Raw genomic sequence first — 461,373 nt, 5'->3', positions numbered from 1 at the left:
CAAGAGCACTTTATGGCAGCATTGAGGCTAGACTTGAGCTTTACAAAAAGGTGCGCCTTTGCGAGGCGAGAGGAGAGAAATTTCACCTTTTTAGAAGAAGGTTTTTAAACTACAGGCTTTTGCGCGCTAGTGTTAAATTTCAAAACGCTGTAGTGCCAAGCTACTTTGTGCTCTACTCTGGCTTTAAAAGAGAGAATTTAAAGCTTAATGTAGAGCGCGACTGCGAGATCGATGATGAGCTAAAAGAGGGTGTCGTTTTGATGAGCATAGAGCGCTTTAATAAATTTACAAATAGCAAATTTAAAAGCGTTGATGAGCTTTGTAAAAGGCCGCTTGAGCTTGGTGCTGAGATGAAATTTCGTAGGCAGATATGCGGGGAGTTTTCGCAAAATCCTATCATCATCTTAGACGAGGTCAAAAAGGGCAGCTACGAAATTTACGCAAAGGCTGTTTTTTACAACGACAGCGAAGAAATTTTGGTTTTAGAGAGCTAAATTTAGACCCATTAAGGCTAAATTTCAGAGATTTTAAAAGAGACTAATAATTTTTTTCTTAGTATAAATTTGTTACAATCTGCCAAAATTTACATTACTAAGGCTAAAACGTGATAGACGTCGTAGAAATTCAAAAAATTCTCCCACATAGATTTCCTTTTTTGCTTATCGATAGAGTTGTCGAGCTAGAGCCTGCAAAAAACATCGTCGCTTATAAAAATGTAACTATTGGCGAGCCGATATTTCAGGGGCACTTCCCAGGTCACCCGATCTATCCAGGCGTGATGATCATCGAGGGCATGGCGCAAGCTGGCGGCGTGCTAGCGTTTAAGAGTATGAGCGATGAGCATCAAGCTGGCATCGAGAACAAAGTGGTCTATTTTATGAGCATTGACGGAGCGAAATTTCGCCATCCAGTCCGCCCTGGAGATAGGCTAGAGTATAGATTAAATGTATTAAAACACAAAGGCAATATCTGGGTGCTTGAGGGCAAAGCATACATTGATGATGTGCTATGCGCCGAGGCTGAACTAAAAGCGATGATAGTCGATAAATAGGCTTTTGCTTAAGAAAAAAAGAGAGACAATGAAAAATATCCACCAAACAGCAGTTATAGAAGATGGAGCGATCATTGGAGATGACGCAAATATCGAGGCTTACGCATTTGTAAGTAAGGATGCGGTCCTTGGCAACAACGTCACGATAAAACAAGGCGCAAGGGTGCTTGGCAAGACGAGGATCGGCGACAACTCTCGTGTATTTAGCTACGCGATCGTGGGCGACATCCCGCAAGACATCAGCTATAAAGACGAGGTCGATACTGGCGTCATCATCGGCGAGCACGCAACTATACGTGAGTTTTGCACGATAAACTCAGGCACTCACAAGGGCGATGGTATAACAAGGATCGGCGATAACGCCTTTATCATGGCATACTCCCACATCGCACACGACTGCATAATAGGCAGTAACGTCATTTTGGCAAATAACGCAACACTAGCTGGCCATGTCGAGCTTGGCGACTACGCTGTTGTGGGTGGGCTTACGCCTATTCATCAGTTTGTTAGAGTGGGTGAGAGCTGCATGGTCGCAGGTGCAAGTGCACTCAGTCAAGATGTAGTGCCATTTTGCCTAGCTGAGGGCAACAGAGCCTATATAAGAAGCTTAAATTTAGTTGGCATTAGGCGTAGATTCGATAAAGAGCAGGTTGAAGAGCTTGTTCGCGCTTATAAATTTTTGTTTAATCAAGGCATCAGCCTAAAAGATCAAGCAAATGAGCTGATCGCAAAAACCAGCGACGAAAATGTTAAAAAAATGTGTAGATTTATATTAGAAACGACAAGAGGAATTCCGCTTGCAAAAGGAAGAGATTAATGGCTAGAAAGTGTAATTTTTGTGGCGAGGCTGAGTCTGCTGAGAGAAGATTATTAGCAGATATCGAAGGAAACGCCTATATATGCGAGTACTGTATAGCAGCAGCATACGATATGATACATGGTGACACGAGTGTAGAAGAGAGCAAAAAAGATGAGGCGATAGAGTATCAAAAGCTCACACCAAAGGAGCTAAAAGCGGTACTTGATAACTACGTGATCGGTCAAGATAGGGCTAAAAAGGTCTTTAGCGTCGGTGTATATAACCATTATAAGAGAATTTTTAAACAAAGCGACATCAAAGACGACACTGAAATTTCAAAGTCAAATATCTTGCTTGTTGGTCCAACTGGAAGCGGCAAGACCTTGATGGCACAGACTTTGGCGAGATTTCTTGACGTGCCTATCGCGATTTGCGACGCGACAAGCCTAACTGAGGCTGGATATGTCGGCGAGGATGTTGAAAACATCCTTACAAGGCTCTTGCAAGCTGCAAATGGCGACGTGAAAAAGGCGGAGCAAGGCATTGTATTTGTCGATGAGATCGATAAGATCGCTAGAATGAGCGAAAATAGAAGCATCACAAGAGATGTTTCAGGCGAGGGCGTGCAGCAAGCGCTTTTAAAGATCATCGAAGGTAGCGTCGTAAATATCCCACCAAAAGGCGGCAGAAAGCATCCAAATCAAGACTTCATCCAGATAGATACGACAAATATCTTATTTGTTTGCGGCGGTGCATTTGACGGACTTCTTGATATCATCGAGCGCAGAGTTGGTAAAAACGTACTTGGCTTTAACCAAGAAAAACGTGGCAAAAACGAAAAAGAAAATTTACTAAGCCTGCTTGAGCCAGACGATCTTGTAAAATACGGCCTCATCCCAGAGCTAATCGGCAGACTTCACGTGGTGGCTACATTAAATGAGATAACAAAAGAGGATATGGTTAAAATTTTGACCGAGCCAAAAAATGCGATATTAAAACAATATCAAAAGCTCTGTGCGATCGATGGCGCTACGCTTAAATTTGATGATGAGGCGCTTGAAGAGATAGCGAGCCTTGCTATCGAGCGAAAGACTGGAGCAAGAGGGCTTAGAAGCATAATGGAAGAGCTCATGACAGATATAATGTATGATCTGCCAGAGCTAAAAGACTACGATATCGTGATCTCAAAAGAGACGGTAAAAGATAAGGCAAAGCCGATTTTGGTAAAGCACAATAAATTAACAGCGTAAAGGAAATAGATGTTTTTAGATCAGGTTATAGGTTTTTTCTCAAGTGATATGGGTATAGATTTAGGTACGGCAAACACTTTGGTTTTGGTAAAAGATAAGGGAATAATCATAAATGAACCATCAGTTGTTGCGGTAAGACGTGAAAAATATGGAAAACAAAAAATTCTAGCAGTTGGCCACGCTGCAAAAGAGATGGTGGGAAAAACTCCTGGCGACATCGAGGCGATAAGACCGATGAGAGATGGCGTTATCGCGGACTTTGACATGACAGAGAGGATGATACGCTACTTTATAGAAAAGACCCATAGAAGAAAAAATTTCTTACGCCCAAGGATCATCATCTCAGTTCCTTACGGACTTACTCAGGTTGAGAGAAAGGCTGTTAGAGAGAGCGCACTAAGTGCTGGAGCTAGAGAGGTATTTTTGATAGAAGAGCCTATGGCAGCAGCTATCGGAGCAAATTTACCAGTTCGCGAGCCACAAGGCAACCTTGTAGTTGATATTGGCGGCGGTACGACTGAGATCGGTGTCGTCTCGCTTGGCGGTTTAGTTATCTCAAAATCTATCCGCACAGCTGGCGACAAGATAGATAGCAGCATTGTTAATTACATAAAAGAAAAATACAACTTACTAATAGGCGAGAGAACAGGCGAGGAGATAAAGATCGCTGTGGGCTCTGCTGTGCAGCTTGAAAAAGAGCTAAGCGTAGTGGTAAAAGGACGCGACCAAGTGAGCGGCCTTTTAAGCAGGGTTGAGCTAACGAGCGAGGATGTGAGAGAGGCGATGAGAGAGCCACTAAAAGAGATCGCAGATGCGCTAAAAACCGTGCTTGAGATGATGCCGCCTGATCTTGCTGGCGATATCGTCGAGACTGGTATCGTGCTAACTGGCGGTGGAGCGCTCATTAGAGGGCTTGACAAGTTTTTGTCTGATATCGTAAAGCTTCCAGTATTTGTAGCTGATGAGCCGCTTCTTGCTGTTGCTAGAGGCACAGGCAAGGCACTTCAAGAGATCGGACTTTTACAACAGCTAACAAATGAAGAGTAAGATTGTTCTTTTTGTTTTTATAGCGTTGCTTGCTGGCGCCTCGATGTTTAAGGGCGAAATTTTAAGCAATATCTCTATTAAATTTAGCAACTACGCTATAAATTCATACGACAATTTTGCCAAAAGCGTGAAAGATTATATAAATGAATATTTTAGGCAGGCTAGCGAGATAGAAAAACTAAGAGCGCAAAACAAAGAGCTAGAGCGCTCAGCCACGCTTCTATCTACTTTTGCAAACGAGCTAAATCAAATTTTAAAAGATAAAAACTCAACTGCCTACGCCCCAGCCGTAAAGCTAGTAAAAGGGCTTAGTTACGTGCATATCGGGGATTATAATAAAATTTGGATAAGCGAATTTGAAGGATACGACCCAAATAAAATTTACGGACTCATCTATCAAGGAAGTAGCGCCGGCATCGTTATCGCAAAAGATGGCAAGCCGCTAGCATACTTGCAAAATGACCCAAAAAGTATATTTGCAGTCTATATAGGAAATGACAAAATTCCAGGCGTCGCGCATGGAAATCAAGGTCAAATAATGGTGAAATTTATCCCACAATGGCTCAGCCCAAAAGAGGGCGACGAGGTCTTTACGAGCGGGCTTGACGGGATATTTTTTAGTGGGGTGCCAGTAGGGCGCGTGAGTAAAATTTTAAAAGAGAGCTCCTATCAAAGCGTGATAGTAGAGCCCTATGCAAAGCTAAACATACCAAACTACCTATACGTTGTAACAAAGGAAAAATGATGCCAAAAAGAACAGATATAAATACCATTTTACTAATCGGCTCAGGCCCTATCGTCATCGGTCAAGCCTGCGAATTTGACTACTCAGGCACGCAAGCAGCCAAGACGCTAAAAGAGCTTGGATACCGCGTAGTGCTCATCAACTCAAACCCAGCCACCATCATGACTGACCCAAATTTCGCCGACGCAACGTATATCGAGCCTATCACAAAAGATAGCATTTTAAAGATCATCGAAAAAGAAAATATTGATGCCATTTTGCCAACTATGGGCGGACAAGTAGCGCTAAATGCCGCTATGGAGGTCTTTGAGAGTGGCCTTTTAAAGGATGTCAAATTTCTTGGTGCAAACCCCGAAGCGATAAAAAAAGGCGAAGATAGACAAATTTTTAAAGCAACCATGCAAAAGATCGGCATGGACCTACCTGAGAGTAGATACGCCTACAACATGGACGACGCGCTAAATGCGGCAAATGAGATAGGCTTTCCGCTTATCATAAGAGCTAGCTATACGCTTGGCGGCGCAGGAAGCGGCGTAGCTTACAATATGGACGAGTTTAAAGAGCTAGCCAACACCGGCCTTGACGCAAGCCCGATACATGAAATTTTGATAGAAGAGAGCTTGCTTGGCTGGAAAGAGTACGAGATGGAGGTTATTAGAGATAGAAATGATAACTGCATCATCGTCTGCTCGATCGAGAATTTTGACCCAATGGGCGTGCATACAGGCGATAGCATCACGGTTGCACCAGCACTCACACTCACAGATAAAGAGTATCAGGCTATGCGTGATGCTAGCTTTGCCATACTTCGTGAGATCGGCGTTGATACGGGCGGCAGTAACGTGCAGTTTGCCATAGACCCAAAAACGGGCCGTATGATCGTTATCGAGATGAACCCACGCGTTAGCCGCAGCTCAGCACTTGCTAGTAAAGCTACTGGCTATCCGATCGCAAAGGTTGCGACACTGCTTGCGGTTGGTTTTAGCCTAGATGAGATCAAAAACGACATCACAGGCACGCCTGCTAGCTTTGAGCCTGTGATCGACTACATCGTGACAAAGATCCCACGCTTTACATTTGAGAAATTCCCAGGATCAAACCCATATCTAGGCACTGCGATGAAGTCAGTTGGCGAGGTTATGGCGATAGGTAGGACATTTAAAGAGAGTATCCAAAAGGCGCTTTGCAGCCTAGAGCGTGATCTTTGCGGATTTAACAGCCTTAGCTTAGAGAAAAACGCTTTGATTTATGGCATCAGAAATGCAAACGAGAGAAGAATTTTATATCTAGCACAAGCATTTAGAGATGGCTTTAGCGTGGCTGAGGTGCATGAGTTTAGCAAGATCGATCCTTGGTTTTTAGAGCAAATTTATGAGATAGTTAAATTTGAAGATAAGATCGACATGGATATCTTAAACAACGAAGAGCTACTGCGAGAGGCTAAAAGCATGGGCTTTTCAGACAAGATGATAGCCGTGCTTATAAATGAAAAAGACGATCTTGAGCTTAGTCAAAATGATATCTATTTTGCTAGGCAGAAGCTTGGTATCGAGCTTGAATACAACGAGGTCGATACTTGCGCGGGCGAGTTTAAGGCGCTAACGCCGTATCTTTACTCAACCACAAATATCACTAAATTTCCTAAAAAAGAGCTAGCAAAAGAGGCTAAAAAGGTGATGATAATAGGCGGCGGTCCAAATAGGATCGGCCAGGGCATAGAGTTTGACTACTGCTGCGTGCATGCAAGCTACGCCCTAAGAGACCTTGGCGTAAAAACGATAATGTATAACTGCAACCCAGAAACCGTCTCAACAGACTACGACACGAGCGATATTTTATACTTTGAGCCGATCGATTTTGAGCACGTTAGATCAGTCATCGAGCGTGAAAAGCCAGACGGCGTGATAGTGCATTTTGGCGGCCAAACTCCGCTTAAATTTGCAAAACGCCTAAGCGTGATCGGCGCAAAGATCATCGGCACAACTGCAAGAGTGATCGATGTGGCCGAGGATAGAAAGAAATTTAGCGAATTTATAAATAAAATAGGCGTCCTTCAGCCTAAAAACGACACCGCCACTAGCCTAGAAGAAGCCTTACAAAAGGCCGCGACTATCGGCTATCCAGTGCTTGTTCGCCCAAGCTACGTCTTAGGCGGCAGGGCGATGAGAAGAGTGCATAACGAGAGCGAGCTAAAAGAGTATATGAGCGAGGCGGTAAAGGTTAGCAACCACTCACCAGTGCTACTTGATAAATTTTTACAAGACGCAAAAGAGCTCGACGTAGACGCGATATGTGACGGCAAAGAGGTCTATATAGGTGCGATAATGGAGCACATAGAGGAGGCTGGAATTCACTCTGGCGACTCAGCTTGCATATTGCCACCGATGAGCTTAAGCGATGAGATGATAAAAAAAGTGGAGAGGCAAACCAGAGATATCGCGCTAAATTTAGGCGTTGTCGGCCTTATGAATATCCAGTTTGCTATCTATGAAAACGAGCTTTATATGATCGAGGTAAATCCTCGCGCAAGCAGGACCGTGCCATTTGTGAGCAAGGCTACTGGCGTGCCTATGGCAAAGGTGGCGACAAGAGTTATGTGGCAGGGAAATTTACGTGAGGCGCTTAAATTTTATGATGATTACAAGGTCGTTTATGAAGATGGCGACATCTTAAAACCTCGCATAAGCTCGCATGTTAGCGTAAAAGAGTGCGTGTTGCCGTTTAACAAGCTAAGTGGTGCCGATCTCATCCTTGGCCCTGAGATGAAGAGCACGGGCGAGGTCATGGGTATCAGCCACGACTTTGCAAGCTCATTTGCAAAGAGCCAGATCGCTGCGAGCAACACTTTACCAAGCAAAGGCAGAGTATTTTTAACGCTAGCTGACGCTGATAAATCTTACGCACCAGACCTTGCAAGAGATCTCATAGCGCTTGGTTTTAGCGTCATCGCAACTGGTGGAACGCATAAAATTTTAAGCGAAGCTGGCGTGGAGGCTGAGTTTGTCTATAAGATAAGCGAGGGCAGACCAAACGTCGAAGATAGGCTTAAAAACGGCGACATCGCACTTGTTATAAATACAAGCGATACAAAATCAAGCGTGGATGATGGCAAAAAGATCCGCCAAAATGTACTTAGATTTAAAATTCCATATTTTACAACGATCCGTGCAGCACTCGCAGCTGCCAAGTCGCTAAGCACAGTTCAAACTGGCAAAGCACTCGAAGTAAAAAGCTTGCAAGAGTATCTAAGCGAGAGATAGTAAATTTAGTGGCAGTTTTGGCTGCCACTAGCTAAATTTCACTTTTCTATTTGATTAGCTATTTTTTAAAGCGCTAGCTACCTTTAAAGCACTTGCAAAGGCAAAATGCAAGTTGTATCCACCAAGCATACCAGTGATATCTAAAACCTCTCCTATAAAGTAAAGCCCTTTTACGCTTTTACACTCTAAATTTTCATCTAAAAACTCTGTTTTTACACCACCTTTTGTAACTTCAGCCCTTTCAAAGCCAAATGTCCCAGCTGGAGCAAACTCATAAGTAAAAAGCCTTTTTATGATACTCTTTTCATCATCATTAAATTCATAATAAGCTCTATCTTTTAAACCAAAATTTCTTAAAAACTCCAGCACAAATCTCTTTGGCAATGGCAAAACTGAACTAAGCTGCTTTTTGCCATTTATTAAATTTTTCTCACTAAATTTAGGCAAAAAATTTATGCAAATTCGACCCTTTTGCCAAAAAAGTGAGGCGTTTAGTATCGCTGGACCACTTATTCCTCTATGTGTAAAAAGCAGATCGCCACTAAATTTATGGCTCTCGATTTTGGTATTTATCACTACATCCGCACTTAGACTAACGCCGCTAAGCTCTTTAAACCAAAACTCATCTTTTTGCACGCTAAAGCCAACAAGAGCAGGGGCAAAAATCAGAGATGGATGAGAAAATAGGTTAAATTTAGTTTTTTAGATTGGCAGTAAATTAAATTTACTGCATATTTATGCTTCCAGCTGGAGCTGGCATATCGCCCTTTTCATCTACAAATGGAGGCCCTTTTTGAAGTAGCGCAGTCACTTCAGAGGCAACTTTTGGATCCATCTTAGCCATTATGGTTGAGATCTTTTTTGCATCAAGGGCGTAAAGTATGGTAGCAGCGTTTGACCTTGGCATTTGTGAGAGCACTTCGGCTGCTGCACCATCTTTCATTTTGGCGTAGGATTCATTGACTTTATCAGTCGTCATCGTGCGAAGCTCTTTTAAAATTTTCTCATTTTTAGCGACAACTTCGTCGATCTCTTTGCGCTTTTGCTCGATCACTTTCATCGTCGCATTCAGGTCAGCCTCTTTTTTGGCAAGCTTTTTGTTGTTCTCTTCATAAGCTGCAGCCGAGCTTGCTCGAAAGACCTCTAGGGCTTGACGCTGCTCGTCGATGATCTCAAGCTCCTTTGAAATTTCCTCTTTTCTTGCCTCAAAGATCTGAGTACAATCAACCGGCACTTCAAAGCAAAATGCAAAATTTATGACCATAAAAAAGAGTAAAACAGCTCTCATTACGCCTCACTTTTGGCTGCAAATTTCATAACCGCAAACTCATCAAGAGCAAGCGCTTCAGCCTTTTGTATGCGTTTTATCTCTTTTTTAAATTCTTCTTTTTCTAGATATTTCATCTTTTCATACTCTAAATTTGCATTTTTATATTTGTGCTCGTAGTGCAAGACCTCTTTTTTTGCTATCTCTAAGCTCTCTTTGCAGGCGCTTAGCTCGGCTCTTGCTATATTTATGAGCTCCAAATTTTCTCTTAGCTCGCCTATGTTGCCACTTTTTGGCAGGCTAAACTCGTTGAGCTTGGCCCTTAAGAGTGCTATTTTTTCTTCAGCATTTCTTACATTTAGCCTAGCAATGACGAGCTTAGCCTCTACCTTATCCATCTCCTGCTTTTTGACGCGGACGACGGAGGTAAATTTACTTTTCATCTAATGATCGTATCGCTTCTCTCAGGGCTTGTTGAGATGTAGCCGACCTTCACGCCAGTTAGCTCCTCTATACGCTCGATATATGCTCTTGCGTTTGCTGGTAGGTCTTCATATCTGCTGATGCCTTTTACGCTGTCCCAGCCTGCAAGCTCTTCATAGATAGGCGTTGCATTTTCAAGATCTGTTGGCACGTAGTCTATCGTCTCGCCGTTATATTGATATGCTTTGCAAATTTTTACCACCTCAAAGCCATCAAGTACGTCAAGCTTCATAAGCGCATAAGTATCGACGCCATCAAGCCTTGAAGCGTATTTTACGCTTACTGCGTCAAACCAACCACAACGTCTGCGGCGGCCTGTTGTTGTGCCAAATTCTTTACCGATCTCGCACATCTTATCGCCGTTCGTGCCTTTGTCTTCAGTTGGGAAAGGTCCGTGTCCTACGCGAGTTGTATATGCTTTGATGACACCTATTACTTTGCCTATCTCTTTTGGATTTAGTCCAAGGCCTGTGCAAGCGCCAGCGCTTATGGTATTTGAACTAGTTACATAAGGATATGTGCCGTGGTCGATGTCAAGAAGTGTACCCTGAGCGCCTTCAAGTAGGACTTTTTTATCTTCATCAAGCGCTTTCCAAACTAAATTTGTAGTGTTTGCGATAAATGGAGCAAGCACCTCTTTATATCTTTTTAGCTCTTCAAGTAGCTCATTTTCTTCAGGTATCTTTACGCCAAGAGCGTCAAATACTGGTTTATTTGTTTCAAAATCATGCATCAAAGCATCGCACAAGCGTTCTGGCTCAAGTAGCTCACCAACTCTGTGGCCGCTTCTGCTTATCTTGTCTGCGTATGTTGGTCCGATGCCTTTGCCAGTCGTTCCGATCGCTTTTTCGCCTTTTAAGCGTTCTTTTGCTTGATCGACTTGGCTGTGGTAGCTTAAATTTAAGTGCGCTTTGTCGCTTATATAAAGTCTGCCCTCTAAGTTGTCAAACTGAGCCATCTCGGTGATAAGCACCTCTGGAGAGACAACGACGCCATTGCCGATGATATTTATGATGTTTTTGTGCAAAATTCCGCTTGGGACAAGGTGAAGCGCGTATCTTACGCCATCGACCCAGATCGTATGACCAGCGTTATGGCCACCTTGAGAGCGACAAATCATGTCATAGTTTAGTCCTAGCATATCAACTATCTTGCCTTTACCCTCATCACCCCATTGAACACCAACTACTAAATCAGCCTTTCTCATTCTTACTTCCTTAAATTAATTTTTTCTTCTATCAATGCATCAGTATAAACAGCGAAACCGCTGCTTGAAATATCGTCTATTTCATAGTTTCCGCCACTTGCTAAGATGGCGTTGTCTTTTAAAAATCTAAAAAATAAACTATCATAATATCTCATTTTTGAGTAATATAGCGGAACTATTCTTAAATTTTTATATTCTAGTGATTTGGCTACGCTTTGTAAATTTCTTAGTGCCTCTTTTAGCTTATTAGGGACTAAATTTATTATCTCATCAAGCTCGCTAGCGTCCTTTAAAAGGGCTAGTTTGCTAAGCCACGGCACGTTTTGGGCTAAAATTTTTTCTAGCCATGAGTTTTCAAAAATTTCTATCTCTAAGTTTAAAATTTCGCAAATTATCCTTGGGATTTGCATGTTGCTAAGCTGCAAACAAGCGCCGATCTCAAGCTCGCCAAAAAGCTTTGCAACGATGTTTATGCTCTTTAAAATGTCGTTTTCGCCGATAAGCTCAGCGCCTATTTGATAAATTTCTTGGCTTGGGTAGCGAAAGACTGGCTGGATGTAAAACCACCTCTTTGGCTCGTTCGCTTTAAGTCTTCTAAGCACGATCCTAACGGTATCAACCGTGCTATCTGCCCTTAGGCTTATCTCGTGGTTTAGACTGTCGCTAAAGCGCAGAAGATTTGTCGCATCTACGCTTAGATGTTGATGATACGAAAAAAACGGCGTTACGATCTCGCTAAAACCTTCATCTTCTAAAATTTCACTCGCTTTTTGCTCGATTTTTCTCTTTAGTTTTGCACTTTTTGCAAAGTAAAGTTTGCTTCCGTTTGGGATCTCGTGCTCATAAACATTTACATCACTCAACTCTTATCTCCTTACTAAAACCTAAATTTATATCGCACTCTTTAATGATGGACATGGCTAGATTATAGAGTTCGCCGCTGTCGCTACTGCTTGCTAGTTTGCTTAAATTTATAGAAATTTCTTGATTAAATTTACCTATATTTTTTATCTCATCTTCTATTTTTTGCTTTAGGCTTTGTGCTAGTTTGTCGTCTTGATTTAAATTTGCTATCACTTCATTTGCAAGCTCTTTTAGCACGACTAAGCCTTTAAAAAGCTCGAAATTTTCGCTATTTTTATAGTCTTTTATGTGTAGATATGGTCTTTCAAATTTAAATGAAGCAGCATCTTTTGCCAAAAGTGCCAATGAGAAAATGTTACCTTGAAATTTATCAAAACCAAGACCAAGTAAAAACTCAAGCGTTCTTTTGTCATCGATATTTTTTATAGTCGCATTTAGTCCAAATTTATCAGCTACAAACCTTATCATATTTATGCTCTCAAGCGCCTCTTTTGAGTTAAAGATATGCTTGCAAAATTTATTATCTATATTAAAGCGGTTTGTCTTTAGCATGCCAAGAGCTTCTATCGAGCTTGAGTATGAGGCAAAGTCGTCAAGCGAGAAGTGTATGCCAAGCTCTTTATACTTTCTCACATAAATTTCTAAAACTTCTAAATTTGTAGCTGTTGCAGCGTCAATAACGTCGATGATAAGCCCAGTTGGATCAAGGCTTTTATCCTCATCAAATATCGCTTTAAATTTATGCCAAAATTCTTCTGTAAAGAGCTTTTTAACGCTTAAATTTACGCGAACCTTTGCGCTTATGCCATTTTCTAGCCACATTTTTCTAGCTAAAAGCGCCTCTTTTATCGTAAATAAAGCGATATTGCTCGATGCGCTACTTGTCTTTATAAGTGGTAAAAAGTCGCTTGGATAGATGATCTCGCCATCTTTTCTCCATCTAATAAGCGCTTCAAAACTTAAAGTCTCTCCCGTGCTAAAGCTGATCTCTGGTTGAAATTCTAAAAACATCTCACCAGCGTCAAGCGCTTTTAAAATTTTTGAGCCATCTTCGTATTGGCTCTTAAAATAGACATCTTTTTTCGCATCAAATGTATAGCTTCTGTTTTTGCCACTTATCTTGGCTTGGTACATCGCCCAGTCGGCTCTTTGTAGCACATCATCAGCCCCAAGCTCACTATCAGCCAAGGCTATGCCTATGCTAGCGCTTGCTTTTAGTTTTAGCTCATCTATCTTTACTTCATCTGAAGCTAGCCTTAGCATATTTTGCGCTATCTCATAGACTTCACCTAAATTTTCGTAGTTTATAACTCCTACAAACTCATCTCCGCCTATCCTTGCAAAGATATTTTTGCCATTAAACATAGCGCCTATTTTTTCAGAGATAGCTACTAAAAATTTATCGCCTATTTGGTGGCCGAAGTTGTCGTTTATGCCCTTAAAATCATCTATATCAAGGTAGACGACGGCTATTTTTTGTTCATTTTTTTGTATGAGAGAATTTAGCTTGTTGTAGAGTAAAAATCTATTTGGTAGCTTTGTGAGCGGATCGTGATATGCGATAAATTCTAGATATTTCTCATTTTGAGCTTCGTTATTTGCAAGCATTGCGAGCATGATGTAGCCAGTTCTTTTCTCGCTCGCATCGATAAGTGGTAAAATTTCTATGACTTCAAGCTTGCTCTTATTTTTATTATTTTCACTCCAAACCTTGCCACTCCACGAGCCGCCTTGGTTTATAGTCTCTATGATCTGGTGTTTTATATCGCTTAAGCCTTGCTTTATAAAGGTGATATCTTTTAGATATACGCTATCTTTTGCGCCTGCACTTTCAAAAAATGCGTCATTTGCGTCAATAACCCTCATCTCTTCATCAAGCAAGACGACCTCTTCTTTGCTAAATGAGAAAATTTTTGCAAGCAGGTCTTGGCAGACAAAGAAGCTATCTTCTAGGCTAAGATCTCTTAACGTGCCTTTTATCAAGCTTACTTCGCCAAATTCGTCGTATTCAAGCGCTTTTGCCCTTAGTCTAAAGTGTAAAATTTCTTTATCTATACTGTAAAGCTTGATATCTTTGATGTATGTTTGAGCGTCTCTTAAGCTCTCAAAAAAGCTATAAAAACTATCAAATTCATCAACAAAGACCGACTTTGCTTGCTCGAAATTTAGAGTGCTTTGCGTGCCAAGAATTTTACTCAGCTCGTCTGAGATGTTGAGCATATCACTTCTTTTATCCCAAGTAAAGACATTTGCCTCACTCGCCCAAAGCAGTGCTTTGCTCTCTTTGCTTTGTTTTTCAAATCTCTCTTGAAGCTTTAGCATATCGCTAAGATCGGTAAATGAGTAGATGACCTTTTGCCCTTCTGCATCGATAAATTTAGCCTTTATCTTAAATGGAATTTTCTTGCCATAAGCGTTTGTCATATTTGCTATGAAATTTAGCTCTTCATTTTTAAAGCTTGCTTGTAAAAAGGCTTTTTTACTTGCTAGCACGGCAGCTTTAAAGCTATCAAAGTCCTCGCTTGCGATGATATCTTCTAAATTTATGAGACCTTGGCTTTGGACGTTAAAAATTCTCTCGACATTGTTTGTGCTTTGGATGATCAAAAATGGCTCTTGTGCCGAAGCGATAGCAATGACATTTGGCGATAAAAAGACGTAGCTTTTGATGATATCGTCATTTCTTTGCGTCATCTTTTCTTGAGTGATATCTTTTATGAGTATGAAATTTAGCCTTGTGTTTTCTAGCTCAAAGCTACTTTGGGTTGCTAAAACGTCGATTATCTCGCCATTTTTATGCCTTAGCTTAGCTTCATAAGATAGATCATTATTGATAGCGTTTTCTCTATTTTCTGCTAAATTTTTAGACTCATCTTCAAGTAGCTCTTTGATATTTAGATCTGCTACGTCATCTTTTTTGTAGCCTAGATTTTCTAAAAGAGCGTTGCTAATGTCCGTGATGACGCCAGTATAAGCGTCAAAGACCACGATCTTTAAAAAGCTCTTTTCAAAGACATAGCCAAATCTACTCTCGTAGCTTTGTGCCGTCTCGTAAGCTTTATCTCTATCTTCGTAGAGTTTTTTGATGCTGTTATTTAGTGAGATAAATTCTTTTATGTCAAATTCTTCATTAGTTGGCTTACTTTTATCTGCCGCAAAAAGAGCGATCCTAGTAAATGGAGAGAGAATTTTATCTTTTATATATGAGTTATCACGTAGCCAAAGTATGCTAAATGTGACAAAACACAAGAACGAAAGCACGACTAGAACTAGCTGGATAAAGATCTGTGCTTGTCTGCTAGAGCCTGTTATGACAAATAGCTTTTGCTCTTCTAGGTAGCTGATCTTGTAAAAATTCATATCTTTTAGTATAAAAATGATCTTGTCACTTTTAAACTCGCCACCTTGTGAGATGTATTTGTTAAAGTCCTCTTTTATAAATTTTCTATAAAACTCATCTCTTGAGAGGTTGCCATCTTTATCGACCAAAAAGACGTATGCGCCAAGATTTTTATTGTAGCCTGTATCGACCTTATTTTTTAAAAGATTTTGATTTAGCTGAACGAGAATTTTATTGCCATTTTTTAGCCCGTAAGCTATGTAGATATCTTTAAAGCGTCTATTTTTATAAAATCTATCAGAGAGCCTAAACTCGCCTGCTTTTATATCTGAAAACCACGAGATATCGTAGTTGTGTAACTCAAAAGCACCCTCAAATTTACGCTCATAAAGCAAGGAGTTGTCTTTTGCTATCACGTAAAAAGCGGCGTAGAATTTACTTACAACAGTATCTTCATAAAATGGCTCTACGCCGTTTGCTATGAGTCTTGCCTTTGTGGTGATATTGTCTTTTACCTCTACAAATGTACTCACGATATTGTTTCTAGTGATTAAATTTAGCGTTGAAATTTCATATTTTATATCGTTTATGCCAGCAAATATGACAAAAAGTGAAAGAAAGATGAAGGCAAAAAGAAGTAGTGCAATCTTTACATAAAACCTCTTAAAAATCTGCAAAACTGGTTTAGCGCTATTTTTTTGCATTAAATTTAAGCCTCGCTTTTTAAAACTAGCCATGATTTTAACGCAAATTTACTTTTTTTAGCTTATAAAATGCCTTTTTGTTTAAATTTAAAGAGATCACAGGGCGTTTTGCCCCGTGAGTTAGTAGATCCAAGTAACTACTTCGGCTCTTTGTCTGCGTAGTTTTTCAGGTTGTGGATTTAGGCGGTAGCCAAATGGCACTATGATAGCCACTCTTTTTTCGCTCTCATCAAGGCCTAAAATTTCATTTAAAGCGTGTCTGTCAAAGCCTTCGATAGGGCAGCTATCTATGCCAAGGCTTGCGGCTGCGTTCATCATATTTGTCGCAGCTATCATGCACTGCTCGTGTGACCACTGAAATGTTAGCTCATCGTCATTTTTGAAATTTGATAGCAAAAAGTCGTGATAAAATTTCTGCCTTGCAGCGATAGCTTCAGGGTCTTTATCAGCCCTTCTAGCGATCATTTTATCAACGTAGTTGCTGCCAAATTTTATCTCTTTGATCTTTGCTAAAATGACAACTAAATGCGAGCAAGAGGTGATTTGCACTTGGTTCCACGAAACAGCTTTTATCTTCTCTCTAAGCTCTTTGTTTTGCACGACCAAAAAGTCCCACTGCTCAAGCCCAGTTGAGCTTGGGCTTAGCCTGCCAGCCTCCAAGATAAAGTCAAATTCGCCAGCGCCTATCTTTTTGCTCTCATCAAAAATTTTGCAAGCGTGACGAAATTTTAAAATTTCAAGATAGTTCATCATATCTCCTTTGTTAAATTTCTTGACATTATAAAGCGACTAGGTAAATTAAAAGAAATTTAGAAATTTTATCATCTAGTGCATGAAAACTAGGCTAAATTTAGCCTAGAGTTAGTTTAAAAATATATCAAACTCGCCTTTTTGTATCGCCTCTGCGATGATGGCTGAGTGCTCATAGCCAGCCTCTTTTAGGCGTGATAGAGCTAAGCTCGCGTCGTTCTCGCTAACAGCTAGCAAAAGTCCGCCAGAAGTTTGCGCATCAAAAAGCACGATATCAGCCTCTTTGCTCACAAAATGCTTTGCAAATTCGCGGTTTTTGTAGCTTCCCTCTGGGATGATGCCCATGTCGGCAAATTCTTTCGCGCTTGCGATCACTGGCACATCTTTTTCAAAGACGTTAAAGCTGATCTTATCGTTTAACATCTCGCTTAAATGCCCTAAAAATCCAAATCCAGTCACATCGGTAGCCGCATAAACTTTGATGCCACTTAGTGCTTTTAGAGCATAGAAATTTAGCTGAGCCATGATGCCTGCGACCTCATTTATTTGCTCCATGCTCAGTAGATCAGCCTTGATCGCTGTGCTTAGGATGCCACTGCCAAGAGGCTTTGTAAGGATCAAAACGTTACCAACTTCTGCTGTGTTGTTTGCCCAGAAATTTTGTGGGCTCACCTTGCCAGTCGCGCTTAGTCCATAATACATCTGCTGCGTCTCTATCGTGTGTCCGCCAACGATGACGCCGCCACACTCTCTTACTTTATCGGCTCCACCTTGCAAAATTTCACCTAAAATTTCAGGTGCAAGGTTGCAGCTATCAAAGCCCACGATATTTAGGGCGTTTATCACCTCGCCACCCATTGCAAAGACGTCGCTTAGGCTATTTGCAGCAGCGATCTGACCGTAGATAAATGGGTCATTGACTACTGGCGTGATAAAGTCAAGCGTCTGAACGAGTGCTAGATCATCTGAGAGCTTGAAAACGCTCGCATCTTCGTTTGAGCCGATGCTTGAGAGCAGGTTTGGATGAGATAAATTTAAACTACTAATCGTTTTGTGAAGACCCGACGGGTCAAGCTTAGCAGCTCAACCAGCGGCTTTAACGAACTGCGTAAGCTTTTTGTCGTGATAGATCATAGTTTGATTTGCTCGTGAGTTGAGAGTATGTCGATGATCTCATAAGCGTTTGAAATTTCGCCAACTGCAAGATCGCTTACTAGTTTATAAGCCTCCAAGCAGCTTCCGCAGCTTAAAATTTGAACGCCAGCAGCTTCAAGATCTTTAAGTGGCTTAAAGCTTGGATGTGAGCGGTTTGTCGTCATCTTAACGGCGTTATTTACGCAGATGATTATCTTTGGTTTTTTCTCTACTTGAAGAAGTGCGCCTAGGAATTTTGATAGCAAATTTATGCCAACTTCGCCGCTACCTGCGCGCTCTTCGTTTAGATAGAGCACTTTTTCATTTTTTGGTGTTATGTCGCAGACAAATTCGTCAAAATTTGTAAGCTCAAGTGCGCTTTTGCCCTTGATGGCTAAAATTTTAGTCTCATTACCATTGCTTTCTAGGCTAAATTCTATATTTTGATTTTTCAAAAATCTCGAGATATTCTCTTTTGGCGCCAAAGCATTTACGATGATCTCTAAGCTTTCGCCCTCGTTTAAGCCCTCTAGTGCGTTTTTAGTCATGATGACTGGTTTTGGGCACTCTAAATTTCTACAATCAATTGTTCTTGTCATTGTTTTTCCTTTGTGATTAGTATTTCAAACCTTGAAACTGATTTTGGATTATAGCTAAAAAATATTAATTTTTTAAAAGGATTTGTGCTGTGAAATTTGCTATAAAAGAGAGTTTGACCCTGCGTAAGTCGCAAGGTCAAGATTAATTATTTTAAATTTGTGTAAGATTTTTCGTAGTCAGATACTGGGATCTTGTTTTTCTTAACAAGCTCTTGATACCAGTAGTGGTGAAGTACATAGACCTCTTCTTCTTCTTTGTATCCAGTGATCATCGACCAGATAGCGCCATGTATAGCGATCGCAGCCATATAGATATGAACTAGGAAAAATACCGCACAGACGATGCCAAGGCAGTTGTGGATAACTACGCTATATCTTAAAAGATCGATTTGTTGGATACCAAACCAACTAGCAACTGCTGGCTCTTTAAAATCCATGAAGTACATGATAGCACCAGTGATGATCATCACGATACCACCAGGGATAGCGATCCAGTACCATGCTTTTTGTCCTGCGTTAAATTTACCAGCTGGGACTGGTCTTTTCTTCTTTGATAGATAACCACCAACTATCATCATCCATCTGATATCATAAACAGCTGGAAGCATTCTGATAGTCCAAGCAAATAACATAGGAAGCACAGAAATAGCAAATATAATAGTCGCTATATCGTGCAAGTATCTACAGAAACGCACAAATGTGCCACCACCTAGCTCTGCGCCCCACATGATGATGATACCAGTTGGTACTAAGATGATCCAAGAGATCGCAGCTAAACCGTGAGCTATGCGTTCGATTAGTGAAAATGCAAATACTTTTTTGCCCTCATGACTAAAGTGTTTTGGTCCGATGATCAAGAAGTGTAGCACGAACGCGCCGATAACAGCTAAAATGATAGAAAGTGCAGCTATCGCGAAGTAGTCGTTGCCTTGTATAAAAGTAAATATCGGGCCCCAGCCATGCTCATAAGGCTTGATATTTTCTATCCTCTGTGCTGCCCAAATGGTGCTGTCATATTGATTGACGCCAGTTGGTCCCTCAATGGCCATTGCCGCAACAGACAATGTAAAAAGTAGAGTAAGAATTCTCGTCATTTTATTCCTTTATTTGCTAAAGCTTAAATGATTTAAGCTTTGGTTAAATATGCTAAAATCACACAGCTATGCCGTTTTGCGGCTATTATATCAGAGCTAATCACAAGCAAACCTTAGCAAAAAAGATTACTAAAAATTTTATAAAAAACATTTAAGTTTTGTTAATTTTTATCGTTTTTGATCTGAAAATTTAGCTAAAATAAAGCCAAATTTTAGCCGAAAAAGGACCGCACTATGCATCTTTTTTGCCTTATATTTGATGAGTACGAGACGCTTGATCTCATGGGGCCAGTGGAGTTTTTGGCAAGGGTGCCTGAAATGAAGATAAGCTACGTCTCGTTTGATGGCGGGATGAAAAGAAGCAAGCAAGGCTTTTTTATAAAGACCAAAAAGCTTAGCAAGATGCCAAAAGAGAGCGTTTTGCTACTCCCTGGAGGTCAGGGCACAAGGACGCTTGTGAATGATAGTGAGTTTATCTCAAGACTTAAAGAGTGCGTTTTGGCATCTCAAATTTGCCTAAGCGTATGCACTGGCTCAGCGCTAATCGCTCGCACGGGAGAGCTTGACGGACTAAAGGCTACTTCAAATAAAAGATCGCTTGAGTGGGTAAAAAGTTGCGGCGAGGCAGTAAAATGGCAAGAGCGCGCTAGGTGGGTGAGGGCAGGTAAATTTTACACAGCTTCAGGCGTGGCTGCTGGTATGGATATGGCGCTTGGCTTTATAAGTGATCATTTTGGCAAGGAGCTAGCCCAAAAGATCGCAAACGAGACTGAATACAACTGGCAAAAAAGCTCAAAGATAGATAAATTTGCCAAAATTTATGGGTATTAAATTTAAAATAGCTTGTGACCTTTTGATAAAGCCAGAAATCTACTAAATTTTAAAAAAGATAACAAGCTAAGATAGCTTTAGCAAAAGTATTAAGATAAATTTTGTAGATAATAAATTTAAATCAGTTCGCAGTCTGGCTTTAATTTTGCCAAATTTAATAAGTTTAAATTTTGAAAACGAAAATAGCTTCAAGATAAATTTTTAAATTTAAGCAGTTCAAGTTTTTTTCGAATTTTGCAAGCCAGATAAATTTGACCTAAATTTAAAAGCCAAATTTACCTTTAAAAATAGATTTTAGCCTAGTTTCTGCGCCTATACTCTTCGTAGTCTAGCTCTCTAACCATCTTTATCTTGCCATTTTCTTTTAAAAGTAGCAGATCAGGCAGTTTTATGCCGTTAAATGTCGTATTTTTCACGATGGTGTAGTGAATTTGATCTTCAAAGATGACGCGGTCGCCAATTTTAAGCTCACTATCAAATTTATACTCCGCATTGCCCGCTTCAAGCCCTACTATATCGCCAGCTAGGCAGGTATTGCCACCAAATCTATAAGCAAATTTGCCATTTTCACTCTCGCCTCTAACGGCTGGGCGGTAAGGCATGAGTACGGTATCTGGCATGTGCGCCTCGGCTGAGGTGTCAAGGATGGCGATATTTTTCTCGTTGTGCACGATGTCAAGCACGCTGCTTATCAAAAAGCCAGTCTGCCAGCCCACCGCTTCGCCTGGCTCCAGATAGACCTCTACGCCGTATTTTTCGCGAAAGCGCCTAATTATCTTTATAAGCAGCTCCACGTCGTAATCAGCCCTCGTGATGTGGTGACCGCCGCCCATATTTATCCACTTCATCTTTGGTATAAACTCACCAAATTTCTCTTCAAACGCCTCCAGCACGGTCTGCAAGCTGCTAGCACTCTCCTCGCAAAGCGCGTGAAAATGAAGCCCAGTGATGCCATCAAGAAGCTCTGGCTTAAAATTTGCCCTTGTGATGCCAAGCCTGCTAAATTTACCGCATGGGTTGTAGCTATCAGTTGGCGCTAGCGAGACCTCTGGATTGACCCTTAGGCCGCAGATGATGCCGTTTTGCAGGGCAATGTCTTTAAATTTTTGCCACTGCGCAAAAGAGTTAAATGTGATGTGCTTTGAAATTTTTAAAATTTCATCAAAATCCTCATCTTTAAAGGCTGGGCTATACGTGTGGATCTCGCCTTTTACGTATTCGCTCGCAAATTTGGCCTCATGAAGCCCACTGCAAGTCGCACCGTCAAGATAAGAGCCCACCAAGTCCATCACTCCGCTAAATGCAAAGCCTTTGAGCGCTACTAAAATTTTAGCTCCGCTTTGCTCTTTTACATGCTTTAAAAGCTCTAAATTTTTACGTACTTTGGCCTCTTCGCAGACGTAGGCTGGGGTTTTTATGCTTTTTAAAATTTCGTTCATTTTCTTTCTCTTTTGCAAATTTTCAAATAAGTATATCTAAATTTATTTTTAAGTAAAATCAGCAAAAATTTCAAAGGATAAAATGTGGTAGAGATCGAATTTCTTGGGCCTATCGGGCTTGAGAGTATAAAAGTAGAAGCAAAAAATTTAGGCGAGGTAAAAGCGGCTTTAAGCGAGAAAGAAGAGCTTAAAAAGTGGCTAAATATCTGCGCTGTGGCTGTAAATGACGAGATCGTAAGCGATATAAATTTCGCTCTTAAATCAGGCGATAAAATTTCTATATTGCCGCCAGTTTGTGGAGGCTAAGATGCAAATTTATAATGGAAGCTTGGACGTTCAAAGCATCACAAATGAGTGGTATGATAAATTTAAAGATAAAAACTGCGGCGCGCTCATCACTTTTGTGGGCATAGTAAGAGAAGAGGGCGGAATTTCGGCGCTTAGCTTCGATATCTATGAGCCGATCCTTAAAAAATGGCTAGATGCTTGGCAGGAGCGAGCCAAAAAAGAAAATGCCTACGTGCTCTTTGCTCACTCAAAAGGCGACGTGGCGGTGCATACGAGCTCTTATGTAGCTGGAGTTGTTAGCCCTCAAAGAAAGGTCGCGCTAAGGCTTATAAACGAGTTTGTCGAGGACTTTAAAGCAAATGCGCCGATCTGGAAATACGACGTGATAAATGGCGAGAGAATTTACGCCAAAGAGCGTAGCCAAGCGATAAATGGCGCTGGACTTTTGGCATAAAAAGGGCAAAAATGATAACCAAAGAGAGTAAAAAAGATGTTTTTTGGGCGTTAGCCTTTGGGCTTGGACTCTTTGTCTTTAGCATCGTTGGCTATTTTTATCTTGATCTTGGCACGCCGTCTCTTTTTGGTGTCATCGTTGGCGCCATTTCAACCTTTTTTTGCGTGAGAAAGATCTTGCAAAACAACTTTTTTGAGATAGATGATGATGGATTTGTCATAAAAAAAGGCTCAAAAAATATCAAATTTTTCTTCAAAGATATCGATGAGATCGCCATTAAGAGCTTTGGCGATAAGAAAAAGGTCGATGCGTTAAGTGTTAAATTTAGAAAAAATCGCCTGGATAGAGATGCGTGTTTTGGCTTAGTGCAGGCACTTGGCGATGATATGATCGTCATTTTTGACAGATATGAGCTTTCGCAATTCACACTTTCAAAAGAGCTTCGAGATAGGCTAGCTAAATTTAAAGATAGGGCGTAAAAGCTTTTTAATTCGTATAACTTTCAAGTTTTTCGTGGTCGATGATGAGAAATTCGTGCGGTGTGATCTTTCTGATGATGTCGTCTTTGATAAGCTCATTAAAGGCTGTTGAGGCGCTTTGGCGCTTGAGACCAACAAAGCTTGAGAGCACTTTTAGAGAAAACGGCAAAAACACGTATCGATAGCCATTTTGTTTTAGATCTTGCTCGTTTGCAAGCTCGATCAAGAAATTTGCGATCCTGCCCTTTGCGTCCTCAAAGAGTATCGACTTTGTGATCTGGCGCTGCACGATGATGGTGTTTAGCGTGGTTGTTAGGATCTCGCTTGCAGCTTTTTGATTGTGCAAAATTTCACCTATTTTATCCAGTCTAATGACGTAAATTTGGGCATCTTCAAGCACTTCAAAGGCGCAGTTATCATCTAGTATGGCGATGTTATTTTTTTCTAAATGATAAAGGATAAATTCCTCGCCATCTTCAAAAAATGAGAGCTTTGCTGAGCCATTTTTTAGGATAATTATCTCGATATCTTCGGTGTAGATCGTGCTTGTTTTTGGCAGCTCTTTAAACTCAAATTTCTCCAGCTCATCTTGTGTTAAGATATCTAAAATATGCGTTTGTAAAAGCCCTAAGCGTGATTTTTTCATCTTTCTCCCAAAAAAGTGTAAGGGCTGATTTTACTTTATAAAGCATTTAAATAAGTTGAAATTTCTCTTTTTTGAAGTCAATTTTTTTCAAATTCTTTTAAAAATAGTGATAAATTTAAGGGTTTGGCTGCATAAATCGCAACCAAATTTTAAAAGCCGTGCAGCTCTTTTATCTTCTCATCTATTGGTTTTTTGTGTCCGTCTTTTGTCACACTAACATAGGTCGCAGTCGCACTTGTGACGTGTATAGTCTCTCTAAAACCGCCGTCATTTAACCTAAGTGCAGTCACTTCTATCTGCGTTGTTATCGATGTTTTGCCAACTGCGATGATCTTTGCGTAGCAGCTTAGCACGTCGCCAACAAAGACTGGTTGTTTAAATATGATCTCTTTCATAGAGATCGTCACAACTCGCTCAGGCGAAATTTCTCTAGCAGCCTGAGCACCTGCAAGGTCGATCTGGCTCATTATCCAGCCGCCAAAGATATTGCCAGCTGAGTTTGTATCTTTTGGTAGCATCACTTGTTTGATGCGTGGCTCGCCAAAGTCCTTTAAAATGTCCATTTTTTGCCTTTTAGATTTTAAATTTTTGGTAAATTGTAGCAAATTTTAATGGCTTTATGCTAAAATCCTGCAACTTTAAGGGATGAAAAGATGAATGATTTTAAAAGACTAAATGAACTTACAAAAGAGCAAAAATCCAAGCTAAACGCTATTTATAAAAATTTAGACAACGAGCTTATAAATGAGGCTGTGAAAATTTGCGGCCTTGCTGGCACGCCGAGCCAAAAGCTAGCCCTTGCTAGAAGGATAGTTGATCTTAAAGTTGATCCACTTCAAAATGAGCTAAAAAAGCTAAATTTAGGCGAGGACGAGCAAAAACGCGTGCTAAATTTGATCTACGGCTACGTTAGAAATTTATATGAAAATTTACACTCCAAGCTTATAAAAAAGGCACGTGATGAGCAAATTTTAGACCCGTTTTCTCAAGCCTTTGTTGAGGCTATGCATGAGCTTGGGCTTAGTCTAAATGCGTGGCAAATTTCATGGCAAGAAAAGATAATAGATACCACAAATAAAGAGTTTGAAGCTAAATTTAAAGATTTAGGCGAGGCAAATGAGTTTATCACTAAAAACGGCTTATTTCAGTGTGATAGTAATGGCGTAAGGGCTGATAGAACGTATGGCGCAGTTTGCAAAGAGGGCGAGAAATTTAGCTTTTTACCTTACGCGCTTGCCTTTAAAGATGAGGTTAGAGAGCTTAAAAAAGTATTTATAAAAAATCTTGAAATTTTAAGAAATTTAGCTCAAAATGACGAGCAAAAATCTTATGTAAAATACCTTGAAAAGCTACAAATTGCCTTTTGCGAAGAGGACAATGCAAAAGTTATAAACGCTTGGCAAGAGGCTGAGATAGCGTGGATGGATGTAAAAGGCGCGCTTCAGCCAGGCCATCCTCTGGAGTACTACGAGGATGCCTACACGCACGCAGTCGCACTTGAGTGGGACATCAGGCTGGTTGATAGCGAGGGCATTGACGAGCTTAAATTTAAAGAAAAGGTGACAAAAACTTACAAAAGCGTTTGCGAAGAGATCAAATTTGATAACGCCGCGACAAACAAGGCAGTTAGCGAAAATATCGCTAGAACGCAGCTTTATATAAGCGTGCCGATGATCTATTACGCAGCGGAGCTAAACGGGCTTTTTAGCGCTCAAGTCGTGCCAAATGACGAGAGTGTGAGCGCAAAATGTGGCAAGAAAATTTTTGCCTTTGTAAATCACGTCTATGAGGGCGCAAAAGCAAAGCCTTTTATGAAGCTTGGAGCTGAAATTTTTAGCAAGGAATTTTTGGATTTTGGTAGGGAAATTTTATTTTTAAAGCCAAAAATTTGGAAAAAAGTATATGAAATTTCAACGATCGGCCATGAGTTTGGGCACATCCTCTTTATCGGACTTGATACGGAGATGAGCATGAATAAAAGTGGCGTCTTTAAATTTATAGAAGAGTACAAGGCGACGACTGGTGGGCTAGTAAATTTCTTTTTGCACGAAGAGGCGGAGTATAAAATGGCCGTCTTTCATGAGCTAATAGCCCGTGCGGTTGGGCTTATAGCGTGGCGAAAGGTCGATGAAGTTAGGGCTTATTACTGCGAGGGGCTCATACATCTTAGCCTGCTTTTTAGGGCTGGAGTGCTTAAATTTGATGGCAAACTAAGTGTTGATATGAGCGAGCAAGCCTACGCTAAATTTAAAGAAATTTGCTTACAAAACTACTTCGATCTAGCGCAAACATACGCCAAAAAAGCTGATGCGAGCATGTTTTTGGAGAAATTTTGCCAAAAAGATGAGCCAAGCTATCTGCCAAAAGATGAAGAGTGCAAGAAATTTGTTGAGCATTTCTACGCTAGGTACGAGGCTATCGGCAACGACGTCGATGATAGCGGCGAGTGGCAAAGGTGGCAAAAGCTAGCCCAGGAAGCGGAGAGTGGCCGTGCTTGATAGGATAACAAATTATCACAACGGCTCATTTTTATTTATATTTGCCCTGATTATTGCTTATTTTTTTGCTATTTATCTGGGAGATCAGTTTTATCTGACAGCTATATCAGTAGGCACTGATGTAGTGATCGCCTTGTTTTTGTTCTTTTTCTTAAAAAGTAGTAGAGATTTAAACTCATACTGGACTTATATATTTTTAGCTATCGCGAGCTGGGCGCTGGCTGATATCCTTTTATTGCTTTATGATAGATTATTGCTTTATGATAGATCGCTTCTTATGCAAGGAAACATCTCCCGCACGGATCTTATGCAAATTTTATATTTGATCCCATTTTTTATGTTTCTTGTATCTGCTATTGCTTTTTTTGCAAGAATTTTAAAAAGAGTGATATGGCAGCAAGTTGTGGTAGATGCGCTTGCTTTGATGCTTATTACGGTTAGTTTTTTTTGGTTTGTAATTTTTGATAGAAGTCTAGCAGTAGTGCTTAATAAAGAATTCGTGATTAACCTTTCATACATCATAATGGATATTTTTATCTTTTGCTTTGTCTTTGTTGTCGCATTTTCACTAAATTTTGTATCAAAAAAACCAATTTTTAGCTATAAAAGAGTTAGCCTACTTTTATATCTATCAGCCTTGCTTATCATTTGCATTTGCGACGCATACTACTCATCAAAGGCCTTTTTGGCATACGGTGGCACAAATGTTCATTACAAGTTTTTCTTTAAAGTTGCGTTTTTTATTATATTTGTAGCTTGCTTGCACCTAAAAGAAAACGAGGCAAATATCAAGATAAGAAGCTACAGAAAAGACTATACAAGAGCGCTTATATATAAATTTGTCACCTTGCTTTTCATCTCTTTACTTTTTTTGGGAGCTGCTAATACCGATAAAATTTACTCTGTATGGATAGTTTTTCTACTTATGGTTTTGCTAGCCTATGCAGCGCTAATTTACAGTATCTCAAGCACAGTTGCTATGAGGGATCTAGCTAGATCTGAAAGGCATATCATCGCTAAACTAGATGAAGAGATCCAAGATAGTTTAAGAGAGCTTGAAGAGAAAAACGAGCGCTTAAGGCAGCTTAGCGAATTTGACTCACTCACTGGACTTTTAAATAGACAGTCATTTTTAAGCAAATTATCAGAGATGATAAAGACTAAAGCGCTTGGTGAAAAGATAGATATTTACAGCATCGATATCAACCACTTTAAGGCTATAAATGACTCATACGGCCACTACGTAGGCGATGAGGTGCTTTTAAAACTTTCTAAAAATATCAAAGCTATCTTGCCAGAGGGTGCTATCATCTCAAGGTTTGGCGGTGATGACTTTATGATAGTTTTAAAGCAAAAAAATGAGGGGCATTATAGAGAATTTTTATACTATCTGCTAAACATCATAGCCGAGCAAATCTCAGTTGGCGACTATAAGATAGCTCTTGGAGCAAAGGTTGGCGTTAGCTCAACGCAAACAAGCGAAATTTTAGCTGATGATCTCATCATGCAAGCTGGAGCCGCACTTGATGCAGCCAAAAGAGATGTCAATACAAAATATGTCTTTTATGATGATATAAAAGAGATCATTCAGGAGAAAAACTACATAGAAATTTTGCTAAATTCTATGAATTTTGATGAGGAATTTAGCCTAAATTTCCAGCCGCAGTATCTACTAAACGGCAAAAAGATAATAGGCGCTGAAGCTCTTATAAGGTGGAACTCTCCAGTAAAAGGCTTTGTAAGTCCGGCTAAATTTATCCCAGTAGCAGAGCAAAGCTCTATCATAAATACAATAGGAATATGGGTGGCAAAAGAGGCCATAAGGCAGATGAGCTACTGGAACAAAAAGTATGGCATCAGCCTAAAAGTTGGCATCAACATCTCGCCAAAACAGGTTGATAATGTAAATTTTGCATCGGACATCTTTGGCTATGTTGAAGAATTTGGCATGGATCCAAAGTGCGTTGATATCGAGCTTACAGAGGCAAGCCTCGTCAATGCCGAAGAGATCATGCAAACAGTCTTAAAGAAATTTTCAGATAAAGGCATGAGCATCTCGATCGATGACTTTGGCACTGGCTTTTCATCGATGAACTACATCAAAAAGTATCCGCTAGATAGGTTAAAGATCGCAAAAGAGCTAGTCGATAACATCGCTATAAACGAGATCGATAGAGACGTTGTAAAAAGCGTTATAACTCTAGCTAAAAATATCGAGCTAAAGACGATCGCTGAGGGTGTTGAGGATGAAACTCAGCTTGAAATTTTAAGAGAGCTAGGCTGCGATGAGATACAAGGTTATTTCTGGGGCAAGCCGATGAACGCTAAAGACTTTGAAGAGCTTATAAGAAGCACACTTGATCACATCTAAGCTTGTAAATTTACAAGCTTAGCCCATAACGCTTTTGTAATCTAAATTTTCAAAAAGTAGTAGCTCTTTTTTGCTCTCTTTTATAAGCGCTTTTACTAGTTCTGAGGTCTCTTTATTTTTTGGCAAGACTAGATGGATTTTTTCATTTATAAAGATGATAAAGATATTTTTAAGCTCGTAAATTTCACTTACATCTTTTATGTCAAAGATTTCATTTTCTTTTGGCTCATTTTCGTAAAATGCTAAATTTTTCTCATCTATTTCAAAGATCATCTCTTTTTTAAAGTCTGAAATTTCTAAGCTTTTTAGCACCGATTTTCGTCTATTTTTTAAAAAAATTGGATAAAAAATGATCCAAAAAATAGCAAAAATGACGCCGATAATAGTAAAAATTTTGGTTTTTAAAAGCATATCAGCGACAAATCCAGCTATAATAGCCTCCGTAAAAATCATAAAAACATTTATAAAATACTGTTTTCTAGCCTTTTTTGAGAAAAATAGATTAAATGCTTGGTAGTCTATTAAATTTTCTCCAGATAAGACGATATTACATTTCATAATAAACCTTAAAGAAAAATTTGCAAAATTATAACTAAAAATAAGGTTTTAAACAGAATAAACAATGGAGAGAAACATTTTTTTTACGTCAAATTCGTCACTTATCGTAAGACAAAAACAAATTTTCTATGCCGTTATAGCTCTTTTTATATTTTCTCAGTTTGCCGGCATCTTAAACTATAAAATTTTTGAAAATTTGTTGATATTTTTTGGCTTTGGTCTTGTAGTTCTTGGTATCTACATCTCTATGAACAGATCAAAGCTTAAAGCTATGCACTGGCTTGCTGCATGCTTTGGGGTCTTTCTTTGGACGATTATTGATGCCATTAGAAGCGTCAATGAAGACTTTCTTTTAAGAAGCAAAGAGCAAATTTCTTATCTTGATTTTTTTGATCTGCTCCCTATGTTTTTACTATTGGCCGCTGTTGGTATATTTTTTGTGGTCAAATTTATAGCTAGCGATAAAAAGATCCTAGTTCTAGCCGATAGCTTTAACGTTCTTTTGCTAGTTTTCACGCTTGCTTATTGTATTGTTGGTGATATGGGCGATTTTGATATATTGATCCATCCTAAAAGCCCTAGTGAGCTTGCTGCTAGCATTGCTATTTTTGTAAATTTATCTATTTTATTCATCGCTCTTAGTGAAATTTTTAATAGCAACCATCTTTACATTAGACATAGCGGCTTTTTTTTGATAATAGCAAGTGCGATTTTTACGCTGTTAAATTTATATGTTTTTTATAATGAGCTTATAAACAAAGGGCATGACTTTACTCTGCACTCTATCTACCTTGTGCCATTTTTCCTCTTGATGCTTGGAGCTTTTTACTTAAGGGGCGACAACAAGCGTATAAGCGCAGCAGATGTTGGCATAAAAACAACATCTAAGCTCGTACCTATCATCTCAGCTGCACTAATACTTATAAAAGCCAACCTCTCATCTTATGTCGATCTACTTATAATTTTTGTTATTGTAGCTGGAGCGGTCATTAGCTATTTTATGAAGGTGCTTGATCAAAGCGAAGAGATATATAACGCAGAGCAAAATTTACATGATGCTAAAAACAAAGAGAAGCACCTAAAGACAAACGAACTTGAGATGATAAATTTAAGTTTAGAGGGCGTATCTGAAAAAGACTATCTAACCTCTCTTGGCAACAGAGACTCATTGCTAAATGAACTTAAAGGTATGTGTAGCGTTTTGGGCGAGAAGCAAGAGATCGCAGTTTATTATATAAATATAAGTCGCTTTAAAAATATAAATACCTCTTACGGACATGAGGTTGGCGATAAAATTTTAAAAGCGATAGCAAAGCGCATACGTGAAGCGTGCAACAGACAAGAGGTTACCGCAAGGATCGGCGCTGATGAGTTCATCGTGCTTTCAAAAATGGAAGAAAATAGCCACACTAAACGCATGAAACTTGGTATGGAGCTAAGAGATACGATAGAAAAACCTTTGCAAATAGATAAGTATCACTTTGCGATCAAGAGTGTCGTTGGTATCCACGTTGTCACAAGAGATAACATCAGCGATCCTAGAAATATCATCAAAAAAGCTGATATGGCGATGTACTACGCTAAGCAAAATCCAGCCAAAAACCCGATGGTTTATAATAATGAGATAGATAGCGAAATACAACAAAGCTCAAACATAGAGATAGCTCTTAAAAAAGCAAATTTACAAGAGGACTTTGAGGTATATTTTCAGCCGATTTATGACATTAAAAATTTAAAGATCATCTGCGTAGAAGCGCTACTTAGATGGCAGTCAAAAGAGTATGGACAAAAAGAAGCTGGCGAGTTTATGGATATAGCTAGCTTAAATAGCGACATCTTAAACGACATCTGCACGCTTTCTGTCTCAAAAACAGTAGAACAAGCCGTAAGATGGCAAAACAAAAAGCTAAAAGTGCCAAAAATAAGCATAAACGTAGCGCAAATTCAAAGCACATCTGAAAAATTTGTAAATGAATTTATGCTAACTTTAAACTCGCACCACCTAAATCCAAAGCAGTTTGAGCTTGAATTTAGCGAAGATATATGGAAAAACGACCAAGAGACGCTTGATAAAATTTTCTCACTTTTGGAGAAAAATAGCATAGATGTTTGTATAGATGACTTTGGATCTGGATATACGTCGTTTGTCTATATCAGAAAGTATAAGATCGATCGCATAAAGATAGCAAATGACTTTGTTGCTCAGTCAGTGATCAACAAAAAAGATATGCAAGTAGTCGCTGCTATCATAAATATAGCAAAATCAATGAAGCTAAAAGTGACAGCAAAAGGCGTGGAAAGCCACGAGATAAAAGAGCTTTTAAAAGAGCTTAATTGTAATGAAATGCAAGGATATTTCTTATCTCGTCCGATGAGTGCGGAGGAGTTTGAGAATTCTTTAAGGCAGAATTCTCACATGGTGGCTGATATTTAAATTTCAGCCTTTATCTCTTCGTTTGATTTTACGACCATGCCTGAGCCATGTATCACACTTGGGATACAGCTTGTGCAGATATCGACCTCTTCGCCGTTTTTGTGAGCGTGGATGAAAACTGCATTTTTATCATCGCTGCTTTTTAGTCCGCAAACGTTGCAAACTACTAGATCTTTCTCTCTCATCTTTTCTCCTTTGAAATTTTGGGTGATTTTACATCTTGTAAGCTTGCATTAAGATGATTTAGGTCAAGCTTGTCGCTTGAGCATTAATTGTTTTTTGTTATAATCATTTAAAATTTAAAAGGTTTAAAAATGGATGAAAGAACTATTGTTTTAGAGATGTTAAAGATGCAACAAAGCCTAAATGACGAGACAAACGGGCTTGGTTGGGAAAATGGCTATACAAATAAAAATAAACTCATAAGCTGGAGGCGTTGCATATATATGGAGTGCGCTGAGCTCATTGACAGCTTTGCGTGGAAGCACTGGAAGAGCATAGATGCCAAGACTGATGAACAAAATTTACGCATCGAGGTTGTCGATATCTGGCACTTTATAATGAGCCTAGCGCTACAAATTTACAAGGCAAAACAGCTTGGCGATGTTGAGACTTTGGCTGAGGATATCTGCCAGTCAAGCGGCTTTAGCGACTATTGCAAAGAGCCATTAAAAGTTGAAGATGAGAGCATTTATGAGATCATGAACGACGTTGAGATGCTCATACATGAGTGCAGCGGCTTTGACTATGATATCTTTGATATCTTTAAAATTTATTTCTCAATGTCTTTAAAATGTGGCGTAAATTTATACTCGCTTTATGAGTGCTACATCGCTAAAAACGTGCTAAATCGCTTCCGCCAAAATAACGGCTACAAAGAGGGAAGCTATAAGAAAATTTGGAACGGACGTGAAGATAACGAAGTGATGAGCGAAATTTTATCAAATGGCGTTAGTAAGATAGATGAAATTTACGCCGCACTTGAGCGTGAGTACAAAAAGGTAAAATGATAAATCTTCTTCGCCTTGGCTTTAAAGACTTTTTTACAGCCAAATTTATAACGCTATCTATATTGCCGCTTTTTCTTAGCATCGCAAGCCTTGCGTGGCTTACGATCTGGGGAGGCGGCGAGATATTTGACCTTTTAAGCGATGGCGCTAAAAACGAAAATTTCGCCTTTTTAGAGTCAAACTCGACGCTATCTTTTATAGCTATTAAAATTTTAAGCTTTAGCGCTACAAAGTGGATAGTTAGCATACTTTTTTACGTCTTAAGCACATTTTTAACGATCATCATTAGCATCGTGATAGCTCTAATCGTAGCTGGCTTTTTAACGCCAGTTGTAGCCAAAGAGATAAACAAAAGGCACTACAACTACGTGCTTAAAAGCGAGGCTAGCACGGCTAGAGTGCTAAAGGTGATGATGGTTGAGATCGTGAAATTTCTTGGGATCTTACTCGTTTGCTTGCCACTTTTGTTTGTGCCATTTGTAAATTTCTTCATCATCAACGTGCCGTTTTTTTACATCTACTATAAGCTTTTACTAATAGACGTCGGCTCAAACACGCTTGATAGCGATAAATTTGAGCTAGCGTTGCTTGAAGGCGGTGGGGTTAAATTTATAGCTTTTACACTTTTATTTTATCTGATCTCGCTTGTGCCGCTTGTGGGATTATTTTTTCAGCTTTATTTTGTGATAGTCTTGTCGCACCTCTTTTATCAAAGAGAGGCGCTGGTTAAAATTTAGAGCCAAAAAGCTCTAAATTTATGCGTAGTAAGATACTTTTTTGCTCTCATCAAGCAATGTGTCAAATAGCCTTTTTGTCGCACTTAGTAGGTTTTTATTAGCATCATTTTTAGCTAAAAGTTCGTCAAACATCTTTAGCATATTATCATTTATGAAATTTTTATGATCCATATCTTTTGCGTCAGGCAACATCTGCTTGATCTTGTTTGAAAGCTCGCTTATGCTTTGGCTGCTACCTGCGATCTTGTCGCCCTCTTTGACATTTTTCATAAACTCATCAACCTGTGGGCGAATTTGCTTCATCGCCTCTTCGATCTCTTTCATATCTTGCTCGTCTATACCGTTGCCTTTATAGGCAAACTCATAGCCGTATTCGTGCGTGAGAGTTAAGCTCCTTTGGCTTGAACTGCCATTTTTTTGGCTAGAAAACTCCAAACTTTTGTTGTCATACATCGAAAAGCTTATCTCATCGCCTGAGCTAGTCTTCATCGAAAAGCTCATGTTGTTGTAGCTTCCTTGAGAGTAAAAATTTGTTTGCATTTTTAAATCCTTTTGAGGCTAAATCGGCAAATTTTTAATTTCATAAAGCAAAATTTTGTAAAATGCGTCAAAAAAGGACGGGCGATGTGTTGTTTTGGGACTAGGATATTTTTGCTGATGCTTATCACTGTTTTAAGCTTTGTTTTTGCTAAGCTTTGCCCAGTTTTGCCAGTCGTTGGCTACTACTTGATACTTGCAAATTTGCTTGCCATTTTGATGTTTACACTATTTTTTAAAGGGCTTTTGCCAAGCTTTGTAAAAGTAAATGCGATCCACTATTTTTCGCTAATTGGTGGTTTTTTTGGGGCGTTTTTAACAATGCTCATTTTTAAAAAGGTTGCAAAAGATAAATTTACTTTAATAGAGCTCATTATTTTTACGCTTTGGGTGCTGATAATTGCCATAGTCATCTTTAAATTTCAAACCATTCTTGACATTTTTAGGGGAATTTAGATGGATGAGAGGATAGTTAAATTTTTAAAAAAGATGCATCTTGCAAGTGTTTGTACCATTGATGATGAGGGACAGCCTTATGCTTTTAGCGCATTTTACGCCTTTGATGAGGTAAATTTTTGTCTTTTACTAGCTAGCTGCGATGAGAGCTCGCATGTTAAATTTTTAAAAAACTCAAAGCTCGTTGCTGGCACAGTCGCTCTTGATACAAAGATCGTTGGCAAGATAGAGGGCGTGCAGTTTCAAGGAGCGATGAGAGAGGCTAGCACAATTGAGCGAGAAATTTACTTTAAAAGATTTTTTTACGCAAAGGCGATGGATCCAAAAATTTGGTCTATAAGCCTTGAAAAGGTTAAATTTACGAGTAACACTCTAGGTTTTGGCAAGAAAATTTTTTGGCAAAAGTAGCTAAAAATCGCATAATATTTTCGTGTTAGCTTAAAAGATGCTCTTTCTTAAGGCGTTTAGAATAACGCTTTTATGAAACGAAAGGTACATGTACCATATAAAAATTTTTTTTAAAATTTTTTACACAAAAGTTACACAAAATGCCTTTTTTAGGGGGAATTTTAAAAATATTAAAGTGCGTTAAAAGAGTATTAAATAACTAAAAATAAACTTAAATTTACCCAAATTTTACTTAATATCCCCAGCCTCACTCTTATTATATAATCGCCGAAAAAATTATTAAGGAGAGTTTTATGGCTAAAGAAGCGGGTGTAGTAAAATCGCTAAGTGGCAAGGCGGTCGCAGTTGATCAAAACGGAAACGAGAGAGAGCTAAAAGTTGGCGACATCGTTTATATGGGTGAGAGTATCAAAACTAGCGATGCAGCTGACAAAGTAACTATTGTTGCAAATAACGGCAAAGAGCTAACTGTACTAGGCAGTGACACGCTTTCTTTAAATCCAAATACGATAGGCGCTGAGGGCTTAGCTGATATAAGTGCTTTGCAAAATGCTATTTTAAATGGCGGTGATCTAACAAAACTTGAAGAGACTGCTGCTGGTGGTAACGCTGCTGCTGGTGGTGGAGATGGTGTTAGCCTTGGCGAAGCTAGATTTGCTGAGGGCGGTCACTACTCAAATATCAATGAAACTTATAGAAATTTAACTGATACAAACAGAGCTTTTGCTTCATATGATAACCCAGTAGGTGGTTACAGAGATGGCAATGATGGCGACGATACTATAATCCCAGGTGCACCGCTTGTAACTTTTGTAAATGATACTAACAATGACGGCACCTTAAGTAGAGTTGAGCATGGAAACGATACAGATATAAATACATCTAAAGTTCTTATCACAGTGCCAAATGACGGTACAGTAAGAGCTGGCGATGTGCTAAATGTCACTATAACTGACCCGGATGGCAATAAAACTGTAACAAACGTAGTTATAACACCAGCTATCATAAGTAGTGGCTATCCGCTTGACGCACCTATAAAACCAGGCAAAGTTTCAACAGTAGATGCTACTATTACAAATTTCCAAGGACATGTTAGTGGTAGCAGTGAGGATAGTGTAACTCCAAATAGATCTAGCGTAAGTGTTGAATTTACAGAAGATAAGAGCCCAGATGATGGATTTTTAACATATACAGAAAATAAAAATGATGGTAAACAAAATGAGTCGCCAGTAACTATAACTGCAACAGACGTTATCCCTGGCGATATTCTTCACGTTACTCTAACAAAACCAGATGGTACAGTAACACCTTTACCACCTATAACCATCAATGCTACTGACATAGTAAATAATACTTTTACTAAAATCATCTCTGATATGCCAGTTGCTGAGGGTAAAATTTCAAAAGTAGATGCTTATGTTACTGATAGTTCAAATTCTAACACTTGGAAGAGCGATATAGCAACTGACAAGGTTACTCCAGATGTAAGACCGACTTTAGTATTTACTGAAGATGGTGACAACAATGGCTTTCTAACAGACGCAGAAAATAAAGGAACAGATGGAAATTTTAGAACTTCACCAGTAGATATAACACTTCCAAAAGATCTAGTAGCTGGCGATAAGATCGTTATAACTTATACTGATCCTTCGAACCCTACAGGACCAAAAAAAGATTTGACAATCAAACTTACTGATGAAATGATTACAAACCACAAAGTAACTGGCATTGAGCTTCCTATATTCCCAGGTGTGAAGACTGAAGCTAGCGTTCATGTTGTTGATAAAAGTGGCAACCAAAAGAGTGAAGAGTCGGCTCCAGATAGTGTAACGCCTCAAACTATAAAGATGGATATGGATTTACCAGAACAAAAAACTCTTCATGAAATTTCAAGGCAAGAGAGTGTTAATAATTATAAAGACACATATAATGGAGTAGAGATAGATCTAGGTGATCAAAAAGTAAATCACACAACCGCAAAAATCACATTACCAAATAGAATTGATGATGGCGATAAACTTACACTCCATGTAACTAAACCTGATGGAACTACTTATGATAGAAATTTCACTATACACATGAATGAGAAAGGTGTTATAGAAAGCGTAGATGAAGTTGATAGTGCAGGTAGTGTTATTGGTCGTTATAATACTTCAAATAAGAATTTCTTTAAAGAAGACACCAATCAATGGGCTATTAAAGTAGATGGTTTTGAGCTAGAGAATGGAAAAGATACAAAGATAAAAGCTGAAGTTACGCACCCAACACATCCAACAAATCCGTATTTACCTACTGAAGAAAATAGCAAATCAGCTAGCTTAGAGCTTGTAAAAAAACCTGAAGTTATCTTTGGTGAAGCTGATGGAGCTAAAACTATGACTAGAGAGCAAGCTATCAGCGACGGTGATCTTAATAGCACGACAGTTACCATTAAGCTTCCTAAAAATGCAGTAAATGGAGATAAACTAACTGTAACTATAAAAGAACCAGATGGAAAAAATCCAGATGGAACTACTAAATTTCATGAATATACTAAACATTACACTGTTGAAAAAGATGCTACTGGCAAGCTAGTTGGTATAAAAAATGATGATAATCCTAGTGACCATGTAACTATAAAAAATGGCAATAGTTTTGAAATACCTAATATCAAAACAGCAACTGGTGTAAAAACCGAAGTGACAGCTGAAATAGTAGATAGCGATGGTAGCATCCAACATGCCGAAAGTTCAAGTAGTGTTATGATAGCTGGCATAAATGATATGGCTGTAAGATTTGTAGAAGATGGTGATCATAATGTATCTTTGACAAGAGGTGAAAGTAAAGATGGAGATAATAAACTAGACGAAACTACAATCGCAGTAAAAGTGCCAAATAATGTTATAGCTAATGATATAGTAACTGTAACAATAAATGGCACTTCACCTAAAACCTATAAGATTACAGGTAGGGATGATCATGGTAAGATAACGCTAGAAGATACTTTTACTCATACTTCTGTGACCGTAAATGATAAAAATGAGTTTGAGATTAAAGGCGTTCATATAGAAGCTGGTAAGCCTATCAACGTAACTGCAGAGACTACCGATGCAAGCGGTGGTAAAAAAGCTGAAGCACAAAATCATAACACTCTTGAAAAACTTCACGATGATATGAAAATCACTTTTGGTGAAGATAGTAATAAAGACGGGATTTTAAGTAGTACAGAAATTGGAACTACTACTCCTGAGGCAACTATCAAGTTACCTTCAAATTTTGTTGATGGCGACAAGCTTATAATAAACAGCAAAACAGGCAATAATAGCTTCTCTCCGGAAAATTATACAATACATAAAAATAGTAATGGTGTTATTACTGTTACAAATGATAATGGAGGCGCCCCTTTAACAGTAAATGGCAATGCAGTTAAATATCCTCTAACAAATTTACAAAATGGCGAAGAGACTATCATTACTGCTAAAGTAACTGGTGCTGCTGGCGATGTATCAGAGACAAAGAGCAATATCATCCTTGATACAGGAAACGGCTCTGGAACAAGATTTAGACTACTTATCGATGAAGATGAAGATAGAAATGGTGTGCTAGATAGAAAAGAAGCTATGACAGATACACATCTAAATACAACTTCAGCTACGCTTCAGATACCAACAAGTGTAAAAGTAGGTGATACTATAACTGTTAATGTAGATGGAGGATCTCCTAAAACTTATAAAGTTGCTTCAAATGATGGTACAAACGTTACTATAAAAGACGCAGTAACTAATGCCCCTGTCACGCTTGGGGCAGATAATAAGCTAAAAATACCTGATGTTCATATAGACAAAGATCATCCAGCTAAAGTAGAAGCTACAATAAATGGAGTAACAAAAACGGCTGAAGCTAAGCTAGAAACATTTGATGCTACAAATTTAAAGGTTGAATTTAGAGAAGATGATGCAAGTAGAGATGGCAAGATAGATAGAGATGAGTCTATATCTGTTGATGGCGTTAAAGTAACAACTATAAGCGTTCAAGTGCCATATAATGTTATAAGCGGAGATAAAGTATCAGTAACTATCAATGAGCCACAAGCTGATGGTACTATGGCATCTAGAACTTTATCTTATACTGTTTCAAAAGCTCCTAATGGTGATATATCACTAGTAGATGCGGCTGGCGCTCATCCTTTACGTAACAATACTATTGAGATTGGCGATGTTAAAATGCTCCCAGGCAAAGAGACTAGCGCAACTGCAACCATAACAAACGCTGCTGGCGATATGTTTGCAACTTCTCATGAAGCTAAAGCACAACTTGCTCCACTAAGCGAGGCAGGACTAAGCGTAAGCATAGCTGCTGATAGAAACGATGATGGTGTGATCTCAAGAGATGAGTCAGGTAGTAATACTTCAAAAGTAAAAGTTTCTATCCCTGGAAATGTGATAAAAGGCGATAAGATAGATGTTGAGATAACAAATCCTGATAACTCTCAAGTAACTAAACATTATGAAGTTGATAGTAAAGATGCCAATGGCAATATAACATTAAAAGAAGTAGTAGGCTCTACTACTACCTATATCCAAGTCTCTGCAGATCATCCTCTTGAGCTTGATGCAGCTATCGCAGTTGGCAAAGATACAGTAGCAAAAGTAACTCTAACTGATGAATTTGGAAATACTACAAACCCAGTAACTGATACAGCACATGCTGAGGTTGATGCCATAAGAGGTATTCAATTTACGGAGGATACAAGTAGGGACAATACATTACAGGGTTATGAAAATTCTAAAGATCAGGACACAACGCCTATTAAAGTTTATCTGAACGAAGATGCAAGAGCTGGCGATACAGTAAAGATCGAGTATACTGATCCAGATAACCATGCGCAAGTTAAGACACAAACACATACGCTATCAGCTGAAGATATAACAAATGGTGCATTTGAGCAATCACTTGATATCAACGCAAGATCAGCTTATGATCTAAAAGTTGATGCAACATTTAAAACTTCACAAGGATTAGAGACTAAGCTTCCAACGCAAACACTTCATATAGAGACCGAAGACTATACGGTTAAATATGATGAACACACAACTATGAAAGGTGGCGATAACAAGAGTGATACTTTAATAGTTGATGGACAAACGGTTGATTTTAGTCATGTGGCTGGTCTTGATGCTAAAGTTGAAAGCTTTGAAAATATCCAACTTCAAGGCAACTCTGAGATCAAATTTGATGCAAAAGCTATCTTTGACATCACTGATAGTCTAAACACTATCCTTAAGATAAAAGGCGCTGTTGATGAGCATGGTAACTCAACTACAAAAGTTGATCTAGATCACAAATGGACTGCTGACTCTAACTACGATGCTGGCGGCTTTAAGGGCTACTCAAGCGTAGATAAGGTAGATGTAGATGGACACCAGCACACTATCCATATTCAAATAGACGATAAAGTCCAAACAGACCTATAATCCCCAAAAAAGTGAGTGCACTCTAAGCACTCACTTCACTAACCTAACTTCAAATTTACATCATTTTTTAAGCCTTATTTTACTAATATCACCCCTTTTAAAGGAGAAGACATGAAAAATTTAATAGCCATAGTTGTGGTCATCGCCGCACTTGTTTTTGGCGCTTTCAAATACGCAAATTCATTTGTCGTGCTTGATGAAAACACCAACGAGAAGTGGTCTCAGGTGCTAAATCAATATAAAAGAAGAGCCGATCTCGTGCCAAATTTAGTTGAGACCGTAAAAGGCTACGCAGCTCACGAGCAAAAGGTCTTTGAAGATGTGGCAAACGCAAGAAGCAAGAGCATGCAAATAAGCATTGACGCAAGCAGTCTTAGCGACGAGGCAAAGGTTAAAGAATTTATGGCGGCTCAAGGTCAGCTAGGCTCTGCGCTTGGCAGGCTAATGGCAGTTAGCGAGAGCTACCCAGAGCTAAAAGCAAATCAAAATTTCCTCTCGCTCCAAAGCCAGCTTGAAGGCACAGAAAACCGCATAAGCGTAGCAAGACGCGACTACATCGAGGCCGTAAAAGAGTACAACGTAGCTCTTAGAAGCTTTCCAGGTAAATTTATAGCTAGCATCTTTCATCCAGAGATGAAGCCAAAGCAAGGCATCGAAGTTAGCAGCGAAGATATGAAAAATCCAAAAGTTTCGTTTGAGAAGTGATGAAAAAAGCTCTTGCTCTTTTGCTCTTTGCATTTTGCTTTTGTTTTGCTCTAAATTTCAATGAGCAGATCAACGATGAGGCTCATATCTTTTCACAAAACGAAAGAGATGAGCTTCTAAATTTAGTACAAAATTTTGAGCAAAATAGCACCACGCAAATCGCCATAGTGACTTTAAATTCGCTTGAAAATAAAAGCATCGAAGAGCTGTCTCTTGAGATTGCTAGAGGCTACAAGCTAGGTCAAAAAGAAGATAACAACGGCGTGCTTTTAGTGGTCGCTCCAAATGAGAAAAAGGTCCGCATCGAGGTTGGATACGGGCTTGAAGGGGTGCTAACTGATGCCGTGGCAAGCGAGATTATAAATAGCGTGATGATACCTGAGTTTAAAAATGGTAAGATGAGCGAAGGCGTGAAAGAGGGCGTTTTAGCGATCATAAAAGTGGCTAGCGGCGAGGAATTTAGTAGCAAAACTAGCCTTAGCGACTTGCCTTTTGGCGTATTTGCCTTTTTTGCTGGCATGCTCTCTTGTTTTGCCTCTGTGATCTTTGGCAAATTTTTTATGCGAACTGGCTTTAGCACGTGCTTTGCTGGACTTGTATCAACCGCACTTGAGCAGGGATTTGGCGTGCAAAACTACCTTATCATCTTTGGCGCCTTTGCCTTTATATTTGCGGTATTTTTCTTTATTTTAAAAGACGTTTTTAAGAGAAATAGCCAAGGCGGCTCTTTACCAATGGGCTTTAGACGCGATAATTCTGGCTCAAATGGTGGCGGTCGCTCAAGTGGCAGAGGAGGCGGCTTTAGTGGCGGCGGCGGTGGCTTTGGCGGAGGCGGAGCTAGCGGCAGCTGGTGAAATTTGTCTGCCTTAGAAGTAAATTTATTATTTTGCAAATTTTAAAATTTGCTAGAGTTTTAGACTGCATGCAGTGCGAAGCACCATTGCATGCCCCTCTAACGTTGTAGGGGTTAGGGGATTGTTAAGGGGGAAGGGAGCGACTTCGTAATTCAAGCCTCTTCCCCCTTAACAAAGAAGAAAAAACTTTAAATTTCTAAAAAACTATTTTGCAAATTTTAAAATTCCATTCACCCCTAAGAATTGACTACTAAAATTTGGCTTCGCTTACAGCTTAGCTCAAATTTTAGAGCCGAAATTACTCGTTCATGAAATTTTAAAATTTGACATTTTTCTTTGTAGAACAAAGGATTATTTTGTGCATTTTATACTCGGCATTTGCATATAAAAGCTAAATTTCTTAAAATATGCCAAAAAATTAGGAGCAAAAATGCTATCAGGTGAGCTACTTAAAAGCCATTTTGCTAAATTTGATCTAGTGGCAATGCTTAGTGAGTTTTTTGAGCAAAGTTGTTTTGATAAAGAAAAATTTAAAGTACTTAGGCGAGATGGTTTTAAAAGCTTAGATAAGAGCCAAAGATATGAGCTTCTTAAAATAGCGGACTTTAAGGCGCATCTTGACGCCAAATTTCAGGGCTTTTTGCGTGAGCTGATGCGAAGCAAGATCCTCGTTGTAAGCGGCGTGGAGTATAAATTTGGCGAGCTTGAAATTTACACCTGCTTTGATGCTAACACCTACAAAAGATCGTGCGAGGCGGGCGAAATTTACTTTCACAACTTTGGTTTTGACATCTCTTTTAAGAGCGAGCCAGCGCTTTATGGCGGCATTTTGGTAAGGAGTTTAAAGCCATTAAAAGAGCGAAATTTCATCTTTGGACCAAGAAAATGTGCCTTGCATATCTTAAATAGCAAAATAAGTAATTTAAATTTTGATCTAAAAGAGGCTGATTTTAGAGAGGATGAGGTCGCTTTTACGCCAAGGATTAGATCGTTTAAAGATAAGACCGAGCTTCAAAATGACGCTTTAAGGGCGGTTAGTGGCGAGTTTATAGAGGCACTTGAAAGTGTAAAAGAGTATAAAAAAAGAGTTGAAAATGCCTATAAAAAGGGGTGAAATTTATCTTTTTGTTGGCTTTGAGGCTGAGAAATTTAGCCAAAAGATGCTAGATAGAAAAGATCGCATGAAGCTAAAAAAATATCCAAATTTAGCAAATTCAAACTCATTTAAACTCTCTAGATATTTAAAATTTAGAGCAAAAAAACGGGGCAAAATTTGCCTATCTCACAAAGAAAATATCGCCGTTTTGGCTATCTCAAAAGAAAAAGTTGGCATTGATGTGGAGGAGCTAAAAGAGCGAAATTTTGACGGAGTGATCAAATTTTGCTTTAGCAAAAAAGAGAGCGAAATTTACGCGAGTGCCAAAGATAAAATGCAAAAATTTTATGAAATTTATACCGCAAAAGAGGCTGTGATAAAAGCCAAAAATTTAGCCTTTAATGATCTTGCTAGCGCTAAATTTGACGAGATGGAGAGAAGATACTTGATTATTAATAATCTATTTATCATTTGCCTTGCATTTAAGCATTGCAAAGATATAATTGTTAAATTTTTATGATTTTAGAACACTAAAAAGGCAAAAAGTGCTTGTAAAAAAGATAGCTACGATCCTTGCAGTAACGCTTCTAGCTCTTGGCTGTGCGAAGAAATTTGATGCACCAAAGCTGGCGGATTTTAGCTTAAAGGCATTTGAGGTTAGTTCATCAAAAGGTCCGCTAATGCTCTATGTGCAAAATAGTGAGAATGAGTATAAATTTAGCCTTGTAAACGCACTTGGCGCACCAGAAGCTAGGCGAGTTTTAAGGGACGGCACGTTTGCAAATTTGGGCTTCTTGCCACCAAATAGTGCCTATAACGAGCTTTTTATCAAGGTGCTTGAGATGATAAAAGATGAAAAAAATGAGCAAAAATTTATGATAGATGATCAAATTTATGAGGTAAAAAGCGTTGATCTACGTTAGCAAGCCAGCCATTATCAGCGCCGCAGGTAGCAGTAGTGATGAGAATTTAAACTCACTTTTAAGTGGCAAGAGATTTTTAAGCAAAAGCTCTGAATTTCACCCACAAAATGAGTTTTTGGTGGGTAAATTTAATGGCACTTTGCCTAGCTTTTCAAGCAAAACCAAAGAGCACTTCAAAACTCGCACCAACGCCTTGCTTTTAAACACGATGCTAGAGATTGGTGATGAGATAAAAAGGGCGATCAAAAAATATGGCAAAAGCCGAGTGGGAGTAGTTCTTGGCACTACAACAAGCGGCATTGAGGAGAATTTCGAGCCATTTAAAGGCTATATCGCGACTGGATTTTTTGATAAAAGCAGGTTTGGCATAAATAGAAACTGCCTTGCAAACGTGGCTGAGTTTGTAAGCGACTTTTACGAGCTTAGCGGTCCAAGCTACTGCGTATCGACTGCGTGCACCTCGGGTGTTAAGGCGGTTATTGAGGCAAAAAGGCTCATTGAGAGCGAGCTTTGTGACGCGGTCATTTGTGGTGGCGTCGATAGCCTAAATACGCTTACGATAAATGGTTTTAACTCGCTTAGCATCCTAAGTAGTGCCCCAAGTCAGGCCTTTTCTAAAAATAGAGAGGGGATAAATATCGGCGAGGGAGCTGGGCTATTTTTGCTAAGCCGTGATGAAATTTCAAACGTCGTAGTCGCTAGCTCTGCCTCAAACTGCGACGCTTTTCACATGACGCAGCCTGATTTTAGCGCTAAAATGGCGGTAGATTGCATAGAGGGCGCGCTAAAAAGAGCCAGCATGAGCGGCGTGGACTATGTAAATTTGCATGGCACCGGCACGCAGGCAAATGACAAAATGGAGGCAAAAGCTGTAAATTTAACGCTTGGTGCCACCTTTGTAAGCACGCTAAAGCCACAGATCGGTCACACGCTTGGGGCTGCTGGAGCTATTGAGAGTGCCATTTGCGCCATGCTTTGCATGGAGGAAAATAGCACCTTGCCGCCACACGTTTATGACGGCGAGTATGATGAGAGCTTGGAGGCTATAAATTTAGTAAAAAGTGGCACGAAATTTGACGTAAAAACAGCGATGTCGCTATCTTTTGCCTTTGGCGGAGATAACGCCGCGATAATATTTAAAAGAGTGAGATGATGATAAGTGATTATTTGCCGCACAGCAGCGCCATAACCTTGATCGATGAAATTTTGGAATTTATCCCTTGCGAGAGCATAAAAGTAAGAAGCGTGATAAATGAGCAAAATCCCTTTTTAGAAGATGGTAAATTTATGACGCAAAAGGCGATAGAGATGATGGCTCAAAGCCTTGGGATTTACGACTCAAAAATGCGTGAGCTGCGCGGCGAGAAGGCGATATTTGGCTTTTTACTTGGTAGTAGAAAATTTGAAATTTTTAGGCCATATTTTAAAGTGGGCGATGAGATAGTGATCATCTCAAAGTGCTCGATCCAAGATGAGAGTGGATTTGGCGTTTATGACAGCGAGCTTTTTGTAAATGGTGAGCTTGGCGCAAGGGCGGTTTTAAACGTGATGAGCCCTGATGAAGAATTTGTAAAAAAGGCACTTAGTGAGTAAGAGAGTATTGATAACTGGATCAAGTAGAGGCATAGGAGCTAGCATTGCTAGGTGTCTTGCTGGCGAATACGAAGTGGTGCTTCACGCAAGAAGTAAGAGCGATGAGCTTTTAAAGATGGCTAGTGAGCTTGGGGCTAAATTTATGACATTTGACGTGGCTGACACTGCTGCGGCAAAAGAGGCCATAGAGGCCGACATGGAGGCAAATGGCGTCTATTACGGCGTTATTTTAAACGCTGGCATAACAAGGGATAATACCTTTGTGGGGCTAAGTGACGAAGAGTGGTTTGATGTGATAGATGTAAATTTAAATGGCTTTTACAACGTCCTAAGACCAGCACTAATGCCCATGATAAGGGCTAGAAAGCCAGCTAGGATAGTGACACTAAGCTCTGTTTCAGGGGTCATTGGCAACAGAGGTCAGGTGAATTACTCAGCTAGCAAAGCTGGCATCATAGGTGCTAGCAAAGCCCTTGCAGTCGAGCTTGCCAGCAGGGGCATAACAGTAAACTGCGTGGCACCAGGGCTTATAAAGACAGATATGAGCGAAGAAATTTTAAATAGCGACTTTTTAGATGAGGTGCTAAAGGCCATACCTGCAAAAAGAGCTGGCGAGGCAGATGAGGTGGCAGGACTTGTTAAATTTCTACTAAGTGGCGAAGCTAGCTACATCACAAGACAGGTCGTCGGCGTAAATGGAGGACTTTGCTAATGCGTGTATTTGTCACAGGTATCGGCGCAGTCAGTGCTTTTGGCAACAGCTGGGATGAGATGAGGGCTAAATTTCTTGCAGGCAAAAACGCCGTGAGATATATGAGCGAGTGGGAGGACTATAAGGAGCTAAACACACGCCTAGCAGCACCTATCATAGACTACAAACACCCACAGGAGTGGGACAGAAAACAGCTAAGAAGCCTTGGCAAGGTCTCAACTTATAGCGTGCACGCAGCTGGACTTGCTTTAAAAGATGCTGGTTTGCTAAATGGCGAAGGCTTGCAGGCTGCAAATTTAGACCCAAGTGTGCAAGATGGCAGGATGGGTGTGGCGAGTGGCTCAAGCACTGGTAGCACGGACTCTATCCTTGACATGGCAAAGCTAGTTTTGGACATGGATAGCGGTTTTAACGCAAATACCTACATAAAAATGATGCCTCACACCACAGCAGCAAATATCGCGCTATTTTACTCGTTAAAAGGGCGCATCATCCCTACATCTTCGGCATGTACGAGCGGCTCACACGCCATTGGCTATGCGTACGAGAGCATAAAAAATGGCAGCATAGATATGATGCTAGCTGGCGGGGCTGAGGAGCTTTGCGTGAGCGAGGCGTACGTCTTTGACAAGCTCTACGCGACTAGTGTCAAAAACCACGCGCCAAATTTGACACCAACGCCGTTTGAAAAAGATAGAGATGGCTTGGTGCTTGGCGAGGGGGCTGGATTTTTAGTGCTTGAAAGCGAAGAGAGCGCCTTAAAAAGAGGAGCTAAAATTTATGCTGAGGTCGTTGGCTTTGGCTCTACGTGTGACGGCACGCATATCACTAGACCACAAAGTGCTACGATGAAAGCGGCGATGAGCCTAGCACTCCGCGCGGCAAAACTAGAGCCAAAGAGTATAGGCTACGTAAATGCCCATGCGACCGCGACAAAACATGGTGATATAGCTGAAAGTATCGCTACAAACGAGCTTTTTGGGGAGGACATCGCCATTAGCTCGCTTAAAAGCTATCTAGGTCACACTCTTGGCGCTTGTGGCGGGCTAGAGGCGATCGCTAGCATAATGATGATGAGAGAAGAGCTATTTTTCCCAACTATAAATTTAAACGTAACTGACCCTGAGTGTGCAAAGCTAAACTACTTAAAGGAGCCAACGCCGATAAAGACGGACTTTGTGATGAGTAACAACTTTGCATTTGGCGGTGTAAATACATCTTTGATATTTAAAAGAGTAGATAACAAATTTTAAAAAGGATAAAAAATGAAAAGATTAGTTTCATTAGTTGCCGTTTTGGCATTTGCCTCAAGCCTTAGCGCTAGAGATGACGTGAAGTACCACTCACTTGACTTCTTAAATGGCCCAAAGGCTAAAGAATTTTTGCTACCAAACGTTAGCATTAGTTTTGGTACAGGTTACACTGGCAAGGTGATCGTAAGAGATCTAACGTCAAACAAAAAGACAAATGGCTTTAACAAAAGCGACGAAGAGGCTTGCCAGATCGCACTTCTCTCCGCTCTAAAGTCATTTCAAGAAAGAGCGGTGAAAGAGGGCGGCACGAAGGTTGTAAATTTGACTGGATATTACAAAAAACAGCCATTTAACTCTAAAACTCAGTTTCAGTGCGGCAGCGGTTCTTTGATGTCTGGCGTCACACTAAGAGGCGACATCGCGAAATAATGAAATTTCAAGTTGATTTTTATGACGCTATAGCTTATGGTGAGATCAGCGAGGATCTGGCTAGATACAAAAAAGAATTTGATCTAGCAAAGATCCCGCCGATGCAAAGAAGGAGGCTAAGTAGTGCTGCAAAGTGCGCTTTTAGCCTGCTTAGTAGTTTTGAGAGCATCGACATGCCAGTAATTTTTAGCTCCTATGAGGGCGAGATAAATCGCTGTTTTGAGCTAGAAACTGCGCTTGCAAAGGCTGAGCCAGTATCGCCAACGTCGTTTTCACTCTCTGTGCATAACGCTATCTCATCGCTTCTTAGCATCGAAGCTAAAAATCACAATGAAATTCTAGCCATTTCTTCTTTTAGCCCAGTAGAAGACGCGCTGCAAGCTGCGTTTTTAAGGCTAAATGACGGATATGAAAAGGTGCTCATCCTTGCCTATCATGAGTCGATATCGCAGAGCTATTTTGATGAGAAAAAGCCATCATTTATGCTAGCGCTTGTCGTCTCAAAGGCAAAAGATAAGAGAGTTTTAACTCTAAAAAGAGTGGAAAAAGAAGAAGAAATTTCAGAAAATTTACTGCAAAGCTTCATCATAAATTTTGACCCAAATTTGGCAAAAACGTGGCAAAGTAGCAGTCATTTTTCATCTTGGAATTTTAGCTATGAGCCTTAAAATTTTAAGAGCTGGATTTTTATTTTTCTTTTTTGCGCTAATTTGCATAAGTGGCGACCTTTTGCTAGTGCCAGTCGTGCTTTTGGGGCTAAATAAATTTAAATTTATGCAAAATTTATGCCGTGATCTTGTTAGAGTTTCTTGGGGATTTTTTATAAAAGTTACTAAAATTTGTGGGTATCTGGACTATAAATTTGAGCTTAGCAAGCTAAATGGTGGCTCAAATTTAGTCATCGCAAACCACCCTTCGCTACTTGATGTGGTCTTTTTGGTCTCAAAATTTAAAAGGATAAACTGCATCGTAAAGGGCGAGCTTGGCAAAAATATATTTTTATTTGCGGCTATTAGGGCGTGCAACTACATACCAAACACAAATAACGAGGAATTTTTACAAAAAAGCGTAGATGTTTTAAAAAGCGGCGAAAATTTGCTCATTTTCCCAGAGGGCACACGCACGAAAGAGGAGATCATCTTTCATAAAGCAGCCGCATACATGGGCATAAAAGGCGCGTCTAACGTGGTTTGCGTTGGTATAAATATGGCTCCAAGAAGCCTTAGAAAAAATGAGCCATGGTACAAAACGCCAGATGAAAAGATAAAGTATGTCTTTAAAGAGCTAAAGAAATTTGAAGTTAGTGAGTTTTTAAAAGATAGGCCAAGCCCCGTAAGGGCGAGAGCCTTGCATGATGAGATAAGTAAAATTTATAAGGAGGAATTTAGTGAAAGAACTAGTTAATGAGATAAAAGAGCTGATCATTACAAGCTTAAATTTAGAGGATATGAAGCCAAGCGATATCGACGAGAACGCACCGCTTTTTAGCGAAGGGCTCGGGCTTGACAGCGTCGATGCACTAGAGCTTGGGCTTGCTGTGCAGAAAAAATATGGCCTCGTGCTTGACTCAAAGACAGCAAATTTAAAAGAGATATTCTTTAGCGTATCTTCTCTTGCAAAATACATTTACGAAAATAGGAAATAACAATGAGCGAAGTAGAAATTTTTGAAATTTTAAAGAAGGCTTTGATCGAGCTTTTTGAGATAGACGAGAGCAAGATAAAGCCTGAAACTAGGATATATGAGGACTTACAGATAGATAGCATAGATGCTATTGATATGATTGATTACATCAAGCGCCAAACTGGTTATAGACTGATGCCAGAAGACTTTAAAAACGTAAAAACGCTTGATGATATCGTAAAAGCCGTAGCAAAGAAATTTGAAGCATAAGATAGTAAAAGTAGCGCTAGTTTTAGCAAGTATCGCCTATCCTTTGGTGCTATTTTTTTGGCAAAAGGGTGCAACTCTTATCTTTTGCGTGTTATGCGCTCTTTGGCTGGCTAGGGCTTATTTTGAAAGCGGTAAAACAAGGCAGGTTTGCTTAGCAGCTGGGCTATTTTTTGCAGTTTGTGCTATTTTTAGAAGTGTAAATTTAGCGCTTTTATACCCAAGTATCGTAAGTCTTGGCTTTTTGGCGGTATTTTTTTATAGTTTAAAGGGCGAGGCGGTCATAACAAGACTTGCTAGGCTAAAAGAGAAAAAGATAGACGAAAAAGTCGTTAGCTACACAAGAGGGCTAACTAAAATTTGGTGCTGTTTTTTTGTTTTTAATGCAGCTTTTGCCTTTATTTTGGCGCAGTTTGAAGATAAAATTTACTGGAGCATTTACTGCTCATTTGTATCTTATATCTTGATGGGAGTTTTGTTTTTTGGCGAAATTTTATATCGTAAAATTTTTATTTTAAAGAGGGAAAATGGATTTTAAAAAGAGCCTAAAGGCATTTAAATTTGTGGACATTAGCAAGGATCTTTACGAGTACGTAGCTACTTTTGGGGCAAATTTAAAAGAGAAAAATTTAAGCGAGATAGAAATTTATCTAAGCCAGAGCTTTGAGTTTTGCGCCGCTTTTTTTGGAGCACTTGCTATCGGCGTAAAACCTATCTTGCTTGCAAAGCCGATATATAGCGGGGATAAATTTGTCATTAATGATGAAAATTTTGGTGATTTTTTAGACTTTAGTAAGAGTATGGAGCTAAAATTTGATCAAAATTCTACATTTTTTCTCCAGACCTCAGGCTCGAGCGGAGCTAGCAAAAATATCCAAAAAAGCCTTGGAGCGATGATAGATGAGGGGCTATTTTTAAAAGATGAGCTTGGATTTAATAAGGGGGATAAATTTTTTGCTAGCGTCTCGCACCAGCACATGTTTGGCCTTACATTTAAGATCTTTTTGCCGCTTATCTCTGGCGCAAAGGCCGTTAGCAAGGAGCTAAACTACCCAGAGGCGATCTTTGAGCTTGATCTTACAAATTTAACCTTCGTAACAAGCCCAGTCTTGCTTCAAACGCTAGTTTCTAGCCCAAGAGCAGCTGAAATTTCAGGGCTAAAAAACATCATCTGTGCAGGCTCAGCGCTAAAGAGCGAGCTAAGAGCAAAGATAGAAAGCTTAAGTAGCGCTAGGATAATTGAAATTTATGGTAGCACCGAAACTGGCATAGTTGCTAGAAATTTAGGCGATGAGCTTTTGCTTTTTAGCAAGGTAAAGGCTGGTCTTAGCGAGGACGAGGCGCTAAATGTGAGCTCGCCTTGGTGCGAGTTTTTCCAAACTAGCGACTGGGCGCAGATAGATGGTAGCAGGCTCACGCTAAAAGGCAGGATCGATAGGATCGTTAAGCTAAATGACAAAAGGGTCAATCTGATAAGTATCGAAAATAAGATGTTTGAAAGCGGTCTTTTAAAAGACTGCTACTGCGACACGCATCCTAAATTTAAGCGTCTAGCTGCGCTTTTGGAGCTTAGCGAAGATGGCGTGAAGCTCTTTAGAGATAGCGGCAAAAAAGGCGTTGTAGCAAGGCTAAATGAGCTTTTAAGGCCTGAGTTTAAAAATAGTGTTAGATATTTTAAGATCGTTAGCTCGCTTTGCAAAAACGCTCAGGGCAAGTTTTTAAAGGCAAATTTTAAAGCTCTTTTAGAAAAAAACGAGGAGCTTTCTTGGGAGAAAAGTAGCGAAGAGGGCGTTTATAAATTTAAGACAAAGCTTAGCCCAGCACTTGGCATTTTTATGGAGCATTTTCCAAATTTACCGCTTTTGCCTGGCTTTGTGCAGCTTGATTTTGTATTTAAATTTGCAAGAGAGATTGGCGCAGAAATAGGCGATCAATGCGTGGTGGAGAATTTGAAATTTTTAAAATTTGTAAGGCCAAATGACGAGCTTTGTATAGAAATTTCGCAAAGAGATGAGAAGATTTACTTTGAGATATTTTGTAATGGCGCTAGAAGTGCTTGTGGCAGGATAAAGCTGGGCTTATGAAGACGCTCTTTCTCATACCATTTTACAACCATCCAGAAAAGATTAGAGCCCTTTGTGAGGCGCTTGCAAGATATGATCTACACATTTTGATAGTCGATGATGGCTCAAACGAGGCTTCAAAAAAAGCTTTGCGAAATTTGAGCGAATTTGGAGTAGAAATTTTAACAAGAGCGCAAAATGGTGGCAAGGGGGCTGCGCTAAAAGACGGCTTTAGGCACGCCTTGCAAAACGGCTACACGCACGCGTTTCAGATCGACGCTGACTTTCAGCACGACATAAGTGAGGTAGCGGAGTTTTTAGAGCTTAGCAAAAGATATCCAAATGATCTAATAATGGCTGATCCAATTTACGGTGAAGACGCGCCAAAGTCGAGGTTTTATGGAAGAAAGATCACAAATTTTTGGGTCAAGATCAACACTTTAAATTTTGACATCAAAGACGCGATGTGTGGCTTTAGAATTTATCCTCTAAAAGAGCTTGAGAGTGCAACCCTCCAAAGTAGCTCAAATAGGATGGAATTTGACATGGAGATCTTGGTAAATGCCATAAGATCTGGCGTAGAGATCAAGTGGATAGCGCTAAAAGTACGCTACGAAGCTGGCGGCGTTTCGCACTTTAAAATGCTAAAAGATAACGCACTAATAAGCCTCATGCACGCAAGATATTTTTTTACTTTAGTGCCATTTTTGCTTGGTAAAGCCTTTAAAGGGCAAAAATACGCATGGTGGCAAAAGGGCGAGAGATCGAACGAATTTTTTCTTAGAGTTAGTCTATTTTTAACTAGAAATTTGCCTATATTTCTCATAAAACCTATCGTTATCATCGTCGTTTGTTTTTACTATCTCTTTTCAAAAGTTGAGAGAGAAAATATAAGAGAATTTCTTTTAAACGTAGAGAAATTTAGCGGTAAAAAGCCGGCAACTGGCGTTTTTAGTAACTTTTATGACTTTGGCATAGCAATATGTGATAAATTTCGCATCTGGCAAAATGGCGTGCTTGAAAGCGAACTAGAGCTTAGTAAATTTAACAGCATCAAAGATGAGTTTGAAGCTTCAAAGCGTGGCAGGATCGTGCTTACAAGCCATCTTGGTAATGTAGAAATTTGCAAGGCGCTCTCGCTTAGATCACCAAATTTTCGCATGATCATCTTGGTTTATAGTAAGGGTAGCGAGAATTTTTATAAAATTTTAGAGCAGATCAGCAAGGGCCAGATCAAACTAATAAGCGTTGAAAAGCTTGATGCGACTGCGATGATGCAGCTAAAAGAGGCGGTTGAAGATGGCGTAAATATCGGCATAATGGGCGATAGGACACCACTTAATGGAGATAAATTTATAATGCTTAGCTTTCTTGGTAAGGAGGCTAAATTTAACTACGGCCCATACTTGCTAGCTGGCATTTTGGGTGTAAAAGTGAGCGCACTTTGGTGCATAAAAAAAGGCGATAAATTTGATATCGAGCTAAGCGATATCGCTGATGAGATAAAGCTTAGCAGAGACCGCAAGGCAAGCGTCCTACCATACGTGCAAAGCTATGTAAGGCAGCTTGAAGAAAAAGCGTGCAAGAACCCATCGCAGTGGTTTAACTTTTTTGATTTTTGGAGATGAGAGTGGAAATTTCACACGTTAGTACGTTTAAAGTGGCGTTTTTTGACGTTGATAGCATGGAGGTGATGTGGCATGGAAACTACGTCAAGTACCTAGAAATGGCGCGTTGCGAGCTACTTGACAAGCTAGGATACAACTACATCGCTATGAAAAAAGATGGTTACGCCTTTCCTATCGTAAAGCTTGACGTAAAGTACGTGCGCCCAGCCTTTTTTAACGACGTCATAAAGATCACGACGACGCTTAGCGAGTGCGAAACATTTTTGAAATTTCACTACCTTATAGAAAATGAAAAGGGCGAAAAACTAAGTGAGGCAAATACCGCCCAAGCTGTCATAGAGATGAAGAGTTTGCAAACTTGCTTTGAGATGCCAGAAGCCCTAAAAAAGGCGCTTAAAGCCTACAATGAAAAGGAGAAAAGATGAGAAAAATAGCTCTTTTTTTAGCCATTTTTATATCTTGCTTTGGCTATGAGCTGGGTGAGCTTAAAAATATAGTAAAAACAGATGGAGTAAGCGGAAATTTCACACAGACAAAGAGTCTGGCTGGCTTTAACAAAAGTATAAAAAGCTCTGGTGAGTTTAGGCTAGAAAAGGGCGGTCTTTACTGGGATACGCTTGAGCCTGTTACTTCAAAGGTTTTTATAAATAAAGATGGTATTTTTAAAAACGAAAATGGCAAGCTTGAAAAGACGAGCGCAAATTTTGATGAAAAGCTCTTTCTTGCTATCATCAGCCTTGATGAAAACGAGCTTAAAAAAGAATTTGACATAAAGACAAGCGGCAGCCTAAAAGAGTGGAGCATAGAGCTAAGCCCTAAAAATTTACTCTTTAAACAAATTTTTAAATCCATAAAGATAAGTGGCGACAAGGCGGTAAAAAAGATCGAGCTTGACGAGGTAAGCGGCGATAAAACGCTAAATGAGTTTAGTATAAAATGAAAAAACTAGCCACGATCTTGGCTTTTATCTTTGTTTTTTTAGCCTCGCTTGGGTATTCGCTTGCGAGCCTAAAAAACGTCCAAACTGATATATTTTCACTGATAAATTTCAAAGACGCCAAAGAGGCAAAGGTGCTAAAAGAGGTGCAAGATGAGATGGCGTCAAATTTTTTGGTACTTGTAAATTCCAAAGAGCTAGCCAAAAACGTGCAAAGCTTGGCGCTTAAAAGCTCGCTTTTTAAGAGCTTTGAGGCGAACATCGACGTAAATTTAAATGATATAAAAAGTGATATCAACCGCTCAAAGATCGCACTTTTAAGTAGGGCTGATTTAGAGCTTTTAAAAAACGATAAAAACGCATTTTTCAAAAAGCGCGCAGAAGAAATTTTTAACAGCTTTAGCTTTAGACTTTTAAATATAAATGATGATTTTTTCTCGCTAAGTAGCGGCTTTAGCGCAAAAAACGGCAACGTAAGCTTAAATTTAGCAGATCTCATGCTTGAGGTAAAAGACGGTGCAAAGAGCTTTTTCTTGCTAAAAGGCGAGCTAAAAAAAGGGGTTTCGAGCGAGGGGCTAATAAATTTTTATAACGAGCTAAATGCGCTAAAAGTTGGGCAAAACGAGCTTTTTGTGCATTCAAGTGCGCTTTATCAGGCATTTTCAAAGCAAAAAAACGAGAGCGAGAGCCTTTATATGAGCGTGGTCTCGCTTAGTTTGACCGCTATATTTTTGATGCTTGCCTTTAGAAATTTGCGAATTTTTTATGTGATATTTATCGCTGCATTTGGCTTTAGCGTGGCATTTGCAGGCACTTTGCTCTGTCTAAATGAACTAAATATCCTTACTATTTTAATAAGCACGAGCCTAATTGGCCTCATGTTTGACTATGTCTTGCACTGGCTTAGCAAAAACGAGGGCGAAGCGATCAGGGCTAGCAGCATAAAAAATATGCTAAAAATTTTCTTGCTAGGCCTTCTTATCACGCTTAGTGGCTATCTAGCTTTTACTTTTTCTGATCTTAGGCTGCTTAAAGAGGTGGCGCTCTTTTCGGCATTTGCGCTTATAGCTGCCTTTTTAGCTAGCTACTTTTTCATGCCTTTAGTTTTTGAGGGAGTGAAATTTTATAGATCAAAGGTTTTTGACGCGTTCTTAACTAAATTTTGCGAGCTTTCTGCCCTAGTTGCTAGGCATTTGGGGGTTAAATTTCTAGCTATTTCGCTTATTTTACTGGCGATCTTTCTTGGTTTTGACCTTAAAAATTTATCAAAAAGCGAAAACGTAAAAGACTACTCAAATATGCCAAAAAGCCTGCTAGCGGACTCTTCTTATATCTTAAGCCTAACTGGCAACAACCAAAATACGATGGTAGTGACAAGATCTAGCGGCGACATTTTAGGAGGCGAAAAGAGCCTTTTAGATGAGCTAAAAAAGAGAAATTTGATAAAAGATGAGAGCTCACTAAGCGATATATTTTTAAGTAAAAGTGAGCAGGGACAGCTAAAAGAGGCCTTTAAAAAGGCGCTTGATGATGAGCAAATTTATGTGATTTATGAGAAATTTGGCTTTAGCAAAGATGAAGTGCGAAGTGAAATTTTAAAAGTTTTAAGCCAAAAAGAGCTTGGTGTTGGTGAAATTTTAGCTCTCAAATCTATGAAGGATTTTAAAAAATTTGTCCTTGATGAAAATGCAAGTGTGGCTTACGTGAGTGGCTTTGTAAAAGTGGCACAAAGTGATGAGGTACTAAAGCGCCACAACGCTTTTAGTCTAAATTTTGCTGACTCACTAAATGAGAGCCTAACGCAGACAAAAGAGCTAGCTCTAAAACTAAAAATAGCAGCGCTTGTGATCGCGTTTTTACTGCTGTGGGTTTATTTTAGTGCACTTATCTCGGCACTTGTCATGGGCGTCATCATCTTTGGCGTGCTACTAACGCTTTTTATCTTTGCCATTTTTGGCATAAATTTAAGCATCTTTGGCGTCTTTGGGCTCATCCTTGCAAGCGCTGTGGGGATTGATTATATGATATTTGCGCTAAATGAGAGCCTTAGCGAAAAAGAGCGAATTTATGGGATATTTTGCGCATTTATCACGAGTTTTATCTCGTTTTTCACACTCTCGTTTAGTCAGACCGCCGCTCTTAGCGTCTTTGGGCTAAGTGTTAGCCTTTGCGTGCTGATATATGGGCTATGTGCTAGCGTTTTATCTTGTAAAAATATAAAAATTTAGCTTTGTTTTAATGCCCCAAGCGTTTTGGCTAGCTCGGGGCTTTGGTTTTACTTTATAACGGCTAGCTTGCCTGTGCCTGCGTTTTTATTTACCTCGTTTTGGACGTTTGAAGCCAAAGTGAGCTTAAATTTATATGGAGGCTCAAATGGTGGTTTGTCTAGCTTTTCGCAAACGCTGCCCTTTTTAGAAAGGTCTATGTTGCCGCTTTCAAAAATGGTGCCTTTGTTGCATTTGTAGCTTATCTTGACGCCATTTGTAAAGTAGTTGTTTTGAGCGTATACTAGCGAGCCAAAGCGCACGCCAATGGCGTATTTTTGGTCATAAAAGCCATCTTTTGAGTCGTAAAAGTTGTTATAGACATGCACCTTTGCATTGCGTGCCATAGGTAGGCGTTGCGCGCAGTTGTCAAAAATGTTATGAGCGACCGTTATCGTCCTTGTTTCGCTGCTGCCGTCTGAGTCTCTTGAGCCTATTAGCATCGTTTTGTCGTGGTTTTCAAAGATGTTGTGCGAGATTGTGATAGCCGCACTATCCCCTTCGCACAGCTCCGTCGTAAGTTTGCCATTTAGTAAGCTCTCCGCCTGCTAAATTTACATGGCTAAGATCCACAGTGTCCTTAAAATGGCAGTGATCTACCCAGATGTTTTTGCTTGACTCTATACTAACGCCGTCATATTGCGCGTTAAAGCCATCATTTTTTTGTACATCTGGAAATGGATCAAAAGCATCTAGGACATTCATGTTGCGGATCGCGATATTTTGGACATTTTTTAGCAAAAATGAGCCACCTTTTATGCCTGAGTTTTCGCCTAGGCCGATTATCGTGGTATTGCTAGCTACCGGCACTACGATGAGCTTTTTCCATTCGTTGGCTAAATTTTTGCGAAGCGCTGCTAACTTTGGATCTTGCGAACCATCTAAATTTGCATGGCATGAAGCGCCGTAAGCCTGCATAAATTTAGTATAAGTGTCAAACTCGCCACCGCTAATCTCACTTATAAATTTATCTAGCCCATCGCTATTGCCATTTTGCGGGATCTTGCCTTCGCTAAGGTCTATGAGCCCATCCACATAGATGACGTAACCACCCATTTGAGCGTATTTTACAAGCTCTTGTCTATCTTTTACGACGACTTCTTTACTCTCTTTGCCGGTGTATCCGCCAAAATTTTGCTCTGCTCCAATGCTAGCGTAACCAAAGGGCGAGTCACTTGCTTTTATCTCGCCCACCTGTGCCTCAGCGCCAAATGCAAATAACGCACTAATGGCGAGTAACAATATCTTTTTAAACATCTTTAGCCTCCTAAATTTGGCTTTTTATTCTTGATATTTTATTGTAAATATCACCGCTGGATTTTATTTTAGCTCATTAAATTTAGTGTAAGCCTTTTATAAATTTTCAGTAAAGGCAAAATTTACGCGAAAAATATCTCGCTTTTTAGCCGAAGCAAACATAGATAGGCGCTTAGCACGCTTTGCTCTCTCACGTAGTTGCGCTCCCCTTTTAAAAGTAGCCTCTCAACCTCGATGTTGCCGTTTCTATCGCCAGCTGCGACATATACCGTGCCAACTGGCTTGTTAGCTGTGCCCCCACCTGGTCCAGCTATACCGCTAATGGCAAGCGCAAAGTCCGCATTTGTCGTGCTTAGCGTGCCTTTTATCATCGCTTTTACGCAAGGCTCGCTCACGGCTCCGTAAGTATCTAAAATCTCATCCTCAACGCCCAGCCACTCGTGCTTTATGTGGTTTGCATAAGTTACTAACGAGCCATCAAAGCTAGCTGAGATGCCACCATATCTTGCAAATTTAGCCGCCGCAAGACCAGCCGTGCAAGACTCAGCAAATGAAATTTTAAGCCCCTTTTGCATGAGCCTTTTTGCTACAAATTTGATCACATCTTTTTGCGGGATAAATTTTTGCGAAAATAGCGTTTTTACCCCTTGTAAAAAGCTCTCGATCTGGCCAAATTTATTGCTTTTTGCCCTTACTAGTATCAAATTTGGTAGTATCTGCGCAAGAGTGATATCGACCTCGTAAGTTTTAGCAAGTGGCAGCATAAGGATCTTCGCGCTATCTGCGTCGATGTCTATTAGATGAAAGTAGCTAAAATCAGGCTCGTACTCGGTGAGAAACTCGCCCAGCTCTTCATTTGGATTAGCTTTTATGAGATTTATCTGTGCGTTATTTAGACTGGCTAAAAAGCTATTTTTAGAGTAGTCTAAGCTATCTTTAAGTGCAAGGGTCGTGCTATCTTTTAGCTCGAGCGAGCCCCCCGTTAGCGTCGCTACGATCTTTGCAGCGATGGCAAAATTTTCATCTGAGCCAAAAATGCTTACAAAGTCGTAATCTTTTGATAAATTTTCGATGATAAAAGGTAGCTCTTTACTATTTTTTGGAGCAAAACTGACCACTCCAAGCTCGCCAAAATGATCCTCGTAACTTTGAAAAATGTAGTTTAGAAATTCTCTATTTATCTCAAGATCTTCGCCTATTATCAAGATACTTTGTCTCATTTTTAAGCTCCTTTTTTTGCCTCATTATACTATTTTTCAGTGTGATTTAACCAGCACAGGTGTAAAATTAGCAAATTTTAAAATCAAGGTAAAAAATGGACTACAAAGAGACACTTTTACTCCCAGAGACAAATTTCCCAATGCGCGGAAATCTCCCACAAAATGAACCACAAAGACTAAAATCATGGTACGAAGAGCGCAAGGTTTATGAAAAAATGAAGAAAAATCGCCAAAATGCGGTTAAAAACTTCAACATCCACGACGGCCCTCCGTATGCAAACGGTCACCTTCACATCGGCCACGCGTTAAATAAAATTTTAAAAGATATCATCACAAAAACGCACTATTTTTACGGCGAAAACGTCCGCTACGTGCCAGGCTGGGACTGCCACGGCTTGCCTATCGAGCAGCAAGTCGAAGTAAAGCTTGGCGATAAGAAAAAAGAGCTTAGCAAGGTCGAGATCAGGGAGCTTTGCAGACAGCACGCGAGAGAATTTATAGACATTCAGCGAAATGAATTTAAAAGCCTTGGCATCATCGGCGACTTTGAAAATCCATATATGACGATGAAATTTGAGTTTGAGGCTGACATCTACAAAGCGCTTTGCGAGATCGCTAAAAAGGGGCTTTTGGTTGAAAGAAGCAAGCCAGTTTATTGGAGCTGGGCGGCTAGATCGGCGCTAGCTGAAGCTGAGGTCGAGTACGAGGAGAAAGAGGACTACTCTATTTATGTAGCATTTGAGCTTGATGGCGACGCGCTAGAAAAGCTTGGCGTAAAAGAGGCAAGCGCTGTCATCTGGACGACCACGCCTTGGACACTTCCAGCAAATCAAGCCATAAGTCTAAAACCAGATGAAATTTATGTGCTAACGGCTGAAAATTTGATCTTTGCAAAGCCACTACTTGAAAGCGTTGTGCAAAGCGGCCTAAGCAAGGGTGAGATCAAAAAAGAGTTTAAATCAAGCCTACTTGAAAACACTCACGCGATAAACCCACTAAACGGCAGAAAATCGCGATTTTTACTAGGTGATCACGTCATGATGGATGGGGGTACTGGACTTGTTCATACAGCTCCAGGACACGGCGAGGACGACTACTACGTCTGTTTGAAATATGGCTTTAGCGAAATTTTGATGCCAGTTGATGACGGTGGCTGCTACGATGAGAGCATAAAACATCACGGACTATTTAGAAGTGACGTGGTAGATGAGTTTGTTGGCATGCACATCTTTAAAGCAAATGAGAAAATTTTAGAGCTGCTTGGCAAAAATTTACTTAGTGTCTCTAAATTTAGACACTCTTATCCATTTTGCTGGAGAACGCATAAGCCCGTCATTTATAGAGCCACAAAGCAGTGGTTTATAGCTATGGACGAGGCTAAATTAGGTAGCAAAACGCTTAGGCAAACAGCGCGCGAGGAGCTTGAAAAGGTTAAATTTTATCCAAGTGTGGGCATAAAAAGAATAGGCTCTATGATAGAAAATCGCCCAGACTGGTGCATCTCTCGTCAGCGTGACTGGGGTGTGCCTATCGCGTTTTTCAGAGATAAAGCGACAAAAGAAGTTATATTTGATAGTGAAATTTTGGACCACATCGTGGCTATCTTTAAAGAAAAAGGCGCTGATGCGTGGTGGGCGCTAAGTATAGATGAGCTTTTACCAAAGGGCACAAAATACAAGGCTGAAAATTTAGAAAAAGTGATGGACATCCTTGACGTTTGGTTTGATAGCGGCTCGACATGGCATGCGGTCTTGCAAAGCGACAACTACGACGCTGGCAAATACCCTGCAAGCATGTATCTTGAGGGCTCAGATCAGCACCGTGGCTGGTTTCAAAGCTCACTTTTAGTAAGCACAGCTATAAATTCTCACGCACCTTATGAGAGCATACTAACTCACGGCTTTACTGTCGATGCTAAGGGCGAGAAGATGAGCAAGAGCAAGGGCAACGTCATCGCTCCACAAGACGTGGCTAAGACTCACGGCGTGGAAATTTTACGCCTTTGGGTTGGCATGAGTGATTATTCAAGCGATCTAAAGATAAGCGAAGATATATTAAAGCAAATAAGCGAGCAATACCGCAAAATCCGCAACACGATCCGCTTTTTACTAGCAAACGTAAATGACCTTGAAAGCCTAAATACAGAGTTTAACATCCTTGATAAGTGGATCTTAGCACGTGCTAAAAAGGTCTTTGACGAGGCGAGCGCTTGCTTTAGAAATTATGACTTTTCAAAGGGCTTTAACATCCTTTTAAATTTCCTATCAGCCGATCTTAGCGGCGTCTATCTTGACGTTTGTAAAGATAGACTTTACTGCGACGCAAAAGACGCTCCAAGAAGAAGATCAGCTCAAAGTGCGATGGCGATCATCACAAAGGCACTTTTGCCACTCATCGCTCCAACGCTTACTTACACCGTTGATGAGGTGATGGACTACGCTCCAAAGATCATCAAAGGCGAGGCAAAAGACGCGTTTGATCTAGTCTATGAGCCTATCAAATTTGATCTTAGCTTTGAAGATGAGCTACTTTTTGCCAGCAGGGAGAAATTTAACGAGATTGTGGACGTTCTTAAGAAGGACAAAAGGATAAAATCAACTCTAGAGCTAAGCCTAGAGACCACAAACCACAACATCACAAGCTACGACGAGCGCGAAGTGGCCGATCTTTACATGGTAAGCTCAGTTAAAGCTTATGATGATAGCGAGCCACTAGCTGAGTTTGAGCTTGAGGGTGATAAATTTAAGATCATAGCAAGCAACCTTCACAAATGCCCAAGATGCTGGAAATTTAACGCTAGCAAAGAAGATGCGCTATGCCCAAGATGCGAAGAGGTCATAAGTGCTAAGTGAGCCAGTAAGCGCAACTATCATAATAGCAACGATCGCTGCAGTGGTCGTTGTTAGCTTGTTTGGCATATTTTTGGTTAATAAATTTAAAGGATAAAAATAGTGGTAACTTTAAAAGAAGCTTTGAAATTTTCAGCTGAAGAGATAAAAAATTTAAGAGCCGAGCTTGAGGCAAAGATCATAAAAGAAAAAGAGCTTGGCGCTTATGTCGAGCAGCTAGCAAATTTAGAGATCGCAAAACTAGGCGAGGGCGTGCCTATCGCTATAAAAGACAACATCCAAGTAAAAGGCTGGAGCGTTACGTGCGCTTCTAAAATTTTAAAAGGCTACGTAGCACCATATAACGCAACTGTCATCGAAAAGCTACTTGGCAAAAATTTAGCTCCATTTGGCCGCACAAATATGGACGAATTTGCGATGGGAAGCACGACTGAGAGCTCATTTTACGGCAAAACACTAAACCCACTAAATCACGCTCACGTCCCAGGTGGCAGTAGCGGTGGCTCAGCAGCAGCAGTTGCAGCTGGCCTTGCAGTAGCTGCACTTGGTAGCGATACTGGTGGCTCGATCCGCCAGCCAGCGGCATTTTGCGGATGTGTGGGGCTTAAGCCAACTTATGGCAGAGTGAGCAGATATGGCCTTGGCGCATACTCAAGCAGCCTTGATCAAATAGGTCCGATCACGCAAAACGTAGAAGATGCAGCCATTTTATATGACGCGATCGCTGGACACGATCCAAAAGATAGCACGAGCGCAGATGTGCCGTTTGTGAGCGTTAGCGACAAGATAGATGGCGACAAAAAGCTAAAAATTTGTGTCATCAAAAACTACGTAGAAAACGCAAGCGAGCAGACAAAAGCTGCTTTAAATTTAGCGATCGAGAAGCTAAAATCACACGGTCACAGCGTAACTTACACAAATTTTGAAGACTCAAAATATGACGTCGCAGCCTACTACATCATCGCAACTGCAGAGGCAAGCGCAAATTTAAGCCGCTACGATGGCGTGAGATACGGCAGACGCGCAGATGCTAGAAATTTAAAAGAGCTATATGTAAATTCGCGTTCTGAAGGCTTTGGCGAAGAGGTAAAAAGAAGAATTTTGCTTGGTACATTTGTGCTAAGTAGCGGATACTACGACGCTTACTACATCAAAGCGCAAAAAGCAAGAGCGCATATAAAAGCTCAGTATGAGAAAATTTTAGAAGAAAATGATCTCATCTTCATGCCAGTTGCTCCAAGCACAGCTTATAAATTTGGAGCACACAGCGATCCGCTTCAAGCCTATCTAAGCGACATTTACACGATCAGTGTAAATTTAGCAGGCCTGCCAGCTATCTCTGTGCCAGTTGGCAAAGATGATCAAAATTTAAACGTAAGCGCCCAGCTCATCGCAAAAGCGTGGGACGAACAGACCTTGATAAATGGTGCTAAGAGCCTAGAAAATTTAATAAAAGGATAAAAATATGAAGATAGTAAAGAGAGCTTTAACATTTGAGGATGTGCTTCTTGTGCCACAATACTCTGAAATTTTGCCAAAGCAAGTTGATGTCAAAACCAGGATCAGCAAAAACGTCACTCTAAATATCCCGATCGTCTCTGCTGCGATGGATACGGTGACTGAGCATAGAACTGCTATCATGATGGCAAGGCTCGGTGGCATCGGCGTCATTCACAAAAATATGGACGTCGAAAGCCAAGCAAAAGAGGTCAAACGCGTCAAAAAAAGCGAAAGTGGCGTCATCATCGATCCTATCTTTATAAATCCAGAAGCGACCGTGGCCGAAGCTCTAAGCCTTATGTCAGATCTTCATATTTCAGGCGTTCCAGTCATCGACAAAGACCGCAAACTAATAGGAATTTTAACAAACCGTGATTTGAGATTTGAGACAAATATGAGCACTTTGGTAAAAGACCGCATGACAAAAGCACCTCTTATCACTGCACCAAAGGGCTGCACGCTTGATGATGCGGAGAAAATTTTCTCTCAAAACAGGGTTGAGAAGCTACCTATCGTCGATAAAGACGGCAGACTTGACGGACTTATCACCATAAAAGATCTAAAAAAACGCAAAGAGTATCCAAACGCAAACAAAGATAGCTACGGCAGACTTCGCGTGGCTGCGGCTATTGGCGTGGGTCAGATAGACCGCGCTAAAGCGCTAGTTGATGCTGGCGTAGATGTCATCGTCATCGACTCAGCTCACGGCCACTCAAAGGGCATCATCGACACTTTAAAAGAGGTAAAAGCAAATTTTAATGTTGATGTCGTAGCTGGCAATATCGCAAACCCAGCAGCTGTAAAAGACCTAGCAGAAGCAGGCGCTGACGGCATAAAAGTAGGCATCGGACCAGGATCTATTTGTACCACAAGGATCGTTGCTGGCGTTGGCGTGCCTCAAATTTCAGCTATTGATGACTGCGCAAGCGAAGCAGCGAAATATGGCATCCCAGTTATCGCTGATGGTGGTTTAAAATACTCAGGCGACGTGGCAAAAGCCCTTGCAGCAGGTGCTGCTTGCGTTATGGCTGGTAGCTTGCTTGCAGGTTGCGAGGAGAGCCCAGGCGAGCTTATAACATTCCAAGGCCGCCAGTATAAAGTATATCGCGGCATGGGCTCAATAGGCGCTATGACAAAGGGCAGCTCTGACCGCTACTTTCAAGAGGGCACCGCTCAAGACAAGCTTGTGCCTGAAGGCATCGAAGGCCGTGTGCCATTTGCTGGCAGCATAAAAGATGTGATCCATCAGCTAATAGGTGGCCTAAGAAGCGCTATGGGCTATGTAGGCGCAAAAGATATCCCAACTCTTCAAGAAAGAGCTGAATTTGTCGAGATAACAAGCGCTGGACTAAAAGAGAGCCACGTCCATGACGTAGTTATCACTCACGAGGCACCAAACTACAAAGTTAATTAGTGTTAGACCTGCAAACTAGAACTATTAAATTTAACGAGCCACTCTATCTTGAGAGTGGCCGTATGCTATCAAATTTCAAGCTTATTTATGAGACTTACGGCACGCTAAATGCTGATAAAAGCAACGTTATCGTGATCTGTCACGCCCTAACTGGCTCGCACCACGCTGCTGGCACCTACGCAGGCGATGAGAAAGCTGGCTGGTGGGACGGGCTAATAGGCAGTAAAAAGGCGGTTGATACGGATAAATTTTATGTTATTTGCGTAAATATCTTAGGCTCATGCTTTGGCTCGACTTCGCCGCTAAGCGTTGATCGAAGTAGCGGCAAAGAGTATAGGCTAAATTTCCCAGTCCTTGCCATAAGCGACGTGGTAAAGGCGCAGATGAGGCTATTTGGCGAGCTTGGCATCACAAGGGCAAGAGCCGTGATAGGCGGTAGTCTTGGCGGCATGCAGGCACTTTGCTACGCTATCGAGTTTCCAGAATTTGCGCAAGATATCATAATGCTTGCAAGCACCTATCAGACGAAGCCCTGGGCGATAGCGTTTAATAAAATCGCCATCGAAGCCATTTTAAACGATGAAAATTTTAAAAACGGCGAATATGACGCAGAATTTATAAGAAAAAATGGACTAAAAGGCATGGCCTACGGCAGAATGGCAGGGCACATCAGCTTTTTAAGCCCTGATAGCATGGATAAAAAATTTGGACGAAATTACGTCGAAACCGACGGCCTTTACGATCTTTTTGGGCATTTTCAGGTCGATCGCTACATGGAGTATAACGGCTACAACTTCCCAAAGAGGTTTGACCCGCTAAGCTATCTATACATCGTAAAGATGATGAATATCTTTGACTGTACAAGGCACTACGATAGCCTAAAAGACGCTCTTGCGCCGATCAAAGCAAATTTGCACCTTATCGCATTTAAAGGCGATCTACTCTTTCCGCCAAGTTGCATGAGAGAAATTTATGACGCACTTTGCGAGATGGGGCGGGAGGCAAAGACAAATTTTATAGAGATAGATAGCAACTACGGCCACGACGCCTTTTTGGTTGAGATAGAAAAATTTGATGGATATATAAAAAATATATTAAAAGGATAGAAAATGGAGCAAAAAGAGCAAAGTTTTGAAGAGAAATTAGCCCTTGCTGATAAAATTTTAAACGATCTAAACAAAGATGATGTGAGCTTAGAAAATAGCATAAAGCTGCACGAGCAGGGCAAAAAGCTCTTAAATGAGGCAAGAGAAATTTTAGAAAACGCAAAACTTAGCATAAAGCAGGTGGATGATGAGTAAAATTTGCGCCCTTCAGCTACCAACGCAGCCCTTAAGCGAGGCGAGGCTTGATTATTACCTTAAAATTTGCGCGGATGAAAACGCAAGGCTGGTTGTCCTTGGCGAATACGTGCTAAATAGCTTTTTTAAAGAGCTTGCTAGCATGCCAAAAAGCCTCATAAAAGAGCAGAGCGAGCGCAAAAAAGAGGCGCTATTTGCGATGGCAAAAAAGTATGATCTAAACATCATCGCACCTATCATAAATTTAAAAGGCAAGGAGATATTTAAGAGCCTAGCTAAATTTAGCCAAACGCAAGTAAAGCTATACGATCAGCAGATCCTCATGCCTTACGCGCACTGGAACGAGGCGAAGTTTTTTAGCAACGCAAGCGAGGAGCTAAATTTACCTATCTTTACATACGATAAATTTAAGGTTGGAGTTATGTTTGGCTTCGAGGCGCACTTTGATGTGTGTTGGGCATATATGAGTGCTAAAAAGGTCGATATCGTGCTTGTGCCAACGGCTTGCACTTTTTTCTCGCAGGCACGCTGGGAGGAGCTTTTAAAGGTTAGAGCCTTTACAAACAACCTCTACGTGCTTCGCGTAAATCGCGTGGGAAGCCACAAAAGTGAGGATGAGCAGTGGAGTTTTTACGGCGACTCGATGCTTATTAGCCCATTTGGCGAGGTCAAGAACAGGCTTGGCAAAAATGAAGAGATGATGATCGATGAGCTTAGCAAAAAGGAGCTTAGCGAGGCTAGAAGCACCTGGGGCTTTATGCAGATAGAGGCTAAATTTAAAAGATGAAACGCTGCGCCTGGGCGGATAAGAGCGAGTTTAGCAAGAGCTATCACGACTATGAGTGGGGCAGGACGGTCAAAGATGATAAGAAATTCTTTGAGATGCTCATTTTAGAGGGCTTTCAAGCAGGCCTTAGCTGGGACTATGTGCTACGAAAAAGAGCTGGGCTTGCTCAAATTTTAGATGGCTTTGACGCAAAAAAGATCGCACTTTATGATGAAAATAAGCTTCAAAGCCTTTTAAGCGATGATAGAGCGATCAAAAACCGCCTTAAAATTTACTCCCTGTCAAAAAATGCCAAGGCTTTTTTAGAGCTTTGCGCCGAGTTTGGCTCGTTTTATAACTACATCTATAAATTTACAAATGGTAAGCGCGTGATAAACGACATAAAAAGCTCTAAGGACATGCCAGCAAGTAGTGAGCTCTCAGAGCGCATCTCAAAAGATATGAAAAAGCGTGGCTTTAAATTTGTAGGCGCTGTGATCATCTACTCATTTTTGCAAGGTGTTGGCGTCATCGATGATCACGAAAATGAGTGTTTTTGCAAAGGAATTTCGGAGTGAAATTTGAAACGAAGTGAGATTGAAAAATATATAAAAGAGAAATTTGACATTTTAGGTGAGCAAATTTTCCCAAAATATCCAAAATTTAGTGTATTTCGTCACAAGAAAAATAAGAAGTGGTTTGCGCTACTTATGCAGCTAAGCGCTAGTAAGCTTGGTCTTGAAAGTGACGAGATGATAGAGGTTTTAAATCTAAAATGTAGCCCTGATCTAGCCATGGTGCTAGTTGATGAGAGGCAAATTTTTAAAGCATATCACATGAATAAAAAGCACTGGATAAGCGTAAATTTAAACTCCAAAATCTCACAAAAAACAGTTTTTGACCTGATATATGAAAGCTTTGTCTTAAGCAAATAAAAGCCATTTTCAGCCTTAAATTTAGTAGTTTTTGTTAAAATCACGAAAAACTTAAGGATAAAATTTGCAAGAGCTAAACAACGAGATCAGAAAAGTCCATTTCATAGGCATCGGTGGCATCGGCATCTCAGCCATCGCTAGATTTTTACACGAAAAAGGCCACAAGATAAGCGGTAGCGACATCAAAGAGAGCAAGACGACGCTTGAACTTCAAAATGAAGGCATTGAGGTCATCACACCGCACTGCAAAGAGGCGATAAAAGACCAAGATTTTGTGGTCTATTCAGCTGCGATAAAAGAGGACAACATCGAGCTAGTGGAGGCTAGAAGAAAGGGCATAAAGTGCTTTTCAAGAAAAGAAATTTTGCCTTATGTACTTGAAGATAAGTGCGTTTTTGCAGTAGCTGGCGCGCACGGCAAGAGCACGACTTCAGCGATGCTAGCAAGCCTCATCGAGGGCTCAGTCATCATCGGCGCCATCTCAAAGCAGTTTGGCTCAAATATGCGCTACGCCAAAAGCGACAACGTCGTATTTGAGGCTGATGAGAGCGACTCAAGCTTTCTAAACTCAAACCCATATCTAGCTATCGTCACAAACGCAGAGCCAGAGCATATGGAGCACTACGACTACGATCTAGCTAAATTTTACGCAGCCTACAAGGGCTTTTTGGAGCGTGCAAAAGTTAGAGTGATAAACGCTGAAGACGAGTTTTTGAGCACTCTTAAGCTTGATGCGATCAGACTTTATCCAAGCACCGATATCACTGAGCTTACGATGGTGGTAAGAGACTATCAGCCATACACTAGCTTTAACCTTAAAAATTTAGGCAAATTTGAAGCCTTTGGTATGGGCGAGCACATCGCCATAGACGCATCTTTGGCTATTTTAGCTGCGATGCACGAGACACCACTAAAAGATATCAGAGAAAATTTATTAAATTTTAAAGGCATCAAAAAGCGTTTTGACATACTTAGCGCAAACAAAAATTTCGTCCTAATAGATGACTATGCGCACCATCCAACCGAGATAAAAGCGACACTAAAATCAGTCTTTGAATACGCCAAAATTTTAGGTATAAAGAGCGTCACAGCGATATTTCAGCCACACCGCTACACAAGACTTAGCACAAATTTACCCGGCTTTAAAGAGTGCTTTAAGGGCGTTGATGAGCTTGTCATTTTGCCAGTTTATGCAGCTGGAGAAAATCCGATCGAAGTTGATATGAAGAGCGAATTTAGCGAGTATAATCCGATCTTTACCGACAAGGTCGAGAGGGTTGAAGAGGGGATAGAATTTACAGATGAATTTGGCGTGAAAAACCGCCTAAGTGACGGCATAGTAGTTGGCTTTGGAGCGGGCGATATCAGCGTGCAACTAAGAGGCGGATATTAATGGATCTAAGCACTTTCAAGCCTCAAGATGAAAATGAAATTTTAAAAGAGATAAAAGAAAAAGAGCTTAGCGAAGAAGAAATTTCAAGCCTTATAAATTTAGGTAAAAAAGATATCTTGATCGCGCTTACAAGGTCGCAAAAGCTAAGTAGCACCCAGATAAAAGATATGTTGCCAAATGCCCCCTATCTTGCCGTTTGCTTGCTGGTTGAAAAGCAAGATATCAGCGAGGTTAGGGCTGAAATTTTAGAAAAGATCAAGCCTCATGCTGAGCTTTACAAAGAGCTCATTGCAAAGTATAAAGGCGTGAAATGGTAAGAAATTTGATAATAATCGCCGGCGTGATGCTACTTTTTGGAGCGATCTGGGCGATAAAAGATGAAAAGATCAGCAAAAGCATAAAAGCGCTTGTTAGCGCGGTGCTTGTAGCGATCCTTGTTTGCGTCTATTTTTACGAAGAGAATTTATCAAAAAATGAGGATGCCATCTCAAAGCTAGTTAGCGATTTTAAACAGGGCAAAGTGCTAAAATGTGGCGAATACAACGTAAGCGCTGAGAAATTTAACTACGAATTTGGCACTGCGTCATTTTTGCCAAAACGAGAATTTAGCGAACTTTCAGGCGTCATCGTGCCTATAAAAAGCTGCGAGCAATGACTGAAGAGATATTTTTAAAGCTCGATCTGAACGAGTATTTAGAGAAATTTAACTCATTTTTAGCAAGGCAAAAACCGCTATTTTTACAAGGCGACAGCAAAATCCACTTTGAAAACATTAGCGAGCTTTCAAAGTATGATTTCAAGGCACCTGACGAGATAAAAGAGCTTGATGACGCGCTTATGAGACTTAGCAAGCAAGCAGTGCTTCACATCAGCGAAATTTACGAGTTTGCAAAGATCATTAAGTATTTTTCATATCTAAAAAAGCAAAAATTTGAAGGCAGGCTTGGCGAGTGGATCGCAAAGGTTGAAATCCCAGAATTGATGAGTCAGATGGCAAACAGCTTTGATGAAAATGGCGAGTTTATCGACAGCGTGGATGAGAGATTTGCTGCGATAAAGCAGGCTTTTAGCGAGAAAAAGCGCCAGATCGACACTGAGCTTAAAAAGCTCATCTACTCAAAGCACATCACGCCCTATCTTGTAGATACCCAGACGCACTACATCAACTCGCAAGAGGCACTTTTGGTGCGTGGCGGCTTTAATCACGCCCTAAAAGGCACCGTGATCGCTAGAAGCTCAGGCGGCTACTTTTACGTCGCACCTGCAAGCACCGAGCGCCTAAAAAAGGAGCAAAGCGAGCTACTTGATAGAAAAGAGGAGATCATTTTTGAGCACTGCAAGAAATTTAGCTTGCAGATGAGCAAGAGCCTGCTCTTTTTGAAATTTATAAATAATGCTTTTGATCAGTTTGATGCGTATCAAGCGCGTGTAAATTTGGCTAGGTCACGTGACTATGAGTTTGTTTTGCCAAACAGCTCGCATGTTATCAAGCTTGAGAAATTTGCCCACCCAGCGCTAAAAAACCCAAAGAGCGTGAGTGTGGATTTTAGCAAAAAGGTGCTTTTAATAACCGGCGTAAATGCTGGCGGTAAGTCGATGCTTTTAAAATCGATCATCTCAGCCACGCTGCTTGCAAAGTATCTACTGCCTATGCGTATCGACGCAAACCGCTCAACGATCGGCTCTTTTAAAGAATTTGACGCGATCATAGAAGATCCGCAAAGCGTGAAAAACGACATCTCGACCTTTGCTGGCAGGATGGTGCATTTTGCAAGGCTTTTTACTAAAAAATCGATCATCATCGGTATCGACGAGATCGAGCTTGGCACCGACTTTGAGGAGGCTGCGAGCTTGTATGGCGTCATGATAGAGCGCCTCATCACTCAAGATATCAAAATGATCATCACGACCCACCACAAGCGCCTTGCGATGTTGCTAGCTAAGAATCCAGAGGTTGAGCTAGTGGCGGCACTTTACGACGAGGCGGCTCAAAGGCCTAAATTTGAGTTTTTAAAGGGCACGATCGGCAAGTCTTATGCCTTTGAAACGGCGGTAAGATATGGCATATCTCAAAATTTAGTGGCGCAGGCAAAGAAAATTTACGGCGAAGATAAAGAGAATTTAAATGAGATCATCACAAAGACACTAAATTTACAAACCAAGCTTGATGAGGGCATAAAAGAGGTCACGGCAAAAGAGGAGCGGCTGGAGCGCTTGCTTGAGGAGCAAAAAGAGCTAAAAGAGAAAAATGAGATCAAGCTAAATGCGACTATTGCGCGCCTAGAAAAAGAGTATTTTGAAGCAATAAATGCGGCAAAAGCTGTTATAAATTTCAAAGATATAAAAGACAAGCAAAGGGCGCTAAATGTGGCAAATGAGAAAAAAGCCGCCATCGTTAAGCCTAAAAAAACTGAGCGTGAGAGCCTAAAAGTAGGCGATAGAGTGAAGTATGAAAATATAAAAGGCACGGTTTTAAGCATCTCTAAAAATGACGCGATGATCGAGTCAAATGGCATAAATTTACGTGTGCCACTCGAGCTTTTAAGAAAAAATGGCAACGAGCTAGTCTTACCTAAAAAAGGCGGTGTAAGTTTAAGTGTCGATAAGCCAAAAACGGCCTCGCTCTCGCTTGATCTGCACGGTATGAGAGCTGACGAGGCGATAGCAAAGCTTGATAAATTTATCTCAGATAGTCTTGTTATGGGATTTGATGAGGTTAGCGTATTTCACGGTATCGGCACTGGCAAGCTCGCCTTTGCTGTTAAAAATTTCTTAAAAGAGCATCCAAGCGTGAAAGAATTTCACGATGCACCGGCAAATCAAGGCGGATACGGTGCAAAGATCGTTAAGCTTTGAGCTAAATTTTTAATTAAAAAATGAAAGAAATTTTTTATTTAGCTTGGATATAATCCAGTAGAAAAATTTAAATTTAAGAAAGGAAGTTTAAACTTTATGCCAGGTGACGAATCGCAAAAAAAGCACTTTAGTATGGTTAAAACCGTCACTTTGGTCGTGGTTTTGCTTCTTGCGTTTTTTGTAACTGAAAATTTAACTATCTACTCGTATAAATACAATAACGCACTTTCTACAAACAACTTTGATCTCAAAAAAAAGACCGAGTATCTAACATATCAATATGTAAATTATCTTAAAAATATAAGTAAATTTAATATTATAGATTTTCAAAATCATATAACTGACAACGCTGTTGGCGATGTCTTTTTGCTAAAAGAAAATGGCAAAAACGGCTTTAAGATAGAGGCCTCTTCAGACAAAAGCCTCGTAAATAAAGACTACGAAGACAAGAGCTGTGGCGACATCTACTCGCATGATTTTCAAAAGGATTATTTCAAGGCTGAAATTTTGCCAGAAAACAGCGCCAAAGTATGTATGTTTGTCGCCGTTAACGACTATATTTTAGGCTTTAAAGCGCATATCGATCAAAGGATAACTGGCACTAGCGACCCATTTTATTTTCAGTGGCTGATGAAAAACATGACTGTCACTTTGATCTTAAGCTCGATTGGTCTATTTTTAGGGCTTGCGGTCTGTCTTTGGTTTGTATTTAAGTATCTAAACATCAAATTTGACTATCTAAAAGTAAAAGAAGAGAGCACTACTAAGATCGCCCAGCTACAAGAGAAGCTATATATCGATCCGATGACTGGGCTTTTTAACAAGGCAGCACTCATAAAAGATGTGAGCGAGTATAAATATCCAAAAGTGATACTTATGGATATCGATGATTTTGGCAAGATGAACGACTACTACGGCAAATACGTGTGCGACCAGATACTAAAACAGATGGCAAATCTCATCAAAGAATTTGCCAAAAATGAGAATATGAAGGCTTATTGTATCGAGGCAGACAGATTTGCTTTGGTCGAAGATAATAACGACTTTATCGACAGATACGAGGAGCTAGCTGAAAATTTACTAGATATCTTTAAAGGCAGGATGCTTAGCATAAAAGATGAAAATGGCGTAGAGGTCGATGATATAGAAATTCACAACACCATAGGCTTTGCTCTTGATAGCGATCAGACTTTAAGAAAGGCAACCATCGCGTTAAAATCAGCCAAATCACTCGATAAAGACTATGTTTGCTACTTTAAAGGGCTAAGTCAAAAAGATGAATACGCAAATCAGATCGAGCGCTCAAAGCTTATCCAAAACGCTACGATAAATGACAACATCGTGCCGTATTTTCAGCCGATATTTGACGAGAAAAAGATCCCTATAAAATATGAATGTTTAATAAGAATTTTAGACCGCGACGACGTCATCTCACCAAGCGTATTTTTGGATATCTCAAAGCGTATCAAGCGTTACGCAGACCTTGAAAAACAGCTGATTAAAAAGTGCTTTGAGCACCTCACTGAAGATCCAAATTTGGTTCTTTCTATAAATTTAAGCAGCCGAGATATGATAGATGGCGACGTCTCTGCGCTGGTTTTAAATTTACTAAACAAGCACAATGTCGCTGGCAGGATAGTTTTTGAGATAGTTGAAGACGAGGAGCTAAAGAGTGCTGAGCGCGTCTCAGTCTTTATCGAGCGAGCAAAGAGCATGGGTGCTATGATAGCGATCGACGACTTTGGCTCTGGCTACTCAAATTTCTCTTACATCATAAAAATCAAGCCAGACTACGTGAAGATCGATGGCTCTATCATCAAAGACATTGATATCAATAAAGACTCATACGCCATCGCAAGCGCGATCGTGGCATTTGCAAAGGATCTTGGCATAAAAACGATCGCAGAGTATGTTCATTCTAAAGAAATCTTTAACGTCTGTAAGGAGATAGGCATCGACGAATTCCAGGGATTTTACTTGGGACTTCCTTCTAAAAAGGCGTTTTAGTGGTAGTTAGCTTTTTAAAAGAGCTTTTAAAATTTCGCTCTATCACGCCAGATGATGCTGGTAGTTTGGAGTTCATCGCTAAATTTTTGCCTGATTTTGAGGCTAAATTTATAGAAAAAAACGGCACAAAAAATCTCATACTTTCTAAAATTTATGGAGACGGGGAGCATCTAGCCTTTGCAGGACACGTTGATGTCGTGCCGCCAGGTGATGGCTGGGAGAGCGAGCCATTTACACCACTAGAAAAAGATGGCTACATCTACGCAAGGGGCGCGCAGGATATGAAAAGTGGCGTGGCTGCCTTTGTTTGTGCGTGCAAAGAGGCCAAATTTGATGGCAAGTTAAGTCTTATTTTAACAAGTGACGAAGAGGGCGACGGCACTTATGGCACGCCTTTGGCACTTGAATATCTGCGTGAGATAGGGGATCTGCCCAAATTTTGCGTCGTGGCTGAGCCAACTTGTGATAAGAAATTTGGCGATAGCATAAAGGTCGGCAGACGTGGCTCGATAAATGGTAAGATCGTGATAAAGGGCGTTCAAGGTCACGTGGCATACCCAGAAAAATGCGTAAATCCAGTAAATTTGATAGCTCCACTTTTAAGTAAGATAGCTGATCACGATATGGACGGGGGGAGCGAGTTTTTTAGCCCAAGCAAGATCGTGGTGACGGACATTCGTGGTGGCATGCAGGTTTGCAACGTCACGCCAAGCGAGCTTAGCATAATGTTTAACGTTAGAAACTCAAATTTAACTGACGCAAATGACGTTGAGAGCTATCTTAGAAGCGTTTTAGATGGGCTTAGTTACGAGCTTAGTATAAAGCAAAGCTCAAAGAGATTTTTAACCAACAAAGATAGCAAGATCGTAAGAAATTTAATGGCATCTGTCACAAAGATCACCGGCGTTACGCCACTTTTAAACACAAAAGGCGGCACGAGCGATGCAAGGCATTTTGCTGAATTTGGCGTAGATGCGATAGAATTTGGCGTCATAAATGACCGCATACACGCCAAAAACGAACGAGTTAGCGCTGATGAAATAAATAAACTTTATGAAGTTTTTAAAGACCTTATAGAAAATTTTCACTAATCTCTTTTGTTATCAAATAGTTAAATTTAGTCGCTATCGCTGGTGTTGTTGGCTTATTTGCTGGTGTCTTTGTAGGACAAGTTTTTAAGAAAAATGGCTACATTTTGCCTGAGAGCAAAACTGCTTCACTATATAGACCGCGCTTATTACCGCAACCACCGCTAAAATGGTGATCGTTATTATTGGAAGCGTCTGTTTGTCAGGGTTTGAGCCTAGAAAATAGCCAGCTCCAAGCAAAACAGCACACCAAGCCCTAGCATTAAGCGTGGTAAATAGGCAAGAACTAAAAATATTCATCTTAGCAAGCCCAGCTGGCAGCTGATATACTACGAATTTCAGGGATAAGGCGCGAGTTATACCTATAAATTTGCCATATTTTAGATGATATCATGCCCAAAAAGTAGCAAAGACACTGCAAAGGCGATAGGATTTTTGCCGCTGATCATCGCTATTTTACTTTTGATAGCACTTATCTTTGGTCTAAAACTTGGCGAAAATGGCGCATTATTTAGCTCAGAAAAAGGTCCAGGCTCACAGCATGCAAATTTATTTATCTCGCTTATTTGTGCCATCATCATCGGCGCATTTATGCAAAGAAGTAAATTTTGCTCAGTGGGAGCTATCAGTAAAATTTTTGAGCGTGACTTCTCGATGTTTTATGGTGTCATCTCTATCGTTCTTTTTGCAAGCATCACAAATTTAGTGCTAAATCAATACAAATTTGGCTTTGAAGCTCAGCTCCTTTTGTTTTAGGCATGGGCGCAGGTGCTGCGATAAGTCATAATTTCGTGCTTGCAAGCTCAGGAGAGCTGGCATCACACTTTTTGCTCCTTAAGCTGTAGTAGCCCTTACATCTACGCTATCTGCGTTGGTTTTTCACTAAAAATCGTAATTAAATTTGACTGCTTTTGCAGGTTTTTGCTTATAAAGTTTGAAAAGTTTGAAGTTAAATTTTGGAGAAATTTAGCCACCAAAGTGGCTAAATTTGAAGTTATCTTAGGATTTGAATTTTTGCTTTTGCGCGGAGTTTTTCGAAGTAATCACTCATTAATTTTTCTTGCTCGCCTTGGTAAAGCTCGTTTATAACGTTATCTTTTACATCAGCAAAGCTTGGTGTGTATGAACCGATCTTCTCTTTTACTAAAAACATATCAAAGCTATCAGGTCCTTGCAAAGGCTGTGTGTAGTCGCCGTTATTTGTGCTTGAGATGATTGCAGCAAGTCTTGGGTCTATGCTTTGGTAGTCCAAACTGACCTCTTGCGTTTGCACGCCGTCTAGTAGCTTTGGACTTGTTTTTTGAGCTTCAAGTAGATCAGGGTCTTTTGCCCTATAAACTACGACTCTAGCGGTGCTAAAGACCTTAAATTTATCAGGATTAGCGTCAAAATATGCCTTTGCTTTTTGCTCGTTTATGTTTTTGCCAGCCTCAGCAGCTATGCTTTTATAAAGTTTTTCTTGAAGCATCTTGTGCTCTAAGTTGTTTTTGAAGTCCAAAAAGTCCATGCCTTGAGCTTGGATAGAGCTTCTAAACTGCGAATTTGTCATGCCATTTTGCTTTGCGATCGCCTCGATCCTGTCGTTTAGCTCAAAAGGTGTCACGCTTAAATTTAAGTTTTTTATCTGTGCATCTTCAAGCCTATCTCTGATAAGCAAATTTAAAGCATCCTGCTCTGTTGTCTTTAGCTGTTCCTTCAAGCTATAAACCTCGTAAAGCGTGATAGGCTCGTTCTCCACGATAGCTGCGATGCCGTTTATCATCTGAGCTGAATATAAATTTAAGGCACTTAACACGCCAGCAGCCAAAAAGAGCAATTTTTTCATAATGAAACCTTTGTTTAAGTATTTAGTAAATATAATTTTGGGCAATTATAACATAAAAATAAGGCACAAAATGATAGTTACTAGATTTGCTCCGTCGCCTACTGGATACCTACACATAGGCGGACTTAGGACAGCTCTTTATAATTATTTATACGCAAGAGCTAACAATGGAAAATTTCTGCTCCGCATCGAAGATACTGACTTAAAACGAAACTCAGAAGAAGCCACACAAGCTATAAAAGAGGCATTTGCTTGGTGCAAGCTAGATCACGACGGCGAAGTGACCTATCAGTCAAAGAGGTTTGATCTTTACAAAGAGTACGTTAAAAAGCTGCTTGATGAGGGCAAAGCCTACAAATGCTATATGAGCAAAGAGGAGCTTGAGGAGCTTAGAGCTAGCCAAGAGGCTAGAAAAGAACGCCCAAAATATGATAATAGATATAGAGGTTTTAAAGGCACGCCTCCAGCTGGCATCGAGCCAGTCATCCGTATAAAAGCCCCACTTAGTGGTGAGATCGTCATACATGATGGCATAAAGGGCGAGGTTAAATTTAAGGTTGAAGATATCTTAGACGACTTCATCATCGCAAGAAGCGACGGCACGCCAACATATAACTTCACAGTTGTGATAGACGATGCGCTAATGGGCGTAACAGACGTTATCCGCGGCGATGATCACCTCTCAAATACCCCAAAACAGATCGTTCTTTACGAGGCGCTTGGCTTTAAGGTGCCAAAATTTTATCACGTCGCTATGATAAACGGCGAGGACGGCAAAAAGCTTAGCAAAAGGCACGGCGCGACCGACGTTATGGAGTATAAAAAGATGGGCTACTTGCCTGAAGCGCTCTTAAATTTTCTCGTTCGTCTTGGCTGGAGCCACGGCGATGATGAGATTTTTACTATCGAGGATATGCTTAAATACTTCAATCCAAACGATATCAACAAAAGCTCAAGCACCTACAACGCTCAAAAGCTTGACTGGCTAAATTCTCACTATATAAAAACTTTGCCTTATGAGAGGCTAGCGCATGATATGCTTGAATTTGGCGTGGATTTTAAGGCTTTGGTAAAGGGTGAACTACTGCTAAATTCGCTCCGTGAGAGATCAAAGACGCTAATCGAAATGGCAAACAGCGCAAATGCTATCATCAACGCTCCAAAAAGCTACGACGAGAAAGCTTGGGCTAAATTTATAAATGAAAATAGCAAAGAAATTTTGGCGAAATTTGCTCAAATTTTAGACCGTGACCTTGATGCTAAAGGCTATGAGGAGCTAACTAATAAATTTTTAGAGCAAAATGGCTTAAAACTAAAAGACCTAGCTCAGGCCCTAAGGATAGCGCTAACTGGCTCAAGCGTGAGCCCAAGTATCTTTGAAGTGCTTGAAGTAGTAGGTAGCAACGAGATCAAAAAAAGAATACAAAATTTATTAAAGGAAGAGAAATGACACATGTAACTAAAGAAGAGGCACTAAACTACCACATCGGCGGTAAGATCGAGATCAGGGTAAAGACACCTTGCGAGACTTCAAGAGACCTTTCAATGGCCTATACACCAGGCGTTGCTGAGCCATGCCGTGAGATAAATGCAGACACTGAACTAGCTTATAAATATACAAATAAAGCAAATTTAGTAGCTGTCATCACTGATGGCACGGCTGTTCTTGGACTTGGCGACATCGGCGCTGTTGCTGGCAAGCCAGTTATGGAGGGCAAGGCGGTGCTATTTAAGAAATTTGCAAACGTTGATGCCTTTGACATCGAGCTAGATGAGCATGATCCTGATAAGATCGTTGAGATTTGCAAGGCTCTTGCTCCGACATTTGGCGGTATAAATTTAGAAGATATCCGTGCTCCAAAGTGCTTTGAGATAGAAAGAAAGCTTCAAGAAGCAGTCGATATCCCTGTAATGCACGATGATCAGCACGGCACAGCGATGATAACAAGCGCTGGCATTATAAATGCGATGGAAATTTCTGGTAAAGATATATCTAAGATAAAGATCGTAGTTAGCGGCGCAGGTGCAGCTGGCATCGCTTGCGCAAAGATGTATAAAGCACTTGGCGCAAAACACATCGTGATGATAGACAGCAAAGGCGTCATCCACTCAAAAAGAACAGACCTAACTCCAGAAAAGGTTGAATTTGCGCTTGAGACCGAGGATAGGACTTTAGCTGATGCGATGAAGGGCGCTGATATGTTTTTAGGCCTTTCTAAGCCTGGCGTTGTGACAAAAGAGATGGTTGCGTCGATGAACAAAGAGCCTATCATCTTCGCTTTGGCAAACCCAGTGCCTGAAATCTTCCCAGAGGACGTCGTAGCTGTAAGAGATGACGTTATGATGGGCACAGGCAGAAGCGACTATCCTAACCAAGTAAATAACGTTTTGGGCTTTCCATTTATCTTTAGAGGCGCGCTTGATGTTAGAGCTAAAAAGATCACTGAAAATATGAAAATGGCAGCAGCTAAAGCGCTTGCGCAGCTTGCAAAAGAGCCAGTGCCAGCTGAAGTTTTAAAAGCAAGTGGCGTTAGCGAGCTAAAATTTGGCAAAGAGTACATCATCCCAAAACCATTTGACAAGCGCGTGCTAACAGCGGTCGCTCCAGCAGTTGCAAAAGCTGCGGTTGAAGATGGCGTAGCGAGAGTAAAAGATTTTGATGTTGAGGCTTACAAAGCCAAACTTGCAAAAGGTTTTTAATCAAATTTAGCCCAAATTTGGGCTAAATTCTCCTCTTGGCATTTTGTAAAAGACAAACCTTGTAAAAACAGTAAATTTAAGGACAAAAAATGCAAAACGTGAAGCTCATCTCACACCCATTGATCGAGCATAAATTAACAATCTTACGTGATAAAAACACCCAGCCTTTTCAGTTTCGCATGCTAGTTGATGAGATCAGCTACCTTATGATCTTTGAGGCGACTAGAAATTTAAAGGTAAAAGATGTCAAAATCCAAACACCAGTTGCGGTGGCAGACGCAAAAAGGCTCACTACAAAGGTGATGATATGCCCTATCTTAAGGGCTGCTCTTGGCATGCTTGATAGCGTCTTTACCATCATCCCAGATGCTAGCGTTGGCTTTTTGGGCTTTCAGCGAAACGAAGAGACAGCGCAGGCTGAGTTTTTCTACGCAAAGCTTCCAAAAGACGCAAAAGAGCGCATGGCGATCATCATCGACCCTATGTTTGCGACTGGCGGCACGGCGATAGACGCGGTTAAGTTCTTGCGTGAAAAGGGCGTTAAAGAGATCAAATTTATCTCTATCATCGCTGCACCTGAGGGGCTAAAGAGATTTAGCGAAATTTACCCAGACGTCGAGGTCTATACGGCATCGATCGATGAGAAACTAAACGAGAAAAACTACATCGTTCCAGGCCTTGGTGACGCTGGCGATAGAGTTTTTAACACTCTTTAAGGGCTAAATTTGAACAAAAGACTTTTGCCAGCTCTAGTCGCCTTTGTCATTGCCATCATCGTTGGCACCTTCTTTTTTTCAAAAGAGGGCGGCGAGGCAAACAAAAACGCTCAAATTTTACTTGAGCAGCTAAACAAAGAGGGGCAAAAGAGCCAGAGTCTCGCAGAAAACGGCTCATACACCTCAAAAGATGAGGTCGCGCTTTATATCTATAAATTTAACAAGCTACCAAAGAATTTCATAACCAAAAAAGAGGCACTTGAACTTGGCTGGGACGCAAAAAGCGGAAATTTATGGCAGGTAAGTGGTGGCAAAAGTATCGGCGGGGATAGATTTTCAAACAGAGAAAAGAGGCTGCCTGAGGCTGATGGTAGAAAGTGGTTTGAGTGCGATGTAAATTATAATGGTGGCAGACGCGGCGCTGAGAGAATTTTATACTCAAACGACGGGCTTATCTACTACACGCCCGATCACTACGAGCATTTTTATCTGCTTTATGAGAAGAGGATGCAATGAAAAGCGTGATCTTAGATGCCAAAAAGATGGTCGAAAAAGAGAAGATGCATGAGTATTTAGCGAAGAAATTTGACCTGCCAGAGTACTACGGCAAAAATTTAGACGCGCTCTTTGACTGCCTTTGCGAGATAAATGAGCCAACGCTTATAAAGCTAAAAAACGAAAATGCTTTGGATAGTGCCACAAAAGTGAGCTTAACCCAGCTATTTCGCGACGTTTGCAACGAAAATGAGATGGTTAAATTTGAGCTTGTAAAAGATGAAAAATGATATTTGGAAAGATTGATTATTTAAATTTACTCCCATTTCACGTATTTTTAAAATCAGCCCCACTAAGCTCTCAGATAAAAAAGGCGATCGAGTTTAAAAAGGGCGTGCCAAGCAAGCTAAACAGAGCCCTAAACGCTAGAAAGATCGACGCTGCGGTGATCTCAAGCATAGCAAGCAAAAAGGCAAATTTAAAGAAGCTAAATTTTGGAATAGTCGCCAAAAAAGATGTCAAAAGCGTGCTTGTGCGCAAAAACTCAGCCCCAAAGCCAGATCCTGCCTCAGCTAGCTCAAACGCCCTAGCCAAGGTGCTTAAACTAAATGGCGAGGTGATCATAGGCGACAGGGCGCTAAAGGCATACTTAAGCGAGGGCAAAGAGTGCTTTTACGACCTTGGTCAAATTTGGCATGAAAAGACAAATTTGCCCTTTGTTTTTGGTAGATTTTCTTATGTAAAAAATGGCTCGTTTTACAAAAGGCTGGTCGCAAAATTTTTGCAAAAAAATGTAAAAATTCCAAATTATATATTAGCCCAGTATGCCAAAAGCCGCGACATAAGCGAGCAAGATATCAAGTGGTATCTTAAATTTATAAGCTACAAGATCGGCCCAAAAGAGCAAAAATCACTCCGCAAATTTTTTAAAGAATATAGGTTTTTAAGAGAGGCAATAAAAGTCTAATGCTATGCATAGTGGTTTTGTTTTTAGATTAAGGTTTCAATATAATTTTTTATAATATAAAAATACATTTACATTATATTTTAAGGATTACTGACTATAATAGCCAAAAAATTCTTGTTTATAAAACTAAAGTATTTAAAAGGAGGTAGATATAAAATTAATTCAAACATGCCATATTTGGCAAAATAATTCATTTTAAAGTAAAGTCTAAAGTGTATAACCTAGCATAAATATGTAGGTTATTAATATTTTATAAAAATTATAAAAAGGAGAATAAATGGAATTTGCATATTCAGTTCCAATGATTGTAGGCGCAGTGGTTATACTGTTTATCATTTTAATACCGCTTTTATTTAGGCGCGTTGTTGCAACAAATGAGGTGCATATCGTTCAAACATCAAAAAGCACCACATCTTACGGCAAAGATACAGCCAACGGAAATAGCTACTATGAATTTCCAAGCTGGATACCAATAATCGGTGTAACAAAGATAGTTTTGCCAGTTTCTGTTTTTAGTATAAAGATAGATGGCTATGAGGCATATGATGTCGGTCGTTTGCCATTTATGGTCGATATCACTGCATTTTTTAGGATAAAAGATAGCAACCTAGCAGCGCAACGCGTCATAAACCTTAAAGATATGGAGCTTCAGCTAACTGACATCATTCAAGGCTCGATCCGTTCTATCTTAGCTAGCAAGCAGCTAGAGGAAATTTTGCAGCAAAGAAGTGAATTTGGCTTAGAATTTACAACTGCAGTCAAAGAGCAGCTTCAAAACTGGGGCATAGAGCCTGTCAAAAATATCGAGTTAATGGACATCCGCGATAGCAGAGATAGCAAGGTCATCTTTAATATCATGGAGAAGAAAAAATCAGAAATCGAAAAAGAGTCTCGTATGACTGTGGCTGAGAATAAAAAGATTGCCGAGATCGCTGAAGTAAATGCAAAACAAGAGACTGATGTTAAAAAACAAGAGGCTGAAAAGGCAGTAGGTCTAAAAACAGTTGAAAACGAAAGAGAGGTTGCTATTTCTCGTCAGCAAGCTTGCCAACAAGTGGCTGACCAAGAGAAGGTCACTAAAGAAAAAGAGATGGAAGTTATCAGAGTTACTGATGTTAAGCAAGCTGAAATTTCAAAACAAGTAGAGATCGTTAAAGCTGAGCAAGAGCAAAGAAAGATAGAGATCGACGCTGAAGCTAGGAAAAATGCAAAGATCAAAGACGCTGAAGCACACAAACAAAATCAAATTTTAACAGCTGAGGGTGAGAAAGAGAAGGCATTTTTGGAGGCTGCTGCTTTACTGGAGACTAAAGATAAAGAGTCACAAGGTATACAAAAAATCGGCTCTGCTGAGGCTGAGGCACTAAGACTAAAAGAGCTTGCACCTGTAAATGCACAGATTGAGCTTGCTAGAGAGATCGGCGAAAACGAGGGCTACCAGACCTATCTTATCTCTATTAAACAGATCGAGGCAAATAGAGATGTGGGCTTAGAGCAGGCTAAAGCGCTAAGTGCAGCTGATCTAAAGATCATCGCAAATGAGGGCAGCGTATCAAACGGCCTATCTAAAATAAGTGACGTGCTAAGCTCAAAAGGTGGCACAAATTTAGCTTCAATGCTTGAAGGCTTAAACCAAAGTGAGATAGGCAAAGGACTAATCGATAAATTTATAAAACCAAATAGCGACTCGCCTAAGAAATAACTTTTTAGGGGAGAGATCCCCTAAATTGTAAATTTAACTGCATTAAATTTGACAAATCCTAATAGATACAAAAATTAAAATCGAACTCCACTTTTACCTAAATTTGTAAAAATTTAAATTATTTTTAAATTTTAAGCTAGTATTAACTTTAGCGTGAAATTTATGTTATAAAGATTTACTACAATTACACACAAAGCAAATCATTTTTGTTATTCCTTTTACTGATTGAGGCCTTGGTTTTTGCCGAGGCTTTTTCTAAATTTTATAAGCTTTATGAGTAGAGTTTATAAAATTTATCTAAAGGAGATGTTATGAGAAAAACTTTGTGTTCTGTTGCGCTTGCTTCTGCACTTTGTACGGCTGCTTTTGCGATAGGCGGTCCAAGCGGAGCTAAACTTGACTACGCTATAACAGGAGCTATCGGCGAAGTAGTGGTAAATCCATACGATACTGCCCCACTTACAGCAGTCATCAAAAATGGCGGCTACACACTAAGCAACGCTAAGGTCACTATCGTGCCAAAACAAGGTGGTCAGGTGATAAGCTACAAAGTGGCTGACAAGCATCTTCGCACACATGGTGGCATCCCAGTTTTTGGTATGTATGCTGACTATCAAAACACCGTTGAAGTCGAGTACGACAAGAGTTACAAGGGCAAGACTGAGCATATAAAAGAGAGCTATAAAATTTACGCTCCAGCTATCTACCTAGAGAGCGCTGGCACACCAAATCAAAAGGGCGCGCTATTTGACAAGATCGAGGTTACTAAGCCTGCGAGTGCTAAATTTGCAAACCGCCTCTACTATGTAAATAACTTTGTAAATAAAACAGGCAAGGGCACAAAAGTCGTTTGGAATAACCCAGCTGGCGGTGCGATCGAGTGGAACTACAGCCCAAATAACTTCATCCTTGATACAAAAGGCGAGGTTAGATGGTATCTTGAGCCAAGTAAAATTTACGACCTAAAACAGCCATTTCATGCTGGCGTTATGATGGGCTTTAAGCAAAATGACGACGGCGCTATGACTTGGGGATATGGCCAAAGATACGCAAAATACGACATCATGGGTAGAGAAATTTTCAACCGCGAGCTACCAGCTAGCTACAACGACTTCTCTCACTCAATGGACGTAGCACAAAACGGACACTACTTCTTGCGCGTGGCAAATGCCGACTACAAAAGGGCTGATGGCAAAAACGTAAGAACAGTATGGACGTAGCACAAAACGGACACTACTTCTTGCGCGTGGCAAATGCCGACTACAAAAGGGCTGATGGCAAAAACGTAAGAACAGTGCGCGATGTCATCGTTGAGCTTGACCGCGACGGCAACGTAGTTGATGACTTTAGACTATATGAAATCCTTGATCCTTACCGCGACATCGTGCTAAAAACACTTGATCAAGGCGCAGTTTGCTTAAACATAGACGCTAAAAAAGCAGGCCACACAGCAAGCTCTGATGAGCTTCAGTCTATGGATACACACGATAAATGGGGCGACATAGTTGGCGCTGGTCCTGGACGCAACTGGGCACACGTAAATAGTGTGGATTACGACCCAAGCGATGATAGCATCATCATCTCAAGCCGCCATCAAGACGCAGTTATAAAGATCGGCCGTGATAAACAAGTAAAATGGATCATGGGCGCTCACAAGGGTTGGAGCGATAAATTTAAAGATAAGCTGCTTCAGCCAGTCGATAGCAAAGGCAACAAGATCGTCTGCGAAGATGAGTACTCAAAATGCCCAGGATACGAGAGCGACAAAGGTGGCTTTGACTGGCAATGGACGCAACATACGGCATTTAGGATAGACAGCAAGTCTAAAAAGGGCGAAATTTATTTAAGCGTCTTTGACAACGGCGACACAAGGGGCATGGAGCAACCAGCCATCGCTGGCATGAAGTACTCTCGTGCGGTCGTTTATAAGATCGATGAGAACAAAAAGACCGTTGAGCAGATCTGGGAGTACGGCAAAGAGCGTGGCAAAGAGTGGTATAGCTCAGTTACTAGCCTTACGCAGTATCAAGATGACCTTGATAGCGTGATGGTCTATTCAGCTGTTGCTGGTATGCAGTTTGACATCGCAAAAGGTCGCCCAGTAGGACTTCCTAGCCCGCACATCGATGAGTTTGAGTGGGGTGCAAAAGAGCCTAGCATCGAGATAAAAATGACAAATGCTATGGGCTATCAAGCGTTTCCATTTAGCTTGCAAAAAGCGTTTGAGAAGTAAAAATTTTCCTCCTTTGCTTTGGCAAGGGGGCTTTTAGTTTTGTGTGATCTTAAAATTTAGTTGCTATTTTGCTCTTTTAAAACAACCTTTGCATTTTTCTCTCTTTTACAAAACTCTAAAAAATTTAATCCATTTTTTATATCGTCATTTAGTCCGATGCAGCCAAAACCTCTCTCATCATGTGGATAAAGCGCTAAATTTAGGCTTGGAAAGATAAAAAAGCACCACTCGTTTAAGGAGTATGTATAGAGCATAAGTAGTTTAGCTAGATCTTTGATCTCATTAAATTTTAAAGCATCTATCCTAAGGCAGATGGCAGGTAGCAAAATCTCACCATCTAAACCAAGATCAAAGTGCTCATTTGGCTCTTGCAAGATGCCTAACTTTTTAAATTTATCGTGCAAAGTTTTTACTTCAAGCGTTTCATCGCTCAAGTTAGTATCGTCGTAGTTTAAGGCGCTTATGACAAATACCTCTTTTTTAAATTTATAAAAATATTTATCAAATAGCTTTAGTGCGGTATCTACGCCAGAAGCCCAGTTTTCATCCTCTATCTCAAAAAAGCCTATCCAGTTTTTAGAGTAACTAAAGGAGTTAAAATTTATATCGCTAAGCTTTAGAACATTATTTATTAAGCTTGATAATTTTTTCATTTTGTTTAATGCACTCTTGCAAGAGCTCTATAAACTAAGAGCCTCTCGCATAGAAATTTCTATCTTTTTCTCATCGAGGCTGCTGTTATAAAATAAATTTAACGCTAAAACCGCTTGGTACAAGAGCATATCAGCTCCGTCTTTGCATGCTAAATTTTGGCTTTTAGCCTCTTTTAAAAATGGCGTTTGCTTGCCGTAAATAACATCAAATGCAAATTTAGCGCTTTTTAAAATGCCATCTAAAATCTCTTTTGGTGCTGGCAAAAGGTCATCTTTTAGCCCTGCTGAGGTCGAATTTACCACTAGATCAAACTTGTGCTCTTTATAGTCATCCCAGCTAAAACACTCATAGTGATCTTTAAATTTATCAAGTCTTGCCTTGCTTCTATTTAGTATGCAAACATCTATGTTTTGCGATCTAAGTGCGTATGCTATGGCGTTTGCAGTGCCTCCAGCTCCAAGAATGATGACGCTTTTTGCCTCTTTGAAATTTGCTATCGCTTTTAAAAAGCCAGGTGCGTCAGTGTTGTAGGCATAAATTTTTTCATTTTTTAGCACCAAAGTGTTTGCAGAGCCTATTTTTTGGGCTGCCTCTGAGGCGTCGTCGGCTAAATTTAGAGCAAATTCTTTATGCGGGAGTGTGACATTTGCGCCGTTTAGTTTTAAGGATTTAAATTTATTGATTAGCTCATTGCCATCTTTTAGCAAAACCCTAGTATATAGGGCATCAAGAGCTAGATCGGCAATGGCTTTGTTGTGTAGTCTTGGAGATACCGAGTGAGCTATCGGATCTCCAAAAACTGCGAAGGTTTTCATTTTGCTCTAAAGACAAAAGCGTCTTTATTGACATCTTTTCTTATATCATTTACGGCTTTTTGTAGCCCTTTTTCATCAAATGGACCAACTAAAATTTTAGTTAGCTCGCCAGCTTTTATAGTTTTGTAGCTATAGCCTTTGGCTGCTATTTTTTTCATATAGTCGGCATTTGGGTTAAATTTACTAGTTGCAAATACTTGAACATAAGAGCCTTTTGCGACACTCTCAGCTTTTGCTGGAGCTTCAGCTTTTTTCTCTACTTTTTCTGCTTTTGCAGGAGCTTCAGCCTTTTTTTCTACCTTTGTTTCAGGTTTTTTCTCAGCTTTAGTTTCAGCTTTCTTCTCGGCTTTTGCCTCAGTTTTGGCTGGCTTTGCTTCAGCTTTTTTCTCTGCTTTAGCTTCGCTTTTTGTTTCAGCTTTTTTAGCTGGAGCCTCTACCTTTGCCTCAGCTTTTTTAGGTGCTTCAGTTGGATGCTCGACAGCTTTTACTACCTCTTTTGGCTCTTCAGTTTTAGGAGCTGATTTTGCGCCTTCTTTATCTTTTAGCTTTTTGATCATATCTTCAAAATCATCTTGTTGCTTGTTTTCAGGCACGATAGGCACTTGCTCAAAAAGTTGTGTATCGCCTTTTTTAACATCTGAATTTGTATCTTGTGCAGGCACCTGCGTATCGACTGGCTGCTCTGCTGGTACTGGAGGCAGAACTAGTCTTGAGTCGGCTTCATTTTGTGCTTGTGTCGAGTCGCTTGAATTTATAAGCTTCATGGCTACGATGATGATTAAAAAAAGTATAACAAGAGCTGCTATAAACATAAGAAGTTTCTTTAGTTTCGCGCCCTTTGCCTCATCATCTTTTTCTAAAAGTATATCTTTTAACTCTTCGTTTTCCATTATTTCTCCTTACATATATTTTGACCAACTTGCCCCACGCTCTTTTTGATAGAGGTTATATGGCAAAGTTAGGATGTTAAATTCTTTTGGCATATCTTGATTAGGAAACATTCTCCACTCTTTGGCTAGCTTTTGCGAGAGCTTTGCGCTTAGCATATTTGCAAGCGTGCAAGCTTCATTTAGCGTAGTGTGACCTTTATGCACATAAAGGTGCAAATGTCCTGGCGTCTTGGTCTCGTAGGCTGTGAAATTTATAAAGCCTTCTTCTCTTAAAAGAAGCTGCGCTCTATGCCAAAACCTATCTGGAGTTCTACCGTTGTAGTCAAAAACTATATTTTCGACCTTATCACTTGCATTAATCAGCGAGTGGGCGATGATAGACTTGCCATCCTCGTGGTCCTTCATGACGCTATACGTTAGGGGCTCATTGATCTTTTCAAATTTATCAAAGAAAATTTTGCCCTTATACTCTATCTTATTTACTATCGTATCACGCTTGATGTAGTAGTGTGTCGTGATAATTTTTATAAGAGACGTGTCGATACTTTGCATTAAAATGTCGCTTTATCGTAGATTATAAATTTATGAGCTAACTCTTTTAGCTCGCCCTTGATCTTCTCTTGTAAAGATGTGTTGTTGATATCGCTTAGCACGTCAGCGATCTTGTTTGCTATTAGCTCAAATTCGGCCTCTTTCATGCCGCGCGCTGTAAGAGCTGGGCTACCTACACGTATGCCGCTTGTGATAAACGGACTTCTTGTCTCGCCTGGAACTGTATTTTTATTTACTGTTATGCCAGCGTTGCCAAGAGCGATATCTGCGTCTTTTCCACTAAATTCGCGGTTTAAAAAGCTCATTAGGATTAGGTGGTTATCAGTGCCGCCACTTACTAGATCAAAGCCTCTGCTTATTAGCACTTCGCCAAGTTTTTTAGCGTTTGCTTTTACTTGTTTAGCGTAAATTTTCCACTCAGGGCTAAGGTTGTGCTTAAAGCCAACTGCCTTTGCAGCGATGACATGAACTAGTGGGCCGCCTTGGATGCCTGGGAAGATAGAGGAGTTTATCTTTTTAGCGTACTCTTCGTTGTTTGTCATGATGATGCCGCCTCTTGGGCCTCTTAGAGTTTTATGCGTAGTTGAGCTTACGACGTCGCAGTGTGGGAAAGGACTTTGATGTTCGCCAGCTACGACTAGGCCAGCAATGTGAGCAACGTCTGCAAAGAGTATCGCACCAACAGCGTCAGCTATCTCTCTAAATTTCTTAAACTCGATCTCTCTTGTGTATGCGCTTGCGCCACAAACGATCATTTTTGGTTTTACTATCTTTGCGATATCCATAACTCTATCGTAGTTTATGCGACCATCAAGCTCGACGCCATAAAAAAAGCTCTCATACATCTTGCCAGAGCTGCTTACCTTTGCACCGTGAGTTAGGTGTCCGCCGTGGCTTAGATCCATACCTAAAATTTTATCGCCTGGATTAAGCAAAGCTCCATAAACGCCTTGGTTTGCCTGAGAGCCTGAGTTTGGCTGAACATTTGCAAATTCGCATCCAAAAAGCTCTTTACATCTATCGATCGCGATTTGCTCGATCTCATCGACAAATTCGCAACCACCATAATATCTCTTGCCAGGGTAGCCTTCAGCGTATTTGTTTGTTAGGATTGAGCCCATCACCTCCATAACATCTGGATAAGTGAAATTTTCACTAGCGATCATTTCTAGGTGATCACACTGGCGTTTTAACTCTAAATTTACTAGATCAAAAATTTCTTTATCATAGCTTTGCAAACTCATTTTTCATTTTCCTTTGTCTCAGTTTTTAGTGGCCTCATCGCTGGGAAGAGGACAACGTCGCGTATTGATTTTTTATCTGTTAAAAGCATAACAAGTCTGTCTATGCCTATGCCTTCGCCTGCAACTGGCGGCATGCCGTATCCTAGGGCTTTTACATAGTCCTCGTCCATCTCATGTGCCTCGTCATCGCCTGCATTTTTAGCGTCGATCTGCGCTTTAAAGCGGTTGTATTGATCGATTGGATCATTTAGCTCGTTAAAGCCATTTGCTAGCTCACGACCAGCGATAAATAGCTCAAATCTCTCTGCCACATCAGGATTTGTGTCGCTTCTTCTTGAAAGTGGGCTTATAGAGATCGGATAGTCGATGACAAAAGTTGGGTGGATGAGCTTGCTCTCTACGTAGTTGTCAAAGAGTTCAGCCTGCAAGTGGCCAAGGTCGAGCTTCTCGTTTGCTTCAAAACCATCTGCTCTTAGTTTTGCTAAAATTTTAGCTTTATCGCTTACGATATCTTCAGCAAGTCCGCCGATCTCAACTAAGGCTTTTTTATAGCTTATGCGTTTAAATGGCTTACTAAAATCAATCTCCATGCCATCAAAATTTATCACTTTCTCCATGCCAAGTTTTTCTAAAATGACATTAAATAAATCCTCTGTGATGCCCATTAGATCGTGGTAGTTGTGATATGCCCAGTAAAACTCTATGCTTGTAAATTCAGGGTTATGGGTTAGATCCATGCCCTCGTTTCTGAAGTTTCTATTCATCTCATAAACAGCTTCAAAACCGCCAACTACAAGGCGTTTTAGATATAGCTCGGGAGCGATTCTTAGGTATCTCTCAACTCCAAGCGCGTTGTGAAATGTCACAAATGGTTTTGCATTTGCGCCACCAGCTATTGGGTGAAGCATCGGAGTTTCAACCTCTAAAAAGCCCTTTTCTTCAAAAAATCTTCTAATCGTGCTAATGATAACTGAGCGCTTTTTAAAATCAGCCCTAACTTCAGGGTTCATTATCATATCAAGGTATCTTTGGCGGTATCTTGTCTCAACATCAACTAGCCCGTGGTACTTCTCTGGAAGCGGACTTATCGATTTTGTAGCCAAACTAAGCTCATTTACGTGCATTGAAAATTCGCCAGTTTTTGTTATAAAAGCGTAGCCTCTAACATAGACGATGTCGCCTATTTCTACATATTTTTTAACGATTTTAAACCACTCTGGATCAAGCGTCTTGTTGCTAAAGTAAATTTGTAAATTTCCATTTTCGTCTTCAATGTTTGCAAAGACCGCTTTACCAGCGTCACGGATCAGCTTTATCCTGCCTGCAAGGCCAACTAGCTGCCCCTCTGCTTTTTTCTCTTCTGTATCTTTTATATAGTTAAATTTAAGTCTAAATTTAGAGATATTCATATCTCTTCTAAGAAAATGTGGATATGGATTTATGCCTAAATTTCTAAGCTCATCTATACTTTCTAATCTTTGAATTTCATGTTGGTTGTCAAATATCACCTTACTTTCCCTTTATATTATTTTTTGAACATTTTTCGCAAATTCCATAAAGCTGCATCATGTGACCAGTTAGTTTAAAGCCATGCTCTTTTGCGATGCTTATTTGCCTTTTTTCTATCATAGGATCTTCAAATTCTATGATAAGACCGCACTTTCTACATATCATGTGGTCATGGTGTGGCTTTGTGGCAAGCTCAAATTTCTTGCCTTGTGAACCAAAGCTGATAGATGTTACCATCTCTGATTCTTCTAGTAAATTTAGCGTCCTATAAACAGTTGCGATGCCGATATTTAGCTCAGGATAGGTCTCTTTTATAAAAAGATATAGCCTCTCTGGCGTAAAGTGTTCGTCATTGTTATAAAGCGTTTTTAGTAAAATTTCACGCTGTTTTGTATATTTTAAACCATTATCACGAAGAACTCTTTTAAATTTCTCAAGCAAGGCATCATATTCTAAATTTTCTATCATTTCTCTTCCCCTTTAGTGACGTTTGTGTCGGTGTTTGTGCTTGCATTTGCATCCATTGAAATAAATGCATCACTCTTGTTTGTATCCTTTGGTCTTACTACCATCTCATCTAGCTCATTTTTGATGTTTTTCACATCGATATTTGTTATCCATCTACCAGTTTCAAGCAGGAGCGGATAGACCTTGCTATTTGTGAAGTATGGCTCGATCATTTTATTTAGCGAAGTGCCTGACATTACGGCAACGACTGCTGAAAATGTGAGGAAAATTTTGCCACTTCCCATGACAAATCCACCAAACCTGTCTAAGAAGCCAAGGCCGCTTACTGAAACTATCTTTGATAAAAATTTGCCAACTAGTAGACAAACTAGCCAAAAAACTAGCCAAAGTCCGATAAATGCGACAAATTGTAAAAATGAAGGATTTTCAAATTTATAGATATTTTTGCTTATGAAGCTCTCAGCTACATCTGAAAATCTACTAGCGACAACTAGACCACCTATTAGCCCGATAAGCCCAAATGCCTCTTTTATAAGCCCGTTTATTATGCCTTTTACGCCAAGTATCAGGACAAGGGCGATGACGATAATGTCAAACCAAGTTACTAAATCCATCATACAGTTCCTATTAAATTTTGAAGTTCTTGTTGGCTAGTTGAGTAGGCTAGCGCGTTTTCTTTTGTGATCATGCCCTCTTTTAGTGCTTTCATCAGTGCTTGAGTCTGCGTGCTCATGCCAGTTTGTTGCTGATTTAGCTGCATTTGAGAGTAAATTTGATGCACTTTGTTTTCACGTATCAAGTTTGATATCGCCATATTATTTATCAAAATTTCATGCACAGCGCATCTTCCGCCGCCTATTTTTGGGATCAGACTTTGTGAGATGACAGCAGTTAGCGAAACACTAAGCATATTTCTTACTTGAAGCTGCTCGCTTCCATCGAAGCTATCAACGATCCTATTTATAGTTTGTATGGCTGAGTTTGTGTGAAGAGTGCCAAAGACTAGGTGTCCAGTCTCAGCCGCTGTAATGGCCGTAGAGATCGTCTCTCTATCTCTCATCTCGCCTACAAGTATGATGTCTGGGTCCTCGCGAAGTGCAAATTTTAGTGCTTTTGAGTAAGAGTGCGTGTCAGTGCCTATGTTTCTATGTGAAAATAGGGCTTTTTTGTTGTTGTGCACAAACTCAACTGGGTCTTCAACGGTGATGATGTGCTTTCTATAATTTAAATTTATCTCATTAAGCATCGCTGCAAGCGTCGTTGACTTACCGCTACCTGTTGGTCCAGTAACCAGGATAAGACCTTTTTCTCGTTTGATGATATATTTAAAAATTTGTGGTGCATTTAGATCATCAAGCGAAGGGATGTCGATAGGTATGATACGAAAAGCTGCGGCTAGATCGCCATTCATCGTGTAGTAGTAGTTACCACGGAAGCGGCCGATATTTGGAAGTTCTATGGCAAAGTCAAGCTCTTTGTTGTTCTCAAGTTCGCTCTTTTGGGCGTCTGTGATTAGAGCGTAGCATAAATTTTCTATATCTTTGCCACTTAGAACGCCAAATTCAAGCGGTCTTAAAGTGCCATCTATCCTTATCTGAGGCTCAGACCTTGAGACTAGGTGGAGGTCACTAGCTTTATTGAAAACAACGGTTTTTAGAAGCGTTTGGATGTCACCAGAGAGATTACTCTCTGATGCTTTGGCTTGAGCGTCCGAGCTTTGCGCTCTTAGTTGTTCGATTAGATCCATATTTTACTCTATGATCTTTGGCACAGCGAAAAAGTGCCCTTCGCGTGAAGGGGCGTGCTTTAAAATTTCATTGACAACGTCACTTAAATGTGGCTCATCTTCTCTTAATGGAGTGCCACCTTTTATAGAGCTAACTACGGCCTCATCGCTACTTAGATCAAGCTCATTTAAAACATCGACAAAAGATACGATTTCACTTAATTGCTTCTTGATCTCTTCTCTTTTTTCATCATTAATTTGTAATGCGGAGAGTTTTTCTAGTTTATTTAAGAGAGTGTCGTCTATTTGCATTATTAAGCAACCTTTTAATTGATTTTGAGGCATTATATCACATTCAAGCTTTAATTTTGGGCTACTTTTAATTTAATTATGCTAAAATCTGCGAATTAAAATTTTTCAAAAGCAAGGAAAAACGTTGGCTATAAAAGAAGATTTAACCGAGATAAAAAAAGAGATCGACGCCCAGGAGCAGTTTCTTGAGAGTATGATCAAGGGAGAGCGTTTTTTTAGGAAATACAAAACTTTGCTGATCGTGCTATGCGTGGCAGCTATCGTCGCACTCATCGGATTTTACGCTAGTAAGGTTTTAAACGACAACAGAGTTGAGGAGGCAAATTTAGCCTATTCAAAGCTTATTTTAAATCCAAATGACGCAAGCGCTTTAAATGTTTTAAAGGAGAAAGAGCCAAGCTTATATGCACTTTTTTCACTTGGGCAAATGCTTGATAAAAACGATACAAAAGGCATTAGCGAGCTTGCAAATTTAAAAGTAAATCCGATCGTAAAAGATATCATCCTTTCACAAACTGGCGATGCAAATACTCAAATTTTAAGCGAATATAACACACTTTTAAAAGGTTTTGAGCTTTTAAAACAAAATAAAATCAAAGAGGCAAATGTGGAATTTGACAAGATCGCACTTGACTCACAACTACAAACTTTAGTTAAAAATTTAAAACACTATCAGGGAATAAAATAATGAAAAAACTTACACTATTCTTGGCTTTTGCCTTGGCTTTAGTTCTAAGCGGATGCGGCACAAAAAGACAATATTTTGAGCCTGCGCAAACTTCTGGCGAGATATCTTTATCAAAAGATCTTCCTTCTTACATCAAATCAGCAAATGCAAATGGCGCAACGCTGGATAATGGCAACATCATCACTAAAAATGGGCTAAATAAAAGCATTACCTTGCCTGAAAATTTCAACTTCTTAAACGAAAACAACGGCTTTGTTATCTCAGCTAGTATAAATGGCGATCTAAACGTGACTGATCCTAGCGGTCATAGCGTTTATAGTGGTAAATTTCCAACTGCGATCGTAGCAGCCTCACTTGATCAAAACCAGCTTGCAGCTATCAGCGCATCAAACCACATCTATCTAATCGACATCAACACAGCTACGACACTAATGGAGTATAGCTCATCTGAAATCGCAGCGGTTGACTCAAGAGTTGTGGCACCTTACTTTATGAGCTCACTCATCGTCTATCCAGCACTCGATGGTAAAATTTACATCGTGCAAAAAGAGACTGGTAGAATTTTACGCGACGTTGTCGTAAGCTCTGAAAATTTCTTTAACAACATCATATTTTTAGGCGTTGAGGGCGATAACCTAATCGCAGCAACAGCCAAAAAACTAATCGTCATCAACCCAAGCCAAACAGTCTATTATGACGGTGAGATCAAAGACGTGCTAGTTCATAACGATGAAATTTACATCTTTAAAAAAGATGGCACGATAGTAAGAACAGACCTCATGCTAAAAGAGCAAAATAAGGTAAATTTCAAATTTGCTATCTTTTCAGCGGCTACTATCATCAATAATAAGCTCTATGTCATCGAAAAAACAGGCTATGTTATAAAGACAAATTTAGATCTTAGCGGAGCTGAAATTTATGAGTTTAGCGACGAGATAAAAGATAAGAGCTTCATGGGAAATGGCACATTTTACTACGATAACGAGTATGTTAATCTAGGACAATGAGCCAGAAAATTTGGGAGCTTTTCGAAGCTAAAAAGATCTTGCTAAGGGATATAAAAAGGCTTGATCTTAGCGAATTTACCAAGAAACGCTCGCTTGAGGCGTTTTTTGGTGTCGATACAAAAAATTTCTACGAGATCGTTTTTTTAAGAAGTGCAAAGAGCAGGCTTTTGCTTAAAGAAGCCAGCGAGATAAATGAAATTTGCACTAAATTTGAAGAGAAATTTCAAACCAAGATCAAAAAACGTGTGATCTTTTACAACTCTCAAATTTGCTCAAAATCCCTAAACTACTTCAAAGAAGAAGGCTGGAGCTGTTATGATTTTGTGTGATATCGGCAACACCAACGCCTCTTTTTTGCAAAATGGCAAGATCACACATATAAAAGTTAGCGAATTTAAAAACTACAAGCCAGACGAAAAGGTCTATTTTATCTGCGTAAATGAAGAAATTTTGCGGATGATAGATAAGGACGAAATGTTTGTAAATTTAGAGCCATACTTTGAGATAGACACGATCTATCAAGGTCTTGGAGTAGATAGAAAAGCGGGTTGTTATATGATAAATGATGGCGTTATAGTAGATGCTGGAAGTGCCATAACCGTTGATATAATGGCAAACTCACTTCATCTTGGCGGCTACATCTTGCCAGGCATCGCAACTATGTTAAATGCCTATAAAAGCATCTCGCCACGCCTTGATGTGACACTAAATTCGCAAATAGACATCGATGCGTTGCCTCAAAAGACGAGCGATGCTGTGAGTTATGGCATCATAAAGCCCATTATAACGCTTATTTCAAAGTTAGCAGGCAGCAAAAAGGTCTATTTTACTGGCGGAGATGGTGACTTTTTATCTAAATTTTTTAAAAATGCCATTTGCGACAAGATGCTGATCTTTCGTGCCATGCAAAAAATAATCGATGAGAAAAAGGAAATTTTAAAATGATAACAGTAGCCTTGCCAAAGGGCAGGATCGCAGAAGATACACTTGAAATTTTTAGAAAAATTTTTGGTTCGAGCTTTATGTTTGAGGATAGAAAACTCATCCTTGAAGAGGGAAATTTTAGATTTTTAATGGTTCGCAACCAAGATATCCCAACATACGTCACTGAAGGAGCTGCAGATATCGGTGTGGTCGGCCTTGACGTGCTTGAAGAGCATAAGCCAAATGTAGTGAGGCTACTTGATCTACAAATAGGCAAGTGCAAGGTCTGCATCGGCATAAAAAACGAAGATGAGCTTGATTTTTCAAGGTCTGAGCTAAAGATCGCTACCAAGATGCCAAATATCACCAGAAACTACTTTGCTAAGCTTGCCGTTGGCGTCAAGATCATCAAGCTTTATGGCTCGATCGAGCTAGCGCCACTTGTCGGACTAAGCGACGCGATCGTCGATGTGGTCGAGACTGGTTCAACCATGAAACAAAATGGGCTAAAAGTGGCTGGTGACATCATGCAAAGCTCAGCTTACTTGATCGCAAATAAAAATAGTTTTATCATCAAAAAAGATGAAATTTTGGAGCTTTATCAAAAGATAAAAGAGGAAATTTCAAAGTAAAATTTGAAAAATGTAAATAGCACAAATAAAGAAAAATGGTTAAGGTAAAACACTGTTGCTTCCAAATGAAAGAGGCAACGAAATTAAATTGTAAGTTTCATAACAATATTTATGATTGCCCAGACGTGCTTATTTCGTATTATCCTAAATTTGATGAATATGGAATTATCATTCACGATGGTGGCACAAGCAGTATTTCAATCAAATTTTGCCCTTTTTGTGGTACAAAATTACCAAAATCAAAACGAGATAAATGGTTTGATAAAATGGAAAAATTAGGAATAGATATTGATAATGATGAAATTCCTAAAGTATATTTAAATTATGGTTGGTGGTTGAAGAAGTGATTGAAAATTATTTTTTAACTCTTTTTAATCAACATAAAAACTAGTTGTTGCCAATTTTAAACGGCTATCACATAAAAAATCTTTAGAAATTTCTATTTAATTAGATGTAAAAGCAAGATAAAATACTTAATATTTTTTTCTCCACTCAGAATGGCGGTGTGTTTTGTTAGATTTTTTAAGACCGAGCAGATATAACTTTGTATAAAAACAGCAAATTTGCTTTAAATTCTGCTGGCAAAATTTGATCCAAGATGGTAAATTTTATTTGATACAGTTAAAATTTAAATGGGAAGAATGAGCAAATTCAGATCAAAAAATATAATTGTTTTTACATTTTAAAATGGCAATCTAAATTTAAATTTTTAACTTTTCTTGATAGTTAAATTCAACCCAAAACAACAAATTTAGCCTAAATTTTCCCGCCAAACATCTCATACATCGCCTTCTCTTCGCCCCAAAGCTCGCGGTGCTTTTTGATAGATGATTTGATAGCGTTTATGAGATAGAGCACGTCCTCTTTTGTGTGCGTGTAGTGCATGCTCACCCTTACAAAACCTGGCTTTTTCTCTAAGATCTTATTTTCTTTAAGCCCTAGCAGATCAAAAGCATAAGGCCCAGCGCACATCACGCCAGCGCGGCTTTGTATGCCGTAGTTGTTGCTAAGAGTTGCGGCAAAGTCATAAGGCGAAATGTCACGCACATTAAATGAAAAAATAGGCAGTTTTTCTGCATTTTTAGGACCATAAATGGTGATATCTTCGATGCTGCTAAGCTCTTTTTCAAAGAAATTTGCCAGCTCATCTTCGCGTGCTTTGATATTTTCTACTCCGACACTTGCTTGCAAGTTGTAGGCTAGGCTTGCTCGCACCAGCCCCAAGATAGATGGCGTACCAGCCTCTTCAAGCTGCTCGGCATTTTTTATAAAAAGGTGCTTTGACGGCGTCGCAAGAGCGATGGTGCCGCCACCTGCAAAGCTTGGTATGTCGCTTGTATAAAGCTCTTTTTTGATCGCCAAAAGCCCGCAACTCCCAACTCCACCAAGTAGCTTGTGGGGCGAAAAAAAGGCTGCGTCAAAGTAGGCGGCGTCTAAATTTTCATGCGAGCTGGTCGCCGCGCAGTCAAATGCCACCACTCCGCCAAATTTCTTAACGAGCGAGTAAATTCTCTTGTAGTCGGTTTTCACGCCTGTGACGTTTGAGGCGGCGCTAAAGCAGGCTATGATCTTTCTTTTTGCGTTTAGTTTTAGCGTCCTCTCAAGCATCACGTAGTCTATCTCGCCGTTTTCATCAAGCAAGGTGCGCTCGCAGTCACAAAGTCCTTCGCGAAAGCTGATCTCGTTTGAGTGGTGCTCATAGGGCCCAACCAGCACGAGTGGTAAATTTACGCTTCTTAAATTTGCTTCGCCGATCAAAGCTCTTGTGATTGGTGGCAGATAAATTCCCATAATCTCCTGAAATTTCTTTATCGCAGCCGTTGCGCCTTGACCTGTTGCTATTAGATAAAAGCTATCATCAAGCCCCAAAAGCTCCTTTAGCTCGGCTCTTGCGTTTTCGTAGCGTTTTTGCGTTAGCACAGCGTTTGAACTACTGTCTGAGTGAGTGTTTGCGTAGGTTTTTAAAAATTTTGAAATTTCATCTTCGATAGGCGCATAGGCAAGGCCTGAGGCCGTGTAGTCAAAATAGTAAATTCCATCTTTTAAAATGATATTTTTTCTTACTTCATCTATAGTTGGCACGATTTTCCTTTTGGTTAAAAGCGCGATTATAATGAAATTTTGTATAAAGTGAGGTTACAAGCGGGCAGGGCGCCCACTCGCGTGTGTTTATTTGTTTAAGAAGTTTTTTTCTAACCACTCGTTAGCTTTTGCTTCACTCTCAAATCTTTGGCTCTTAGCAACTTGGTTTGCACCCTCGTAGAAACGGATACGAATGCCGTCTTGAACGCTATCGATCTTGATTCTAGTGATCTTATCTTTGTTTAGATAAGTCCTGTCGTTTAGTTTTACATACATGTTTTTCTCCTTTTAAAAATTTGGTTTATTTTTTATCGTTTTTATTCTCGTCTTGTTTTAAAAATAGCTCTTTAAAGCGCTTGTTTGCATAGTCTTCGATGTCGTTTTGAAGCTGCTTATAGGCGTTTATAAGCTCATGGGCCCTATCATTTAGCGTGGTGCCAGCGCTATCTCCGCCGCCTTGCTTGGTCGTAAAGAGATCTTCTTTTAAATTTTTTTGCAAAATTTGCAGATGCGACCAGCATTTTTTATAGTTCATACCTAAAATTTCAGCTGCCTTTGATATAGAGCCAACCTCGGCTATAACGTCTAAAACTTCGGTTTTGCCCTTGCCAAATATAAGCTCGCCCTCGTCGTTTTCTATCCAAGTCTTTGTCTTTACTCTCATCTTTTTGCCTTTCTTTTCCTTAAAACAGCCTAGCTGACAGTACTTCACGTCAAAGCCGTAGTCTCTAAGCGTCGAGCGCATGGTCTTTAGCCCGCCGTTAGCCGCCGCCATCTCTCTTGCATCTTTGCAAAAAACTCTGCCCTTTTCGTCGCACACTTCTTTTAGTTTTAGTGACAATGTAAATTTACCGCGGTCTTTATCTAGGGCGCCAAACTGTCCAAGCTCGCAGTTGTCTATCTTTATACCAAGCCTAGTTGCCTCGTCGCTTACCTCGCCGACTTCTATGCCAAGCTTGCTTGCGATCTTAAAAGCCGTGCCGCAGTCAAGTTTGCCGCTTTTATTTAGCGTTTGTTTTATTAGCTCTTCTAAATTTTTACTCATAAATTCTCTCTTCGCCGCTATAAACGTTGATATTTTCGCCCCTTGCAAAGCCACAAAGTGTAAGCTCAAATTTACGAGCGATCACTACGCCAAGGCTAGTTGGCGCTGTCCTTGAGATAAGCGCTGGGACGCCGTGCATAACAGCCTTTGCGACCATCTCTGAACTCAGCCTGCCACTCACCATTAAAAATGAATTTGCTAAGTTAGCTCCGTCTAAAACAGCCTTGCCAACGGCTTTATCGATCGTGTTGTGCTGAGCTATATCCTCGCCTATGTAAAATTTATCTTCGCTCACAAAAAGCTTTGCCGTATGCACGCAGCCAGTCATCTCGTAAAGCTCGCACTGCGTGTAAAACTCCTTCATTTGAGCAAGGATCATATCTTTGTTAAATTTAGCCCCGCTTTTTACGGCTCTTGCTGCCATCGCCTGTGGGTCGATATTTGCCGTTGAGCTTCTACCGCAGCCACTTATTATGACCTTTTCTTCGTCAAACTGCTCTAGGCGCTTTTCGTTCACTTTGGCGCTTACATAGACGCTTAGCTCATCGCTTGAGAGCCTAACTTCTGTTATGTCCTCTGGCTTTGTGATGACGTTTTCGCTGATCAAATAGCCTACAGCAAGCGCCTTTTGATCAGTTGGCGTTGCCATAACGGCACCAAATTTTTTATCATTTATGTAAATTTCAAGCTTGATCTCACGCACCAAGATATCATCAACTTGCGCTTTTTGCTCGCCTTTATATTTGATGATCTGCGTTTTGTAAATCGGTTCCATCTTGCTCCTTGAAGTTTTCACAAATGATAGCCCAAAAAGCTAAATTTAATTTTGGATTGTAGTAAAAATTTGCTTAAACAAAGCAAAAAGCTTAAACGCATTTTGATACGAAATAAACGTTACTGTAATTAAAATTTGATATGCAAAATAGGCATATTTCTTAAACTTATTTTGCTATTTATTTTTTATATCACGGATACTCAAAGCCAAATTCATACTCTTTTAAAACATCGCCATAAAAGATAAATTTCTCATAGTAGAGCGGCATGTCAAATTCTTGCAAGAGGCGGCTCTTACTTTGCTTGGTGGTATAGGTAACAGTAGTTGTGTCATTTTCCTCTAGTAGGTCGTTTGGCTTGCCTAGCTTATTTAAAATTTGCTCTTGTTTGTCGCCAAGCTTGATACCAGAATTTGTAGTAAATTCTTTTATCTTGCTGAAATTTATATAATCTTTAGTCAAATTTTTATCATAAAATTTGACGTTTATCCTTTGAATTTCGCCGTTACCTCCACAGCAAAAATCAAGCGTCATTATTTGCGTTTTGTCTAAATTTATAAAGCTTGCCTTTTCGCCATCTAAGAAGTATTTGACGTTATGTAAAGCTAGTTTTTTACCAACCTTGATATTATCTACACTCGTTATGCGTGGTAAATTTTCGCTAGCAGCTAAATTTAGAAAGCCTAAAATTATAGATAGCATTAAAAAGCTTTTTATAGAAAATTTATTCATCCTTGTTAAAGTCGCTCCAGCCGTTGTTAAGATATTTTGTATTGGGGCTAAATTCCCCAACTCCCACATCAAGATCGCCGCTGTTTGGTATCCTGTAATGCCCCCATGCGCATGGTTTTGCTTGCGCCTTGCCCACCTTGCACTCTCCACAAAATAGATCATTTGCGTACATATCCTCATCTTCTGATATATCGTCATACGCTAGTCTTTGATCGCTATTAATGTACCATTTTATGAGCATTTGACCTTTGGCTTGAAAACCTCCATCGCCTTTTAAGATATAGCTCGCTAAGGCTATGCCTTGGGCTTTGATCTTGCCTTTTATAAAGTCATCAACGCTGTAGTTTAAATTTATATACTTTTTTATTTTGGTTATTTGAATTTCGCCGTTAAATGGGCGAGCCTCTGCGGTTATTTTATATTCACCAGATACTATATATTTTGTCTTTGAGACCTTTTTGACGCTGTTAAAATTTATATGTAGCCTGTGATAATCAGCTCCGATATAGCCCAAAAATTTTGTACGAGTGTCAGCTATAATGCCATAAAAATCAAATTTATCAAATTTGTCATCGTTGATAAAATGAGCCTTGCTATCTAAATATCTACTAAAGCACTGCTTGGTGGTTTGCTCTGCAAAAAGAGCTAGCGACATAAATAGCACTAGATAAAAAAGAATTATTTTATTGATGGTTTTCATTTTTGTATTTGTTTTGTAGCTTCTTATAAAATTTTTCAAAGCTCACAGGTAGCCTTTTATCTATTTCTTTAAGTTTGGATAGGAATTCTTCTTGTTCTATCTGTTGTAAATCATCGCTTTTAAAAATAGTTTTTCCTTGCTTAAAAACGTTCAAATACATTTTTCCACCAGACATTATGTCGCCATAAATTTCATACATGTAGTTTGAATTTCTAAATTTATACCCCATCAAGCGCTCATTTATACTATTTTTTATTGGTGTTGGTTTTGATAAAATTTCTAAACTTTTGCTATTTCTTTTATTTACCCCAAAATAACCACCATTTGTACAATGTATGTCACCCTCACATTCGAACATCAGAATAGCTATTAAAAATTTTTCATTTTCATAGTAATACCCGAACTCATCAGCCTTGATAAATGCAAAGAATAAATTGATTAAAATAAAAAATCTAAAAACTACCATAGTTCTTTCTTTTAAAATTTACTGCGAAATAGTAATTACAAAATCACACACTGGGTCATTTATCAAATTTTAAGTATTTACTATCGCAATCTTCAAAATAAATATACTTGCTCATAGAGTTTCCGTAGTTTTGTATGACTATGCTACCATTTTCATACATCCCGTCAATCTTTTTTAATTTTATATAAAATCCACCTTCGCCGTTGCTTTTTATGCTTGATATATAGCCTTGTGATTTTGTCTGATTATTCTCCACTATCTTGTAAAAATACTTCGCTTTATTGGTATTTTTCGTTATTTCTATTGAAATATTACAAGACTCATTCTTGTAAATCCCCGTTAAATTTATATTTTTTGCGTAGGCGTTATGCGCTATAAAGCCTAGTGCTATAAAATAAAAAACAACTATCTTGTTTGTCATACCTATGTCCGTGCTTTTTTAACCGCATTATATCTATTTAACAAAGGCAAAACTATATCTTTTTGATCTTTCCATTCTCAAATTTATATTTGCTTTCGTCAGATAGTTTCCCGCTACCTTTAAAATTTGGGTCGCCGTTGTTGGTTAGTGCATTTTTGTGTGGTTTGTCTATTATCAAGATGCCTCTATCACTGACTTCAAAAAATGGCACACCCGCGCACCAATCTATCTCGCCTTGAAATTTTATCTTGTCGTCATCTTTCTTTTCAAAAATTCTCAAAGGCCCGTGTCCATTGCAAGCAGCATAGTTTTGTATGTCTTGAAATATCCACACTTCGCTGCTATTAACTTTGGTATAAAATATTAAATTTGGTTCAAGCTCATACTCGCACTCTCTGCTATATATCTCTTCATCATTTATGCTTATGGAGCATTTGTTATCCTTGCTATATGTTTCTATATTTAAGTTTTGAGCATTAGAAAATATAGCTAAAAGTAGCAATAAGTATAAAAATCTAGTTTTTGACATCGTTTTTTCTATTTTCAGGTAAAACTAAATGGCCATTTTTATCAATGAGTGAGTATTGCACGAGCATGATATATAACATGTCATCTATCTGTGGGTAGTCGTCATCATAGTGGTAACTTTTGTATTTTTGTAAAAAGTCATTGTTTATTTCAGTTCTTTTTACATCTCTTGGCATGCTACCATTTTCTATCGGTACATATTTTAAAGTATCTTCAAATACCTCTTTAAATTTGTGGTAATCTTCACCGTAAATTCTACTAAATAGCTCTTTATCGTTCTCGTAAAGCATTAAAGATAGCTTAGCAGTATACTCTCTATAGAAATTCTTTATGCAGTAGATACTTTCAGATACAAAAAATGCTGATTTAGCAACAAAGCTATAGTCATACTCTTTTTTGGAGTATCTGATACACTCTTTTTGAGTTTTAGCTATCCTATCTCTAGCTATCTTTTGAGCTTTTTCTTTTAAATTTGGAGCTTCTTTTATTATTAGATTATAAATATCAGCAAAATAGTTATCCCTAAAAGAGTTATAGTCTGACTGGCATATAAAGTCTTCTAAAGAGTATTTTTTAAATTTATACTTTCCTTTGGTGTCATAGCAAGCAAAGCTTGGTTTACTCTTTGTACCGTAGTCTCTCCAAGGGCTTGAATCATAATCATTTAGTTGGTAAAAATCATTACTAAATTTATTGATAGCATTTTCAGGGGTTAAAGGCTCAAAAGCGCTTAAATTTAAACTAGCAATTAGGGCTAACAATATAATTTTAAATTTCATTCTATTCCCTTACTGAAATATTTTAAACACATTTGCTGTTTTTATGCGTTTATAGGCTTCTTTTCTCTGCTCAAGACTAAGTTTTTGTGGATTTATAACAGCAGTTATACGTTCTACTATATCGCTATTGTCCGAATCTGCTTTACTTTCATCAGCTATTTCATAAAGACGATATTTTTTAGGCTTTGGTCTTTCTATAGTCCAAAAATATGCAGCAGAGACTAGAGCATATTTTCCATCTGAAATTAATAAATCTGGTGAATTTACAAAATTTACTTCTTCATCTAGCCAATAATTATTATGCGCATATTTGTTGAAATCTTTATAGTTAAATTTTCCAGTAAGTTGCTTAATTCCTCTACCTCTAAAATTAAATCCATCATCGCCACCATCATTACCCAAATAACCCTTTCCACGATCAGAGTACATAGCGTTACCAACAAATTTTGCCCATTTTGAAGGATCTGTCTTGTCATAATATTGCGGATATAGTTTTTTGGCTTCTTCTAATCTGGCTTTGCCTCTATGGCTAATTATATTATTCTCTGTAAATTTCCCCAGTTCTTCTTCTAAAGTAAAATCACCTTTTGTTGTCTTTGCCTCTACAAAGCATTGCCCAAAAAAATGCTCCAATCTATTTCTAGTATCAAGCTTATATTTTACATACATTTGAATTCCATCTTCATCATCTCTTCTATTTAACTCATCCACCATCTCTTGCAAGATATATTCTTGATTTGTTTTTATATTGGTAAATACCTGCTTTAGCATACTTAGCGTAAAAGGATAGTCTTTGATCTCTATTAAAACATTTGCTTCTCTATCCCCATCCACCCACATACCCTTATCTACTCTTGTTATGCTCTTTGACTCATTAAAAGAGTTGATAAAGCTATTCATATTATCTTTGCTTAGTAGATTGATACCATACTTGGTATCTTGGTTTATCTTTGTTTGACCTGTTTGGTTTGTGTTGCTTGGGTTTTGATTGTTTGTGGAATTTGCTTCATCTATGTAAATTTGATATCTCTTATTTGTACTATCTTCACTCTTTAGCTCTTTAGTAAGTTTGTCATCTTCATAGATATTTATATCCTGTGCTGACATATCTTTATTTATATATAAGTAGCCACTTTTATTTACTAAGGCATCATCATGATTTAGACTAGCTTTAAAGCTCTTCTCTTTTATAGCATGCTCAAACTCATATATGATGAGCTTATCATCTTTAAATTTAATATATAAAGGTATCTTTATATCTATCCTTATATGGTTTTTACCATATACGCTTTGATATTTAAATTTATCACTCTCACCTTCAAGATATGCAAAAAATACTATAGTATGACCACCTTGCTTTAGCCTCTCTAGATCATCTTTTTTTATAAGATCTGAAATTTTAAATCTTATCTCTTTACCCTTTTTATCTTTTAGCTCTACCACATCTTTAGGATTTGATTTAGATACTTCGTTATACTCTATGGTTTTTATGACCTTATATCCCCAAAGTACCTCTTTATACCTCTTACTACCTTTTTCTTGTTTATATATAGCCTTTAAACTTATCTCTTCATTTGTCTTAAATGGATACTCACTATCAGAGACTACATTTACTATATGATCTGTTATATCTCTTAAAGATACCTTGTTTGTATAGCTAAAGCTACCACCACTTTTATCTTTATATCCTATAGATATGATAGCTGTACCAGTGTAGGCATGTATCCCTTTGGTATCATAAATTTTGCTTAGATCACTTGAATAGACTATAAGCTTAGTATCTTTCTTGTCATTTCTATCTATAGGGATATTAAATGTAGCTGTATATGAGTTTTTGATATCAGAGTCTTTATTTTTAACTAAAGATGTACTCTCATATATATTTTTATCACCGCAGTGGTGAAGATATATCTTATCTATATCACTAGCTTCACCTTTTTCGTTTTCAATGATGAGATTATTTAGTGTTAGAGCAAGGCTTGAGCTAGATGTTGATGTAGGTTCTGCATTATTACCAAGAGCTAGACGAAGCTTCATATCAAACATAGCTGAGTCTTTATCATCTCTAAGGGTAAAGTTATTCTCCTTAGCGAAATTTAGAAGGTTGAAATTTAGATATTCGTCTTTAGATGAGGGGAGGGGGAAGTGGCTCATCTTTACGACACCATCTTCTAGCTTGTACTCTATCTCATCGCTACTTTGTCTTATGCTAGTAAAGCAAGCGCCCTTTGTCTTGTTTTTATCATCTTTGCCATCATCGTTTTCTTTATAAAGGATCACACTATCTGACTTTGTCTTTGCGTTTTTAAATTTGATATCTCTATCAGCTGAAGCGCCTTTGTTCTCTTTCTCATAAGAGTCAAATTTAAAGTCAGTGAGTATTAGCTCGCATAAATTTAGCTTGCCATAGTTTGGTCTGCTAGGATTTAGCTCTTTTGGGTTTAGCTCGCTGCAGTCAAATTCGCTTTGGCTGGCTAGCACGATGGTAAAGTTGCTCTTTTTAGGCTGAAATATCCTAATAGGAGTAGCAGTCTTTATAGGGCAGAGTATGAGCATATCCTCTTGTTTATAAAGCTCTTCTTCTCTTCTTTTTAAGAGCTTATTTATCCTTGAAGCGTTAGACGTAGAAGAGGAGGTTAAATTTACGCAGTAGATATTTTCAGTGCTAAATTTCTTTGATGTTTGAGAGGCTAAAAGAGAATTTAGCTTATCAGCAAATGGCTTAAACAGCCCCTCACACTTTGAATCGGTGCTGTTTGATCTCTCTTTGTCTTTTTGCATAAATTCTAAGTGTGTGACGTCTTCTTTGTGCTCTTTGCCGTTTTTGTCTTTTGTTACATACATAGCTTTAGAGATATTTAGGTGAGTAAAGATATCTATGCACTCACCAAAGCTGACGCGCTCCATGCTAGCCGCGCTAGACGTGTCGTTTAGAGCTTTGTTGTTTTCGTCTGACTCATAAAGGCCAAACTGAGCTGAGATCTTTTTTCTTAAAAGTTTAAGGTTATGTGGATTATCGCCGCTAAAGCTCTCGAAAGCAAGCCAAAACCACGCTTTAAAGCGACTTTTGCTCTTGATATAGCTTGCTAAAGCTGGGTCGATATTTTTCTTGCTACTTATGTGAAGCAGGGCTAGGAGTGCGACGTGCTCTTTTGAAACATTAGACGCCACATATGAAGTGAGCTTGACCTCTTCTAAAATTGCCAGCGACGAGCCTCTTAGCTTCTCTTTTATATCAGCCGCTAGTGGCTTTAGCTTTGACTCTAAAATGGCATTTAACTGCTCATCTTGGCTAAATTTAAACTCAGGCAACTCTGCGCCAGCGCTGCCAGATGCCTTTGCGTAAGCAACCCTTGCAGCATTATTTATATCGTTAAAAAGCTTTTCTGCATCTATCTTTGAAACCACGGTTTTTGTTGTAGTGTTGGTTATGGTTTTTCTAATAGCCTCGATCACTTTTGCTTTGCTAGCACCATAAATTTGAGTGCATATCGTGTCTAGATCGTCTTTTAGACTAAAGCTATAGCCCATAAGTAGCTTGTCACCAGAGATGAAAGGCTTATTGATGTCGGCGCTATATGATAGTTTGATGATATCTATTAAGTTTTCTTTAAAATTTGCATCATTTCTAGGGGTGATTGGCATAAAATTCTTCCTTAATTTTTTCGCTAAATATTAGCATAAACTTAAAAAGTATTCAATAAAAAACTCTTATAGAGAAAATTTTTGCTTTTTCTTTAAATTTTGGTAGCAAAATTTAGACAAAACGCTAATATCTAAAAAATAGCTTAAAATCAAAGAGCCCTTATAAACTCTTTAAATTTATCTCCTCGTTCGGCGTAGCTCTTAAACTGATCAAGGCTCGCAGCTGCTGGGCTTAGAAGCGCTATCTCGCCACTTTTAAGCTCTTTGCTTATCTCATTTACGGCGTTTTGTAAAAAGTCGCATTTTAGGGCTGGCACACTAAATTTAGCAGCTAAATTCATAAGTTTGTCGCTGTTTGAGCCGATGGCGTAAATTTTGACCTTAAGGCCCTTTAAAATCTCAAATAGCTCATCCATGCTAACGCCCTTGTCATCGCCACCTAAGATTAGGTGCATGAAGTGATCTTTGTAGCGTTTTACGGCTTGAATGCTCGCATCTATGTTGGTCGCTTTTGTGTCATTTACCCAGGTTCGACCATTGTTATCAGTAAATTCTTCAAGCTTGTTTGCTTCGATAACAAATGTGTTTAAAAGCTCAACGTCACAGCGGTCAAATAAAATTTTCTCCACCGCAAGTGCTAGCAGTGCATCAAGTAAAAACGGCGTTTTAAAGGCTATATCGCCCAAATTTACGCCGCAAAATTTAGCCAAGTCGCTCTCATCCTTATATGCGATCACTTTTGCCTTTGTAGGCGTTTTAGCGTAAATTTCAGGCACGATCGCCACGCTCGTTTCACTCATGCTAGCAAGCGGCTTAAGCTTTGCCTTTTCGTACTCGCTCATGTTTCCATGCCAGCTTAGATGATCTGGAGTGATCGGCAAAAGCACGTAGATGCCAGGCGTTGCGCGGTTTGTGTAGTGCAGCGTAAATGAGCTAGTCTCAAGTATCCAAATTTTAGCGTGCGGGTTTAAATTTGCTAGCGCGATGCCGACGTTTCCGCCCATTACTGAGCCTTTGCTCTCTAGCAGGTGCTGCATCATCTTTGTGGTCGTCGTCTTGCCGTTTGTGCCGCTTATCCAGATGTTAAATGGCAGATGCGCCTTGTAAATTTCATAAAAATAGTCATATTCGCTGATTAAATTTTTAGCTTTTTTGATAAGCTCGTGGTGAGGTGGGATGCCAGGGCTTGGTATCTCTAGGCCGCTTTTTGCTGGGTCAAATTTGCTAACTGGCAAAAGAGCATTGCCAAACTCATCCTTAGAAATTTCGCTAAATTTATCGTCATAGATATCCCAAAGTCCGTCATTTACGAAGTTTTTAGCGATCGCCTTTGTCGTGCCACCATAGCCAAATAGTGATTTTCTCATACTTTTATCCTCTTTTGCCCCATAAAATTTCTACTATCTCGTTAGCACTTAGCTCACGCATCACGCCCTCTATCTCGCGGCGCTCAAAGAGCTCAAAGCTAAAGGTTTTGGCAAAATTTAGCTTCAAAAACTCTGCAAAATAAGCACCCTTGCAAGCAAATGTCACTCTTGCGTAAAATGCCTCTAAAAAATCATCTTCAAATTCAGGCGTAGGCGCCAACATGCGCTCCACAATCTCGCTAAGCTCGTCTTTTGTTATGTCAGCCACCACTTTTGGCTCTGGCAAAGCGATGTCAAAGGCGAGATTTTCAGCGCCCTCGGCCTCCCACCACTCGTGCAGGCTAAATTTACTCATATCTTTGCCGCTTATCTTGGCTAGACGCTGCTCTACTTTGCGGTACTCTTCGCCGTCCTCATCGCCAAATTCGTCGCAATAGTCGGTGTAGGCTAAAATTTGCTCCAAAATTTCATCATACTTTTTTCTAGCACTCTCAAAGTCAGGCTCTATCTGCGCTCGCATGATCTACCTGATCTTTAGCGCCGTTAGTGCGATCAAATTTGCCAAAAGTGCGATGATCCAAAAGCGCACGATGATCTTATTTTCTGCCCAGCCCTTTATCTCAAAATGGTGATGTATAGGCGCCATGAGAAAAATTCTGCGTTTAAAAATTTTAAAGCTACCCACCTGCAAGATGACGCTTAGGGTCTCAACGACAAAGATGAGGCCGATGATAATGAGCAAAATTTCGTTTTTGGTCGCAACGCCCATAAAGCCGATATATGCGCCAACGCTTAGGCTGCCGCTATCGCCCATAAAGACTTCAGCCGGATGGCAGTTAAACCACAAAAAGCCCATGAGTGAGCCAATTAGCGCAGAGGCTACGACGACGCTCTCGCCAACGCCTGCGATCTTTGGTAAAAGTAGGTACGAGCTAAAGACAGCGTGACCGCAGATGTAGGCAAAAACGCCAAGAGTTAGAAGCGAAAATATCGATGGCACGGCGGCAAGTCCGTCAAGTCCGTCTGTTAAATTTACCGCATTTGAAGCCGCGACGATGACAAGCGTCCAAAAGAAAATGGCAAAAATTTTCATGTCAAAGATCGGCTGCTTGTAAAATGGCAGGTAAAACTCGGTGTTTAGCTCTTTACTGATGTATAAAAAGGCTGCGAGTAAAAAGGCGATTAAAAATTGAAAAAAGAGCTTTGCCTTTGGGCTTAGACCAGCGTGGTTTTTCGCACCTAAAATTTTGCTGTAGTCATCCTTGTAGCCAAGCAAAGTGAAGCAAACTAGGCAAAAGAGCGAGGCTAGCACAAAGGCGTTATCAAGCCTAGCGCAGATGATCGTGGCGATCACGGCTGTAAAGACAAAGACAAGTCCGCCCATGGTTGGCGTTTTAGCCTTTTTTTGGTGAGTTTGTGGCGCGAGCTCGTAGATAGGCTGGGCGGCGTTTTTTGCCTTTGCCCAAGCGATAAATTTAGGCATCAGATAAGCTGTCAAGATAAATGCTATGAAAAACGCGATGCCAGCGCGAACGGTGATATACTGAAAGATATTAAAATTTAAAATTTCGTAGATATAGTAAAACATAGGGGCCTTTATTTTAAAAAAAAGCAATTTTAGTATAATGGCCTTAAAAATTATCTAAATTTAAGGATAAAATTTAAAAATGGCTCAAAAAACTATACTTATAATAACTGATGGCATCGGATCAAACAAAAATGGCAAATTTAATGCATTTGAGGCGGCCAAAAAGCCAAACTACGATAAATTTTTTAAAGAAATTCCAAACTCGCTCATAAAAACTTCTGGAAACGCCGTGGGACTACCCAAAGGGCAGATGGGAAATAGCGAAGTAGGGCACATGTGCATAGGAAGCGGTCGAGTTTTGTATCAAAATTTGGTCAAAATTTCACGCGGCTTTAATGACGGCTCAATAGCAGAAAATGAAGCGCTAAAAGTTCTTTTTAAAAAGTGCAAAAAGATCCACGTCATAGGGCTTTATAGCGACGGCGGCGTGCACTCTCATATGGAGCATTTTGATGGTATGTGCGAGCTTGCTAGTAAAAATGGCTGCGAAGTTTTTGCCCACGCTATCACCGACGGACGCGACGTTAGCCCAAATAGCGGTTTAAATTTCATAAAAAGCTTGGAGGCTAAATTTAAGGTAGCGACCGTTTGTGGGAGATTTTACGCGATGGATAGAGACAAACGTTGGGAGCGCGTAAAAGAGGCCTATGACAGCCTAGTAAATGGGGCAAATTTAAGCGATCTGGCACCAAGCGAGTATCTACAAAAAAGCTATGATGAGGGCGTGACAGACGAGTTTGTAAAGCCAGCAAGCTTTAATGGCTTTAAGGGCATAGGCAAAGATGACGGCGTGATCGTAATAAATTTTAGAAATGATAGAGCAAGAGAGATTTGCCAGGCTCTAGGCGAGGAGAAATTTAGCGAGTTTGAGCGACCTTTTGCTATCAAAAATCTAATCACCATGACCGAATACGACGCAAATTTTAAATTTGAAGTGCTCTTTAAAAATGAAAAGATAAAAAACACTCTAAGCGAGGTCATAGCAGCTGCTGGACTAAGGCAGCTTCACACGGCTGAGACTGAAAAATACGCCCACGTAACATTTTTCTTTAATGGTGGCGTCGAGGAGCTAGCTAGCAACGAAACTAGGGTGCTAATCCCCAGTCCAAAGGTCAAAACCTACGACGAAAAGCCAGAGATGAGTGCTGCTGATGTTTGCAAAGCCGTGCTAAAGGGCATGGATGACGAGCAAGACTTTATAGTGGTAAATTTCGCAAATGGCGATATGGTGGGGCATACTGGCAACTACGAGGCCGCTATAAAGGCGGTTGAGGCAGTGGATAGGGCTCTTGGAGAAATTTACACCAAGGCAAAAGAGAAAAACTACGCGATGATCATCACGAGCGATCACGGAAACTGCGAAGAGATGCGTGATAGCAGCGGCGAGCTACTGACAAACCACACGACCTATGACGTCTTTTGCTTTGTGATGGCTGAAGGTGTAAAAGAGCTAAAAAATGGCGGTCTAAACAACATTGCGCCTAGCGTTTTAAAGCTCATGGGGCTTGAGATCCCAGCTGAAATGGACGAGGCGTTATTTTAAATTTGATAATATAAGCAAAATTTATAAGGAGAATCTATGAAATTTAGCGGAAAAAACGTGCTAATAACAGGTGCAAGTAGAGGTATCGGCGCACAGATCGCAAAGACGCTTGCAAATATGGGCTTAAAAGTGTGGATAAACTACCGCTCAAAGCCTGAGATAGCAGACGCTTTGCAAGCTGAGATCGAGCAAAATGGCGGCAAGGCTGCGGTGATAAAATTTGACGCAACAGACGAAGATGAGTTTATAAAAGGTATAAATTTGATAGTTGATAGCGACGGTGAGCTAAGCTACCTCGTAAATAACGCTGGCATCACAAATGACAAGCTAGCGCTTCGCATGAAAACTAGCGAATTTACAGATGTGATAAATGCAAATTTAACTTCAGCTTTCATAGGATGTAGAGAGGCTTTAAAAGTGATGAGTAAAAAGCGCTTTGGAGCGGTCGTAAACGTCGCATCTATCGTTGGTGAGATGGGAAATGCAGGGCAGGTGAATTATTCAGCCAGCAAGGGCGGACTAATCGCCATGAGTAAGAGCTTTGCAAAAGAGGGCGCAAGTAGAAATATCCGCTTTAACAGCGTAACTCCGGGCTTTATCGAGACTGATATGACGCATGGACTAAGTGATGAGGTGAAAAAAACTTATAGCGATAATATCCCACTAAAACGCTTTGGCAGTGCTAGCGAGGTGGCCGAGGCGGTTGCATTTTTACTAAGTGATCATGCTAGCTACGTGACTGGCGAGACGCTAAAAATAAACGGCGGACTTTATATGTAATGAAATTTCAACAAGTTTTGAAATTTAAAATAAATAAAAGCGTAAATATTATAAGATAACAGACATTTTTTATAAGGAGACCTTAAATGGCAGTATTTGAAGACGTAAGAGACGTAGTTGTAGAGCAACTAAGCGTAGATCCACAAGCGGTAAAACTAGAGTCTAAAATCATCGAAGATTTAGGCGCTGATTCACTTGACGTTGTAGAGCTAGTTATGGCTTTAGAAGAGAAATTTGAAGTAGAAATTCCTGATAGCGAAGCAGAGAAATTAGTAAGCATTCAAGACGTTGTAAATTATATAGAAAAACTAGGCAAATAATTTAAATTTGCATAGTTTGATTTAAGGAGATGTATTGAAACGAGTCGTTGTAACTGGTATTGGCATGATAAACGCACTTGGTCTTGATAAAGAGAGCTCTTTTAAGGCTATTTGCGAGGGTAAAACAGGTGTGAAAGAGATCACGAGCTTTGATGTAAGCGAATTCCCTGTTAAAATTGCTGCCGAGATAACTGATTTTGATCCAAATAGCATTTTAGACGGCAAAGAGGTGAAAAAAGTAGATCGTTTCATACAGCTTGGCATAAAAGCATCTAACGAAGCTATGGCTGATGCAAATTTTAAGGAGTTTGACGCTCACAAATTTGGCGTTAGTTCAGCTGCTGGTATAGGCGGTTTGCCAAATATTGAGAAAAACTCAATCACATATTTTGAAAAAGGCGTAAAGAGAATTTCACCATTTTTCATCCCATCTGCACTTGTAAATATGCTAGGTGGCATAGTTTCAATAAACCACGGACTAAAAGGTCCAAATTTATCAAGCGTAACAGCTTGTGCAGCAAGCACTCATGCGATATCACAAGCTGCAAAATGCATAATGATTGGTCAAGCTACAAATATGCTAGTTATCGGCGCTGAGTCAACTATCTGTGGCGTTGGCATAGGCGGTTTTGCGGCGATGAAAGCGCTATCAACTAGAAATGATGAACCAAGTAAGGCATCAAGGCCATTTGATGCAAACCGCGATGGTTTTGTAATGGGCGAAGGCGCTGGCGCACTTGTGCTTGAAGAGTATGAGTCAGCTGTTGCAAGAGGTGCTAAAATTTACGCTGAAGTAGTTGGATTTGGTGAGAGCGGAGATGCACACCATATCACATCACCAACACTTGAAGGTCCATTAAGCGCGATGAAGCAAGCACTTGATATGGCAAAAGGCGTAAAGATAGACTACGTGAACGCACATGGTACTTCAACGCCAGTAAATGATAAAAATGAGACAGCTGCGTTAAAGGCTGTTTTTGGTGATAAGTGCCCACCAGTTAGTTCAACTAAAGGTCAGACTGGACACTGCTTAGGTGGTGCTGGTGCGATCGAAGCTGTCATATCTATAATGGCAATGAGAGATGGCATCATCCCTCCAACGATAAACTACGAAACGCCAGATCCAGACTGTGATCTAGACTACGTTCCAAATAAAGCTAGAAAAGCTGATATAAAAGCTGTCATGAGCAACTCATTTGGCTTTGGCGGAACAAACGGCGTCGTGATATTTAAAAAGTTGGATTAAGATGTCAAATTATTTAGATTTTGAAAAGAGCATAAAGCAAATTGATGAAGATATAGCAAATGCTAAGATCAGAGGCGATGAACATGCTGTTGAAATTTTAAATAAGAACCTATCTAAAGAGATATCAAAAGTATATAAAAATTTAAACGAATATCAACGTTTACAACTTGCTCGTCACCCAGATAGGCCATACGCTATTGATTATATAAATTCATTTTTAGTTGATGGCTATGAGATCCATGGCGACAGGGCATTTCGCGACGACCCAGCAATAGTCTGCTACATCGGTTATATCGGAGGCAAAAAGGCTGTCGTTATAGGTGAGCAAAAAGGTCGTGGCACTAAAAATAAACTAAAAAGAAATTTTGGTATGCCTCATCCAGAGGGTTACCGAAAGGCTTTACGCGTAGCAAAATTGGCTGAGAAATTTAACCTACCTATCTTATTTTTGATAGACACTCCGGGCGCATATCCTGGTGTTGGCGCTGAAGAGCGAGGTCAAAGCGAGGCCATAGCTAGAAATTTATTTGAATTTGCAAATTTAAAAACTCCAATAATAGCTGTCGTTATCGGCGAAGGCGGAAGTGGCGGTGCTTTAGCAATAGGCGTGGCTGATAGACTTGCCATGATGAAAAACTCTGTCTTTTCAGTCATCTCGCCAGAAGGTTGTGCAGCGATACTTTGGAACGATCCAGCTAAACAAGAGCAAGCCACAAAATCGATGAAGATAACGGCTGATGACTTAAAAAATTTATCGCTTATAGATGACGTGATAAACGAGCCGATAAATGGAGCTCATAGAGATAAAGACGGTGCTGCAAAAGCACTTGCAAACTACTTCATCTCAGAGCTAGCTGAGCTTGAGAAGCTTGATATAAACGAGCTTGTCGTAAAAAGAATAGACAAAATTCTCTCTATCGGGGCTTACGAAGAGTAAAATTTATAGTCGCAAGTGAGTTAAAAGTTTAGGTAAATTCGCTTGTGGCTCTCATTTGCGCTAAATTTAATATACCTTTTTTAAATTTTAAAAATTAAACAATTTTATATTTTTATCACACTCTTTTAAATTTTAATAACTCATCTATGCGACTTTTAAGTCTTTAAAGCTAAAATTCTTAGCAAATTTCATAAAGGCTATTTGTGGATAAATTTCAAGAAAAATATATAAACCTTTCAAAAGATTACTACAAAAATAACGGCAATGCGGCGAGCGTGGAGGCTTTGTATCAGTTTAAAGAAGAGCTTGAAGCAAGCGAGGAGCCGCAGGCAAAACACGTTTTAGTAGATATTTATCAGCTTTTGTCTATGCAAAAGAGCGCTTATGAGCTACTTTTAAAGATACACGATAGAAACGACAAAAAGCAACTAAAAACGCTTGGCTATCTTGCGCAGTTTGTGGATAAGGGCGACAAATGGGCAGTGCCAAGGCCAAAAAGTAAAGGGCAAATTTTAGCCCAAAAGGCAAAGGTCGCCACCTTACCAAAATTTCGCTATCACCCAGAGCCATTAAAAACTGGCGCATTTAAAGATGATATGAGTGTCACCTGCGAGTGCTGCGGCGAAACCACTGAAATTTACTATGATAATGGCATCTATAGCGAGCAAGACGTCACCTATCTTTGCCCAGCTTGCATTGCAAATGGCGCAGCTGCTAAGAAATTTGACGCTACATTTGTGCAAGACGCCGACAAGCTTGCCACGGATGACGCCAAAAAAGATGATGAGCTTTTTAGAAGAACACCTGGCTATGAGAGCTGGCAGGGCGAACACTGGGTGGTGTGCTGTGATGATTATTGCGCATTTTTAGGCGATGTGGGCACAAAGGAGCTTGAGGAGCTCGGCATCGCAGACGAGGTTTTTGATGACTACACAAAAAGGGATAAGTATGACGTGAAAATGGCGCGCGAGATGCTCGTGGCGGGCGGCAACTTTGCTGGGTATTTGTTTCGCTGCTTACACTGCAAAAAGTATCACATCTACATTGATGCTTGCTAGAAAGGAAAAATATGGATCTAAATGAAATTGCAAAAGGCTGCAAAGAGCGCGGCTTGGATGAGCTTTTTGAGTTTTTAAAGCCAATGGCTAAAAATGCTATAAAGATAGATGCGCAGGCTAGAGATGACGGTGATATCGCTGTTGGAGCGTCTAAATTTGGCGGGCAGCCAGATCTGCCAGCTAGCGTGTCTTGGCCCTCAAATGAAAACGGCGCGCTTAGCTTTGTGGCGCAGATAAATTTTACTGAAGTCAGCAAATTTGACACCGACGGGTTACTACCAAAAAGTGGCATGCTCTATCTTTTTTATGATATAAATTTGCGTGTTTGGGGTTACGACCCTGCTGATAAAAAGGGCTTTGCTGTGATCTTTAGTGAGGCAGCTCAAGACCAGCTTGCTCGCCAAAACATGGATAGCGGAAATTTCACATTTGGCGCACGCTCTCTTAGCTTTAAAAACGAGCTAAATTTGCCAAGTTTGCAAAGCTCGCTCGTACCATTTGGCAAATTTAGCGAGGAGGAGTGGGAGGCATATCACGAGGTCATTGAGCCAAGCTGGCAGGCCAAAGAAAACAAGCTACTTGGTCACTCTGACAACATCCAAGATGGCATGGAGCTAGAGTGTGAGCTCGTGGCAAACGGCCTTGACTGCGGCGATGGTAGCGCTTATCACCACCCAAATATCGCGTAGTTTGAGAAAAATGCCGCCCAGTGGCAGCTGCTTTTGCAGATAGATAGCGACTGGGATAGCGACATGGACTGGGACGGAGAGGGTAGAGTTTATCTGTGGATAAAGAGGGACGACCTGGCGGCGCGCGACTTTAGCAAGACGTGGCTAGTTTTGCAGACAAGCTAGGGCCGAAATTTAGCCAAGAGCTTTTGATATGTGTCCGGTAGTAAAATTATTATTGCTGTTTTTGGCGAGCCATATAAATTTCGCGTTTAGAATATGTAAATTTAAAGGCAAATGGTAGATGAAATTTATACTGGCTAGATCAAATTTAAATTTTTTATAATTTACCGCCAGCCAAATTTACCTTGCAAGTGACTTTTGCTACCAAACTAGTGGCTCATCGCTAAAATTTCCAGCGCCCTTTATGTTCTTTAAATTTCTGCTTGCTAATCATCTCGCACTTTGAGTGAATTTTTGCAATCTTTTATTAGTTATACTCGCAATTTTTTGGTGCAACCACTAAAAAGCTAGTCCTGTTGCACAAAGTGCCTCATTTTGCTGCATAAGATCTTTTTATCGTCATTGGCAAATAAAATATACCAAAATCAAAGATAAATTTTTGATCAATTTCGCATTTTTCTTCATTTAAATGCTTTATCCACGTTATTTTTTACTGTCCGCTGCGCCAGTGTAAATTTTGCGTGATGTGTGTGTCGCGCCAAAAAGTAGCGTGATCTTAGGCATACGTCTGCAAAAATTTTATCACTCACCTTGTCGTGGGTGGCAGTTGTCTTTTTTAACTAAAATTTAAGCGTTTTAATTTTATTTATCAAGATTTTCAAGCATCATAAAATTTATATTATTTTACTAGCTCGATCTTGATCTGCCCGTCTTTTGCGACCGAACTCACATCGCCCTCGATCACGCCTAAACGCACGATGCCCTCATAATAGGGCTGGTAGCCGTAGTAGATGACAAAGTTGTTCCACGGAGCAAAGTACGAGATCTCGCCTTTTTTGCCGTCGCTGCCGCTCGGAGCGCCTCTTGTATCAAGCGGTTTTGGCAGCTTGGCGATCTTTTCGTGTCCGCCGTAGTCCTCTAAATTTAGCGTTAGCGGTAGCTGTGCGGCAAAGCTTCTTGCTGCTGCCGTATCGTCTAGGATAGCCGTCGCTTCGCCGTTAGAGCTCTTTAGGATTATCTTTAAATTTTGCATTTTCTCTCCTGCTGCCAAATTTAACCCCGCAAAAAGCATAAAGATGGCTAAAATTTTTCTCATTTTGACTCACTTTAAATTTATTTTGCCAGTTCAAGGATTTGGACGATATTTTTCTTTGGATAGAGCTCTTGCATCGCCCACGCCTTTGCGTTTTCATAGGCAACACCCGCGATCTCATTTATAAGCGCCTCGCTATCTATCTCTAGCTGTGATAGTCTTGTTGGAGTGCCTATTTTGTCAAACCACACTTTTAGCGCCTCTATGCACTCATCTGCGGTTTTAAGCCCAAAAATTTCTCTCGCAAAACGCTCAAATACGCCTAAATTTCTATCCTTATACCACTTCATCCACGCAGGCATCACTACGCTAAGTCCCGCTCCGTGCGCACAGTCTGTTACCGCACTCATCGCATGCTCGATCATGTGGTTTGGATACTCGATACCTGAGGTACCAACCATAGTTATGCCATTTAGCGCCATCGTCGCAACCCAGGCAAACTCAGCTCTAGCGTCGTAGTCATCAGGGTTTGCAAGTAAAATTTCAGTCGTTCGGATGATAGTTTTGATGTTTGCTTCTACCTGCATTCTGGCGATTAGCGGATAGTTTGTAGCTGTGAAATAGCCCTCTATGCTGTGCGCGATAACGTCGCTTGCGCTATAAACTAGATAGTCGCGGCTAACGGTGGCTTGTAGCTGCGGGTTTACGACAGATACTTTTGGGAAAAGGCACGGCGCGCCCAGATGAAGCTTTAGTTTAGCCGCCTCGTTGGTCACGACGCCGTTTTGATTCATCTCAGAGCCAGTTGCTGCTAGCGTGATGATGTCAAATACCATGAGTGACTCGGCCGGATTTTTACCTACGAAAAAGTCCCACACGTCGCCATCGTATTTAGCTCCGGCGGCGACTGCCTTTGCAGAGTCTAGCACCGAGCCACCGCCAACAGCTAGTACGCTATCAGCGCCAAATTCACGGGCTATTTTGATCGCTTCATTTACTTTGTTTAGCACCGGGTTTGATTTCACGCCACCAAGCTCAGTAAATTCGATGCCATTTGCTTTTAGACTATCGGTAGCTACGCCAAGCAGACCGCTCTTTTTTACGCGCTCACTGCCGTATAGCACAAGGGCTTTTTTAGCACCAAATTCTCTCATATACTCGCCGATATGAGCCTCTTTGCCTTTGCCAAATTCTATTCTTACTGGGTTATAAAATGTAAAATTTTCCATTGTTTTCCTTTTTAAATTTCCCCCGCAAGGTGCAGGGGCAGCGGTTTATTTCAAATTTGCTTTGAAAAATTCCTCAAATTTATCGTATGGGATCTTGTTATTTTTATTGTCATATAGGTCTGTATGCACGGCACCAGGGACGATAACTAGCTCTTTATTTTTATTGCCAAGAGATTTAAAGGCGTCCTCGCTAAAGTATCTTGAGTGCGCTTTCTCGCCGGCTACGATAAGAGTTGGAGTTCTCATCTCGCTTGCGTAGGCAAGGATCGGCATATTTATAAACGAGATAGGATTTGTAACTATCCAGCCGCTCTCTCCGCTGTTTGAATTTACAGAGCGTTTGTGATAGCCGCGTGGTGTGCGGTAATAGTCAGCATACTGAGCGACAAACTGCGGCGTGCTCGCGTCTATCTTTTTTGGATCAACATTTATCGCACCCGTATATGCTGGTTTGCCATTTTGGAGATCGACCCAGCGTTGCTCGGCTAGCTTCTTTTTAGTTTCATATCTCTCATCGGCGCCCACACTATCGCTGTAGCCTTTTGCCATCACTCGCGTCATATCATACATCGTGCTGGTCGCAACCGCCTTTATGCGAGGATCGGCAAGAGCTGCGTTTATAGCAAAACCGCCCCAGCCGCATACGCCTAAAATGCCGATTTTATCTCGATCTATATTACTCTTGGTGCCTAGAAAATCCACCGCTGCGCTAAAATCATCAGTGTTTATCTCTGGGCTTGCTAAATTTCTTGGCTCGCCGCCGCTCTCTCCGGTGTAGCTTGGATCAAAGGCAAGCGTGATAAAGCCGCGCTCGGCTAAAGTTTGGGCGTAAAGGCCGCTTGATTGCTCTTTGACTGCGCCAAAAGGTCCGCTAACTGCGATCGCAGCTGCTTTGCCATGCAAATTTTTAGGCGTATAAAGATCGCCTACTATCTCAACACCATAACGATTTTTAAATTTAACTTTCTTGTGATCTACCTTATCGCTTTTAGTGAAAACTTTGTCCCACTCGCTTACCATCGATACCGCCTCTAGCGGTGATTTTACTACGTTTGTGCTAGCCACTAAATTGCCTCCTAAAATAAAACTTGACGCTACAAGCGCCGACATAAATTTTTTGATATTTTGGCGAGCTTTGGATTTTACTTGTCCCGCATACCCTTTTGTTGTGATGCATTATATCTGTATTGTAAATTTTACGTTAGAACGATCCTCTAAATTTCATGCCTAATCCTGCAAATTTTCTAAAAAGCTGTATAATTTTGCAAAATTTGACTTGGGGAGCGCAAAAATGGCTGATGTAAATTTGCTAAAAGAGCAGACAAAAGAGTTTTTATTAGATAGATACGGCATAGCGGGATCTGCGCAAAGCGACATTGTCTCGCTTGACTTTTATATCAGCGATAAAACGCATGATTTTATCAGTACAGTTTATGAGCCGTCTTTATGCATAATACTGCAAGGAGCAAAGGCGATAGGCTTTGGCGATGAGATGTATGGATATGACGAGCAAACCTACGCGCTAGCCTCTACTCATGTGCCGCTAAATGTAAGCCTAACAGACGCCTCAAAAGAGAAGCCCTACATCTCGCTCTGCATTAAATTTAGCCTAGATGAGGTCTATGAAGTGCTAAAAGGCGTGGATGTAAAAGAGCAGAGCTTGCAAAAAAGCGAAAAAGGCATATTTTTTGGCGAGCTAACGGATGAGATTTTAGAGCCTGTTTCGAGGTTTGTTTGGTTGCTAGAAAAGCCAAAAGATAAGGTCAAATTTCTCTCAGACCTTGCTAAAAAAGAGATACTTTACATGCTCGCAACAAACGATAAAAGCGGCTATTTTTTAAGTAAATTTGCAATGCAAGGCAGCGTTTCAAATAAAATTTCAAAAGCCGTAGCAAAGATAAAAAACGAGTTTTCGCAAAAACTAAATATGAAAGATGTCGCTAGAGAGTGCGATATGAGCGAGTCTTCGCTATATCATAACTTTAAAATCGTAACCTCGCTAAGCCCAGTAGCCTTTCAAAAAAAGATCCGCCTTGAGGAGGCTAAAAACCTGCTCGTAAATAAAAATATCGGCGTTGCGCAGGCCGCCTTTGATGTAGGATATGAGAGCGCGTCGCAGTTTAGCCGCGAATACGCAAGGATGTTTGGCATGCCACCTAAAATTCATAGCGAAATTTTACGCTCTGGCGTGGCGTCGTAAATTTATTTTAGCGCTCTTAAATTTCACAAAACCAGCAAATCTATCCATGCGCCAAATTTAGGCAAAATTTAGTAAAATCCTTAAAAAATTTAAAGGCAAAATATGTTTAATGGCTTAATCAGGGAGCTTGCCGAGGTCATTAGCTACTCGCAAAATGTTTTACGGCTAAAGGCAAAATTTCGTCCAAATTTAGGCGACAGTATTGCAGTAAATGGCGCTTGCTTAAGCGTTATCAAACTATACGATGATGGCTTTAGCGTGGAGCTAAGCGCAGAGAGCAGGGCAAATGTCGCGGTTGAAAATTTAAGTGGCTTGGTGCATATCGAGCCTGCGATGAAGCTTGGAGAGCGTGTGGATGGGCATTTGATGCAAGGGCATATCGATTTTATCGGCGTGATCTCAGCTATAAAAAAGCATGAAAATGGCGTTGATTTTTACATAGACTTGCCACGTGAGGCGATGGCTCTGATGGCAAACAAGGGCTCGGTGGGCGTCGAGGGCGTGAGCCTTACGATAAATGAAATTTTGTCAAAGGGCATAAGGCTAACGATCATACCGATCACATTTAGAGACAGCCTTTTTGGCACTTTCAAGGTTGGCAGGCGAGTAAATATCGAGAGCGACTTGCTGGCTCGCTACGTGGCTAGGATGCTTGAGGCTAAGCAAAGTGGCGGCCTTAGCTGGGACGAGGTCGAGAGAATTTCAAGCCTCTACTAAGTGAGCGAAGATGCGTGAAAATTTAGATATCGTTTTTGATAAAAATGGCATAGTGGCTGGCTTTACAAACAGGCTTGGCGGCGTGAGCGAGGGTCAATTTAGCTCGCTAAATTTGGGTGATCACGTGGGCGATGAGCCAAGAGATGTCATTAAAAATAGAGAAATTTTGGCTAGAAATTTGGGCGTTAGGCAGCTTAAATTTATGAAGCAGATCCACTCGGACAAGGTTTTTGCCCTTGAAAACGAGGAGGATGAGCTGCCAGAGTGCGACGCTGTGATCACAAATTTAAGTGATGTTGGCATCTGCGTTTTGGTGGCTGACTGCTCGCCAGTCGTGATGATAGATGAGAGGCGGGGCGCTATCTGCGTGGCTCATGCAGGAAGAGCTGGCGTGACGCTAAAAATTTGCACAAAAGCCATTATGCTTATGGGCGAGAAATTTGGCTCAAAAGCGGGCGACATCAGCGTCTTTGTTGGAGCAAATATAAAAGGCGGCTGCTACGAGGTGGGCGAGCTTGATCTTGGGGAATTTAACGCATATAAAATAGGTAGAAATTTTGATATGAACGCAGCCTTGAGAGATGAATTTAGCGCACTTGGGGTTAGAAATTTAAACTTTAGCGAGGTCTGCACGCACTGCGACGAGAGATATTTTTCATACCGAAGAGACGGCGTGTGCGGTAGATTTTGTGGATTTGCAGTGAAATTTAAGGATAAAAATGGGATATGAGAGCTTTAAAAATCCACTAGCGGCAAAAATAGCTCAAAACGCTAGAAATTTGGGCTTTGAGCAGCTTATGAATGAAGAGTTTGTGCAGATGCTGCTTAGCTCAAAAAAGATGGAGCTAAGTGCCGTGGATAGGGAAAATATCGAGCAAATTTTTATAAAACTGATGGAGATAGAAGAAAAAGTACAACTTAGCAAATAAAGGATAAAATATGCTTTTGCTTAAAAATGCTAATCTATACACGCCAAAATTTCTTGGCAAGCGCGATGTTTTGGTAGGTGGCGGTAAAATTTTAGCCATCGGCGAGGGGCTAAATTTTAACATCGAAGGGCTTGAAATTTACGATCTAAAAGGCAAGGTTTTAGCTCCAGGTCTCATTGATCAGCACGTGCATATCACGGGTGGCGGCGGCGAGGCTGGATATCACTCAAGAACGCCTGAGATCACGCTTAGCCAGATCGTAAAATACGGCACAACGACGCTTGTTGGCGTTTTGGGGACTGATGGTGTCACTAGAAGCCTAGAAAATCTCTACTCGAAAGCAAAAGCGCTCGAATTTGAGGGCATCTCGACCTTCATCCACACTGGCTCATATGCAAGCCCCTGTGTGACATTTACCGGCGACATCGCAAAGGACCTCATACTAATCGACAAAGTGATCGGCGTAAAGATCGCACTGACCGACAACCGCGGCAGCTACGTCTCAAAAGAGGAGCTTATCAAAATTCTAAGCAAGATACGCATAGGCGGCATGGTCTCTAAAAAAGGTGGCGTGCTTCACATGCACATGGGCGGACTAAGCGAGAAATTTGACAATGTCTTTAAAGTGATAAAAGACTATGAATTCCCAGTTCATTACTTCTCGCCGACACACTGCGCTAGGACAAAAGATCTTTTTAACGAGGCTTTAAAATTTCAAAAAATGGGCGGAAATGTCGATATCACAAGTGGTGGGAGTAAATTTGCCCCACTCCACGAGGTGGTGGCTTATGGCCTTGAAAATGGGCTAAATTTAGAGCGCCTAACGATGAGCTCAGATGGCAACGGCAGCGTGCCTAAATTTAACGAAAATGGCGAGCTAGTGGGATACGGCTGTGCCTCATGTGCGTCAAATTTAGAGGTATTGCAAGCTTTGGTAAGAAATAAAATTTTAAAGATAGAAGATACTTTGGCTTTGATGAGCAAAAACGTGGCGAGATATCTAAATTTAAGTCAAAAAGGCGAAGTGAAAGTTGGCAATGACGCTGATCTTTGTGTCTTTGACGAGGAGTTAAATTTATACGACGTGATTGCAAAAGGCGAGTTTTGCGTTAAAGATGAAAAGGTCGTTAAAAAAGGCTTTTTCGAGTAAATTTAAAGAAATTTGAGCTTTATTTGTAGCTAAAAATATCTTTAAATTTAGCTTCAATAAAGCCAAGTTTCAATATAATCCAAGCTTTATTTCACACACGACAATCCTAAATTTGGTTGTGCGAAAGCATTAATGGTCGTGGAGGATAAAACTAAATTCAAGGCAAAATGCCTAAAACAAGGAGAAACTCATGGTAACTATGAGAGATTTATTAGAGTGTGGCGTACATTTTGGTCACCAAACACGCCGCTGGAACCCAAAGATGAAAAAATTTATCTTTGGCGAGAGAAAAGGTATCTATATTATAGATCTACAAAAGACTATCCGCTACTTCCGCTACACTTACAACATCGTTCGTGACGCAGCTGCTGAAGGCAAGTCAGTGCTATTTGTCGGTACTAAAAAACAAGCTATCGACGCTATCAAAGAGTACGCTGAAAAATGTGGAATGCCTTATGTAAATCACCGCTGGTTAGGTGGTATGATGACAAACTTCGGTACTATCCGCCAGTCTATCCGCAAACTAGAAGTTATTGAGACTATGGAAGAAGATGGTTCGATAAATTTACTAACTAAAAAAGAGGCTTTGATGCTTCGCCGCAAAAAAGAGAAGCTTATCGCAACTCTTGGCGGTATCCGCAATATGAAAAGCCTACCTGATATGATATTTGTCGTTGATACAGTTAAAGAAAAGATCGCCGTTCAAGAGGCAAATCGCCTAAAAATCCCAGTTGTAGCACCTATCGATACAAACTGCGATCCTGACGTTGTTGATTATCCTATCCCAGGAAACGATGACGCGATACGCTCTGTTCAACTTTTCTGCCAAGAGATGGCTGAGGCGATCAACGAAGGCAAATCACTTCTTGAGCAAGATGGTGGCGAGCAAGCTGCTGGCGAAGAAGTAAGCCAAGATGAGAAGGACGCAGTTGTAGCTGAAGCTATGAGTGAAGAAGACTTTGGCGAGGACGAAGAGTAATGGAAATAACTGCACAAATGGTAAAAGAGCTCCGCGAATCAACCGGAGCTGGCATGATGGACTGCAAAAAGGCACTTGGCGAAGCAAATGGCGATATGGAAAAAGCTGTTGATATACTTCGTGAAAAAGGCCTAGGTCAAGCTGCTAAAAAGGCTGACCGCCTTGCAAGTGAGGGCTTAGTAAGCGTTGAAGTTTGCTCAAAATGCAAAAAAGCAACTATCAGCGAGATCAACTCTGAGACTGACTTCGTTGCTAGAAACCCACAGTTTCAAGCACTTGCAAAAGACACAACAGCTCACATCCAATCAAGTGGCATAAAAACAGTTGAAGAGCTAAATGCAAGCACTTTAAATGGTGTTAAATTTGAAGAATACTTCAAAACTCAGATCGCAACTATCGGCGAAAACCTCGTAGTTCGCCGCTTTGAGACTATTAGCGCTGATGATAAGGGCGTGGTAAATGGCTATGTTCACTCAAATGGCCGTGTTGGCGTGCTTATCGGTGCAGCTTGCGAAAGTGCTGAAGTTGCAAACAAAGCAGCTGAATTTATAAGAAATTTATGCATGCACGCAGCTGCTATGAAGCCAAGCGTTATAAGCTACAAAGACCTTGATAAAGATTTTGTTGAGAAAGAATTTATCGCACTTCGCGCTGAGCTTGAAAAAGAAAACGAAGAGCTAAAACGCCTAGGCAAGCCACTTCACCACATCCCTGAGTATGCTAGCCGCTGCCAGATAGGTGAGGCAGAGCTTGCAAAAGCTACAAAAGCGATCGAAGAAGAGCTAAAAGCTGAGGGCAAACCTGAGAAAATTTGGGACAAGATCATCCCTGGTAAGATTGAGAGATTTTACGCTGATAACACAGTGCTTGACCAACGCCTTACACTTTTAGGTCAGTTTTATGTAATGGACGATAAAAAGACTATCGAACAAGTTATCGAAGAGAAGAGCAAAGAGCTTGGCGGCAAGATCGAGATCGTAAAATACGTTCGTTTCGAGCTTGGCGAAGGCTTAGAGAAAAAAGTAGATGACTTTGCTGCAGAAGTTGCTGCTCAAATAGGCTAATGGAAATTTTAAGAGCGTCTAATCTAGGCTTTGCGTATGATTATACGCTCTTTAACAATATAAATTTAACTCTCAATCAAAAACAAAGCATCGCGATAACAGGCGTTAGCGGTTGTGGCAAATCAACACTTTTACACATACTTTCAACACTTTTAAAGCCAAATTTTGGCGAGGTCATCTATCAAGATAGATCGATCTATGAGCTTTCTCAAAATGAGCTTTTGGCTATTAGAAGGCTTCATTTTGGCATCATTTTTCAGTCGCACTATCTTTTTAAAGGTTTTAGTGCTTATGAAAATATCGAGCTTGCAAGCATCTTATCTGGCGAAAATATAGAAAAAAATGATCTTGAAGCGCTTAAAATTTCAAGCGTAATAAATCAAAAAGTTGGTGAGCTAAGCGGCGGCCAGCAGCAGCGTGTCAGCATCGCTAGAGTGCTTACCAAAAAGCCAAAGATCATCTTTGCAGACGAGCCAACGGGTAACCTTGATAAGCAAACAGCAAATGAAGTGATGCAAGTTTTATTTGACTATATAAATGAAAATAATGCTGCCCTTGTTCTAGTCACTCACGACAACGACCTAGCCGCAAAATGTGACAATTCATACAAGCTTGAGAACAAAGAGCTTGTGCAAATTTCTTAAAATTTAGCTTCAAATTTCTAAAAACTACCGCTTAAATTTAAAAAACAAAGTAAAATTTTGTAAAATTAGCAAAAAATTTAAAAGAGCAAAATGGAACTAGTAGAATTTTTTGGAGCTGATAAGGCCATAGTTTTTATGCTTTTATTTGCACGCCTAAGCGGTCTCATCGTTTTTTTTCCATTTTATTCGCACAATCAAATTCCTCTTAGCGTAAAAACGCTTTTAGTTTTTGTTCTTTGTGTCGTGCTTTTTCCTCTCTCAAAAGCTCATGAAAACTCTATAAATTTCCTAGTCGGTGAGATACTTGGCGAGGTGATGCTAGGTCTTAGTGCTGGACTTATGCTAACCATCATATTTGCCACGCTTCAAATGGCAGGCGAGCAAATCTCGATGGTCATGGGCTTTTCGATGGCGTCGGTACTTGATCCGCAAACTGGTACAAACTCTCCAGTCATAGCAAACCTTATAAATTTCATCGCACTGCTAACATTTTTGGCATTTGATGGACATCATTTGCTCCTTCAGTTTTACGCTAGCTCACTTGCTGTGGTGCCTCTAGGAGATTTTTATCCACGCCCTGGCATCATGAGCTATGCGATAAATTTATTTACAAATTTGTTTATGTTTGGCTTTATCATGTCATTTCCTATCATCGCGCTTTCTTTGCTCTCAGACTCCATTTTTGGCATGCTTATGAAGACGATGCCGCAGTTTAACCTACTAGTCATCGGCTATCCTATTAAAGTGACGATAGGATTTTCCGTTTTGATAGCCATTTTAGCAGGCATTATGAAGATCATGAGTGACCTACTTTTAAAAGTGATAAATGATCTGCCGGCTCTGTTTTTTTAAGAAAATAGCAATGAAATTTATCATAGAATAGGCTTTTACTATTACAAGGAGGGATGATGAAAGTTGCTCTAATAAATAAAAATCCAGCAGTTTCACGTCTGATAACTTTAAGTCTGAATAAAATCGGCACCGAATATAGCGAATTTGAGGATCTAAATGGATTTGACGATGCTCAGTTTGACTTTATCATAATCGACAGTGACGTGGATAGTAGCGAGCTAGCTACAGATAAAAAGGTGATGTATCTAGCAAGTCGTGGCGAGAGCAAACCAGAATTTGCTACTTTGATGCTTGAAAAACCATTTTTACCAACTGAATTTATAAGTGTTTTTGAGCAAAATATCCCAAAAGATGAGCCAGTTGCCGAGCAAAATGCTAGTGAGCAGGGCGAAAGCGACTTTGGTGATTTTAGCGACGAGGCTATAAATTTTGACGAGATGTCAGGGTTTAAGCTGCCTGATATCGATACAAATTTAGAAAATTTCGCAGACCTTGACAAAGAGCTTTTAGAAAGTGGCATAGATAGCCCAAGTGAGGAGATTAACGAGAGCGACTTGCAAGAGGAAAATGAAGCTAGCGATGTGGAGTCTTTAGAAGAGCTTGAGGACCTACAAGAGCTTGCTAGCGAAGACCTTGTTGATGAGAGCGTGGATGAAGAGACTAGCGAAGCGATAAGTGATGCAAATGAGAGCGAAGAGAGCAAAGATGGCGATCTAGCAGAGCTTAGTGCGCTTGTCGATGAGATAGAAAATATGCCAGAAGAGTCTGAAGCAGATGAAGAGCTGAATAAAAATTTAGATGATATTATTAGCCAAAATGACGTTGCAGGCTTGGTTGATGAAGAGAACGCGGGTAGCGAGCTTGACGAGATAGATCAGAGTAAATTTGAGCTTAGTGAGATTGATTCGCTTGATGAAGAGCTAAATAGTGGAGAGACTGACGAAGAAAATAAAAATTTAGATGACGCTGAGCTAGATGTTCAAAATTTAGAGCAAGAAGATCTAAATATAGACGATCTAGCTAAATTTGATGATGAAGATAGCCTTGAAAATGAGGCAAATTTAGAAGATGAGCCTAAAGATGAGGAAAATTTAGATGAGATATCTGAGGCTGAGGAAGAGCAAATTCAAGTAGATGATGAAAAAGTAGAAGAAGATATAGAAGAAGAGGCTTTGGATGAAATTTCAAGTGAGGAACTAGAAAATTTAGAGCCTAGTGATAGCGAAAACGCTTCTAGCAAGATGCCAGCAGAAGAGCTAGAAGATGTGAGTGAGCCAGAAGCTAAAGAAGATCTAGGCCTTGTGGATGAAACTTTTGAAGAAGAAAATGCTCAAGAAGAAAACGCACAAGAAGAGAGCAAAGACGCGGCATCAAGTGAGTTAAATTTTGACGCGGCATCGATAGATGATATAGATGAAAACACGATGTTAGCGGCATTTGGACTAAAAGATATGCCTAAAACAAGCTCAAAAAATGAGACAAAAGAAGACTATAAAGAAGAGCTAACTAAAAAGATAACAAAACACGTCCACGAGTCACTAAATGAGAGCTCACTAAGAGATGTGCTAAAAGATATGAACATCAAGATAAATATAAGTTTCGAGGAAAAGTAGTTGCAAGGACAAATTTTAGTAGTTTCAGGACCTAGTGGAAGCGGTAAAAGCACGCTTTTGGGCCGTCTTTTAAAGGAGGAGAAAGACCTATATTTTTCTATCTCAAGCACAACAAGAGCCAAAAGAGAAGGCGAAGTTGATGGGGTGGATTATTATTTTATAAAAGAAGATGAATTTAAAAGCGGCATAGAAAAAGGCGAGTTTTTAGAGTGGGCGCAGGTGCATAAAAACTACTATGGCACGAGCCTAAAGCCAGTTTTAGCAGCGCTTGAAGCTGGAAAGATAGTGATATTTGACATCGATGTGCAGGGCTTTCACATCGCACTTGAGAAATTTAAAAGCTACATCACTTCAGTTTTTATCACAACTGCGAATAAAAAAGAGCTAAAAAGGCGCTTGAAAAACCGCGGAACAGATAGTGACGAAACGATAGAAAATCGCTTAATGAACGCAGTTGGAGAGATGGAGCATATTTTAGAGTATGATTATTTTTTAGTAAATGATGATATAGAAAAGAGCTATAAAGGGCTAAAATCAATCCTTCGAGCGATGAGGTTAAAAAGTGCTAAGATAAATTTAAGAAACGTCATCGACGAGTGGATAGATTGTTAGAAATTCAGGAATTTATGATAATATTTTGAGAAAATTTGATAAGGAGAAAAGATGGGTTCTTTTAGTATTGGCCACTGGTTGATCGTTTTGGCGATCATTGTATTACTTTTTGGAGCAAAGAAGATCCCAGAGCTTGCAAAAGGACTAGGTAAGGGCATAAAGACTTTTAAAGCCGAGATGGAAGACACAACACCTGAAAAGAGCGAGAAAGTCGAGCATAAAGAAGAGAGTGCAGCTAGTCAAAAGATAGAAGAAACAACTAAAAACGCGTAGGTTTTAGAGTTGAAAGATAAAGTAAAAGCTGAAATTTCAAAGGTTTTAGAGCGAGAATTTGTGCTTGAAAAGCCAAAGGATAAAAATTTAGCTCACTATGCGACGCCGCTTTTTAGCCTCGCAAAAGAGCTAAGAAAGTCTCCAGCTATGATAGCTAGCGAGTTTGCTGATAAATTTAGTGACAGTAAGATAGTTGAAGCTAGCGCGGTAAATGGCTACTTAAATTTTAAGCTTAAGAGCGAATTTTTAGAGGAAATTTCAAAGCAAATTTTACTAGATAGTGAAAATTTTGCAAAAGAAGATGCAAAAAAAGATAGCTATTTAATAGAATACATCAGCGCAAATCCAACTGGGCCGCTTCACATCGGACACGTTAGAGGCGCAGTTTATGGCGATACTTTGGCAAGACTTGGCAAAAGACTTGGCTATGCTATCTCAACAGAATACTACATAAACGATGCTGGCAATCAAATAGATCTGCTTGGTACATCGATATCACTTGCGGCTAAAGAGCAGCTTTTTAACGAAAGCGTCGTCTATCCAGAGAAATACTACCGCGGGGATTATATTTTAGATATCGCTAAGCTTGCAAATGAGAAATTTGGCAAGGAAATTTTTTATGACGAGAGCAGAAACCTTGAACTTGCCGAGTTTGGCAAGGATATCGTGCTTGAGATCATCAAAAAAGACTTGGCTGATGTTGGGATATTTATAGAGAGCTGGGCCAGCGAAAAAGCACTTTACGACCGCCTGGAGCCAACTATAGAAAAGCTAAAACGTTCAAATCAAATGTATGAAAAAGAGGGCGCTACTTATATCGCTTCTACCGCACTTGGCGACGATAACGATAGGGTTGTGGTTAGAAATGACGGCAGACCAACATATTTAGCTGGTGACATCATCTATCATAACGCTAAATTTGAGAAAAATTTTGACCACTATATAAACATTTGGGGCGCGGATCACCACGGATATATAGCAAGGCTAAAGGCTGCGATAAATTTCCTTGGTTATGATGAAAACAGGCTTGAAGTGATACTTATGCAGATGGTTAGTCTGCTAAAAGAAGGCAGGCCATACAAAATGAGCAAGCGCGCTGGCAATGCTGTGCTGATGAGTGATATCGCAAGCGAGATCGGTGCTGAGGCGCTTAGATTTATCTTTATAAGTAAAGCAAATACGAGTAGTTTGGAATTTGATGTGGATGAGCTTAAAAAAGAGGATAGCTCAAACCCTATTTTTTATATAAATTACGCTCATGCTAGGATAAATCAAATTTTTGCAAAGGCTGGAAAAAGCGTTAGTGACGTGATAAATGCTGGCTTTGAGTGTCTAGATGAAAATGCCAAAAATTTACTTTTTGAAGCGCTAATCTTGCCTGAAATTTTAGAGGATGCTTTTGTCTCAAGGCAGCTTCAAAAAATACCAGACTATCTAAAGTCGCTGGCTGCTAGCTTTCATAAATTTTATAATGAAAACCGCGTGGTTGGCAACGAAAATGAAGATAGTTTGTTAAAGGTGTTTGCAGTCGTTGCTGTCTCGATAAAAACAGCATTTAATATAATGGGAATCACAGCTAAAGATAGGATGTAGACTTTGTAGCTGCCAAACAAATTTAGTCAAAAAGGGATATGCGGGTTTGACTAAATGCCCCTTTTTTCAAATATAATCGCAATAGTTTTTGCTATGATCTTTATCTCCAGCCAAAGTGACCAGTGCTTTATGTAGTAAAGATCATACATTAGCTTTTGTTTGGCGTCGTGTGTGTTTGCGCCGTAAGGGTAATTTACCTGCGCCCAGCCAGTGATGCCTGGGCGGACGATGTGGCGTTCATTGTAGTAAGGGATCTTTTTTTCGTAGTCATGAACTAATATATCCCATTCTGTACGTGGTCCAATTAGGTGCATATCGCCGCGAAATACATTGATGCATTGAGGTATTTCATCCATTCTAGTCTTGCGCATAAATTCGCCAAATTTAAATACTCTTGTGTCGTTTTTTTGCGTGTATGGGTTGTGTTCTGAGTTTTCATGCATCGTTCTAAATTTATAGCACTTAAATATTTTAGTATCTAGCCCAACCCTGTTTTGCAAGAAGTAAAGGCTACCAGGGGACTGCTCGTCTATCTTTTTCTTTACGTAAAATTTAAGCACAAAAAGCATCACAAGAAGCAGTGAGCAGCTTACATAGTCGATCACGCGTTTTAAGGCGTATTCAAGGGCATTGTAAGGCTTGATATCGTTTAAAAAGTTTAAATTTTCGCCATTTTCTGGGATGTAGCACTTTTGCAAGTAAATTTCTAAAAAGCTCTCCACGTTTAGAAATTTGATCTTTTTATACTTCGTCTTAAACTGCAAAAGCGTGAGAAATCTCACCAGTTTGCTATCAACGGGATTTTGGGTATTTAGCACTATTAGCCTCTGATTGCCTGATTTTATGAGATTTTCTAGCGCGCTTCGAAGAGTTTTTGCGTCGCTAGTTTCTGGGGATAAAAAATTTACCTGGCCAAATTTCTTCCTAAGCTTCTCTAGCTCGAGTTTGGTGAAAGTATATTTTTCGCCAAGGATGATCATAGGCCTATCCCTTTATCTTTATTTTAAATTTGCATTATAAAATTCGTCTAATTATACCTAAACGTGCTAATTGCATTTTTAAAAAAAAGAGTTAAGGTTAAAATATGTCTCATAAATTTCTTACTGTGCTTGTTCTAGCGCTGATTTGCGCTATTTCTTTTGCGCTCTCAAACACGGTTTTGGCTAAATTTCACACCAGCCCACTCATCATCTCTATCATTCTAGGCGCCATTTTTGCAAATCTTTTCACCAAACAGACTCAAATTTTAAAAAGTAGTGGCGTCGTGGCGATCGCTGGGAAGCAAATTTTAAGGCTAGGCATCATACTTTTTGGCTTTAACATAAGCCTTAGCGAGATCGCAAGTGTCGGCACCCTAGGCGTGATATATGCAGCTTTTATGGTCTTTGCAACCTTTTGCTTTGCGCTTTTTGTAGCCAAAGCCTTGGGACTTAGCAAGGATAGTGCCGTGCTCATTGGCTCAGGGGCAAGTATATGTGGCGCAGCTGCTGTCATGGCTACTCAAAATGAGATAAAAGCAGACGCAAACAAGCTTGCTATCGCCATTTGCACAGTGGTGCTCTTTGGGACGATTGGCATGTTTATCTATCCATTTATCGCTAAATTTCTAGCTCTCACGCCACACCAAACTGGCTTTTTTATCGGTGGCTCACTTCACGAGGTAGCCCACGTAGTGGCAGCCTCAGCGGCATTTGATAGCACAGCAAGCAGCACTGCTGTCATCATAAAAATGCTTCGTGTCATCATGCTAGTACCATTTTTGTTTTTGCTAAATTTCTTAAATTTAAGCCAAAATAGTGACGGCTCAAAGCTAAAGAGCATACCTTGGTTTGCGCTATTTTTCCTAGTGGCGATATGCGTTAGATCTTTGCCATTTTTCCCTGAAAATTTGGTGCAAGTTTTAAAGCTAGCCGCTAGCATTTGCCTTTGCGTTGCGATGTGTGCTTTAGGATTTGGGATAGATAGAAGCATTTTTAAAGCGACGGGCAAAAAGCCATTTTTGCTAGCATTTTTTATATTTTTATGGCTTATTTGCTCATCGCTTGTTTTTGTTAAGACTCTTTGCTAGTTTTTAGCTTTTGCAAAAACTCTTCGATGTTGTATTTTGCCCTGTAAGCTGGGCTTAAAAGATGTATCAAAATGTCGCCAAGGTCCATCACTATCCAATCAGGCGAGCTCTCCGTACCTATAAATTTCTCCCCAAGAGGCTTAAGCTCCTCTTTTAGATCCTCAGCCAGCGAGTAAGCGTGCCTCTCGCCAAGCGTAGTAGCGATAACTACGGCCTTTACGAAATAATCATCCCCACTCATATCAAACACTTGTATCTCTTCAGCCTTTTTTGCGTCTAAAACCTTAACTATACTTTCGGTGCGCTCTTGCATCGATCTCTCTTGCATCTTTAATCCTTGGTAAAAATTTATAATCTCATCTTTTATCTCGCTAGGCAGCTCATCAAGCCCCTTTTGATGCCTGATCTGCGACGAGCTAACATCCACGTGCACGTCCATTTTTTGTAAATTTTGCGGAATTTCTATGTGATTGCGCTTAGCGATCACAAACTGCACTAAATTTTTTAGCTCCTCGTAGCCATGCCACTTATCAAGCGTAGCTAGGTGGTCCGCGCCTATTATGAGATAAAATTTCTCTATCTTGAATTTCTTATACAAATACTTAACCGTCTCTATGGTAGGCACTGGGCGAGCTAAATTTATCTCATAGTCTGAGATCTCGACCTTCTCTAGTCCGCCCCAAATTTCTCTTATCCACTTTAGGCGAAGCTCTGGCGGAGCTGAAAATTCGCTCTTGAAGGGACTTATAAAAGTTGGCATGATGATGAGCTTGTCGATATCAAGGCCGCTTAGTGCCATTTTCACAATGCTATCGTGTCCTAAATGAACCGGATCAAAGCTCCCGCCAAAAAGTGCTAACTTCATCTATTAAAGTGCCTTGTTTATATTTGTTTTAAAATTCTTTTTTGTAGAATTAGGCGTAATTATATCAAAAGGAGCTAAGATGTCAGTTAAAGTAGCAATAAACGGCTTTGGGCGTATCGGTAGGTGTGCTGCTCGTATTATTTTAGAGCGTGATGATGTTGAGCTTGTCGCTATTAACGACACCGCAACAAGGGATATGACGAGGTATTTGCTCAAATACGACAGCGTTCATGGCGAATTTAAGCAAGACGTTAAGGTGATAAGCGACGATTTTATAGAAGTAAATGGCAAAAAGATAAGAGTTTTTTCTACAAGAGATCTAAACGAGCTTAGCTACGCAGACTACGGCGTAGACGTGGTTTTAGAGTGCACTGGCAAGTTTTTAACCACCGAAAAATGTGAGCCATATCTTGCTCGTGGTGTAAAAAAAGTCGTCATGAGTGCTCCGGCAAAAGACGACACTGCCACATTTGTAGTTGGCGTAAATGACGATAAATACGCAGGCGAAGCGATCGTCTCAAACGCAAGTTGCACCACAAACGGCCTAGCTCCAGTAGCAAAGGTGCTAAACGATAAATTTGGCATCGTAAAAGGGCTAATGACTACGATCCACGCATATACAAATGGTCAGAGCCTAGTTGATGTAAAAGCTAAAGACTTCCGTCGCTCGCGCGCAGCAGCGCTAAATATCGGACCTACGACCACCGGAGCTGCAAAAGCGATCGCAAAAGTGCTTCCAGAGCTAAGCGGCAAGCTGCACGGTCAAGCAGTGCGCGTGCCAGTGGCAAATGTCTCAATGGTCGATCTAACGGCGGTTTTAAAAAGACCAGCTAGTAAAGATGAGATAAACGAGGCATTTAGAGCGGCTGCGGAGTCAAATTTAAAGGGAATTTTATTTGTTGATGACGACTACAGAGTTAGCAGTGACTTTTGTACAAGCACCTTTAGCAGCATCGTAGCGAGCGACACTACACAGGTTATCGCTGATGATATGGTGAAGGTCTTTGCGTGGTACGACAACGAGTGGGGCTACTCAACAAGGCTTGTTGATCTTGCTAAGATCGTGGCTACAAAGTAAATTTAAAGGGTAAAAAATGAGTGATATTTTATCGATCAACGACCTTGAGCTTAATGGTGCAAAAGTCTTTATAAGGTGCGATTTTAACGTGCCTATGGACGAGTTTTTAAACATCACTGATGACCGCAGGATCCGCTCAGCGATACCAACTATCCGCTACTGCCTAGATAATGGCTGCAGCGTGGTTTTGGCCAGTCACTTGGGGCGTCCAAAAAACGGCTATGAAGAGAAATTTTCACTTCAAGGCGTAGCAAAAAGGCTATCAAGACTGCTTGATAGAGAGGTGATATTTGCTGAAGATGTGATCGGAAATGACGCTAAAACAAAGGCTGCGGCTCTAAAGCCAGGCGAAATTTTAATGATAGAAAATTTACGCTTTGAAAAGGGCGAGACCAAAAATGACGAGGCTTTGGCAAAAGAGCTTTCAGGATTTGGCGAATTTTACATAAACGACGCATTTGGCGTTTGCCACAGGGCTCACGCATCTGTCGAAGCGATCACTAAATTTTACGATGAAAAGCACAAGGCAGCGGGATTTTTACTACAAAAAGAGATAAATTTCGCTCAAAATTTGATAAAACATCCATCTCGTCCATTTGTCGCAGTCGTGGGCGGCTCAAAGGTAAGTGGCAAGCTTCAAGCCTTGCATAACCTTTTACCACGCGTAGATAAGCTGATAATCGGTGGCGGCATGGCATTTACATTTTTAAAATCACTTGGCGAAAACATCGGAAATTCGCTCCTTGAAGAAGAGCTCATCGAAGATGCAAGGCAAATTTTACAAAAAGGCAAAGAGCTAGGAGTGAAAATTTACCTACCAGTAGATGTCGTCGCTGCTCAGACATTTTCAGCTGAAAGTGCCGTAAAATATGTCCCTGCCCAAGAGATCCCAAATGGCTGGATGGGGCTTGACATCGGACCAGCGTCGATTAGGCTATTTAAAGAGGTCATCGCCGATGCGCAAACCATCTGGTGGAACGGACCTATGGGCGTTTTTGAGATGGATAAATTTAGCAAGGGTAGTATCAAAATGAGCCACGCTATCATCGACACTCACGCGACAACCGTCGTTGGAGGTGGCGATACGGCTGACGTGGTCGAGCGCGCAGGCGATGCTGATGAGATGACATTTATCTCAACTGGCGGCGGTGCGAGCTTGGAGCTCATTGAAGGCAAAGAGCTGCCTGGCATAAAGCCGCTTAGAAAAGAGGAGTAGGTCTTGAAATTTCTAGCGAATTTAAAGTGCAACCACACAAGAGAGAGCTTTAGAGAGTACGCGAAAATTTTAGACGCAAATTTAAGCGCAAACGACGATGTGAGCGTATTTGCTCCAGCTAGTGCTTTTGATGAAAAAAGGCATATTTTTAGGCTTGGGGCGCAGAATTTCTACCCGTGCGAGAGTGGGGCATTTACTGGCGAGATCGGCAAGGCTATGCTTGATGAATTTGGCATAAAAGACGTGCTGATCGGTCACTCTGAAAGGCGTGAAATTTTAAAAGAGAGCGAGGAGTTTTTGCGAGCAAAATTTGACTTTGCCGCAAAAAATGGCTGGAACGTGATCTACTGCATCGGCGAAAATTTAAGCACAAATGAGAGCGGAGCGACCAAAGAATTTCTAAGCCGCCAGCTTGAAAATATCGACCTGGGCTATAAAAATTTAGTTATCGCCTACGAGCCGATCTGGGCGATAGGAACTGGCAAAAGCGCTAGCATAGAGCAGATAGATGAGGTGCTAAGTTTTTTAAAGACAAAGGCAAATGTGCCGCTACTTTACGGCGGAAGCGTCAATGCAGCAAATATCGCTGATATCGCAGGTATCAAAAGCTGCGATGGGGTTTTAGTAGGCACAGCCAGCTGGGATGCGAATAATTTTCTAAATTTGATACGCGTTGTCTCGTGAGCGCTTTTTAATGAGTTCGAAATTTTAAGTCTGCGACAGGCTATTTGCCTAGTCTTGACCTAAAATTTCTACACAACATTAAAATTCATCTCACGATACTGCCGCTATTAAATTTGGTTTAAAATTTAAATATCGCTTAAAAGTCAAACAAAATAAAAGGAGAAATGATGATACTAAAAGGTAAAAAAGGTCTGATCGTAGGCGTTGCCAACGCCAAGTCAATAGCTTATGGCATCGCAAAAGCTTGTCACGATCAAGGTGCGCAGATGGCGTTTACTTACCTAAATGACGCTCTTAAAAAGCGCGTAGAGCCGATCGCTGAGGAGTTTGGTAGCAAATTTGTCTACGAGCTTGACGTAAATAACCAAGCTCACCTAGACGGGCTTGCAAATCAAATCAAAAAAGACCTTGGCGAGATCGATTTTGTCGTGCATGCTGTGGCTTACGCACCAAAAGAGGCGCTTGAGGGCGAGTTTGTAAATACGACAAAAGAGGCATTTGACATAGCGATGGGCACTAGTGTTTATTCGCTACTAAGCCTTACTCGTGCGGTCCTACCGGTGCTAAAAGAGGGCGGCTCGGTGCTAACTCTTACATACCTTGGCGGACCAAAATTTGTGCCACACTACAACGTCATGGGCGTTGCAAAAGCAGCGCTTGAAAGCTCAGTTCGCTACCTAGCACACGACCTTGGCGCTAAAAATATCCGCGTAAATGCGATCAGCGCAGGCCCAATTAAAACGCTTGCCGCAAGCGGAATAGGCGACTTTAGGATGATTTTACGCTACAACGAAGTAAATAGCCCGCTAAAACGTAACGTCACCACAGAAGACGTCGGCAACAGCGCTATGTACCTGCTTAGCGACCTAGCTAGCGGCGTAACAGGCGAGGTTCATTACGTAGATTGCGGCTACAACATCATGGGCATGGGCGACGTGGCTACCGACGCCGAGGGCAACACGATTCTAGCTTGGGACGCAAAATAATCTACCGATATAAATTTGGCGGGGCGACTCGCCAAATTCTTCTTTTAAATTTCACCAAATTTATCGCAAGGATATAAAATGAGAGCTTTAGACGAGCTTATAGATACAAATGAGCCAGGCTGGGCGCTGATCGAAGAGTGGCTAAAAGAGGCCAAAAATGATTATGAAATTTTGCCTCGCGACGAGAGCAGGGCGCAAAAGGAGCTTTTAGGGCTTCAAGTCACCACTCGATCGCCGATGGGAGCGCTTGTTTATGGGTGCGGCGGAATAGTGATAGATGGCGGTTGGCTGCGCCTGCTTGGCTCAGGATGCGAGCAGATGAAGCGCGGAATTTACAGTTTCAATCTTGGCAAAAGCTTTATCGAAGTAGGGCAGATGCCTAGCTATTTGCTCGTGGCGGATGATGTTTTGGGCGGGTTTTTCGCGGTAAATGGTGGCGCCTTTGGTGGCAAAGCTGGCAACGTCTTTTACTACGCACCAGATAGCGCCAAATGGGAAGATACGCAGCTTGGCTACTCGCAGTTTTTATACTGGGCGCTAAGTGGGGATATATCTAAATTTTACGAGCTTTACCGCTGGGATGGTTGGCGCGAAGATGTGAGAGGTTTTAGCCTTGATAAGGTGATGTTTGCGCTACCACCACTTCTTTGGCAAGACGCCGACGTAAAACTAAGGCTTAAAGATATGAAAAAAGATGGCGTTAATATCGATGAGTATTTTGCTTCTTTGTTTAAGGGGAAGAAATAGATTGCTTTTATAAATTTTAGATTTTGCAAATTTTAAAATCTTACTCACTCGCCTTAGCAGACTATTAAATTTAGGTCTCGCAAAGCTCACCACTAAATTTAGAGCCGTGATATGCTTGTTTATAAATTTTAAAATTTGCTCGAGTTTCTAACCGCATGCAGTGCAAAGCACTAAAGCATGCTACCTCTAACGTGCGAGGGGTTTGGGGGATTTAAAAAGGGGGATAAGGGGACGGCTTCGTAATTTAAGTCCCCTTGTCACCCTTTTGAATAAAAAAGTTTTTAAATTTAAGGTCTGTATTTTTAAAAGAGAAATTTGCTATTTTGTAAATTTTAAAATTTCACTCACTCCTAAGAATTGACTACTAAAATTTGGCTTCGCTTGCAGCTTAGCTCAAATTTTAGAGCCGAAATTACTCGTTCATGAAATTTTAAAATTTGCTTGAACTTTCTACGTCGTAATAGATAAATTTTAGATAAATCCAAGAATTTAAACAAATATCCTAAAATAACTAAAAAATTTAAAGGAAATTTCATGCAAAACAAGCTTTTTACGACGCTTAAGATAGGCGGCATCGAGATCAAAAACCGTATTATCATGGCTCCGATGTGTATGTATGAGGTCAAAAAAGAGGATGGCCGTCCAAGGTGCTTTCACAAGCTCCACTACGCTACAAGGGCGATCGGCGGCGTTGGCATGATCATCGTTGAGGCGACGGCTGTGGAGGCGCGCGGCAGGATCACCAAAAAAGACCTTGGGCTTTGGAGTGACGAGCAGATCGAGGCTCACGCGGAGCTAGTAAAAGGCTGTAGTAAATACGGCGCCAAAATGGCCATCCAGCTAGCTCACGTTGGCAGAAAGGGCACTTGTGAGGGCATCATCGCACCAAGTGCTATCAAATTTAGTGAAGACTACGGCACACCAAAAGAGATGAGCGCAGAGGATATTGCAAGCGTCAAGCAAAGCTTTGTGGATGCGGCCATTAGGGCAAAGAGCGCAGGATACGAGGCTGTGGAGATACACGCGGCGCATGGATATTTGATAAATCAATTTTTATGTGCTGGCACAAATAAGCGAAGTGACGAATACGGCGGCACATTTGAAAACCGCATAAGGCTGCTGCTTGAAATTTTAAGAGAGATCAAGGCTCGCGCTAATATCACAGTTGGTGTTAGGATAAGTGCAAGTAGCTGGCTTAAGGGCGACTGGGACGTAGAGGAGAGCGTAAAGCTAGCGCGTGAGCTAGAGAAAAATGGGGCTGACTTCATCCACGTCTCAGCTGGCGGAGTCTATGCAAAAGTTGATAATGCGCCTAAATTTACGCCTCTTTATCAGGCTGGCTACGCAAAAGCGGTGAAAAATGCAGTCAAAATCCCAGTTATCGCAGTCGGTCTCATCACAAAGGCAAGCGAGTGTGAGGCGTTGCTGCTTGGCGATGTTTGCGACGGCGTGGCGCTTGGCAGAGAGCTACTGCGCAACCCATATTTTGCTTTTGGCGCCATGAAAGAATTTGGCGAAAATGACAAAATAGAAAACGCCTATAAAAGGGCATACTAAAATTTACGGCAAGGTGAGTGCCTTGCCAAATTTCACTTTTCTTAAACAAAATATCCAAAATTTACTTGTTATTTTTTCTACACAACAAATACAAATTTATATTTTCATAGCTATAAAATCGCATTTATTTTAAATTTTTACCTGAAATTTATATTTAAAATTATAATATTCAATTTCAAAATTAGACTATAAACTAAAATAGTAATTTTAATAATCAAACTAGGAGGAGAGATGAGATTTAAGGGCTTATTTAAGCTCTCTCTTTGCAGCAAGCGTGGCAGTTTGTGCAAACGCAGCAGACGAGAGCGTGCTAAGCGGTGTTGAGGTGACAAGTAGCAGCGGTGGATACGGCGTTGATGATATCAAAATTTCAACTAGAAACGCTGGCCTAGCAAAAGACGTGATGAGGGACATCCCTGGCGTCTATGTGGGCGGCACAAACGGCATGAATCAAAAAATTTATATGAGAGGCGTAAGTGACCGCGGTCTAAATATCACGATAGATGGCGCGAAACAAAATGGAAATACTTTTCACCATAACGCCGACTTGCTGATCGATCCTGATCTCATAAAAGCTATCGACGTTGAGGTTGGCTCAAGGTCAGTCGTAAATGGCTCAGGCGCGCTTGGTGGCTCAGTCGCCTTTAAAACGGTCGATGCAAAAGACTTGCTAGAAAGCGGCGAGAAGATCGGTGCAAAGATAAAGACTGGATACGCCTCAAATAACAGCGAATTTTCTCAAGGCCTTATGCTCTTTACTGCACCAGTTGAAGGGCTTGATTTTATAGCTGCTATTAATCACAAGGGCTACGACTACGGCAAAAGTGGCAACAAAAGAAAGATAGGCGGCGACGGAAACGATCTTAGCTATCTTTTAAAGCTTGGCTATAGCTTCCTTGATGCACATAGAATTTCTATCTCAAGAGAGCATAATGAATTTAAAGGCATTTATCCATTTAGAGCAGAATTTGGTAGCTGGCACGATAAACAAAATGCCGACGACTACCGCAAATATGAACGTGATACTACAACGCTAAAATACGAGTATAAACCAAGTGATCTTCTAAATTTAGATGTAACGGTATACAATACCGAGCATAAAAAAGATGACCCAGTCTTAAAAATTTTAGGCGTAAAAACAAACGGCATAAACGCAAAGGCTAAAAGTGTAGTCGAGAGTGGTGCTTTGACACAGACGCTTAGATACGGCGCTGAGTTTTACCAAAGTAAAAATTTCAACAAACCAGATAATCACTACCCAGAAAAGGTAAATAACTACTCTATCTACGCAGAAGATGCGCTAAATTTTAGCTCGCTAACTATCACTCCAGGTATCAGATATACTCACCATGAGCTAAAAAGCTACGACGGCAGAGCTGGAAATGTAAAGAGCTATACCTATAAATTTAACGAATTTACCCCAGCGCTTGCGCTTGATTATGAGATATTTAAAGGGCTTAACGCATTTGCAAGCTATGCAAGAGTCTTTAGAGGGCCTGACGTTATGGAGTCGATGATGGCAGGTGGAAGCAGAAGCTGGGAAGCAAACAAAGATCTGAAACCTACAACTGGCAACAGCTACGAAACTGGTCTTAAATACCACGGCGATATAAATGAAGCTAGCTCATATAACCTCTCTGCAAAATATTTCATGACAAAATATAAAAATTTAATAGTCGATAATAACGCAGCAGGTGGTAGAACAAATCCGATAATGATTAGAAAAAATGCTGGCGGGGCTGATATAAGCGGCGTTGAGCTACTTGCAAGGCTAAATTTAGACGCACTAAGCCTAGCTGCTAGCTACACTCATCAAAATGTAAAATATAAAGATAGAGTTGTAAATACTTCAACAGGCGGCTACTACGCTTCAAACGTCATCGGCTACCGAGATCAGGGCGATAAATACACATTTAACGCAGAGTACGCATTTTCTAGCATCGATACGCTAATAGGCTACAACCTAATCTACTTTGCCTCGAAAAATACCGTCTCAGCTGGCAATGATAAGAGCGCTAAGATACCAAGCTACGCAGTTAGCGACATCTACACTACCTATGCGCCAAGCAGCGGTAAATTTAAAGGCCTTGAGATAAATGCTGGAATTTACAACCTCTTTAACAAAGCATACGCTTCGCAATCACAAAGGATGGCAGATTACACAGGCGATTCAAACTACGTAGATTGGGAGCCAGGCAGAAATTTCAAGGTAAATGTCTCTTATAAATTTTAGCTTAATGGCAAGGTGAGAGCCTTGCCAAATTTCACTTTTACACAGCCTATTTTTCACGCCTCGCTTTTTGCTGTTTGATTTAAATTTAATATAGTATCATTTGTGCGACTAAACTTTCAGGGGATAAAATGAGGCAAAAGCACTTTGAAGTGGCAATTGTTGGAGCGGGTATTAGCGGGACGGCACTCTTTTACGAGTTGGCTGCATTTAGCGATATAAAAAAGGTCGCACTTTTAGAAAAATATGACGGCGTAGCGACGCTAAATTCAAGTGGCAAGGGCAACTCACAGACCATCCACTGCGGCGATATCGAGACAAACTACACGCTAGAAAAGGCAAAAAAAGTCTCACAAGTGGCAAATATGCCAGTAAAATACGCTCTAAAATACAACTTAGATGGTAAATATATGTTCGCTCATCAAAAGATGACGCTAGCCATCGGAGATGCCGAAGTAGAGCGCATCAAGGAGCGATATGAGAGCTTTAAAGAGCTATTTGCTTATCTTGAAATTTATGACAAAGAGAAGTTAAAGCAGATCGAGCCAAATGTCGTTTTTGACGCAAATGGCAATGAGCGCCCAGAAAATATCATCGCTATTGGCACGCAAAATGGCCAGTATACGACGATGGACTTTGGTGGCGTGGCAAATTCGCTCGTTCAAAATGCACTAAATTTAGGCGGAGATGGCTATGAGATCAGCCTAAGCTCAGAAGTGACTGATATGAAAAAGGTGGGCGATACATTTCACATCAAGATAAATGACGGCGAAGTGATCACTGCAAACTACGTCGTAGTCGATGCTGGAGCGCACTCGCTATTTTTAGCTCACAAGATGGGTTGTGGGCTACATCTTAGCACGCTGCCAGTTGCTGGAAGCTTTTATTTCGCGAATAAGCGCCTGCTAAACGGCAAAGTCTATATGGTGCAAAACGACAAGCTACCATTTGCCGCACTCCACGGCGATCCAGATATCCTAGCCAATGGCAACACTCGCTTTGGCCCAACTGCCCTTGTCATACCAAAGCTTGAGAGATTTCACGGCTGTTCTAGCTTTTTTGACTTTTTAAAGTGCCTAAAATTTGACAAAAACGTCCTTGAAGTCTTTACAAATTTACTAAAAGACGAGGATATAAGGTCCTATATACTAAGAAATTTCTTGTTTGAAGTGCCATTTATCAACAAAAAAGAATTTGTTAAAGACGCTAGAAAGATCGTGCCAAGCCTAAGCGAAAATGACCTAAGCTACGCTGTAAATTTTGGTGGTGTAAGGCCGCAGGTGATCGACCGCAATAAAAAAAGACTAGAGCTTGGCGAGGGCAAGATCAGCACAGGCGAGGGCATAAGCTTTAATATGACGCCAAGTCCAGGGGCTACTAGCTGTTTTGAAACGGCGAGGGCTGATATGGAGGAAATTTGTAAATTTTTGGGCAAAAATTTTGACGAAGATAAATTTAACGCCGAGTTTTTTGGGTAGAAAATGGGAGTGTTTGATATTTTTAAAGGAGGTGTGGATATGCCAAAAACAGCACAACAAAGAAAAGATGAGAACATAAAAATTTTAAAAAAAGAGGGCGTGGCGGTGCTTGAGAGCTTGCCACTTCGCTATGAAAATAGCGAGGTTACGCCAAGAGATATTGACGAGATAGTAAAGCGTGCAGTTTGCTCATTTACAGCGATCATGTGCGCTTGCACGATCCGTGATGAGGGCTCTTTGGGCAAAGAAAATATGGCTTGGGCAAAGAGCTTTTTAGGTGATGCTTACGAAGGACTTAGCGTAAAAGAAAAAGAGGTCGTTGAAGATAGAGCCGATATAGACACGGCTGTGAATATGGGCTGGAAATATGAGTCGCTTTGGATCTTGCTTTGGGCGCTTGGTATAGCAGAAGATATCGGTCAGATGGATAAAATTTGCGACTGTGAGTTTGTGATGAATGTCTTTAGAGAGGGCGGGCTAAAAAGCCGCTCAAAGCTTCGCAGCATGGATGAAATTTTAAGCAAGCTTGATCTAGTTTATCGCTATCACTGGGCCTGCGTAGATGCAAGGGTAAATGGCAAAAAGGTGGCTGGACTTGACGAAGAGGTCGTTATGGAGAGGCGAGCAGGACTTGAGTGGCTATGCTGCAAAGGGCAAGAAAATGACGACTTGAGCACTGAATTTAACTGCTGGGACTATCCTGATCTAAACACTTGATGTAGAAATTTTAAGCTCAAATGAGCTTAAAATTTATCTTAATGTAAACGCTATAGGGAAGCGAAGATAGCGAGCTTCTTTTGGCTTTGGAAACTCAGAGCTTGCTTTTTTGACATTTTCTAAAGCACCATTGTCAAGCAACTCAAAGCCTGAACTTTTAGTAACCTTTAGCTCGTCTATGCTGCCGTCTGTTTTAAGCAGAAATCTAACTTCAACAACGCCTTGATGCTTCATCCTTCTAGCGTTATTTGGGTAGTTTTTATGCTTTTTCACAGCCGCTATGACCTTGCTAAAATCCTCATCGCTTTGCGCGTTTGATAAATTTAACTCTTGGGCTACTTTTTGAGCTGGAGCTGCGGCGATAGACTTGTTATTTGCTGGTAAATTTGAATTTACAACAGGTGCTGGGGTCGCGGCAGGAGATGGCGCAGTGGTAGCAGGTGTTGGCTCCACCTTTGGCTCGATTTTAGGCTCAGGGCGAGGCTCAGGCTTTGGCAGCGGCTTTTTCTCCACTTTTTTTGGCTCAGGTTTAGGCTTTTCTATCTTTTTTGGCTCTGGTTTTGGTAGTGGCTTTGGCTCTATTTTTGGCTCCGGCTTAGGTTCTGGTTTTGGTGGCTGAGGTGGTGGCGGTGGAGCTGGGGGTGTTGGCTCAGGTATTAGCACTTGCTCGGCTATCTGCGGAGCCGTAGTTTGCGGCACTGGAGTGAATGAATTTAGAGCTATTTTTATAGGTTTTTGCTCGCCTATATTTATCTCACTAAAATTATGTGAAAGCAAAAAATAAGCCGCTGCTACATGCACTATCGCCGATACTGCTAAGCCACTATAGTTTGAAATTTTACTCAGAGACTGTTTGGATTGCAAAGTTTTCGTGTCCCTTTTCTTTTAATATATCTATGACCTTCACAAAGCTCTCAAATTTAGCGTTTTTGTCGCTTTTTAGTTCGATTAAGGTTTTTATATCCACAGCATTTAGCTTATCTTTCAGTTCATCTTCTGAAATTTCCACATCGTCTATGAAAAATTTATTATCTTTATCGATAACGACGCTCACTTTTTTCTCATCCTCTTTATCCTGCTGTGCGCTTTTGGCGCTTGGTAGATCGACTGCGATCTTGCCCTGGGCGATAAAGGTCGAGATGCTTAGCACGATGGCTAGCAAAACGAGCATGATATCGATAAATGGGACGATATTTAGCCCATCTTTTTTATTTAGACGCATTTTCGGCCTTGTATCTATTTATCATGACATCGACTTTTCTAACAAAGCCATTGTAGATCATGAGCGTAGGTATCGCCACAAGTAGGCCAAATGCGGTCGCTTTTAGCGCTAAAGATAGGCCGATCATGATACTTTTTGTATCGATGCCACCAGCCATACCCATGTCGTAAAACGTGATCATGATGCCAGCAACTGTGCCAAGAAGTCCGATATATGGGGCATTTGAGTAGATGATGTAAAGCGTGGTTAAATTTTTTGTTAGCGCCTCATCGAGCTCTTCGATGCTTTTGTAGCTATTTATATCGACGCGTGAGTAAAAAATGATACGCTCGATCGTATACCAAAGCACAAAAAAGCTCATAACGCCCAAAATCCCAATGATTATATAGTCAATGTTGTGTTTTAAAAGTTCCATAATGCCTCTTAGTTTTAAAATTTGAGAGTGATTATAACTATATTGATAATTAATGTCAAATATATTGTAAAAATGTAACCTAAAAATATTTTACTTAGAAAATAAATTTAAATAAATAGATCTAAATATTAGCGCAAATCTGCGTTATTAATTATATTAATACGATAGATAAGCGCTAAATTTTATAACTTGATAATTGTTTTTAATATAAATATATGGCTAAATTTCTAGCTCTTTTACCACACGTGCATTTAGCGCCATTTGCATGTGATGTAAAAATACATTTTGATAAAAATCCCAACTATGCCCTGGCGCATCGTAGGTTTGCACCAAATTTGCTGGCACGATGATCTCTCTTTTTAAATTTTGCTCATTTGCGCTAAGTCTTAGGTGAGAGACAAGCTGATAGATGCACATATCGGTGCAGTCGCCCATGATGACAAAGCTATCAAATTTACTTATAAATTTATTAAACTCCTGCGAGTAAGCGATGCTAAGTGAGTTTTTGTAAAAAATTTTCATCTCGCTAAAAAAGTCTAAATTTCGTAGCTCATCAACTGCCTCTGCCTCATCTTGCCCTTTTAAAGCATGAGCTGGAAAGCTCGCAAACTCAGCTGAATTTGGTTCATGAGCATCTTGGATGAGGATGTAGTTTTTAAGGTCAAATTTCTCTCTTGCCAGCCTAAAAGTATCTGCTATATGGCTTGCTAACTCGCCCACACGCTTGCTAGCTAGTGCGCCTTCAGAGCAAAAGCCATTTATCATATCAACGCTTATAAAGACCACTTTTTCGCTGCCATTTTTAAAAATTTCACTAAATTTAAGCGCCTTTAGGCCATTTTGCCACGCATTTAGCTCATCTAAAATTTCACTCATCACTTCTCCTTTATAGGTAAATTTATACAAAATGTCTTTGGCTCAAGGGTTATCTCTATGCTGCCCTTGTGCGCCTCGATGATCTGCAAGCAAAGGTGCAGTCCCAGGCCATTGCCCTTTAGTTTACTCGTCTTAAACGGCTCAAAGACGATATTTTCATTTTTGATAGAAACGCCACTGTCATAGACTATAAATTTATGCTCATTTGGCGTCTTTTCGTAACTTAGTCTCACCACGCCTTCGTCGTTTTCGTCCTCTTCGATAGCATCGATCGCGTTAAATAAAATGTTTTGAAAGACCATCGCGATGAGGTCAAAGTCGCCACAATAAAAGGCGTCAGGGAAATTTAGCTCAAAACTTATCTCTTTTGAATATTCATAAAATTTAAGCGCCTCCTCGCACTCGCTTTTGATGTCTAAAAAGTTAAATTCCTTTGGCGTGATGCTAAGCCCTTTTGTAAAAAGAAGTGTGGCTTTGATGATGCGCTCAACCCGCCAAATACCCTTTTGTATCTGCTCGACGATAGGCAAAATTTTTGGCTCAGCCCTTTTTAAAAGCGTGGAGTTTAAAAGTGAGATAGAGCCTATGGGGTTTCTTATCTCGTGAGCTAGGTGCGCTGCTACTTGACCCATTGAGGCTAGGCGCTCGGTGCGTTTTTCTTGCGTTATGTCGGTAGCTGAGATGATCTTTTTATCGTCTTTGACCACCTTTTTTACTAGATAAATTTGTGAGCCAAAGTTTAGCTCGCCCTCATCTTTTGGGATGAAATTTAGCGCTTTACCAAGCTTTTGCGCCTCTGAGTTTTGCAAGAAAATTTCATCATTTTGATCAAGCACCCAAATGGCATTTGGCAAAATTTCTACGATATCTTTTATAAAATCTTGCAGTCCCATATAAGAAGCGGTCAAATTTTTATACTCACGCTCTATCAGATAAGTCTGCTCTATTAGGCTTTTTAGGCCATTTTGTATATCGATATCACTCACAGCAACTCCTCATAATCTTTTATCTCATAAAGCCTAAGCCGCTCATCTTTTAAGCCCAAAAGCTCGTTGCTAAAGCCACTTTTTGAAAAAAGCGCCACGATATCAGGCTTTATGCCTAGTCTTTCGCACTTGTGAAGGACTAAATTTAAGACATTTTTGCAAATTTTTCGCTCTTTATATTTTGCTTCGCCGACTATTATCTTGCCATTTATGCTAAAAAGCATGTCTAGCTCTATATTTTTGCTCCAAAATGAGCTTAACAAAATGCCATCAAGCCCAAGCTTTTTAGCCATTAGCTCGCCGCTTAAAAGCTCAAATCCAAGGCTTGCGTACTCGTCAAATTCTCTTCTTATAAGCTCTAAAATTTCTTCACTCCTACCCTCTTTTAAAAGGCTTAAATTTGGCTCAATAAACCTAAACCAAAACCTTGAAAAATGGCTATTAAAATGAATTTTATCCTCTATCTTATAAGCTCGCTCGCTCTTTTTTAAAATTTGACGTTTGTTTTTTACTCGTGGCTTTTCTTGGCTCTTTTCAAGCACTAAAAAATCCTTGCTAAAAAGCTTCGCATAGACCCTATTTGTCATGCTTTGGGGCAAAATTTTATTTACGCTAAATTTCTTCCTGTCGCTTCTAGCAAGCTTAATGAGAGCCATTTTGATGGCCTCGTCGCTGTCCTCGTCAAAGTAAAACCTAGCCATCAAATTTTTATAATCATCTAAAATTTCAGCCCTGATCGCCTCAAAAACATCGTAGTATGAGCCCTTTAATAAAAAGTCATCAAAAACAAGATGAAATTTTATAACTTCAGCAATACCAAGGTGCTTCATCCGCTCAAATGTCGATTTTATGGCTAAAATTTCGTATCCTTTGTGTGGTGGATTGTAGCATATTTTTAGAAAATTTTAATTATAATCACGCAAAAACTAAAAGGCTAAAGTTGGTAAATTTAGAGCACATTAGAAGAGATATTATTTTAAAAAAAGGGATACATTACTTCGACTACACTGCCTCTGGGCTTGCGTATAAGCCTATCGAGAACGAGGTCGCTGATATCTTAAAAACCTACGCCAACACCCACTCGCTAACATCCTCAAATGCCTATAAAATGCAGCTTTTGTATGATAGCGCTAGGAGCGAACTAAAGCGATTTTTAGGGCTTGATGATAGCTTTTATCTTATAGCCACAGGATACGGCGCCACTGGTGCGATCAAGAAATTTCAAGAGCTTTTGGGGCTTTACGTGCCTCCAGCTACCAAAAAAAGGTATAACCTAAAGATTGATGATAGCTCGCCGCTAGTCATCCTTGGCCCATACGAGCACCACTCAAATGAGATCAGCTTTAAAGAGGCGCTTTGCGAGGTTGAGCGCATCAGACTTGCAAAAGACGGCAGCATCGACCTATCTCACTTGGAGCAAATTTTAAAGATAAATGCAGGGCGCGAGATCATCGCTAGCTTTAGCGCAGCCTCAAACGTCACAGGCGTCATAAGCGACTACAAGCAAATTTACACGCTTGTTAAGAAATTTGGCGGCATCGTGGCATTTGACGTGGCAAGCCTTAGCGCCTATGCAAATTTAGACTGCGACTACTTTGACGCGCTCTTTATCTCGCCGCATAAGCTTCTTGGCGGAGTTGGTAGCTGTGGGCTACTGGCAATCAAAAAAGTGCTAGCAAATGACGATGTACCAAGCTTTGCAGGTGGTGGCACGGTAAGCTATGTGAGCAAAAACTACCATATATTTTTAAAGGATCAAGAGGCACTTGAAGAGGCTGGTACACCGCCTATTTTGGGGCTTATAAGGGCAAATTTAGCTTATAAACTAAGAGAAGAGATAGGGCTTGCGACTATCTACGAAAACGAGAGCGAGCTTAGCGAATACTTTTGCCAAAGGCTAAGGGAGATCCCAGAGCTAGTTAGCTACTGCCCGGCAAATTTAAAGCGCCTTGCGATATTTTCATTTAATGTAAAAAACGTAGCTCCATACGAGCTTTCAAAAATTTTAAGCAAAGAGTATGGCATACAAACACGTGCTGGCTGTTCGTGCGCAGGCTCATACGGACACGATCTTTTGGGGCTAAAAGAGGATCCAAATTTCACCCATAAGCCAGGCTGGGTGAGGGTTAGCCTTCACTATACGCATACCTTTGAGGATATTGATTATTTGGTGAGTGCGATCAAGAAAAGTATCGAGAAATACGCACTTTCATGGCAGGTCAAAGACCCTTTTGACGTAAAAGAGATAAGTGGGTGTGTGGGTGAATAAAAAAAATGTTTTGATAGTTGCTGGAAGTGACAGCGTCGGCGGTGCAGGCGTTCAGGCGGACATAAAAAGTTGCGAGGCATTTGGCTGCTTTAGCGCAAGCGTCATCACAGCCGTGACCGCGCAAAACACAAATGGCGTTAGCAGCGTGCTTGCGATGTCAGCAAGTATGGTGAAAGCGCAGTTTGAGATGGTGTTATCCGAGCTTGATATAGATGCTGTGAAGGTTGGCATGCTCTTTAACGAGGAGATAATAGCCGTTGTAAGCGCGTTTTTAAAGGAGTTAAGAGCTAAAAATGTGCCAGTTGTGATAGACCCAGTTTGTGTGGCAAAATCAGGAGCAAAACTGCTAGAAGATGGGGCGATCGAAGCGCTAAAAGAGTTACTAAAGCTCGCAAGCGTCGCCACGCCAAATGTAGATGAGGCTAGGATTTTGGGCATTAATTTTACAAATTTGCCTTGCGATATGGTGCTAAAGCGAACGAAGGTCGATGAAATTTGCGAGGATACGTTCTATCTAAAAAATGGGGGCGCGATGAAATTTAGCGAGGAGCTTTTTGAGCCAAAGGTGATGCACGGGGCTGGTTGTAGCTTCTCAAGCTCGCTAGCGGCTATTTTAGCGCAGCAAAGTGATCTAGTAAGCGCCATAAAAATGGCTAAAAGATTTGTGGCAAATGGGATAAAAAATGCTCATAAAAGTAAATTTGGCGCACGGCTTATAGATCATAAATCGGGGCTTAATGGCTGAAATTTACGCTATCAGTGACGACGTGCTAATGCCTGAAAATTTGGCTTTGGACTACACTAGAGAAATTTTAGAGTGTGGGGTTAAATTTTTTCAGTTTAGGTCAAAAAAAGCGGTCAAAAACGAGAAGCTCGCAAGTGAAATTTTAAATTTATGCGAGAAATTTGGCGCGAAATTTATCGTAAATGACGATGTCAAATTTGCTAAAAAGATAGGCGCAAAGGCCGTTCATCTAGGCAAAGACGATGAGGGCATAAAAGAGGCGTTTGAGATTTTAGGCAAAGACGCATACGTGGGCGTTAGCTGCTATAACGATATAAATTTAGCCATAAATGCCGCTAAAAACGGTGCTGGCTACGTTGCTTTTGGCTCTGTTTTTACAAGCCCCACAAAGCCAAATGCCCCAAAATGTGGGCCCAATGTGGTTAAAGAGGCAAAGCAAATTTTAAACCTACCTGTTTGCGTGATAGGTGGCATAAATGAGACAAATATCGGCTCACTTTCCTACGTAAAACCCGATCTCATCGCCGTCATCTCAGCAATCTACAAAGATGGCGACATCAAAGAAAACATCAAAAATTTACAAAAGATAATTGAGTTAAATTTCTAAACCTAAGCTGATTTTGCAAAATTTGTTTTGAACTATGATAAACATTAAACCGCATGCAGTGCGCTAGCACATTTGCATGCCCCTTGAACGTGCGAGAGGATAGGTGGATTTAAAAGGGGGATAAAGGGACGGCTTCGTGTCTGCCACTCAGTTGCGAGCCCGCGAAGCAAAATTCAAGTCTCCCTTGTCACCCTTTTGAATAAAAAGAATTTACAAATTTAATGAAGCTATTTTTACAAATTTTAAAACTTTCATTCACACCTAAGAATTGACTATTAAAATTTGACTTTGCTTGCAGTTTAGCTCAAATTTTAGAGCCGAAATTACTCGTTCATGAAATTTTAAAATTTGCCTGACGCTTGTCTGATTTGACAAAATAAATTTATAAATTTTAAAATCTTACTCACTCGCCTTAGCAGACTACTAAATTTAGGCTGCACTTCGTTTAGCGCTAAATTTAGAGCCGTGATATGCTCGCTCATAAATTTTAAAATTTAAATTTCACCGAGCGGTAGGTCTGATCAAACCTAAACGTTAGCAGATTTTGCAGTATCCCAAAAAGTACCATGAAGGTGACGAAGCTGCTTCCGCCGTAGCTAAAAAACGGCAGCGGCACGCCCACAACCGGCGCAAAACCGATCGTCATCGAGACATTTACCCCCACATAGACAAAGATGAGCGCGGCTATACCAGTGGCGGTCACCTGCGTGAAATAATCATTCTTAAGCCCATAATTTAGGCTAAGTAAGTGCGTTATAAGCGCTCCATAAAGCCCCAGTAAAAGCAGCGCCCCGTAAAAGCCAAAACGCTCGATATTGTAGGCAAAGATGAAGTCACTTGTGGCGATTGGCAAAAATTTAAAGTGTGTCTGCGTCGCCTCGTCCTTTGGCTTGCCCTTTAGCCCGCCACTACCTATGGCGATGATGCTTTGCTTGACGTGATAGCTTGGCTCTTCGGCGATGAAGTCGTGGATCCTCTTTTTTTGATAATCATGTAAATTTTCATACAAAACTGGCGCCGAAAATCCTATGGCAAGGATGATGCAGATCCAAATTTTCTTATTTACGCCGATGACAAAAAGGATAGTGTAGCCAACTATCAAAAGTATGAGTGCGGTGCCAAGATCAGGCTCTTTCATGATGAGCGCAAAAGGCAAAAGTATGTAAAAACTAAGCCTTAAAAAGTCTTTTAGCCCGTATCCATCGGCCTCTGGCGGGCGCTGCTTAACTAGATAGGCTAGCATCAGCAAAAAGGCTGGCTTCATGAGCTCTGAGGGCTGAAGCGTGAAGTGAACGAAAGGGATCTCCAGCCAGCGCCTAGCTCCAAGCTTGCTAACTCCAAAGAGATCTACGCTTAAAAGTAGCACGATGCAGACCCAGTAAAACATCGGGATGATCCAGTCGATGCGTCTAATAGGCAGCAAAAATGCGATGCAAAATGAGACAAATCCGATGCCAAAATACACAAGCTGTTTGTTTGCCAAAATGTCGTTTGCTTCGGAGACTAGGATGTATGAGATGGCTATGATTGGTATGATCAAAAACGGCTGAATAAAATCAAAATGTGTTAAAATACGCCGATCTAGTTTTATCAAGAAGCAAACCTTGTTTTTTGGCTAGATTATATCACAAACAAGGCTTTGATTTTGGTTAAATTTAATGTTTTAAATAGCTCAAGACTCGACGTTGCAGTGGCGCAGGAGCTTCAAATTTCACGTAATCAAGCTTTAAATTTGATAAAAGACTCCCTTGTAAGCGTAAATTTAAAACCAGTCTCAAAACCAAGCTTTTTACTGAGCGAAAACGATGAAGTTTGCATAAATTTTGCCCCAAAAAAAGAGGTGCAAAACGAATACGAAGTAAATTTTGACATCCCGATCATCTACGAAGACGATGATCTCATAGTGCTAAACAAGCCCCCACAAATCGTCGTTCACCAAGCCCCAAGCGTCAAAGAGGCGACACTTGTTGAGTGGCTAAATAAAAAAGGCTTTATGCTCTCAAATTTAAACGGCGACGTAAGAGCTGGCATAGTCCACCGCCTAGATAAAGGTACTAGCGGCGCTATCGTCGTTGCTAAAAACAACTTTACTCACGCAAAACTAAGCGAGCAGCTAAGCGATAAGAGCATGGGACGGATTTATCTAGCGCTCACTGACCTACCGCTAAAAGAGGACGTCATCATCGACAAGCCAATCGGCAGAAATCCAAACAATCGCCTAAAAAAAGCGATCGTCGCGGATGCTAAATTTGCAAAAAGTGCCTTTGTAAATTTGCTAAGCGAAGGCGGAGTAAATTTGATAGCGGCAAAGCTTTTTACAGGTAGGACGCACCAGATAAGAGTGCATCTTGCTAGCATAAATCGCCACATTTTAGGCGATGATTTATACGGATTTAAGAGCCAAGGCGATAAAATAAGCAGGGTTATGCTTCACGCTTATATGCTCTATTTTATCCATCCGCGAACTGGCAAAAGGGTAGAATTTACCGCAAAAACGTATGATGACTTTAACCAAATAATTTACAAAAAAATTCCCAAGGAGATTTTTGATGAAAAAATTTGCCCTACGCATATTGACACCATTTTTAGTAGCTTTCTTAGCGGGATGCGGCTCTAGCGTACCGACTCAGCAAAGCACGTCACTACCAACGATTACAAGCTTAAGAACTATTTCAGATATGACAGAAGTTGGCTTCGAGTGGAACCCAGTGACCGATGAGAGCGTCGTTGGCTACTACCTTTACCGCTCAAATCCAAACGATGCAAACTCAAAAATGCAACTAGTTGCAAACATAAAAGACCGCTTTGCTACGCACTATGTGGATCGCGACCTAGCTCCAGAGACGACTTACTCATATCAGATGAGAACCTACTCAAGCAACGCTATCTCTCAACCAGGTGCGATCGCAACCGCGACAACTAAGCCACTACTTGACTCTGTGCCATTTGCGCAAGCTATCACTGGGCTTCCAGGCCGTGTAAAAGTGATCTGGAGACCACATCCTGATAGCACAGTAGCAAGCTACATCATCCAAAGAAGCGATGCAGGAGCTAATAAATTTAGCCAAATCGCAGAGGTAAATGGCAGACTAAATGCCGAGTATATCGACACCGAGGTAAAACCTGGCAGGTCTTATGAGTATAGGATATTAGTAAAAACTTCTTCTGGCGTCATCTCAAAACCAAGCCAAAATATAAGTGCCACAACAAAGGAGTTACCCTAAATCAGTAACAAACGTCCAAGCGACAAAAAATGCACCAAAAAAGATCATCTTAACGTGGGATTATGCGCCAGCTGAGGATTTTGCTTATTTTAAGGTTTATAGAACGACAAGTAAAATTTTACCTTACACATATCTAGCAAAAACGACTAGCAACACCTATGAGGACCTCATAAATACAAACGCAGCGACAAGGTATTATAGAGTCACAGCAGTCGATAAAGACGGTCTTGAGAGTTTGAAGCAAGAAGAGCCGATCGTTGGTAGCACGCTTGGTGCGCCAAAAACTCCAAGCATAAGCGCTAGCTATGATGGCAGCGGTGTAAATGTAAGCTGGAGTGCAGTTGATAGAGCTAGCTCATATACAGTTTATAGAAGCGGTGCTAGCGAGAAAGTCTTTAGCGGTATAAGTGATACTGGGCTTAGAGATGACAGCGTCCAAGCGGGTGCTAGCTACTCTTATAGCGTCGTAGCAGTCGATGAATACGGCATCGCCTCTGATAAGTCATCAAAAGCAGAAGTTAGCATAAAATAATGCCAAATTTCATCGCTTCGTCCTTAAAAGAGCTCTCGTTTCCATTTGGTAACGACAAGATCAAATTTCTTTGGCAGGCAAATGGCCGAAACGAGAGGCTCATCTACACAAAAAATGAAGATGAAGGCTTTTTTCTAGTCGTAAAGCCAGGCAAAACTGGCGTCGTCGTAAAGGGAGAAAAGCTTACAAAGCCTGCTAAAGTTGGACTTTTACAAGAGGCACTTGAGCTTTTTAAAGAGCAAAGTTGCAATGGCATCATCAGTCAAGCATTTGCCGTAAAAAAGACAAATTTGACCAAAAAAGTGAGTGAAATTTTAAGCCTTGAAGAGTTTGTGTCAGCTTTTTGCGAGCTAAAAGATAAATTTAAAGAGATTTTTATCGAGATCGGCTTTGGCTCTGGCAGGCACTTGCTCTATCAGGCTAAAAACAACCCAAATGCCCTAGTTATCGGCATAGAGGTCTATAAACCAAGCATCGAGCAAGTAGCAAAGCTAGCTAGGGCAAATGCCCTAGAAAACGTGCGTCTGATAAACACAGACGCAAGGCTCTTACTCTCGCTAATTGGATCAAATTTAGTTGATAGAGTATTTTTACATTTCCCAGTGCCGTGGGACAAGGCCGAGCATAGACGCGTGGTCTCATCGGCGTTTGCGCTTGAGTGTGAGAGGATACTAAAAGTTGGTAGTAAATTTGAGTTAAGGACTGATAGCAAGGAGTATTGCGACTTTAGTTTGAGTAAATTTTTAGAGCCCACAAACTCAAAGATAGAAGCTTTTAAAAATAGAAATTTAGAAGTAACTAGCAAGTATGAAGATCGCTGGAGACGCCAAGATAAGGACATTTACGACGTTATTTATACTTGTGAGGCAAAAAGCGATGAGAGCGTTTTGGCTGGGGATTTTAGCTTTAAAGAAAAGACAAGTGTAAAAAATATTATTAAAAATTTCAAAAATTTCATCATAAAAAGAGAGGATCACTTTTTACATTTTGAAGAAATTTACACCATAAATGAGGGTGAAATTTTGCTAAAAGTCGCCTTTGGAGCGTTTAATAAACCAGAGCAATGTTTCATCAAAATAAGCGATGAAAAAAGCGAATATTTTATAAAAAAACCGATCTTAATACGTGAAAATTTAGCAGCACACGAGCTTTTGAAGGAGTATTTGGCTGATGCAAGAGATAATTAGCGCAAGAAATTTAAGCCTAGCTTACGAGCGCAACGAGGTTGTGATCAATAGCGTAAATTTAGACATCTACGCAAATGACTTTGTCTTTATCACAGGCAAGAGTGGAAGCGGAAAGAGCACGCTTTTAAAGTCATTTTACGGAGAAATTTCGCCCCTAGCTGGCGAGCTAAATGTCTGCATGACGCAAATGGACGATATCGATGACAAAAGACTTTGCGAGCTTAGGCAGCGAGTTGGCATTATATTTCAAAACTATCGCTTGATAAATGAGTGGAATGTCGAAAAAAACGTCATGCTGCCACTCATCATCAAAGGCGTCAATCAAAATGTGAGCAAAAAGCAGGTGGCTAAACTTTTAAAACATGTAAATATGCTTCACAAAGCCGATAAATACCCTCGCGAGCTAAGTGGTGGCGAGCAGCAAAGAGTTGCCATGGCAAGAGCACTCGCGCACAATCCAAATTTGCTCTTATGCGACGAGCCAACAGGAAATTTAGACGAATACTCAAGCGACGTCATCTGGTCGCTTCTAAAATCAGCCAGAGAATTTCTAGGCACAAGCGTGGTTGTGGTGACGCATCACATCCCCTCAACGCTTCGCATCCCATACCGCCACTTCGTCATAGAAAATGGAGGCGTGCATGAGATCGCTTAAAAACCACCTTGGATTTATCCTGCCGTTAATCGCGCTTTTATTTTCAGTGCAGTTTAGCCTCACAGCAGACAAGATCGTAAGAGAGTATGAGAGGCTTATGGGAAATGACTACAACATCGTGGTGGTTTCAAACAAAGAGCTAAGCGAACCTGCGCTAAAGCCAGTGATTAGCACGCTAGCTAGCGTCGAGCCACTAAGCCCACAAAAGATCATAGACCGCCTATCAAACGATATCTCGGCTAAAAATTTATCCATCCTTCAAAATGCCTTGCCTAAATTTTACTCGCTAAGATTAAGCGAATTTCCATCACCAGAATATATGGAGGAGATAAAGCAAAAGCTTTTGAAATTTGATGGTATAAGCAAGGTCGAGACATTTTCAAAGACCCATGATAAGGTCTTTAAGATGCTAAATTTAGCTAAAAGCATATCTTATGCATTTATGGCGATACTTTGTGTTGTTGGGCTTATGCTTATGCTTAAACAGACTAAAATTTGGCTATTTGAGCATAGAGAGCGCATCGAGATCATGACGCTTTTTGGCGCGCCATTTTGGTTAAAATCAGCCATGCTCTATAAATCAGCCATGGTTGATAGCATAGTTGCGACCATTGTTGTTGGCGCGTTTTTCTTTTTCTTGCCAAATTTTGAAATATTTAGAGAAAATGCCGCAAGTATCGATGTAGTCTTGCCTAGCCTTGATCTTTCAAGAGATATTTTTATACTATTTGGCGTGGCTGTGGTTTTAAGCATTTTTGCTGTTAGTTTAGTGATGAGTAAGGCTAGAAAAAGCACGATATGAAAAAAGGAATTTTTACACTTTTGCTAGCATTTAGCCTAGCTTTTGCATCAAATACTAAAGAGAAGATAAAAGACTCCAAAAACTCGCTAAGATCGAGCCAAGCGATGAGTGAGCAGCTTAGTAAAAAGCTTGATGACTTGGCTGGTGATATCGTAACTGGCGAGAAAAAACTGCGCGGTATAAGCGGTGATATCACAAATTTAAAGGGTCAAATTTCAGTTCTTGAGACAAATGCTTCAAAAGCTCTTCTTGAGCTTGATGATCTAACAAAGCAAAACAAAGAGCTAGAGCGCACCCAAAAAGAGCTAGAGCAAAATATGATAAGGATCATCGCAGAAGATTTATCATTTGATCTTATGATGTCTGCAAGCGAGGGCAAACAAAGCGAAGAGAGCATCATCTCATCGCAAATTTTAACCAAGCTAAACGCCATAGCTAAAGAGGACTTTAAAAGGCTTAGCCAAAACTACGAAGATACGATAGAAAAGATAAAAAACAAATCAAGCAAGATAAATGAGATAAACTCAAGCATAAAAAACTATAGACGCAAGCAAAATGATCTACAAAGCCTAGAGAGCACGCAGAAAAATACAATAAGCGGACTAAAGCGTGATAAAGAAATTTACAGCAAAAAGTTAGCCAAGCTTCAAGCACAACAAGACGAGCTACGAAAGACACTAGAACAGCTTGCTATCATGCAAAAGCAAGAGGATGAAGCCGCACGTGCAGCCAGAGAAAAGCAAGAAAGAGCAGCTAGCAAAGGTGACAAAAAAGGGTCAAAGAGCCAGCCAATGGGCGGAGGCTATCAGACAAGCTCTGTTAAGAGATATTCAGGCGCAAGGACGATCGCTCCGCTTGATAGCTACTCTGTGAAGCAAAAATTTGGCAATTACGTAGATCCGATATATAACATCAAAATTTTTAACGAGTCAGTCATACTTCGCTCAAGCACGCCAGATGCGAAGGTTAAAAGCGTTTTAAATGGCAAGGTCGTCTTTGCAAAAGCAACTCCAATGCTTGAAAATGTCGTCATCATCGAAAATGAAAACGGCATCCACACGATCTACGCCCACCTAAGCCAGATCGCGCCAACTGTAAAGGTCGGCTCAGTCGTGCAAAAAGGCTACGTCATAGGCCGAGTTAGAAACGATCTAACCTTTGAAGTAACGCAAAGAAACTACCATATCGACCCGCTTGAAATGATCTCAAAATAGTCACTTTGTAAGCGTTATTAGCTAAATTTAAAGCCTTTTTGGCTAAAATGCGTGAATTTCAAGGAGCATGACAATGAGTAAGAGAAAACGCGTATTGGTCAAATTTTCAGGCGAGGCCTTGGCTGGAGAAAATGGTTTTGGTATAGATACAGCTGTGCTTAAATTTATAGCAAGCGAGATAAAAGAGCTTATTGAAAATGATATCGAAGTTGGCATCGTAATAGGCGGTGGCAACATAGTGCGCGGTGTGAGCGCTGCAAAAGATGGTATCATCAAGCGAACAAGTGGCGATCACATGGGCATGCTAGCAACTGTCATCAACTCGATCGCGATGCGTGAAGCTTTAGAGAGAAGTGGGCTTGAAGTAAGAGTGCAAAGCGCGATCAAGATGGAAGCGATCTGTGAGACTTTCATCGTAGGACGTGCGCAGCGCCATTTAGAAAAGGGCAGAGTTGTTATCTTTGCTGCGGGCACTGGCAATCCATTTTTCACAACAGATACAGCAGCTACGTTAAGAGCTATCGAGATCGGCTCAGATATGATCATAAAAGCGACAAAAGTTGATGGCGTTTATGACAAAGATCCTAAAAAATTCAAAGATGCAAAACTTCTAAAATCACTAAACTATGAAAAGGCGATGAGCGATGATATCAAGGTTATGGACGATACTGCCATAGCTTTAGCAAAAGATAACGCACTGCCGATCTTAGTTTGTAATATGTTTAAGGCTGGAAATTTATTAAAAATAATAAATGAAGAAGAAGCAGCCCTATACTCAGTTGTAAAATAAATTTCAAAAAGGATAAAAATGAGAACAGAACAAATCACAGCAAGAGCGCTAAAACAAGTAGGAGATGACAGATATAAGCTTTCACTTATCGTTGCAAAGCGCGCAGAAGCGCTAGCAAATGGCGCCATAGCTTTAGTTGATGCTGATACTTCAAAGATGAAATTTGCCGACATAGCACTACTTGAAGTGGCTGAGGGCAAAATAGGCTTAGAGGCAATAGTTGAAGGAAAATAGTCTTTTTTTAGAGCAGTTGATAGAGCAAATTTTAGCTTGCAAAAACGTTTCAGAAGCGATAAAACTGCTCTTTTCTCTTTGTGAGAAAAGTGAAATTTTAGATAAAGCCGTAGATAGCTGCGTCACATCTCACGCTGGACAATACCGCAAAAGTGGCGAACCATACGCCATCCACCCCATCTTAGTAGCCTCTATCGTAGCAAATATGGGCGGCGATGAGAGCATGGTCATAGCTGCACTTCTTCATGACGTGGTCGAAGATACCGACGTAACGCTAGGGGAGCTTCAGGCTGAATTTGGCGATGAGGTTGCAAAGCTGGTTGAGGGGCTTACAAAGATAGTTGCCATTAGAGAAAATAAGCTCGCAAGCTCAGATAGCAACGAAAAACTGGCAAGCTCGGCGCTAACTTTTAGAAAGATGCTCTTAATCTCAATTGAAGACGTGAGAGTCCTTGTCGTAAAGCTTTGCGACAGACTTCACAACATGCTAACTCTTGAAGCGCTAAGGCCTGAAAAGCAAAAACGCATAGCCGAAGAGACGCTTATGGTCTATGCTCCGATTGCTCATAGGCTGGGAATTTCATCGATCAAAAACATGCTTGAAGATCTAAGCTTTAAATACGCGATGCCAGAAGAATACGCAAAGATCGATAGCTACCTAAACAAAAATAAGCAGCAGCTTAGCTTAAAGCTAAATGCTTTTCACGAAAAGGTAAGTCAAATTTTGCTTGAAAATGGCTTTATCGAGGGCACTTTTGAGATACAAAAACGTATAAAACACTACTACTCGATCTATCTAAAGATGCAAAGAAAGGGCATTTCTATCGAAGAGGTGCTTGACTTGCTTGCCATTAGGATCATCGTGCAAAAGCCGCTTGATTGCTACCTTGCACTTGGAAATTTACATATAAATTTTAACCCATTAATTTCTAGATTTAAAGACTATATCGCGCTTCCAAAGCAAAATGGCTATCAAACGATACACACAACCATTTTTGATAACAAAAGTATATTTGAGGCGCAAGTTCGCACTTATGATATGCATAAAACCGCTGAATACGGTGTCGCCGCTCACTGGAAATATAAAAATGGCGAGGGCAGCCTCTTAAATCCAAAGCTTGACTGGCTAAATGACATCAGCATGCAAAATAGCGAGAATGATAGTAACGTCGAAGAGCTATATGAATACGCAAAAGATAGCCTTTATATCGAAGATATCGCAGTTTATTCTCCAAAGGGAGAGGTCTTTACATTGCCACGAGGTGCTACGGCGCTTGATTATGCTTATGAGATTCACTCAGAGATCGGACTTTACGCAAAAGAAGCTTATATAAACCGCGTTAGGATGCCGCTTCTAACGGAGCTAAAAAATGGCGACATCGTTAGGATAGTAACTGGCGAAGAGGCTAAATTTCGCTGTTCGTGGATAAATAGCGTGCGAACAGGCAAGGCAAAGGCGACGATAAGGTCATTTTGCAAGCAAAAGATAAGAGATATAAACTACAAAATGGCGATAGATATCTTAAAATCAGTATTTAACGTCTCAAAAGATAGAATTTTAGAGTGGATAGAGAGCGAAAATTTAGGCAAAAAGGTCTTTCGTGCGGCAACTGATAGCGAGTATCTGCAAGAAGTGGCAAATATGCTTAAAAAATACATCAGAAAAGAGCGTCCATTTATGATCTCTTTGGGCGACAAATACCAGATCAAAAAGCAGAAATTTGAAAACATAGTGATCTACTCAAATCACAAAATTTCAAATGTCGAGTTTGATTATTGTTGTAATCCAAAAAGGGGCGATAGTATAGTTGGCTTTAAAAATGGCCACACCGTGACAGTGCATCACAAGCTTTGCGAGCGCGCTGGCAAGCTAATGGATAAAGGCGATGAGATCATCTTTGTCAAATGGACGAGGAATGCCCCGCATAGGTATAAAATTTTATTAAATTTAGAAAACAGAAAAGGTGCGTTGGCTGAATTTTTAACATATCTTGCTAGACTTGATATAAATTTAGCTACAATCTCGCTAAACGAAGCAAATGATCTTAGCGGAGATACGTTTGAAATAAGCGTCGAAATAGCAGAAAACATCGATGCAAACGAGATCAAAGAGAAGATCAAAGATAGATATAAGATTATTGATTTTGTTTCGCAAAGCGACCCATATCATAATTAGGAGAGAAAAATGGTTCAAGATATAGACGATATTTTACAAGAGATAAACCGCGGCGTTGCCGAGATGATCGATGCTGAGAGAGTTGAAAATTTAGTTAAAAATTATTATGAAAAAGGTGAAAATTTCTACGTAAAAGCAGGCTTTGACCCAACAGCTCCAGACCTTCACCTAGGTCACACAGTCGTTTTAAACAAGATGGCTTTGCTTCAAAAACATGGCGCGATAGTGCAGTTTTTGATAGGCGATTTTACCGCTCAAATAGGCGATCCAACAGGCAAGTCAGCCACTAGAAAAAAGCTAGATCAAGAGACCGTTTTAAAAAATGCCAAAACTTACGAAGAGCAAGTTTTTAAAATTTTAGATCCTAAAAAAACTGTGATAATGTTTAACTCAAAATGGTCAAATGAGCTTGGCGCTGCTGGCATAATTGAGCTAACTAGCACATTTTCAGTAGCTAGAATGTTAGAGCGTGACGATTTTGAAAAGAGGATAAAAGCGGGCAGCCCTATATCAATCTGCGAATTTATGTACCCACTGCTTCAAGGCTATGACAGCGTTGCTATGAAGTGTGACATCGAGATGGGCGGTACGGATCAGAAATTTAACCTTCTAATGGGTAGAACATTGCAGCGAACATATAACGTCGGCAAAGAGCAAGCCGTCATCATGATGCCGCTTCTTGAGGGGCTTGATGGCGTAAATAAGATGAGCAAAAGCCTTGGCAACTACATCGGCGTAACTGAAAATGCAAATGATATGTTTGCAAAAACGCTTAGCATAAGCGACGAGCTAATGTGGCGCTGGTACGAGCTACTAAGCACAAAAACACTTGGCGAGATAGAAAATTTGATGAGTGATGTTCAAAACGGCAAGTACCATCCAAAAAAAGCAAAAGAGGATCTTGCATACGAGATAACAGCGAGGTATCACGGCGAGGAGGCTGCTAAGGCTGCTATGGCTGAATTTAACAGCGTGCACTCTCAAAATCAGCTCCCAACGGATATGAAAGAATTTAGCTTAAAAGCGCCGATTTGGATAGTTGAAGCCTTATCTCAGTGTGGGCTAAGTGAGTCAAACTCTCAAGCAAGGCGAGATATAAAAGCAAATGCAGTTAGCGTCAATCAAGAAAAAATTAGTGATGAGCAGTTAAAATTAGGAGCAGGCGAGTATATCTTGCAGGTTGGTAAGCGTAAATTTGCGAAGATAAAGGTTGAATAAATGGAGTTAAAGCCGTTAAAAATAGGTAAATACGAGATAAAATACCCGATATTTCAAGGCGGTATGGGGCTTGGCATCAGCTGGGACAAACTAGCTGGCAATGTGAGCTTAGAAGGCGGTCTTGGCATAATTAGCTCAGTTGGCACAGGCTACTATGAAAACCGCAAATTTATAGATAAAGAGCTAAATGCAAAGCCTTTTGGAAGCGAAAATTTCTACTCTACAAGAGGGCTTCGAGCTGTCATAGAAAATGCACGTAAAATTTGTGGTGACTTGCCACTTGGCGTAAATATAATGTATGCTGCAAACGACTACGCAAGGGTGGTTAAAGACGCCTGCGAGGCTGGTATAAATATCATAGTCTCAGGTGCAGGGCTACCTACAAATTTACCTGAATTTACACAAAATTTTAAAGAGATAGCACTAGTGCCGATCGTCTCAAGCGCAAAAGCACTAAAGATCATCTGTAAGCGCTGGCTTCAAAGATATGAGCGCTTGCCAGATGCTGTCGTGCTTGAAGGACCGCTAAGTGGCGGCCATCAGGGCTTTACATACGAGCAGTGCCTTGATCCTGAGTTTTCGCTATTTAACCTTATCCCACAGGTAAAAGCTGAGATCAAAGAGTGGGGCGACTTCCCTCTCATCGCAGCTGGTGGAATTTGGGATAAAAACGACATAGAAAAGGCGATATCGCTTGGAGCAAATGGCGTTCAGATGGGCACACGCTTCATCGGCACTCACGAGTGTGACGCAGATATTGGCTTTAAAGAGGTTTTGCTAGCGGCTGAAGAGAAAGACATCGAGCTTATAAAGAGCCCAGTTGGCTATCCAGCTCGCGGAATAAGAACAAATTTGATAAATTTAGTCGATAAAAGAATGGGTCCAAAGATCCAGTGTATAAGCAACTGCGTGAGCCCTTGCCAAAGAGGCAAAGAGGCAAAGCAAGTTGGGTATTGCATCGCAGATAGGCTATTTGACGCATATAGCGGCAAAAAAGAGAGCGGGCTATTTTTCACAGGAGCAAATGGCTACAAACTAAAAGAGCTAATAAGCGTAAAAGAGCTAATGCATAAGCTGGTACATGGTGAATGAAACGGGTTTTAATATCTCTTTTTCTAGCATTTAGTTTTCTTTTTGCGACGACAAATTCGGAGACTTTTGCCAAATTTGATAGAAATTTTATGGCTCTAAACAGAAGCGCAAAGATCAAGCTTCACAACGATATAAAAAATATCTATGTCGATGCGATCATTAAAAACGATAAAAACACGAAAAAACAAGCGTTATCAAGGCTAATAACAAGCTCAAAGGCGCTTGGCTTTGACTCAAGCGCATATATAAGAGATCTAAATTCGATAAATGGCGTAAAAGGTGCTAGCATGCCAGCAGCTTCGCCAGCTTTAACGCTACTAAGCGCTACAAAGGTAAATGACACCTTGGTGCTTAAATTTAACACAAAGCTAGATACCGCAAGGCTAAAAACATCATTTGCCAAACAGCAAAACGCCTACAAAAACATCATGGATATTGATGGCAGGCTAAATGGCAACCCACTAACTTATAAAAATTTCATCTCAGACTACATCCACATCTCGCAGTACGATAAAAATACCGTTAGGATTATCTTTTCTGACAAGGTGCAAAAGACGATAAAAGCAAACGCGACTGGGGATTTGCTAATAATCAGCGCTCAAAATTTCATCTCAAATGAAAACGTAAGAGCGCCGCTTCATAAAAACAAAAAAGAAGAGGCCAAGCCAAAAGAGCCAGAGCCAAATTTAAAGTCTGAGCCAGCACAAAGCGAGCCAGTAGAAGAGCCTTTGCCTCCAGTTGTGACGGGTAAGTTTTCACGCAACAAAACGATCGTCATCGACCCAGGGCATGGCGGCACGGATCCTGGTGCGGTAAATGGCAGTTTAAAAGAAAAAACAGCCGTTTTAGGTGTAGCCAAAAAGCTTGGCGAGATACTAAAATCTCGTGGCTACAAGGTCTATTTCACCAGATCAACTGACGTTTTTATAAATTTAAGGTCAAGAACAAAATTTGCAAATGACAAGATGGCTGATCTTTTCGTCTCCATTCACGCAAACGCCGCTCCAAACGCTGCTAAAGCAAAGAGCATGCACGGTATCGAGACATTTTTCTTGTCGCCTGCAAGGAGCGAGCGCAGTAAAAACGCAGCCGCGCTTGAAAATAAATCAGACATCGAAGAGATGAACTACTTTTCGCAGCAAACGTTTTTAAACGTGCTAAACCGCGAGAAGATCATCGCCTCAAACAAGCTTGGTATCGACATCCAAAAGGACATTTTAGCAAGCGCTAGAAAGGTCTATGCAGCCAGCGACGGCAGCGTGCGAGAGGCGCCATTTTGGGTGCTCGTGGGCGCTCTTATGCCAGCGGTTCTTGTCGAGATCGGTTACATCACACATCCAGTCGAGGGCGAAAAACTATTTAACGAGGCCTATCAAAAAGCCCTTGCAAACGGCATCGCAAACGGCATAGATGGATATTTTGCAAAAAATAGATGAAAAATGCAAATTTAAGCTTTAAAGGGCAAATTCCATTTAACGAAGAGTTTGACGACATCTACTTTAACACCGAAAAACCTTGGCTTGAGAGCGAATTTGTCTTTACGAGCGCACTTGATGAAATTTGGCAGAGCAAAGATAGCTTTATAGTCGCTGAGACTGGCTTTGGTGCTGGGCTAAATTTCTTCACGCTTTGTAAGAAATTTAAAAATAGCTCCAAAAAGCTTCACTTTGTTAGCATCGAAAAAAGCCCTATAAAAAAAGAAGATCTTTTAAAAATTTATGAAAATTTAGGCATTTTTAAAGCTTATGTTAAAAAGCTAGTTTCGCTCTATCCACCACTAATCTCAGGCATACACCGCATAAATTTCGCACCAAATATCACCCTTGATCTTTGCTACGGCGAGGCAGATCAAATTTTGCCTGAGCTTGATTTTGCCGCCGATATCTGGTTTTTAGACGGCTTTGCCCCAAGCAAAAATGGCTCGATCTGGAGCGAGGATGTCTTTAAGCAGATCGCAAGGCTAAGCAGGGTTGGCACCATAGCTAGAACCTACTCGTGTGCAAAAATAGTGAAAGTTGGGCTAAAAAATGCTGGCTTTTTGCTGAGCCTAAAAGAGGGCTACGCTAGAAAACGCCAGATGAGTAGCGCCGTGCTAGAGAAAAAGGATGAAAATTTAAAGGACGCTTGGTTTGCTAGGTGCGAGCCAGTTGCCAGCGTAAAAGGCAAAACAGCGCTTGTGATAGGAGCAGGAGTGGCTGGGCTTGCAACAGCTAGCGAGCTAGCTAAAAATGGCTTTAAAGTGGTGATCGCCGAGGCAAAGAGTGAAGTCGCGACAAATGGCTCAGGTAACCACTGCGGTGCCTTGATGCCGCTAGTTACGAAGCCTGGGGTAAATTTAGGCCGCATGCACATAAATGCGTTTTTGCAAGCAGTGAGATTTTACAAGGCAAATTTGCCAAAAAGTCTCATCAAATTTAATGGCTGCATCGACTATGCGTTCGATGATGAGCTTGTCAAGCGATACGCCTCGTGGCAGGATCAAAGCGCGGAGGATGTTTTTAAATTTGATGAGAGTTTAAAGCCATATCCTGGGATATTTATAAAAGAGGCGGCTTATGCTAGACCAAGAGAAATTTGTAAATTTCTATCAAGTAACTTTGAAATTTTATTTAACCACGAGTACGAGAGTAGGACGCACCTGCAAAATGGCAAGATAAGCGTTAAATTTAAAAATAAAAAAAGCTTGGAGGCTGATATCTTGGTCTTTTGCACAGGCAGCAAGAGTAGTGAAATTTTTAAAGACTATGACATGCAAATAAGCAGCGTCCGCGGCCAAGTCACGCACCTAAAACCAGCACTTAAAAATAAGCTACCACTAAGCGCAAAAGGCTACATCTGCCCAGCTGTAAAAGGGGTGCAAGTCATCGGCGCAACCTACGCTAGAAATGAAATTTGCGACACGCCTAAAGACGAGGATAATGCTAAAAATTTAAGCGACGTGAGCGAGTTTTTTGACACCACAAAAGCCACCATCATCGGCTCACGTGTGGGATATAGAAGTTATAGCGGAGATAGATTTCCGATAATCGGCGCTTTGCATGATGAGGAGTTTTACAAGCAAAACTACAAAGGGCTATTTTGGAGTAAAAATAAGGACAACAATCCAAAAGCAAGCTACGAAAAAAATGTCTTTGTAAATTTCGCTCACGGCTCGCGTGGCCTTGGCACAGCGATACTTGGAGCAAATTTGATAATGGATCTTGTACTTGATCGCCCACTTTGCATAGAAAGATCGCTATTTTTTGAGCTTCATCCTGCTAGATTTTTGATAAGAAAACTGAAAAAAGGACTAAAATAGTCAAATTCCTTAACATATGTTAAGAACTGTTATCAAAACTTGCATTATAATCCTTCGCAAAAAAAGGATACAACTTGAGCAAAATTTATAATCTTGACAAAGATACAAAGATAGTTGAAAAAAGCGTTGTTAGTAAAAGGCTCTTTCAAAACAAAAACGCAAGTGTAGATATATACGCATTTGATGAGGGCGAGGAGCTTGATCACGAGATGCTTTTTATAGACAGCCTTGCCTTCGTCATTGATGGCGAAGCACAGCTTGAATACGGCGAAAAGCAGATGAGGCTTGGGCGTGATGAAGCCTGCCTTATCGAGGCAAAAACCTGGCGAAAGCTCAAATTTACAAAGAAAACAAAATATTTACTAATAGATTTTAAGGAGAATGTTATGATAGATCATTTAGACAAAGCGAGTGTTTTTAGCCTCGCAGATGCCGTTAGCTACGAGAGTGGCAAGATAGTTAGCAAGACGCTTGTCAAAAACGAAAATGGCTCGATGTCGCTACTTAGTTTTGACAAAGACCAAGAGCTCTCAACTCACGCTGCCCCAGGCGATGCGCTACTTATCGCACTTGATGGCGAGCTTGATTTAAAGATAGCTGATGAGAGCTTTCATCTAGTAAAGGGCGATAGCATCGTGCTTCCAGGCAAGATCCCACACGGCCTAAAAGTGAAAGACAAATTCAAAATGCTTCTAATCGTCACAAAAGACAAAATGTAAAAAAAGCCCTATTTTAGGGCTTCTCTCTTTTATAAATCACATTAAATTTACCATTAATAACCCAAAAAGCAAAGTCATAATATAATCCCTTTAAAATTTAAAGAAGAGCTATGAAAAAAGAAAATTCCAAACTATTTTTACTACTATTTTTGGGCGCGCTTTCAGCATTTGGACCATTTGTCACAGACCTTTACCTGCCAGCACTTCCAGCCATAACTGAGTGGTTTGGCACAAGCGTTTCAGCAACCCAGCTAACCCTTACAACCTCGATGGCAGGTCTTGCGATCGGTCAGCTAATAGTTGGTCCAATCAGCGATAAATTTGGACGAAAAACACCACTTACCATCTCGCTCATCATCTACACGATAAGCACGATTTTTATATTTTTTGCGCAAAATATCCAGTTTTTTATCTTTATGCGCATCATCCAAGGGCTTGCAAGTGCGGGCAGTCTGGTTATCTCAAGAGCCGTTGTGAGCGACCTTTATAAGGGTCACGAGATGACAAAATTTTTTAGTCTTATGATGGTTGTAAATGGTCTTGCTCCGATATTTTCACCAATAGGCGGCAGCTTGCTACTTAAATTTACCGACTGGCGCGGCATCTTTATGGCGCTAACGATCATCGGCATTTTGCTATTTATCGCAAATTTTTACTTCAAAGAGAGCCTAAGCCCTGCTAACCGCCTAAAAGTGCCTTTGCTTCAGACCTACAGCGTCTTTGGCAAAATTTTAAGAAAAAAGAAATTTATGCTATTTATTGCGATTCAGACATTTACGATGGCTGCGATGTTTGCCTATATCGCGGCATCTTCTTTTATCTTACAAGAGTTTTACCTGCTAAGCCCAGTAAGCTACAGCTTTTGCTTTGCGGCAAATGGCCTAGCCATCGTCATAGGTGCTAGGATAGCGAGCTTGCTAAATGAACGAAAAGCACTAAAAACTGGGCTTTTTGGCACCTTGTTTGCTAGTATTTTTATAGCGTTTATGCTTTGCTTTAAATTTGAAGTGATTGGCGTTATCATCGCATTTTTCTTACTTTTGCTCTTTACTGGCTTTATCTTACCAACGGCCTCATCACTTGCGATGAATGAGGGCAGGGAGTACGCTGGCTCAGCCTCGGCGGTGCTTGGATTTTGCCCATTTTTCTTAGGCGGCGTCATCTCTCCACTAGTTGGTCTTGGTGACATTTTTTACTCGACGTCAATAGCCATTTTAGCTTGCAGCGTGCTTGCTTTTATCTCATTTTTAGGACTAAAAAGAGTTGCGTAAAATTTATCTTGTCTCAAACACAAAAACGGCTGATGAGAGCGTTATAAATTTAAGCGTTAGTAAGATCTTGTTTTTGAAATTTGAGATAAATTTAAGCGAATATGACACACTTGTAGCAACCTCAAAAAACGCTTTTAAGGCTTTAAAATTTAATGAGATTAGCGCGCTAGAAAATTTACCAGTTTTTGCCATAGCAAGTGGCTGTGCGGCGGCTGCAAAGGGGCTTGGATTTACTCAAATTTACACTGGGCAAAATGCACACGGAGATGACTTTGCAAGAGAAATTTTGCCACTTTTAAAAGGCAAAAAGGTGCTTTATCTAAAGGGCAAAGATAGCGCTTCAAATTTCTTAGAAATTTTGCAAGATGGCGGCGTAAATATAAAAGCAGTCATCGCTTATGAAAATGTCTTAAACCCTTGCAAAATGGAGCTAAAACCGCCAAAAGATAGCATTTTGATATTTGCGTCTCCGATAAATGTGAGAAATTTTCTTAGTAATTTTGGCTGGGACGAGAGCTACCAGACGATAAGCATCGGAAAGGTCACTGCAAAAGAGCTAAAATTTACCACGCCAATAGTGAGTCAAAACCAAGATATAAACGCTTGTATCGCACTTGCCAAAACGTTACTTTAAGCAAAAAATTTATATAATTTCTAAGCCTGAGTGAAGCGAGTCAGCATTTTACGGGGTCCAACACTTTTTTGTTAGCGAAAAGGTATGGGTGCCTTGCGATGTGGCTTCGTTTGAGCCTTAAACAGCGAGAAGTTGCAACCTTTTGGTATCCATCTATTTGCAAGATTGGCTTTGTTTATGGGCCACTCTTCTATGCGACGCCCACTTGGGTTTTTAAATTTACGGAGATAATATGAACATTCTCATAATAGGAAGTGGCGGCCGCGAATACGCCATCGCTCTTAAGCTAAAAAGTGAAAAAAACGATATAAATTTATACTTTGCACCTGGAAATGGTGCGACCTCACGCCTTGGTGAGAATTTAAACATAAAAGACTTTCATGAACTAGCAAATTTTGCCAAAAAAAATAGTATTGAGCTAACTATCGTGGGACCTGAAGCGCCTCTTAGCGAAGGCGTGGTGGATATCTTTAAAAAAGAGGGTTTGCTCATCTTTGGACCAAGCAAAGCAGCTGCTAGACTTGAGGCCAGCAAGGCCTATATGAAGGACTTTTTAGCTAGAAATAATATAAAAACTGCAAAATATTTAAATACAAACGATAAAGAAAAAGCATTTAAATTTATTGATACCCTAAGTGCTCCGATGGTCGTAAAGGCTGATGGACTTTGCGCTGGAAAAGGCGTGATCATAGCAAATTCTAAAGAGGAGGCCAAAGAGGCAGTTAGCGACATGCTAAGCGGAGCTAGCTTTGGTGAGGCTGGTAAATTTGTGGTGGTTGAAGAGTTCTTAGACGGCTTTGAGCTTAGCTTTTTTGCCATTTGTGACGGCGAAAATTTCGTAAGCTTGCCAGTGGCGCAAGACCACAAACGCTTGCTTGATAACGACGAGGGCCCAAATACTGGCGGTATGGGCGCGTATGCTCCAAGTCCGCTTGCTTCAAGTGAGCTAGTAAAAAGAGTCGAAGAAGAGGTGGTAAAACCTACGTTAAAAGGGATGAAAAACGAAGGTAATCCGTTTTGTGGAGTGCTTTTTGTGGGGCTGATGATCGTGAAAAATGAGCCTTATGTGCTTGAGTTTAACGTGAGATTTGGCGATCCTGAATGCGAGGTATTGATGCCTTTGATAGATGGAAATTTGAGTGAAATTTTACTAAACGCTGCAAAAGGCGAGCTAAAGCCTATCAGCTTAAAAGATGAATTTGCTGTTGGCGTCGTAATGTCTAGCAAAAACTATCCTTATAAAAGCAGCCCAAAGGCTAAAATTTCAGTATTAAATGATGTAAAAGACGCCCATATAGCTTACGCAGGTGTGAGCAAAGAGGGCGATGAAATTTACGCAGATGGGGGCAGAGTGCTAGTCTGCGTGGCGACTGCAAAGAGCATAAAAGGGGCACGTGATAAGGCTTATGAGCTTTGCGAAAATGTCAAATTTGACGGAGCACACTATAGAAAAGATATCGCGTGGCAGGCTCTAAAATGAGTATGCAGATAGAAGAGAAGCTTCAAAACGAAGAAATTTCACTTGCCCCTTTTGCTAAAAGGATCATGGCGTTTTCTATCGATGAGATCATAGTTGTATTTCTTTTTATGATCATCTACTGGGAGCCACTTTCTACTAGCACTAACTTTGATGATGCTAGAAATTTAGTATTAAATCTTTTTTGGCAGATCAACCTACTAAAAGTCATCTATCACACATTTTTTGTTTGGTATTACGGCGCAAGCCCCGGGCAGATGATAACAAAGACGATGTGTATAAATGTAGAAATTTTAGACAAGCCAAATTTAACTCAAAGTCTTGTTAGAGCGATCTTTAGGATAGTTAGTGAAGCTTGTTTTTATCTTGGCTTTGCTTGGGCACTTTCAAACCCTGCAAGGCAGACGTGGCAAGACAAAATAGCAAAAACAGTGGTGATAAATGCGTAAAATTTTATTTTTAATTCCGGTTTGTGTTTTTAGTTTAAGTGCAGCAGTGCAAGATGTGCAGCTATTAGCTGATGACGTGAAGCAAGATAAAGGCATCGTAACGGCAAACAAAAACGTCGTTGTATATTCGCAAGAGTATCTTGTGACGGCTGATTGTGCTGTCTATGATCAAAATAGCTCAGTCATCGAGCTCTTTGGCAATGTCAATATGATGAAGGGCAAAGACGAGGTCTCTCGCTCAAACTACGCCAAGCTAAATTTAAAAAACAACAACGCTGCCTTTGAGTCGCTCTTTATGATGAACAAAGACATGGAAGTGTGGATGAGAAGCGACGAGAGCAGCTCTGATAGCGAGTATTACAGAGTAAGAAAGGCTATGGTTTCAAGCTGTAATGTCCAAGATCCTGACTGGAGCATCACTTCAAGCTCAGCCATGCTAAATAAAGAGAGTAAATTTTTGCATCTTTTTAACCCAGTCTTTCGCATAGCAAACGTGCCAGTCTTTTACTTGCCATACTTTGGCTTCTCAACTGATACCACAAGAAGGACAGGCCTTTTGCCACCAGAGCTAGGATACGGCAAGTCAGAGGGCTTTTACTATAAGCAGCCAGTCTATTTTGCACCTTATAATGAGTGGGATCTGGAGTTTGATCCGCAGATAAGAACAAACAGGGGCGCTGGAATTTACGGTGCTTTTAGATTTACTGATTCGCCTGATTCAAGAGGCGAGATCAGCTTTGGTTCATTTACTGACAAAAACAGCTACCGAGCCAAGCAAAAAGGCGAGACCTCAAACAGAGCTGAGCTAAAAAACAAAACTCACAAAGGTGTCGGTCTAAAATATGAAAGAGATAAGCTCATAAAATACCTTAGTGAGGCTGATCTGCAAGAGGGTATGTGGATAGATGCAACCAAGCTAAATGACATAGACTATCTAAATTTAAAGGGCAGAGACGATGACTATGACTCGCTTGTGACCTCTAAATTTAACTACTTTATCGCAAATGACGATCACTACTTTGGTGCCTATGCGAAATACTACATAGATACCGAAAAGATCGGCTCAAAGAACGAAAACAAAGATACGCTTCAAGAGCTTCCATCGCTTCAGTATCATAAATTTACAGATGACATAGTCTTGCCAAATATCTTATATTCAATCGATCTTCAATCACACAGATATGATAGAAAGATAGGCGTTAGGGCAACTCAGTATGAATTTACGCTCCCAGCTTCAGTGCATGTGCCACTGTTTGATGATAGCTTAACATTTTCATTTTACGAGTATCTTTACGCTTCAAGGATAAACTACGAAAACAAGATAAATTCATTTGATGACAAAAGAGAATATAAACACGCAAATTTTGTAAATAACTACCATAAATTTGCTCTTCACACAGACCTTGCAAAGGCCTATGAGAGCTTTTATCACACTTTAAATTTTGGTGCTGAGTACTTGCTGCCAGGATATAGAAAAGGAAATTTAGACGACGAGTTTATTTACGATAAAGATCTAAATGAATATGAAAATTTCTTAGCTCAAGATCAGAGCAAAGAGGAAGTTTCTGGTTACTTGACGCAGTATTTCTTTAACGGCAGTGGCAGAAAGGTCGTCAAACACAGCATCTCACAAGGATATTACACAAAAGATGATGAGTATTCAAATTTAAAAAATGCCATCTACTTATATCCGTTTGAGAATTTTAGCCTTTATAACAAGCTAGAGTATTCACACAAAGATAGAGAGCTTAAAAAGGTTCAAAATGGACTTTATTATACGCACGATCTATTTTGGATAAATATGCTCCATACGATGAAAAAGAGCGATAGCCTTGCTAAAAACAGCGCAACAAAAGATAACTACTTTACAAGTAGCGCTGGCGTGAAACTCCCTCATCAATATAGCCTAATTGGCGGCTGGCAATACGACGTTGAGAGAAGCTACACAAAGAGCTGGAGAGTTGGTGTGCTTCATCAAAGAAAGTGCTGGAACTACGGGCTAATTTATCAACACGATGTCGAGCCGACAACAACGACAAATGGCTCAGCCTCAACTAAGAAAAGTGGCATCTACTTTACTATAAATTTCTATCCGATGGGCGGCTTGCACTATGACTTTTCACAAAGCAGCACCGCTTCATCAAGTAGCAAATAAGATGGCTAGATAATGGCAAGCGTTAAATTTAAAGATCAACTAGATGCAGCCAATAAGCTCATCGAGATCTTGCCAAAAAAAGAGCTAAATGACGCTAAGACGATAGTTCTTTGCATGTCGCTTGAGTCTGTTATCCTGACTGATGTGGTTTGCAGGGGGCTAAATTTAAGCTATGAGATGCTCTTTAGCGAGCCAATCCCTGCGCCAAACAACAGCGAATGCGACGTAGCGATAGTTAGCGAAACTGAGGATATCGTGCTAAACGATCCTCTCATAAAAGCTTTTAACATAAGCTATGACTACATCTACGGCGAGGCGCATAGAAAATATGAAGAGAAAATTTTAAAAAATGTATATAAATACAGAAAAGGAAATTTGATAGGAGAGCTAAAGGGCAAGAATATTTTACTGATCGATGAGGGGTGTGAGACTGGCATGACGGCACTCATCTGCATAAAGACGCTGCTTGATGTGAAGGTAAAATCCATCTCATACGCAACGCCGATGATAGCAACTGATGTCTTTACAAATTTAAATGATATGGTCGATGAAATTTACACGATAAACAAGATCGTTGATTTTATCGATGTGGATTCGTATTACGAGAAAAAGATCGAGGCTACGAGCGAGCGCATCATGTCGATCTTAGAAGAGAGCCCTCACTATTTACCGTTACAAAAACAACAAGGAGATAAAAATAATGCAATATAGTATAGAAGTCAATAATCAGGTCGAAATTTTTGACCTTAATAAAGTAGCTAAACAAGCTAGCGGGGCAGTGCTTTTAAGAGTGAAAAACACCGTAGTTTTAGCAACTGTGGCAAGAGAAGATGTGCAAGTTGAAGAGGACTTTTTGCCTCTAACGGTGCAATACATCGAAAAAGCTTACGCTGCTGGTAAAATCCCAGGTGGTTACGTCAAGCGCGAGACCAAGCCAGGCGACTTTGAGACGCTAACGGCTCGCATCATAGATAGATCACTTCGCCCACTTTTTCCAAAAGGCTACGCATACCCAACACAGATCGTTGTCATGGTGCTTTCGGCTGATCCTGAGGTTGATTTGCAAGTTGTGAGCCTAAATGCGGCTTCAGTTGCACTGTATCTTAGCGATATCCCTGTAAATCGCCCAGTTTGTGGCGTAAGAGTTGGCTATATAGATGATAAATTTGTCATAAACCCAAGCAACTCTGAGCTAAAACAAAGCGCGATCGATCTATATGTGGCTGGCACAAAAGATGAGCTTTTGATGATCGAGATGAGGAGCTTGCCTCAGCAAACTACGCAGCTTATCCCGATGGTAGCGATAGAGCCTATGATAGATCCAAGCCTAAGTGATAGCATGGCTCAAAAGCAAGTGATGAATGAATTTAGCGAAGATAAGATGGTTGAGGCGATCGACTTTGCTGGCAAAGCGATACTAAGAGCTAGCAGCGCTTATGAAGAGGCGTTTAAAGAGCATAAAAAAGAGGATGCCGCACTTGAGCTAAAGCCAGAGATAGAAAACGAAAATATCGCTATTTACATCGATAAATTTTATAAGGCTGAGGTTAAAAACGCGATCAATCAAATGGCAAAGAGCGAGCGTGCAAGCGAGCTTGGCAAGATCGCTAAGCAAATTTCAAGCGATGAGGTAGCTCAAAAAGAGGGCTGGGACGAGGCTGTCATCTCAAATGTCCTTGGTAAATATAAAAAGAAAATAGTAAGAGAGCAGATCATAAACGAGGGCGTTAGAGCCGACGGACGTGGGCTTGAAGAGGTTAGGCCTATTAGCATCGAGACAAACGTGCTTCCAAATGCTCACGGCTCATGCCTCTTTACAAGAGGTCAAACTCAGGCGCTAGTTGTCGCTACTCTTGGCACAGATAGCGATGCGCAGATGTATGACATCCTAACTGAAAAAGCTCCTTTGGTTGAGAAATTTATGTTTAACTACAACTTCCCAGGCTTTAGCGTCGGCGAGGCAAGCCCACTTAAAGCTCCTGGCAGACGTGAGCTTGGACATGGAAATTTAGCCAAACGTGCCCTTGCACCAAGCATCGATCTAGCTTCTCCATATACGATAAGGGTCGTTTCAGAAATTTTAGAGAGCAACGGCTCAAGCTCTATGGCTAGCGTTTGTGGTGGTTCGCTCGCACTTAGAGCAGCTGGGGTCAATACCCAAAAACTTGTCGCTGGTGTTGCTATGGGTCTTATATTTGAAGGCGATAAACACGCTGTTTTAACCGACATCATGGGCCTTGAAGACCACGATGGCGATATGGACTTTAAAGTTGCTGGCACAAGTGATGGCATCACAGCGCTTCAGATGGACATCAAGCTTGGAGGCATCAGCTTGGAGGTGCTAAAAGAGGCGCTTTATCAAGCAAAACGCGGCAGAGAGCACATCCTTGCTCTAATGACACAGGCTGATAAAAATATAGAGATAAACGAAGACGTACTTCCAAAACTTGAACTATTTAGCGTCGATCCAAGCAAGATCGTAGATATCATCGGTCAAGCTGGCAAGACTATAAAAGAGATCATCGAGAAATTTGAGGTTTCGATCGACCTTGATAGAGAAAAAGGCGAGGTTAAAATCGCAGGCGGCGCCAAGAAAAACGTCGATGCAGCAAAAGACTACATCATCTCGATCACTTCAAAAGAGAACTCTCGCTCGTTTGGCAAAAAGCCATTTAAACACGACAAAGACCGCGTAAAACCGACATTTAATATCGGAGATGAGTTTGTTGGAAGCGTAAAAAGCGTGGTTGATTTTGGAGTATTTATCGAGCTAAAAGACGGAGTTGATGGTCTGCTTCACATCTCGAAGATAAAGAGCCCATTAAACGTAGGTGATCAGGTAAAAGTGTGTGTAAGCGAGCAAAAAGGAAACAAAATTTCGCTCTCTTTGGTTGAATAAATTTTTAAAGGATAGATGATGAAATACAAAAAGTTGCTTTTTCCAATAGGAGCAGGGGACGATATCGAGCCAAGAATTTACGGTGCTTTAAAGGTTGCACAATGGTTTAAAGCTCACATGGAGATCCTCACTTGCCAACTAGATCCAAGCGTGGTTTATAATATGAAAATGACGCTTCGTGGTGGAGTGCTTTTTGAGGAATTTTTAAAATCAGCCAAGTCAGAGCTTGCGGTTGAGCACGAAGAGAACGAAAAGCTTTTTAATAAAATTTGCGTAGAGCTAGGCATAAAGGTGAGCGACGAGGTCATCGAAGATGTCTGCACTGCAAATTTCACGATCCATAATGGAAAAAGAAGCGCCATAGTCGAGCAAGAGAGTAAATTTTGCGATCTAGTCGTAGCTGCAGTGCCACTTGATGGCAAGATCACTGGCACATTTGAGTCGGCTGTTTTAAAAAGCGGCAAAAATGCGATCGTTATCCCTAGGAAGATGCGTGATTTTAGGGCTGATAACATCCTTGTAAGCTGGACAGGAACTACTCAAAGCTCAAGAGCTCTAACTGGCGCGATCGATCTTTTAAAGAGCGCTAAAAAGGTTCAGTGTATCACTTCAAAAGCAAGCCTTGGCGATAATGCCGAGCTAAATCTTAAAAAACTTGAAGAGTACTTTAAGGTTCATAATATCAGCGCTAGTTTTGAAGTTATAGCAACTACAACGATACCTGGCGAGGCACTTTTAAAAGCTGCAAATGATAGAAACGCAGACCTTATCGTAGCTAGTAGATACGGCGAAAACGGACTAATGGAGATGGTTCTTGGCGGAACATCAAGATTTTTCTTAGAACATACAAATATCCCAGTTTATCTATAAAATTGCAAGGGCTTATGCTCTTGCACTCTCTTTTTAAAATATTAAATTTAGTATCTTTTTAAAAAAATATAAATAAAATAGTCACAAAAAAAGGTGGTGAAGGATGAAGCAGACTTTTGAGATAGTTGGCGAATTTAAAGAAGGTTTAGCTAGGATCAAGAAATTTGGCAACTATGGTTTTGTAAATGAAGCAGGGGAACAGGTTATTGCATGTAATTTTAGTGATGCAAGCGACTTTTGTGAAGGGCTGGCCAGGGTTAAAAAATTTGGCAAATTTGGCTTTATAGATAAGAATGGTGTTCAGGTAATTGAATGTAAATTTGATGATGCAAACGATTTTTGCAATGGCTTTGCAAAGGTTAAAGTAAATGGCAAATGGCTTGAGATAGATAGTAGCGGAAAAGATCCTAATGTCAGTGAGAGTAGCGAGGAAATTCAAACAGAGATTGGCAATGTTGATGTTATCAAGCTTAAAAAAGATGAATCTGAAAATAAAGCGGAAATTTCAAAAGACGATGTAGTTATTAGTGATAATAACAAAGTAGAAAAGTCAATAAAAATTGATGATATTAAAAGCTCAACTATGGTTAAAAATATGGTTGAGATAGATGGAAAATGGCATGAGGTAGGTGCAACTAACAGCGAAGGTAAAATAGAAATTTCAAAAGATGGAAATTTTGTAATAGTTGATGAAAATAACAATAAAGTAGAAATCCCAATAAATTTTGCAAGACCTGACGCTCTTAAAGATATGCTATCTAATGGCGAGGTTCAAGAGTGGACCAAGGTTAGTGCCAATGGAAAGAGTGAGTTTTTTGATAAAGACAACAATAAGATCATTCCATCAAAAGATGGCACATTTGTGATCCATGATGGAGATAGTAAAATAGAAATTTCAAAGGATGGCAACGCTGTAATTATTGATGGCAATAACAAAGTAGAAATTCCTCTAAAACCAAGCGATATGAAAGTCTCTAAAGAGAGCTCAACTGTCGTTAAAAATATGATTAATATAAATGGCAAATGGCAAGAAATAGACGGCGAGGAAAAATTTGGTCAAAATGATATCAAAGTAGTACCCTTAAAAGATGAGGATACTATAGTAAAAGATGACAAGAGCAAGAAAGAGGAAATTTTAAAAGATCGCAATACTACCGCAGCCAATGAAGCATATAAAAAAGAAAATTTATCACAAGCTAGTAGTAGTGGGAGTTTAAAAAAGGGTTCTGTTAAGCACAATGTTAGAGATTGGTTTGAGGAAAAGGAGAAAAAGAGTGAGGGTAAGAAGGAAGAGTCTTCTGAACATGAGCTTTTGTCTTCAGTAGTTATCTTTATAGTTATAATTTTATTAGTTAGTTTCTTTAAAAGATAGATCAATTTTACCTTATCTCATACCTTTTTGAAACTACGTGGTAGTAAAAGGCTCCTACGAAAAAGAGGCTTCCCATAAAGGCTGCGATCATCTCCACGCTTAGTCCAAGCTCGTATAAAAAGCCAATCGCAAATGAGATAAGTGCGCTAAATCCAAGAAAAACCATATCGTTATACGCGATCACTCTGCCGTAAAACTCTTTTTTGCAGTTTTGTTGAAGCAGTGTGTAGGTGTAGCTCCAAAGGCTTGACGTGCAAAAACCAGCAAAGATGATGCCAATGAGCGAGAGATAAAAATTTCTCAAAGAGAGCGCCCAGATGATGATGCCAAGCCCTTGACCGATGTAAATGTAGATGAGAGTTTTTTTGTTCATAAATTTACTAAGCAAGGCTGGCGCAAACATCAGTGAGATCGACCTTGAGGCGTTTAGCAGGCCAATAACTAGCGAGGTTGAGAGTAAATTTGCGTATCTATAGTCAGCCAAAAGTGCGATCAACGCGTCATAAGCGGTGATACCAACAAAAGCGTGCAAAAATATAAGATGCACGATGAGCCTATTTTCTTTTAGGTATTTAAGCCCATTTTTGAGCATTTTTAGAGGTTTTTCTATAAATTCTGGCTTTAGCCCGTCTAGTTTTAGAAGATATAAAAAGCCAAAACTGCAAAGATAAAGAGCTCCGTCAAGCAAAAATGCACTTTTGATGCCAAAAAAGTGTATATAAACGCCTGCAAGCCCCATGCCAGCGGTGTATGAGACTGCCCAGATGATCGAGTGGATCTCGTTTGCAAGCTTTAGGCTCTCTTTACTTAAAATTTTTGGCAGCACGCTCATCTCTACTTGAAAATACATCCCGCCAACGCCGTTTCTAATAAAAATGATAAGCAAAAGTAACCATAAATAATCAAGTGAGTTTATAAAAAGCAGCATAAAAACGCTTATGGTCTCAACCGCCATCATGATCACAAGCATAGGTTTTGGGCTAAATTTATCCACCAAAATGCCACTAAATGGAGCGATGACAACACCTGGGATAAATGCCATCGCCGCACTTAGCGTGAGCGCCCAAACAGGAGCGTCAAGCGAGATAAGTAGCGTAAAGATGCCAGTGTGCGAGAACCACACGCCAAAGTAGCACATGAGCTGGATGGTGCTTAAAAGGCGGAAATTTCTCTCATCCTTTAAAAGCTTAAGATACTCTTTCAAACTACTGGTTCCACATCAGAGTTATCTGCTCTATTTGCGCCTCGTCTGGTATCTGGCTTAAGTTTGTTATCTCTTGTGCGAGTGGATTTTTAAGCTTTATGATCATGTCGTGGCTGTCTATTTTTAGATAGATATTGTTTGTGTCGCTTTGAAATTTAGAGATGACAAGGGCGTTTTTTATATCTTTGAAATTTGATTTTAGGCTGATGTTTTCAGGAGTTTTAAACTCGTTTGAGTAAATTTCGATGCTTGTAATGATGCCATTTAGCAAGGTGTATTCAAAAATTCTCTCGTTTTTGCTTGTGACGATGTAGCTATTTTCTTTTTTAGTATTGTCTCTTTTTATGTTTTTTGCGCCATAAAATTTCATCACATCAGCGTTTGCTGACTCATTTGTAAGTTTAGCAAAAAAGCCCTTGCCAAAGAGGTTAGATCTGCCTTTTTCTCTTTTGTAGTGTCCGCTTATGTGAGCATTTTTGCAAATTTTATCGTTTGCGATTATGAAGATGTCGTTAGCGGTTTTATGCACACTTAAAGCCACGCCTTTTTCGTCTAAAAGGTAAAAAATGCCCTTGTCATAAAGCAGCTCTGAGTTAAATTTACAAAGTGGCGAGCCATCTTTTAGCGATGAGTAAAAGCTTATCTTTGCGCCATTTTTGCTAGGCACGAGCACAAGCTCTAAAAAGCCATTTTTGTCTTTAAATTTAGAAAATCTAGCAAAAAAACTCTCTTTATAAGCCCTATTTACCGGCTCGTAGTTATAAATTTGAGCTAGCACGCCAACTCGCTTGTTTTTCTTATCATCAAGCTGAAGAAGTGAGTTTTTATTTGGCACAAAGTAGCTAAGCGCGCCGCTTTCATCTTTTAGCACGATAGCACTCTCATCGACATCAAATGTGCCATCTTTTTCTACCAAAGTAGCAGCCTTATCCATCGTAAGCATAGTTTTTGTATAGGTTTTGTCTTTATTTAGAGTTAAGATAGTCTTCACGCCCTCGCAGTTTGAGCATGGCAAGGTCGTGTAGTAGCTCGTGTAGATAGAGTTTGAAAGTATTAGTTTTTCTGGTTTTTTGGTTTTTTCATCTCTAAGAAGAGGTTTTTCTTCTTTTGATTTTTGTGTTTGTTCTTGATTTTGTGGCTTTAAATTTTCATTTTTCGCGCAGCCGATGATGAAAAATGAGATAAGTATGGCAAAAAGATATTTCATTTGCAACTCCTTAAAAATTGCAAAATTATATCATTTTGCCTTTAAAATTTATTTTACGCGTTTAAAGATGTATTTATCTTTTAGCTCGCCAGTGACCTCTTTTTGATCCATGTCAAGCATCTTTAGGCTCTCACCCTCGATCTTATAAAAACTCTTCTCTTTATACTCATCAACGGTTGTGATAACACCATTTTTTATAGAGTATTTGCCCTTACTAACGGCTTTGTAGTTGTCTTTTGACTTGTAGTTCATCACACTTTCAAATGTGCCGTCTTTTTTTAGTGTGAGGGTTGAGTCTATGCCCATGCAACTAGCGCAAGGTAAAAACGCCTTATAAGTGCCTTCGATGCTGCTTACTGGAGCCATGCAGCTGCCTTTTACTTCACATTTGCCTTGTGGGACGCTCGCGCTTTGGTTTGACGTAGCGCAACCTGCTAAAAGTAGAGCCGCACTTAGTGCAAAGATAAAATTTTTCATGCTGATCCTTTTCGAAAATAAAATTTAAAATGTATTATAATACTTAAGAAAATAACAAATTATAAATTAAAGGAGAGAAGATGCAAGTTGAGACATTTGGCGTTTTAGTCGTTGTTTTGGTTATTTTTGCATTTTTGTTTTTAAAAGCTGGCATCAAGATCGTATCGCAAGCAGATAACTTGCTGATCGAGCGACTTGGTAAATTTCACAAGGTGCTTGACGGGGGATTTCACATTATCATCCCATTTGTCGATCAGATAAGGGCGATCATAACTATAAAAGAGCAGCTTGTTGATATCACAAAACAGCAAGTCATCACAAAAGATAACGTTAATATTAGCGTCGATGGCATCGTCTTTTTAAAGGTATTTGATGCAAAAATGGCGGTTTATAACGTAGATAACTACAAGCGCGCCATTGCAAATTTAGCCATGACAACGCTTCGTGGCGAGATAGGAGCGATGAACCTTGATGATACACTAAGCTCACGTGACCGCCTAAATGCCGCACTTCAAGTGGCTCTTGGCGATGCAGCTGGCAACTGGGGCGTAAAGATCATGAGGGTTGAAATTTCTGAAATTTCTGTCCCGCTTGGCATCGAAGAGGCGATGAATATGCAGATGAAAGCTGAGCGTGAAAAACGCGCGATCGAGCTAAAAGCCTTGGCTGAAAAAGAGGCGCTCATCCGAAACGCAGAGGCGCTAAAACAAGAAAAAGTGCTTCAAGCAGAGGCGATCGAGCGTATGGCTGATGCGAAAAAATACGAGCAAATCGCCATCGCAACGGCTCAAAAAGAGGCTATGGATATGATAAATGACAGCATGAGCAAAAACGCAAATGCGGCTGAATTTCTGCTCGCTCGTGACAGGGTGGGGGCATTTAGCGAGCTAGCCAAAAACAGCTCAAAAGATAAAATTTTAGTCCCTTACGAGGCGACTGAACTCATCGGCTCGCTTAGCGTTTTAAAGAATTTCTTAGCTAAGGATAAGGTGTGATAAGTCCATTTATAATGATAGCCATCGGCGCGCTCTTGTGCGTGGCTGAGCTTATGCTATTTTCATTTTATCTGCTCTTTTTTGGCGTCGCTTTTATCATCGTTGGAGCGGTAAATTTTGGCTTTGGTTTTGAGTGGAGCTTTCAAATTTTAGCTGTCTTGGTGCTTGCCTTTATCTTGCTTGCGCTCTTAAAGGCGCCGTTAAAGAGTAAATTTATGTCTAGAAAAGAGAGCTTTAATGAGGAATTTTTAGACGAAGCTGGCGTTGGCGAGATCAGAGAAAATATGGTCTATTTTAAAGGCACTCTTTGGAAGTATGACGGAGCGCTAAAAAACGGCGAGAAAGTGCAGGTTTTAGGCACTAAAGGCGACAAAGTTATATTAAAATAAAGTGCCATTTGGCACTTTAATTATTTTGCGTGAGCTGGGCAGTCTGCTGGCATTTGCTCATGCATCGCACCTTGCATGCCATGATGTGGGCAGCTTGGCATATTTTCTTGCATCATTTTTTGATGATGAGCACATCCACAACTTGCATCTTGAGGCCCAGCTGGCTTTGGTTCATTTTTGGCACAACCAACTAAAAATAGCCCGCAGATAACGGCAAATATCATCTTTTTCATAACTCGCTCCTTTAAAGAATTTCTCACATTTTAGCCTTTAAAAATTAATTTTTCATAACGCCTGATTTATCATATTTAAAAGCATTTTTGGCTAAACTCTCGCCCAAAAATAAGCAAAATAAAAGGTTAAATTTGAAAAGACTTAGTGTAAATGAAGCCATCGATCTTATAGAAAATGCACCGCTTCACGAGCTTGGCAAGATGGCGCTAGCTAGAAAAAAAGAGCTTCATCCAGATGGCATTACGACCTTTATCGTAGATCGCAACATCAACTATACAAACGTCTGCTGGGTGGATTGTAAATTTTGCGCATTTTACCGCCACGCAAAAGAAGAGGACGCTTATGTGCTAAGTTTTGAGGAGATCGGCAAGAAGATTGAGGAGCTAATCGCCATTGGCGGCACGCAAATTTTATTTCAAGGTGGCGTTCATCCAAAGCTAAAGATCGAGTGGTACGAGGAGCTTGTAAGCTACATCAGCAAGCACTATCCAAGCATCACGATACATGGCTTTTCTGCCGTTGAGATCGACTACATCGCAAGAGTTTCAAAAATTTCTACAAAAGAGGTCTTAAGACGCCTAAACAAAAAGGGCTTATACTCGATGCCAGGGGCTGGAGCGGAGATTTTAAGCGACCGCGTTCGCGACATCATCGCCCCTAAAAAGTGCGACACCGCAGACTGGCTTCGCATACACAAAGAGGCGCACGAGCTTGGCATGAAAACGACTGCAACGATGATGTTTGGCACGGTTGAGAGCACTCGTGAGATAGTGGAGCACTGGGAGCATATCAGAAATTTACAAGATGAAACGGCTGGATTTAGAGCCTTTATACTTTGGAGCTTTCAAGGGCTAAATACAAAGCTCATGCAAGAAATCCCTGAGATCAAAAAGCAAAGCTCAAACGTCTATCTAAGGCTTCTTGCGGTTTCAAGGCTCTTTTTGGATAACTTTAAAAATATCCAAAGCAGCTGGGTCACGCAGGGCAGCTACGTAGGCCAGCTAGCGCTTCTTTTTGGCGCAAACGACCTTGGTAGCACAATGATGGAGGAAAACGTCGTAAAGGCTGCAGGGGCTAGCTTTAGGATGAATCAAGACCAGATGATCGAGCTTATAAAAGATGTCGGAGAAATCCCAGCTAAGCGTAACACAAACTACGATATTTTGGAGAAATTTTAGATGAAAATTTTAGATATCAATGTAAAAAATGTAAAAATTCCAGTCGTTTTTGAAAGCTCAAAAGCGATGCCAGTAGTGAGCCTAAAGCTAGTTTTCAAAGCAGCTGGTAGCTCGCAAAATGGCAAGCTAGCAGGCCTTGCAAGGCTAAGTGCAAATTTGCTAAACGAGGGTGATATGAAGCTAGGCTCGGCTAAATTTGCTAAAGAGCTTGAAGTGCGGGCGATTAGCCTAAATGCAAGCTGCGGCTTTGAGACATTTTGCATCGATATAAATTGCCTAAAAGAGCACTTTACCTTTGCGTGTGGCAAGCTAAAAGAGCTTATAAGCGCTCCAAATTTAACAGAAGAAATTCTAAATAGGTGCAAAACCGTCACACTTGGCGAGATCGCAGCAAATGAAAACGACTTTGACTACGTGGCAAGGCAGGGGCTTTTTGAGCTTTTGTATCCAAAAAGCGTGCTTGCTCAGCCAAGCATCGGCACGAAAAAGAGCGTAAAAGCGATCACACTTGAAGATGTAAGCAAATTTTTAAACGAGCATTTAGACCTTTCAAATTTGCTTTGTGTGCTAGGTGGCGACATCGACGAGAAGCAGACAAAAGAGCTGGCTAGCGTTTTAGAGATACTAAAACCTGGCAAGGTGCGAAAGCTAGAGCGCTTTAGCCCAAGCGACAAGTGCGAAAGTAGCGAGATCATCAGGCAAAGCGAACAGGCCTACATCTACTTTGGCGCGCCATTTGATGTAAAGCCAGAAGAGAAATACAAGGCCGCAGTGGCGACATTTATCCTAGGCGAGGGTGGCTTTGGCTCGAGGCTAATGGAGGAGATACGCGTGAAAAGAGGGCTTGCATACAGCGCCTACGCTAGAAATTTGCTAAATCTCTCTTACAGCCAGCTTTATGGCTACATGCAGACAAAAAATGAGAAAAAAGATGAGGCTATCGCCGTTATAAAAGAGGAAATTTTAAAATTTAGTAAAAAAGGCGTTAGCAAGGCCGAGCTTGAGCAGGCGAAGAAATTTTTACTTGGCTCGTTGCCACTTAGACTTGAGACGCTATTTAAGCGCCTTGACATCGCGCAGGGCGAGTTTTACGAGCATGGCGAGCTTGGGGCATTTTTAAAGGACCTTGATAAAATTTCAGCCCTTTCGCTAAGCGAGCTAAATAGCTTCATAAAAGCCCACGCAGAGATCAACCAGCTAAGTTTTTGCGTCTTAAAAAATGAAATTTGAAGCAAGCGACAGAGCAAAACTTCTAAAAATAGGCGTGCTTAGCCTGCTTGACCTTGCTCTCGTGCTACCAAAGGGCTTTGAGGATACGACGATCGCTAAGAGCCCAAGAGAGGGGCAAGTCTGCATAAATGTAAAGATCACTTCGCTAGTCTCTCGCCCTGGCATGCTAACGGCACTTGCCTTTTGCGAGCAGTGGCAAAGTAGTGTAAAGATCGTCATTTTTAACGCAAAGTCTTGGCACTACGGCGCTTTTAAGACAGGCAAAGAGATGGCGATATATGGGCTTTGCTCATACGCCTTTGGCTCGTGGCAGATCGTAAATCCAAAAATCACCACAAAAATAGGTCAGATCGTGCCTAAATTTAAGACCGAGCTAAAAGATGAGGAGCTAAAAAAACTCATCTTAAAATATCTAAATTTGCAAAATTTACTAGCCGAAGGGTTAAACGAAAAAGAGGCTAAATTTCTAGCTGATTTGCAAAGACTAGATGAGCAAAGCGTGCAAATTTTATACCGCCTAAAAAACGATGGCGAGGGCTTAGAAATCTTAAAATTTGTAGAAATTTTTAACTACATAAAAAAGCTAAGTGCTAAAAAAACCTATTTTAAAAGCCCAAAAATCAAGCTTTTTGACATAAGCTCTTGGCTTAAGGGCTTGCCATTTACGCCTACAAATGATCAGATAAACGCCATAAATGACATCAGAGACGACCTTAGCGCTGTGCAGGCAAAAAGGCGCGTCATAATGGGCGACGTGGGAAGTGGCAAGACGCTAGTGATCTTATCAGCTGCTCTTAGTGTCTATCCGCAAAGTGCCATTTTGATGGCGCCAACAAGCATCTTAAGCGAGCAAATTTATAATGAAGCAAAGAGGCTGCTGCCGCCTTTTATGAACGTGATGCTGGTGCGAAGCGGGGAGAAAAAGATAGACTTTGGCGGGGTAAATTTGATCGTTGGCACGCATGCGCTGCTCTTTCACGAGCTGCCAAACTCGCCGCTTGTCATGGTCGATGAGCAGCACCGCTTTGGCTCAAACCAGCGCAAAAAGATAGAGGAGCTGGCTTCAAGCGAGGACGAGCGAGCAAATTTCGTGCAGTTTTCAGCTACGCCAATACCAAGGACGCTAAGTTTAATCCAGTCTGAGATCGTAAATTTTAGCTTTTTAAAGCAGATGCCGTTTAAGAAAAATATAATAAGCCAAATTTTAGGCGCTAGCGAGTTTGGCTTTTTGCTAGCTCACATCAAAAAGCAGCTTGCAGGCGGCTTTCAAGTAGCCATCATCTATCCGCTAGTTGAGAGCAGCGAGAGCTCAAACTACCAAAGTCTAAGCGAGGCACAGGGCTTTTGGCTAAAGAATTTCAAAAATGTCTTCGTCACGCACGGCAAGGATAAAGAGAAAGAAGAAATTTTAAGGCGGTTTAGAGAAGAGGGTGAAATTTTGCTCTCAACCACCGTTGTAGAGGTGGGGATCTCGCTGCCAAGGCTAAATACGATAGTGATCGTGGGCGCTGAACGGCTGGGGCTTGCCACGCTTCATCAGCTGCGCGGTAGAGTGGGGCGAAATGGCGGCGATGGATACTGCTTTTTATTTACCAAGCTAAAAGAGGCGCCAGCTAGACTAAAAGAATTTTGCGCGACAAATGACGGCTTTAAGGTGGCCGAGCTTGATCTGAAAAACCGACAAAGTGGCGACATATTAAATGGCTTTTTCCAGCACGGAGCGACCTTTAACTTCTACGACTACGAGGATGATATCACGCAGGCTGCAAAGGCGAGAGTGGCGGAATTTAAAAATAAAGCTCAAATTTGATCTTGTGGGTTGTATTAAATTTAAGGTAGATAATTTTTTTGGCTAAGAGGATATAAATTTGCGTCAAATTTAAGATGAGGGCGCAAGCTTTTACGGCTAGTTTTAAATTTGATAGAAAATGGCAACCATTACGCGGTTGATTTAGCTTTATCGCGACTGGTCTTGTCTTTTTCAGTATCGCTATTAATAAAAAGGTTGCTAGCAAACCAGTCTGGTTCTCTGTGGCAAAATGGCTCAGGGTTTTAAAAATGTCTTTGCTTTTGCGCTATACCTAAATTTACCTTGCCTAGCAAAATTTAATCTTTCGCAGGCTCTTTTTAAAATTTACATGAAAATTTGATATGACGGGATAAATTTATCCTTTTTATCGCTCACTTCCAAACCCCTATATTCTCTCTTTTAAACCTTGCTACCATGTCTTCATCGCCACTTCGCTCGCTAATGCAAATCCACTCTTTGATATTCTTTGTCAGCCATTCGTTCTCTACTGCATATCTACACATAAACAGACCCAAATTTGCTAAGTCATTTTCATCGCCCTTTGCGTGAAAGGTGTTTTTATCAATCTTAATCAAGTCGCACTGCTTAGCAAGTTTGTCTAAATATTCATAGATCACGTCTAGCTTATACTTTTTCTCCCTTAAAACCTTTTCTTCATCGATCACGATCTTTGTGCCTAGTAGTGGGTAAGCCATTGTTTTTCCTTTAAATTTATTTTGCATTTTAGCATTTATGGTTAGTAAATTTAAGTAGAAATTTTTAGATAAAACGACTATCTGCTCTTAAAAATTTAAGAGCAGATAAATTTAGAGTGGATAGGTGAGGCAGCAGTTTCTTTTTACTTCGTCGATGTAGCTTACGTTTAAATTTAGTCCGTAAAGCTTGCTTAAATTCTCACTTCTAATGATCTCATCAACCGTGCCAAATCCAACCTCGCCATCACCCTTTACAAGAGCGACATATCCGCCAAGAAGCACGGCAAAGTCGGGATTGTGAGTGGTTAGAACGACCGAGTAGCCAAGCTCTTTTAGCCATTTGACGGTGCGTAGGAATTTATACTGGTTGCCAAAATCAAGCGCGCTCGTTGGCTCGTCAAATATAATCATCTTTGGCTGCGCAGCCATCGCACGAGCGATCATACACATCTGCTTTTGACCGCCACTCATCTGCGTGATAAAGCGATCTTCAAGATACTCGATCTCAAGCTTTTTAGTGTAAATTCTAGCGATCTCTTCGTCCTCTTTGCTAGGTCTTGCAAAGATGCCAAGGTGCGCCGCGCGACCCATTGTGATAAACTCAAGTCCGGTGTAGTCATACTCTGTAACTTCGCTTTGAGCCACGTACGCCATGATCTTAGCGCGCTCTTTGTTGCTTAGGCTATCTACGTTTTTGCCATCAAGAAAGATCTCGCCTGAAACTGGCTTTAGTGAGCCGCTTATCAAGCCTAAAGTTGTTGATTTGCCAGCTCCATTTCGACCAAGAATGGTTAAAATCTCACCTGCGCCTATCTTTAAATTTACATTTTCTAGTTTGCCAGCCCCATTTGGGTAGCTAAAGTTTAAATTTCTAACTTCAAGCATCATGCAACCTTTTTGTTTCGCCATAAAACCCAGACGAAAAATACCGTGCCGATAAAGCCAGTAAGTACGCCAAGAGGCACTTCGCTCACGCTTATGCTGCGCGCTAAGGTATCAACAAATAGCAAAAATATCGCACCCATAAATATGCTTGCAGGCATGCTTTTTATGTTATTTGCGCCAACTAACATACGCGCTAAGTGAGGCATGAGAAGTCCCACCCAAGCGACTATGCCGCTTATGCAGACGCTGCAGGCTGTAAGAAGCGTAGCGCAGATGATGATGACAGCGCGCTCAAAAGCCACATTTACGCCTAGTCTTGCTGCACTCTCGTCGCCAAGAGAGAGCAAATTTATACGCCAGCTCATGGCTATTAGCAAAATGGCGCAGATGATCATCACTGGAGCTACGTATATTAAGTTATCGCTATCAAGCTTAGCAAGGCTACCAAGCTGCCAATAAACAATGTCAGGTAGCTTTGTCTCAGGGTCTGCGACATATTTTAAAAAGCCGATTATTGAGCCCATAAGACCGCTTACGATGATACCAGAAAGAACCAGCATAAGCGTGCTCGCGCGCCCCATCATCTTAGGTATGGCTAGAGTGATAGCAACGGCTGCTAGGCCAAAGCCAAATGCAAAAATTTGTATCCAAAATAGCGATAGATCAAAGATAATGGCAGTTGCAGCTCCCACGCAAGCACCAGCCGAGACGCCAAGAAGATCAGGGCTTACTAGCTGGTTTTTAAAGACGCCTTGATAGGCTGCACCACTCACGCTAAGAGCAGCTCCAACAAGGATGGCTGCGATGATACGTGGGATGCGTAAATTTTCTATCACGTTTGTGATGTTGCTAGCTGCACCCTCGCCGTAGCCAAAGCCGTGAGCTAGCACGCTAAAGACGTCGTTAAATGGTATGTAAAATCTACCAACGCCCAGTGCGACAAAGGCGCAAACAAGCGTTAGTAGAGCTAAAAAGATAACAACTATTGAAAAATTTGCGTTTTTCATATCTTACTTACTGCTACCATCTGGATTTAGGCCTTTTAAGATATAGTCATACTCTGTGTCGGTAAGCTCGTGACCTAAAAACTCTTTATAAAACTCTTTTGTTTTTACTTTCATATCGACATCTTTAAATAGATCTGGTTGGATAGTTTTTGCTGCCCATAAAATTTGAAGTACGTTTTCAGCACCATATCTATCCCAGCTAAATACACCTTTTGGGTTGCCGTAAATTTTGCCGTTTTTAACAGCGTTTGAACCAGAGAATGCAGGGTGCTCTTTTATCTTTTTGATCTGTGCGTCTGTGTCATTACCGCCAACGATGATGATATCAGGATTTGCATTGATGATCTCTTCAGCGCTAATTTCGATCATTGAACCCTCAGTATTGATAGCATTTACACCGCCACCTAGCTTGATCCAAGTGTTTTGGATGGTGTTTGTACCATCAACTTTTAGCAAATTTGCACCACCAAGAAGGTGAAGTACTTTTGGACGTTTAGCGTCAGGGATGCTTTTTGTTCTTGCTGTTACAAACTCAGAGTTATCGTGGATTTTATTAGCAAGTTTTTCAGCTTTTTTTCTAGCATCATCAGTCCCTATGACTTCAGCTGTTGCGTAGATGCTTTTCTCCATATCTGGATAGTCTCTAAAGATCAAATTTACCGCGCTAAAGCCATTTTTGATAAGTTCATCTTGAAAATTTTTGTTATACACTATGATAACGTCAGGTGCAAGTTTAACAAGCTCTTCGATCTGAAGGTCTTTGCCGTTTAGTGCAGCTGGTAAATTTTTAAGTCTTGGATAGATGTGCTCAAACCACTTGTTGTTTTTGATCAGATCAGTTGTGGCTACAACCTTATCCATACCGCCAAGTGCTAGGATGATCTCGTTGTTTGCATTCCACAGTGCTGCGATCTTCTCAACCTTTTCTGGGACGCTTACTTTTACGCCTTGCATATCGGTTATGCTTCTAGCAGACTCAGCAGCGCTTAGGCTAAGAGCTGTAAAAAGTGAAGCAACAAGGCCTATTTTAGCCACTTTGTGCATGAAATTCATTTGCATATTTTTTCCTTTTTTCGTGTGAAATAGTTTGATTGATATGTTACTGCTATTTACATTAATATTATGTAAAATTTGCATGTTCATTGTGAAAAAATTGCATATTTTGTAAATTCATATAAAGCTAATAGGATAAATATTCTCTTTTTATTGACATATATCATTAGTCACTATTTTGAAATGAGATAAACTTTCTCCTAAATTTTAAAAAAGGAGAATTGATGCGTGAATACAAAAGATACTGGCTCGCACTTGTTGCTGTGCTGGTAGTTTGCTTTAGTATTTTAGGCTACTACGGCGTTGAGGTTTATAGAAATTCGCCTCCAGTTGTAAATTTCACTGACGAAAATGGCAAGGTCGTGATCGATAAAGAGAGTATCTATAAAGGTCAAGAGGCTTGGCAAAGCATAGGCGGTATGCAAGTTGGCTCTGTTTGGGGGCACGGGGCATATCAAGCGCCTGATTGGAGTGCGGACTGGCTTCACAAAGAGCTAGTTGCCTTTTTAGAGATCAAAGCTGATGAAATTTATCATCTAAAATACGCTGATCTGAACGCCGAGCAAAAGGCAAATTTAAAGGTTTTGCTTAAAAAAGAGTATAGAGAAAATAGCGTAAAGGACGATAAATTTATGCTAAGCGCCGATAGGCTAAAGGCGATAAGTCAAGTAGCTAGCGAGTATGCTGCACTTTTTGGAGATGATCCTAAGTTTAAATCTTTAAGAGAAGCTTATGCGATGAAAGAAAACACGCTCCCAGGTGCAAGCGACAGAGCTAATCTAAACAACTTCTTCTTTTGGTCAGCCTGGGCAACAGCTACAAACAGACCTGGCAGCGAGGCAACTTACACAAACAACTGGCCGCACGAACCACTAATCGATAACGTGCCAACAAGCGAAAATATTTTTTGGTCGATAGCAAGTGTCGTGATACTTCTAACTGGCGTTGGACTTCTTGTTTGGTTTAGCTCGTTTTACGGCAAAAAAGATGATGAAAAGCTTGAGCCAATTAGCGAAGATCCGCTTAAAAAGCTAAATTTAACTCCGTCACAAAAGGCGCTTAAAAAGTATCTTTTCGTCACGCTAGCGCTATTTGTATTTCAAATTTTAATAGGCGGCTTTACAGCTCACTACACAGTCGAAGGACAAGAATTTTATGGCATAAATTTATCAGCCTACATCCCTTATTCGCTTGCTAGAACGTGGCATATACAAGCTAGCATATTTTGGATAGCGACTGGATTTTTAGCGGCTGGACTATTTTTAGCTCCGATCATAAATGGTGGCAAGGATCCAAAATTTCAAAAGCTTGGCGTCGATCTGCTATTTTATGCGCTACTTATCCTTGTAGTTGGCAGTTTTGTGGGTGAGTATCTAGCTATTGCAAACATCATGCCTATAAATTTAAGCTTCTGGCTTGGACATCAAGGATATGAATACATCGATCTTGGACGCGTTTGGCAGATTATTTTGTTTGTCGGTCTTGTCATTTGGATGCTTCTGCTTCTTCGTGGATTTGCAGGCGGCTTTAAAAACAAAGGCGATAAAAATTTACTTGCTATCTTTGCTATGTCAGCGGTTGCAGTTGGATTATTTTACGGAGCAGGGCTATTTTATGGTCAAAGAAGTCCGCTTCCAGTGATGGAGTACTGGCGCTGGTGGGTTGTACACCTTTGGGTTGAGGGCTTTTTTGAGGTATTTGCGACAGCCTCACTTGCCTTTGTCTTTGTTTCTTTGGGTCTTGTCTCAAAAAGATTTGCGACATTTTCAACGCTTGCAAGTGCGTCACTCTTTATGATAGGTGGGATCCCAGGCACCTTCCATCACCTCTACTTTGCAGGCACTACAACGCCTATAATGGCTGTTGGTGCAAGCTTTTCAGCGCTTGAGGTCGTGCCTTTGGTCTTGCTTGGAGCTGAGGCGTATGAACACTACAAACTCCAGTTTGCTCAAAGCTGGGCTAAAACGCTTAAGTGGCCACTTTACTGCTTCATCGCAGTTGCCTTTTGGAATATGCTAGGTGCTGGTGTCTTTGGATTTTTAATAAATCCTCCGATTTCACTATTTTACATCCAAGGACTAAATACAACGCCAGTTCACGGACACGCGGCACTATTTGGTGTTTATGGATTTTTGGCACTTGGCTTTGTTTGGCTTGTGGCTACTTATTTATTTAAAGGGCAAGAATTTGATGAAAATCTGATGAAAGTTGGCTTTTGGGGACTAAATGCAGGACTTATGCTAATGATCGTGCTTTCACTACTTCCAATAGGAATTTATCAAGCATTTGCAAGCTTGGAGCAGGGCATGTGGTATGCAAGAAGTGCTGAGCTTTTACAGCAGTCGCACTTGCAAAATTTAAGATGGTTAAGGATGCTTGGCGATACGATTTTAATAATCGGCGGCATCTGCTTCTTTGCTCAGCTTTTAAAATTTATGCTTAATAAAAAGGCTTAAATTTATGGGGGCGCTTTGCCCCTTTATTTAAGCTATCTTTTCATAAAATAGTGCAAATTTAAAGGATAGAAATGATCACATTTATAAAAAGAATTTGCGTTACATTTGTTGTGCTTTTGCACCTATTTTTGGCGTTTTTGGTTGATTTTTCATTTCCGCACTACGCAAGCGTGCAGATAACTGGCGGCGACGTAAAACGCATGGATAAAGATGGCATAATAGACGCTAAAAACCCAGCCGACGGCCCTGTAAGAGATGTCTACTTCATCTACACAAAAGATGCGAAAAACGCTGAAAAAGTTATGGCTTATAGAAACGAAGATACGGCGTGGGGTTTTCCATTTTATTTTAAATTTAACTCAGCCGACATCCAAGCCAAGGCGCAAGGCTTTACAAATAGCGATAAAAACGTCACTATCAAATACTATGGATATAGAATTTCTATGCTAAATGAGTTTAGAAACGCGATCTCGATAAAAGATAGCGGCACAAGTACCAGCTGGCCTATCGCTAGCTACGTCCTTTACTTCATCTTATTTATCTCGCTTGTTATCTGGATAAGAAAGATAAACAAGGCTTTTGCGCCAAAAGTTGAAAATTTAGAGACAAAATAATGTAGGGGCTTTATCAGCCCTTTTTGTTTATAAGATCAATGAGCCTAACGTCCTCGCTTCTTACGATTAGGCTCTTTGGCAGGTCAAATTTAGCTATCACTTCGCACTCTTTCTCCCTCATCTGCCCATCATCTTTTTCGTGATCATATCCCAAGATATGTAGCAAGCCATGTGTAAAAAGTAGTGCAGTTTCGGCCTCTTCGCTGTGATTTAGCTCGGCAGCTTTTTCTTTTACCATATCTTTGTTTATGACGATTGAGCCAAGTGGGGCGTGTATGACAAGCTCAAGGGGGAAGCTTAAGACGTCAGTGGTTTTATCTATGCCACGCTCAGATCTGTTTAGCTCTCTCATCTCATCTTTGTTGATAAATAGAAGCTCAACTTCTCCAGGCGTTAGATATGAGCAAATTTGATCTAAAATTTCTGGATAACTCTCTTCGCAAAGTATCATTTTTGGCTTGTCCTTAGTAAATTTTTGTATAATTTTAGCAAATTTAAAGGGCAAAATATGAAAAAAGCAGTTTGTATAATGAGCGGCGGCATGGATAGCACGCTTTGCGCTGTGATGGCAAAGAGGGCTGGATATGATGTGGTCGCACTTCATTTTGACTATAACCAAAGAACTATGAAGCGTGAAAAGCGCGCGTTTGACGAGATCTGTGAGCGACTGGGCGTGGTTAAAAAGATAAATTTAGACGTTAGCTTCATCGCTCAAATAGGCGGAAATTCGCTAACTGATAAGAGCCTGCAGATAAGAAAAGATGGCGTTAGCAAGGACGTGCCAAACACCTACGTACCGTTTAGAAATGGCGTATTTATCTCAATCGCCGCAGCACTTGCTGAAAAAGAGGGGGCGCAGGCGATCTACATAGGCGTGGTCGAGGAGGATAGTTCTGGGTATCCTGACTGCAAAGAGAGCTTTATAAAAAGCATAAATGAGGCGATAAATTTAGGCACGTCGGCTGAGTTTTCTTGTGAGATCATCACGCCGCTTGTAAATTTAAGCAAGGCTGATATCGTCTCAAAGTCGCTTGAGCTTGGCTCACCAATAGAGCTCACATGGAGCTGCTACGAGAGCGAGGATGAGGCGTGCGGGCTTTGTGATAGTTGTAGGCTAAGGCTAAATGGCTTTAAAAAAGCAAACGCCGTTGATAAAATCCCTTATAAAAAGTGAAATTTGCCTTGAAATTTAAAAGCTAGCCACTATAAATTTAGTAGCTAGCCTAAAATTTACTCTAAATTTAGCTCGCTTATCTGTTTTGCAAGCTTCTCTTTGTACTCAGCCAAAGAGCTTTTGATGATATTTGCATAGTCATTTTGATTTACTAAAAGATACTCTTCTTTGCGTTTTACGACCGTGCTTAGCTCCTTGTTGTTTACGCTTAAAGTGGTGCTTATATCGGCATTTAGACCGACTTTTACCGCACCAAGCGTTAAGTAAGTCCAAAGTTTTTCTATCTTTGCATTGACGCTTATCGTATCCTTATCTACTTCGCTTTCATTTTTTATGACTTGGTAGCCATTACTTCTAAAGGCGTCCTCGATACGCGCCCTTACTACGCTAGTTGTCCTTTGCTTATTTTCTAAAATGACGTTCCACAGCCCTTTGCCATAGCCATTTCTCGTCCTGCCGATGTATTTTTGCTTCTCTTTTGCGCTAACTTCATTTACATTGTGCTTGTATAAAGATGGGGTGCTTGCTTGTTTTGGGTCGTTTTCAAAGGCTCTCACATCCTTGACGCTGTCGATGTAAATTTTTGTCTTTTTGCTAATGCTTGAAGGCGCTTGCTCGTCTGGCAAACTCACAAATATCCCCTTTGGAGCGCAGCCACAAAGCATAAAGACGGCAAATATCGCCAGTAATAAATTTTTCATTTTCATCCTTTAAATAAAATTTAAATGTAAATCGTTTTTTTGTAAATTTTATTAAGTCTTTGTGGTAAATTTCAAATTTATATTTTGATATCCATAATCATAAAATCTTAAACTTAACAACTAAAATTTAAATTTAACTTTCCTTGACTGCTATCAACCAAAATGGCTAGCCACCTAGGATAAAATCCGCTTAAATTTTTAAATTCACAAGGAGAAAAGATGAAAGATATGAAGATGTTTTGCCATCAGTGCGAGATGAGCGCTGAGGACGGATGCGGTGCAAAGGGCCAGCCTATGGGCACCTGTGGCAAGAGCGACACGCTAGCGCTTTTGCAAGATACGATGGTTTTTGGCTTAAAAGGCCTTAGCGCATACCGCCATCACGCACACGAGCTTGGCGCTGATACTAGCAATGTTGATCGCGTTATGGCTGATACGCTTTATTTCACGCTTACAAACTCAAATTTCAACTTCGATGAGCACATCAAACAACTTCTTGAAGTAGGCGGTGCTGGCGTTGAGGTGATGAACCTGCTAAGCGAGGCTCATACGGCTAAATTTGGCATCCCAACACCAGTTAGAGTGAGCCAAAACAAGGTCGAGGGCAAGGCGATCTTAGTAAGCGGACACAACTTGCACGCTCTAAAAGCGCTACTTGAGGCGACAAAAGATAAAGGCATCAACATCTACACTCACTCAGAGATGCTTCCAGCTCACGGATACCCAGAACTACGCAAGTATAGCCACCTAAAAGGCAACGTCGGCAAGGCGTGGTTTGACCAAACCAAGCTATTTAACGAATTTAAAGGTGCGATACTAATGACAACAAACTGCATCGTGCCACTACGCTCAAACTGCACATACGCTGACAGGCTATTTGGCTACTCGATCGCAGGCACAAACGGCGTAAAACACATCGAAAACGACGACTTCACACCACTTATCGAGTGCGCACTAGCCTGTGGCGACGTTAGTGGCTTTGATAGCGACGAGAGCCTAGTAACTGGCGGTCACTACAAAACTATCCTAACTTTAGCCCCTCAAATTTTAGACGCGATAAACACTGGTAAGATCCGCAGATTTTTCGTGATCGCTGGCTGTGACGCGCCTGGCAAGGGACGTGAGTACTATAGAGAGCTAGCTGCTAGCCTTCCAAAAGACTGCGTGATACTTACTTCAAGCTGCGGTAAATTTAGATTTAACGACATCGACTTTGGCAACGTCCCAGGCACCGAGCTACCACGCTACATCGACCTTGGCCAGTGCAACGACAGTAACGGCGCAGTTAAGATTGCTCTTGCACTAAGCGAGGCAACAGGTATCGCAGTAAATGACCTACCAGTTTCTATCGTGTTAATGTGGATGGAGCAAAAAGCGGTCATCATCTTGCTAGCGCTATTTAGCCTTGGTATCAAAAACATCAACGTAGGACCAAGCTTGCCTAAATTTTTCAATGAAGAGATCATAAATTTCTTAGTGGATAAATTTAACGTTAGACCAATTAGCGGCGACGCGCAAGCTGATCTAAAATACTTCTTAGGTGAGTAAAAAACTGCCAGGGCTTAGGCTCTGGCTCTAAATTTAAAAGAGTCCGCCTTGCTCTTTGCTTTGACTTAAGCTATCAAGTAGTTCTTCTTTTTTGCAAAGCACAAGGGCGTAGACGAAATTTTGTAGCTTCTTTATCTCGTCTAAATTTTCATAAAAAATAGCGTTTTCAACCTTTAGCGTGCTATCTTTTGGCAGGCAAAATTTAAGCTCGCTTTCGCTGAAATTTCGCCTTAGAAATATACTTTCAGTCAAAAATAGCTCCTCGTCTTCTTCAGCTATCACCGCTCTAAAACTGCTACCAAAACCAACTGGTTTAAAGTCTTTGTCGATAAATACTGGGTCAAAGTGCGATGAAATCCTGCTCTCTGTCACTTTAAAGCCGATATTGTTTTTCTTAAGATAGCCAAGAAGTCCGCAAAACATCCCAGCAAAAACTCTAGGGATGGATAAATTTTGATAGTATTTGTCATCGTAAATGAGCGTTGTAAAAAAGATCGAGCTTGGATTTAGCACGCTTATGTTTGTGTCAGTCCATGCTGTCTCGTAAAGTAGCGAGAGCCTTTGAAGTATCCTTGTATCGTCGCTAAAAAATGTGTCAAACAAATTTGCATGGAAAATTTTGTAAAAAAGCTCGGTTAAATTTTCAGGTATGACGTGGGCATTTTTTTCAAGGTGCGACTTCTCTAAAAGCGCTTTTATGAAGGGATTGACCGCGCAAAATTTGATATTTTTGTGGATCGCCTCAAAGCGCATTAGCTTGATGATAGCCGTTTGCAGGCTTGCTACCTTGATAAAGGCTATCTCATCGTCGCTTGGCGTGATCTCCTCTTCGCTGATGATAGCGTAGGCGCCTTGCTTTATCGCAGGTGCGATCTGATCGCTTTGCGTGGCGATGAGAGCGTAGCCTCGTTTTATATTTTTAGCCTCAAACGCGAAGCTAGTCACGCTTGAGATGCTTGGGTTGTTTAAAATTTGCCCATTTATTATGTGGGTTAAATTTTCTATCGTCATTTAGCCAACGATCGCGCCATTTTTGACCTTGCCCTGCGTGCCAAGAAGCGTTAGCGAGCCGTCTGATGCGCTTAGGATCATGCCTTGTGAGACATATTTTTTCATCATCGTTCGCTCTTTTAAATTTGCTAAAACGCAAACTTGCTTGCCCACAAGCGAGCTAGGCTCGTAGTATTTGGCGATGCCTGATAAAATTTGACGTGGCTGCTCCTCGCCAAGATCTATCTTAAATTTAAGCAGCTTCTCACTGCCCTCAACTCTCTCGCACTCGAGCACTTCTCCTACTTTTATCACTATTTTGGCAAAGTCATCGATGCTAATGATACCTTCTTCTTTTTTCTCCTCTTTTGGCTCAGCTTTTGCCTCTACTTTTGCTTCTTCTTTTGGCTTGCTAGCCTCGCCCATTAGCTCTTTTTCTATCCTTGGAAAGAGTGGCTCTGTAGCTTTTGCCACAAAATTTGAAATTTCATTTTTTAATACAAGACCTTCGTAAGAAGCTGTATCTATGCTAAATCCAAGCGTATCAGCTATCTTGGCGCAAGTTTTTGGCATAGCTGGGCTAAGTAGTATCGCCACTTTTGCAAGTAAATTTGCGCAAAGTGCCACAAGTGCGTTTGCCTCGTCACTTTTGCCAGCTTTTACGAGCGACCATGGCTCATACTTCGCAACGGCCGCGTTTGCAAGCGTTATAACCTTCCAAATATCCTCTAAATAGCGGTTTGTCGCTAAATTTTCTAAATTTTTAATTGCCTCATCAAGATAGCCCTTCGCCTCATCAAGCTCGGCTTTGTGAAATTTGATCACATCTTTTGAGTCGATCTTGTAGTCGCTATACTTTGCGCTCATGCCTACTATGCGGCTTAGCAAGTTGCCAAGTCCGTTGCCAAGCTCTGAGTTTATGCGCTCGATCAAGGCTTTTTGGCTGTAGTCACCATCTTGTCCAAACGGCACCTCTCTAAGCAAAAAGTATCTGAAATTTTCAAGTCCATAAGCGTTTGCGACCTCTCTTGGGTTTATGACGTTGCCCTTGCTTTTGCTCATCTTTTCGCCATCTATCGTCCACCAGCCGTGCGCTGCGACGTGTTTTGGTAGTGGCAAGCCAAGGCTCATCAAAAATGCCGGCCAATAAACCGCATGAAAGCGCAAAATGTCCTTGCCAACGATGTGTGTCGTATGCGGCCAAAAGTCCATTCTAGCGTTATCTCTTGAGTATCCTAGTGTTGTTAAGTAGTTTATGAGCGCGTCAAGCCAGACGTACATAACGTGCTTGTCGTCGTTTGCGCTCTTTGGTAGCTTTATGCCCCAGTCAAAGCTCGTTCTTGTCACAGAGAGGTCTTTTAATCCGCCTTTTACAAAGCTTACGACCTCATTTTTCTTGCCCTTTGGGATGACGCAAAGCTCGTCGTTTTCATACCATTTTAAAAGTGCGTCTTCGTATTTTGAAAGCTTAAAAAAGTAGCTCTCTTCTTTAACCAAAGATGTCACGCGGCCGCAGTCTGGACAGCGGTTGTCTTCAAGCAGGTCTCTTTGGTTGAAAAATGTCTCACAGCTAACGCAGTAAAAGCCCTCGTATTCGCCCTTGTAGATATCGCCGTTTGCTTGCATCTTTTCAAAGACATTTTGCACGGTTTGCTTGTGCTCTTCGTCGGTTGTCCTTATGAAGTGGTCGTAGCTTATCTCAAATTCATCCCAAAGCGATCTAAATTTCGCACTGATCTCGTCTGCGTACTCTTTTGGCGTCTTGCCTCTAGCGCGAGCTGCCTGCTCGATCTTTTGACCATGCTCGTCTGTGCCAGTCATGAAGTAGGTATCTTTGCCTTGCAAGCGGTTAAATCTAGCTAGTGTGTCAGCGATGATAGTCGTGTAGGCGTGGCCGATGTGTGGTACGTCATTTACATAGTATATCGGAGTAGTTATATAAGCTTTTTCTTTCATATTTTTCCTTTAAATTTAAAAATCAAATCCGCCGTCACTGCCGGTGTTGCCTTTTGACATCGAGTTGTAGCAGCTATTTACATACTCTATCCTCGTCTCGCAGTCAAAAAATGCCTCGCAGTTAAAACAGCTTTTGCGACCTTTTTGCTCTTGGCACTCTTGCATGATTTTAGCCTTTTGTTTTAGGGCTAGTTCAAATGCGTCAAGTGGCTCGTTTGCTTGTGCTTCTTGCATTATTTTTGCTCGTAAAATTTATGCAAAAGAGAAATTTCATCACGTGAGCCAAAGAAGCATGGCGTAGTTTGGTGAATTTTTTCTATTTTTATATCAAAGAGTGTTTGGTTTTTGCCGTTTGAGGTTGCGCCCTTTGCGTTTTCATATATAAAGGCAAAAGGGAGCACCTCAAAGACAACCCTTAGCTTGCCATTTGGATGATCGCTCGTTGCTGGGTAACTAAAAAGACCGCCGCCTTTTAGTAAAATTTGATGCAAATCGCTCACCATCGCACCTGAGTATCTTAGCCTGTAGCCCTCGTTAAATAGCTCGTTTATGAAGTTTCTATGCGTTTGGCTCCAGCCTTTTTGCGTAGCTCCAGTGGCGTTTAGCTTGCCTTTTTCTTTTAGCTCAAGCTCTTTTACAAATTTAAACTCGCCATCTTTGCCAAGCCTATAAAATTTAGGCAAAGCGCCCTTTTTCTCAGCAATTACTAGCTCAAGCCTTGGACCATAGATGCTGTAAGCTGCGGCTATTAAATTTTCTGGTTTTACCTCGTCTTCGTAGATGCCAAAGATCGAGCCAACGGCGAAATTTACATCAACTAAGCTTGAGCCATCAAGCGGATCGTAAGCGATGATAAATTTAGCATTTTTATTTATCTCAAGCTCATCCTCTTTCTCTTCGCTAATTAGCGCTTTTACGCATGAAAGCTGCTTAAATTTAGCTGTGATGATCTCGTCACTTTTGACGTCAAGCTTTAGCTGGGTGTCGCCAGTTGCGTTTTCGTGAGTTGTGTAGCCAAGATCGGCGTATTTTATGACCTCGCTTATCTCTTTTGCGATATCTTTAATGGTGTTAAAAATTTGGTTTAGTTCTTGCATTATACAGCCTTTGCATTTTTGATTATCCACGCACAAATGGCGTCTATATCGTCTAAATTTAGATTTGTGATCTCGTATGGGATCTGCTTTTTATAAGTGGCGATCGCGTCTGAAAAGCTAAGATATGCTTCATCAATCTCACCTCTAAAGACGCTTAGTCTTGGCAGTGGCAGTGTCTTTAGCCCCTCGACTAAGAGCATGTCAAACTCGCCGATCATCCTTATGACCTCGTCTATGCCTTGCGAGCTTTGCGAAAAGTAAGTCGTTCTAGTCGGACTCATCACGACTACGTCGGCTCCTGCCTGAGAAAATTTAAAGCTATCCTTGCCTTCAACGTCAAATTTGGCCTTGTCGCCTGGGTCGTGCTTGACTACAACGACCTTTAGCCCATCATCTATAAATTTTTTTGCTACTTTTAAGATAAGCGTCGTTTTTCCGCTGTTTGAAGGGCCAGAAAAAGCAATGGCAAGTCTTTTCATAAGAGCCTTTTTCGTTAAAATTTCTTGCGATTATAGCTCATATTGGCTTTAAAATTTATGAGTGAAATTTAAAAAATAAAATGCTAAAATGCGAGAAAATTTAATGTTTTAAGAGTTTTTTATGAGAAAATTTACACTATTTTTTATATTTATTTTGATGATATTTGGCTGCGCTGATCAAAAAGTGATCGTGCATGAGCCACTAAAAAATGAGCTTTTAGCCTACACAAGCAAGAGTGAGATCATCGATGGCACCGATAGAACGCTTATAATTGCAACCTATTTAAATCCTATATATAACTCAAATTTAGACGAGAGTAAAGAGCACTTTTTAGTAGCGATAAACCCAAAAGAGCATGCGCAAAATTTGAGCAACATAAAGGTAAATGGCGACTCAAATGCCACAAATGCAAGGCTGCTTGATGAAAGTGACGAGATGCTTAAATTTGCTGGATTTTCTATGCCTTGGGCGGTCTATTACGAAGTGACCGCACCAAGTAAGCAAAGCGACGATCTCGCACTTAGTTTCGAAATTTATCAGTCAAAGCCGGTTTTGTTAAATTTTCGAAAAGTTGCGAAATCTTTATACTGGAACCATTAAGCGCCATATAGATCACGTAGTTTGCAAGCACCTTCTTGCCGTAGTTTCTAGTCTCAGCCACTGGGACTAGCTCGATCGATAAAAACGGCTCAAATTTCCCCTCTTTAAACATATCATCTCTTGTGATGACTTTTTTGGTAAAACCGATACCGCCGTTATACGCGTAGGCCGTAAAGAGCGGATGATAAAGAAATTTATCAAGATAGTTTAGGTGATGATTTGCAAATTTAAATGCAACATCTGTTTTAAAAAGATCATCTTGATCAAAATTTGGAATTTTTAGCTCTTTTTTGCCAATCGCATTTGCAAGAAATGGCATAAACTGCATCATGCCAAGGGCGTAAGAGGTAGAAACGACACTTGGGATAAAGAGGCTCTCTTGTCTTGCTAGTGCGTAGATCATCGACTTTCGCTCAGTGCTGATGCCCTCAAGCTCAGGCGAGTTTGGCATCAAAAAGTACTGCTTCTCCCAGCCATGCGCCTTTTGCATAAAGTATGCGTATGCGCCGATGCTCTCGTTTGTGTAAAATTTCATAGCAAATTCGCTTGCTTGCGTGGCGTTCATATCTTTTGCAAGAGCTGCGGTTTTGTTCCATAAAAACGGATCGCTTACATCAAAATTTTCAATATTTTGCTTGCTAGGCCTTGGCACTATCACCTCAAGTGGCTCGCCACCGACCAAATCTCTTGCGTAAAGTGAGTAGATATTTGCATCTTTGCTAGCACTTAGCTCTTTTAAAAAGCTCTCATCGCCGCTTAGTTCATACTGCCAAAATGTGGCATTGTCTCTTTGCCAAGCCCTATCAAAGGTGTTTTTAGCTCTTGTGAAAAAACTAAATGCAACGTCATTTTGACCAAGCAAGATGGCGTTTAGCCCAAGTGTAAATGCGTCGCTTTTTTCAGTTACAGCTGGATCTATGCTAAGTAAATTTCTTCTAAAGCTTTCATATTTTTTATTAAAGACTACATCGTTTAATAAATTTGTAAAGCCCTTTTGCATGTAGAGCTTGTTCATAAAATTTGCTTCAAAATTTACGCTAAAAAGAGCACTTTTACTTTGCGGGTTTGAAGCGTTAAAAAGCTCTAAAAAGCTCTTTGTATCGTTTGCATTTGCAAAGCTAAGAGCTGGGTTTGGCTCGTTTAAAGTGCGTAAAATTCTAGCTTTTTCTGGATTTGTGCTTGCAAGATTTGCCGCTAAAATTTCACGAGTTTTGCTATCAAGCTTTAGAGAAAAGCTCATCGTTGTTAGTAAATTTTGGCAAGCCAAGCTAGCAGTTGTGATGTTGCTTGCGTTTATGCCAGGGCACTTGCTAGGGGCTGCTTTGGGAGGTAAAATTTTATTGATTGATTTTTGAACTAAGCCACTTTTTCTAAAAACGTCGCGTGAAAGCTCAGCTATCTGCTCCTTTGTGTAGCTGCCCTCGTTTATAAGGCGGTTTATATAGTAGTCTTTTGCAAGGCTTTTTGGCTCGTTTTTTAGCTCCTCGTAGGTGTAAATTTTAGCTAAAAGAGCAACATAGGCTAAAGAGAGGATACTAAAGTGACGCAGCAAAAACAAATAAAAGCCTTATTAAAAATTGATCTATGAGTTGAAGTGCTAAAAGCACGATGAGCGGGGCAAAATCGATGCCGTTAAATTCTGTTTTGATGTAGCGTCTGATGAAGCTATAAACAGGATCAGTCAGCCTGTAAAGTAGCTGCACGACTGGCGAGCTAGGATCAGGCTTGACCCAGCTAATGAGAGCCGCTGCAATGACGATCCACGTATAGACCGTGATGATGAGGTGCAAAATGTTTGCGATCGCTGAAAATAGAGTGGAAAGTATCATTTTTGCTCCTAGATTAAAATTTTGCCTAGATCATCTTTGATGAGTGGATAGAGCTCGCTAAGCTCAGGGCCGTGAAGGTCGTTTGTAAGCAGCGCACGTAGCGGCATGAAAAAGTTTTTGCCTTTTAAATTCGTAGCGCTCATAAGCTCTTTTTTAAACTCATCAAATGTTTCGCAAGTTTTTAAATTTAGAGCTGCTTTTTTTATAATCTCAAATTCGTTTTTGTACTCATCTGGAGCTATTTTTGGCGAATATATAGCATCTACTTTTGCCTTTATCTCAGGTACTAGTGAGCTTTCTTGAGTGTAAAATTTAACTAGCTCCACCTTGCTATCATCCACGCCAAAGATCTCTTTTATGCGCTCTTTTGAAGCAAGCTTGATGTGCTCTCTATTTATCTGCTCAAGTTTTTTCACGTCAAATCTAGCAGGTGAGCGTGAAATTTTAGTTATATCAAACCACTTTACTGCATCTTCTATCGTAAAAATTTCAGTTGGAGTTTTGTTGCCAAGAAGTATCAAATAGTTTGCGATCGCCTCAGGTAAAAATCCCTGCTCAAAGAGCCATTTGACGCTTGATTCGTTCTCGCGTTTGCTCATTTTTTTGCCCTCTATATTTAAAAGGATAGGCAAATGCGCATAGTTCATCTTGCCGGTGTAGCCAAGCCCCTCGCGTATGAGGTCTTGCTTTGGTGTGTTGCTCACGTGATCCTCGCCGCGTATGACAAAGGTCACGCCCTCAAGCATATCATCTACTGCGCATGCGAAGTTATATGTTGGCGTCTTGTCCGCTCTCATGATGACAAAGCTATCAACTGCGTCTGGCTCGAAGCTTAGCTCGCCTTTTATCGCGTCTGTAAAGCTCATCGTGCGTGTTGGTTTTTTCATGCGGATAACAAATGGTTTCTCGCAGTTTAAAACTTCAGCGTCGCTTAGCCTCTCGCATGTGCCGTCATATCTATATGCCACGCCTTGCTCTTTTGCTTTTTGTTTTTTTGCCTCAAGCTCTTCTTCGGTGCAAAAGCAGGCAAAGGCCTTTTTATCGATGAGAAGCTTTGATGCAAGCTGTCTGTGGAATTTTAAATTTTCACTTTGGATGTAAATTTGCTCTGGTTTTATGCCAAATTTGCTTAAAATTTCTAAGATATCTTTCTCTTTTCCCTCGATATTTCGCTCTTTGTCGGTATCTTCTATGCGTAAAATAAAGCCACTTTTATCTTGCAAAGAACAAATATAGTTGAAAATAGCAGCACGTAAATTTCCTATGTGCATATCTCCTGTCGGAGAGGGTGCAAAACGATACATAAGCTCATTCCTTACGTTAAATTTGAAGTTTGGATTATAACACTAGCTTGATAAATTTAAAGTTATGTAATTTTAAATTTTTAGGCTAAGCAAAGCATAGTTTTTATAAAATCCGCACGAAAATTTAACTATTTATAGGAGAAAGCAATGAGTTTTATAAGCGAATTTAAAGAATTTGCAATGCGTGGAAATGTCATAGATATGGCAGTTGGTGTTGTTATCGGTGGAGCATTTGGAAAGATTGTCTCATCACTGGTTGGTGATATTATCATGCCAGTTGTTGGTGTTGTAACAGGCGGTGTAAATTTCACTGATCTTAAGCTAACACTAAAAGAAGCAGCAGAGGGTGCGCCAGCTGTTACGATAAACTATGGTTCATTTATACAAACAATGGTTGATTTCTTAATCATTGCTTTTTGTATCTTTTGCGTCATCAAAGCTTTAAATACACTTAAAAATAAACTACCAAAAGAAGAAGAGGCAGCTCCTGCAGAGCCTGAAACTCCAGCTGATATAGCACTTCTAACTGAGATCAGAGATCTTCTTAAAAAATAATTTCTTTAATCAAAGGGAGAAAGCTCCCTTTGAAATCCGTTAAATTTTGTCCTATTTTTTATGCTAAAATGCTTTTTTATCTTAAAAGCGAGTAAAATATGATAGAACAGATCCCATTTTTCCAAGGCCTTGACGCAGAGGACCTAGCTAAACTTGAAGCAATCAGTGTTGTTAAAAAATATAAAAAAGGCGAGTTTTTATTTATAGAAGGCGAGGAGCCAAAGTGGCTTACGTTTTTGATAACTGGCTCAGTTAAGCTTTATAAAACTACGGCAAATGGCAAGGAAATTTTTATCCACCAGCTTGCACCTATGAATTTTGTAGCTGAAGTCGTAAATTTTGAAAATATCCCTTATCCAGCGAGCGCCATTTTTACTATCTCTGGCGAGGTTTTAAAGATAAATTATGAAAAATTTGAAGCACAATTTTTAACAAAGCCAGAAATTTGCATGAAATTTCTAAAATCAATGGCTCAAAAGATAAGAATAACTACAAATTTACTCCACCAAGAACTAATACTAAGCTCCGAAGAGAAGGTGGCTAGATTTATTTTAAATCACGAAGATCTATTTAATGAGCTAAAGCATACAAAAATTTCATCAATACTCAATATGACTCCAGAAACTTTTTCGAGGATTTTAAATAAATTTAAAACAAATGGTTTGGTTAAACTTGATGAGAAGAACCAAATTTTGGAAAAAGATGTAGGTGGCCTACAAGAAATTTATTCTTATTGAAAGTTAATATCAAATAAATATTTTCATTTACTTAAAGAAAAAATTTATATTTTTTTGGATAACATTCACCTAAAATTTTCGTAAAAATTTACGATATATTGATAAATTCAGGAGGAAATTTTGGCTGAAGTTAAGAAGAAATTTTTTGTTTGGTCATCTGTTGTTATCGGCATTGTGATCGGACTTATTGCGTCTATGGGTATTGCTGATGCACTTCACGCGACTGGTAGCGGCTACATCTGTACTATTTGCCACACGATGGATCCTATGAATGCTGCATATCATGAAGATGCGCACGGCGGCAATAACAAGCTTGGCATAAAAGCTGAATGTTCAGCCTGTCACCTAAATCATACAAGTGCCTATACCTATGTACTTACAAAACTTAAAGTATCGATAAATGATGGCTATAAGACATTTTTTACAGATACAGACAAGATCGACTGGCGTAAAAAACGCGAGCATGCATCTCACTTTGTCTATGATAGTGGATGTTTGACTTGCCACTCAAATTTAAAAAATGTTATTCAAGCTGGTAAATCATTCTTGCCACATAGAGATTATTTCGTTTTTGGAAATCCTAATAAAAAATCATGTGTTGATTGCCACGAGCACGTTGGTCACAAGAATTTAGGACTACAAATCGATAAATTTGAAGCAATTAAAAAACAAGAAAACAATAAAACCAAGTAAGGAGGAGAGATGTTTAAAAAGTCGCTAATGTTATTAGCCTGTCTAATGTCTTTTGGCTTTGCCGCAAACATGGATGCAAATAAATCTGACGCTTTAAACCTTAATGTTGTAAAAAACATTAAAGTTGCTCACAAAATGTCAGACTTATCAAAAAGCTGTGTTGAGTGCCACGCTGAAAAGACACCCGGCATAGTTGCCGATTGGAAAAATAGTCGCCACGCTCACGTTGGCGTAAGTTGTATGGATTGCCACTCTGTAAATGCAGATAATCCTATGGCTTCAGTTAAGGTGCATCCAAAAGATTCTAACAACCATGTTTCAATGCTAGTTAGCCCAAAAACTTGTGCTAAGTGCCACGAAAACGAAGTCGATGAACTAGTAAAGAGCGGTCACGCAAGAGCTGCTATGCAAATGTATGCTAATCCTGCAATGGTGAAACTAATGTATCACTATGAGGGAGCAGATCATCCTGACTTTAAAATGGCTCCAGATGCCACTGGTTGTACTCAATGCCACGGTACAGTTATTAAACTTGATGCTAATCACAAACCTACTAAAGAGACTTGGCCAAACTATGGTATAGGCAATGTTTATCCAGATGGTGGCGTAGGTAACTGTAAATCATGTCACAGCGCACACACATTTAGCATAGCTGAAGCTAGAAAACCAGCTGCTTGTGCATCTTGCCACCTTGGACCTGATCACCCAGATATTGAGATCTTTAACAACTCAATGCACGGACATATCTATAACAGCGAAGCTCACAAATGGAACTTTGATGCTGCTCCTGATACATGGGATGTACCAGACTTTAGAGCTCCAACTTGTGCAGCTTGCCACATGAGTGGTGTTGGTGAAACAACAACAACTCACAACGTTTCAAGAAGACTAAAATGGAACCTATGGGGCATAAGCAGTAAGCTAAGAACAGCTGGTGATGAACAAGCTGCTACTATTTACGAAAAAACTGGCAAACTAAACATAGGAACACCTCTAGCAGGTCACCCAAGTGGCGATCCTGAAAAAGCACGTGCTGAGATGAAACTAGTTTGTAAAGCTTGCCATACACCAACTCACACAGATAACTTCTTCATTATGGGTGATAAACAAGTAGAGCTTTATAACGTTTATAGCGCTGAAGCAACTAAGATGCTTGAAGAGTTGAAAGCTAAAAACCTACTACTAGAAGATGCTTGGTCAGATGAATTCCAAGATGTCTACTATCATATGTGGCACCATGAAGGTCGTCGTATGAGACAAGGCGCTCTAATGGGTGGCCCTGACTACTCACACTGGCATGGTGTATTCGAAGTTAAGAACGACATTAGAAAACTTCGCAAAATCTATAAAGAAAGAATTGAGTCTGGCAAAGTCCAGTAATTCTTTTTAAGGTGGGAATTTTCCCACCTTTTTATTTTTAAATTCCAAAATTTTATCTTTTAGCTATTATCCTAAAACAAACATTTTTTAACAACCATTTCTGTAAATTTAAATTATAAAATCATACAGCTTAGCACTGCAAATTATTCTAAATAATTAATAAAATTTATAATGTAAATTTAAAAATATAAAATATAATCTTTGTTTTCAAGGAGATATTTTGGGACTTTTTCGGATTATTATCGGGGCACTTACCTTTAGTGTTCTTACAAATTTATACTCATACAAACGTTTTATAAAAAAGGTATCGTTTTTTACACCGCATCTTAAAAAAATTCGCATATTTTTCTATATTATTAGTGTGCTTGAGTTTGTATTTGTTCTTCAATTAAGATTTTCTTTTTTAAATATAGAGCTCTATCTGATAGCAGGAACGCTCATTGGTTTTTCTCTATTTCTATTTGGTGTTAGTTTGTTTTATGATATTGTTAGATCCATTTGTTTAAAAGCTCATTTTAATCCCACAAGACGAAAATTTATTAAATTTTGCTTTGATGTGACATTTGTCATTTTTGTAGTTGCTTGCTTTTTGAAAGGAATTTTTAACGCACTTACTCCGCCAAAGATCAGACAGATTAGTATAAAAATAAAAAATTTACAAAGTGATCTAAAAATAGCCATGATAACCGATGTGCATATTGGTGAGTTTTTGCAAAAGGACTTCGTGGCTGAGCTTGTGAAAGAGATAAATTTAGCTAGACCAGACCTGGTGGTGATAGTTGGCGACTTGGTTGATATGAGAGCTGAGCTTATAGGGGATTTTTTGGATCCATTAAAAAATCTTAAAAGCACCTACGGCACCTTTTATGTCCCTGGCAATCACGAATACTATCACGGAGTTGATGAGATACTAGAAAAAATTCGCGCTCTAGGCATTAGGGTGCTTGGCAATAAAAATGAAAAAATAGCTGGCATAAATTTAGCTGGGGTCTATGATCTAGCTGGCATAAGGTTTAAAAATTTAGAGCCAAATTTAGACGAAGCGCTAGCAGGATGTGATCCATATCTACCGACCATTCTACTCTCTCATCAGCCAAAATTTATAAAAACTATGCAAAAAGATGTTGATCTAGTGCTTTGCGGTCACACGCACGCTGGGCAAATTTTCCCTTTTAGTATCCTAGTCTTGCTGGATCAAGGTTTTTTACATGGGCTTTATAAGATTAATGATAAAATGCAAGCTTATGTTAGTAGCGGTGCAGGATTTTGGGGACCTCCGGTTAGGATATTTGCTCCTAGTGAGATCGCTATTTTAAATTTAAGCAAGGACTAAAATGAACAAGGACAATCTCTTTTCTCAAATTTTTGGCAAGGTAGCAAAAATAAACTTTTTCAAGCCGCTTCAAGAGCTTATCAACTCCTTTTATGTAAAGCTATTTAAGATCGATATGAGCGAGTTTAAGCCAGCAAATGAGTATAAAAATTTAAACGAACTTTTTACCAGAGAGCTCTTGAAGCCAAGAGAATTTGATGCAGCAGATGAGATATTTATAAGTCCTGTTGATGGTACCTGCCTTAGCTTTGGTACCACAAAAGAGCTAGAAGCTTTTAGTATAAAAGGCATGAGTTATGGCTTAAAGGAGCTTTTGGGGCAGGGCGAGCTTGATGGCGAGTTTGACTTTGCTAATATCTATCTTAGCCCAAAAGACTATCATCACTATCATGCACCTTGCGATATTACGATAAAAAAAGCGGTCTATATCCCAGGTAAGCTTTACAGTGTGGCGGTAAAATGGCTTGGCAAGGTCGATAGCCTTTATACCAAAAACGAGCGTGTGGCGCTACTTTGTGAGATGAAAAATGGCAAAAAACTTTGGCTAGTTTTTGTGGGTGCGCTAAACGTTGGTAAGATGAAATTTTGCTTTGATGATCGCATCCAAACAAATGCGATGGCAAATTTTACGCAAATTTATGAGTATGAAAATTTACACATTAAAAAGGGCGAGCGTCTTGGAAATTTCGAGCTTGGCTCAACCATCGTCATACTTAGTGAAAAAGATGCGATCGAGTACAACCTCTTTGAAAACAAAGAGCTAAAATTTGCTGAAGCGATCGGTAGGATAAAAGAGTAAATTTGGTCCAAAGCTAGCCTGATGCAAAATTTACAGGCTAGTTAAATTTCTATTTTTACCTATGTTGTTTTGATAATAAATTTGATCTACTGGCAGCTTAAATAAATTCAAAAACCTGCAAATCCTTAGCCAGAATTTGATTAAAATCGCTTTGCTAAAACGCAAGCTACTTTAAATCAAAGCGGCAAATTTCCCAGCAAAAATTTAAATTTTATCTCACATAAATTTACTAAAGATACAAGCCTATAAATTTAGTTTAAATTTATAGGCTAAGCAAAAACTCAAACCTTAAATTTTATAAACTTAAAGTTATTCTTTAGTTCATTTTGGGTCGAATTTATCTCGCCAAGCTCTGATTTTACGAAGTTTGTAAGCTCTATCTTGCTCACACTTGGAGATAGGATTTTTATATACTCTTTTTGATTTTTAAGCTCTAAGTTGTTGCTAAAAAGAAGCACTCTAGCATCCAGCTTTAGCCCAGCTCTAAGCTCAGATATCGTAGCTAAAAGCTCTTTTATATCAAAGCCCTCCGCCGTTTCATCCACAAGCGCTAGCGAGCAAGGTTTTGTCTTTATCTTTATCAAAAGCTCGCTAAAGCTATTTGCGACCTCAAGCGTGTTTTGAAACTCACCAAGAGCACCAGCAAATATCTTATTTTCAAGCTTCGTGCTCTTGTAAATCACTATATTTTCATTTTTGCTAAAGTATCTATTTTCCTTGCTTGGCTTATAGTTTTTGATAAATTTAGGCAAAATTTGATTTAGATCATCTTTGCTAAAAGGCTTTCTAATCTTCTCGTCAAAAGCAGGTAGCAGCTCTCTTTCAGGGATATTTGAGGTGTTTGAGACCACAGCGACTAAATTTATCTTCTCTTCTTGTAGCGATCTTATCTCTTTTACGAAATTTGCCACGCCATTTTCAAAAAATGAAGCATCGATAAAAACCGCGTTAAACCTATTTAAAAGTAGTGCTTGCTTAAGCTCTTTATGGCTGCTAACGCCTATGACTTCGCAGTCTAAGAAGCTAAAAGCGCGCGAAAACATCTCAAGACTAAGCGGATTTTTATCGCATAGTAAAAAGAGCACTTTCTCTTCAGTCAAGCTCTCGCCCTTGTTCTTCTCCATATAGACAAGCCGCGCAACGCTAAGTGGCGTGAGCGGATCTTTTAGCAAGACCGCATTTTTTATATTTATATTTTTACTAGCACTCTGCCTTGCAAAGACGATGTCATAGTTTTTCGCTAGTGCTTGGTTGTTTGAGATAATATTTTGAAACCTAAGCCCCATATCTTCTAAAGTAGCTGCGAAAAATTCATTGTATTTTGCATTTATATCAGGCAGATATGCGATCCTTAGCTCGTGATTTAGGCTGAAATTTTGCAGTTTTTGCACCTTTTTTAGGCTAAGGATAAATTTAAACTCATTGCCAGCTCCGCCAAGCGTGCTTATATCAAGGTTTGAGTTAAAAAGCCCTAGATAAAAGCTAGCAAGTCTGAGATAAAACTCGCTCTCTTCATCGTTTATCTCGCTTTCATCTTCTGCGCTTAAAGCCTTTATCTGCTCTTCATTTATGAAAATTTGATTTGTCCTTATCTTTGTTTCGATGAGCAAAAGACCACTTTGGCTAAGGGCGTCGCTGACATTTTTTATCTCCACTATCAAGTTGGCAAATTTATCGCATTTTGTCACGATAGCTTGCATGATAGAACCAAATACAACGCTTATCTTCTCGCTATCTCCCTCTAGCTCGTCGCTAATGTTTGCGTCAAGATAGGTTAAGAAATTTAGCTTTTTCTCTTGCGTGAAAGGTATCTGCGCTTCAAGTATGTTTGAAAACAAAATTTGCGGGTTAAATGGCTTTAAATTTAGTCCAACTTCGCCATTTCTACTATCAAGCAAGCCTTTTATATTGCTGTAATTTATCGCGATTATCTGGCTATTTTTTTCTAAATTTTCAAAAACAAGCTCATTTTTTACCACGTTTTCATCTTTTTTTAGCGTAGCAACCGAGCTTAAAATTTGCTCTTTTGAGAGGTAAAATTTCTTATTTAGCCTAACTAGCAGCCTATCTTTTATCGCTGCAAAGCTTCTTTCTTGCTCATATTTTTGAAGTAGCTCTTTATATAGCGCGATGAAATTTTCTATTAAATTTTGTGGATTTCTATCGCCTCTTTTTAAAACCTCATCTCTTACAAGCCTCATTTTTTTGTTTAAATTTTCTAGAGCTTTTAGCCAGATATATGTTTTATAGCCAGCGTAAAATAGCCAAAGCGATAGAAAAAACATCAAAAATGTTAGACTAAGCACCTTTACTCTAAAGTTATCATTTAGTCTCTTTAGCTCGTCACTTAAGACATTTGCTATCTTGCTAAAGAGCTTGGCTCTATTGCTTTCAAAGGTATATATCTGTAAAATTTCATCACGTGTTAGCTCATTTTTTAGCTTTAGCTTAAGGCGGATCTCGTCATAGCCCTGAGAGATCTCTATATTATCAAGCCTATCTATATCTCTTATTATGTTGTCTTTTATGTCGCCATTTGGGAGTAAATTTGCATTTATATCGTTGTATTTAAGGCTATCTAGAGATTGTTTTAGCGAACTTTCGGTAATTTTTTCTTTACCCATAAGCACGGCCAAGATGTGCTCTTTTGTGGTATTTACGTTTTGAAGCAGCTCATAGGTTCTAAGTAAAGAGAGTATATGACGCTTGATATCAATGTCTAAAGCAACATCTCTAAATAAAATTTGCCCACTTTCAACAGCAGAATTTGCTAACTCAACAAAGCTAAGAAACGAGAGATTAGAGCTCTCCCAACTTGCATTTGCGTTTTTTAAAACTTCATTTAGCCTATCTCTTATCCTTTTATCATCTGGTGTGTTAGAAAGAGTGTTTGATAAACTTTTTACAAACAAATTCTTAGCAGCATTTGCCTCTCTTAAAGCCGCTTCATCTTGAGGTGACCTAGTTTGACTATATCTTTCGTAAGCAATTCTTTCTGAAACGATCGCATCTAAGGTTTTTCTTATCAAACTTTCTCTTTTTACCTCGCTATTTATGCCATAAGAGATCCTAAATTTATCAAAGTAGAGCGCGCCACTATAAAAGCAAGCGAAAGCTGCCAAAAATATCGGCAAAAGAACTAAAAATTTACTAACCCTCATTGCCAAGCCTTTTTGAAAATTTATTGCAAAGTGTGCTTATTTCGCTTAGTCTTTCATTTATCTGAGCGATTTTTTTAATCTTGTTTGGTCTGGTAAGTAGCGCATCGAAATTTGCCACAAGCGGAGTGATCTTTAAATTTAGCGCTGGCTCTTTTAATATCCTTATGCTCTCTTCTAAAAATTTAGTATCTCGCGCTTGCACCGCACTTTGGATAAAGATCATCTTGTCTTTGGCTTTGCTTAAAAATATACCAAGATAGGTCGCAAACTCGCTTTTGCTTAAATTTAAAAAGCTAGCTGTCTCGCTAAACCAGCTCTCGTTTAAGATCTCTTCTTCTTTATCCAAAAGCTCTTTTTCATCGACCTTTAAATTTGGCAAGCGAAGCTTTGTCTTTGCTTTCATCGCAGCTTGCTGGTTTTGGCTGTAAATTTCTGTTTGATCGAGGATTAAAAGCTCAAAATACTCTTCATTTTTTACTGAGCTGATCTTTGAAAATTTAAGCGTAGCATTTAAAATTTTGCCGTTTTTGGTCTTTAAATTTACTCTTAAATTTGGTCTTTTAGCTAGATAATCTATAAAAACTCCAGACTCTTTGTAGTCTAAAACTAGCTCGTCAATGTCTTTATGTTCGCTTAAAAACTCCCTTATATCTTTAAATTCAAGCAGACCAAGAGAGATATCTCCCATCGCTAAAATTTGACCGTTTTTGTCGTATATTATCACTTCAAATTTCCTTCTTTGAGCGTTAAAAGCTTTGCTGCTACGCTTTTGTTTGTTATTTTTGCCACTTCGTCTAAATTTGCTTCGCTGATTTTATCAAAACTTCCGTAAAAGCTGATTAATTTCGCGATACTGCCCTCAGAAACGCCAGCTTGTCTTAGCACTGATCTTTGCATATCGTTTTTCTGCCTTGTTTTTCTGTGAAAACTGATGACAAATCTATGGCTCTCATCACGCATCTTTTGGAAAAACTGCAGCTTTTTATCGCTCGTACTTAGGCTAAAGCTGCCATTTTTTGTATAAATTTTATCTTTCGCCTCGCCCTTTGCGCGGTGAGCTTTGGCGTCTATTTTTTCTTTTGAGATAGCGATCACATCGACGTTTGCCCCGCTACTTGCTAAAATCTCGCAGGCTAAATTTAAAAGTGCTTCGCCCCCGTCAATAACCCAAAGATCAGGCGGACTAAGCTTGTCAAACCTAAGCGCTCTAGCAGTGAGGCTCTCTCTCATCTGATCGTAGTCGTTTTTAGAGCTTAGATGCATGTGGCGGTAGTTTTGCTTCGCCCACTCTCCATGCTCATAGCGCACCATCGCCCCGACACTTGCCTCGCCAAAAAGGTGCGAGTTGTCGTAGGCTTCGACCACGTAAGGCGTGTGAGCTAGATTAAAATACTCTTTTATCTCGTTTAGTAGCTCGTTATCGTGTGTTTTTAGGTATTTTTCGATGCTAACTTCGGCGTTTTTGGTTGCGATCTCGCAAATTTTACGCTTATCGCCTATTTTTGGGCAAGTGATGCTAAATTTACGCCCAAATCTCTCGTTTAAAATTTCTTCAACAAGCTCGCTATCTTCAAAGTTTTCATGGACGTAAATTTTGGTGCTGATTATTGGCTGACCAGCGATAAAGCTTTTTAAAATGGCCTGCTTATAAGCCTCGTTTATCTCATCTTTTTGAGCGTTTTTAGCCTGCGTGATATCGGTTTTTACGCCTGTTATCTTGCCACTTTGCACGCTAAATCTCACTGCGCAGATCATATCATGCACACAAGCGACCGAGTAGGCCTCAAAGTCCTCAAGCTTAGCAAGATCGACCTCGACCTTTGTTTGCATATTTTTAAGCGTTTGCATCTTATCTCTAGTCGCGGCTGCTTGCTCGTAGTCTTCAGCCTTGGCGTAGTTTAGCATGAGCTCTTCAAGGCGAGCGATTAATAAATTTGGATTTTGCAAAGCGGCTGTGGCATCAGCAACTATTTTGGCGTAGCTCTCTTTTGAAATTTTGCCCTCACATGGGGCGTAGCAACGTTTTAGCTGGTGAAAAAGGCAGGCTTTTTTGCCTTTGATGCAGGACTTTTTCTGAACTAGGTTGAAATTTAGATAAAGCGCCTCAAGTAGCTCTCCTGCTCCACTAAAATATGGCCCAAAGTAACGTATATTTGAGCCTTTTACCACCTTTCTAGTGATCTCAAATCTAGGAAATTCGTCATTTAAATTTATAAAGATATAAGGGTAGGTCTTGTCGTCACGAAGCAAGATATTGTATTTTGGCTTAAGCTGTTTGATAAATGAATTTTCAAGTATGAGCGCGTCTGCTTCGCTTGGTGTGACGATGTATTCAAGATGCACGGCCTCGCTTATCATCTTTGAAATTCTTGGGCTTAGCTTTTCAGCTGGGGCTAAGCTTGGGGTAAATTTAAAGTAGCTTTTGACCCTGTTTTTTAAAATTTTGGCCTTGCCGACATATAAAAGTCTGTTTTGAGCGTCAAAATATTGATATACGCCAGGCTCGTTTGGAAGCGTTCTTATCTCGTCTATTAGCATCTTGCCTGCTCATTTTTCTTTAGCAAAATTTCTCTTAGCTCTTCAAATTTCTTATAAATTTGCTCATTTGTGGCTAAATTTTTAAACTCGCCCTTGCTGGCTGGCATGATGAAATTTGACCTTTGCGTAGGTTGAGGCGTGAAAAATTTTAGATATTTGCTCACGATAAATCTTATATTTTCTTCTTTTTTATTTTTTATATAGTTGATCTCGCTAAGAGGTTTTGGCTCGATGACGCTTGCAAAAATGCTATTTTTATTAAATTTGCAAAAGGTTTTTAATAACCCTTTTATATCATTTATACTACTATCACGTCTAAGCTCCAAAAGCCCTGAGGGATGAGTGAGAACGAAGGTTAAAATGCCTTCTCTAACGTAGCAAAAAGCTATGTAAAATCGCTTTGCTTTACCCATGAGGCGCAGAAGCTCTCGGCACTCGTCTGCCATGCTTAATTTTTCTTTATATAAAGGATTTTCGTGGATAGCATCTATCATAAATTTGGCGTCTTTCATAAGGCAATCTTATCATCTTTTATTTTAATTTTCGCTCTTTTTGCACTTAGTGGCTGCGGCTACAAGGACGATCCATTTTATGGCGATGCACCTGTAAAAGAGAAAAAAACTGACAAGATCAATAAAATTTGATCTTAAATTTGGCGTAAGATAAAAATGTAATGCAAGCTTAATAAATTTAACTAACCTAAATTTTAGGCTCATTTAAGTAAAATACGCAAATTTTTATCTTACAAGGAGAGTATATGAGGTTATTTGGACTTCTAAGTTTGTTTTTTGCTTTAGCCTTTGGTGCTGACGGAGAAGCTGCGGCTATTGACTTAACTACTACATGGGCGGGAATTTTATCGCTTATCATTTTTGTTGTTGGATACTTTTTCATAGCAGCAGAAGAGAATTTTCACATCGACAAGGCAAAACCTGCCATTTTTATCGGCACTTTTATGTTCCTACTTATCGGCGTTTATATGCTTATAAATGGCATGGATGTGCATTCGCTAGAGCACGAGGTAAATCACCTGATCTTAGAGATAGCTCAGATCGTCTTTTTCTTGATGGTGGCGATGACATTTATCGAGGCACTTGTTGAACGAGATGTATTTAACGCACTTAAATATAACCTAGTTTCAAAAGGCTACACTTATAGAAAGCTATTTTGGCTAACTGGTATTTTGGCATTTTTCATTAGCCCAGTGGCTGATAACCTAACAACAGCGCTTATCCTATCAACCGTTCTTTTAACGATAGATAGAAATAATACAAATTTCCTAGTCGCAGGTGCTATAAACATCGTCGTAGCAGCAAACGCAGGCGGAGCGTGGAGTCCATTTGGCGACATCACTACACTTATGGTTTGGGCAGCTGGCAAGTCACCATTCTTAGACTTTTTCGCACTTTTCCCAGCTTCATTTATCGGCTGGTTTGTAACTGCGTTTTTACTTTCACGCATCGTGCCAAATACTGCACCTCATTTTGACGTGGCAAATGAGCCAAAAGTGGTTATGAAAAAGGGCGGTAAAGCAGTTATCTTTATAGGTGCATTTACTATCTTTTGTGCAGTTATGATGCACCAGTTATTTCACTTGCCAGCGATGTGGGGCATGATGTTTGGCTTCTCGCTACTTAGCCTTTATACATATTATTTCAAAAAAGCTCACAAAGACGAAGAGCCTATGAATGTCTTTCACTATATGTCAAAGATCGAGAACAACACGCTATTTTTCTTCTTTGGAATTTTAGCTGCAGTTGGCGCTCTTCACTTTGCTGGATTTTTAAATTACGCTGTGTCACTTTATGATAAATTTGGCTCAACACCTGTAAATATCGGTGTTGGCTTCCTCTCAGCAGTCGTTGATAACGTCCCTGTTATGTCAGCCGTTCTAAAAGCAAATCCAGCTATGGGAGCTGATGCAGGCGAGGCTATGAGTCAGTGGTTACTAGTGACACTTACAGCTGGTATCGGCGGTTCGATGATCAGCTTTGGTTCAGCAGCTGGCGTTGGAGTAATGGGTAAATTAAAAGGAATTTATACCTTTGGTGCGCATATGAAATATGCATGGATGGTAGTTTTAGGATACATCGTATCACTCATTGTTTGGTATGTGCAGTTTGAAATTTTTCACATCTACTTTTAAAAGGTTATAAATGAACAATACGATTATAGTTTTGGACTTTGGTTCGCAGTATACTCAGCTAATAGCTAGAAGGCTAAGAGAAGAAGGAGTTTATACTGAAATTTTGCCATTTAACGCAAAACTAAGCGATATAAAGGCGAAAGATCCAAAAGGTATCATTCTAAGTGGTGGTCCAGCTAGCGTTTATGCCAAAGATGCCTACTTTTGCGATAATGGCGTCTTTGAGCTAAACATCCCTATACTTGGCGTTTGCTACGGCATGCAGCTACTTGCTCACACGCATGGTGCTGAGGTTTTAGCAGCTGATCACAAAGAGTACGGCAAAGCTGAACTTAGCGTCGTAAAAGAGCACGATCTTTTTAAAGATACACCTTCAAAGCAAATCGTATGGATGAGCCATAGCGACTATGTAAAAGACCTACCAAAGGGCTTTGAGGCGATTGCGATTAGCGAAAATTCGCCTTATTGTGCTTTTGGCGATGATAAGCGTAAATTTTATGCGATCCAGTTTCATGCAGAGGTGCAACATAGCGAGTATGGCACACAAATTTTAAAGAATTTTGCTAAATATATTTGCGGCTGCGAGAGTACATGGAACATGGGAAGCTTCGCTAAGAATAAGATAGAAGAGATCAGAAAAACAGTGGGCACTCACAAGGTGCTTTGTGCAGTTAGCGGTGGCGTGGATAGCTCTGTGACTGCAGCACTTTTAGCAGCTGCTGTGCCTGAAAATTTGATCCTTGTTTTTGTCGATAACGGACTTCTTAGAACAAACGAAAAAGAGCAAGTTGAAGCTACATTTAGAACAAAGCTTGGCGTTGAGCTAGTTAGTATAGATGCGAGTGAGATCTTTCTTGGTCGCTTGGCTGGTGTCGTTGATCCTGAGAAAAAACGCAAGATCATAGGCGAGACATTTATAGAAATTTTTGAAAAAGAGGCTAAGAAGCATGGCGATGTGAAATTTCTAGCTCAAGGCACTCTTTATACCGATATCATCGAAAGTTCAGTTGTTGGCTCAAGCAAGACGATAAAGAGCCACCACAACGTTGGAGGTTTGCCTGATTGGATGACATTTGAGCTGATAGAGCCTTTAAGAGAGATTTTTAAAGACGAGGTTAGAAAGCTAGGACTTGAGCTTGGACTAAGCCGCGAGCTAGTCTTCCGCCATCCTTTCCCTGGACCTGGCCTTGCTATCCGCATCATGGGCGAGGTAAATAAACCAAGCCTTGAGCTACTTCGCAAAGCTGACGTGATCTTGCGCGATGAGCTAAAAAGTAGTGGCTGGTATAACAAAACTTGGCAGGCATTTTGCGTACTTTTAAATGTAAATTCTGTTGGCGTTATGGGCGATAACCGCACCTATGAAAACGCTGTTTGTGTGCGTGTGGTAGATGCAAGTGATGGCATGACTGCAAGCTTTTCAAGACTTCCTTATGACCTGCTTGAAAACGTAAGCCGCCGCATCATAAACGAGGTAAATGGCATAAACCGCGTAGTTTATGACATCTCAAGCAAGCCACCTGCAACTATCGAGTGGGAGTAGTGGTAAAAATATCGGCATGCAACAGCATTTGAGCATTATTAGAAAGGTATAATCATGAATTTTTCTCCACAAGATATGGATATAAAAACACTGTTTAAAACGTACCCAACTTTTAGGATACCCGTTTTTCAAAGAGATTATTCTTGGGATAAGCAGTTTTATAAAAGATTCATAGATGATATTATTAGTGGTATAAAGTCGGTAGGAGACAGTTTATCTAATAATGTGTATTTTATTGGAACTATGGTTTTTTCTGGAAATTCTAACGAGAATAGTATAGATGTGGTCGATGGTCAGCAAAGATTAACTGTGATTACAATATTATTGTCAGTAATTTCAAATAAATTAATGGAATGTGGAGAGAAAGGTTTATCTGATGCAACTTTTAGATATGTTAAAGATATTAATGATAATGACGAACCTATAAGGCATTTGATCAGTGATACGTCATATCCGTATTTTGATTGTTATGTGCAATCTAAAGAAAAAACCAATATCCCGGAAGTAGAAACAGAGGAAGAAGAAAACATAAAGCAAACTTACGATTTTTTTAATATATATTTATCATGTGATAAATTAAAAGAACAAAATTTGGTTTTTAAAGATTTTGACTATGTGAAGATTTTACTAGCAGTTAGAGATCAAATTCTTGAGTCAAAACTTATCGCTATAGTAACCAGTGATAAAGATAGTGCATATATGATTTTTGAAATTTTAAATGCTAAAGGTAAAAATCTTGCAAGCATAGATCTTATTAAAAACATAGTTTTTGAAAAGTTGCACAATGATAAAAATGGAGGAATTGGCTATGCAGAAAGTGTTTGGGAAGGGGTTAAAAAAACTTTAAGAGACAGAGATGGCTCAATAGGTTTAGCAACCTTTTATAGACATTATTGGATATCTAGATTTAAAAAAGAAACAAACAATAAGCTTTATGATTCGTTTAAGTCTTATATAAAAAAAGATGAATACCTTGATTTTTTAAAGGATTTAGAAAAAGAGTCAAAGATTTATATTAGTATTGTTAATCCAAAAATAGAAGATTACAGTAATAGGCAAGAATATAAATGGTTGGTTCAAAGTCTACAATCTTTCGGAAGTATATTTAATGTGGTACAAAGCAGAATTATATTACTAGCGCTATTAGATATAAAAAAAAGGGAGCTAATTTCAACTTCAAGTTTTAAAAAGGTAATTCAATACCTTGAAAATTTTATTTTCGCATATACAAACATATCAAAGAAGCAGGCTAATATATATGAGACCAATTTTTCTAAATTGGCAATCAAGTTAAGAAAAACACAAAGTAAAAGCGATACAAATACGATTCTTAATGAATTACTCTACGATACTTTTAACTCTAAATTGCCGAAGTATGAGGAATTTGAAGAGGGTTTTGTTAAGTTGGCATATAGCGGAAGAAAAAATTTACCAACAAACGTATTGGCTAAATATGTTTTAAAGAAGCTTAATCAATATTTTGAGAAAAAGGATTTTTTCTCTGATGATACTTCCGTAGAACACATTATAAATGAAAAATCAGAAGATAATGATACTTGCTTGATTGGCAACCTAATTTGTTTAGAGACTCAACTAAATAATGATGCTAGTGATTTAAAATATATTGAAAAAAGGGAAGTTTATAATAAATCAAAATATGAGCAAGTTAAAACTTTTATTTCAGAATATTCAGATTTTGATATTGAAGTAGCTAAAGTTCGTTCTAAAAAAATGGCTAGAGAGTATTATGATTTTATTATTTGCGATAATTGATTAGGGAATTTAAGAAAACAAGAACTGAAATTATTATGAAGCAAATCTGCATCATTTTAGTGCATCCTTACGAGAGAAGTCTAAATGCGGCTATTGCGAACGTAGCGGCAGAAAAATTGCAAAATAGCGGCTACGAGGTTAAATTTCACGATCTATATAAAGAGAAATTTAACCTGATCCTTAGCGGCACTGAGCTCGTGAGCGACGAAAGCGACGACGAGCTGTTAAAAGTGCATCAAAAAGACATCGCAAACGACCACGGTATCGTGATCGTTCATCCAAATTGGTGGAGCGAGCCGCCAGCCATCCTAAAGGACTGGATTGATCGCGTGCTAAGGCAAGGAGTAGCCTACGATTTTGCGCCGGGCGATAACGGCGGCGGGCTTCCGATGGGGTTTTTAAAAGCTGAAGCCGCCGTAGTCTTTAACACATCCAATACTCCCGAGGCCAGAGAAAACAAGATATTCGACGATCCGCTGGAAAGAATTTGGAAAAGCTGCATTTTTGATTTTTGTGGCGTGAAAACATTTGAGCGGCTGATGTTTAGAGTGGTCGCGGATAGCGACGAGGTTGAGCGAAAGGTCTGGTTAGAGCAGGTCAAATGTGTGTTGGATAGACGCTTTCCTGGGCTTGCGTAAATTTACTAAGGGAAAATTTACAATCTAAACGCCGACACGAAAGTGATCGAAAAAAGCGTCGTTAGCAAGAGAATTTTTGATTGCGAGAACACTCACGTTGGCGCGTTAGGCTTTGAAGCGAGAGAGGAAATCATGAGGCTTGCCTCTATGTGTAGAGGAGATAATGATACATTTAATGTAGATATACTAAAAGAAATAGGGAAAAATATAATAAATCTACAGGGCAGGTTATGCCAAGGTGGTTAATTCAAAGAGATGTCATTGTTGTCCCAAAATCTGTAAAGAAAGAGCGTATGAAACAAAATAGAAGTTTTTGATTTTGCTCTTACTGATGAATATATGTTAAAAGTTGCTATGCTAAATACGAAAAAAAGAGCACAATTCATGATCCGCAAGACTTAGAAACTGCAAGATGGATTGCGACATCATATAAGATGGAAGAACAAATAAATATGAATAGTTAAAAAGACACCACTAAAGGTGTGTTTTTATATCTAAAGGCTAAATTTTAGAATATAGTTAAATGCAAATTTGAAAATTGCAGTGTTACTGCATACAAGATAGAAAAGCATTGCAAATACTTATTTTGTAAATTTATATGAAGAGCGAGAAATAATTATCCAATAAAGACGGTAAGATAAATTTTAGAAATTCCCAGTTACAAGTACTAGGAATTTCTTATAAATTTAAGACCTAAAGCCTTTTTTTCATCTTTTCAAATTCATCTTTTATCACTTGCTCGTGTGGCTCGCTAGTCATTTTGTTTATTGCGTCGCCCCAGATACTGACCATGATGATGGCTAGGCTTGAGGTTAAAATGCCTGGTAAAATTTCATAAACATAGGCATTTAGCCCTGATGTTATCCAAAATATCACAGTCGCACCGCCAGCTATCATGCCAGCAAGCGCTCCAAGTGCGCTCATGCGTTTCCAGTAAAGGCTAAAAAGAAGCACTGGCCCAAAGCTCGCGCCAAATCCAGCCCAAGCGTTGCCAACGACGTTTAAAACGTTATCTGTAGAGATAAAGGCAAGTACGGTGGCAATTATCGCTACGACCACGACTGCATAGCGGCTGATCGCTGTTTGTGTGCTTTGGCTCACCTCTTTTTTATAAAATGCAAAGATAAAATCTTTTGTGACCGAGCTTGATGTAACCAAAAGCTGGCTTGAGATAGTGCTCATGATCGCTGAAAGCACGGCTGAGATGATGATACCTATAAAAAATGGTGGGAAAAGTAGCTCACCAAGCTTTAAAAATACGGTCTCAGGATCGCTTAGTCCGCCTCTTTGGCTAAAATAGACAAAGCCGATAAGTCCACTCATAATTGCACCTAGTAGGCCGATCGTCATCCAGCCGATGCCGATCCTTCTTGCCTTTGCAAGCTCTTTTGAGTCGCGTATCGCCATAAATCTAACGATGATATGTGGCTGTCCAAAGTAGCCAAAGCCCCAAGCTAAAAGGCCCAAAATTCCCCAGAAAGTCTGATCTCTAAATGGGTTTAGGTGATTTGCATCAAGCCTGCTTATCTCTTTTATCAAATTTGTATCGCTTGGCAGGTCTAAATTTAGATATGCCACGACTGGGATCGAGACTAGGACACAAAACATCAAAAGGCCCTGAAATGCGTCAGTTATGCTAACGGCTTTAAATCCGCCAAAAAACGTGTAAAAGACTACGATTATGAGCGTAAAGACCGCTCCGTATGCAAATTTTAAGCCAAAAAAGCTCTCAAAAGTCTTGCCTCCAGCGATGATGCCACTACTTACGTAAAGTGTGAAAAATATCAAGATGATAAGACCTGAGATGATCCTTAAAATTTTCGTCCTATCCTTAAAGCGGTTTTCTAAAAAATCAGGTATCGTGATGCTGTCGCTTGCAACCTCGGTATAGACCCTAAGCCTTTTTGCTAAAAATAAGTAGTTGCAGTAAGCTCCCACGATAAGACCAGCTATCATCCAGACATTTGCAACGCCAGTTGCGTATAAGGCCCCGGGCACGCCAAGTAGCATCCAACCACTCATATCAGAAGCGCCAGCGCTAAGTGCGGTGACGACTGGACCCATTTGACGGTTATCCAGTAGATACTCGTTCATACTTGCGTTTTTATCGTAGAAATATCGTCCGATAAAGAGCAAGAAACCAAAATAGATGGCGATGGCTAAATAAGACCCAAAGCTCATAAAATTCCTTTCAAATAAAATAAAACGCTTATGTTATTATAAATTCATTTAAATTTCAATGAGCTGGCTTATTCCTTAAAAAATTTTAAGCAAAATGATATATTTTTTTTCGTATCATTTAAGGCTACATTTTAAAGAAAGGATGAAGTTGAACGCTCAAAATTTAGCCAAATTTCTATTTTTTATAATAATTGTCTCACTTGGAACATACTTTTTCTATCCAAGAGATCTTAGCGAGGCGCAAGAGATCGCATATATCAAAAGTTATGGAGTAACACTTGGCCTTACGATAGGCGGTATCGCTATAGGCATCACACTTGGATTTATTTTAGCTTTTATTAAATTTTTAGATATCAAGGTTTTAAATTTCGTCATAGATGAGTATATCGACATCTTGCGTGGAACGCCTGTAATACTTCAACTTCTAATATTTTCTGTGGTGATTTTTGCCACTTGGAGCGATAACTTCTATGTCGCTGTGATCGCACTTGGCTTAAATAGCTCTGCATACGTCGCTGAGATCGTAAGAAGCGGCATAAACAGCGTCGATAAAGGTCAGATGGAGGCAGCTAGGGCGATGGGGCTAAACTACTACGTTTCGATGCGTGAGATAGTCTTCCCACAAGCTACTAAAAATATCTTGCCAGCGCTTGCAAATGAATTTATATCGCTTTTTAAAGAGACCTCAGTCGTTGGCTACATAAGCGTCGTTGATATTACGATGCAAAGTAAGAGCCTTCAAGCGGTCTTTTACAGCCCAGAGCCAGTTATTTTTACGGGCATTGTATATTACGTGAGTGTTAAATTTTTCACCCTTTTGGTGAAACTACTTGAGAGGAGACTAAATCGCCATGATTGAGATTAAAAATTTAAACAAAAGTTATGGCGATTTGCGTGTTTTAAATGATATTAGCGTAGATATCAAAAAAGGTGAAGTTATAGCGATAATTGGTCCAAGTGGTGGCGGAAAAAGTACATTTTTGCGTTGTATAAACCGCCTTGAAGAGCCAGATAGCGGGCATATCAAGATAAATGGCGAAGATATCTTGGATAAAAAATCAGACATAAATAAAATTCGCCAAAAAGTGAGCATGGTATTTCAGCACTTTAACCTTTTTGCAAACAAAAACGTCTTGCAAAATTTAACCCTAGCTCCGATAAAAGCTGGGATTTTAGATAAAGAGAGCGCTGAGAGGAGGGCAGATGAACTGCTAAAGAGCGTTGGGCTAAGCGATAAGAAATTTGCCTATCCGCACAAGCTCTCAGGCGGTCAAAAGCAGCGTATCGCCATCGCTAGAAGCCTAGCTATGGAGCCAGAGGTGATACTATTTGACGAGCCAACAAGTGCGCTAGATCCTGAGATGATCGGAGAGGTGCTTGATATCATGAAGGACGTCGCAGCAAAGGGCATAACGATGCTTGTGGTGACTCACGAGATGGGCTTTGCAAGAAACGTGGCAAATAGAATTTTCTTTATGGATAAAGGCAAGATAGCAGTTGATGACACACCAAAAAATGTCTTTACAAATCCGCAGCACGAGCGTCTGCGAGAGTTTTTAGGTAAAATTTTAAATCACTAATAAGGAGTAAAATGAAAAATTTTTTAAAAGTTCTAGCGTTAGGGTTAGTTATGTTTTTTATAGGTTGTGGTGATGATAGTGGTAAAAAAACCACTGCAAATGCGCCAGAAGCTAGCAAAGAGGTAGTTTATAAGGTGGGTTCAAGTGCTGATTATCCTCCGTTTGAGTATCTTGATGATAAAAATCAAATCGTTGGTTTTGAGATCGATCTTCTAAATGAGATCACTAAAAAAACTGGGATCAAATTTGACGTTGCAAATATGAGTTTTGACGGGCTAATACCAGCTTTAAAAACTGGCAAGATCGATATCGCGATAAGCGGTATGAGTGCTACAGATGAGAGAAGAAAGTCTGTTGATTTTACTAAGCCATATTATTTTTCAGAGAATTTATTTATCCGCAAAAAAGGCTCAGATGTAAATAAAGACAACCTTAAAGATAAGAAAATTTCAGCTCAAGTTGGCACACTTCAAGAAGAGGCAGCTAAAAAGATCACAACTCAGTCGATCCCGGCTGAAAACGTAGCGGCAGCTATAATGTCACTAAATGCCGGCAAGATCGATGTTGTGCTTACTGATAGTCCAATAGGTGTTGAGTTTTTAAAACAAAATCCAGATTTAGAGGAGTTTTTAAGACTTCCTGACGGCACAGAGGGCTTTGCGATGGCATTTGATAAGGGCAAACACACTGATCTTATCAAAAAGATAGATGCTGCGATCGAAGAGCTACAAAAATCTGGTGAATTTGACAAAATGCTCGCTAAATACGATCTTAAAAAATAAATCCTAATATAAATTTGCAAGAGGTAAGATGCTTCTTGCAAAAAATCTCACAAATTTCTAATTTATAAAATTTAATATTATTTAAATATATTGTAATAAAATTGTCAATTTACTTTAAGGAGAATGCAATGAAATCACTCAGGATGAGAACGGCACTTGTGCTAAGTGTCATGCTTTTGGTTTGTGTTAGTGTGGTTGGTCTTGTGACCTATAACATGGCTAAAAATTTATATACCGACAGGGTCGAAAGTAAAGAATTCCCACTTGCTGTCAATGAAGTTGGTTATAAAATAGAATCTTACATCGATAAGATAATCGACGCTTCTTATCAAATAACTCAAAATAGCTTCTTAATAGACTGGGTAAAAAATGGCGAGGACGAGCACGGCAGAAAGGTCTTGTTTGACTATTTTCAGACTCTTGCTAAAAATTTAAAGTTAGATACGATAATGTTTGGCTCAGACAAAACCCTAAACTACTATGTCGAAGATAAAATTTTAAAGGTCATTAACCCAGAAAATGACAAATGGTACTACGCCTTAAAAGATGGCAGCAGCCTAAGCCTGATCGACATCAACAAGGCTGAAGACGGCAGCGGCAAGATAATGATGTATATAAACTATAAGGTTCAAAAAGATGATAAATTTTATGGTATCGCAGCGACTGGCGTAAATTTAAGCGAGATAGTAAATTTTGTTCAGTCACAAAAGATAGGTCGTGGCGGTAAATTTCTACTGGTCGATGAAAAAGGCGACATCAAGATCGGCAAAGATGTAAGCGGCAATCTGAAAGATTTAGTTGGTGATGCAAACCTTAAAAAGCTAATCAACGAAAATGGCAGCTACATATCGCTAGATAAAGATGGTAGAAATTTATTGATCGGCTCAAAATATATCAAAAGTATGGGCTGGTATCTTATCGGCGAGCTTGACAAAGATGAGCTTTTAGAGGATCTAAACTCACTTGCTTATGCATCTGTTGGAGTGCTTGTGGTGGTGCTTATTTTAGGACTATTGCTCTCGCTTTATCTATCTTCATACCTCCTAAAAATCATCCTCAAACTAAAAACAGGCCTGCTATCTTTCTTTGATCTACTAAATCACAAGACAAACAAAGCCCAACCTATAGAGATAACATCTAAAGATGAATTTGGCCAAATGGCAGATTTAATAAACAAAAACACAAAGGCCATTGAAGATGGTATGAAAGATCAAAGTATCTTCATCCAAAAAGCCAACACCTTTGTAAATGAGATAAAAGATGGCAACTATGAAGCAAGCTTAGAAGCTGATACTAATAACCCAGCTCTAAATCAACTAAAAAGCACATTTAAAGATCTACAACTTGCTCTTAAAAGTGCAATATCAAGTAATGGTAAAGATGTACTTGATCTACTAAACACTTATAAAAACCAAGACTTTACAAAAAGACTTGATGATGATGGTAAGATAGCAAGTGGTATAAACTCTCTAGGCATTGAAATATCTAAAATGCTAAATGACAATCTAAACCAAGCTCAAGTACTTGAAGAAAAAGCTAAACTTCTAGCTAGCTCAGTATCAAAAGTAGCAAGCTCAGCAAACACTCAAGCAAATAGCTTACAAGAATCAGCAGCTGCAGTTGAGCAAATGTCTAGCTCAATGAATGCCATCTCTCAAAAGACAGCTGATGTTATAAGACAAAGTGATGAAATTAAAAACATCATAACTATCATTAGAGATATAGCAGATCAAACTAACCTTCTAGCTCTTAATGCTGCAATTGAAGCAGCTAGAGCTGGAGAGCATGGTAGAGGATTTGCAGTTGTTGCTGATGAAGTTAGAAAACTAGCTGAACGTACTCAAAAATCTCTTGGTGAGATAGAAGCAAATACAAATGTATTAGCTCAATCAATAAATGAGATGAGTGAATCAATCAAAGAGCAAAGTGAAGGCATAAATATGATAAATCAATCAGTTGCTCAAATAGATCACCTAACAAAAGAAAATGTTGTAATTGCCAACCAAGCAAACGAAGTAACATCAGAAGTAGATGAGATGGCTAAAGCTATTGTTGAGGATGTTAGGAAGAAGAGGTTTTAAAAGACTTATTGTAAAGATAACCAAAGACCACGATAAAACACAAAGCATAGTCCTCTAAATTTAGAGGACTATGTGAATTTTAGACTACTTGTTTTTCTGCTTTAAATTCTAAATTTAACTTATAAAACTATCCATAAAATTTTAAAATTTCATGAACGAGTAATTTCGGCTCTAAAATTTGAGCTAAGCTGTAAGCGAAGCCAAATTTTAGTAGTCAATTCTTGCGAGTGAATGAAATTTTAAAATTTGTAAAATACTTTTTTAGAAATTTAAAGTTTTCTTTCTTTGTTAAGGGAGACAAGGGGACTTGAATTACGAAGCCGTCCCCTTATCCCCCTTTTTAAATCCCCCAATCCCCTCGCACGTTAGAAGTGGCATGCCTCAGTGCTTTGCACTGCATGCAAATTAAAACTCTAGCAAGTTTAAAATTTGGTGATGTGATATGATCGCTTGTAAATTTTAAAATTTGCTAGACGCTCATCTTGGATTGTTAAATTTGTGTATTGTAGAGCTGGCTGTTAAATTTATCCAAAATGTTAGCTCTAATTTGAAATTTTGCTCGGAGTGTAAATTTAGGCTTACTGTTCAACTATCTTTTTAACAGCTAATGAGGCTAAATTTAGCCCAAAGCAAGCAGTCACGCCCATGAAGCTTCCAAGTGGCTTGCAAAGTGGCTCTTCTGTTGAAAAGACCACGTCAAATTTACCGCTAAAGCCTGATTTTTTGAGCTCATTTCTATATTTTCTAGCAAGTGGATCGACCGATGTTTTCCAAACGCAGGCCACTTTGATCTTGGTTGGATCAACCCTTTTTGCCCCACCCATCGAGGCTATAAATTTGCTAGGATCTACCGCATTTGCAAGGGCGATCTTGGCGGCGATATCATCGATCGCATCGATCACCACGTCAAATTTACTAAAGTCAAATCCAGCGACAAACTCAGGCGTGATCAGCGTCTGCATAGGCGTGATGCAAGGATAAATTTTGGCAAACTCCTCCACCTTTACGCCGCCTACATTTTCGCTATAAATTTGGCGGTTTTGATTTGTCACGTCAAAGATGTCTTTATCGATTAGAGTAATGCTTCCGACCCCGCTTCTAGCAAGCGCATCCACGCACATCCCACCAACACCTCCGGCTCCGCAAACTAGCACTTTTGCGCTTTGAAGCTTGCTAAAACCATCCTCGCCAAAGAGCCATCTTATCCTTGTAAATCTATCATTTTGCATCAAATTTCACTTTTAAGCTCTCCAAGCTCTCGTATGAAGTCATATTTAGTTTTATGGGCGTTATCGTTGCAAAGCCCTCATTTACCTTGCTGATGTCGCTTGGCTCGCCTTTTTCATATTCAAGTGCGGCGTTTCCAAGCCAGTAGTACTCGATGCCTCTTGGGTTGCGATTAAGCGTGGCATGCGTGGCGTAGGTGCGTCTGCCAGCTGGCACGACGGCATAACCTTTGAAATTTTTGCTAGTTGTGGCTGGGATATTTACATTTAGAAATTCTCTTTGATTTAGCGAAATTTCATCATTTAGCACCTTGGGCACGATAAATTTAACGATCTCTTTTGCTAGTTCAAAGCCAAGTTCATTTAGTGAGTTGTTTTCATAAAACTGTGAAAAAGCGATGCTTCTAATGCCCTGCAAAACGCCCTCCATCGCCGCTCCACACGTGCCAGAGTAGGTGATATCTTCGCCTAAATTTGCCCCGTGATTTATACCACTTATCACTAGATCTGGTTTTTTGTTATAAAGTGCATGAAGTGCGAGATAGACGCAGTCGCTGGGCGTTGCGTCGTCAAGTTTAAAAAAGCCATCATCTAGTTTTATAAATCTAAGCGGTCTTGTGAGTGTCAAAGAGTGAGCGCAGGCTGATTTTTCAGAGCTTGGAGCTACGATCGTGACATTTACGTCATCTAGCTCGCTTAAAGCTTCTTTTAAGGCAAGCAGGCCAGTCGCCTCAAATCCATCGTCATTTGTTATCAAAATTTCTTTCAAATTTTATCCTTTAAAGGCTTGGATTTTATCACAGCTTTCTTAAAATTTTAAAGAATTTTTGCGTATAATGCCCCCAAAAAAAGACCTGATGAAAGTGTGTAAATGAAAATTTTAGTCTCCGCTCTTGAGCCATCGGCAAATTTGCATTTAAAAGAAATTTTGAAAAATTTTGAGGGCGAATTTGAGCTAATGGGAATTTTTAGCGAAGAGTTTGGCATGCCATATATGAAAAGCAGCGAGTTTTCAGCGATGGGCTTTGTAGAGGTTTTGCCACTCATTTTTAAGGCAAAAAAGGCAGTGAAAGTGATGAGCCAGATGGCAAAAGAGGCTGATGCGGTGCTGCTAATAGACAGTCCAGCCTTTAATCTGCCGCTTGCAAAGGCGATAAAAGAGGCCGGCGCAAAAGCAGCCGTGACATACTACATCTTGCCTCAAGTTTGGGCGTGGAAGCCAAAAAGAGTGAGCGTTGTGGAGAGATACTGTGACAACCTAGCTTCGATCCTGCCATTTGACTCTAAATTTTATAGTCGCTCGACCTACGTGGGCCATCCTTTGATGGATGAGATAAAGCTTAAAAAAACTAGCCTAAGTAGCAGTGGCAAAGTGGCTTTTCTGCCAGGCTCAAGAAGGTCAGAGATTTCTAGGCTGATGCCAGTTTATAGAGAGCTTGCTAAAAAGATAGAAGCAAAAAGGCTGCTTGTAGTGCCGCCATTTTTGCTTGATAAAATGGGCGAAATTTACGGCGATGTGAGCAATTTTGAGGTCATCTCAAACACGCCTGAAGCCTTGTATGAGAGCGATTTTGCTTTTGTCTGCTCTGGCACTGCTACGCTTGAAGCAGCGCTCATTGGCACGCCATTTGTGCTAGCATACAAGGCAAAAGCGATAGATGTTTTTATCGCCAGAAAATTTGTAAAGATCAAGCATGCGGGACTTGCAAATATAATGTTTGATTTCATGGGCAAAGAGCCGCTTCATGAGGAGTTTATACAAGAGTTTGCAACGGCTGAAAATTTGCTAAGAGCCTACAAGAGCTGCGATAGGCAAAAATTCTTAAAAGGCTGCGATGAGCTAAGAGCCTACCTAGGGCATGGCAGCAGTAAAAATGTAGTAAAAATTTTAAAAAATATGGAGTAAAAAATGAGTGAACCAATGACAATGCACGGATACGAGAAGATAGAAGCTGAGCTAAAGGATCTAAGGCTAGTGCAGCGCCCACAAATCGTAACTGAGATCGACATCGCAAGAAGCCACGGCGATCTAAAAGAAAACGCCGAGTATCACGCTGCAAAAGAGAAGCAAGCCTTTATAGACGCTAGGATCGCTGAGCTTAGCGCACTTTTGGCAAATGCTGAAGTGATCGATCCAAGTAGCTACGAGCATGATAGGGTGAGATTTGGCTCAAGTGTGACGATAATGGACGAAGAGACTGAGGTAGAGCATACTTACACGATAGTTGGTGTGAGCGAAAGTGACCTAGATAAGGGCTATATCTCGATAAACTCACCTCTTGCAAAGCAGCTTTTAGGCAAGGCTGAGGGCGATGAGGTAGCGCTAAATTTACCAAAAGGCAGAAGCGACGTTGAGATCGTTAAGATCTGCTATAAACCTATAAAATTTGACTAAAAAGACTAGACAAAGAGCTAAAAACTGCTTTTTGGCTCTGCTAATTTTTAATTAAGGCAAAATTTGAGCGAATATCTATATGTCCCCGTTATAAAAGAAGGCGCGATCTTTTTGGCTGATGCGCATGAAAATGTAAATAGAGATGGCTTTTTGAAATTTTTGCGCGCCGTTGATAGCGGAGAGATCAAAGAGTCGCCGCAGATTTTCTTGCTTGGCGATATATTTGATTTTTTAACGGGCGAGGGCGAATATACGCAAAAATTTTATACTGAGCACTTAAGGCTTATAAATAAAATTTCACAAAAGGTTGAAATTTTTTACTTCGAGGGCAACCACGATTTTAGACTTTCAAATTTATTTAATAAAACTAGAGATTTTTGGGACAAAGGCGAGAGGCTAAGCTTTGAGGGGGTAAAGGTCTATGACATTTGCGCTCAGCCAGTGAAATTTAGAACTATAAGCGGCGAGCACGTCCAGATCGCGCATGGCGATATATTTTTGCCTTTTATAGATAAATACGCGCTTAGGTTTTTAAGGCTTAGATGGTTTTTGAAATTTATGAATGCGCTTGATAAAATTTCGGATTTTAAAATTTCAAAAGCGATACTAGCCAAACTTACTAAGAAAAATCTGCACTATAAAATTTCAAACTTTAAGGAGCTAATGAGCAAGCATTTGCAGGGCTTTGACGCAAGTATAGTGATAGAGGGACACTATCATCAAGGTGAGCTATTTGATATTTACGATAGATTTTATATAAATTTACCTTGTTTTGCATGCGAGCAAAGTTATTTTGTTGTAGAATACGCCCAGCAAAAGTTGAATTTGCTCAAAATGAGTTTGAAAGGACATTGATGTTTGGAGACAACGTACTAAAAACGGGCTCAAACGAGATGGAACTTGTTGATTTTCGTATCTTTAAAAAGGCCGAAAACAAAGTATATGAAGGAATATACGGAGTCAATGTCGCAAAGGTGCGGGAGATCATTAAGATGCCAAATCTTACCGAGCTTCCTGGCGTTCCTGAGTATATCGAGGGAATTTTTGATTTAAGAGGTGTGGTTATCCCTGTTATAAATTTGGCAAGATGGATGAATATCGTCGAGCCAACTGAGGGTGTAGTTATAAAGCCACGTGTTATTATCGCTGAATTTAGCGGTATTTTGATCGGTTTTATCGTCCATGAGGCCAAGAGGATCAGACGTATAAACTGGAAAGACATAGAGCCTGCAAATTTTGCTGCTGGAGCCGGCACTCTAGATAAGGGCAAGATCACAGGTGTAACAAGAATAGAAAACGACGAAGTACTTCTTATCCTTGATCTTGAAAGTATCGTTGAAGAGCTAGGAATTTACTCTCCAAAGATCGAATTTGACGTAACAGACGATCAAAAGATCAAAGGTGCTGCTTTGGTTCTAGATGATAGCTCAACTGCTAGAAAGCTAGTAAAAGACGCACTTGAGAAGATGGGCCTTAGCGTAGTTGAAGCTAAAAACGGCGTTGAGGGCTTAGAGAGGATGGAGGAGCTTTATCAAAGATATGGAGATAACTTAACAAAAGAGCTTAGAGTTATCTTAAGTGATATCGAAATGCCACAGATGGATGGATACCGCTTTGCTTCAACTATTAAAAATGATGATAGATTTAAAGATGTTCCAGTTGTGTTTAACTCTTCATTAAGCAATGAATTTAGTGAGGTTAAGAGTAAAGAAGCCGGTGGTGCTGCGTATCTTACAAAATTTGATGCTGGTGTATTTTATCAAGAGGTGCTAAAAGTGATTGAAGCACATTCTAAATCTGCGAAGTGAGGTGAAGTATGGATGATATGAAAGAAATAATGGAAGACTTTTTAATAGAGGCTTTCGAACTTATTGAGCAGATAGACCATGACCTTGTTGAACTAGAGGCAAACCCTGAAGATTTGGAGCTTTTAAATAGAATTTTCCGTGTTGCTCACACAGTAAAAGGTAGCTCAAGCTTTTTAAATTTTGACGTTTTAACAGAGCTTACTCACCACATGGAGGATGTTTTAAACAAAGCTAGAAAAGGCGAGCTAAAGATCACTCCAGATATTATGGACGTTGTTCTTGAGTCAGTTGATATGATGAAAGGACTACTTGAGAGCATTAGAGATAACGGTAGTGACGCAGCCGCTGGCATTGATATCAAAAATATCTGCGCTAGCCTTACACAAATTTCTGAAGGTGAAGCCCCAAGTGCAGCCTCAGAAGCTCCAGCCGCAGCACCAGTTCCTGAGCCAGTAAAAGAGCCAGAGCCAGCCGCACCAGCTGAAGAAGCAGCTCCTGAAGTAAGTGATGCTGAGCTTTCAAAACTAAGTGACTCTGAGGTTGAAGCTGAGATAGAGAGACTTTTAAAAGTTAGAAAAGCTGAAGATCAAGCAAGACGTGCTTCAAAAGGCATAGCTCCAAAATCTCCTGAAGAGATAGCTCCAGCTGCTAGCGCTGCACCAGCACCTGCACCTAAGCCAGCTCCTAGTAGAGAAAGAGATGCAGACAAAAAAGTGCCAGCAGCTAGTAGCAACAGTGCAGTAGCACAAGAGCAAACGATACGTGTTGAAGTAAAAAGACTTGATCACTTGATGAATTTAATCGGTGAGCTTGTTCTTGGTAAAAACCGCCTACTAAAAATTTATGATGACGTAGAAGAGAGATATGAGGGCGAGAAATTCCTTGAAGAGCTAAATCAAGTAGTCTCAAGCTTAAGCTTAGTTACGACTGATATCCAGCTAGCTGTTATGAAGACAAGAATGCTTCCAATAGCAAAAGTCTTTAATAAATTCCCACGTATGATACGTGATTTAAGCCGTGAGCTTGGTAAGCAGATCGACCTTGAAATTTCAGGTGAAGAGACTGAGCTTGATAAATCAATCGTTGAAGAGATCGGCGACCCGCTAGTTCACATCATCAGAAACTCATGCGATCATGGTATCGAAGATCCTGAGACAAGAAAGGCAATGGGCAAACCTGAAAAAGGTCTTGTTCAGCTAAAAGCTTACAACGAGGGCAACCATATCGTTGTTGAGATAGTTGATGATGGTAAGGGCTTAGATGCTGATATGCTTAAAGCTAAGTCGATAGAAAAAGGCATCATCACTGAGCGCGAAGCTGATGCGATGAGCGAGAAAGAGGCATTTGGTCTTATATTTAAGCCAGGATTTTCAACTGCAGCCAAGGTTACAAACGTATCTGGTCGTGGCGTTGGCATGGACGTTGTTAAGACAAATATCGAAAAACTAAATGGTATCATCGATATCGAGAGTGAAGTTGGAAAAGGCACAGTTATGAAGCTTAAAATTCCACTCACACTTGCGATCATTCAGTCACTTCTTGTTGGAACACAAGAGGAATTTTATGCGATACCACTTGCGAGCGTTCTTGAGACTGTTCGCGTACCTATCGATGATATCTACACGATCGATGGTAAAAACGTTTTAAGACTAAGAGATGAGGTCTTATCTCTTGTTAGACTTTCAGATGTCTTTGGTGTCAATAAAGTCTTTGACGGCGGAGATCAAACTTATGTTGTTATCATCGGCGTTGCTGAGGCAAAACTGGGCATCATAGTAGATACTTTAGTTGGTCAAGAAGAGATCGTTATTAAGTCAATGGGTGATTATCTACAAAATATCCCAGGCATCGCTGGAGCTACTATTAGAGGCGATGGCCGCGTAACTCTTATCATAGACGTTGGTGCTATGATGGAGATGGCAAAGGATATTAAGGTAAATATTAGAGCCGAAATGGAAGATAGCACTAAAGCAAAAGAGAAACCAAGCGATTATAAGGTTCTAATCGTTGATGACTCTAAGATGGATAGAACCATCATGCAAAAGTCGCTTGAGCCAATCGGCGTCACAATCATAGAAGCAACTAACGGAGTAGAAGCACTCAATATAATTAAATCAGGCGAGCATGCATTTGATGCGGTGCTCATTGATATTGAGATGCCAAGGATGGACGGATATACTCTAGCAGGTGAAATTCGCAAATACTCTAAGTATCGCACTTTACCGCTAATAGCAGTAACATCAAGAACGTCTAAAACTGATAGATTGCGCGGAGTAGAGGTTGGCATGACAGAATATATCACAAAACCATATTCGTCAGAGTACCTTGAAAACGTTGTTAGAAAAAATATTAAATTAGGTTAGGGGTTAGGCGATGAATGATAAACTAAACCAAGTTTTAAGCAAACAAAAACAGCAAATTGACGAGCCTGAGATAAAAAATAACGAAGATATAGTCCAACTTGTAGGCTTCGTTGTTGGCGAAGAAGAGTATGCGATACCTATTTTAAATATCCAAGAGATAATCAAACCTATCGAATACACCCGTGTTCCTAGCGTGCCTGACTATGTTCTTGGTGTCTTTAACCTACGTGGAAACGTTATCCCGCTTATTGATTTGCGAAAACGTTTTTCACTAAATGTTACAAAGCAAAGCTCAAATACAAGATATATCGTCATGAAAGATGAGGATAATATCGCAGGCTTCGTGATAGACCGCTTGACGGAGGCTATCAGAATAGACCGCAACAGGATCGATCCGCCGCCAGAGACTTTAGTAAAAGACAAAGGCATGATCTATGGTATCGGCAAACGCGATCAAAATATCCTTACGATTTTAAAGGTTGAAAGCCTTTTAAAGCGTGATTTTTAGGGTATAGCTTGATAAAACTTTGTGTTTTTGACTTTGACTCTACGATAATGGACGGCGAGACGATTGATATCCTCGCCGCCGCTAATAACGCCAGCGATGAGGTGGCTAGCATAACTAAGCATTCGATGAACGGCGAACTTGATTTTTTTGAAAGTCTTACAGCAAGAGTAAAATTTTTAAAAGGAATGCCACTTTCAAAAGCAGATGAAATTTGTAAAAATTTACCCATCATGCCAGGGGCTAGCGAGCTTATAGCAGCTCTAAAGCAAAAGGATATAAAAGTCGTGGTCTTTAGTGGCGGTTTTCACATCGCAACTGATAAGATGCAAGAAAAACTTAAATTTGATGCAAATTTTGCAAATATCTTGCACCACAAAGATGGAATTTTAACAGGTGAAGTTGGCGGAGAGATGATGTTTGGTAGCTCAAAAGGCGAGATGATAGATCGCTTAAAGGGGCTATTAAATTTAGATAAAAGTGAGATCATGTGCGTTGGAGACGGAGCCAATGACGTATCTATGTTTAGAAAATGTGATCTAAAAATTGCCTTTTGTGCGAAAGAAATTTTAAAAAAAGAGGCGACGCATTGCGTGGATGTCAAGGATCTGCGTGAAATTTTAAAATATATAAGGTGAAAAAATGTATGACAATGAAGCTAAATTTTCTCTTTGGTGTGACTTTATAGAGAGAGATTTTTTACAAAACGAATTCAACTCTTTATTAGAAAAAGGCGTTATAAACGGAGCTACAAGCAACCCAGCTATCTTTAAAACAGCTTTTGCATCACCTGCTTATAAACAGATCATACAAAATAGCAACAAGCGTCACCCAAAAGATCTTTATGAAATTTTAGCGACCCAAGATATCAAGATCGCCGCATGTAAAATGCTAAAAAACTACGCAAATGGCGATGATGGCTTTGTTAGCATTGAGGTTGATCCAAATTTAAGTGGCGAAACAGCTTCTACGATAGAAGAGGGCATTAGGCTTCACAACCTTATTTCAATGCCAAATGTCATGATAAAAATTCCAGCTACAAAAGAGGGTTATGAAGCGATGAGCGCGCTTATGGCAAGAGGCATCAGCGTAAATGCGACGCTCATTTTCTCGCCTGATCAGGCTAAAAACTGCCTAGAGGCTTTTAAAGAGGGTAGCAAAGCTTATGCAAGCCGCTTTGTGGATACGACGATGCCAAAAGGTGTGATCAGCGTTTTTGTTAGTAGATTTGATAGAAAGCTTGATGAGACAATGGCTGCAAAGAGCTTGCCAACTGGGCAGATCGGCATAATGAACGCTGCAAATATCTATCATATCATTGAGGATTTTGGCTTAGAAAACGTAAGGACACTTTTTGCAAGCACTGGCGTAAAAGGTGGTGGCTTAAGAGGGGATTATTACGTTAGAGAACTAATGTATAAAAACTCTATAAACACAGCTCCGATAGATACGATAAAAGAATTTATAAAAGAAAAAGCTGAGGCAAAAAATGCCCCTAACAAAGAGAATATCTCAAGCTTTTTTCACATCATAAAAAATAATGAGATCGATATAAATGCTACTTATAAAGAGCTTTTAAACGACGGCTTAAAGCAGTTTGTTGCAGCATTTGACGACATTATGAAATCGCTTTAATGACCAAAAAAGACCTAGACTCATATCTGTGCTCTTTAGTGGATAAAGGCGGCAGCGATCTTCATCTAAAGTCTGCAAGCCTTGTTTATGGCAGATTTAATGGTGAGATCATGCCACTTAGCGAAGAAAATTTAGACCCAAGTGACGCAGTAGCTATCGCAAATGAGCTTTTGGGGGCTAAATTTGATGAGTTTATGGATAAAAAAGATATAGATTTTTCTTATAAACTAAATGACGAGTACTGCTTTCGTGTAAATATGTTTTTGCAGATAAATGGAATTTCTGCTGTCTTTCGTGTCACACCAACGAAAATTCCAACCATAAAAGATTTAAATTTACCAAGCGTGATAGAAAAAATTTGCACTGAGACCACTCGTGGCATCATCCTAGTGACTGGCCCAACTGGAAGTGGCAAGACGACAACGCTTGCAAGTATGATAAATTTCATCAACCAGACAAAAAGATCACATATCGTGACTATCGAAGATCCGATCGAATACGTATTTAACGACGATAAAAGTATAATCAACCAGCGCTCTATCGGGGCAGATGCGCTAAATTTCTCAGATGCGCTAAGGGCTTCGCTTAGAGAAGATCCTGACATCATTTTGGTTGGTGAAATGAGAGATCTTGAGACCATTGAGACTGCCATTAGAGCTGCTGAGACTGGACACTTGGTGCTTTCGACACTTCACACGCTTGATGCAAAAGAGAGCGTAAATAGAATAGTAAATAGCTTCCCACAAGGCGAGCGAGATAAAGTCAGTCTTATGTTCTCTTCAGTGCTTGCTTGCGTCATCTCACAAAGGCTAGTTAAGACGCTTTTTGGCACTAGACGCCCAGCAGTCGAGATCATGAGAAAAAATACCCGCATAAAAGAGCTCATATCTGAAGAGAAATTTGACGAGATCGATCTTGCCATAGCTGAGTCAAAAAATACTTACGGCATGCAAACTTTTGATCAGCACCTGCTTGAGCTTTATGAAAATAAGATAATTAGTGCCGAAGTAGCACTTGACAATGCTAGCAATAGGGGCGATTTGCAGCTTAAGATAAAAAGCTCAAATGTGGCAGGTTTTAGCTTTGAAAATGGTGTAAATTTTGGCAAACCTCAAAGCAAACAAGATCAACCTGAAGTGATCGCGCTTAAAGAAATTTAATAAGCTTTATGTGAAATTTATAAAGCATTAGATAAAATCAGCACCTATTTTTTATGAAAGGAAAACGATGTTAGAAGGAATCGTTAGAGAGAGTATCGGTAAGAAGTCTGCGAAGGCTTTGAGAAGAGATGGTTATCTAATCGCCAACATTTATGGCAAGGGATTAGAGAATGTTGCAGCTGCTTTTAAAGTCAATGACTTTATCAAAGAAGCACGCAAAAAAGAGAGCCTTGCTTTTGATGTAAAAGTAGGCGGAAAAGTTTATAATGTCGTTATTGTTGATTACCAAAGAGATGTTGTTACAAGCGATCTTAAACACGTAGATCTAAAGGTAGCACTTCCAGGCGTTTTATCAAAATATATGATCCCAGTTAAGCCAGTTGGAACACCTATTGGTCTTAAAAATAAGGGTGTTTTGATCCAGTCAAAAAGACGTCTTTGCGTAAAATGCACGGCTGAAAATTTACCAAATTCATTTGACGTTGATGTAAGCAAACTTGACATTGATGATACGATTTTGGTTCGTGATATCACAGCTCCTAAAGGCGTTACTATCATTGACGCTGACCGTGTTGCGGTACTTGGAGTTATTAAAGCTAAATAAAAAGGGCTTTTGTGACACTAATAGCGGGGCTGGGAAATCCTGGCCCCAAATACGAAAACACTAGACACAACATAGGCTTTATGCTTATAGACCTCCTAAAAGACTCAAATTTCAAAGATGTTAGCTCAGCCAAATTTCAAGGCGAAGTTTTTAAATTTAACGACATTATCTTGCTAAAACCAACGACCTTTATGAACCTCTCAGGTCAAAGTGTTAAAGCGGTAAAAGACTTTTATAAACCAGATAGGATAATCGTCATCCACGATGATCTTGACCTTATTTTTGGCGCGGTTAAATTTAAAAAAGGCGGCAGTAGCGGCGGACACAACGGCATAAAATCGATCGATAATCTAATAGGCAACGACTACGAAAGGGTGCGCGTCGGTATCGGACATGAGGGTGATGCTAAAAATTTTGTCCTTGGCGAGTTTAGCGACGAGGAGAAAAAGGCTTTAGATGAAATTTTAGCCTATACAAAAAATGCAGTTTGCGAGCTACTAAAGAGCGACATCAACGAAATTTCACAAAAATTTACGGTAAAAAAAGGTCTTATCAAATGAAACTATACGCCAGATACGTTGGCTGGGTCTATATAAAATCTTTTCTTATCGTATTTTTAGCGCTTGAGCTATTTTATGTTGGCATTGATCTGCTTACAAATTTAAAAGATCTGCCGCCATCTGCCAACCTTCAGCTACTCTACGTAGGCCTTACTGCGCTAAGTGCCATTAGCTACGTTTTACCACTTTCACTCATTTTTGCGCTAATAATTTTGCATGTAAATATGGTTAGATCAAACGAGCTAATCAGCTTTTATGCTCTTGGCATCAGTAAAAACAAGCTCATTTTGCCGCCATTTCTCATCGCGCTTTTTGTGACGATTTTTTACGTTGGGCTAAATTTTACGCCATTTGCTTATGCGCATGACTATCAAAAAAGTATCGCTAAAAACACCGCTTTTTCAAAAAGTACAAACGACTCATTTTTGAAATTTGAAGGCAAATTTATCTATATAAAAGAGCTAAATTCAGCCAAGCAAAGAGCAAATGACGTGAGAATTTTTGACATTAATGGCACTGACTTGCTCTCAACAACTTTTGCCGACCACGCTAAATTTAAAGACAATGAGTGGGTTTTAGAAGATGTAAATCAGACCTTTTTGCCTCAAAGCTTAGAGCTTGGCGAAAATGGCTTTAGCAAGGTAAAAAGCGAAAATTTAGATGCGTTAAGAGGCTTTAAGCCAAAGAGCATCGAGAGTGCTGCAAGCGTTGAAAACTCGAAATTTAACATACCTGATGCGATAAATTTTATAAAGACATTTAAAAACGAAGGTATAGGGCTTGATAGCGCAAGGACTGCATTTTATAACCTTGCCATCACGCCATTTTTTGCGCCATTTTTATTGCTTATTTTCTACTATCATTTGCCAGTAACTGGCAGGTTTTTTAACCTCGCACTCTCAACGTTTATCTTTGTCGTCATAACACTCGTAGTTTGGGGACTTCTCTTTATCTTAACCAAATTTGCTCAAACCTCTGTCATCTTGCCAGAGATCGGCATGGTTCTCCCTGTTATTTTGCTTTTTGCATACGCCACTTATCTCATAAAATCGCATCGTTAAGCCAAATTTTGGCAACTTTTTTGTAAAATCAAGCCATTTTAAAAAAGGCTATTTTATGGATTTTAAAGAGCTTGCAAGCAAATACAAAACCCCACTTTACGTTTATGATTTTAACTACATTAAAGAGCGCTATGAGGCGCTAAAAAACGCATTTTACGCTAGAAAATCTCTGGTTTGCTACGCTGTAAAAGCAAACTCAAATTTAAGTGTTTTAAAATTTCTGGCTGATCTTGGAGCTGGATTTGACTGCGTGAGCATCGGCGAGGTCAAAAGAGCGCTTCTTGCAGGCGCTAAGAGATATCAGATCATCTTTAGCGGCGTTGGCAAGAGCGATGAAGAGCTAAAAGAGGCTTTAGAAAATGAAATTTTGCTGATAAATGTTGAGAGTTTTGCCGAACTTTTAAGGCTTGAAGATATCGCAAAAGGGTTAAACTTAAAAGCAAGGATCAGCATCAGGGTAAATCCTGGCGTCGATGCAAAAACTCACCCATATATCTCGACAGGGCTAAATGAAAACAAATTTGGCGTCGATGCGCAGACAGCTAAAAAGATGTATATCCACGCTAAAGCATCAGAGTTTCTTGAGCCAACTGGCATACACTTTCACATCGGCTCGCAGCTAACTTCACTAAGCCCGATAATAGACGCTGCAAAGATCGTAAGCGAGCTTTTAAGAGAGCTAAGAGCGCTTGAGATTGATATCAAATTCTTTGACGTTGGTGGCGGACTTGGCATCATCTATAACGACGAAAAAGAGATAAATTTATACGACTACGCACAAGGAATTTTAGGCGCACTAAAGGGTCAAGATGTGACCATCGTTTGCGAGCCAGGACGCTTCATCGTGGGCAATGCTGGCTACTTTGTAGCAAGCGTTTTATATGAAAAATTTAATGGCAAAAAGAGATTTGTCATCACTGATGGCGCGATGAATGATCTTATAAGACCAAGCCTTTATGGCGCGCATCACAAAATTTTTGTCGATGGCAAGGATGAAAATTTAGGCACTTGCGATGTGGTCGGTCCTGTTTGTGAAAGCGGCGACTTTTTAGCAAAAGATATCAATCTGCCAGAGTGTGAAAGTGGCGATGTCATCGTTGTTAAAGGGGCTGGAGCTTATGGATTTAGCATGAGCTCAAACTACAACACAAGAAACAGAGCCGCTGAAGTTTGCGTACTTGATGGCAAAGATAGGCTGATAAGAAGACGTGAGAGCTTCGAGGACGTCGTGGCACCTGAGATTGAGTTTTTGGAGAGCGCTGATGCAAGAGCTAAATGAGCTTAGAAAAGAGATCGATAGTATCGATGATCTCATCTTAAATAAACTAAATGAGAGGATGAAGCTTGTTGAGCAGATCGGCAAGCTAAAGCAAACTACTGGGACGCCTATATATCGCCCTGAGCGCGAGCGAGCTATCATAAACCGCTTAACTAGCCTTAGCAAAGATAAAGCCTTAAATAAGGCTGCGATAGAGGCCATCTATCTTGAAATTTTTGCTGTTAGTAGAAATTTAGAGATGCCTCAAAAGATCGTCTATCTAGGGCCTGAGGGCACTTATACGCATCAAGCGGCGCAAAGTAGATTTGGTGCGATGAGTGCCTATCTGCCACTTGCTACGATCGAGGCAGTTTTTACAAAGCTAGCTCAAAAAGAGGCAAAATACGGCGTTGTGCCTATCGAAAACAACACTGAAGGCGCTGTTGGAGCTACGCTTGATTGTTTGAGTAAATTTGATGATATAAAGATAGTGGCAGAGCTCTACGTAGATATCCACCACAGCTTTGTTAGCATAAATGAAAATTTAAAAGAGATAAAGCGAATTTACTCGCATCCGCAAGGCTACAACCAGTGCCGTAAATTTTTAGAAGATCACTTGCTAAATGAGGTCGAATTTGTCCCAGCCAAATCAACCGCAGCAGCTGCATATATGGCATCTATGGATAGAGAATCAGCTGCCATTTGCTCAAAAATCGCAGCTAAAATTTACAACGTGCCAATCGTCTATGAAACGATCGAAGATAATATGGCAAACAGAACGAGATTTCTCATTCTTAGTGATTTTAAAAACGCCAAGGTTGAAAACTCAAAAACTTCGATCCTAGCAAAGACTGATCACAGTCCAGGACGCCTTGCTGATCTGCTTTCTATCTTTAAAAATGAAAATATCAATATCACAAAACTTGAGTCACGCCCTATCAAACAGCGCGAATTTAAGTCAATTTTTTACCTTGACTTTGAAGGGCATATCGACGATGAGAAGGTGCAAAACGCCTTTGAACTCGCAAAAGAGAGCGGCGCTGAGATAACTTGGCTTGGAAGCTATTTAAACGGAGAAGAGTAATGAAATTTAATGACTTTTTAGATGATCTAGTAAATTACGAGGCTGGAAAGCCGATTGAGCTTGTAGTTAGAGAGTTTGGCATCGATGCAAAAGATGTGATAAAACTAGCGAGCAATGAAAACCCTTTTGGCACAAGCAAACGCGTAGAAGAGGCGCTAAAAGAGGTCGCTAAAAACGCACATCTTTATCCAGATGATAGCTACTTTGAGCTAAAAGAGGGGCTGGCTAAGAAATTTGGTGTAACTAGCAAAAATTTAATCATCGGCTCTGGAAGCGACCAGATCATAGAGTTTGCACTGCACGCAAAGGCGAACAAACAAAGTGGCGTTTTGATGGCTGGCGTGACATTTGCGATGTATGAAATTTATGCAAAACAAACAGGGGCTAAAATTTACCGCACAAAGAGCGTGGAGCATAATTTAAGCGAGTTTTTAGAAATTTATAACGCACACAAAGATGAAATTTCTGTCATCTTTCTTTGCTTGCCAAACAACCCTTTGGGAGAGTGCATCGATGCCGATGAGGTCTATAAATTTATAAAAAACATTGATGAAAACACGCTTGTGGTGCTTGATTGTGCTTACAACGAATTTGCTAAATTTAAAGATAGCAAAAAAGAGATAAAGCCAAGCGAGGTGGTGAAATTTAAAAATGCCATCTATCTTGGCACTTTCTCAAAGGCCTACGCACTTGGCGGCATGCGCGTGGGATACGGCGTGGCAAATGAAGAGATCATAGGCGCTCTTTCAAAGCTAAGAGCTCCATTTAACATCACAACTCCAAGCCTAAGAGCAGCGATAGTAGCGCTTGGGGATGATGAATTTGTGCAAAAAACTATGCAAAACAACTTCGAGCAGATGAAGAGATATGAGGATTTTGCAAAGCAAAATGGCATCGAGTTTATCCCAAGCTATACAAATTTCATCACTTTTAAATTTAACGAGCCAAAATCAAGCCAGATATGCGAAAAGATGCTAAAAAAAGGTATAATTTTACGAGATTTAAAAAGCTACGCCTTAAATGCGGTGAGAATAACCATCGGCCAAGCGTGGCAAAACGATAGAGTTTTTGAAGAATTAAAGCAAATTTTAAAGTAGGGATATGGATTTTAAGGCATTACTTCATCAAATAAGTCAAATTTACCAAAAGCTTTCGCTAAAGCAAAAGATCGTCGCAGGTGGCTCGATCGTCCTTGTTGTGGCGTTTTTGGTATTTTTAACGCTTTACAAAAGTAAAAGTGATAGCTTTGCAGGATATAGCGTCCTTTTTGAAAACATCAGCCCAAGCGACTCAGCGCTAATAGTCGATCAGCTAAATAAAGATGGCGTGAAATATAAGCTCGCAAATGAGGGCACGATCCTAGTGCCAACTAGCGACGTTTATAAAGAGAGGATCGCGGTTGCAACACTTGGCATACCAAAAGAGAGCAAGATCGGCTTTGAAATTTTTGACAAGCAAGAATTTGGCGCAACAGACGCCGAGCAAAGGGTTAAATTTCAAAGAGCGCTTGAGGGCGAGCTAGCTAGAACGATAGAGAGTCTATCGTCTATCCAAAAAGCGACCGTAAGAATAGCCATACCAAAAGAGAGCGTCTTTACTGAAAGGCAAGCACTGCCGACCGCTTCTATCGTCGTTGAGCTAAAGCCAGGCGTTAGTCTAAATGCGAAGCAAATTTTTGGCATTAAAAACCTAGTCGCCGCCTCTGTTACAAATTTAAGCACAGAAAATGTCAAGATAGTAAATCAAGACGGCGTCGCACTTGGTGATGAGGATGGAGAGTTTGATAGTGATGCCATAGCTCAGCAGATCCGCTATAAGCGCGAGTTTGAAAATAATTACGAGCAAAAGATCGTAAATGTCCTAGCTCCTATCGTGGGCGGGGCAGATAAGGTCGTAGCAAAGGTAAATATCGACTTTGACTTTGATAAAAAAGATACAAAAAGTGAGGTTTATGACCCAAATAACGTTGTAAGAAGCGAGAGCAACATCGAAGAAAAGCGTCAAGGCTCAGCTCCAAATGAAGTGGGCGGCGTACCAGGTGCGGTTAGCAACATAGGACCTGTTCAAGGTCTTGATGATAGCACTTTAAAAGAGCAGTACAACAAAAGCTCGCAGCAGACAAACTACGAAATTTCAAAGAAAGTGACAAATGTCAAAGGGCAGTTTGCTAGCATAAACAGAGTGAGCGCAGCTGTCGTTATAGACGGACTTTATCAAAGCAAAAAGGATAAAGACGGCAAACCAACTGGCGAGCTTGAATTTGCCCCGCTTACTAAAGAGCAAAGAGAATCAATCACAAATTTAATCAAGCAATCAATCGGCTACAATCAAAATAGAGGCGATGAGGTAAGCTTAGATAACTTCGAGTTTAAAACTGGCAAAGATGTCAGCACTGGCGAGAAGATGGATGGCTTTATGAACAACTACGTGATGCCTTTCTTGCCGTTACTAAAATACATCTTTGCAGCACTGCTACTTTACATCTTCTACAAAAAAGTCATCGTGCCATTTATGCAAAAGATGCTTGAAGAGACGAAAGAAGAAGAGGAGCAAGCCCAGGACGATCTTGAAGATATCGAGGTGGATGCTGAAGATACGCTTGAGAAATTTAAAGCCGCTCGCAAGAAAGTCGAGGAACAGCTTGGTCTTAGCGGTGAATTTAACGAGGACGAGCTAAAATACGATGTCCTTCTTGAAAAGATGAAGATAATAGTCACTGAACGAAGCGAGGAAATTTCAAATTTACTCCAAGATATGGTTAAAAACGATAGTGACTTTAACATGCGTAAGGAAATTTGATGTCTATAAAACTAACCGATAAGCAAAAGATGATATATGACGATCTTTCGATGCCAGAAAAGATCGCTATTTTACTAATACAGCTTGGCGAAGAGGCGACGGCTCTTATATTTTCTCACATGGATGTTGATGTCATCACCGAAATTTCAGGCTATATAGCGACTGCAAAAAATATAGACAAACAAGTAGCAGGCGCCATTTTGGAAGAATTTTATGCTCTAATGCAGTCAAATCAATATATGAGAAGCGGCGGCTTGGAGTATGCAAAAGAAATTTTATACCGCACATTTGGTCCAGAGGCTGCTCAGAAAATTTTAGACAAGCTTGCTAAAAGCATGGAAAACTCAAAGAGCTTTGGCTATCTTGATAAGATAAAGCCACAGCAACTCGCAGACTTCATCGTAAAAGAGCACCCTCAAACTATCGCGCTAATCCTAGCCCACATGGACTCAACAAGTGCCGCAGAGACGCTAAGCTTCTTCTCAGATGAGCTAAGAAGCGAGGTAGTAATCAGGATGGCAAACCTAGGCGAGATCAGCCCATCAGTGATCAAGCGTGTCTCAACCGTGCTTGAGGGCAAACTAGAAAGCCTCACATCTTACAAGGTTGAGGTTGGTGGCCCAAGAGCTGTGGCAGAAGTGCTAAACAGACTTGGTCAAAAAGCTAGCAAAAGCACGATCGAGCGTATCGAGCAAAGTGACGATAAGCTTGCTACAACGATCAAAGAGCTTATGTTTACATTTGAAGATATTATCAACCTTAACGCAACTGCGATTAGAGAAATTCTCAAAAATGTCGATAAAAAAGACCTTATGGTTGCATTTAAGGGTTCAAGCGATGGCATTAAAGATAAATTTTTATCAAATATGTCTCAGCGTGCAGCCGAAGCCTTTAAAGAGGAGATGCAATACCTTGGCGCTGTTCGTGTAAAAGATGTTGAAGAGGCGCAAAGACGCATCGTTGAGGTCGTCCAAGGTCTAGCTGATCAAGGCGTCTTCCAAGTTGGCGAAGCAGATGAGATGATAGAATGAAAAGTAGCGTAATAACAAGTGAGACCTCGCCGGCTCACTTTATAGAAAATTATAGATTTAAGGTGCTTGGGAGCAATGAAAGAGCCCAAGATAGCGCACCTGTTTTGATAGAAGAGAACAACCTTAGTGAAGAGCTAAATGAGCAAAATTTAGAGCAAGGTGGTGAAAATTTTACGCCGCAAAGCCAGCCAGTTCACCAAATGCAACCAAACATGCAAAATCACTTTGTGCCTCAGTCTCAAAACAGTCAAGCTCACCAGCCTGGATTTGACTCGAGTTTTGTCGAGGAGCTGCTTAAAAAGACAGATGAGCTAAGTAGCAATATCATCAAGCTTCAAATGCAAATAGAAAATCAAGAGAGTGAATTTGCAAAGCGCCTTGAAGCTGAGACCATCCGTGCAAAAGAGGATGGCAAAAACGAAGGCATCGCTCAAATAAACGCTGCAAACGAGGCAAAGATAAAAGAGCTTGAGGCTAAATTTAGCGCTTCAGCTGCAAAGCTAGATGAGCAGTACATTAAATTTGATGAGTTTTTGAAAAAGAGCGAGGAAGAGCTTGGGCAAACTGCGATAAAGATCGCCAAAGAGGTGATAGAAAAAGAGGTTTCAAGCGCATCTAGCCAGATCGCTCATCACCTAGCAAATTCGCTTATAAAAGAGTTAAGCGACGTAAAAAATATAGAAATTCGTGTTAATCCAGAAGATAGCGACTATCTAAAAGAGCAATTTGGTAAAAATGAACGCGTAAAAGTAAGTGCTGATGACGCCATAAGCAAAGGTGGCGTGGTGATAATAAGCGAGGGCGGAAACATCGATGCGACGATGCAAACAAGGCTTGAGAAGCTAAAAATGCTGGTAAATAATGAATAAAGACGTTAAAAGCCTAAATGTCGATGAGTTAAACGCGCTTTGCCACGACATCAGAGATAAAATTCTATCCACCGTTAGTAAAAACGGCGGCCATCTTAGCTCAAACATCGGCGCAGTCGAGATCATCGTTGCGATGCATAAAATTTTTGACGTCACAAAAGATCCGTTTATCTTTGACGTGAGCCACCAAAGCTACGCACACAAGCTACTAACTGGGCGCTGGGACAAATTTGATACGCTTAGAAAATTTAACGGCATCAGTGGCTACACAAAGCCAAGCGAGAGCAAATTTGACTATTTTGTAGCAGGACATAGCTCAACATCCATATCGCTTGCAGTTGGCGCTGCAAAGGCGATCAAACTAAAAAATGAAGAGCGCTTGCCAGTAGCTGTCATAGGCGACGGCTCACTAAGTGGAGGCATGGCGTATGAGGCGCTAAATGAGCTTGGGGATAGAAAATATCCTTGCGTCATCATCCTAAACGACAACGAAATGAGCATAAGTAAGCCAATAGGCGCACTTAGTAAGTATCTAAGCCAGATGATGGCTGGGCAGTTTTATCAAAAATTTAAAGGCAGGGTTGAGCGCTTTTTAAGCTATATGCCAGACTCTGCAGCCTATATGGCTAGACGCATGGAGGAGGGCATCAGGCTCATCACTCCTGGCATGTTTTTTGAAGAGCTTGGACTTGAGTACATAGGCCCAGTCGATGGACACGACCTTTCAGCGCTTCTTAGCACATTTGAAACAGCTAAAAACATGAAAAAACCAGTCATCGTACACGTACAGACGCTAAAGGGCAAAGGATATGAATTTGCCGAGGGTTACTATGAAAATTGGCACGGAGTTGGGCCATTTGATCTAAAAAGTGGCGAATTTATAAAAAGACAGTCAAACAAGTCAGCCACGGCGATCTTTAGCGAGCAGCTTTTAAAGATGGCAAGAGAGCATAGCGACATCGTTGGCGTAACGGCTGCGATGCCAACAGGCACTGGCATGGACGCCTTGATACATGAGTTTCCAGACCGCTTTTGGGACGTGGCGATAGCCGAGCAGCACGCAGTTACCTCGATGTCAGCCATGGCAAAAGAGGGCTTTAAGCCATTTGTCGCGATATACTCGACCTTTATGCAAAGAGCATACGATCAGGTCATTCACGATGCTTCTATATTAAATTTAAACATCACTTTTGCGATGGATAGAGCGGGCATCGTGGGTGAGGACGGCGAAACACATCAGGGCGCTTTTGATATCAGCTTCTTAAACGCTGTGCCAAACATGGTTCTTTTTGCTCCAAGGTGCGAAGAGAGCATGAAAAATGTTATGGAATTTGCCTACTCTTACAAGGGTGTTAGTGCGTTTAGATATCCGCGTGGGGCGTTTATCTTAAGAGATGAGTTTAAAGCCAAACCGCTAGAGTTTGGCAAGGGTGAAATTTTGGCTGACGCAAAGAGTGAGACCGCATTTTTAGGCTATGGCAACGGCGTTGGCAGGGCAAATTTGGTTAGAAATTTACTAGCTGGCAAGCTTGAAGCTATCCTTGTTGATCTAGTCTTTGTAAAGCCGCTTGATAGAGAGCTTTTGCTGGGTCTTGCAAAACGCGCCAAAAAGTGGTATATCTTTAGTGATAGCGCTAAAAAAGGCGGTGTTGGCGAGATCGTAAGTGCGTTTTTACAAGAAAATGGCATATCAAATGTAAGCGTTGTTAGCTTTGAATATGACGATAAATTTATCCAGCATGGCTCGACAGCTGAGGTCGAAAAGAGCCTTGGCATAAGCGCTGAGCAAATTACCCAAAAATTACTAGAGAATAATTAATATCATTTAATAAAGAAACGTTTAATATTACTTTTGCTAGCATAAAGCAAAAATTTGTATAGGGGAAAATTATGCAATATGTATCGTTGCTAAAACAGTCTGGGCTTAAAGTAACGCCGCAGCGTCTTAGCGTTTTGAGAATTCTTGATCGTCACACACATCCAACGATCGATGAGCTTTATGATGAAATTTTGAAAGAAAATCCATCAGTTTCGCTCGCAACAGTCTATAAAAACCTAAACACTCTAAAAGACGAGGGGTTAGTGGTTGAAGTAAATATCGTCAATCAAAAGGCGAGATACGACATTTACGAGCATCCACACATCCACGTGGTTTGCGAAAACTGCGGTAGCGTCGAGGATATGAGCTATGATGACTCAGAGCTTGGCAAATACCAAGAAGCGCTTGAAAAAAAGATCGGTAACATCATCGAGCGCCTAAATATCGTTGCTAGCGTAAAAAGCTGTAAACACTGCCGATAAGGCAAAATTTATGTTGCATTATGCAACATAAATTTTTATTTTTCTTCATAAAACACTTCAAACAAGCCTGAAATTAGCTTTTTCTCATTATTTTAAGCACTAACTCGCTAAAATAAACAAAAAATTTCGGAGAAAAATGTGGGTTTGGAGATAGAGCGTAAATTTTTACTCAAAAATTCTCAAATTCTAGATTTTCTAAAAGAGGCTGGAGTAGTTTTTAAGCACCTTGAAATTTCTCAGTTTTACACCAAGATCACGCAAAATGAAGAGATCCGCTTCAGAAGCGAAGAGGATAAATTTATAAAAACGATCAAGGTTGGCAAAGATCTTATAAGAGAAGAAAACGAGGAATTTTGCGAAAAGGCGGAGTTTAAAAAGGCTCTAAAAAACCGCATCGGGCATGTCATCACAAAAGATAGATACATTTTTCGGCTAAACAACAATCCCTGCAACATCGATGTTTTTAAAGATAGCTTAAATGGACTTTGCACGTTCGAAATCGAATTTAGTGATGAAAACGAGGCTGTCTATTTTAAGTTGCCACCATTTTTGGAGCAGTTTTGCCAAGCTGATGTCACCTGCGATAAAAGATATAAAAACAAATTTCTTGCCATTCACGCAAACGAAAATGAACAAATCGACTATAAAAGAGCCTACAATGTCTTTAAAAACAAAGAAATTTCGCCAAATTTTGCTGCAAATTTAAAAAGTGGCGAGGCGCTTAGAGCTTTGTTTTTAAACATCTTTAAAGAGATAAAGAGGCTAAAGAGCGACTATCTGCAAGATCACGACGAAGAAATTTTGCACAACCTGCGAGTAAATTTAAGAAAAGTTAGATCGCTACTTAAAATTTTTAACGGCGTTTTTGATGAAAAAGTGACGCTCTTTTTTGGAGAGAATTTTAAAATTTTGGCAAACTCAACCAACAAAAAGCGAGACTTAGACATATTTTTAGGCTTTTTAAGTGAGCAAAAGCATGCAAATGAGCTAATTTACTTTGTGCAAAAGGCTCTAAATTTAGAGTATGAAAACGTTAAAAGCTATCTTAGCGATGAGGAAAACTACGCATTTTTAAAAGAGTGGGAGATATTTTTAAACGAGGGCGAGTTTTATAGATCAAAGCTCTTTGACGTAAGCCTTTCGCGACTTGGCTCGTTTAAGCTAAGAACGCTTCTAGTTTTGGCACAAAAGAGGCTAAAAAGCCTAGATCAAGACTGCCCAAACGAGAGCTTTCACAAGATCAGGATCGAGCTTAAAAAGGTGAGATACACTTACGAGTTTTTGAGTGAGATTTTTTATTTTGACGGGCTTAAAAAGTATGAAGAGCGGCTAAAAGATATGCAAGAGATCTTTGGTGCGCTTCAAGACTATGATGTCTGGCTTGGCATCTTAGAGCGCTTGCCAGAGGCTGCTGGTAAAGAAAAACTTGAGAGTAAAATCTACAAACAAATTTACAAAACCAGAGAAGAGATACTAAAAAAACGGCTTAAATTTATAAAAGCAACTCGCAAGATCTCGCGAAATTTAAAAATTTACTACATATAAAGGTCTAAAATTTATGCAAAAACAAGAAAAAATAGTTGATATGTTTAACCAGATCGCTCCGACTTACGACGTCGCAAACAGGGTGCTAAGCCTTGGCGTGGATGTGAGTTGGAGGAAATTTGCTTGCAGATATATGCTAGAAATTTTTAAAAATAAAAGCATAAATATCGTGGATGTGGCTTGTGGCACTGGCGATATGATGGGGCTTTGGAGTGAAATTTCAAAAGAATTTGGCGTAGAGGTGAAAAGCCTTACTGGCATCGATCCATCAAGTGGCATGCTAAAAGAGGCGAGGGCGAAATTTCCAAATTTTAAATTTATAGAGGCCTACGCTGACAATACAACGCTTGCAAGCGGCGAGGCTCAAATTTTAAGTATAAGCTACGGCATAAGAAACGTGGTCGAGCGAAAGGCTGCGCTTAGGGAGTTTAACAGGGTCTTGGCTGATGGCGGATACGTCGTCGTGCTTGAATTTACCAAACGCCAGAAAAAGGGCTTTATAACTGCGCTAAGAGATTTTTACCTAAGTAAAATTTTGCCAAGTATCGGCGGCTTTATCTCGAAAAACAAAGAGGCATACGAGTATCTGCCAAGCTCGATCGAAAATTTCTTAGACGCAAAGAGTTTTTGCGACGAGCTAGTTGAAGCTGGCTTTGAGATAGAGCTTTGCAAGGGCTTTAGCATGGATATCTCGACGCTATTTATCGCTAAAAAGGTCAAAGAGATCAATGCTTAGCGTATCTGAGCTAAACGAAAAAGCAAAGGCACTGCTTGAAGCGACACTTGACTACGTCGAGGTAAGTGGCGAAATTTCGCGCCTTACTAAGCACGCCTCTGGGCACTGGTACTTCACGCTAAAGGATGAAAAGTCAAGTATCTCAGCTGTGATGTACCGCATGAATAACCAAAAGGTGAAATTCCTGCCAAAAGAGGGTTTGAAGGTCAAAATTTATGGCAAAGTGACCATCTATTCGCCAAGTGGGTCGTATCAGCTAGTGGCTAGCGCGATGCTGCCTGATGGCGAGGGCGAGCTTGAGCTTGCGTTTAGACAGCTTAAAGAAAAGCTCGAAAATGAGGGGCTTTTTGACATCAGCGCAAAAAAAGAGATACCAAATTTACCTAAGAAAATAGCCCTTGTCACAAGCGCCACTTCAGCTGCACTTCAGGATATGCTAAAGGTAGTAAAGAGCCGCTGGAGGCTAAGTGAAATTTATATATTTGACGCACTAACACAGGGCGAAAGTGCTCCAAGCTCGCTTATAAAAGCCTTGCGCAGAGCCGATAAATACGGCGTTGATGTGATCGTTTTAGCTAGAGGAGGCGGCAGCAAAGAGGATCTTTGGTGCTTTAACGACGAGGGCTTAGCTCGCGAAATTTACGCTACAAAAACGCCAGTCATAAGCGCTATCGGACATGAGATCGACTATGTTATAAGTGACTTTGTAGCAGACCGCAGATCGCTTACGCCAAGTGCAGCCATGCTTGATCTGTTGCCTGATGAAGAGGCGTTTTTCCAGTATCTTGATAGGCTCAGCGACGATCTTGATAGCGCATTAAATTTAAAGATCACAAAGAAGCAAAATCTGCTAAATTTACTACTTTCTAAATTTTCATCAAACGCCCTAAAAGCTAGGATCGAGCTAAAATTTAGTGAGGTGGCAAACAAGCAAAATGCCCTAACAAACGCCGTGCAAAGAAAGCTCTTGCTTCTTAGCTCAGCTCTTGGCTCGCTTGAGAAGGCTTATGAGATGAGGGAGCTCTTTTTTGAGAGCACAAAGGGGCTTATCGAGGTTAGAAAAGATGGCAAGAGGGCTGATCTTAGGGATTTAAATTTGAATGATGAGATCGAGCTTATCTCGCAAAACACACATAAAAAAGCAATTATCAAGGAGTAAAAATGAGTAGAAAAATCAACTTTAGCGCAGGCCCAAGCGCGATACCATTAGATGTTTTAGAGCACGCAAAGGCCGAATTTACCGACTACAGAGGCGAGGGCTACTCGATCATGGAGATCAGCCACAGAAGCAAGACCTTTGAGGAGATCCACTTTGGAGCGATGGAGAAGATAAGAAAGCTTTACGGCATCGGCGATGAGTATGAAATTTTATTTTTGCAAGGCGGCGCACACTTGCAATTTAGCATGATACCGATGAATTTATATCAAGGTGGCAGGGCCGAGTATGCAAACACTGGCGTTTGGACAAACAAAGCCATCAAAGAGGCAAAAGTACTTGGCGTAAATGTGGATGTCGTCGCAAGCAGCGAGGATGAAAATTTCTCTTACATACCTGAGTTTAAATTTAGCGATGACGCCGACTACGCCTACATCTGCTCAAATAACACGATTTATGGCACGCAGTATAAGGCTATGCCAAAGACCAAATCGCCCCTTGTTGTCGATGCTTCGAGCGATTTTTTTGCTAGACCGCTTGATTTTAGCAGTATCGGCTTGCTCTACGGCGGCGCTCAGAAAAATGCAGGCCCAAGCGGCGTGACTATCGTCATTTTAAGAAAAGACCTAGTTGATCGCGTGAGTAGCCAAAATGTCCCTATGTTTTTGCGCTACAAAACGCACGTAGAGGCAAACTCACTTTACAACACACCGCCAACTTTTGGAATTTATCTCTTAAATTTAACCATGCAGCACCTGCTAGATCTTGGCGGACTTGCCAAGGTTGAGAAGATAAATGCCAAAAAAGCAAGCACACTTTATGACATCATAGACAGCTCAAATGGCTTTTACGTGGGTCACGCTAAAAAATCAAGCAGGTCAGACATGAACGTGAGCTTTACGATACCAAAAGATCATGCGCTTGAGCCAGTTTTCGTCGAAGAAGCGCTAAAAGAGGGCATGCTAGGGCTAAAAGGTCACAGACATCTTGGCGGCATAAGAGCCTCTATCTATAACGCCGTTAGTCAAAGCGACGTTGAGAAACTTGGCGAGTTCATGAGAGAATTTGCTAGAAAGCACAGCTGATGAACAAGGCAAAAAAAGCTTACGACGAAATTCCTTATTTCTCAGCTGCATTTAGCGACTGCTCGCCCATTAGGATAGAGGCGGTGGCTAAATTTCTTGGGCTAAAGGTGGCAAATTTAAAAGATGCTAGAGTGCTTGAACTTGGCTCATCATACGGCGGCAATATCTTGCCATTTGCAGCTTCTCACAAAGAGGCAAAGGTCGTTGGTATCGACATCTCAAGCCACCAAGTAGAAGAGGGCAACAAGATCGCAAAGAAGATGGGTTTAAAAAATTTCACCCTTCTTGAGCGTGACTTTTTGCACATGAATGAGCACGACATAAAAGAGCTTGGCGAGTTTGACTACATCATCGCTCACGGCGTTTATAGCTGGGTGAGCCCAAACGTAAGAGACGCGCTGCTAGCTACGATAAAAGCGCTACTTAGCAAAGATGGCATCGCCTACGTCTCATATAACACCTACCCAGGCTGGAAGAGCCTTGATATCTTAAGAGACTTCATGCTCTTTGCAAGCGCTGGCAAGGAGAGCAAAGAAGCACTTTCTCACGTCAAAGATGAGCTAAATTTCTTGCAGGATTATTTGAAATTTAGCCTGCAAAACCAAAGCGACGTCGTCTATAAAGATAGTATGAAGCTACTTTTGACACAGCTAAATTTCTTGCAAGGCATCATCGCAAAGGGGAGTGATTATTACATTTTGCACGACTTTTTGGAAGCGAGCAACGAGCCAACTTACTTTCATAAATTTGCTAGGCACATCGATAAACACGGGCTTTGCTACGTCATAGACGCCTCACTAAATGATATCTTTGCAAGCTCGACTGGGATATATCGCTTTGACGCGCACATCGAGCAAAGCTACAACACTCGCATCAAAAAAGAGCAGCTAAACGACTTTTTGTTTAATAGATCTTTTAGAAAGAGTCTCATCGCGCACAAAGAAAGGCTTGGTGGCGCTGATGACTTTGACGCGGTGCTTGGAGAGAGCGAGCTTGATAGGATTTATTTTACCTACTTTAGCGAGCAGCCAAGGACAAAAACGCAAGAAATTTTAAGCAAAGCCTATCCGCAAAGTCTAAATTTAAGTGGAGTAAAGGCCGCACTTGGTGAGAGCGAGGGCGAAGCCTTTATGGGGCTACTTGAAATTTTAAACGATCAAAACACCAAAATTTCATCCTCAAAGCTTGCTGCACTTGCTTATAAGCCTAAAAAAACTAGGCTAAAGCCTAGAGCTGCGGCCTATCTTGGGTATTTTTTGGAGGCTAGCTCACCAGTCATATCTTTGGCAAACGAGCTAAATGGCAAGCTTAGTTTAAGCGTTGAAGAGATCAAGGCTGCATTGAAATTTGACGGCAAGGCCAGCCTTAAAGAGATCGCAAAGAGCGTAAATTTAAGCGAAGATGAGCTAAAAGAGCTTGCTTTTAAACTAAGCGAAGCTTACTTTTTCGAAGAAATTTAAAAAGAGCGTGGCAAATTTAGCCATGCTCTTACTCAAAAAACATATCTTTTAATATCAAACATATCATCGCTATGTAAAAGACCAAAAACCATTTTTTAAGTGTTTTTTTGTCGGTATGTTGCGTCTTTTTGGTGCCAAAGTATGCGCCTATTAGCGAGCCAAGACCTAAAAATGTGCCCTCAGCGTATGAGATGTGACCATTTAGTGAGAGTGAGATGAAGCCAGCAATGGCTGCAAACATAACGAAAAATACACCCATAGAAACGGCTTTTTTAAGCTCATAACGTAAAAAGCCAACCAAGATAGGAGCGATAAAGACGCCTCCGCCGATGCCGATGCTAATGGCAAAAACGCCAACAAAAACGCCAACTAAAAATAGCAAAAAGAGCGAATTATTCGCATTTGAGCCGTCGCTGTTTGGCGAAAAGTATAGTTTTACAAGCGAAAAGACAAATGTCGCAAGTAGCATAGACTCAAGTAAAAGTGCAGGCGCGTGCGATACGATGATGCCACTAAAGCTAGCTCCAACCAAGCCTCCAAGCCCCAAAAAGACGCCACGATTTAGCTTTAAAAGCCCAGCTTTGTAGTTTAGATATGAGCCAAACGTCGCGCTAAAGATCATCTGCATGACGCTTATGCCAATGGCTGTTTTCACGTCGTATCCAAAGGCGACCATGATAGGAACGACGACCGTGCCGCCACCGATGCCAAAAAACCCAGCGATGTAACCAACGCCGATACCGATTATAAATAGTTCTACAAAAAGCATTTTTTCTCCCTCGACTGGCGCAAATTTTAGCCAAGGGGCTCTTAAAAAAATAGTAAAAAGGGGTAAATTTAAAAATTTAGCCAAAATTCTAAAAAGTAAAAGCGAAAATTTTTTATAATCAATAAAAATTTAAAAGGAAAAATATGCTCTTAGAACAACCACTTTTTTATTATGAAGCGATCAGAGAGAAATTTAAAAATAGCTACCTTGCTGAAGACAAGACGCAAACGATAATCGGCATCGACTGCGAATATATCGACGAAAAAGATATGGACTTTTACGGACTTAGAAGCTACTTTGATACTAACCGTAACAGATCACTCGCACCTTTTGCTGGACTTTTTGGCGTCTTTGCATATGACGGCGTGAGATACTTTGAGTATATCGGCGAAGAGAAGGCTAAAAAGTATGAATTTCCAAAATTTATCTACGCTGACGCAAAAGCATATCTGCACTTTGATAAGATGAGTAAAATTTACACTTTTTATGGAGATAAAGAGAGGTATTATGACTTCTTACTAAATTTAAAGGCAGAGCATAAGGGCGAAAAAGATTGTGAGTTTAGCATAAAAACTGATCTTAGTAGCGAAAAGAAACACTTTGAGGATATGGTTGAGGTGGCAAAAGAGTACATAAGAAGTGGCGACGTCTTTCAGGTGGTGCTTGGAGAGCTACTTGAAATTTCAACAAATATGAGCAGTTTGGACTTTTACAAAAAGCTAGCTAACGCAAATCCTAGCCCATATATGTTTCATTTTCCTACGCCTTATGGTGATGTGGTCGGCTCGTCGCCTGAGCTTGTTTTTGAGATGAAAAGCGAGCAAATTTTTGTAGCACCGATCGCAGGCACAAGACCAAGAGGCGGCGATGCAAACGCTGATGTGGCGCTTGAAAATGAGCTACTAAGCGACGAAAAGGAGCTAGCTGAACATAAGATGCTAATCGATCTTGCTAGAAATGATATCGGCAGAGTCTCAGAGCCAAAGAGCGTGGGGGTAAAAAATGCGATGCATATCCAGAAATTTGAAAAAGTGATGCACATCGTGAGCGACGTCTATGGCAAGTGCGCTAGGGAGCTTAACCTTTTTGACGTGCTAGCTAGCATCTTCCCAGCTGGCACGCTAAGTGGTGCGCCAAAAATCAGAGCGATGCAGATAATTAATGAGCTTGAAATTTTTGAGCGAAATATCTATGGCGGGGGCATTGGATTTTTGCATTTTAATGGCGATGCTCAGGTTGCTATCCTTATCCGTTCAGCCATCTTTGTGCCAGCAAAAAACGGCTTTAGCGACGTCTTTGTCGGAGCTGGAGCTGGCATAGTCTATGACTCAAAGAGCGAAAAAGAGTATGCTGAAATTTGCCACAAACGAGCCAGTGTGGTAAATGTCTTTAAAAACAGCGCAAAAGAGGTTTAAATTTGCAAATCAGGAGTTTTCGTGCCAGGGCAAAATTTGATCCTAGCCATAACGATTTTTGTTTTTATGTGTGCATGTTTTATGGCGCATAGGGACAATAAAAAGAATTTGCAAAATAAAGCGAGATAAAATTTATTAAATTTACAAGGTTTAAATCAATCTGCAAAAGCAAATTTTTGTTGTTCGGCTTTAAAAAGAATAACTAATGTCAAGATAAATTTATCATATCTAACGACCATATTTTCGTAGGCACACTAAACGCTAGCAAGATGAAATTTAGCTTTGATGAGCGCATCCAGACAAATGTGGTGGCAAATTTTACGCAAATTTATAAGTATGAAAAAATACACATCAAAAAGGGCGAGCGTCTAGGAATTTCAAGCTTGGCTCAACTATCGTTATACTTAGCGAAAAAGATACGACCAAATTTAACCTCTTTGGAAAATAAAGAGCTAAAATTTACTGAGGCGATCAGGCTTATAAAATAAATACGCTAAGCATTTTATATATTCATATATGAGTTATACTTCAAAATATTATAGGTATGAAGGCTTGTAAAAGATGATGAGCGCGTTATTTTATCTACCAAAATTTCTCTAGGATTAAGATTTGATTGGCTCATCTATATAAAGCTCGTATTTGTTTTACTAAGTCGATAGCTTTTACATCATTTAAATATATTAATAAGATATAAGATTACGACTTATCGTATTTTTTAAAAGATATTTTATTAAGTTGTTATAAAAATTTAAATTTGCCTTGCAGTCCAAGGCTTAAATATCTAATGCGCAAATTTTAGCTATTTAGCCCAAAAAGGGCTAAATTTAGACATTAAACCTAAAGTGCATCACGTCGCCATCTTGAACGATGTAGTCTTTGCCCTCAAGTCTCATCTTGCCAGCCTCTTTGGCTCCGTTTTCTCCGCCATGTGTGATGTAGTCATCATAGCTTATCACTTCAGCTCTGATAAAGCCCCTCTCAAAGTCGTTGTGGATGACGCTTGCTGCTTTTGGTGCTTTCCAGCCATTTGTGATCGTCCAAGCCCTTACTTCAACGACGCCAGCAGTAAAATAACTTATTAAATTTAGCTTAGCAAAAGACGTTTTGATGATCTTTTCAAGGCCGCTCTCACTCGTGCCAAGAGATGCCAAAAACTCGTGTGCCTCCTCATCGCTTAGGCCTATTAGCTCCTCTTCGACCTTAGCACAAAGCTTGATCACCTCGTGGTTTGAAGCTTTAGCATACTCTTTTAGTGCTTTTACAAATTTATTATCTTCGCTAAGCCCCTCTTCATCGACATTTGCGCCATAAACTACCTCTTTTGCGCTTAGAAGTCTTAGCTCTTTGTTGAGTGCCAAAAATGCCTCACTATCTCTTTGCTCAAAGCTACTTGCACTTTTGCCTTCATTTAAGTGAGCAAGGAGTAAATTTGCTATCTCAAGTGCCTCTTTTGCGCCTTTTGCGTTTGCTTTCGCCTCTCTTGTGAGCTTTTCTATCTTTTTATTTAGCTGCTCGATATCAGCTAGTATCAGCTCGGTTTGGATGATCTCGATGTCTCTTACTGGATCGACGCTACCCTCGACGTGAGTGATGTTCTCATCCTCAAAGCAGCGAACGATATGCAAAATAAGCTCGGTCTCTCTGATGTTTGATAGAAATTTATTGCCAAGTCCCTCGCCAGAACTTGCCCCTTTTACAAGGCCTGCGATATCAACAAATTCGATGGTTGAATATTGAATTTTATTAGGACTTACTATCTTTGCAAGTTCATTTAGACGCTTATCAGGCACTGGCACGATGGCTTTGTTTGGCTCGATAGTGCAAAACGGATAGTTCGCACTTTCGGCGTTTTGCGCCTTTGTAAGTGCGTTAAATGTCGTTGATTTGCCCACATTTGGTAGGCCTACTATTCCAACTGAAAGTCCCATCAATTCTCCTTGCTAAGTGCTTGTAAAAAGTATAAATTCATCCTAACTCCTGCTCCACTCGCACCTGCTTGGTTGTATCCCCAAGCCTTCTCGCGGTATGCTGGACCTGCGATATCAAGGTGTAGCCACTTATCTTTATACTCATCTTTGATAAATTTAGCTAGAAACATGCCAGCCGTGATCGCGCCGCCATATCTGCTTGAGGCGCAGTTGCTAACGTCTGCGATCTGGCTTTTGATAAGCTCGCTAAGATAAGGGTTAAAATCAAGCGTAGTTGCTAGCTCACCGCTATCTTTTATCTTGTTTTTAAACTCGCTTTTTAAGCTCTCGCTGTTGCCCATGATGCCTGTTGTGTATTCGCCAAGTCCCACGATGCAAGCGCCAGTTAGGGTTGCCATGTCGATTAGGATGTCTGGCTTAAAGTCCTGCGCGTAGCTTAGGCAGTCAGCCAGCACCAAACGTCCCTCTGCATCGGTGTTTCTAACCTCTATGCTAACGCCGCTTCTTGAGATAAGCACGTCATCAGGCTTATAGGCGTTGCCGCCGATCATATTTTCAGTAGCACCCAAAATGGCGTGAATTTCAAATGGTAAATTTAGCTCCGCCGCACCTTTTATGATGCCAAGTGCTGCTGCTGCGCCGCTTTTGTCTGACTTCATTGTTAGCATATAATCAGCCGGCTTCAAGCTAAGTCCGCCGCTATCGTATGTTAAGCCTTTGCCAACAAAGATGATGCGTTTTTTAGACTTTTTAGGCTTATAGGTTAGGTGGATGAGCCTTGGTTTATGCACGCTTGCGCGGTTCACAGCCAAAAATGCGTTCATATTCTCTTTAGCTAGAAATTTCTCGTCATAGACCTCGCACTTTATGCTGGCGATGTTTTTGGCTAAATTTAAAGCATCCTCGGCCATCTTTTGCGGTGTGTAAATTTCTGGGATTTCATTTACGATATCTTTTGTGAAATTTGTAGCACTTGCTATTATCTCTGCCTCTTTAAAGCCCTCGTTTGCTGCCTTTAGATCGACCTTTTTACCAGAAAATTCTTCAGTAGAAAAGATGATCTCTTTTAGGGTGTATTTCTCTTTTTTCTCTTTATACTTGTTAAATTCATAGCTCCCAAGCAAAAAGCCCTCAGCTAGCGCTTCAAAGTTTAGTTTTTGGCACTCCGCTACGTAAGAAGCTAGCTTTATGCTCTTAATGTTTAGTGACTTTAGTGCATTATAAGCTTTAGCAGCTGCAACTCTAAGCTCGTCAAGATCAAGCTTAGAAAGTGGCACGTAAGCCCTTTTTGCCTCGCTTAGGATGAGGATGCTCTCGCCTTTGTAATTGTTAAATTTAATAGCCTCTTTATCACCTATAAATTTATGTTTTAAGTCCTTATCTACTACGAAAATTAGTTCAATATCAGCTTTTATATCTTTTAATTTTTTATCAACTATTTGAAACTGCATGTCTTCTGTCTCTCCTTTCGTTTAAAATTTTATTTTCGATGCGCTTAAATGTATAGATCAAAAGCCCCATAAATATAGCAACCACTGGGATAGCGACATACCAGTGCTCTTTTGCTTTTTGAAGCAGCACTAATATATGCTCGCCAAGTATCCAAGCAGGTATGGTGGTGATCGCCGCCCAGCACCAAGCGCTGATCAAATTTATAAAGGCATATTTTTTAGCGTCATAACCAGTAAGTCCTATGCAAAGCGGGATGATGACACGAAAGCCATACATATAGCGTTGCAAAAAGATGATCGGCCAGCCGTATTTTTTCAGCATTATGTGCGCCACTGCAAATTTTCTCCGCTGCGTGTGAAGCCTTTTTGCGATGTATTTTTTATTGTAACGGCCAAGGTAGAAGTAAATTTGATCTCCCACAAAGCCTCCAAGTCCAGCCACAAAGATAGCAAGCGCGATGTGCATGTGTGTGGTGTGAGCGAGAATTCCAGCCATTATTAAGGCCATCTCGCCCTCCATGATACACCAGACAAAAAGTATGATGTATCCGTACTCTTTAAGCAGTTCTATAAAAAACTCTTCCATTCTAAACCTCTAAAACGCTGTAAATTTTAGTAAGCGGCTTTAGCTTTTCGCTACCTTTTAGATCGACTAGATCTATGAGAAAGCACGCTTCTACGCAGGTTGCGTTAGTTTGATTGATAAGCTCAACTGAAGCCTTTGCAGTGCCTCCAGTGGCTATGAGATCGTCACATAAAAGCACTCTTGCGCCTGCTTTTTCTCCAAAAGCATCGATGTGAATTTGCACTTCATCGACGCCATATTCTAGGCTATATTTTTGAGAAAGTGTGATAAAAGGCAGTTTTTTTGGCTTGCGAATAGGCACAAAAGGCAGCCTTAGCCTTGCTGCAAGCGCCGCGCCAAAGATAAAGCCACGAGACTCGATGCCAGCGATGTAATCAATCTTTGCGTCCTCATATCTAGCCACCAAATGATCTATCAAAAAGTTAAATGCCTCTTTGTTGTTTAGTAGCGTCGTGATGTCACGAAAGACTATGCCAGGCTTTGGAAAGTCGTTTATGCAGCGAATAGAGTTTAGTAAAAATTCTTTGCCTTTTTGATCTAAAATTTTCATAAATTTCCTTAAATTTGAGGTTATAGTAGCGCTTCGATCTTGCCTTCAAGCTCACGTATGCGTTGTCTTAGCTTGTCGTTTTCTAGGCGGTACTGGGAGTTTCTTGTGCGAAGTGAGGTTACGTCGTTTTTAGTTTTGTTTAGCTCGTCTGTTAAGATGTCGATGTTGCCTAGACTTCTTTGGAGTTGGATCTGAAATTTTCTTATGACGACCTCGGTATCTTGGAGGTTATTTTTCATAAAATCTTTTGTCGCACGCTCTTTTTTTAGAAGCGTTTTGAAGTAAAAAACCATGACGGTTAGGTAGATCGCAGCACAAACAAGAGCGGTAAAAACGATCCACTCGCCTATCATTTGCCTGCCTCAAGCTCTATTTTTTTGACTCTTCTTTCGTGTCTGCCGCCTGCAAACTCAGTCTTTAAAAAGGCTTCAACCGCCGAGATAGCCACGCCTGCGCCAATAACCCTTGCGCCAAAAGCGATCACATTTGCGTCGTTGTGCTCTCTTGCAAGTCTAGCGGTAAATTCGTCGTGGCAAAGGGCACATCTTACGTTTTCGTGCCTGTTTGCAGCTATTGATATGCCTATGCCAGTGCCACAAACTAGCACGCCGTAGCAGTTAGGCTCAAGCTTGCTCGCTAGCAAATGCGCATAATCAGGGTAATCAACGCTATTTTTATCGTTTGTGCCAAGATCAACCACTTCGTATCCAAGCCCTTTAATAGCCTCTTTAAGCTCGTTTTTTAGCTCAAAACCAGCGTGATCGCTAGCTAAGAAAACTTTGTCTATCTTCATGAAAAGTCCGTTAAATTTTTTGTTGATTATAGTCAAAGTTGCATTAAAATAAAATTTTACTCTCAGCCAAAATGAAGCTATAATTTACCAAAAATTTAAAGGAGAAAATGTGAAAAAAGTGCTCTTTTTAGCGGCTTCTACGCTAGCCTTTGCAAATGAAAATCTAATAGAGATCTACACAGATCAAACCATCATCACTCAAAAATTTAGTGACGCAAATAGTTCTTTTAGCGCCTTTGTGCCAGAGGGTGTGCAGAGTGAGAACGTCACGATAAATGGGGATTGTGACGCGAATGCTTATCTAAAAAAGATCAGCGAAGAAAATAGCCCAAGTTACATAAAATGGAAGCAAGAAGTTGCAAATTTAAACAACAAGCTTGAGGCGTTAAATGCAAGAGGTAGGTTTATAGAACAAGCTTTAGTAGAAGAAAACAAAAGTAACGATGTGACAAAAAGAGCTGATGAGTTTTATAAATTTAGCCTAGAAAATATCGAGAAAATTTCAGCTGCTAAAAGTGAGCTTGAAGCGCTTAAAGAAAATGAGCCAAAGAGCGAGATGGCTGGATTTTTGCAGCTTGATATGAAATTTGCTTGTGACCCAAAAGAGGCGACGCTTTCATATATGGATGATGAGGCCCCAAAGACGCTAAATGAAATTTACGCAGATACAAAAAACAAAAATATCTTGATAAAACAAGAAATTTTACTCACCAACCCTTTTGCAAGTGAAGTTAAAAATTTAAAACTCGCTATCTATCCGACCAGATATCAAAAGGCGCTTGCTCCAAGTAAATTTTACCCTTGGTATGAGGAGAGTGAGGCAGAGGCTGATGGTTACGGCACTTCAAAAAATATGCTAAGAGCCGCGAAAGTCGCCGCTGAGGTCGCTGATATGCGTGTGCAAAGAGATGAGAATGAGTTTGCCAAAATTTGGAAGATAGATGGGATAAATTTAGCAAAAGGCGAGAGCAAATATATAACTTACGACACGCAAAAAATGGACGCAAATTTTAGCGTTTTTGCTGATTTTTACGGCTCGCTAAAGGCATATAACGTGGCTAGCCTTAAGCTAAATGATGATCTAACTCCAGCTAAAACGCAGTTTTACGTTAATGGCGTGAGTGTTGGCAGTCCAAGCGAGTTTGAGATGAAAGCTAAAGATGAGCCCTCTCAGCTATTTTTAGGACAAAACGAGCTAATCGAGCTTAAAAAAGAGCGCTTAAATAAATTTAAAAAGAGCTCGTTTCTTGGTAAGGATCGCATAAGCGAAGAGGGCTATGAGATAAGTGTCAAAAATAACTCAAGTAAAAGTGTCGATGTCACTTTGGTTGACCGCGTGCCAGTATCTGCTGATGAGGCGGTAAAGGTTGAGATAAAGGGCTTTGATAAAAAAGATATCAGCAAAGATGGCAAGGTGGAGCTTAAATTTAGCCTTGCGCCAAAAGAGGAATTTAAAAAAGAGTACTCTTATAAGATCACAAAGCCAAAAATTTAGAGCAAATTTGCTCTAAATTTAGCCATTTATAAATGCACTTGCGATATCTAAAACGTATCTTGTTGGATAAAAGATAGTATCTTTTAAAGGCGAGACGAGGATGATGATAAGGATGACAAAGCCATATCGCGAGATGCCCTCAAGCTTTTCAGCCAGTGCGTGAAAGCCAAAATTTCTAAGCGCATACTCAAGTGCGTGAAAGCCATCAAGTGGTGGGATCGGATAGAGGTTAAAGATGGCTAACATCAAATTTAAAAGCGCAAGCGTAAATAAAAACTGAAGTAAAATTTCAAAGGTTTCTATGTTTAATAAAGCTTTTAACACAAAAAGCGATAAGATGCCTAAGATGACGTTGTAGCAAATGCCAGCTAGACTTACGTAGATAGCTGCTTTATAGCCGCCATTTCGCACAACTGTGTAGGTATTTACAGGCACTGGTTTTGCCCAGCCAAACATCATACCAGTGCTTAGATAAAGCACCAGTGGCACGATGATAGTGCCAACAAGATCGATGTGTTTTATTGGATTTATACTAAGTCTGCCAAGATTTTTTGCTGTGTTGTCACCAAATTTATAAGCGACATATCCGTGAGCGATCTCGTGACCGACGATGGCAATTACTAAAGAGAGGACGATAGTGGCGACTTTTATGGGGTCAAAATTAGTGAAGTCCATCAACTTCTCCTTCTTTTAAAGCTTGTTTTGTGAAAAACTCATCATTTTCTATCGTATCTACAAAGCGTCCGATACGCTCCCAGCGCACATTGTAGTTATTGTCCCAGCTAAAATATATAAACCAAGGCTGTCCAACTATATCTTTGTAAGCCACGCTTCCCCAAAAACGGCTATCATTTGAGTGGTCGCGGTTGTCGCCTATCATGAAGTATTCATCTTTTGGCACTTTGACGTAAAAAGCGTTAAAGTTAAAATTTGGGTTTTGCGGTAGTGAGCTAATGAGCGCTGGCTTCATAAAAACGTTTGATTTGTTTGTATTTAGCATGAAAACCATCTGCTCAAATAAATTTACATTTTCGTCGTAGTGGATGCCGCTAAATCTATATGGCTCTTTTATGAAAAGCTTGCCATCAAGCTCGACAATGTCCTTGCATGAGTAGCCAAATTTACTCTCTTTGCCGTTTAAATTTTCACGGCAGTTTGCCTTTATGAAGCTATCTCCCTCTTTTGGGCGTAGATATAGGGCTTTTTCAGTAAAGACGATCTCGTCCTCGCTGGTTGCAAAGCAGCGCTTTACAAAGTGAGTTTTTTCATCGTTTGGATAGCGAAATACGACTATATCGCCCCTTGCAGGACCATCGCCTGTGATGAGATGGCCATTGTCATTTAGCTCAGGTAAAATTTTTACCTCAAGCCAAGGGATTCTTGGCGTTGGTATGCCATAAACATACTTTTTAGCAAATAAAAAATCCCCAACCAAAAGCGTGTTTTTCATCGAACCAGACGGGATCACAAAGGCTTGAGCTACAAAGAAAATGACAAGCAAAACGATGATAACCGTGCCTGTCCAGCTCGAGCAAAAGTCATAAAATTTAGTAAAAGCTCTCTTCATTATCTCACTCTTTAATTTTTTTTGCCTGTGCAGCAAGGATTGTGTTGTTTAAAAGCATGGCTATGGTCATCGGACCAACGCCGCCAGGAACAGGCGTGATATATGAGCATTTTGGTGCGACCTCTTCAAAATCCACATCGCCCACAAGTCTGCCATCATCAAGTCTGTTTATGCCCACATCAACGACTACTGCGCCATCTTTTACCATGTCAGCCTTTAAGAAAAATGGCCTACCGATGGCAGCAACGATGAGGTCGGCATTTTTGCAAATTTCTTTTAAATTTTTAGTCTTGCTGTGTGTCACTGTAACCGTTGCAGAGGCATTTAGGAGTAAATTTGCCATAGGTTTGCCAACGATGTTGCTTCTGCCGATCACCACTGCATTTAGCCCAGCTACATCTATGCCATACTCTTTTAAAATCTCCATCACGCCAAGCGGTGTGCAAGGCACAAAGCCATCAAGCCCGCTAACAAGCTTGCCAACATTTACAGCGTGAAAGCCATCTACATCTTTTCGTGGATCGATCGCTGCGAGCACGACGTTTGTATCGATGTGCTTTGGCAGTGGTAGCTGAACCAAGATGCCATGGATGCTATCGTCTAAATTTAGCACGTTTATAAGGGCAAGTAGCTCGTTTTGGGTTGTATTTTCGCTTAGACGGTGAGCCACGCTTTTTATGCCGTATTCGTTGCAGGCTTTCTCTTTGGCTCTAACGTATGTTTGAGATGCCTTATCTTCGCCGACTAAGACGACGGCTAAGGTTGGCTCGACACCAAATTTCTTTAGCTCATCAGCTCTTACTTTTACGCTTTCTTTGACCTTTAAAGATACGGCTTTTCCGTCTAAAATTTTCATATTCAATCCTTACTTAAAAGCTTTTTTAATCACAAGGGTGGTATCATACCTAAAAATAAATTAAATTTTTAAAAGAGAGGTTTATGAGGTCTGTTTTTTTGATTTTGCTTTTTTGCGTAGCGATTTTTGGAGCTGATTTTATCACAAAGACCGAGTACGCCAAGATGCTCTACCTAAATCCACGTGGCATAGGATGCGATAAATGTCACGGCGCAAAGGGCGAGGGCAGCCTAATCTCTAAATACAAACACTTTGACAAAAAAGCAAACAAAACGGTCGATGATGAGCTTAGAGCGCCAAAGATAAATGATATAGATTTTGAAAGCTTTAAAGCAGCTCTTACAAAGCCAAAAGGCGTCATGCCAAGCTACTTTTTGACAGACGAGGAGACGACCATCCTTTATGAATACATCACAAATCAGATGAAACCTCCTGCAAAAGCGGCAAAAGTAGCACCCAAAAATTTGGCTAAGCCAGCCACGCCTGCTGCTGCGCAAAAACAGCCTGAACCTGCTAAAGCTGCCCCTGCGGCAAAAGCAGTAGAGCCAGATAAGAGCGCTCCTGCAAAATCAGCTGATCCTGTAAAACCAGCCACTACGCAGGCACCAAAGTCACCAGCAAAACCAACTTCAAATCAAAAAGATAATCAAAAGACAAATTTAAAAACACAAAATCAAAAGGATAAAAAATGACAAATAAAGAGGCGTTTAGTGAAGCTAAAAAATATATCCCAGGCGGCGTAAATTCACCTGTTCGTGCATTTGGCAGTGTTGGAGGTGAGCCTGTGATGATAGATCACGCAAAGGGCGCTTATCTATACGACGTCGAGGGTAAAAAATACCTTGACTTCATCCAAAGCTGGGGTCCGCTCATCTTTGGTCACTGCGACAAAGATATCGAAGAAGCGATCATCTCTGCTGTAAAACAAGGCGTATCTTATGGCGCTCCCTCTCCAAAAGAGACCGCTCTTGCAAAGCTAATATGTGATGAGTTTAAACAAATAGATAAAATTCGCTTCGTTAGCTCTGGCACGGAGGCAACTATGAGCGCGATCAGAGTGGCTAGAGGATATGCGAAAAAAGACGGACTTATCAAATTTGAAGGCTGCTACCACGGACACAGCGACGCACTTCTTATTAAAGCAGGAAGTGGCGCTACGACATACGGCAACGCTTCAAGTAGCGGCGTGCCACAAGACGTTGTGAAAAACACTTATCTAGCCGTTTATAACGATATAGAGAGCGTAAAAGCCATTTTTGAGAACAATAAAGACAAAATAGGCGTCGTCATAATCGAACCAATCGCTGGAAATATGGGGCTTGTTCCAGCTGATAAGAAATTTTTACGAGAGCTTAGAGAGCTTTGCGATAAATTTGGCGCTGTGCTCATCCTTGATGAGGTTATGAGTGGTTTTAGGGCTTCTCGCCTTGGCTCATATCCATTTCACGAGGTGGATGCTGACCTTGTCACATTTGGCAAGGTTATAGGCGGAGGCATGAATGTCGCTGCATTTGGCGGCAAGGCTAAGATCATGGACTGCTTAAGTCCAGAAGGCGCTGTCTATCAAGCAGGCACGCTAAGTGGCAACCCAGTGGCGATGAGCGCTGGTATAGCGGCTATTTCTAAGATAAAAAGTGACGCAAATTTATACACTAGACTTGAAAAACTTGCTAAAAAACTAATGGAGGGCTTCAAAGAGGCTGCAAAAAGCGCTGGCATCACCATCCAAACTGAGGTTCGTGGCTCGATGTTTGGCTACTTTTTTACAGAGCATGCCGTGAAAAACTACGACGATGCGCTAAAGAGCGATACAAAACTCTTTGCTAAATTTCACCAAGCGATGCTTAGGCGCGGAATTTATCTAGCACCAAGCCAGTTTGAGACGGGATTTATCTGCGATGCGATGAGTGAGGCTGATATCGACATAGCGATAAGCGCGGCTAAAGAGGCATTTTTGGAGATAAAAGCTTAATGGCAAAATTTAAGATAAAAGATATCGTAGCTGGCGCTGAGCAACTAAGCCTTGGTATATCGATGGTCGTGGCTGTGGTTATCGGCACTGGGCTGGGGTATCTTGTAAAAAAGGTTACAAATTTCACGCCAGCGCTTTGGATAGGGCTTGCCTTTGGCATTGCAGCTGCCATTTTAAACGTTTATAAGGCCTACAAAGCGCAGGTTAAAAGCCTAGATGAGCTAAAGGATGAGGCTAGATATAAAGGCTATAAAAAAGACGATGATGACGAGGACGATTAGCAGGCTTTTTATTTGCTATTTTGCGCTTTGGCTAGCCCTTAGCGTCGTTGGCAAATTTATATCAAATCAATTTTTTATAAGCTCGCAAATTTCATTTTTTGCCTCGCTTATCATCCTAACGGCTAGCTTTTTTGCCTATAAAAACCGCATAAACTCAAGGCTAGAAAATGCAAGAGAGGAAATTTTAGCCAAGATAGAAGAAGAGGACGAAGAAGATGAAGAAATTTTGCCCAAGAATGAGCCAAAAGAATTTAGCCTAAAAGATGAAAAAGCAAGGCTAAAAAAGCAGAAATTTTCATTTAAAGATAAAAGCTTTGTGGCGGCATTTATGCCTTATCGCTTGGTTGCGTATGCGATACTTTTTTTTGGATTTATATTTTTAAGAAATGAAAATTTACTAAACGTGCCTGGCTTTTTAGTGGGGCTTGCTCCGATGCCTATTGGAGCTTTTATCTTTGGGATAATGCAAAATAATTTAAGAAAGGACGCAGATGGCAAGTAGCTTTAGGATCATTCGCTCGATGGGGCCGCTATTTTTAGGCATGAGCCTACTTTTTATAGGCAATGGCCTAGTCATCGCATCTTGTAGTGCGCTTCTTAAGCAAAATGGCGTAGGCGAGCTTGCGATTGGACTAATTAACACTGGATTTTTCATAGGAGCGTTAATTAGCACGATCACAGCGCACAGGATCATCTCAACCACCGGCCACATCAGAGCTTTTGCTATCTTTTCATCTATATTTGCAGTCTCAGCCATGCTTCACGCCATAAGTGAAAATTTGATCTTTTGGGCGATTTTGCGAGCCTTTTTGGGATATTGCTACTACGCACTTTTGATGGTTATAGAAAGCTGGCTAAATGCTAAGATCCCAAACAAGATAAGATCACGCGTTATTGCCTTTTACGAGTGCGTTTTCTACACAAGTTTTGGACTTGGAATTTTGATCTTAGCACTTGATCTTAGCGCATTTGAAATTTTCATCATCAGCGCAGCCTTTATCATGCTCTCAAGCATACCTTTAAATTTAATCCGCATAAACCAGCCTCAAATCCCACAGCGCCAACCCATAAACATCCCAAAAATTTTTGGTATCGTCCCGCTAGCACTCGTGGGAGCGCTCGTTGCAGGACTTGCGATAAATGGCTTTTTCTCTATGGCAAGTCTCTTTGTCTTGCTTCAAGGATATAGCGCAAAAGAGGCGTCATTTTTTATGACTATAGCGATGGCTGGGGGCTTTTTGGCTCAAACATTTATCGGAGGATTTTCAGATAAATATGGCAGACGCCCAGCACTCTTGCTTTGTAGCGTTGTATCTTTAATCAGTGCGGTTTTATTTTTGCTAAATGGCTCAAATTTGATCGTTCAATACATACTTTCGTTTTTCTTTGGCGGTGGCATTTTTTGCACATACGGACTTTCGCTTGCTAGAGCAAATGACGAGATCACAGACAAGACAAAGAGCGTCCAAGTGGCACGCGCGCTACTTTTTAGTTACTCTTTTGCCTCACTTTTCTCGCCGCTTCTTATGAGCTACGCGATGAAAATTTTTGGCGCATTTGGCTTTATCTATGTCTATTTGGTGCTTTATGTTGGGCTCATTTTATTTGCGCTAACGCAAAAGACCATACCGCAGCACATGAGAAAAGAGTACAACGACAGGCTCGTTGCAAGGACGGCTGGCATCGCGACTATTCAGCAAAATGGCAATTTTGCCGATAGAGAAAATAAAAAGTAGAAAATGGACGTAGCAAATTCTCTAAATATCTCAAACACCTCGGTTCAAACTGGGCAAAATGCCGCCCAAAACGCGCCTGTCCGAAAAAACGAGGGCTCGCTTTTTAAAAATCAGCCAGCTGGGGCGCCAAGCGAGCAAACCGTTTCAAACGCCCTTGATAACGTTGGCAAGCTAGTTGCAAGGGTGCTTGATGATCTAAAAAGCGCTTCAAGCCTTAGTAAAGCAGAGCAAATTTTATCGCAGGCAAAAGATACGAAGATCGCTCCAAATTTAGCTAGCGAGCTCTCAGACCTTGCAAAAAGCCTAGAGGCAGAAGCTGCGCAAAATGAAAGCGCTGAGATAAAGAGCCTTGCACTAAAACTAAAAGAATTTCTAAAGCCAATAGCCGACCTAAAAACTGGCTCGCTAAATGATCAGATCAAAAACTCAGGTGTCATGCTTGAAGCAAATTTAAAAGATGCGCTTACCCCAGAAAAACTGCCAAGCTCGATACAAAAGCTACTAAGCGATATAAAAAATCTCTCAAATCAAAATTTACTTAGTCAAATTTTAACTCTAAATGATGAGAGCTTGGATAATCAAAACTCATTTATGAAGCTCACCTCCATGCTTGAAAAAGCGAGTGGTGACGCTAAAAATCTCCTTGATAACTCAAGCATAAAAACACTTTTAAAAGATGTAGATAAGCTTGATAATGTGGCTAAATTTCTTGATAAAAACTTCTCAAAAGAGCAAAGCGGGGATGCGGTAAAAAGCCAGATAGTCAAGATGGAGAATTTCATCTCAAATTTAAGCGAAAAGGTAGCAAATTTAGCGAGCGAAAAGCTAAATCAAAACTTTGGCTTTACACAAAATCACAAAGAACTAAAAGCTATCCTTGAGAGCCTAAAAAACGATCTAAAAATGCTAAATAACATAGGCGATGAGGCAGGACTTGTAAAGGCGTTTAACGAGGTTAGCGACGTCTCAAAAGAGGGCAGCTTGCAAGATAAGCTCCAAAGTGCGGCAAGACGCCTCGCTCACAGCCTAAGTCTTGCAGATCCAGAAGCAAGTGCGGCTAAAAGCGATCTAGCCGAAAGTAAGGCGCTTTTAAAGCAGCTAAAACTAGCCACAAATGACATAAATAACATCACGACAAAGAGCCAGAGCGAAATTTCAAAGGTGCTAAATCAAGATGTAAAAAGCACGCTTTTAAATATCAGCGAAAAGAGCCAAAACGCCCAAACCGTAAATGCTGCAAACAAGATGATCTCGCAAATCGAGATGCACCAGATGGTCTCAAGTTTGCAAGGAGGAATACAAACTTATATGCCTTATATCTGGGACGGCGTGGAGGGCGGAAATGTCGCATTTAAGCAGGGCAAAAAGGATAAATTTTATGCCCAGATCGATCTAAATTTTAAGAAATTTGGCCAGATAAACGTGATGGTTGGACTTGTGGATAAACGCTATATCGATCTATCGGTGGCAACGCAGACAAATGAGTTTAAAGAGCTTATCTTAGGAAATTCAAGCGAGCTAAAACAGGCTATCTCAAAGCTTGGGCTAATCGTTTCAAATTTTAACATCAAAACGTTGCCAAAGGTGAAGTTAAACGATAGATTTAAAAATTTTGGCGGCCTTGATGTGGGCTTTGATAAGAAAATTTGATGCAAGTAAATAAGAAAAAAGCCGTCGCTCTTGGCTACAACAGATCGCAAGATAACGCTCCAAAGGTGCTTGCAAGCGGTGCTGGCGAGATAGCAAACAAGATAATAAGTCTTGCAAAAGAGCATGACATACCGATCAAAGAGGACCCTGATCTTATTGAAATTTTAAGCAAGGTCGAGGTCGATCAAGAGATACCGCCGAATTTATATAAGGCGGTGGCTGAGATATTTAGCTTTTTATATAAGATCACAAATAAAAAGTAAATATTGCACTTTAATAGTGCTATAATCCCAAAATTAAGGAAATTTAAACATTAAAAAGGAGGTATTATGAAAATTTCATCAAAGGTGACGATAATGATCGTCTCGTCCCTACTGGTGCTTGGAGCCATTTTAGTCTTTCTAAACATTTACGAGCAAAACAAAGCGATAGAATTTTCTACCAAACAGCTGACTGAAACGGTCTTGGCCGATAAAAGGGCAGCTTTAAGTGAAGAGATGGATATCGTCTCAAACATTTTGCTAAAAATTCAAGAGGTCTATGACGACGCAAACGAGACCGTAGAAGATCAAAAAGAAGATATCATCGACTATCTCTCAAGGGCTAGATTTGGCGATGATAAAAAGGGATACTTTAGTATCTACACCACAAAAGGCGTGGTTATATCAAGCCCTGGAGTGCCTGAGTATAACGGCCTTGATAGACTTGAAGCAACTGATGCAAATGGCTATAAATACATAAAAGATCTCATGCAAAAAGCCTCAGAAAATAGTGATGGTGCTTTTGTAAATTTTGTGGCTAAGTCAAAAGATGGCTCAACTACCAGAAAGATAGGAAAAGGGCTAAAACTAAGCCTCTTTCATGAAGATGTAGTGCTGATGTCTGTTGTTGGTCTTGAAGGCATGTATAAAGAGATAGATAAAATTTCAGCCACTATGCAAAATGATGCCAATGCAAACACTACAAATTTCATCGTCATAGCCGTCGTAGTTTTAATCATATCACTAATAGTTGCCATGCTTTACTCTAAATTTTCTATCACAAAACCACTAAATGAGCTAATCTTGCGGGCTACAAACCTCTCAAGTGGCGATGGCGATCTAACAAGAAAACTAGAAGTCGTCGGCAAAGATGAGATAGCCAAAGCCAGCGAAGCCATAAATAAATTTATAGAAAAAGTAAGGGTTTTAATCGCAGAGGCAAAAGATATCTCAAATGAAAACAGCTCCATCGCAAACGAGCTTAGCTCAACCTCAGTCCAAACTGGCCGTGGGGTGGAAAACTCAAGCAAGATAGTTGAGAGCGCTGGGAAGGATTGCGCCGAGATACAATCATATATGAAAGATTCAATCGAAGTTGCAAAAGGCGGCAAAGATGATCTTCAAAAGGCGCTAACCTACGTTGATGAGACGCTAAATACCATCTCAAATTTATCTTCAGAGATCGCTCAGACATCTGATATAGAAAATCAAATGGCTGGCAAGATCGAGCAGCTTAGCCGTGACGCTGAGCAGGTTAAATCAGTCCTTGTGGTTATAAATGACATTGCCGATCAGACAAATTTACTTGCACTTAACGCAGCCATTGAAGCAGCACGTGCAGGAGAACACGGACGTGGCTTTGCAGTCGTTGCTGATGAAGTTAGAAAGCTAGCTGAGCGCACTCAAAAGAGCCTAACAGAGATAAACGCAACTATCAACGTCATCGTTCAAGCGATAAATGAAAGCAGCGAGCAAATGAGCATCAACTCTAAGCAAATAAGCGAGCTAACAGGCGTAGCAAACAACGCGCAAAACACCATACGAGATATGAGCGATATCATGAGATCAGCCATAGGACTATCTGATAAAACTATCGAGGACTATATAAAGACTGGCAAGGATATTGACGATATAGTAAAAAGCATGGAGGGCATAAGTCAAATTTCATCTCAAAGCACAAGAAGCGTAGAAGAGATAGCTTCAGCTGCTGAGCATCTAAACAAGATGACAGATACGCTAAATGCAAAACTTGGCGAATTTAGAACTTGATTTGTGTAGTAAATTTTAAATTTAAAGGCAATTAGTGGCTCAAAAACTGGTCTTAATAGGGGCTTCTACAGGAGGCCCAGGTCATATAAAAAAACTATTAAAAGATATAAATTTAAATGGTGCGATGGTCGTCATCGCTCAGCATATGAACAAGATGTTTATAAACTCATTTGTCACGCAAATGGGCAGGGAGTGCAACATAAATGTTGAAATTTTAAGTGAAAAGACAAATTTAAGAGAAAATATCGTCTATATCTGTGATCAAAATTTTGAAATTTCAGCGACTTTGCCAGTTAGCGCAAAGCCACAACCTGAGATAAAAACGATATACACGCCAAATGTCGATGTGCTTTTTAACTCAGGCACGCAGATCGCCAAAAATGTAAATTTACTAGCAATCTTGCTAACTGGCATCGGCGATGATGGTGCAGCTGGGCTTGATAAGCTCTACAAAGCTGGCGCAAAATGCATAGCTGAAAACGAAGAGAGCGCCATAGTTTATGGCATGCCAAAGCGTGCTAAGGAGCTAAATCAAAATTTAAAATCGTTAAATTTAATGATGATAAGAAAAGAGCTTGAGGAGTTTTTAAATGCTTTTTAACAAAGTGGATAAACAAAGCGAAGTTTTAGAGGCAAAAGCACCAAGCGACATGGATGGATTTAACGAATTTATGAGCACTATAAAGACGCTTTGTGGGGTCGATCTAGAGCCAAAGAGGGACATCACTCTGCAAAGAGTTAGTATATTTGCCAAAAATCGCCAGATAAAAAGCTTTAAAGATCTAGTTTCGATGATAAGATTTGACACGCTACTTAGGCAAGATCTTTTAAATTTAGTCACCGTAAATGAGACATATTTTTATAGAGAGCTAGCTCAGCTAAAAGACGTGATCTACTACGCAAAAGAGCTTGGAGAGGCTAGAATTTTATGTGCGCCTTGCTCAACTGGCGATGAGGTCTATTCGCTTGCGATGCTTGCTTATGAATTTGGCCTTAAACAAAGTGATATCCAGCTAACTGGCATCGACATAAACTCAGAAGCCATACAAGCTTGTAGCGTCGGAAGCTACGGCGAGAGGAGCTTGCACAGACTAAGCGAGTTTCAAAAGGAGAGATTTTTTACAAAAAAAGATGATAAATTTTTCATCAAAAAGGAAATTTTGCCAAGGTGTGAGTTTAAAATTTTAAATGTTTTTGACGATGCGATGTTTAATCTTGGTAAATTTGACATCGTCCTTTCAAGAAATATGATGATATATTTTGATGATACATTTAGGCTAAAGTGCGTCGAAAGGCTGCACAAGCTACTTAAACCAGAGGGCAGGCTCTACGCAGGACACGCTGATCTTGTGCCATACACCCCGCTTTACACAAAGCGTTTTTCAAACGGAGCTACATATTACGAGCGTGCTTAAGGGTTAAATTTAACCCAGGCCGCTTTGCCCTTAGAAAGTTTTTATCAATTTTTGGCTAAAATCCCACAAGCTAAATTTAAGGATAAAAATGAAAGACAATCTACTTGAATTAACTCAAGATATCGCTTCAGTTGATATCGAAGATTCTATAAAAAATAGCTATCTTGACTACTCTATGAGCGTCATCGTCGGACGTGCTTTGCCTGACGCTAGAGACGGACTAAAGCCAGTTCATAGAAGAATTTTATACGCTATGGATAACCTCGGCGTTGGCAGCAGAAGTGCCTATATGAAGTCAGCTCGTATCGTCGGTGAAGTCATCGGTAAGTACCACCCACACGGTGATACAGCGGTTTATGACGCACTTGTTCGTATGGCTCAGAAATTTTCTATGCGTTATCCAGTCGTTGATGGACAAGGAAACTTTGGCTCGATTGATGGCGACAGCGCAGCTGCGATGCGCTATACCGAAGCTAGAATGACTATGCTTACTGAAGAGCTTTTAAAAGATATCGACAAAGATACGGTTGATTTTGTACCAAACTACGACGATAGAGAGGTTGAGCCAGATGTTTTGCCTAGCCGTGTGCCAAATTTATTATTAAACGGCTCAAGCGGTATTGCGGTCGGTATGGCGACAAATATCCCACCACACAGCCTTGATGAGCTAATAGACGGTCTTTTGCTACTTCTTGAAAACAAAGAGGCGACACTTGAAGAGGTGATGGAATTTATAAAAGGTCCAGACTTCCCAACTGGCGGTATCATCTTTGGTAAAAAAGGCATCATAGAGGCCTACCGCACAGGTCGTGGCAGGGTCAAACTAAGAGCCAAAACTCACATAGAAAAAAAGCCAAACAAAGACGTCATAGTAATCGACGAGCTACCATATCAAACAAACAAAGCAAGGCTTATCGAGCAGATCGCTGAGCTTGTAAAAGATAAGCAGATAGAGGGCATCAGCGAGGTTAGAGATGAGTCTGACAAGGACGGCATCCGCGTAGTCATCGAGCTAAAACGCGACGCGATGAGCGACATCGTGCTAAACAACCTATTTAAATCAACCACAATGGAGAGCACTTTTGGCGTTATTATGCTTGCTATTAATAACAAAGAGCCAAAGGTATTTAACCTTATCGAGCTACTTAAGCTATTTTTAAATCACAGAAAAACAGTTATCATTAGAAGGACGATATTTGAGCTTGAAAAAGCGCGCGCAAGAGCCCACATCTTAGAGGGTCTAAAGATCGCACTTGATAACATCGACGAGGTTATTGAGCTTATTAGAAATAGTGCTGATACGGCGGTTGCTAGAGAAGGCTTGATGAGTAAATTTAATCTCTCAGAGCTTCAAGCAAACGCTATCCTTGATATGCGTCTAAGCAAGCTTACAGGCCTAGAGAGAGAAAAACTAGAGGCCGAGCTAGCTGAGCTTATGGCTGAGATCGCAAGACTTGATGAAATTTTAAAAAGCGAGACATTGCTTGAAAATTTGATCAAAGAAGAGCTTCTTGAGATCAAAAATAAATTTAAAGTACCAAGAGTTACTGAGATCGTTGATGACTACGATGATATCGACATCGAAGATCTTATACCAAATGAAAATATGGTAGTAACCATAACTCACCGCGGCTACATCAAGCGTGTGCCAAGCAAGCAGTACGAGAAGCAAAAACGCGGTGGCAAGGGCAAAGTAGCGGTTACGACATACGATGATGACTTTATAGAGAGCTTCTTTACTTCAAATACCCACGACACGCTTATGTTTGTGACTGACCGCGGACAGCTATACTGGCTAAAAGTCTATAAAATCCCAGAGGGAAGCCGCACAGCAAAGGGCAAAGCGGTTGTAAATTTGATCCAGTTGCAGCCTGATGAGAAGATCAAGGCGATCATCCCAACGACTGACTTTGACGAGAGCAAATCGCTAGCATTCTTCACTAAAAATGGCATCGTAAAACGCACAAATTTAAGTGAGTTTAAAAACATCCGCTCAGTTGGCGTAAGAGCGATCAGCCTTGATGAGAACGACGAGCTAGTAACTGCACTCATCGCTCAAACATACGATGATATGCCAGTAACTGACCCTGAAAATGAGCTAAGCGTTGAGACTGAGGTGCTTGAAGTTGAAGAGCTTCAAAATGAGATCGATGAAGACAATGCAAATGCCGAAGAGGACGCAAACTCAGGCGATGAGACAATGCTGTTTGTCGTTACTAAAAAGGGTATGTGTCTTAAATTTAAGATCAGCAAAGTTCGTCAAATGGGAAGAACTGCACGCGGCGTAACTGGCATTAAATTTAAAGAGCCAGGCGATGAGGTCGTAGGCGCAGCAGTCATCGAAAGCAACGATCAAGAAATTTTAAGCATATCTCAAAAAGGTATTGGCAAGCGAACAACCGCTGATGAGTACCGCTTGACAAACCGCGGCGGCAAAGGCGTCATCTGCATGAAGCTAACAAGTAGAACAGGCGATCTAGTGGGCGTTGTGATGGTTGATGAAGAGCAAGATCTTATGGCTCTAACATCAAGCGGCAAGATGATAAGAGTAGATATGCAAAGCATCCGCAAAGCAGGACGTAACACAAGCGGCGTGATCGTCGTAAATGTAGATGGCGATGATGTTGTAAGTATCGCAAGATGCCCTAAGGCAGATGATGGCGAAGATGAGGATGAAGCACCAAGCGAAGATATGGGGCTTTTGGAATAAATTTTGCTATTAAATTTTAAATAAAAGCATAAAAAAGGTTGTTTATGAAGGTTAAAATTTTATCTTTTGCTTTGATGGTTGCTATTTTTGGCGGTTGCTCATTTAATGGCTTTATGGGCGAGCCAACTAGCACATCAAACCGCAACGTAGTCATCCAAAAGGTCGATAAAGACGATCTTAGAGAGGTGATGAAAAAAGAGAAGATGATATATGATAGCGCTCCAAGAGAGACCACTTTTAGAGCCACAGGCGAGGGCATAGCTCCGCTAAATTCGCTCTCATACGCTCAGTCAGTCACTCTTGCAAAAAGAGCGGCGATGGCTGATGCTTATTCTCAGCTTGCAGGCAAGCTTTACGGCGTAAAGATCAACGCTGAAGACACCGTAAGAGATGCGATGCTAAACGACTCATCTATCACTTCAAAGGTTCAAGGTCTTGTCAAAAACGCAAGGATCGTGAATGAAAATTTCAAAGACGGGCTTTATAAGGTAAATATGGAGCTTAAGATAGACGAAGATAAGTGGCGAGAAGTCTTTTCTTACTAACGATACTTTTAAATTTCGCCTTTTGCCTAGAGGAGTTTATCTTCTGGGCGAAGGTCGATACGAAAAATCAAATAGTTGCCTTTGAGGAAATTTCATTTTCAAAAGCGATGACTCTCTCGCCAAATCCAAAACCAAAATTTCTTTGCCAGATAGATGCTTTTAAAGATGAAAATACCACAACTCTTGGCTTTTTAAATTTACACAAAGATGAAATTTTTGACTGCTTTGCCTTAAAAAAAGTGATGATAAAAAATGAGCTAAATGTCAAAAACTCACAGGTCACAAATGCTTCAAATTTGAAAATTTTGCCAGTTAGATTTATGGTGGAATTTAAGCCAAAATCCGCTATCATCGGCACACTTCAATAAAAAAGAGATCAAATGAATATCGTCATAGTAGAAGATGACATCAATATGCGAAAGTCGCTTGAGATCGCACTTGGCGAGTATGAAGAGCTAAACATCAAGAGTTACAAGAGCGCAGTTGAAGCTCTAAAAAAACTAAGCGACGACACTGATCTAATCATCACCGACATAAACATGCCTAAGATGGACGGACTTGAGTTCATTAAAGAGCTAAACGGCAAATTTGACGTCATCATAATGACTGGAAACGCCACACTTAATAAGGCGATCGAGAGCGTTAGACTTGGCGTGAAGGACTTTTTAACAAAGCCATTTGACGTCTCAACGCTATATGAAGCGATAAAAAGAGTAGAGGCGCTAAAGCAAAAGACTCCAAAAAACATAAAAAAAGTTGAAACTAAAAGCGAAAATAACGGCTTTTTAGCCACTTCAAAGGCGCTTGAAGCGACGCTAAATATCGCGCTAAAAGCTGCAAGAACTGACGCTTCTGTCATGCTTAGTGGCGAAAGCGGCGTTGGCAAGGAGGTCTTTGCTAAATTTATCCACGCAAACTCACCAAGGAAAGATGCGGCATTTATCGCTTTAAATATGGCTGCGATCCCTGAAAATTTGATAGAAAGTGAGCTTTTTGGCTTTGAAAAAGGCGCATTTACCGACGCAGCTACTACCAAAAAAGGGCAGTTTGAGCTGGCAAATGGTGGGACGCTATTTTTAGATGAGATCGGCGAGATGCCTATAAATTTACAGCCAAAATTGCTTCGTGCTTTGCAGGAGCGCGAGATAACAAGGCTTGGCGCTACAAAGAGCGAAAAGATAGACGTTCGCATCATCTGCGCTACAAATGCAAATTTAGAGCTTGCGATGAAAGAGGGCAGGTTTAGAGAGGACCTTTTCTACCGCCTAAACACGATCCCGCTTTTCATTCCGCCACTTCGCGAGCGAAAGGATGAAATTTTACCTATCGCGCAGGATGCTTTGGACAAATGCTGCAAAGAGTATGGCTTTGAGGCTAAAAATTTCTCAAAAGCAGCCAAAGAGGAGCTTTTGGGCTACGACTACCCAGGCAACATAAGGGAGCTCATCTCAGTCGTGCAGCGTGCAGCGATACTAAGCGAGGGTGATGAAATTTTGCCAAAAGATCTATTTTTGCAAGCAAGAAGTAAAAAATAGGTAAAAATTTAAGTTTTTGGCTAGTAAAATTATGCAAATTAAGAAAATTAAAAGAAACCAAGGAGAGCAGATGAGAAAATTTAACGTAGCGGTCGTTGGTGCTACTGGAGCGGTCGGCGAAGAGCTTTTTAGAGTTATGGAGGAGGTTGATTTCCCAGTTGGTGAGCTTTTGCCACTTGCAAGTGCAAAGAGCGTTGGCATGGAGATCGAATTTAAGGGCAAACATTACAAAGTAAAAGAGCTAACCGAGAAAGTTTTTAGCGAGCACGAGATCGATATCGCATTTTTTAGTGCAGGTGGATCAGTTTCAGAGAAATTTGCCAAATTTGCAGCCGATAGTGGCGCAGTAGTCATCGATAATACTAGCCATTTTAGGATGGATAAAGATATCCCGCTAGTCGTGCCTGAGTGCAATCCAAGTGACATTGCTATGTGGAAAAACCGCGGCATCATCGCAAATCCAAACTGCTCAACCATCCAAATGGTGCAAATTTTAAAGCCACTAAACGACGCTTTTGGTATCAACAGGGTTGATGTTTCTACCTATCAAGCAGCAAGCGGCGCTGGCAAAGAGGGCATGGAAGAGCTTGTCGTACAGATGCAAAAGTTTTTTGAATTTAAGCTTGATGAGTGCGAGCCAAAGGTCTTTGCACACCGCCTAGCGCTAAACGTGATCCCGCATATCGACGTCTTTTTGGATAACGACTACACAAAAGAAGAGATGAAAATGGTCAATGAAACGCAAAAGATCCTTCACAAAGATATCGAAGTGAGCGCTACTTGCGTGCGTGTGCCAGTGCTTAGAAGCCACTCTGAGGCGATCACTATCCATTTTGACAAAGATGTGAGCGCAGATGCGGCAAGAGAGGTTTTAAGCAAAGCTCCAAGCGTTGTCGTAGTCGATAATCCAGCTAAAAAAGAGTATCCGATGCCTACTATCTCAAGCGATACAAACGAGACTTATGTTGGCAGGATCAGGGTTGATAACTTTAGAGCAAATGTGCTTCACCTTTGGTGCAGTGCCGATCAGATCCGCGTGGGAGCTGCGACAAATGCCGTCAGGATCGCACAAAAATGGACCACGATGCATGAGTAGTTTGCACTAAAATTAATTGTGATTTTGCACCTAAAATTTAAGGAAAAAACTATAAAATACCCCCTTTTTAAATTTCATAAAAAGGGTTTTTATTGCGTAAAATATTTGAGAGAATTTTGCTTGCAAGCAACAGTTTCACGCTTTTTCCGGTAGTCTTTGGACTTTTAGGTGCGATCGTGCTTTTTATCATCGCAAGTTATGATGTCGGCAAGGTGCTTTTAGAGGTTTATAAATATTTCTTTGTTGCAGATTTTCATGTTGAAAATTTTCACTCAGAGGTCGTTGGCGAGATAGTTGGAGCGATCGATCTATACTTGATGGCGCTTGTTCTTTATATATTTAGCTTCGGAATTTACGAGCTTTTCATCTCAGAGATCACACAGCTAAAGCAGTCAAAGCAGAGCAAGGTGCTTGAAGTGCATTCGCTTGATGAGCTAAAAGACAAGCTTGGCAAAGTGATCGTCATGGTCCTCATTGTAAATTTCTTCCAAAGAGTGCTTCATGCAAGCTTTACAACTCCGCTTGAGATGGCCTATCTTGCGGCTTCTATCCTAGCGCTTTGCCTTGGACTTTACTTCCTTCACAAGGGAGATCACTAAAATTTTAAGCGTTTTTACGCTTAAAATTTCTCCTACATCTTTTCTTTAGCTATTTTTGGATAATATCCATTTAAAAATTTAAAGGAAATTTGATGATTTTTATAGACGCTTGCCTTAAAAAACCGACCCCATATACGCCTGTTTGGATGATGCGCCAAGCTGGTAGATATCTGCCAGAGTATATGGCTGTAAGAGCCAAAGCAGGGGACTTTTTGTCACTTTGCAAAGACTATAAAAAGGCTAGCGAGGTCACGCTTCAGCCAGTTGAAATCCTAGGCGTTGATGCGGCTATTTTGTTTAGCGACATTCTAGTTGTGCCACTTGAAATGGGCATGGATCTGCGCTTTGAAAAGGGCGAGGGACCAGTTTTTTCAAAGCCTTTGCGTGATGAGGCTGCACTTGATGCGCTTAGTATCGAAAGATCAGTTAAAAGCTTAGCATACGTCTATGACACGATCAAGCTTACAAGAGAAAATTTGGCTAAAGATAAGGCGCTCATTGGCTTTTGTGGTGCGCCGTGGACGATAGCTACATATATGATAGAGGGTGGTGGCAGCAAAAACTATGCGGTCTGCAAAAAAATGCTCTATCAAAATCCAGAATTTTTACATCAAATTTTAGAAAAAGTGACGCAAGCGCTCATCCTTTACGTCAAAGAGCAGATAAAAGCAGGCGTAAATGCCGTGCAAATTTTTGATAGCTGGGCGGCTGCGCTTGAAGAGCAGGCATATTTTGAGTTTGGATTTAACTACATAAACAAAATAGTTGATAGCGTAAAGGCTGAATTTCCAGAGATCCCAGTCATAGTTTTTCCAAAAGGTATAAGCGGCTATTTAGATAAAATTTCAGGCAAATTTGATGTTTTTGGCGTTGATTGGAGCACGCCGATCGAGCTAGCAAAAGAAAAACTTAGCCCAAGATATGTCCTTCAGGGCAATATGGAGCCAACAAGGCTTTATAGCAAAAAGGCGATAGATGAAGGCATTGAGAAAATTTTAAGCACGATGAAAGGTGCGCCTCATATTTTCAATCTTGGGCATGGAATTTTGCCTGATGTGCCAGTTGAGAATGCAAAATATTTTATAAAACAGGTGCAGACAAAAAGTGCAAGGTAATAAGCCTTGCATCGTCTTTGGACCGATAAATTCTCGCCGTTTTGGCATGAGTCTAGGCATCGATCTAAGCCCTAAACAAAAATCATGTAATTTTGACTGTGTTTATTGCGAACTAAAGGGCGCAAAGCCGGTTGAAGAGATAGAAAATCCACCAAGCATTGATGAGATCATAAGCACTTTAAAAGAAGCTTTAAAAGCTCATCAAAACATCGATGTCATCACGCTTACAGCAAATGGCGAGCCAACTCTTTATCCGCACTTAAAAGAGCTGATAGTAAAAGTAAATGAGCTAAAAGGCAGGGCAAAAACTCTAATCCTAAGCAACGGCTCAGGCGCGAGAGATCAAAAAATTTGTGAAGCCTTGCAAGGGCTTGATATAGTTAAATTTAGCCTTGATAGCGCCGTGCAAAGCACATTTAAAAAGATAGACCGCAACAAAAGTGGCATAGAAGTAAATGAACTTATAAAAGCAATGGCTAAATTTCGCAAGGAATTTAATGGCGAGCTTGTGCTTGAAATTTTGGTCGTGGCTGGATTTAACGACAAAGAAGAGGAATTTATAGCGCTTAATGAGGCTATAAACGAGATAGTCCCGCACCGAGTGGATGTGGGTACGATAGATCGCCCGCCAGCTTACAATGTAAAAGGCGTTGATGCTAGTAGGCTTGAAGAGCTTGCAAGCAAGATAAAAGGCGTGCCAGTCACCATAACTAGGGCTCACAAGATAGAGCAAAAGTATGAATTTAACAAGAGTGAAATTTTAGCTATGCTAGAGCGCCGTCCGCAAACTATGGCAAATGTCGAAGAAAATTTCTCAGAGCACTCAAAGCAAATTTTAAACAGCCTTTTGCAAGACGGCGCGGTTTATCAAACTGACGTTGCCGGCGTTAAATTTTATAAATTAAGATGATATGAAGCGAATTTTAACTATACAAGACATCTCGTGCGTGGGCAAATGCTCGCTCACAGTTGCACTTCCCATAATCAGCGCCCAAGGCATCGAGGCGTGCATCTTGCCAACGGCACTGCTCTCAACTCACACTGGCTTTAAAAATTTCACTTTTCGTGATTTGACTGATGAATTTGACGCTATAACGCAGGTTTGGCACAAAGAGGGCATCAGCTTTGATGGAATTTACACTGGATTTTTAGGTAGTTTTAGACAGCTTGAGCTTATAGAGAAGGTCTTTGCTGAATTTGATAGTGGCTCTTTACTAAGGCTTGTGGATCCTTGCATGGGCGATAATGGCAAGCTCTATCACGGCTTTGATGAGAAATTTGTGGCAAAGATGAGAGAGCTTTGCGCAAAGGCACACGTCATCACGCCAAACATAACTGAGGCAAGTTTTATGTGCGAAAAGCCATTTTTAAGCGAGGGATACGGCGAGGATTACATTTTGGAGTTGCTTGAGGGCTTGGCTAGTTTTGGCGTGCAAAAGATCGTTTTAAAGGGCATTAGGTTTAGGCAAAATGAGTGTGGTATCATAGCTTACGATGCAAAAACGAAAGAAAAAGTGGAGTATTTTCACGAGTATTTGCCCTTTCACGCAAGCGGCACTGGAGATATCTTCGCTTCAGTGCTTTTTGGCTCGCTGATAAATGGTGAAAGCATGCAAAATGCTATCAAAAAGGCAGCAAATTTTGTGCTTGAGAGCATCAAGATCACGCTACAAGATAATAATCGCACGTGGTATGGTGTGCAGTTTGAAAAATTGCTTAAAAATTTTTAGCACTTTAGCGTAAAGAGTGATTTAAATTTGTGTCATTATGACCTCGTAAAGTGACATAGTTAAAACAAAATTTCAGATTTATTTAAATTAATTTTACTTTTATATAAAAAGTTGAATAATTACGCAAATATTGATCAAGGAGTGATTTATGAAGTCTTTAAGGATTAAAATTTCTGTTATTTTGACAGCTGTGATCGTGCTACTACTAATCGGCGTTAGCCTCATTAGTTACAACATAGCTCGCAACCTATATACAGAAAAAGTTGTGAAAGATGAGCTACCACTAGCTGTCTCTAACGTTGCAGGTGAGATCGGCTATGCCATAGACAAGATCATCAACACCTCTTATCAGATGACTAAAAACGACTATCTTCTCAAGTGGATCGACGAAGGCGAGCCAAAAGACGGATTGGCGACGCTTTTTAACTACAACACCGACCTTATGAAGGCATTTAACCTCTCAACGGCGATGTTTGTCTCTGATAAAACTCTAAACTACTACACAAACGACAAAATTTTAAAGCAGCTTAGCAAGGACAATCCACGTGATAGCTGGTACTTTGACGTTAAAAATGGCAAAGAGGTAAATTCTCTAAACATCCAAGTCTCAGAAGCTACTGGCTCGCTAACACTTTATGTAAATAGCAAGGTTGAAAAAGACGGCAAATTTTATGGCGTCAGCGCGATAGGCATGAACCTTGATGACATCGTAAATTTAGTCACTTCAAAAACCATGGGCGAGGGCAGTAAATTCTTAATGGTTGATTCAAGTGGCATCGTAAAGATAGAAAAGAGCGACAGGGTCGGCAAAGTAAATGTAAAAGATGTCCTTGGCAAAGAGAAATTTGATGTCTTGATGAATAAAAATGGCGGCGTCATCCGTCACTTTAACGGCACGAGAAATTTGATAATTGGCTCAAAATATATCCCAAGCCTTGATTGGTACCTATTTGGCGAGATGGACGAGGATGTGCTTTTAAAAGATTTGCATACGCTATTTTACTCAGCTATCGGCGTTATCTTAGCAGCGATCATCATCTCTGTGATAGTTTCACTTCTAATGTCGTCTTACCTCCTAAAAATCATCCTCAAACTAAAAACAGGCCTGCTATCTTTCTTTGATCTACTAAATCACAAGACAAACAAAGCCCAACCTATAGAGATAACATCTAAAGATGAATTTGGCCAAATGGCAGATTTAATAAACAAAAACACAAAGGCCATTGAAGATGGTATGAAAGATCAAAGTATCTTCATCCAAAAAGCCAACACCTTTGTAAATGAGATAAAAGATGGCAACTATGAAGCAAGCTTAGAAGCTGATACTAATAACCCAGCTCTAAATCAACTAAAAAGCACATTTAAAGATCTACAACTTGCTCTTAAAAGTGCAATATCAAGTAATGGTAAAGATGTACTTGATCTACTAAACACTTATAAAAACCAAGACTTTACAAAAAGACTTGATGATGATGGTAAGATAGCAAGTGGTATAAACTCTCTAGGCATTGAAATATCTAAAATGCTAAATGACAATCTAAACCAAGCTCAAGTACTTGAAGAAAAAGCTAAACTTCTAGCTAGCTCAGTATCAAAAGTAGCAAGCTCAGCAAACACTCAAGCAAATAGCTTACAAGAATCAGCAGCTGCAGTTGAGCAAATGTCTAGCTCAATGAATGCCATCTCTCAAAAGACAGCTGATGTTATAAGACAAAGTGATGAAATTAAAAACATCATAACTATCATTAGAGATATAGCAGATCAAACTAACCTTCTAGCTCTTAATGCTGCAATTGAAGCAGCTAGAGCTGGAGAGCATGGCAGAGGATTTGCAGTTGTTGCTGATGAAGTAAGAAAGCTAGCTGAGAGAACTCAAAAATCACTTGGTGAGATAGAAGCAAATACAAATGTATTAGCTCAATCAATAAATGAGATGAGTGAATCAATTAAAGAGCAAAGTGAAGGCATAAATATGATAAATCAATCAGTTGCTCAAATAGATAATCTAACAAAAGAAAATGTTGTAATTGCCAACCAAGCAAACGAAGTAACATCAGAAGTAGATGAGATGGCTAAAGCTATTGTTGAGGATGTTAGGAAGAAGAGGTTTTAACTTCTTTCTTTAGAGTTTTAACAAAATCAAATTTGTTTAATGAAAAACTACTCAGGCAATTTGCTTGAGTGGTTTTAAATATATAATTTATTAGAAAAATGGCTAAAATTTTTAGTTATTTAAGCTATTTTTAAATGATTGCTAACTATAATACGACTTCTTTTAAGTGTTCCGGATTAGCTCAGCGGTAGAGTAGGTGACTGTTAATCACTTGGTCGCTGGTTCGAACCCAGCATCCGGAGCCATTCTTCTTTAAAAATCATTTTAAAAACCTGATTTTAACTATGTTTCAAGAACTTTAAGTTTTCTTATTTTTTGCATTTTTCATTTTTATTTCCCCTTAGTTTTATTGCTATTTCAAAGTATATTGTTCTGTTTTGCTGTCAAAACATGATTATATGTTCGGCTTTTGGCGAAGTTAAAATAATTTCTTCATTCATCCTAGCTTCATTTTAGGCTTTTATAATGCGCTCATCCAAACGAAAGTTGGAAATCAAAAATAAAAGGATCAAAAATGAAAAATGTATTAGGTGCAGCAGTTTTAGTAGCAGTTTTAGGAGCGACAGGCTTGCAAGCAGCCATCACATCAAAAGAGGCTTTAAACATAGCTGAGAAAAACTTCCCAGGCTCAAGCGTCAAAGATATCGAGATGAACGTCAAAAAGGGCGTGACTTTTTACAAGATAGAGTCATTTAAAGATGGTGTCAAACAAGAGATCAAGATCGATGCTAACAGCGGTCAGATCGTTAAAGTAGAGAATAAAAATAAAAAACATATCATGCCGATCGAAGCGGTAGATTTTTCAAAATTTGCTCTTAGCATCGATGAGGCTGTGGCTAAAGCTCAAGCGCTTGATGCTGGCTGGAGCTTTGATGAGGCAGAGCTTGATAATAAAAATGGTGCTTGGATATACAAAGTAGAGCTTAAGCGCGACAGGAGCGAGAAAAAAGTGATCATAAACGCTCAAACAGGCGAGATAATAGGCAATTATACAAAGTGATCTAGCGCCCTTTTTGGGCGTTAAATTTTGTAAGGGTGAAAAAGATGAGTGAAAATTTAGATCAAAATTTAAACGAGAAAGTTAGCGAGCAGGGTTTAGAGAAAAATTTGAATAAAAATTTTAGCCAAAGCGCGAGAGAAAATTTAAGTAAAAATGCCGAGGCTGGTGCTAATAAAAATAGTTATGAAAATTTAGAGAAGAGCGAGCAAAGCCCTGAAAATTTAGATAAAAATTTAAGCCAATCAGCTCCGAAATACAAAGCTCAAAATTTCTTTAAAAAAACGCTTGAGCTTTCGCTTCAAGGTGTAGCGGATGTGCTCGTCTATGCTGGCAAGGCTGGAGTGTGGCTTTCAAACGCTTCAAGCCGCCTAAAAGACGAGGCACAAAGGGCAGAGCTATCAAAGATAAATGAAGAGCAGGCCAAATTTGAAGGGCTAGATCACATCTTGCCAGAAAAAGTTAAAGAGCTCATTTTAGAGCGCCTAAAAGTAGAGTCAAACGAGGTGGAGTTTTCTCCGATCTATCTAGCTAAAAAACAAAGTTTTGGCACGCTTGGAGCGGAGTATTTTTATGATGCAAGGGCTAAATTTAACGGCTTTTTATATGATTTTAAGATAGGCGCAGCAAATGGCGAAATTTTAAATCTAAAAATAAAAAGCCAAATTTGATAAAATAGCTGGCAAAACCAAGTGAGGCAGGTAAGGCAGGGATGAAAATTTTAGTCGTCGAGGACGAAATGGACCTAAATAGCGTCATTACAAGGCACCTAAAGAAAAACGGATATAGCGTCGATAGCGCGTTTAACGGCGAGGAGGCGATGGACTTTACCGCCGTCGCGCACTACGATCTCATCGTGCTTGATCTTATGATGCCGGTGATGGACGGACTTACATTTTTGCAAAGATCGCGCGCCGCAAAGCTAGCGACCCCTGTGCTGATACTAACGGCAAAAGACGATGTGGACGACGTTGTAAAGGGGCTTGACGCGGGCGCGGATGACTACCTAGTTAAGCCATTTGACTTTAAGGAGCTGCTAGCCAGGGTGCGCACGCTCATTCGCCGAAATAGCGGCAACGTGGCTAGTGAAATTTGCGCAGGCGAGCTAAAGATCGACCTTTCTAAAAAGTCAGTCGAATTTAGCGGCGAGCGGGTCGATCTCACCGGCAAAGAGTATGAAATTTTAGAGTTTTTGATGCTAAATAAGGGCAGAATTCTAACTCGCGACCAGATCAAAGAGCACGTCTGGGACTTTGACTACACGGGCGGCTCAAACGTCATCGACGTGCTTATAAAAAACATAAGAAAAAAGCTTGGCGAGCGCGAGGTGATCCAGACTAAAAGAGGGCTTGGCTATGTTGTTAAGGATTAAGCAAGCGCTTGCAAACATCCCTATAACGGCGCGCGTAACGCTTTGGTACTCGTTTTTTATCATCGTTATCGTGACGGCTCTCATTGCCATCTCGGCGGTCGTGGCGGATGAGGTTTTTGAGGACGTGAGCCAAAAAAAGTTAGCCAAATCAGTCACCAAAATAGCCAATGATATGGATGAGTTTGAGCCATACGATGATGGGATATTTTTTATAAAATATAACGCAAAAGGCGATGTGATCGGCGGTCTAGCGCCAAAACACTTTCAAATTTCACTTAAAATGAATAGCGGTGCAGTGCGCCTTTTTGAAAACGGCGAAAACCGCTTTTACTACTACGATATCGCAGCTAAAGGCAAAGGGGTCTGGGTCAGAGGCGTGATAAATGCGGAGAAATTTTTCAAAAAAGAGGGGTTATTTTTACTAGCGCTGGGCGTTTTTGTGCCAGTTTTGTTTCTCTTTGTGCTTTACGGCGGCTACAAAACGATAAAAAATGCGATGAAACCAGTCGCTACGATGTCTAAAACTGCGCTTGAGATAGGCAGCAGCCGGGACTTTTCAAAGCGCATAGACCTGCCTGCTGGCAAAGACGAGCTGCACGCGCTTGCAAGCGTTTTTAACCAGATGCTCGACTCCCTCGAAAAAGTCTATCAAAGCGAGAAACAGCTCACCTCAGACGTCTCGCACGAGCTACGAACACCACTATCTGTCATCATGGCTGAGAGCGACTACGCTAAAAACTACTCACAAAATTTGGGCGAGGCCAAGGAGTCGCTGGAGGTCATCTCTAGGCAGTCAAGAAAGATAACCTCGCTGATAGATCAAATTTTGGAGCTTTCAAGGCTAGAAGCTGGTAGAAATTTGGAGCTAAAAGATATAAATTTAAGCTCTATCTTGCAAAATTTAGCTACCGACTATGAAAAGCTAGCAAATGCAAAAGGGTTAAAATTTAGCTGCGTTGTATCGCCAGATGTCCAAATTTTAGGCAATGAGCTGATGGTATCAAGGCTGGTGGATAACTTTTTAAGCAACGCACTAAAATTTGCAGGAGCTAAGATCGAGCTAAATTTAACCCTCACAAAAACGCACGCACTTTTGTCTGTAAAAGATGATGGCGTCGGCATCTCTAAAAAAGATATCGAGCTAATCTGGAATAAATTTTATCAGGTTGAAAGCTCAAGAAACAAAAGCCAAAACAGAGGCAGTGGTCTTGGTCTTGCCATCGCTGCAAATATCGCTAAAATGCACGGTGCAAAGCTTGGCGTAAAAAGCGAAGCTGGAGCTGGGAGCGAATTTTGGGCTGAATTTGAGCTTGTAAATTTAAAAGAAGCGTAAATTTAGTCAAAATATTAGTTTTTACATTTTTATTTAAAATTCTTAACAAACACGGCATTTGGCGGATTTAAATGAAAAGGATTGATACTTACGGAAAGTTAAAATGGTGGTTAGAGGCAGAATCGAACTGCCGACACGCAGATTTTCAGTCTGCTGCTCTACCGACTGAGCTATCCAACCACCTTGATAAAAGAAATTGGATTATACATTTTAAATATTTAAACTAAGTTTAAAAATCTACAAGAAGCTTTTGTTTTTAAGAAATTTAAATATAAAACTATAAATTTTTAGCCCGACAAAGTTAAATTTAATGCACCAAATCTACCACACTTACATCTTTATCTATTTCGATAAAAAATGTTTGTGCGCTTGCTCCGCTGCCGTATGTGCCTTTATAGACTTGATTTACAGCGTGGCCGCTAGCATCTACGTCTACTTGGTTGTGCGTATCGCCTGAAACGCTATGTTTTAAATTTAGTGCTGCTACTTCGCTGTCTGTTGCTTGTGTAAAGATAGTGCCTTTGCCATCTAGTGCTACTTTGTCATTGCTATCGCCTTTGATCTTTAGCACGGTATTTATGCTTTTTAGCCCACCATCTGTTACTTGTGAGTCTATGATATCAAGCACACTTTTAGCATCTAGCCCTATCGAGACTGCCTGCGTGCTGTTGCTACCAAGCTGTAAATTTTCAAAGCTTTTTAGTTTATCATTTAGATCAACAACTTTGCTAAGATCGACATTTTCAGTAAATATGAGCGTATCTACGCCGCCTTTTGCGTCTATCTTGTTGCCTTCGTAGGTAAAGGTATTGTTTTGATCATCTCCTTCGTGAGTGATCTTGATATTTTTATCTATCTCAACGAAAAATGTTTTTGTGCTAGTTCCATCGGTGTACGTGCCCTTATAGACGTGATTTACTGCATGGTCTATTTTAAGTATCGTAGTATTTCCGCTGGCATCATTTATTACGTTTTTATGATCATGATATGTTTTACTGCCGCTATCAGCTGTGACTTCTACTTTGTTAAATTCATCTCCTATAGCTTGACTATGTTTCCAGTTAAGCATAGTTACTTCTTTATCAGTAGCTAGTTCAAATTTATTATTTCCATCACTTATTAGCTTCACGCCATCTTCATCATCGCCTGAGATTTTTAAGACAGTATTCATACTTTGTGTATCTTGTATCTTTTTTCTGCCACTTCCTGAACCAATGGTTATGGTGGTCTCTTTTGAGTCTATGATATCAAGAACGTTTTTAGTATTTAGTGATATTGAGACAGCTTGGGTTTCAGTACCTAGTTGTAAACGCTCAAAACTTTTTAAAGTATCATTTAAATTACTTACTTTTTCTAGTTTTGTATCTTCAACAAATATCAGTTTGTCTACGCCACCTTTTGCGTCTATGCTCTTACCATTGTAGATAAAGACATCATTTAGATTACTTCCTTCAAGAGTATTTGTATTGTGTTTTAAATGCATTACTCTATTAAAATCATCTGGGTCATTTCCATAACCATTTAGTGCTTTTCTATAGCCATTTGCATCAGCACTACTAACGTATCCTTTATCTTCCAAAGCTTTTATATAGCTATTACTAAAAAGATGTGTGCCACTTCCTTGCGAGCCAATATTTTTATAGTCAGCATTTGTATATATAGGATTTTTATGTTTTCTTATCTGTATATCGAGATCCACATCTGTTCTTTGATCTATATAGTCGATATTTAGCTTGTAAAAGCCTTTTTTTAAAGTTATGTAATATGGGGGTGCTAAGCTAGTATCACCCACTTTATTAACTTCTGTTGTAGACCAAAGTGTATTGCCAGAGCCATCTTCTGGTTGTCCTCTCCACCATGGCGCATCTATTTTATATTTTCCAAGCTCCATATGTACATAGTCTTGAAAGTGGTCCGCCCTTACGTGATACTCACCATCTTCTTGTATATATATCCATCCACTCATATGCATGATAAGGTCTGTTCCTACAGTCTCAGCTTCTAGCAAGGTGTAGTTACCTGAGTGATTTACATTGTAGTGGGTGCCAGTGTGGTCTGTATCGCTTGCCATAGGGGAGTGTCCTACTCTTGCCATATCATTTGTGTTTAACTCTCCCGCTGATGGTCTAGTCCAGCTTAATTTATAATCTTTTCCTCCCCTAAAGGAGACTTCATCAAAGGTAGTAGTAGCGCTAGCACCTGCCCACTCCATCCACTCTTTATAGTGATGCTTTACATAAAATAAATTTGCACTATCTACTGGCAAAAATGGTCCAGGATACATAAATTTATTTATAAATTCTTTATTAGTACAATCATAAAACCACATATCAACATCAAGCCCTTTGTTTGCCACCATAGTCACGGTTTGAACGGCTAAATTTCCAGCATCATCTAGTCTTTCAACGATGTAGTTTTTGCTACCAGTATTTTGCGCTACGTTAAAGCTTCCAGAGTAGCTTAAATTTCTATCAAGTGTCAGTGTAGTCTTCTCAGATGTCTCAGCATCTATGACCTCTACATCTTTTGATTTTTCATCGTGCGGATTGTTTGCAGCTTCGCCTTTGCCACTAAAATTTATAGCGTAGTTGCCAGAGCCGTTTTTTATATTATCAAAGTCAGATTCTATTAGCTTGTCAGGCTTTGAGTCAAGATCGACCGTGATAGTTAGGTTATCATCTCTTTGAGGCACGCCGTCAGTTCCCACATAAGTGGCGTCTATGATATGGTGTGTTCTATCTAGCTTTTTGCCAGCTTTTTCAAAGTCTGCTATGACGGTGTTATTCTCGATCTTGGCTATAAAGCTATCACTTATATTTGCGTTTTCGTCTTTTATCTCTATTAGCACGTAGCCCTTGCCATCACTTGTGGTGTCAGGCTTATTTATACCAAATTTAATGTATGGCTGTTCGTCATTTGTAAGAGCGATGTTGTAGTTTATCTTTTGGGTCGAATTTGACTCATACTGGCTTGTCGAGATGATGTGTTCGTAGTCCTCTTCATTTAGGTATTTTGCAGAGTGGATATCGGCATTATCTATCTTTGTAACAAGTTTTACATCGTCTATATAGTCAAGCACTCCAAAGGCAAATAGCCTGCCGCTTGATGTGCCTGATATCGCACTCCCGTCATCTTTTATAAGGGTCGCATCGACCAAGGTCGGACGCTTGCTACTTACCGTCACGTCTGCTATGGTGATAGCGCCGTCATTTATCACTTTTATATCGCTTGGATCTTTTTTGTTTATCATATGCACGCCATCATCGTCTAGGATGTAGCTCACGGTTGATTGTTTGTTTGTAAGTGGGTTTAGGATGCTTATCTTTAGCTCATCTTTTGGCACCGCGCTACTTGGGAGATAGACCTTTACATCAGAGGTCGTTATAGCTCCAGTGGTGTCGTCTATGAGCCCATCTCCGTCAGCGTCTTTGACAAATTTAGCCACTGGGCTGTCGCTAAATTTTATCTCATTTGTATCGCTTTCGCCTTTGTTGCCAGCCTTGTCCATCATGGTCGTCGTTATGCTTGTGGTTTTGCCATGCTCTATTGGCACTGTGACCTTAAATTTACCATCATTTAGTGGCACTTCATTGTGATCAGGGGCGATTATCTTGCCATTAGTATATGTATAGACCTTGTGCGTTTTACTGCCGTCTGGGTTGGTGACATCGATGGCTATCTTATCGCCTTCTTTTATCACGCTTGGGATTTTTATGGAGGCCTCGGTTTTTGTTGGGTCGCCGTCATTGTATCTGTTTTCTGAAGTATCTATCCTGCCATCTGGTGTTCTATTACTAGAGCCCAAGTCACTATCAAAGCTTATCTTGGCTGATTTTACAGGTGGAGCTACCACGACGCTTGGGGTGGTTTGGCTACTTGTGCCATTTGGTTTTGGTGTGCCATGCTCGTCATTAACCGTTGTATTTATAGATACGCTTGAGCCAGGTGTTACTGGTACGCTTACGCCTGGCACTTCAAATTTACCATTAACTATTGGCACTACTACGCTTGGGTTATTTTTATCATAAACGCTTGTGCCATCGTCGCTTACGACAAATTCTTTTGGCGAGCCACCTATGTTGATAGTGACGCTCTCTTTTGGCTTTATGGTGCGAGGTAAATTTATCTCAACCTTTGAAGTGCCGTCACCTATCTCGTCGCTACTTATTAGCCCATCGCCGTTTTTATCAGCTGTTAGCGTCACTTTGACGGTGTCACTTACATTGCTGCTTGGCGTAGTGCTTGTGGCTGAGACGTTGCCAAATTTATCAACTACGCCAGTTTCTATGCTGCTTCCTGCCGTGATGTTTGCGATGTTTGGCACGCTAAAGCTAACCGCGCCATTTTCATCGGTCGTAAATGTATAGGTGTTGCCGTCCTCGTCAGTTGCTGTGCCATTTTCTTTATCTAGCGTAAATTTCTTCTCAACTGGCGGTTTGCCCGGCTCATTTAGCTTAAACGTGATCTTGTCTCCAGTGCTAAGCTCGTCAGGTACTACAAATTTCATACCGCTAGTTTGCGTGCCACTGCCATATCCTAGCTCGGTCGCATCTATCACGCCGTCGCCATTTTTATCAATATCAAGCGTGGCTGTCACTTTTGAGGTGGCTGGTGTGTCATCTAATTCATAAACAGTTGGCGGCGCGGTAAATGTCTTGCCACCAGTGGTGTATGAGCTTGTCACAGTTGTTTTGCCATGGTTTAAAATTTCAACCCCAGTGATCTCTGCTTTGCCATTTACGATAGGTATAGGAGGCGCTCCAGTAGGCGTGCCAGTGCTATCAACTGGGATTAGCTCGTTTGTGATAGTATTTACTTTGTAGTTGCTAGTTTTGCCACCACCTTTCATATTTGTTTTTATCGTGATGATGTCGCCATTTTTGGCAATATCTGGGATATCAACGCTTATGCTTGTGATGATCTTTTTGCCATCAGAAGTTTTTGGTAGTGAGTTTAGCTGTGCTCCTCCAAGAAAGCCCTTTTTCTCGCCAGTATCGCTTGTGAGGTTGAAATTTAGCACGATGTTTGGCTCTGGTTGTGAGTTTATAGTGCTTTTAGCACTATAAAATGCCCCTTTTATAGTCTCGCCAACTGGCCATTTAAGCTCGTCATGCCTAGCTTCAAGAGCGCGCAAACCAGTGTAGAAGTCGTAGATATTTGAGTAGTGACCACCTAGTTCAAATTTGATGCCACCACTGCCAGCAGAGGCGAAGTAGTGCGGTGATGAGTCGTGAGAAGATGGCTCTTGATGGGAGATTTGATCATCGTCATTTGCGTGTTCTTTGTGATTTTCAAGGATGTTTGCATTTTTTGGGATGACTAGCTCGCCTTTGTGCTCAGCAAAGACATTTATTGTGTGAAATACCGAGCTAAAGCCGACATAAGCCTTTTCGCCGTCATCAAAAACAATGGTAAGGTTCGAGTTTTCACTCGTTTTTATATCATCACCAAGGTAAATTTCATCGCCTTTGTGCAGCACCCTCATAGTGCCATCCCTGCTTATGGCAATGGCTTCACCTTTGATCTTTTTGATAACGCCGATCCTTATGGCGTCAAAATTTGGCATTTTTTCATCCCTGTAAAATATGTGTATTGTAATATCGGAAAATCTCTTAAAATTTATATAGTTTGGTGGCTTTTTGGGATGAGGTTTTTAGCTCTTGTAAATTTACTACATCACCTCGACTTGCACGTTTTTATCTATCTCGACAAAAAATGTCTGTCCAGCGTTGTTTTCACCTTTATAGACTTGATTGACCGCTTCGCCCCCAACTTCATCGAGTTTGTTATAATCAGCTCCGATGACACTATGCTTTGCATTTAGCGCAGCTACCTCGGCGCTTGTGGCTTTTATGAAATTTCCAACGAGCTGCACCACGTCGTCGCTGTCACCTGAAATTTTAAGGATGGTATTAAGGCTTACTTTGCCATCAGGCCCCTCGGTAGGGTTGGAGTCTATCATGTCGCTTATGTTTTGCCCGTTTAGTTTTAGCTTTACAGCCTTTTTGTCATCAAGCTCGATTCGCTCAAAGCTCTCAAGGCGCTTATCTAGCTCACTTATCTTTGTTAGATCCACATTTTGGGTAAAAAGTAGCGTGTCGATGCCGCCTTTTGCGTCGATATCGTGTGAGTTAAAGATAAATTTGTCATCATCGTTGCTACCAACGTCTTTAGTGCCTTCAAATTTTAGGTCATATTTCTCATTAAAGTCACTTGCATTGCTACCAAATATAGTGCCATCAGGCTTATTTGCTGCCTTATAAAATGTATCGCTCTGCTTTGTTACAAGGTGATTTTGAGCAAGAGCCTCCATATAGGCGTTGCTGACTAGTTTTATGTTAGGGTCATTTGAAATAATTCTACTAAAAGTGCTATCTGGATGCACTCTAAACATATAACTGTATCTTTCATCGGATACTTCTATATGTACTTTATAAAAGCCATAATCATTTGTTAAATTTAGGCTACTTGTACTTTCGCTTTGTGAGGCTCTGTCTTCATCTATGCCACCATTTCTAGTTGCTGCTGCAAATGGCTGCCATGAAATTTCTCTACCATCAAATTCAAACTTAATACTCTGCCTTTGTTGCTTTATCTCATAATAAAACTTGTCGATAGCACTACGATTTTTTATAAATATCCAGCCATCCATGCTGACCATTACTCCATCTGCAGTGATTTTGGACTCGAATAATTTATAGTGACCATTTTTATTGGGTGGCTCAACATATAGGTCAAAACCTCTATCAATTCTATCTTTGGTGTAATTTACATTTGGATCTCGTCCTATCCTAGCAAGCTCGATGTCTGATGGAGTGCGGCTACGTACTTTTACATTTAGGACTTCTGATGAAAAAGGTGGCATGTATTGATTACCAGTTGCATAACGCAAGTCATTAAATGTACTTGTCGCACTTACGTGATGGCTTGCACTCCACTCTTTTAGTATGCTTTTGCTATTATGCTCTATATCATAATAATCAAGCCCTCGCTCATGGTTTCTAGCTGAGTCATAAAGCCATATATCTGCGTCTAGTCCTCTGTTTGTGACCTTTAACACATTTATGGTATCTATAAATGGCTCTTCTTTTGGCTCTGCAGTGGCGCTACCTTTTTCTACCTGCGTGCTTGAAGCGCCTGAGACGCTTTTTAGCTGGGCTAACTGGGTGCTACTTACGTTTGGCTCTAAAGATCTGTGTTGGTTGTAAATTTGATGGATATTTGCGCTATGTCCGCTTGTGACAAAGCTCGCCGCACTTAAAGATATGCCCTCGCTTGCGCCAAAGCCGTTAGAGTGATCGTCCTTTTCTTCTGCTGGTTTTGTTGAAATTTTTAAAATTTCATCTAAATTTATGCTTTGATGAGCGCTTAAATTTACCTGCTCGCCATCTTCTAAAGTGATCTTGGCGTCTAAATTTTTAGTAAAAATTTTCTGATCAGCGTAAATCTCATCGCCATCTTTTAGCATTTTTATGCTTCCATCTTGGCTTATGACGTAAATTTCACCCTGAATGTCTTTTATGATCAGCTTTTTTTCTTTCATATCTTTCCTTATTGTATTCTAAGCCATATCGGATAAATTTATAAAACATATATAGCTAAATTATTATTTTTTGGGATTTTAGTGAAAGATACTATGTGATATCGTTGCTTCAGATCAAAAAAGCCTATAAATTTATGAAAGAAACAGGGCTCTAAATATTTATAAATTTAAATTTCTCTCAAAACGGCGTTATGGCTTTAAAACAAAGTTAAATTTAGCCACAAGTAAAAACCAAAAAGACACTAAATTCAGTGTCTTTTATCGCTATCTTTCGCCAAGCTTCCCGCATGCATCAGCGCGGCACCTATTGCAGTGCGTCATCTGGTCTATATCGCTAGATATCGATCTTCTTATGCGGTGGATCTCCTCGGTTGAAGGGGACTTTAAATTTTCAAAAGGGGTGTCATGCACCGGTATCATCGCCATGCAGTTCATTATGTCAGCTCCCCACTGCTTTGCCTTTGCCGAGATGCTTTGGACGTGGTCTATATTGACCCCAGGGATGACTACGGTGTTTATCTTTACTAGCATGCCAGCCTCTTTTAGCTTGCGGATGCCCTCGTCCTGGCGCGCTAGCAGTATCCTAGCAGCCTCTTCGCCGTAGTAGTTTTTACCCTCGTATCTCACCCACGAATAGACCTTCGAGCCAACATCTGGTGTCACGGCATTAACAGTCACTGTCACGTGGGTCACGCCAAGGTGCACGATCTCATCCACATGCTCAGGCAGCGCTAGGCCATTAGTCGAGAGGCAGAGCAGGGCGTTTGGGAAGTGGGACTTGCACTTTTCAAAGGTCGCTAGCGTCTTGTCAGCGTCGCACATCGGATCGCCAGGTCCAGCGATGCCGATGACTGAGATGTCTTGTCTAAATTTAAAGAGCTTTTCTAAAAATTTCACCGATTCATCTGGTGTTTGCACCTTTGCAGTTACGCCAGGGCGATTTTCATTAGCGCAGTCATATATGCGGTTGCAGAAGTTGCACTGGATGTTGCAGTGAGGGGCAACTGGCAGATGCACGCGTCCGTAGCTAGCGGAGGCCTTTTTGTTAAAGCATGGGTGGTTATCTAGATCAGCTTTGGTGCGAAAGATCATTAGCTCTTTTTCCTTCCAAATTTAATGGCATTTGCATGGCAGACATTTAGGCAGTCTCCGCAGTTTGTGCAGTTTATCTCGTCAGGTCTTGTCCCCATCTCGCACTTACGCAAGCACGCGTCGCAGTCGTCACAGGCACTTGTTTTATAGACGCGAAATATCGAAAATTTACGCAAAATTTCAAGTACGCCACCTGATGGGCAGACGAAACGGCACCAAAGGTTGGCTATGATTAGCGAGGCTAGCATGACTGAGATGATGATCACCGTGCGAGTGACCCACTCCCACTCGCCAAAGCGAAGTGACAAAGTAACGGCAGTTAGGTACTCATCGCTCGTTCTTATAGGTATCATCATGCGTGGATTGCCCCAGACGAAATAGACCCAAAGGCTGATTGCTATGGCAATTAGCATGCCTATTTGAGCGATTATTAGCTTTTTACTGCGAATTTTTAGCTTGAAAAAGGCAAATTTACCAAGCATTTGATTGACAAAGCCAGCTGGACAGACCCAGCCACAAAATGCCCTACCAAAGAGGATGACAAGCGCTGGGATAAATAGCCAAAATCCAAAAAACAGCGATGTGATCCGCCCCCAACAGGTGATGATAGGGCAGTTTTGGCAATTTACAAATGGCACTACAAAAGGGCATCTAAAAATGCCATAATACGCCCATTGTCCGATGCCTGCTATAAAGATGAGCTGCACTAGGCGCCTTATCTTTGTTGTGGGGGAGTTTTTGCTTTTCTTTTTTAAATTTACGTTGCCGCATGCACTGCTATTAGAGCATGCGCTATTACAGCTACTACACATCTTTTACACCAAACCTTTCTATAAGCTCTAGCCCACGCGCTGAATAAATGGAGGTAAAGCCATGTTTTTCAAAAATTTCTTGCCCTTCGGTACCGCAAACAAAGTCTGCAAAGTCATTTGCTAGCCTTTCATCTTTTACATATTTCATTATATTTAGTGTAAAAGTGAGCGGTCCAGGCGGGATGAGCTTTTCATCGATGGGCATATACTCGATCTTATCTTTAAACCTATCATGCGTTGTTAGGCGCTTTTCGATGATCGAGGCATCGCCCTTGCCATCAACTAGCTCGCACATCATATTTATGACGCATGATCCGTTTGCGACCATGTTTTTCATCACCGCATCGGTTAGGTTTGAGTTTTTTAATATCCCTTTGACTGGACCACTGCCAGGGGGCGATGATCTAAGAGGCAGCATCACTCTAACTCCTGGCTCAGCAAGGTCCTTTAAGTCGCGAATGCCTGCTGGGTTGCCTTTTGGCACGACTAGGACGTAGTCAGTAAAGCATAGCGGTCTAAAATGAAGGCTAAGACCAGCTTTGCGAAGTTTTTTAGAAAGCTCTAAAACCCTTGCTCCAAAGAGCTCGGTCGTGCTTTGAAGTGCTAAAAGCGACTTGCCAAGAGCGCCAGCAAAGGCGCCGGTGTATTGGATGTTGTGCCCTGTTCTTGACTCGTAAATGGCATTTAGCTCATTAAATGCTTCAGAAAGGCCTCCACATGACCAAACCTGAAGCGAGTCAGATTTAAATGGCGTAAAGCCAGCCAGCATCGTTTGTGGCGTGGCAGTAGCAGCTGTGGCTAAAGCACCTTTTAAAAAGCCACGGCGTGATATACCGGTTTGTTTTAATTCCACGAAATCTCCTTTTGGGATTTAAGAAATGTAAATTTGATATTTTCGGCACGCGAAACTTGTGAAATTTGACTTTTGAAATTTGCAAAAATGGTAGTTGAAGGTAAATTTATGCAAATGTAAATTGCGACCGCAATCTAAATTTGAGTGATTATAGCCAAATGCTAGCTTAAAAATCGAGATAAATTTAAAAAACGCAGGGGTAAATTTGCTAAAGTAAATTTATTATTTAAAAAATAATTAAGATTTTAATCGTCGATTTGATGTATTATTTTAGAAATAATATAAAAATGTATTGTCAGTTTTTATCTTTTTTGTTATACTTCACTCATAAAATTATTAGTATTATTTTTAGAATAATACAGAAAGGAGCATCTTAAAATGATAAAAATAAGCGACATATCTGAGATAAAAACCGGTCTAGTTTTAAACCGCAAAAAGGCGGACAAAAACATAGATGAGAAATTTCGCTATAAAGTAGTCTCGCTAAAGTCCTTTAACGAAAATGCACTCTTTGATGACACATTTGCCGATGAGTTTATATCAAACGAGCAAATAAGCGAGGAGTATAAAGTAAGTCATGGTGATGTTTTACTGCGACTTAGAGAGCCGAATTTCGCCGTTTATATAGACAAAGATTATGACGATCTTATCTATTCGTCTTTGATGGTTCGCATAAGGGTTAAAAGCGACATATTTGATCCGCGTTTTGTGGCGCATTATCTAAATAGTAATGCCGTTAAAAGAGCCCTTGCGCCAGATGTTTCAGGCACTACAATAGCGATGATAGGTGTTGCAAGCATAAATAACATAAAAATACCAACCATAAATTTGCAAACCCAAAACAAGATAGTAAAATACCTAAATTTAGCTCGCGAGGAGAGCGAAATTTTGCAAAATTTAGCAGCCCAAAAGCAAAAATACCACAAAAGTATATTTGAAAATTTAATAAAAGAGGAGAACTAAGATGCAAAAGACCACACAAGATGCCACAAATAACGTCGTTTGGAAGGCTTGCGACACATTTCGCGGCACGATGGACGGAAGCGATTATAAAGACTATGTCTTAACGATGCTTTTTGTTAAGTATCTATCTGATTTTTATAAAGAAAAGCTTGAATTGCTTAAAGCCGAATATGGCGATAAGAGTGATAGGATCGAAGCAAAGCTAAAGAAAGAGAAATTTAAGCTTGATGAGAGTTGCACCTTTGAGTATCTTTTGGCGCACAAAGAAGCGGTAAATTTAGGCGAGATAATGAACAAAACTCTAGAAAAGATCGAAGAAGACAATAAAGATAAGCTTGAGGGTATCTTTAGAAGCATCGATTTTAATAACAAAAACAAGCTCGGCGATACAAAAGAGAGAAACGCTATCTTGAAAAATTTGCTTGAAGACTTTAGTGACGCTAGGCTAGATCTTCGCCCTTCTATGCTTGAGGGCAACGACATAATAGGCGACGCATATGAGTATCTTATAGCTTACTTTGCAAGTGACTCTGGCAAAAAAGGCGGAGAGTTTTACACGCCAAGCGAGGTTTCGACGCTTCTTGCAAAGCTGGTTGAGCCAAAAGAGGGCGATATGATCTACGATCCTACTTGCGGTTCGGGTTCACTTCTTATCAAGGCTTCAAAAGAGATCGGCAGCAAAAATTTCCGCCTTTATGGACAGGAGAAAAACGGACAAACTCACGCACTTTGCAAGATGAATATGTTCTTACACGAGATAAATGACGCCGTGATCGAGTGGGGCGACACGATCAGAAACCCGCTTCATCTACAAGATAACCTCATAAAGACATTTGATATAGTCGTGGCAAATCCCCCTTTTAGCCTAGATAAATGGGGTGCTGACTTTGCCGTGAACGATCCTTTTATGAGATTTGCTAGCTACGCTTTGCCGCCAAAGAGCAAGGGCGACTACGCATTTGTCGTGCACATGATAAAAAGTCTAAACAACAACGGTAAAATGGGCGTCGTGCTTCCGCATGGAGTACTATTTCGCGGGGCAAATGAGGGCAAGATACGCCAAAAGCTGATCGAAGAAAATTTACTAGACGCCGTTATCGGACTACCGGCAAATTTATTTTACGGCACGAGCATCCCTGCTTGCATACTCATTTTTAAGAAAAACCGCGCAAACGAAGATGTGCTATTTATCGATGCTAGCAAAGAATTTGAAAAAGGCAAAAACCAAAACTCACTAACCGAGCAAAATATCAAAAAGATAGTCGCTACCTATAAAAATAGAAGCGAGATAGAAAAATACTCCCACCTAGCAAGCCTTAGTGAGATAAAAGAGAATGACTACAACCTAAACATCCCTCGCTACGTCGATACCTTTGAAGAAGAAGAGCCTGTGGATATCGAGGCTACAAAGGCTGAGATTTCACGCCTAGAAGCCGAGCTAAAAAGCGTTCAAAGCAAGATGAGCGAGTATCTTGCGGAGCTTGGGCTATGAGCGAATTTAAGAATTTACCAAGCGGATGGAAGGTCGTGAAGCTTGGGGAAATTGGTAAAGTGATAAATGGATTGACGTATAGTCCTGATAATGTTTCAAATAATGGATTGTTGGTCTTACGCTCATCAAACATAAATAATAATTCTATTGTTCTTAATAATGATGATGTATATGTAAAAGGCATATCAAAATTTAATAAAACGCTAGAAAATGATATTTTAATTTGCGTGAGAAATGGTAGTAAAAATTTAATTGGTAAAAGTGCATTAATTACAGAAAAATATAAGGATTTAGCATTTGGTGCGTTTATGGCTATTTTTCGAAGCAACTATAATTTATTCTTGATACATATCTTTAAAACAAATACATTTTTTAAACAAGTAAAAAACGATCTTGGGGCAACGATAAATTCAATCAATAATGGTAATTTATTAAATTTTAAAATTCCACTTCCGCCATTGGACGAGCAAGAAAAGATAGCGGAAATTTTATCTACTTGGGATGAGGCTATAAATTTAACTATAAATTTGATAGAAAGCAAAAAGCAGTTTAAAAAAGCTCTTATGCAAAATTTACTCACAGCCAAAATCCGCTTTCTCCAGTTCAAAGATGAGTGGAAAGAAACAAAGCTGGGAAATATAGGTGTATTTAAAACAAGTAGTGTAGATAAGATTATTCAAAAAGATGAATGTATTGTAAATTTAGTAAATTACATGGATGTTTATAGAAATACACATATAAATTCTAATCTTAAACTATCTCAAACATCAGCAAGTAATCGTGAAATAGAAAATTTATCGTTGGCAAAAGGTGATGTTTTATTTACTCCATCATCTGAAACGCCAGACGATATAGGTCATTCAGCGGTTATTTTAAGTGATATGCCAAATACACTATTTAGTTATCACTTGGTTAGATTTAGGTTAGATATAAAAAATGATATTGTTTTTTTAGGATATGTATTTAATCAAGACAAGATATTAAAGCAATTTGCAAGGTTGTCACAAGGCATTACAAGATATACATTGTCAATAAGTGATTTTCAAAATGTTTTTATTAATTTTCCAAATTTAAAAGAGCAACAAAAAATCGCAGAGGTTTTAACGGCTTGCGATGATGAGATAAATTTACTAAAATTAAAGCTTGAAAATTTGAAAAAACAAAAACAAGGCTTGATGCAAAAACTACTAAGCGGAAAGGTAAGGGTAAAATGATAAAACTACTTTTAAATTTATCATCTTTTTCTTGGGCTATTTTGCTTTATGTTTTAGATAAAAAAGTATTTGAAATTAGTTCAGTAAGTTTTTTGATATTTGTTTTGATCTTTATAGGGATAAATTTACTTCCTATAATTGTTTTTAGGCGGTGCAAAATATGTCTGTCCGGGAAACACAATATATCAAAGATATATCCGGCATATAGCGAGTATGTGCCTGCGTTTTTTGCAGTATGTGTTGTGGCATTTAGTCTAAAGCATTATGCAGAGTATGAATTTGTATATTTTATAATTATTGTATGTGTTTTATTTTGGTTATTTTATATGAATAACGTTGGCTATCTCAATCCTACTTTGTTTTTACTTGGGTATGTAATTTATAAAATAGAGACGGATGAGACAGAATCTATCTTAATAATGAGCAGAAAAAGAGAGTATAAAAAAATCAAAAAATTAGAATTTGAAGAGCTTATATCTGTAGATGAGCATACATATTTATATAAAGAAGGAGATTAAATGAAAAGTATAATGGCGTTTAATGGTAAAAATGCATATAAGTTAGAAATGCAAAAAGATAACCTAGACTTAATGAGGGATAATAATCAAAAATTTTTTGATACCTCTCTTCCAAATAGTAATAGTGTCTCTTTTGTGGAAAATATTTTATATAAGCTTGAAGATGAGGAGTGGTTTTATTTAAGCTACTCTGACTCTGAGATTATAGAGGAAATAGTAAAAAGCTTTAATAATTATTTAGATTTAGAAAGCCTAAATAAAGAATATATGAAAAAAGTGAAATTTTTTATGTATTCGGACGAAAATATTATAAATGTTCAAAGAGTATACAATAGTGCAATTTTGAAAACAAGCTCATTTATGAAATTCTTTAACAACTGTGTAGAATATGAATTTCATGAAGATGTAGTCGAAATACGCCAAGATAAAGATTTAATAATAGATGTTTCAAGTAAAAAGGTTTATTTTAAAAAATTTGAAACACTAACTTTGCTTGATAAAAATTTTATGGAATATTATAGAGAAGCAACAAGTAAAGAATTAAAAACATTTAAAGAAAATTTAACAGGCAAAATACCGTTATTCTCTATAAATAATAATTTTAAAATAGGTTCAATAAATAGTAAAAAGATAAAATATATTTTAGACAATAATATGCTAGAAAACTTTGTTGGAAAAGATAAAGAGCTAAAAAAGTATATAAAAAAATTTCCTGTAATATTGAATGATTTTAAAGTAAATTCAAGATTCTCTAATCTCGCTATAGATACCGATACAAAACTAAAACATATAGTCAATATTTTACAAGAGTGCTACACAATTACGGAAATAACAAAGAAAACAAGAGTGAATAATTCGTATAAAGAGCTAAAATAGATAAAGGACGCCAAATGACCCCAGATACTTCAGAAAGCAAAATCCAGCAAAATAGCATAAATTTGCTTCAAAGCTTGGGCTATAAATTTGTAAGTAGAGAGGAAAATTTAAAGCTTCGCGGCGGTAAATCAAGCGAGGTTTTGTTTAGGGAAATTTTGACCCAAAAGCTTGGCGAGATAAACGGCTATGAGTATAAGGGCAAGAGGTATAAATTTAGCCAAAGTAGCGTTTAAAAGCGGTCGATGAGCTAGCTGGGGTATCTTTAAACGAAGGGCTAATGGTCGCAAACGAAAGGATCACAAATTTACTCTTGCTTGGCACCAGTTTGGAGGAAAATTTAGAAGATGGGACGAGGAGGAGCTTCTCTTTTAAATTTATAGACTTTGAAAATTTGCAAAACAACGACTTTTACGTAACGGAAGAATTTGAAGTAAGTAGAGTAAGCCAGAGCGATGCACAAAAACACAGAAGGCCTGATCTTGTGCTTTTTATAAACGGCATACCAATAGTCGTGATCGAGCTTAAAAAATCAAGCGTGAGCTTTGAAAACGGCATAAAACAGCTTGAAAAAGAGCAGGGTAAAGATGAGATAACGCACCTTTTTAAATACATCCAGCTAACTATCGCGGCAAACGGCAGTGGAGCAAGATACGGTACTACTGGCACGCCGTTTAAATTTTATAGTGTGTGGAAAGAGCAAGATGAAGCTAAGGTAAAAGAGAGCTTAAAGAGCTTGATAAATGGTAGAGAGGTGAGCGCGCTTGATATGATGCTCTTTGCGCTACTATCTAAAGATAGGCTGCTAAGGCTAGTTAGGCACTATATAGTGTTTGATAAGAAAATGAAAAAGGTTTGCAGATATCAGCAGTTCTTCGCTATCGAAGAGACGCTAAAGAGAGTATCAATGATAAAGGACGGCGTAAGAGCGGGCGGACTCATCTGGCACACGCAAGGAAGCGGCAAGTCGCTCACGATGGTGATGCTAACAAAGCTTTTAAAGCAAATTTATATAAACTCAAAGATCATCGTAGTAACTGACAGGATAGATCTAGACGGGCAGATACATGAGACCTTTGAAAACACGGACGTAAAAGCAGGACGAGCAAGTAGCGGAAGCGATCTGATAGAAAAGCTACAAAGTGGCGTTAGCGTGATAACTACGCTTGTGCATAAATTTGAAAAGGTGAAAAACCAAAAGGTAGTGATAAGAGATAGCGATATATTTGTGCTAGTGGATGAGAGCCACCGCACGCAAGGTGGCGATCTGCATAAGGCTATGAAAAAGGCGTTGCCTCTTGCTTGTTATATAGGATTTACTGGTACGCCGCTTTTAAAGCGTGAGAAAAACAGCTTTGCTAAATTTGGTGGGGAAATTCATAGATATACGATAGATGACGCGGTAAAAGACGGAGCTGTGTTGCCACTACTTTATGAAGGGCGATACGTGGGTCAAGAGGTGCTAGACCCTGAGGGGCTAACTAGGAAATTTGACCTCATATCAAGAGAGCTTGGCGATGAAGCAAAAAGGGACTTGCAGCAAAAGTGGGCGAGGTTTGAGCGTGTGGCATCAAGCGAGCAAAGGCTGGAGCTAATAGCTGTGGATATAAATGAACACATCAAAAAGACTTTGAAAGAAAGTGGCTTTAAGGCGATGCTGGCAACGCAAAGAAAATATGACGCTATAAAATATCATGAGATATTTGAAGAATTTGGAGAGATAAAAAGTGCCTATGTGATATCAAGTAATGAGCACGAGGAGCTTGAGGGCGGGCATAAAGAGTATGTCGCAAAGGCGTGGCAAGATACTATAAGGGGCTACGGCAGCGAGGAAGAGTATCTAAAACATGTGAAGGATGAATTTATTTACGGCGACGAGATAGACCTGCTTATCGTCGTGGATAAACTTTTAACTGGATTTGACGCGCCAAGAGCAAGCACGCTTTATATAGATAAACAGCTAAAAGAGCATAATTTGCTCCAAGCTATAGCTAGAGTAAATAGGCTTTATGACGGAAAAGATTATGGCTACATTATTGATTATAGAGGGCTTTTGGGCGAGCTTGATCAGGCGCTTACTAGCTATGCGTCGCTAAGCGGCTTTGATCCAGAAGATATAACTGGAGCTGTGATAGACGTAAGAAGCGGGATCATAAAGGCTAAGACTTACTATACTCATCTGGATGATCTTTTTAGTAGCGTTAAATTTAAAGATGATTTGGAGAGCTACGTGGCGGTTTTAGAGGACGTGCAAAAACGAGATGACTTTAAAGAGTGGTTATCGCAGTTTGCTAGGGCGTTTAAACTAGCGCTTTCGAGTGAGAAAATTTGCGATATCTTAAGCGACGAGGAGATAAAAGCCTATAAACAAAAGGTTAAATTTTATAACGAGCTAAGAAAGGCTGTGCAGCTAAGGTATCACGAGGCTTGTGACTTTGGCAAATACGAAGCGCAGATGCAAAAGCTGCTCGATACTTACATAAATGCACAAGGGGTCAATGAGCTTACGAAGCTCGTAAATATCTTTGAAACGGAATTTGACGATGAGGTGCAAAGGGTCGAGGGTAAAAACGCAAAGGCTGATACGATCATCAGCGCCGTAAGCGCGGTGGTAAAAGAGAAAATGGACTCAAATCCAGCATTTTATAAATCAATAGCGCAGCAAATACAAGATATCATCGACGAGTATAAAGCAAAAAGGCTAAGCGAGGAAGAAAAACTTACCAAAGCAAAACTACTAAAAGACCTTATAACAGGTGCTTTAAAATCAAATGAAGACAGGTATCCAAAAGAATTTAATGCTAATAAAATTTTGTTTGCTATTTATGATAATTTACTTGATATTTTGGGCGATGTGGGGCTTGCGGATGTCGAGGTGGTAGCTAAAAATTTGAGCTTGAAATTTTATGAAATTTATGAAAAAGCCTCTAAAAAACCAGAATGGCACAAAAATAAAGACGTAGAAAACGAGATAACAAGCCAGATGGAAGACGCTCTTTGGGAGATAGAGGACGAATACGACGTTTCTATCGATGAGAAAGAGAAAATTTACCAAACTATCCGAGGCATAGGGATAAGTTTTTATGCTTGAAGGCGTAAAAATCGTCCGAAAAGACGTAAAAAATATCACTTTAAAAGTTAGACCAAATGGCGAAGCTATCCTAACCGCGCCAAAAACGGCAAGCGATGAGCATATAAAATTTATCATAGAAAAAAGAGCCAAGTGGATAGCGCAAAAGCGCGCGTTTTTTGCCTCGTTTAAGACGCCACAAAAAGAGTACGTAAGCGGCGAGGATTTTAAGTATCTTGGGCGAAGTTATAGGCTTAAAGTGGTACAGTCTAAAGAGGAGCGCGTAAAGCTACAAAGGGGCTATCTAGAGCTCTTTGTAAAAGATAAAAACGACCTAGAGCGAAAAAGAAATTTGGTCTATGAGTGGTATAACGAAAAGGCGACGTTATATTTTTTTAACATCTTGCAAGAGTTTAACAAGATAGTAAAACAAGATATCAAAAGCGTAAAAATAAGGCAGATGAAGACGAGATGGGGGAGTTGCAATCCATATAAATCATATATAAATTTAAACATAGAGCTTATCAAAAAGCCAAGAGCGTGCATCGAGTATGTTGTATTCCACGAGCTAGTGCATCTTCTCCATCCTGATCACTCAAAGAAATTTTATGACTATCTAACGCTTTATATGCCTGACTGGCAAAAACGCAAGGAAATTTTAGAGAGAGCTTAAAAATTTAGCTTAAATTTTGGAATATTTAAATTTTGCATTTTTAAATTTTGAAAAATATTTTAAAACTTAAATAAAAAACGACGAAAATTTTTGATCTTGTGATGTTAGTGAAATAGGTGGTGGGTTCACCAGGACTCGAACCTGGGACCATCCGGTTATGAGCCGGATGCTCTAACCAACTGAGCTATGAACCCACAGTTGAAAGAAAATCGTATTATACAAGAAAAAGCTTATCTAAATATAAAAATAGCCTTTTTAATATGGCGTATAAAAACGAGCAAATTTAAAAAGAAAAAGCCCTAAAATAGGGCTTATAAATTATTTATAATTTTTTATCGCAGCGTCTAAAATCTCTTTTGCAGCGTTTGCGTCTTTAAATTCTTTCACTTTAACCCATTTGTTTGGCTCAAGAATTTTATAAGTTTCAAAGAAATTTTTGATCTTATTTAGTGTCGCAGTTGGCAAATCTTCGTAGCTTTTTATCGCCTCATATCTTGGATCGATCTTTGTAACTGGCACAGCCAAAAGCTTCTCATCCATACCTGCTTCATCCTCCATCACCAAAACGCCTATTAAACGGCAAGGGATGACGCTACCAGCTTGGAGTGGATACTCGTTTAGCACCAAAATATCAGCTGGATCGCCGTCAGCTGCTAGTGTGTTTGGCACAAAGCCGTAGTTTGCTGGGTAGAACATCGCTGAGTAAAGCACGCGATCAACTACGACTGCACCGCTATCTTTGTCGATCTCGTATTTGATATTTGAGCCATAAGGTATTTCGATTACGGCATTAATTTTGTCTGGGTTTGAGCCAAATTTTATCTTTGAAACGTCCATATATTTGTCCTTTTTATTAGAAATTTTCGTGATTTTAGTATTTTTTGCATTAAATACTCGTAAATTTAACTACTTTATAACCTCTACGCTATCTACGTCGATCTTTGTTTTTGTAAGCTCTTTATCCACTTCGCCTCTTATTCTTAAAAGTGTATCCTCGTTAGCTGTTACATTGCCCCACTTGTTATTGTCTATCTCAACAACGATAACGTCACCATTTTTATCAACAAATTCATATTTGTCTGATTTGATGTGTGACTTTATCTTGCCCTCAAATACGACTTTGGCATCGTCATTTAGTTTTAAAGCCTCTTTTACGCTTATAAAATTTTAGCTTTTGTGATTTGAGACAAAGCCTCCAGCCATTGCGATGCTAGCAGCCAGTGAAGCGATGAAGATTTTTTTTCATTTTTATCCTTTTTGAAGGTTGTTAAATTTAAAGGATATTACATTTTTGGTGTTAATAAATGGTAAGTTTTAAAACCTTGCACCTTTTGATGCAAGGTCTGTGAATTATATGAGTTTAGCTAGTAAATTTTTGATGTCAGCTACGATCTCGTCGATGCCACGCTCGCCATTTACTACGTGAAGTAGCTCTTTTTCGCTGTAAAATTTGCGGATAGGTTTGATCGGATCAAGATAGACTTTCATGCGGTTGTTAAAGACTTCGTTATTGTCGTCAGCACCTCTTGCACGGCCAAGCACTCTAGCTCTTGCCACATCTTCGCTAACATCCACTTCGATGACACCTTTTAGAGAAATTTCATCTTGCTCGCTTAAGACTTTGTCAAGCTCGGTCATTTGCTCAACGCTTCTTGGATAGCCGTCGATTATGATGTTTGATTTATTTGAGCTTTTGATAGCTGAGACGATCGCATTTACGACAACGTCAAGTGGGACCAAATTTCCTTTTGAGATAAAGCCATCTATCAGCTTGCCAAGCTCGCTACCACTTGCGACTTCAGCTCTTAAAAGATCGCCAGTTGAAAAGTGAGCAAATTTCTCATCATGCTGTGCGATGATAGATGCGTCTGTTGTTTTGCCGCTGCCTGGAGCGCCGATGATTAAAAATAAATTTTTCATTTTTTCCCTTTTTTATATTTTTTGAGCGCCTTTGAATGAGTTTGAAAATTTCACCCTGCAGCAGACTATATGTCTAGCTTTGGGATGAAATTTTCTACACAACATCCAAATTCATCTCAAAAATTTAAATTTTTAAAATAACTCAAATTTAGACATCTAAAAGTCTAAATTTATTGCAAAAATTTAAGCCTTTTGCTCTTTTTCTCTTATCCTTAGTCCTAGCTCCCTAAGCTGTTCGTTGCTAGCGTAGCTTGGTGCCTTTGTGAGTGGGCACTGAGCGCGCTGCGTTTTAGGGAAGGCTATGACGTCGCGGATCGAGCTTGCTTTATTTACAAGCATATTTAGCCTGTCAAAGCCGATCGCGATACCGCCATGTGGAGGCGCACCAAATGTCAAAGCATCAAGCAAGAAGCCAAATTTCTCACGCTGCTCTGCTTCATCTATGCCAAGAAGCTTAAATACTTTTTGCTGGATGTCATTTTTATGAATTCTTATACTTCCGCCACCAAGCTCAAAGCCGTTTAGTACGACGTCGTGAGCGATAGAGAGGATGTCCTCAAGATCAGGCTCGTCAATATTTTTTGGCATAGTAAATGGGTGGTGCATCGCAGAGTAGCTGCCATCGTCATTTTGCTCAAACATTGGGAAGTCAAGTACCCATAAGAACTCAAGTCTATCTTGATCGATGATGCCCATTTGCTCTGCTAGGAAAATTCTAAATCTTCCCATATAATCAAGCACGATCTTTTTCTTGCCAGCGCCGAAAAATACGACGTCGCCAACCTTTAGCTCACATCTTGAGACGATCTCGTCAAGATCGCTTTGCTCGAAAAATTTGCAAAGTGGGCCTTTTAAACCATCTTTTTTCATCTGGAAGTAGCCAAGACCTTGTGCGCCAAATTTACGTACAAATTCCTCAAATCTATTCATCTCGCGCTTACTAAAGATATTGTCGCCATTTGGCACTTTTAGCGCTTTTATGCGGTTTTTCTTCTTATCTTTTGCGATTCCGCTAAAAATTTCATTGCTTGAGCGCTCAAAAATATCGATCACATCGATCATTTTTAGATCATATCTAAGATCAGGCTTGTCTGAGCCGTAAGTCTCGGTCGCCTCTTTGTAGCTCATACGTCTAAATGGCGTTTTGATATCGTGTCCGCAGGCTTTAAAGATATCTTTTAGCATCGTCTCAGCCATATTTATGATATCTTCTTGCTCGACAAAGCTCATTTCGATATCTATTTGAGTAAATTCTGGTTGGCGATCAGCCCTTAAGTCCTCGTCGCGGAAGCATTTTGCTATCTGAAAATACTTATCAAAGCCAGAACACATCAAAAGCTGTTTAAATAGCTGCGGGCTTTGTGGAAGCGCGTAAAACTGGCCCGGATATACACGGCTTGGCACTAGGTAGTCTCTTGCGCCTTCTGGAGTTGCGCGTGTTAAAACTGGAGTTTCAAACTCGATAAAGCCCATTTTATCTAGGCTGTTTCTAGCTGCGATCGCCGCACGAGAACGCATTTTAAAGATATTTTGCAAGCGCTCGCTTCTAAGGTCTAAAAAACGGTATTTTAGCCTGATGTCCTCATTTACGCTCTCATCGCCTATCATAAATGGTAGTGGCTCGCTTGGATTTTCGATGATGAGCTCGCTTACTATCACCTCTATCTCACCAGTTTTTAGCTTTGGATTGGTTAGTCCTTCGCCTCTAGCTCTTACTTTTCCTTTTGCTTTTAAGACATATTCATCTCTTACTTTTGCAGCCACGTCGTGTGCTTCTTTGCTGTCAGCAGGGTCACAAACTAGTTGTATAAGCCCGCTAACGTCTCTTAAGTCGATGAAAACAACGCCACCGTGGTCTCTATATGTGTTTGCCCAGCCACAAAGTATTACTTCTTTGCCGATATCAGCTTTGCTAAGATCGGTGCAATAATGACTTCGCATAAAATGCTCCTTTGCAATGTTTTTTAGGCAATTATAATCGCTTTTTTCTTTTGAAAAGCTTTGTTAAAATAAAATATGTTACAATCATTTCTATGAAAAATGAACAAAAATTTAATACTACAAACGCCAAAAAAGTGGGACTTATCGCTAAAGATTATCCATTATTTAAGCAGGATTTAGCAAAGCTAGAAAAAATTTTAAAAAAGTATAACGCAGAAATTTTGCTTGAAAAAAGCTGTGCAAAGCAGGTAGAAAAAAGTGGCTTTGAGCTGATAAAACTAGCCAAAGAGTGCGAATTTCTTATCACGCTTGGCGGCGATGGCACGATCATATCAACTTGCAGAAAGCTAGCTCACATCTCGCCACTCATCCTAGGCATACATGCTGGCAGGCTCGGCTTTTTGACAGATATCACGATAAATGAGAGCGAGAAGTTTTTTAAAGACTTTTTTGATGATAAATTTGAGGTAGAAACGCCTTTTATGCTTGATGTTACGCTTCATAAAAATGATGGCAAAACTGAGAAAAAGATAGCGTTTAACGACGCGGTCATCGTTAGTAAAAATGGTGGCTCTATGACGCATATCGAGGCACTTTTAAATGAAAAGTATTTTAACTCATATTACGGGGACGGCGTCATAGTGGCAACTCCAGCAGGAACTACGGCATATAATATGAGCGCAAATGGCCCTATCATCTATCCACTAAGCGAGGTCTTTGCGCTAACTCCCATCTGCTCGCACTCGCTCACGCAGCGTCCAGTCGTGCTTACGAAAAATCACACGGTCAAATTTAGAACAAATAGCGACGCCATTTTAGTCATAGACGGACAAGACCGCTTTGATATGAGTAAAATTTCAGCCGTTAGCATGAGTCTAAGTGACAAAAAAGCGAGGCTGATACGCCATATTGGCAGGGATTATTTTCAAATTTTAAAAGAGAAACTTCACTGGGGTTATAATGATTGATCGAATTTTGATTAAGGATTATCTAAATTTTAAAAATATTGAGCTAAATTTCAAAGAGGGTCTTAGCGTATTTACGGGCGTCAGTGGTGCTGGCAAGTCGGTGCTGATGAGCGCGATAATGGCTGTTTTTGGGCTAAAAGATAGCGAGGCAAGGCTGATAGAAGCTGACGTGGAGCATAAATTTGAGCTTGATGAGTTTGGCATAGAAAACGAAGAGCTCAATATTTTTAAGCTTTTAAAAGATAAGAGCACGAGGTATTTTATAAATCAACAAGCCATCTCAAAGAAAAATTTAGCCCAAGTGGCGCGCGAGCATATCAAATATCTCTCGGCAAAAGAGGCGAATGAATTTGAAAATGAGAAATTTCTAAATTTGCTTGATAGGCTTGAAATTTCAAAAAATGAGAAATTTAAAGAGATAAAGCAGGAATTTGAAGAGGTGTTTTTGGAATTTTCTAAAATTTCAAAAGAGCTAGCCACTATAAAAGAGGAAGAGAAAAAGGTCGAGGAGCTAAAGGAGCTTGCTAGCTTTGAGATCGAGAAGATAAGAAGCGTCGGGCCTAAAAAAGGCGAGTTTGAAGAGCTTATGGAGACTAAAAAAAGGCTTAGTAAAAAAGACAAGATAAATGAGGCGTGGGCTAGGGCTGAGCGGATATTTGAGCTAGAGCACAGCGTAAATGAGGCGCTAAGTATCAGCGACCTTGACAACGGCTTTTTTGAAGATGCGATGAATGAGCTAAGGGTCGCAAGAGATAGCCTAAATATGGAGGAGCTTGACGATATCGACGTGGAGAGCGTGCTTGATAGGATAGAGGCTCTTAATGCCATCATTAGAAGATACGGCAGCGAAGAAGAGGCGTTAGAAGCGCTTTCTAAAAAAGAAAAAGAGCTTGCCAGATATGAAAATTTAAGCTTTGAAAAGAGCGAGCTAGAGAAGAAATTTGAAATTTTAAGCAAAAAGGCAAATGAGCTGGCTGGCACTTTAAGCAAGGCAAGGGGCGTGAATTTAAAAGAGCTTGAGGCGATGATAAATTTATACCTAAAAGAGCTTTATATGCCAGATATTACGCTGAGTATTGAGGCTAAAAAGCTTGATATCTTGGGAGTTGATGAAATTTGTTTAAATTTAAACGAGACCTCGCTTAAAAATTTAAGCTCAGGCGAGCTAAACCGCTTAAGGCTGGCTTTTATAGCTGCCTCTAGTGAGATCACAAAAACTGGCGGTGATGTCATCATTTTAGACGAAATAGATGCAAATTTAAGTGGAAAAGAGGCGATGAGTATCGCAAATGTCTTGCTTAAGCTTGCAAATTTCTATCAAATTTTTGCCATTTCGCACCAGCCTCAGCTTAGCTCAAAAGCAAATTCGCACTTTTTAGTAGAGCGTCACGGCGAGAGCTCAGTCGTAAGAGAGCTTGACAAAGAGGAGCGTGTAAATGAGCTTGCACGTATGATAAGTGGCGAGCATATCAGCGAAGAGGCGATAAATTTTGCAAAAGGACTTTTAAAATAGCTTGAAATTTAAGTTTTAAATTTAAGCTTTGTGATTAGGTTTATTTGTTAAAATCCGAGCTAGTTTAATAAAAAATCGCAGGAATAATATGGAAAGAATTCTAGTAGTTGATGATAATAAGGCACTTGCTAAGCTAATCGTCATGCAGATGGAAAAGAGCATTGAGGATATGGCGATCGACGTTGCGTATGATTTTGCCGAAGCCCAGATGCTAATTAGTGAGCACGGCAAAGATTATTTTATGACTATCTTGGATCTAAATTTACCTGACGCACCAAATGGTGAGATCGTTGATTATGTCCTTGCTCAAGGGCTCTGTGCTATCGTTTTAACTGGTAGCATCGATGATAAGACGAAAGAATTTTTTATAAACAAAGACATAGTTGATTACGTCTATAAGGGCAACATGGATGATATCAACTATATCTTTCAAATGATAAACAGACTAAGCAAAAATAGACAATACAAAGTCCTTGTCGTTGAGGACTCACTGCCTTTTAGAAATATGATAAAAAAAATCTTAACTAGCCTTCAGTTTAAGGTTTTAGCAGCGGCTCACGGCGAAGAGGCGATGAGCTATTTTGCTGATAATCCTGATATAAATTTAATCATAACTGACTATAGAATGCCTGTTAAAGATGGTTTAGAAGTCTTAAAGGAGGTGAGAAAAGAGAAAGATAAAAACCACCTTGGTGTGATCGTGATGACCTCGCCTAGCGAAAAGACTGATGCTTCGATATTTTTAAAAAATGGAGCTAGCGACTTTATAGCAAAGCCATTTTCAAAAGAAGAGCTCATTTGCCGTGTAAATAATACCATTGAGGCGATGGAAAATATAAATAAGATAGCAAATTTTGCCAACCGCGACTTTTTAACTGGTGCTTACAATAGAAGATTTTTCTATCAAGATATAGAAGAGTACGTCCAAGCAGCTGAAGAGCTTGATGAGCCTTATGCATTTGCCATGCTTGATATAGATCACTTTAAAAAGATAAATGACACATACGGACACGATGGTGGAGACAAGATACTAAAATCACTCGCAAAGATACTAACTGACAACACAAAAGGAAGAGATGTGGTCGCTAGGTTTGGCGGTGAGGAATTTTGTGTCGTTCTTAAAAAGATAGCAAAAGAAGAGGCGATTAAATTTTTTGTAAATTTAAGAGCAAAAGTGGCTGAAAATGAGGTAAATATAAAAGATAAGATCGTAAGAGTGACCGTCTCTATCGGCATATCTTTTGGAAAAGGTCACTGCGAGATAGATGATATGCTTGAAGCTTGCGACTCAGCGCTTTATGTCGCAAAAGAAAATGGTAGAAACAGGGTAGAAATAGCTTTATGATTATAGATACGCATTGCCATTTGGATAGCAAAGTTTATGATTTTGACCTAGAGCAAATTTTATCTGAAGCTAGAAATTTAGGGCTAAAAGGCTTTATTATCCCTGGAGCTGATATTAATGATTTACCAAAAGCGGCTAAAATAGCGCACGAAAAAAATGATATTTTCTTTGCCGTTGGAGTTCATCCTTATGATAAAGAAAATTTTGATATAGAGACTTTGAGAGAATTTGCCAAAGACAAAAAGTGTGTGGCTATCGGCGAATGTGGTCTTGACTACTACCGCTTGCCAAAAGATGAAGAAGAAAAGCTAAGAGAAAAAGCTGATCAAAAACGTGTTTTTTTAGCTCAACTAGATTTGGCTGTTGAGTTAAAAAAACCCGTTATCCTCCACATCAGAGAGGCTAATGAGGACTCTTTTAACATCTTAAAAGAGTATGCGCCAAAGCTTGAAGCTGGAGCAGTTTTGCATTGTTATAATGCCTCGCCACTTCTTTTGGAGCTTTGCAAATTTGGGAATTTTTACTTTGGCATAGGTGGCGTTTTGACATTTAAAAACGCTAAGAATTTAGTTGAAATTCTGCCAAAAATTCCTTTTGATAGGGTATTGATAGAGACTGACGCCCCTTATCTCACGCCAGAACCAAATCGTGGCAAGAGAAATGAGCCGGCGTTTACGACATTTGTTGCTAAAAAGATAGCTGAAATTTTAAACCTTGAATTTGAAGTAGTTTGCAAAACGACTTCAAATAATGCCAAAAGGTTATTTAAGTGCTTTGCCTAAATTTTGGGCATTGTGCTTGCTTAAGATGCTAGCATCATTAAGCTTTGACACGAAAAAGGATAGAAATGAAAGCAATGCTTAAGATATTTTTATTATTTGCATGTAGCACCTTGCTACTAGCAAACGCCCCTGAGAAGAGCTCTTACGACACTCAGGTTAAAATTTTAAAGGAGCTAGATATCGATGCTAGCTTTATGAAAACTTCTCACTATGCAAAGATGAGACAAGGCATACAAAACTCACAGGTAAGAACATTTACAGATGCCTTGAAAAATGGCTATATGTATATACCAATGATAAAAGAACAGATCAAAAAATCAGGCGTGCCTGAGTCGTTTTTCTATCTAGCTATGATAGAGTCAGGCTTTTCTAATCATACTGTCTCAAATGCTAAAGCTACTGGTATGTGGCAGTTTATGGAGCAAACAGCAAAAATTCATGGCCTAAAAGTAGGGCAATACACCGATGAGAGAAAAGATCCGGTTGAATCAACTGTCGCAGCTACAAACTATCTAAGATCACTTAAAAATCAATTTGGCAAATGGTACTTGGCAGCAATGGCATATAACTGCGGCGATGGTGCATTAAAAAAAGCTATACAAAAAGCTGGTACAGACGATCTTGTAACACTTCTTGATGCTGAGAAAAAATACCTCCCAGCTGAAACTAGAAATTTCATCATTAAAATTTTAAGAGCGGCATATATAGCAAAGGATGCGGACTTTTTGATATCTAAAGAGTCATCTTTGCTAAACATAAATGGCGGATTAAGACTTACGAAAGTAAAAGTGCCAGGCGGTACAAATTTAGCTCAGATAGGCGACAGCATCGGTCTTAGCACAAAAAAGATGAAAAGTAATAACCCACATTTAAAATTTGTATTTACTCCTCCAACTTTAAAAGATTATTACGTTTATATCCCTGAAAATAAAAAGCAACTTTTCTCAGATAATTTCAAACCATTTAATGGCAAAAATAACTTCTACGCATACACAGTAAAAAAAGGCGAGACCTTGCTTTCTATCTCTAAAAAAACAGGCGTTAGCCACAGAGCGATCAAGGACTACAACGAGCTTAGCACAAACGCAGTAAGCTATAATCAAAAACTAATAATCCCTTTTTCTACTCAAAATAAATCTCACAACTACGTAGTTCAAACAGGCGATACAATCGCATCTTTATCAAAGAAATTTAACGTAAGTGAAAAAGATATAAAAGATGCAAATTCTTTGGCTAGTTCAAATTTAAATGTCGGAGCAAATATTGTCATACCGTAAGAGCCTAAATTTCTACTTAGGACTAAGTTTTACACTTTTAATCACTGGTTGTTCTTGGAGCGGGGCTCCATTTACTCCAAGTGGCCCAACTAATGTAAGAGGCAACAACTCCGCCTCAGTTCAAAAAGCAACAATGAGACCATACACCATAAATGGCAAAACCTACTATCCAACCGTCGTAAGTGTCGGCGATAAAGCCAGCGGAACGGCAAGCTGGTATGGTCCAAATTTTCACGGTAAAACGACCTCAAATGGCGAAGTTTATAATATGTATAATATGACTGCGGCGCATAAGACTTTGCCGATGAATACAATACTTAAAGTAACAAATTTAAGAAATCAAAAAAGTGTTATCGTGCGCGTAAATGACAGAGGACCTTTTGTGGCTGACAGGGTGCTTGACCTTTCAAAAGCAGCTGCGATGAAGCTTGATGTCATCGGCACCGGCACAGCTCCAGTTAGTATGGAGGTTATCGGCTTTAATGAAGACATCAATGCCGTTACAACCGCTAGCGCGCAACCAACAAAACCAACAAGCACTGGCATAAAAGTGCCAAATCCAGTCTCTCCAACAGCTCCAGTTGGCGGCATCGTGATCTCATCAGAGCAACGCGTTGTGGGTGGAGATTTTATGGTACAAATTGGCTCGTTTAAGAACCTTGAAGGCGCAAACAGATACCAAAGAGAGCATAAAAGCATAGATGGTTATAGATCAGTCGTTAAGACATTTACGATAGATGGCTCAACCATTTATAGGGTATTTTTAAATGGCTTTAGAAGCGAGGACGAGGCTAGGGATTACGCAAGAAGCGGTAAATTCCAAGGCGCATTTATAGTAAGAGGTTAGGGCGTGAGAGAGGACATTTTAGAACTAACTAGAAATACAAAAGAGACGCAAATCTCAATGAAGCTCAAAATTTATGGCTCTGGGGTTGCAAAGATAAGCACAGGCATTGGCTTTTTTGACCATATGCTTGAAGCTTTTACCAAGCACTCTTTGCTCGATCTTGAAATTTCATGCAAGGGCGACACGCATGTGGATTTTCACCACAGCGTCGAGGATGTAGGCATAGTTTTGGGGCAACTTTTAAAAGAGGCTTTATATCCATTAAGCGGTGTTGAGAGGTTTGGCGAGGCGAGCGTTGTTATGGATGAGGCGGCTGTTTTTTGCGCGCTAGATCTTAGCAACAGGGCTTACCTTGTATATGAAAATTTTAATGAAAATGCCAAGGTTGGCGAGTTTGACACTGAGCTTGTGGAGGAGTTTTTTAGAGCAGTTGCCATAAATTCAGCCATCACTCTTCATCTAAATCAAATTCGTGGCAAAAACACTCATCACATCATCGAAGCAACATTTAAATCATTTGCCGTAGCACTCCGCAGAGCGCTTGCCAAAAACGCAAGGATCGGCACTCCAAGCACTAAGGGCGTTTTATGATAGAGATTATATTTTTAGACGTTGATGGGTGCCTCACTGATGGCAAGATCATCTACAATGCAAACGGCGAAGAGCTTAAATTTTTTGATGTAAAAGATGGCTACGCGATAGAGAGCTGGCTAAAGCTTGGCAAGAAAGTAGCTATCATCACTGGCAGAAAGTCGGCTATCGTTGAGCGAAGGGCTGAGGATCTAAAGATAAACCACGTCTATCAAGGCGTTGGCGATAAATTTGAAGTAGCAAGAGAGATATTAAAATTTGAAGGGCTTAGCTTTAAAAACGCAGCAGCTATCGGCGATGACTATAATGACTATAAAATTTTAGACGCAGTTGCATGGAGCTTTAAGCCAAAAGATGCCATTAAAGAGCTTGATGTAAAGACAAAGCTAAAGCACAAAGGCGGCAATGGCGCTGTTAGAGAGATGATCGAGCTGATCATAAAATCAGAAAATTTATATGACGAGTGGTCTAAGCGTTGGTTGTAAAAATTTTCTACTTCGTCGTGGCCATTTTTAGTGCTGTGATGATATTTTTAGCGGCTCAAGACCCATACCTAGCAAACGTGCTAAAGGTTGATACCAAGATATCAAATATGCAGGTAAATGACGTGGTTGATTATGAGATAAACTCAACAAAGATAAGCGGAGTTTATGAGAGTGACGAGCTAAACAGATATAGCGACAGGGATGAATTTTTAGACTTTAAAGCGAGAATTTTAAGGGGAAATTTAAGACATTTTCTAAGCTCAGATAAGGCTATCTCGCAAAATGACGAGATAATATTTCAAAAAAATGCAAACTATGAAAACAACGATAGTTTGAAATTTAAAAGCGATGAAGTTATATACAACACAAAGACAAAAATAGTAAGATCAGAGGCAAATTTCACCATCACTAGAAATGGCGACAAAGCACTGGGAGATAGTGGAAGCTACGATCTTGGTAAAAAACAAACGCAGATAAAAGGGTTAAGGGCATGGGTAGAAGAAAAGCAGCGATTTTAGCGATGATTTTGGGCTTTACATTTTTAAATGCAGAGCAGGTCGAGATCACATCAAATGATTTTTTTGCTGACGAAAACAAGCAGATCAGCGAATTTGTAGGCAATGTAAATATCAAAAAAGGCTCATACGATGAGCTAAAGGCAAACAAAGTCGTTGTGCATTTTGATAAAAAGCGCCAGCCAGTAAAATATGTAGCCACAGGCAACGCTAGAGCTAAAATTTTCATGAAAGATAAGCACTATGACGGCAAGGGCGATACGCTCACGTACGAGCCAGCAAAGCAGACATACACAGTAACTGGCAACGGTTACTTGCACGAGGTAGAGACTGATAAAAATGTCTATGGTGAAAAGATCGTTGTCAATCAAAAAGATGGCACATATAGCGTAAATAGCGACGAGAAAAAGCCGGTTAAATTTATCTTTCAGATCGAGGATAAAACCAAGTGATAAGAGCCTTGAGCGCTAAATTTATCACATCAAGCCCAAGCATAAAGGAGGCTCCAAGCTTTGTGACAAGCGAGGTGGTCTTTTTGGGTAGGTCAAATGTTGGTAAAAGCAGCCTCATAAACGCACTTGTAAATCAAAAAAATTTAGCCAAAAGCTCATCAACTCCTGGCAAAACGCAGCTTATAAATTTCTTTGAGGCTGAGTTTTGTGAGGAAAAAGAAGAGAGTGAAAAAGAGAAATTTAAACTCATCTTGGTTGATCTACCAGGTTTTGGCTACGCAAAAGTTGCAAAGTCAAAACACGACGAGTGGCGTAAAAATTTAGATGAGTTTTTGAAATTTAGAAGCGACATCAGACTTTTTATACATCTAATCGACGCTAGACATTTTGACTTAGACATCGACGTAAACGTGGATTCTTACCTAAAAAGCTTTTTAAGAGCTGATCAGAAAATCTTAAATTTATACACAAAAAGCGACAAGCTAAATCAAAGCCAAAAGAGTGCGATAATGAAATTTGACCCAAGTGGTATTTTGGTCTCGACACTCAGCAAAAGCGGCATCGACAAGGCACGGGAAGCTATCATAAACCACGCTCTTGGTAGGTAAAATGCAAACCATAAGCAGCTTAGACATTAAAATTTTCAAAGGCTTTTGGTGGGCTATTTTTTTGCTCTCTTACGAGATCGCAACTACGCAGTTTGGCTTCTTGCCGCCACTTATTGGCATTTTTTTTACATATATGATTTTAGAGTATTCAAGAAAGCAAAAGCAGTATGATGAGTTTAAGCCTTCGTGGTATTTTTCACTCGTTTTCTTGGTCTTTGCTGAGCAAATTCATGGCTTTTATCTCTTTTCAACTATCATTGCATTTTTGCTATTTTACAACTTCGTGCTAGACTGGCTATATACGACGATGAAGTGGCGAAACTGCCTGCTTGTAATCTTTGTCGCCTCTGGCTATGTGCTAACCTTTCTTGTAAATAACCTTTTTGCCTACGTCTTAAACGAACCAAATTTGACTTTTAGCGCAGAGTATCTATTTTTCATAGCGCTTGAAAGTGTGCTTGCTATCGTGCTTTTTAGGGACAAAGTGCTATGAGGATGCGTATCGTTTTTGGCGTGATTGCTCTTTTTTGGATCATGCTTTTGGGGCGGATTTACCACCTAAGTGTCAATTCAAACACCTACTACAACGAGATCGCTGAGCAAAATGCGATAAAAACTATCTACATCCCACCAGTTAGAGGTATCATCTTTGATGCGCACGACAAGCCTATGGCGGTCAATCGCCTAGGATTTTCTATCTATGTAAGGCCGCACCTTAGCGCAAACAAAAAGGTGAAAATTTTAGACGATGAGCTAGCCTATATCGGCTCGCTATTTGGCGATCTAAACGTCACCAAACTTAAAAATGAATACATAAAAAACGACTCAGCTTACAACCAAGACTTCATAAACGTGGTCGAATTTGTTGATTATGATAAATTTTTGCCATTTTTTGCGCCACTTTCTCTGCGTGAAAATTTAGAGATAAGACCCGCTTCAAAGCGCCACTATCCATACAACGACCTAGCTTCTCACATCATCGGCTACGTCGGTAGGGCAAATCAAAAAGATATGGAAAACGACCCTTTGACAAAGCTTACAAACTATATCGGTAGAAGCGGCGTAGAGCGCTTTTATAACCCTATCTTGCAAGGAATTCAAGGCTTTAAAAAGATCAAGGTAAATGCGCTAAATGAAGAGATCGAGCAGGTGAGCTATCAAGCGCCACAAAGTCAAAACATAAAGCTCGCCGTCGATCTTGAGCTTCAGCAGTTTGTCGCTGACGTCTTTGGTAAGGATGCAGGAAGCGTCATAGTTATGAGCCTAAAAGATGGCGCTATAATCGCAGCAGGAAGCTTTCCTGAATATGATCTAAATCCTTTTGTGCTTGGAATTTCTCAGGCTGAGTGGGAAGAGCTTGTAAAAAATGTCGATCACCCATTTACAAATAAGCTAATAAACGGCCTCTACCCGCCAGGATCTGTCGTAAAAATGGGTATGGCTCTTGCCTTTTTAGACAATGGTATGAGCAAATATGATAGCTTTTTTTGTAGTGGCTCGTATGAGCTTGGAGGGCGTAAATTTCGCTGCTGGAACTCGCATGGTCATGGCACGGTTAATATGAACACAGCCATTAGAGAGAGCTGCGATGACTATTTTTACAAGGGTAGTCAAAAGATAGGTATAGATGCCATTGTGCCGATACTTGAGCGTATGGGTTTTGGTAGAAAAACAGAGGTTGATTTGCCAAACGAGTTTGTGGGGACGCTGCCAAGCAGGGAGTGGAAGATGAGGAAGTATGGCAAGGCGTGGTTTCAAGGCGAGACGCTCATCACCTCTATCGGACAGGGAAATTTTCTAGTCACGCCTATGCAGGTGGCTAAATACACAGCAGGCCTTGCAACTGGGCTAAATGTGACGCCACATTTTTTAAAGAGCATCGATGGCAAAGATGTTGATTTTACGCCAACAGATGATGCTTTTACGCCGTTTGAAAAGTCGCAGCTACCTGCCATTAGGCATGCGATGTATGAGGTGGCAAATCACCCAAGAGGTACGGCAAATAGGCACTTTGTGGGAAGTCTTGTAAAGGTTGCGGCAAAGACTGGAACAGCTCAGGTCGTTGGCATCTCGCAAACTGAAAAGAAGCGTATGAAAGAAGAAGATATGGCGTATCTGCAAAGATCTCACGCGTGGATGACGACCTATGCGCCTTTTGAGGATCCACAATACGTCATAACGATGGTTGTTGAACACGGTGGTCACGGTGGTAGCGCTGCTGGACCAAAAATCTCTCAAATTTATAACAAGCTAGTTGAAATGGGATATATAAAACTTGATAAAGTCCAGACTGAGAAAGATAAGAAATAGATTTTTTGAGTATGTAGAGGCAAGCCATAGGATTTTGAAGCTTATATGTAAATATGAGGAAGTTTTTGAGTATATTCTTTTTTAAATTTTTGATTTTCAAGCTACAAGCAGAATGTAATTCAAGTTTTTTATCCTTTTTAAACAAAAAATATAAAGTTTGCAAACTTTTAAATTTTCATTCTTTCGCAAGAATTGACTACTAAAATTTGGCTTTGCTTGCAGCTTAGCTCAAATTTTAGAGCAAAAAATACCATTTAAAATTTGCTCGAATTTAACCAAAACCGTATACAGAGTTTTTGCACAGTTGCATGTCATCTTGAACGTGCCAGAGAAGAGGGATTGTTTAAGGAAGAAGGGAGCTTTTTTGTTTCGTGAGCTTCGTAACTACAAGCAGAGCGTAATTTAAGCCTTTTTGTCTCTTTTTTGATAATTTTATATCGCAAGTCAAATTTTAAAATCTTGCTCACTCGCTTTAGCAGATTACTAAAATTTATGGCTCATAGTCACTAGACACTAAATTTAAAAGCATGATATGCTTGCTCATAAATTTTAAAATTTGTTTGAGTTTCTTGTCATAAACCGCATGCAGCGCTTTGGTGCCATTGCATGCACCTTGAACGTGCGAGGAGTTTGGAGGATTTAAAAAAAGGGGATAAGGGGACGGCCTCGTAACTTGAGTCCCCTTGTCTCCCTTTTGAATAAAAGAGTTTATAAATTTAAAGTTGTGATTTCAAAAAATAGAAATTTGCTATTTTGCAAATTTTAAATTTTCATTCACTCGCAAGAATTGACTACTAAAATTTGGCTTCGCTTATCGCTTAGCTCAAATTTTAGAGCCGAAATTACTCGTTCATGAAATTTTAAAATTTACTAGAAATTTTTGCGTTATATTGTTTAATTTATTAACTACTTATATGTGCCATATGGCGTTTTTTTGGATTTTAGGATCGTCAAAATTTATAAATTTTCCTAGCCCCAAGTGAGACAAAATGGGGCTAGAGTAGGGATTATTTTTTAGCTACAAGAGCGTTTTTTAGTACATCATCGATCGTATCTACGGCGATGATCTTCATATCAGCTTTTACTTCGGCTGGGATATCGACAAGGTCGCGGTCATAGTTTTTGCGAGGTATCAGAGCTGTTTTGATGCCAGCTTTGTGAGCGGCTATAAGCTTTTCTTTTAGTCCTCCGATAGGTAAAACTCTGCCAGTTAGCGTGATCTCACCTGTCATTGCGATGTCGTGCTTGACCTTTGTGTCAGTTAGTATCGATGCGATCGCAGTTGCCATCGTGATACCAGCGCTTGGGCCATCTTTTGGCACTGCACCTTCTGGCACATGCAAGTGAAGGTCGTAGCGTCTATAAACGTCGCTGGCTTCTAGCTTGTGCTTGTCATCATCAAATTTTGGCACGATAGCCATCGGCACTTTTAGCTTTTTGTTATCTATCAGCACTTTTACCACGCTAAATGCTATCTGAGCGCTCTCTTTCATCACGTCACCTAGCTGACCGGTGATCTGCATATTGCCTTTGCCTTGGATCCTGATAGCCTCGATCCTTAGCACATCGCCGCCGACACTTGTCCACGCGAGACCATTTACCAAGCCGATCTGATCTTTTTTATCCGCTGGCTCGATCTCATAGACCTTTTTCTCTAAAAACTCTTTTAAATTTTTAGCCGTGACGCTGATCTTGCCTTCGTTCTTTTTAGTGAGGATATTTTTGGCGACTTTTCTTAGTATGTCAGCGATCCTGCGGCGTAAATTTCGCACGCCACTCTCTCTTGTGTAGTCGCTAATTATTAGCTCAAGCGCCTCTTTGCTAATGCTCACATCGCTTGGTTTTAGGCCGTGCTTTTTAAGCTCTTGAGGCAAGAGATATTTTTTAGCGATCTCAAATTTTTCTTGTGGGGTGTATGAGCTAAGCTCGATAAACTCCATCCTGTCGCGAAGTGCAGCTGGTATCATGCTCACGTCATTTGCTGTGGCGATGAAGATGATCTTGCTAAGATCGATGTTGAAATTTAGATAGTAGTCTCTAAATTTATTATTTTGCTCTGGGTCTAAAATTTCAAGCAAAACAGCGGTCGGATCGCCTCTGTAGCTTCTGCCAACCTTGTCGATCTCGTCTAAAACAACTACTGGATTCATCTGTTTGGCTTCTATGAGCCCTTGCACGATACGACCTGGCATAGCGCCTATATAGGTGCGGCGGTGGCCTCTTAGCTCGTTTACGTCTTCAAGTCCGCCAAGAGCGATCCTGACTAGCTCACGCTTTAGCGCCTTTGCTATCGAGTTTGCAAGGCTTGTTTTACCCACGCCTGGAGGGCCTGCAAAGCATAAAATGGCGCCGTTATTTACCTTTTCGCCAACGCCTCTAAGCTCCAAAAGCTCACGCAAAGCAAAATACTCCTCTATGCGCTCTTTTGGCTTTTCTAAGCTGTAGTGGTCGGCATTTAGGTGCTTGCTCACTTCAGCGATAGATGACTTTTTCTTAGCTATGTTTTCAAATGGAATTTCAAGTACCCAGTCGAGGTAGCTTTGCAAAGTATTTGCGTCTGCTGAGTCTGGGTGCATGCGAGAGAGCTTATCTATTTGTTTTTTGATCTCTTTATAGGCGTCCTCAGCCATAAATTTCTTCTTCGCATCAAGCTTTTTGCGGTACTCTTCAAGCTCCTCTTCACGGCTCGTGTCCGCTCCAAGCTCAGCTTGAATTTGCTTTAGCTGCTCTTTTAAGAAGTACTCTTTATTTGTCTTGTCGATCTTTGAGTGAACCTTGTTTTTGATCTCTTTTTGAAGCTTGTTTGCCTCGATCTCTTCGATGACGTAGTCGATGAGCTTTAGTAGGCGCTGTTCTAAATTTTCTTCGACAAAAAAGCTATAAGCGATCTGTTTTTTTAGACGAAGTGCGCTTGAGACTAGGTCGCAAACCCTGATCGCTTCAGCGCTCTCTTCGATCGTTTTTAAAAGATCAGGTGGGAAAAAGTGGCTAAACTGCGAAAGCTCTCTTACTTTTTCTCGTAAAACTACGATGAGAGCGTCAGTTTTGACCTGTGATGGGCGCTTTACGTGGAGCATATCGACGATGCCACGGAGTGGGTTTATACCTGATTGCTTTAAAATTTTACCTTTGTCGATGCCCTGAAATAGCACTTTTACGCGTCCGTCAGGTAGGGGCACACGGCGCATTATCGTGCCGATCACGCCTGCATCATAGATGCCGTCAAAGTCTCTAGCGCCGTCTTGCTGGGGCTTTGTAGGCACGACAAGGATCGGCGTCTCTCCTTGTATGGCAAGCTCAAGAGCTTTTAAATTTTCTTCGTCGCTTAAAAAAAGCGGCGTTATCATAAATGGATATAAAAATAGCTCGTCCTCAACTATGATAGGGATCTCAGTTGGGAAGCCTTTGTTTTCGTTTATTTGCAAAATTTCTCCTATTCAAACAGTTTTCTATACCATGCCACGTCAGGTTTGATAAGGTCTGAGTTTTTAAACGGCGACTCTTCTAGCTTTTGCTCGTAAATTTTAGCCGAAACGTCACGGCCAGTTCTCTTGTAAAGATCTGCTATTTGCATATCTAAGAAGTAAAGAGCAAGTTTAAATTTGATAAGCATGGTCTCGATAAGCGGCTTATACTCGGTATTTGGATACATATAAAGAAATTTTTCGATCTCAGTTACGCTATCCTCCATTAGCTTTTGGTTGCGGTTTGGCTGGGTAAATGAGTCAAAATTTGCTTTTATCTTTAGGTATTGAGCAAATTCTGTTTTTGGGCCGTTATCGCCGTATCTTTTGATGTATTCATCAAGATAGTGATTTGCCATGAGATACTCTTCGTCATTTGCGTGAGCTTGGGCAAGGATGAGTAAAATTTGCTCCAAAAGTGGGCTTGCAACGTGCTCGCTAGCCATTGAAACGTAGTGTTTATCAGCTGACTCCAGATCGCCATCTTTTATGTCAGCGATGACTTGAGCGTACCACTCGTCTGGGCTTAGATTGTAAAGCTCGGTGTATTTTTCAGCACAACCGCTAAAAAGCCCTAAAAGAGCCACAACTGCTAGAAATTTAGAAAATCTTTTCATGCTTTTCCTTAAAAAGTTTAAATTCACGTATTCTACATTTTTTGCCATTATTTTTGTATAAATTTTTTAAAACTATGCTAAAATAAGGTAATTTTACAAAACAGGAGTCAGTATGATTTTTAGTGTTAAAAGCCCTATTTTAGGCTTCGAGCATATCAAGACGATGGAACTGATTGAGCTTGATAAATTTTTTGTTAAGCTGGCAAGCAAAGATGACGAAACATCTTTTACTATGATAAATCCTTTTGCATTAAGAAGCTACGAATTTGACATACCAAGTTATTATGAAGAGCTTATGGAGATCAAAGAGAGCTCACAACTTAGAATTTATAACATCATAGTAGTTGCGCTTCCGCTTGAGAAATCAACCGTGAATTTCGTAGCTCCTATCGTTTGTAATATGGACAATATGACCTTGTCTCAAGTGGTTTTAGACGTTACAAAATATCCACAATACGGACAAGCTGAGATGATAGAAAATTTTATACAAAAGTAAGTCGCAGGGAGGCTTTTAAAAACAATCCTTGGTTTTCTTTTGTGTTAAGGAGATTACAATGAAAACTATATGTCTTCTTTTTTTTGTTATTGCATTTAGTTGGTGCGCGCCTAGGGAATGCACACTAGCCGAGGCAAAGTCCATCGGTTGTAAAGTTACTAAACCTTATAATGAAAATAGCACTAATGTACAGTATTTATGCTTTACAGATATTGAAGAGTATGTTGATGGTTCTCCTAAAAATATCCCTCACTGCATAACAACTTATCCTATAACTTGGACGGTAGATACAAAATTACTAGCACTAGATCACTATCATGGCTATATTTCAAACGGCTTTGAGCCATTAAAAACTGCTGTTGATGACCATTCTTCAGTAGGGTTAAAACAAAGAATAGTAAATGGCAAGCTAAATACAAGAGTAAATGGTGACATGGCAACCATAGGTGCTACTGTTATGATCCAGCGAGATGGTGAATATAACTTTGATCCGAGTCCAACTAACGGCAAATCATCGACTTATTCTGAAAAAATTTTTAAAAATGATGGTAGCTTTAGTGTTAGTAACTATACGCAGTGTCAAAGTGATTTTATTTATAATCCAAATAAGCTTAGTTATTGCCAAAACTCGGCCTTATCTACATTTGACTTTAGCGAAAAAGGCACCTTTATACAAAACAATCTTAAAGGCAAAAACGTGGTCTACGCCAGACTATACTGGGGTAGTTCCATCTATCAAAACTGGAAATTTAAAAATGAAGTAGCGTCAGATTTTATATCAAATGCATTGAACTTTATAAAAGGATATAGCAGGATAGACTTTAAGGTTCCTGGTGAAGAACAAGCCATAACGATAGACGCCAAACCAGAAGATATCTTTTGGACAGGTTCGTTCAGCGAGTATCGACCACAGTCAATGACTTATGAAGCATATGAAGGATCTGGTGACCACCAAACGGCTGTAAAAGCTGGTATAAACTACATGTATGTTGCAAGTGCTGATGTAACAAAGATCGTTCAAAAGAGTCTTGGAACAACAAAAGAGGAGAGAACTTTTTATGCTGGAAATATCAGAGCTACGACCACTCCTTTTAAAAAAGATTTTCTGGAGGATAGTGATAGGTATTTTGATAGACCTCCTAAAAAACCTGGAAAAAAAGCTAAAAAAGTTGATTTAGGAGGAATCTTAGGCGTATTTGGCTCATTATTGTTTTCACCAGTTAATAAAAATGAAAATGGCGGATATTGGATGCAGACATATCCAGCTCAATATGCTGGTTGGAGCTTGGTTATCATCTATGATTTTGATGATGAAACGGCCAGAGAAAATAATATAGAACCAAGGATGGTTAGTATATTTGACGGTCTTGAAAAGCTTGCACCAGAATGGCTTACAAATGATGAAATTACAACAAAGCATTTTAGCCCAAAAACTTCCAACATAGATATTGATTTTACTAATCTTAGTAATCCAAAATATGGAGATATAAATGCTACACTTACGATGCTTTCTTTTGGTGCCAGAAGGGAGGTCGAGGGTGATGATATAGAGATAAAAACAGAGCATAATAGTCTCTTTAAGAGTGTAACCAGCGAAAATAACAAAAAAGGTAATCAGTTTAACTCAACTATGACAAAATTTGGAGAGTTTATAAATCCTAGCAAGAATTTTAATAACCAAATCGATCTAGACATATTTGATATTTCAAAATTTATAAAAAACGAAGACACGAATGCCCAGATACGTTTTACAGTTGCAGCAACCAAAGCCACCTGGGTAGTAAATGCAGATCGTCCAAATCTAGCCTTAGTTGGTTTTTCTAGTCGTATGTATAGGCCAGAAGTTTGCTATGATGAGTATATATATAAAAAAGAGCCAAACCAGCCAAACAAGCCCGAAAATAACCCTTATGGCAAATTTGTTTTTACTAAATTAGAACCAAATAAACCAAATAAGGTATCAAAAGACACTATCTTAACAACAGTAGTTCGGATAAAAAATGAATCAACCAATGAAGACGCTAAAAATTTTGCTTTAAAGGCCATTGTAGCTTCAAGTCAAAAATACATTCAAGAGACAACATATGTAGTTCCAAATATAAATACATCAACTATGATGAATAATCCTAGGGATATATTGAATAATAATTACAACAAAGACAATACAAAACTACAAAAGCTAAATGGCAATGAACTAACCTTTTTCTTAGGAGAAGGCTCAGACACAGATAAAGGCGGGATAATTAAAAAAAATACAGGCAATTATGCTTATGTAGCATATGATACTATGTTTGATCCGTCGCCAAGTAATAACAAGCCTAAAGTCTTTAAAGGACATAGCTATAAATCAATGGTTGTAAATTCAGAGCCTTATGATACATACATTAAAAAATGTGATCCATATGAATACAACATCGAGATAGAAGGAGACAAACCAAACGACTTCATCCCAAGTAGCAAGCCAGATGATGGCACAGGGGCTTTTAAAAATAGACTTTTAACCCAGATAGTCTCAAAGCCATTTGATATCTATATCACAAACTACGGAGAAGATGGCAAGAAAAAAGCACCAGACTCTCCAGTGAATGTAAAGGTTGAGTTGGTTACGTCTTGCAACGCCGCATCAAATTTATATGAAAAAAATATAAATTTTAGCGATAAAGAGAGTGAGGTTTTGTTAAAAGATATCAAAGTAGATAGGGCTTATAAAAGCCTTAAATTTAGAATTTCACACCCTAACCCTAAGAAAAAAACAGACCCTACAGCACCAGAGAAAATCGTATCATGTGAAAATTTAGATGATTTTGCCGTTAGACCAAGCCACTTTAGGCTTTGGGATAATGCAACAGGTGCTGCCATAAACACTTCAACAAAGTCTTTTATAGGCGGTGAGACATATAATGACACCATTTCGCTTGCCGCTATGAAGCTAAACGATAGCGATCTAGCAATAGGCTATGCAAATAGCCTACTTGCAAGCCTTGTAGCTAAAAATGGTAACGTCTGTAATGCCATTTTAGATAGCAAAAACAGGCTAAATGTAAAATTTACAGAGGCAAGCGGAGGACTTGGCAAGATCACACGTAGTGCAAATAGCAATGATGGCTTTTCATACTCAGATATAGGCAATACAACTTTTTATGTAGTAGATAGCAGTTATACTTCAACAGATCAGCACGCTTCACCAAGAGGCGATGACTGTGTGAAAAAATATAGAAAACCAGCGTTTGATCCAAACAATCCAGCAGATGATCCAGATGGTATCGGTAGGGTTAGCTGTGATATCGAGCTTAAAAAAGAAGGCAATGTTACGTTTCAATTTATCCCAGAAGATATGCAAATAAGCAATTTAAAAATCATAAAAGACGACGACGTGACTTATCTCGACAATGACGGCATGCAAAGAGTAAAACTTAGTTTTGATGTGACTGCAAAACTATCTGATACATTAAAAAATCTGCATCCAGAGCTTTATGGCGACTATAGATACTCAGATGAAAAATATCTACCTGCAAAGTTTTATGTCGATGCTTGCTATGCAAATGAGGCTAATTTTGAGCTAAAACTGCATAAAGTCCCTTTAAATTTCACAGACAACAACGGCAATGTTGGCACGCTTAAAAAGGCAAATGAAGAAATTTTATTTTTTGAAGTTCTTGGATCAAATACTAAAAAATTAACTGGTTCTAACGCTAAAAAAGGTATGTTTTATATTAAAAAAAGTGCATTTGAAGAAGGCAAAGCTAGCGCTGAAGTCTATTTTAACTTCGCTAGAAAAGTAAATCACGCTAAAAATCCTTTTACGGTATCTAGCGATGATTTTAGTCTTGACAACTTAGATACGATCATAAATTCTAAGTCTTATAAATATGAATCTCCAGCCAAAAAAACATCGGCAAATTTCTACTATGGCAGGGTCTATGCGCCTTATTACGAGGGTCCAGCAGATGGATTTTTTGCCAAAATTTATTATGGTGTATATTGTGATGATTGCGACAAAGCTACATACTTAACAAGTGGTACTGGCACATGGCAGGCTTTCCCAGCGGCTACTTCATGGTATGTAAATCCTTCACATAAAGTAGGAGTGCTTAAATTTGATGATTTTAGCTTTTCTAATAATACAGTTTTAGGAAATAATGTAAGTGCTGTAAATAATGGCGAACAACTAATTTTTGTAAGCAATCAAAAGCCAGTTAAAGACATAGCAAAGATGCATGCTAATATGTGGCTAATATATAATGAATTTAATAAAGATGCTACAACAAATGATTTTACACTAAAATTTCTAGTGCCAGATGGTAACTGGGCTGGTAAGACACTAAAAGAAGGCTCAGAAAAGGGCGATGTAGGAAATGTAGTGGGTGCAGAGGGAAATTTTAAAGACCTAAGCAAGAAGACAAATAGGAGAATTTCTTGGTAGATTCTAGCCATTTTTTTTCAGATTTTAAATTTCAAAAAATAAGCATACATTTAGAACCAAAAAGATATACTTGCCCACTATGGCAAGATGCCAATATGTTAGTTACATTATGGAGATTGTAATTTGAAAATTCTTTTTTTATTCCTATTTTCTTTTATTTATATTTTTGGTGATGCAGTGTATCCAGCAGGAACGAGTTTTGTAAAAAACACTAACAAATCTTGTACACCAGCATCAGGTACTTGTCAAGCCGGAACATGTTTGCTTGATCAAGACGGAATTAAACACTGCATAGAGCCGTCTAAAAATGGCGGAAAGGCTTCTTCGAAAGATGCGGATGATATGTATTATATATATAGTCAAACATCATGTTATGTTGAAGAAAATATAGAGAAAATAAAAGGGTATTTAGATAGTTCTAGAAATAATAAGCTTAAAAAAAGAGAAGAAGGTAGTTTTAAAAGTGTTATTGGGGATATGGATGTTATAGGGGCTACTGTCGTCATACCAAAAGTAGATGGATATAAATTTGATCCAACAAAAGCAGGCGCAGACCCATCTCCTGTTGTTGAGAAAAGATATGTTAATGAAGAACCTAGTCTTAGTACAAGCAAATTCCCAAATTCATCTCGTGCGACATTCACATTTAGTGGTAAAAGCGAGCATGAAAAAAAATATGTAGATGGCAGTAAGATAAAGTATGCTAGGCTTTACTGGGGAGGATCTATATATAAAGAGTGGTATTTGGCTTCCGACTATACAGATGAAATTTTTAAAGATATATATGGTTATTCAAGAGTAAATTTTAAAACCCCTAAGGGTACTTTTGTGGTGCAAGCTAGCAAAGATGATATTAAATTGGTCGGCTCTTTTTCGCAGGGTTATCGCGATATAATCACAAAAAAAAGTTTCAATGGTGACAATACTGAAGAAGCTACGCTAAGTGGAAGGGGTGGATACTATTATGTCTATCAGGCAAGTGCTGATGTAACAAAGCAAGTGCAAGATAGTCTTGGTAATAATCCAGAGGATAAAACACCAGAAAAACGAACATTTGCTGTTGGTGGTATAGCATCTACTATAGTACCATTGACAAGAGAAACTGGCAAAGTAATAAGTTTTAAGAGGGGTTACCCAGAAAAGATTGATCCAAACGAGAGATGTATAGCTTATCAAAAAACTTTTAGAACACCTTATGGTGCTATACTTTATGCGGATGGCAAGTGGAATTCGTCCTTTGGTGCATCTCAATTTGGTGGTTGGAGTTTAGTGATTGTTTATGATATGGGTGAAGAAGGCAGAGATAAAGGGGTTAAGCCAAGATCTATAAATTTGTATGATGGTATGGCTGATATCTATCCAAATGCAGCCGATCAAGATGAACCTAGTCAATCCTTTGATCTTAAATTTGATGAGTTCTATACTCCAAAAAGCGGATCAGTAAAAACAACTTTGGCTTTTATGGGGTTTGGTGGTAAGCCAGAGGTATCTGGAGAGGATATACAGGTAGAAAATAAAAATACTAATAAATTTGAATCTATTTTTTCATTACAAAATCCAAAAGGTAAACTTTTCAACTCGTCTATATCTAGATTTGACAAACCTGCTGTTGAAGGCAGGACTTTTAATGGTCAGATGGATCTAGACCTTATAGATATATCAGACAAAATGACAAACAAGCAAGAAGATGTTGGAGTCAGATTTAAAGCTAAGGGGTACACGGAAGCTAGTGGTACGTTTAATGGTGATAGACAAAATATCGGCATGGTAGCCTTCTCTACGTTACTTTATGATCCTGATGTATGCTACGAGGAAAACCTTGCGATAAAAAGTGGGGTCAATAATTGGATAGCTATAACACCAAACACAAAAATTAAAGTAAAAAAAGGCTCATTGTTAAGATCAACTGTGACAATACTAAACAGAGGCAATGAAGATGCCCATAAAGCCATATTGAGGGTAAAATTAAAGCCTGAATCTATGATTTATGAGAATGATACTAGTAAAATAATAACGTCTGGTACAAATTTGAGTAATTCGAATTGGGCTGCATTTGACGATAATGGAAAATACTTAAATAAGATCGATAATTATACTTTAGAATATAATATAGGCACAAATGCAACTTATGCGATTGGCGGAGAACTAACTCATGGACAAGGAAACTTTGCAAGAGTTCAATTTGACAGCAAGATAGAAGATAAGTATAAAAAAACAGAATATGAAGCTAAATTTATAAATAATGATACTGGCTTGCAATATGATTATGGTATAAGCAGATGCGATGATGGAAAAAATTATGAACTAGAGGTTGTAAAAGAAAAAAATAACTTTTATCCACGAAGTAAGGAAAATGACCCTAATGGTGATTTTAAAAATAGGCTTTTTACAAAGATAGTAAATAAACCATTTTACATCTTTATAACAAACTATAGCGAAGTAGATCAAACTCCAAAAACACCAGAGTTTCCTATTGATGTGGATCTAAAACTCGTGGAAAATTGTAGTGATGAAGAATCTGTACTAGGAAAGCAGTCTATAACACTTCACTTTACAAATAAAGATACTGAAAAAGTAAGAGTAGCTGTACCAAGAGCATATAAAGCATTGCGTGTTAAGCTTACTTATCTTGATGAACTGAAAAATAAAAATAAGGTAGTGTGTGAAGCTTTTGATGCATTTGCTGTAAGACCAGCTATGTTTCAGCTCTATGATAAGTCAGGCAGTGGTGGTTTATATAATGGTAGTAGCGTACTTGTGGGAGGGAAAGACTATAAAGATATAACCTTGGCTGCTTACAATTACAATAAAGATAAAGATAAGGCAACTCTTGCAAATGGATATACAAATACCTTAATCGCAGGTAGCTCTGCAACAGGTGTAAATCGTTATACAGAAAATAATGTATCAATCTTGCCTGTGGATAAGGCAGGGTGCATAATCACCGAAGATACAAAAAAGAGACTAAGTGAAGACAATAAACTAAAAATAGCCTTTGATAATCCAGCAAAAGCGGTAGGCACTATAACTAATTTAAAAACAAATAAAGAGGGATTTTCTTTCTCTGATATCGGAAATGCTAAATTTTATGTTGTGGATAAAAGTTATACAAGCATAGATAAAAAAACTCCACCACAAGATAGTGACTGTGTACTTGATAAGAGTGATAATGATGAAAACACCGAAGGCAAGGTCGGTTGTGATATAGAATTTGGTGAGAAAAAATTTGGTTTTGAGCCAAATGATCTTGAAGTAAGCGAGTTTAAAATTTTGCCAAGAGGCATTAGCTACATCGCAAATGAAAGCAGTGCAAGCTTTACTCCTATCTTGAGCTTTAAAGTAAAAGCTAGACTTTTTGATGATAATCCTGCACTTTTATATAAAGACGGTTGTTACTCAAACAATACACGCTTTAAGATAAAAGTAGGAGAAATGATAAATGGCTATACTGACAACAATGGCACTTTACTAAAAAACGATACAGATGGGTTAGCTAAGCTAAATAGTGAAATTTTGTTTTTTGGCAATCTTGATGCTAGTAAAGTCGAAAAAGTACATCCATCTTCTTTGCACGAAGGGCTCTTTGAAGTCAAAAAAGAAGCGTTTAAAGGTGGCTACGCTGATGTAAATTTAAAATTTAATTTCAAACGTGAAAAAAATGTAGCTAAAAATCCTTTTGAGGTAACAAGCGATACTTTCACGTTTGAGAGCTTAGTCGATACAAATAAAACAAAAAATAATGGCAACTACAAAAAGCCAACCACAAAAACATCGGCAAAATTTTACTATGCTAGGACATACGCGCCTTACTATGAGGGACCAAACACTGGCTTTAAGGCAAAAATTTACTACGGAGTGTATTGCAATGGCTGCGACGAGAGTAAATTTATATTGCAAAAACCTGGATCAAGCGCTCGCTGGGAGGAGTTTGCGGGTACGCACTCATGGTACGTAAATCCTCTTCATAGCTCAGCTTATGGCGAAGTAAACAACTACACTTATACAAACGAAAACTCAAGAACGGTCGAGGATACGACCAAGCGAACATCACCGGTTGATGGCATAAGCTATATATTTGTAAGCAACCCAAGAGCAGTTACAGATATAGCCAAGATGCATACAGAAAACTGGCTCATATATAATGAATTTGATAAAGACGCAGCGACAAATGATTTCACAGTGAGATTTCTCGTGCCAAATGGCGACTGGGCTGGCAAGACCCTAAAAAGTGGCTCTAGCAAAGGTGACGTAGGAAATGTTGTAGGCGGCGAAAATAACTTTAATGATCTAAGCGATAAGACAAATAGGAGAATTTCTTGGTAAAAAGAGGCTTTTCTCTTATAGAGCTTATCCTCTCGATAGTCGTTGTGGCGATCATCAGCACGTCGATACCACTTGTATTAAAGACCACATCTGAGCTAAATCAAAAGGCGGTTACGCAAGAGAGCTTGATGAATGCTAAGACCTACATGGGGCTTATCTTAAAAGCTCCCTTTAGTGACAAGGTCATCAAGGTCTCAACAAACATCGGCGGCAGTAGCGCTGAGACGGCTTACTTTTTTCCTATCATCTTAAAGCCAGGTGATCAAAGAAACGAATTTTATAAGATAAATAAAATAACAGGCGACGGGCATAGAGTTTTTGCCTATACAAACTCATCAGATCTAGTACCTGATACGGCAGTGAGGTCTGTGGATTATTACAAAACAAGAAATAAAAATTTAAACACAACAAATCAAAACAGAGACTATATAGTTGGCTCAGAATATAACGTCAGAATAAAAAATGGTAATGGGGATTTTAAGCCAAATTTAGGGCTAGACAACAGCGACGTAAAAGAGATAATTGTAACTGCTACTTCGTATAAAAACAACACAAAACAAGAGACTACATCAGTGCTAAGAGCTTACGCTTTTAATCTAGGTGAGGGCGGCTCGCTAAATACGAAAGTGTGGAAATGAAAAGAGCCTTTACTCTTCTTGAGCTTGTAGTCGTTATCGTCGTGCTTGGTATCATTGCTATGATGAGCTTTAACGCCATAATGAACATCTACTCAAACTACTTTCAAACAAAGACAGTAAATGAGCTCGAGACGCAAACAGAGATCGCACTGGAGCAAATTTCAAAGAGGCTAGAGCACCGCATAAAGCCAAGCGTGATCGCTAGAAAAACTGATGGAGCTTTTTTGGCGCTAAATGATAGTGGGGTAAATTTAGATGCTAAGTATGAAATTTTAGAATTTATCCCCTATGCGTATGAAATTTTTAATGATGTGCCTTCTGGTAGTAATAAAGCAGGCAGATACAGTGGCTACGCAGATCTTGCTAAAAGCTCACCAGCAACTGGTCTGATAAGTCCTGGAAGTAATTTTTCTACCGAAGTTGTTGAAACCATAAAAGATCTAACTTGCAGGGAAGATACAAATGCCACTTGTGTTGATTTCACAAAAAAAGATGGCGGCGTTGTAGCGATATTTTCTGATGTTTATTATAATGTGCAAGATTCTTTTGGATATAAAGGTGATATTACAAAGCTAGACATAGCAAAAGTTGGCGTAAAAAGCACTGATGGCAACACGCTAGAAATTTCAGGATTTGATGGCAAACAAATTTCAGAGCAGTATCATCTAGCTTACACAGCAAATGCCATAGTGCCAGAGCAAAGCGCTGATCCAAAAGATGCGGCAAACGGCGTCTTTGATCTAAATTTATACTACGACTATCGTCCATGGATGGGAGAAAAATATAAAAAAAATGGCGAAAAGGCAACCCTTGCTAAAAACGTTACGAGGTTTGTCTTTACTGAAAAAAATGGCGTCATCGTGCTAAAACTTTGCATGAGGGCAAAAAACTCAGAGATAACTATCTGCAAGTCAAAGGCGGTTTATTAATGAGGCGAGGATTTACACTCATTGCAGCGATATTTTTTGTGGTGATCGCAAGCTCTATTTGTATGCTAGCTCTTTCGATCGCTAGTACTTCAGTTAAGCAAAATAGTGAAATTTATCTAAGAGAGCAAAGCGAGCTAGTAGCTCGTGCAGCGACAGAATACGCCATGCTAGCTATCATAAGCAATGACTTTAGCACCACTTGTCTAGGGAACCAAAGCAAAAATGCAAGTGAAGACAATCCGATAGCTGGCGAATTTGGCGACCTCTTTACTTTTAAAGTATATGTAAAATACTTTGGCGATATGGGCAATGCTTGTAAAAACAAAGATGCTGTGATAGTAAAAGGAGCAAATCAAGGCACAATAATGCTTGATGTATTTGTCAGTTCAAAACCGGGAAAAGCCTCAAATCCTATAAATTTTCACAAACGAACTCTTCAGAAACTTTAAAATTTTATAAAGATTTTACTTTAATTTGCTTTTAGTTTCGTCGTGTTATAATCATCTTACTTTCTATAAAGGAGATTGCGATGAACATAAGCATTGTTGGAAAACAATTTGAGCTAACAGAGCCTATCAAAAACTACATCCAAGACGCTTTTGATACCCTTGGCAAGTACAACCTTGACATCATCTCAGCAAGATGCGTAGTAGGAGCAGACGAAAAGCAAGGTAAAAAGGGCTTTAATGCAGAATTTTCTCTAAATATGGCGCATAAAGACACGATAGTCGTTCGCCAAAAAGACAAAGATCTCTATGCAGCGATCGATCTTGCTATCGAAAAGGCTTCAAAAGTTTTAAGAAGAGAGCACGATAAGAAATTTACAGTAAAAGGCAAGGCTGATGATAAAGAATTTCGCTCGAGAATAGGCGAAGAAAAGATCGAAGGTGTTGAGGAGATCGTGCCTATGGAGCTTGAAATTTACAAACCTCTTGAGGTAGAAGAAGCGCTTGATAAACTAAAATCAAGCGATAAACAATTTTACGTATTTAACGATGTCGATGCCAAAATGCGCGTCATCTACAAAAGAACAGACGGAACTTTTGGTCTTTACTAAAACTAGGGGGCGCTTTGCCCCTAAATTTATTATCTACTTTTAATTCTTGTTTTAAATTTCAAATTTTATTTTGTATTGTCCAGCGTTTTGTGTTGTGTGGCGGTATTTTGATGTGCAAGCCATAAATTTAACTTGCTAAATAATATAAAACTGCGTAGCTAAATTTAAAAAGCATTTGTTAAATATTTTGTTGTTTAAAAATGGTGCATAAATTTAAGAATATAACGAGTGAAATTTATAAAAGACTTTCAAAAAACTTGATGAAATTTAATATGTAAATTTAAAAAATAGACAACGTCTAGAGAAATATAGCTACTTTGACGGCTTTAAAATGCTTATAAAATTTAAAAAATTGGCTAGTAAATTTATAAAAAAGTTTTCAAAAAGCGTGAAAAATTTACGAGGCAAATTTAAAAATTAGACAATATTTAGATAAATTTGGCTAGCTTGGTATTTTTGAAATGCTTATAAATTTAAGAATTTGATGAGAAAATTTAATAAAAGATTAGATATAGTAAAAATTAAGAGATAAATTTAAAAGATTTTAGCCCCAAAATAGGGCTAAAATTTATGGATTATAGACCTTCAAAAGGATTTGAAGCTACGTCTTTGCGATCAACTATGTAAGGTATGATAGCTGCGTGGCGAGCTCTCTTGATCGCTTTTTCTACCATCTCTTGGTATCTTTTTGATGTGCCAGTTAGGCGTCTTGGCATGATTTTAAATCTCTCTGACAAACAATACTTCAAAAGTGAAGTATCTTTGTAGTCTATAAAATCAATCTTTGCTTCTGTAAATTTGCAATATTTGCGTGAATATTTTCTTTTTTCTGCCATTTTTTATCCTTTAAAATTAAAACGGTATTTCTTCATTGTTGAAGCTATCAGCATCAACGTCTATATCAGGAACTTCTGAATAACTCTCTTGCTTTCTTTGTAGCGCAGCTTGTGGCCTAGCTTCTTGTTGGCGGTTATATTGGTTATTTTGATATCCGCCTTGCTGTCCGTAGCTACCGCTATTTTGGCTATTCATAGAGTATCCGCCTTGTTGCGTTTGGTTATTTGAGCCAAGCATCTCCATGCTCTCAACGGCGATAGAGTGTTTTGAGCGATTTTGTCCGTTATTGTCGGTCCACTGATCAAATTTAAGTCTTCCTTCGATAAGCAGCTTTGATCCCTTGTTGAGATATTGGTTTGCTATCTCTGCACTCTTGCCAAAAAATGATATATCAATAAAGCAAGTCTCATCTCTTCTTTCCCCATTTGAGGTGATTTTGCGTGTCACAGCTATACTAGAATTTCCTATGGCAACGCCGCTAGTAGTATATCTAAGCTCTATATCTCTGGTTAAATTTCCAACTAATACTACTTTATTGAACATTTTTTATCCTTGATTATTCTTCTGTAAATGTTTGCTCGTCTACTTTTTCAGCTCTTGGCTCGCGTGGTGCTCTTGGCTCGCGAGTCTCTTTTTTGATAGTTTGTTTGATACCTTTGCAAAGTCTTTCCCAAGCTGCGATTTCGCGTTTGTTTTCATATTTAACGCTTAAAAATCTTATGATATCTTCAGTGATCCTTACGTTTCTTGTAAGCTCTGCAAGAAGTGCTGGTGGAGCTTTGTAGTAGATAACAAAATATGTTCCACGCTCATATTTTTTGATGGTATAAGCTAGCTTTCTAGTGCCCATCTCAACGACAGTAGCGATCTCGCCGCCGTTTTTTGTTATGACTTCTTTTACGAAATCAACTTTAGCTTTAACTTCCTCTTCCGTCAACGTCGGCTTAAGAATAAATAAAAGCTCGTAATGTTTCATTTTTTCTCCTTATGGATATTTAGCTCACTTTGTGAGCAAGGATTTTGCATTAAGCAAGGGTGGATTTTAGCTTAAATTTACTTAATATTTGCTGTTGATATGAGGTGTTGGAGGTTTAAAATGGTTGATAAAACGAAAATTTCTTTATCCATTTTTGTATTTGTTTTTAGCTCTAGCTCGGCTAAATTTAGCGTTTTAAATATCTCCAAATAGGCATTTAAACTTATCTTTAAGCTATTTGCTTTTAATAAATTTGCCACATTTACAGGTGGCTGATAACCGATCGCTTCGTCTAAATTTAAGCGGCCATTTATCTTGATGTAAGAGTAAATTTTAAACAGCCTAAAAAATGCTTTGTAAAGTGAGTTTAGAAGTAAAATTTCATTAAAATTTGGATCTTCTAAGTAGGTAAAAAAGTCGTTTTTTATATCTTTTAGAGCCATAAATTTATTGAAAAAGTCATCAAAATTTATCCCGCCAAGTCCAAAAACAAGCCTTTTTACATCGTCTTGTTCGATGTGGGTGTTTAGGCTCTTTAGTTTTGTTAGCTCGCTTGCTGCAAGGTATAAATTTTCATTATGTGTAAAATAAAGCTCATAAAGTGCGTTTTTGGTTATGTTTAGTCCTATCTTAGCTGAGTTTTTAGCTAGTAAATTTATCGCTTCATCTGGGTTTGAGGGCTTAAAAAATCTAGCAAAATTTGTCCCAAATGCCTTTTGCGTATCAAAAACTAGCTTCATATCGGCCTCATAAAGCTCAAACAAAAAGTAGTTGTCATGGCTCTTTGAGCAAAGTGAGATGAGCTCTTTTAGCTCTTTTGATGGGATCTTTTTGTCGCTTTTTACATAGAGGATATTTTTGCCACCAAAAAGCGACTGCTCGCTTAGGTGAGAGCTTGCTTGTGTGTAGTTGTACTCGTCAAAATAAAGGCTTAATAAATTTGCATCTTCGCTTGCATAAATGCTTAAAATTTCCTTGCCAAAAAGCTCTATCTGAAACTCATCCGCGCCAAAAAGCAAGAAGTAGTTGCTTAAATTTGCATTTGCTAAATTTAGCTCCAAATCTTTTCTATACATCGATCTTTCTTACCACTTTTGCAAAAATTTTAGCGCTCGCGATGTCAGCCTCTGTGATCTTTACGACAAGCTTTTGAAGTAAATTTGCGCTGTATCCAGTGATGAAAATCCTAGCTCCAACAAAATGATCATCAAGCTTAGCGACCAAAACATTTTGGTTTTCACTCACGTAGCAACGCACCTCTTTGTCGATGTTTGCAACTGCCCAGCGTGCAAATTTCCTATCCATAAAGTCGTAGGCCACCTTGTCGGCCTCTCTTTCAAGCTCGCTTAAGGTTGCGCAGGTGCTTTGGATGTTTAAAAGTAAGAAGTTGTAAAGCTTCTCATCTTTTGAAATTTTAGCCTTTAAAAGCCTGTGCAAAATAAGATCAGAATAGCGTCTAATAGGGCTTGTAAAGTGCGTGTATCTATCAAATCCAAGCCCAAAGTGGCCTAAATTTTCACTTGAGTATTCAGCCTTTTTTTGAGACTTGATGATGAGCTTATCTATCTCTTCGCGGTTGCCCAGCTCATCGGCCTTTGCTTGGATCTTTCTTATCAAATTTGCAAGGTCGCTCTCGTAGGTAAAGTCAAGCCCCAAAAGCTGCAAGTCTTCAAGCAAGGTATCTATCTTTTTAAAATCAGGCGATGCGTGGTTTCTAAAAACGCCCTTTGTGATGAGCTTTGCAGCAGCTTTGTTTGCTAAAAGCATGCAGTCTTCAACTAGTCTGTGTGAGTCGGAGTCGCTTTCGAACCTAGTTTGCGAAATTTGACCCTCGTCATCAAGGCTCATTCTAAGCTCTTTTGTCCTAAAGTCAAATGCGTGCAAAAGCCTTTTTTTGCGAAGCTTCGTGGTGAGTTTAAAAAGTGGCTTGATCCATGAAATTTCACACTCTCTTTTGTCTTCTAAAATTTCATCGATCTCATCGTAGTTAAAGCGTCTTTTTGAAAGGATTATCGCCTCAAAAAGTTCCTCTTTTTTTACCTCGTTGTTTGCATCGAGTGAAATTTTAAAACAAAATGCAAGGCGCGGCACATCTGGTTTTAGCGAGCAGATATTTTCACTAAGTGCTCGTGGTAACATCGGCACTGAAATGTGCGGAAAATAGATAGAAAAGCCTCTTTTTTTAGCCTCGCTATCAATGGCGCTATACGCGGTCACATACTCGCTTACATCGGCGATTGCTACGTAAATTTCGCGCTTTTTATCATCAAAATATATGGCATCGTCAAAGTCTTTAGCATCGACTGGATCGATCGTGCAAAAATCTAAATTTCTTAGATCAACCCTGTTTGGATACATGCTAGCATCGACTTCATCGCCAAATGCCTTTGCTTCAAGCTCGCAAGCCTCGCTAAATTTATCATTTTTATTATAAATAGCAAGCGAAATTTTCTCATCGCTTAGCGGATCTTCTAAATTTCCTAAAACCTCGACTATTTCGTTGTTTAGATTGTTTATCTTTAGTAGCGTCCCAAGTGGGAGCATCTTTAGGCTTTTTTGAGTTGCCTTTAGGGTTGTGCTTAGCCCAGTTTTTAAATTTACCCCTAAAATGGCCGCCCCAAAGCGTTTTGTATAGACCACACTAGTCTCATTTGCAAGCTTTAGGCTCATCACTATCTTAGCGCTTTGGCGTTTTTTCTTAAGTGGCAAAAGCTTTGCTAACACGATATCGCCAAGGTGAGAGTTGTTTAAATTTTTATTTTCTACGATGATATCTTGCTTGAAGCGCTTGTCAAATGGCATGATAAAGCCAGTTGCGTTTTGGCTGATGTCTAGCTTGCCGCAGACATAGCCGTTGTTTAGGTAAAATTTATCTTTATGTAAGCTTACGGCACCAAGGTTTAGGAGATTACGTAAGATCTCTTTATCTTCGTTTGATATCTCTTTTTCTTTGATGCCAACTAGAAGTGATGTTAAAAATTCTTTCACAAATTGTCTTTGACTTTGCTAACAGCCATTAAAAATGTATCTCTCTCAAAGCCATATTCGTTTATAAGAAGTGTTGCGTTATTTACGCTCACATCATCAAGCTGGTTAAAGATATTAACCGCTGTTTTTACTACTTTTAACGCTCTTGCGTACTCTTTTATATGATCAGGTGCCTCTTCTGGAGTGTTTGAGTAGAGGATAGAATTTCCAAGCTCGATCTCTAAATTCCACTGCTCAAAAATTTTAGCCGTGACCTCTTCGTTTGTGATGTCTAAAATTTCAGACTCTAAAAGCGCAAGATCATAGGTAGATGAAATTTGTTTTAACTTTGTTTTAAACTCAGCAACTTGGTTATTTTCTGTGAGTTCATGTGCTAAAACGATCTTGCCAACTTCAAGCATAAATGAAGCAGGAGAGAGAATTTCTAGATTTTTAGGTTTTATCTTAGAGTACCAGTGATACATCAAAGCATTTTGCATGATTGAGATATTTAAAAAATCTTGTGCGGTAATGTCATATGGCTCTAAATTTATAGAAAAGGTCTTTTTAATGGCACTTGATAGCGCAAAACCGCGGATAGTAGCCATGCCAAAAAGTGAAATGGCTCTTGCGATAGTTGTGATCTCTTGAGAAAATCCGTAAAGTGGTGAGTTTGCTGAACGCAAGATATTTGCTGTTAGCATAGGGTCTTTCTCGACCACTTTTGTGAGGTCATTTATCGAGCTATTTTCGTCAGCATGTAGGCGCTGGATCTGTATGACAGTGTCGTCTAGTGGCGGAAGCGCTTTGATTTTTTTAAAAATTGATTCATTCATGTAAAGTGACTCTTTTGGTTAAAAATTTTGTCACATTATAGCAAAAAGCTGCAGCATAAAACTTAAAGATACTTTTTTGCTCTTTTTCAGCAACGTTTTTGTTGCTAAAATGTATAATTTTGCCAAATTTTAACAATAGGAGAAACAATGGCTATAAATGTTTATTATGATAAAGACTGCGATTTAAGCCTTATTCAGAGTAGAAAAGTAGCAATCATCGGCTTTGGCTCGCAAGGTCACGCACACGCTGAAAATTTAAGAGATAATGGCGTAAGTGTCGTAATCGGTCTTGCAAAAGGTGGCAGAAGCTGGGCAAAAGCTGAGGCAAAGGGCTTTGAAGTAAAAACTGTAAGCGAAGCTACAAAAGGTGCTGATGTAGTTATGATCCTAACACCAGATGAGCTTCAAGCTGAAATTTATAAAAATGAGATCGAGCCAAATTTAAAAGATCACGCTGCTATCGCATTTGGACATGGTTTTAATGTTCATTTTGGACAGATCAAAGCTCCAGCAAACATAGACGTCATCATGATCGCTCCAAAAGCCCCAGGACACACAGTTAGAAGCGAATTTTTAAGAGGTGGCGGCATACCTGATCTTATCGCTGTTGAGCAAAATGCAAGTGGAAAGGCTAAAGAGATCGCTCTAAGCTATGCTTGCGGTATAGGTGGCGGTAGAACTGGCATCATTGAGACAACATTTAAAGATGAAACTGAAACAGATTTATTTGGCGAGCAAGCTGTGCTTTGCGGTGGTCTTTGCGCACTTGTAAATGCTGGATTTGATACGCTTGTAGAAGCTGGATATGAGCCTGAGATGGCGTATTTTGAGTGCTTGCACGAGCTAAAACTAATCGTTGATCTAATGTATCAAGGCGGCATGGCTGATATGCGCTACTCTATCTCAAACACAGCTGAATATGGCGATTATGTAAGCGGTGTAAGAGTAGTTGGCGAAGAGAGCAGAAAAGCTATGAAAGAAGTTTTAAGAGAAATTCAAAATGGTAAATTTGCAAAAGACTTCATCCTAGAGAGAAAAGCAGGATATGTTAGAATGAACGCTGAGCGCGGTATAGCTGAGAGAAGCTTGCTAAATAAAACTGGCAAAAAACTTCGCGCAATGATGCCTTGGATAACTAATGGCAAACTTATAGATCAAAGCAAAAACTAAGCCTTGAGCGAAAAAAAGACTACAAAGAAGCGTCCTGCAAAAAAGAGTGCAGGTCGCTCTTATAATAAAATTTTCCTTGGTATCGGCGTCATTGCTGCCATTTTGATAGTAGCACTCATAGCAGCTCTTAGCATCAAAAACAAAGATGTTGAGCAGATAAGCAAAGTAAATGAGCCAAAGAGCGAGAAGCAAATTTCAAAAAAAGATGAGCAAAAAGTTGCTAGCAAAGATAAAAAACAAGAGTATGAGAAGAGAAAATACCCTCTAAAATTTGATGAAGATGAAAATTTAAGTAAAATTTTTACCGATCCTAAACATAAAAGTGAGCTTGCTCTAAAGCCAAAAACTGAGCCAAAAGAGCAAAAAAAGATAACTCCCGAGACAAAATCTGAAGTAAAAGTAGAAACTAAAAAAGAAGAGCCAAAAAAAGAGCAAAACGATACGAAAAATCTACTTGCAAATTTATATAAAAATATGCAAAGTAGCGCAGATGCAATCTCTGAAGCAAAGAGTGAAGAAAAGCCAGAGCAAAAGGTCGAGCAGGTAATCGAGCCATTTTACGCAGGCAAAAATGAGATAAAAACAGAGATAAAAACAGAGACAAAAACAGAGCAAAACAAAAGTGTTGAAGCAAATTTAAGCATAAAAGAAAATTTAAAGCATAGTGAAATTTTAAAACCTGAGCCTACTAAAAAAAGTGAGGTTGAGCCTAGTAATAAAGCCAAGAAGCAAATTTACAGCGAAAAGCAGCAAAAAGAGAGTGCGAAAAAAGATGACTTTGCAGTTGTGCCATTTACTCCAAATAGCAGCGTAAAAGGGCGTGCAAAGCTGGTGCTAATAATCGATGATGTGGCGACATTTGAGCATGCTAGCATGGTAAAGTCAATCGGTCTAAAGATAACGCCGTCCATTTTTCCAGCGACAAAAACTCATCCAGATACGCCAAACATCGCTAGAACGTTTGAGTTTTATATGATACATCTGCCGATGCAGGCAAAGCACTTTGATAGTCCAGAGATAGGCACGCTCACAGTAAATGAGAGCTTTGAGAGTATGCATGAAAAGATAAAAAAGATACGCAAAGACTTCCCGCGTGCAAAATATACAAATAACCACACAGGATCACGATTTACTAGTGATTATGACGCGATGGACAAGGCATATAGAGCGCTGATAGAGCAGGGCTTTATCTTTGTTGATAGTAAGACGATCGCTCAAACAGCCGTGGCAAGGGCTGCTAAAAAGTATAATCAGCCTTACATTTCAAGAGATATATTTTTAGATGATGATCCATCGGCTAGTGCGGTTAGACGAGAGCTTGTAGCTGCTGTAAATTTAGCCAAAAAAAGGGGCTATGCGATCGCCATCGGACACCCAAAAAAAAACACGATCGCAGTGATAAAAGCTAGCAAAAACAATATCTTAAAAGATGTAGAAGTTGTCTATCTAAAAGATATTTTATGAAGCTTGAAATCATCCCAGAGGCGCTAAATAGGCTAAAAAATCCCCCAAAAGAGCTAAATTTCATAGGCGATACCTCGCTTCTTAGCATGCCAAAAGTAGCAGTCGTTGGCTCAAGAAAGGCAAGCGTCTATACAAAAGAGTGTGTTACAGCACTTTGCGCAGCGCTAAAAAGCGCAAATGTCTGCGTGGTAAGTGGTGGAGCTATCGGCGTGGATATCACGGCGCACAAGGCTGCCATGCCGCTAACTATCGGTGTTTTTGCAAATGGACTTGACATCATCTATCCAGCACAAAACAAAGTAGCGATAAGAGAAATTTATGAAAAAGGCTTGGCTCTAAGCGAGTATGACGAGGGCGAGCCACCGATCGCGTATAGATTTTTAGAGCGAAACCGCATAGTTGTGGGGCTTGCGCAAGCCCTTGTGGTCGCACAAGCTGATCTAAGAAGTGGCTCGATGCAAAGTGCAAGGCTTGCAAATGAGCTTAAAATCCCTCTCTTTGTCCTGCCTCAGCGCATAAATGAGAGTAGTGGGACAAATGCCTTACTGGCTAGCAAAAAGGCCGAGCTTATCGATGATTACGTTAAATTTGCCTCACTTTTTGGCGAGGTAAAAGAGCAAGAAAAAGCTGATGATGAGATATTGAAATTTTGCAAAAATGGCGTTAGCCTTGATGAAGCATTGGCTAAATTTGGCGAGATCATCTATGAATACGAGCTTGACGGGCTAGTTGAAATTTCAAATTTAAGAGTAAAAAGCGCGTTATGAGAGAGAAATTTATGGCGATCGATGTTGGACTAAAGCGCATAGGGCTTGCTTTTGGCTTTGGAGAGGTCGTGACGCCCCTTGAGCCAGTTCTTAGAAAAAACCGCAACCAAGCCGCAAGAGATGTGAGCCAAAAAGTAAATGAATACGCTCCAAACACGCTAGTAGTGGGCGTGCCAATCGGCGGCAGTAGCGAAGATGAGATGAGAAGGCGCATAGAGCATTTTGTCTCGCTTCTTGATGTGCAGGCTAATATCGTCTATCAAGATGAGGCTTTTAGCAGCAGCGAGGCAAGTGAAATTTACACAAACACAAAGCGAGATGGCAGGCTTGATAGCGTCTCAGCCACTATCATCTTGAAGAGATATCTAAAAATTTTATAAATTTCTAGCCACTACTCCTAAAGTCTCGTGCAAGCTATCGCTAGTAAATGGCTGTCTAAGCGTAGTCATCTTCTCGCTTTTGATGCTTTTGGCTTCATCTTTGCTGATGATGACGATGTAGAAATTCTTAAGCTTTTGATAAGTTAGCATCTCGTCAAGCCTTGTTTTGTCGCTTAGATACTCCTTTTGCACGAAGATGATGTCTGGCTTAAAAATGGCATCTTTTATGTGTAAATTTAAACTCTCAAAGCTCTTTTGTTTGCTGAGCTTTAGCCCAGTAAAGCTTAGCTCATGGCTGAGCGTTAAAAATAAATTTTCATCATCGCAAGCTATTATCGCATTTTTGCCTAAGAGGCTTGCTATCTCGACGCTTTGCCTCTTAAATGTCCCGCTTTTTGGCAGTGGCACGCTTATGCTTATATTAAAGCCGTCCTCAGTTTCGCTCATCTTGGCATTTAGCTCTTTTAGTAGCTCGCCAGCTTCTTTAACTAGTCTCTCATTTGGCTTTTGCGGGCATGAAGTGCATTTTATATGTATGTCAAAATGCACTAAACTTAGACTATAACTTACTAGAGTAAAGGATATGAGCAGTTTTGAGTTGCTTACGTCATTTAGGTAAAATTTGCTTAAATTTTTGATCGCGCCTATTAGCTTATGCGCTTCAAAACTTAGATAGCGTGGGTAGTTTGGGTTGTAGTTAAAGACGATGGCGTTGTTTCTAGCTGTTGCGTCCTTAAAAAGTGCTTCTAAAAAAAGCTCCATTTGTGCGACAAAATCGACATTTTTCATATCACAAGCATCCCATCGCCATAAGAGTAAAATCTATACTTTTCGCTAACTGCCGTTTCATAAATCCTCATCGTCTCTTCAAGCCCTATGAAGCTAGTAACTAGCATGATCAACGTTGATTTTGGCAGGTGAAAATTTGTTAAAAGGTAGTTTTGCCTGATCGGTCTATTATTTAGGTTTAAAAATAGCTTGCAAAAGCCGCTTGGCTGCTTGCTTCTAGCAAACTCTTCAACGCACCTAGTAACCGTCGTGCCAACGCCGAGAATTGGCTTATTTGAGTTTATGATCTCTTGAGCTTTTTCGCTTAGCTCATAAAACTCAGAGTGCATTTTGTGGTCATTTATGTTTTGGCACCCCACGCCCTTAAATGTCCCAGCGCCCACGTGAAGCGTGATGTAGGCGACCTCGTGCTTTGCCTTTATCTGCTCTAGCATCTGCTCGCTAAAGTGCAGACTGGCTGTTGGAGCCGCGACTGCGCCGCTATTTTTAGCAAATATACTTTGGTACCAGCTCTCATCGTCCTTTGTATCAGCTCTTTTGATATATGGAGGGAGTGGGACGTGGCCGATCTTTTCTAGCTCGCTAAAAAGTCGCGCCGTATCTAAAATGACGCCATCTTTGGTGAAATTTACCACCCTTGAGCCATCGTCATTTAGCTCAAGCACATTTACCTTTATGCTATCAGCGAAATTTAAAACGCTACCGACACTTACTCTGCCCCTTATATATACGCTAAATTTATTATCGCCAACTGGCTGATTTAGCATCACTTCGCAGGCTCCGCCACTTTGTTTGTGTCCTAAAATGCGGGCCTTAACCACCTTTGTGTTGTTAAAAATGACCGCCGCGTCCTCTGGGATGAGACTGGCTAGATCTTTAAATTTATAGTGTTTTATCTCTTTTGTTTTTTTAATATAAACAAGCAGTCTTGCCTCTTCTTTTGGCAAAACTGGCTCTTTTGCGATGAGCTCGTTAGGCAAAAAGTAGTCGTAGCTTGAGATATCGTTTATATCACTCATCGCCTGCGTCGCTGTTTGTGTCGCTATCTTGTTCATCATCGTCGCTTTTGCCAGCTCTTTTGGCGACTATGATAGAAATTCCATAAAGTCCGATGAGTGGCAGTGCCATTAAAATTTGACTTATAACATCTGGCGGTGTGACGATGGCTGCAAAGATGAAAATGACGACTACTGCGTATCTAAAGTAGTCTTTTAGCATCTTGTCATCGACTAGGCCTATCTTTGCTAAGAAAAATGTAATGACTGGCAGCTCAAATGAAATTCCAAAGCCGATCAGCAGTTTCGTGAAAAAGCCCACGTATTCGCCGATACTTGGCAGTGCCGTAAAGAGCTGACCGCCAAAATTTACCAAAAATGTAAAGCCAAGCGGGATGACCACGTAGTAGCAAAACGCCGCCCCGCACGCAAACATAAATGAAGCAGAGAGGACAAATGGGATCACATATTTTTTTTCATTGTCATAAAGTCCAGGTGCGACAAATAGCCAAAACTGCCAAAAAATGATAGGCAAAGCAAGCACCAAACCAGCAAAAAAGGCGACCTTCATCGCAGTGAAAAATGGCTCTTGAATTTGCGTAAAGATGATGTTTGAGCCAGCTGGCAAGACCTGCTTTAGCGGCTCGCTCATCCATGCAAGCAGTGGATTCCAAAATGTAAAACAGATGCCAAAACAGACAAAAATGCTTACTATGCTTATAAAAAGCCTCTTTCTAAGTTCGATCAAATGGGGTCTTAGCTCTTCAAACATCACGCCTCTTTTTTATCGTTTAAGATCGCATCTTTAACTAAATTTGTTGGATTTTGTATATTTTCTACCGTTTTTTTGGTGTCGCTTACGACGTTTTGTATGCTTTCAGTGACGTCGCTTGCGCTTTTTTTGATCTCGTCAAGCTCTTCAAATGTGAGCTTTTTACGCACGCTTTGCGCACTTTGAGTTATGCTCTCTTTGTATTTTTGAGCGTCTTCTTTGAGCTCGGCTATCTTCATCTCTTGATCAAAAGTTGATTTTGCGTCGTTTATACCTTTTTTAAACATCTTTAGAAATTTGGCGATCTGCACCATAGCGCTTGGCAGCTTGTCAGGGCCCAAAACTAGCACGGCGATCACGGCGATGACCAAGATCTCAGAAAAACTCATTCCAAACATTTTTGCCTCTGTTAAATTTTATTTAAGCTTTGTATTTTATCTTGACTTTGCTCAAATTTTTATAAATTTAGCCCTCGATAAAGAGTGCGATCTCGTCGCTTAATAAGAAATTTGGGTTATAAAATTTGTCCTCTTTAAAGAGCAGTTTTTCATTTTCTACAAGTAAATTTGCTCTTTTTGTCTGAGCCTCGCTTAAACGCCAAGCCTCCACGCCCACGATGCTTCTAAGCCCTAAAAATATATGCTCTCTTACTAGCTCGCTTTGGCTTAAAATTTCTCTTTCTCTATGCGTTGGCTGCGTGATGTAGGCGTCTATGCTACTTTTGGCGTAGTATCTGGTGCCATCCACAAAGCCCACGCTAAAAGCGCCCACACCAAGGTAGTTTTTGCCCTGCCAGTAGCCAAGATTGTGCTTGCAAATTTCTCCAAAATTTGAAATTTCATATTGCTTAAAGCCAGCTCGCTGGGTCTGCTCTATCATAAATTTAGCCAAAGTGTCGCTATCCTTTTTATAGCTTTTTTTGCCAGCAAAAGGGGTGTTTTCTTCAAGCGTGAGCGAGTAGGCGCTTAGATGCGTGATAGCAAGGCTTTTTAAATTTTCAATCTCCGCCAAAAGGCGCTTTTTGGTATCAAATTTAGTGTCATAGATGAGGTCTAAATTTATATTGCTAAAACCAGCTGCGTGGGCATTTTCAACCGCTTTAAAAATTTGCTCCCTGCTGTGGATGCGCCCTAGAAATTTAAGCTTATCTTCAAAAAAGCTTTGCGCGCCAAAGCTTATGCGGTTTGCACCTAAATTTTTTACATGTTTTAGCCAGGCTAAATTTGCAGAATTTGGGTTTGCTTCAAGCGTGATCTCGGTTTTAGGCGTGCAAAGTGGAGCTAAAATGCTAAAAATTTCATCATAAAATTTGGTATTTACCGCACTTGGTGTGCCGCCACCAAAAAAGATAGTAGAAATTTCTTTTACATTTTGGCTTTTTAGCTGGAAATCTAGATCAAAGAAAAGTGCTTTAAAATAGGCGCTAACCTTGCTAAATTCATCATCGCTTGAGCCAAAGGCGCAGTAAGGACACTTGCTCTCGCAAAATGGCACGTGGATATAAACTTGCAAATTTCTCTCTTTTTTAAATTTTATCGATTATAAGAAATTTGGCATTTAGCGCAGTTTAAAAGTAGCTTTTTTGCCTTATTAGCTCGCTTGGTAAAAAACCAAAAGTGCCTTTAAAAATTTTTGCAAAATGCGCTGCATTTGTGTAGCCAACGATGCTGGAAGCCTCTTTTATGCTGATATCATTTTGCTTTAAAAGGGCAAATGCAAGCTTTAGCCGCTCTTTTGCTAAAAGCTGATAGATCGTATCTTTGAAAAAGAGTTTGAAATTTTTCTTACTAAAGCCAAAAGTCATTAGTGCCGCAAAGATGCGCTAGCTCCTTGATGCTTGGGGGATTTTGCATGCGAGTAAGTAAGATTTTTTTGGCTTTTAAAAGTACTTTTTCTTCGTCACTGCTAAAATAAATTTTCTCATCTTTTAAAGCTTTGCTCTTATAGATAAGCTCTAGAATTTTTGACTCTATAAAGATCTCTCTCATCATACCATCATATAAATTTGTCGTCTCAAGCTCGTTTAAAACGCAAATTTGAGCCTTATCTTTTTTGCATTTTATAAGATCAAATTTCTCTTCAAATTTTAGCTCATAAAAAATTTCAAGCTTATTTGCATAGTGCTCTTCAAAAAGCAAGGTTTTAGTTTTATAAAATTTATTTTGATATTCAAAAACGCCTTTTAAGCTGTCATTTACTAGCCCTATGCAAAACTCATCCCTGCTTAAAAGATACTCTTTTTTATCAAGTTTAAAGCAAAGGTTGTCTTTTGCTTCATTAAACATTAAAAATAGATATTTTTTATCTCCCTCGCTCTCTCTTTTGATGATTTCGTTGCATAAAATCTCGCTTTTTAGGTAACTGATGCCATTATTTTGTTTGAAAAATTCTACATTTATCCGCTTGTTGTTTTGTGAGGTTTTACTTATGCCATATCTTTTATCTAAATTTATCATTTTATCCCTTGAGCGTTAAATTTTATCCCTCTAGCGTTATGTCTGATATTGATAACGATTATTTTATTTTAGTAAAATGCGATTTAAATTTTAATAAGGAGTTTTTTGTGAGAAGTCTATTAAAAATTTCTGTTTGTGCGGCAGTTTTTATAAATTTACCGCTTTTTGCAAATGAAGATAAGGTTCTGCCAGAGGTCAAAGTAGTGAGCGCAACTGGCTTTGAGCAAAACATAAAAGACGCCCCTGCAACGCTTAGCGTCATCACTCAAGATGCGCTAGAAAAGAGAAATCACAAGGACGTTGAGAGCATGGTAAAAGATGTGCCAAGCCTTTTTGGAACGACTCCCGAAGCGGCAAATAGACGAGGAATTTCTATACGCGGATTCTCTCCAAGATTTACTAAAATTTTAGTAAATGGCATGCCAGTGCCAGGAGATAACGCTTACAAGGGGCTAAGAAGTGTTGGAGGCTCATATAGTTTTATCCCGCCAGCAAGTGCGATAAGCCGTATCGAAGTGATACGAGGTCCTATGAGCTCGCTTTATGGCAGTGACGCACTGGGCGGCGTGATAAATATTATAACAGACGAGTTTAGCAACGACTTTCATGCAAATCTTGGCTCAAGCTATAAATTTGCAAGAAATAAAAACATAAGCGGCGAGTTTTATAACAGCCTCTATCTGCACTCTGGGCTAATAGACGATGTTTTAAGCATCTCAGTTTATGGTAAAAATTTAAACAAGTCAGAGGATAAAATCTCATACGCAAACAGAGAGCAAAAGGATAGAAATTTTGGCACGAAGCTCTTTTTTAGACCAAATGAAAATAACGACATCACGCTTGAGCTTGCAAGAAGTGATGTGAAATATAAAAGAACTAAAGGCAAAACACTATCAACTGGTACTAACTCGGTTGCTAGCGAGAGAATAAAGGGCAATGTGATAAATTTAAGCCACGAAGCAAGGCTTGATAATATCTTGCTTCAAAGCTACCTCTCTTACGGCAAGATAAAAGAGATCGCGCAACAAAATTTAACGCTAAAAACACTAAATTTTGATACAAAAGGTTCATATTTTACTGATAACAACGCCTTTACTTTAGGACTAAACGCCAAAAAAGAAAAGCTTGACGAAAAGGCTACCACAGCAGACGCTGCAAATGTAAAAAGATATGACATTTCGCTTTACGGCGAGGATGATTATCACCTTACAAAAGACTTTATCTTAAGCACTGGCATTCGCTATAACTACGACGAGAACTACGGTTCGCACGTTTCACCAAGAATTTATGGTATCTATAACTTAAATGACTTTTTTGCCATAAAAGGCGGAGTTAGCACAGGATATGCGACGCCTGATATCAAGCAACGCACGCAAGATCTTGCATTGCCATTTGCTGGAGGACGTGGAGCACAGCTTGGTAGAAGCAGCCTTAAACCAGAGACAAGCGTGAGCTATGAATTTGGCGGCGTTTATAATGACAATGAAGGCTTTGAAACGTCTTTAACTGGCTTTTACACAAGTTTTAAAGATATGTTAAGCTATAGCCCTATCTGCTCAAGAGGCAGTGTTTGCAGACATAAAGGCAAAATTTATCCAAATGGTATTTGGGAGAGTGTAAATATCGGCAAAGCTGAAATTTACGGAGTCGAGCTAACAAATGAGTGGCAAGTAACAAACGCTCTTAGGCTAAATCAAAGCTATGTCTATACAAGATCAAAGCAAAAAGATGGAGCGGAGATAGGCAAAAGTTTAAACAACTATCCGCTTCATACATTTAAATTTGGAGCGAACTACGAGCTAAACAGATGGCTAAATTTCTGGTCTCAGATAAATTATTATGGTAGGACTAAAAACTCATTTAGCTATGCTGATGATATGAAGCCTTATGTGATCGCTGATCTTGGTATAAACTACAACGTAACTAAAAATTTCAGTCTAAATCTAAGCGTTTATAACCTCTTTAATGAGTACTTTACGACAAGATCTGGCAGATACGACATCTTGATAGCTGACGGACAAAAGATCGAGCTTGGCTTTAATCTAAAGTTTTAAAATGATAAAAATTTTGAAAAAATTTCATCTTATCTTGGCTTTTATCTTTGCCTTGCCGCTTCTTGTGCTTAGCATTAGTGGAGCGATCATCTCGTATCACGATGAGATAATCGATATCTTTAGCAAAGATGAGGTTGTGGCTGGTAAAAAGCCTTTAGAGATAGATGAAATTTTAAAAATTTTCAGCAAAAGCGAGCCAAATTTTAATCTTAGCTACCTAAAGATAAGAGCAGAGGCAAACAAGGCTTACGTCATAAGTGGAACTAATGAAAATGGCGAATTTGAGTCATTTTTTGTCGATCCTTATACTGGAGAAATTTCTGGCAAAAACAGCGCGGAGAAATTTATAGGGCTGGTTTTAAATTTGCATAAAAACTTAGCCCTTTCGCTTTTTAAAAATGAAAATTTGACCAAATTTGCAAGCGAGCTAATAGCACTCTCTACGCTTGCATTGCTTTTTGTCTTGATAAGTGGGGCGGTGATATATTTTTGGAGATTTAGAAGCAGGGTGTGGGAGGCTTTTAAGCTAAATTTAAAAGCAAAGAAATTTGCGTTTTTATACTCACTTCACGGCTTTTTTGGTATCTATCTTGGCGCTGTTTTAAGCGTGATTTGCATTAGTGGGCTTTACTTTTCTTACGAGAGCTTTGCTAAGGTTATAAATCAAATTTATGGCGAGGAGAAGGTCTTTAAAAAGCCAAATTTTACAAACAAAAATGGCTTTAGCTTAAGCGATGAGCAAAAGGTGGCAAACCTTAAAAAAGCTTATGAAATTTTCATTTCTAAATTTGGAGACGAGTTTGATGCTTTAAATTTTATAGCAAATAGCGGCGGCGTCAAATTTATGCTCTTTTACCTGCCAAAGGGAGCTAGCGAGAGAGATGGTGTTAGGCTTTTAGTAGATACTAAAAGCGAGCAAATTTCAAAAAATGCCATGCCAAAGTCATTTGAAATTTATAAATTTATGCTTGATTTGCACGCTGGATATATCTTTGGTGAGCTTGGTAAATTTATATTTTGTCTAGCATCATGCGGTGTGGTTTTACTGTTTTTTAGTGGAGGTGCGATTTATTACAAACGGCGCAAAAACTAACTTCATTTATCTATCTCTTAACTCTTTTTCGTTATCATCTCAAATAAATTTTTTGGAAAAGACATGCAAAAAAAATATAGACCAAATGTAGCAGCTGTCATTTTGTCTAGCTCTTACCCTTTTAAATGCGAAATTTTAGTCGCAAAAAGGGTTGATATGGACGATATCTGGCAGTTTCCTCAAGGTGGCATAGATGAAGGCGAAAGTCCAAAGCAGGCACTAAAAAGGGAGCTTAAAGAGGAGATCGGAACTGATAAATTTGACTTCTTAGAAGAGTATCCTGATTGGCTTAGCTACGACTTTCCAGCAAATGCGTCAAAGAAATTTTACCCATTTGATGGGCAGACGCAAAAGTACTTTTTGGTTAGACTAAAAAACGGTGCGAGCATAAATTTAAAGACTGAGCATCCGGAGTTTAGCGAGTATAAATTTGTAGATATCAACAAGGCTTTAGAGGGGATAAATCACTTCAAAAAGCCTATTTATGACAAAGTTTTGAGTTATTTTAAAGAGAAAGGATATTTTTGATGTTAATCGTTCAAAAATTTGGCGGAACTAGCGTAGGCACGCTTGAGCGCATCGAAGCTGTGGCAAATAGGGTCATAGAGACTAAAAACAGCGGCGCTGACGTGGTTGTGGTAGTTTCTGCGATGAGTGGAGTTACAAATCAATTGGTTGAATATAGTGAGTATTTCTCAAAGCACCCAGATGGCGTTGCTACTGATATGCTTTTAAGCTCTGGAGAGCAAGTAACCACCGCACTTTTGACGATTGCACTTAATGCAAAAGGCTATGCGTGCGTAGGGCTAACTGGGGCAATGGCTGGGATAATAACAGATGAAATTCACACAAAAGCTAGGATAGAAAAGATAGACACCACTAGGCTAAAAGCTGAGCTAAAAGCCGGCAGGATTGTCGTAGTAGCAGGCTTTCAAGGCATAGACGACAAAGGCGATATCACCACTCTTGGCAGGGGCGGAAGCGACCTTAGTGCAGTTGCATTAGCAGGGGCGCTTGAAGCTGATCTGTGTGAAATTTTTACCGACGTTGATGGCGTTTATACGACTGATCCAAGGATAGAAAAAAAGGCAAAAAAGCTAGAAAAGATAAGCTATGACGAGATGCTTGAGCTCGCCTCTGCTGGGGCGAAAGTGCTTCAAAATCGCTCAGTCGAGCTAGCAAAAAAACTAAATGTCAAACTAATCACAAGAAGCAGTTTTAACCACAACGAAGGTACATTAATAGCAAAGGAAGATAATATGGAAGCGGTTTTAGTAAGCGGTATAGCACTAGATAAAAATCAAGCAAGAGTAACTTTAAGAGGCGTAGTCGATAAGCCTGGCATCGCAGCTGAAATTTTCACAGCTCTAGCTCATCAAAATATAAATGTAGATATGATAATTCAAAACGTAGGACACGACGGCACGACAAATTTAGGCTTTACAGTGCCACAAAACGAGCTTGACCTAGCAAAAGAGACTATGCAAAAGCTCTCAGCTGCAAAACATGTCGAGTATGACGATGCGATCGTGAAAGTCTCAGTCATCGGCGTGGGTATGAAGAGCCACAGCGGCGTAGCATGTCTAGCATTTGAGACGCTTGCAAAAGAGGGGATAAATATCCAAATGATCTCAACAAGCGAGATAAAAATTTCAATGATCGTCGATCAAAAATATGGCGAGCTCGCAGTTCGCGTGCTTCACGATGCGTATAAGTTAGATAAATAATGCAAGATTTTATCCAATGGACGCTTGAGACTATAAGAAGCGAAAGATATATGAGCTGGATGGAGGAGAAGCGCGTCGAATGGACGCCTTTGCTCGCATCTAGGCTTAAATTTTTGCTTGATAGCAAGGCTTTTATAGTCATCTGCGACGATGAGCGAGAGTGGTTTGAAAACTATCTTTTAAGAAATATCAACCGCACAAAAAGCGAGCGTCCGTTTTTGCCATTTTTTAGCCTAAGATCGCTCTATCCAGCCTTTGACAGCATCGAGACAAACGAGCAAAAGCAGCTTTTAAAAGATATGCTAAGCCTTGCCTTTCCAAATGGCTACATCTTTTTTTACATCGGCAAAAGCATAGACAAGCGTGCAAATTTAGCCAAGACTGATGAAAACAGCTATATGTGGCTCTTTGATGAGCAGGCGCAAAATAGCTTCACGCTAAGCTCTAGCGATGAAAACTTAGACATCAAACTTCTAAATTTATATAAACTTTTTGACAAGAGCATAGACGCTGTGCTCTTTGCAAAGGTAATACTCTAAATGCTTAATAAAATCGTCATAACAAGCGATTTTGAAAATTTAAAAGCCAAGCTTGAAGCCGAGTTTGGCGTAAATAACTTAAGATTTTTTATGAGCGATGATTTTTTACTAGAAAATGCAAAAGAGGTCATCGCCGAAGCCTACATCGCCGAAAAAGATGAGAAAATTTTAGTCATAGAGGCGAAGTCTTTTCGCACCGAGGCTCAAAACGCACTTTTAAAGATCATCGAAGAGCCCCCAAGAAACATCAAATTTATAATAGTAACGCAGAGTAAAAATTTACTTCTGCCAACGATCAGATCGAGGATGCTTATAGAAAACAAGCTCACCAAAAAGCCAAAAATGAGTGTTGAGCTAAATTTAAAATCGCTTGGCCTAAAAGAGCTAACAAGCTTTATCGATCAAAAGATAGCAGAGGAGCAGGCGCAAAAATTTGGCAAAAACGAGCTAAAAGAGCTTGTGGGCGCTATCGTGACAAAGGCGGTTGATAGTGGGTATAAATTTAGCGGCGAGGAGATGGAGTATTTTTTCTCGCTAATAAAGCTTGCTGATCTAAACGCCAAGTCTCATGCCGTTTTGACGCCACTATTGCTTACTATCTTTGAGAAAGGACGACGTTGAAATTTTATAAGATAAATAACAAAAGCGACTTTGATCAAATTTGCAAGGCCGTCTCGCCAAGTCCGGCTGGCGCGAAGCTCATGCACGAAAAGAGCGAGATAAATTTTATTTTTATTGAGGAGATAAAAACCCCAGCGGCAAATATCCTAAAACAAGACGCCCTAAGTGTCGGCGCCGAGCTAGTGACGCATAATGATACGATTTTAGGCAAAGAGAGTCTAAACAAAGCCTTGCTAATGGCGACAAACGCGCAGCTTAGGCAGTTGGCTAAAAAGGAGAAGCTACAAGACTTTGGGCTTAAAAAGCTTGCAAGTTTTTTAGAGACTAAATTTATAAAGCCAGCAAAGCCTCTTATAATGGGCGTGGCAAATATAAATAGAGATAGTTTTAACGAGCAAAGCCGCATAAATACGCAAAATGGCATAGCTAAAATCGAAGCGATGATAGAAGCAGGTGCTGAATACATCGACCTTGGTGGCGTTAGCTCAAGGCCAGGGAGCGAGTATTGCGGACGCGAGGAGGAGTTTAGGCGCATAAAAGATATCATTGAAGAAATTTACAAGCTAAATTTACACGAAAAGGCGAAATTTAGCCTTGATAGCTTTGATGAGTATTGCTTAGAATTTGCGCTAAACCACGGCTTTAAGATGATAAATGACATCACAGCAAACGCAAATTTAGCCCCGCTTGCTGCAAGATATGATGCCCAGTTTTGCATGATGCACATGCAAGGTGATCCTGCTACCATGCAGATTGCGCCAAAGTATAACGACCTAATTGGCGAAATTTCAGACTTTTTTGAGCAAAAGATTGCCCTAGCTAGGGAGCTTGGCGCTAAAAAGATAGTGCTTGACGTGGGTATTGGCTTTGGTAAGACGGCTGAGCAAAATTTACTGCTTATTAAGCATTTGGAGCATTTTTTGAAATTTGGCTGCCCACTGCTAGTCGGTGCTAGCCGCAAATCAGTCATAAATCATTATTACAAAAGCGAGGTCAAGGAGCGCTTGCCAGGCTCACTTTATCTGCACCTAAAGGCTTACGAAAATGGCGCGCAGATCATAAGGACGCACGATGTGGCCGAGCACAAGCAGCTTTTTAATATGCACGAGGCGATGAGCCAAGCCACGCTTTGGTAGGGCGCAGGGCTAAAAGAGGCTAGATGAGAAATTTATTGCCGCCACCTTGGATCAAATTTCCAAGTATAGATCCATTTTCCATCGGCTGGAGGATGGGCGCTGGCGAGGATTATAGGTTTAAATTTAATGACTGGCTAAAAACACTCAGCCAAGATGAGCAGCGCGAATACCAGCAGCTCTTTTCTGAGCCTGCGACGTGGCGTGGATACTGGGATGAGAGGCTAGGCTTTGATGAGAGTACGCTTTTTATCAAGGGTGATTTTGTTACCGACCTTTGGGAGCGAGAGCCTAGATATGAGTTAAAGTGGCTTAAAAAGCGCTATAACGCTGGCAAGTCGGATAAATTTTTACTATTTTGGGGACATCAAAAGAGTGCAAATTTAAGCGCAAGCTGTCTTAGTCAGTGGTACGGCTCTAGTTTTTGTGAGGATGAAGCTAAATACATTTGCGCTGAGCAATATATGATGGCTAAAAAGGCTCAGTGTTTTGGCGATAAAGAGGCTTTGGGGCAAATTTTATCCGCCAAAGATCCAGCGCAGATGAAGGCACTTGGCAGGCAGGTGCGAGGCTTTGACGCTAAGGTCTGGGACGAGGTCAAATTTGGCGTCGTGCTAAATGCGAGCTATCTAAAATTTAGCCAAAATGCCCTTTTGCGAGACTTTTTACTTCAAACTGGGAGCAAAATTTTAGTTGAGGCTAGCCCGGTTGATAAAATTTGGGGCATAGGTTTGGGCGCAAGCGATGACAATGCGCAAAATCCTATGAAGTGGCGAGGGCAAAATTTGCTTGGCTTTGCGCTGATGAGGGCTAGGGACGAGATAGCAAAGGTCTATAAAAATGTCCATTTATGTGACGCCATAGAGCTAAATTTGGATCATTTATAAAGTATGTTTAAGATAAAATGCGGTGTAAATTTGGAGCAAAAATGACAAAACAAGAGTACGAAAAAGCGGTAGATACGCTAAATGCGTGGGCAAAGGCCTACTACGACGAGGACGAGCCACTTGCAAGTGACGAGGAGTATGACGCGCTATATCACGCGGTGCTTGAATATGAGAGGGCAAATCCCAGTGAAATTTCGCTATTTTCGCCGACTAAGCGAGTGGGCGGAGGCGTAAAAGAGGGCTTTAGCAAGGCAAGCCACATAAAGCGCATGTGGAGCATGGAGGATATCTTTAGTCTTGGCGAGCTTGATGCGTGGCTAAAGCGTGGCGATAAAGAGAATTTGACTTTTGTCGCTGAGCCAAAATTTGACGGAGCGAGCCTAAATTTACTCTATGAAAATGGCGTTTTAGTTAGGGCGATCACAAGAGGCGACGGCGTTACCGGCGAAGATGTGACGCAAAATGCAAGGACGATAAATTCTGTTTTAAAGAGCATTAACTACAAAGGGCTCATTGAAATTCGTGGCGAAGTCGTCATAAGAAAAGATGACTTTGAATTGCTAAACGCAGAGCGCGGAAAAGAGGGCGAGGCGCCACTTTCAAACCCTAGAAATGCAGCAGCTGGAAGCCTTAGACAGCTTGATAGTGCAGTCACTGCAAAAAGAAAGCTACTTTTTATACCTTGGGGCGTGGGCGAGCAGAGCCTTGGGCTAAAAGATCACAGCGAGGTGATGAAATTTGTGCGTGATCTTGGCTTTGAGAGGGATGAATTTTTTAAAATTTTAAAAAAAGATGAGCTTGAGGCCGCCTATAACGAACTTTTGGCAAGCCGTGAGGCAAAGAGCGTGATGATGGATGGCATGGTGGTACGTGTAAATGACCTTGCACGCTGTGAGCAGCTGGGCTACACGGTCAAATTTCCAAAATTTATGGTGGCGTTTAAATTTCCAGCCATTGAAAAGGTGACTAGGCTAAAAGATGTGGCACTTCAAGTTGGCAGAAGCGGCGTAGTAACGCCTGTTGGCGTGCTTGATGAGGTAAATATAGACGGAGCCAATGTAAAATCAGCCACCCTTCACAACTTTGATGAGATCGAGCGCCTTGGCGTCATGAAAAACGACTACATCGGCATCATCCGCTCAGGAGATGTGATACCAAAGATCACAAAGGTTTTTAAAGATAGGCGAGACGGCAGCGAGCAAGCGATAGAGAGGCCTAAATTTTGCCCAGTTTGCGGCTCACACCTGCTTGATGAAGGGGTCTTTGTAAAGTGTCAAAATTTAAGCTGCAGGGCAAGAGTGGTGGGCTCAATAATTCACTACGCATCGAAAAAGTGCCTAAACATAGACGGTCTTGGCGATGCGATCGTAAATTTGCTATTTGACAAGGGGCTGATTGCTTGCATAAAAGACATCTACAGCCTTAAATTTGATGACCTCATGGCGCTTGAGGGCTTTAAAGAGAAAAAGGTAAATAACCTTTTAAATGCCATTGAGGCTAGCAAAGGAGCGGAGCTATCGCGCTTTATCACGGGTCTTGGCTGCGAGCACATCGGCGAGGTGGCGGCAAAGAAGCTTGCAAACAGTTTTGGACTTGGCTGGCTTGATGCTAGCTTTGAAGAGCTAACCTCACTTGAGGGTTTTGGCGCGGAGATGGCAAATAGTTTAATCGACTTTGCCGAGGTAAATAGGGACGAAATTTTAGCACTAAGCCAGATCGTGCAGCCAAGCGTGACGCAGGTGCAGAGCATCTCAAACGCGCTAAGTGGCAAGACGGTCGTTATAACTGGCACGCTAAGTCGCCCAAGAGATGAGATAAAAGCCGAGCTTGAGAGCTTTGGCGCGAAGGTTTCTGGCTCAGTTTCTAAAAAAACGGACTTCGTCTTAGCTGGCGAGGAGGCTGGCAGTAAGCTAGAAAAAGCAAATGAGCTAGGCGTGCTGGTGATCGATGAGAGCGAATATGAGAGGCTAAAACTTGAGGTTTGATAACTACGTCGCAAGCGTTTTAAGCATAAGTAGAAATAAGGCTAGCGAGCTAATAAAATCTGGCAAGGTGCTAGCAAACGGCGAAATTTGCACCAAGGTCTCAAGCGAGGTTAGCGAGGCTAAAATTTCACTACTTGATGAAATTTACGTTGGACGAGGCGCTTTGAAGCTAAAGAGCTTTTTGGAGACGATGAAATTTTACCTAGCTGGCAAAAACGCACTTGATATAGGAAGCTCAACTGGTGGCTTTATGCAAATTTTGCTTGAGCGTGGCGTAAAGGGCGTGACTGGCGTCGATGTGGGCACTGATCAGCTAGATGCTAGTCTAAGAAGCGATGAGCGAGTGAAAATTTATGAGAAAACTGACGTCAGGGAGTTTGCTAAATCGCATCAAAATAAATTTGATCTAATAACCTGCGACGTGAGCTTTATCTCTTTGGCTGAAATTTTGCCTGCTATTTGCGAGCTAGCAAGCAAAAATTCGCTCATCATCACGCTTTTTAAACCGCAGTTTGAAGTGGGCGTTGGCGTAAAACGCAACAAAAAAGGCGTTGTCACCGACGCTAAGGCTGTAAATTTAGCTATGAAGCGCTTTGAAGTGCTAGCAAGCAGCTTGAAATTTGAACTGATAGCCTGCAAAGAGTGCGAAGTCAAGGGAAAGGAAGGAAATGCCGAGTTTTTCTACGCTTTTAACAAAAGATAATATAACTGCCGTCGCGATAGGACATTTTGACGGCGTACACAGGGGGCACAAGCAGCTTTTAAAGCAGCTAGGCGAGTTTGGCGGCCTTGTTGTCATCGACAAAAACAAAGCCAACATCACGCCAAAGCTAAAGCGAGCCGAGTACTCGAGCTACCCATGTTTTTTGTATGATTTTGACGCTATAAAGGGGCTTAGCGGCGAGGAATTTATCGCGCTTTTAAAGCATGATTTTAAAAATTTAAAAAAGATCGTTGTTGGATTTGATTTTAGATTTGGCAGAAATAGGGCTTGGGACAAGTATGATCTGGAGAGAATTTTTGATGGCGAAGTGGTCGTTGTAGACGAGGTTTGCTATGACGGCATGGGCGTGCATAGCTCGGCGATAAGGGAATTTATCAAGCAAGGCAAGATCAAAGAGGCAAACAAACTCTTAGGCAGGGAGTACTCTATCGAAGGCGACGTGATAAAAGGGCAGGGCATCGGCGCAAAAGAGCTGGTTGCGACGCTAAATTTAGAGGTTAAGAGCTATCTTTTGCCGCGCGAGGGCGTCTATGCTACAAGAACGAGAATGGGCTCATACACCTACGGCTCGGTCACTTTTATAGGCACTAGAGTTAGCACGGATGGAAATTTCAGCGTTGAGACGCACATCTTGGACGAGGTCGCGCCAAAAGTGACGAAGCACGTTGCCGTTTGCTTCATAAAACGTTTGCGCGATAATAAGAAATTTAACTCTCTTAGCGAGCTAAAAGAGCAGATAAAGTGCGATATATCAGAGGCTAGAAAGAGTGTAGGTGTCTGCGATCTATACTGCGACGAGACGATAAAGTATTTTGATGGAAGTGGAGCTGGGATATGAGAGATGAGAAGATGAGAGATGAAATTTTTAAAGAGCCCATAAGCAAGCAGTTTGAGTTTGACGACTTTGTGGCGAGCGTTTTTGACGATATGATCTCGCGCTCGGTGCCATTTTACGATGTGAGCTCAAATTTAAACGCAAAGCTACTTGCTAAAATTTTGCCAAAAGAGGCAAGTGTGTGCGACCTTGGCTGCTCAACGGCAAATAGCCTACTTTTGCTAAATAACCTTAGAAACGACCTCGTGCTAAGCGGCGTGGATAACTCTGATGCGATGCTAGCAAACGCTAAAAACAAGGCAAAGGCTTATGGCGCTAGTATAAATTTCATCCTAGCTGACATAACAGAGTGCGAACTAGCAGGCTTTGACGCGGTTTTGGCAAACTATACTTTGCAGTTTATCAGACCGCCAAAAAGAGCAAATTTGGTGCAGAAAATTTATGATGGGCTAAATGAAAATGGAGTTTTTTTGTTTAGTGAAAAGATCATCTTTGATGATAAAAAGCTCACCAAAAGTGTCATAGAAATTTACGAGGACTACAAACAGGCGCAAGGCTACTCACGCTACGAGATCGCCCAAAAAAGAGAGGCACTTGAAAATGTGCTGGTGCCATACACAGAGGAAGAAAATAGAAACTTAGCCCTAAGCGCTGGCTTTAAGCGTGTCGAGAGCACGTTTAAATGGGGAAATTTTATGAGCTTTTTGGCGTTTAAGTAAAATTTAAAAATATCTTCTTGTGTATTTCAAAATAAAATTTAATCACAAATAGTGAATTTAAAATTTAGATTTTTGCTTTGCAATGTCAGCATTTTTGGATAATGAAATTTAACAATAAAGAATTTTAGCGGGATAGCTCCCGCTAAATTTACTCATTTATCGCTGCGTTTCCGTGGTGGTGGAAGTCATCGTAGATGATCTTAGAAGTTTGGAATTTCTCGCGTTTTAGCTCGCGAACTCGTAAAAATTCCTCTTCATCGATCTTTTTGATCTGAATAGCTGCTTTAAATGTCGGAGTCTTACTGATGTAGTCCCAACCGCTGCTTGTTAGCTCGTTGCAAGAGCTCTCCCAGTAGTGGAAAGTCATCTGGATGATGCCATCAGGCACGATGTCTGTTACTTCAGCTTTTACGACGATGTAGCCGTATCTACTCCAAGCTTTGATAAAGTCGCCTTGTTTTAGTCCGTATCTCTCTGCAAGCGCTGGGCTCATCTCAGCGATAGGTCCGATGCTATCTCCGCCTTCTTCGATGGCACGTGAGCGTCTTGTCATGGTGCCAACGGTGTATTGATAAACTTTTCTTGTAGTTAAAAGCTGTATCGGATACTCAGCGTCAGTCTTCTCATCGACTGAACCAGCCATGATAGGATACTCAGGCGACATATTCATCTTCTTAGCAAACTCAAGTTTTGCGCTCTCGATCTCATCAGCTTTATCCACAAATAGGCATGGTACAAAGCGACCTTTGCCATCAGGTGTAAAGAATTTTTTATCAAGATAGAGGCTTTGACCACCCATATCATCTTCAGTTGGGCATGGCCAGTGAAGTCCGTGATATTTTTTAAGTCTATAATAGCTCATGCCGCCGTAGCGTCTAGGGTCGCATTTTCTAACTTCTTCCCAAATCTCTTCTGGTGAGTTGAAGTTAAAGCCCTCAGTTGCGCCCAAACGACGTGCGATCTCGCAAACGATCCACCAGTCTTGTCTAGCATCGCCTGGAGGTGTGATGACAGCTTCGTTATGCTGGACACGGCGCTCTGCGTTTGTGTAAAGACCCTCTTTTTCACTACTTGCAACGCCAGGGAGTACCACGTCAGCTTTTAGTGAAGTCTCAGTTAAAAATAGATCTTGAACCACGTAGAAATCGACATTTGCGATGCCTTTTAAGAAGTGGTTTGTATTTGGCTCAGAGATGACTGGGTTTTCGCCGATAGTCCAGAAGAAATGCACTCTGCCATCAAGGATCGCATCAGGTACTTCAGTTTTATGGATACCTATCTTTGAGTTTAAAAATCCAGGCTCTAGGTGCCACATTTTCTCAAACCAAGCTCTTTGCTCTGGGTCGGTGACTGAGCCAAGATTTGGGAAGATATTTGGTAAAACGCCCATGTCGCAGCAGCCTTGAACGTTCTCTTGACCTCTAAGTGGCAAGTCGCCTGTGCCAAGCTCGCAGATATTGCCAGTTATCAAGAATAAATTTGATACATCACAAACTCCGCCAACGCCGTGGTTGAAGTGAGTTACACCCATGCCGTGAGTGATGACGGCTGGTTTTGTGGTGGCATACATTCTAGCAGCTGCTCTGATATCCTCTGGATTTAGCCTTGTGTATTTAGCTACAACCTCTGGGGCATAGTCTTTTACAGCTTCTTTAACGTATTCGATGCCTATTGTGTGATCTCTTACAAATTCCTCATTTACAAGGCCTTCTTCGATGATAGTGTAAAGAAGTGCGTTGATAACAGGGATGTTGTGCTCAGGCTCTAGCTGCAAGTGGATGTCTGCTCTACTTGCAAACTCAGTCTTAATAGGGTCGATAACGATCAGTTTTGCACCGCGGTTTAGCGCTCTTTGGATGTGCATAGCTGCGATTGGGTGACCATTTTCTGGGTTTGAGCCTATCATTAATATACAGTTACTATAAGTGCCAATCTCTGTAAAGCTATTTGTGGCAGCTCCGTTTCCGATTGTTTTAGCAAGTCCTGCTACTGTCGGAGCGTGTCAAATTCTAGCGCAGTGGTCGACGTTATTTGTACCAATTACAGCGCGCATTAGCTTTTGAGCGACGTAGTTGTCCTCTAATGTACAGCGTGCTGAGAAGTTTCCTGCTAGTGAGTCAGGGCCGTATTTCTCTTTTGCCTCTTTCATCTTTTCTACGACAAGATCAAGCGCCTCGTCCCAGCTGGCCTCTTCAAATTCACCATCCTTTGAAAAGACCCCGTTTTTCTTTCTAATAAGCGGCTTTGTAAGTCTGTCTGGACTTGCAACGTAGTCCCAGCCATAAAAGCCCTTTAAACATAAATTTCCTTGATTGACTGGATTGTCTTCGACGCCAGTAGCGGCACGAACGACGTTGTTTTCCACGTGCAAGGTTACTTGACAGCCTGTCCCGCAATAAGGACAGATGACTTTGCCTTCTTTCATCACTTTCTCCTTCTAATTATGCATTTTCTGCATATTTATTTTGAGTAATATTACTAGCGCGAAACTTAATCTTTTATGAAAAATTCTTTATTTAAAAAATAAATTTTAATTTTAAGTTATATTTTATATAAAATTTAAAAAGCCGAATATATAGGAATTTAAAAAATATGCTAAATTTGCATGAATTTCTAAAATTTATCAAATAAGAAATAAATTGTGTAAATTTGACACAGAAGCTGAAAGATGAAAAATTAAATTTAAATTTAGTTTGAGACAAGCTGTTTCAACTATAAAAATAAAGAAAAATTTTGAAAGTAATAGTGAAATTTAAAAGGAGAGCAGGTCGCTCTCCGTGGGATTATTTATCTCTTAAGCCAAGCTCAGAGATTAGTTTTGAATATGTAGCGTAGTCTTTGTTTTTAAGATACTTTAAAAGTCTTTTTCTTTGACCAACTAGTTTCAAAAGACCTAAACGTGATGAAAAGTCTTTTTTGAAAATTTTAAGGTGTTCTGTAAGTTCAGTTATTCTAGCTGTTAAAAGAGCTATTTGAACTTCTGGAGAGCCTGTATCTCCCTCTTTTCTAGCGAATTTCGCAACTATTTGAGCTTTTTTAGCCGAATCCAAAGCCATGATGACCTCCTGATTGGTGAATTTTGGAAGAGCGATTATAGCATTTAAAACATAAAGTTAGATAAAATTATGCTTTTTAAAAATTAATGAAAAATGCAGTAAAAATTTAATAAAATTAGGGCTATTTAAAGAGTTAAGGAAGATAAATGCTTTTTACAAAGGCAAGCGAATACGCTCTACTTTCGCTTATTTTAATATCTCAAAAATCATCGCCAGTTGATGTTGATACGATCTCAAATGAGCTTAAAATTTCAAAAAGTTTTCTGGCAAAAATTTTACAAAATTTGGCAAAAGATGGAGTTTTGAAGTCATTTAAAGGAGCAAATGGCGGTTTTGCACTAAACGGCGAACCTGAAAATTTAAGTATAAAAAAGATAATCGAATGCGCCGAAAAGCGCGAACTAAGCGTCTTTGAGTGCTCATCTTCAGCGCTTGGTTGCCCGTCAAACAAAGCCTCAAGCTGTCAAATTTGGTCGATGTTTAGCGGCCTTCAAGGCAAGATCGACGAGATGCTTGACGCGATAAAACTAAGTGACATCGTTAAGAAGTAAAGTTGGCAAAGCAAAAAAATAATATCTTGACTCTTGTCGCACCGTTTCTTGCGCCAATTGTCAAATTTAAAAGTCTTAGCATCGTTGGCATCATCGTTGCCATCCTTGCTATCATCATCGTTCCGCTTCCAAGCGCGGTGCTTGACTTTTTCTTGGCACTTTCGATCTCGATTTCAGTGCTTATTATTTTGATATCTATTTACGTGCCAAAGCCAACTGATCTTAGCACGTTTCCAACTCTCATTCTCATCATAACGCTTTTTCGCCTCTCGCTAAACATAGCAACCACGCGTATGATCTTAAGCGAAGGTCACAACGGCCCAGAAGCGGTCAGTGAGATCATCTCAAGCTTTGGAAATTTCGTCGTTGGTGGCAACTTCGTCATCGGCACCATCGTCTTTTGTATCTTGGTACTCATAAATTTCATGGTCGTAACAAAGGGTTCAACCCGCGTGAGTGAGGTGCAAGCACGTTTTACACTTGATGCGATGCCTGGTAAGCAAATGGCGATAGATGCGGATCTAAACGCAGGTTTAATAGACGAAAAAACGGCGCGCGAAAGACGTCAAGCCATCATCGGCGAGGCAAATTTTTATGGCGCGATGGATGGTTCGTCTAAATTTATAAAAGGTGACGCTGTCGCTGGCATCATCATCACTATCATCAACATTATCGGCGGCTTTGCTATCGGCTCGTTTCAACACGGCCTTGATATGGCGACATCAGCTCAGTATTACACGATCCTAACTATCGGTGATGGCCTTGTGAGCCAGATCCCAGGACTTATCACTTCAACAGCAACCGCTATCATCATCACAAGGGCTAGCAAAGACGACGAGGACTTTGCAGAAGGCACGCTAAATCAACTCTTAGGCGATTACAAAACCTTGCTGATAGTAGGCTTCATACTATTTATGTTTGCCCTTGTGCCAGGACTTCCAACCCTATCTCTTGGCTTTATCGCGCTGCTATTTTTGGGGCTTGGCTACATCATCAAGCAGACAAAAGACGGCGGGCTAAATTTAAACCTTGCGCCAAAAGAAAAAACGGCTTCTAAAAAGGCTGGAGCCGCTACGCCAAGTGGGGCAGGGGCAGCAGCTGCGAGTGGTGGGGCTGCTAAGGCACCAAAGAAGAGCGACGAAGAGATCGCAAGAGAAGAAGAGACAAAGATAAATGACATCTTAAAGCTTGAAATTTTAGAGCTTGACCTAGGATATGGCCTGCTAAAGCTAGCTGATGTGGATCTAATAGAGAGAATTCGCGCTATGAGGCGAAATATCGCTTCAAGCCTTGGCTTTTTGATGCCAAAGATAAGGATCCGCGATAACCTCCAGCTACCACCAAACGAGTACCGCTTCAAGCTAAAAGGCATCGTGATCGGCCAGGGCGAAATTTATGCGGATAAATTTCTAGCGATGGATAGTGGATTAGTGAGCGAGGATATTGAGGGGATTCCGACAAAAGAGCCAGCTTTTGGGCTGGATGCTCTTTGGATCGATGCTAGCGTCAAAGAGGACGCCATACTTAGTGGATATACGATAGTTGATCCTGCAAGCGTCATCTCAACGCACATGAGCGAGCTTATCAAACAAAATGCAGCAGAGCTTTTAACTCGCCAAGAGACGCAAAATTTACTAGACAAACTAAAGATTGACTACCCAGTCGTGGTCGAGGATACGCTAAGGATCGCACCTATAAATTTGATCCAAAAGGTCTTAAAAACGCTGCTTAAAGACAATATCCCGATCAAAGACCTACTTAGCATACTGGAAGCCATCAGCGACATCGCCGAGGTCAGTAAAAATTTAGACATGATCATCGAGCACGTGCGTGCAGCGCTTTCGCGTGTCATCACCTCGCTTTATGTAGATGAAAAGGGTCAGCTAAATTTCTACATCCTAGACACCGCCGCGCAGCAAAAGCTGATGGATGCGGTGCAGTATAAAGACGGCGCCTATCACCTGATGATAAACGTGGCGCAGACATCTTCGATCGTGCAGGCGCTAAGGCGCGAAAAAGAGAAGCGACCGATGAGCCAGCACGGAGAGATGGTGCTTTGCGTGGAGCCAAGCTTGCGCAAATTTATAGCAAATATCTGCGCAAATTTTGCCATCGACATAGTGGTGCTAAGCTTTGCTGAGATCTCGGCAAATACGCCATTTGAAACAGTTGGCGTCATAGAAATAGAAAATTTATAAAGGAAAACGATGAAAATTTATCACCTCTCACACACCGATCTTGACGGATACGGCGCGCAATACATAACAAATTTTTACTTCAAAGATGTGAAATTTCTAAACTCAAACTACGGCAGAGAGATAGATGATAAATTTGCTCAAATTCTATCTGAGATAGACGACTCAAACGATGATAAAAACGTCATTTTGATCACCGATCTAAATTTAAGCCTAGCTCAGTGCGAGAGCTTTGAGGAGATGATAGATGGTAAAAATATAAAGCTATTTTTGCTAGATCATCACCAAAGCGGTGCCGAGTGTGCGAGCACTTACTCATGGTACTTTTTGGATAGCTCAAGGTGCGCTACAAAGATCACTTACGACTTTTTTGCGGGCATTTTTGGTCAAAACAAAGAGCTTGAAATTTTTAGTGACGTCGTAAATGCCGTGGATATCTGGCTAAAAGATGATAAAAATTTCGAGATGGGCAAGGTCTGCTTGGGGCTTGTGGCAAACGCCAAAGAGATAAATAAGGTGATGTTTGAAGCTGAAAACAACCTCTATATGGATCACATCTTAAAAGAAGCGAGCAAATTTTTTAACGAGAAAAACGACTATATCGGCCTTGATATGCAGGTGCATGCCATTAAAAAGTCATTTTTCAAAGAGGATAAAGACGATACGCTAAGCAACCTGATCTCAAACTACGTCGTAAAAAAACTTAGTGAAAATAAAGAGAAATTTAGCATAAGCTATAAAGATCATAAAGGAATTTTAACCTACAATATCGGCAATGTTTCAGTTATCGGCAACGACTTTTTGGTGGCAAATCCTGAATTTGACTTCTTTATCGACGTGACAAATAAAAAGACGCTAAGCTTTCGCGCAAATGGCAAGCTAGACGTTAGCGCCATGGCAAAACACCTAGTTGGCGGCGGCGGACACGTGAACGCTAGCGGCGGGCTATTTACAAATTTCAAAGATGGCTTTAGCTATGAGCCGATCAAGGCGCAGATAGTTGATCTAATAACTAAAAAAACACAGGAGGAGATATGAAAGAAGAAGAGGTAAGCGTAGAGGAGCTTAGCTATGAGCTTAGCATGGTACTTGAAGCGATGTTTTACTATGCTGGAGTGAAAAAAGAGAAGCTTGAAGAGGCGGCAAATCTCTATGTAGAGTGTATCGACGATGCGCTAGAAAACTCTGACGCTAGCGGTAGCGACGAGGTTATAGAGATAGTTGAATATATGAAAAAACACCATCCAAAGTTATTTAAATAAGGAGAAAATATGAAGAAAATTTTAGTTGTAGCGGTAGCACTTTTTGCACTAAATGCAATGGCAAATGAAAATTTAGACAAGGCAAATGAGCTTTATGCAAAGAAAAATTTTGAAGAAGCCTACCTTTACTTTAATAAAGCATGCGGAGAGGGCGAGAAAAAGGCTTGCACGATGAATGCGATCATGCTATTTAACGGCGATGGCGTGGCAAAAGATAGAGCTCAGGCTGAGAAAATTTTTACGAAAATGTGCGATGAAAATGAGGGCATGGCCTGCGAAAAACTAGGCGAAATGACAGCTTATGGCCTTATAAAAGGCAAAGACGATAATGAAGCAAAAAGCGAAGAGAAGGCAAAAGCTTTGTTTAAAAAAGCTTGCGACAATGGCTACAAACCGGCTTGTGACTTTGTAACAAAATATATCAAAAAGGGCTTAAAATGAGCTACAAACATAAAGATTTGGTGGGAACTAGAGAGCTTAGCAAGGAAGAAATTTTATATTTTCTAGAGGCGGCGAAAGAGTTTAAGGAGCTAAATTTAAGCCAAGTGAAAAAAAATGACTACCTTCGTGGAAAGACCACGATCAACGCATTTTATGAAAACTCGACAAGAACTAGGACATCCTTTGAGATCGCAGCAAAGAGGCTTGGGGCTGATACGATAAATTTCAGCTCGTCAAGCTCTAGCGTGACAAAGGGCGAGAGCCTAAATGACACGATGAATAACATGGCTGCTATGAGAACCGACATCATCGTGCTTCGTCACCCAAGCTCTGGTGCGGCGAAATTTGCAGCTGATAGGACAGAGGCTAGCGTTGTAAATGCAGGGGACGGCACAAATGAGCACCCAAGCCAAGCTCTGCTTGATCTTTTCACGCTAAGAGAGCATGGCAAAATTTTGGATAAAAATTTAAACGTGGCGATCATCGGCGACATCGCTAGAAGCCGCGTGGCAAGGTCTGACATCTGGGCGATGAAGAAATTTGGCATAAATTTAAAGCTATTTGCGCCAAGGATGATGATGCCAAAAGACGCTGAGGTATTTGAGTCTCAAATTTGCAAAAATATGGAGGAGGCTTGCGAGGGCAGCGACGTCATCATCATGCTTCGCATCCAGCTAGAGCGTGGCGGTGCGGACGTGGCGTTTCCAAGCTCGAGGGAGTACTCGAAATTTTTTGGACTAAATAAAAATAGGATAAAGCTAGCAAAGCCTGACGCGATCGTGCTGCACCCAGGACCGATAAATAGGGGCGTGGAGCTAAACTCAGACGTGGCTGATGGCACACACTCAGTCATACTAAATCAAGTAGAAAACGGCGTTGCGATAAGAATGGCGATACTAAATACGCTTGCAAAAAATAGGGGCTAACGATGAAAATAGCAATAATTAACGGCACTATCGTAAATAGCGACGAGAAATTTAAGGCAAATATCCTAATAGAAAACGGCAAAATAGCCAAAATCGGAAGTGAGAAATTTGAGGCTGATAAGGTTATCGACGCCACAAATAAGCTCGTCATGCCAGGATTTATCGACATGCACGTGCATTTTCGCGATCCTGGTCAAGAGTATAAAGATGACATCATCTCGGGCTCGCAGGCAGCGGTAGCTGGAGGAGTGACCACCTGCCTTTGCATGGCAAATACAAACCCAGTAAATGACAACGCTTCAATCACAAGGGCGATGATAGAAAAGGCCAAAAACTGCGGACTAATAGACCTTTTGCCAATAGCAGCTATCAGCAAAGGACTTGGGGGTAACGAGATCGTTGAAATGGGTGATCTTATAGAGGCTGGTGCAGTTGCATTTAGCGACGACGGACTACCAGTTACAAGCTCAAGCGTGATGAGAGCGGCACTTGAGTACTCAAGTATGTTTGGTAGCTTTTGCATAAGCCACTCAGAGGACTGCTCGCTTTGCAGGCAGGGCGTCATGCACGAGGGCAAGGTCTCGGCCATACTTGGACTTCGCGGCATGGCGAGAGAGAAAGAGGAGATCGCAGTGAGCCGCGATATGCTGCTTGCAAAGCTCACTAAAGCGCACATTCATATCGCTCACGTAAGCTCGGAGTACTCGCTAAAGATCATAGAAATGGGCAAAAAAGAGGGCATAAACATCACTTGTGAGGCCACACCACACCACTTTAGCTTTAGCGACGATGAAATTTTGAAAAATGCTTACGATACAAATTTCAAAATGTCACCGCCACTTCGTGAGATAAGCGACGTAAAAGCGGTAAGAGAGGCGCTAAAAAGCGGACTTATAGATGTTATCGCTACCGATCATGCGCCTCACCACACGGACGAAAAGATAGTGGAATTTGACAAGGCGCCATTTGGTATCATCGGACTTCAAACCCTTGTGCCACTCACTCTTAAACTCGTAAATGAGGGCATTATAAGCTTAGAGCGCATGGTGGAGCTAACATCTACAAACGCAGCTAAGATGCTAAATTTAAAAGATAAAGGAAGACTTGCTGAGGGCATGCTAGCTGATATCGCGGTGATAGACCCTGAGATCGAGTATGTTTATGACGAGAAGATAAACCGCTCAAAATCGATAAATTCTCCGCTCTTTGGCAAAAAGCTAAAAGGTGCAGCGACTACTACTATAAAAAGTGGCAAGATCGTTTATGAGTTTGTAAAATAATCTAAATTTACTCGTGCGTGCGAGTAAATTTAAATCTACAAGAGCCAAAATTTGCTAGAAATTTCTAGCAAATTTTATTTTTATGAGTTATATTTTTTAACGATACCGCGAACGACTTTTTCTATAAAAAGCGCAGAGGCTACTTCGCAGTGCTCTCTTGTAGAGTGAGGTGAGTAGATATTTGGTCCAATAGAACATGCACTAAGACCTGCTTTTTTCTCTAAAAGCACTCCACATTCAAGTCCAGCATGCACAGCTGTTATCCTTGCATTTGGCTTATAAATTTTAAGCTCTTCTAAGATATCGTTTGCAAATTTATCATTTATAGGTTTCCAAGCTGGATTTCTATCTTTTGAAATGACGTTAAAACCAAGCGCTTTTGCAAGCTCAGAAATTTCAAATTCCATTCTATTTAGCCCATCTTTACTCATTGATCTTGCGAAAAACTCCACTTCAAGCGTGCCATCGTCTTTGATCTTTGCAAGTGAGAGATTGACGCTATCTTGTGGTATGCCTAGTTCGCAGTTATAGGCTCTTACGCCTTGTGAAAATGAGTTAATAAGTGCTAAAATTTTCTCTCCGTTTTCTAAAATTTCATCCCCCTTGCCAAGCTTTTTCACGCTTAAATTCTCACACTCGCTCTTTAGCTCCTTATCGCTTAAAACTAGCGCAGTTGCGCCACTTGGGATAGAGTTGCTTCGCTCCCCACCTTCAAATTTAACAAGCTTGCAGCCATTTTTAGTAACAAATGCAGCTAAAACCTTGATCGCATTTGGGATATTTTTATGTATCTCGTTGCCAGAGTGTCCGCCAGGTAGGCCGTTCACTTTCACTTCATAAAGCGTGCTCTCTTTTGTTTTTTTGCTATTAAGCGCTATAGTGGCAAATAAATTTACACCACCAGCGCAGCCAATAGTGACTCTATCGTCCTCTTCGCTGTCTAAATTTAAAAGCTTATCGGCTTTTAGATCGCCGCTAAAGCCAGCAGCTCCGACCATGCCGACCTCTTCGTTGTTTGTAAAAAGGCACTCAATGTCATCAAATTCGCTTATCATCTGCATCATGATAGCCACGCCTATGCCGTTATCGGCACCTAAAGATGAGTTTTTAGCCCTCATGTAGCCATCATCGCCATAAACTATCTCAATCTTTGGTGCGTCGCCCATGCAGACCATATCGTAGTGGCTTTGCAAGCAAATTTTTGGCTTGCCTTTAAATGCATGAACGTTGCCAAAACTATCGACCACGACCTCACAGCCCTTATCTTTTGCATAGCTAGCCAGAAAATCACGCATCTTATCAGTCTCGTAACTGCAGTGTGGTATCGACGCAAGTGTCTCAAATTTCGCTAAAACTTCGCTCTTTGACATATTTGCCTCCTTTAAATTTATTTTATCTCGCCCTTATAGCCAGTCGCATCGACCGCCTTTAAAAGCTCCTTTTCATCGACCTTGTCATCTGCTATAACGACAGCTTTTCGCTCTTTTAGCGATACATCTGCCTTTTTTACGCCCTCAACGCTAAGTGCGGCCTTTCGAACTATTGCTGTGCAAAGCGGACAGTGCATGCTAGGCACTGAAATTTCTATCTTTTTATCAGCGTAGCTTGCAGCCACCAAAAGGGCTAAAACTAAAATTTTACGCATAAATTTCTCCTAAAAGCTCTGGGTATGTAAGGAGTAAAAGCAAAATCACTCCAAAAAGTATATATATAAGTATCCATTTTTTCTTTTTATAGCTTAGGTTGCAGCTTTTTGGCTTGTAAAATAAAGCCACACCTGAGATCACAAAGCAAATGACCGCCACGACGCTTAAAGGGATGCGGTACTCGTATAAATTTTGTGTCCAAGATAGAAAAGAAAAAGATGTGCCAAAAAGCAAGAAAAGAAGTGCTGGTAGGCAGCACAAGGTAGCGCCGATAGCACTACCTATGGATGTTAGTATCAGCCAAAAGGCTCTCATTTTAGCTCTGTTGAGACGTAGTCGTAGCTAAATTCTTTTGGCGAATAGTAGTTTTGTGTGTTGCCATCAACTTCAGCGTATGGATAGCCAAAGTTGTTTAGCGGAGTTTGCTCTGGGGTTGGCTTTAAGATAAAGTCACGTCCGTAGTTAAAGCCTATCCAGCACATCTCCCAGTTGCCAAAGCAATAGTCCCTAATAGCTTTGATCTTAGCGTCGTCGTTTGTTAATTTCTCACCCAGTCTTACCTTCGTAACGTCAGCTGGATCAACCGGTATCCAACCATAGCCTTTTAGATAAAACTCAGCCCTGCAGTGCTGTCCGCCTGAAATTTTAGCCACGCCGTCTTTTGCGCTACCCATCTGGTCTGAAAATCTAGACTGACCAACTCTAATGCCAAAAATTTCTCTTGCTGGGATGCCAACTGATCTGCAAAGTCCCACAAAAACTGAGTTTATGTCGGTGCATTTACCAACTAACTTGCCACTTTCTAGTATGGCTTTAACATCGCCTGTACCACATCCAAGGACGCTGTTATCACGCTGCATAGTGTTTGCAACCCACGTATAAATAGCCTTTGCACGCTCCAAATCGCCTTTAGTATTGCCAATAATCTCAAGCGCTTTTGCTCTTACGACGCCATCTGTTGGGATGTGTGAAGTTGGTTTTAAAAACTCCAAAACAGCAGGATCGACCTTCTCATTTGGATCGAAATTTACCTTGCTAAAGTCGGTATTGCGCTCTGTTGTTTGAATTTTAAACTGGATATTTAAAATAGGTCTTTGCTCATTTTCTTCAAATTCGCCATACATTGTTGGTATTAGCGTGTCTGAGATATAGACGTTTTTAGCAGTTGTGTTTATGACGTAGTCTTGGGTTAGTTGCTGATAAGTGGTGCTTAGTGGAAGGGGCAACCAAATTCTCGAGCTTTTGCCCTTTTCAAGCAGCAGATGTTTGAAATTTACGTCAAAATTTCTAACTACAGGGTTTGCTGGCTCGTCGTTAGCTAGAGTGACACTTGGAAGCAGACTTGCTGCACCTAAAAAACTACTGAATTTAAAAAAATCTCTTCTTTGCATAAAATGCCTTTTGCTTAATCTTAGCCAAACTTGGCTCTAAAACTGCCTGCTATTCTAGCATAAAATTTTTATTTATGATAAAATCCGCCACATGAAAAAGATTATATTTTTAGGCTTTATAGCGCTATTTTTCAACGGTTGTCTTTATATGAATGAGCGCGGAGTTTCGACGCAATATTATAATGATTGTAAAGAGTATTATGACGCGACTGGCACCTACCAAAAAGAGTGTCCGCACAACATCGTAGACTGGAAATAGCGTGGATCTTAGCAAATTTAACGAGCAGCAAAAGCAAATTTTAAATAAAATAAAAAATTTAGCAAATTTTGACTGCGAATTTAGCCTCTCTGATAGCGTAAATGTCAAATTTAAAAATTTAGATCAAGCTAAAAAAGATGAAATTTACAACCTCGCCCTTAGCCTAAAGCCTTGGCGAAAAGGGCCATTTTTACTTGATGATATATATATAGATAGCGAGTGGCAAAGCTTTGTTAAATTTAATATCTTAGCTCCTCATCTAAATTTAGCTGGCAAGTGTGTGGCTGATGTTGGTTGCAATAATGGATATTATATGTTTAAGATGCTTGGGTACGGCCCAAAAAGCATAACTGGCTTTGATCCTAGCGTGCATACATATTTGCAGTTTGCTTTTTTAAATAAATTTATCCGCTCAAATATCAACTATGAGCTGCTTGGCGTCGAGAGCTTGCCAGAGTTTGGAGCTAAATTTGACACCATTTTTTGCCTTGGCGTGATATACCATAGAAGCGATCCTATTAAAATGCTAAAAGAGCTAAAAACCGCGCTAAATCCTGGCGGCGAGCTATTTTTAGATACGATGTATATAGATATGGATGGCGACTTTGCACTTAGTCCAACAGATAGATACTCAAAAATTCCAAATATCTACTTTGTGCCAACGCTTAACGCGCTTCAAAACTGGTGTGAGAGGGCTAAATTTAAGGATTTCACCCTACTTGATACAAAGGCGACTGATCTAAATGAGCAGCGAAAAACGCAGTGGATAGACGGAGAGAGTCTTGGAAATTTCTTAGACCCAGATGACAGCACAAAGACCATCGAGGGCTATCCAGCACCAAAAAGAGCCTATGTAAGAGTTAAAATTTAAGGATAAATATGGCAGATGAAAATATTTTTGAAGCAAAAGACGAGTCGCAAATAATCCTCCCAGAGGACGAAAACCCGCTAAGAAACGAGATAAAAACAGCTCATTTAACAAAGCTAAATTTTAGTGGAACGGCATTTTTACTTGAGAAAAATCACGCAAAAACTAGATTTTTTACCACAGCTGACATGGTAAGTGATGCTGAGGGGCTCATACATAGCGGCTTTGTCTTCATGGGGGCAAACTACGCAGCACTTTTAGCTATAAATGAAGAGTTTTGCGTTAGCATCGGAGCTAGGATAAATTTCTTTGGACCGCTCAAACTTGGCGATGTGGTCGAATTTGACGCACAAGCAAGGTTTGAAGAGAGCAGAAAAAGAGAGGTAAAAGTGATAGGCTACGTAAAAGAGATCAAGATCTTTGAGGGTGTCTTTCAGCTAGTCACGCTCGAAGAGCATATCTTTGTCACTCAGCAAAAAAATATCCAAAAAGAAGCCGCTATAAGACAAAAGAAAGAGCGCGAAGAGGCGCAGGGCAAAAACAACGGCTAAATTTAAATGATGAGATATAAATTCTCATCTTTTAGCTTCAAATAAACTCAAATTTTTAAAGACAAATCTTATCTTATTATCTTATTTTGGTAAACGATCGGTAATAATTTTTGAAATTTTTAACGAAATTTAAGCAATGAAATTAATTTTCTATGATAATATCCTTTCAAAACATTTTTATCAAAAGGAGATTTAGATGAAACTTACAAAAGTTAGCTTAGCTGCTTTGGTTGCTTTAGGTGCATTTTCAAGCGTTGCAAGTGCAACTCCACTTGAAGAAGCTATAAAAAATGTAGATCTTTCAGGATACGCAAGATATCGTTATACAAACGATCATTTTAAAGATAGCGCTGCCTCTGACACTAAAAAATCAAGCATAGCTGCTCATACATTTAGAATGCAAACAGCATTTAAAGCTGCTATAGACGACAACTTCTTTGGTGTTTTAAATTTAAGATACCAAGCAAATGATGGCTCAGGTGATAATCAAGGTGTAGGAAAATTTGCTGATAGATACAAGTATGTTAGCGGCAATGGCACAGATAAAACAGAAACAGCTAAAACATTTGCTGTGTATGAAATGTATCTAGGATATAAAGTAGGTAACACTACTATTACAGCTGGTAAACAACTACTTGGCACTTTCTATGATGCTAAAGACCTAGTAGGCACAGGTCTTAAAGTAGTAAATACTGATGTTTCTGGTCTTACTCTAGCAGCTGCTGCATTTGATGCTATAGAGTCAGAGGGTATAGATACAAGTGGTCCACTAGTAGGTGATTTAGTAGATAAAAAAACTTTTAGCGATTCACCTGCAAATATCTATTACTTAGCAGCTCTTGGTAGCTACGATCCTCTTTCATTTAAAGCAGCTATCGCAAATGTTCAAGAAGTAGCTACACTTTATGGTGCAGACGTTGGAGTAGACTTTAGTATAAATGATAATGTAAGCATTAATGGTAAAGCTCAGTATGTTCACAATGACGCAGACCATAAAGCTGTAGCCAATGCTGACTTCTGGGCACTTCAGGCTGGACTAAAAGCATTTGGTGCTAAATTTAACGCTGGTTACCTAGACTTTGATGCTAAAAATAAAGATACCGATACAAAAAATAAAGATAAGGCATCATTTGTAACACTTGATGGAAATGGCGATCTAATCAATCCAGCAAAAATCCTAAATGGCGGAATGAGTGGTAGCCAACAATTCTATAACCACATTAAAGGAAATAATGACTACTGGTTTGTTAATGGTGGATACAGCATAGATAAATTTGGCTTTGGTGCTGGATATACTAAAGGTAAAGGTCATAGCTGGGCTCTTGGCAAAGATAGAGCAAAAAGAGACGAGTGGTATCTTGATGCTAGCTACAAATACAGCAAAAAACTTACATTCCTTTCTTGGTATGCAGTTGCTAAAGACAAAAAAGATGGCGAAAGCTTTAAACAAGATCGTATCAGATTTGAAGCAAAATATAGCTTCTAAAAACATTTATCCGAGCGAGCTTTCGCTCGGACCACTCTTTTAAATCTTAACTTAAATCAGCAATTCTTTCAAATAAACCCAATATAATGCCAAATAAAAAGGCAAAAAATGTATCTTTTTTCTCTCATTACGCATTTAGTTTGCGCCATTATCTTTATAGGATATGTATTTTTTGATGTTTGCATATATCCATTTGCCAAAAAAACGATAAGTCCTCAAACTCTTGAAGCTGTCAAAAAAGCCTACACAAAAGGCAGTGCAAATGTTTTTGGGACAGCATTTTTACTACTTTTGATAAGTGGAGCATATATGGCAAAGGACTATCTTGGAGGCGAGCATGGTTGGTGGCAAAGCGACTTTCAAAAGCTCTTGCTAGCAAAGATCGCAGTTTTGCTTCTCATGTGCCTTATCACTTTCATCTCTGTTTTTAATGTCACTATCTTAAAAAAACCAGATCCATTTGGTAAATTTTCACACCCCATAGCCCTTGTGCTTTGTCTGATAATGCTCGTTTTGGCTAAATTTATGTGGTGGGTTTAGCAGTAAAATTTGGCTGTAAATTTAAGCCCAAATTTGCAGCCAAGTCTAATTTTCAGTCGATACTTTTTAGCTTATCTTTATTAAGCCCCTCTTCTATGCGCTTGATCTCCTCGCTTCCATCTCTTACGACGCTTTTGTCGTATTTTAGATACTCATCTATCTTTTTTGGATATTCGACGTGAGTTAGGATAAATTTAAAGACATTTAACCTCGCCTCTTTTTTATTGTCACTTGAGACGATCACCCACGGCGAGATGCTATTATGAGAGGCTAGCAGCATCGAGTATTTGGCGATGGAGTACTGATCCCAAAGTTCTTGCGCTTTTTGATCTACTGGAGAGATCTTAAACTGCTTTAGCGGGTCGTTTAGACGCTCTTTAAAGCGCTTTTTTTGCTCCTCTTTTGTGATTGAGAGGTAAATTTTAAAAAAAATGATGCCTGAGTTTATGATCATCTCTTCAAATTTTGGCACTTCACGCAAAAACTCCTTATGCTCAGCCTGTGTGCAAAAGCCCATCACTGGCTCAACCCCAGCCCTGTTGTACCAGCTCCTATCAAAGATGACAATCTCGCCAGCACTTGGTAGATGTGTCACGTATCTTTGAAAGTACCACTGCGTCTTCTCGACGTCGCTTGGTTTTGTAAGCGCTACGATACGGCAACCACGTGGATTTAAATGCTCTGTTAGACGCTTTATCGTGCCGCCCTTGCCGGCTGCGTCTCGCCCCTCCATTAGCATAAGCACTCTAAGTCCCTTGTCTTTGACATGATTTTGGAATTTTAAAAGTTCTATCTGAAGCAGTCTTAGCTCATCTTCGTAGCCAAGTTTATCGCTTTTTTGGTGTTTTTTATCCTTTGACATCTTCGCTCCTTCTAAAATTTTCAAGATTTTACTATAAAATAGAATAAATTTAAGAATTTAGACTAAAATCATCTCTTTTGATTTAGTAAGGATTAGCATGTTTTTTAAATTTATTTTTTCTCTCATTTTATTTGCAAGCTCGCTTTTTGCCGAGGTTTTAGACGTCAGTAAGGCATTTGTTTTAAGCTCAAGTATCGACGAACAAGGCGTTGAGATCAAGTTTAAATTTGGTGAAAATATCTACCTTTATAAAGATAGCTTTGAGGTTAAGCTTGGCGAAGAGAAGATAAATTCTTTGCTAAATATGCCAAAGAGTGAAAACACTGGCGAATACGAAATTTACCCAAAAGATTTTTCACTGTTTATCCCACTAAATTTAGTAAAAGAGCATCTTAAAAACGGCAATGCTAGGCTAAATTTAAGCTATCAAGGCTGCGCTAAAAATGGCATTTGCTACCGCCCGCAAACTAAAATTTATGACATCTTTGAGAAATTTGGCAAATTTAGCATCATAGCCTTTGAAAAAGAGCAAAAAGATGAAACCAATCCTGAATTTACCGAGCTTTCAGAAGATCAAAGCATTGCAAACGAGCTAAGCAACAAAAACTTTTTTATCTCGCTTGCGACATTTTTTGGCTACGGCCTCCTACTCTCGCTCACACCTTGCGTATTTCCGATGATACCGATCTTATCAAGCATCATCGTCTCAAAGGGCGGCAGCCTAAATGCTAAAAAAGGCTTTTTGCTCTCGCTAGTCTACGTCGTTGCGATGAGCCTTGCCTACGCTCTTGCTGGCGTTGGGGCAAGCCTGCTTGGCTTTGGCATCGCAGGGGCTTTGCAAAACATCTACGTACTTGGCGCATTTGCGGCCATTTTTGTCATCTTAAGCTTTAGTATGTTTGGCTTTTACGACATCAAACTGCCCTCTAAATTTGAAAATATGATCAGCAAAAAGTCGCAAAACAGCTCAGGCCTCGTCGGCGTTTTCATCATGGGCTTTGCCTCAGCGCTCATCGTCTCGCCTTGCGTGGCAGCACCGCTAGCAGGCGCACTTCTTTACATCGCGCAAAGCGGAGACGCCATTTATGGGGGCATTATGCTCTTTGTCATGGGGCTAGGCATGGGCGCACCGCTTCTTGTGATAGGGCTAAGCTCTGGCAAGCTCCTGCCAAGACCTGGTGGCTGGATGGATGAAGTTAAAAAACTCTTTGGATTTTTGATGCTCATCATGGCAGTTTGGATCCTAGCACGCGTGCTTGGAGCGTTTTTTGAGCTACTTGGTTATGGTGTCATAGGCGTCTTTGCAGCCATTTATCTTGGCGCTTTTGAGGCAGCAAATAGCGGCTGGGCTAAATTTAAAAAAGCACTTTGTATACTTGTCTTCATTTACTCGCTCATGCTAATAATCGGCGCATTTTTGGGTTCAAAAGACGCGTTTTCGCCACTTTCTGGGCTAAATTTAGCCAAAAACGAGAGCGAGCTAAATTTCAAACAAGCTAGGAATTTAAACGAGTTAAATGAGATGATAAAAAGCTCAAGCAAGCCAGTACTTGTCGATTTTTATGCTGACTGGTGCGCGAGCTGCAAAGAGATAGAGCATATCACTTTTAAAGACGCTGGCGTGAAAAATGCTTTGGCGAATTTTACGCTTGTTCGCATCGACGTGACAAGTGGCGGGGCGCAAAATGATGAGATGTTGAGAAATTTTGGTCTCATAGATCCGCCTGCACTTTTACTTTTTAAAGACGGCGAAGAACAAAAATCACTTAGAACGATCGGCTTTATAAATGCTAAAAATTTCCTAGCAAAGCTTGAGAAAATTTAGATTACAAAAGCAAATTTGGCTGGAATTTGTAAATTTATCAGCCAAATTTCTCTAGGCTTTGCAGACCTTGCAACTAACTAGAAATCTAGCAAAAAATAATTTTGGGCTATCAAATTTATATCGTGCGGTGACGTGAGTAAAATCGCAAAAGCAAAACTTGCAATCATCTTAAATTTATCAAATTTTAAAATATGCCAACGAATAAAAATATAAGCCAAATTTAGCTTAGCATCAAGGCAGCAACGCAACTAAAATTTAATCAATTTTTTGCCAAACAGTATGCGGACAAGACTACGATGCAAAAACAAAACTTAGTAAAATTTGTGGTTGTCTTAGTTTTAGAACATCTCAGCAAATAGACAAAATTATTCAAATAAATTTAAAATATGAAGTTTGCAATAAATTTAACCAATAACAGGGCTAGAGTGAGCTAGACCACAAAATCAAATACAAAATATCAGCCAAACCATTACCCAAATTTATAAAATTTAGAATTTGCTCTGCCTTAGCAAAAACGCCAAAGCAGAGCAAATTTAGGCTCATTTGCCAAATTTAGCTAGCGCTCTTTGGTAGTCCTCTTCGCTATCGATGCCGATACTTTGACTTTCAACCTCTAGCATCGCTATCTTTTTGCCATTTTCTAGGGCGCGCAGCTGCTCGAGTTTCTCGGTATTTTCAAGGCTTGAAGGCAAGAGGCCGCAAAACTCTTTTAGGCTCTTTACGCTGTACCCATAGATGCCAAGGTGCGCCTTGTAGCTTTTGCACTCGCTTCTGTTAAATGGTATCCTCGACCTTGAAAAATAAAGCGCGTAGCCCTCAAAATCAGTCACCACTTTGACTAAATTTTTATCATCCGCAAACTCATCGTCCATCTTTTTGTAGCAAGAAAACATAAAGGCATTTTGCCTGTTTTGCTCGCAAAAAGCCCTAAATTTAGCGATATTTTCAGGCTCGATAAATGGCTCATCAGCCTGAACATTTATGATGATCTCGCTCCCATTTAGCCCCAAAATTTGTGCCGCTTCATTTATCCTGTCAGTGCCACTTTGATGATCTTTGCTAGTTAGCACAGCTTTTATGCCGTGAGCCTTGGCGATATCAAGCATGCTTGGCTCATCCACCGCAACCGCTACGTCATCCACGCCGCTTACTCTAAGAGCCGTCGCCACAAACATCGGCACGCCGTTTATCTCTTTTAAAATTTTATTACTAAACCTTGTTGAAGCAAGGCGGGCTGGGATGATTATCATCGCTCGATCCATTCTAGGACGCACTTTTCGATCTCGTCCTCTTTTATGATATTTTTATGTAAAATTTTCGCACTAAATAGCGAGTTTATCGAGCTTGGCACGCTGTCATTTAAGATTTTAGCAGTCTTTGCGAGCGCATCTTTTTCATCTTTTGTATCTTTGATCTGGCACGCTTTGATCATGCTTGGCGTAAATTTCACCCAGTGCGCGGTCGATGTGATGACATTTATGCGGCCAGCATCCACAATTTTAAAACAAGTAGCCGTATGCGGATCGATCGCGTAGCCGTCCTTTGCGAGCTTTGCTATGTATGCCTCGCACTCTTTATCGTCGCACCAGCTAGCCTCAAAGTCCTCTTTTAGCGCTTCAAGCTCTTGCTTGCTAAGCTTATAAAATTTGTTTTTAGCTAAGCTTTGCATGAGCTCATTAGTTCTAACGCTACCAAATTTATCAAATAGCAAGCGCTCGACGTTTGAGCTTATTAAAATGTCCATGGCTGGGCTTATCGTCTTAACCAGCTTTTTGTCTCTTAGGTCGTAAACGCCGGTGGTGAAAAACTGCGTCAAGATGTTGTTTGCGTTTGAGGCGATCTTGATCTTGCCGATCTTTGCGCCCATTTTTTTAGCGTAGTATGCCCCAAGAGCGTTGCCGAAATTTCCGCTTGGCACGATGATGTCAAAGCTCTCGTTTGCCTTAAGCGCCTTTTGTTTTAGCAAATTTGCGTAGGCGTAAGCGTGATAGATGATCTGAAAGAGAATTCTGCCAAAATTTACCGAGTTTGCCGCGCTTAGCTTAAGGCGCTTTTTCTTAAGCTCAGATTTAAATTTATCATTTGCAAGCAGTGTTTTTAGCGCTCTTTGAGCGTCGTCAAAGTCGCCTTTTATGCCAAAAACCTTTAAATTTTCACCCTGCATGGTCTGCATCTGAAGCTTTTGCACCTCGCTCGTGCCACCATCTGGATAGAGGCAGACGACCTTGATATTTTCATCATTTGCAAAGGTTTGAAGTGTCGCAGGGCCAGTGTCGCCGCTAGTTGCGCACATGATAAGGTATCTTTCGCCTCTTTCATTTGCTAGTTGGCTAAGCAGCGAGCCAAAGGGCTGAAGCGCCATATCCTTAAATGCCCTTGTTGGGCCGTGATAGAGCTCATTTACATATAAATTTTTATCTATTTTTTTAAAAATGACTGGGTGCTTTGGGTTATCAAAGCTTGCATATCTCTTGACCGCTTTTTTGAAAAACGCCTCTGGCACGTCAAATTTAAATAGCGAGATGATATAAAGTGCGAGCTTTTCGTAGCTTAGGCTTGAGAGCTCTTGCCACTTTGCCTTTGTGATCTTTGGTAGCTTCTTTGGCGCGTAAAGTCCGCCGTGAGCGGAGCTTGGGCTAAGCATGGCTGTGCTTAAATTTACATTTTTTACCTTTTCATCTTTCACGCTTCTAGTTGGTGTTAGTCTCATTTTTTGCCTTTTTTGGTTGATTTTTTTATCCAATTTTCATATTTTTTAAAAACATCTTTTGGCTTAAGTGCCAAAATTTCTGGGGTTTCGTAGCTATGGTGCTTTCTTATAAATTTAGCTACTTTTTTAAATTTCACGTCCGTTTTTATGAGTAAAATTTGCTCTTTTTCATCACAAAGCTTCTCTTGCCAAAGATAAATGCTCTTTGCGCTAAAGCCACTCACGCAAGCTGCAAGTCCCTTTTTCACGAGCTTTTTGCTTAGTTTTTTTGCCTCTTTTTTCTTTGCGACTGAGGTGATTAAAATTCTCATTTTGATCTAAATTTTCCTTTTAAAAAGTGGCTCATTATAACAAAATGGGCTTAAATTTGCTTCGCCAAAACCTTTTTAAACTCCTCGCTTAGCGTAACTTCAAGCGTTATAAGCGATACTCTCAGCCCAAAATCCTTTACCTTTACATAGTCCTTTTGCGTCATCAAAAGCGATGTGGCGCCGTAACTTTGCAAAATTTCACTTAGCTCCTCTTTTGAAAAGTCGTAGTGATCGGGGAAAAATACCTGTCCCACGCACTCGCCAAAAAATGCTTCAAGGCGCGCTGGGTTTGCTATGGCGGTAACTAGCACCATTTTTTCGCTTTTATTTAAAATTTCACTCTTTCTAAAGTGAGTTTGCCCCTCACGTGCGATAAAATCTCCAAATTTATAAAAGCTAAATGGATATCTATAAGCCCCGCTTGGCAGGCAAAGCTTTAGCTTTGGCTCTGGGTTTGGACGCACTAAGATATCAAATTTAGCTATGTCAAATTTAGAAAATCCATCATCCAGCAAGATATACTTTGCGCCATGCTCTTTGGCGTAGTTTATGGCTATTTTTCTATCTTCGCTTACGATCACATTTGCGTTTTTAAGGCTTGTGGCATATATCATCGCCTCATCGCCACTTGCCACTACGTCAAGTAAAATTTCGCCATCCCTAGCGACAACTTGCATGCCTTTGCTCTTTCTTTTATAGCCTCTAAGGATGATAAAAGCGCCTTCGAAATTCTTAGCGATAGCGACGCAAAGTGGGGTCTTACCGCTTCCTCCAAGAGTTAAATTTCCAACGCTTATTATCTTTATACCAAACTCTTTTTTTTGCGCGCTAAATTTCTTACAAATAACGACTAAAGCGTAGATAAGACTTAGTGGCAAAAGTAAAAATGCTAGTAAAATTTGAAAGAAATTTGGGCGAAAGAAGTAGTCATTCGCCCAAGAGTGTAAAAGGATGTTAAATTTCTTAAACACGAGATTTAGAAATTTCTTTTACCGTGTTGCAGATGTATTGCACCTCTTCGTCGCTCAAACTATGATAGATAGGTAGCGACAAGACTTGTTGATACGCTTTTAGAGCATTTGGAAAGTCATTTACTTTAAGCGAATATTTATTTTTATAATAGCTTAGCAAATGTATCGGTATGTAGTGCAGCGAAGTGTGAATTCCACGCTCCAAAAGCTCTCTAGCAAAGCTGTCGCGATTTTTATTTATCTTGATGATATATTGAGTGTAGATGTGCTCGCGTTTTTTGACTGGAGTTGTGATGTTGTGACACTCTTTAAGCTCTTTATCGTAAATTTCAGCGATCTTTTTTCTGCGTTTTATAAGCTCGTCTGTCTTTTCAAGCTGAGCGATAGAAAATGCCGCATTTATCGAGTTTATATCGTATTTTAAACCGATATCAACAACGTCGTAGATATAGCTTAAACTACCAAATTTATCTATACCATTTACAAGGGCATAGTTACGAAGTAGTTTTGCTTTTTTATATACCTCTTCGTCATTTGTCGTGAAAAATCCAACTGTTGAGATAGGATTTTGCACGCGTGAGTTTGTCTGAAAGCATGATAAAAACGAGTCTGAACCGACTTTTTTGCCATTATAAGTTAGTCCTATGCCTCGGTTTGCATCATCTAAAACGACGATGCCATATTTTTCGCAGATAGCCTTTATCTCATCAAGCCTAGCGCTTTGTCCAGCGATGTGTGAGATAAAAGCACATTTTAGTTTTTTGTGATTTTGCTCTTTTAGCACCTTTTCAAGGGCTTCTGGGCTGATGTTAAAATCCTCTTCATCGATATCAACAAAGATAGGCTCGGCATCAAAATGTCTAACAGCCTGAGCCACGCTAGGGAAGGCATTTACCGAGCAGATGACCTTGTCACCGCGCTTTGTATCCATCGCACTTAGTGCTAGATGGTGCGCTGCTGCGATGTTGTTTGTAGTAACTACAAATTTAGCACCAAAGTACTCTTTTAGCTTTTCTTCAAATTTAGCAACCGTATCAGTAGCATTTTCAGAATGCAAAGCCTCTTCGATAAGCTCACTCTCACGCTCAGTGATAGTTGGTTTGTAAAACGGAATTTCTCTCATCTTTAATCCTTTAAATTTTCACTATCAACGGCATTTGTCGTTTAAACCTGTTTGACACAACTCTATTTTCTATATCCAAGACCGCTTTTAATCCAAACTTTTTGATGGCTTGCTCCTTGTTATTTTCTAAATTTTGTAAAATTTCATCAATGACAGCGTAGCTGTAACCTATGTCGCCCTCGTCACTTTGCCCATCCCAAAGATCAGCTGAAGGTGCTTTTTTGATAAAATTTTCATCAACACCAAGATGTTTTGCAAATTCAAAAATTTCACTCTTATAAAGCTCTCCGATAGGATTTATCGCGCACGCCAAATCCCCAAATATCGTGCCATAACCAAGCATAAGCTCACTTTTGTTGCTTGTGCCGATGACTAGAGCGTTTATACTAGATGAATAATCATAAAGCAAGCTCATTCTAACTCTAGCTGCTAAATTCCCTTTTCTTAAATTGCTTAAATTTACATCTATCGTTTCGTAAAAGGCATTTAAAATGCCCTCTATAGATAAAACCTTATATTTTATGTTTAGTTTTTCACATAAATTTAAGGCGTCATCCATATTTTGTCTGTTTGATGATGCTGTTGGCATAATGAGTGCGTGAGTTTCATCTGGCTTTGCTCTCGCACAAAGTGTCGCAACCACAGCAGAATCAATACCGCCGCTTACGCCTAATAGTAGTTTTTTACCTTTAGTTTTATCTTTTAAGCTAAAAACTAAGGTTTCTTCTATTTTTTGATACCCCTTCATTGTCCCTTTGCCTAAATTTGCTTCCTTTTGCAAAGATTATACTAAGTAAATTTAAAATTTTTCTTTAAGTTTAAGTAAAAAGATGTAAATATTTAAGAAATAATAAATTTAAGGTAAGAAATGAGAGTAATGCATAAAAGTTTTGGCGATTTTGGGACAAATTGCTACATCGTTACCAAAAATGGCTCAAGTTTAGTGATAGATCCAGGCGATGGGGCAAAAGAGTGGGTTTTGCAAAATGCACAAAATTTAAAGGCGATACTTTGCACTCATGGGCATTTTGACCATATTTACGACGTGAGCGAGCTAAAAAATGAGCTAAAAATCCCAGTTTATATCAATAAATTTGATGCTTTTATGTGCGAGAGTGACATTTTTGGCTATATGAAAAACACCTTTGTGCCAGACATTTTAGTTGATGGCGATGAGAGCTTTGTAATGGATGAATTTTCTTTTAAATTTCACCATTTTCCAGGGCACACACCGGGCTGCTCGATGATAGAGATAGAAGATACGATGTTTAGTGGAGATTTTTTATTTAAAGGTAGCATCGGACGCTGGGACTTTCCATATTCGGATAAAAATGAGATGCTAAAAAGCTTAGAAAAATGTAAAAATCTAAATGGTGACTTCGTACTTTACCCAGGACACGGCGAAAGTAGCACACTAAAAGCCGAGCAACAAGAGCTTGATAGATGGGTGGAGATCGTTAAAAGATCTTGATTTTTGAGTGCGGCTAAATTTTTGCATTTTAGAAATTTATACTTTTTATCTTATAAGATGATGTCGCGAGTGTGCGCTAAGAAGTGTTTAGAAGTTTAAATTTAACCTATAAATTTAAAAGAGCAAGGCTGGTTGCCCTGCTCTAGGAGTTTTACTCGACTTCAGCGTCTATAACGTCGTCGTCTTTTTTGTTGCCGCCGTTTGCACCAGCGTTTTCATCTTTTTTATACATAGCTTCTGCTAGTTTATGGCTAGCTTTGCTTAGAGCTTCTACTTTTGCATCGATTTGCTCTTTTGAAGAGTTTTCATCTTTTAGAACCTCTTTTAGATCATTTAGCGCAGCTTCGATGTTGCTTCTATCTTCAGCTGGCACTTTCTCGCCAAGCTCGCTCATGCTCTTTTCAGTTTGATGAACTAGTGCGTCTGCTTGGTTTCTAGCTTCAACTGCGTCTTTGCGCTTTTTATCCTCTTCTTTGTGAAGCTCAGCATCTTTTACCATGCTATTTATCTCATCTTCGCTAAGACCGCTTGATCCTGAGATAGTGATGTTTTGGGCTTTGCCAGTCGCTTTATCTTTTGCTGAAACGGTTAAAATTCCGTTTGCGTCGATGTCAAATTCAACTTCGATTTGAGGCACACCTCTTGGAGCTGCTGGGATGCCCTCTAAGTTGAAGTTACCAAGTGATTTATTATCCCTTGCAAACTCACGCTCACCTTGTAAAACCATGATAGTAACGGCACTTTGGTTATCTTCAGCAGTTGAGAAGACTTGACTTTTCTTAGTTGGTATAGTTGTGCCTTTTTCGATGATCTTAGTCATCACGCCGCCAAGTGTCTCGATACCAAGGCTAAGTGGAGTAACGTCAAGAAGTAGCACGTCTTTTACGTCGCCTTTTATAACCGCACCTTGGATCGCAGCACCGATAGCTACGACTTCATCTGGATTTACGCTCTTATTTAGCTCTTTGCCAAATGCTTTTTTAACCTCTTCTTGAACAAGTGGCACACGAGTTGAACCACCGACCATTACGACCTCTTTGATGTCGCTCTTGCTTAGACCTGCATCTTTGATGACTTCATTTATCTTAGTGATAGTCTCGCCCACAAGTGAGTCGATCATGCCTTCAAATTTGGCACGAGTTAGCTTTTTGACAAGGTGTTTTGGACCAGTCGCGTCAGCTGTGATAAATGGTAAATTTATCTCAGTCTCTTGAGCTGAGCTTAGCTCTTTTTTAGCATTTTCAGCGGCTTCTTTTAAGCGTTGAAGCGCCATGATATCGCCTTTTAGATCGATACCAGTTTCGTTTTTAAACTCACTTACTAGCCAGTCGATGATCTTGTTATCAAAGTCATCACCACCTAAGAATGCGTTACCGCCAGTTGCCAAAACTTCAACGATATTATCGCCAGTTTCAAGCACTGTAACGTCAAATGTACCACCACCTAGGTCATAAACTAAAATTTTCTCAGCCTCTTTTTTATCAAGACCATAAGCAAGCGCCGCAGCTGTTGGCTCGTTGATGATACGAAGTACGTTTAGCCCTGCGATAGTTCCAGCCTCTTTTGTAGCCTTTCTTTGGCTATCGTTAAAGTATGCAGGCACAGTGATAACCGCGTCTGTTACCTTTTCACCAAGATATGCTTCAGCGTCTTCTTTTAGTTTGATGAGAATTTTTGCTGAAATTTCTTGCGGAGTATAGACCTTACCAGCGATCTCAACCGCGCAAGCACCGTTTCTATCTACGACGTGATATGGCAAGCGAGCCTTTGCCTCTTCAGCATTTTTTTCATTACTCATCAAACCCATAATACGTTTGATAGAATATATCGTTTTTTCAGGGTTTGTAACTGCTTGACGTTTTGCAACATCACCTACTAGAATTTCACCTTTGTCTGTAAAAGCAACAACAGATGGAGTTGTGTTTTTGCCCTCTTTGTTTGGGATAACCTTGCTCTCGCCGCGCTCAAAAACGCTCACACAAGAGTTTGTTGTACCTAAGTCTATACCTATAACTTTTGACATATTTTTCCTTTATTAGATTTATTTTTTAAATTTAGTTTGCCACACTGACCATAGCTGGGCGCAAAACCCTACCATTTATCATATAGCCTTTTTGTAAAGCTTGCACGATCTGACCGCTTTGCTTCTCCTCGCTATCGACCCTTAAAACGGCATTATGCACATTTGGATCAAACTCGACATCAGTTGCGATCTCGCTCACGCCATGCTTTTCAAAACATTTCTTAAACTGATTTATCGTTATCAAAATGCCCTCTTTGATCTTTTTGGCAAATTCATCATCCTCTGGGTCAAAATTTGCAGCGATCTCAAGCGCATCGATGACTGGTAGCAAGTCCCTAGCAAATTTCTCATTTGCATAGCTCGCAACGTCTGCTTTCTCTTTTTCATAACGCTTTTTGATATTTTCAAACTCAGCATTTGCTCTGTAATATTTATCAGTGATCTCGCCAAGCTCTTTTTCGAGCTTCTCCACTTTTGAGATATCGCCAAGTGCATCTAAATTTATGCTATCACTAGCTGTCTCTTGCACAGGCTCGACCTCAGGTAGATTTTGCTCTTTTACCTCTTCGCTCACGCCGCCTCCTTTATTAGATTTATAAATTTCACATAATCAGTATAAACACTGCCAGCACAGATCATCTGCGCCTCGTTACCAAGGTAGTTTGCTTTAAATTTAAGCCCCATGTAATTTTCATCAAACATAGGAGAAAATGTAAGTTTTTCATCCATTTGCAAGCTAAAACTTGGGTCAAAAACCATCTTAAAGCGTCTATCCTTAAACATATCAAAGGCTAAAATTTCGTTTTCTTGGAAGTAAATTTTAGTCCTTTTAAGCTCCCTAACCTTGCTTCTTAGTTCGCTTAAACCAACTTGAGAACAGATAAGCTCAAGCTTGTCTAAATTAACTCCAATAAGGTTGTTTAAAAATTTATACGTCCTAGCGTCAAATTTGATAACGATCTCATCGTCACTAAAATTTAAAACCAGATATCTATCATTTAAATTTAAAATTTCTAGCAACTCCTTATCGATCGTGCCAAAAATCATACAATAAAGTTCAAACTCATCACAGAGCATCTTTAAGCTTCTTGGATCGTTTATCTCTAAATTTATGTCGCTTTGACTAAAAATTTCACTCCAATATCTCCTCATCGCAGCGATAGTTGGGATCCTGCCGCCACTGATGTGAAGCTTTGTGATCTCGCCCTCATCTGAGAGCTTTTTAAAATAAACACGTATCGTTGATGCCGGTATCGCCACGCTCATGCGAGAGCCAAGCTCGTTTGAGCCAATAGGCGCATTGTCCTGCAAATAGGCTTCAATGATAGAATTTAGTATCAAATCGCGTTTATTTGTTTTACTCACTTTTAGCACTCTTTCTTTTTAATTGCTAAGCGGATTATACAACTTTAGTTTATCAATGTCAAGTATATAAGTTAAAAAAATTTATTTATATATATTTAGCCTATATAACTAAACTTTTCTAATGCCTATATTATAAGCTTTGCGTAAAAAGAAATGAAATTTAAAACAAAATAAAAATTTAACTTCAACATAAAACCCAAAATTTCTAATTTTATTCAAGAATTTAAAAGATTTTATACGTTTTAACGTATATTATAAATAATTTTTAGTATGTTTAATACTTAATTTTGATATTTATATACTATTTTACATTATTTATATAATATTTTAGGTATATTTAATGATAAATAACGTATAATTCTTCAATGATTGAAACAAGTGATATATTTAATTTGCTTCACAATGCAGTTGAGGCAAAAAATATCGGTAAGAAAATTTCACAAGCAAAAATGGCAGAAGATCTTGGCGTGCCTATGAGGACATATCAGGACTGGAGACTTGGAAACTCAAAGCCACAAGCTGCTGCTGCTGTTTGCAAACTGCTATGTGAGCTTGACGATGATGAAATATTATTTGTTGTCAACAAGATGAGAAAATTGCTAGGAAAATAGATGGAAAATTTAACACAAAAAGAGAGAATCGACCTTGAGAGCGTTTTTGCAGTCATTTGCACTAAAAAAGAGTCAAAAATTTTGGTTACTTATAAGGATCTATGCTCGGCTGCGGCTTCAAAATTTCATGTAGTTAAAAATAAGATCAAAAAAGTAAGAGAAAAAAGAGCCAAAATTTAGTATTTTTGGCTTGAAATTTAATTATTTTATAAATTTCGTAGCCAAAAATGCCGTCAAATAAATTTCATCCTACCTATTTATATAGGGTTTTGCTCCGCTTATCTTAACGAGCATCTATCTTAGCTATCAAAATATCTATAAATGGTGGCTCCAGCAGCCTAACATAAATTTATCAAACTCAATGTCACTATCCTACCTTCTCCACTTCTTTATTGCGTATTCTTTTTACATTTCTTATCTATAAATTTTGAAAGTTTTTTGCAAGATCAATGAGTAAAGACGGGCTAAATAGGATGGAATTTGAAATTTCAGAGCTTGCAAAAGCGGTTGGTTTTAACGTCATTAGTAAAGACAGAAACCCAGCTTGGAAGCCTATAAATGATAAATTTGCAAATGACATTTTAGAAGAGCTTAAAATTTATAAGCCAAATGCAAGGATAACAGCTGTGCATGCTGGACTTGAGTGTGGAGTGCTTTTAGAGAAAAAAGCAGGTCTTAGTGCATGTTCTATTGGACCAAATATCTATTCACCTCACTCTACAAGAGAGCACTGCGAAGTAGCTTCTGCGCTTTTTATAGAAAAAGTAGTTCGCGGTATCGTTAAAAAATATAACTCATAAAAAGTAAAATTTGCTAGAAATTTCTAGCAAATTTTATCTATATCACCTTATCTTTGCTCTTACAAAGATCGCTTAAAATGCACTCAAAACAAAGCGGCTTTTTAGCCTTGCAGGTATAGCGTCCAAAAAGCACCATCGCTTGATGAAGCTTGCCAAGCTCAGTTTTAAAAGCAAGACTTAGATCCTCTTCTGTCGCTTCTGGCGTCTTTGCGCTGCTTAAGCCCAGTCTATGTGATACCCTAAAAACATGCGTATCAACAGCCATTACGTTTGCATTTGTCGCCTCTAAAAGCACGACGTGAGCGGTCTTTTGCCCAACTCCAGCAAGGGCTTTTAGCTTCTCTTCATCAAGCGGAATTTCTCCGTTATAAAGCTCAACCACGCTGTTTGCCATCTTGATCAAATTCAGAGCCTTATTGTTAAAAAAGCTGCATGAGTTTATCATGAGTTTTAGGCTGGCTAAATTTGCACTAGCTAGCTCAAAAACATCTTTATACGCCTCAAATAGGGCAGGTGTGATCAAATTTACCCTTTTGTCTGTGCACTGAGCTGAGAGCATGACGCAGACAAGAAGTTCATATAAATTTCTAAATTTAAGCTCGCTTTTGGCGTCTTTAAACTCTTCTAAAAGCCTCTTTTTTATCTCTAAAATATCTTTTTTTGTTCTCATTTGGTTATTTTACCTAAAATTACAAGTTAAACGAAAAGTTACCGCATTATTTGATATAATCTCGCCCATAAAATCAATTTTTTAAAGGATTTATATGAAAAAAATTTTGTTTCCAGCAGTTTTAAGTTTAGCTGCAGCTGTCACTCTAAACGCAGCAGTAGTTGCAACAGTTGATGGCGATGCTATAAATGATAGCGATATCTCAGCACTTTTATCAGCAGCTATGCCAGGATTTGACGCTAGCAAGCTTCAACCAAATGAGAAAAAACGTATAATCGACGATCTAATCAATAGAAAGCTTCTTTTAAAAGATGCAAAAGCGACAGGCATTGAAAAAGATGTTGATTACATCAAGGCTGTAAAAGCTGCACAAGAGGGCATCGCAGTTGAGCTTTATATGAGAAAACTATTTGACGGTATAAAAGTAAGTGATAGCGATTTAAGAGATTTTTATAACAAAAACAAAGCTAGCATGAACCAACCAGCTCAAGCAAGAGCAAGACATATCTTAGTTGAAGATGAAAAAACAGCAAACGACATCATCGCTCAACTTAAAAATTTAAAAGGTGAGGCTCTAACTAAGAAATTTGCAGAGCTAGCAAGCCAAAAATCAATCGACAAAGGCTCAGCAGCACACGGTGGCGAGCTTGGCTGGTTTGGTCAAAGCCAAATGGTAAAACCTTTTGCAGACGCAGCATTTTCAATGGCTAATGGCACAGTTTCAACTAAGCCAGTTAAAACTCAGTTTGGCTACCATGTTATCTTAAAAGAAGATGGCAAAGCTGCTGGTACTGTAAGCTTTGAACAAGCAAAACCAGAGATCGAGCAAGCTGTAAAAATGGAGAAATTCCAAGCTGCTGTTAGACAAAAAAGTGAAGCTCTACGCCAAAAAGCAAAGATAGAATACAAATAAAATTTGGAGGATAAAATGGGCGTTTTAGATATCGTAAAACCTGGTGTTTTAAGCGGAGATGATGTAACAAAACTTTATGCTTATGCCAAAGAGCAAGGTTTTGCAATACCTGCTGTAAATGTCGTAGGCAGCGACTCAGTAAATGCTGTTTTAGAGGCGGCAAAGGTTGCTAACTCGCCTGTTATCGTTCAGTTTAGTAATGGCGGTTCAGGTTTTTACGCTGGTAAAGCCTGCGAAAATGCAGCCGTTCTTGGCGCGATCGCTGGAGCAAAGCATGTTCATCTGCTTGCCAAGGCTTACGGCGTGCCAGTCATTTTACACACTGACCATGCTGCTAGAAAGCTTTTGCCTTGGATAGATGAGCTAGTAAAAGCAAGCCATGAGTATAAAAAAACTCACGGCGTGCCACTTTTTAGCTCTCACATGCTTGATCTTAGCGAAGAGAATATCAACGAAAATTTAAGCACATGCGAGAAGTACCTAAAAGAGCTTAGCGAGCTTGGTATCAGCCTAGAAATCGAGCTTGGCGTCACTGGTGGCGAAGAAGATGGCGTAGATAACACAAGCGTTGATAACGCGCTTCTTTACACTCAGCCAGAGGACGTCGCGCTTGCTTATGAAAGACTAAGCAAGATAAGCGATAAATTTAGTATCGCAGCTAGTTTTGGCAACGTCCATGGCGTCTATAAACCAGGCAATGTCGTGCTAAGACCAGAAATTCTCAAAAACTCACAAGCCTATGTGGCAAAGAAATTTAACACAAAAAGCGACAAGCCAGTAAATTTTGTATTTCACGGCGGAAGTGGTAGTGAGCTAAAAGATATCAAAAATGCTGTAAGCTACGGCGTTATCAAGATGAACATTGACACCGATACTCAGTGGGCTTTCTGGGACGGCGTACGCGAGTATGAGGCTAAAAATAGAGCATACTTGCAAGGTCAGATCGGCAACCCAGAGGGCGATGATAAGCCAAATAAAAAATACTACGATCCAAGGAAATGGCTAAGAAGTGGCGAGGAGAGCATGGTTAAGCGTCTTCAGACTGCTTTTAGCGACTTAAACTGCCTAAATAGGAACTAATCCTATGCAAAATCAAAATGATTTTAGTGAGCTAAGCGTGCCAAAGGAGCGCCAAGCTCACTCTTTCTTTGTCTTTTTTAAAGTTATCTTTATCCCTTTAGCTATCTATATCTTGGCGATACTAGCGTATCTTGGCGTTATAAATTTTCAGATGAAGCTTCACACCATCGTGATGATGGGCGTTATACTCTTTGTCGCTTTTGTGTTTTCACGCCACAGCGCCTTGGTCGCTTACTCAAATTTCTTAGCAAATGCCAAAGACTACAAGATAAGGCTAAAAGAATTTATCATCGCTCACCTTTTTGAAATTTCAGGCGTCAAAAAGGCAAACGCTAAATTTGAAGATTTTTTTGAGAGTTACACAAGAAATTTTAGAAATGACAATCTAGCAAACATCGGCCAAGCAGTCTTTCCTATGCTTGGAATTTTGGGCACATTTATCAGTATCGCTATCTCTATGCCAAGCTTTAGCTCAAGCACTGCAAACGGACTTGAAAAAGAGATCGCTATACTGCTAAACGGCGTAGCTACGGCATTTTATGTATCGATATATGGCATATTTTTAGCGCTTTGGTGGATGTTTTTTGAAAAGATCGGCATTAGTAAATTTGAGAGATTTTACAGCGAGCAAAAAGAGCTAAGCCGAGAGTTTTTCTGGCAGGAAAATGAGCTAAATGCAAATTTCATGAAAGCGAGTGTGGGCTACTTTAAAGATAGTCACGACGCCTTTAAAATGGTGCTTGATGATAAATTTATAAAAGAGCTAAGCGAGCAGACAAATGAGAAATTTAACAGCCTAAAAGAGCTTTGCGAGGTTGAAAAAAATATCATCAATCAAAGCAAGGCAGAGCTTAGCGCAAGTTTAAAAATGTTAAATGAATCTGGGCTAAAACAAGATGAATTTGTAAAAATTCACTCCGATATATTAAAGGCAGTTGGCGCGTTTTCTAATGCCTTTAAAGATATGGAGGTTAAAATTTTAACCGAGCATGCAAAGCTTGGCGAGATTTTTAGCAGAAATTTAAACGCCACAAAAGAGAGCCAGCTTAAATTTGAGCAGACTATAAAGAGTTTTGATGCCATTTTAAAAGAATTTTCTCTCTCTTTGATGAAAGAGCAAAACGAGGCACTAAAGGCATTTAGAGCCTCGCTTGTGGAGAGTGCTACGATATTTAAAGCGGCTTATGAGCAAGAGGGCAGGAGCTTGGAGCGCGAAAAAGAGCGCGAGAGCCTCATCGCTGAGCTTAAGAAGAACATAGACGAGATCGATAAAGAAGCAAATTCTGTAATAGAAAAAATCGAAAATCTAGTGCAATGAAAATAGACAAAAATAACGAAGATCAATCGAGCTTTTGGGTTTCGTACGCGGACTTGATGGCGGGTCTGCTCTTTGTTTTTATGCTGCTAATCGGCGCTGTCGTCGTAAAATACGTCCTAACTCAAAACACCCTTGAAAATAAAGAGCAAGCCATCATTACAGCTTTAGCAAATTTAAAAGACGCCCAGGGTAAGAATTTTACCCTTGAAGAGCTAAATGACGCCCTAAAAAGCGAGCTTTCAAAGATAAGCGACGAAAACATAAATTTAAAAAAATCAAATGAAATTTTTGTCATCCAAATAGACGCCCTAAAAGAAAAACTAGCCCAGCTCATAGAGGAAAACAAGGATGCAAATGCGAGCATAAAAGAGCTAAATGCTAGCATATTTGATCTAAATCAAAAAATGATCGTGCTAAATGATGAAATTTCATCAAAAGATAGAGCGCTAAGCGACGCAAATGCAAGTAGCGAGAAAAATTTAGCCAAGATCGCCTTTTTGCTCGAGCAAGTGAGCAAAAAAGAGGCTAGATATGACGAGCTTTTAAGGGATCTAAACGTCACCCGTGATAGGGTCAAAAACCTAACTGGCATAAGGGTAAAAGTGATCTCAGCCTTAAAAGATAGGCTAGGATCGAGCATCGAGATCGATCCAAACTCAGGCGCGCTAAAGCTTAGCTCATCAGTGCTTTTTGATAAGGGCAGTGCGGTCTTAAAAGAAGAAGTCAAAGAGGAGCTAAAGGCCACGCTTAGTAAGTATTTTGACGTGCTTTTAAATGATAAAGAGATCGCCTCAAACATCGATCAGATCGTCATAGAGGGCTTTACAGATAGCGATGGAAGCTACATTTACAACCTAGAGCTTTCGCAAAAAAGAGCCTATGCGGTGATGGAGTTTATAAACTCATTTAGCAACGATGCGCGCCTTAGAAAGCTGCTTGTCGCAAGTGGCAGAAGCTACAACGAGCTAGTTTTTAAAGACGGAGCCGAGGATAAGGACGCTTCAAGGCGCATCGAGATCAAATTTTCACTCTCAAACAAAGAGGCTATCAACGAGATAGAGAAATTTTTGGAGTTTAAGGGTGATTGATAAAATTCGCTTAAGAGAGCGAGAATTTTGGCTTTTAAGAGATGATCTGCTAGGCGAGTTTAACGGCAACAAAGCAAGAAAGCTAGAGTATTTTCTAAAGGCCGATCTTAGCGGCATCAAAGCGATCGTATCTCATGGCTCAAGCCAGTCAAATGCCATGTATAGCCTAAGTCTTTTTGCCAAACTAAAAGGGCTTAAATTTTACTACGTCGTCTCTCATCTAAGCTCAAATTTAGAGCAAAATCCAGTTGGAAATTTCAAATTTGCACTTGAAAATGGCATGGAAATTTTTGTGAAAGATGAGCGTGAGAAATTTGCTAAAGAGCTAGCAAAGAGCCAAAATGCACTCTTTATAAACGAGGGCGTGGCGCAAAGTGAGGCTGAGCTTGGCTTTATCACGCAAGCACGTGAGATAAATGAGTGGAGCAAAAAAAGTGGCATAAAGCCTGATATCTTCTTGCCCTCAGGCACAGGTACAAGCGCATGCTACCTAGCAAAACACACCGATCTTAGGGTTTTTACAGCCCCTTGTGTAGGAGACATCGACTATCTAAAAAAGCAAATTTACGAACTAGATAAAAACAGCAAAGTGCAAATTTTAAATCCCCCAAAGAAGTATCATTTTGGAAATTTATACCCTGAGCTTTATGAAATTTGGCTTGAAGTGTGCAAAAGTGGCGTGGAGTTTGAGCTTATTTACGACCCAGTGGGCTTTATGACACTTTTTGCAAATTTAGACAAGCTTGGGAGCGAAATTTTATATATCCACCAGGGCGGAATTTTAGGTAACATTACACAAAAGCAAAGATATGAGAGAAAACTAAAAATAAAGGATCATAAATGAAATTTTTACACAGCAGCGACGCTGACTTCGAGAGTAAATTTTCACAGCTTGTTAGGCGAAGTGACAACGACATGAGTGCCGTTATGCCAGTGGTTACAGGCATAATTGACGAGATAAGAAAAGATGGTGATAGCGCGCTTTTTACCCAGATAAGTAAATTTGATAAATTTAGTGTCACAAGCAAAAGCGACATAATAATCGACGTAAAAGAGATGGAAGCGGCCTACAACTCGCTAGATAACGCCCTAAGAGTGGCTCTAAATTTAGCCCATGATAGGATAAAAAGCTATCATGAGCGCACAAAACCGAGCGACTGGACCTATAAGGACGAGCACGACATCTTGCTAGGTGCTAAATACACTCCGGTTGATCGCGCTGGCCTTTATATCCCAGGCGGCAAGGCTGCATATCCTAGCTCGCTTCTCATGAATGCTATCCCAGCAATCGTGGCTGGCGTAAAAGAGATCGTAGTTTGCACCCCAGCACCAGGTGGCAAGGTAAATCCTCTACTTCTTGCTGCGATGCATCTATGTGGCATCAAAACAGCCTTTAAAATAGGCGGTGCGAGCGCGATCGCAGCGATGGCTTACGGCACAGCAACCGTGCCAAAGGTCGATGTCATCACAGGACCTGGCAACATCTACGTAGCGACTGCTAAAAAGCTAGTTTATGGCGACGTAAATATCGATATGATCGCAGGTCCAAGCGAGATAGGCGTGATCGCTGATGATAGTGCGGACCCTCGCCACATAGCGATCGATCTACTCTCGCAAGCCGAGCACGACGAGATTGCAAGTGCCTTTTTGATAACGCCAGTGGAGGCCTTCGCAAGGGCGGTGCAAAGACACGTGGAGGACGAGCTAAAAACTCTAAAACGAGAACCAATCGCTAGTGCTAGTATGAGAAACAAAGCCGCTATCATCGTTGCAAAAGATTTGCAAGAGTGCTTTAAGCTGATGAACGAGCTTGCTGTGGAGCACCTAGAGATCGCTACAAACGACGCTTTGAGCTATATGGACGAGGTAAAACACGCTGGAGCGATATTTTTTGGACACTTCACGCCTGAAGCGATGGGCGACTACATCGCTGGACCAAACCACACCTTGCCAACTGGCGGAAGTGCGAGATTTTACTCGCCGCTTGGAGTTGAAAATTTCATGAAGCGAAGCTCTATCATCTCAGTTAGTAGAAAAGGTATCATGCACCTTGGCAAACCATGCATGCAGCTAGCCGAAGCCGAAGGATTAACGGCTCATAAAAGATCAATTGCAGTGAGATTAGAAGACTAAAAAGGGCAAAGAATTTAGGAAAATTAAGTTTTTCTAAATTCTTTTTAAAAATATTTTTTGCTTTAAGAAATATTTTTGCAACTTTTTATGAAATTTATAGTAAAATCCATCACGAAACTACTAAAAAAGGAGTTGATATGAAGTTAGGAACTTATACTGCAAACCAGGCTTCAGGAAACTATTATTTAGATCAAGCTAAAAATAGCGAGAAAAAGGCGCTAAACGCCATCTCTGCAAATAGCGAGATCAAAGCATCAGGTGCAAATTTGCAAATCGCAGAGAGCTTACTTTCGCAAACAAATGTCCTAAATGAGGGCATGGCAAATGCAAACGATATGATCGGTATGCTTCAGATCGCCGACTCAACGCTTTTAAATTTAAGCGAGAGTGCGGATAAGATCGGCGAGCTATCAAGCAAGCTTTCAAACCCAGCTCTTTCAGCGAACGAGCAAAAGGGCATAAAAGGCGAGATAAATGCGCTTAAAAATGCGATGAGCGACAGTGTAAAAGAGGCTAAATTTAACGGTAAAAACGTTTTTGACGCCGAGCTTGGCTTTTTCACAGGCGAGGGCACAAAAAATATAAATTTAAGCACAAATGCTCTTTTAAATGTTAAAGAGGATGGCTCAAATTCTAGCGATATTTTGAAGAATATAAATTCACTTCGCTCAGAGATCGGCTCGACACAAAATGCTGTATTTAAGGGCATGAATGCTCTAGCTGCTAGAAGCGTAGCAAACGCTAATAGTGTAGAGAACCTTGATAGTAGCGACATCGCAAAGAGCTTGGAAGAAAATTTACAAGCAAATTTAAAGCTACATGCTGCATCTTTGGCTAAAGCTCACGACACTACGAGCTTGGCTGCAAAACTAGATAAACTTCTAGGCGAATAAATTTTTACCGGTCTTGTGCCGGTAAAACTCTCTTTTTTTATTTCTACTTTTTTAACTTATATAACATATTTGTAAATTAAATTTTTTATTCTTTTTTTGGTTATGGTTTTTAGAATTTAGTTGAAAATTTATAGCACATATACTTTCAAAATAGAAGTTGAGTTAATTATGCTTTAAGATGAGAGCTATATGTAATGTTTAAAACAATTTTTTGGTATAGACGCTATAAATTTTTCAAAGAGAAAGTCCTTTAAAGGGTATAGATGCTAATAAATTTCCCAAAGAAAAAAGCTGTTAAAGCAATAGTATATACACTAAAGTAGGGTAAATATACAAAAACATTAAATTTTTGCTTATCTCTTTTGGTGCTTTGGTCGCAAGAATAACTTAATTATGGACTAGAAAGTAAATTGCAGAAATTTGCAGAGTTTAGATGCGGACGCCCAAAAGGGCAGGGCTTGTTAGCCCTCGATGTAGTTTTTGAGTTTTCTACCAACTTTTGGGTGTTTTAGTTTCTTGATAGCTGAGCTTTCTATCTGACGGACGCGTTCACGAGTGACATTTAGCGCCTTGCCGATCTCTTCAAGCGTGCGGTCGCTCTCATCTTCAAGCAGACCAAATCTCATCGAAATAACCGCTTTTTCGCGCTCATTTAGCTGTGAAAGCACATCGTCGATCTGCTCTCTAAGGTCACTTTTTAAAATTTGATCTATCGGTGATAGAGAAGTTTTGTCCTCGACAAAATCTCCAAATTTACCGTCTTCTTCGTTTGCGATCGGAGCTTCAAGGCTGATAGGCTCTTTTGTGATTTTGATGACTTGCTTTACCTTATCAACGCTTAGCCCAACTTCTTTTGCGATGACGCTTACGTCAGGCTCTTTGCCTTCTTCTTGGAGGTATTTGCGGTTGATTTTGTTGATACGATTGATCGTCTCTATCATGTGGATAGGTATCCTAATCGTCCTTGCCTGATCAGCGATCGCGCGCGAGATAGCCTGGCGGATCCACCATGTGGCGTAGGTTGAAAATTTATAGCCTTTTCTATATTCAAATTTATCAACCGCCTTCATAAGACCGATGTTGCCCTCTTGGATGAGATCAAGAAATGGCAAACCCCTGTTTGTATAGCGTTTTGCGATACTTACGACTAGACGGAGGTTTGACTTGGCCATTCTAGCTTTTGCTTCGTCTGAAATTTTCTTTCCGCGTTTGATCTGCTCTAAAATTTCTTTTAGCCTTGCTGGCTCAAGGTCAAAGCCTTGTTTGCTCGCCTCTTTTGTCGTAAAAAGCTTTTTGATCTCGACGTATGTTGAGACCATCGTAGCCTCTGGCACGCGAGCTGCGATCTCTTCTTTACTAAGTTTGATGATATCTTTTAAGATGCTTTTGTGATTTTTCTTAAGCTCGTCACTAAACATCGGCAAGCGATACTCCAAGCGTTTTAGCTCTCTATCAAATTCATCGTCGCTTTTAAGAGCCGTCTCCATTGATTTTACGATCTCGCTGATTAGCTTACTTGTTGGACCAAGATCCATCAGCTTCTCTTTTAAAATTTTCTTTTTAAACGCAAGCGTCATCTTTGAAGCTGTGTCGTCGCTTTCAACTTTATCTTGCTTATTTGCTGTCTTTAGCCACTCTTTTTTAGCCTTTTCAAGGGCTTTGAAGCTCTCTATAACTTTTTCTGCACGCTTGTCGTTTTTGGCTGATTTTTTAGGAGTTTCGTTCTCTTCGTTCTCCTCATCCTCTTCGTCTATATCCTCTTCGCTCTCTTCATTTTCATTCTCGCCCTCGTCTTCAAAGCTTTTAAAGAGCTCTTTTACACGGCGCTCTCTGTTGATAAGCGGCTCTTTGTAATCAAGTATAAAATCGATCAAAAACGGCACCGAGCAAAATGCATCGATGATGATATCTTCGCCAAGCTCGATCCTCTTGCTGATCTCGACCTCTTCTTCTTTTGTAAGAAGTGCGATCTGCCCCATCTCTCGTAGATACATCCTTACTGGACTATCTGATCTTGACCACTCTAAAAGATCGCTCTCGCCTGAAAGATCGAGGTCCTCGTCGATATCTTGGTCGCTTTTTTGAGCGTTTTCTTGACGTTTTTTAGCATCGGCTAAATTTCTAAGCTTTGCAGCCTCAGCAGATGTGATGAGCTGGACTTTGTTTGTTTTTGCTAGTTGTTCTATCTTTTTTACTACCGTAGCCGTCGGAGCTTTGTCTAATAATTTTACTAATTTTTCGTATGTCAAAAAGCCTTTTGCATTTTCGGCAAATAGCTCTTCTATCTGAGAAAAAGAGTCTTTTGCGGCGCTCATAAATTTCCTTTCAAATCGTATCATTGTGATTTAAGTGTTGGTTAAAAGAAAGTGGATTATACCCAAATTTTTTTAAATGTCTATAAAAAGAAAGTTGGAACGATGATTGCTTAGTAATTCTAAAAAATCAAATTTTGATTAGGAAAATTTATGCAAAATGGTTATTATCAAGCCACTGCTGGCATGGTAACGCAGTTTAACAGACTAAATGTCATCTCAAACAACCTTGCAAATGTAAATACGATCGGCTACAAGCGAAATGACGTAGTCATCGGCGACTTTGCGAGAATTTTTAAAGAGACACAAGATGAGCTCCCGCTTAAAAATCACACAAAAGACGGAGCTAAATTTCTAAATAGAACGCTTGATCGCGTGCCACAAGTGAGCGAAGAATACACCGACTTTAGTGCTGGTGGCTTTAAATACAGCTCAAATACGCTTGACTTTGCGATAAAAAGAGACGATGCTTTTTTCTTAGTCGATACTCCAAATGGCGTAAAACTAAGCAAAAATGGCTCTTTTAGCCTTGACGCAGACGGTTACATCGTCACAAAAGAGGGTTATAGGGTGTTACCAAGTGGCTATGAGGCGCAAAATCCTGGTCAAAGAGGCATCCAAGTGCCACAAGGCGAGGTCTTAACCTCTGATAAAAATGGAAATTTATACTCAAATAACAATCAATTTTCTAAATTTTACATCGCTCAGCCAAGAGAGATAAGAGATCTAAAAAAGGTCGGCGACAACCTCTTTGAAACGAGAAATTTTGACGACATAACCGAGCTTGACGAGGCTGATAGCGTGATGCAAGGCTACGCTCAGATGTCAAATGTAAATCCAGTCTTAGAAATGGTGGGTCTAATAGAAACCCAACGCTTAGTTGATATGTATCAAAAGGTTATGACAAGCCACATGACTGACCTTAACCAAGATGCTGTTCAAAAACTAGCCCTAAAAGCTTAATAAAAGGATAAAACTATGATGAGATCACTTTACACTGCGGCCACTGGCATGATCGCCGAGCAGACGCAGATAGACGTAACCTCACACAACATTGCAAACGTAAATACCTATGGATATAAGAAAAATAGGGCTGAATTTGCCGATCTTATGTATCAAGTCATGGAGTACGCAGGCACGGCGACAAGCCAGACTACCACAAGCCCGACAGGCATCGAGGTTGGTCTTGGCGTGCGCCCAACGGCGATAAATAAAATTTTCTCTCAGGGCTATTTTAAAGAGACTAGCAACAACCTAGATATGGTCATAGCTGGCAACGGCTTTTTTCAAATTCAGCTCCCTGACGGCACGACGGCTTATACTAGAAACGGCGCATTTAAGCTTGATGCAAACGGCACGATCGTAAATAGCGACGGCTATCAGCTCATCCCTCAGATCACAGTCCCTGCAAATGCGACGCAAATTTCAATAGGCACTGACGGCACCGTCTCAGTTTTGCAGGCTGGCGAAACAGACATGGCTCAGATAGGTCAGATCGAGTTAGCAAATTTCATAAATCCAGCCGGTCTTCACTCGATGGGGGATAATAATTACCTTCAAACAAGCGCTAGTGGCGACGTGGTGGTAGGTGTAGCTGGCCTTGACGGACTTGGCACCATTAGACAGGGCTTTGTCGAGATGAGTAATGTTCAGCTTGTTGAAGAGATGACTGATCTTATCACCGGCCAACGCGCATACGAGGCGAACTCAAAGGCGATAACTACGAGTGATTCGATGTTAGAGATAGTAAATGGACTTAAAAGGTAGGTAATATGGACGCGACTTTGGCTATTGTTGGACTTATACTCGTTGCTTTTACGCTTGATGTTTTTTACTTTTCAGATAGGACCCCAAAGGGCAAGGGTCCAAAAAGTCAGGTGCATTAAATTTATAGAGCATTGTAAATTTGGCAGTCTTCGTCGTTGCCTAGTTCGCAGGACTTGCCAAAGTACTTTTTAGCTAAATTTTTATCTCCTTCTGTTTCATAATAAATAACCCCAAGGTTGTGACAACCATCTCCAAAGCCCATTTCGCAAGCTTTTATGAAGAGTTTGATAGCTCTTTTTTGATCTTTTTCTACATATTTTCCGCTATGAAGCATCATGCCAAGGCTATTGCAGCCAGCAGCATGACCCAGATCGCAGCTTTTTTCAAAGAGCTCTTTTGCCTTTTTGGCATCTTGCTCTACGCCATTTCCGTCATAGTATAAAAGCCCAAGTCCGTAGTATCCGTCGCCATCTTTTAGCTCGCAAGCTCTTAAAAATAGCTCTTTTGACTTTTGATAGTTTTTATCTAACGTATAGACAAAGCCAAGCCTTGCGCAGCCAAAGCCGTCGTTTAGCTCGCAGCCCTTTTGGTAAAATTTGGCTGCATTTTTGTTATTCACATCCTTTATGTAGTCCATGTCGTATAGCACGCCCACGCTGCTGCAAGCGCCTGCGTGTTTTAGCTCGCAAGCTTTTTTATAAAATTCGCCCGCTTTTTGGTAGTTTTTGCTCTCCTCAAATTTATTACCAAGCTCAAAGCAGCTTTTAGCGTCGTTGTTTTGGCACCTAGACTCAAGCGTTTTTGGCTCTAAATTTGCGCCCCACAAAAGCACCGCAGAGGCTAAAAATAAAACAACCTTTTTCATTGCTTGCCTTTTAAAAAATTTAAATAAGTTTAGATAAAAAGCTTTAAATTTATAGTAAATATCAAATTTAATACCCAAGCTTATCTAGTAAATTTCTCATATCGCAGCCCTTTTTAAAGCCTAGCTCGCATGATCTTTGAAAGTAGCTTTTGGCAGTCGTTTTATCCTCTTTTTTTCCGTTATCTAAAAGCGCGTAGTTAAGAAATCTTGCATATCTATTTAATATGATAGTTTGATTAAGCTCGCTATCAACGTCGTTGTAGCTATTTAGATAGATGAGCGCAGCGCTGTAACAACCCTCTTTCATATCATTTTCGCAAGCTAGTAAAAATATCTCTTTTAGCTTTTTAAAATCTTTATCATCGCTTGAAGAGTTATAAATTTTTGTAGCAGCCTTGTAGCAGCTCGTTAAATTCGCTCTTATATCGCCCTCGCTTTGGCACATCTCGTCTAAATTTTTTGCATTTAAAAGCATAATGAGGGATAAAAACAAAATCAAATTTTTCATAAACGCTCTTTAGTGAAAATCTCTAACTATCTCGCAAGCCTCTTTAAGGCCTAGTTTGCAAGCTTTTTTAAGCTCTTTTTCTGCCAGCTTTTTATCCTTTTTTGTCCCTATGCCATGATAGTAAAAGTATGCAAGATGTTTGCACCCACTTGCGCTATCTAGCCTGCACGCTTTGTTGTAGTATCTAAACGCCACTTCATCATCTTTTTCTACGCCAAGTGCGTCGTCGTAAAGACTGGCTAGGTTATTACAAGCATCGGCAAAGTCAAGCTTGCAAGCTTTAAAATAGAGCTTACTGGCCTTTTCATACTCTTTTTGCTCTTGATATAAGCTCGCTAGGTTGTAGCAAGAGATGCTAAAGTCGCTATCACAAGCCTTTTTGTAAAGCTTTATCGCTTCTTTGTAGTCGCGCTTTACACCAGGGGTGTTGTGGTATAAAACGGCTAGGTTGTAGCATCCTTTATAGAAATTTTGCTCGCAAACTTCTTTGTAAATTTTAGCAGCCTTTTTGTAGTCTCTTTTTATGCCGCCGCCGTTATTATATAAAACTGCGACGTTAAAACAGCTTTGTATAAAAGCTAGATCGCAACCTTTTTTAAAAGCTTCTAAAGCCTTTTTGTGATCTTTCATCTCTTGATACTCAACACCAAGGTTGTGGCAGGCAAATTTGTTATTTTCATCGCAAGCTTTGTTAAGAATTTCTAGTGATTTTGTCGCGTCTTTTTTTACGCCAAGTCCGCTTTTGTAAAACTCAGCCAGATAGATGCATGCGTCTAAATTTTTAACCTCGCACTCACTTTTGTAAATTCCAAATAGCCTTTTATATTCATCGTCGCTGTATCTGCGGCTAAAATCAATGCAGTTATCCTCGATATTGCAGCTATTTGCTTGAGGGATTTTGATCTTTGGATTTGTTGTTAAAGCTATTAAATTTAGTGTTAAAAATATTAGTAAAACTATCTTTTTCATAGAAATTTTCTTTATAAATTTTGTTGTTATTTTATAAAATTTAGTTTTAAAATGCGAGCAAGCAGTTAAATTTATAAAAGCAAAAACGCCTCTTTAAATTTAAATTTTTAAATTTTTGCTAATATTTCGGCTTTTTATGAAGGTGAAATTTGACATTTAACTACGTTTTTAAACTATCCATTCCTATCTTTATGGGTTTTTTCCCTCTTGGAGTTGCTTTTGGCGTGCTGGCAAAAAGCATGGGAGTGAGCGCATTTATCGCTGTGGCACTTAGCACGCTAGCATACGGTGGCGCAGCGCAGTTTATGATGCTTTCGCTCTTTAGCGTCGGCACGAGCTATGTTGAGGTCTTTATCGTGAGCTACCTTGTAAATTTGCGCCACACTTTTTATGGAATTTCACTTTTAAAAGAGTATAGCGGGATCAAATTTAAGCTCTTAAACATCGCTTTGCTAACAGATGAGACCTTTGCGATATTTAAAAATTTAGGGCTAAAAGATGCAAGTGATCGAAGTTTTGTCTTTACCTGGCTAAATGTGCTTTCTTGGTCATACTGGGCGGCTGGAACGCTGCTTGGAGCGATACTTGGCGATTTTATAAAGACCGATACAAGGGGACTTGAGTTTAGTTTGACCTCGCTTTTTATAGTGGTCGTCATCGAGATGTTTAAAAATGATAAAAACTACCGCGTGCTCTTTGCGGCGGTCTTTTTTGGCGTGCTTGGAGTGAGCCTCTTTCCAGCTAAATTTGTGCTTGTTGGCTCGATGGCGCTTTGTTTTGTATTTTTGCTTTTGTTTAAGGATAAAATTTGATAAGTATAAGCTCAAGCGAGATGGTGCTTTTTGTGGCGGTGCTTTTAAGCGCCTTGGCTACTTTTATAACAAGAGCGACGCCGTTTTATGCGTTAAGAAACTATAAGTCAAACCCTTATTTGGACGCTATCGAGAAGCACATGGGTATGATGATAATGGTCGTTTTGGTCTGCTACGGGCTAAAAGATACGAAATTTAGCGAGTATCCATACGGCTTAAGCGAGATAATGGCGGTTTTTACGGCTATTTTGGTGCATTTGAAATTTAAAAATGCCCTTCTTAGCATAGTCGTTTCGACTGGAATTTATATGCTTTTGATAAGAATTTTTAAATAAATATAAATTTTGAAAATTAATAAATTTTTTAAATATATGACGTTATAATGCTCTAGCAAATTTTAATGCAAAGGAGCTAAAATGCGTTTAATCTTTAAGGCGGTGTTACTCATGATTTTAGGTGCTACTTTAGCGGTTGCTAAGCCAACCATCTACATCCTAGCTACTGGTGGAACGATAGCTGGAAGCGGCTCAGGCTCGCTTGATTCTAGCTATACTTCTGGAACTGTTACGGTCGATAAACTTATCGCAGCCGTGCCAGATATCAACAAGATCGCTACCATAAAAGGCGAGCAAATTTCAAATATCGGCTCACAAGATATGAACAACGAAGTTTGGCTTAAGCTTGCAAATAGAATAAACGAACTTCTAAACAGCGGCAAAGCTGATGGTATCGTCGTTACTCACGGCACAGACACTATGGAAGAGACAGCTTACTTTCTAAATTTAGTCGTTAAAAGCGACAAGCCAGTTGTGCTTGTAGGTGCGATGAGAAATAGCGGCTCACTAAGCGCAGACGGCCCACTAAATTTATTTAACGCTGTAAATGTAGCTATCAGCAAAGATAGCGTAGGCAAGGGCGTTGTAGTGACAATGAATGATGAAATTCACGCGGCTCGTGAGGTGACAAAGACTAACACTACAGGCGTTGATACATTTAAATCACCAAACAGCGGTAAAATCGGCACAGTCTTTTATGGCAACGTAAAATACTATATGAATCCGATCAGAAAACACACAGCAAGCTCAGCATTTGACCTAACTGGCGTAAAAGAGCTTCCAAGAGTCGATATTATCTACTCTCACGCAAATGACAACCCTGACTTTGTAAATGTGGCTGTTAAAAACGGCGCAAAAGGCATAATTAGTGCTGGTCTTGGCAACGGCAACCCTTACTTTAGCGTGTTAGAGGCTCTTGGCGAGGCTTCAAAAGCTGGTGTAGTGGTAGTTCGTGACTCACGTGTGGGAAGTGGCGAGACAACCATGAACGGCGAAGTCGATGACGCAAAATACGGCTTTTTAACAAGCGACAACCTAAACGCTCAAAAAGCTAGAGTGCTTTTGATGCTTGCTCTTACAAAAACAAGCGACAAAGCTAAAATTCAAGAGTTTTTCTTAACTCACTAAGTTTAATTTTAGCGGAGATATCGCGAGTGCTTTTAAGTGAGCTTTGATTTTTCTCATTTAGTAGAAAAATTATGCGTAACATTTAAAATCATCTCACGATATCCGCTTGTGGCGGATCTGTTAAATTTATAGCTCCGCCCTCTCTTTTTTTAAATTCACATTAAATTTAAGGCTCTAAAATGGGTATCAGCGCGCACTACTACGCCTACTTGCAAGATGATATAGAAAAGATCAAAAATGGCGACAGTGGCGAACTTTTGGACGAATACGACTTGGATAATTTTTGGGACGCGATGTGTAAAATGCTAACTGGCAAAAATTTCAAGCAGAGGCTTAAGGCTGGCGATATTTTTAGCTCAAATGAGCCTTTTAGCTGGGCTATTTTTGGGCGTAGTGCGCTAAACGAAGAGCTAAGCGAGATGATCTCTTATACTAACGCTTCGGATGTAAAAGAGGTGGCTATGGCGTTGAAAAATGTTGATATTAGCGCACTTTTAGCAAAGATAAATTTAAAAGAATTTGCTAGCTCAAAGACGTATCCTGATATCTTTGGGCGGCAGAGCGAATTTGAAGATATAAAGGCGAGTTTAAAAGAGCATTTTACTGGGCTTTTAAATTTTTACCAAAATGCCGCCGACAAAGGGCTTGGCGTGATAACAGTAATAGCCTAAATTTATAAATGAAGTGTTAGTTATTTTGCTCTAAATTTAGCTAGCTTTGAAAGCAAATAAATTTATAGAGTGCCTACGTGGCAAAAGATAAATTTATACAAAAACATACTTGATAAATTTGCTATCTATCTAGGCTGCGAGGCATATACAAAATCGCCTTTGTTTTAGCGCTAAATTTATTAAATTTATATGCCTAGCGCCAAAAGTCAAATTTCTCACGTCCAAAAGCAGGCTAAATTTGCTAATAAAGCGCTCTTTTATCATAAATTTATAGATTTTGATTTAGCATTTCATTAAAATTTCAAGGCCTCTTATGAATTTCTTGCTATTTTTTATCACCCTTGCGCCCATCTCGATGATGCCAGGTATAAACATGACTTATGCGATGAGCGTTGGTATGAGCTTTGGCTACAAACACTCGTTTTTCGTGATGGCTGGGCAGCTTTTAGCGATTGCTTTTGTATCGTTTAGCTGCATGCTTGGCGTGGGAGCGGTGCTACATCATTTTGATTACGCATTTAAGGTGCTAAACATCATCGCAGGCCTTTATATGCTCTATCTTGGCGTGATGCTCTTTTTTGGCAAGGGCGAGCTTAGCATCACAAATGTCTCAAATTTGCCAAGCAAAAAGCAGATGTTTATAAATGGCCTCATCGTTAGTGTCTCAAACCCAAAGGCGTGGATATTTTTCTCAGCCTTGCTGCCTACATTTTTGGATAAAGAGGCCCCTTTTAGCCTCACTCGCATGTGCGTGATCACCGTAACGCTCGTTTTCATCGAGTTTTGCTCACTAAATATCTACGCACTTGGCGGAGCTATGCTAAAGAAATTTTTACAAACTCACCTAAGGCTACTTGAAATTTGCACCGCCATCATCGTCTGCACGATCGGCGTGCTCTTGCTTTTTAGATAAATTTATCCTCTTTTTACCTAGCTTGGCTAAAATTTGTCCAGTTTGCACTACATTTTTAGCAAAAGGATAAGAGATGAAAAAATTTCTATTTATACTTACAAATCAGCCATATAGCGGCACAGACAACGCTTACAACGCACTAAGGCTAGCTAGAGCGTTAAAAGAAAAGGGCGAAGAGGTTAGGATCTTTCTTATGAATGACGCGGTCGATCTTGCGCGAAATAGCACTAAAAAGCCAGAAAACTACGACATTGATCTAGTAGCGATGCTAAAGGAGCTTTACGCTGGTGGCGCGATGCTTAAGGTTTGTGGCAGTTGCCAAACAAGGTGCGGTTTGCATGTGGGAGAGCCTTATTTTGAGGCTGAGGTGAAAGGCAGTATGGATATCTTGTCCGAGTGGGTGAGAGAGTGCGATCAGGTGATGACATTTTAGAGCAAAAAGGAGAATTTATGAGTTTGACATTTAGTGTAAAAAATAAAAAGAAGCTACTTGGCGGATATGCAAAGGCGCTAAGCGAGCGTGAAATTTCAGCTCTTGTTGAGGGACTTTTCTTTTTTAACAGCGAGCAAGAGGAGCCAAGCGCAAATGAGCTGGGCGCTGACGTGATGATAGCGGGCGTGTGGAAAAAGAGCGTTCGTGGCTTTGAGCTAAATTACGAAGATGGCGAGTATATCGTGCGTGTTTATACTCCAAGTGGCGTCGGCGACTGGCAGATCGCACTTGAGCTACTCTCAAAGCTCTCAGCCCAAACTGGCTCAAAAATAGAGTGCGATAACGAAAAAATTTATGATAGTGAGCAAATTTTAAAATTTGACTACGAGGCTGACATCATGTGGGGGCTTGAAGCGTTAAAAGATATAAAAGAGAAAAATCAAACGCTTTACATCTCTGGCGTGGAGCGAGACGTGGCGTTTGATGCGGTTATGGTAGATGAAATCTTTGCCAGTGCCAGCCCTGCGGCTAAATTTGATGAGATGATGAGACGGGTGCAGTATCTTGACGCATACAGCGCAAAAGAGCACCTCTATCAAGACAAAGACGGAAGCGAAATTTTTGGCGCATATACGCTTAGTGAAAACTTACCGACCATCTTGCCTTACGCTCCAGCTCCGTCGTGGCAGGCGCAAGAGGCGCTTGGGGATCGCAAGGTCTCGCGCTGGGTGCTAACGCTGGTTATAGGTGTGCACGATAACAACGCTCACGTGCTTGATGAGTGCGAATATGGAGCTTTCATGGCAAATTTGCCAAAAGAGAAATACTACTTCATTGACGCTGCAAACGTGCTTGTTGAGCCACTTAGTGAAGATGAGATGAAAGAAATTTTGCAAAAGGCAAAGGCTTAAATTTATTAAACCCCAAAAAATGTAAATTCACCTCAGACTTGCTTAAAACTTAAGCCAGCTTAAGTGCATTTTTAAGCTCATAAAAGCCAGAATTTTACTGACTATGCCGCTTTTTGAGTATGATACGCATGGTTTAAAAAGGATAAAAATGAAAATTTTAAAGGCTATTTTAGCGGCAGCATCGGTGGTTTGCTTTCTAAACTCGGCCGTTTTACCGCAAAACGACTGGAGTAAAAGAGAGCTAAAAGGCGAGGTTAAGAGCATGACGGCTATGGAGCACGAATACTCTACGGACGGCTCTGGCACGCTAGAAAACACACGCGTAAAGCGAACGGAGTTTAACGAAAACGGCTATATAGTGCAAGAAACCGAACACATAAACGGCATACCAAATAGCTCGGTTTTGTTTGAATACGGCAAAGACGGACTAGTGCGCAAAAAATATCAAGATAGCGCCGTTTATCTCTACGAATACGAATTTGACGGCGAAAATTTAGTCGCGACAGCCAAAGAGCAGCATGTGGAGGATAAATTTTACCCGCGCACGGAGAAAACCACTTACGGCAAGGACGGCAAAATGATCGCCCAGGCGGTATATTCGGGCGGGACGTTAGTGACGGACGATAGCTATATTTACGACGAAAATGGCACTTTAATGCGGATAGAAAATAATATGGAGCCGCGCAACGGCATAGTGATAAGCTTTGAGCGCAAACCAAATGGTGAATATGAAAAAATCACGCAAGCCCCAAACTCAAAATGGGTTTATTACTACGCAGCAAATGGCGATGAAATGGAGTATACGTCGGTAAATTACTTTGGCTCTGAGGCAAAAATCTGGCAAATCTTGCAGTTTAAGGATATAAGCAGGGACGAGCGGGGAAATTTGACACATAAAACCTCGGTCAAATTTAAGCCAGCTGACAAATACTACGAAAACGGCGACATAACGGAAATCGGCCTATATAAAAAGCTAGAAATCAGCTACGAATACTACAAATAAAATAATCGCTCTTAAATTTACAATCCTGCTGGCGGAGGCTAGCTGGCTTGATAAAACTGAGCATCGACATTAAACTGCTAAACTGGGTGGCGCATGTTTTTATTTTTGCTTTTTAGCTCATACGCATCGCTTAAAAGACCTTAAATTTACCCACACTAACCGATAGCTGCCGAGTTTTGATTATTTATTTAGCTTCTTTTGGTTAAAATCAGCCCAAATTTACAAAACTAAAGGTTAAAAATGAAACAAGGCAAAGTTTGGAAATTTGGCGATAATATCGACACTGACATCATCATCGCCGCAAGATATTTAAACACTTCAGACGAAAAAGAGCTAGCAAAACACATCATGGAAGACGCTGATCCTAAATTTAGCTCAAAAATAGCAAAAGGCGACATCATCGTAGCTGGCGAAAATTTTGGCTGCGGCAGCTCAAGAGAGCACGCCCCATTAGCGCTAAAAGAGGCTGGCATAGCAGCTGTTGTGGCTAAGAGCTTTGCGAGGATTTTTTATAGAAACAGCTTTAACACAGGGCTTTTGATACTTGAGATCAAAGAAACCGATGAGATAAACGAGGGTGACACGCTAAAGATCGACGTAGATAACGGCGTCATCGTAAATGAAAGCACAAAAAAAGAGTATAAATTTAACGCTATCCCGCCATTTATGCAAGAGCTTTTAAACGCTGGCGGCCTTATTGAATACGCAAAAGCGAAGATGAACTAAGGAGCGGCGATGAAAAACTATAAAATTTGCGTTATAAAAGGCGATGGCATCGGCCCTGAGATCATCGACGAGGCGATAAAAGTTTTAGACGTCGTAAGTGCTGAGTTTGGTATCAAATTTGAGTATGACTACAAGCTTATGGGCGGCGCAGCTTACGATGTTTTTGGTGAGCCGCTGCCAGATGAGACGCTAAGCTCTGCGCTTAGTAGCGACGCTGTGCTCTTTGGTGCGATAGGTGGCGAGAAATGGGACAGCCTGCCAAGACATCTAAGGCCAGAGAGCGGGCTTTTAAAGATCAGAAAAGAGCTAGAAGCTTATGCAAATTTACGCCCAGCCATCATCTTTGACGAGCTAGTAGATGCTAGCACGCTAAAGCCAGAGGTTTTAAAGGGCGTTGATTTTGTCGTGGTTCGCGAGCTAACTGGCGGGCTTTATTTTGGGCAGCCACGTGAAAAAGGCGAAGATAGAGCGTTTAATACGATGGTTTATTCTAAATTTGAGATCGAGCGCATCGCAAAGATCGCCTTTGAGACGGCTATGCTTCGCAAGAAAAAGGTCTGCATGGTCGATAAGGCAAATGTCCTTGAGACAAGCCAGCTTTGGCGCGAGGTGACCAGCGAGGTGGCAAAGGGCTATCCTGAAGTAGAGCTTAGCTTTATGTACGTCGATAACGCAGCGATGCAGCTAGTAAGAGCGCCAGCAAATTTTGACGTCATACTTACTGAAAATTTATTTGGTGACATTTTAAGTGACGAAGCGAGCATGGTTTGTGGCTCGATAGGCTTACTACCAAGCGCTAGCATGGGCGGCAAAGTGGGAATTTATGAGCCTATCCACGGCTCAGCTCCAGACATCGCAGGGCAGGGCATAGCAAATCCGATCGCGACCATTTTAAGTGCAGCGATGATGCTAAGATACGCTTTTGGCGAGAGCGAAGCTGCAAATGCGATAGAAAATGCCGTAAAAACAGCTCTTGCAAAGGGATATAGAACAAAAGATATCGCCGCTTTTAACGCAGTTGAAATTTGCTCAACAAGCGAGATAGGCGACGTGATAGCAGGATTTATCAAAAAATGAAAAACACGATCACTGAAGCACTGATCTACGAGGCGCAAGGGCTAAAAGACGATGCGCTTGAAATTTACAAGAACATCTTAAAACAAGACCCATCAAATAAGGACGCCCTTAGCGCGATAAACCGCCTTAGCGGACTTCGCAAGGAGCGCGTGATAAAAAATGAGCAGATGAAAGAGTTTTTTATCAGGATGAAAAGTGACGAAGAGATAAATGAATTTAAAAGGTGGTTGATAAGATTATGAAGCTTGATGATATCGCTAGGATGGCTATTAGTGAGGTTAGCGCCGAGCTTGAGAAGATAGAGGCACTGCAAAACAAAAAGCAAGAAGAGCTTGAAAGGGAGAATCTAAAAAAAGAGCTTTTAGCAATAGAAACTGCTGATGAGCAAGTGCTTGAAGAGCCAAAAGTAGAGGCAAGCGTGCTAAGCGTGTCAAGTGCGCAAAGCGAACCAGAGCCAAAGGTGACGCAAATTTTGCCAAAGAGCAGGGAGATAAGTGATGAAGAAATTTTCTTAGCAAACCTTGCTGAGCGCATCGAGGTGCTTTTTGAGGGGCTTAAGCAAACTAGCGAGCAAGACCTTAGTCAAAGGCTCGAGCTAACTACTAAATTTTTAGAATTTACCCTTGCAAACATCGAAAATAGACTACAAAATCTCTCAAAATAATAAATTTGAGGCAAAAACCGGTACAAGCATTTACAAAAATAGCGAGCTAGACTTTTTTAGATCGCTATTTGCCCCTTTTAGCAAGCGCGTCTATCTAGTAGGTGGCTGCGTGAGAGATGCGCTTTTGGGACGAGAAATTTATGATTATGACATCGAAGTTTATGACATCGAGCCTCTTAAATTTGACGAGCTAATGGCCGGCATAAAGGCTAGTGGTGTTGGTAAAAGCTACTTCATCTACAAATATAAAAACTACGATCTTGGGCTGCCACGAAGCGAGAGCAAAACTGGAAATTCGCACAAAGACTTTGCCGTAAGCTACATAAATGATCCAGCTCTTGCAAGCCTAAGGCGCGATTTTACGGTAAATGCCATGATGATGAATATCTTTAACGGCGAAATTTTAGACTTTCATGGTGGCAAAAAGGACCTTGAGAGCAAGACACTAAGGCACATCGATAGTGAGAAATTTAAAGAAGATCCGCTAAGGGTGCTACGTGGCGTGCAGTTTAGCGCTAGGCTTGGTTTTAGCATAGCTGACGAGACGCTAGAGCTTATGAAGACGCTTGATCTAGCGCATCTAAGCAAGGATAGGATAAATACCGAACTCATTAAATTTTTTCGCTCAGAGCATCTTGAAAAAGGGGCGTTTTATCTTTTTAAACTTTCGCTTTTTAAAGAAATTTTTGGCGTGCAAATTCGCAAGAATGATGAGTTCTTGGCTGAGCTAAAGAGTGCTAGAAATTTCGTAGATGATGAGAGGCTGTTTTTGTATATGCTTTTTGGTAAATTTGAGCTTGACGCAAAGGAAATTTTAGAGAAAATGCGCCTGCCAAAGAGCTACTTTTCTATCTTAAAAGAGCCCTTTTTTAAAGCTATGCCAAGTGATAGAGAGCTACTAGAAATTGCTCTAAATATGCCCTTAAAATCGTGGCTTGGAGCTTATAATAAAGAGCGCATAGAGCGCGCAAAAGAGCTTGGGATTTATGAGCGTAAATTTGAGCCAAAGATAGATGTGAGAGAGATCTTGGCGGCTGGCTTTAAAAACGAGATGATAGCAGCTGAGATAAAGCGCGCTCAGGAGCTTGAAATTTCAAGATATCTTAGCGAGCGCAAATTTAGAAAATCTTAATCTTTAAAACTCTTAAAAGCCCATTTTGGCTAAAATGAGCCAATTTATAACACTTTTTTAAGGCAAAAATAAAGTTATGTTTAACATAGTCCTAGTCCATCCTCAGATACCGCAAAACACCGGAGCTATCGGCAGAATGTGCGTAAATGCAAATTTAAAGCTGCACATCGTTAAGCCAACTGTCTTTGACCTGAGCGAAAAGGCTGTTAGACGTGCTGGGCTTGATTATTGGAAAATCCTAAAGCCACAAATTTGGCAGAGTCTAGATGAGTTTTTGGAGGCAAATTTAAGCCACAAAGAGCGATTTTTCTTTGCTACGACTAAGACAAACAGACTTTACTACGACGCTAAATTTGAGCCAGGAGATTTTATATTTTTTGGTGGAGAGAGCACAGGACTGCCAAGAGAGTTTATGGATATAAATTTTAAAAATGCCATAACGATCCCGATGGGGAAAGAGGGCAGGAGCTTAAATTTAGCCATGAGTGCTGGTATCATCGCGTATGAGGCGATCAGGCAAAACATCTCTAAATTTGACTTTAGGAGCGAGGTTTGAGAGCGCTCTTTGCATTAGTTTTTGCCGTTTTGATGGCGTTTGCTAGCGAGATAAGTATCGCAACTTATAACGTGCAAAATTTATTTGACTGCAAGGACGATGGCAGCGAATATCCCGACTTTAAATCTAACACTTCAAAGTGGGACTGCGAGGCGGCTAGCTCAAAACTAAAAAGAACAAGGCAGGTCATAGATGCCCTAGATACCGACATCATCGCACTTGAAGAGGTTGAAAACGAGCAGGTTTTAAAGGCTTTGGTTGATGGCAGCGAGTATAAATTTATAGCCTTTAGCAAGGCAAAAAACTCTCCAGTTGGGCTAGCTCTCATATCAAAGATAAAGCCAAGTGGCAGTGAAATTTTTGAAGTGCCAAATGTAAAAACTAGAAACATTTTAAAGGTTATTTTTGAGGTGGAGGGTAAGAAATTTGGCGTTTTTGTTAATCACTTCCCAGCTTATAAAAACGGCATAAATATGCAAAAAAAGGCTGAAAGAACGCTAAGAGCTGCTCTTGGTAACGAGCAAAATGCCATAGTTTTAGGCGATTTTAACTCACCTTATGGGCAAAAATCCATCTTAAATGATATCATCGCAACTCGTGGATTTTACGATCTTTATAGCTTTTTAGCCCCAAAAGATAGATACTCTCATGCAGTCCATGGCAAAAAGCGTGCCATTGATCACGTTTTGCTCTCGCCTAGCTTTATGGCAAATGGCGATCTAAGCTACGTTGATGGCAGTTTTGAAGTCTTTAAACCAAGCTTTGTGCTTGATGAGCATGGCTTTGCAAAGAGCGATCTTTATTCAGACCACTTTGCGCTCAAATTTAAAATCTCAACCAAACCAAGTCCTGCTAAATCAAATGAAAATTTAAAAAAAGAAGCTAAAAAAGTAGAAGATCAAAACTATAAAAAAGCTAATATAGAGACGCTTTTTGAGCATCCTGAGGCCTTGCCAGCACTTGTGGAGCGAGCTGTTGTCATCTTAAAAGATAAGCATGGCTTTATTGTTTCAAAAAATCGCCGTGGAATTTACGTTTATGATCCTAAAAATAGCGTCGGCGTGGGCGATGAGCTTGACGTTTTGATCAGGCGAGTGAAATTTTACAAAGAGACGCTTGAAGTAAGCTCTTATGAGATCATAAATGAGCATGGCACAAAAGATGTGAGCGAAAATTTACTTGATAGCTCAAAGCTAAGCATTGCAAGAAGCGGCGATGTAATCGATAAAATTTCAGGTAGGCTAGAGAGCGGCTACTTACATACGCCGCATGGCAAGATCAGAGTTTATAGCAAAAAAAGGCTAAAAGATGGCGAGTATAGCTTTGAGCGGGCAAGGATGAAAATTTATAAAAACGAAAAAGAGATCGTTATGGAGTAGATGGTGCAAATTTTAGATATTTTTATGATCGCAGCGTTTGTTTTGTTTGTGATATTTATGATAAGAGGCGTCATTTTGCAGGCGCAAGATAAGGAGAGAGCAAGAGAGATGATAAGAGAAAAAAGAGAAAATTTTAATAAAAAGAGTGAGATATGAAAGAGTTGTTACTAGAGATCGGAGTCGAGGAGCTCCCAGCGATACCATTTTTAAGGGAGCTGCCAAACATCAACGCTAAATGGCAGGCTGTGCTTGAAAAATATAACATCAAAAGCGAGTTTAAATTTTACTACACGCCGCGCCGTTTGGTCTTTTTCCATGAAAAATTCCCGCAGGCTCAGCCAGATAGCGTGGCTAGTTTTGTCGGCGCGCCAAAGCAAGTAGCGCTAAAAGACGGAGCTTTTACAAAGGCGGCGCTTAGCTTTGCAAATAAATGCGGCATAAGCGAGAGTGAACTTAAATTTAAAGAGATAGACGGCAAAGAGGTGCTTTACTACGAAAAAGAGGTAAAGGGCGAGCCGGTTGCTAAGATAATGGGCGACATGGTCGAGGAGTTTTTAAAGAGCCTTAGCTTTGGCAAGTCTATGCGCTGGGGCAATGGCGAGTTTGAATTTATCCGCCCGATAAGATCGTTTTTGTGCTTGCTTGGTGATGAGGTCATTAAATTTAACAAATTTGGCGTAGAGAGCAGTAACTCTACCTATCCTCACAGAAGCATCAGCTACGACAAGATAAAAATTTCAAATATAAAAGAGTATTTTGAAGGCTCAAAGAGCCGTGGGATCGTGCTTGAAGCGGACGAGAGAGAAAAGATAATCCTTGATGAGTTTGAAAAGATCAGTCAAAAAAGTGGGCTAAAGATCGAGATAGATAAAGAGCTGCTAGCTGAAGTAGTGGCGATCACCGAGTATCCAACAGCGCTTCTTGGCTCGTTTGAAGAGGAGTTTTTGGAGGTGCCAAGCGAGGTCATCATCACATCGATGAAAGAAAATCAGCGCTACTTCCCGGTCTTTAAAGATGGCAAGCTCGCAAATGGCTTTGTGGTCGTTAGTAACGCCATAACGCAAGACTACTCACTCATTATTAAAGGCAACGAAAAGGTGCTAAGAGCAAGACTAAGTGACGCGATGTTCTTTTGGCAAAGCGACCTTAAGGCCGAATTTAGCCCAGAAAAACTAAAAAATATAACCTACCTAAAAGAGCTTGGAAGCATCTATGAAAAAGAGCTTAGAGAACTAAAAGTGGCTAAAAAACTAGCTAAGAACTATGATGAGCTACTTAAAAAAGAGGCTGGCGAGTACGCGGCTAAGCTGGAGCGAGCTGTGATGCTAAGCAAGGCTGATCTTACAACGCAGATGGTTTATGAATTTACCGAGCTTCAAGGCATCATGGGTGCTTACTACGCAAAGGCTAAAAATGAGGATGAAAACGTCGTTTTAGCGATAAAAGAGCAGTATCTGCCAGACGGAGAGGAGGCGCAGTGCCCAAGCAAGGTCTTTAGCTCGGTTGTGGCGCTTTCAAATAAGCTTGATACGCTAATGGGGCTCTTTAGCATCGGCAAAATACCAAGCGGCACGAAAGACCCATACGCTCTAAGACGCGCGGCAAATGGCGTGATAAAGATCGTTTTGGCGCATAATCTGAAATTTAACGTAAAAGAAATTTTAGAAGACATTGCAAAAGATTATAAGAAATTTGACGTCGAAGTGCTTATAAATTTCATCCTTGATAGGCTCTATACATTCTTTGACGCAAATGCTTCTATCGTAAAAGCGTGCATAAAAAGCGGCGAAAAGGACATCTTGGAGCTAACTAAGATGATAGAGGCACTTGCTAAAATTTCAAGCGAGCCAAATTTTAGAGAGAATTTCTCGACATTTAAGCGCCTTGCAAACATCATAAAAGATGATAAATTTAGCAAGGTCGATGAGAGCCTCTTTGAGATAGATGCAGAAAAGGCCTTAAATGACGCGTTTAAAGCAGTTGATAAGAGCCTAGCATACGAGCCAAGGCTAAAAGCGCTATTTGCTCTAAAGCCGCAGATAGATGAGTTTTTTGACAAAGTTATGATAAACGTTGAAAACGAGAAAGTGCGAAATAACCGCGTCGCGATCATCGGTCAAATTTATAGCGAGATACTAAAAGTAGCTGATATAAAAGAGATCAGCTTTTAAATTTGCGCCAGCTTCAGGCTTTGCCTAGGCTGGCTTTTAAATTTACTCCCTAAAAATATCAAATTCTGGCTCGTAAGCCTTAGTTTTTACCCCAAAATATCCAAGAACTGAGCTAAAGATAAAATCATGCGAAAGGCTTTCATCTCTCTTACTTCTTAGCCTTTTTAAAAGCTCGCTATCGCTTGAAAAGACGATGGCTGGGATATGTTTTTGCTCATCTGGAGCGATGGAGTAAGGCAGGCCATGTAAATATATGCCATTTTCGCCTAGGCTCTCTCCGTGATCTGAGAAAAAGAACATGGCAACTTCAAATTTATCTTTTTTTGCTTCAAGGGCGTTTATCAGCTCGCTTTGTAGATAGTCCTCATATAAAATGGTGTTGTCATAGGTGTTTGCTATCTCATCTGGCGTGCATTTGTTTAGCTCGGCGGTGTCGCAGGTTGGGGTGAATTCTTTAAATTTACTTGGATAGCCTTTGTAGTAGATAGGGCCATGTGAGCCTTGCAAATGTAGCACGATAAATGTAGTGGAATTTACATCTTTTATGACCTTTTTTGCCTCATCAAATATCACTTCATCAAAGCCTTCTGCTCTGTGCTCTGAAGTGTGGTTTTGATCAAGATTGTCGCAAACGCCCTTGCAACCGCCACTATTGTTGCCAAAAAAGTATGTTTTTATGCCAAGTTTGTTGATGATATCAACTAAATTTTCACGAGCTTTGGCTTTGCGGTTGCTAAAATTTTCTCGCTTTAAGTCTGAAAATAGGCAAGGCACGCTAGTTTCTGTCGCGGTTCCGCATGAGTAGAAATTTGTAAAACTTACCACATCTTTTTGTTTGGTAAATTTGTTTGTATCGTTTTTAGTGTAGCCATTTAGCGAGTAGTTTTTGCTCCTTTGTGTCTCGCCAACTATCAAAACTAAAATTTTCTTTTTATCGTTAGTAAGCGTTGCGTCATCTGCCACGTAGGTAAAAGGGAGCGGTTTTTGAAGCAAAATTTGAGCTAATTTTATGGCAGAATATACTGGATAAGACGGAAGTAAGACTGTTTTTAAGTAAATGTGTTCTCTAAAAAATGGTATGAAAATTTTTGAAGTTAGTGAAAAAATAATAGCGATAGTAACGATCGAAAAAGCGATAATCTTTAATCTAATTTTTAGACTATTTTTAAAGCTACTATAATTGATTTTTACGAAAACAACATAAATGCATGGCAAAATAGTTGCAAATACAAACCACAATACTAAATTTATGCTTAAATAGCTAAAAGCTTCTTTATTATCAGTATGAAGGACGTTTAGTAGCATCTCTTTGTTTATGATAACGCCGTAATTTGACATAAAATAAGAACAAATCGAGCTAACAATAATTATAAAAATAGCAAAGGGTTTTAATAAATAAGGCAGAAATACAATGCAAAATACGCTTGCAAAAAGTGATGCAAGAAATATGCACATAATTGTGAAAAATAAGGTAGAAAAAGAAAGCGAGTTTGTTTCTAAAAATCCTAAAAAAACGCCTTTATATAAAAATATATGATTTACAAAAAGCATATATATTATAAATAAAGTTAAAAATTTAAAAAAACTTACTTCTCTAAATTTATTGATATTAATCATTTAAAGATTCCTTTCACTTAAAGCATTTTTTAAAAATTTAAATTTTTAAACTAAAGCTATTTCTTCTTTTTCTTGCTTTTTAGTTTCTTGTTTTTTGACTTCTTTTCAGGCTCAGCCTTTTTCGCCTTTTGGCCATCTTTTACACTAAGCTTTTCTTTGACCTTTTGCATGTCGTTAAAGCCGATGCCTTGAACCTTCTCAAGCTCCTCGACACTTGTAAATTTATGAGCTTTTCTATACTTTATGACGTTTAGTGCCTGGCTTTTGTTTAGCCCAAGGCTCATTAGCTCGCTCTTGCTAGCTGTGTTTAGATCAGCGCCGTATGCAAAGCTTGCAAGCGCTAGACAAAGTAAAATTTTTAATCTTTTCATCTTATCTCCTAAAATAATAATCCATCGTTTTCTTGATCTTGAATGATGTCATTTGTTGGCGTATTTTGCGGCAACGGCGAGTCGTTTGTGTAGTACTCATCAGCGCCGCTATAGTATCCTTTATAGACGCCATCAGGCTGCTCAAAAGCACGTCTTAGGGTAGGGTAGAGCTTGATGTAGCCCTCCATAAATTTCTTAAAGACAGGTGCAGCTGTCCTGCTGCCGCCCTCGACCTTTTTCATAGGGCTGTTATCGTCGTTTCCGTACCAGATGATGGCCTCGATATCAGGCGAATATCCGCAAAACCAAGCATCGATGCTATTGTTTGACGTGCCAGTTTTGCCAGCGATCTGGATGCCATTTACCTTTGCGTTGCGTCCGGTGCCGTTGTTTACGACATTTTGAAGCAAGGTTGTCATCAAAAATGCCTGCTCAGGTTTTAGCACTTGCTTCTTTTGAGGCTCATAGTCCATCGACGCGCCAAAGCTATTTTCTATATGCTTAATGAGCGTAGGCTCGACCACTTCGCCATCGTTTGGAAACATCGAGTAAAATTTCGCAAAGTCAAGTGGCGAAATTCCAAAGCTACCAAGTGCGATTGATAAATTTTCAGGGATGTCGTTAAAGCCCATATCCGTAAGCTGTTTGCGAACCGAGCTAAGACCAAGATCGTTTAGTAAATTTATGGTTGCGAGGTTGCGAGACTGGGTTAAGGCTGATTTTATCGTGATGTAGCCTTGAAAGCCGCCGCTATAGTTTTTTGGCGTCCATTCTTTGCCGTTTCCCATGTCAAACGTCTTAGCGATATCAGCTACTTGAGAGACGACAGAGTAGCCGCTATCAAGGGCTATTTGATAGATAAATGGCTTAATGCTAGATCCTGGCTGGCGCTTGCTTTGTGTGGCGCGGTTGTAGCTACTTTTTGCGTAGTCGATGCCGCCAATTAGAGCTAAAATTTGTCCGCTTTGTGGATGAGTGACTACAATAGCGCCATTTAGCATCTCTGGATTTGCCTTTTTATCTCTTTTTAAAATTTCATTGTAGCCATAGACTAGAGCGTCTTGAGCGATCTTTTGCACGTTTAGATCGACGGTGCTTTGTATCTTGTAGCCGCCAGTTTTTATATCGTCAAATTTCTTTGAAGCCTCTTTTATGATCTCATCGACCACGTAAGGGGCTTTATTGCGTGTGAGCGTATCGTCAAAGACTGCTGGCTCTTCAAGCACGCCCTTGCGGTACTCATCCTCGTTTATCCAACCGATGCTATACATCCTCTCAAGAACCCTGTTTGCACGGCTAAGCGAGAGGTCGAGGTGCTTTGTAGGATCATAGGTGCTTGGTGCTTTTGGCATGCCAACTAGCATCGCTATCTCTTTTATGCTTAGCTCATTTAGCTCTTTTCTAAAGTAGCCCTCTGCAGCCGTTTTGATGCCGTAGTAGCCGTGCCCAAAATATACGTGATTTAGGTATCTTTCGATGATGTCCTCTTTGCTAAGCTCGCTTTCAAGCTTCATAGCAAGCACGACTTCTTTTATCTTTCTTGTAAATTTCTTCTCGCGGCTTAGGGCTAGGTTTTTTATGAGCTGCTGAGTTAGCGTAGATGCGCCCTCGACTAGTTTTCTAGCTTTGATGTCTTTTATAGCTGCTCTTGCCATGGCTTCTACGTTGATACCGCCATGCTCAAAGTAGCTCGTATCCTCGATAGCAACGAGTGCTTCGATGACACGTGGCGGGATGTCGTTATATTTTACGTAAATTCTATTTTCTTCAAAGATATTTGCGATAAGCTCGTTGTTTCTATCAAAAATTTGTGTCGCAAGCTTTGGCTTGTAGTCGATGATGGTATAAGCGTCAAATCTCACCTGCGAATAAAAGTATAAAAACGCTCCACCAAGTGCGATGGCAACTACAAAGATAAATGCCAAGATGTATTTCATAAAAATGCCTTTAATATTTTTAAATTTAGCCCCATTGCCGTGCTTGTCTCGCCGTGCTGGGAGGTGATGTATTTTTTATTAAAATTTTCTATCGTCATGGCTCCAGCTTTGCCTCGCCACTCGCCACTTTCTAGGTAGCTTTTTAGCTCTTGCTCGCTAAATTTAGCAAATTTATATGTGGCCTTGCTTACATTTATAAGCTCAAATTCGCCTAAAAATATCATCGCCGTATAGACGCTACACTCATTGCCACTTTGTAAATTTAGCATAGCAAGTGCCTCGTTTTCGTCCTTTGCCTTGCCTAAAATTTTATCCCCACAAGCCACGCAGCTATCTGCAAAGAGCAAATTTAAAAGCTTGTCATTTGCCATTAAAAACTGCTCTTTTTTAGCTTTTACGACGTTTTGGACGTAAATTTCTGGTTTTAGCTCTTTTGCTATCATGCTCTCATCAAAGCTGCAAGAAATTTGTTTAAATTCTATCCCAGCATTTTTTAGTAAATTTGCCCTTGTTGGAGAGCTAGAAGCAAGTGTGATCATCAAAAGCCCCTATAACTCACGCCAAGATAGACAGCCGCAAGCGATGCTAGTAAGTTTAGAGGCGTGAAGTAGTAGATGATGACGATTAGGCTTTCGTTTAGCTCGATCATCTCGTGCGATCTTAGAGTTTTTAAAGCCTTTTTGTATCTATAAAAGATGTAGCTTAAATTTAAGAGTAAAAATAGCTCTATCGCCCATTTGGTCGCTACTATCGCACTTGCCATCGGATTTTGCATTTTGCCATCATCAAAGCAAAAGATCATTATCAGGCTAGTTAGCGCGATGCCAAGAACTAGTGTAAAGATGGCTAGTCCAAAGCGTCTTATGATGTGAAGCAAGATGTGATAGCGCTCTTTATCTTCAAATTTATTTTTTATAAAATAGCTTCCAGTAAGCACTAAACCAGCTTGTAGCCCTATAAAAAGAGCTACGAAACTAATGTGCAAGAAGATGATTAGTTGATCAAATTTAAAAAAAGCGATCTCTTGATGAATCATTTTTCTAAAGCTTGCCTTGCATACTCAAGTGAGCTTTTTATGGCGTCTTCGATGGCTAGAGCGTTTTTTCCGCCAGCTGTTGCAAAGTCGTCTTTTCCGCCGCCATTGCCACCTAGAATTTGCGCTGCAAATTTAACCCAAGCGCCAGCTTTTAGTGGAGCATTTTTCACGCCAGCTGCAAGAGAAATTTTACCCTCTTCATCTGTTTGGATCAGTAAAATAGCAGCCTTTTCGTGTCCATTTTTAAACTCATCTATCAAAGTTTTTATGTCGCCACCATCGATGTGTGCTACGCAAAGCTTGGTATTATTTACATTTATAAAGGCTAGCTCCCCAGAGCTTTTAGCATTTTTTAGCTTATCTTTTAAGCCTTTTATCTCGCCTTTTAGCTTTTTAACGGCATTTAGCGGCTCTGTGCTTTTTAGCTCATCTTTTAGCTCTTCAAGCTCAGCTCTAAATGACCTTGCTAAATTTAGCGCAGCTCTTGAGCAAACAGCCTCTATACGCCTAACGCCAGCACTTACGCCGCTCTCTTTTGTGATGAAAAACGATCCGATCTCATCTATATTTTTCACGTGTGTGCCACCGCAAAGCTCTTTACTGACATCGCCAAAGCTCACAACTCTTACTTTGTCGGCATATTTTTCATTAAATAGTGCGATCGCTCCGCTTTTTTTAGCCTCTTCAAGCTCCATAACCTGCGTTTTTGCATTTGCACCGTCTAATATCCACTCATTTACAAGGTTTTCGACCTTTGAAATTTCTTCACTAGTAAGCGCCTTTGGATGAGAGAAGTCAAATCTTAGCCTATCTGCCTCGACGTTTGAGCCAGCTTGAGCGATGTGTGTGCCAAGCACGCTTCTAAGGGCTGCATGAAGCAAGTGTGTAGCACTGTGATGTCGCGCAGTCTCTGCTCTGTCGCTACCCACTTCAAGCTCAACTTCGTCGCCAACTTTTAGCGCCGCACTAGTTTTTACTAAAGATAAATTTAGTCCATGGAATTTTTGCGTATCAAGCACATTTGCTTTGCCTGCTATCTTACCGCTATCGCCGCACTGACCGCCACTTTGAGCGTAAAATGGAGTGACATCAAACATCACCCAGCCCTCTTTGCCAGCATCCAGGCTATCTATATTTTTAAATTCTTCATCAAGTAGGGCTAGAATTTTACTTTTACTCTTAAGCTCTTCGTAGCCTATAAATTTATTCTCGCCAAATTTCTCAAGTAGCTCTTTAAAGTCACCCTTCGCACTCTTGTCGCCACTGCCTTTCCAAGCAGCTTTTGCACGTGCTTTTTGCTCGCTCATAAGCTCATCAAACCTTGCCTCATCGACCTTTAAGCCCTTTTCTCTAAGCATATCAGCCGTTAGATCAAGTGGAAAGCCAAATGTGTCATAGAGTTTAAACGCAGCCTCTCCGCTAAAAATTTCTTTTGTATTTTTAAGCTCACTCTCAAATAGCTCAAGCCCGCTTGCGATAGTCGCTAAAAACCTCTCTTCTTCAAGTTTGATCTGCTCTTTTACAGCCGCTTTTTTATCGTTTAGATAGGTATAGTGTCCGCCCATAAGCTCGCAAACTTTATCGACAAGTTTATACATAAATGGCTCTTTTATGCCTAGCAAGTATCCATGGCGGATCGCACGGCGTAAGATACGGCGAAGCACGTAGCCACGGCCTTCTTTGTCAAATGTCGTGCCTTGAGCTAGCAAAAATGTGACTGAGCGGATGTGGTCGCTTATGACGCGGTAGCTAGCGCCACTTTCATAGACGTATGGCTTGCCGCAAAGCTTTGCCACTTCGTTTATAAGCGGCATAAAAAGTGTGCTGTCGTAGTTGCTAAATTTACCTTGCAAGATAGCTGTAACGCGCTCAAGCCCCATGCCAGTATCGATGCTTGGCTTTGGTAGTGGGCTTAGTTTACCATCCGCACTTCTTTCATACTGCATGAAAACAAGGTTCCAGATCTCTAAAAATCTATCTCCATCGCCGCCCATGTAATCTTCAGGTGTGTTAAAGTGCTCAGCGCCTTGATCGTAAAAAATTTCACTGCAAGGGCCGCATGGTCCAGTATCGCCCATCTGCCAGAAGTTATCGTGGTCGCCAAAGCGGTAAATTCTCTCTTTTGCGATGTGAGTGCTCCAAATTTCAAACGCCTCATCGTCGCTTTCGTGAACGGTTACATAAAGCTTATCTTTTGGTAGTTTCAGCACCTCTGTGACAAATTCCCAAGCGTAAGCGATCGCCTCTTTTTTGAAGTATTCGCCAAAGCTAAAGTTGCCAAGCATCTCAAAAAATGTGTGGTGGCGCGCTGTGTAGCCGACGTTATCAAGGTCGTTGTGCTTGCCTCCAGCTCTTATGCAGGTCTGACAGCTTGTGCGGATAGGTGGCGTTGGGCGTGGCACTTCGCCAGTAAAAATGCTCTTAAATGGCACCATGCCAGCATTTGTAAAAAGTAGTGTTGCATCGTTTGGCACGAGTGGCGCAGAAGCTACTACTTCGTGACCTTTTGATTTAAAAAAATCAAGATATGCCTTTCTTATATCTAAATTTTGCATTTTTATCCTCGTTAGTTTTAAAATTTTGCTTGATTTTAGCCAAAATTCGTTTGCGAAATTCTAAAAAGAGAAAAAATAGTGATATTTTGAAAACTATCTCTTGTTTTATCTATTTAAAAGCGATTTGTAAATAAAATAATTAAAAATTTCTAAAGTTTTAAAGGGTGAATGTGAAGCTAAAAATCGGCATTATCGGCTATTGCAGCACAGGTAAAAAACATTATTTAGAGCTTAGACGCTCAAACGAGTTTGAAATTTGTGGCATTTTTGACAAAGACAATGTTGATGAGTTTTGCAGAGCTGATTTTTATACTGATTTTAAAGAATTTATAGAGGTTGCCCAGCCTCAAGCAGTCGTGCTTTGCTCGCCAAGAGAGGAGATGGTGGAGGCATTTTGCCAGTGTGCAAAATATTGCCAAAATATCCTCATTTCACGCCCAGTTTTTAAAAGTATCGCCGATCTTAAAGAGATAAAATATGCCGCCAAAACGAACAAAACTAGGGTTTGCACGGGAATTTCTGAGCGTTTTAATCCAACTATCTTGTCACTTAAAAAAGCACTTTTAAAAGAAGAGGAAATTTATAGCATTTCTATCGCACATTTTAAGCCACTTTGCGACGGAAATATCATAAATGAGCTCTCAGTTTCTGACATCGACCTAGCAAAAAATATCATAAATTCTGAAGTCAGCGACTTTTACTACACTCAAACAAACAAGACAAATGCCAAAAGTGCCGATAACGTGGGGATAAGTTTTAAAAGTAAAAATCAAATTTTAGTGCATATCACTAACTCATTTTGTGGCTCACTAGAGCGCTTTAAGATAGAGGTAAATGCGAAAAATGGCGTATATTTTGGCGATCTTATCGATCACAAACTTCATCAAGTGAGCGAAAATGGACAGATGAATTTAAAGATAGATACAAATAATAGCGAGCTAAAAGCGCAATACGAGGCCTTTTACGATCTTTGCCAAAGTGGCGAGAGCAGCGAACTTTCAAACATCGATGACGCGATAAAAATAAGAGAACTATTTTGATGAAAAAAGCTCTTTTGCTTTTAAATATGGGCGGTGCAAACAGCCTAGATGATGTCGAAATTTTCTTAACAAATATGTTTAATGACCCATATATTTTGGGTATAAAAAATAAATTTTTAAGAAAATTTGTAGCTTTCATGATCACAAAAAGCAGGCTAAAAACTGCGAAGCACAACTATGAGCAAATAGGTGGCAAGTCGCCACTTTGCGAGCTTACAACTAAGCTTTGTGAGAAAATTTCAAGTTTGCAAAATGAATTTGACGCGGTTGATTTTGCGATGAACTACACTTCGCCATTTGTAAAAGATGTGCTTAAAAAGTATGAAAAATTTGATGAGATAGTTCTTTTGCCACTCTATCCTCATCACTCACAAACTACGATAACCTCGAGCTTAGCTGATTTTAAAAAGGCAAAAGAGGAGCTTAAACTAAAAGCTAAAATTTCACTTTGTGAGCCATTTTATGATGATGACGCTTACAATAAGATCATTATCTCTCACATCCGTGAAGCGATAAAAGATACCGATATAAGCGATGTTAGCCTCATCTTTTCAGCTCACTCTTTGCCTCGCAAGATCATAGAAAATGGCGATATCTACGAAAAACACATAAACGAACATGTGCAAATTTTAAGCAAAATGCTAAAAGAGCAGGGGCTAAATTTTAAAGATGTGAGCCTTGCTTATCAGTCGCGTCTTGGCCCAGTTAAATGGTTAGAGCCATCTCTAAATGAGGCTTTAGCAAAGTGCGAAAATAAAAAAGCGCTTATCTATCCGCTCTCTTTTTGTATAGATAACTCTGAGACCATTTTTGAGTTAGTTATAGAGTATGCCAAGCTTGCAAAAGAGCTAAATTTTAGCTTTTACAAAGTCGCCCAGTGTCCAAATTTTAGCGATGAATTTGCCAGTTTTATCCTAGAAAAATCAAAAAACACTAGAGAATTTAGCCTTTAGGAATAAATCTTGCTTATAAAAAGCATCTCAAATTTAAAAGGAGATGTATGAAGGTTCAAAATAACGATATTATCGATTATTTGTTGCAGTCAGGCTCAAGCAAAGCTAAAGATAAAAAAAATAGTTTTGATGAAATTTTAAGTCTAACGCTTGATAAGATCACAAGCGAGGCAAAGGTTTCAGACAAGCTTGAGCAGTTTAAGAAAAGGCTTACAGAAATCGGTGCTGCTGGCTTTATGAATGAGCTAAATTCAAACAAGATAGAAGAGAAAATAGCTCAGAAAAAAGAGGAGCTAACCGAGCTTTTAAGCATAAATGATCCGACCAAAACGCAGGATCAAAAAAATGAGCTACTTAAAATAATGGATAAAATTTTAAGTGACTACCGCAAAGAGCTAAACATGGCACTTACGAGCCAAACACTGCTTGAGAAGCAAAATAGCCTTGGCAAAAATACAAATAATTCTGTAAATTTAAGCTCTGTCTTAAATGAACTTGGACTTGCATAAATTCTGGATTTAGGCCGCTTGCCTAGATCCAAATTTCTACTTTAAACTCTAAATTTAAAATTTAGTCTAACGCTGGTTTTTGCTTTACTTTGTCGTTGTTGAGCTTGTCTTTTTTAGCTTCAAACTCGGCTATGACATTAGGATCTGGGAATAAATAGCCATCTTCAACCATTAGATCAACGGCCTTTTTGAATGTCGGCAACGCACTTTGCGCACCAAAGTAGTAGTAAGGTTTTTTAGGATCTCTTGCCAAAACGCCTATGGTGTAGCTGTTGCCTCTTGTGTCGTTTACGAAGCCAAAAAAGGAGCCGTTGTAGGTGTTGCTATATCCGCCTTTGCCAGAAGCGATGTGCGCGGTGCCAGTTTTACCGCCTATCTCAAGACCTGGCGTAAATGCCTTTAAGCCAGTACCTTTTTCAACTGTTTTTATCAAAATTCTCTTCATTATCTTTGCGGTCTCTTGCGAGATGACCTGTGTTGGCTCTGCTTTTGGCAGATCGTAGCGCTTGCCGTTTCGCTCAAGATATGCCACCATGTGCGGTGTCACCTCGATGCCTTTGTTATTAAAGGTGTTATAAGCTTTCAAAAGCTGCATAAATGTCGCTTGCAGGCCGTATCCGTAGCTAACTGTCGCTTTATAGGTCGATGAATTTAGCTTGGTAACCGTTGGCATCATGCCTACTTGCTCGTATGGCAGGTCGATGCCAGTCTTTCTTGAAAAGCCAAAATTTAAAAGCCCTTGATAAATTTGCGGACCATTTAAGCGTTCTACTAGCTGGATCATGCCGATGTTTGAGCTATGCACGATGATGTCTTCAGCGCTCATAAAAGGCTCTGGGTGGGTATCTTTGATGATCCTTTTGCCTAGCTGATAGCGGCCGTTGTAGGTATTTACTAGCTCAAAAGGATTTACCTTTTTTTCTTGAAGTAGTATGGAGAAGATAAATGGTTTAAAAACCGATCCAACCTCGTATGCATACTCGCTCGCGCTCGAATTTAGCGCGCTATAATCTTGCTTTCTTATATTTGATGGATCATATCTTGAGCTAGAAGCCAGGGCTAGAATTTCGCCATTTTTGCTATTCATTATGCAGATGATTAGCTCTTTTGCGTCTAGAAATTCACGTTTTTCATCTAAAATTTGCTCTAACTTGGTTTGAAATTTAAGCGGTACAGAAAGCACTGCGTTGTAGCCATCAACCCTCGTTGCTAAATTTGAATCGCTAGTTAAAATTATATTGTTGCCAATATCACGCGGGCCAAGGATTTTGGCGTTTTGTATCGGAGCTAGGTAGTCCTCGTAGTATCTCTCAAGGCCTTTTACACCTTTGCTTTTGGTAAGTGCGTCGCTCTCTGTTTTGCTCACGTAGCCAATAGCTGGCGTTAAGGCGTCCTTTGACATAAATTTACGGTTTTGACCGCTCTCCATCACGCGCATACCCTGAAATGAAGCAAGCCCAGTCTTTGGATCAAGGTATGAGATCAAAATTCCCTTACGGTTTAGCTTTCTTGAAAGCTCCTGAAGATAGGTAGCGCCCTTTGCGTCGATGCTGTAAGAGAGCGTGACAAGGCCTTTTGTGCCGTTTATGATCTTTCTTACTTTGTTTGGATCGTCGCCGCTATAAAGTGAGTAGAGCTTGATAAACATCTCTTTTTTGTTTGGATCGATGTTTCTGGTGTCAAGCATCACTTTGTAGAGCTTTTGGCTTGATGAGATGCTAAAGCCATCTTTCGTGACGATATTGCCGCGGATTGCGGTATTTACGTCGCTTGTTTGAAGCTTAGGAAGCTTTCGCTCGATGCTTGCTCTATAAAATATGACGAGCACAAAGATTGAAATTCCAAAAGTAATTAATAAAAAGAGTATGGTTATTTTTGATTTTCTGGAATTCATTCAATGGCTTAAATTTGCGTTCTTGAAATTTCTTTGTATGCGCTTAGCGCTTTGTTGCGAATTTCTAGCATAAGCTTCATACTAGTCTCTGCTTTGCCTATCGCGATAGCTGCTTGGTGAAGGTCTTTTACCTCGCCAGTTGCAAGATCAGCTATGGCTTTATCGGCGTTTATTTGAACCTTATTTAGCTCTTTTAAAGAGTCGTTTAGTGCATTTTCAAAGCCGCCTTCTTCGCCTGCTTTTGCTATTTTGTTTGAATTTTCGTTTTTATTTAACTTATCTAAATTTATACTATTTATCATTATGCTTGTCCTGAAATAAGTGATATCGCACTTTGTGCTATTGTTTTTGCGTTTTGAAATGACGCTACATTTGCTTGATAAGCCCTTGTCGCCTCGAGCAAGTCAGCCATCTCGATGACTGGGTTTATATTTGGAAATGCAACGTAGCCATTTGCATTTGCATCTGGGTGGCTAGGGTCGTATTTTAGTTGAAAGTCCTTGTCATCGCGCACCACTTTATCTACGATCACGCTAGTTAGGGCAGGGTGAGCGTTTTTGGGTGAACTTGGGTCATCGAGTGGATTTTCATAATCAAGCAAACTTTGTGAGTTTTTAAGTTGATCGTTTAAAATTTTATCAAAGTTCATCTCTTTAAAGATGACCTCTTGTCTTCTGTAAGGGCCACCCTCAGCCGTCCTTGTGGTTTGAGCGTTTGCTATGTTTGAGCTGATGACGTTCATTCTGAAGCGTTGCGCGCTTAGTCCGTATCCGCTAATATCAAAATCATTTAAGTATGACATCATCTCTCCTAGTTCTTAGCACTTGCGTCTATTACGCTTTTAAAGATATTGCCCTGAGCCTTGTAAGCGCTATCAAGGGCGTTTATCATAACTGTGTTTTTGCCCATTTCTGTTGTCTCAACATCAAGATCAACCGTATTTGCGTCATTTCTAGCCATGTGACCATCACGCAAGAAAATTTGAGCTGTGTCACTTTTTGGAAAATCAACCGCAGCCATGTGCGCTTCGTTTGTTTTAGCTAAATTTAGTTTTTTGCTCTCTGAAACGTTATAAATTTCATTTGCTTTTTCTCTTAAAACATCTTCAAATCTTACATCTCTAGCCTTGTAAAATGGTGTATCAACATTTGCAAGGTTGCCAGAAATGAGCTTTTGGCGTAGTTCTCTGCCTGCAAGGGCTGATTCGACAAGGGGGCTAGATTTTGATCTATCTAAAACAAACATTTAAAATCCTTATAAATTTTCACATTTTTATAAGCAAATGATGTTCCAAATATAAGGCAAATTTATTTTGTTTCATAAATTTTTGCCAAATCTTCTTTCATTTTTGTGACTTTTATGCCGCCAAGATAGTATTTTACTCCGTATTGTCCGCTATCTACGTCTGTTAAAATTTGATATTCGCCGTTTTTGATCACCACTTTAAAAGGTAGTGCGATCTCATGTTTGTATTCGATATCTCTTACGATCTGCTCGGCAAGCCTGTCATTTATCTTTTGATCGTTTGTTATGAAGTAGTAGGCGTTAAATTTTTGCATAAATTCATGCAAAACATACTCATTTGTGACATTTTCAAAGTGAGTTAGTCCGATTAGCGTAAATTTATCTTTGTTTTCAAGCTGATATTTTGTAAGCTCGGCTGCCTCTTTTTGGCAAGGCGGGCAAAATGTGCCAAAAATGTCGATCATTAAAACTTTATTTTCATCATTTTTGATAGCAAAACCATGATCTTTTCTAACCAAAGTAAGCTCCTTACCGCTTACATCTACAAGTTTGACCTCTTCATTTAGGCTAAATTCTTTAAAATTTGCACTGCTGCTCTCATCTTCGCCGCACCCAAAAAAAGCAAATAAAGCGATTATTAAAACAAGTAAATTTTTCATCTTATCCCTTAAACATATCTTTTTATGGCAGCTCTTGCCTCTTTGTCTGCCTCACGTCTTTTTAAAGTCTCGCGCTTGTCGTGTAAATTTTTACCTTTTGCAAGGGCCAGCCTTGCTTTTACGATATTTTTATCGCTTAGATAAAGTGCCAAAACAACCAAAGTAAGCCCATCTTGTGAGACTTGACCGAAAATTTTATCGATCTGCTTTCTGTGCATCAAAAGTTTTCTGGCTGCTCGCTCATTTGGACGAAATGTGCTGTGTGTGGTTTCAAGATAGCTGATATGAGCGTTTAGTAAGAAAAGCTCACCCTTTATGACGCGCACAAAGCTATCTTTTAAATTTGCTCTGCCAGCCCTTAGAGCCTTGACCTCGCTGCCTTTTAAAACGATGCCAGCTTCAAAGGTCTCAAGTATGCTAAAGTCATGCAAAGCTTTTTTGTTTTTTGCTAGATCTTTTATCAAAATTTTACCTTTTATTTTACGCTAAATACGCTACTGCCGCTGCCGCTTAGAAATTTATCCCTAAACTCGTTCATCTGTGGATAGAGCTTAAAGCATGGGGTAAAAAGATCGTTTAGCTCCTCGTTTTTATAAATTTCAAGTAGCTCTTTGCTCTTTAAATTTTGCATCTTTTTTGCAGCATTAACGTCTATGTATTGTAAGAAATTGCTTCTAAATTCTTGATAAACCATCGGTGTGGAGCAAAAAACATTTGGCGTGAAGATATTTAAATTTGGCACTTCATCGTCAAATTCTTCTATGATCTCGCCTATGCCGCTTACATTTGCTGCCCTGTAGCCACTGACAAAAAAGGCAACATCTGCGCCGATTTTGGAGGCTATTTGCATCAAATTTTCGCGTTTTATATTTAAATTTAGCTCGTCATTTACCATTAGTAAAAAGGTGGCAGCGTTTGAACTGCCTCCTCCTAGACCAGCACCTATTGGGATTTGTTTGTTGATGATGATTTTATGAGAGCTAAAAAACTCATCTAGCTCGTTTGAAAAGCCAGCTTTTTTTAGCTCGTCTATCGCTTTTTGGATGATGTTTTCTTTTATCTCTTTATTGTCGCATTCGATAGCAAAAGAATTTGACCTTTTAAAATAAATTTCATCAAAAAGCTGCTCGCAAAGAACAAAACGTGACAAAATTTCGTGGTAGTTGCCTCTGGTGCCAACTACCTTCAAAAATACGTTGATCTTTGCAAAGCTTTTCATTTCTCGATTTTTTTCGCAAGCTCGTGGATATCGGCTTCGCTTGCTTTTTTTGTAGCGTGGATATTTTCGTTTTTGATATCGTTTGCCAGCTCGCTTCTTAGTATCATTGTGTTGCGCGGGGCCTCGATACCAAGCTTAACGGTGCTTTTTGAGATACTTACTACGACGACTTTTATGTCGTTACCTAGTAAAATTTCTTCGTTTTCTTTTCTTGCTAAGATTAACATTTTTCTACCTTGTTTAAAGTGTAATTTATAGTATCATCCATGATTTGGATTACGCTCATAAATTTATCATAATTTAGCAAATAAATTCCTTGTGTTTGTGTTTCAAAATCGTTAATTTTTAATTTCTTGCCGTCAAGTATGTTGTTAATATCCCCAAAATACGTGTTTTGCTCAATATTTAAAAAATTGCAAATATTTAAAAATTTTTCATTTTCATAGCGAAATTTACCCTCGCTCACCCTCTTTAATGAGCTTAAAGTTACATTATAACAAACTTTTTGCCCAAAAATTTCTGCATAAGAGCGGATGTAACTCCCCTCACTTACACTTAAACGAAGTGTCAAAAAAGGGTGTGAATAATTCAAAATTTCACTCTCATAAATTTCCATTGTCTCTGGCTTTAGCTCAAATTCTTCGCCGTTTCTTGCTAGCTTGTAAGCTCTTGTGCCATTTATATGTTTGGCGCTAAATTTTGGCGGGATGTAGCTTATCTTGCCGATTAGCTGGGCTCTTATAGCTTCAAGTTTTTCTAAATTTAGCTCTTTTACATTTAAAATTTCAGTGATATTTTCATTATCCATGCTTGGACTGCTCACCCCAAGCCAGATCGTCGCCTCATAGACCTTTGGGCTCTTGTCTAAAAATCTAAAAAATTTCGTATACGAGCCAAAAGCGACTATCAAGCAGCCACTTGCAAATGGATCAAGCGTGCCTGAAAATCCAGCCTTTTTGACGCCGTATTTTCTCTTTAGTCGTCCTAAAAAGTGGTTTGAGCTCATACCAGCAGGCTTGTTTGCCACGAAAATGGCGTTCATACGGCCTTTTCCACGAAGCTTGACATGATCTCTCTTACATTGCCACCAAAATTTATAGTCAGTTTAAACTCTTTTTTGATCTTGCTAACCGCACTCACCCTGCCGATACCAAAAATTTTATGTTTAACAAGGTCGCCTTTTTTAAATTCATTGCTCTGTTCGATAACTAGCGAGCCATGCGTGATACCGCTCTCGCTTAAAAATCTACTCTTATTTAGCCTTGTGCGCTGACCTTTGTAAAAGCGCGAATTCGCAAAGCTTAAGCTAAGCGTCTTTTTCGCCCTTGTTATCGCCACGTAAGCGAGCCTTCGCTCTTCTTCGATGTCGCTACCGTCGCCAATGAGCGGGAAAAATCCCTCTTCAAGGCCGATCACAAAAAGATGCTCAAACTCAAGCCCCTTGCTCGCATGCACGCTCATGATACTGATAGCCTCATCGCTGATGCCATCTTGCTCGCTTGTTAGCGTGATCTCGTTTAAAAACTCCTCCAGATCAAAGCTTGGATTTTGCTTGATCTGATCTTTTAAAACAGCGTAAAACTCGTCGATGTTCGCTGCTCTTTCAGCGCCATCTGGCAGGCTCTCATAGTATTTTTTGACGCCAAATTTTGCTTCAAATTTATCTATGAGGTCAAAAACTGAGCTGCTTTCTTGAAGCTCTTTAAGGTTGTTTGCAAACTCAAGAAGGGCGGATTTTACCTTTTTGCTAAAGGCTTCGTCGTTATCAGAGATGTTTGAGATCGCCTCGAAAATAGAAATTTTGCCCTCAAAGGCCATTTTCTCTAGCTTATCAAGGCTTACTTTGCCTAGTCCTCGCTTTGGGCGGTTGATGATGCGCCTTATTGAAAAGTCGTCATTTGGATTGTTTATAAGCCTTAAGTAGCTTATGATATCTTTGATCTCGGCTCTTTCATAAAATTTAACGCCGCCGACCATTTTATAGGCGATCTGCTCTTTGTTTAGCCCATCTTCAAGCGAGCGAGAGAGTGCATTTATACGGTATAAGATCGCGATATCTTTTGCCTGTACGTCTTTGCTTAAAAGCTCTTTTATATTTTTTGCGATCTTGCCAGCCTCTAAATTTTCATCAAAGCTCTCTATCAAATTTACAGCTTCGCCTTCGCCTTTTGTGCCTACAAGCTTCTTGCCAAGGCGGTTGCGGTTGTGATCTATTAGCTCGTTTGCAGCCTTTAGTATCGCTTCACTCGAGCGGTAGTTTTTCTCAAGTCTGATGATCTTTACGTTGCTAAACTGATCCTTGAAATTTAAGATATTATCGATCTTTGCACCGCGCCAGCCATAAATACTCTGGTCATCATCACCCACAACGCAGATGTTTTCGTGGCATAGACAGAGCTTTTTTAGCAGTTTATACTGAAGATCGTTGGTGTCTTGATACTCATCGACCATTATGTATTTGTAGCGGTTTGAGATATCTTTTGCTAGCTCTTCGTTTTCATCTAAAATTTTATATGTAAGACCTAGCAAGTCATCAAAATCAACAAGGTTATTTGCCTTTAGATAGTCCTCGTATTTTTCATAAATTTGCGCTGCTTGCTTGTAAAAGTTGTCTTTGCCCTTGTCAAAAGAGGAGAAATTTGCGTTTTTATAGACCTCTTCGACGCTTAAAAGTGAGTTTTTATAGTTTGAAATTTCACTTGACAAAATCGCCGTAGCGACTGGACTTTCAAAGCTTTTGATGATGCGTTTTTTATCGTCTGTGTCGATGATGACGAAGTTATTTTTTCTGCCAAGCTTTTCTATGTAGAGCTTTAAAAACAAAAGTCCAAATTTGTGAAATGTGCAAAGAAGCGGCGAGTAGTTTTTGCCGCTTTGGCTTAGCATCGCCATGGCTCTGCTACGCATCTCGTTGGCGGCTTTGTTTGTAAAAGTAAGAGTTAGCGTGTTTGCCGCGTCTATGCCGACCTCGCCGATGAGATAGGCAAGCCTAGTTGTGATCGTCTTTGTCTTGCCACTGCCAGCACCTGCAAGTATGAGCATCGCACCATCTATGTGGGTGGCTGCTTCGCGCTGGGCTTCGTTTAAATTTGATAGTAAATTTTCCATTTTTCGCTTTTTAAATTTTCTTTTGATTTTAGCCAAAAATGCTTAAAATTACTATTTTTTCTTAAATATATCTTTATTTTTTGGGTTTTGCAAAAAGACTGAGGCTGATTTTTTAGCATGATCGACTTGCTTCTCTTTTGGCTTATAAATGGAGAAATTTACAAGGATCGGGCTATTTTCAACCAAAATTTGAATCACCGCGCCAAGTGGAAATGATACCACTGAGGCAAAATTCTCACTACCAAAGCCAGCCTCAAAGCTAAGCTCATCTTGCGTTAGCCTCGCACTCTCAAGCGTATAGCCACCAAGTGAGAACATGATGACTGGCATGCTAAAGCTGCTACTTATCTCATCTGGCAAGCTAGGCTCAAAGCTAACTAGCGGTAAATTTGCCATAACTGAGAAATTTACCCCCTTTTCAAGTAAAAAATCAATGCACTCATAGACGTGCATCTTCATCAAAAGCGCAAATTTCTCATCGTCTAAAATTTCGTCTAACATCTTAATCCTTTGAAATTTCTAAAAACTCATCTACTAGCTTTTTAACCTCATTTATACCTATCTGCCAGAAATTTTTATCATCTATGTCAAAGCCAAATTTACCCACAAGCTCCCTTGGGCTAAGGCTCCCACCAAGGCTCAAAAACTCGGTGTAAATTTCAACGAAATTTTCGCATTTGCCGCTTTTGTAAAGCCCAAAAAGTGCAAGCACAAGAAGCTGCGCGTAAGAGTAAGCATAGCAGTAAAATGGCGTATGGATGAAGTGTGGGATGTAGCTCCACCAAATTTTGTAGTAGTCATTTAGTGTGACGCTTTTGCCAAACATCTTTTTGCTCTCTTTTAGCCAAATTTTATTTAGCTCATCTAGGCTGATCTCGCCCTCATGTGCGTGCACAGCCCTTTCAAAGGTGGTGAAATTTATCTGGCGGTAAAGCGTGGCAAATATATCCTCGATCTTACCAGCAAGCAGTGAAATTTTCTCTTTTTTGCTAAGGCCATCTTTTATGTGGTCAAAAACTAGCATCTCGCAAAAGACTGAAGCCGTCTCAGCCGTGGTTAGCGGAGTGTCTGAGTTTAGGTAGCTTACGCTATATGAGAGCTTTTGATGCACAGCGTGGCCAAGCTCGTGAGCTAGCGTGAAAAGGTCTCTTCGCTGGTTTGTGTGATTTAGCAAAACATAAGGGTGCGTGTCGCTTGATCCTGAGTGAGAAAATGCTCCACCTCGCTTGTTTGGCGCTGGATAAACGTCGATCCAGCCGTCATTAAAGGCGCTTTTGGCTATATCGCCAAATTTAGGTGAAAATGTCCCAAACGCCTTTAAAACTATCTTTTTACACTCATCAAATTTATACTCGCCTTCGCTGCTAAGAGGCGCGTATCTGTCGTAATCGTAAAGCTTTTTAAGGCCTAAAATTTCTCTTTTGCGCTCGTAAAATTTAGAAACTAAATCGAAATTTTTTTCAGTTACGGCAATTAGCGAATCAACGCTTTTTTTACTGATTTGATTTTCAAGGTGTCTTGGCTCTTCAGGAAGCTTGAAATTTCGCAGCTCGCAGCTCGTTTTTAGATCAGTTTTTATCATATTATATATATAGCCAAGGAGGTGCTGGTGCTTGCTAAGCTCGTTTGAAAGGCTTTTAGCAGCTAGTTTTCGCACGCTTTGGTCGCTCTCATGAAGCTTAGCTAAAATCTCTTCTTCGTTTAAAAGCTCGCCTTTAAATTTAAACCTCATCTTGCTCATGCTCTCATCAAAAAGCCTTGAAAAGCCCTCAGCTCCGGTGCTTGCCGTGCGAAGTAGCACTCTTTCTTCGGCAACGCTTAATTGGTGCGGCTTTGCTTTGGCGAGGTTGCTTAGATAGTAGCCATATTTTTTGGAGCTTTTTATGATCTCTTCTTGTTTTTTAGGGGCAAATTCATTAAATTTGATCTCAAAAAATATCAAATTTTCATTTGCTTTTGTCGCTATCTCATCGATCTTTGCGTAAAATGCACCCTTGCTTGTATCTTTGGCAAAATTTAAAAAAGCGTAAGTCATTACTTTTGAAATTTTAGCGATTAAATTTTCATATTCGCCAAATGCCTTTAAAAACTCGTCTGTTTTTAAATTTTCATAATTTTCTAGGTATTTATCTTTAAATTTCTCGCACTCTTTTTGTAAATTTAGTGCGTTTTGTTCGCACTCTTTTTCGTTTGCGAAAAGTGCTTTTAGATCCCAAATTTGCATATTTATCCTTTAAATTTTTGGGACATTTTACAAAAAAATGGATAAAAGTAAAATTTCAGCCAAAATTTAGCTGAAATTTTATGAATGTTAGTTTGAAGTCTCTGAGGCTACGGCTGTAAAAAGCACGTCTGATGAGCTATTTAGCGCGGTTTCAACTGAGTCTTGGATGACGCCTATCGTAAAGCCAACTGTGACAAACTGCATAGCGATATCGTTGCCGATACCAAAAAGACCGCACGCTAATGGCACTAGAAGAAGTGAGCCGCCAGCCACGCCAGATGCGCCGCACGCGCCAAGAGCTGAGATGAAGCAAAGAAGAAGCGCATCGCCAAATGTAACTGTGATAGATGGGATAGAATTTACCGCAGTAAGCGCTAGAATGCTAATGGTAACTGCCGCACCACCCATGTTTATGGTAGCTCCTAGTGGGATAGAGATCGAGTAGAGCTCCTCTTTTAGTCCAAGCTTTTTGCAAAGCGCCATATTTACAGGGATGTTTGCAGCTGAACTTCTTGTAAAAAACGCTGAGATCGCACTCTCTTTTAAGCAGATCATCACAAGAGGGTAGGGATTTTTCTTAGTTAGTGCAAAAACCATCGCTGGATAGACGATAAATGCCACTACAAGCATCGCTCCAACAAGAACTAAGATCAGCTTGAGATATCCTGCAAGTGCCTCAAATCCAGTGTCATGAATGCTGATAGCAACCATACCAAAGATACCAAACGGAGCTAGTCTGATGATAAATTTAACAATATGAGTTACGCCGTCGCTTATATCCTTAAATACCTTTTTGGTCTCAGGTGTAGCATATCTCATAGCGATGCCACCACCAATCGCCCAAGTGATGATGCCTATATAGTTGCCGTTTGCTAGGGCGGTTATCGGATTTTCGACCATTTTATAGATAAGGTCTTTTAACACGTTTGTGATGCCTTGAGGTGCTGACATATTAGCGCTTTGCAGACCTTTTAGCGGTATCTCAATAGGAAATAAAAAGCTAGCAATTACCGCCACAACAGCTGCTAAAAAGGTGCCAACAAGGTAGAGTGTGATGATCTTTTGCATGCCTTTTGTGTGTCCAAAATCTTTTAAAATGATAGAGGTTGCAACTAGGACAAAAACAAGAATAGGTGCGATCGCTTTTAGAGCGCCTTTAAACAAATCTCCTAAAACTGAGGCTGAAGCAGCGATAGAATCAGCCGAACTAGCCTTTTCTTTAGCCTCATCAAGTTGTTTTGCTTCATCTTGGCTAAGGCGAGTTTTTATGACTTCATCTACGCTTAAGCCACTCTCTTTTTGGATGGTTTGAATTTTAGCTGAGAGTTGGTTGTAAGGGGCTGCCTGATAATGTGTGTAAAAGCCAACTAGGGCACCTAGGATGATACCAACTAAAATTTGAACGATCAAATTTCCATCGGCGTATCTTCTTGCAATGTTTTTAAACATATTCATTTGACACCTTAATAAATTAGTTTTTTGTTGATTTTAGCTAAATGATTTTTAAATATAAAGAAATTTAAAAAGATTAATTCGCTTTTTATATAGATTTGTTACAATTGCACGAAAATTTAACCAAGGAAAAGGACGAAAATGTATCTATTTACTTCTGAAGTTGTAAGTCCAGGTCATCCAGACAAATGCGCTGATATCATCGCTGATAGCATTGTTGATACTATCTTAACACAAGATCCAAATGGACGCGTCGCAAGCGAAGTTTTTGTAGCTGGAAAAAATATAGTAATAGGCGGAGAGATAAACTCAAAGGTAAAACTCTCTTATAAAGACTACGAAAAGATCGTAAAAGACGCTCTTGCGCATATTGGATATGACGGAAAGAGCAACTTTACAAAAGAGCAGTGCTTGCATCCAGACGATATCGAGGTCAAAGTCTGCTTAAATCAACAAAGTCCAGATATAAATCAAGGCGTTGATCAAAGTGACGGTGAGATTGGGGCAGGTGATCAAGGCATCATGTTTGGCTTTGCAAGTTGCGAAGCGAAAGAATTTATGCCAGCAGCTATAACTTACGCAAGAATGCTTTGTGAAAAAGTCTATAAATTTGCCAAAGCAAACCCTGATAAGCTTGGTGTTGATATAAAAACGCAAGTGACGATTGATTACGGCAGTAAAGACAACTTTGAAAACTGCAAACCTCAAAGTATCCACACTATCGTCGTATCTGCTCCTTGCGTGGAGAGCATGAAGATAGAAGAGCTTCGCGCACTAATACAAAATTTAATAGACGAAACTGGCCTTCCAAAAGAGCTATATAATAAAGAAAAAACGATCATTTACATAAATCCAACAGGTAGATATGTAAATCACAGCTCACTTCACGATAGCGGCCTAACAGGCAGAAAACTAATCGTCGATAGCTTTGGCGGATATAGCCCAATAGGTGGTGGCGCTCAGTCAAGCAAGGACTACACAAAGGTTGATCGCAGCGGACTTTACGCAGCGCGCTGGATAGCTAAAAACATAGTCGCAGCTGGCCTTGCTAAAAAATGCATCGTCCAGATAAGCTACGCAATCGGTGTTGCAAAGCCAACTTCAGTTAGCGTTGATACTATGGGAACTCACGCAAACGGCGTAAATGACGATATGCTTTCAAATTTTGTAAGCGAGCATTTTTCTCTAACACCTCGCTGGATAACAAATAAATTTGGTCTTGATAAGCCAAGCAAAGATACATTTTTATATGCAAAAGTAGCTGCAAAAGGTCAAGTGGGAAATGCAAAATACCCTTGGGAAAAGCTTGATGCGGTCGATACTTTCAAGGCTTTACTAAAAAAATAATTAAAAAAGTGGCTTTATCTAAAAGCCACTTTAAATCTCCCTTTTAAAACTCATCCCAAAATGCTTTTTTAGGCTTTATGATCTCGCTTTTTGAGCCATTTACGCTGTGATAGACCGCTTTATTATATTTTGTGGCAAGGTGCTTTATAAGTAGTCTTTGAAGCACAGGTTCGCTACTTGGCACAAACCAGCCGTTGTTTGTGATAGCCACGACCGCGTCAAATTCGCCCTTATAAAGCTCCTCTCTTGTCGCCTCATAGCAGATAGCATTTCTGATCTTTACTCCGTCTATCTCATAGTCGCTAAAATTTTCAGCCTTCTTAAAGTCGCTAGCTCCACCAAAAAATAGCTTATTCACTGCATCTTGCATAAATTTTGGCAGAGGAATTTCTTCTCCAAATGGCACTAAAAATTTCTTATCCATTCGCCTTAGAGTGCCATTTTGAAACAAAAATGCAGAGTTATAAATTTGCTTATTTTCATAAGCAAGCGCGCCAGCTACGATAGTTATTTGTTTTGAAAGCTCTTTTAGCTCATCAACAAGCAGTGGCTCATTTGTCATAAATAATGGAAACGCACTCTCAGGCAGCACGATTAGACGTTTTTGCTCGGCGATGGCGCTATTTATCATGTCTAAATTTTCATTTGTAAATTTCATGCGCAAGCTTTTATCCCAGCGCACTCTTTGAGCGACATTGGTATTTACTAGCTCCACGTCAAATGGTAGAGTTTTTGCCTCGTTACTTTTAAACTGCAAAGTGGCGATGAGGCAGATAAAAGCTAGGATAAATTTTAAAATTTTACCTTTTAAACTCAAAGAAATGGCTGCTAAAAATATAAATATAAGCCCTCTCGTGCTTGGCTCAAAAGCGCCTAAAACAAGCGTTGCTTCAAGGTTAAACCAGTTAAAGCCAAATGGATGCACGTAGCTTATTAAAAATAATAAAACAGCTCTTAGTGCGACAAAGCTTGGAAAAGAGGCTATCCAAAACAAAAGTCCATAAACAAGGGCTACAAATAGGATAACAAATGGGATAAGCCAGACAAGCTCATAGTAGATAAAACTAAAGCCGATCCAGTAAAACCACAAAATCCCAGTGAAAAAGCCAGCTGCGAAAAAGCCAGCCCTGCTTAAATTTATGATGACGTAAATTCCAGCTAGCGTGAGAAAAGGTGAGATAAAATTTAAAATTTGATTTTCAGCCATAGCTAAAAAAATGAAATTAGAAAGCAAAAAAGCACCGACAAAGGCTTTTATTATAATTTTAGTGCTAAAATGTCCGTTTAAAAATCTTACAAATAAGGAAATCCATGCAAAACGCTGATTTTTTAACATCATTACTACCTCTTGTTGTGCTTTTCGCCATATTTTACTTTTTGGTTATCAGACCTCAACAAAAACAACAAAAAGCTCACGCAGCAATGCTTGCAGCTCTTGACAAAGGCGATAAGATAGTAACTAATGGCGGACTTATATGCGAAGTAATTAAAGCCGAAAATGATTTTATCAAAGTTAAACTTAACGATGATGTAATCGTTCGTATAGCACGCGAGTTTGTAGCTAAAAAGATCGAAGATAAATAATGCGTAACGCAAGAGTTACATATAGGCTGATTATATTAATATTAGCCTTGGTTTTTGGTTTTGGCTTTTCGGTGCCATCTTTTTTTCAGACTCAAAGCGGAGCTAAAATTTCGCTAGGACTTGACCTTCAAGGCGGTCTTCATATGCTTCTTGGTGTTGAAACTAACGAAGCCATCCACTCTAAGATCAAGTCGGTCGCTGGAAGCATAAATTATTATGCCAAAAAAGAAGATGTGCTCATTGATAAATTTAAGATAAAAGAAGATAGTGTTGATTTTGCGCTACTTGATAGTGACGAGGCTCCAAAGGTTGATAAGGCGCTTGCTGAGATAAAAGGACTTGATATCAAAAAAGATGGTCTAAACTATCATATCACTCTTACAGAGCAAGAGAGGCTTGATACGATCGAGTATGCGATCTCTCAAGCTGTTGAGACCATTAGAAACAGGCTTGATCAGTTTGGTCTAGCTGAGCCAACAGTCGCTAGACAAGGCAAAGATAATATCCTAGTCGAGCTTCCTGGCATAAAAACCGAAGAGGATGAGCAAAGAGCGAGAGATCTTATCGCAAAGGCTGCTCACTTACAGCTTATGGCAGTTGATGACAAAAGACAAGATCAAGCTAATACCATGAGTGAGGCCGAGGCTGAAAGCTATGGTGACGTGATCTTTAAAGATGCTAAAAATGACCGTGTAAAATATGTCGTTAAAAATATCCCAGTGCTTGATGGCTCGATGCTAACTGACGCAAAGGTCGCATTTTCTCAGCAAAATAACCTACCGATCATAAATTTCACACTAAATTCAGAAGGTGCTAGAATTTTTGGTGATTTTACTGGTGCAAATGTCGGTAAAAGGCTTGCTATCGTGCTTGATGGCAAGGTCTATTCAGCTCCAGTTATAAATGAAAGAATAGGTGGCGGCAGCGGTCAGATCAGCGGTGGCTTTACACTTGACGAGGCTCACGACGTAGCGATCGCGCTTAGAAGTGGCGCACTTTTAGCACCTGTTAAGATGCTAGAAAAAAGAAGTGTCGGTCCATCTTTAGGCCAAGAGAGTATAAACCAAAGCATGGTAGCACTTGCTGCTGGATCTATTTTAGTCGTGCTATTTATGCTAGTTTATTATGGAATTTCTGGAATTTTTGCAAATATCGCGCTAGTTGCAGACGTTGTTATATTAGTTGCTGTCATGGCACTTTTTGGAGCGACACTTACCTTGCCAGGTATGGCTGGTATCGTGCTAACGATTGGTATGGCAGTTGATGCAAACGTCATCATAAATGAGCGTATACGTGAGCTTTTACGTGAAGGCGTGGCGATAAGAACGGCCGTGCAAAAGGGCTATGAGCACGCTATGAGTGCGATCATCGACTCAAATTTAACTACCATCATCACAGTTGCTGTGCTTTATGCTTATGGTACTGGTCCAGTTAAAGGCTTTGCAGTAACTATGGCCATAGGTATCATGGCTTCGATGCTAACGGCCATTTTAGGCACACATGGCATGTTTGATGCAGTCATGGATAAGATAGAAAAAAGCGGAAATACCAGACTTTGGTTTGGTTATAAAAGGAGCTAGAGATGCAAATTTTTACTAAGGCAAAAGTTTATGATTTTATGCGGTTTAGATTTGTGTCACTCGCATTTTCTATATTTTTATTTGTTGGTTCGATCTTTTTGCTTGCAACGAAGGGTTTAAACTATGGCATCGACTTCTCTGGCGGTACGCTTATACAGCTAAAATACGACACCAAAGCGCCACTTGATAAAATTCGCGACGCTTTTGGCACAAATGAAGTGCTTAAAAACGCCTCTGTTACTGAGTTTGGAAGCGAAGATGAGGCTGTTATTAGATTTTCAGGATCAAGCTCAAATTTAACTGGTGACATAGGCACTGAGATAAAGCAAATTTTAAAAGATACTGGAAATTTTGAAGTAAGACGTGTTGATATCGTTGGTCCAAAGGTTGGTGACGAGCTTAGGCAAAAGGGTCTGATGGCTCTTGGAATTTCACTAATTGGCGTGCTTCTTTATATCACATTTAGATTTGAATGGCGATTTGCGCTAGCTGCGATCGCAACCGAAATTCACGATATCGTTATAACTGTTGGTGCTATTTCACTATTTGATATCGATGTAAATTTAGACACACTAGCGGCTGTTTTAACGGTACTTGGCTACTCGCTAAACGATACGATCATCATTTTTGATAGGATCAGAGAAGGCATAAAAGAGAGTAAGAGAACCGATATCGAGGGCGTTATAAACGAGTCAGTCTCAGCCACACTTTCAAGAACTATCCTAACCTCAGCCACTACGATGATGACTGTTGTTGTGTTATTTTTGTTTGGCGGAGATATGATACATGGATTTTCATTTATCCTTATCGTTGGTATCGTTATAGGAACGATCAGCTCGATCTACATCTCTTCGCCGTTTCTTATCTGGTTTAAATTTAGCATTGAGCATTTTAGAGCTAGAGAGGCTGAGAAGCAAAGGATCAAAAAAGAGCGTGATAAAGAGCGTGCTATGTTTGAAAAAGGCGTTGTGTAAGGAGGGATAATGAACTGGGGAAAAGTTATCTACATATTTTTTGCGCTGATGAGTCTTACGACTACGGCGGAGTTTTTATATGACAAAAATGAGATCGCCCTTTTTGTGGCAGCTAGTATAAATTTGGTTTCGACGCTACTTAAGATCGGCGTTAAAAATTTACTTTCAGCTGAGCTTTTTGCAAGCTCGCTGGTTGCTGATTTGCACCTTATACCAGCTTTTGTTATTTTGCAAGTCTCTGAAAATGCAACGCTTAGCTACTCGCTAGCCATTGGCGCGGTCATTGCAAATATATTTTCACTAGCCTTGGTACTAATAGAATCAAGCAAATCACAAGAAGAATTTTAGGAGAAAAAATGGCTGAGAAGAGAAAATATGAGCCTTTAAAGATAGAAAAAAAGTGGCAAGAAATTTGGGATAAAAATGAAGAATTTGAACCAAAAGATGATCTAAACTTGCCAAAAAAATATATTCTAAGTATGTTTCCATATCCAAGCGGACGCATACATATGGGGCATGTAAGAAAC

451 protein-coding genes, 3 tRNA genes and 6 pseudogenes (2 of these 460 cut by a window edge) are annotated in these 461,373 nt (G+C 40.0%); 301 read left to right on the top strand and 159 right to left on the bottom strand.

Features of this window, described 5'->3' with window-relative positions:
- From CCS77_RS08310 to carB, 7 genes are all read left to right on the top strand, one after another.
- Nucleotides 1-494, top strand: the final stretch of a protein-coding gene (locus CCS77_RS08310; protein WP_107917113.1) for an epoxyqueuosine reductase QueH. 583 nt of this gene lie to the left of the window's left edge; the window shows 494 of its 1,077 coding nt (coding positions 584-1,077); the start codon falls outside the window, past its left edge; it ends in the stop codon at nt 492-494.
- 110 nt (nt 495-604) lie between these two features.
- Nucleotides 605-1,051 carry a 3-hydroxyacyl-ACP dehydratase FabZ gene (gene fabZ / locus CCS77_RS08305; RefSeq protein WP_103643478.1) on the top strand — a complete coding sequence of 149 codons (447 nt, stop codon included), beginning with the start codon at nt 605-607 and terminating at the stop codon, nt 1,049-1,051.
- Between the two features lie 28 nt (nt 1,052-1,079).
- A complete protein-coding gene (gene lpxA, locus CCS77_RS08300) occupies nt 1,080-1,868 on the top strand; it encodes an acyl-ACP--UDP-N-acetylglucosamine O-acyltransferase (protein WP_107917112.1) in 789 nt (262 codons plus the stop codon).
- Nucleotides 1,868-3,100, top strand: coding sequence for an ATP-dependent Clp protease ATP-binding subunit ClpX (gene clpX, locus CCS77_RS08295; RefSeq protein WP_107917111.1), 1,233 nt, complete (start codon nt 1,868-1,870; stop codon nt 3,098-3,100). Before lpxA ends, clpX begins: the two co-directional genes overlap by 1 nt.
- A gap of 9 nt (nt 3,101-3,109) precedes the next feature.
- Entirely contained in the window at nt 3,110-4,147 is a 1,038-nt protein-coding gene (locus tag CCS77_RS08290) for a rod shape-determining protein (protein ID WP_002939972.1), read from the top strand.
- Nucleotides 4,137-4,892, top strand: coding sequence for a rod shape-determining protein MreC (gene mreC, locus CCS77_RS08285; protein WP_004317872.1), 756 nt, complete (start codon nt 4,137-4,139; stop codon nt 4,890-4,892). Before CCS77_RS08290 ends, mreC begins: the two co-directional genes overlap by 11 nt.
- Complete coding sequence (gene carB / locus CCS77_RS08280; protein ID WP_107917110.1) at nt 4,892-8,152, top strand: carbamoyl-phosphate synthase large subunit; 3,261 nt, start codon at nt 4,892-4,894, stop codon at nt 8,150-8,152. Before mreC ends, carB begins: the two co-directional genes overlap by 1 nt.
- Nucleotides 8,153-8,206: 54 nt before the next feature.
- Here the strand turns inward: carB and CCS77_RS08275 are convergent, their stop codons facing one another.
- The 10 genes from CCS77_RS08275 to CCS77_RS08230 all read right to left on the bottom strand — a co-directional run bounded on the left by CCS77_RS08275 (nt 8,207) and on the right by CCS77_RS08230 (nt 19,594).
- Nucleotides 8,207-8,818, bottom strand: a complete 612-nt coding sequence (locus tag CCS77_RS08275; protein WP_107917109.1) for an NAD(P)/FAD-dependent oxidoreductase — start codon at nt 8,816-8,818, stop codon at nt 8,207-8,209.
- A gap of 58 nt (nt 8,819-8,876) precedes the next feature.
- The gene (locus CCS77_RS08270; protein ID WP_107917108.1) at nt 8,877-9,440 is read right to left on the bottom strand and encodes a MotE family protein; all 564 of its coding nucleotides are present in this window, start codon (nt 9,438-9,440) and stop codon (nt 8,877-8,879) included.
- On the bottom strand, nt 9,440-9,862 hold the full coding sequence (locus CCS77_RS08265) for a flagellar export protein FliJ (protein ID WP_107917107.1): 423 nt from the start codon (nt 9,860-9,862) through the stop codon (nt 9,440-9,442). The genes CCS77_RS08270 and CCS77_RS08265 overlap by 1 nt, the downstream gene beginning before the upstream one ends.
- The gene (locus CCS77_RS08260; protein WP_012140419.1) at nt 9,859-11,109 is read right to left on the bottom strand and encodes an adenylosuccinate synthase; all 1,251 of its coding nucleotides are present in this window, start codon (nt 11,107-11,109) and stop codon (nt 9,859-9,861) included. Before CCS77_RS08260 ends, CCS77_RS08265 begins: the two co-directional genes overlap by 4 nt.
- A 2-nt stretch (nt 11,110-11,111) precedes the next feature.
- Entirely contained in the window at nt 11,112-11,972 is an 861-nt protein-coding gene (locus CCS77_RS08255) for an ATP phosphoribosyltransferase regulatory subunit (RefSeq protein ID WP_107917106.1), read from the bottom strand.
- Nucleotides 11,965-16,017, bottom strand: coding sequence for a diguanylate cyclase domain-containing protein (locus CCS77_RS08250; RefSeq protein ID WP_236635265.1), 4,053 nt, complete (start codon nt 16,015-16,017; stop codon nt 11,965-11,967). The genes CCS77_RS08255 and CCS77_RS08250 overlap by 8 nt, the downstream gene beginning before the upstream one ends.
- A gap of 120 nt (nt 16,018-16,137) precedes the next feature.
- On the bottom strand, nt 16,138-16,767 hold the full coding sequence (locus tag CCS77_RS08245) for an NAD(P)H-dependent oxidoreductase (RefSeq protein WP_107917104.1): 630 nt from the start codon (nt 16,765-16,767) through the stop codon (nt 16,138-16,140).
- Nucleotides 16,768-16,878: 111 nt separating this feature from the next.
- Nucleotides 16,879-17,901: a selenide, water dikinase SelD gene (selD, locus tag CCS77_RS08240; RefSeq protein ID WP_201741711.1), complete on the bottom strand. Its 1,023-nt coding sequence runs from the start codon at nt 17,899-17,901 to the stop codon at nt 16,879-16,881.
- Nucleotides 17,898-18,500 carry a sulfurtransferase-like selenium metabolism protein YedF gene (gene yedF, locus CCS77_RS08235; RefSeq protein WP_012140414.1) on the bottom strand — a complete coding sequence of 201 codons (603 nt, stop codon included), beginning with the start codon at nt 18,498-18,500 and terminating at the stop codon, nt 17,898-17,900. Before yedF ends, selD begins: the two co-directional genes overlap by 4 nt.
- 146 nt (nt 18,501-18,646) lie before the next feature.
- On the bottom strand, nt 18,647-19,594 hold the full coding sequence (locus tag CCS77_RS08230) for a formate dehydrogenase subunit gamma (RefSeq protein ID WP_107917103.1): 948 nt from the start codon (nt 19,592-19,594) through the stop codon (nt 18,647-18,649).
- Between the two features lie 234 nt (nt 19,595-19,828).
- Between CCS77_RS08230 and CCS77_RS08225 the strand changes: the two genes are divergently transcribed.
- Nucleotides 19,829-20,425, top strand: a complete 597-nt coding sequence (locus CCS77_RS08225) for a DJ-1/PfpI family protein (protein WP_107917102.1) — start codon at nt 19,829-19,831, stop codon at nt 20,423-20,425.
- Between the two features lie 299 nt (nt 20,426-20,724).
- Here the strand turns inward: CCS77_RS08225 and nspC are convergent, their stop codons facing one another.
- A complete protein-coding gene (nspC, locus tag CCS77_RS08220) occupies nt 20,725-21,864 on the bottom strand; it encodes a carboxynorspermidine decarboxylase (protein ID WP_107917101.1) in 1,140 nt (379 codons plus the stop codon).
- A gap of 84 nt (nt 21,865-21,948) precedes the next feature.
- On the opposite strand from nspC, the gene CCS77_RS08215 reads away from it, so the two are divergent.
- Genes CCS77_RS08215 through CCS77_RS08205 form a run of 3 tightly spaced genes read left to right on the top strand, consistent with a single transcriptional unit; the run spans nt 21,949 to nt 23,085 of the window.
- A complete protein-coding gene (locus tag CCS77_RS08215) occupies nt 21,949-22,170 on the top strand; it encodes a MoaD/ThiS family protein (protein WP_002941462.1) in 222 nt (73 codons plus the stop codon).
- Nucleotide 22,171: 1 nt separating this feature from the next.
- Nucleotides 22,172-22,606 (top strand): molybdopterin synthase catalytic subunit, encoded by a 435-nt coding sequence (locus tag CCS77_RS08210; RefSeq protein WP_021092055.1) that lies wholly within the window; start codon nt 22,172-22,174, stop codon nt 22,604-22,606.
- An 11-nt stretch (nt 22,607-22,617) separates the two neighbouring features.
- Nucleotides 22,618-23,085, top strand: coding sequence for a molybdate transport repressor (locus tag CCS77_RS08205; RefSeq protein ID WP_103572354.1), 468 nt, complete (start codon nt 22,618-22,620; stop codon nt 23,083-23,085).
- A gap of 7 nt (nt 23,086-23,092) precedes the next feature.
- Here the strand turns inward: CCS77_RS08205 and CCS77_RS08200 are convergent, their stop codons facing one another.
- Together CCS77_RS08200 and CCS77_RS08195 are read right to left on the bottom strand one after the other, a co-directional pair.
- Nucleotides 23,093-23,731 carry a Crp/Fnr family transcriptional regulator gene (locus CCS77_RS08200; protein WP_103602851.1) on the bottom strand — a complete coding sequence of 213 codons (639 nt, stop codon included), beginning with the start codon at nt 23,729-23,731 and terminating at the stop codon, nt 23,093-23,095.
- Between the two features lie 149 nt (nt 23,732-23,880).
- The gene (locus CCS77_RS08195) at nt 23,881-24,294 is read right to left on the bottom strand and encodes an acyl-CoA thioesterase (protein ID WP_009295346.1); all 414 of its coding nucleotides are present in this window, start codon (nt 24,292-24,294) and stop codon (nt 23,881-23,883) included.
- Nucleotides 24,295-24,384: 90 nt separating this feature from the next.
- On the opposite strand from CCS77_RS08195, the gene ciaB reads away from it, so the two are divergent.
- Both ciaB and CCS77_RS08185 read left to right on the top strand, forming a co-directional pair.
- Nucleotides 24,385-26,229: an invasion protein CiaB gene (gene ciaB, locus CCS77_RS08190; protein WP_107917100.1), complete on the top strand. Its 1,845-nt coding sequence runs from the start codon at nt 24,385-24,387 to the stop codon at nt 26,227-26,229.
- Complete coding sequence (locus tag CCS77_RS08185) at nt 26,222-28,600, top strand: putative bifunctional diguanylate cyclase/phosphodiesterase (RefSeq protein ID WP_107917320.1); 2,379 nt, start codon at nt 26,222-26,224, stop codon at nt 28,598-28,600. The genes ciaB and CCS77_RS08185 overlap by 8 nt, the downstream gene beginning before the upstream one ends.
- Before the next feature lie 18 nt (nt 28,601-28,618).
- On the opposite strand, the gene CCS77_RS08180 is transcribed toward CCS77_RS08185, so the two are convergent.
- The gene (locus tag CCS77_RS08180; protein WP_107917099.1) at nt 28,619-29,158 is read right to left on the bottom strand and encodes a hypothetical protein; all 540 of its coding nucleotides are present in this window, start codon (nt 29,156-29,158) and stop codon (nt 28,619-28,621) included.
- Between the two features lie 64 nt (nt 29,159-29,222).
- Here CCS77_RS08180 and CCS77_RS08175 point away from each other — a divergent pair, with 64 nt between their 5' ends.
- Entirely contained in the window at nt 29,223-31,592 is a 2,370-nt protein-coding gene (locus CCS77_RS08175) for an EAL domain-containing protein (RefSeq protein ID WP_107917098.1), read from the top strand.
- On the opposite strand, the gene CCS77_RS08170 is transcribed toward CCS77_RS08175, so the two are convergent.
- Nucleotides 31,589-31,777 carry a hypothetical protein gene (locus tag CCS77_RS08170; RefSeq protein WP_002940779.1) on the bottom strand — a complete coding sequence of 63 codons (189 nt, stop codon included), beginning with the start codon at nt 31,775-31,777 and terminating at the stop codon, nt 31,589-31,591. The two genes, CCS77_RS08175 and CCS77_RS08170, sit on opposite strands and share 4 nt — an antisense overlap.
- Nucleotides 31,778-31,906: 129 nt before the next feature.
- On the opposite strand from CCS77_RS08170, the gene dut reads away from it, so the two are divergent.
- Nucleotides 31,907-32,602: a dUTPase gene (dut, locus tag CCS77_RS08165; protein WP_103598002.1), complete on the top strand. Its 696-nt coding sequence runs from the start codon at nt 31,907-31,909 to the stop codon at nt 32,600-32,602.
- Nucleotides 32,599-33,339 carry an EI24 domain-containing protein gene (locus tag CCS77_RS08160; RefSeq protein WP_107917097.1) on the top strand — a complete coding sequence of 247 codons (741 nt, stop codon included), beginning with the start codon at nt 32,599-32,601 and terminating at the stop codon, nt 33,337-33,339. The genes dut and CCS77_RS08160 overlap by 4 nt, the downstream gene beginning before the upstream one ends.
- 18 nt (nt 33,340-33,357) lie before the next feature.
- On the opposite strand, the gene CCS77_RS08155 is transcribed toward CCS77_RS08160, so the two are convergent.
- Entirely contained in the window at nt 33,358-33,879 is a 522-nt protein-coding gene (locus CCS77_RS08155) for an ATP/GTP-binding protein (RefSeq protein ID WP_103643865.1), read from the bottom strand.
- A gap of 84 nt (nt 33,880-33,963) precedes the next feature.
- Here CCS77_RS08155 and CCS77_RS08150 point away from each other — a divergent pair, with 84 nt between their 5' ends.
- The 23 genes from CCS77_RS08150 to CCS77_RS08040 all read left to right on the top strand — a co-directional run bounded on the left by CCS77_RS08150 (nt 33,964) and on the right by CCS77_RS08040 (nt 56,504).
- The gene (locus tag CCS77_RS08150; protein WP_236635263.1) at nt 33,964-34,332 is read left to right on the top strand and encodes an L-arabinose ABC transporter; all 369 of its coding nucleotides are present in this window, start codon (nt 33,964-33,966) and stop codon (nt 34,330-34,332) included.
- Entirely contained in the window at nt 34,333-34,740 is a 408-nt protein-coding gene (locus CCS77_RS08145; protein WP_021088967.1) for a pyridoxamine 5'-phosphate oxidase family protein, read from the top strand.
- Between the two features lie 293 nt (nt 34,741-35,033).
- Nucleotides 35,034-40,193 carry a retention module-containing protein gene (locus tag CCS77_RS08140; RefSeq protein WP_107917096.1) on the top strand — a complete coding sequence of 1,720 codons (5,160 nt, stop codon included), beginning with the start codon at nt 35,034-35,036 and terminating at the stop codon, nt 40,191-40,193.
- Between the two features lie 111 nt (nt 40,194-40,304).
- The gene (locus CCS77_RS08135; protein WP_103569082.1) at nt 40,305-40,898 is read left to right on the top strand and encodes a LemA family protein; all 594 of its coding nucleotides are present in this window, start codon (nt 40,305-40,307) and stop codon (nt 40,896-40,898) included.
- A complete protein-coding gene (locus CCS77_RS08130) occupies nt 40,898-41,752 on the top strand; it encodes a TPM domain-containing protein (protein WP_107917095.1) in 855 nt (284 codons plus the stop codon). The genes CCS77_RS08135 and CCS77_RS08130 overlap by 1 nt, the downstream gene beginning before the upstream one ends.
- Nucleotides 41,753-42,182: 430 nt before the next feature.
- Complete coding sequence (locus tag CCS77_RS08125; protein ID WP_107917094.1) at nt 42,183-42,866, top strand: ABC transporter substrate-binding protein; 684 nt, start codon at nt 42,183-42,185, stop codon at nt 42,864-42,866.
- On the top strand, nt 42,847-43,368 hold the full coding sequence (locus CCS77_RS08120; protein WP_107917093.1) for a 4'-phosphopantetheinyl transferase family protein: 522 nt from the start codon (nt 42,847-42,849) through the stop codon (nt 43,366-43,368). Before CCS77_RS08125 ends, CCS77_RS08120 begins: the two co-directional genes overlap by 20 nt.
- 25 nt (nt 43,369-43,393) lie before the next feature.
- On the top strand, nt 43,394-43,771 hold the full coding sequence (locus CCS77_RS08115) for a hypothetical protein (RefSeq protein ID WP_107917318.1): 378 nt from the start codon (nt 43,394-43,396) through the stop codon (nt 43,769-43,771).
- Nucleotides 43,758-44,924, top strand: coding sequence for a beta-ketoacyl synthase N-terminal-like domain-containing protein (locus CCS77_RS08110; RefSeq protein ID WP_107917092.1), 1,167 nt, complete (start codon nt 43,758-43,760; stop codon nt 44,922-44,924). Before CCS77_RS08115 ends, CCS77_RS08110 begins: the two co-directional genes overlap by 14 nt.
- Nucleotides 44,921-45,364 (top strand): thioester dehydrase, encoded by a 444-nt coding sequence (locus tag CCS77_RS08105; RefSeq protein ID WP_107804694.1) that lies wholly within the window; start codon nt 44,921-44,923, stop codon nt 45,362-45,364. The genes CCS77_RS08110 and CCS77_RS08105 overlap by 4 nt, the downstream gene beginning before the upstream one ends.
- On the top strand, nt 45,357-46,076 hold the full coding sequence (fabG, locus tag CCS77_RS08100) for a 3-oxoacyl-ACP reductase FabG (RefSeq protein ID WP_107917091.1): 720 nt from the start codon (nt 45,357-45,359) through the stop codon (nt 46,074-46,076). The genes CCS77_RS08105 and fabG (CCS77_RS08100) overlap by 8 nt, the downstream gene beginning before the upstream one ends.
- Nucleotides 46,076-47,329 (top strand): beta-ketoacyl-ACP synthase, encoded by a 1,254-nt coding sequence (locus CCS77_RS08095; protein ID WP_107917317.1) that lies wholly within the window; start codon nt 46,076-46,078, stop codon nt 47,327-47,329. The genes fabG (CCS77_RS08100) and CCS77_RS08095 overlap by 1 nt, the downstream gene beginning before the upstream one ends.
- Before the next feature lie 12 nt (nt 47,330-47,341).
- Complete coding sequence (locus CCS77_RS08090) at nt 47,342-47,758, top strand: hypothetical protein (RefSeq protein WP_012140384.1); 417 nt, start codon at nt 47,342-47,344, stop codon at nt 47,756-47,758.
- A complete protein-coding gene (locus CCS77_RS08085) occupies nt 47,758-48,426 on the top strand; it encodes a beta-ketoacyl synthase chain length factor (protein ID WP_103603356.1) in 669 nt (222 codons plus the stop codon). The genes CCS77_RS08090 and CCS77_RS08085 overlap by 1 nt, the downstream gene beginning before the upstream one ends.
- Nucleotides 48,353-49,162, top strand: a complete 810-nt coding sequence (locus CCS77_RS08080) for a lysophospholipid acyltransferase family protein (protein ID WP_236635262.1) — start codon at nt 48,353-48,355, stop codon at nt 49,160-49,162. Before CCS77_RS08085 ends, CCS77_RS08080 begins: the two co-directional genes overlap by 74 nt.
- The gene (locus CCS77_RS08075) at nt 49,146-49,403 is read left to right on the top strand and encodes a phosphopantetheine-binding protein (RefSeq protein ID WP_012140381.1); all 258 of its coding nucleotides are present in this window, start codon (nt 49,146-49,148) and stop codon (nt 49,401-49,403) included. Before CCS77_RS08080 ends, CCS77_RS08075 begins: the two co-directional genes overlap by 17 nt.
- A gap of 2 nt (nt 49,404-49,405) precedes the next feature.
- Complete coding sequence (locus CCS77_RS08070) at nt 49,406-49,651, top strand: acyl carrier protein (RefSeq protein WP_012140380.1); 246 nt, start codon at nt 49,406-49,408, stop codon at nt 49,649-49,651.
- Nucleotides 49,641-50,186 carry a hypothetical protein gene (locus tag CCS77_RS08065; protein WP_107917089.1) on the top strand — a complete coding sequence of 182 codons (546 nt, stop codon included), beginning with the start codon at nt 49,641-49,643 and terminating at the stop codon, nt 50,184-50,186. Before CCS77_RS08070 ends, CCS77_RS08065 begins: the two co-directional genes overlap by 11 nt.
- The gene (locus tag CCS77_RS08060) at nt 50,176-51,732 is read left to right on the top strand and encodes an AMP-binding protein (RefSeq protein WP_107917088.1); all 1,557 of its coding nucleotides are present in this window, start codon (nt 50,176-50,178) and stop codon (nt 51,730-51,732) included. Before CCS77_RS08065 ends, CCS77_RS08060 begins: the two co-directional genes overlap by 11 nt.
- On the top strand, nt 51,729-53,339 hold the full coding sequence (locus tag CCS77_RS08055) for a glycosyltransferase family 2 protein (protein ID WP_107917087.1): 1,611 nt from the start codon (nt 51,729-51,731) through the stop codon (nt 53,337-53,339). The genes CCS77_RS08060 and CCS77_RS08055 overlap by 4 nt, the downstream gene beginning before the upstream one ends.
- Nucleotides 53,336-53,764 carry an acyl-CoA thioesterase gene (locus tag CCS77_RS08050; RefSeq protein ID WP_201741710.1) on the top strand — a complete coding sequence of 143 codons (429 nt, stop codon included), beginning with the start codon at nt 53,336-53,338 and terminating at the stop codon, nt 53,762-53,764. Before CCS77_RS08055 ends, CCS77_RS08050 begins: the two co-directional genes overlap by 4 nt.
- Nucleotides 53,761-54,279, top strand: coding sequence for a LolA family protein (locus CCS77_RS08045; protein WP_021088903.1), 519 nt, complete (start codon nt 53,761-53,763; stop codon nt 54,277-54,279). Before CCS77_RS08050 ends, CCS77_RS08045 begins: the two co-directional genes overlap by 4 nt.
- A complete protein-coding gene (locus CCS77_RS08040; protein ID WP_107917085.1) occupies nt 54,276-56,504 on the top strand; it encodes a hypothetical protein in 2,229 nt (742 codons plus the stop codon). The genes CCS77_RS08045 and CCS77_RS08040 overlap by 4 nt, the downstream gene beginning before the upstream one ends.
- Nucleotides 56,505-56,551: 47 nt before the next feature.
- Here CCS77_RS08040 and CCS77_RS10710 read toward each other — a convergent pair whose 3' ends face one another.
- From CCS77_RS10710 to CCS77_RS08030, 3 genes are all read right to left on the bottom strand, one after another.
- Nucleotides 56,552-56,983 (bottom strand): hypothetical protein, encoded by a 432-nt coding sequence (locus tag CCS77_RS10710; RefSeq protein WP_250645219.1) that lies wholly within the window; start codon nt 56,981-56,983, stop codon nt 56,552-56,554.
- A gap of 49 nt (nt 56,984-57,032) precedes the next feature.
- Nucleotides 57,033-57,797 carry a hypothetical protein gene (locus CCS77_RS10705; protein ID WP_250645218.1) on the bottom strand — a complete coding sequence of 255 codons (765 nt, stop codon included), beginning with the start codon at nt 57,795-57,797 and terminating at the stop codon, nt 57,033-57,035.
- Between the two features lie 122 nt (nt 57,798-57,919).
- Entirely contained in the window at nt 57,920-59,017 is a 1,098-nt protein-coding gene (locus tag CCS77_RS08030; RefSeq protein ID WP_107917084.1) for a CinA family protein, read from the bottom strand.
- A 95-nt stretch (nt 59,018-59,112) separates the two neighbouring features.
- Here CCS77_RS08030 and ileS point away from each other — a divergent pair, with 95 nt between their 5' ends.
- From ileS to dapE, 14 genes are all read left to right on the top strand, one after another.
- Nucleotides 59,113-61,869, top strand: coding sequence for an isoleucine--tRNA ligase (gene ileS / locus CCS77_RS08025; protein WP_107917083.1), 2,757 nt, complete (start codon nt 59,113-59,115; stop codon nt 61,867-61,869).
- A 99-nt stretch (nt 61,870-61,968) separates the two neighbouring features.
- Nucleotides 61,969-63,327, top strand: coding sequence for an Asp-tRNA(Asn)/Glu-tRNA(Gln) amidotransferase subunit GatA (gene gatA / locus CCS77_RS08020; protein WP_107917082.1), 1,359 nt, complete (start codon nt 61,969-61,971; stop codon nt 63,325-63,327).
- Between the two features lie 4 nt (nt 63,328-63,331).
- Nucleotides 63,332-64,780 carry an IMP dehydrogenase gene (gene guaB / locus CCS77_RS08015; RefSeq protein WP_021085271.1) on the top strand — a complete coding sequence of 483 codons (1,449 nt, stop codon included), beginning with the start codon at nt 63,332-63,334 and terminating at the stop codon, nt 64,778-64,780.
- Nucleotides 64,780-65,886, top strand: coding sequence for a homoserine O-acetyltransferase MetX (gene metX, locus CCS77_RS08010; RefSeq protein ID WP_107917081.1), 1,107 nt, complete (start codon nt 64,780-64,782; stop codon nt 65,884-65,886). Before guaB ends, metX begins: the two co-directional genes overlap by 1 nt.
- A 3-nt stretch (nt 65,887-65,889) precedes the next feature.
- Complete coding sequence (gene xseB, locus CCS77_RS08005) at nt 65,890-66,081, top strand: exodeoxyribonuclease VII small subunit (protein WP_004317712.1); 192 nt, start codon at nt 65,890-65,892, stop codon at nt 66,079-66,081.
- A complete protein-coding gene (locus CCS77_RS08000; RefSeq protein ID WP_103639125.1) occupies nt 66,074-66,868 on the top strand; it encodes a carbon-nitrogen hydrolase family protein in 795 nt (264 codons plus the stop codon). Before xseB ends, CCS77_RS08000 begins: the two co-directional genes overlap by 8 nt.
- Nucleotides 66,865-67,425: a DNA-3-methyladenine glycosylase I gene (locus tag CCS77_RS07995; protein ID WP_107917080.1), complete on the top strand. Its 561-nt coding sequence runs from the start codon at nt 66,865-66,867 to the stop codon at nt 67,423-67,425. The genes CCS77_RS08000 and CCS77_RS07995 overlap by 4 nt, the downstream gene beginning before the upstream one ends.
- 3 nt (nt 67,426-67,428) lie before the next feature.
- A complete protein-coding gene (locus tag CCS77_RS07990) occupies nt 67,429-67,782 on the top strand; it encodes an MmcQ/YjbR family DNA-binding protein (protein WP_107917079.1) in 354 nt (117 codons plus the stop codon).
- An 85-nt stretch (nt 67,783-67,867) separates the two neighbouring features.
- Nucleotides 67,868-69,175 carry a UDP-N-acetylmuramate--L-alanine ligase gene (gene murC / locus CCS77_RS07985; protein ID WP_103575434.1) on the top strand — a complete coding sequence of 436 codons (1,308 nt, stop codon included), beginning with the start codon at nt 67,868-67,870 and terminating at the stop codon, nt 69,173-69,175.
- Nucleotides 69,175-69,492, top strand: coding sequence for a hypothetical protein (locus CCS77_RS07980; RefSeq protein ID WP_107917078.1), 318 nt, complete (start codon nt 69,175-69,177; stop codon nt 69,490-69,492). Before murC ends, CCS77_RS07980 begins: the two co-directional genes overlap by 1 nt.
- Complete coding sequence (locus CCS77_RS07975; protein ID WP_107917077.1) at nt 69,486-69,830, top strand: hypothetical protein; 345 nt, start codon at nt 69,486-69,488, stop codon at nt 69,828-69,830. Before CCS77_RS07980 ends, CCS77_RS07975 begins: the two co-directional genes overlap by 7 nt.
- A complete protein-coding gene (locus CCS77_RS07970; protein ID WP_107917076.1) occupies nt 69,827-72,031 on the top strand; it encodes an endonuclease MutS2 in 2,205 nt (734 codons plus the stop codon). The genes CCS77_RS07975 and CCS77_RS07970 overlap by 4 nt, the downstream gene beginning before the upstream one ends.
- A gap of 96 nt (nt 72,032-72,127) precedes the next feature.
- Nucleotides 72,128-74,038, top strand: a complete 1,911-nt coding sequence (locus CCS77_RS07965; protein ID WP_107917075.1) for an EAL domain-containing protein — start codon at nt 72,128-72,130, stop codon at nt 74,036-74,038.
- The gene (gene dapE / locus CCS77_RS07960) at nt 74,038-75,129 is read left to right on the top strand and encodes a succinyl-diaminopimelate desuccinylase (protein WP_107917074.1); all 1,092 of its coding nucleotides are present in this window, start codon (nt 74,038-74,040) and stop codon (nt 75,127-75,129) included. The genes CCS77_RS07965 and dapE overlap by 1 nt, the downstream gene beginning before the upstream one ends.
- 84 nt (nt 75,130-75,213) lie before the next feature.
- Here the strand turns inward: dapE and CCS77_RS07955 are convergent, their stop codons facing one another.
- A complete protein-coding gene (locus CCS77_RS07955) occupies nt 75,214-75,426 on the bottom strand; it encodes a hypothetical protein (protein WP_107917073.1) in 213 nt (70 codons plus the stop codon).
- A gap of 105 nt (nt 75,427-75,531) precedes the next feature.
- Between CCS77_RS07955 and CCS77_RS07950 the strand changes: the two are divergent.
- A pseudogene (locus tag CCS77_RS07950) lies at nt 75,532-76,014 on the top strand (YedE family putative selenium transporter); the annotation flags it as partial.
- A gap of 106 nt (nt 76,015-76,120) precedes the next feature.
- Here CCS77_RS07950 and CCS77_RS07945 read toward each other — a convergent pair.
- Nucleotides 76,121-76,951, bottom strand: a complete 831-nt coding sequence (locus CCS77_RS07945) for a peptidylprolyl isomerase (RefSeq protein ID WP_021084537.1) — start codon at nt 76,949-76,951, stop codon at nt 76,121-76,123.
- A gap of 70 nt (nt 76,952-77,021) precedes the next feature.
- On the opposite strand from CCS77_RS07945, the gene gltX (CCS77_RS07940) reads away from it, so the two are divergent.
- The 8 genes and pseudogenes from gltX (CCS77_RS07940) to CCS77_RS07905 all read left to right on the top strand — a co-directional run bounded on the left by gltX (CCS77_RS07940) (nt 77,022) and on the right by CCS77_RS07905 (nt 85,764).
- Nucleotides 77,022-78,401, top strand: a complete 1,380-nt coding sequence (gene gltX, locus CCS77_RS07940) for a glutamate--tRNA ligase (protein ID WP_107917072.1) — start codon at nt 77,022-77,024, stop codon at nt 78,399-78,401.
- The gene (locus tag CCS77_RS07935; RefSeq protein WP_107917071.1) at nt 78,398-79,651 is read left to right on the top strand and encodes a malic enzyme-like NAD(P)-binding protein; all 1,254 of its coding nucleotides are present in this window, start codon (nt 78,398-78,400) and stop codon (nt 79,649-79,651) included. The genes gltX (CCS77_RS07940) and CCS77_RS07935 overlap by 4 nt, the downstream gene beginning before the upstream one ends.
- 89 nt (nt 79,652-79,740) lie before the next feature.
- Nucleotides 79,741-80,367, top strand: coding sequence for a uracil phosphoribosyltransferase (gene upp, locus CCS77_RS07930; protein ID WP_107917070.1), 627 nt, complete (start codon nt 79,741-79,743; stop codon nt 80,365-80,367).
- 9 nt (nt 80,368-80,376) lie between these two features.
- Complete coding sequence (locus CCS77_RS07925) at nt 80,377-80,883, top strand: ribonuclease domain-containing protein (RefSeq protein ID WP_021087447.1); 507 nt, start codon at nt 80,377-80,379, stop codon at nt 80,881-80,883.
- On the top strand, nt 80,880-81,152 hold the full coding sequence (locus CCS77_RS07920) for a barstar family protein (protein ID WP_012140341.1): 273 nt from the start codon (nt 80,880-80,882) through the stop codon (nt 81,150-81,152). Before CCS77_RS07925 ends, CCS77_RS07920 begins: the two co-directional genes overlap by 4 nt.
- Entirely contained in the window at nt 81,149-81,829 is a 681-nt protein-coding gene (locus CCS77_RS07915) for an MqnA/MqnD/SBP family protein (RefSeq protein ID WP_107917069.1), read from the top strand. Before CCS77_RS07920 ends, CCS77_RS07915 begins: the two co-directional genes overlap by 4 nt.
- Nucleotides 81,830-82,106: 277 nt before the next feature.
- On the top strand, nt 82,107-83,531 hold the full coding sequence (locus CCS77_RS07910) for an SPFH domain-containing protein (RefSeq protein WP_107917068.1): 1,425 nt from the start codon (nt 82,107-82,109) through the stop codon (nt 83,529-83,531).
- Nucleotides 83,532-83,842: 311 nt separating this feature from the next.
- Nucleotides 83,843-85,764: pseudogene (locus CCS77_RS07905) on the top strand (aryl-sulfate sulfotransferase).
- Between the two features lie 56 nt (nt 85,765-85,820).
- Here CCS77_RS07905 and CCS77_RS07900 read toward each other — a convergent pair.
- From CCS77_RS07900 to gatC, 10 genes are read right to left on the bottom strand one after another with little or no spacing between them, the layout of a single operon-like run.
- On the bottom strand, nt 85,821-86,417 hold the full coding sequence (locus CCS77_RS07900; RefSeq protein ID WP_107917067.1) for a hypothetical protein: 597 nt from the start codon (nt 86,415-86,417) through the stop codon (nt 85,821-85,823).
- Between the two features lie 27 nt (nt 86,418-86,444).
- Nucleotides 86,445-87,233, bottom strand: coding sequence for a shikimate dehydrogenase (locus CCS77_RS07895; protein WP_107917066.1), 789 nt, complete (start codon nt 87,231-87,233; stop codon nt 86,445-86,447).
- Nucleotides 87,230-88,123 (bottom strand): SPOR domain-containing protein, encoded by an 894-nt coding sequence (locus tag CCS77_RS07890; RefSeq protein ID WP_107917065.1) that lies wholly within the window; start codon nt 88,121-88,123, stop codon nt 87,230-87,232. The genes CCS77_RS07895 and CCS77_RS07890 overlap by 4 nt, the downstream gene beginning before the upstream one ends.
- Before the next feature lie 9 nt (nt 88,124-88,132).
- Complete coding sequence (locus CCS77_RS07885) at nt 88,133-88,675, bottom strand: DUF1882 domain-containing protein (RefSeq protein ID WP_107848158.1); 543 nt, start codon at nt 88,673-88,675, stop codon at nt 88,133-88,135.
- Complete coding sequence (locus CCS77_RS07880) at nt 88,675-89,919, bottom strand: serine hydroxymethyltransferase (protein ID WP_107917064.1); 1,245 nt, start codon at nt 89,917-89,919, stop codon at nt 88,675-88,677. The genes CCS77_RS07885 and CCS77_RS07880 overlap by 1 nt, the downstream gene beginning before the upstream one ends.
- Nucleotides 89,916-91,424: a lysine--tRNA ligase gene (gene lysS / locus CCS77_RS07875; RefSeq protein ID WP_223154912.1), complete on the bottom strand. Its 1,509-nt coding sequence runs from the start codon at nt 91,422-91,424 to the stop codon at nt 89,916-89,918. The genes CCS77_RS07880 and lysS overlap by 4 nt, the downstream gene beginning before the upstream one ends.
- A gap of 4 nt (nt 91,425-91,428) precedes the next feature.
- Nucleotides 91,429-91,896, bottom strand: coding sequence for a Fur family transcriptional regulator (locus tag CCS77_RS07870; RefSeq protein WP_002941362.1), 468 nt, complete (start codon nt 91,894-91,896; stop codon nt 91,429-91,431).
- Complete coding sequence (locus tag CCS77_RS07865) at nt 91,893-92,510, bottom strand: CvpA family protein (protein WP_107917316.1); 618 nt, start codon at nt 92,508-92,510, stop codon at nt 91,893-91,895. Before CCS77_RS07865 ends, CCS77_RS07870 begins: the two co-directional genes overlap by 4 nt.
- On the bottom strand, nt 92,510-93,643 hold the full coding sequence (locus CCS77_RS07860) for a type IV pilus twitching motility protein PilT (RefSeq protein ID WP_021085269.1): 1,134 nt from the start codon (nt 93,641-93,643) through the stop codon (nt 92,510-92,512). Before CCS77_RS07860 ends, CCS77_RS07865 begins: the two co-directional genes overlap by 1 nt.
- A 3-nt stretch (nt 93,644-93,646) precedes the next feature.
- Nucleotides 93,647-93,934, bottom strand: coding sequence for an Asp-tRNA(Asn)/Glu-tRNA(Gln) amidotransferase subunit GatC (gene gatC / locus CCS77_RS07855; protein WP_107917063.1), 288 nt, complete (start codon nt 93,932-93,934; stop codon nt 93,647-93,649).
- Nucleotides 93,935-94,058: 124 nt separating this feature from the next.
- On the opposite strand from gatC, the gene CCS77_RS07850 reads away from it, so the two are divergent.
- The 6 genes from CCS77_RS07850 to CCS77_RS07825 are packed head-to-tail and all read left to right on the top strand — an operon-like array spanning nt 94,059 to nt 97,532.
- The gene (locus CCS77_RS07850) at nt 94,059-94,622 is read left to right on the top strand and encodes a hypothetical protein (RefSeq protein WP_107917062.1); all 564 of its coding nucleotides are present in this window, start codon (nt 94,059-94,061) and stop codon (nt 94,620-94,622) included.
- Nucleotides 94,622-95,629 carry an L-seryl-tRNA selenium transferase gene (locus tag CCS77_RS07845; RefSeq protein WP_107917061.1) on the top strand — a complete coding sequence of 336 codons (1,008 nt, stop codon included), beginning with the start codon at nt 94,622-94,624 and terminating at the stop codon, nt 95,627-95,629. Before CCS77_RS07850 ends, CCS77_RS07845 begins: the two co-directional genes overlap by 1 nt.
- Nucleotides 95,626-95,958: a hypothetical protein gene (locus tag CCS77_RS07840; RefSeq protein WP_107917060.1), complete on the top strand. Its 333-nt coding sequence runs from the start codon at nt 95,626-95,628 to the stop codon at nt 95,956-95,958. The genes CCS77_RS07845 and CCS77_RS07840 overlap by 4 nt, the downstream gene beginning before the upstream one ends.
- Nucleotides 95,945-96,574, top strand: coding sequence for a type III pantothenate kinase (locus CCS77_RS07835; protein WP_021087426.1), 630 nt, complete (start codon nt 95,945-95,947; stop codon nt 96,572-96,574). Before CCS77_RS07840 ends, CCS77_RS07835 begins: the two co-directional genes overlap by 14 nt.
- Nucleotides 96,571-97,185 (top strand): ATP phosphoribosyltransferase, encoded by a 615-nt coding sequence (gene hisG / locus CCS77_RS07830; protein WP_103642445.1) that lies wholly within the window; start codon nt 96,571-96,573, stop codon nt 97,183-97,185. The genes CCS77_RS07835 and hisG overlap by 4 nt, the downstream gene beginning before the upstream one ends.
- A gap of 35 nt (nt 97,186-97,220) precedes the next feature.
- Entirely contained in the window at nt 97,221-97,532 is a 312-nt protein-coding gene (locus CCS77_RS07825; protein WP_201741709.1) for a DUF6980 family protein, read from the top strand.
- A gap of 409 nt (nt 97,533-97,941) precedes the next feature.
- Here CCS77_RS07825 and CCS77_RS07820 read toward each other — a convergent pair whose 3' ends face one another.
- The 14 genes from CCS77_RS07820 to mraY all read right to left on the bottom strand — a co-directional run bounded on the left by CCS77_RS07820 (nt 97,942) and on the right by mraY (nt 111,311).
- Nucleotides 97,942-99,267, bottom strand: a complete 1,326-nt coding sequence (locus tag CCS77_RS07820) for an aminotransferase class V-fold PLP-dependent enzyme (RefSeq protein WP_107917059.1) — start codon at nt 99,265-99,267, stop codon at nt 97,942-97,944.
- An 87-nt stretch (nt 99,268-99,354) separates the two neighbouring features.
- Nucleotides 99,355-99,543 (bottom strand): hypothetical protein, encoded by a 189-nt coding sequence (locus CCS77_RS07815; protein ID WP_002941192.1) that lies wholly within the window; start codon nt 99,541-99,543, stop codon nt 99,355-99,357.
- A gap of 25 nt (nt 99,544-99,568) precedes the next feature.
- Entirely contained in the window at nt 99,569-100,312 is a 744-nt protein-coding gene (locus CCS77_RS07810; protein ID WP_107917058.1) for a winged helix-turn-helix domain-containing protein, read from the bottom strand.
- Nucleotides 100,305-101,087 (bottom strand): formate dehydrogenase accessory sulfurtransferase FdhD, encoded by a 783-nt coding sequence (gene fdhD / locus CCS77_RS07805; protein WP_103598042.1) that lies wholly within the window; start codon nt 101,085-101,087, stop codon nt 100,305-100,307. The genes CCS77_RS07810 and fdhD overlap by 8 nt, the downstream gene beginning before the upstream one ends.
- A 190-nt stretch (nt 101,088-101,277) precedes the next feature.
- Nucleotides 101,278-101,787 carry a hypothetical protein gene (locus CCS77_RS07800; protein ID WP_201741708.1) on the bottom strand — a complete coding sequence of 170 codons (510 nt, stop codon included), beginning with the start codon at nt 101,785-101,787 and terminating at the stop codon, nt 101,278-101,280.
- A gap of 22 nt (nt 101,788-101,809) precedes the next feature.
- Complete coding sequence (locus CCS77_RS07795) at nt 101,810-102,517, bottom strand: hypothetical protein (RefSeq protein ID WP_236635261.1); 708 nt, start codon at nt 102,515-102,517, stop codon at nt 101,810-101,812.
- Nucleotides 102,501-102,983 (bottom strand): hypothetical protein, encoded by a 483-nt coding sequence (locus CCS77_RS07790; protein WP_107917056.1) that lies wholly within the window; start codon nt 102,981-102,983, stop codon nt 102,501-102,503. The genes CCS77_RS07795 and CCS77_RS07790 overlap by 17 nt, the downstream gene beginning before the upstream one ends.
- Before the next feature lie 55 nt (nt 102,984-103,038).
- Nucleotides 103,039-103,404, bottom strand: a complete 366-nt coding sequence (locus CCS77_RS07785; protein WP_103596712.1) for a hypothetical protein — start codon at nt 103,402-103,404, stop codon at nt 103,039-103,041.
- A 52-nt stretch (nt 103,405-103,456) separates the two neighbouring features.
- Nucleotides 103,457-103,933, bottom strand: a complete 477-nt coding sequence (locus tag CCS77_RS07780) for a hypothetical protein (protein ID WP_103596713.1) — start codon at nt 103,931-103,933, stop codon at nt 103,457-103,459.
- Nucleotides 103,920-104,711 carry a hypothetical protein gene (locus CCS77_RS07775; RefSeq protein ID WP_107917055.1) on the bottom strand — a complete coding sequence of 264 codons (792 nt, stop codon included), beginning with the start codon at nt 104,709-104,711 and terminating at the stop codon, nt 103,920-103,922. The genes CCS77_RS07780 and CCS77_RS07775 overlap by 14 nt, the downstream gene beginning before the upstream one ends.
- Before the next feature lie 9 nt (nt 104,712-104,720).
- Nucleotides 104,721-108,356, bottom strand: a complete 3,636-nt coding sequence (locus CCS77_RS07770; RefSeq protein ID WP_107917054.1) for a glycoside hydrolase family 19 protein — start codon at nt 108,354-108,356, stop codon at nt 104,721-104,723.
- 149 nt (nt 108,357-108,505) lie between these two features.
- The gene (murD, locus tag CCS77_RS07765) at nt 108,506-109,723 is read right to left on the bottom strand and encodes a UDP-N-acetylmuramoyl-L-alanine--D-glutamate ligase (protein WP_107917053.1); all 1,218 of its coding nucleotides are present in this window, start codon (nt 109,721-109,723) and stop codon (nt 108,506-108,508) included.
- 4 nt (nt 109,724-109,727) lie between these two features.
- Nucleotides 109,728-110,243 carry a hypothetical protein gene (locus tag CCS77_RS07760; RefSeq protein ID WP_107917052.1) on the bottom strand — a complete coding sequence of 172 codons (516 nt, stop codon included), beginning with the start codon at nt 110,241-110,243 and terminating at the stop codon, nt 109,728-109,730.
- Between the two features lie 3 nt (nt 110,244-110,246).
- Nucleotides 110,247-111,311, bottom strand: a complete 1,065-nt coding sequence (mraY, locus tag CCS77_RS07755; protein ID WP_021086091.1) for a phospho-N-acetylmuramoyl-pentapeptide-transferase — start codon at nt 111,309-111,311, stop codon at nt 110,247-110,249.
- Nucleotides 111,312-111,390: 79 nt separating this feature from the next.
- Here mraY and gpmI point away from each other — a divergent pair, with 79 nt between their 5' ends.
- The 7 genes and pseudogenes from gpmI to CCS77_RS07720 all read left to right on the top strand — a co-directional run bounded on the left by gpmI (nt 111,391) and on the right by CCS77_RS07720 (nt 118,049).
- Complete coding sequence (gene gpmI, locus CCS77_RS07750; protein ID WP_107917051.1) at nt 111,391-112,854, top strand: 2,3-bisphosphoglycerate-independent phosphoglycerate mutase; 1,464 nt, start codon at nt 111,391-111,393, stop codon at nt 112,852-112,854.
- A gap of 36 nt (nt 112,855-112,890) precedes the next feature.
- Nucleotides 112,891-113,634: a 3-oxoacyl-ACP reductase FabG gene (fabG, locus tag CCS77_RS07745; RefSeq protein ID WP_021083753.1), complete on the top strand. Its 744-nt coding sequence runs from the start codon at nt 112,891-112,893 to the stop codon at nt 113,632-113,634.
- A gap of 86 nt (nt 113,635-113,720) precedes the next feature.
- A complete protein-coding gene (gene acpP / locus CCS77_RS07740) occupies nt 113,721-113,954 on the top strand; it encodes an acyl carrier protein (protein ID WP_002941395.1) in 234 nt (77 codons plus the stop codon).
- Nucleotides 113,955-113,988: 34 nt separating this feature from the next.
- Nucleotides 113,989-115,200, top strand: a complete 1,212-nt coding sequence (locus CCS77_RS07735) for a beta-ketoacyl-ACP synthase II (protein ID WP_021085320.1) — start codon at nt 113,989-113,991, stop codon at nt 115,198-115,200.
- Between the two features lies 1 nt (nt 115,201).
- A complete protein-coding gene (gene accA, locus CCS77_RS07730) occupies nt 115,202-116,137 on the top strand; it encodes an acetyl-CoA carboxylase carboxyl transferase subunit alpha (protein ID WP_107917050.1) in 936 nt (311 codons plus the stop codon).
- A gap of 203 nt (nt 116,138-116,340) precedes the next feature.
- On the top strand, nt 116,341-117,195 hold the full coding sequence (locus tag CCS77_RS07725; protein WP_107917049.1) for a CbrC family protein: 855 nt from the start codon (nt 116,341-116,343) through the stop codon (nt 117,193-117,195).
- Nucleotides 117,196-117,206: 11 nt separating this feature from the next.
- Nucleotides 117,207-118,049 (top strand): annotated as a pseudogene (locus CCS77_RS07720) (YwqG family protein).
- A 676-nt stretch (nt 118,050-118,725) separates the two neighbouring features.
- On the opposite strand, the gene CCS77_RS07715 reads toward CCS77_RS07720, so the two are convergent.
- Genes CCS77_RS07715 through CCS77_RS07705 form a run of 3 tightly spaced genes read right to left on the bottom strand, consistent with a single transcriptional unit; the run spans nt 118,726 to nt 121,328 of the window.
- Nucleotides 118,726-119,142 (bottom strand): cyclophilin-like fold protein, encoded by a 417-nt coding sequence (locus CCS77_RS07715; RefSeq protein WP_051257412.1) that lies wholly within the window; start codon nt 119,140-119,142, stop codon nt 118,726-118,728.
- 17 nt (nt 119,143-119,159) lie between these two features.
- Complete coding sequence (locus CCS77_RS07710) at nt 119,160-120,308, bottom strand: iron-containing alcohol dehydrogenase (RefSeq protein WP_107917048.1); 1,149 nt, start codon at nt 120,306-120,308, stop codon at nt 119,160-119,162.
- Between the two features lie 45 nt (nt 120,309-120,353).
- Complete coding sequence (locus CCS77_RS07705; RefSeq protein WP_236635311.1) at nt 120,354-121,328, bottom strand: alpha/beta hydrolase; 975 nt, start codon at nt 121,326-121,328, stop codon at nt 120,354-120,356.
- Nucleotides 121,329-121,599: 271 nt separating this feature from the next.
- Here CCS77_RS07705 and CCS77_RS07700 point away from each other — a divergent pair, with 271 nt between their 5' ends.
- The 13 genes from CCS77_RS07700 to argS all read left to right on the top strand — a co-directional run bounded on the left by CCS77_RS07700 (nt 121,600) and on the right by argS (nt 132,934).
- Nucleotides 121,600-122,508 (top strand): AraC family transcriptional regulator, encoded by a 909-nt coding sequence (locus CCS77_RS07700; protein WP_107917046.1) that lies wholly within the window; start codon nt 121,600-121,602, stop codon nt 122,506-122,508.
- A gap of 102 nt (nt 122,509-122,610) precedes the next feature.
- Nucleotides 122,611-123,225 carry a riboflavin synthase gene (locus CCS77_RS07695; protein WP_107917045.1) on the top strand — a complete coding sequence of 205 codons (615 nt, stop codon included), beginning with the start codon at nt 122,611-122,613 and terminating at the stop codon, nt 123,223-123,225.
- A gap of 10 nt (nt 123,226-123,235) precedes the next feature.
- Nucleotides 123,236-123,955, top strand: a complete 720-nt coding sequence (locus CCS77_RS07690) for a polyphenol oxidase family protein (RefSeq protein ID WP_107917044.1) — start codon at nt 123,236-123,238, stop codon at nt 123,953-123,955.
- Nucleotides 123,945-124,154 carry a hypothetical protein gene (locus CCS77_RS07685; protein ID WP_002941393.1) on the top strand — a complete coding sequence of 70 codons (210 nt, stop codon included), beginning with the start codon at nt 123,945-123,947 and terminating at the stop codon, nt 124,152-124,154. Before CCS77_RS07690 ends, CCS77_RS07685 begins: the two co-directional genes overlap by 11 nt.
- Before the next feature lie 10 nt (nt 124,155-124,164).
- Nucleotides 124,165-125,304 (top strand): beta-aspartyl-peptidase, encoded by a 1,140-nt coding sequence (iadA, locus tag CCS77_RS07680; protein ID WP_107917043.1) that lies wholly within the window; start codon nt 124,165-124,167, stop codon nt 125,302-125,304.
- A gap of 190 nt (nt 125,305-125,494) precedes the next feature.
- Nucleotides 125,495-126,283, top strand: a complete 789-nt coding sequence (gene rpsB, locus CCS77_RS07675; RefSeq protein WP_002941277.1) for a 30S ribosomal protein S2 — start codon at nt 125,495-125,497, stop codon at nt 126,281-126,283.
- Entirely contained in the window at nt 126,283-127,347 is a 1,065-nt protein-coding gene (tsf, locus tag CCS77_RS07670) for a translation elongation factor Ts (RefSeq protein ID WP_107917042.1), read from the top strand. Before rpsB ends, tsf begins: the two co-directional genes overlap by 1 nt.
- On the top strand, nt 127,347-127,991 hold the full coding sequence (locus CCS77_RS07665) for an ABC transporter ATP-binding protein (protein WP_002941236.1): 645 nt from the start codon (nt 127,347-127,349) through the stop codon (nt 127,989-127,991). The genes tsf and CCS77_RS07665 overlap by 1 nt, the downstream gene beginning before the upstream one ends.
- Before the next feature lie 90 nt (nt 127,992-128,081).
- The gene (gene fliR, locus CCS77_RS07660) at nt 128,082-128,843 is read left to right on the top strand and encodes a flagellar biosynthetic protein FliR (RefSeq protein ID WP_107917041.1); all 762 of its coding nucleotides are present in this window, start codon (nt 128,082-128,084) and stop codon (nt 128,841-128,843) included.
- Nucleotides 128,844-128,899: 56 nt separating this feature from the next.
- Nucleotides 128,900-130,456: a Highly acidic protein gene (locus CCS77_RS07655; RefSeq protein ID WP_107917040.1), complete on the top strand. Its 1,557-nt coding sequence runs from the start codon at nt 128,900-128,902 to the stop codon at nt 130,454-130,456.
- Nucleotides 130,457-131,068 (top strand): guanylate kinase, encoded by a 612-nt coding sequence (gene gmk, locus CCS77_RS07650; protein ID WP_009294763.1) that lies wholly within the window; start codon nt 130,457-130,459, stop codon nt 131,066-131,068.
- Nucleotides 131,069-131,119: 51 nt separating this feature from the next.
- Nucleotides 131,120-131,341, top strand: a complete 222-nt coding sequence (gene tatA / locus CCS77_RS07645; RefSeq protein WP_021087958.1) for a twin-arginine translocase TatA/TatE family subunit — start codon at nt 131,120-131,122, stop codon at nt 131,339-131,341.
- A 9-nt stretch (nt 131,342-131,350) separates the two neighbouring features.
- Complete coding sequence (gene argS / locus CCS77_RS07640) at nt 131,351-132,934, top strand: arginine--tRNA ligase (protein WP_103611085.1); 1,584 nt, start codon at nt 131,351-131,353, stop codon at nt 132,932-132,934.
- 50 nt (nt 132,935-132,984) lie between these two features.
- Here the strand turns inward: argS and CCS77_RS07635 are convergent, their stop codons facing one another.
- On the bottom strand, nt 132,985-133,914 hold the full coding sequence (locus CCS77_RS07635; protein ID WP_103611086.1) for a sugar transferase: 930 nt from the start codon (nt 133,912-133,914) through the stop codon (nt 132,985-132,987).
- Between the two features lie 104 nt (nt 133,915-134,018).
- Here CCS77_RS07635 and CCS77_RS07630 point away from each other — a divergent pair, with 104 nt between their 5' ends.
- Nucleotides 134,019-135,002 (top strand): YeiH family protein, encoded by a 984-nt coding sequence (locus tag CCS77_RS07630; protein WP_107917039.1) that lies wholly within the window; start codon nt 134,019-134,021, stop codon nt 135,000-135,002.
- On the opposite strand, the gene nadD is transcribed toward CCS77_RS07630, so the two are convergent.
- Nucleotides 134,986-135,867 (bottom strand): nicotinate (nicotinamide) nucleotide adenylyltransferase, encoded by an 882-nt coding sequence (gene nadD / locus CCS77_RS07625; RefSeq protein ID WP_002941412.1) that lies wholly within the window; start codon nt 135,865-135,867, stop codon nt 134,986-134,988. The genes CCS77_RS07630 and nadD overlap by 17 nt on opposite strands.
- Nucleotides 135,868-135,946: 79 nt before the next feature.
- Here nadD and gap point away from each other — a divergent pair, with 79 nt between their 5' ends.
- The 9 genes from gap to CCS77_RS07580 all read left to right on the top strand — a co-directional run bounded on the left by gap (nt 135,947) and on the right by CCS77_RS07580 (nt 146,560).
- Nucleotides 135,947-136,945, top strand: coding sequence for a type I glyceraldehyde-3-phosphate dehydrogenase (gene gap / locus CCS77_RS07620; protein ID WP_021083664.1), 999 nt, complete (start codon nt 135,947-135,949; stop codon nt 136,943-136,945).
- A 16-nt stretch (nt 136,946-136,961) separates the two neighbouring features.
- Entirely contained in the window at nt 136,962-138,161 is a 1,200-nt protein-coding gene (locus tag CCS77_RS07615) for a phosphoglycerate kinase (RefSeq protein WP_002941208.1), read from the top strand.
- Nucleotides 138,162-138,164: 3 nt separating this feature from the next.
- The gene (locus CCS77_RS07610; RefSeq protein ID WP_107917038.1) at nt 138,165-138,845 is read left to right on the top strand and encodes a triose-phosphate isomerase; all 681 of its coding nucleotides are present in this window, start codon (nt 138,165-138,167) and stop codon (nt 138,843-138,845) included.
- Between the two features lie 167 nt (nt 138,846-139,012).
- Complete coding sequence (gene fabI, locus CCS77_RS07605) at nt 139,013-139,831, top strand: enoyl-ACP reductase FabI (protein WP_009294739.1); 819 nt, start codon at nt 139,013-139,015, stop codon at nt 139,829-139,831.
- Between the two features lie 78 nt (nt 139,832-139,909).
- On the top strand, nt 139,910-140,578 hold the full coding sequence (locus CCS77_RS07600) for a DUF2625 family protein (RefSeq protein ID WP_107917037.1): 669 nt from the start codon (nt 139,910-139,912) through the stop codon (nt 140,576-140,578).
- 534 nt (nt 140,579-141,112) lie between these two features.
- Nucleotides 141,113-142,135 carry an NADH:flavin oxidoreductase/NADH oxidase gene (locus CCS77_RS07595; RefSeq protein ID WP_107917036.1) on the top strand — a complete coding sequence of 341 codons (1,023 nt, stop codon included), beginning with the start codon at nt 141,113-141,115 and terminating at the stop codon, nt 142,133-142,135.
- Between the two features lie 274 nt (nt 142,136-142,409).
- On the top strand, nt 142,410-144,368 hold the full coding sequence (locus CCS77_RS07590; RefSeq protein ID WP_236635260.1) for a TonB-dependent receptor domain-containing protein: 1,959 nt from the start codon (nt 142,410-142,412) through the stop codon (nt 144,366-144,368).
- A gap of 128 nt (nt 144,369-144,496) precedes the next feature.
- On the top strand, nt 144,497-145,843 hold the full coding sequence (locus CCS77_RS07585; RefSeq protein ID WP_107917035.1) for an FAD-dependent oxidoreductase: 1,347 nt from the start codon (nt 144,497-144,499) through the stop codon (nt 145,841-145,843).
- Between the two features lie 39 nt (nt 145,844-145,882).
- Nucleotides 145,883-146,560, top strand: a complete 678-nt coding sequence (locus CCS77_RS07580) for a DUF4272 domain-containing protein (RefSeq protein WP_107917034.1) — start codon at nt 145,883-145,885, stop codon at nt 146,558-146,560.
- Between the two features lie 33 nt (nt 146,561-146,593).
- Here CCS77_RS07580 and CCS77_RS07575 read toward each other — a convergent pair whose 3' ends face one another.
- From CCS77_RS07575 to CCS77_RS07550, 6 genes are all read right to left on the bottom strand, one after another.
- On the bottom strand, nt 146,594-147,361 hold the full coding sequence (locus CCS77_RS07575) for an energy transducer TonB (protein WP_201741735.1): 768 nt from the start codon (nt 147,359-147,361) through the stop codon (nt 146,594-146,596).
- 37 nt (nt 147,362-147,398) lie between these two features.
- On the bottom strand, nt 147,399-147,782 hold the full coding sequence (gene exbD, locus CCS77_RS07570; RefSeq protein WP_107917032.1) for a TonB system transport protein ExbD: 384 nt from the start codon (nt 147,780-147,782) through the stop codon (nt 147,399-147,401).
- Nucleotides 147,769-148,197, bottom strand: coding sequence for a TonB-system energizer ExbB (gene exbB, locus CCS77_RS07565; protein ID WP_002939864.1), 429 nt, complete (start codon nt 148,195-148,197; stop codon nt 147,769-147,771). The genes exbD and exbB overlap by 14 nt, the downstream gene beginning before the upstream one ends.
- Before the next feature lie 219 nt (nt 148,198-148,416).
- A complete protein-coding gene (locus CCS77_RS07560; protein WP_107917031.1) occupies nt 148,417-149,073 on the bottom strand; it encodes a cysteine hydrolase family protein in 657 nt (218 codons plus the stop codon).
- Nucleotides 149,073-150,059, bottom strand: a complete 987-nt coding sequence (locus CCS77_RS07555) for a sensor histidine kinase (RefSeq protein ID WP_107917030.1) — start codon at nt 150,057-150,059, stop codon at nt 149,073-149,075. Before CCS77_RS07555 ends, CCS77_RS07560 begins: the two co-directional genes overlap by 1 nt.
- Nucleotides 150,056-150,889 carry a DUF234 domain-containing protein gene (locus CCS77_RS07550; RefSeq protein WP_021088030.1) on the bottom strand — a complete coding sequence of 278 codons (834 nt, stop codon included), beginning with the start codon at nt 150,887-150,889 and terminating at the stop codon, nt 150,056-150,058. The genes CCS77_RS07555 and CCS77_RS07550 overlap by 4 nt, the downstream gene beginning before the upstream one ends.
- Nucleotides 150,890-150,999: 110 nt before the next feature.
- Between CCS77_RS07550 and CCS77_RS07545 the strand changes: the two genes are divergently transcribed.
- Genes CCS77_RS07545 through thiE form a run of 3 tightly spaced genes read left to right on the top strand, consistent with a single transcriptional unit; the run spans nt 151,000 to nt 153,680 of the window.
- A complete protein-coding gene (locus CCS77_RS07545) occupies nt 151,000-152,328 on the top strand; it encodes an aminotransferase class V-fold PLP-dependent enzyme (protein ID WP_107917312.1) in 1,329 nt (442 codons plus the stop codon).
- Nucleotides 152,321-153,073: a bifunctional hydroxymethylpyrimidine kinase/phosphomethylpyrimidine kinase gene (gene thiD / locus CCS77_RS07540; protein WP_430516329.1), complete on the top strand. Its 753-nt coding sequence runs from the start codon at nt 152,321-152,323 to the stop codon at nt 153,071-153,073. The genes CCS77_RS07545 and thiD overlap by 8 nt, the downstream gene beginning before the upstream one ends.
- Nucleotides 153,066-153,680 (top strand): thiamine phosphate synthase, encoded by a 615-nt coding sequence (gene thiE, locus CCS77_RS07535; protein ID WP_107917029.1) that lies wholly within the window; start codon nt 153,066-153,068, stop codon nt 153,678-153,680. Before thiD ends, thiE begins: the two co-directional genes overlap by 8 nt.
- Nucleotides 153,681-154,167: 487 nt before the next feature.
- On the opposite strand, the gene CCS77_RS07530 is transcribed toward thiE, so the two are convergent.
- Nucleotides 154,168-155,274 (bottom strand): FtsW/RodA/SpoVE family cell cycle protein, encoded by a 1,107-nt coding sequence (locus CCS77_RS07530; protein WP_103599121.1) that lies wholly within the window; start codon nt 155,272-155,274, stop codon nt 154,168-154,170.
- A 51-nt stretch (nt 155,275-155,325) separates the two neighbouring features.
- On the opposite strand from CCS77_RS07530, the gene CCS77_RS07525 reads away from it, so the two are divergent.
- From CCS77_RS07525 to CCS77_RS07410, 24 genes are all read left to right on the top strand, one after another.
- A complete protein-coding gene (locus CCS77_RS07525; RefSeq protein ID WP_103635474.1) occupies nt 155,326-156,297 on the top strand; it encodes an RluA family pseudouridine synthase in 972 nt (323 codons plus the stop codon).
- Nucleotides 156,230-156,904, top strand: a complete 675-nt coding sequence (locus CCS77_RS07520) for a fibronectin type III domain-containing protein (RefSeq protein WP_180996224.1) — start codon at nt 156,230-156,232, stop codon at nt 156,902-156,904. Before CCS77_RS07525 ends, CCS77_RS07520 begins: the two co-directional genes overlap by 68 nt.
- Complete coding sequence (locus CCS77_RS07515; protein ID WP_236635259.1) at nt 156,879-157,436, top strand: hypothetical protein; 558 nt, start codon at nt 156,879-156,881, stop codon at nt 157,434-157,436. Before CCS77_RS07520 ends, CCS77_RS07515 begins: the two co-directional genes overlap by 26 nt.
- Nucleotides 157,436-158,623: a tRNA (guanosine(46)-N7)-methyltransferase TrmB gene (gene trmB, locus CCS77_RS07510; RefSeq protein WP_107917028.1), complete on the top strand. Its 1,188-nt coding sequence runs from the start codon at nt 157,436-157,438 to the stop codon at nt 158,621-158,623. The genes CCS77_RS07515 and trmB overlap by 1 nt, the downstream gene beginning before the upstream one ends.
- Nucleotides 158,607-159,278: a cell division ATP-binding protein FtsE gene (locus CCS77_RS07505; protein WP_004317228.1), complete on the top strand. Its 672-nt coding sequence runs from the start codon at nt 158,607-158,609 to the stop codon at nt 159,276-159,278. Before trmB ends, CCS77_RS07505 begins: the two co-directional genes overlap by 17 nt.
- Entirely contained in the window at nt 159,265-160,080 is an 816-nt protein-coding gene (locus CCS77_RS07500) for a cell division protein FtsX (protein WP_103635472.1), read from the top strand. The genes CCS77_RS07505 and CCS77_RS07500 overlap by 14 nt, the downstream gene beginning before the upstream one ends.
- A complete protein-coding gene (locus CCS77_RS07495; protein WP_103635471.1) occupies nt 160,077-161,294 on the top strand; it encodes a murein hydrolase activator EnvC family protein in 1,218 nt (405 codons plus the stop codon). Before CCS77_RS07500 ends, CCS77_RS07495 begins: the two co-directional genes overlap by 4 nt.
- A gap of 73 nt (nt 161,295-161,367) precedes the next feature.
- A complete protein-coding gene (gene pyrH / locus CCS77_RS07490; RefSeq protein ID WP_009294284.1) occupies nt 161,368-162,084 on the top strand; it encodes a UMP kinase in 717 nt (238 codons plus the stop codon).
- 18 nt (nt 162,085-162,102) lie between these two features.
- Complete coding sequence (locus CCS77_RS07485; protein ID WP_004317259.1) at nt 162,103-162,318, top strand: DNA-directed RNA polymerase subunit omega; 216 nt, start codon at nt 162,103-162,105, stop codon at nt 162,316-162,318.
- Entirely contained in the window at nt 162,305-164,494 is a 2,190-nt protein-coding gene (locus CCS77_RS07480; protein ID WP_107917027.1) for a RelA/SpoT family protein, read from the top strand. The genes CCS77_RS07485 and CCS77_RS07480 overlap by 14 nt, the downstream gene beginning before the upstream one ends.
- Nucleotides 164,495-164,503: 9 nt before the next feature.
- A complete protein-coding gene (gene tyrS, locus CCS77_RS07475) occupies nt 164,504-165,712 on the top strand; it encodes a tyrosine--tRNA ligase (protein WP_107917026.1) in 1,209 nt (402 codons plus the stop codon).
- Nucleotides 165,713-166,804 carry a nitronate monooxygenase gene (locus CCS77_RS07470; protein WP_004317256.1) on the top strand — a complete coding sequence of 364 codons (1,092 nt, stop codon included), beginning with the start codon at nt 165,713-165,715 and terminating at the stop codon, nt 166,802-166,804.
- Entirely contained in the window at nt 166,801-168,240 is a 1,440-nt protein-coding gene (locus tag CCS77_RS07465) for an N-acetylmuramoyl-L-alanine amidase family protein (RefSeq protein WP_107917025.1), read from the top strand. Before CCS77_RS07470 ends, CCS77_RS07465 begins: the two co-directional genes overlap by 4 nt.
- Nucleotides 168,237-170,102 (top strand): bifunctional tRNA (5-methylaminomethyl-2-thiouridine)(34)-methyltransferase MnmD/FAD-dependent 5-carboxymethylaminomethyl-2-thiouridine(34) oxidoreductase MnmC, encoded by a 1,866-nt coding sequence (gene mnmC, locus CCS77_RS07460; protein WP_107917024.1) that lies wholly within the window; start codon nt 168,237-168,239, stop codon nt 170,100-170,102. Before CCS77_RS07465 ends, mnmC begins: the two co-directional genes overlap by 4 nt.
- A gap of 74 nt (nt 170,103-170,176) precedes the next feature.
- Nucleotides 170,177-170,821, top strand: a complete 645-nt coding sequence (locus CCS77_RS07455) for a cupin domain-containing protein (RefSeq protein ID WP_103596958.1) — start codon at nt 170,177-170,179, stop codon at nt 170,819-170,821.
- A gap of 110 nt (nt 170,822-170,931) precedes the next feature.
- Complete coding sequence (locus tag CCS77_RS07450; RefSeq protein ID WP_107917023.1) at nt 170,932-172,092, top strand: multidrug effflux MFS transporter; 1,161 nt, start codon at nt 170,932-170,934, stop codon at nt 172,090-172,092.
- Nucleotides 172,085-172,726: a uroporphyrinogen-III synthase gene (locus CCS77_RS07445; protein WP_103572917.1), complete on the top strand. Its 642-nt coding sequence runs from the start codon at nt 172,085-172,087 to the stop codon at nt 172,724-172,726. Before CCS77_RS07450 ends, CCS77_RS07445 begins: the two co-directional genes overlap by 8 nt.
- Before the next feature lie 232 nt (nt 172,727-172,958).
- Complete coding sequence (gene purD, locus CCS77_RS07440) at nt 172,959-174,206, top strand: phosphoribosylamine--glycine ligase (RefSeq protein WP_107917022.1); 1,248 nt, start codon at nt 172,959-172,961, stop codon at nt 174,204-174,206.
- The gene (locus tag CCS77_RS07435; protein ID WP_103567670.1) at nt 174,203-174,652 is read left to right on the top strand and encodes an RDD family protein; all 450 of its coding nucleotides are present in this window, start codon (nt 174,203-174,205) and stop codon (nt 174,650-174,652) included. Before purD ends, CCS77_RS07435 begins: the two co-directional genes overlap by 4 nt.
- Nucleotides 174,645-176,807 carry an LPS-assembly protein LptD gene (locus CCS77_RS07430; protein WP_107917021.1) on the top strand — a complete coding sequence of 721 codons (2,163 nt, stop codon included), beginning with the start codon at nt 174,645-174,647 and terminating at the stop codon, nt 176,805-176,807. Before CCS77_RS07435 ends, CCS77_RS07430 begins: the two co-directional genes overlap by 8 nt.
- Nucleotides 176,808-176,819: 12 nt before the next feature.
- On the top strand, nt 176,820-177,518 hold the full coding sequence (locus CCS77_RS07425) for a sodium:proton antiporter (protein WP_107917020.1): 699 nt from the start codon (nt 176,820-176,822) through the stop codon (nt 177,516-177,518).
- Entirely contained in the window at nt 177,508-179,706 is a 2,199-nt protein-coding gene (locus tag CCS77_RS07420; protein ID WP_103599107.1) for a polyribonucleotide nucleotidyltransferase, read from the top strand. The genes CCS77_RS07425 and CCS77_RS07420 overlap by 11 nt, the downstream gene beginning before the upstream one ends.
- Nucleotides 179,707-179,724: 18 nt before the next feature.
- The gene (locus CCS77_RS07415) at nt 179,725-180,576 is read left to right on the top strand and encodes a universal stress protein (RefSeq protein WP_107917019.1); all 852 of its coding nucleotides are present in this window, start codon (nt 179,725-179,727) and stop codon (nt 180,574-180,576) included.
- A gap of 103 nt (nt 180,577-180,679) precedes the next feature.
- Entirely contained in the window at nt 180,680-181,948 is a 1,269-nt protein-coding gene (locus tag CCS77_RS07410) for a WG repeat-containing protein (RefSeq protein WP_107917018.1), read from the top strand.
- Nucleotides 181,949-181,955: 7 nt separating this feature from the next.
- Here CCS77_RS07410 and CCS77_RS07405 read toward each other — a convergent pair whose 3' ends face one another.
- From CCS77_RS07405 to CCS77_RS07395, 3 genes are read right to left on the bottom strand one after another with little or no spacing between them, the layout of a single operon-like run.
- Nucleotides 181,956-183,152: an MFS transporter gene (locus tag CCS77_RS07405; RefSeq protein ID WP_107917017.1), complete on the bottom strand. Its 1,197-nt coding sequence runs from the start codon at nt 183,150-183,152 to the stop codon at nt 181,956-181,958.
- A gap of 1 nt (nt 183,153) precedes the next feature.
- Nucleotides 183,154-184,359: a copper resistance protein NlpE gene (locus CCS77_RS07400; RefSeq protein WP_107917016.1), complete on the bottom strand. Its 1,206-nt coding sequence runs from the start codon at nt 184,357-184,359 to the stop codon at nt 183,154-183,156.
- Nucleotides 184,360-184,407: 48 nt separating this feature from the next.
- Nucleotides 184,408-184,836, bottom strand: a complete 429-nt coding sequence (locus CCS77_RS07395) for a copper resistance protein NlpE (protein ID WP_103639350.1) — start codon at nt 184,834-184,836, stop codon at nt 184,408-184,410.
- Between the two features lie 80 nt (nt 184,837-184,916).
- Between CCS77_RS07395 and CCS77_RS07390 the strand changes: the two genes are divergently transcribed.
- Both CCS77_RS07390 and CCS77_RS07385 read left to right on the top strand, forming a co-directional pair.
- Nucleotides 184,917-185,831, top strand: a complete 915-nt coding sequence (locus CCS77_RS07390) for an SPFH domain-containing protein (protein ID WP_107917015.1) — start codon at nt 184,917-184,919, stop codon at nt 185,829-185,831.
- Nucleotides 185,828-186,220: an NfeD family protein gene (locus CCS77_RS07385; RefSeq protein WP_107917014.1), complete on the top strand. Its 393-nt coding sequence runs from the start codon at nt 185,828-185,830 to the stop codon at nt 186,218-186,220. Before CCS77_RS07390 ends, CCS77_RS07385 begins: the two co-directional genes overlap by 4 nt.
- Before the next feature lie 20 nt (nt 186,221-186,240).
- Here the strand turns inward: CCS77_RS07385 and CCS77_RS07380 are convergent, their stop codons facing one another.
- Nucleotides 186,241-186,453, bottom strand: coding sequence for a hypothetical protein (locus CCS77_RS07380; protein WP_107917013.1), 213 nt, complete (start codon nt 186,451-186,453; stop codon nt 186,241-186,243).
- Between the two features lie 132 nt (nt 186,454-186,585).
- On the opposite strand from CCS77_RS07380, the gene CCS77_RS07375 reads away from it, so the two are divergent.
- The 3 genes from CCS77_RS07375 to recG are packed head-to-tail and all read left to right on the top strand — an operon-like array spanning nt 186,586 to nt 190,672.
- The gene (locus tag CCS77_RS07375; RefSeq protein WP_107917012.1) at nt 186,586-187,632 is read left to right on the top strand and encodes a dehypoxanthine futalosine cyclase; all 1,047 of its coding nucleotides are present in this window, start codon (nt 186,586-186,588) and stop codon (nt 187,630-187,632) included.
- Nucleotides 187,633-188,862 (top strand): M16 family metallopeptidase, encoded by a 1,230-nt coding sequence (locus CCS77_RS07370; protein ID WP_107917011.1) that lies wholly within the window; start codon nt 187,633-187,635, stop codon nt 188,860-188,862.
- Entirely contained in the window at nt 188,852-190,672 is a 1,821-nt protein-coding gene (recG, locus tag CCS77_RS07365) for an ATP-dependent DNA helicase RecG (RefSeq protein ID WP_107917010.1), read from the top strand. The genes CCS77_RS07370 and recG overlap by 11 nt, the downstream gene beginning before the upstream one ends.
- Before the next feature lie 371 nt (nt 190,673-191,043).
- On the opposite strand, the gene CCS77_RS07355 is transcribed toward recG, so the two are convergent.
- The 4 genes from CCS77_RS07355 to CCS77_RS07340 all read right to left on the bottom strand — a co-directional run bounded on the left by CCS77_RS07355 (nt 191,044) and on the right by CCS77_RS07340 (nt 194,318).
- Nucleotides 191,044-191,367, bottom strand: coding sequence for a hypothetical protein (locus CCS77_RS07355; protein WP_107917009.1), 324 nt, complete (start codon nt 191,365-191,367; stop codon nt 191,044-191,046).
- 111 nt (nt 191,368-191,478) lie between these two features.
- On the bottom strand, nt 191,479-192,252 hold the full coding sequence (locus CCS77_RS07350) for an ABC transporter ATP-binding protein (protein ID WP_012001386.1): 774 nt from the start codon (nt 192,250-192,252) through the stop codon (nt 191,479-191,481).
- Nucleotides 192,252-193,259, bottom strand: a complete 1,008-nt coding sequence (locus CCS77_RS07345) for a FecCD family ABC transporter permease (protein WP_002940127.1) — start codon at nt 193,257-193,259, stop codon at nt 192,252-192,254. Before CCS77_RS07345 ends, CCS77_RS07350 begins: the two co-directional genes overlap by 1 nt.
- A 3-nt stretch (nt 193,260-193,262) precedes the next feature.
- Complete coding sequence (locus CCS77_RS07340) at nt 193,263-194,318, bottom strand: ABC transporter substrate-binding protein (protein ID WP_107917008.1); 1,056 nt, start codon at nt 194,316-194,318, stop codon at nt 193,263-193,265.
- Between the two features lie 218 nt (nt 194,319-194,536).
- On the opposite strand from CCS77_RS07340, the gene CCS77_RS07335 reads away from it, so the two are divergent.
- The gene (locus CCS77_RS07335) at nt 194,537-196,768 is read left to right on the top strand and encodes a nitric-oxide reductase large subunit (protein ID WP_107917007.1); all 2,232 of its coding nucleotides are present in this window, start codon (nt 194,537-194,539) and stop codon (nt 196,766-196,768) included.
- Nucleotides 196,769-196,839: 71 nt separating this feature from the next.
- Nucleotides 196,840-197,382 carry a DUF1523 family protein gene (locus CCS77_RS07330; RefSeq protein ID WP_107917006.1) on the top strand — a complete coding sequence of 181 codons (543 nt, stop codon included), beginning with the start codon at nt 196,840-196,842 and terminating at the stop codon, nt 197,380-197,382.
- 13 nt (nt 197,383-197,395) lie between these two features.
- On the opposite strand, the gene ybeY is transcribed toward CCS77_RS07330, so the two are convergent.
- Nucleotides 197,396-197,833, bottom strand: a complete 438-nt coding sequence (ybeY, locus tag CCS77_RS07325; protein ID WP_103645697.1) for an rRNA maturation RNase YbeY — start codon at nt 197,831-197,833, stop codon at nt 197,396-197,398.
- A gap of 24 nt (nt 197,834-197,857) precedes the next feature.
- Between ybeY and queC the strand changes: the two genes are divergently transcribed.
- Entirely contained in the window at nt 197,858-198,556 is a 699-nt protein-coding gene (queC, locus tag CCS77_RS07320; protein WP_107917005.1) for a 7-cyano-7-deazaguanine synthase QueC, read from the top strand.
- 56 nt (nt 198,557-198,612) lie between these two features.
- On the opposite strand, the gene CCS77_RS07315 is transcribed toward queC, so the two are convergent.
- Nucleotides 198,613-199,257 (bottom strand): flagellar biosynthesis protein, encoded by a 645-nt coding sequence (locus CCS77_RS07315; protein ID WP_107917004.1) that lies wholly within the window; start codon nt 199,255-199,257, stop codon nt 198,613-198,615.
- A gap of 219 nt (nt 199,258-199,476) precedes the next feature.
- Here CCS77_RS07315 and hcp point away from each other — a divergent pair, with 219 nt between their 5' ends.
- Nucleotides 199,477-200,805: a hydroxylamine reductase gene (gene hcp / locus CCS77_RS07310; RefSeq protein ID WP_021087657.1), complete on the top strand. Its 1,329-nt coding sequence runs from the start codon at nt 199,477-199,479 to the stop codon at nt 200,803-200,805.
- 33 nt (nt 200,806-200,838) lie between these two features.
- Here hcp and CCS77_RS07305 read toward each other — a convergent pair whose 3' ends face one another.
- From CCS77_RS07305 to mobB, 5 genes are read right to left on the bottom strand one after another with little or no spacing between them, the layout of a single operon-like run.
- A complete protein-coding gene (locus CCS77_RS07305; protein ID WP_009294591.1) occupies nt 200,839-201,816 on the bottom strand; it encodes a hypothetical protein in 978 nt (325 codons plus the stop codon).
- Entirely contained in the window at nt 201,817-203,751 is a 1,935-nt protein-coding gene (metG, locus tag CCS77_RS07300) for a methionine--tRNA ligase (RefSeq protein ID WP_107917003.1), read from the bottom strand.
- 15 nt (nt 203,752-203,766) lie between these two features.
- On the bottom strand, nt 203,767-203,985 hold the full coding sequence (locus CCS77_RS07295; protein WP_002940116.1) for a hypothetical protein: 219 nt from the start codon (nt 203,983-203,985) through the stop codon (nt 203,767-203,769).
- On the bottom strand, nt 203,985-204,848 hold the full coding sequence (locus CCS77_RS07290) for a class 1 fructose-bisphosphatase (RefSeq protein ID WP_002940090.1): 864 nt from the start codon (nt 204,846-204,848) through the stop codon (nt 203,985-203,987). The genes CCS77_RS07295 and CCS77_RS07290 overlap by 1 nt, the downstream gene beginning before the upstream one ends.
- Nucleotides 204,848-205,327 (bottom strand): molybdopterin-guanine dinucleotide biosynthesis protein B, encoded by a 480-nt coding sequence (gene mobB / locus CCS77_RS07285; RefSeq protein WP_021092954.1) that lies wholly within the window; start codon nt 205,325-205,327, stop codon nt 204,848-204,850. The genes CCS77_RS07290 and mobB overlap by 1 nt, the downstream gene beginning before the upstream one ends.
- 121 nt (nt 205,328-205,448) lie before the next feature.
- Here mobB and CCS77_RS07280 point away from each other — a divergent pair, with 121 nt between their 5' ends.
- The gene (locus tag CCS77_RS07280) at nt 205,449-205,928 is read left to right on the top strand and encodes a hypothetical protein (protein ID WP_035145228.1); all 480 of its coding nucleotides are present in this window, start codon (nt 205,449-205,451) and stop codon (nt 205,926-205,928) included.
- Here CCS77_RS07280 and CCS77_RS07275 read toward each other — a convergent pair.
- From CCS77_RS07275 to gltX (CCS77_RS07265), 3 genes are read right to left on the bottom strand one after another with little or no spacing between them, the layout of a single operon-like run.
- Nucleotides 205,849-207,486, bottom strand: coding sequence for a lytic transglycosylase domain-containing protein (locus CCS77_RS07275; RefSeq protein ID WP_107917002.1), 1,638 nt, complete (start codon nt 207,484-207,486; stop codon nt 205,849-205,851). The genes CCS77_RS07280 and CCS77_RS07275 overlap by 80 nt on opposite strands.
- Entirely contained in the window at nt 207,464-207,757 is a 294-nt protein-coding gene (locus CCS77_RS07270) for a YggT family protein (RefSeq protein WP_021089641.1), read from the bottom strand. The genes CCS77_RS07275 and CCS77_RS07270 overlap by 23 nt, the downstream gene beginning before the upstream one ends.
- A gap of 8 nt (nt 207,758-207,765) precedes the next feature.
- Entirely contained in the window at nt 207,766-209,061 is a 1,296-nt protein-coding gene (gene gltX / locus CCS77_RS07265; protein WP_107917001.1) for a glutamate--tRNA ligase, read from the bottom strand.
- Nucleotides 209,062-209,208: 147 nt separating this feature from the next.
- On the opposite strand from gltX (CCS77_RS07265), the gene mscL reads away from it, so the two are divergent.
- The 6 genes from mscL to CCS77_RS07235 all read left to right on the top strand — a co-directional run bounded on the left by mscL (nt 209,209) and on the right by CCS77_RS07235 (nt 214,558).
- Entirely contained in the window at nt 209,209-209,616 is a 408-nt protein-coding gene (gene mscL, locus CCS77_RS07260) for a large-conductance mechanosensitive channel protein MscL (RefSeq protein WP_103558576.1), read from the top strand.
- A gap of 98 nt (nt 209,617-209,714) precedes the next feature.
- Complete coding sequence (locus tag CCS77_RS07255; RefSeq protein WP_107796617.1) at nt 209,715-210,353, top strand: Crp/Fnr family transcriptional regulator; 639 nt, start codon at nt 209,715-209,717, stop codon at nt 210,351-210,353.
- Nucleotides 210,354-210,473: 120 nt separating this feature from the next.
- Nucleotides 210,474-211,046 carry a cytochrome c3 family protein gene (locus CCS77_RS07250; protein WP_107917000.1) on the top strand — a complete coding sequence of 191 codons (573 nt, stop codon included), beginning with the start codon at nt 210,474-210,476 and terminating at the stop codon, nt 211,044-211,046.
- 9 nt (nt 211,047-211,055) lie between these two features.
- On the top strand, nt 211,056-212,426 hold the full coding sequence (locus CCS77_RS07245) for a multiheme c-type cytochrome (RefSeq protein ID WP_103607957.1): 1,371 nt from the start codon (nt 211,056-211,058) through the stop codon (nt 212,424-212,426).
- Nucleotides 212,427-212,646: 220 nt separating this feature from the next.
- Nucleotides 212,647-213,759 carry a metallophosphoesterase gene (locus CCS77_RS07240; RefSeq protein ID WP_107916999.1) on the top strand — a complete coding sequence of 371 codons (1,113 nt, stop codon included), beginning with the start codon at nt 212,647-212,649 and terminating at the stop codon, nt 213,757-213,759.
- 1 nt (nt 213,760) lies between these two features.
- A complete protein-coding gene (locus tag CCS77_RS07235; RefSeq protein ID WP_107916998.1) occupies nt 213,761-214,558 on the top strand; it encodes a phosphatidylserine decarboxylase in 798 nt (265 codons plus the stop codon).
- A 281-nt stretch (nt 214,559-214,839) separates the two neighbouring features.
- Here the strand turns inward: CCS77_RS07235 and CCS77_RS07230 are convergent, their stop codons facing one another.
- The 4 genes from CCS77_RS07230 to CCS77_RS07215 are packed head-to-tail and all read right to left on the bottom strand — an operon-like array spanning nt 214,840 to nt 220,703.
- Complete coding sequence (locus tag CCS77_RS07230) at nt 214,840-217,719, bottom strand: histidine kinase (RefSeq protein WP_107916997.1); 2,880 nt, start codon at nt 217,717-217,719, stop codon at nt 214,840-214,842.
- Nucleotides 217,709-218,443: a hypothetical protein gene (locus CCS77_RS07225; protein WP_103611362.1), complete on the bottom strand. Its 735-nt coding sequence runs from the start codon at nt 218,441-218,443 to the stop codon at nt 217,709-217,711. The genes CCS77_RS07230 and CCS77_RS07225 overlap by 11 nt, the downstream gene beginning before the upstream one ends.
- On the bottom strand, nt 218,440-220,257 hold the full coding sequence (uvrC, locus tag CCS77_RS07220; protein ID WP_107916996.1) for an excinuclease ABC subunit UvrC: 1,818 nt from the start codon (nt 220,255-220,257) through the stop codon (nt 218,440-218,442). The genes CCS77_RS07225 and uvrC overlap by 4 nt, the downstream gene beginning before the upstream one ends.
- Nucleotides 220,251-220,703 carry a hypothetical protein gene (locus CCS77_RS07215; RefSeq protein WP_107917310.1) on the bottom strand — a complete coding sequence of 151 codons (453 nt, stop codon included), beginning with the start codon at nt 220,701-220,703 and terminating at the stop codon, nt 220,251-220,253. Before CCS77_RS07215 ends, uvrC begins: the two co-directional genes overlap by 7 nt.
- Nucleotides 220,704-220,733: 30 nt before the next feature.
- On the opposite strand from CCS77_RS07215, the gene CCS77_RS10515 reads away from it, so the two are divergent.
- From CCS77_RS10515 to CCS77_RS07195, 5 genes are all read left to right on the top strand, one after another.
- Nucleotides 220,734-220,901 (top strand): LptM family lipoprotein, encoded by a 168-nt coding sequence (locus CCS77_RS10515; protein ID WP_012001408.1) that lies wholly within the window; start codon nt 220,734-220,736, stop codon nt 220,899-220,901.
- Between the two features lie 113 nt (nt 220,902-221,014).
- Complete coding sequence (gene nhaD, locus CCS77_RS07210; protein WP_107916995.1) at nt 221,015-222,403, top strand: sodium:proton antiporter NhaD; 1,389 nt, start codon at nt 221,015-221,017, stop codon at nt 222,401-222,403.
- Nucleotides 222,404-222,413: 10 nt separating this feature from the next.
- Nucleotides 222,414-223,946, top strand: coding sequence for a glutamine-hydrolyzing GMP synthase (gene guaA, locus CCS77_RS07205; RefSeq protein WP_009294571.1), 1,533 nt, complete (start codon nt 222,414-222,416; stop codon nt 223,944-223,946).
- Nucleotides 223,947-224,000: 54 nt separating this feature from the next.
- Entirely contained in the window at nt 224,001-225,719 is a 1,719-nt protein-coding gene (locus CCS77_RS07200) for a DUF262 domain-containing protein (RefSeq protein WP_107916994.1), read from the top strand.
- A gap of 35 nt (nt 225,720-225,754) precedes the next feature.
- Entirely contained in the window at nt 225,755-226,357 is a 603-nt protein-coding gene (locus CCS77_RS07195; RefSeq protein ID WP_107916993.1) for an NAD(P)H-dependent oxidoreductase, read from the top strand.
- A 693-nt stretch (nt 226,358-227,050) separates the two neighbouring features.
- On the opposite strand, the gene putP is transcribed toward CCS77_RS07195, so the two are convergent.
- Nucleotides 227,051-228,538 (bottom strand): sodium/proline symporter PutP, encoded by a 1,488-nt coding sequence (gene putP / locus CCS77_RS07185; protein WP_103608115.1) that lies wholly within the window; start codon nt 228,536-228,538, stop codon nt 227,051-227,053.
- Between the two features lie 148 nt (nt 228,539-228,686).
- Here putP and CCS77_RS07180 point away from each other — a divergent pair, with 148 nt between their 5' ends.
- The 5 genes and pseudogenes from CCS77_RS07180 (at nt 228,687) to CCS77_RS10890 (ending at nt 232,981) form a co-directional block, all read left to right on the top strand.
- Nucleotides 228,687-229,397 (top strand): amino acid ABC transporter permease, encoded by a 711-nt coding sequence (locus tag CCS77_RS07180; RefSeq protein ID WP_012140157.1) that lies wholly within the window; start codon nt 228,687-228,689, stop codon nt 229,395-229,397.
- Nucleotides 229,390-230,118 carry an amino acid ABC transporter ATP-binding protein gene (locus tag CCS77_RS07175; protein WP_002942474.1) on the top strand — a complete coding sequence of 243 codons (729 nt, stop codon included), beginning with the start codon at nt 229,390-229,392 and terminating at the stop codon, nt 230,116-230,118. Before CCS77_RS07180 ends, CCS77_RS07175 begins: the two co-directional genes overlap by 8 nt.
- 11 nt (nt 230,119-230,129) lie before the next feature.
- Nucleotides 230,130-230,900, top strand: a complete 771-nt coding sequence (locus tag CCS77_RS07170) for a basic amino acid ABC transporter substrate-binding protein (RefSeq protein WP_107916992.1) — start codon at nt 230,130-230,132, stop codon at nt 230,898-230,900.
- Nucleotides 230,901-231,028: 128 nt separating this feature from the next.
- Nucleotides 231,029-231,811, top strand: a pseudogene (locus CCS77_RS10895) (cache domain-containing protein); the annotation flags it as partial.
- Complete coding sequence (locus tag CCS77_RS10890) at nt 231,803-232,981, top strand: methyl-accepting chemotaxis protein (protein ID WP_430516335.1); 1,179 nt, start codon at nt 231,803-231,805, stop codon at nt 232,979-232,981. The pseudogene CCS77_RS10895 and the gene CCS77_RS10890, both read left to right, overlap by 9 nt.
- A gap of 578 nt (nt 232,982-233,559) precedes the next feature.
- Here the strand turns inward: CCS77_RS10890 and CCS77_RS07160 are convergent.
- Both CCS77_RS07160 and surE read right to left on the bottom strand, forming a co-directional pair.
- Nucleotides 233,560-234,210: a tRNA threonylcarbamoyladenosine dehydratase gene (locus CCS77_RS07160; RefSeq protein WP_107916991.1), complete on the bottom strand. Its 651-nt coding sequence runs from the start codon at nt 234,208-234,210 to the stop codon at nt 233,560-233,562.
- Complete coding sequence (gene surE / locus CCS77_RS07155; RefSeq protein WP_107916990.1) at nt 234,200-234,976, bottom strand: 5'/3'-nucleotidase SurE; 777 nt, start codon at nt 234,974-234,976, stop codon at nt 234,200-234,202. The genes CCS77_RS07160 and surE overlap by 11 nt, the downstream gene beginning before the upstream one ends.
- A gap of 102 nt (nt 234,977-235,078) precedes the next feature.
- Here surE and lpxB point away from each other — a divergent pair, with 102 nt between their 5' ends.
- The 25 genes from lpxB to CCS77_RS07030 all read left to right on the top strand — a co-directional run bounded on the left by lpxB (nt 235,079) and on the right by CCS77_RS07030 (nt 261,622).
- The gene (lpxB, locus tag CCS77_RS07150) at nt 235,079-236,113 is read left to right on the top strand and encodes a lipid-A-disaccharide synthase (protein ID WP_107916989.1); all 1,035 of its coding nucleotides are present in this window, start codon (nt 235,079-235,081) and stop codon (nt 236,111-236,113) included.
- 3 nt (nt 236,114-236,116) lie between these two features.
- Complete coding sequence (gene greA, locus CCS77_RS07145) at nt 236,117-236,602, top strand: transcription elongation factor GreA (protein WP_012001423.1); 486 nt, start codon at nt 236,117-236,119, stop codon at nt 236,600-236,602.
- Nucleotides 236,603-236,665: 63 nt separating this feature from the next.
- The gene (locus CCS77_RS07140; protein WP_107916988.1) at nt 236,666-237,457 is read left to right on the top strand and encodes a UDP-2,3-diacylglucosamine diphosphatase; all 792 of its coding nucleotides are present in this window, start codon (nt 236,666-236,668) and stop codon (nt 237,455-237,457) included.
- Nucleotides 237,457-238,410, top strand: coding sequence for a chemotaxis protein (locus CCS77_RS07135; RefSeq protein ID WP_021089619.1), 954 nt, complete (start codon nt 237,457-237,459; stop codon nt 238,408-238,410). Before CCS77_RS07140 ends, CCS77_RS07135 begins: the two co-directional genes overlap by 1 nt.
- A gap of 8 nt (nt 238,411-238,418) precedes the next feature.
- Nucleotides 238,419-240,773 carry a hybrid sensor histidine kinase/response regulator gene (locus CCS77_RS07130; protein WP_021089634.1) on the top strand — a complete coding sequence of 785 codons (2,355 nt, stop codon included), beginning with the start codon at nt 238,419-238,421 and terminating at the stop codon, nt 240,771-240,773.
- A gap of 10 nt (nt 240,774-240,783) precedes the next feature.
- Nucleotides 240,784-241,281, top strand: coding sequence for a chemotaxis protein CheW (locus tag CCS77_RS07125; protein WP_021087872.1), 498 nt, complete (start codon nt 240,784-240,786; stop codon nt 241,279-241,281).
- Nucleotides 241,282-241,289: 8 nt separating this feature from the next.
- Nucleotides 241,290-241,916, top strand: coding sequence for a phosphoserine phosphatase SerB (gene serB / locus CCS77_RS07120; RefSeq protein WP_107916987.1), 627 nt, complete (start codon nt 241,290-241,292; stop codon nt 241,914-241,916).
- 4 nt (nt 241,917-241,920) lie between these two features.
- Entirely contained in the window at nt 241,921-242,913 is a 993-nt protein-coding gene (locus tag CCS77_RS07115) for a transaldolase (protein ID WP_107916986.1), read from the top strand.
- On the top strand, nt 242,913-244,073 hold the full coding sequence (locus CCS77_RS07110) for a type IV pilus twitching motility protein PilT (RefSeq protein ID WP_103598339.1): 1,161 nt from the start codon (nt 242,913-242,915) through the stop codon (nt 244,071-244,073). Before CCS77_RS07115 ends, CCS77_RS07110 begins: the two co-directional genes overlap by 1 nt.
- Before the next feature lie 67 nt (nt 244,074-244,140).
- Nucleotides 244,141-244,677, top strand: a complete 537-nt coding sequence (locus CCS77_RS07105; RefSeq protein WP_002939542.1) for a 50S ribosomal protein L25/general stress protein Ctc — start codon at nt 244,141-244,143, stop codon at nt 244,675-244,677.
- Between the two features lie 11 nt (nt 244,678-244,688).
- On the top strand, nt 244,689-245,237 hold the full coding sequence (pth, locus tag CCS77_RS07100) for an aminoacyl-tRNA hydrolase (RefSeq protein ID WP_103610513.1): 549 nt from the start codon (nt 244,689-244,691) through the stop codon (nt 245,235-245,237).
- Nucleotides 245,234-246,298, top strand: a complete 1,065-nt coding sequence (locus CCS77_RS07095) for an LptF/LptG family permease (protein ID WP_107916985.1) — start codon at nt 245,234-245,236, stop codon at nt 246,296-246,298. The genes pth and CCS77_RS07095 overlap by 4 nt, the downstream gene beginning before the upstream one ends.
- A 55-nt stretch (nt 246,299-246,353) precedes the next feature.
- The gene (gene lysA, locus CCS77_RS07090) at nt 246,354-247,577 is read left to right on the top strand and encodes a diaminopimelate decarboxylase (protein WP_107916984.1); all 1,224 of its coding nucleotides are present in this window, start codon (nt 246,354-246,356) and stop codon (nt 247,575-247,577) included.
- Nucleotides 247,561-248,640 carry a prephenate dehydratase gene (pheA, locus tag CCS77_RS07085; RefSeq protein WP_021086151.1) on the top strand — a complete coding sequence of 360 codons (1,080 nt, stop codon included), beginning with the start codon at nt 247,561-247,563 and terminating at the stop codon, nt 248,638-248,640. Before lysA ends, pheA begins: the two co-directional genes overlap by 17 nt.
- Nucleotides 248,640-249,737 carry a histidinol-phosphate transaminase gene (gene hisC / locus CCS77_RS07080; RefSeq protein WP_107916983.1) on the top strand — a complete coding sequence of 366 codons (1,098 nt, stop codon included), beginning with the start codon at nt 248,640-248,642 and terminating at the stop codon, nt 249,735-249,737. The genes pheA and hisC overlap by 1 nt, the downstream gene beginning before the upstream one ends.
- Before the next feature lie 4 nt (nt 249,738-249,741).
- Entirely contained in the window at nt 249,742-251,439 is a 1,698-nt protein-coding gene (gene fliF, locus CCS77_RS07075; protein WP_107916982.1) for a flagellar basal-body MS-ring/collar protein FliF, read from the top strand.
- Nucleotides 251,439-252,470, top strand: a complete 1,032-nt coding sequence (gene fliG, locus CCS77_RS07070) for a flagellar motor switch protein FliG (protein ID WP_012001435.1) — start codon at nt 251,439-251,441, stop codon at nt 252,468-252,470. Before fliF ends, fliG begins: the two co-directional genes overlap by 1 nt.
- On the top strand, nt 252,467-253,339 hold the full coding sequence (fliH, locus tag CCS77_RS07065; protein WP_107916981.1) for a flagellar assembly protein FliH: 873 nt from the start codon (nt 252,467-252,469) through the stop codon (nt 253,337-253,339). Before fliG ends, fliH begins: the two co-directional genes overlap by 4 nt.
- On the top strand, nt 253,332-255,158 hold the full coding sequence (dxs, locus tag CCS77_RS07060) for a 1-deoxy-D-xylulose-5-phosphate synthase (RefSeq protein WP_107916980.1): 1,827 nt from the start codon (nt 253,332-253,334) through the stop codon (nt 255,156-255,158). Before fliH ends, dxs begins: the two co-directional genes overlap by 8 nt.
- A gap of 71 nt (nt 255,159-255,229) precedes the next feature.
- The gene (locus CCS77_RS07055; protein WP_009294652.1) at nt 255,230-255,640 is read left to right on the top strand and encodes a Fur family transcriptional regulator; all 411 of its coding nucleotides are present in this window, start codon (nt 255,230-255,232) and stop codon (nt 255,638-255,640) included.
- Nucleotides 255,641-255,778: 138 nt separating this feature from the next.
- Entirely contained in the window at nt 255,779-257,185 is a 1,407-nt protein-coding gene (locus CCS77_RS07050; protein WP_236635257.1) for a CHAD domain-containing protein, read from the top strand.
- Nucleotides 257,186-257,198: 13 nt separating this feature from the next.
- Complete coding sequence (gene ubiE / locus CCS77_RS07045) at nt 257,199-257,921, top strand: bifunctional demethylmenaquinone methyltransferase/2-methoxy-6-polyprenyl-1,4-benzoquinol methylase UbiE (protein WP_021086011.1); 723 nt, start codon at nt 257,199-257,201, stop codon at nt 257,919-257,921.
- Complete coding sequence (gene xseA / locus CCS77_RS07040) at nt 257,914-259,080, top strand: exodeoxyribonuclease VII large subunit (protein WP_107916979.1); 1,167 nt, start codon at nt 257,914-257,916, stop codon at nt 259,078-259,080. Before ubiE ends, xseA begins: the two co-directional genes overlap by 8 nt.
- Nucleotides 259,081-259,082: 2 nt before the next feature.
- Nucleotides 259,083-260,162: a phosphoserine transaminase gene (serC, locus tag CCS77_RS07035; RefSeq protein ID WP_107916978.1), complete on the top strand. Its 1,080-nt coding sequence runs from the start codon at nt 259,083-259,085 to the stop codon at nt 260,160-260,162.
- Complete coding sequence (locus tag CCS77_RS07030) at nt 260,162-261,622, top strand: class I SAM-dependent methyltransferase (protein ID WP_107916977.1); 1,461 nt, start codon at nt 260,162-260,164, stop codon at nt 261,620-261,622. The genes serC and CCS77_RS07030 overlap by 1 nt, the downstream gene beginning before the upstream one ends.
- A 28-nt stretch (nt 261,623-261,650) precedes the next feature.
- Here the strand turns inward: CCS77_RS07030 and CCS77_RS07025 are convergent, their stop codons facing one another.
- Complete coding sequence (locus CCS77_RS07025; RefSeq protein ID WP_107916976.1) at nt 261,651-262,391, bottom strand: sulfite exporter TauE/SafE family protein; 741 nt, start codon at nt 262,389-262,391, stop codon at nt 261,651-261,653.
- 143 nt (nt 262,392-262,534) lie between these two features.
- Here CCS77_RS07025 and CCS77_RS07020 point away from each other — a divergent pair, with 143 nt between their 5' ends.
- Both CCS77_RS07020 and CCS77_RS07015 read left to right on the top strand, forming a co-directional pair.
- Entirely contained in the window at nt 262,535-263,806 is a 1,272-nt protein-coding gene (locus CCS77_RS07020; protein ID WP_107916975.1) for an anthranilate synthase component I family protein, read from the top strand.
- Between the two features lie 269 nt (nt 263,807-264,075).
- A complete protein-coding gene (locus CCS77_RS07015; protein WP_236635256.1) occupies nt 264,076-264,294 on the top strand; it encodes a hypothetical protein in 219 nt (72 codons plus the stop codon).
- A 336-nt stretch (nt 264,295-264,630) separates the two neighbouring features.
- Here CCS77_RS07015 and ychF read toward each other — a convergent pair whose 3' ends face one another.
- The 6 genes from ychF to rpiB are packed head-to-tail and all read right to left on the bottom strand — an operon-like array spanning nt 264,631 to nt 269,114.
- Nucleotides 264,631-265,734 carry a redox-regulated ATPase YchF gene (gene ychF, locus CCS77_RS07010; protein WP_107916974.1) on the bottom strand — a complete coding sequence of 368 codons (1,104 nt, stop codon included), beginning with the start codon at nt 265,732-265,734 and terminating at the stop codon, nt 264,631-264,633.
- Nucleotides 265,734-267,185 (bottom strand): leucyl aminopeptidase, encoded by a 1,452-nt coding sequence (locus tag CCS77_RS07005; RefSeq protein WP_107916973.1) that lies wholly within the window; start codon nt 267,183-267,185, stop codon nt 265,734-265,736. Before CCS77_RS07005 ends, ychF begins: the two co-directional genes overlap by 1 nt.
- On the bottom strand, nt 267,166-267,771 hold the full coding sequence (locus CCS77_RS07000; RefSeq protein ID WP_021083652.1) for a DedA family protein: 606 nt from the start codon (nt 267,769-267,771) through the stop codon (nt 267,166-267,168). Before CCS77_RS07000 ends, CCS77_RS07005 begins: the two co-directional genes overlap by 20 nt.
- 1 nt (nt 267,772) lies before the next feature.
- Nucleotides 267,773-268,321: an adenine phosphoribosyltransferase gene (gene apt, locus CCS77_RS06995; RefSeq protein WP_107916972.1), complete on the bottom strand. Its 549-nt coding sequence runs from the start codon at nt 268,319-268,321 to the stop codon at nt 267,773-267,775.
- A gap of 20 nt (nt 268,322-268,341) precedes the next feature.
- Nucleotides 268,342-268,674: a hypothetical protein gene (locus CCS77_RS06990; RefSeq protein WP_002939538.1), complete on the bottom strand. Its 333-nt coding sequence runs from the start codon at nt 268,672-268,674 to the stop codon at nt 268,342-268,344.
- The gene (gene rpiB / locus CCS77_RS06985; protein ID WP_021086444.1) at nt 268,671-269,114 is read right to left on the bottom strand and encodes a ribose 5-phosphate isomerase B; all 444 of its coding nucleotides are present in this window, start codon (nt 269,112-269,114) and stop codon (nt 268,671-268,673) included. The genes CCS77_RS06990 and rpiB overlap by 4 nt, the downstream gene beginning before the upstream one ends.
- Before the next feature lie 109 nt (nt 269,115-269,223).
- Here rpiB and CCS77_RS06980 point away from each other — a divergent pair, with 109 nt between their 5' ends.
- Nucleotides 269,224-270,609, top strand: coding sequence for a DUF4139 domain-containing protein (locus CCS77_RS06980; RefSeq protein WP_107916971.1), 1,386 nt, complete (start codon nt 269,224-269,226; stop codon nt 270,607-270,609).
- Between the two features lie 18 nt (nt 270,610-270,627).
- Here the strand turns inward: CCS77_RS06980 and CCS77_RS06975 are convergent, their stop codons facing one another.
- The 3 genes from CCS77_RS06975 to folD are packed head-to-tail and all read right to left on the bottom strand — an operon-like array spanning nt 270,628 to nt 273,032.
- Nucleotides 270,628-271,284 (bottom strand): site-2 protease family protein, encoded by a 657-nt coding sequence (locus CCS77_RS06975; protein WP_107791396.1) that lies wholly within the window; start codon nt 271,282-271,284, stop codon nt 270,628-270,630.
- The gene (lepB, locus tag CCS77_RS06970; RefSeq protein ID WP_107916970.1) at nt 271,271-272,176 is read right to left on the bottom strand and encodes a signal peptidase I; all 906 of its coding nucleotides are present in this window, start codon (nt 272,174-272,176) and stop codon (nt 271,271-271,273) included. The genes CCS77_RS06975 and lepB overlap by 14 nt, the downstream gene beginning before the upstream one ends.
- A gap of 4 nt (nt 272,177-272,180) precedes the next feature.
- Nucleotides 272,181-273,032, bottom strand: coding sequence for a bifunctional methylenetetrahydrofolate dehydrogenase/methenyltetrahydrofolate cyclohydrolase FolD (gene folD, locus CCS77_RS06965; RefSeq protein WP_107916969.1), 852 nt, complete (start codon nt 273,030-273,032; stop codon nt 272,181-272,183).
- 83 nt (nt 273,033-273,115) lie between these two features.
- Between folD and CCS77_RS10510 the strand changes: the two are divergent.
- From CCS77_RS10510 to CCS77_RS06840, 26 genes and pseudogenes are all read left to right on the top strand, one after another.
- Nucleotides 273,116-273,451 (top strand): annotated as a pseudogene (locus tag CCS77_RS10510) (c-type cytochrome); the annotation flags it as partial.
- 269 nt (nt 273,452-273,720) lie between these two features.
- Nucleotides 273,721-275,004 (top strand): glutamate-1-semialdehyde 2,1-aminomutase, encoded by a 1,284-nt coding sequence (gene hemL, locus CCS77_RS06955; RefSeq protein WP_107916967.1) that lies wholly within the window; start codon nt 273,721-273,723, stop codon nt 275,002-275,004.
- Entirely contained in the window at nt 275,004-275,285 is a 282-nt protein-coding gene (locus tag CCS77_RS06950) for an AtpZ/AtpI family protein (RefSeq protein ID WP_107916966.1), read from the top strand. The genes hemL and CCS77_RS06950 overlap by 1 nt, the downstream gene beginning before the upstream one ends.
- Nucleotides 275,269-275,787 carry a hypothetical protein gene (locus CCS77_RS06945; RefSeq protein WP_236635255.1) on the top strand — a complete coding sequence of 173 codons (519 nt, stop codon included), beginning with the start codon at nt 275,269-275,271 and terminating at the stop codon, nt 275,785-275,787. The genes CCS77_RS06950 and CCS77_RS06945 overlap by 17 nt, the downstream gene beginning before the upstream one ends.
- Complete coding sequence (locus tag CCS77_RS06940) at nt 275,777-277,021, top strand: MFS transporter (RefSeq protein ID WP_107916964.1); 1,245 nt, start codon at nt 275,777-275,779, stop codon at nt 277,019-277,021. The genes CCS77_RS06945 and CCS77_RS06940 overlap by 11 nt, the downstream gene beginning before the upstream one ends.
- Nucleotides 277,022-277,024: 3 nt before the next feature.
- Nucleotides 277,025-278,671 carry a flagellar hook-length control protein FliK gene (locus tag CCS77_RS06935; protein WP_107916963.1) on the top strand — a complete coding sequence of 549 codons (1,647 nt, stop codon included), beginning with the start codon at nt 277,025-277,027 and terminating at the stop codon, nt 278,669-278,671.
- Complete coding sequence (locus CCS77_RS06930; RefSeq protein ID WP_223227339.1) at nt 278,668-278,934, top strand: FlhB-like flagellar biosynthesis protein; 267 nt, start codon at nt 278,668-278,670, stop codon at nt 278,932-278,934. Before CCS77_RS06935 ends, CCS77_RS06930 begins: the two co-directional genes overlap by 4 nt.
- Before the next feature lie 66 nt (nt 278,935-279,000).
- Nucleotides 279,001-280,701, top strand: coding sequence for a methyl-accepting chemotaxis protein (locus CCS77_RS06925; protein WP_107916962.1), 1,701 nt, complete (start codon nt 279,001-279,003; stop codon nt 280,699-280,701).
- A gap of 34 nt (nt 280,702-280,735) precedes the next feature.
- Nucleotides 280,736-281,302, top strand: coding sequence for a CheB methylesterase domain-containing protein (locus tag CCS77_RS06920; RefSeq protein ID WP_021092891.1), 567 nt, complete (start codon nt 280,736-280,738; stop codon nt 281,300-281,302).
- Nucleotides 281,292-282,116 carry a CheR family methyltransferase gene (locus CCS77_RS06915; RefSeq protein WP_107916961.1) on the top strand — a complete coding sequence of 275 codons (825 nt, stop codon included), beginning with the start codon at nt 281,292-281,294 and terminating at the stop codon, nt 282,114-282,116. Before CCS77_RS06920 ends, CCS77_RS06915 begins: the two co-directional genes overlap by 11 nt.
- 88 nt (nt 282,117-282,204) lie before the next feature.
- Nucleotides 282,205-284,826 (top strand): DNA gyrase subunit A, encoded by a 2,622-nt coding sequence (gene gyrA / locus CCS77_RS06910; protein WP_107916960.1) that lies wholly within the window; start codon nt 282,205-282,207, stop codon nt 284,824-284,826.
- Nucleotides 284,827-284,870: 44 nt separating this feature from the next.
- The gene (locus tag CCS77_RS06905) at nt 284,871-285,371 is read left to right on the top strand and encodes an LPP20 family lipoprotein (protein WP_087582583.1); all 501 of its coding nucleotides are present in this window, start codon (nt 284,871-284,873) and stop codon (nt 285,369-285,371) included.
- Nucleotides 285,347-285,739, top strand: a complete 393-nt coding sequence (locus CCS77_RS06900) for a hypothetical protein (RefSeq protein WP_107916959.1) — start codon at nt 285,347-285,349, stop codon at nt 285,737-285,739. The genes CCS77_RS06905 and CCS77_RS06900 overlap by 25 nt, the downstream gene beginning before the upstream one ends.
- A gap of 12 nt (nt 285,740-285,751) precedes the next feature.
- A complete protein-coding gene (locus CCS77_RS06895; protein ID WP_103580733.1) occupies nt 285,752-286,906 on the top strand; it encodes a sigma-54-dependent transcriptional regulator in 1,155 nt (384 codons plus the stop codon).
- 70 nt (nt 286,907-286,976) lie between these two features.
- A complete protein-coding gene (locus CCS77_RS06890; protein WP_107916958.1) occupies nt 286,977-288,002 on the top strand; it encodes an aspartate-semialdehyde dehydrogenase in 1,026 nt (341 codons plus the stop codon).
- 92 nt (nt 288,003-288,094) lie between these two features.
- The gene (locus CCS77_RS06885; RefSeq protein ID WP_107916957.1) at nt 288,095-288,601 is read left to right on the top strand and encodes a YqhA family protein; all 507 of its coding nucleotides are present in this window, start codon (nt 288,095-288,097) and stop codon (nt 288,599-288,601) included.
- Nucleotides 288,602-288,693: 92 nt separating this feature from the next.
- A complete protein-coding gene (hemE, locus tag CCS77_RS06880) occupies nt 288,694-289,716 on the top strand; it encodes a uroporphyrinogen decarboxylase (protein ID WP_107916956.1) in 1,023 nt (340 codons plus the stop codon).
- Nucleotides 289,717-289,762: 46 nt separating this feature from the next.
- A complete protein-coding gene (locus tag CCS77_RS06875) occupies nt 289,763-290,626 on the top strand; it encodes a radical SAM protein (RefSeq protein ID WP_107917307.1) in 864 nt (287 codons plus the stop codon).
- Nucleotide 290,627: 1 nt separating this feature from the next.
- Nucleotides 290,628-291,446 (top strand): pyridoxamine kinase, encoded by an 819-nt coding sequence (locus tag CCS77_RS06870; protein WP_107916955.1) that lies wholly within the window; start codon nt 290,628-290,630, stop codon nt 291,444-291,446.
- Between the two features lie 148 nt (nt 291,447-291,594).
- Nucleotides 291,595-292,389, top strand: a pseudogene (locus CCS77_RS10885) (cache domain-containing protein); the annotation flags it as partial.
- Between the two features lie 15 nt (nt 292,390-292,404).
- Nucleotides 292,405-293,559, top strand: coding sequence for a methyl-accepting chemotaxis protein (locus tag CCS77_RS10880; protein WP_430516334.1), 1,155 nt, complete (start codon nt 292,405-292,407; stop codon nt 293,557-293,559).
- A 170-nt stretch (nt 293,560-293,729) separates the two neighbouring features.
- Nucleotides 293,730-293,804: transfer RNA gene (locus CCS77_RS06860), tRNA-Asn, on the top strand.
- Between the two features lie 269 nt (nt 293,805-294,073).
- Nucleotides 294,074-294,559, top strand: coding sequence for a PepSY domain-containing protein (locus CCS77_RS06855; protein ID WP_107916953.1), 486 nt, complete (start codon nt 294,074-294,076; stop codon nt 294,557-294,559).
- A gap of 44 nt (nt 294,560-294,603) precedes the next feature.
- Nucleotides 294,604-295,227 (top strand): hypothetical protein, encoded by a 624-nt coding sequence (locus tag CCS77_RS06850; protein WP_107916952.1) that lies wholly within the window; start codon nt 294,604-294,606, stop codon nt 295,225-295,227.
- A gap of 41 nt (nt 295,228-295,268) precedes the next feature.
- Nucleotides 295,269-295,928 (top strand): response regulator transcription factor, encoded by a 660-nt coding sequence (locus CCS77_RS06845; RefSeq protein WP_107916951.1) that lies wholly within the window; start codon nt 295,269-295,271, stop codon nt 295,926-295,928.
- Nucleotides 295,912-297,261: a sensor histidine kinase gene (locus CCS77_RS06840; RefSeq protein ID WP_107916950.1), complete on the top strand. Its 1,350-nt coding sequence runs from the start codon at nt 295,912-295,914 to the stop codon at nt 297,259-297,261. Before CCS77_RS06845 ends, CCS77_RS06840 begins: the two co-directional genes overlap by 17 nt.
- 104 nt (nt 297,262-297,365) lie before the next feature.
- On the opposite strand, the gene CCS77_RS06835 is transcribed toward CCS77_RS06840, so the two are convergent.
- From CCS77_RS06835 to CCS77_RS06810, 6 genes are all read right to left on the bottom strand, one after another.
- Nucleotides 297,366-297,441 (bottom strand) — tRNA-Phe (locus tag CCS77_RS06835).
- A 127-nt stretch (nt 297,442-297,568) separates the two neighbouring features.
- Nucleotides 297,569-302,827 (bottom strand): hypothetical protein, encoded by a 5,259-nt coding sequence (locus tag CCS77_RS06830; protein WP_107916949.1) that lies wholly within the window; start codon nt 302,825-302,827, stop codon nt 297,569-297,571.
- 105 nt (nt 302,828-302,932) lie between these two features.
- Entirely contained in the window at nt 302,933-304,804 is a 1,872-nt protein-coding gene (locus CCS77_RS06825) for a hypothetical protein (RefSeq protein ID WP_107916948.1), read from the bottom strand.
- Between the two features lie 264 nt (nt 304,805-305,068).
- Nucleotides 305,069-305,896 (bottom strand): nitrogenase cofactor biosynthesis protein NifB, encoded by an 828-nt coding sequence (gene nifB, locus CCS77_RS06820; protein ID WP_107916947.1) that lies wholly within the window; start codon nt 305,894-305,896, stop codon nt 305,069-305,071.
- Entirely contained in the window at nt 305,896-306,708 is an 813-nt protein-coding gene (locus CCS77_RS06815) for a 4Fe-4S binding protein (protein ID WP_103614097.1), read from the bottom strand. The genes nifB and CCS77_RS06815 overlap by 1 nt, the downstream gene beginning before the upstream one ends.
- Nucleotides 306,701-307,561, bottom strand: a complete 861-nt coding sequence (locus tag CCS77_RS06810; protein ID WP_107708987.1) for a substrate-binding domain-containing protein — start codon at nt 307,559-307,561, stop codon at nt 306,701-306,703. Before CCS77_RS06810 ends, CCS77_RS06815 begins: the two co-directional genes overlap by 8 nt.
- A 378-nt stretch (nt 307,562-307,939) precedes the next feature.
- Between CCS77_RS06810 and CCS77_RS06805 the strand changes: the two genes are divergently transcribed.
- The 8 genes from CCS77_RS06805 to CCS77_RS06775 are packed head-to-tail and all read left to right on the top strand — an operon-like array spanning nt 307,940 to nt 316,364.
- A complete protein-coding gene (locus CCS77_RS06805; protein WP_107916946.1) occupies nt 307,940-308,524 on the top strand; it encodes a restriction endonuclease subunit S in 585 nt (194 codons plus the stop codon).
- 1 nt (nt 308,525) lies between these two features.
- Complete coding sequence (locus tag CCS77_RS06800) at nt 308,526-310,016, top strand: type I restriction-modification system subunit M (RefSeq protein ID WP_107916945.1); 1,491 nt, start codon at nt 308,526-308,528, stop codon at nt 310,014-310,016.
- On the top strand, nt 310,013-311,230 hold the full coding sequence (locus tag CCS77_RS06795) for a restriction endonuclease subunit S (RefSeq protein WP_107916944.1): 1,218 nt from the start codon (nt 310,013-310,015) through the stop codon (nt 311,228-311,230). The genes CCS77_RS06800 and CCS77_RS06795 overlap by 4 nt, the downstream gene beginning before the upstream one ends.
- Nucleotides 311,227-311,748, top strand: coding sequence for a hypothetical protein (locus CCS77_RS06790; protein ID WP_021086446.1), 522 nt, complete (start codon nt 311,227-311,229; stop codon nt 311,746-311,748). The genes CCS77_RS06795 and CCS77_RS06790 overlap by 4 nt, the downstream gene beginning before the upstream one ends.
- Nucleotides 311,749-312,624 (top strand): hypothetical protein, encoded by an 876-nt coding sequence (locus CCS77_RS06785; protein ID WP_107916943.1) that lies wholly within the window; start codon nt 311,749-311,751, stop codon nt 312,622-312,624.
- 14 nt (nt 312,625-312,638) lie between these two features.
- Complete coding sequence (locus CCS77_RS10670) at nt 312,639-312,857, top strand: hypothetical protein (RefSeq protein ID WP_236635254.1); 219 nt, start codon at nt 312,639-312,641, stop codon at nt 312,855-312,857.
- 44 nt (nt 312,858-312,901) lie between these two features.
- Nucleotides 312,902-315,712 carry a type I restriction endonuclease subunit R gene (locus CCS77_RS06780; protein ID WP_236635253.1) on the top strand — a complete coding sequence of 937 codons (2,811 nt, stop codon included), beginning with the start codon at nt 312,902-312,904 and terminating at the stop codon, nt 315,710-315,712.
- Nucleotides 315,705-316,364 (top strand): M48 family metallopeptidase, encoded by a 660-nt coding sequence (locus CCS77_RS06775; RefSeq protein WP_107916942.1) that lies wholly within the window; start codon nt 315,705-315,707, stop codon nt 316,362-316,364. Before CCS77_RS06780 ends, CCS77_RS06775 begins: the two co-directional genes overlap by 8 nt.
- A gap of 117 nt (nt 316,365-316,481) precedes the next feature.
- On the opposite strand, the gene CCS77_RS06770 is transcribed toward CCS77_RS06775, so the two are convergent.
- The 5 genes from CCS77_RS06770 to aspS all read right to left on the bottom strand — a co-directional run bounded on the left by CCS77_RS06770 (nt 316,482) and on the right by aspS (nt 320,225).
- Nucleotides 316,482-316,558: transfer RNA gene (locus CCS77_RS06770), tRNA-Ile, on the bottom strand.
- Nucleotides 316,559-316,682: 124 nt separating this feature from the next.
- Nucleotides 316,683-317,201, bottom strand: a complete 519-nt coding sequence (gene ppa, locus CCS77_RS06765) for an inorganic diphosphatase (RefSeq protein ID WP_009294194.1) — start codon at nt 317,199-317,201, stop codon at nt 316,683-316,685.
- 69 nt (nt 317,202-317,270) lie between these two features.
- Nucleotides 317,271-317,525 (bottom strand): NirD/YgiW/YdeI family stress tolerance protein, encoded by a 255-nt coding sequence (locus CCS77_RS06760; RefSeq protein WP_343287517.1) that lies wholly within the window; start codon nt 317,523-317,525, stop codon nt 317,271-317,273.
- Nucleotides 317,526-317,714: 189 nt separating this feature from the next.
- Entirely contained in the window at nt 317,715-318,284 is a 570-nt protein-coding gene (locus tag CCS77_RS06755; protein ID WP_004317610.1) for an adenylate kinase, read from the bottom strand.
- Between the two features lie 183 nt (nt 318,285-318,467).
- The gene (gene aspS / locus CCS77_RS06750; RefSeq protein WP_107916941.1) at nt 318,468-320,225 is read right to left on the bottom strand and encodes an aspartate--tRNA ligase; all 1,758 of its coding nucleotides are present in this window, start codon (nt 320,223-320,225) and stop codon (nt 318,468-318,470) included.
- Between the two features lie 92 nt (nt 320,226-320,317).
- Here aspS and CCS77_RS06745 point away from each other — a divergent pair, with 92 nt between their 5' ends.
- The 13 genes from CCS77_RS06745 (at nt 320,318) to mrdA (ending at nt 331,918) form a co-directional block, all read left to right on the top strand.
- Complete coding sequence (locus CCS77_RS06745; protein WP_103633355.1) at nt 320,318-321,193, top strand: NAD(+) kinase; 876 nt, start codon at nt 320,318-320,320, stop codon at nt 321,191-321,193.
- Nucleotides 321,186-322,706, top strand: coding sequence for an AAA family ATPase (locus tag CCS77_RS06740; RefSeq protein WP_201741703.1), 1,521 nt, complete (start codon nt 321,186-321,188; stop codon nt 322,704-322,706). Before CCS77_RS06745 ends, CCS77_RS06740 begins: the two co-directional genes overlap by 8 nt.
- 88 nt (nt 322,707-322,794) lie before the next feature.
- Nucleotides 322,795-324,051, top strand: coding sequence for a GGDEF domain-containing response regulator (locus tag CCS77_RS06735; protein WP_107916940.1), 1,257 nt, complete (start codon nt 322,795-322,797; stop codon nt 324,049-324,051).
- A complete protein-coding gene (locus CCS77_RS06730; RefSeq protein ID WP_107916939.1) occupies nt 324,048-324,833 on the top strand; it encodes a TatD family hydrolase in 786 nt (261 codons plus the stop codon). The genes CCS77_RS06735 and CCS77_RS06730 overlap by 4 nt, the downstream gene beginning before the upstream one ends.
- A 65-nt stretch (nt 324,834-324,898) precedes the next feature.
- A complete protein-coding gene (locus CCS77_RS06725; RefSeq protein WP_012140081.1) occupies nt 324,899-326,110 on the top strand; it encodes a lytic transglycosylase domain-containing protein in 1,212 nt (403 codons plus the stop codon).
- Nucleotides 326,097-326,957, top strand: coding sequence for a septal ring lytic transglycosylase RlpA family protein (locus CCS77_RS06720; RefSeq protein ID WP_009294185.1), 861 nt, complete (start codon nt 326,097-326,099; stop codon nt 326,955-326,957). The genes CCS77_RS06725 and CCS77_RS06720 overlap by 14 nt, the downstream gene beginning before the upstream one ends.
- A 15-nt stretch (nt 326,958-326,972) precedes the next feature.
- Nucleotides 326,973-327,548 carry an imidazoleglycerol-phosphate dehydratase HisB gene (hisB, locus tag CCS77_RS06715; RefSeq protein ID WP_035142991.1) on the top strand — a complete coding sequence of 192 codons (576 nt, stop codon included), beginning with the start codon at nt 326,973-326,975 and terminating at the stop codon, nt 327,546-327,548.
- Entirely contained in the window at nt 327,545-328,033 is a 489-nt protein-coding gene (locus CCS77_RS06710; protein WP_107916938.1) for a KdsC family phosphatase, read from the top strand. Before hisB ends, CCS77_RS06710 begins: the two co-directional genes overlap by 4 nt.
- The gene (gene lptC, locus CCS77_RS06705; RefSeq protein ID WP_021086384.1) at nt 328,024-328,551 is read left to right on the top strand and encodes an LPS export ABC transporter periplasmic protein LptC; all 528 of its coding nucleotides are present in this window, start codon (nt 328,024-328,026) and stop codon (nt 328,549-328,551) included. The genes CCS77_RS06710 and lptC overlap by 10 nt, the downstream gene beginning before the upstream one ends.
- On the top strand, nt 328,524-329,000 hold the full coding sequence (lptA, locus tag CCS77_RS06700; RefSeq protein ID WP_021086410.1) for a lipopolysaccharide transport periplasmic protein LptA: 477 nt from the start codon (nt 328,524-328,526) through the stop codon (nt 328,998-329,000). Before lptC ends, lptA begins: the two co-directional genes overlap by 28 nt.
- On the top strand, nt 328,997-329,608 hold the full coding sequence (gene yihA / locus CCS77_RS06695; protein WP_004317590.1) for a ribosome biogenesis GTP-binding protein YihA/YsxC: 612 nt from the start codon (nt 328,997-328,999) through the stop codon (nt 329,606-329,608). The genes lptA and yihA overlap by 4 nt, the downstream gene beginning before the upstream one ends.
- Before the next feature lies 1 nt (nt 329,609).
- Nucleotides 329,610-330,101, top strand: a complete 492-nt coding sequence (locus CCS77_RS06690; protein ID WP_103621256.1) for a hypothetical protein — start codon at nt 329,610-329,612, stop codon at nt 330,099-330,101.
- Entirely contained in the window at nt 330,098-331,918 is a 1,821-nt protein-coding gene (gene mrdA, locus CCS77_RS06685; RefSeq protein WP_107916937.1) for a penicillin-binding protein 2, read from the top strand. The genes CCS77_RS06690 and mrdA overlap by 4 nt, the downstream gene beginning before the upstream one ends.
- Nucleotides 331,919-332,925: 1,007 nt before the next feature.
- On the opposite strand, the gene lon is transcribed toward mrdA, so the two are convergent.
- Nucleotides 332,926-335,343, bottom strand: a complete 2,418-nt coding sequence (lon, locus tag CCS77_RS06680) for an endopeptidase La (protein ID WP_103601898.1) — start codon at nt 335,341-335,343, stop codon at nt 332,926-332,928.
- 8 nt (nt 335,344-335,351) lie between these two features.
- A complete protein-coding gene (locus tag CCS77_RS06675) occupies nt 335,352-335,999 on the bottom strand; it encodes an outer membrane protein assembly factor BamD (RefSeq protein WP_107916936.1) in 648 nt (215 codons plus the stop codon).
- Between the two features lie 112 nt (nt 336,000-336,111).
- Here CCS77_RS06675 and fliW point away from each other — a divergent pair, with 112 nt between their 5' ends.
- The 7 genes from fliW (at nt 336,112) to hpf (ending at nt 347,865) form a co-directional block, all read left to right on the top strand.
- Nucleotides 336,112-336,495 carry a flagellar assembly protein FliW gene (gene fliW, locus CCS77_RS06670; protein ID WP_103647732.1) on the top strand — a complete coding sequence of 128 codons (384 nt, stop codon included), beginning with the start codon at nt 336,112-336,114 and terminating at the stop codon, nt 336,493-336,495.
- 58 nt (nt 336,496-336,553) lie between these two features.
- A complete protein-coding gene (locus CCS77_RS06665; protein WP_107916935.1) occupies nt 336,554-340,918 on the top strand; it encodes a hypothetical protein in 4,365 nt (1,454 codons plus the stop codon).
- Between the two features lie 261 nt (nt 340,919-341,179).
- On the top strand, nt 341,180-345,241 hold the full coding sequence (locus CCS77_RS06660) for a hypothetical protein (protein ID WP_236635252.1): 4,062 nt from the start codon (nt 341,180-341,182) through the stop codon (nt 345,239-345,241).
- On the top strand, nt 345,235-345,879 hold the full coding sequence (locus CCS77_RS06655) for a prepilin-type N-terminal cleavage/methylation domain-containing protein (RefSeq protein ID WP_107916933.1): 645 nt from the start codon (nt 345,235-345,237) through the stop codon (nt 345,877-345,879). The genes CCS77_RS06660 and CCS77_RS06655 overlap by 7 nt, the downstream gene beginning before the upstream one ends.
- Nucleotides 345,876-346,808 (top strand): prepilin-type N-terminal cleavage/methylation domain-containing protein, encoded by a 933-nt coding sequence (locus CCS77_RS06650; RefSeq protein ID WP_107916932.1) that lies wholly within the window; start codon nt 345,876-345,878, stop codon nt 346,806-346,808. Before CCS77_RS06655 ends, CCS77_RS06650 begins: the two co-directional genes overlap by 4 nt.
- On the top strand, nt 346,808-347,257 hold the full coding sequence (locus tag CCS77_RS06645; RefSeq protein ID WP_107916931.1) for a type II secretion system protein: 450 nt from the start codon (nt 346,808-346,810) through the stop codon (nt 347,255-347,257). Before CCS77_RS06650 ends, CCS77_RS06645 begins: the two co-directional genes overlap by 1 nt.
- A gap of 80 nt (nt 347,258-347,337) precedes the next feature.
- Nucleotides 347,338-347,865 carry a ribosome hibernation-promoting factor, HPF/YfiA family gene (gene hpf, locus CCS77_RS06640; protein ID WP_004317788.1) on the top strand — a complete coding sequence of 176 codons (528 nt, stop codon included), beginning with the start codon at nt 347,338-347,340 and terminating at the stop codon, nt 347,863-347,865.
- A 575-nt stretch (nt 347,866-348,440) separates the two neighbouring features.
- On the opposite strand, the gene rpsR is transcribed toward hpf, so the two are convergent.
- The 6 genes from rpsR to CCS77_RS06610 all read right to left on the bottom strand — a co-directional run bounded on the left by rpsR (nt 348,441) and on the right by CCS77_RS06610 (nt 353,481).
- Nucleotides 348,441-348,701, bottom strand: coding sequence for a 30S ribosomal protein S18 (rpsR, locus tag CCS77_RS06635; protein WP_087582546.1), 261 nt, complete (start codon nt 348,699-348,701; stop codon nt 348,441-348,443).
- A gap of 16 nt (nt 348,702-348,717) precedes the next feature.
- Complete coding sequence (locus CCS77_RS06630) at nt 348,718-349,245, bottom strand: single-stranded DNA-binding protein (protein WP_107916930.1); 528 nt, start codon at nt 349,243-349,245, stop codon at nt 348,718-348,720.
- Nucleotides 349,246-349,258: 13 nt separating this feature from the next.
- Complete coding sequence (gene rpsF / locus CCS77_RS06625) at nt 349,259-349,678, bottom strand: 30S ribosomal protein S6 (RefSeq protein ID WP_103601748.1); 420 nt, start codon at nt 349,676-349,678, stop codon at nt 349,259-349,261.
- 77 nt (nt 349,679-349,755) lie between these two features.
- The gene (holA, locus tag CCS77_RS06620; protein ID WP_107916929.1) at nt 349,756-350,754 is read right to left on the bottom strand and encodes a DNA polymerase III subunit delta; all 999 of its coding nucleotides are present in this window, start codon (nt 350,752-350,754) and stop codon (nt 349,756-349,758) included.
- Nucleotides 350,747-352,666: an RNB domain-containing ribonuclease gene (locus CCS77_RS06615; RefSeq protein WP_107916928.1), complete on the bottom strand. Its 1,920-nt coding sequence runs from the start codon at nt 352,664-352,666 to the stop codon at nt 350,747-350,749. The genes holA and CCS77_RS06615 overlap by 8 nt, the downstream gene beginning before the upstream one ends.
- On the bottom strand, nt 352,663-353,481 hold the full coding sequence (locus CCS77_RS06610; RefSeq protein WP_012140069.1) for an HDOD domain-containing protein: 819 nt from the start codon (nt 353,479-353,481) through the stop codon (nt 352,663-352,665). The genes CCS77_RS06615 and CCS77_RS06610 overlap by 4 nt, the downstream gene beginning before the upstream one ends.
- Nucleotides 353,482-353,628: 147 nt before the next feature.
- On the opposite strand from CCS77_RS06610, the gene ilvC reads away from it, so the two are divergent.
- Genes ilvC through ruvX form a run of 4 tightly spaced genes read left to right on the top strand, consistent with a single transcriptional unit; the run spans nt 353,629 to nt 357,262 of the window.
- Nucleotides 353,629-354,651 carry a ketol-acid reductoisomerase gene (ilvC, locus tag CCS77_RS06605; RefSeq protein WP_009294169.1) on the top strand — a complete coding sequence of 341 codons (1,023 nt, stop codon included), beginning with the start codon at nt 353,629-353,631 and terminating at the stop codon, nt 354,649-354,651.
- A 3-nt stretch (nt 354,652-354,654) separates the two neighbouring features.
- Nucleotides 354,655-356,115, top strand: a complete 1,461-nt coding sequence (locus tag CCS77_RS06600) for a divergent polysaccharide deacetylase family protein (protein ID WP_107916927.1) — start codon at nt 354,655-354,657, stop codon at nt 356,113-356,115.
- On the top strand, nt 356,112-356,882 hold the full coding sequence (locus tag CCS77_RS06595; RefSeq protein ID WP_107916926.1) for a DNA-processing protein DprA: 771 nt from the start codon (nt 356,112-356,114) through the stop codon (nt 356,880-356,882). The genes CCS77_RS06600 and CCS77_RS06595 overlap by 4 nt, the downstream gene beginning before the upstream one ends.
- The gene (gene ruvX / locus CCS77_RS06590; RefSeq protein ID WP_004317765.1) at nt 356,879-357,262 is read left to right on the top strand and encodes a Holliday junction resolvase RuvX; all 384 of its coding nucleotides are present in this window, start codon (nt 356,879-356,881) and stop codon (nt 357,260-357,262) included. The genes CCS77_RS06595 and ruvX overlap by 4 nt, the downstream gene beginning before the upstream one ends.
- On the opposite strand, the gene CCS77_RS06585 is transcribed toward ruvX, so the two are convergent.
- The 7 genes from CCS77_RS06585 to CCS77_RS06550 all read right to left on the bottom strand — a co-directional run bounded on the left by CCS77_RS06585 (nt 357,257) and on the right by CCS77_RS06550 (nt 362,274).
- Complete coding sequence (locus CCS77_RS06585; protein ID WP_103573233.1) at nt 357,257-358,051, bottom strand: hypothetical protein; 795 nt, start codon at nt 358,049-358,051, stop codon at nt 357,257-357,259. The genes ruvX and CCS77_RS06585 overlap by 6 nt on opposite strands.
- A complete protein-coding gene (queA, locus tag CCS77_RS06580; protein WP_107917305.1) occupies nt 358,048-359,070 on the bottom strand; it encodes a tRNA preQ1(34) S-adenosylmethionine ribosyltransferase-isomerase QueA in 1,023 nt (340 codons plus the stop codon). Before queA ends, CCS77_RS06585 begins: the two co-directional genes overlap by 4 nt.
- Nucleotides 359,063-359,818 (bottom strand): twin-arginine translocase subunit TatC, encoded by a 756-nt coding sequence (gene tatC, locus CCS77_RS06575; protein ID WP_107916925.1) that lies wholly within the window; start codon nt 359,816-359,818, stop codon nt 359,063-359,065. The genes queA and tatC overlap by 8 nt, the downstream gene beginning before the upstream one ends.
- On the bottom strand, nt 359,818-360,216 hold the full coding sequence (gene tatB / locus CCS77_RS06570) for a Sec-independent protein translocase protein TatB (RefSeq protein ID WP_012140063.1): 399 nt from the start codon (nt 360,214-360,216) through the stop codon (nt 359,818-359,820). The genes tatC and tatB overlap by 1 nt, the downstream gene beginning before the upstream one ends.
- A 67-nt stretch (nt 360,217-360,283) precedes the next feature.
- Nucleotides 360,284-361,330, bottom strand: coding sequence for a radical SAM family heme chaperone HemW (hemW, locus tag CCS77_RS06560; RefSeq protein ID WP_107916924.1), 1,047 nt, complete (start codon nt 361,328-361,330; stop codon nt 360,284-360,286).
- A 55-nt stretch (nt 361,331-361,385) separates the two neighbouring features.
- Nucleotides 361,386-361,622 (bottom strand): helix-turn-helix domain-containing protein, encoded by a 237-nt coding sequence (locus CCS77_RS06555; RefSeq protein WP_107916923.1) that lies wholly within the window; start codon nt 361,620-361,622, stop codon nt 361,386-361,388.
- Complete coding sequence (locus CCS77_RS06550) at nt 361,606-362,274, bottom strand: hypothetical protein (protein ID WP_107916922.1); 669 nt, start codon at nt 362,272-362,274, stop codon at nt 361,606-361,608. Before CCS77_RS06550 ends, CCS77_RS06555 begins: the two co-directional genes overlap by 17 nt.
- Before the next feature lie 107 nt (nt 362,275-362,381).
- Between CCS77_RS06550 and CCS77_RS06545 the strand changes: the two genes are divergently transcribed.
- The 12 genes from CCS77_RS06545 to cmoA all read left to right on the top strand — a co-directional run bounded on the left by CCS77_RS06545 (nt 362,382) and on the right by cmoA (nt 374,591).
- Complete coding sequence (locus CCS77_RS06545; RefSeq protein WP_107916921.1) at nt 362,382-364,328, top strand: TonB-dependent receptor domain-containing protein; 1,947 nt, start codon at nt 362,382-362,384, stop codon at nt 364,326-364,328.
- Nucleotide 364,329: 1 nt separating this feature from the next.
- The gene (locus CCS77_RS06540; RefSeq protein ID WP_107916920.1) at nt 364,330-365,421 is read left to right on the top strand and encodes a PepSY-associated TM helix domain-containing protein; all 1,092 of its coding nucleotides are present in this window, start codon (nt 364,330-364,332) and stop codon (nt 365,419-365,421) included.
- Between the two features lie 63 nt (nt 365,422-365,484).
- Complete coding sequence (locus tag CCS77_RS06535) at nt 365,485-365,949, top strand: RNA pyrophosphohydrolase (protein ID WP_103607189.1); 465 nt, start codon at nt 365,485-365,487, stop codon at nt 365,947-365,949.
- Complete coding sequence (locus tag CCS77_RS06530; RefSeq protein WP_002939482.1) at nt 365,949-367,148, top strand: aspartate kinase; 1,200 nt, start codon at nt 365,949-365,951, stop codon at nt 367,146-367,148. Before CCS77_RS06535 ends, CCS77_RS06530 begins: the two co-directional genes overlap by 1 nt.
- Nucleotides 367,148-367,687 carry a HobA family DNA replication regulator gene (locus CCS77_RS06525; RefSeq protein WP_103598626.1) on the top strand — a complete coding sequence of 180 codons (540 nt, stop codon included), beginning with the start codon at nt 367,148-367,150 and terminating at the stop codon, nt 367,685-367,687. Before CCS77_RS06530 ends, CCS77_RS06525 begins: the two co-directional genes overlap by 1 nt.
- On the top strand, nt 367,688-368,308 hold the full coding sequence (locus CCS77_RS06520) for a DNA polymerase III subunit delta' (protein WP_107916919.1): 621 nt from the start codon (nt 367,688-367,690) through the stop codon (nt 368,306-368,308).
- The gene (gene folP / locus CCS77_RS06515) at nt 368,305-369,444 is read left to right on the top strand and encodes a dihydropteroate synthase (RefSeq protein WP_103571200.1); all 1,140 of its coding nucleotides are present in this window, start codon (nt 368,305-368,307) and stop codon (nt 369,442-369,444) included. Before CCS77_RS06520 ends, folP begins: the two co-directional genes overlap by 4 nt.
- Before the next feature lie 23 nt (nt 369,445-369,467).
- Nucleotides 369,468-370,328, top strand: a complete 861-nt coding sequence (locus tag CCS77_RS06510; protein WP_103571201.1) for an NADAR family protein — start codon at nt 369,468-369,470, stop codon at nt 370,326-370,328.
- Between the two features lie 41 nt (nt 370,329-370,369).
- The gene (ligA, locus tag CCS77_RS06505) at nt 370,370-372,313 is read left to right on the top strand and encodes an NAD-dependent DNA ligase LigA (protein WP_107916918.1); all 1,944 of its coding nucleotides are present in this window, start codon (nt 370,370-370,372) and stop codon (nt 372,311-372,313) included.
- Nucleotides 372,303-373,016: a 23S rRNA (cytidine-2'-O)-methyltransferase TlyA gene (gene tlyA, locus CCS77_RS06500; protein WP_103617642.1), complete on the top strand. Its 714-nt coding sequence runs from the start codon at nt 372,303-372,305 to the stop codon at nt 373,014-373,016. Before ligA ends, tlyA begins: the two co-directional genes overlap by 11 nt.
- The gene (locus CCS77_RS06495) at nt 372,982-373,875 is read left to right on the top strand and encodes a bifunctional riboflavin kinase/FAD synthetase (protein WP_103617641.1); all 894 of its coding nucleotides are present in this window, start codon (nt 372,982-372,984) and stop codon (nt 373,873-373,875) included. The genes tlyA and CCS77_RS06495 overlap by 35 nt, the downstream gene beginning before the upstream one ends.
- A gap of 11 nt (nt 373,876-373,886) precedes the next feature.
- On the top strand, nt 373,887-374,591 hold the full coding sequence (cmoA, locus tag CCS77_RS06490; RefSeq protein ID WP_107917304.1) for a carboxy-S-adenosyl-L-methionine synthase CmoA: 705 nt from the start codon (nt 373,887-373,889) through the stop codon (nt 374,589-374,591).
- Between the two features lie 148 nt (nt 374,592-374,739).
- Here cmoA and fdhF read toward each other — a convergent pair whose 3' ends face one another.
- Complete coding sequence (fdhF, locus tag CCS77_RS10775; RefSeq protein ID WP_080655749.1) at nt 374,740-377,016, bottom strand: formate dehydrogenase subunit alpha; 2,277 nt, start codon at nt 377,014-377,016, stop codon at nt 374,740-374,742.
- 358 nt (nt 377,017-377,374) lie between these two features.
- A complete protein-coding gene (gene rpsO / locus CCS77_RS06475) occupies nt 377,375-377,647 on the bottom strand; it encodes a 30S ribosomal protein S15 (RefSeq protein WP_021087762.1) in 273 nt (90 codons plus the stop codon).
- A 146-nt stretch (nt 377,648-377,793) separates the two neighbouring features.
- Here rpsO and CCS77_RS06470 point away from each other — a divergent pair, with 146 nt between their 5' ends.
- From CCS77_RS06470 to CCS77_RS06440, 7 genes are read left to right on the top strand one after another with little or no spacing between them, the layout of a single operon-like run.
- The gene (locus tag CCS77_RS06470) at nt 377,794-378,198 is read left to right on the top strand and encodes an Rrf2 family transcriptional regulator (RefSeq protein WP_004317794.1); all 405 of its coding nucleotides are present in this window, start codon (nt 377,794-377,796) and stop codon (nt 378,196-378,198) included.
- A 2-nt stretch (nt 378,199-378,200) separates the two neighbouring features.
- Nucleotides 378,201-380,396, top strand: coding sequence for a flagellar biosynthesis protein FlhA (flhA, locus tag CCS77_RS06465; protein ID WP_103601767.1), 2,196 nt, complete (start codon nt 378,201-378,203; stop codon nt 380,394-380,396).
- A 9-nt stretch (nt 380,397-380,405) separates the two neighbouring features.
- The gene (locus CCS77_RS06460) at nt 380,406-381,431 is read left to right on the top strand and encodes a DHH family phosphoesterase (RefSeq protein ID WP_107916917.1); all 1,026 of its coding nucleotides are present in this window, start codon (nt 380,406-380,408) and stop codon (nt 381,429-381,431) included.
- Complete coding sequence (locus CCS77_RS06455; protein WP_012140046.1) at nt 381,428-381,655, top strand: hypothetical protein; 228 nt, start codon at nt 381,428-381,430, stop codon at nt 381,653-381,655. Before CCS77_RS06460 ends, CCS77_RS06455 begins: the two co-directional genes overlap by 4 nt.
- A 9-nt stretch (nt 381,656-381,664) precedes the next feature.
- The gene (locus CCS77_RS06450) at nt 381,665-382,096 is read left to right on the top strand and encodes a tetratricopeptide repeat protein (protein WP_107916916.1); all 432 of its coding nucleotides are present in this window, start codon (nt 381,665-381,667) and stop codon (nt 382,094-382,096) included.
- Nucleotides 382,093-383,022, top strand: a complete 930-nt coding sequence (locus tag CCS77_RS06445) for an aspartate carbamoyltransferase catalytic subunit (RefSeq protein WP_107916915.1) — start codon at nt 382,093-382,095, stop codon at nt 383,020-383,022. The genes CCS77_RS06450 and CCS77_RS06445 overlap by 4 nt, the downstream gene beginning before the upstream one ends.
- A gap of 2 nt (nt 383,023-383,024) precedes the next feature.
- On the top strand, nt 383,025-384,302 hold the full coding sequence (locus CCS77_RS06440) for a dihydroorotase (protein ID WP_107916914.1): 1,278 nt from the start codon (nt 383,025-383,027) through the stop codon (nt 384,300-384,302).
- 80 nt (nt 384,303-384,382) lie between these two features.
- On the opposite strand, the gene CCS77_RS06435 is transcribed toward CCS77_RS06440, so the two are convergent.
- The 4 genes from CCS77_RS06435 to CCS77_RS06420 are packed head-to-tail and all read right to left on the bottom strand — an operon-like array spanning nt 384,383 to nt 387,339.
- Nucleotides 384,383-385,672, bottom strand: coding sequence for a M28 family peptidase (locus CCS77_RS06435; protein WP_103650596.1), 1,290 nt, complete (start codon nt 385,670-385,672; stop codon nt 384,383-384,385).
- 17 nt (nt 385,673-385,689) lie between these two features.
- The gene (locus CCS77_RS06430) at nt 385,690-385,947 is read right to left on the bottom strand and encodes a heavy-metal-associated domain-containing protein (protein WP_009294141.1); all 258 of its coding nucleotides are present in this window, start codon (nt 385,945-385,947) and stop codon (nt 385,690-385,692) included.
- The gene (locus CCS77_RS06425; protein ID WP_103577092.1) at nt 385,940-386,263 is read right to left on the bottom strand and encodes an aryl sulfotransferase; all 324 of its coding nucleotides are present in this window, start codon (nt 386,261-386,263) and stop codon (nt 385,940-385,942) included. The genes CCS77_RS06430 and CCS77_RS06425 overlap by 8 nt, the downstream gene beginning before the upstream one ends.
- On the bottom strand, nt 386,260-387,339 hold the full coding sequence (locus CCS77_RS06420) for a transglutaminase-like domain-containing protein (RefSeq protein ID WP_103650595.1): 1,080 nt from the start codon (nt 387,337-387,339) through the stop codon (nt 386,260-386,262). Before CCS77_RS06420 ends, CCS77_RS06425 begins: the two co-directional genes overlap by 4 nt.
- A 91-nt stretch (nt 387,340-387,430) precedes the next feature.
- On the opposite strand from CCS77_RS06420, the gene CCS77_RS10505 reads away from it, so the two are divergent.
- The 5 genes from CCS77_RS10505 to CCS77_RS06400 all read left to right on the top strand — a co-directional run bounded on the left by CCS77_RS10505 (nt 387,431) and on the right by CCS77_RS06400 (nt 391,043).
- Nucleotides 387,431-387,598, top strand: coding sequence for a hypothetical protein (locus tag CCS77_RS10505; protein WP_178139671.1), 168 nt, complete (start codon nt 387,431-387,433; stop codon nt 387,596-387,598).
- A 1-nt stretch (nt 387,599) separates the two neighbouring features.
- Nucleotides 387,600-388,469 (top strand): tRNA 5-methoxyuridine(34)/uridine 5-oxyacetic acid(34) synthase CmoB, encoded by an 870-nt coding sequence (gene cmoB, locus CCS77_RS06415; protein ID WP_103650594.1) that lies wholly within the window; start codon nt 387,600-387,602, stop codon nt 388,467-388,469.
- A gap of 8 nt (nt 388,470-388,477) precedes the next feature.
- Nucleotides 388,478-389,017 (top strand): thioesterase, encoded by a 540-nt coding sequence (locus CCS77_RS06410; RefSeq protein ID WP_103650593.1) that lies wholly within the window; start codon nt 388,478-388,480, stop codon nt 389,015-389,017.
- Nucleotides 389,018-389,213: 196 nt separating this feature from the next.
- Nucleotides 389,214-390,503 (top strand): major outer membrane protein, encoded by a 1,290-nt coding sequence (locus CCS77_RS06405; protein ID WP_107916913.1) that lies wholly within the window; start codon nt 389,214-389,216, stop codon nt 390,501-390,503.
- A 108-nt stretch (nt 390,504-390,611) separates the two neighbouring features.
- Entirely contained in the window at nt 390,612-391,043 is a 432-nt protein-coding gene (locus tag CCS77_RS06400) for a trehalose-6-phosphate synthase (RefSeq protein WP_107916912.1), read from the top strand.
- A gap of 52 nt (nt 391,044-391,095) precedes the next feature.
- On the opposite strand, the gene ppk2 is transcribed toward CCS77_RS06400, so the two are convergent.
- The gene (gene ppk2 / locus CCS77_RS06395) at nt 391,096-391,905 is read right to left on the bottom strand and encodes a polyphosphate kinase 2 (RefSeq protein WP_103557913.1); all 810 of its coding nucleotides are present in this window, start codon (nt 391,903-391,905) and stop codon (nt 391,096-391,098) included.
- A gap of 97 nt (nt 391,906-392,002) precedes the next feature.
- Between ppk2 and dsbD the strand changes: the two genes are divergently transcribed.
- Nucleotides 392,003-393,730 (top strand): protein-disulfide reductase DsbD, encoded by a 1,728-nt coding sequence (gene dsbD / locus CCS77_RS06390; RefSeq protein ID WP_107916911.1) that lies wholly within the window; start codon nt 392,003-392,005, stop codon nt 393,728-393,730.
- Between the two features lie 539 nt (nt 393,731-394,269).
- Here the strand turns inward: dsbD and kdsB are convergent.
- Genes kdsB through CCS77_RS06360 form a run of 6 tightly spaced genes read right to left on the bottom strand, consistent with a single transcriptional unit; the run spans nt 394,270 to nt 399,593 of the window.
- Nucleotides 394,270-394,980: a 3-deoxy-manno-octulosonate cytidylyltransferase gene (kdsB, locus tag CCS77_RS06385; RefSeq protein ID WP_087580928.1), complete on the bottom strand. Its 711-nt coding sequence runs from the start codon at nt 394,978-394,980 to the stop codon at nt 394,270-394,272.
- Nucleotides 394,977-396,440, bottom strand: coding sequence for a threonine synthase (gene thrC, locus CCS77_RS06380; RefSeq protein WP_107916910.1), 1,464 nt, complete (start codon nt 396,438-396,440; stop codon nt 394,977-394,979). Before thrC ends, kdsB begins: the two co-directional genes overlap by 4 nt.
- Nucleotides 396,437-396,751 carry a divalent-cation tolerance protein CutA gene (cutA, locus tag CCS77_RS10875; RefSeq protein WP_107916909.1) on the bottom strand — a complete coding sequence of 105 codons (315 nt, stop codon included), beginning with the start codon at nt 396,749-396,751 and terminating at the stop codon, nt 396,437-396,439. Before cutA ends, thrC begins: the two co-directional genes overlap by 4 nt.
- A gap of 50 nt (nt 396,752-396,801) precedes the next feature.
- Complete coding sequence (locus CCS77_RS06370) at nt 396,802-397,722, bottom strand: tetraacyldisaccharide 4'-kinase (RefSeq protein WP_107916908.1); 921 nt, start codon at nt 397,720-397,722, stop codon at nt 396,802-396,804.
- Nucleotides 397,715-398,845: a DegT/DnrJ/EryC1/StrS family aminotransferase gene (locus tag CCS77_RS06365; protein ID WP_021084340.1), complete on the bottom strand. Its 1,131-nt coding sequence runs from the start codon at nt 398,843-398,845 to the stop codon at nt 397,715-397,717. The genes CCS77_RS06370 and CCS77_RS06365 overlap by 8 nt, the downstream gene beginning before the upstream one ends.
- Before the next feature lie 10 nt (nt 398,846-398,855).
- Nucleotides 398,856-399,593, bottom strand: coding sequence for an NAD+ synthase (locus CCS77_RS06360; protein WP_103557929.1), 738 nt, complete (start codon nt 399,591-399,593; stop codon nt 398,856-398,858).
- Nucleotides 399,594-399,713: 120 nt separating this feature from the next.
- On the opposite strand from CCS77_RS06360, the gene CCS77_RS06355 reads away from it, so the two are divergent.
- Entirely contained in the window at nt 399,714-400,316 is a 603-nt protein-coding gene (locus CCS77_RS06355; protein ID WP_107916907.1) for an MBL fold metallo-hydrolase, read from the top strand.
- 151 nt (nt 400,317-400,467) lie between these two features.
- Here CCS77_RS06355 and dnaK read toward each other — a convergent pair whose 3' ends face one another.
- Genes dnaK through CCS77_RS06340 form a run of 3 tightly spaced genes read right to left on the bottom strand, consistent with a single transcriptional unit; the run spans nt 400,468 to nt 403,704 of the window.
- Entirely contained in the window at nt 400,468-402,339 is a 1,872-nt protein-coding gene (gene dnaK / locus CCS77_RS06350) for a molecular chaperone DnaK (RefSeq protein ID WP_021088537.1), read from the bottom strand.
- 31 nt (nt 402,340-402,370) lie between these two features.
- Nucleotides 402,371-402,913: a nucleotide exchange factor GrpE gene (gene grpE / locus CCS77_RS06345; RefSeq protein ID WP_107916906.1), complete on the bottom strand. Its 543-nt coding sequence runs from the start codon at nt 402,911-402,913 to the stop codon at nt 402,371-402,373.
- Nucleotides 402,910-403,704: an HrcA family transcriptional regulator gene (locus tag CCS77_RS06340; RefSeq protein ID WP_107917303.1), complete on the bottom strand. Its 795-nt coding sequence runs from the start codon at nt 403,702-403,704 to the stop codon at nt 402,910-402,912. The genes grpE and CCS77_RS06340 overlap by 4 nt, the downstream gene beginning before the upstream one ends.
- A gap of 365 nt (nt 403,705-404,069) precedes the next feature.
- Here CCS77_RS06340 and CCS77_RS06335 point away from each other — a divergent pair, with 365 nt between their 5' ends.
- The 3 genes from CCS77_RS06335 (at nt 404,070) to CCS77_RS06325 (ending at nt 405,115) form a co-directional block, all read left to right on the top strand.
- On the top strand, nt 404,070-404,315 hold the full coding sequence (locus tag CCS77_RS06335) for a DNA-binding protein (RefSeq protein WP_009294123.1): 246 nt from the start codon (nt 404,070-404,072) through the stop codon (nt 404,313-404,315).
- Nucleotides 404,316-404,495, top strand: coding sequence for a hypothetical protein (locus CCS77_RS06330; RefSeq protein WP_021090154.1), 180 nt, complete (start codon nt 404,316-404,318; stop codon nt 404,493-404,495).
- Between the two features lie 269 nt (nt 404,496-404,764).
- Nucleotides 404,765-405,115: a hypothetical protein gene (locus CCS77_RS06325; RefSeq protein WP_223227398.1), complete on the top strand. Its 351-nt coding sequence runs from the start codon at nt 404,765-404,767 to the stop codon at nt 405,113-405,115.
- A 37-nt stretch (nt 405,116-405,152) separates the two neighbouring features.
- On the opposite strand, the gene nth is transcribed toward CCS77_RS06325, so the two are convergent.
- Nucleotides 405,153-405,785 (bottom strand): endonuclease III, encoded by a 633-nt coding sequence (gene nth / locus CCS77_RS06320; RefSeq protein WP_107916905.1) that lies wholly within the window; start codon nt 405,783-405,785, stop codon nt 405,153-405,155.
- A 94-nt stretch (nt 405,786-405,879) separates the two neighbouring features.
- Between nth and CCS77_RS06315 the strand changes: the two genes are divergently transcribed.
- The 7 genes from CCS77_RS06315 to CCS77_RS06285 all read left to right on the top strand — a co-directional run bounded on the left by CCS77_RS06315 (nt 405,880) and on the right by CCS77_RS06285 (nt 413,210).
- Nucleotides 405,880-406,698 carry a peptidylprolyl isomerase gene (locus tag CCS77_RS06315; RefSeq protein ID WP_103605945.1) on the top strand — a complete coding sequence of 273 codons (819 nt, stop codon included), beginning with the start codon at nt 405,880-405,882 and terminating at the stop codon, nt 406,696-406,698.
- A 15-nt stretch (nt 406,699-406,713) separates the two neighbouring features.
- Nucleotides 406,714-407,778, top strand: coding sequence for a class II fructose-bisphosphate aldolase (fbaA, locus tag CCS77_RS06310; protein WP_107916904.1), 1,065 nt, complete (start codon nt 406,714-406,716; stop codon nt 407,776-407,778).
- Nucleotides 407,779-407,782: 4 nt separating this feature from the next.
- On the top strand, nt 407,783-409,096 hold the full coding sequence (locus CCS77_RS06305; RefSeq protein ID WP_107916903.1) for a MotA/TolQ/ExbB proton channel family protein: 1,314 nt from the start codon (nt 407,783-407,785) through the stop codon (nt 409,094-409,096).
- Nucleotides 409,093-410,184 carry an OmpA family protein gene (locus CCS77_RS06300; protein WP_107916902.1) on the top strand — a complete coding sequence of 364 codons (1,092 nt, stop codon included), beginning with the start codon at nt 409,093-409,095 and terminating at the stop codon, nt 410,182-410,184. The genes CCS77_RS06305 and CCS77_RS06300 overlap by 4 nt, the downstream gene beginning before the upstream one ends.
- Nucleotides 410,177-411,028, top strand: coding sequence for a pyridoxal-phosphate dependent enzyme (locus tag CCS77_RS06295; protein WP_107916901.1), 852 nt, complete (start codon nt 410,177-410,179; stop codon nt 411,026-411,028). The genes CCS77_RS06300 and CCS77_RS06295 overlap by 8 nt, the downstream gene beginning before the upstream one ends.
- On the top strand, nt 411,025-412,317 hold the full coding sequence (hisD, locus tag CCS77_RS06290) for a histidinol dehydrogenase (protein ID WP_107916900.1): 1,293 nt from the start codon (nt 411,025-411,027) through the stop codon (nt 412,315-412,317). The genes CCS77_RS06295 and hisD overlap by 4 nt, the downstream gene beginning before the upstream one ends.
- A 137-nt stretch (nt 412,318-412,454) precedes the next feature.
- Nucleotides 412,455-413,210, top strand: a complete 756-nt coding sequence (locus tag CCS77_RS06285; RefSeq protein WP_199907145.1) for a flagellin — start codon at nt 412,455-412,457, stop codon at nt 413,208-413,210.
- A 461-nt stretch (nt 413,211-413,671) separates the two neighbouring features.
- Here the strand turns inward: CCS77_RS06285 and rpoD are convergent, their stop codons facing one another.
- Complete coding sequence (gene rpoD, locus CCS77_RS06280) at nt 413,672-415,525, bottom strand: RNA polymerase sigma factor RpoD (RefSeq protein WP_103571253.1); 1,854 nt, start codon at nt 415,523-415,525, stop codon at nt 413,672-413,674.
- Between the two features lie 150 nt (nt 415,526-415,675).
- On the opposite strand from rpoD, the gene CCS77_RS06275 reads away from it, so the two are divergent.
- Entirely contained in the window at nt 415,676-416,485 is an 810-nt protein-coding gene (locus CCS77_RS06275; protein ID WP_107916898.1) for a flagellar hook-basal body protein, read from the top strand.
- A 15-nt stretch (nt 416,486-416,500) separates the two neighbouring features.
- Entirely contained in the window at nt 416,501-417,289 is a 789-nt protein-coding gene (gene flgG, locus CCS77_RS06270; RefSeq protein WP_002942100.1) for a flagellar basal-body rod protein FlgG, read from the top strand.
- A 121-nt stretch (nt 417,290-417,410) separates the two neighbouring features.
- Here flgG and CCS77_RS06260 read toward each other — a convergent pair whose 3' ends face one another.
- The 3 genes from CCS77_RS06260 to CCS77_RS06250 form a co-directional block, all read right to left on the bottom strand.
- A complete protein-coding gene (locus CCS77_RS06260) occupies nt 417,411-418,154 on the bottom strand; it encodes a tetratricopeptide repeat protein (RefSeq protein ID WP_152025745.1) in 744 nt (247 codons plus the stop codon).
- Nucleotides 418,155-418,221: 67 nt separating this feature from the next.
- Nucleotides 418,222-418,662: a sel1 repeat family protein gene (locus CCS77_RS06255; RefSeq protein ID WP_107916896.1), complete on the bottom strand. Its 441-nt coding sequence runs from the start codon at nt 418,660-418,662 to the stop codon at nt 418,222-418,224.
- 9 nt (nt 418,663-418,671) lie between these two features.
- On the bottom strand, nt 418,672-419,631 hold the full coding sequence (locus CCS77_RS06250; RefSeq protein WP_107916895.1) for a tetratricopeptide repeat protein: 960 nt from the start codon (nt 419,629-419,631) through the stop codon (nt 418,672-418,674).
- Nucleotides 419,632-419,780: 149 nt separating this feature from the next.
- Between CCS77_RS06250 and CCS77_RS06245 the strand changes: the two genes are divergently transcribed.
- The 17 genes from CCS77_RS06245 (at nt 419,781) to glyS (ending at nt 433,542) form a co-directional block, all read left to right on the top strand.
- Nucleotides 419,781-420,443, top strand: coding sequence for an AzlC family ABC transporter permease (locus CCS77_RS06245; RefSeq protein WP_107916894.1), 663 nt, complete (start codon nt 419,781-419,783; stop codon nt 420,441-420,443).
- Nucleotides 420,440-420,778, top strand: a complete 339-nt coding sequence (locus CCS77_RS06240) for a branched-chain amino acid transporter permease (RefSeq protein ID WP_107916893.1) — start codon at nt 420,440-420,442, stop codon at nt 420,776-420,778. Before CCS77_RS06245 ends, CCS77_RS06240 begins: the two co-directional genes overlap by 4 nt.
- A gap of 111 nt (nt 420,779-420,889) precedes the next feature.
- Nucleotides 420,890-421,906, top strand: coding sequence for a type II asparaginase (locus CCS77_RS06235; protein ID WP_410369147.1), 1,017 nt, complete (start codon nt 420,890-420,892; stop codon nt 421,904-421,906).
- Nucleotides 421,907-422,085: 179 nt separating this feature from the next.
- Nucleotides 422,086-422,577, top strand: coding sequence for a DUF1877 family protein (locus CCS77_RS06230; protein WP_107916892.1), 492 nt, complete (start codon nt 422,086-422,088; stop codon nt 422,575-422,577).
- A 313-nt stretch (nt 422,578-422,890) separates the two neighbouring features.
- Nucleotides 422,891-423,490 (top strand): LysE family translocator, encoded by a 600-nt coding sequence (locus CCS77_RS06225; protein WP_107916891.1) that lies wholly within the window; start codon nt 422,891-422,893, stop codon nt 423,488-423,490.
- A gap of 73 nt (nt 423,491-423,563) precedes the next feature.
- On the top strand, nt 423,564-423,923 hold the full coding sequence (locus CCS77_RS06220; RefSeq protein ID WP_107916890.1) for a DsrE/DsrF/TusD sulfur relay family protein: 360 nt from the start codon (nt 423,564-423,566) through the stop codon (nt 423,921-423,923).
- A 17-nt stretch (nt 423,924-423,940) separates the two neighbouring features.
- Complete coding sequence (locus CCS77_RS06215) at nt 423,941-424,834, top strand: DUF4299 family protein (RefSeq protein ID WP_107916889.1); 894 nt, start codon at nt 423,941-423,943, stop codon at nt 424,832-424,834.
- Between the two features lie 148 nt (nt 424,835-424,982).
- The gene (locus CCS77_RS06210) at nt 424,983-425,837 is read left to right on the top strand and encodes a hypothetical protein (protein ID WP_107916888.1); all 855 of its coding nucleotides are present in this window, start codon (nt 424,983-424,985) and stop codon (nt 425,835-425,837) included.
- Between the two features lie 240 nt (nt 425,838-426,077).
- Nucleotides 426,078-426,563, top strand: a complete 486-nt coding sequence (locus tag CCS77_RS06205; protein WP_002941843.1) for a 3-isopropylmalate dehydratase small subunit — start codon at nt 426,078-426,080, stop codon at nt 426,561-426,563.
- Between the two features lie 9 nt (nt 426,564-426,572).
- Nucleotides 426,573-427,640 (top strand): 3-isopropylmalate dehydrogenase, encoded by a 1,068-nt coding sequence (gene leuB / locus CCS77_RS06200; RefSeq protein WP_012139999.1) that lies wholly within the window; start codon nt 426,573-426,575, stop codon nt 427,638-427,640.
- The gene (locus CCS77_RS06195; protein ID WP_002941772.1) at nt 427,637-427,882 is read left to right on the top strand and encodes a hypothetical protein; all 246 of its coding nucleotides are present in this window, start codon (nt 427,637-427,639) and stop codon (nt 427,880-427,882) included. Before leuB ends, CCS77_RS06195 begins: the two co-directional genes overlap by 4 nt.
- Nucleotides 427,879-428,304, top strand: coding sequence for a CiaD-like domain-containing protein (locus CCS77_RS06190; protein ID WP_107916887.1), 426 nt, complete (start codon nt 427,879-427,881; stop codon nt 428,302-428,304). The genes CCS77_RS06195 and CCS77_RS06190 overlap by 4 nt, the downstream gene beginning before the upstream one ends.
- A complete protein-coding gene (locus CCS77_RS06185; RefSeq protein ID WP_107916886.1) occupies nt 428,264-429,436 on the top strand; it encodes a CCA tRNA nucleotidyltransferase in 1,173 nt (390 codons plus the stop codon). The genes CCS77_RS06190 and CCS77_RS06185 overlap by 41 nt, the downstream gene beginning before the upstream one ends.
- A gap of 76 nt (nt 429,437-429,512) precedes the next feature.
- Nucleotides 429,513-429,992 carry a tRNA (cytidine(34)-2'-O)-methyltransferase gene (locus tag CCS77_RS06180; RefSeq protein WP_021085887.1) on the top strand — a complete coding sequence of 160 codons (480 nt, stop codon included), beginning with the start codon at nt 429,513-429,515 and terminating at the stop codon, nt 429,990-429,992.
- On the top strand, nt 429,989-431,371 hold the full coding sequence (locus CCS77_RS06175; RefSeq protein ID WP_107916885.1) for an endonuclease/exonuclease/phosphatase family protein: 1,383 nt from the start codon (nt 429,989-429,991) through the stop codon (nt 431,369-431,371). The genes CCS77_RS06180 and CCS77_RS06175 overlap by 4 nt, the downstream gene beginning before the upstream one ends.
- Before the next feature lie 3 nt (nt 431,372-431,374).
- Nucleotides 431,375-431,527, top strand: coding sequence for a hypothetical protein (locus CCS77_RS10500; RefSeq protein ID WP_187423509.1), 153 nt, complete (start codon nt 431,375-431,377; stop codon nt 431,525-431,527).
- Nucleotides 431,524-433,542: a glycine--tRNA ligase subunit beta gene (gene glyS, locus CCS77_RS06170; protein WP_107916884.1), complete on the top strand. Its 2,019-nt coding sequence runs from the start codon at nt 431,524-431,526 to the stop codon at nt 433,540-433,542. Before CCS77_RS10500 ends, glyS begins: the two co-directional genes overlap by 4 nt.
- Before the next feature lie 42 nt (nt 433,543-433,584).
- On the opposite strand, the gene CCS77_RS06165 is transcribed toward glyS, so the two are convergent.
- The 6 genes from CCS77_RS06165 to alaS are packed head-to-tail and all read right to left on the bottom strand — an operon-like array spanning nt 433,585 to nt 441,058.
- Nucleotides 433,585-435,159, bottom strand: coding sequence for a phosphoethanolamine transferase (locus CCS77_RS06165; RefSeq protein WP_107916883.1), 1,575 nt, complete (start codon nt 435,157-435,159; stop codon nt 433,585-433,587).
- Between the two features lie 56 nt (nt 435,160-435,215).
- Nucleotides 435,216-435,530 (bottom strand): helix-hairpin-helix domain-containing protein, encoded by a 315-nt coding sequence (locus CCS77_RS06160; protein WP_107916882.1) that lies wholly within the window; start codon nt 435,528-435,530, stop codon nt 435,216-435,218.
- Between the two features lie 8 nt (nt 435,531-435,538).
- On the bottom strand, nt 435,539-437,467 hold the full coding sequence (locus CCS77_RS06155; protein WP_107916881.1) for a transglycosylase domain-containing protein: 1,929 nt from the start codon (nt 437,465-437,467) through the stop codon (nt 435,539-435,541).
- The gene (gene maf / locus CCS77_RS06150) at nt 437,464-438,006 is read right to left on the bottom strand and encodes a septum formation inhibitor Maf (RefSeq protein ID WP_107916880.1); all 543 of its coding nucleotides are present in this window, start codon (nt 438,004-438,006) and stop codon (nt 437,464-437,466) included. The genes CCS77_RS06155 and maf overlap by 4 nt, the downstream gene beginning before the upstream one ends.
- Nucleotides 438,006-438,503, bottom strand: coding sequence for a 3-isopropylmalate dehydratase (locus CCS77_RS06145; RefSeq protein ID WP_103570036.1), 498 nt, complete (start codon nt 438,501-438,503; stop codon nt 438,006-438,008). The genes maf and CCS77_RS06145 overlap by 1 nt, the downstream gene beginning before the upstream one ends.
- Entirely contained in the window at nt 438,500-441,058 is a 2,559-nt protein-coding gene (gene alaS / locus CCS77_RS06140; RefSeq protein ID WP_107916879.1) for an alanine--tRNA ligase, read from the bottom strand. Before alaS ends, CCS77_RS06145 begins: the two co-directional genes overlap by 4 nt.
- A gap of 170 nt (nt 441,059-441,228) precedes the next feature.
- Here alaS and CCS77_RS06135 point away from each other — a divergent pair, with 170 nt between their 5' ends.
- The 3 genes from CCS77_RS06135 to CCS77_RS06125 are packed head-to-tail and all read left to right on the top strand — an operon-like array spanning nt 441,229 to nt 443,560.
- Complete coding sequence (locus CCS77_RS06135; protein ID WP_107916878.1) at nt 441,229-442,098, top strand: Gfo/Idh/MocA family protein; 870 nt, start codon at nt 441,229-441,231, stop codon at nt 442,096-442,098.
- Entirely contained in the window at nt 442,098-443,051 is a 954-nt protein-coding gene (hemH, locus tag CCS77_RS06130) for a ferrochelatase (protein ID WP_107916877.1), read from the top strand. Before CCS77_RS06135 ends, hemH begins: the two co-directional genes overlap by 1 nt.
- 47 nt (nt 443,052-443,098) lie before the next feature.
- A complete protein-coding gene (locus CCS77_RS06125) occupies nt 443,099-443,560 on the top strand; it encodes a hypothetical protein (RefSeq protein WP_009294079.1) in 462 nt (153 codons plus the stop codon).
- A gap of 61 nt (nt 443,561-443,621) precedes the next feature.
- On the opposite strand, the gene CCS77_RS06120 is transcribed toward CCS77_RS06125, so the two are convergent.
- The 13 genes from CCS77_RS06120 to sstT form a co-directional block, all read right to left on the bottom strand.
- The gene (locus tag CCS77_RS06120) at nt 443,622-445,454 is read right to left on the bottom strand and encodes a peptidoglycan D,D-transpeptidase FtsI family protein (protein WP_107916876.1); all 1,833 of its coding nucleotides are present in this window, start codon (nt 445,452-445,454) and stop codon (nt 443,622-443,624) included.
- A gap of 8 nt (nt 445,455-445,462) precedes the next feature.
- Nucleotides 445,463-445,756: a flagellar hook-basal body complex protein FliE gene (fliE, locus tag CCS77_RS06115; protein WP_002941937.1), complete on the bottom strand. Its 294-nt coding sequence runs from the start codon at nt 445,754-445,756 to the stop codon at nt 445,463-445,465.
- On the bottom strand, nt 445,756-446,256 hold the full coding sequence (flgC, locus tag CCS77_RS06110; protein WP_012139981.1) for a flagellar basal body rod protein FlgC: 501 nt from the start codon (nt 446,254-446,256) through the stop codon (nt 445,756-445,758). Before flgC ends, fliE begins: the two co-directional genes overlap by 1 nt.
- A gap of 8 nt (nt 446,257-446,264) precedes the next feature.
- Nucleotides 446,265-446,699: a flagellar basal body rod protein FlgB gene (gene flgB, locus CCS77_RS06105; protein WP_009294075.1), complete on the bottom strand. Its 435-nt coding sequence runs from the start codon at nt 446,697-446,699 to the stop codon at nt 446,265-446,267.
- A gap of 62 nt (nt 446,700-446,761) precedes the next feature.
- Nucleotides 446,762-447,358, bottom strand: a complete 597-nt coding sequence (locus tag CCS77_RS06100) for a thioredoxin (protein WP_107916875.1) — start codon at nt 447,356-447,358, stop codon at nt 446,762-446,764.
- Nucleotides 447,359-447,366: 8 nt separating this feature from the next.
- On the bottom strand, nt 447,367-447,819 hold the full coding sequence (gene smpB, locus CCS77_RS06095; protein ID WP_107917302.1) for an SsrA-binding protein SmpB: 453 nt from the start codon (nt 447,817-447,819) through the stop codon (nt 447,367-447,369).
- Nucleotides 447,820-447,833: 14 nt separating this feature from the next.
- On the bottom strand, nt 447,834-448,577 hold the full coding sequence (locus CCS77_RS06090) for a 4-(cytidine 5'-diphospho)-2-C-methyl-D-erythritol kinase (RefSeq protein ID WP_107916874.1): 744 nt from the start codon (nt 448,575-448,577) through the stop codon (nt 447,834-447,836).
- Complete coding sequence (csrA, locus tag CCS77_RS06085) at nt 448,574-448,804, bottom strand: carbon storage regulator CsrA (RefSeq protein WP_002941828.1); 231 nt, start codon at nt 448,802-448,804, stop codon at nt 448,574-448,576. Before csrA ends, CCS77_RS06090 begins: the two co-directional genes overlap by 4 nt.
- Nucleotides 448,798-449,619: a tRNA pseudouridine(55) synthase TruB gene (gene truB, locus CCS77_RS06080; protein ID WP_107916873.1), complete on the bottom strand. Its 822-nt coding sequence runs from the start codon at nt 449,617-449,619 to the stop codon at nt 448,798-448,800. Before truB ends, csrA begins: the two co-directional genes overlap by 7 nt.
- A complete protein-coding gene (locus CCS77_RS06075; RefSeq protein ID WP_107916872.1) occupies nt 449,616-451,685 on the bottom strand; it encodes an ATP-dependent helicase in 2,070 nt (689 codons plus the stop codon). The genes truB and CCS77_RS06075 overlap by 4 nt, the downstream gene beginning before the upstream one ends.
- 51 nt (nt 451,686-451,736) lie before the next feature.
- On the bottom strand, nt 451,737-452,186 hold the full coding sequence (locus CCS77_RS06070; protein ID WP_107916871.1) for a hypothetical protein: 450 nt from the start codon (nt 452,184-452,186) through the stop codon (nt 451,737-451,739).
- A gap of 1 nt (nt 452,187) precedes the next feature.
- Entirely contained in the window at nt 452,188-453,909 is a 1,722-nt protein-coding gene (locus tag CCS77_RS06065) for a M3 family oligoendopeptidase (protein WP_107916870.1), read from the bottom strand.
- Between the two features lie 87 nt (nt 453,910-453,996).
- Nucleotides 453,997-455,364, bottom strand: coding sequence for a serine/threonine transporter SstT (gene sstT, locus CCS77_RS06060; RefSeq protein ID WP_430516328.1), 1,368 nt, complete (start codon nt 455,362-455,364; stop codon nt 453,997-453,999).
- A 138-nt stretch (nt 455,365-455,502) separates the two neighbouring features.
- Here sstT and metK point away from each other — a divergent pair, with 138 nt between their 5' ends.
- Nucleotides 455,503-456,708: a methionine adenosyltransferase gene (gene metK, locus CCS77_RS06055; RefSeq protein ID WP_002942025.1), complete on the top strand. Its 1,206-nt coding sequence runs from the start codon at nt 455,503-455,505 to the stop codon at nt 456,706-456,708.
- 43 nt (nt 456,709-456,751) lie between these two features.
- On the opposite strand, the gene CCS77_RS06050 is transcribed toward metK, so the two are convergent.
- Entirely contained in the window at nt 456,752-458,044 is a 1,293-nt protein-coding gene (locus CCS77_RS06050) for an apolipoprotein N-acyltransferase (protein ID WP_201741702.1), read from the bottom strand.
- On the opposite strand from CCS77_RS06050, the gene yajC reads away from it, so the two are divergent.
- The 5 genes in view from yajC to leuS are tightly spaced (at most 9 nt apart) and all read left to right on the top strand, a layout consistent with a single transcriptional unit that may run on beyond the window.
- Nucleotides 458,020-458,292: a preprotein translocase subunit YajC gene (gene yajC / locus CCS77_RS06045; protein ID WP_002941849.1), complete on the top strand. Its 273-nt coding sequence runs from the start codon at nt 458,020-458,022 to the stop codon at nt 458,290-458,292. The two genes, CCS77_RS06050 and yajC, sit on opposite strands and share 25 nt — an antisense overlap.
- Nucleotides 458,292-459,872, top strand: coding sequence for a protein translocase subunit SecD (gene secD / locus CCS77_RS06040; protein ID WP_009294063.1), 1,581 nt, complete (start codon nt 458,292-458,294; stop codon nt 459,870-459,872). Before yajC ends, secD begins: the two co-directional genes overlap by 1 nt.
- Before the next feature lie 2 nt (nt 459,873-459,874).
- Nucleotides 459,875-460,846, top strand: a complete 972-nt coding sequence (gene secF / locus CCS77_RS06035; RefSeq protein ID WP_012139969.1) for a protein translocase subunit SecF — start codon at nt 459,875-459,877, stop codon at nt 460,844-460,846.
- Between the two features lie 9 nt (nt 460,847-460,855).
- Nucleotides 460,856-461,194 carry a DUF6394 family protein gene (locus tag CCS77_RS06030; RefSeq protein ID WP_002942000.1) on the top strand — a complete coding sequence of 113 codons (339 nt, stop codon included), beginning with the start codon at nt 460,856-460,858 and terminating at the stop codon, nt 461,192-461,194.
- An 8-nt stretch (nt 461,195-461,202) separates the two neighbouring features.
- Nucleotides 461,203-461,373, top strand: the 5' portion of a protein-coding gene (gene leuS / locus CCS77_RS06025; RefSeq protein WP_107916868.1) for a leucine--tRNA ligase. Its footprint extends 2,295 nt past the window's final position; 171 of the gene's 2,466 nt are visible here — the first part of the coding sequence; it begins with the start codon at nt 461,203-461,205; its stop codon lies beyond the right edge, outside the window.

This window comes from Campylobacter concisus, assembly GCF_003048375.1.
Taxonomy (GTDB): Bacteria; Campylobacterota; Campylobacteria; order Campylobacterales; family Campylobacteraceae; genus Campylobacter_A; species Campylobacter_A concisus_T.
The sequence above is the reverse complement of the archived record's forward strand: the minus strand, read 5'-3'. Positions and strand labels throughout refer to the sequence as shown.

Coding starts and splice junctions, on each gene's coding strand:
- CCS77_RS06445 (WP_107916915.1), top strand. CDS start 382,093: ATGAGCTACAAACATAAAGATTTGGTGGGAACTAGAGAGCTTAGCAAG.
- CCS77_RS10505 (WP_178139671.1), top strand. CDS start 387,431: ATGAAAAAGATTATATTTTTAGGCTTTATAGCGCTATTTTTCAACGGT.
- CCS77_RS06255 (WP_107916896.1), bottom strand. CDS start 418,662: ATGAAAAATTTGATTTTGTTTTTATCCCTCATTATGCTTTTAAATGCA.
- CCS77_RS07280 (WP_035145228.1), top strand. CDS start 205,449: ATGAGAAAATTTACACTATTTTTTATATTTATTTTGATGATATTTGGC.
- maf (WP_107916880.1), bottom strand. CDS start 438,006: ATGATCACACTTGCTTCTAGCTCTCCAACAAGGGCAAATTTACTAAAA.
- CCS77_RS06775 (WP_107916942.1), top strand. CDS start 315,705: ATGCTTGAAGGCGTAAAAATCGTCCGAAAAGACGTAAAAAATATCACT.
- exbB (WP_002939864.1), bottom strand. CDS start 148,197: ATGGAACTTTTAAAACACAACATTGACTATATAATCATTGGGATTTTG.
- CCS77_RS07710 (WP_107917048.1), bottom strand. CDS start 120,308: ATGGAAAATTTTACATTTTATAACCCAGTAAGAATAGAATTTGGCAAA.
- sstT (WP_430516328.1), bottom strand. CDS start 455,364: ATGAATATGTTTAAAAACATTGCAAGAAGATACGCCGATGGAAATTTG.
- ilvC (WP_009294169.1), top strand. CDS start 353,629: ATGGCTATAAATGTTTATTATGATAAAGACTGCGATTTAAGCCTTATT.
- CCS77_RS07030 (WP_107916977.1), top strand. CDS start 260,162: ATGAACAAGGCAAAAAAAGCTTACGACGAAATTCCTTATTTCTCAGCT.
- accA (WP_107917050.1), top strand. CDS start 115,202: ATGTCAAATTATTTAGATTTTGAAAAGAGCATAAAGCAAATTGATGAA.
- CCS77_RS06275 (WP_107916898.1), top strand. CDS start 415,676: ATGCAAAATGGTTATTATCAAGCCACTGCTGGCATGGTAACGCAGTTT.
- CCS77_RS07270 (WP_021089641.1), bottom strand. CDS start 207,757: ATGATACTTTCCACTCTATTTTCAGCGATCGCAAACATTTTGCACCTC.
- CCS77_RS06215 (WP_107916889.1), top strand. CDS start 423,941: ATGAGTTTGACATTTAGTGTAAAAAATAAAAAGAAGCTACTTGGCGGA.
- CCS77_RS07970 (WP_107917076.1), top strand. CDS start 69,827: ATGACTGAAGAGATATTTTTAAAGCTCGATCTGAACGAGTATTTAGAG.
- CCS77_RS08070 (WP_012140380.1), top strand. CDS start 49,406: ATGAGCGAAGTAGAAATTTTTGAAATTTTAAAGAAGGCTTTGATCGAG.
- CCS77_RS07465 (WP_107917025.1), top strand. CDS start 166,801: ATGAAACGGGTTTTAATATCTCTTTTTCTAGCATTTAGTTTTCTTTTT.
- CCS77_RS08155 (WP_103643865.1), bottom strand. CDS start 33,879: ATGCAAACAAATTTTTACTCTCAAGGAAGCTACAACAACATGAGCTTT.
- CCS77_RS07835 (WP_021087426.1), top strand. CDS start 95,945: ATGATTTTGTGTGATATCGGCAACACCAACGCCTCTTTTTTGCAAAAT.
- CCS77_RS07860 (WP_021085269.1), bottom strand. CDS start 93,643: ATGGATCTAATCGAACAACTAAGAGCGCAAAGCTCGGACGCTCAAGCC.
- CCS77_RS06405 (WP_107916913.1), top strand. CDS start 389,214: ATGAAACTTACAAAAGTTAGCTTAGCTGCTTTGGTTGCTTTAGGTGCA.
- CCS77_RS07430 (WP_107917021.1), top strand. CDS start 174,645: ATGCGTAAAATTTTATTTTTAATTCCGGTTTGTGTTTTTAGTTTAAGT.
- leuB (WP_012139999.1), top strand. CDS start 426,573: ATGAAAAACTATAAAATTTGCGTTATAAAAGGCGATGGCATCGGCCCT.
- holA (WP_107916929.1), bottom strand. CDS start 350,754: ATGTATAGAAAAGATTTGGAGCTAAATTTAGCAAATGCAAATTTAAGC.
- CCS77_RS07115 (WP_107916986.1), top strand. CDS start 241,921: ATGTATGACAATGAAGCTAAATTTTCTCTTTGGTGTGACTTTATAGAG.
- gap (WP_021083664.1), top strand. CDS start 135,947: ATGTCAGTTAAAGTAGCAATAAACGGCTTTGGGCGTATCGGTAGGTGT.
- CCS77_RS06940 (WP_107916964.1), top strand. CDS start 275,777: ATGGCAAGTAGCTTTAGGATCATTCGCTCGATGGGGCCGCTATTTTTA.
- CCS77_RS06230 (WP_107916892.1), top strand. CDS start 422,086: ATGGGTATCAGCGCGCACTACTACGCCTACTTGCAAGATGATATAGAA.
- CCS77_RS06120 (WP_107916876.1), bottom strand. CDS start 445,454: ATGAATTCCAGAAAATCAAAAATAACCATACTCTTTTTATTAATTACT.
- metG (WP_107917003.1), bottom strand. CDS start 203,751: ATGAAAGAAAAAGCTTATATAACTACTCCGATATACTATGTAAATGAC.
- CCS77_RS07105 (WP_002939542.1), top strand. CDS start 244,141: ATGTTAGAAGGAATCGTTAGAGAGAGTATCGGTAAGAAGTCTGCGAAG.
- CCS77_RS07885 (WP_107848158.1), bottom strand. CDS start 88,675: ATGCAAAGTATCGACACGTCTCTTATAAAAATTATCACGACACACTAC.
- CCS77_RS06145 (WP_103570036.1), bottom strand. CDS start 438,503: ATGATTCATCAAGAGATCGCTTTTTTTAAATTTGATCAACTAATCATC.
- CCS77_RS06630 (WP_107916930.1), bottom strand. CDS start 349,245: ATGTTCAATAAAGTAGTATTAGTTGGAAATTTAACCAGAGATATAGAG.
- CCS77_RS07295 (WP_002940116.1), bottom strand. CDS start 203,985: ATGCAAGAAGCACAAGCAAACGAGCCACTTGACGCATTTGAACTAGCC.
- CCS77_RS06975 (WP_107791396.1), bottom strand. CDS start 271,284: ATGGACTTCACTAATTTTGACCCCATAAAAGTCGCCACTATCGTCCTC.
- CCS77_RS06450 (WP_107916916.1), top strand. CDS start 381,665: ATGAAGAAAATTTTAGTTGTAGCGGTAGCACTTTTTGCACTAAATGCA.
- guaB (WP_021085271.1), top strand. CDS start 63,332: ATGAAGATAGTAAAGAGAGCTTTAACATTTGAGGATGTGCTTCTTGTG.
- rpsR (WP_087582546.1), bottom strand. CDS start 348,701: ATGGCAGAAAAAAGAAAATATTCACGCAAATATTGCAAATTTACAGAA.
- CCS77_RS06535 (WP_103607189.1), top strand. CDS start 365,485: ATGCAAAAAAAATATAGACCAAATGTAGCAGCTGTCATTTTGTCTAGC.
- CCS77_RS06360 (WP_103557929.1), bottom strand. CDS start 399,593: ATGAAGGGGTATCAAAAAATAGAAGAAACCTTAGTTTTTAGCTTAAAA.
- CCS77_RS06780 (WP_236635253.1), top strand. CDS start 312,902: ATGGTCGCAAACGAAAGGATCACAAATTTACTCTTGCTTGGCACCAGT.
- CCS77_RS07995 (WP_107917080.1), top strand. CDS start 66,865: ATGAAACGCTGCGCCTGGGCGGATAAGAGCGAGTTTAGCAAGAGCTAT.
- CCS77_RS07340 (WP_107917008.1), bottom strand. CDS start 194,318: ATGCAAATGAATTTCATGCACAAAGTGGCTAAAATAGGCCTTGTTGCT.
- CCS77_RS08180 (WP_107917099.1), bottom strand. CDS start 29,158: ATGAAATGTAATATCGTCTTATCTGGAGAAAATTTAATAGACTACCAA.
- CCS77_RS06725 (WP_012140081.1), top strand. CDS start 324,899: ATGAAAGCAATGCTTAAGATATTTTTATTATTTGCATGTAGCACCTTG.
- CCS77_RS06190 (WP_107916887.1), top strand. CDS start 427,879: ATGAAGCTTGATGATATCGCTAGGATGGCTATTAGTGAGGTTAGCGCC.
- CCS77_RS06875 (WP_107917307.1), top strand. CDS start 289,763: ATGAGTCTAGGCATCGATCTAAGCCCTAAACAAAAATCATGTAATTTT.
- CCS77_RS06330 (WP_021090154.1), top strand. CDS start 404,316: ATGGAAAATTTAACACAAAAAGAGAGAATCGACCTTGAGAGCGTTTTT.
- CCS77_RS07800 (WP_201741708.1), bottom strand. CDS start 101,787: ATGCTATCTATAATTTTAGGCTTTCTAAATTTAGCTGCTAGCGAAAAT.
- CCS77_RS07000 (WP_021083652.1), bottom strand. CDS start 267,771: ATGGAAGAGTTTTTTATAGAACTGCTTAAAGAGTACGGATACATCATA.
- CCS77_RS07395 (WP_103639350.1), bottom strand. CDS start 184,836: ATGAAAAATTTTATCTTTGCACTAAGTGCGGCTCTACTTTTAGCAGGT.
- upp (WP_107917070.1), top strand. CDS start 79,741: ATGCAAAACGTGAAGCTCATCTCACACCCATTGATCGAGCATAAATTA.
- CCS77_RS08045 (WP_021088903.1), top strand. CDS start 53,761: ATGAGAAAAATAGCTCTTTTTTTAGCCATTTTTATATCTTGCTTTGGC.
- tatA (WP_021087958.1), top strand. CDS start 131,120: ATGGGTTCTTTTAGTATTGGCCACTGGTTGATCGTTTTGGCGATCATT.
- CCS77_RS07400 (WP_107917016.1), bottom strand. CDS start 184,359: ATGAAATATCTTTTTGCCATACTTATCTCATTTTTCATCATCGGCTGC.
- CCS77_RS07550 (WP_021088030.1), bottom strand. CDS start 150,889: ATGAAGCACCTTGGTATTGCTGAAGTTATAAAATTTCATCTTGTTTTT.
- CCS77_RS07005 (WP_107916973.1), bottom strand. CDS start 267,185: ATGCAGTTTCAAATAGTTGATAAAAAATTAAAAGATATAAAAGCTGAT.
- CCS77_RS06850 (WP_107916952.1), top strand. CDS start 294,604: ATGAGTGAAAATTTAGATCAAAATTTAAACGAGAAAGTTAGCGAGCAG.
- fliE (WP_002941937.1), bottom strand. CDS start 445,756: ATGATAAATAGTATAAATTTAGATAAGTTAAATAAAAACGAAAATTCA.
- rpiB (WP_021086444.1), bottom strand. CDS start 269,114: ATGAAGATAGACAAAGTTTTCTTAGCTAGCGATCACGCTGGTTTTGAG.
- CCS77_RS07290 (WP_002940090.1), bottom strand. CDS start 204,848: ATGCAAGAACTAAACCAAATTTTTAACACCATTAAAGATATCGCAAAA.
- CCS77_RS07160 (WP_107916991.1), bottom strand. CDS start 234,210: ATGCAAAATGATAGATTTACAAGGATAAGATGGCTCTTTGGCGAGGAT.
- gyrA (WP_107916960.1), top strand. CDS start 282,205: ATGAAAGACAATCTACTTGAATTAACTCAAGATATCGCTTCAGTTGAT.
- csrA (WP_002941828.1), bottom strand. CDS start 448,804: ATGTTAATCTTAGCAAGAAAAGAAAACGAAGAAATTTTACTAGGTAAC.
- CCS77_RS08150 (WP_236635263.1), top strand. CDS start 33,964: ATGTGTTGTTTTGGGACTAGGATATTTTTGCTGATGCTTATCACTGTT.
- CCS77_RS07345 (WP_002940127.1), bottom strand. CDS start 193,259: ATGAAAAACGCAAATTTTTCAATAGTTGTTATCTTTTTAGCTCTACTA.
- flgG (WP_002942100.1), top strand. CDS start 416,501: ATGATGAGATCACTTTACACTGCGGCCACTGGCATGATCGCCGAGCAG.
- metK (WP_002942025.1), top strand. CDS start 455,503: ATGTATCTATTTACTTCTGAAGTTGTAAGTCCAGGTCATCCAGACAAA.
- lptA (WP_021086410.1), top strand. CDS start 328,524: ATGGGTAGAAGAAAAGCAGCGATTTTAGCGATGATTTTGGGCTTTACA.
- CCS77_RS07895 (WP_107917066.1), bottom strand. CDS start 87,233: ATGAAAACCTTCGCAGTTTTTGGAGATCCGATAGCTCACTCGGTATCT.
- CCS77_RS06165 (WP_107916883.1), bottom strand. CDS start 435,159: ATGATTAATATCAATAAATTTAGAGAAGTAAGTTTTTTTAAATTTTTA.
- CCS77_RS06070 (WP_107916871.1), bottom strand. CDS start 452,186: ATGTTAGACGAAATTTTAGACGATGAGAAATTTGCGCTTTTGATGAAG.
- CCS77_RS07110 (WP_103598339.1), top strand. CDS start 242,913: ATGACCAAAAAAGACCTAGACTCATATCTGTGCTCTTTAGTGGATAAA.
- CCS77_RS07715 (WP_051257412.1), bottom strand. CDS start 119,142: ATGAGAAAAATTTTAGCCATCTTTATGCTTTTTGCGGGGTTAAATTTG.
- CCS77_RS07705 (WP_236635311.1), bottom strand. CDS start 121,328: ATGGTAAGCGAGTGGGACAAAGTTTTCACTAAAAGCGATAAGGTAGAT.
- nth (WP_107916905.1), bottom strand. CDS start 405,785: ATGAGAACAAAAAAAGATATTTTAGAGATAAAAAAGAGGCTTTTAGAA.
- lysA (WP_107916984.1), top strand. CDS start 246,354: ATGGATTTTAAAGAGCTTGCAAGCAAATACAAAACCCCACTTTACGTT.
- fabI (WP_009294739.1), top strand. CDS start 139,013: ATGATACTAAAAGGTAAAAAAGGTCTGATCGTAGGCGTTGCCAACGCC.
- CCS77_RS06895 (WP_103580733.1), top strand. CDS start 285,752: ATGAATATCGTCATAGTAGAAGATGACATCAATATGCGAAAGTCGCTT.
- CCS77_RS06905 (WP_087582583.1), top strand. CDS start 284,871: ATGAAGGTTAAAATTTTATCTTTTGCTTTGATGGTTGCTATTTTTGGC.
- CCS77_RS06610 (WP_012140069.1), bottom strand. CDS start 353,481: ATGAATGAATCAATTTTTAAAAAAATCAAAGCGCTTCCGCCACTAGAC.
- rpsF (WP_103601748.1), bottom strand. CDS start 349,678: ATGAAACATTACGAGCTTTTATTTATTCTTAAGCCGACGTTGACGGAA.
- ciaB (WP_107917100.1), top strand. CDS start 24,385: ATGAATGATTTTAAAAGACTAAATGAACTTACAAAAGAGCAAAAATCC.
- CCS77_RS06710 (WP_107916938.1), top strand. CDS start 327,545: ATGATAGAGATTATATTTTTAGACGTTGATGGGTGCCTCACTGATGGC.
- CCS77_RS07485 (WP_004317259.1), top strand. CDS start 162,103: ATGAGAACAGAACAAATCACAGCAAGAGCGCTAAAACAAGTAGGAGAT.
- lpxB (WP_107916989.1), top strand. CDS start 235,079: ATGAAAATTTTAGTCTCCGCTCTTGAGCCATCGGCAAATTTGCATTTA.
- CCS77_RS06830 (WP_107916949.1), bottom strand. CDS start 302,827: ATGCCAAATTTTGACGCCATAAGGATCGGCGTTATCAAAAAGATCAAA.
- CCS77_RS06065 (WP_107916870.1), bottom strand. CDS start 453,909: ATGCAAATTTGGGATCTAAAAGCACTTTTCGCAAACGAAAAAGAGTGC.
- CCS77_RS07200 (WP_107916994.1), top strand. CDS start 224,001: ATGAATTTTTCTCCACAAGATATGGATATAAAAACACTGTTTAAAACG.
- CCS77_RS07980 (WP_107917078.1), top strand. CDS start 69,175: ATGGATCTAAGCACTTTCAAGCCTCAAGATGAAAATGAAATTTTAAAA.
- CCS77_RS06675 (WP_107916936.1), bottom strand. CDS start 335,999: ATGAAAAGATTTTCTAAATTTCTAGCAGTTGTGGCTCTTTTAGGGCTT.
- clpX (WP_107917111.1), top strand. CDS start 1,868: ATGGCTAGAAAGTGTAATTTTTGTGGCGAGGCTGAGTCTGCTGAGAGA.
- gltX (WP_107917072.1), top strand. CDS start 77,022: ATGATAGTTACTAGATTTGCTCCGTCGCCTACTGGATACCTACACATA.
- CCS77_RS06555 (WP_107916923.1), bottom strand. CDS start 361,622: ATGACTTTTGGCTTTAGTAAGAAAAATTTCAAACTCTTTTTCAAAGAT.
- CCS77_RS06090 (WP_107916874.1), bottom strand. CDS start 448,577: ATGAAAAGCTTTGCAAAGATCAACGTATTTTTGAAGGTAGTTGGCACC.
- CCS77_RS10710 (WP_250645219.1), bottom strand. CDS start 56,983: ATGCTAATAGGCTCAAGAGACTCAGACGGCAGCAGCGAAACAAGGACG.
- CCS77_RS06890 (WP_107916958.1), top strand. CDS start 286,977: ATGAGAAAATTTAACGTAGCGGTCGTTGGTGCTACTGGAGCGGTCGGC.
- CCS77_RS07425 (WP_107917020.1), top strand. CDS start 176,820: ATGGCAAGCGTTAAATTTAAAGATCAACTAGATGCAGCCAATAAGCTC.
- fbaA (WP_107916904.1), top strand. CDS start 406,714: ATGGGCGTTTTAGATATCGTAAAACCTGGTGTTTTAAGCGGAGATGAT.
- CCS77_RS07825 (WP_201741709.1), top strand. CDS start 97,221: ATGGTTAAGGTAAAACACTGTTGCTTCCAAATGAAAGAGGCAACGAAA.
- CCS77_RS07615 (WP_002941208.1), top strand. CDS start 136,962: ATGAGTGATATTTTATCGATCAACGACCTTGAGCTTAATGGTGCAAAA.
- CCS77_RS08245 (WP_107917104.1), bottom strand. CDS start 16,767: ATGAACTATCTTGAAATTTTAAAATTTCGTCACGCTTGCAAAATTTTT.
- CCS77_RS07055 (WP_009294652.1), top strand. CDS start 255,230: ATGCAATATGTATCGTTGCTAAAACAGTCTGGGCTTAAAGTAACGCCG.
- tatB (WP_012140063.1), bottom strand. CDS start 360,216: ATGTTTGGAATGAGTTTTTCTGAGATCTTGGTCATCGCCGTGATCGCC.
- CCS77_RS07390 (WP_107917015.1), top strand. CDS start 184,917: ATGCAAGTTGAGACATTTGGCGTTTTAGTCGTTGTTTTGGTTATTTTT.
- pheA (WP_021086151.1), top strand. CDS start 247,561: ATGCAAGAGCTAAATGAGCTTAGAAAAGAGATCGATAGTATCGATGAT.
- CCS77_RS08260 (WP_012140419.1), bottom strand. CDS start 11,109: ATGAGAAAGGCTGATTTAGTAGTTGGTGTTCAATGGGGTGATGAGGGT.
- CCS77_RS06650 (WP_107916932.1), top strand. CDS start 345,876: ATGAAAAGAGCCTTTACTCTTCTTGAGCTTGTAGTCGTTATCGTCGTG.
- CCS77_RS07505 (WP_004317228.1), top strand. CDS start 158,607: ATGCAAGAGATAATTAGCGCAAGAAATTTAAGCCTAGCTTACGAGCGC.
- CCS77_RS07845 (WP_107917061.1), top strand. CDS start 94,622: ATGAAAAAACTTACACTATTCTTGGCTTTTGCCTTGGCTTTAGTTCTA.
- mscL (WP_103558576.1), top strand. CDS start 209,209: ATGAGTTTTATAAGCGAATTTAAAGAATTTGCAATGCGTGGAAATGTC.
- thrC (WP_107916910.1), bottom strand. CDS start 396,440: ATGAGACTAACACCAACTAGAAGCGTGAAAGATGAAAAGGTAAAAAAT.
- CCS77_RS06915 (WP_107916961.1), top strand. CDS start 281,292: ATGCTTTTTAACAAAGTGGATAAACAAAGCGAAGTTTTAGAGGCAAAA.
- tsf (WP_107917042.1), top strand. CDS start 126,283: ATGGAAATAACTGCACAAATGGTAAAAGAGCTCCGCGAATCAACCGGA.
- CCS77_RS06325 (WP_223227398.1), top strand. CDS start 404,765: ATGAGTAAAGACGGGCTAAATAGGATGGAATTTGAAATTTCAGAGCTT.
- CCS77_RS08135 (WP_103569082.1), top strand. CDS start 40,305: ATGAAAAATTTAATAGCCATAGTTGTGGTCATCGCCGCACTTGTTTTT.
- CCS77_RS06805 (WP_107916946.1), top strand. CDS start 307,940: ATGATAAAAATAAGCGACATATCTGAGATAAAAACCGGTCTAGTTTTA.
- rpsO (WP_021087762.1), bottom strand. CDS start 377,647: ATGGCTTTGGATTCGGCTAAAAAAGCTCAAATAGTTGCGAAATTCGCT.
- glyS (WP_107916884.1), top strand. CDS start 431,524: ATGAAAGAGTTGTTACTAGAGATCGGAGTCGAGGAGCTCCCAGCGATA.
- CCS77_RS08225 (WP_107917102.1), top strand. CDS start 19,829: ATGCATCTTTTTTGCCTTATATTTGATGAGTACGAGACGCTTGATCTC.
- CCS77_RS06825 (WP_107916948.1), bottom strand. CDS start 304,804: ATGAAAGAAAAAAAGCTGATCATAAAAGACATTCAGGGTGAAATTTAC.
- secF (WP_012139969.1), top strand. CDS start 459,875: ATGCAAATTTTTACTAAGGCAAAAGTTTATGATTTTATGCGGTTTAGA.
- CCS77_RS07770 (WP_107917054.1), bottom strand. CDS start 108,356: ATGCCAATCACCCCTAGAAATGATGCAAATTTTAAAGAAAACTTAATA.
- CCS77_RS08000 (WP_103639125.1), top strand. CDS start 66,074: ATGAGTAAAATTTGCGCCCTTCAGCTACCAACGCAGCCCTTAAGCGAG.
- CCS77_RS07910 (WP_107917068.1), top strand. CDS start 82,107: ATGGAATTTGCATATTCAGTTCCAATGATTGTAGGCGCAGTGGTTATA.
- CCS77_RS06745 (WP_103633355.1), top strand. CDS start 320,318: ATGAAAAATGAACAAAAATTTAATACTACAAACGCCAAAAAAGTGGGA.
- CCS77_RS07870 (WP_002941362.1), bottom strand. CDS start 91,896: ATGATAGAAAATTTAGAATATGATGCCTTGCTTGAGAAATTTAAAAGA.
- CCS77_RS07900 (WP_107917067.1), bottom strand. CDS start 86,417: ATGAAAAAATTATCAAGCTTAATAAATAATGTTCTAAAGCTTAGCGAT.
- mreC (WP_004317872.1), top strand. CDS start 4,137: ATGAAGAGTAAGATTGTTCTTTTTGTTTTTATAGCGTTGCTTGCTGGC.
- CCS77_RS08250 (WP_236635265.1), bottom strand. CDS start 16,017: ATGCAAAAAAATAGCGCTAAACCAGTTTTGCAGATTTTTAAGAGGTTT.
- CCS77_RS07915 (WP_107917069.1), top strand. CDS start 81,149: ATGATATTTGGAAAGATTGATTATTTAAATTTACTCCCATTTCACGTA.
- CCS77_RS07595 (WP_107917036.1), top strand. CDS start 141,113: ATGCAAAACAAGCTTTTTACGACGCTTAAGATAGGCGGCATCGAGATC.
- hisC (WP_107916983.1), top strand. CDS start 248,640: ATGAAATTTAATGACTTTTTAGATGATCTAGTAAATTACGAGGCTGGA.
- CCS77_RS07780 (WP_103596713.1), bottom strand. CDS start 103,933: ATGTCAAAAACTAGATTTTTATACTTATTGCTACTTTTAGCTATATTT.
- CCS77_RS06870 (WP_107916955.1), top strand. CDS start 290,628: ATGAAGCGAATTTTAACTATACAAGACATCTCGTGCGTGGGCAAATGC.
- CCS77_RS07380 (WP_107917013.1), bottom strand. CDS start 186,453: ATGAAAAAGATGATATTTGCCGTTATCTGCGGGCTATTTTTAGTTGGT.
- CCS77_RS07335 (WP_107917007.1), top strand. CDS start 194,537: ATGCGTGAATACAAAAGATACTGGCTCGCACTTGTTGCTGTGCTGGTA.
- CCS77_RS06435 (WP_103650596.1), bottom strand. CDS start 385,672: ATGTCAAAGAGCGAAGTTTTAGCGAAATTTGAGACACTTGCGTCGATA.
- ychF (WP_107916974.1), bottom strand. CDS start 265,734: ATGGGACTTTCAGTTGGAATAGTAGGCCTACCAAATGTGGGCAAATCA.
- CCS77_RS06460 (WP_107916917.1), top strand. CDS start 380,406: ATGAAAATTTATCACCTCTCACACACCGATCTTGACGGATACGGCGCG.
- CCS77_RS06260 (WP_152025745.1), bottom strand. CDS start 418,154: ATGAAAAAGGTTGTTTTATTTTTAGCCTCTGCGGTGCTTTTGTGGGGC.
- CCS77_RS08055 (WP_107917087.1), top strand. CDS start 51,729: ATGAAGACGCTCTTTCTCATACCATTTTACAACCATCCAGAAAAGATT.
- CCS77_RS08085 (WP_103603356.1), top strand. CDS start 47,758: ATGAAATTTCAAGTTGATTTTTATGACGCTATAGCTTATGGTGAGATC.
- alaS (WP_107916879.1), bottom strand. CDS start 441,058: ATGCAAAATTTAGATATAAGAAAGGCATATCTTGATTTTTTTAAATCA.
- hemH (WP_107916877.1), top strand. CDS start 442,098: ATGAAAAAAGCTCTTTTGCTTTTAAATATGGGCGGTGCAAACAGCCTA.
- hemE (WP_107916956.1), top strand. CDS start 288,694: ATGATTTTTATAGACGCTTGCCTTAAAAAACCGACCCCATATACGCCT.
- apt (WP_107916972.1), bottom strand. CDS start 268,321: ATGAAAATTTTAGATCAAAAAGGCAAAGAATTTTTACTAAACTCTATT.
- CCS77_RS07420 (WP_103599107.1), top strand. CDS start 177,508: ATGCAATATAGTATAGAAGTCAATAATCAGGTCGAAATTTTTGACCTT.
- aspS (WP_107916941.1), bottom strand. CDS start 320,225: ATGCGAAGTCATTATTGCACCGATCTTAGCAAAGCTGATATCGGCAAA.
- CCS77_RS08145 (WP_021088967.1), top strand. CDS start 34,333: ATGGATGAGAGGATAGTTAAATTTTTAAAAAAGATGCATCTTGCAAGT.
- ruvX (WP_004317765.1), top strand. CDS start 356,879: ATGAGAGAGAAATTTATGGCGATCGATGTTGGACTAAAGCGCATAGGG.
- CCS77_RS06855 (WP_107916953.1), top strand. CDS start 294,074: ATGAAAAATGTATTAGGTGCAGCAGTTTTAGTAGCAGTTTTAGGAGCG.
- CCS77_RS10880 (WP_430516334.1), top strand. CDS start 292,405: ATGGACGAGGATGTGCTTTTAAAAGATTTGCATACGCTATTTTACTCA.
- CCS77_RS06210 (WP_107916888.1), top strand. CDS start 424,983: ATGAAAATTTTAAAGGCTATTTTAGCGGCAGCATCGGTGGTTTGCTTT.
- CCS77_RS06305 (WP_107916903.1), top strand. CDS start 407,783: ATGCAAAATCAAAATGATTTTAGTGAGCTAAGCGTGCCAAAGGAGCGC.
- CCS77_RS07495 (WP_103635471.1), top strand. CDS start 160,077: ATGAAAAAAGGAATTTTTACACTTTTGCTAGCATTTAGCCTAGCTTTT.
- CCS77_RS07315 (WP_107917004.1), bottom strand. CDS start 199,257: ATGAAAAATTTATTACTGGCGATATTTGCCGTCTTTATGCTTTGTGGC.
- carB (WP_107917110.1), top strand. CDS start 4,892: ATGCCAAAAAGAACAGATATAAATACCATTTTACTAATCGGCTCAGGC.
- CCS77_RS07130 (WP_021089634.1), top strand. CDS start 238,419: ATGGATGATATGAAAGAAATAATGGAAGACTTTTTAATAGAGGCTTTC.
- dut (WP_103598002.1), top strand. CDS start 31,907: ATGGATGAAAGAACTATTGTTTTAGAGATGTTAAAGATGCAACAAAGC.
- rpoD (WP_103571253.1), bottom strand. CDS start 415,525: ATGAGCGCCGCAAAAGACTCTTTTTCTCAGATAGAAGAGCTATTTGCC.
- mnmC (WP_107917024.1), top strand. CDS start 168,237: ATGAAAAATGCAAATTTAAGCTTTAAAGGGCAAATTCCATTTAACGAA.
- xseA (WP_107916979.1), top strand. CDS start 257,914: ATGCTTAGCGTATCTGAGCTAAACGAAAAAGCAAAGGCACTGCTTGAA.
- dsbD (WP_107916911.1), top strand. CDS start 392,003: ATGTTTTTTAAATTTATTTTTTCTCTCATTTTATTTGCAAGCTCGCTT.
- CCS77_RS07195 (WP_107916993.1), top strand. CDS start 225,755: ATGAAGCAAATCTGCATCATTTTAGTGCATCCTTACGAGAGAAGTCTA.
- flgB (WP_009294075.1), bottom strand. CDS start 446,699: ATGTTTGTTTTAGATAGATCAAAATCTAGCCCCCTTGTCGAATCAGCC.
- nadD (WP_002941412.1), bottom strand. CDS start 135,867: ATGAAGTTAGCACTTTTTGGCGGGAGCTTTGATCCGGTTCATTTAGGA.
- CCS77_RS06945 (WP_236635255.1), top strand. CDS start 275,269: ATGACGAGGACGATTAGCAGGCTTTTTATTTGCTATTTTGCGCTTTGG.
- CCS77_RS08120 (WP_107917093.1), top strand. CDS start 42,847: ATGCCTATAAAAAGGGGTGAAATTTATCTTTTTGTTGGCTTTGAGGCT.
- CCS77_RS06800 (WP_107916945.1), top strand. CDS start 308,526: ATGCAAAAGACCACACAAGATGCCACAAATAACGTCGTTTGGAAGGCT.
- CCS77_RS07230 (WP_107916997.1), bottom strand. CDS start 217,719: ATGAGGGTTAGTAAATTTTTAGTTCTTTTGCCGATATTTTTGGCAGCT.
- CCS77_RS07355 (WP_107917009.1), bottom strand. CDS start 191,367: ATGGCTTACCCACTACTAGGCACAAAGATCGTGATCGATGAAGAAAAG.
- CCS77_RS06355 (WP_107916907.1), top strand. CDS start 399,714: ATGAGAGTAATGCATAAAAGTTTTGGCGATTTTGGGACAAATTGCTAC.
- CCS77_RS08125 (WP_107917094.1), top strand. CDS start 42,183: ATGCTATCAGGTGAGCTACTTAAAAGCCATTTTGCTAAATTTGATCTA.
- pyrH (WP_009294284.1), top strand. CDS start 161,368: ATGAGTAAGAGAAAACGCGTATTGGTCAAATTTTCAGGCGAGGCCTTG.
- CCS77_RS07865 (WP_107917316.1), bottom strand. CDS start 92,510: ATGGATTTAGTAACTTGGTTTGACATTATCGTCATCGCCCTTGTCCTG.
- CCS77_RS07690 (WP_107917044.1), top strand. CDS start 123,236: ATGCGTGAAAATTTAGATATCGTTTTTGATAAAAATGGCATAGTGGCT.
- CCS77_RS07415 (WP_107917019.1), top strand. CDS start 179,725: ATGAAATACAAAAAGTTGCTTTTTCCAATAGGAGCAGGGGACGATATC.
- CCS77_RS08270 (WP_107917108.1), bottom strand. CDS start 9,440: ATGAGAGCTGTTTTACTCTTTTTTATGGTCATAAATTTTGCATTTTGC.
- CCS77_RS08230 (WP_107917103.1), bottom strand. CDS start 19,594: ATGACGAGAATTCTTACTCTACTTTTTACATTGTCTGTTGCGGCAATG.
- CCS77_RS06100 (WP_107916875.1), bottom strand. CDS start 447,358: ATGAAAAATTTACTTGTTTTAATAATCGCTTTATTTGCTTTTTTTGGG.
- CCS77_RS06595 (WP_107916926.1), top strand. CDS start 356,112: ATGAAGCTTGAAATCATCCCAGAGGCGCTAAATAGGCTAAAAAATCCC.
- ppa (WP_009294194.1), bottom strand. CDS start 317,201: ATGGACGTTTCAAAGATAAAATTTGGCTCAAACCCAGACAAAATTAAT.
- CCS77_RS07170 (WP_107916992.1), top strand. CDS start 230,130: ATGAAAAATTTTTTAAAAGTTCTAGCGTTAGGGTTAGTTATGTTTTTT.
- CCS77_RS07095 (WP_107916985.1), top strand. CDS start 245,234: ATGAAACTATACGCCAGATACGTTGGCTGGGTCTATATAAAATCTTTT.
- CCS77_RS08030 (WP_107917084.1), bottom strand. CDS start 59,017: ATGAGACAAAGTATCTTGATAATAGGCGAAGATCTTGAGATAAATAGA.
- CCS77_RS08040 (WP_107917085.1), top strand. CDS start 54,276: ATGAAAAAACTAGCCACGATCTTGGCTTTTATCTTTGTTTTTTTAGCC.
- CCS77_RS07655 (WP_107917040.1), top strand. CDS start 128,900: ATGAAAGTTGCTCTAATAAATAAAAATCCAGCAGTTTCACGTCTGATA.
- CCS77_RS06225 (WP_107916891.1), top strand. CDS start 422,891: ATGAATTTCTTGCTATTTTTTATCACCCTTGCGCCCATCTCGATGATG.
- CCS77_RS08050 (WP_201741710.1), top strand. CDS start 53,336: ATGAGAGTGGAAATTTCACACGTTAGTACGTTTAAAGTGGCGTTTTTT.
- gltX (WP_107917001.1), bottom strand. CDS start 209,061: ATGTATCGTTTTGCACCCTCTCCGACAGGAGATATGCACATAGGAAAT.
- CCS77_RS07815 (WP_002941192.1), bottom strand. CDS start 99,543: ATGTATGTAAAACTAAACGACAGGACTTATCTAAACAAAGATAAGATC.
- CCS77_RS07840 (WP_107917060.1), top strand. CDS start 95,626: ATGAGCCAGAAAATTTGGGAGCTTTTCGAAGCTAAAAAGATCTTGCTA.
- CCS77_RS08175 (WP_107917098.1), top strand. CDS start 29,223: ATGGAGAGAAACATTTTTTTTACGTCAAATTCGTCACTTATCGTAAGA.
- CCS77_RS07920 (WP_012140341.1), top strand. CDS start 80,880: ATGAAAAGCGTGATCTTAGATGCCAAAAAGATGGTCGAAAAAGAGAAG.
- CCS77_RS07785 (WP_103596712.1), bottom strand. CDS start 103,404: ATGACAAACAAGATAGTTGTTTTTTATTTTATAGCACTAGGCTTTATA.
- CCS77_RS06735 (WP_107916940.1), top strand. CDS start 322,795: ATGGAAAGAATTCTAGTAGTTGATGATAATAAGGCACTTGCTAAGCTA.
- CCS77_RS06335 (WP_009294123.1), top strand. CDS start 404,070: ATGATTGAAACAAGTGATATATTTAATTTGCTTCACAATGCAGTTGAG.
- CCS77_RS07975 (WP_107917077.1), top strand. CDS start 69,486: ATGGTAAGAAATTTGATAATAATCGCCGGCGTGATGCTACTTTTTGGA.
- hisD (WP_107916900.1), top strand. CDS start 411,025: ATGAAATTTTTACACAGCAGCGACGCTGACTTCGAGAGTAAATTTTCA.
- CCS77_RS07330 (WP_107917006.1), top strand. CDS start 196,840: ATGATCACATTTATAAAAAGAATTTGCGTTACATTTGTTGTGCTTTTG.
- CCS77_RS08140 (WP_107917096.1), top strand. CDS start 35,034: ATGGCTAAAGAAGCGGGTGTAGTAAAATCGCTAAGTGGCAAGGCGGTC.
- CCS77_RS07435 (WP_103567670.1), top strand. CDS start 174,203: ATGAGTATGCAGATAGAAGAGAAGCTTCAAAACGAAGAAATTTCACTT.
- CCS77_RS06510 (WP_103571201.1), top strand. CDS start 369,468: ATGAGAAATTTATTGCCGCCACCTTGGATCAAATTTCCAAGTATAGAT.
- CCS77_RS10890 (WP_430516335.1), top strand. CDS start 231,803: ATGGGCTGGTATCTTATCGGCGAGCTTGACAAAGATGAGCTTTTAGAG.
- fabG (WP_021083753.1), top strand. CDS start 112,891: ATGAAATTTAGCGGAAAAAACGTGCTAATAACAGGTGCAAGTAGAGGT.
- CCS77_RS07175 (WP_002942474.1), top strand. CDS start 229,390: ATGATTGAGATTAAAAATTTAAACAAAAGTTATGGCGATTTGCGTGTT.
- CCS77_RS07685 (WP_002941393.1), top strand. CDS start 123,945: ATGGGATATGAGAGCTTTAAAAATCCACTAGCGGCAAAAATAGCTCAA.
- CCS77_RS06730 (WP_107916939.1), top strand. CDS start 324,048: ATGATTATAGATACGCATTGCCATTTGGATAGCAAAGTTTATGATTTT.
- CCS77_RS06285 (WP_199907145.1), top strand. CDS start 412,455: ATGAAGTTAGGAACTTATACTGCAAACCAGGCTTCAGGAAACTATTAT.
- CCS77_RS08205 (WP_103572354.1), top strand. CDS start 22,618: ATGATAACCAAAGAGAGTAAAAAAGATGTTTTTTGGGCGTTAGCCTTT.
- guaA (WP_009294571.1), top strand. CDS start 222,414: ATGAACAATACGATTATAGTTTTGGACTTTGGTTCGCAGTATACTCAG.
- greA (WP_012001423.1), top strand. CDS start 236,117: ATGAGTGAACCAATGACAATGCACGGATACGAGAAGATAGAAGCTGAG.
- folD (WP_107916969.1), bottom strand. CDS start 273,032: ATGAAAATTTTAGACGGAAAAGCCGTATCTTTAAAGGTCAAAGAAAGC.
- CCS77_RS07890 (WP_107917065.1), bottom strand. CDS start 88,123: ATGGAAAACGAAGAGTTAAAAGATATACTTTTAGAAAAAGATGATGAG.
- CCS77_RS07760 (WP_107917052.1), bottom strand. CDS start 110,243: ATGCGAGCGCAGATAGAGCCTGACTTTGAGAGTGCTAGAAAAAAGTAT.
- dxs (WP_107916980.1), top strand. CDS start 253,332: ATGAATAAAGACGTTAAAAGCCTAAATGTCGATGAGTTAAACGCGCTT.
- murD (WP_107917053.1), bottom strand. CDS start 109,723: ATGAGAAAATCACTATTTGGCTATGGTGGCACGACAAAGGCGATCGCT.
- nifB (WP_107916947.1), bottom strand. CDS start 305,896: ATGATCTTTCGCACCAAAGCTGATCTAGATAACCACCCATGCTTTAAC.
- secD (WP_009294063.1), top strand. CDS start 458,292: ATGCGTAACGCAAGAGTTACATATAGGCTGATTATATTAATATTAGCC.
- CCS77_RS06525 (WP_103598626.1), top strand. CDS start 367,148: ATGCAAGATTTTATCCAATGGACGCTTGAGACTATAAGAAGCGAAAGA.
- CCS77_RS06400 (WP_107916912.1), top strand. CDS start 390,612: ATGTATCTTTTTTCTCTCATTACGCATTTAGTTTGCGCCATTATCTTT.
- CCS77_RS06470 (WP_004317794.1), top strand. CDS start 377,794: ATGCTTTTTACAAAGGCAAGCGAATACGCTCTACTTTCGCTTATTTTA.
- ligA (WP_107916918.1), top strand. CDS start 370,370: ATGACAAAACAAGAGTACGAAAAAGCGGTAGATACGCTAAATGCGTGG.
- CCS77_RS06455 (WP_012140046.1), top strand. CDS start 381,428: ATGAAAGAAGAAGAGGTAAGCGTAGAGGAGCTTAGCTATGAGCTTAGC.
- hemL (WP_107916967.1), top strand. CDS start 273,721: ATGACAAATAAAGAGGCGTTTAGTGAAGCTAAAAAATATATCCCAGGC.
- queA (WP_107917305.1), bottom strand. CDS start 359,070: ATGAGTGATATAAACGATATCTCAAGCTACGACTACTTTTTGCCTAAC.
- CCS77_RS06365 (WP_021084340.1), bottom strand. CDS start 398,845: ATGAGAGAAATTCCGTTTTACAAACCAACTATCACTGAGCGTGAGAGT.
- xseB (WP_004317712.1), top strand. CDS start 65,890: ATGGAGCAAAAAGAGCAAAGTTTTGAAGAGAAATTAGCCCTTGCTGAT.
- CCS77_RS06840 (WP_107916950.1), top strand. CDS start 295,912: ATGTTGTTAAGGATTAAGCAAGCGCTTGCAAACATCCCTATAACGGCG.
- CCS77_RS06935 (WP_107916963.1), top strand. CDS start 277,025: ATGGACGTAGCAAATTCTCTAAATATCTCAAACACCTCGGTTCAAACT.
- CCS77_RS06755 (WP_004317610.1), bottom strand. CDS start 318,284: ATGAAAAATTTATTTTTAATCATCGGCGCTCCAGGCAGCGGCAAAACA.
- CCS77_RS08265 (WP_107917107.1), bottom strand. CDS start 9,862: ATGAAAAGTAAATTTACCTCCGTCGTCCGCGTCAAAAAGCAGGAGATG.
- CCS77_RS08195 (WP_009295346.1), bottom strand. CDS start 24,294: ATGGACATTTTAAAGGACTTTGGCGAGCCACGCATCAAACAAGTGATG.
- CCS77_RS06075 (WP_107916872.1), bottom strand. CDS start 451,685: ATGGAAAATTTACTATCAAATTTAAACGAAGCCCAGCGCGAAGCAGCC.
- CCS77_RS06785 (WP_107916943.1), top strand. CDS start 311,749: ATGAAAAGTATAATGGCGTTTAATGGTAAAAATGCATATAAGTTAGAA.
- tatC (WP_107916925.1), bottom strand. CDS start 359,818: ATGTTTGAAGAGCTAAGACCCCATTTGATCGAACTTAGAAAGAGGCTT.
- CCS77_RS07245 (WP_103607957.1), top strand. CDS start 211,056: ATGTTTAAAAAGTCGCTAATGTTATTAGCCTGTCTAATGTCTTTTGGC.
- CCS77_RS06420 (WP_103650595.1), bottom strand. CDS start 387,339: ATGCAAAGAAGAGATTTTTTTAAATTCAGTAGTTTTTTAGGTGCAGCA.
- CCS77_RS06440 (WP_107916914.1), top strand. CDS start 383,025: ATGAAAATAGCAATAATTAACGGCACTATCGTAAATAGCGACGAGAAA.
- CCS77_RS10670 (WP_236635254.1), top strand. CDS start 312,639: ATGACCCCAGATACTTCAGAAAGCAAAATCCAGCAAAATAGCATAAAT.
- recG (WP_107917010.1), top strand. CDS start 188,852: ATGAAATTTGAAGCAAGCGACAGAGCAAAACTTCTAAAAATAGGCGTG.
- CCS77_RS06530 (WP_002939482.1), top strand. CDS start 365,949: ATGTTAATCGTTCAAAAATTTGGCGGAACTAGCGTAGGCACGCTTGAG.
- CCS77_RS07215 (WP_107917310.1), bottom strand. CDS start 220,703: ATGGCAGACGAGTGCCGAGAGCTTCTGCGCCTCATGGGTAAAGCAAAG.
- CCS77_RS06925 (WP_107916962.1), top strand. CDS start 279,001: ATGAAAATTTCATCAAAGGTGACGATAATGATCGTCTCGTCCCTACTG.
- CCS77_RS08060 (WP_107917088.1), top strand. CDS start 50,176: ATGGATTTTAAAAAGAGCCTAAAGGCATTTAAATTTGTGGACATTAGC.
- serC (WP_107916978.1), top strand. CDS start 259,083: ATGAGTAGAAAAATCAACTTTAGCGCAGGCCCAAGCGCGATACCATTA.
- CCS77_RS06180 (WP_021085887.1), top strand. CDS start 429,513: ATGTTTAACATAGTCCTAGTCCATCCTCAGATACCGCAAAACACCGGA.
- CCS77_RS07955 (WP_107917073.1), bottom strand. CDS start 75,426: ATGAATATTTTTAGTTCTTGCCTATTTACCACGCTTAATGCTAGGGCT.
- CCS77_RS07235 (WP_107916998.1), top strand. CDS start 213,761: ATGAACAAGGACAATCTCTTTTCTCAAATTTTTGGCAAGGTAGCAAAA.
- CCS77_RS06495 (WP_103617641.1), top strand. CDS start 372,982: ATGCCGAGTTTTTCTACGCTTTTAACAAAAGATAATATAACTGCCGTC.
- yedF (WP_012140414.1), bottom strand. CDS start 18,500: ATGACAAGAACAATTGATTGTAGAAATTTAGAGTGCCCAAAACCAGTC.
- CCS77_RS08200 (WP_103602851.1), bottom strand. CDS start 23,731: ATGAAAAAATCACGCTTAGGGCTTTTACAAACGCATATTTTAGATATC.
- CCS77_RS06425 (WP_103577092.1), bottom strand. CDS start 386,263: ATGAGAGCCTTTTGGCTGATACTAACATCCATAGGTAGTGCTATCGGC.
- CCS77_RS07255 (WP_107796617.1), top strand. CDS start 209,715: ATGATAGAACAGATCCCATTTTTCCAAGGCCTTGACGCAGAGGACCTA.
- ybeY (WP_103645697.1), bottom strand. CDS start 197,833: ATGATACTTTGCGAAGAGAGTTATCCAGAAATTTTAGATCAAATTTGC.
- CCS77_RS06205 (WP_002941843.1), top strand. CDS start 426,078: ATGAAACAAGGCAAAGTTTGGAAATTTGGCGATAATATCGACACTGAC.
- CCS77_RS07600 (WP_107917037.1), top strand. CDS start 139,910: ATGAGAGCTTTAGACGAGCTTATAGATACAAATGAGCCAGGCTGGGCG.
- CCS77_RS07500 (WP_103635472.1), top strand. CDS start 159,265: ATGAGATCGCTTAAAAACCACCTTGGATTTATCCTGCCGTTAATCGCG.
- CCS77_RS08210 (WP_021092055.1), top strand. CDS start 22,172: ATGCAAATTTATAATGGAAGCTTGGACGTTCAAAGCATCACAAATGAG.
- CCS77_RS06430 (WP_009294141.1), bottom strand. CDS start 385,947: ATGCGTAAAATTTTAGTTTTAGCCCTTTTGGTGGCTGCAAGCTACGCT.
- uvrC (WP_107916996.1), bottom strand. CDS start 220,257: ATGCTAATAGACGAGATAAGAACGCTTCCAAACGAGCCTGGCGTATAT.
- CCS77_RS06410 (WP_103650593.1), top strand. CDS start 388,478: ATGGCAGATGAAAATATTTTTGAAGCAAAAGACGAGTCGCAAATAATC.
- fliR (WP_107917041.1), top strand. CDS start 128,082: ATGGAACTAGTAGAATTTTTTGGAGCTGATAAGGCCATAGTTTTTATG.
- CCS77_RS06125 (WP_009294079.1), top strand. CDS start 443,099: ATGAAGGTTCAAAATAACGATATTATCGATTATTTGTTGCAGTCAGGC.
- CCS77_RS06845 (WP_107916951.1), top strand. CDS start 295,269: ATGAAAATTTTAGTCGTCGAGGACGAAATGGACCTAAATAGCGTCATT.
- iadA (WP_107917043.1), top strand. CDS start 124,165: ATGCTTTTGCTTAAAAATGCTAATCTATACACGCCAAAATTTCTTGGC.
- CCS77_RS06690 (WP_103621256.1), top strand. CDS start 329,610: ATGCAAACCATAAGCAGCTTAGACATTAAAATTTTCAAAGGCTTTTGG.
- CCS77_RS07450 (WP_107917023.1), top strand. CDS start 170,932: ATGAAAAAAGAAAATTCCAAACTATTTTTACTACTATTTTTGGGCGCG.
- CCS77_RS07945 (WP_021084537.1), bottom strand. CDS start 76,951: ATGAAAAAATTGCTCTTTTTGGCTGCTGGCGTGTTAAGTGCCTTAAAT.
- CCS77_RS07665 (WP_002941236.1), top strand. CDS start 127,347: ATGGAAATTTTAAGAGCGTCTAATCTAGGCTTTGCGTATGATTATACG.
- mobB (WP_021092954.1), bottom strand. CDS start 205,327: ATGAAAAGACTTGCCATTGCTTTTTCTGGCCCTTCAAACAGCGGAAAA.
- flgC (WP_012139981.1), bottom strand. CDS start 446,256: ATGTCATACTTAAATGATTTTGATATTAGCGGATACGGACTAAGCGCG.
- CCS77_RS07470 (WP_004317256.1), top strand. CDS start 165,713: ATGGAGTTAAAGCCGTTAAAAATAGGTAAATACGAGATAAAATACCCG.
- CCS77_RS07520 (WP_180996224.1), top strand. CDS start 156,230: ATGAAAAAATTTGCCCTACGCATATTGACACCATTTTTAGTAGCTTTC.
- purD (WP_107917022.1), top strand. CDS start 172,959: ATGAACATTCTCATAATAGGAAGTGGCGGCCGCGAATACGCCATCGCT.
- CCS77_RS07795 (WP_236635261.1), bottom strand. CDS start 102,517: ATGAAAACCATCAATAAAATAATTCTTTTTTATCTAGTGCTATTTATG.
- CCS77_RS07965 (WP_107917075.1), top strand. CDS start 72,128: ATGCCAGGTGACGAATCGCAAAAAAAGCACTTTAGTATGGTTAAAACC.
- hpf (WP_004317788.1), top strand. CDS start 347,338: ATGAACATAAGCATTGTTGGAAAACAATTTGAGCTAACAGAGCCTATC.
- CCS77_RS07790 (WP_107917056.1), bottom strand. CDS start 102,983: ATGGTAGTTTTTAGATTTTTTATTTTAATCAATTTATTCTTTGCATTT.
- CCS77_RS07560 (WP_107917031.1), bottom strand. CDS start 149,073: ATGAGTGAAATTTTAGATGAGCTAAATGCGTGGCAAAATGGCCTAAAG.
- CCS77_RS07370 (WP_107917011.1), top strand. CDS start 187,633: ATGAAAATTTTAGATATCAATGTAAAAAATGTAAAAATTCCAGTCGTT.
- CCS77_RS07700 (WP_107917046.1), top strand. CDS start 121,600: ATGGCTGATGTAAATTTGCTAAAAGAGCAGACAAAAGAGTTTTTATTA.
- CCS77_RS07585 (WP_107917035.1), top strand. CDS start 144,497: ATGAGGCAAAAGCACTTTGAAGTGGCAATTGTTGGAGCGGGTATTAGC.
- CCS77_RS07935 (WP_107917071.1), top strand. CDS start 78,398: ATGACACATGTAACTAAAGAAGAGGCACTAAACTACCACATCGGCGGT.
- CCS77_RS08290 (WP_002939972.1), top strand. CDS start 3,110: ATGTTTTTAGATCAGGTTATAGGTTTTTTCTCAAGTGATATGGGTATA.
- nspC (WP_107917101.1), bottom strand. CDS start 21,864: ATGAACGAAATTTTAAAAAGCATAAAAACCCCAGCCTACGTCTGCGAA.
- CCS77_RS06050 (WP_201741702.1), bottom strand. CDS start 458,044: ATGTTAAAAAATCAGCGTTTTGCATGGATTTCCTTATTTGTAAGATTT.
- CCS77_RS06990 (WP_002939538.1), bottom strand. CDS start 268,674: ATGATAGGCGAGTGGATCGTTTTTACCGCTCTTGTTTGTGCTGCGATC.
- CCS77_RS07135 (WP_021089619.1), top strand. CDS start 237,457: ATGTTTGGAGACAACGTACTAAAAACGGGCTCAAACGAGATGGAACTT.
- trmB (WP_107917028.1), top strand. CDS start 157,436: ATGCCAAATTTCATCGCTTCGTCCTTAAAAGAGCTCTCGTTTCCATTT.
- CCS77_RS06315 (WP_103605945.1), top strand. CDS start 405,880: ATGAAAAAAATTTTGTTTCCAGCAGTTTTAAGTTTAGCTGCAGCTGTC.
- yajC (WP_002941849.1), top strand. CDS start 458,020: ATGCAAAACGCTGATTTTTTAACATCATTACTACCTCTTGTTGTGCTT.
- CCS77_RS08130 (WP_107917095.1), top strand. CDS start 40,898: ATGAAAAAAGCTCTTGCTCTTTTGCTCTTTGCATTTTGCTTTTGTTTT.
- CCS77_RS06645 (WP_107916931.1), top strand. CDS start 346,808: ATGAGGCGAGGATTTACACTCATTGCAGCGATATTTTTTGTGGTGATC.
- cmoA (WP_107917304.1), top strand. CDS start 373,887: ATGAGAGATGAAATTTTTAAAGAGCCCATAAGCAAGCAGTTTGAGTTT.
- CCS77_RS08105 (WP_107804694.1), top strand. CDS start 44,921: ATGATGATAAGTGATTATTTGCCGCACAGCAGCGCCATAACCTTGATC.
- hisG (WP_103642445.1), top strand. CDS start 96,571: ATGATAACAGTAGCCTTGCCAAAGGGCAGGATCGCAGAAGATACACTT.
- fliW (WP_103647732.1), top strand. CDS start 336,112: ATGATTTTTAGTGTTAAAAGCCCTATTTTAGGCTTCGAGCATATCAAG.
- ileS (WP_107917083.1), top strand. CDS start 59,113: ATGGACTACAAAGAGACACTTTTACTCCCAGAGACAAATTTCCCAATG.
- kdsB (WP_087580928.1), bottom strand. CDS start 394,980: ATGATAATCATCCCAGCCCGCCTTGCTTCAACAAGGTTTAGTAATAAA.
- acpP (WP_002941395.1), top strand. CDS start 113,721: ATGGCAGTATTTGAAGACGTAAGAGACGTAGTTGTAGAGCAACTAAGC.
- gatC (WP_107917063.1), bottom strand. CDS start 93,934: ATGCAAATAGACGACACTCTCTTAAATAAACTAGAAAAACTCTCCGCA.
- CCS77_RS08095 (WP_107917317.1), top strand. CDS start 46,076: ATGCGTGTATTTGTCACAGGTATCGGCGCAGTCAGTGCTTTTGGCAAC.
- fliH (WP_107916981.1), top strand. CDS start 252,467: ATGAAAAGTAGCGTAATAACAAGTGAGACCTCGCCGGCTCACTTTATA.
- CCS77_RS07410 (WP_107917018.1), top strand. CDS start 180,680: ATGAAGCAGACTTTTGAGATAGTTGGCGAATTTAAAGAAGGTTTAGCT.
- CCS77_RS06540 (WP_107916920.1), top strand. CDS start 364,330: ATGATAAAAATTTTGAAAAAATTTCATCTTATCTTGGCTTTTATCTTT.
- fliF (WP_107916982.1), top strand. CDS start 249,742: ATGGATTTTAAGGCATTACTTCATCAAATAAGTCAAATTTACCAAAAG.
- fdhD (WP_103598042.1), bottom strand. CDS start 101,087: ATGGAACCGATTTACAAAACGCAGATCATCAAATATAAAGGCGAGCAA.
- CCS77_RS07880 (WP_107917064.1), bottom strand. CDS start 89,919: ATGAGTTTGCAAAGCTATGATAAAGAAATTTTTGATCTAGTAAATTTA.
- gpmI (WP_107917051.1), top strand. CDS start 111,391: ATGGCTCAAAAAACTATACTTATAATAACTGATGGCATCGGATCAAAC.
- CCS77_RS07015 (WP_236635256.1), top strand. CDS start 264,076: ATGAAATTTAGCTTTGATGAGCGCATCCAGACAAATGTGGTGGCAAAT.
- ppk2 (WP_103557913.1), bottom strand. CDS start 391,905: ATGTCAAAGGATAAAAAACACCAAAAAAGCGATAAACTTGGCTACGAA.
- CCS77_RS07630 (WP_107917039.1), top strand. CDS start 134,019: ATGTCTCATAAATTTCTTACTGTGCTTGTTCTAGCGCTGATTTGCGCT.
- lpxA (WP_107917112.1), top strand. CDS start 1,080: ATGAAAAATATCCACCAAACAGCAGTTATAGAAGATGGAGCGATCATT.
- CCS77_RS08170 (WP_002940779.1), bottom strand. CDS start 31,777: ATGAGAGAGAAAGATCTAGTAGTTTGCAACGTTTGCGGACTAAAAAGC.
- cutA (WP_107916909.1), bottom strand. CDS start 396,751: ATGAGAATTTTAATCACCTCAGTCGCAAAGAAAAAAGAGGCAAAAAAA.
- thiE (WP_107917029.1), top strand. CDS start 153,066: ATGGCTGAAATTTACGCTATCAGTGACGACGTGCTAATGCCTGAAAAT.
- CCS77_RS06585 (WP_103573233.1), bottom strand. CDS start 358,051: ATGAAAAATGTCGATTTTGTCGCACAAATGGAGCTTTTTTTAGAAGCA.
- CCS77_RS07305 (WP_009294591.1), bottom strand. CDS start 201,816: ATGACGATAGAAAATTTAACCCACATAATAAATGGGCAAATTTTAAAC.
- CCS77_RS06220 (WP_107916890.1), top strand. CDS start 423,564: ATGAAAAAATTTCTATTTATACTTACAAATCAGCCATATAGCGGCACA.
- CCS77_RS10705 (WP_250645218.1), bottom strand. CDS start 57,797: ATGTTTAAAAAGATATTGTTACTCGCCATTAGTGCGTTATTTGCATTT.
- CCS77_RS06815 (WP_103614097.1), bottom strand. CDS start 306,708: ATGTGTAGTAGCTGTAATAGCGCATGCTCTAATAGCAGTGCATGCGGC.
- hcp (WP_021087657.1), top strand. CDS start 199,477: ATGAAAGATATGAAGATGTTTTGCCATCAGTGCGAGATGAGCGCTGAG.
- nhaD (WP_107916995.1), top strand. CDS start 221,015: ATGAGGTTATTTGGACTTCTAAGTTTGTTTTTTGCTTTAGCCTTTGGT.
- CCS77_RS07020 (WP_107916975.1), top strand. CDS start 262,535: ATGCTCTTAGAACAACCACTTTTTTATTATGAAGCGATCAGAGAGAAA.
- CCS77_RS07635 (WP_103611086.1), bottom strand. CDS start 133,914: ATGATCATCCTTGGCGAAAAATATACTTTCACCAAACTCGAGCTAGAG.
- CCS77_RS06300 (WP_107916902.1), top strand. CDS start 409,093: ATGAAAATAGACAAAAATAACGAAGATCAATCGAGCTTTTGGGTTTCG.
- CCS77_RS06950 (WP_107916966.1), top strand. CDS start 275,004: ATGGCAAAATTTAAGATAAAAGATATCGTAGCTGGCGCTGAGCAACTA.
- tyrS (WP_107917026.1), top strand. CDS start 164,504: ATGGTTCAAGATATAGACGATATTTTACAAGAGATAAACCGCGGCGTT.
- exbD (WP_107917032.1), bottom strand. CDS start 147,782: ATGCGTCTAAATAAAAAAGATGGGCTAAATATCGTCCCATTTATCGAT.
- lepB (WP_107916970.1), bottom strand. CDS start 272,176: ATGAAGAGAGCTTTTACTAAATTTTATGACTTTTGCTCGAGCTGGACA.
- CCS77_RS06740 (WP_201741703.1), top strand. CDS start 321,186: ATGATTGATCGAATTTTGATTAAGGATTATCTAAATTTTAAAAATATT.
- CCS77_RS06155 (WP_107916881.1), bottom strand. CDS start 437,467: ATGAAATACATCTTGGCATTTATCTTTGTAGTTGCCATCGCACTTGGT.
- CCS77_RS06665 (WP_107916935.1), top strand. CDS start 336,554: ATGAAAACTATATGTCTTCTTTTTTTTGTTATTGCATTTAGTTGGTGC.
- CCS77_RS07125 (WP_021087872.1), top strand. CDS start 240,784: ATGAATGATAAACTAAACCAAGTTTTAAGCAAACAAAAACAGCAAATT.
- CCS77_RS08160 (WP_107917097.1), top strand. CDS start 32,599: ATGATAAATCTTCTTCGCCTTGGCTTTAAAGACTTTTTTACAGCCAAA.
- CCS77_RS06795 (WP_107916944.1), top strand. CDS start 310,013: ATGAGCGAATTTAAGAATTTACCAAGCGGATGGAAGGTCGTGAAGCTT.
- CCS77_RS07810 (WP_107917058.1), bottom strand. CDS start 100,312: ATGAGTAAAAATTTAGAAGAGCTAATAAAACAAACGCTAAATAAAAGC.
- CCS77_RS06235 (WP_410369147.1), top strand. CDS start 420,890: ATGATTTTAGGTGCTACTTTAGCGGTTGCTAAGCCAACCATCTACATC.
- CCS77_RS06160 (WP_107916882.1), bottom strand. CDS start 435,530: ATGAAAAGATTAAAAATTTTACTTTGTCTAGCGCTTGCAAGCTTTGCA.
- dnaK (WP_021088537.1), bottom strand. CDS start 402,339: ATGTCAAAAGTTATAGGTATAGACTTAGGTACAACAAACTCTTGTGTG.
- CCS77_RS06250 (WP_107916895.1), bottom strand. CDS start 419,631: ATGAAAAAGATAGTTTTACTAATATTTTTAACACTAAATTTAATAGCT.
- ubiE (WP_021086011.1), top strand. CDS start 257,199: ATGCAAAAACAAGAAAAAATAGTTGATATGTTTAACCAGATCGCTCCG.
- CCS77_RS07350 (WP_012001386.1), bottom strand. CDS start 192,252: ATGCTTGAAGTTAGAAATTTAAACTTTAGCTACCCAAATGGGGCTGGC.
- putP (WP_103608115.1), bottom strand. CDS start 228,538: ATGAGCTTTGGGTCTTATTTAGCCATCGCCATCTATTTTGGTTTCTTG.
- CCS77_RS07580 (WP_107917034.1), top strand. CDS start 145,883: ATGCCAAAAACAGCACAACAAAGAAAAGATGAGAACATAAAAATTTTA.
- rpsB (WP_002941277.1), top strand. CDS start 125,495: ATGGTAACTATGAGAGATTTATTAGAGTGTGGCGTACATTTTGGTCAC.
- CCS77_RS07695 (WP_107917045.1), top strand. CDS start 122,611: ATGTTTAATGGCTTAATCAGGGAGCTTGCCGAGGTCATTAGCTACTCG.
- CCS77_RS06790 (WP_021086446.1), top strand. CDS start 311,227: ATGATAAAACTACTTTTAAATTTATCATCTTTTTCTTGGGCTATTTTG.
- CCS77_RS08090 (WP_012140384.1), top strand. CDS start 47,342: ATGAAAAGATTAGTTTCATTAGTTGCCGTTTTGGCATTTGCCTCAAGC.
- truB (WP_107916873.1), bottom strand. CDS start 449,619: ATGAACGCCATTTTCGTGGCAAACAAGCCTGCTGGTATGAGCTCAAAC.
- CCS77_RS06520 (WP_107916919.1), top strand. CDS start 367,688: ATGCTTAATAAAATCGTCATAACAAGCGATTTTGAAAATTTAAAAGCC.
- CCS77_RS06550 (WP_107916922.1), bottom strand. CDS start 362,274: ATGATAAATTTAGATAAAAGATATGGCATAAGTAAAACCTCACAAAAC.
- fliG (WP_012001435.1), top strand. CDS start 251,439: ATGTCTATAAAACTAACCGATAAGCAAAAGATGATATATGACGATCTT.
- CCS77_RS07025 (WP_107916976.1), bottom strand. CDS start 262,391: ATGCTTTTTGTAGAACTATTTATAATCGGTATCGGCGTTGGTTACATC.
- mrdA (WP_107916937.1), top strand. CDS start 330,098: ATGAGGATGCGTATCGTTTTTGGCGTGATTGCTCTTTTTTGGATCATG.
- CCS77_RS06030 (WP_002942000.1), top strand. CDS start 460,856: ATGAACTGGGGAAAAGTTATCTACATATTTTTTGCGCTGATGAGTCTT.
- CCS77_RS07775 (WP_107917055.1), bottom strand. CDS start 104,711: ATGAAATTTAAAATTATATTGTTAGCCCTAATTGCTAGTTTAAATTTA.
- mraY (WP_021086091.1), bottom strand. CDS start 111,311: ATGTTTTACTATATCTACGAAATTTTAAATTTTAATATCTTTCAGTAT.
- CCS77_RS06195 (WP_002941772.1), top strand. CDS start 427,637: ATGAAAAACACGATCACTGAAGCACTGATCTACGAGGCGCAAGGGCTA.